At 70.5% G+C, this 455,971-nt stretch carries 411 protein-coding genes, 6 tRNA genes and 7 pseudogenes (2 of these 424 only partly in view); 182 read left to right on the forward strand and 242 right to left on the reverse strand.

Annotation, left to right across the window (positions count from 1 at the left end; all coding sequences use genetic code 11):
• A protein-coding gene (locus OG379_RS17715; RefSeq protein WP_405663912.1) for a hypothetical protein crosses the window boundary here: on the forward strand, positions 1-249 show its 3' portion. It extends 603 nt beyond the left edge of the window; the window shows 249 of its 852 coding nt (coding positions 604-852); its start codon lies off the left edge, out of view; the stop codon is at positions 247-249.
• Between the two features lie 92 nt (positions 250-341).
• Here the strand turns inward: OG379_RS17715 and OG379_RS17720 are convergent, their stop codons facing one another.
• Positions 342-2,117, reverse strand: a complete 1,776-nt coding sequence (locus OG379_RS17720) for a BACON domain-containing protein (protein WP_405663915.1) — start codon at positions 2,115-2,117, stop codon at positions 342-344.
• Between the two features lie 186 nt (positions 2,118-2,303).
• Between OG379_RS17720 and radA the strand changes: the two genes are divergently transcribed.
• Together radA and disA are read left to right on the forward strand one after the other, a co-directional pair.
• Positions 2,304-3,716, forward strand: a complete 1,413-nt coding sequence (radA, locus tag OG379_RS17725) for a DNA repair protein RadA (RefSeq protein WP_405663917.1) — start codon at positions 2,304-2,306, stop codon at positions 3,714-3,716.
• Between the two features lie 80 nt (positions 3,717-3,796).
• A complete protein-coding gene (gene disA / locus OG379_RS17730; protein ID WP_033296474.1) occupies positions 3,797-4,921 on the forward strand; it encodes a DNA integrity scanning diadenylate cyclase DisA in 1,125 nt (374 codons plus the stop codon).
• Between the two features lie 198 nt (positions 4,922-5,119).
• Here disA and OG379_RS17735 read toward each other — a convergent pair whose 3' ends face one another.
• Entirely contained in the window at positions 5,120-5,950 is an 831-nt protein-coding gene (locus OG379_RS17735) for a hypothetical protein (RefSeq protein WP_405668562.1), read from the reverse strand.
• A gap of 263 nt (positions 5,951-6,213) precedes the next feature.
• On the opposite strand from OG379_RS17735, the gene OG379_RS17740 reads away from it, so the two are divergent.
• The 5 genes from OG379_RS17740 (at position 6,214) to cseC (ending at position 10,612) form a co-directional block, all read left to right on the forward strand.
• Complete coding sequence (locus OG379_RS17740; RefSeq protein ID WP_104786890.1) at positions 6,214-7,116, forward strand: A/G-specific adenine glycosylase; 903 nt, start codon at positions 6,214-6,216, stop codon at positions 7,114-7,116.
• Positions 7,117-7,299: 183 nt separating this feature from the next.
• On the forward strand, positions 7,300-7,884 hold the full coding sequence (locus OG379_RS17745) for a SigE family RNA polymerase sigma factor (RefSeq protein WP_362927100.1): 585 nt from the start codon (positions 7,300-7,302) through the stop codon (positions 7,882-7,884).
• 71 nt (positions 7,885-7,955) lie between these two features.
• Positions 7,956-8,570: a hypothetical protein gene (locus OG379_RS17750; protein ID WP_393755883.1), complete on the forward strand. Its 615-nt coding sequence runs from the start codon at positions 7,956-7,958 to the stop codon at positions 8,568-8,570.
• A gap of 12 nt (positions 8,571-8,582) precedes the next feature.
• Positions 8,583-9,293 (forward strand): two-component system response regulator CseB, encoded by a 711-nt coding sequence (cseB, locus tag OG379_RS17755; RefSeq protein ID WP_405663921.1) that lies wholly within the window; start codon positions 8,583-8,585, stop codon positions 9,291-9,293.
• Positions 9,290-10,612, forward strand: a complete 1,323-nt coding sequence (cseC, locus tag OG379_RS17760; protein ID WP_405663924.1) for a two-component system sensor histidine kinase CseC — start codon at positions 9,290-9,292, stop codon at positions 10,610-10,612. Before cseB ends, cseC begins: the two co-directional genes overlap by 4 nt.
• Positions 10,613-10,694: 82 nt before the next feature.
• Here cseC and OG379_RS17765 read toward each other — a convergent pair whose 3' ends face one another.
• Positions 10,695-12,287, reverse strand: coding sequence for an MDR family MFS transporter (locus OG379_RS17765; RefSeq protein WP_405663926.1), 1,593 nt, complete (start codon positions 12,285-12,287; stop codon positions 10,695-10,697).
• A gap of 136 nt (positions 12,288-12,423) precedes the next feature.
• Here OG379_RS17765 and OG379_RS17770 point away from each other — a divergent pair, with 136 nt between their 5' ends.
• Complete coding sequence (locus tag OG379_RS17770; protein WP_405663929.1) at positions 12,424-13,008, forward strand: TetR/AcrR family transcriptional regulator; 585 nt, start codon at positions 12,424-12,426, stop codon at positions 13,006-13,008.
• Positions 13,009-13,028: 20 nt separating this feature from the next.
• On the opposite strand, the gene OG379_RS17775 is transcribed toward OG379_RS17770, so the two are convergent.
• Positions 13,029-13,751, reverse strand: a complete 723-nt coding sequence (locus tag OG379_RS17775) for a M23 family metallopeptidase (protein ID WP_393755893.1) — start codon at positions 13,749-13,751, stop codon at positions 13,029-13,031.
• Positions 13,752-14,204: 453 nt separating this feature from the next.
• On the opposite strand from OG379_RS17775, the gene OG379_RS17780 reads away from it, so the two are divergent.
• Complete coding sequence (locus OG379_RS17780; protein ID WP_405663932.1) at positions 14,205-14,558, forward strand: trypco2 family protein; 354 nt, start codon at positions 14,205-14,207, stop codon at positions 14,556-14,558.
• Positions 14,555-17,815: an NACHT domain-containing protein gene (locus tag OG379_RS17785; RefSeq protein ID WP_405663935.1), complete on the forward strand. Its 3,261-nt coding sequence runs from the start codon at positions 14,555-14,557 to the stop codon at positions 17,813-17,815. Before OG379_RS17780 ends, OG379_RS17785 begins: the two co-directional genes overlap by 4 nt.
• Before the next feature lie 76 nt (positions 17,816-17,891).
• On the opposite strand, the gene OG379_RS17790 is transcribed toward OG379_RS17785, so the two are convergent.
• Positions 17,892-20,417, reverse strand: coding sequence for an ATP-dependent Clp protease ATP-binding subunit (locus tag OG379_RS17790; RefSeq protein WP_393755900.1), 2,526 nt, complete (start codon positions 20,415-20,417; stop codon positions 17,892-17,894).
• Positions 20,418-20,857: 440 nt separating this feature from the next.
• On the opposite strand from OG379_RS17790, the gene OG379_RS17795 reads away from it, so the two are divergent.
• Positions 20,858-21,442, forward strand: coding sequence for an SCO3374 family protein (locus tag OG379_RS17795; RefSeq protein WP_405663938.1), 585 nt, complete (start codon positions 20,858-20,860; stop codon positions 21,440-21,442).
• Here OG379_RS17795 and OG379_RS17800 read toward each other — a convergent pair.
• The 10 genes from OG379_RS17800 to OG379_RS17845 all read right to left on the reverse strand — a co-directional run bounded on the left by OG379_RS17800 (position 21,421) and on the right by OG379_RS17845 (position 29,642).
• Positions 21,421-21,756, reverse strand: a complete 336-nt coding sequence (locus OG379_RS17800; RefSeq protein ID WP_073750230.1) for an Lsr2 family protein — start codon at positions 21,754-21,756, stop codon at positions 21,421-21,423. The genes OG379_RS17795 and OG379_RS17800 overlap by 22 nt on opposite strands.
• Positions 21,757-21,900: 144 nt before the next feature.
• Positions 21,901-22,398, reverse strand: coding sequence for an amino-acid N-acetyltransferase (locus OG379_RS17805; protein WP_104791746.1), 498 nt, complete (start codon positions 22,396-22,398; stop codon positions 21,901-21,903).
• A gap of 129 nt (positions 22,399-22,527) precedes the next feature.
• Positions 22,528-22,962: a BlaI/MecI/CopY family transcriptional regulator gene (locus tag OG379_RS17810; protein WP_405663941.1), complete on the reverse strand. Its 435-nt coding sequence runs from the start codon at positions 22,960-22,962 to the stop codon at positions 22,528-22,530.
• Between the two features lie 102 nt (positions 22,963-23,064).
• Positions 23,065-23,244: a hypothetical protein gene (locus OG379_RS17815; protein WP_104786906.1), complete on the reverse strand. Its 180-nt coding sequence runs from the start codon at positions 23,242-23,244 to the stop codon at positions 23,065-23,067.
• Between the two features lie 65 nt (positions 23,245-23,309).
• Positions 23,310-23,906, reverse strand: a complete 597-nt coding sequence (locus OG379_RS17820) for a hypothetical protein (protein ID WP_405668565.1) — start codon at positions 23,904-23,906, stop codon at positions 23,310-23,312.
• A 139-nt stretch (positions 23,907-24,045) separates the two neighbouring features.
• A complete protein-coding gene (locus OG379_RS17825) occupies positions 24,046-24,843 on the reverse strand; it encodes a type III pantothenate kinase (RefSeq protein WP_031091045.1) in 798 nt (265 codons plus the stop codon).
• Positions 24,843-25,892 carry a carboxylating nicotinate-nucleotide diphosphorylase gene (nadC, locus tag OG379_RS17830; protein WP_405663943.1) on the reverse strand — a complete coding sequence of 350 codons (1,050 nt, stop codon included), beginning with the start codon at positions 25,890-25,892 and terminating at the stop codon, positions 24,843-24,845. Before nadC ends, OG379_RS17825 begins: the two co-directional genes overlap by 1 nt.
• Positions 25,893-25,894: 2 nt before the next feature.
• Positions 25,895-27,661, reverse strand: a complete 1,767-nt coding sequence (locus tag OG379_RS17835) for an L-aspartate oxidase (protein WP_405663946.1) — start codon at positions 27,659-27,661, stop codon at positions 25,895-25,897.
• Complete coding sequence (panC, locus tag OG379_RS17840) at positions 27,658-28,671, reverse strand: pantoate--beta-alanine ligase (protein ID WP_405663948.1); 1,014 nt, start codon at positions 28,669-28,671, stop codon at positions 27,658-27,660. Before panC ends, OG379_RS17835 begins: the two co-directional genes overlap by 4 nt.
• Positions 28,668-29,642, reverse strand: coding sequence for a Rossmann-like and DUF2520 domain-containing protein (locus OG379_RS17845; RefSeq protein WP_405663950.1), 975 nt, complete (start codon positions 29,640-29,642; stop codon positions 28,668-28,670). The genes panC and OG379_RS17845 overlap by 4 nt, the downstream gene beginning before the upstream one ends.
• 166 nt (positions 29,643-29,808) lie before the next feature.
• Here OG379_RS17845 and OG379_RS17850 point away from each other — a divergent pair, with 166 nt between their 5' ends.
• The gene (locus OG379_RS17850) at positions 29,809-30,975 is read left to right on the forward strand and encodes a threonine aldolase family protein (protein WP_405663952.1); all 1,167 of its coding nucleotides are present in this window, start codon (positions 29,809-29,811) and stop codon (positions 30,973-30,975) included.
• Here OG379_RS17850 and OG379_RS17855 read toward each other — a convergent pair.
• Complete coding sequence (locus tag OG379_RS17855; RefSeq protein WP_405663955.1) at positions 30,966-31,124, reverse strand: hypothetical protein; 159 nt, start codon at positions 31,122-31,124, stop codon at positions 30,966-30,968. The two genes, OG379_RS17850 and OG379_RS17855, sit on opposite strands and share 10 nt — an antisense overlap.
• A 104-nt stretch (positions 31,125-31,228) precedes the next feature.
• Between OG379_RS17855 and OG379_RS17860 the strand changes: the two genes are divergently transcribed.
• On the forward strand, positions 31,229-32,341 hold the full coding sequence (locus OG379_RS17860) for a DUF5937 family protein (protein WP_393756501.1): 1,113 nt from the start codon (positions 31,229-31,231) through the stop codon (positions 32,339-32,341).
• Between the two features lie 54 nt (positions 32,342-32,395).
• On the opposite strand, the gene OG379_RS17865 is transcribed toward OG379_RS17860, so the two are convergent.
• Positions 32,396-33,070 carry a response regulator gene (locus OG379_RS17865; protein WP_405663957.1) on the reverse strand — a complete coding sequence of 225 codons (675 nt, stop codon included), beginning with the start codon at positions 33,068-33,070 and terminating at the stop codon, positions 32,396-32,398.
• A 19-nt stretch (positions 33,071-33,089) separates the two neighbouring features.
• Entirely contained in the window at positions 33,090-34,298 is a 1,209-nt protein-coding gene (locus OG379_RS17870; RefSeq protein ID WP_405663959.1) for a sensor histidine kinase, read from the reverse strand.
• A 96-nt stretch (positions 34,299-34,394) separates the two neighbouring features.
• Between OG379_RS17870 and OG379_RS17875 the strand changes: the two genes are divergently transcribed.
• Together OG379_RS17875 and OG379_RS17880 are read left to right on the forward strand one after the other, a co-directional pair.
• A complete protein-coding gene (locus OG379_RS17875; RefSeq protein WP_405663961.1) occupies positions 34,395-35,393 on the forward strand; it encodes an SAM-dependent methyltransferase in 999 nt (332 codons plus the stop codon).
• A 93-nt stretch (positions 35,394-35,486) separates the two neighbouring features.
• Positions 35,487-36,629 (forward strand): NADH-quinone oxidoreductase subunit D, encoded by a 1,143-nt coding sequence (locus tag OG379_RS17880; RefSeq protein ID WP_351279827.1) that lies wholly within the window; start codon positions 35,487-35,489, stop codon positions 36,627-36,629.
• Positions 36,630-36,667: 38 nt separating this feature from the next.
• On the opposite strand, the gene OG379_RS17885 is transcribed toward OG379_RS17880, so the two are convergent.
• From OG379_RS17885 to OG379_RS17900, 4 genes are all read right to left on the reverse strand, one after another.
• Positions 36,668-37,696 (reverse strand): hypothetical protein, encoded by a 1,029-nt coding sequence (locus tag OG379_RS17885; protein WP_405663964.1) that lies wholly within the window; start codon positions 37,694-37,696, stop codon positions 36,668-36,670.
• Positions 37,697-37,822: 126 nt separating this feature from the next.
• Positions 37,823-38,803 (reverse strand): glycine betaine ABC transporter substrate-binding protein, encoded by a 981-nt coding sequence (locus OG379_RS17890; protein ID WP_405663966.1) that lies wholly within the window; start codon positions 38,801-38,803, stop codon positions 37,823-37,825.
• A gap of 51 nt (positions 38,804-38,854) precedes the next feature.
• Positions 38,855-39,529, reverse strand: coding sequence for an ABC transporter permease (locus tag OG379_RS17895; protein ID WP_405663969.1), 675 nt, complete (start codon positions 39,527-39,529; stop codon positions 38,855-38,857).
• A gap of 3 nt (positions 39,530-39,532) precedes the next feature.
• Positions 39,533-40,252 (reverse strand): ABC transporter permease, encoded by a 720-nt coding sequence (locus OG379_RS17900; protein WP_405663971.1) that lies wholly within the window; start codon positions 40,250-40,252, stop codon positions 39,533-39,535.
• Positions 40,253-40,393: 141 nt separating this feature from the next.
• Between OG379_RS17900 and OG379_RS17905 the strand changes: the two genes are divergently transcribed.
• The 6 genes from OG379_RS17905 to OG379_RS17930 all read left to right on the forward strand — a co-directional run bounded on the left by OG379_RS17905 (position 40,394) and on the right by OG379_RS17930 (position 44,829).
• Positions 40,394-41,569 (forward strand): ABC transporter ATP-binding protein, encoded by a 1,176-nt coding sequence (locus OG379_RS17905; RefSeq protein ID WP_405663974.1) that lies wholly within the window; start codon positions 40,394-40,396, stop codon positions 41,567-41,569.
• A 189-nt stretch (positions 41,570-41,758) separates the two neighbouring features.
• Entirely contained in the window at positions 41,759-42,619 is an 861-nt protein-coding gene (gene folP, locus OG379_RS17910; RefSeq protein WP_405663976.1) for a dihydropteroate synthase, read from the forward strand.
• Positions 42,616-43,098 (forward strand): nuclear transport factor 2 family protein, encoded by a 483-nt coding sequence (locus OG379_RS17915; protein WP_405663978.1) that lies wholly within the window; start codon positions 42,616-42,618, stop codon positions 43,096-43,098. The genes folP and OG379_RS17915 overlap by 4 nt, the downstream gene beginning before the upstream one ends.
• Positions 43,099-43,291: 193 nt before the next feature.
• A complete protein-coding gene (gene folB / locus OG379_RS17920; protein WP_362927130.1) occupies positions 43,292-43,651 on the forward strand; it encodes a dihydroneopterin aldolase in 360 nt (119 codons plus the stop codon).
• A complete protein-coding gene (folK, locus tag OG379_RS17925) occupies positions 43,648-44,259 on the forward strand; it encodes a 2-amino-4-hydroxy-6-hydroxymethyldihydropteridine diphosphokinase (protein ID WP_405663981.1) in 612 nt (203 codons plus the stop codon). Before folB ends, folK begins: the two co-directional genes overlap by 4 nt.
• An 84-nt stretch (positions 44,260-44,343) precedes the next feature.
• Complete coding sequence (locus OG379_RS17930) at positions 44,344-44,829, forward strand: DUF3180 domain-containing protein (RefSeq protein WP_405663984.1); 486 nt, start codon at positions 44,344-44,346, stop codon at positions 44,827-44,829.
• Positions 44,830-44,848: 19 nt separating this feature from the next.
• On the opposite strand, the gene OG379_RS17935 is transcribed toward OG379_RS17930, so the two are convergent.
• The 7 genes from OG379_RS17935 to dacB (OG379_RS17965) form a co-directional block, all read right to left on the reverse strand.
• Positions 44,849-45,199: a VOC family protein gene (locus OG379_RS17935; protein WP_405663986.1), complete on the reverse strand. Its 351-nt coding sequence runs from the start codon at positions 45,197-45,199 to the stop codon at positions 44,849-44,851.
• Positions 45,200-45,305: 106 nt separating this feature from the next.
• Positions 45,306-45,911: a GTP cyclohydrolase I FolE gene (gene folE, locus OG379_RS17940; protein WP_031091001.1), complete on the reverse strand. Its 606-nt coding sequence runs from the start codon at positions 45,909-45,911 to the stop codon at positions 45,306-45,308.
• A gap of 181 nt (positions 45,912-46,092) precedes the next feature.
• Positions 46,093-48,141, reverse strand: a complete 2,049-nt coding sequence (gene ftsH, locus OG379_RS17945; RefSeq protein ID WP_405663989.1) for an ATP-dependent zinc metalloprotease FtsH — start codon at positions 48,139-48,141, stop codon at positions 46,093-46,095.
• A 237-nt stretch (positions 48,142-48,378) separates the two neighbouring features.
• On the reverse strand, positions 48,379-48,918 hold the full coding sequence (gene hpt / locus OG379_RS17950) for a hypoxanthine phosphoribosyltransferase (protein ID WP_014155504.1): 540 nt from the start codon (positions 48,916-48,918) through the stop codon (positions 48,379-48,381).
• Between the two features lie 97 nt (positions 48,919-49,015).
• Positions 49,016-50,089 carry a tRNA lysidine(34) synthetase TilS gene (gene tilS, locus OG379_RS17955; protein WP_405663992.1) on the reverse strand — a complete coding sequence of 358 codons (1,074 nt, stop codon included), beginning with the start codon at positions 50,087-50,089 and terminating at the stop codon, positions 49,016-49,018.
• A 188-nt stretch (positions 50,090-50,277) separates the two neighbouring features.
• The gene (locus OG379_RS17960; protein ID WP_405663995.1) at positions 50,278-51,423 is read right to left on the reverse strand and encodes a zinc-dependent metalloprotease; all 1,146 of its coding nucleotides are present in this window, start codon (positions 51,421-51,423) and stop codon (positions 50,278-50,280) included.
• A gap of 48 nt (positions 51,424-51,471) precedes the next feature.
• Positions 51,472-52,956 carry a D-alanyl-D-alanine carboxypeptidase/D-alanyl-D-alanine-endopeptidase gene (gene dacB / locus OG379_RS17965; protein WP_405663998.1) on the reverse strand — a complete coding sequence of 495 codons (1,485 nt, stop codon included), beginning with the start codon at positions 52,954-52,956 and terminating at the stop codon, positions 51,472-51,474.
• 86 nt (positions 52,957-53,042) lie between these two features.
• Between dacB (OG379_RS17965) and OG379_RS17970 the strand changes: the two genes are divergently transcribed.
• Entirely contained in the window at positions 53,043-53,537 is a 495-nt protein-coding gene (locus OG379_RS17970) for an inorganic diphosphatase (protein WP_104786950.1), read from the forward strand.
• Positions 53,538-53,732: 195 nt separating this feature from the next.
• Positions 53,733-55,442, forward strand: a complete 1,710-nt coding sequence (locus tag OG379_RS17975; RefSeq protein ID WP_362927138.1) for a threonine/serine exporter family protein — start codon at positions 53,733-53,735, stop codon at positions 55,440-55,442.
• Between the two features lie 63 nt (positions 55,443-55,505).
• Here OG379_RS17975 and OG379_RS17980 read toward each other — a convergent pair whose 3' ends face one another.
• Positions 55,506-56,957 (reverse strand): VTT domain-containing protein, encoded by a 1,452-nt coding sequence (locus OG379_RS17980; RefSeq protein ID WP_405664002.1) that lies wholly within the window; start codon positions 56,955-56,957, stop codon positions 55,506-55,508.
• A gap of 149 nt (positions 56,958-57,106) precedes the next feature.
• Between OG379_RS17980 and OG379_RS17985 the strand changes: the two genes are divergently transcribed.
• The 3 genes from OG379_RS17985 to OG379_RS17995 are packed head-to-tail and all read left to right on the forward strand — an operon-like array spanning position 57,107 to position 59,573.
• The gene (locus OG379_RS17985; RefSeq protein WP_104786954.1) at positions 57,107-57,472 is read left to right on the forward strand and encodes a YbjQ family protein; all 366 of its coding nucleotides are present in this window, start codon (positions 57,107-57,109) and stop codon (positions 57,470-57,472) included.
• A 41-nt stretch (positions 57,473-57,513) separates the two neighbouring features.
• Complete coding sequence (gene wrbA, locus OG379_RS17990; RefSeq protein WP_405664005.1) at positions 57,514-58,137, forward strand: NAD(P)H:quinone oxidoreductase; 624 nt, start codon at positions 57,514-57,516, stop codon at positions 58,135-58,137.
• Between the two features lie 11 nt (positions 58,138-58,148).
• The gene (locus tag OG379_RS17995) at positions 58,149-59,573 is read left to right on the forward strand and encodes a glutamate decarboxylase (RefSeq protein ID WP_405664007.1); all 1,425 of its coding nucleotides are present in this window, start codon (positions 58,149-58,151) and stop codon (positions 59,571-59,573) included.
• Positions 59,574-59,576: 3 nt separating this feature from the next.
• Here OG379_RS17995 and OG379_RS18000 read toward each other — a convergent pair whose 3' ends face one another.
• From OG379_RS18000 to OG379_RS18020, 5 genes are all read right to left on the reverse strand, one after another.
• Entirely contained in the window at positions 59,577-60,383 is an 807-nt protein-coding gene (locus OG379_RS18000) for an ABC transporter permease (protein ID WP_405664010.1), read from the reverse strand.
• Positions 60,380-61,342, reverse strand: a complete 963-nt coding sequence (locus OG379_RS18005; RefSeq protein WP_405664012.1) for an ATP-binding cassette domain-containing protein — start codon at positions 61,340-61,342, stop codon at positions 60,380-60,382. The genes OG379_RS18000 and OG379_RS18005 overlap by 4 nt, the downstream gene beginning before the upstream one ends.
• 79 nt (positions 61,343-61,421) lie before the next feature.
• Entirely contained in the window at positions 61,422-62,063 is a 642-nt protein-coding gene (locus OG379_RS18010) for a PadR family transcriptional regulator (RefSeq protein WP_393755960.1), read from the reverse strand.
• 98 nt (positions 62,064-62,161) lie between these two features.
• A complete protein-coding gene (locus tag OG379_RS18015) occupies positions 62,162-63,619 on the reverse strand; it encodes an aldehyde dehydrogenase family protein (RefSeq protein ID WP_393755962.1) in 1,458 nt (485 codons plus the stop codon).
• 54 nt (positions 63,620-63,673) lie between these two features.
• The gene (locus OG379_RS18020; protein WP_393755964.1) at positions 63,674-64,558 is read right to left on the reverse strand and encodes a helix-turn-helix domain-containing protein; all 885 of its coding nucleotides are present in this window, start codon (positions 64,556-64,558) and stop codon (positions 63,674-63,676) included.
• A gap of 338 nt (positions 64,559-64,896) precedes the next feature.
• Here OG379_RS18020 and OG379_RS18025 point away from each other — a divergent pair, with 338 nt between their 5' ends.
• On the forward strand, positions 64,897-65,436 hold the full coding sequence (locus OG379_RS18025) for an ATP-binding protein (RefSeq protein ID WP_405664016.1): 540 nt from the start codon (positions 64,897-64,899) through the stop codon (positions 65,434-65,436).
• 95 nt (positions 65,437-65,531) lie between these two features.
• Here OG379_RS18025 and OG379_RS18030 read toward each other — a convergent pair whose 3' ends face one another.
• Complete coding sequence (locus OG379_RS18030) at positions 65,532-65,774, reverse strand: DUF397 domain-containing protein (RefSeq protein WP_033296523.1); 243 nt, start codon at positions 65,772-65,774, stop codon at positions 65,532-65,534.
• A 276-nt stretch (positions 65,775-66,050) separates the two neighbouring features.
• Between OG379_RS18030 and OG379_RS18035 the strand changes: the two genes are divergently transcribed.
• Complete coding sequence (locus OG379_RS18035; RefSeq protein WP_405664018.1) at positions 66,051-66,536, forward strand: hypothetical protein; 486 nt, start codon at positions 66,051-66,053, stop codon at positions 66,534-66,536.
• Between the two features lie 8 nt (positions 66,537-66,544).
• On the opposite strand, the gene OG379_RS18040 is transcribed toward OG379_RS18035, so the two are convergent.
• Genes OG379_RS18040 through OG379_RS18050 form a run of 3 tightly spaced genes read right to left on the reverse strand, consistent with a single transcriptional unit; the run spans position 66,545 to position 70,824 of the window.
• Complete coding sequence (locus OG379_RS18040) at positions 66,545-68,626, reverse strand: FUSC family protein (protein WP_405664020.1); 2,082 nt, start codon at positions 68,624-68,626, stop codon at positions 66,545-66,547.
• A 53-nt stretch (positions 68,627-68,679) separates the two neighbouring features.
• On the reverse strand, positions 68,680-69,855 hold the full coding sequence (locus OG379_RS18045) for a DUF2786 domain-containing protein (RefSeq protein WP_405664022.1): 1,176 nt from the start codon (positions 69,853-69,855) through the stop codon (positions 68,680-68,682).
• Positions 69,856-69,894: 39 nt separating this feature from the next.
• The gene (locus OG379_RS18050; protein ID WP_405664024.1) at positions 69,895-70,824 is read right to left on the reverse strand and encodes an NADP-dependent oxidoreductase; all 930 of its coding nucleotides are present in this window, start codon (positions 70,822-70,824) and stop codon (positions 69,895-69,897) included.
• Positions 70,825-70,956: 132 nt separating this feature from the next.
• Between OG379_RS18050 and OG379_RS18055 the strand changes: the two genes are divergently transcribed.
• Positions 70,957-72,663, forward strand: coding sequence for a bifunctional 3'-5' exonuclease/DNA polymerase (locus OG379_RS18055; protein WP_405664027.1), 1,707 nt, complete (start codon positions 70,957-70,959; stop codon positions 72,661-72,663).
• Between the two features lie 97 nt (positions 72,664-72,760).
• On the opposite strand, the gene OG379_RS18060 is transcribed toward OG379_RS18055, so the two are convergent.
• Both OG379_RS18060 and OG379_RS18065 read right to left on the reverse strand, forming a co-directional pair.
• Positions 72,761-73,603 carry a carbohydrate-binding protein gene (locus tag OG379_RS18060; protein WP_405664029.1) on the reverse strand — a complete coding sequence of 281 codons (843 nt, stop codon included), beginning with the start codon at positions 73,601-73,603 and terminating at the stop codon, positions 72,761-72,763.
• 79 nt (positions 73,604-73,682) lie between these two features.
• Positions 73,683-75,050 (reverse strand): alpha-lytic protease prodomain-containing protein, encoded by a 1,368-nt coding sequence (locus OG379_RS18065; protein ID WP_405664031.1) that lies wholly within the window; start codon positions 75,048-75,050, stop codon positions 73,683-73,685.
• Positions 75,051-75,233: 183 nt separating this feature from the next.
• Between OG379_RS18065 and OG379_RS18070 the strand changes: the two genes are divergently transcribed.
• Both OG379_RS18070 and OG379_RS18075 read left to right on the forward strand, forming a co-directional pair.
• On the forward strand, positions 75,234-76,283 hold the full coding sequence (locus OG379_RS18070) for a DUF2804 domain-containing protein (protein ID WP_405664033.1): 1,050 nt from the start codon (positions 75,234-75,236) through the stop codon (positions 76,281-76,283).
• A 37-nt stretch (positions 76,284-76,320) separates the two neighbouring features.
• Positions 76,321-77,001 carry a phosphotransferase gene (locus OG379_RS18075; RefSeq protein WP_405664035.1) on the forward strand — a complete coding sequence of 227 codons (681 nt, stop codon included), beginning with the start codon at positions 76,321-76,323 and terminating at the stop codon, positions 76,999-77,001.
• Between the two features lie 40 nt (positions 77,002-77,041).
• On the opposite strand, the gene OG379_RS18080 is transcribed toward OG379_RS18075, so the two are convergent.
• On the reverse strand, positions 77,042-77,686 hold the full coding sequence (locus tag OG379_RS18080) for a LuxR C-terminal-related transcriptional regulator (protein ID WP_405664038.1): 645 nt from the start codon (positions 77,684-77,686) through the stop codon (positions 77,042-77,044).
• Between the two features lie 7 nt (positions 77,687-77,693).
• Positions 77,694-78,983 (reverse strand): sensor histidine kinase, encoded by a 1,290-nt coding sequence (locus OG379_RS18085; RefSeq protein ID WP_405664040.1) that lies wholly within the window; start codon positions 78,981-78,983, stop codon positions 77,694-77,696.
• Positions 78,984-79,117: 134 nt separating this feature from the next.
• Between OG379_RS18085 and OG379_RS18090 the strand changes: the two genes are divergently transcribed.
• Both OG379_RS18090 and OG379_RS18095 read left to right on the forward strand, forming a co-directional pair.
• Positions 79,118-79,858 (forward strand): ABC transporter ATP-binding protein, encoded by a 741-nt coding sequence (locus tag OG379_RS18090; protein ID WP_405664042.1) that lies wholly within the window; start codon positions 79,118-79,120, stop codon positions 79,856-79,858.
• A complete protein-coding gene (locus OG379_RS18095; protein ID WP_405664044.1) occupies positions 79,852-82,323 on the forward strand; it encodes an FtsX-like permease family protein in 2,472 nt (823 codons plus the stop codon). The genes OG379_RS18090 and OG379_RS18095 overlap by 7 nt, the downstream gene beginning before the upstream one ends.
• Positions 82,324-82,334: 11 nt before the next feature.
• Here the strand turns inward: OG379_RS18095 and OG379_RS18100 are convergent, their stop codons facing one another.
• The 3 genes from OG379_RS18100 to OG379_RS18110 form a co-directional block, all read right to left on the reverse strand.
• Entirely contained in the window at positions 82,335-82,688 is a 354-nt protein-coding gene (locus OG379_RS18100) for a hypothetical protein (RefSeq protein ID WP_405664046.1), read from the reverse strand.
• 147 nt (positions 82,689-82,835) lie between these two features.
• Positions 82,836-83,699, reverse strand: a complete 864-nt coding sequence (locus OG379_RS18105) for a sulfurtransferase (protein ID WP_405664049.1) — start codon at positions 83,697-83,699, stop codon at positions 82,836-82,838.
• On the reverse strand, positions 83,692-84,333 hold the full coding sequence (locus tag OG379_RS18110) for a hypothetical protein (RefSeq protein ID WP_405664052.1): 642 nt from the start codon (positions 84,331-84,333) through the stop codon (positions 83,692-83,694). Before OG379_RS18110 ends, OG379_RS18105 begins: the two co-directional genes overlap by 8 nt.
• Positions 84,334-84,597: 264 nt before the next feature.
• Here OG379_RS18110 and OG379_RS18115 point away from each other — a divergent pair, with 264 nt between their 5' ends.
• Positions 84,598-85,863, forward strand: a complete 1,266-nt coding sequence (locus tag OG379_RS18115) for a family 16 glycosylhydrolase (RefSeq protein WP_405664055.1) — start codon at positions 84,598-84,600, stop codon at positions 85,861-85,863.
• Positions 85,864-85,908: 45 nt separating this feature from the next.
• Positions 85,909-87,114, forward strand: a complete 1,206-nt coding sequence (locus tag OG379_RS18120; protein ID WP_405664057.1) for a beta-1,3-glucanase family protein — start codon at positions 85,909-85,911, stop codon at positions 87,112-87,114.
• A gap of 315 nt (positions 87,115-87,429) precedes the next feature.
• Here OG379_RS18120 and OG379_RS18125 read toward each other — a convergent pair.
• From OG379_RS18125 to OG379_RS18175, 11 genes are all read right to left on the reverse strand, one after another.
• Positions 87,430-87,503, reverse strand: a tRNA-Thr gene (locus OG379_RS18125).
• Between the two features lie 98 nt (positions 87,504-87,601).
• A complete protein-coding gene (locus OG379_RS18130) occupies positions 87,602-89,131 on the reverse strand; it encodes an alpha/beta hydrolase (RefSeq protein WP_405664059.1) in 1,530 nt (509 codons plus the stop codon).
• 107 nt (positions 89,132-89,238) lie between these two features.
• A complete protein-coding gene (locus OG379_RS18135) occupies positions 89,239-90,444 on the reverse strand; it encodes a DNA polymerase III subunit delta' (RefSeq protein WP_104786999.1) in 1,206 nt (401 codons plus the stop codon).
• Positions 90,445-90,559: 115 nt separating this feature from the next.
• Complete coding sequence (gene tmk / locus OG379_RS18140; RefSeq protein ID WP_405664062.1) at positions 90,560-93,670, reverse strand: dTMP kinase; 3,111 nt, start codon at positions 93,668-93,670, stop codon at positions 90,560-90,562.
• Between the two features lie 180 nt (positions 93,671-93,850).
• Positions 93,851-96,715: a type I DNA topoisomerase gene (topA, locus tag OG379_RS18145; protein ID WP_405664065.1), complete on the reverse strand. Its 2,865-nt coding sequence runs from the start codon at positions 96,713-96,715 to the stop codon at positions 93,851-93,853.
• A gap of 281 nt (positions 96,716-96,996) precedes the next feature.
• Positions 96,997-97,194: a hypothetical protein gene (locus OG379_RS18150; RefSeq protein ID WP_405664068.1), complete on the reverse strand. Its 198-nt coding sequence runs from the start codon at positions 97,192-97,194 to the stop codon at positions 96,997-96,999.
• Between the two features lie 273 nt (positions 97,195-97,467).
• A complete protein-coding gene (locus tag OG379_RS18155) occupies positions 97,468-98,973 on the reverse strand; it encodes a methyltransferase (protein WP_405664070.1) in 1,506 nt (501 codons plus the stop codon).
• 174 nt (positions 98,974-99,147) lie between these two features.
• Positions 99,148-99,825 (reverse strand): small secreted protein, encoded by a 678-nt coding sequence (locus OG379_RS18160; RefSeq protein WP_405664072.1) that lies wholly within the window; start codon positions 99,823-99,825, stop codon positions 99,148-99,150.
• 279 nt (positions 99,826-100,104) lie between these two features.
• Entirely contained in the window at positions 100,105-102,558 is a 2,454-nt protein-coding gene (locus OG379_RS18165; RefSeq protein WP_405664074.1) for a sodium-translocating pyrophosphatase, read from the reverse strand.
• 417 nt (positions 102,559-102,975) lie between these two features.
• Positions 102,976-103,425, reverse strand: a complete 450-nt coding sequence (locus OG379_RS18170; protein ID WP_393756012.1) for an ATP-binding protein — start codon at positions 103,423-103,425, stop codon at positions 102,976-102,978.
• Between the two features lie 205 nt (positions 103,426-103,630).
• A complete protein-coding gene (locus OG379_RS18175) occupies positions 103,631-103,984 on the reverse strand; it encodes an STAS domain-containing protein (RefSeq protein WP_003967428.1) in 354 nt (117 codons plus the stop codon).
• A gap of 79 nt (positions 103,985-104,063) precedes the next feature.
• On the opposite strand from OG379_RS18175, the gene OG379_RS18180 reads away from it, so the two are divergent.
• A complete protein-coding gene (locus OG379_RS18180; protein WP_405664078.1) occupies positions 104,064-106,577 on the forward strand; it encodes a DEAD/DEAH box helicase in 2,514 nt (837 codons plus the stop codon).
• A 19-nt stretch (positions 106,578-106,596) separates the two neighbouring features.
• On the opposite strand, the gene OG379_RS18185 is transcribed toward OG379_RS18180, so the two are convergent.
• From OG379_RS18185 to ssd, 7 genes are all read right to left on the reverse strand, one after another.
• Complete coding sequence (locus tag OG379_RS18185; RefSeq protein ID WP_405664081.1) at positions 106,597-106,977, reverse strand: Rv3654c family TadE-like protein; 381 nt, start codon at positions 106,975-106,977, stop codon at positions 106,597-106,599.
• A gap of 5 nt (positions 106,978-106,982) precedes the next feature.
• Positions 106,983-107,363 (reverse strand): TadE family type IV pilus minor pilin, encoded by a 381-nt coding sequence (locus OG379_RS18190; RefSeq protein WP_405664083.1) that lies wholly within the window; start codon positions 107,361-107,363, stop codon positions 106,983-106,985.
• Positions 107,350-107,598: a DUF4244 domain-containing protein gene (locus OG379_RS18195; protein WP_405664086.1), complete on the reverse strand. Its 249-nt coding sequence runs from the start codon at positions 107,596-107,598 to the stop codon at positions 107,350-107,352. The genes OG379_RS18190 and OG379_RS18195 overlap by 14 nt, the downstream gene beginning before the upstream one ends.
• Before the next feature lie 99 nt (positions 107,599-107,697).
• Positions 107,698-108,501: a type II secretion system F family protein gene (locus OG379_RS18200; protein WP_405668567.1), complete on the reverse strand. Its 804-nt coding sequence runs from the start codon at positions 108,499-108,501 to the stop codon at positions 107,698-107,700.
• A gap of 5 nt (positions 108,502-108,506) precedes the next feature.
• Complete coding sequence (locus OG379_RS18205) at positions 108,507-109,373, reverse strand: type II secretion system F family protein (RefSeq protein WP_405664089.1); 867 nt, start codon at positions 109,371-109,373, stop codon at positions 108,507-108,509.
• Positions 109,370-110,518, reverse strand: a complete 1,149-nt coding sequence (locus OG379_RS18210; RefSeq protein ID WP_405664091.1) for a TadA family conjugal transfer-associated ATPase — start codon at positions 110,516-110,518, stop codon at positions 109,370-109,372. Before OG379_RS18210 ends, OG379_RS18205 begins: the two co-directional genes overlap by 4 nt.
• Complete coding sequence (gene ssd, locus OG379_RS18215; RefSeq protein WP_405664093.1) at positions 110,515-111,654, reverse strand: septum site-determining protein Ssd; 1,140 nt, start codon at positions 111,652-111,654, stop codon at positions 110,515-110,517. Before ssd ends, OG379_RS18210 begins: the two co-directional genes overlap by 4 nt.
• A gap of 500 nt (positions 111,655-112,154) precedes the next feature.
• Between ssd and OG379_RS18220 the strand changes: the two genes are divergently transcribed.
• Positions 112,155-112,994 (forward strand): HAD family hydrolase, encoded by an 840-nt coding sequence (locus OG379_RS18220; RefSeq protein WP_405664096.1) that lies wholly within the window; start codon positions 112,155-112,157, stop codon positions 112,992-112,994.
• A 440-nt stretch (positions 112,995-113,434) separates the two neighbouring features.
• On the opposite strand, the gene OG379_RS18225 is transcribed toward OG379_RS18220, so the two are convergent.
• Positions 113,435-114,259 carry an oxidoreductase gene (locus OG379_RS18225; protein WP_405664099.1) on the reverse strand — a complete coding sequence of 275 codons (825 nt, stop codon included), beginning with the start codon at positions 114,257-114,259 and terminating at the stop codon, positions 113,435-113,437.
• Between the two features lie 102 nt (positions 114,260-114,361).
• Here OG379_RS18225 and OG379_RS18230 point away from each other — a divergent pair, with 102 nt between their 5' ends.
• Positions 114,362-115,357, forward strand: a complete 996-nt coding sequence (locus OG379_RS18230) for an ATP-binding protein (RefSeq protein WP_405664101.1) — start codon at positions 114,362-114,364, stop codon at positions 115,355-115,357.
• Here OG379_RS18230 and OG379_RS18235 read toward each other — a convergent pair.
• The gene (locus OG379_RS18235; RefSeq protein ID WP_405664104.1) at positions 115,345-116,715 is read right to left on the reverse strand and encodes a hypothetical protein; all 1,371 of its coding nucleotides are present in this window, start codon (positions 116,713-116,715) and stop codon (positions 115,345-115,347) included. The two genes, OG379_RS18230 and OG379_RS18235, sit on opposite strands and share 13 nt — an antisense overlap.
• A 300-nt stretch (positions 116,716-117,015) precedes the next feature.
• On the opposite strand from OG379_RS18235, the gene OG379_RS18240 reads away from it, so the two are divergent.
• From OG379_RS18240 to OG379_RS18265, 6 genes are all read left to right on the forward strand, one after another.
• Positions 117,016-119,526, forward strand: coding sequence for a SulP family inorganic anion transporter (locus OG379_RS18240; RefSeq protein WP_405664107.1), 2,511 nt, complete (start codon positions 117,016-117,018; stop codon positions 119,524-119,526).
• A gap of 185 nt (positions 119,527-119,711) precedes the next feature.
• A complete protein-coding gene (gene acs / locus OG379_RS18245) occupies positions 119,712-121,679 on the forward strand; it encodes an acetate--CoA ligase (protein ID WP_393756040.1) in 1,968 nt (655 codons plus the stop codon).
• A 397-nt stretch (positions 121,680-122,076) separates the two neighbouring features.
• Positions 122,077-123,477: a Na+/H+ antiporter NhaA gene (gene nhaA, locus OG379_RS18250; protein WP_393756042.1), complete on the forward strand. Its 1,401-nt coding sequence runs from the start codon at positions 122,077-122,079 to the stop codon at positions 123,475-123,477.
• A gap of 39 nt (positions 123,478-123,516) precedes the next feature.
• Positions 123,517-124,047 (forward strand): phage holin family protein, encoded by a 531-nt coding sequence (locus OG379_RS18255; RefSeq protein WP_393756044.1) that lies wholly within the window; start codon positions 123,517-123,519, stop codon positions 124,045-124,047.
• Positions 124,044-125,021 carry an alpha/beta fold hydrolase gene (locus OG379_RS18260; protein WP_405664111.1) on the forward strand — a complete coding sequence of 326 codons (978 nt, stop codon included), beginning with the start codon at positions 124,044-124,046 and terminating at the stop codon, positions 125,019-125,021. The genes OG379_RS18255 and OG379_RS18260 overlap by 4 nt, the downstream gene beginning before the upstream one ends.
• Positions 125,022-125,126: 105 nt before the next feature.
• On the forward strand, positions 125,127-125,330 hold the full coding sequence (locus tag OG379_RS18265) for a hypothetical protein (protein ID WP_362927266.1): 204 nt from the start codon (positions 125,127-125,129) through the stop codon (positions 125,328-125,330).
• 124 nt (positions 125,331-125,454) lie between these two features.
• Here the strand turns inward: OG379_RS18265 and OG379_RS18270 are convergent, their stop codons facing one another.
• The 3 genes from OG379_RS18270 to nth form a co-directional block, all read right to left on the reverse strand.
• Positions 125,455-126,660, reverse strand: a complete 1,206-nt coding sequence (locus OG379_RS18270) for a MarP family serine protease (RefSeq protein ID WP_393756048.1) — start codon at positions 126,658-126,660, stop codon at positions 125,455-125,457.
• A gap of 91 nt (positions 126,661-126,751) precedes the next feature.
• On the reverse strand, positions 126,752-127,489 hold the full coding sequence (locus OG379_RS18275) for an NUDIX hydrolase (RefSeq protein ID WP_405664115.1): 738 nt from the start codon (positions 127,487-127,489) through the stop codon (positions 126,752-126,754).
• Positions 127,490-127,564: 75 nt separating this feature from the next.
• Positions 127,565-128,407 (reverse strand): endonuclease III, encoded by an 843-nt coding sequence (gene nth, locus OG379_RS18280; protein WP_405664117.1) that lies wholly within the window; start codon positions 128,405-128,407, stop codon positions 127,565-127,567.
• 253 nt (positions 128,408-128,660) lie between these two features.
• On the opposite strand from nth, the gene OG379_RS18285 reads away from it, so the two are divergent.
• Positions 128,661-129,335: a Crp/Fnr family transcriptional regulator gene (locus OG379_RS18285; protein WP_031090867.1), complete on the forward strand. Its 675-nt coding sequence runs from the start codon at positions 128,661-128,663 to the stop codon at positions 129,333-129,335.
• 76 nt (positions 129,336-129,411) lie between these two features.
• On the opposite strand, the gene OG379_RS18290 is transcribed toward OG379_RS18285, so the two are convergent.
• From OG379_RS18290 to OG379_RS18305, 4 genes are all read right to left on the reverse strand, one after another.
• Entirely contained in the window at positions 129,412-130,242 is an 831-nt protein-coding gene (locus tag OG379_RS18290; RefSeq protein WP_405664119.1) for an MBL fold metallo-hydrolase, read from the reverse strand.
• The gene (locus OG379_RS18295) at positions 130,239-131,186 is read right to left on the reverse strand and encodes an NUDIX hydrolase (RefSeq protein ID WP_405664122.1); all 948 of its coding nucleotides are present in this window, start codon (positions 131,184-131,186) and stop codon (positions 130,239-130,241) included. Before OG379_RS18295 ends, OG379_RS18290 begins: the two co-directional genes overlap by 4 nt.
• A gap of 117 nt (positions 131,187-131,303) precedes the next feature.
• On the reverse strand, positions 131,304-131,774 hold the full coding sequence (locus OG379_RS18300) for a RidA family protein (RefSeq protein ID WP_104787038.1): 471 nt from the start codon (positions 131,772-131,774) through the stop codon (positions 131,304-131,306).
• The gene (locus tag OG379_RS18305) at positions 131,774-131,932 is read right to left on the reverse strand and encodes a DUF4177 domain-containing protein (RefSeq protein WP_019992579.1); all 159 of its coding nucleotides are present in this window, start codon (positions 131,930-131,932) and stop codon (positions 131,774-131,776) included. The genes OG379_RS18300 and OG379_RS18305 overlap by 1 nt, the downstream gene beginning before the upstream one ends.
• Before the next feature lie 71 nt (positions 131,933-132,003).
• Here OG379_RS18305 and OG379_RS18310 point away from each other — a divergent pair, with 71 nt between their 5' ends.
• Together OG379_RS18310 and OG379_RS18315 are read left to right on the forward strand one after the other, a co-directional pair.
• Positions 132,004-133,038 carry an ArsA family ATPase gene (locus OG379_RS18310; protein ID WP_393756059.1) on the forward strand — a complete coding sequence of 345 codons (1,035 nt, stop codon included), beginning with the start codon at positions 132,004-132,006 and terminating at the stop codon, positions 133,036-133,038.
• Complete coding sequence (locus OG379_RS18315) at positions 133,035-134,501, forward strand: ArsA-related P-loop ATPase (protein WP_405664126.1); 1,467 nt, start codon at positions 133,035-133,037, stop codon at positions 134,499-134,501. Before OG379_RS18310 ends, OG379_RS18315 begins: the two co-directional genes overlap by 4 nt.
• 50 nt (positions 134,502-134,551) lie before the next feature.
• Here OG379_RS18315 and OG379_RS18320 read toward each other — a convergent pair whose 3' ends face one another.
• Positions 134,552-134,929: a WhiB family transcriptional regulator gene (locus OG379_RS18320; RefSeq protein WP_405664128.1), complete on the reverse strand. Its 378-nt coding sequence runs from the start codon at positions 134,927-134,929 to the stop codon at positions 134,552-134,554.
• 398 nt (positions 134,930-135,327) lie between these two features.
• Between OG379_RS18320 and OG379_RS18325 the strand changes: the two genes are divergently transcribed.
• Positions 135,328-137,586, forward strand: coding sequence for a transglycosylase domain-containing protein (locus OG379_RS18325; RefSeq protein WP_405664130.1), 2,259 nt, complete (start codon positions 135,328-135,330; stop codon positions 137,584-137,586).
• An 82-nt stretch (positions 137,587-137,668) separates the two neighbouring features.
• Here the strand turns inward: OG379_RS18325 and OG379_RS18330 are convergent, their stop codons facing one another.
• On the reverse strand, positions 137,669-138,133 hold the full coding sequence (locus OG379_RS18330; RefSeq protein WP_362927278.1) for a GatB/YqeY domain-containing protein: 465 nt from the start codon (positions 138,131-138,133) through the stop codon (positions 137,669-137,671).
• A gap of 79 nt (positions 138,134-138,212) precedes the next feature.
• Between OG379_RS18330 and OG379_RS18335 the strand changes: the two genes are divergently transcribed.
• Positions 138,213-139,151, forward strand: coding sequence for a metallophosphoesterase (locus tag OG379_RS18335; protein ID WP_405664133.1), 939 nt, complete (start codon positions 138,213-138,215; stop codon positions 139,149-139,151).
• A gap of 89 nt (positions 139,152-139,240) precedes the next feature.
• Positions 139,241-139,314: transfer RNA gene (locus OG379_RS18340), tRNA-Pro, on the forward strand.
• A 94-nt stretch (positions 139,315-139,408) separates the two neighbouring features.
• Here OG379_RS18340 and OG379_RS18345 read toward each other — a convergent pair.
• From OG379_RS18345 to OG379_RS18380, 8 genes and pseudogenes are all read right to left on the reverse strand, one after another.
• Positions 139,409-139,561: pseudogene (locus OG379_RS18345) on the reverse strand (class I tRNA ligase family protein); the annotation flags it as partial.
• Positions 139,562-139,581: 20 nt separating this feature from the next.
• Complete coding sequence (locus OG379_RS18350) at positions 139,582-140,493, reverse strand: hypothetical protein (RefSeq protein ID WP_405664136.1); 912 nt, start codon at positions 140,491-140,493, stop codon at positions 139,582-139,584.
• A gap of 133 nt (positions 140,494-140,626) precedes the next feature.
• Complete coding sequence (locus OG379_RS18355; RefSeq protein ID WP_405664138.1) at positions 140,627-141,958, reverse strand: MFS transporter; 1,332 nt, start codon at positions 141,956-141,958, stop codon at positions 140,627-140,629.
• 257 nt (positions 141,959-142,215) lie between these two features.
• Positions 142,216-143,166: a catechol 2,3-dioxygenase gene (locus tag OG379_RS18360; protein ID WP_405664141.1), complete on the reverse strand. Its 951-nt coding sequence runs from the start codon at positions 143,164-143,166 to the stop codon at positions 142,216-142,218.
• The gene (locus OG379_RS18365; protein WP_405664143.1) at positions 143,147-144,280 is read right to left on the reverse strand and encodes a 4-oxalomesaconate tautomerase; all 1,134 of its coding nucleotides are present in this window, start codon (positions 144,278-144,280) and stop codon (positions 143,147-143,149) included. The genes OG379_RS18360 and OG379_RS18365 overlap by 20 nt, the downstream gene beginning before the upstream one ends.
• Positions 144,277-144,984 carry a 4-carboxy-4-hydroxy-2-oxoadipate aldolase/oxaloacetate decarboxylase gene (locus tag OG379_RS18370; protein ID WP_405664145.1) on the reverse strand — a complete coding sequence of 236 codons (708 nt, stop codon included), beginning with the start codon at positions 144,982-144,984 and terminating at the stop codon, positions 144,277-144,279. The genes OG379_RS18365 and OG379_RS18370 overlap by 4 nt, the downstream gene beginning before the upstream one ends.
• A gap of 121 nt (positions 144,985-145,105) precedes the next feature.
• Positions 145,106-145,756 (reverse strand): GntR family transcriptional regulator, encoded by a 651-nt coding sequence (locus tag OG379_RS18375; protein WP_405664148.1) that lies wholly within the window; start codon positions 145,754-145,756, stop codon positions 145,106-145,108.
• A gap of 234 nt (positions 145,757-145,990) precedes the next feature.
• Positions 145,991-146,551 (reverse strand): NAD(P)H-dependent oxidoreductase, encoded by a 561-nt coding sequence (locus tag OG379_RS18380; protein ID WP_362927329.1) that lies wholly within the window; start codon positions 146,549-146,551, stop codon positions 145,991-145,993.
• A 117-nt stretch (positions 146,552-146,668) separates the two neighbouring features.
• Between OG379_RS18380 and OG379_RS18385 the strand changes: the two genes are divergently transcribed.
• The gene (locus tag OG379_RS18385; protein ID WP_405664150.1) at positions 146,669-147,322 is read left to right on the forward strand and encodes a TetR/AcrR family transcriptional regulator; all 654 of its coding nucleotides are present in this window, start codon (positions 146,669-146,671) and stop codon (positions 147,320-147,322) included.
• On the opposite strand, the gene OG379_RS18390 is transcribed toward OG379_RS18385, so the two are convergent.
• Positions 147,297-148,541: a damage-control phosphatase ARMT1 family protein gene (locus OG379_RS18390; protein ID WP_405664152.1), complete on the reverse strand. Its 1,245-nt coding sequence runs from the start codon at positions 148,539-148,541 to the stop codon at positions 147,297-147,299. The genes OG379_RS18385 and OG379_RS18390 overlap by 26 nt on opposite strands.
• Before the next feature lie 178 nt (positions 148,542-148,719).
• On the opposite strand from OG379_RS18390, the gene htpG reads away from it, so the two are divergent.
• The gene (gene htpG / locus OG379_RS18395; RefSeq protein ID WP_405664154.1) at positions 148,720-150,633 is read left to right on the forward strand and encodes a molecular chaperone HtpG; all 1,914 of its coding nucleotides are present in this window, start codon (positions 148,720-148,722) and stop codon (positions 150,631-150,633) included.
• Between the two features lie 371 nt (positions 150,634-151,004).
• Complete coding sequence (locus OG379_RS18400) at positions 151,005-151,799, forward strand: SGNH/GDSL hydrolase family protein (RefSeq protein ID WP_405664157.1); 795 nt, start codon at positions 151,005-151,007, stop codon at positions 151,797-151,799.
• 94 nt (positions 151,800-151,893) lie between these two features.
• Here OG379_RS18400 and OG379_RS18405 read toward each other — a convergent pair whose 3' ends face one another.
• Both OG379_RS18405 and OG379_RS18410 read right to left on the reverse strand, forming a co-directional pair.
• Positions 151,894-152,301, reverse strand: a complete 408-nt coding sequence (locus tag OG379_RS18405; RefSeq protein ID WP_405664159.1) for a nuclear transport factor 2 family protein — start codon at positions 152,299-152,301, stop codon at positions 151,894-151,896.
• A gap of 51 nt (positions 152,302-152,352) precedes the next feature.
• Positions 152,353-153,189, reverse strand: coding sequence for a class I SAM-dependent methyltransferase (locus OG379_RS18410; protein WP_405664161.1), 837 nt, complete (start codon positions 153,187-153,189; stop codon positions 152,353-152,355).
• A gap of 90 nt (positions 153,190-153,279) precedes the next feature.
• Here OG379_RS18410 and OG379_RS18415 point away from each other — a divergent pair, with 90 nt between their 5' ends.
• Together OG379_RS18415 and OG379_RS18420 are read left to right on the forward strand one after the other, a co-directional pair.
• Positions 153,280-155,121, forward strand: coding sequence for a S9 family peptidase (locus tag OG379_RS18415; RefSeq protein WP_405664164.1), 1,842 nt, complete (start codon positions 153,280-153,282; stop codon positions 155,119-155,121).
• Positions 155,122-155,183: 62 nt separating this feature from the next.
• Positions 155,184-155,966: an SURF1 family protein gene (locus OG379_RS18420; RefSeq protein ID WP_405664166.1), complete on the forward strand. Its 783-nt coding sequence runs from the start codon at positions 155,184-155,186 to the stop codon at positions 155,964-155,966.
• A 112-nt stretch (positions 155,967-156,078) separates the two neighbouring features.
• Here the strand turns inward: OG379_RS18420 and OG379_RS18425 are convergent, their stop codons facing one another.
• The 7 genes from OG379_RS18425 to OG379_RS18455 form a co-directional block, all read right to left on the reverse strand.
• On the reverse strand, positions 156,079-157,527 hold the full coding sequence (locus OG379_RS18425; protein ID WP_405664168.1) for a hypothetical protein: 1,449 nt from the start codon (positions 157,525-157,527) through the stop codon (positions 156,079-156,081).
• Positions 157,524-158,099 carry a SigE family RNA polymerase sigma factor gene (locus OG379_RS18430; protein WP_099173480.1) on the reverse strand — a complete coding sequence of 192 codons (576 nt, stop codon included), beginning with the start codon at positions 158,097-158,099 and terminating at the stop codon, positions 157,524-157,526. The genes OG379_RS18425 and OG379_RS18430 overlap by 4 nt, the downstream gene beginning before the upstream one ends.
• Before the next feature lie 359 nt (positions 158,100-158,458).
• Entirely contained in the window at positions 158,459-159,523 is a 1,065-nt protein-coding gene (locus OG379_RS18435; RefSeq protein WP_405664171.1) for an aspartate-semialdehyde dehydrogenase, read from the reverse strand.
• Positions 159,520-160,791, reverse strand: coding sequence for an aspartate kinase (locus OG379_RS18440; protein WP_393756102.1), 1,272 nt, complete (start codon positions 160,789-160,791; stop codon positions 159,520-159,522). Before OG379_RS18440 ends, OG379_RS18435 begins: the two co-directional genes overlap by 4 nt.
• Before the next feature lie 219 nt (positions 160,792-161,010).
• Entirely contained in the window at positions 161,011-161,670 is a 660-nt protein-coding gene (locus tag OG379_RS18445; protein WP_393756103.1) for a DUF5063 domain-containing protein, read from the reverse strand.
• Between the two features lie 83 nt (positions 161,671-161,753).
• Positions 161,754-162,353, reverse strand: a complete 600-nt coding sequence (gene recR / locus OG379_RS18450) for a recombination mediator RecR (protein ID WP_099173476.1) — start codon at positions 162,351-162,353, stop codon at positions 161,754-161,756.
• A gap of 61 nt (positions 162,354-162,414) precedes the next feature.
• Positions 162,415-162,750 (reverse strand): YbaB/EbfC family nucleoid-associated protein, encoded by a 336-nt coding sequence (locus OG379_RS18455; protein ID WP_356713924.1) that lies wholly within the window; start codon positions 162,748-162,750, stop codon positions 162,415-162,417.
• A gap of 361 nt (positions 162,751-163,111) precedes the next feature.
• On the opposite strand from OG379_RS18455, the gene OG379_RS18460 reads away from it, so the two are divergent.
• The gene (locus tag OG379_RS18460; RefSeq protein WP_393756106.1) at positions 163,112-163,900 is read left to right on the forward strand and encodes an SLATT domain-containing protein; all 789 of its coding nucleotides are present in this window, start codon (positions 163,112-163,114) and stop codon (positions 163,898-163,900) included.
• Positions 163,901-163,944: 44 nt separating this feature from the next.
• On the opposite strand, the gene OG379_RS18465 is transcribed toward OG379_RS18460, so the two are convergent.
• The 3 genes from OG379_RS18465 to OG379_RS18475 all read right to left on the reverse strand — a co-directional run bounded on the left by OG379_RS18465 (position 163,945) and on the right by OG379_RS18475 (position 166,891).
• The gene (locus tag OG379_RS18465) at positions 163,945-164,595 is read right to left on the reverse strand and encodes a hypothetical protein (protein WP_405664176.1); all 651 of its coding nucleotides are present in this window, start codon (positions 164,593-164,595) and stop codon (positions 163,945-163,947) included.
• Between the two features lie 110 nt (positions 164,596-164,705).
• Complete coding sequence (locus tag OG379_RS18470) at positions 164,706-165,419, reverse strand: GntR family transcriptional regulator (protein WP_405664178.1); 714 nt, start codon at positions 165,417-165,419, stop codon at positions 164,706-164,708.
• Between the two features lie 98 nt (positions 165,420-165,517).
• A complete protein-coding gene (locus tag OG379_RS18475; protein ID WP_405664181.1) occupies positions 165,518-166,891 on the reverse strand; it encodes an aspartate aminotransferase family protein in 1,374 nt (457 codons plus the stop codon).
• A 192-nt stretch (positions 166,892-167,083) separates the two neighbouring features.
• Between OG379_RS18475 and OG379_RS18480 the strand changes: the two genes are divergently transcribed.
• The 3 genes from OG379_RS18480 (at position 167,084) to OG379_RS18490 (ending at position 170,029) form a co-directional block, all read left to right on the forward strand.
• Complete coding sequence (locus OG379_RS18480) at positions 167,084-167,695, forward strand: DJ-1/PfpI family protein (RefSeq protein WP_405664183.1); 612 nt, start codon at positions 167,084-167,086, stop codon at positions 167,693-167,695.
• Positions 167,692-168,186 (forward strand): MarR family winged helix-turn-helix transcriptional regulator, encoded by a 495-nt coding sequence (locus OG379_RS18485; RefSeq protein WP_405664185.1) that lies wholly within the window; start codon positions 167,692-167,694, stop codon positions 168,184-168,186. The genes OG379_RS18480 and OG379_RS18485 overlap by 4 nt, the downstream gene beginning before the upstream one ends.
• A 76-nt stretch (positions 168,187-168,262) precedes the next feature.
• Positions 168,263-170,029 (forward strand): serine/threonine-protein kinase, encoded by a 1,767-nt coding sequence (locus tag OG379_RS18490; RefSeq protein ID WP_405664187.1) that lies wholly within the window; start codon positions 168,263-168,265, stop codon positions 170,027-170,029.
• A gap of 46 nt (positions 170,030-170,075) precedes the next feature.
• On the opposite strand, the gene OG379_RS18495 is transcribed toward OG379_RS18490, so the two are convergent.
• Entirely contained in the window at positions 170,076-171,533 is a 1,458-nt protein-coding gene (locus OG379_RS18495) for a helix-turn-helix domain-containing protein (protein ID WP_405668569.1), read from the reverse strand.
• A 365-nt stretch (positions 171,534-171,898) separates the two neighbouring features.
• On the opposite strand from OG379_RS18495, the gene dnaN (OG379_RS18500) reads away from it, so the two are divergent.
• Positions 171,899-173,017, forward strand: coding sequence for a DNA polymerase III subunit beta (gene dnaN / locus OG379_RS18500; protein WP_405664189.1), 1,119 nt, complete (start codon positions 171,899-171,901; stop codon positions 173,015-173,017).
• A gap of 74 nt (positions 173,018-173,091) precedes the next feature.
• Here dnaN (OG379_RS18500) and OG379_RS18505 read toward each other — a convergent pair whose 3' ends face one another.
• Both OG379_RS18505 and OG379_RS18510 read right to left on the reverse strand, forming a co-directional pair.
• Positions 173,092-173,586, reverse strand: a complete 495-nt coding sequence (locus OG379_RS18505) for a hypothetical protein (RefSeq protein WP_405664191.1) — start codon at positions 173,584-173,586, stop codon at positions 173,092-173,094.
• 96 nt (positions 173,587-173,682) lie between these two features.
• A complete protein-coding gene (locus tag OG379_RS18510; protein ID WP_393756123.1) occupies positions 173,683-174,567 on the reverse strand; it encodes a glycoside hydrolase family 19 protein in 885 nt (294 codons plus the stop codon).
• A 258-nt stretch (positions 174,568-174,825) separates the two neighbouring features.
• Here OG379_RS18510 and OG379_RS18515 point away from each other — a divergent pair, with 258 nt between their 5' ends.
• The gene (locus OG379_RS18515; RefSeq protein ID WP_405664193.1) at positions 174,826-176,364 is read left to right on the forward strand and encodes a substrate-binding domain-containing protein; all 1,539 of its coding nucleotides are present in this window, start codon (positions 174,826-174,828) and stop codon (positions 176,362-176,364) included.
• A gap of 78 nt (positions 176,365-176,442) precedes the next feature.
• Positions 176,443-176,979: a hypothetical protein gene (locus tag OG379_RS18520; RefSeq protein WP_405664195.1), complete on the forward strand. Its 537-nt coding sequence runs from the start codon at positions 176,443-176,445 to the stop codon at positions 176,977-176,979.
• Between the two features lie 80 nt (positions 176,980-177,059).
• Here the strand turns inward: OG379_RS18520 and OG379_RS18525 are convergent, their stop codons facing one another.
• Positions 177,060-178,343: an adenylosuccinate synthase gene (locus OG379_RS18525; RefSeq protein ID WP_356713905.1), complete on the reverse strand. Its 1,284-nt coding sequence runs from the start codon at positions 178,341-178,343 to the stop codon at positions 177,060-177,062.
• A gap of 186 nt (positions 178,344-178,529) precedes the next feature.
• On the opposite strand from OG379_RS18525, the gene OG379_RS18530 reads away from it, so the two are divergent.
• The gene (locus tag OG379_RS18530) at positions 178,530-179,366 is read left to right on the forward strand and encodes a diacylglycerol kinase (RefSeq protein WP_405664197.1); all 837 of its coding nucleotides are present in this window, start codon (positions 178,530-178,532) and stop codon (positions 179,364-179,366) included.
• 15 nt (positions 179,367-179,381) lie between these two features.
• Here the strand turns inward: OG379_RS18530 and OG379_RS18535 are convergent, their stop codons facing one another.
• Positions 179,382-179,897 carry a GbsR/MarR family transcriptional regulator gene (locus OG379_RS18535; RefSeq protein ID WP_393756509.1) on the reverse strand — a complete coding sequence of 172 codons (516 nt, stop codon included), beginning with the start codon at positions 179,895-179,897 and terminating at the stop codon, positions 179,382-179,384.
• 92 nt (positions 179,898-179,989) lie between these two features.
• Between OG379_RS18535 and OG379_RS18540 the strand changes: the two genes are divergently transcribed.
• The 3 genes from OG379_RS18540 to OG379_RS18550 are packed head-to-tail and all read left to right on the forward strand — an operon-like array spanning position 179,990 to position 183,002.
• On the forward strand, positions 179,990-180,922 hold the full coding sequence (locus tag OG379_RS18540; RefSeq protein ID WP_405664199.1) for an ABC transporter ATP-binding protein: 933 nt from the start codon (positions 179,990-179,992) through the stop codon (positions 180,920-180,922).
• On the forward strand, positions 180,919-182,580 hold the full coding sequence (locus OG379_RS18545; protein WP_405664201.1) for an ABC transporter permease: 1,662 nt from the start codon (positions 180,919-180,921) through the stop codon (positions 182,578-182,580). Before OG379_RS18540 ends, OG379_RS18545 begins: the two co-directional genes overlap by 4 nt.
• Positions 182,581-182,615: 35 nt before the next feature.
• Entirely contained in the window at positions 182,616-183,002 is a 387-nt protein-coding gene (locus OG379_RS18550) for a hypothetical protein (RefSeq protein ID WP_393756135.1), read from the forward strand.
• On the opposite strand, the gene OG379_RS18555 is transcribed toward OG379_RS18550, so the two are convergent.
• The 15 genes from OG379_RS18555 to OG379_RS18625 form a co-directional block, all read right to left on the reverse strand.
• Positions 182,985-184,190, reverse strand: coding sequence for a cytochrome P450 (locus OG379_RS18555; RefSeq protein ID WP_405664203.1), 1,206 nt, complete (start codon positions 184,188-184,190; stop codon positions 182,985-182,987). The genes OG379_RS18550 and OG379_RS18555 overlap by 18 nt on opposite strands.
• 9 nt (positions 184,191-184,199) lie before the next feature.
• On the reverse strand, positions 184,200-184,868 hold the full coding sequence (locus OG379_RS18560; protein ID WP_393756139.1) for a response regulator: 669 nt from the start codon (positions 184,866-184,868) through the stop codon (positions 184,200-184,202).
• Entirely contained in the window at positions 184,865-186,181 is a 1,317-nt protein-coding gene (locus OG379_RS18565) for a sensor histidine kinase (protein WP_405664205.1), read from the reverse strand. Before OG379_RS18565 ends, OG379_RS18560 begins: the two co-directional genes overlap by 4 nt.
• 74 nt (positions 186,182-186,255) lie before the next feature.
• Positions 186,256-187,131, reverse strand: coding sequence for an alpha/beta hydrolase (locus OG379_RS18570; protein WP_405664207.1), 876 nt, complete (start codon positions 187,129-187,131; stop codon positions 186,256-186,258).
• A gap of 143 nt (positions 187,132-187,274) precedes the next feature.
• The gene (kynU, locus tag OG379_RS18575; RefSeq protein WP_405664209.1) at positions 187,275-188,471 is read right to left on the reverse strand and encodes a kynureninase; all 1,197 of its coding nucleotides are present in this window, start codon (positions 188,469-188,471) and stop codon (positions 187,275-187,277) included.
• The gene (locus OG379_RS18580) at positions 188,464-189,312 is read right to left on the reverse strand and encodes a tryptophan 2,3-dioxygenase family protein (protein WP_356713915.1); all 849 of its coding nucleotides are present in this window, start codon (positions 189,310-189,312) and stop codon (positions 188,464-188,466) included. Before OG379_RS18580 ends, kynU begins: the two co-directional genes overlap by 8 nt.
• Positions 189,313-189,468: 156 nt before the next feature.
• Positions 189,469-189,882 carry a DUF3151 domain-containing protein gene (locus tag OG379_RS18585; RefSeq protein WP_033296606.1) on the reverse strand — a complete coding sequence of 138 codons (414 nt, stop codon included), beginning with the start codon at positions 189,880-189,882 and terminating at the stop codon, positions 189,469-189,471.
• A gap of 3 nt (positions 189,883-189,885) precedes the next feature.
• Complete coding sequence (locus tag OG379_RS18590; RefSeq protein ID WP_405664212.1) at positions 189,886-191,385, reverse strand: MFS transporter; 1,500 nt, start codon at positions 191,383-191,385, stop codon at positions 189,886-189,888.
• 161 nt (positions 191,386-191,546) lie between these two features.
• Positions 191,547-192,578, reverse strand: coding sequence for a class II fructose-bisphosphate aldolase (gene fbaA, locus OG379_RS18595; RefSeq protein ID WP_405664214.1), 1,032 nt, complete (start codon positions 192,576-192,578; stop codon positions 191,547-191,549).
• Between the two features lie 167 nt (positions 192,579-192,745).
• Positions 192,746-193,285, reverse strand: coding sequence for an orotate phosphoribosyltransferase (pyrE, locus tag OG379_RS18600; RefSeq protein WP_405664216.1), 540 nt, complete (start codon positions 193,283-193,285; stop codon positions 192,746-192,748).
• Positions 193,286-193,316: 31 nt separating this feature from the next.
• Positions 193,317-194,111 (reverse strand): aldose 1-epimerase, encoded by a 795-nt coding sequence (locus tag OG379_RS18605; protein ID WP_405664217.1) that lies wholly within the window; start codon positions 194,109-194,111, stop codon positions 193,317-193,319.
• A 30-nt stretch (positions 194,112-194,141) separates the two neighbouring features.
• Complete coding sequence (locus OG379_RS18610) at positions 194,142-195,020, reverse strand: SRPBCC domain-containing protein (protein WP_405664219.1); 879 nt, start codon at positions 195,018-195,020, stop codon at positions 194,142-194,144.
• 82 nt (positions 195,021-195,102) lie between these two features.
• The gene (locus OG379_RS18615) at positions 195,103-196,704 is read right to left on the reverse strand and encodes a polyamine aminopropyltransferase (protein ID WP_405664221.1); all 1,602 of its coding nucleotides are present in this window, start codon (positions 196,702-196,704) and stop codon (positions 195,103-195,105) included.
• Between the two features lie 120 nt (positions 196,705-196,824).
• Positions 196,825-197,346: a DUF2617 family protein gene (locus OG379_RS18620; RefSeq protein WP_405664223.1), complete on the reverse strand. Its 522-nt coding sequence runs from the start codon at positions 197,344-197,346 to the stop codon at positions 196,825-196,827.
• Positions 197,347-197,662: 316 nt separating this feature from the next.
• Positions 197,663-197,947 carry a hypothetical protein gene (locus OG379_RS18625; protein WP_393756160.1) on the reverse strand — a complete coding sequence of 95 codons (285 nt, stop codon included), beginning with the start codon at positions 197,945-197,947 and terminating at the stop codon, positions 197,663-197,665.
• Positions 197,948-198,073: 126 nt separating this feature from the next.
• Here OG379_RS18625 and OG379_RS18630 point away from each other — a divergent pair, with 126 nt between their 5' ends.
• The gene (locus tag OG379_RS18630) at positions 198,074-199,255 is read left to right on the forward strand and encodes a pyridoxal phosphate-dependent aminotransferase (RefSeq protein WP_405664225.1); all 1,182 of its coding nucleotides are present in this window, start codon (positions 198,074-198,076) and stop codon (positions 199,253-199,255) included.
• A 78-nt stretch (positions 199,256-199,333) separates the two neighbouring features.
• Here OG379_RS18630 and OG379_RS18635 read toward each other — a convergent pair whose 3' ends face one another.
• The 3 genes from OG379_RS18635 to clpB all read right to left on the reverse strand — a co-directional run bounded on the left by OG379_RS18635 (position 199,334) and on the right by clpB (position 204,172).
• On the reverse strand, positions 199,334-199,879 hold the full coding sequence (locus OG379_RS18635) for a YbjN domain-containing protein (RefSeq protein ID WP_104787131.1): 546 nt from the start codon (positions 199,877-199,879) through the stop codon (positions 199,334-199,336).
• Positions 199,880-199,949: 70 nt separating this feature from the next.
• Positions 199,950-201,218, reverse strand: coding sequence for an MFS transporter (locus OG379_RS18640; RefSeq protein ID WP_405664227.1), 1,269 nt, complete (start codon positions 201,216-201,218; stop codon positions 199,950-199,952).
• Positions 201,219-201,565: 347 nt separating this feature from the next.
• Positions 201,566-204,172, reverse strand: a complete 2,607-nt coding sequence (gene clpB, locus OG379_RS18645; protein ID WP_405668571.1) for an ATP-dependent chaperone ClpB — start codon at positions 204,170-204,172, stop codon at positions 201,566-201,568.
• Between the two features lie 136 nt (positions 204,173-204,308).
• Between clpB and OG379_RS18650 the strand changes: the two genes are divergently transcribed.
• The gene (locus tag OG379_RS18650; protein WP_405664229.1) at positions 204,309-204,710 is read left to right on the forward strand and encodes a pyridoxamine 5'-phosphate oxidase family protein; all 402 of its coding nucleotides are present in this window, start codon (positions 204,309-204,311) and stop codon (positions 204,708-204,710) included.
• Positions 204,711-204,819: 109 nt separating this feature from the next.
• Here the strand turns inward: OG379_RS18650 and OG379_RS18655 are convergent, their stop codons facing one another.
• Positions 204,820-205,140 (reverse strand): (2Fe-2S)-binding protein, encoded by a 321-nt coding sequence (locus OG379_RS18655; protein ID WP_033296620.1) that lies wholly within the window; start codon positions 205,138-205,140, stop codon positions 204,820-204,822.
• A complete protein-coding gene (locus OG379_RS18660) occupies positions 205,137-205,391 on the reverse strand; it encodes a 5'-nucleotidase (RefSeq protein WP_405664231.1) in 255 nt (84 codons plus the stop codon). Before OG379_RS18660 ends, OG379_RS18655 begins: the two co-directional genes overlap by 4 nt.
• Positions 205,392-205,678: 287 nt before the next feature.
• Between OG379_RS18660 and OG379_RS18665 the strand changes: the two genes are divergently transcribed.
• Positions 205,679-206,524, forward strand: coding sequence for a helix-turn-helix transcriptional regulator (locus OG379_RS18665; RefSeq protein WP_405668573.1), 846 nt, complete (start codon positions 205,679-205,681; stop codon positions 206,522-206,524).
• Positions 206,525-206,686: 162 nt separating this feature from the next.
• Positions 206,687-207,709, forward strand: a complete 1,023-nt coding sequence (locus OG379_RS18670; protein WP_405664233.1) for a LuxR C-terminal-related transcriptional regulator — start codon at positions 206,687-206,689, stop codon at positions 207,707-207,709.
• A 29-nt stretch (positions 207,710-207,738) separates the two neighbouring features.
• On the opposite strand, the gene OG379_RS18675 is transcribed toward OG379_RS18670, so the two are convergent.
• The 4 genes from OG379_RS18675 to dnaK form a co-directional block, all read right to left on the reverse strand.
• On the reverse strand, positions 207,739-208,185 hold the full coding sequence (locus OG379_RS18675) for a heat shock protein transcriptional repressor HspR (RefSeq protein ID WP_014155378.1): 447 nt from the start codon (positions 208,183-208,185) through the stop codon (positions 207,739-207,741).
• Between the two features lies 1 nt (position 208,186).
• Entirely contained in the window at positions 208,187-209,380 is a 1,194-nt protein-coding gene (dnaJ, locus tag OG379_RS18680; RefSeq protein WP_405664235.1) for a molecular chaperone DnaJ, read from the reverse strand.
• 93 nt (positions 209,381-209,473) lie between these two features.
• A complete protein-coding gene (gene grpE / locus OG379_RS18685; protein ID WP_405664237.1) occupies positions 209,474-210,124 on the reverse strand; it encodes a nucleotide exchange factor GrpE in 651 nt (216 codons plus the stop codon).
• Entirely contained in the window at positions 210,121-211,971 is a 1,851-nt protein-coding gene (gene dnaK / locus OG379_RS18690; protein ID WP_393756176.1) for a molecular chaperone DnaK, read from the reverse strand. Before dnaK ends, grpE begins: the two co-directional genes overlap by 4 nt.
• A gap of 294 nt (positions 211,972-212,265) precedes the next feature.
• Here dnaK and OG379_RS18695 point away from each other — a divergent pair, with 294 nt between their 5' ends.
• From OG379_RS18695 to OG379_RS18705, 3 genes are all read left to right on the forward strand, one after another.
• Complete coding sequence (locus OG379_RS18695; RefSeq protein ID WP_405664240.1) at positions 212,266-213,009, forward strand: sugar transferase; 744 nt, start codon at positions 212,266-212,268, stop codon at positions 213,007-213,009.
• Between the two features lie 92 nt (positions 213,010-213,101).
• Positions 213,102-215,369 (forward strand): heterodisulfide reductase-related iron-sulfur binding cluster, encoded by a 2,268-nt coding sequence (locus OG379_RS18700; protein WP_405664242.1) that lies wholly within the window; start codon positions 213,102-213,104, stop codon positions 215,367-215,369.
• A gap of 199 nt (positions 215,370-215,568) precedes the next feature.
• Complete coding sequence (locus OG379_RS18705) at positions 215,569-216,495, forward strand: Yip1 family protein (protein WP_393756183.1); 927 nt, start codon at positions 215,569-215,571, stop codon at positions 216,493-216,495.
• 70 nt (positions 216,496-216,565) lie between these two features.
• On the opposite strand, the gene OG379_RS18710 is transcribed toward OG379_RS18705, so the two are convergent.
• Together OG379_RS18710 and dcd are read right to left on the reverse strand one after the other, a co-directional pair.
• Positions 216,566-217,066: a phosphoribosyltransferase gene (locus OG379_RS18710; RefSeq protein ID WP_393756185.1), complete on the reverse strand. Its 501-nt coding sequence runs from the start codon at positions 217,064-217,066 to the stop codon at positions 216,566-216,568.
• 6 nt (positions 217,067-217,072) lie between these two features.
• Complete coding sequence (gene dcd / locus OG379_RS18715) at positions 217,073-217,648, reverse strand: dCTP deaminase (protein WP_099173424.1); 576 nt, start codon at positions 217,646-217,648, stop codon at positions 217,073-217,075.
• 476 nt (positions 217,649-218,124) lie between these two features.
• Here dcd and OG379_RS18720 point away from each other — a divergent pair.
• Positions 218,125-218,198: transfer RNA gene (locus OG379_RS18720), tRNA-Gly, on the forward strand.
• Positions 218,199-218,249: 51 nt separating this feature from the next.
• On the opposite strand, the pseudogene OG379_RS18725 reads toward OG379_RS18720, so the two are convergent.
• A pseudogene (locus OG379_RS18725) lies at positions 218,250-218,745 on the reverse strand (site-specific integrase); the annotation flags it as partial.
• 180 nt (positions 218,746-218,925) lie between these two features.
• Between OG379_RS18725 and OG379_RS18730 the strand changes: the two are divergent.
• The 6 genes and pseudogenes from OG379_RS18730 (at position 218,926) to OG379_RS18755 (ending at position 224,697) form a co-directional block, all read left to right on the forward strand.
• Positions 218,926-219,720: a DUF4365 domain-containing protein gene (locus OG379_RS18730; protein WP_405664245.1), complete on the forward strand. Its 795-nt coding sequence runs from the start codon at positions 218,926-218,928 to the stop codon at positions 219,718-219,720.
• Positions 219,721-219,908: 188 nt separating this feature from the next.
• Positions 219,909-220,157 (forward strand): type II toxin-antitoxin system CcdA family antitoxin, encoded by a 249-nt coding sequence (locus OG379_RS18735; RefSeq protein WP_200718649.1) that lies wholly within the window; start codon positions 219,909-219,911, stop codon positions 220,155-220,157.
• A complete protein-coding gene (locus OG379_RS18740) occupies positions 220,154-220,555 on the forward strand; it encodes a DNA-binding protein (protein ID WP_405664247.1) in 402 nt (133 codons plus the stop codon). Before OG379_RS18735 ends, OG379_RS18740 begins: the two co-directional genes overlap by 4 nt.
• A gap of 68 nt (positions 220,556-220,623) precedes the next feature.
• Positions 220,624-223,179, forward strand: a pseudogene (locus OG379_RS18745) (RHS repeat-associated core domain-containing protein); the annotation flags it as partial.
• A 10-nt stretch (positions 223,180-223,189) separates the two neighbouring features.
• Positions 223,190-223,753 carry a hypothetical protein gene (locus OG379_RS18750; protein ID WP_405664249.1) on the forward strand — a complete coding sequence of 188 codons (564 nt, stop codon included), beginning with the start codon at positions 223,190-223,192 and terminating at the stop codon, positions 223,751-223,753.
• 632 nt (positions 223,754-224,385) lie between these two features.
• Complete coding sequence (locus tag OG379_RS18755) at positions 224,386-224,697, forward strand: NIPSNAP family protein (protein ID WP_382986027.1); 312 nt, start codon at positions 224,386-224,388, stop codon at positions 224,695-224,697.
• A gap of 266 nt (positions 224,698-224,963) precedes the next feature.
• Here OG379_RS18755 and OG379_RS18760 read toward each other — a convergent pair whose 3' ends face one another.
• Positions 224,964-225,584: a hypothetical protein gene (locus tag OG379_RS18760; RefSeq protein ID WP_405664251.1), complete on the reverse strand. Its 621-nt coding sequence runs from the start codon at positions 225,582-225,584 to the stop codon at positions 224,964-224,966.
• A gap of 275 nt (positions 225,585-225,859) precedes the next feature.
• On the opposite strand from OG379_RS18760, the gene OG379_RS18765 reads away from it, so the two are divergent.
• Positions 225,860-226,537 (forward strand): DUF4232 domain-containing protein, encoded by a 678-nt coding sequence (locus tag OG379_RS18765; protein ID WP_405668575.1) that lies wholly within the window; start codon positions 225,860-225,862, stop codon positions 226,535-226,537.
• A 392-nt stretch (positions 226,538-226,929) separates the two neighbouring features.
• Positions 226,930-227,325, forward strand: a complete 396-nt coding sequence (locus OG379_RS18770; protein ID WP_405664253.1) for a thiol-disulfide oxidoreductase DCC family protein — start codon at positions 226,930-226,932, stop codon at positions 227,323-227,325.
• Here OG379_RS18770 and OG379_RS18775 read toward each other — a convergent pair.
• The 3 genes from OG379_RS18775 to OG379_RS18785 form a co-directional block, all read right to left on the reverse strand.
• The gene (locus OG379_RS18775; RefSeq protein WP_405668576.1) at positions 227,322-228,386 is read right to left on the reverse strand and encodes an HTTM domain-containing protein; all 1,065 of its coding nucleotides are present in this window, start codon (positions 228,384-228,386) and stop codon (positions 227,322-227,324) included. The genes OG379_RS18770 and OG379_RS18775 overlap by 4 nt on opposite strands.
• Before the next feature lie 70 nt (positions 228,387-228,456).
• Positions 228,457-229,041, reverse strand: coding sequence for a DUF5819 family protein (locus tag OG379_RS18780; protein ID WP_405664255.1), 585 nt, complete (start codon positions 229,039-229,041; stop codon positions 228,457-228,459).
• A 250-nt stretch (positions 229,042-229,291) separates the two neighbouring features.
• Positions 229,292-230,623, reverse strand: coding sequence for an ice-binding family protein (locus OG379_RS18785; RefSeq protein ID WP_405664257.1), 1,332 nt, complete (start codon positions 230,621-230,623; stop codon positions 229,292-229,294).
• Between the two features lie 413 nt (positions 230,624-231,036).
• Here OG379_RS18785 and dacB (OG379_RS18790) point away from each other — a divergent pair, with 413 nt between their 5' ends.
• Both dacB (OG379_RS18790) and OG379_RS18795 read left to right on the forward strand, forming a co-directional pair.
• A complete protein-coding gene (gene dacB / locus OG379_RS18790) occupies positions 231,037-232,653 on the forward strand; it encodes a D-alanyl-D-alanine carboxypeptidase/D-alanyl-D-alanine-endopeptidase (RefSeq protein ID WP_405664259.1) in 1,617 nt (538 codons plus the stop codon).
• Positions 232,654-233,040: 387 nt separating this feature from the next.
• Complete coding sequence (locus OG379_RS18795; RefSeq protein WP_405664261.1) at positions 233,041-233,874, forward strand: PIG-L family deacetylase; 834 nt, start codon at positions 233,041-233,043, stop codon at positions 233,872-233,874.
• A 61-nt stretch (positions 233,875-233,935) separates the two neighbouring features.
• Here the strand turns inward: OG379_RS18795 and OG379_RS18800 are convergent, their stop codons facing one another.
• Entirely contained in the window at positions 233,936-234,547 is a 612-nt protein-coding gene (locus tag OG379_RS18800; protein WP_405664263.1) for a hypothetical protein, read from the reverse strand.
• Positions 234,548-234,770: 223 nt separating this feature from the next.
• Positions 234,771-235,178, reverse strand: a complete 408-nt coding sequence (locus OG379_RS18805) for a hypothetical protein (protein WP_393756212.1) — start codon at positions 235,176-235,178, stop codon at positions 234,771-234,773.
• A gap of 427 nt (positions 235,179-235,605) precedes the next feature.
• Between OG379_RS18805 and OG379_RS18810 the strand changes: the two genes are divergently transcribed.
• Both OG379_RS18810 and OG379_RS18815 read left to right on the forward strand, forming a co-directional pair.
• A complete protein-coding gene (locus tag OG379_RS18810) occupies positions 235,606-237,378 on the forward strand; it encodes a PP2C family protein-serine/threonine phosphatase (RefSeq protein ID WP_405664265.1) in 1,773 nt (590 codons plus the stop codon).
• Positions 237,375-237,839 carry a response regulator gene (locus OG379_RS18815; RefSeq protein WP_405664267.1) on the forward strand — a complete coding sequence of 155 codons (465 nt, stop codon included), beginning with the start codon at positions 237,375-237,377 and terminating at the stop codon, positions 237,837-237,839. Before OG379_RS18810 ends, OG379_RS18815 begins: the two co-directional genes overlap by 4 nt.
• Here the strand turns inward: OG379_RS18815 and OG379_RS18820 are convergent.
• Positions 237,824-240,106 carry an ATP-binding protein gene (locus OG379_RS18820; RefSeq protein ID WP_405664269.1) on the reverse strand — a complete coding sequence of 761 codons (2,283 nt, stop codon included), beginning with the start codon at positions 240,104-240,106 and terminating at the stop codon, positions 237,824-237,826. The genes OG379_RS18815 and OG379_RS18820 overlap by 16 nt on opposite strands.
• A gap of 243 nt (positions 240,107-240,349) precedes the next feature.
• On the opposite strand from OG379_RS18820, the gene OG379_RS18825 reads away from it, so the two are divergent.
• Positions 240,350-240,496, forward strand: coding sequence for a hypothetical protein (locus tag OG379_RS18825; RefSeq protein WP_405664271.1), 147 nt, complete (start codon positions 240,350-240,352; stop codon positions 240,494-240,496).
• Positions 240,497-240,509: 13 nt separating this feature from the next.
• Here OG379_RS18825 and OG379_RS18830 read toward each other — a convergent pair whose 3' ends face one another.
• Positions 240,510-241,019 carry a GNAT family N-acetyltransferase gene (locus OG379_RS18830; RefSeq protein ID WP_405664272.1) on the reverse strand — a complete coding sequence of 170 codons (510 nt, stop codon included), beginning with the start codon at positions 241,017-241,019 and terminating at the stop codon, positions 240,510-240,512.
• Positions 241,020-241,199: 180 nt separating this feature from the next.
• Between OG379_RS18830 and OG379_RS18835 the strand changes: the two genes are divergently transcribed.
• Entirely contained in the window at positions 241,200-241,841 is a 642-nt protein-coding gene (locus OG379_RS18835; protein WP_405664274.1) for a GNAT family N-acetyltransferase, read from the forward strand.
• Between the two features lie 46 nt (positions 241,842-241,887).
• Here OG379_RS18835 and OG379_RS18840 read toward each other — a convergent pair whose 3' ends face one another.
• The 3 genes from OG379_RS18840 to OG379_RS18850 all read right to left on the reverse strand — a co-directional run bounded on the left by OG379_RS18840 (position 241,888) and on the right by OG379_RS18850 (position 243,933).
• Positions 241,888-242,508 (reverse strand): hypothetical protein, encoded by a 621-nt coding sequence (locus OG379_RS18840; RefSeq protein ID WP_405664276.1) that lies wholly within the window; start codon positions 242,506-242,508, stop codon positions 241,888-241,890.
• 95 nt (positions 242,509-242,603) lie between these two features.
• Positions 242,604-243,404, reverse strand: coding sequence for a MerR family transcriptional regulator (locus tag OG379_RS18845; RefSeq protein WP_405664278.1), 801 nt, complete (start codon positions 243,402-243,404; stop codon positions 242,604-242,606).
• A complete protein-coding gene (locus OG379_RS18850; protein ID WP_405664280.1) occupies positions 243,397-243,933 on the reverse strand; it encodes a VOC family protein in 537 nt (178 codons plus the stop codon). The genes OG379_RS18845 and OG379_RS18850 overlap by 8 nt, the downstream gene beginning before the upstream one ends.
• A gap of 88 nt (positions 243,934-244,021) precedes the next feature.
• Between OG379_RS18850 and OG379_RS18855 the strand changes: the two genes are divergently transcribed.
• The 3 genes from OG379_RS18855 (at position 244,022) to OG379_RS18865 (ending at position 246,811) form a co-directional block, all read left to right on the forward strand.
• The gene (locus tag OG379_RS18855; protein WP_405664282.1) at positions 244,022-244,606 is read left to right on the forward strand and encodes a TetR/AcrR family transcriptional regulator; all 585 of its coding nucleotides are present in this window, start codon (positions 244,022-244,024) and stop codon (positions 244,604-244,606) included.
• Positions 244,607-244,682: 76 nt separating this feature from the next.
• Positions 244,683-246,029: an MFS transporter gene (locus OG379_RS18860; protein ID WP_405664284.1), complete on the forward strand. Its 1,347-nt coding sequence runs from the start codon at positions 244,683-244,685 to the stop codon at positions 246,027-246,029.
• A gap of 23 nt (positions 246,030-246,052) precedes the next feature.
• Positions 246,053-246,811: an SDR family NAD(P)-dependent oxidoreductase gene (locus OG379_RS18865; protein ID WP_405664286.1), complete on the forward strand. Its 759-nt coding sequence runs from the start codon at positions 246,053-246,055 to the stop codon at positions 246,809-246,811.
• An 88-nt stretch (positions 246,812-246,899) separates the two neighbouring features.
• Here OG379_RS18865 and OG379_RS18870 read toward each other — a convergent pair whose 3' ends face one another.
• Both OG379_RS18870 and OG379_RS18875 read right to left on the reverse strand, forming a co-directional pair.
• Positions 246,900-247,658: a polysaccharide deacetylase family protein gene (locus OG379_RS18870; RefSeq protein WP_405664288.1), complete on the reverse strand. Its 759-nt coding sequence runs from the start codon at positions 247,656-247,658 to the stop codon at positions 246,900-246,902.
• A gap of 206 nt (positions 247,659-247,864) precedes the next feature.
• On the reverse strand, positions 247,865-248,464 hold the full coding sequence (locus tag OG379_RS18875; protein WP_405664290.1) for a hypothetical protein: 600 nt from the start codon (positions 248,462-248,464) through the stop codon (positions 247,865-247,867).
• 535 nt (positions 248,465-248,999) lie between these two features.
• Between OG379_RS18875 and OG379_RS18880 the strand changes: the two genes are divergently transcribed.
• The 4 genes from OG379_RS18880 (at position 249,000) to OG379_RS18895 (ending at position 255,205) form a co-directional block, all read left to right on the forward strand.
• Positions 249,000-249,926 carry a serine/threonine protein kinase gene (locus OG379_RS18880; RefSeq protein ID WP_405664292.1) on the forward strand — a complete coding sequence of 309 codons (927 nt, stop codon included), beginning with the start codon at positions 249,000-249,002 and terminating at the stop codon, positions 249,924-249,926.
• Between the two features lie 4 nt (positions 249,927-249,930).
• Entirely contained in the window at positions 249,931-252,135 is a 2,205-nt protein-coding gene (locus OG379_RS18885; protein ID WP_405664294.1) for a protein kinase domain-containing protein, read from the forward strand.
• A gap of 39 nt (positions 252,136-252,174) precedes the next feature.
• Complete coding sequence (locus tag OG379_RS18890) at positions 252,175-254,262, forward strand: serine/threonine-protein kinase (protein ID WP_405664296.1); 2,088 nt, start codon at positions 252,175-252,177, stop codon at positions 254,260-254,262.
• 196 nt (positions 254,263-254,458) lie between these two features.
• A complete protein-coding gene (locus tag OG379_RS18895; protein ID WP_405664298.1) occupies positions 254,459-255,205 on the forward strand; it encodes a DUF1838 family protein in 747 nt (248 codons plus the stop codon).
• A gap of 41 nt (positions 255,206-255,246) precedes the next feature.
• Here the strand turns inward: OG379_RS18895 and OG379_RS18900 are convergent, their stop codons facing one another.
• On the reverse strand, positions 255,247-256,107 hold the full coding sequence (locus tag OG379_RS18900) for a winged helix-turn-helix transcriptional regulator (RefSeq protein WP_405664300.1): 861 nt from the start codon (positions 256,105-256,107) through the stop codon (positions 255,247-255,249).
• Positions 256,108-256,149: 42 nt separating this feature from the next.
• Positions 256,150-257,133 carry a helix-turn-helix transcriptional regulator gene (locus OG379_RS18905; protein ID WP_405664302.1) on the reverse strand — a complete coding sequence of 328 codons (984 nt, stop codon included), beginning with the start codon at positions 257,131-257,133 and terminating at the stop codon, positions 256,150-256,152.
• Between the two features lie 92 nt (positions 257,134-257,225).
• Between OG379_RS18905 and OG379_RS18910 the strand changes: the two genes are divergently transcribed.
• Together OG379_RS18910 and OG379_RS18915 are read left to right on the forward strand one after the other, a co-directional pair.
• Positions 257,226-257,648: a VOC family protein gene (locus OG379_RS18910; RefSeq protein ID WP_405664304.1), complete on the forward strand. Its 423-nt coding sequence runs from the start codon at positions 257,226-257,228 to the stop codon at positions 257,646-257,648.
• A gap of 9 nt (positions 257,649-257,657) precedes the next feature.
• The gene (locus OG379_RS18915; protein WP_405664305.1) at positions 257,658-258,749 is read left to right on the forward strand and encodes a winged helix DNA-binding domain-containing protein; all 1,092 of its coding nucleotides are present in this window, start codon (positions 257,658-257,660) and stop codon (positions 258,747-258,749) included.
• 92 nt (positions 258,750-258,841) lie between these two features.
• Here OG379_RS18915 and OG379_RS18920 read toward each other — a convergent pair whose 3' ends face one another.
• Complete coding sequence (locus tag OG379_RS18920; protein WP_405664307.1) at positions 258,842-260,053, reverse strand: S8 family peptidase; 1,212 nt, start codon at positions 260,051-260,053, stop codon at positions 258,842-258,844.
• A gap of 230 nt (positions 260,054-260,283) precedes the next feature.
• Positions 260,284-261,240 (reverse strand): SMP-30/gluconolactonase/LRE family protein, encoded by a 957-nt coding sequence (locus tag OG379_RS18925; protein WP_405664309.1) that lies wholly within the window; start codon positions 261,238-261,240, stop codon positions 260,284-260,286.
• Positions 261,241-261,420: 180 nt separating this feature from the next.
• Here OG379_RS18925 and OG379_RS18930 point away from each other — a divergent pair, with 180 nt between their 5' ends.
• The gene (locus OG379_RS18930) at positions 261,421-262,539 is read left to right on the forward strand and encodes an NADH:flavin oxidoreductase (RefSeq protein ID WP_405664310.1); all 1,119 of its coding nucleotides are present in this window, start codon (positions 261,421-261,423) and stop codon (positions 262,537-262,539) included.
• Between the two features lie 44 nt (positions 262,540-262,583).
• Here OG379_RS18930 and OG379_RS18935 read toward each other — a convergent pair.
• Together OG379_RS18935 and OG379_RS18940 are read right to left on the reverse strand one after the other, a co-directional pair.
• Positions 262,584-262,938, reverse strand: a pseudogene (locus tag OG379_RS18935) (PIN domain-containing protein).
• Between the two features lie 49 nt (positions 262,939-262,987).
• Positions 262,988-264,346, reverse strand: coding sequence for an SGNH/GDSL hydrolase family protein (locus tag OG379_RS18940; protein ID WP_405664312.1), 1,359 nt, complete (start codon positions 264,344-264,346; stop codon positions 262,988-262,990).
• Between the two features lie 528 nt (positions 264,347-264,874).
• On the opposite strand from OG379_RS18940, the gene OG379_RS18945 reads away from it, so the two are divergent.
• Both OG379_RS18945 and OG379_RS18950 read left to right on the forward strand, forming a co-directional pair.
• A complete protein-coding gene (locus OG379_RS18945; RefSeq protein WP_405664314.1) occupies positions 264,875-266,539 on the forward strand; it encodes an ABC-F family ATP-binding cassette domain-containing protein in 1,665 nt (554 codons plus the stop codon).
• A 79-nt stretch (positions 266,540-266,618) separates the two neighbouring features.
• The gene (locus OG379_RS18950; RefSeq protein ID WP_405664316.1) at positions 266,619-267,314 is read left to right on the forward strand and encodes a class E sortase; all 696 of its coding nucleotides are present in this window, start codon (positions 266,619-266,621) and stop codon (positions 267,312-267,314) included.
• A gap of 9 nt (positions 267,315-267,323) precedes the next feature.
• Here the strand turns inward: OG379_RS18950 and OG379_RS18955 are convergent, their stop codons facing one another.
• The gene (locus tag OG379_RS18955) at positions 267,324-269,753 is read right to left on the reverse strand and encodes a glycoside hydrolase family 65 protein (protein WP_405664318.1); all 2,430 of its coding nucleotides are present in this window, start codon (positions 269,751-269,753) and stop codon (positions 267,324-267,326) included.
• The gene (locus OG379_RS18960; RefSeq protein ID WP_405664319.1) at positions 269,753-270,514 is read right to left on the reverse strand and encodes an HAD family hydrolase; all 762 of its coding nucleotides are present in this window, start codon (positions 270,512-270,514) and stop codon (positions 269,753-269,755) included. The genes OG379_RS18955 and OG379_RS18960 overlap by 1 nt, the downstream gene beginning before the upstream one ends.
• Before the next feature lie 197 nt (positions 270,515-270,711).
• Between OG379_RS18960 and OG379_RS18965 the strand changes: the two genes are divergently transcribed.
• Entirely contained in the window at positions 270,712-270,930 is a 219-nt protein-coding gene (locus OG379_RS18965) for a hypothetical protein (protein ID WP_405664321.1), read from the forward strand.
• 104 nt (positions 270,931-271,034) lie between these two features.
• Positions 271,035-272,012, forward strand: a pseudogene (locus tag OG379_RS18970) (AAA family ATPase); the annotation flags it as partial.
• 20 nt (positions 272,013-272,032) lie between these two features.
• On the opposite strand, the gene OG379_RS18975 reads toward OG379_RS18970, so the two are convergent.
• Positions 272,033-272,893 (reverse strand): transglycosylase family protein, encoded by an 861-nt coding sequence (locus tag OG379_RS18975; RefSeq protein ID WP_405664323.1) that lies wholly within the window; start codon positions 272,891-272,893, stop codon positions 272,033-272,035.
• Between the two features lie 126 nt (positions 272,894-273,019).
• Between OG379_RS18975 and OG379_RS18980 the strand changes: the two genes are divergently transcribed.
• Complete coding sequence (locus tag OG379_RS18980) at positions 273,020-273,385, forward strand: PH domain-containing protein (RefSeq protein WP_104787217.1); 366 nt, start codon at positions 273,020-273,022, stop codon at positions 273,383-273,385.
• On the opposite strand, the gene OG379_RS18985 is transcribed toward OG379_RS18980, so the two are convergent.
• Complete coding sequence (locus OG379_RS18985) at positions 273,363-274,112, reverse strand: peptidoglycan recognition protein (protein ID WP_405664326.1); 750 nt, start codon at positions 274,110-274,112, stop codon at positions 273,363-273,365. The two genes, OG379_RS18980 and OG379_RS18985, sit on opposite strands and share 23 nt — an antisense overlap.
• A 93-nt stretch (positions 274,113-274,205) precedes the next feature.
• Entirely contained in the window at positions 274,206-274,850 is a 645-nt protein-coding gene (locus OG379_RS18990) for a ScbR family autoregulator-binding transcription factor (RefSeq protein WP_405664328.1), read from the reverse strand.
• Positions 274,851-274,955: 105 nt separating this feature from the next.
• Between OG379_RS18990 and OG379_RS18995 the strand changes: the two genes are divergently transcribed.
• Positions 274,956-275,867, forward strand: a complete 912-nt coding sequence (locus OG379_RS18995) for a ScbA/BarX family gamma-butyrolactone biosynthesis protein (protein ID WP_405664329.1) — start codon at positions 274,956-274,958, stop codon at positions 275,865-275,867.
• A 6-nt stretch (positions 275,868-275,873) separates the two neighbouring features.
• Here the strand turns inward: OG379_RS18995 and OG379_RS19000 are convergent, their stop codons facing one another.
• Positions 275,874-276,638, reverse strand: coding sequence for an SDR family oxidoreductase (locus OG379_RS19000; protein WP_405664331.1), 765 nt, complete (start codon positions 276,636-276,638; stop codon positions 275,874-275,876).
• Between the two features lie 181 nt (positions 276,639-276,819).
• Between OG379_RS19000 and OG379_RS19005 the strand changes: the two genes are divergently transcribed.
• Entirely contained in the window at positions 276,820-277,728 is a 909-nt protein-coding gene (locus OG379_RS19005) for a zinc-binding alcohol dehydrogenase family protein (RefSeq protein WP_405664333.1), read from the forward strand.
• Positions 277,729-277,786: 58 nt separating this feature from the next.
• Here OG379_RS19005 and OG379_RS19010 read toward each other — a convergent pair whose 3' ends face one another.
• From OG379_RS19010 to OG379_RS19030, 5 genes are all read right to left on the reverse strand, one after another.
• Positions 277,787-277,987 (reverse strand): hypothetical protein, encoded by a 201-nt coding sequence (locus OG379_RS19010; RefSeq protein WP_393756287.1) that lies wholly within the window; start codon positions 277,985-277,987, stop codon positions 277,787-277,789.
• 204 nt (positions 277,988-278,191) lie between these two features.
• Positions 278,192-278,500 carry an SCO5918 family protein gene (locus OG379_RS19015; RefSeq protein ID WP_362927427.1) on the reverse strand — a complete coding sequence of 103 codons (309 nt, stop codon included), beginning with the start codon at positions 278,498-278,500 and terminating at the stop codon, positions 278,192-278,194.
• Positions 278,501-278,565: 65 nt separating this feature from the next.
• The gene (locus tag OG379_RS19020) at positions 278,566-280,137 is read right to left on the reverse strand and encodes a DEAD/DEAH box helicase (RefSeq protein WP_405664336.1); all 1,572 of its coding nucleotides are present in this window, start codon (positions 280,135-280,137) and stop codon (positions 278,566-278,568) included.
• A 292-nt stretch (positions 280,138-280,429) separates the two neighbouring features.
• Positions 280,430-280,633 carry a cold-shock protein gene (locus tag OG379_RS19025; RefSeq protein WP_031090619.1) on the reverse strand — a complete coding sequence of 68 codons (204 nt, stop codon included), beginning with the start codon at positions 280,631-280,633 and terminating at the stop codon, positions 280,430-280,432.
• A 305-nt stretch (positions 280,634-280,938) separates the two neighbouring features.
• Entirely contained in the window at positions 280,939-281,283 is a 345-nt protein-coding gene (locus OG379_RS19030) for a MerR family transcriptional regulator (RefSeq protein ID WP_405664338.1), read from the reverse strand.
• 332 nt (positions 281,284-281,615) lie between these two features.
• Here OG379_RS19030 and OG379_RS19035 point away from each other — a divergent pair, with 332 nt between their 5' ends.
• Both OG379_RS19035 and OG379_RS19040 read left to right on the forward strand, forming a co-directional pair.
• The gene (locus tag OG379_RS19035; protein WP_405664340.1) at positions 281,616-282,206 is read left to right on the forward strand and encodes a hypothetical protein; all 591 of its coding nucleotides are present in this window, start codon (positions 281,616-281,618) and stop codon (positions 282,204-282,206) included.
• Positions 282,207-282,342: 136 nt separating this feature from the next.
• A complete protein-coding gene (locus tag OG379_RS19040) occupies positions 282,343-282,561 on the forward strand; it encodes a hypothetical protein (protein WP_405664342.1) in 219 nt (72 codons plus the stop codon).
• 43 nt (positions 282,562-282,604) lie between these two features.
• Here OG379_RS19040 and OG379_RS19045 read toward each other — a convergent pair whose 3' ends face one another.
• From OG379_RS19045 to OG379_RS19055, 3 genes are read right to left on the reverse strand one after another with little or no spacing between them, the layout of a single operon-like run.
• Positions 282,605-283,006 (reverse strand): hypothetical protein, encoded by a 402-nt coding sequence (locus OG379_RS19045; protein ID WP_405664343.1) that lies wholly within the window; start codon positions 283,004-283,006, stop codon positions 282,605-282,607.
• 50 nt (positions 283,007-283,056) lie between these two features.
• On the reverse strand, positions 283,057-284,772 hold the full coding sequence (locus OG379_RS19050) for a SpoIIE family protein phosphatase (RefSeq protein ID WP_405664345.1): 1,716 nt from the start codon (positions 284,770-284,772) through the stop codon (positions 283,057-283,059).
• Between the two features lie 53 nt (positions 284,773-284,825).
• Positions 284,826-285,569, reverse strand: coding sequence for an alpha/beta hydrolase (locus OG379_RS19055; RefSeq protein ID WP_405664347.1), 744 nt, complete (start codon positions 285,567-285,569; stop codon positions 284,826-284,828).
• 157 nt (positions 285,570-285,726) lie between these two features.
• Here OG379_RS19055 and OG379_RS19060 point away from each other — a divergent pair, with 157 nt between their 5' ends.
• From OG379_RS19060 to OG379_RS19080, 5 genes are all read left to right on the forward strand, one after another.
• Positions 285,727-286,212 carry a peroxiredoxin gene (locus OG379_RS19060; RefSeq protein ID WP_405664348.1) on the forward strand — a complete coding sequence of 162 codons (486 nt, stop codon included), beginning with the start codon at positions 285,727-285,729 and terminating at the stop codon, positions 286,210-286,212.
• 106 nt (positions 286,213-286,318) lie between these two features.
• On the forward strand, positions 286,319-286,840 hold the full coding sequence (locus tag OG379_RS19065; protein ID WP_405664350.1) for a hypothetical protein: 522 nt from the start codon (positions 286,319-286,321) through the stop codon (positions 286,838-286,840).
• Positions 286,841-286,936: 96 nt separating this feature from the next.
• Entirely contained in the window at positions 286,937-288,382 is a 1,446-nt protein-coding gene (locus OG379_RS19070) for a flotillin family protein (protein WP_393756308.1), read from the forward strand.
• 254 nt (positions 288,383-288,636) lie between these two features.
• On the forward strand, positions 288,637-289,107 hold the full coding sequence (locus OG379_RS19075; RefSeq protein WP_205019030.1) for a cation:proton antiporter regulatory subunit: 471 nt from the start codon (positions 288,637-288,639) through the stop codon (positions 289,105-289,107).
• A 2-nt stretch (positions 289,108-289,109) separates the two neighbouring features.
• The gene (locus tag OG379_RS19080) at positions 289,110-290,357 is read left to right on the forward strand and encodes a cation:proton antiporter (RefSeq protein ID WP_393756311.1); all 1,248 of its coding nucleotides are present in this window, start codon (positions 289,110-289,112) and stop codon (positions 290,355-290,357) included.
• 19 nt (positions 290,358-290,376) lie between these two features.
• Here the strand turns inward: OG379_RS19080 and OG379_RS19085 are convergent, their stop codons facing one another.
• Both OG379_RS19085 and OG379_RS19090 read right to left on the reverse strand, forming a co-directional pair.
• The gene (locus OG379_RS19085; protein ID WP_405664353.1) at positions 290,377-291,321 is read right to left on the reverse strand and encodes a M56 family metallopeptidase; all 945 of its coding nucleotides are present in this window, start codon (positions 291,319-291,321) and stop codon (positions 290,377-290,379) included.
• Between the two features lie 8 nt (positions 291,322-291,329).
• The gene (locus OG379_RS19090) at positions 291,330-291,773 is read right to left on the reverse strand and encodes a BlaI/MecI/CopY family transcriptional regulator (RefSeq protein ID WP_405664355.1); all 444 of its coding nucleotides are present in this window, start codon (positions 291,771-291,773) and stop codon (positions 291,330-291,332) included.
• A 136-nt stretch (positions 291,774-291,909) separates the two neighbouring features.
• On the opposite strand from OG379_RS19090, the gene OG379_RS19095 reads away from it, so the two are divergent.
• Positions 291,910-292,365, forward strand: coding sequence for a tellurite resistance TerB family protein (locus OG379_RS19095; RefSeq protein WP_387393326.1), 456 nt, complete (start codon positions 291,910-291,912; stop codon positions 292,363-292,365).
• A gap of 62 nt (positions 292,366-292,427) precedes the next feature.
• Here the strand turns inward: OG379_RS19095 and OG379_RS19100 are convergent, their stop codons facing one another.
• A complete protein-coding gene (locus tag OG379_RS19100) occupies positions 292,428-293,495 on the reverse strand; it encodes a PucR family transcriptional regulator (RefSeq protein ID WP_405664357.1) in 1,068 nt (355 codons plus the stop codon).
• 295 nt (positions 293,496-293,790) lie between these two features.
• Here OG379_RS19100 and OG379_RS19105 point away from each other — a divergent pair, with 295 nt between their 5' ends.
• Together OG379_RS19105 and OG379_RS19110 are read left to right on the forward strand one after the other, a co-directional pair.
• The gene (locus OG379_RS19105; protein ID WP_405664359.1) at positions 293,791-294,429 is read left to right on the forward strand and encodes a hypothetical protein; all 639 of its coding nucleotides are present in this window, start codon (positions 293,791-293,793) and stop codon (positions 294,427-294,429) included.
• A 131-nt stretch (positions 294,430-294,560) separates the two neighbouring features.
• Positions 294,561-296,564: an NAD-binding protein gene (locus tag OG379_RS19110; RefSeq protein ID WP_405664361.1), complete on the forward strand. Its 2,004-nt coding sequence runs from the start codon at positions 294,561-294,563 to the stop codon at positions 296,562-296,564.
• Positions 296,565-296,579: 15 nt separating this feature from the next.
• Here the strand turns inward: OG379_RS19110 and OG379_RS19115 are convergent, their stop codons facing one another.
• Both OG379_RS19115 and trpS read right to left on the reverse strand, forming a co-directional pair.
• Positions 296,580-296,951 carry a VOC family protein gene (locus OG379_RS19115; RefSeq protein ID WP_405664363.1) on the reverse strand — a complete coding sequence of 124 codons (372 nt, stop codon included), beginning with the start codon at positions 296,949-296,951 and terminating at the stop codon, positions 296,580-296,582.
• Between the two features lie 34 nt (positions 296,952-296,985).
• Complete coding sequence (gene trpS / locus OG379_RS19120; RefSeq protein WP_405668577.1) at positions 296,986-298,038, reverse strand: tryptophan--tRNA ligase; 1,053 nt, start codon at positions 298,036-298,038, stop codon at positions 296,986-296,988.
• A 334-nt stretch (positions 298,039-298,372) separates the two neighbouring features.
• Here trpS and OG379_RS19125 point away from each other — a divergent pair, with 334 nt between their 5' ends.
• The 3 genes from OG379_RS19125 (at position 298,373) to OG379_RS19135 (ending at position 300,652) form a co-directional block, all read left to right on the forward strand.
• Positions 298,373-299,473, forward strand: a complete 1,101-nt coding sequence (locus OG379_RS19125) for an LLM class flavin-dependent oxidoreductase (RefSeq protein WP_405664365.1) — start codon at positions 298,373-298,375, stop codon at positions 299,471-299,473.
• Positions 299,470-300,135 carry an FMN reductase gene (locus OG379_RS19130; protein WP_405664367.1) on the forward strand — a complete coding sequence of 222 codons (666 nt, stop codon included), beginning with the start codon at positions 299,470-299,472 and terminating at the stop codon, positions 300,133-300,135. The genes OG379_RS19125 and OG379_RS19130 overlap by 4 nt, the downstream gene beginning before the upstream one ends.
• A 94-nt stretch (positions 300,136-300,229) precedes the next feature.
• On the forward strand, positions 300,230-300,652 hold the full coding sequence (locus tag OG379_RS19135) for a universal stress protein (RefSeq protein WP_104787263.1): 423 nt from the start codon (positions 300,230-300,232) through the stop codon (positions 300,650-300,652).
• 71 nt (positions 300,653-300,723) lie between these two features.
• Here the strand turns inward: OG379_RS19135 and OG379_RS19140 are convergent, their stop codons facing one another.
• From OG379_RS19140 to OG379_RS19160, 5 genes are all read right to left on the reverse strand, one after another.
• Positions 300,724-301,095 carry a hypothetical protein gene (locus OG379_RS19140; protein WP_405664370.1) on the reverse strand — a complete coding sequence of 124 codons (372 nt, stop codon included), beginning with the start codon at positions 301,093-301,095 and terminating at the stop codon, positions 300,724-300,726.
• 64 nt (positions 301,096-301,159) lie between these two features.
• Positions 301,160-302,287, reverse strand: coding sequence for a MerR family DNA-binding transcriptional regulator (locus OG379_RS19145; RefSeq protein ID WP_405664372.1), 1,128 nt, complete (start codon positions 302,285-302,287; stop codon positions 301,160-301,162).
• A gap of 89 nt (positions 302,288-302,376) precedes the next feature.
• Positions 302,377-303,234: an ABC transporter permease gene (locus tag OG379_RS19150; protein WP_405664374.1), complete on the reverse strand. Its 858-nt coding sequence runs from the start codon at positions 303,232-303,234 to the stop codon at positions 302,377-302,379.
• Positions 303,231-304,202, reverse strand: a complete 972-nt coding sequence (locus OG379_RS19155) for an ATP-binding cassette domain-containing protein (RefSeq protein ID WP_405664376.1) — start codon at positions 304,200-304,202, stop codon at positions 303,231-303,233. The genes OG379_RS19150 and OG379_RS19155 overlap by 4 nt, the downstream gene beginning before the upstream one ends.
• Positions 304,203-304,354: 152 nt before the next feature.
• Positions 304,355-304,771 carry a hypothetical protein gene (locus OG379_RS19160; protein WP_393756338.1) on the reverse strand — a complete coding sequence of 139 codons (417 nt, stop codon included), beginning with the start codon at positions 304,769-304,771 and terminating at the stop codon, positions 304,355-304,357.
• A 76-nt stretch (positions 304,772-304,847) separates the two neighbouring features.
• Here OG379_RS19160 and OG379_RS19165 point away from each other — a divergent pair, with 76 nt between their 5' ends.
• The 3 genes from OG379_RS19165 to OG379_RS19175 all read left to right on the forward strand — a co-directional run bounded on the left by OG379_RS19165 (position 304,848) and on the right by OG379_RS19175 (position 306,863).
• The gene (locus OG379_RS19165; RefSeq protein ID WP_405664378.1) at positions 304,848-305,756 is read left to right on the forward strand and encodes a hypothetical protein; all 909 of its coding nucleotides are present in this window, start codon (positions 304,848-304,850) and stop codon (positions 305,754-305,756) included.
• Positions 305,757-305,948: 192 nt separating this feature from the next.
• Positions 305,949-306,581, forward strand: a complete 633-nt coding sequence (locus OG379_RS19170) for a zinc-binding dehydrogenase (protein ID WP_405664380.1) — start codon at positions 305,949-305,951, stop codon at positions 306,579-306,581.
• A gap of 36 nt (positions 306,582-306,617) precedes the next feature.
• Entirely contained in the window at positions 306,618-306,863 is a 246-nt protein-coding gene (locus OG379_RS19175; RefSeq protein ID WP_393756344.1) for a DUF2630 family protein, read from the forward strand.
• Positions 306,864-306,881: 18 nt separating this feature from the next.
• Here OG379_RS19175 and OG379_RS19180 read toward each other — a convergent pair whose 3' ends face one another.
• The 3 genes from OG379_RS19180 to OG379_RS19190 form a co-directional block, all read right to left on the reverse strand.
• Positions 306,882-307,295 (reverse strand): RNA-binding S4 domain-containing protein, encoded by a 414-nt coding sequence (locus OG379_RS19180; protein WP_405664382.1) that lies wholly within the window; start codon positions 307,293-307,295, stop codon positions 306,882-306,884.
• A gap of 37 nt (positions 307,296-307,332) precedes the next feature.
• Complete coding sequence (locus OG379_RS19185; RefSeq protein ID WP_405664384.1) at positions 307,333-309,000, reverse strand: hypothetical protein; 1,668 nt, start codon at positions 308,998-309,000, stop codon at positions 307,333-307,335.
• A 186-nt stretch (positions 309,001-309,186) separates the two neighbouring features.
• A complete protein-coding gene (locus OG379_RS19190; RefSeq protein WP_405664386.1) occupies positions 309,187-311,247 on the reverse strand; it encodes a PhoX family protein in 2,061 nt (686 codons plus the stop codon).
• A 291-nt stretch (positions 311,248-311,538) separates the two neighbouring features.
• Between OG379_RS19190 and OG379_RS19195 the strand changes: the two genes are divergently transcribed.
• Positions 311,539-313,095: a VWA domain-containing protein gene (locus tag OG379_RS19195; RefSeq protein ID WP_405664388.1), complete on the forward strand. Its 1,557-nt coding sequence runs from the start codon at positions 311,539-311,541 to the stop codon at positions 313,093-313,095.
• Here the strand turns inward: OG379_RS19195 and OG379_RS19200 are convergent.
• From OG379_RS19200 to OG379_RS19210, 3 genes and pseudogenes are all read right to left on the reverse strand, one after another.
• Positions 313,029-313,566, reverse strand: a pseudogene (locus OG379_RS19200) (sensor histidine kinase); the annotation flags it as partial. The gene OG379_RS19195 and the pseudogene OG379_RS19200 overlap by 67 nt on opposite strands.
• A gap of 74 nt (positions 313,567-313,640) precedes the next feature.
• Positions 313,641-313,715 carry a hypothetical protein gene (locus tag OG379_RS19205; protein ID WP_405668578.1) on the reverse strand — a complete coding sequence of 25 codons (75 nt, stop codon included), beginning with the start codon at positions 313,713-313,715 and terminating at the stop codon, positions 313,641-313,643.
• Positions 313,716-313,756: 41 nt separating this feature from the next.
• Positions 313,757-313,957, reverse strand: a pseudogene (locus tag OG379_RS19210) (response regulator); the annotation flags it as partial.
• Positions 313,958-314,104: 147 nt separating this feature from the next.
• Between OG379_RS19210 and metG the strand changes: the two are divergent.
• On the forward strand, positions 314,105-315,718 hold the full coding sequence (gene metG / locus OG379_RS19215; protein WP_405664390.1) for a methionine--tRNA ligase: 1,614 nt from the start codon (positions 314,105-314,107) through the stop codon (positions 315,716-315,718).
• Between the two features lie 84 nt (positions 315,719-315,802).
• Here metG and OG379_RS19220 read toward each other — a convergent pair whose 3' ends face one another.
• The 3 genes from OG379_RS19220 to aspS form a co-directional block, all read right to left on the reverse strand.
• A complete protein-coding gene (locus OG379_RS19220; RefSeq protein WP_405664392.1) occupies positions 315,803-316,564 on the reverse strand; it encodes a hypothetical protein in 762 nt (253 codons plus the stop codon).
• A gap of 186 nt (positions 316,565-316,750) precedes the next feature.
• The gene (locus tag OG379_RS19225; protein ID WP_405664394.1) at positions 316,751-316,885 is read right to left on the reverse strand and encodes a hypothetical protein; all 135 of its coding nucleotides are present in this window, start codon (positions 316,883-316,885) and stop codon (positions 316,751-316,753) included.
• Between the two features lie 320 nt (positions 316,886-317,205).
• On the reverse strand, positions 317,206-319,023 hold the full coding sequence (aspS, locus tag OG379_RS19230; RefSeq protein ID WP_405664396.1) for an aspartate--tRNA ligase: 1,818 nt from the start codon (positions 319,021-319,023) through the stop codon (positions 317,206-317,208).
• 174 nt (positions 319,024-319,197) lie between these two features.
• On the opposite strand from aspS, the gene OG379_RS19235 reads away from it, so the two are divergent.
• A complete protein-coding gene (locus OG379_RS19235; RefSeq protein ID WP_405664398.1) occupies positions 319,198-321,318 on the forward strand; it encodes a SpoIIE family protein phosphatase in 2,121 nt (706 codons plus the stop codon).
• Here OG379_RS19235 and OG379_RS19240 read toward each other — a convergent pair.
• The 3 genes from OG379_RS19240 to OG379_RS19250 form a co-directional block, all read right to left on the reverse strand.
• Entirely contained in the window at positions 321,313-322,389 is a 1,077-nt protein-coding gene (locus tag OG379_RS19240) for an AI-2E family transporter (protein WP_405664400.1), read from the reverse strand. The two genes, OG379_RS19235 and OG379_RS19240, sit on opposite strands and share 6 nt — an antisense overlap.
• 89 nt (positions 322,390-322,478) lie before the next feature.
• Positions 322,479-323,435: a pirin family protein gene (locus OG379_RS19245; RefSeq protein ID WP_393756364.1), complete on the reverse strand. Its 957-nt coding sequence runs from the start codon at positions 323,433-323,435 to the stop codon at positions 322,479-322,481.
• A gap of 173 nt (positions 323,436-323,608) precedes the next feature.
• The gene (locus OG379_RS19250) at positions 323,609-324,049 is read right to left on the reverse strand and encodes an SseB family protein (protein WP_393756366.1); all 441 of its coding nucleotides are present in this window, start codon (positions 324,047-324,049) and stop codon (positions 323,609-323,611) included.
• 171 nt (positions 324,050-324,220) lie between these two features.
• On the opposite strand from OG379_RS19250, the gene OG379_RS19255 reads away from it, so the two are divergent.
• From OG379_RS19255 to OG379_RS19265, 3 genes are all read left to right on the forward strand, one after another.
• Complete coding sequence (locus OG379_RS19255; RefSeq protein ID WP_405664402.1) at positions 324,221-326,047, forward strand: acyl-CoA dehydrogenase; 1,827 nt, start codon at positions 324,221-324,223, stop codon at positions 326,045-326,047.
• 152 nt (positions 326,048-326,199) lie between these two features.
• Complete coding sequence (locus tag OG379_RS19260; RefSeq protein WP_393756370.1) at positions 326,200-327,498, forward strand: M18 family aminopeptidase; 1,299 nt, start codon at positions 326,200-326,202, stop codon at positions 327,496-327,498.
• Positions 327,499-327,603: 105 nt separating this feature from the next.
• Positions 327,604-327,825 carry a DUF6458 family protein gene (locus tag OG379_RS19265; protein WP_099173346.1) on the forward strand — a complete coding sequence of 74 codons (222 nt, stop codon included), beginning with the start codon at positions 327,604-327,606 and terminating at the stop codon, positions 327,823-327,825.
• Positions 327,826-327,902: 77 nt separating this feature from the next.
• Here OG379_RS19265 and OG379_RS19270 read toward each other — a convergent pair whose 3' ends face one another.
• Positions 327,903-329,714 (reverse strand): NHL domain-containing thioredoxin family protein, encoded by a 1,812-nt coding sequence (locus OG379_RS19270; RefSeq protein WP_405664405.1) that lies wholly within the window; start codon positions 329,712-329,714, stop codon positions 327,903-327,905.
• A gap of 64 nt (positions 329,715-329,778) precedes the next feature.
• Here OG379_RS19270 and OG379_RS19275 point away from each other — a divergent pair, with 64 nt between their 5' ends.
• A complete protein-coding gene (locus OG379_RS19275; RefSeq protein ID WP_405664407.1) occupies positions 329,779-330,297 on the forward strand; it encodes an LURP-one-related/scramblase family protein in 519 nt (172 codons plus the stop codon).
• A 71-nt stretch (positions 330,298-330,368) separates the two neighbouring features.
• On the opposite strand, the gene OG379_RS19280 is transcribed toward OG379_RS19275, so the two are convergent.
• Positions 330,369-331,166, reverse strand: coding sequence for a carbon-nitrogen family hydrolase (locus OG379_RS19280; RefSeq protein WP_393756376.1), 798 nt, complete (start codon positions 331,164-331,166; stop codon positions 330,369-330,371).
• Positions 331,167-331,365: 199 nt separating this feature from the next.
• Between OG379_RS19280 and OG379_RS19285 the strand changes: the two genes are divergently transcribed.
• Entirely contained in the window at positions 331,366-332,190 is an 825-nt protein-coding gene (locus tag OG379_RS19285) for a maleylpyruvate isomerase family mycothiol-dependent enzyme (RefSeq protein WP_393756378.1), read from the forward strand.
• 62 nt (positions 332,191-332,252) lie between these two features.
• Here OG379_RS19285 and OG379_RS19290 read toward each other — a convergent pair whose 3' ends face one another.
• Positions 332,253-333,560 carry a nitrate/nitrite transporter gene (locus OG379_RS19290; protein WP_393756380.1) on the reverse strand — a complete coding sequence of 436 codons (1,308 nt, stop codon included), beginning with the start codon at positions 333,558-333,560 and terminating at the stop codon, positions 332,253-332,255.
• Positions 333,557-334,240 (reverse strand): GntR family transcriptional regulator, encoded by a 684-nt coding sequence (locus OG379_RS19295; protein ID WP_405664410.1) that lies wholly within the window; start codon positions 334,238-334,240, stop codon positions 333,557-333,559. The genes OG379_RS19290 and OG379_RS19295 overlap by 4 nt, the downstream gene beginning before the upstream one ends.
• Positions 334,241-334,448: 208 nt before the next feature.
• Here OG379_RS19295 and OG379_RS19300 point away from each other — a divergent pair, with 208 nt between their 5' ends.
• Entirely contained in the window at positions 334,449-335,348 is a 900-nt protein-coding gene (locus tag OG379_RS19300) for a D-alanyl-D-alanine carboxypeptidase family protein (protein ID WP_393756384.1), read from the forward strand.
• 63 nt (positions 335,349-335,411) lie between these two features.
• On the opposite strand, the gene OG379_RS19305 is transcribed toward OG379_RS19300, so the two are convergent.
• Genes OG379_RS19305 through pdhA (OG379_RS19315) form a run of 3 tightly spaced genes read right to left on the reverse strand, consistent with a single transcriptional unit; the run spans position 335,412 to position 338,972 of the window.
• Entirely contained in the window at positions 335,412-336,818 is a 1,407-nt protein-coding gene (locus OG379_RS19305) for a dihydrolipoamide acetyltransferase family protein (RefSeq protein ID WP_405664413.1), read from the reverse strand.
• Between the two features lie 10 nt (positions 336,819-336,828).
• Positions 336,829-337,809: an alpha-ketoacid dehydrogenase subunit beta gene (locus OG379_RS19310; protein ID WP_104787309.1), complete on the reverse strand. Its 981-nt coding sequence runs from the start codon at positions 337,807-337,809 to the stop codon at positions 336,829-336,831.
• Between the two features lie 2 nt (positions 337,810-337,811).
• A complete protein-coding gene (gene pdhA, locus OG379_RS19315) occupies positions 337,812-338,972 on the reverse strand; it encodes a pyruvate dehydrogenase (acetyl-transferring) E1 component subunit alpha (RefSeq protein WP_405664415.1) in 1,161 nt (386 codons plus the stop codon).
• Positions 338,973-339,318: 346 nt separating this feature from the next.
• On the opposite strand from pdhA (OG379_RS19315), the gene OG379_RS19320 reads away from it, so the two are divergent.
• The 3 genes from OG379_RS19320 to OG379_RS19330 all read left to right on the forward strand — a co-directional run bounded on the left by OG379_RS19320 (position 339,319) and on the right by OG379_RS19330 (position 341,673).
• Positions 339,319-339,978, forward strand: coding sequence for a response regulator (locus tag OG379_RS19320; RefSeq protein ID WP_393756400.1), 660 nt, complete (start codon positions 339,319-339,321; stop codon positions 339,976-339,978).
• Between the two features lie 113 nt (positions 339,979-340,091).
• Positions 340,092-340,589: a pyridoxamine 5'-phosphate oxidase family protein gene (locus OG379_RS19325; RefSeq protein WP_393756402.1), complete on the forward strand. Its 498-nt coding sequence runs from the start codon at positions 340,092-340,094 to the stop codon at positions 340,587-340,589.
• A gap of 25 nt (positions 340,590-340,614) precedes the next feature.
• A complete protein-coding gene (locus tag OG379_RS19330) occupies positions 340,615-341,673 on the forward strand; it encodes a phosphotransferase (RefSeq protein ID WP_393756404.1) in 1,059 nt (352 codons plus the stop codon).
• Positions 341,674-341,697: 24 nt separating this feature from the next.
• Here OG379_RS19330 and OG379_RS19335 read toward each other — a convergent pair whose 3' ends face one another.
• The gene (locus OG379_RS19335) at positions 341,698-343,302 is read right to left on the reverse strand and encodes a protein kinase domain-containing protein (RefSeq protein ID WP_405664418.1); all 1,605 of its coding nucleotides are present in this window, start codon (positions 343,300-343,302) and stop codon (positions 341,698-341,700) included.
• Between the two features lie 294 nt (positions 343,303-343,596).
• Between OG379_RS19335 and OG379_RS19340 the strand changes: the two genes are divergently transcribed.
• The 6 genes from OG379_RS19340 to OG379_RS19365 all read left to right on the forward strand — a co-directional run bounded on the left by OG379_RS19340 (position 343,597) and on the right by OG379_RS19365 (position 350,932).
• Entirely contained in the window at positions 343,597-345,228 is a 1,632-nt protein-coding gene (locus tag OG379_RS19340; protein WP_405664420.1) for a protein kinase domain-containing protein, read from the forward strand.
• Between the two features lie 472 nt (positions 345,229-345,700).
• The gene (locus OG379_RS19345) at positions 345,701-345,880 is read left to right on the forward strand and encodes a hypothetical protein (protein ID WP_405664422.1); all 180 of its coding nucleotides are present in this window, start codon (positions 345,701-345,703) and stop codon (positions 345,878-345,880) included.
• A gap of 71 nt (positions 345,881-345,951) precedes the next feature.
• Positions 345,952-346,563: a PadR family transcriptional regulator gene (locus tag OG379_RS19350; RefSeq protein ID WP_405664424.1), complete on the forward strand. Its 612-nt coding sequence runs from the start codon at positions 345,952-345,954 to the stop codon at positions 346,561-346,563.
• An 87-nt stretch (positions 346,564-346,650) separates the two neighbouring features.
• Entirely contained in the window at positions 346,651-347,415 is a 765-nt protein-coding gene (locus OG379_RS19355; RefSeq protein ID WP_362927476.1) for an ABC transporter ATP-binding protein, read from the forward strand.
• Positions 347,412-350,276, forward strand: coding sequence for an FtsX-like permease family protein (locus tag OG379_RS19360; RefSeq protein ID WP_405664426.1), 2,865 nt, complete (start codon positions 347,412-347,414; stop codon positions 350,274-350,276). Before OG379_RS19355 ends, OG379_RS19360 begins: the two co-directional genes overlap by 4 nt.
• Positions 350,277-350,383: 107 nt before the next feature.
• Complete coding sequence (locus OG379_RS19365; protein ID WP_405664427.1) at positions 350,384-350,932, forward strand: bacterial proteasome activator family protein; 549 nt, start codon at positions 350,384-350,386, stop codon at positions 350,930-350,932.
• Between the two features lie 88 nt (positions 350,933-351,020).
• Here OG379_RS19365 and OG379_RS19370 read toward each other — a convergent pair whose 3' ends face one another.
• The 7 genes from OG379_RS19370 to pdhA (OG379_RS19400) all read right to left on the reverse strand — a co-directional run bounded on the left by OG379_RS19370 (position 351,021) and on the right by pdhA (OG379_RS19400) (position 359,283).
• A complete protein-coding gene (locus OG379_RS19370; RefSeq protein ID WP_405664429.1) occupies positions 351,021-352,007 on the reverse strand; it encodes an NAD(P)H-quinone oxidoreductase in 987 nt (328 codons plus the stop codon).
• Positions 352,008-352,078: 71 nt separating this feature from the next.
• On the reverse strand, positions 352,079-353,221 hold the full coding sequence (locus OG379_RS19375) for a potassium channel family protein (RefSeq protein WP_393756420.1): 1,143 nt from the start codon (positions 353,219-353,221) through the stop codon (positions 352,079-352,081).
• On the reverse strand, positions 353,179-354,732 hold the full coding sequence (locus tag OG379_RS19380; RefSeq protein ID WP_405664431.1) for a molybdopterin molybdotransferase MoeA: 1,554 nt from the start codon (positions 354,730-354,732) through the stop codon (positions 353,179-353,181). The genes OG379_RS19375 and OG379_RS19380 overlap by 43 nt, the downstream gene beginning before the upstream one ends.
• Positions 354,729-355,604, reverse strand: coding sequence for an NTP transferase domain-containing protein (locus OG379_RS19385; protein WP_405664433.1), 876 nt, complete (start codon positions 355,602-355,604; stop codon positions 354,729-354,731). The genes OG379_RS19380 and OG379_RS19385 overlap by 4 nt, the downstream gene beginning before the upstream one ends.
• Before the next feature lie 93 nt (positions 355,605-355,697).
• Complete coding sequence (locus tag OG379_RS19390; RefSeq protein ID WP_405664435.1) at positions 355,698-357,092, reverse strand: dihydrolipoamide acetyltransferase family protein; 1,395 nt, start codon at positions 357,090-357,092, stop codon at positions 355,698-355,700.
• Entirely contained in the window at positions 357,092-358,123 is a 1,032-nt protein-coding gene (locus OG379_RS19395) for an alpha-ketoacid dehydrogenase subunit beta (protein ID WP_362927484.1), read from the reverse strand. The genes OG379_RS19390 and OG379_RS19395 overlap by 1 nt, the downstream gene beginning before the upstream one ends.
• Positions 358,120-359,283: a pyruvate dehydrogenase (acetyl-transferring) E1 component subunit alpha gene (gene pdhA / locus OG379_RS19400; protein ID WP_405664437.1), complete on the reverse strand. Its 1,164-nt coding sequence runs from the start codon at positions 359,281-359,283 to the stop codon at positions 358,120-358,122. Before pdhA (OG379_RS19400) ends, OG379_RS19395 begins: the two co-directional genes overlap by 4 nt.
• Positions 359,284-359,492: 209 nt before the next feature.
• On the opposite strand from pdhA (OG379_RS19400), the gene OG379_RS19405 reads away from it, so the two are divergent.
• On the forward strand, positions 359,493-360,014 hold the full coding sequence (locus OG379_RS19405) for an Lrp/AsnC family transcriptional regulator (protein ID WP_393756430.1): 522 nt from the start codon (positions 359,493-359,495) through the stop codon (positions 360,012-360,014).
• A gap of 22 nt (positions 360,015-360,036) precedes the next feature.
• Here OG379_RS19405 and OG379_RS19410 read toward each other — a convergent pair whose 3' ends face one another.
• Positions 360,037-360,627 (reverse strand): TetR/AcrR family transcriptional regulator, encoded by a 591-nt coding sequence (locus OG379_RS19410; RefSeq protein ID WP_362927487.1) that lies wholly within the window; start codon positions 360,625-360,627, stop codon positions 360,037-360,039.
• Positions 360,628-360,750: 123 nt separating this feature from the next.
• Here OG379_RS19410 and paaN point away from each other — a divergent pair, with 123 nt between their 5' ends.
• The gene (gene paaN / locus OG379_RS19415) at positions 360,751-362,451 is read left to right on the forward strand and encodes a phenylacetic acid degradation protein PaaN (protein WP_405664439.1); all 1,701 of its coding nucleotides are present in this window, start codon (positions 360,751-360,753) and stop codon (positions 362,449-362,451) included.
• Positions 362,452-362,519: 68 nt separating this feature from the next.
• Here paaN and OG379_RS19420 read toward each other — a convergent pair whose 3' ends face one another.
• From OG379_RS19420 to OG379_RS19430, 3 genes are read right to left on the reverse strand one after another with little or no spacing between them, the layout of a single operon-like run.
• The gene (locus OG379_RS19420) at positions 362,520-363,230 is read right to left on the reverse strand and encodes a TrmH family RNA methyltransferase (RefSeq protein ID WP_405664441.1); all 711 of its coding nucleotides are present in this window, start codon (positions 363,228-363,230) and stop codon (positions 362,520-362,522) included.
• Positions 363,227-364,498 carry an HTTM domain-containing protein gene (locus OG379_RS19425; RefSeq protein ID WP_405664443.1) on the reverse strand — a complete coding sequence of 424 codons (1,272 nt, stop codon included), beginning with the start codon at positions 364,496-364,498 and terminating at the stop codon, positions 363,227-363,229. The genes OG379_RS19420 and OG379_RS19425 overlap by 4 nt, the downstream gene beginning before the upstream one ends.
• On the reverse strand, positions 364,495-365,427 hold the full coding sequence (locus OG379_RS19430) for a DUF5819 family protein (protein WP_405664445.1): 933 nt from the start codon (positions 365,425-365,427) through the stop codon (positions 364,495-364,497). Before OG379_RS19430 ends, OG379_RS19425 begins: the two co-directional genes overlap by 4 nt.
• A gap of 115 nt (positions 365,428-365,542) precedes the next feature.
• Here OG379_RS19430 and paaA point away from each other — a divergent pair, with 115 nt between their 5' ends.
• From paaA to OG379_RS19455, 5 genes are read left to right on the forward strand one after another with little or no spacing between them, the layout of a single operon-like run.
• Positions 365,543-366,571, forward strand: a complete 1,029-nt coding sequence (paaA, locus tag OG379_RS19435; protein WP_405664447.1) for a 1,2-phenylacetyl-CoA epoxidase subunit PaaA — start codon at positions 365,543-365,545, stop codon at positions 366,569-366,571.
• Positions 366,568-366,858, forward strand: coding sequence for a 1,2-phenylacetyl-CoA epoxidase subunit PaaB (gene paaB, locus OG379_RS19440; RefSeq protein ID WP_031090474.1), 291 nt, complete (start codon positions 366,568-366,570; stop codon positions 366,856-366,858). Before paaA ends, paaB begins: the two co-directional genes overlap by 4 nt.
• Positions 366,855-367,556: a 1,2-phenylacetyl-CoA epoxidase subunit PaaC gene (gene paaC, locus OG379_RS19445; protein WP_405664450.1), complete on the forward strand. Its 702-nt coding sequence runs from the start codon at positions 366,855-366,857 to the stop codon at positions 367,554-367,556. The genes paaB and paaC overlap by 4 nt, the downstream gene beginning before the upstream one ends.
• Complete coding sequence (paaD, locus tag OG379_RS19450) at positions 367,553-368,050, forward strand: 1,2-phenylacetyl-CoA epoxidase subunit PaaD (protein WP_362927597.1); 498 nt, start codon at positions 367,553-367,555, stop codon at positions 368,048-368,050. Before paaC ends, paaD begins: the two co-directional genes overlap by 4 nt.
• Positions 368,051-369,112 (forward strand): 2Fe-2S iron-sulfur cluster-binding protein, encoded by a 1,062-nt coding sequence (locus OG379_RS19455; RefSeq protein ID WP_405664452.1) that lies wholly within the window; start codon positions 368,051-368,053, stop codon positions 369,110-369,112. It begins immediately after the preceding gene.
• Positions 369,113-369,334: 222 nt separating this feature from the next.
• Here OG379_RS19455 and OG379_RS19460 read toward each other — a convergent pair whose 3' ends face one another.
• From OG379_RS19460 to OG379_RS19475, 4 genes are all read right to left on the reverse strand, one after another.
• Positions 369,335-369,679, reverse strand: coding sequence for a rhodanese-like domain-containing protein (locus OG379_RS19460; RefSeq protein ID WP_405664454.1), 345 nt, complete (start codon positions 369,677-369,679; stop codon positions 369,335-369,337).
• Between the two features lie 45 nt (positions 369,680-369,724).
• Positions 369,725-370,750 (reverse strand): J domain-containing protein, encoded by a 1,026-nt coding sequence (locus OG379_RS19465; RefSeq protein ID WP_405664456.1) that lies wholly within the window; start codon positions 370,748-370,750, stop codon positions 369,725-369,727.
• A 59-nt stretch (positions 370,751-370,809) separates the two neighbouring features.
• Positions 370,810-372,258 carry a DUF2252 domain-containing protein gene (locus tag OG379_RS19470; RefSeq protein WP_405664458.1) on the reverse strand — a complete coding sequence of 483 codons (1,449 nt, stop codon included), beginning with the start codon at positions 372,256-372,258 and terminating at the stop codon, positions 370,810-370,812.
• 179 nt (positions 372,259-372,437) lie between these two features.
• The gene (locus OG379_RS19475) at positions 372,438-373,511 is read right to left on the reverse strand and encodes a hypothetical protein (protein ID WP_405664460.1); all 1,074 of its coding nucleotides are present in this window, start codon (positions 373,509-373,511) and stop codon (positions 372,438-372,440) included.
• A gap of 81 nt (positions 373,512-373,592) precedes the next feature.
• Here OG379_RS19475 and OG379_RS19480 point away from each other — a divergent pair, with 81 nt between their 5' ends.
• The gene (locus tag OG379_RS19480; RefSeq protein WP_393756459.1) at positions 373,593-374,045 is read left to right on the forward strand and encodes a MarR family winged helix-turn-helix transcriptional regulator; all 453 of its coding nucleotides are present in this window, start codon (positions 373,593-373,595) and stop codon (positions 374,043-374,045) included.
• Positions 374,046-374,115: 70 nt separating this feature from the next.
• On the opposite strand, the gene OG379_RS19485 is transcribed toward OG379_RS19480, so the two are convergent.
• Complete coding sequence (locus tag OG379_RS19485) at positions 374,116-374,460, reverse strand: winged helix-turn-helix transcriptional regulator (protein ID WP_393756461.1); 345 nt, start codon at positions 374,458-374,460, stop codon at positions 374,116-374,118.
• 155 nt (positions 374,461-374,615) lie between these two features.
• Between OG379_RS19485 and OG379_RS19490 the strand changes: the two genes are divergently transcribed.
• Positions 374,616-375,227 (forward strand): FMN-dependent NADH-azoreductase, encoded by a 612-nt coding sequence (locus tag OG379_RS19490; RefSeq protein WP_405664462.1) that lies wholly within the window; start codon positions 374,616-374,618, stop codon positions 375,225-375,227.
• Positions 375,228-375,498: 271 nt separating this feature from the next.
• Here OG379_RS19490 and OG379_RS19495 read toward each other — a convergent pair.
• Positions 375,499-375,581, reverse strand: a tRNA-Leu gene (locus OG379_RS19495).
• 314 nt (positions 375,582-375,895) lie between these two features.
• On the opposite strand from OG379_RS19495, the gene OG379_RS19500 reads away from it, so the two are divergent.
• The 6 genes from OG379_RS19500 (at position 375,896) to pknB (ending at position 383,929) form a co-directional block, all read left to right on the forward strand.
• Positions 375,896-376,756, forward strand: a complete 861-nt coding sequence (locus OG379_RS19500; protein WP_405664464.1) for an FhaA domain-containing protein — start codon at positions 375,896-375,898, stop codon at positions 376,754-376,756.
• A 10-nt stretch (positions 376,757-376,766) separates the two neighbouring features.
• Complete coding sequence (locus OG379_RS19505) at positions 376,767-377,282, forward strand: FHA domain-containing protein (RefSeq protein WP_104787364.1); 516 nt, start codon at positions 376,767-376,769, stop codon at positions 377,280-377,282.
• A 129-nt stretch (positions 377,283-377,411) separates the two neighbouring features.
• Positions 377,412-378,899, forward strand: coding sequence for a Stp1/IreP family PP2C-type Ser/Thr phosphatase (locus tag OG379_RS19510; protein ID WP_405664466.1), 1,488 nt, complete (start codon positions 377,412-377,414; stop codon positions 378,897-378,899).
• A gap of 21 nt (positions 378,900-378,920) precedes the next feature.
• Complete coding sequence (locus OG379_RS19515) at positions 378,921-380,321, forward strand: FtsW/RodA/SpoVE family cell cycle protein (protein WP_405664468.1); 1,401 nt, start codon at positions 378,921-378,923, stop codon at positions 380,319-380,321.
• Entirely contained in the window at positions 380,318-381,772 is a 1,455-nt protein-coding gene (locus OG379_RS19520; protein ID WP_405664470.1) for a peptidoglycan D,D-transpeptidase FtsI family protein, read from the forward strand. Before OG379_RS19515 ends, OG379_RS19520 begins: the two co-directional genes overlap by 4 nt.
• 171 nt (positions 381,773-381,943) lie before the next feature.
• Positions 381,944-383,929 (forward strand): Stk1 family PASTA domain-containing Ser/Thr kinase, encoded by a 1,986-nt coding sequence (pknB, locus tag OG379_RS19525; protein WP_405664472.1) that lies wholly within the window; start codon positions 381,944-381,946, stop codon positions 383,927-383,929.
• 78 nt (positions 383,930-384,007) lie between these two features.
• Here the strand turns inward: pknB and OG379_RS19530 are convergent, their stop codons facing one another.
• The 5 genes from OG379_RS19530 to OG379_RS19550 all read right to left on the reverse strand — a co-directional run bounded on the left by OG379_RS19530 (position 384,008) and on the right by OG379_RS19550 (position 387,818).
• Positions 384,008-384,736 (reverse strand): class E sortase, encoded by a 729-nt coding sequence (locus OG379_RS19530; RefSeq protein WP_405664474.1) that lies wholly within the window; start codon positions 384,734-384,736, stop codon positions 384,008-384,010.
• A gap of 36 nt (positions 384,737-384,772) precedes the next feature.
• The gene (locus tag OG379_RS19535; protein ID WP_405664476.1) at positions 384,773-386,155 is read right to left on the reverse strand and encodes a class E sortase; all 1,383 of its coding nucleotides are present in this window, start codon (positions 386,153-386,155) and stop codon (positions 384,773-384,775) included.
• Positions 386,152-386,790 carry an aminodeoxychorismate/anthranilate synthase component II gene (locus tag OG379_RS19540; protein ID WP_393756480.1) on the reverse strand — a complete coding sequence of 213 codons (639 nt, stop codon included), beginning with the start codon at positions 386,788-386,790 and terminating at the stop codon, positions 386,152-386,154. The genes OG379_RS19535 and OG379_RS19540 overlap by 4 nt, the downstream gene beginning before the upstream one ends.
• Complete coding sequence (locus tag OG379_RS19545) at positions 386,787-386,975, reverse strand: hypothetical protein (RefSeq protein ID WP_099173291.1); 189 nt, start codon at positions 386,973-386,975, stop codon at positions 386,787-386,789. The genes OG379_RS19540 and OG379_RS19545 overlap by 4 nt, the downstream gene beginning before the upstream one ends.
• A 117-nt stretch (positions 386,976-387,092) precedes the next feature.
• A complete protein-coding gene (locus OG379_RS19550) occupies positions 387,093-387,818 on the reverse strand; it encodes a DUF881 domain-containing protein (protein WP_405668580.1) in 726 nt (241 codons plus the stop codon).
• A 178-nt stretch (positions 387,819-387,996) separates the two neighbouring features.
• Here OG379_RS19550 and crgA point away from each other — a divergent pair, with 178 nt between their 5' ends.
• Positions 387,997-388,251: a cell division protein CrgA gene (crgA, locus tag OG379_RS19555; protein WP_393756482.1), complete on the forward strand. Its 255-nt coding sequence runs from the start codon at positions 387,997-387,999 to the stop codon at positions 388,249-388,251.
• A gap of 242 nt (positions 388,252-388,493) precedes the next feature.
• Here the strand turns inward: crgA and OG379_RS19560 are convergent, their stop codons facing one another.
• Positions 388,494-389,399 carry a rhomboid family intramembrane serine protease gene (locus tag OG379_RS19560; RefSeq protein WP_405664479.1) on the reverse strand — a complete coding sequence of 302 codons (906 nt, stop codon included), beginning with the start codon at positions 389,397-389,399 and terminating at the stop codon, positions 388,494-388,496.
• Positions 389,400-389,554: 155 nt separating this feature from the next.
• Positions 389,555-390,082, reverse strand: a complete 528-nt coding sequence (locus tag OG379_RS19565; protein WP_393756486.1) for a peptidylprolyl isomerase — start codon at positions 390,080-390,082, stop codon at positions 389,555-389,557.
• A gap of 348 nt (positions 390,083-390,430) precedes the next feature.
• Here OG379_RS19565 and OG379_RS19570 point away from each other — a divergent pair, with 348 nt between their 5' ends.
• Positions 390,431-391,147: a DUF5324 family protein gene (locus tag OG379_RS19570; protein WP_393756488.1), complete on the forward strand. Its 717-nt coding sequence runs from the start codon at positions 390,431-390,433 to the stop codon at positions 391,145-391,147.
• A 146-nt stretch (positions 391,148-391,293) separates the two neighbouring features.
• Here the strand turns inward: OG379_RS19570 and OG379_RS19575 are convergent, their stop codons facing one another.
• Positions 391,294-394,089 carry a BTAD domain-containing putative transcriptional regulator gene (locus tag OG379_RS19575; RefSeq protein ID WP_405664481.1) on the reverse strand — a complete coding sequence of 932 codons (2,796 nt, stop codon included), beginning with the start codon at positions 394,087-394,089 and terminating at the stop codon, positions 391,294-391,296.
• Between the two features lie 317 nt (positions 394,090-394,406).
• Here OG379_RS19575 and OG379_RS19580 point away from each other — a divergent pair, with 317 nt between their 5' ends.
• From OG379_RS19580 to OG379_RS19615, 8 genes are all read left to right on the forward strand, one after another.
• Positions 394,407-395,444, forward strand: a complete 1,038-nt coding sequence (locus OG379_RS19580; protein WP_405664483.1) for a ScbA/BarX family gamma-butyrolactone biosynthesis protein — start codon at positions 394,407-394,409, stop codon at positions 395,442-395,444.
• A complete protein-coding gene (locus OG379_RS19585; RefSeq protein ID WP_405664485.1) occupies positions 395,441-396,154 on the forward strand; it encodes an HAD family hydrolase in 714 nt (237 codons plus the stop codon). Before OG379_RS19580 ends, OG379_RS19585 begins: the two co-directional genes overlap by 4 nt.
• A complete protein-coding gene (locus OG379_RS19590; protein WP_405664487.1) occupies positions 396,151-397,797 on the forward strand; it encodes an FAD-dependent monooxygenase in 1,647 nt (548 codons plus the stop codon). The genes OG379_RS19585 and OG379_RS19590 overlap by 4 nt, the downstream gene beginning before the upstream one ends.
• A complete protein-coding gene (locus OG379_RS19595) occupies positions 397,766-400,024 on the forward strand; it encodes an MMPL family transporter (protein WP_405664489.1) in 2,259 nt (752 codons plus the stop codon). Before OG379_RS19590 ends, OG379_RS19595 begins: the two co-directional genes overlap by 32 nt.
• Positions 400,021-401,097, forward strand: a complete 1,077-nt coding sequence (locus OG379_RS19600) for an NAD-dependent epimerase/dehydratase family protein (RefSeq protein WP_405664491.1) — start codon at positions 400,021-400,023, stop codon at positions 401,095-401,097. Before OG379_RS19595 ends, OG379_RS19600 begins: the two co-directional genes overlap by 4 nt.
• Positions 401,094-402,224, forward strand: coding sequence for an alpha/beta hydrolase (locus OG379_RS19605; RefSeq protein ID WP_405664493.1), 1,131 nt, complete (start codon positions 401,094-401,096; stop codon positions 402,222-402,224). The genes OG379_RS19600 and OG379_RS19605 overlap by 4 nt, the downstream gene beginning before the upstream one ends.
• A 181-nt stretch (positions 402,225-402,405) precedes the next feature.
• Complete coding sequence (locus tag OG379_RS19610) at positions 402,406-404,646, forward strand: MMPL family transporter (protein WP_405664495.1); 2,241 nt, start codon at positions 402,406-402,408, stop codon at positions 404,644-404,646.
• Entirely contained in the window at positions 404,646-405,944 is a 1,299-nt protein-coding gene (locus OG379_RS19615) for a metallophosphoesterase (RefSeq protein ID WP_405664497.1), read from the forward strand. Before OG379_RS19610 ends, OG379_RS19615 begins: the two co-directional genes overlap by 1 nt.
• 65 nt (positions 405,945-406,009) lie before the next feature.
• On the opposite strand, the gene OG379_RS19620 is transcribed toward OG379_RS19615, so the two are convergent.
• A tRNA-Ala gene (locus OG379_RS19620) sits at positions 406,010-406,082 on the reverse strand.
• 171 nt (positions 406,083-406,253) lie between these two features.
• Here OG379_RS19620 and OG379_RS19625 point away from each other — a divergent pair.
• Positions 406,254-406,802, forward strand: a complete 549-nt coding sequence (locus OG379_RS19625) for a helix-turn-helix domain-containing protein (protein ID WP_393763625.1) — start codon at positions 406,254-406,256, stop codon at positions 406,800-406,802.
• 91 nt (positions 406,803-406,893) lie between these two features.
• Positions 406,894-408,306: a serine/threonine-protein kinase gene (locus OG379_RS19630; protein WP_405664500.1), complete on the forward strand. Its 1,413-nt coding sequence runs from the start codon at positions 406,894-406,896 to the stop codon at positions 408,304-408,306.
• 78 nt (positions 408,307-408,384) lie between these two features.
• On the opposite strand, the gene OG379_RS19635 is transcribed toward OG379_RS19630, so the two are convergent.
• The 3 genes from OG379_RS19635 to OG379_RS19645 all read right to left on the reverse strand — a co-directional run bounded on the left by OG379_RS19635 (position 408,385) and on the right by OG379_RS19645 (position 411,970).
• A complete protein-coding gene (locus OG379_RS19635; RefSeq protein ID WP_405664501.1) occupies positions 408,385-409,722 on the reverse strand; it encodes a hypothetical protein in 1,338 nt (445 codons plus the stop codon).
• The gene (locus OG379_RS19640) at positions 409,719-411,617 is read right to left on the reverse strand and encodes a vWA domain-containing protein (protein WP_405668582.1); all 1,899 of its coding nucleotides are present in this window, start codon (positions 411,615-411,617) and stop codon (positions 409,719-409,721) included. The genes OG379_RS19635 and OG379_RS19640 overlap by 4 nt, the downstream gene beginning before the upstream one ends.
• Before the next feature lie 218 nt (positions 411,618-411,835).
• Positions 411,836-411,970, reverse strand: a complete 135-nt coding sequence (locus OG379_RS19645) for a DLW-39 family protein (RefSeq protein WP_003958712.1) — start codon at positions 411,968-411,970, stop codon at positions 411,836-411,838.
• 281 nt (positions 411,971-412,251) lie between these two features.
• Here OG379_RS19645 and OG379_RS19650 point away from each other — a divergent pair, with 281 nt between their 5' ends.
• The gene (locus tag OG379_RS19650) at positions 412,252-412,611 is read left to right on the forward strand and encodes a DUF6344 domain-containing protein (RefSeq protein ID WP_393763631.1); all 360 of its coding nucleotides are present in this window, start codon (positions 412,252-412,254) and stop codon (positions 412,609-412,611) included.
• A gap of 305 nt (positions 412,612-412,916) precedes the next feature.
• On the opposite strand, the gene OG379_RS19655 is transcribed toward OG379_RS19650, so the two are convergent.
• The 9 genes from OG379_RS19655 to dnaA form a co-directional block, all read right to left on the reverse strand.
• Positions 412,917-412,993: transfer RNA gene (locus tag OG379_RS19655), tRNA-Ile, on the reverse strand.
• A 71-nt stretch (positions 412,994-413,064) separates the two neighbouring features.
• Positions 413,065-413,661: a DUF3566 domain-containing protein gene (locus OG379_RS19660; protein ID WP_104787387.1), complete on the reverse strand. Its 597-nt coding sequence runs from the start codon at positions 413,659-413,661 to the stop codon at positions 413,065-413,067.
• A gap of 93 nt (positions 413,662-413,754) precedes the next feature.
• Positions 413,755-416,382 (reverse strand): DNA gyrase subunit A, encoded by a 2,628-nt coding sequence (gene gyrA, locus OG379_RS19665; protein WP_393763634.1) that lies wholly within the window; start codon positions 416,380-416,382, stop codon positions 413,755-413,757.
• 46 nt (positions 416,383-416,428) lie between these two features.
• Positions 416,429-418,498 (reverse strand): DNA topoisomerase (ATP-hydrolyzing) subunit B, encoded by a 2,070-nt coding sequence (gene gyrB, locus OG379_RS19670; RefSeq protein ID WP_405664503.1) that lies wholly within the window; start codon positions 418,496-418,498, stop codon positions 416,429-416,431.
• Between the two features lie 403 nt (positions 418,499-418,901).
• Positions 418,902-419,462, reverse strand: a complete 561-nt coding sequence (locus OG379_RS19675; RefSeq protein ID WP_362927598.1) for a DciA family protein — start codon at positions 419,460-419,462, stop codon at positions 418,902-418,904.
• Between the two features lie 26 nt (positions 419,463-419,488).
• Entirely contained in the window at positions 419,489-420,619 is a 1,131-nt protein-coding gene (gene recF, locus OG379_RS19680) for a DNA replication/repair protein RecF (RefSeq protein ID WP_393763638.1), read from the reverse strand.
• A gap of 52 nt (positions 420,620-420,671) precedes the next feature.
• The gene (gene gnd / locus OG379_RS19685) at positions 420,672-421,550 is read right to left on the reverse strand and encodes a phosphogluconate dehydrogenase (NAD(+)-dependent, decarboxylating) (protein WP_383112766.1); all 879 of its coding nucleotides are present in this window, start codon (positions 421,548-421,550) and stop codon (positions 420,672-420,674) included.
• 145 nt (positions 421,551-421,695) lie between these two features.
• Positions 421,696-422,826, reverse strand: a complete 1,131-nt coding sequence (gene dnaN, locus OG379_RS19690; protein WP_393763641.1) for a DNA polymerase III subunit beta — start codon at positions 422,824-422,826, stop codon at positions 421,696-421,698.
• Positions 422,827-423,806: 980 nt separating this feature from the next.
• A complete protein-coding gene (gene dnaA, locus OG379_RS19695; protein ID WP_405664506.1) occupies positions 423,807-425,591 on the reverse strand; it encodes a chromosomal replication initiator protein DnaA in 1,785 nt (594 codons plus the stop codon).
• A gap of 380 nt (positions 425,592-425,971) precedes the next feature.
• Here dnaA and rpmH point away from each other — a divergent pair, with 380 nt between their 5' ends.
• From rpmH to OG379_RS19740, 9 genes are all read left to right on the forward strand, one after another.
• Positions 425,972-426,109 (forward strand): 50S ribosomal protein L34, encoded by a 138-nt coding sequence (gene rpmH / locus OG379_RS19700; protein ID WP_003967884.1) that lies wholly within the window; start codon positions 425,972-425,974, stop codon positions 426,107-426,109.
• 19 nt (positions 426,110-426,128) lie between these two features.
• The gene (rnpA, locus tag OG379_RS19705; RefSeq protein WP_362927528.1) at positions 426,129-426,500 is read left to right on the forward strand and encodes a ribonuclease P protein component; all 372 of its coding nucleotides are present in this window, start codon (positions 426,129-426,131) and stop codon (positions 426,498-426,500) included.
• Positions 426,497-426,856, forward strand: coding sequence for a membrane protein insertion efficiency factor YidD (gene yidD / locus OG379_RS19710; RefSeq protein WP_078850490.1), 360 nt, complete (start codon positions 426,497-426,499; stop codon positions 426,854-426,856). The genes rnpA and yidD overlap by 4 nt, the downstream gene beginning before the upstream one ends.
• 3 nt (positions 426,857-426,859) lie before the next feature.
• Positions 426,860-428,128, forward strand: a complete 1,269-nt coding sequence (gene yidC, locus OG379_RS19715; protein WP_405664509.1) for a membrane protein insertase YidC — start codon at positions 426,860-426,862, stop codon at positions 428,126-428,128.
• Between the two features lie 14 nt (positions 428,129-428,142).
• Positions 428,143-428,652, forward strand: coding sequence for a protein jag (locus tag OG379_RS19720; RefSeq protein ID WP_393763648.1), 510 nt, complete (start codon positions 428,143-428,145; stop codon positions 428,650-428,652).
• Between the two features lie 100 nt (positions 428,653-428,752).
• Complete coding sequence (rsmG, locus tag OG379_RS19725) at positions 428,753-429,469, forward strand: 16S rRNA (guanine(527)-N(7))-methyltransferase RsmG (RefSeq protein ID WP_329230755.1); 717 nt, start codon at positions 428,753-428,755, stop codon at positions 429,467-429,469.
• Between the two features lie 304 nt (positions 429,470-429,773).
• On the forward strand, positions 429,774-430,868 hold the full coding sequence (locus OG379_RS19730) for a ParA family protein (RefSeq protein ID WP_104787405.1): 1,095 nt from the start codon (positions 429,774-429,776) through the stop codon (positions 430,866-430,868).
• A complete protein-coding gene (locus tag OG379_RS19735; RefSeq protein ID WP_405664511.1) occupies positions 430,865-431,965 on the forward strand; it encodes a ParB/RepB/Spo0J family partition protein in 1,101 nt (366 codons plus the stop codon). The genes OG379_RS19730 and OG379_RS19735 overlap by 4 nt, the downstream gene beginning before the upstream one ends.
• Positions 431,966-432,271: 306 nt before the next feature.
• Entirely contained in the window at positions 432,272-432,889 is a 618-nt protein-coding gene (locus OG379_RS19740; RefSeq protein WP_405664513.1) for a GNAT family N-acetyltransferase, read from the forward strand.
• Between the two features lie 113 nt (positions 432,890-433,002).
• Here the strand turns inward: OG379_RS19740 and trxA are convergent, their stop codons facing one another.
• The 4 genes from trxA to sigM form a co-directional block, all read right to left on the reverse strand.
• On the reverse strand, positions 433,003-433,338 hold the full coding sequence (gene trxA, locus OG379_RS19745; protein ID WP_362927534.1) for a thioredoxin: 336 nt from the start codon (positions 433,336-433,338) through the stop codon (positions 433,003-433,005).
• Positions 433,339-433,383: 45 nt separating this feature from the next.
• Entirely contained in the window at positions 433,384-434,355 is a 972-nt protein-coding gene (trxB, locus tag OG379_RS19750; protein ID WP_104787411.1) for a thioredoxin-disulfide reductase, read from the reverse strand.
• A 118-nt stretch (positions 434,356-434,473) separates the two neighbouring features.
• A complete protein-coding gene (locus tag OG379_RS19755) occupies positions 434,474-435,394 on the reverse strand; it encodes an anti-sigma factor family protein (protein ID WP_405664516.1) in 921 nt (306 codons plus the stop codon).
• Positions 435,391-436,089, reverse strand: coding sequence for an RNA polymerase sigma factor SigM (gene sigM, locus OG379_RS19760; protein ID WP_405664518.1), 699 nt, complete (start codon positions 436,087-436,089; stop codon positions 435,391-435,393). Before sigM ends, OG379_RS19755 begins: the two co-directional genes overlap by 4 nt.
• 316 nt (positions 436,090-436,405) lie before the next feature.
• Between sigM and OG379_RS19765 the strand changes: the two genes are divergently transcribed.
• Positions 436,406-436,663 (forward strand): hypothetical protein, encoded by a 258-nt coding sequence (locus OG379_RS19765; RefSeq protein ID WP_405664520.1) that lies wholly within the window; start codon positions 436,406-436,408, stop codon positions 436,661-436,663.
• 71 nt (positions 436,664-436,734) lie between these two features.
• On the opposite strand, the gene OG379_RS19770 is transcribed toward OG379_RS19765, so the two are convergent.
• The 3 genes from OG379_RS19770 to OG379_RS19780 form a co-directional block, all read right to left on the reverse strand.
• Positions 436,735-438,450, reverse strand: coding sequence for a serine/threonine protein kinase (locus OG379_RS19770; protein ID WP_405664522.1), 1,716 nt, complete (start codon positions 438,448-438,450; stop codon positions 436,735-436,737).
• Between the two features lie 129 nt (positions 438,451-438,579).
• On the reverse strand, positions 438,580-440,739 hold the full coding sequence (gene murJ, locus OG379_RS19775) for a murein biosynthesis integral membrane protein MurJ (protein ID WP_393763663.1): 2,160 nt from the start codon (positions 440,737-440,739) through the stop codon (positions 438,580-438,582).
• A 49-nt stretch (positions 440,740-440,788) separates the two neighbouring features.
• Positions 440,789-443,086, reverse strand: coding sequence for a DUF6049 family protein (locus OG379_RS19780; protein ID WP_405664524.1), 2,298 nt, complete (start codon positions 443,084-443,086; stop codon positions 440,789-440,791).
• Positions 443,087-443,266: 180 nt separating this feature from the next.
• Between OG379_RS19780 and OG379_RS19785 the strand changes: the two genes are divergently transcribed.
• Positions 443,267-444,709, forward strand: a complete 1,443-nt coding sequence (locus OG379_RS19785; protein ID WP_405664526.1) for a CCA tRNA nucleotidyltransferase — start codon at positions 443,267-443,269, stop codon at positions 444,707-444,709.
• Positions 444,710-444,805: 96 nt separating this feature from the next.
• Here OG379_RS19785 and OG379_RS19790 read toward each other — a convergent pair whose 3' ends face one another.
• The 3 genes from OG379_RS19790 to OG379_RS19800 form a co-directional block, all read right to left on the reverse strand.
• Positions 444,806-446,095, reverse strand: coding sequence for an MFS transporter (locus OG379_RS19790; protein WP_405664528.1), 1,290 nt, complete (start codon positions 446,093-446,095; stop codon positions 444,806-444,808).
• Positions 446,096-446,185: 90 nt separating this feature from the next.
• The gene (locus OG379_RS19795; protein ID WP_405664530.1) at positions 446,186-447,268 is read right to left on the reverse strand and encodes an inositol-3-phosphate synthase; all 1,083 of its coding nucleotides are present in this window, start codon (positions 447,266-447,268) and stop codon (positions 446,186-446,188) included.
• Positions 447,269-447,330: 62 nt separating this feature from the next.
• Positions 447,331-448,032: a helix-turn-helix transcriptional regulator gene (locus OG379_RS19800; RefSeq protein WP_405664532.1), complete on the reverse strand. Its 702-nt coding sequence runs from the start codon at positions 448,030-448,032 to the stop codon at positions 447,331-447,333.
• Positions 448,033-448,418: 386 nt separating this feature from the next.
• Between OG379_RS19800 and OG379_RS19805 the strand changes: the two genes are divergently transcribed.
• Positions 448,419-451,100, forward strand: a complete 2,682-nt coding sequence (locus OG379_RS19805) for a transglycosylase domain-containing protein (protein WP_405664534.1) — start codon at positions 448,419-448,421, stop codon at positions 451,098-451,100.
• Between the two features lie 169 nt (positions 451,101-451,269).
• Positions 451,270-452,775: a glycosyltransferase family 87 protein gene (locus OG379_RS19810; RefSeq protein WP_405664536.1), complete on the forward strand. Its 1,506-nt coding sequence runs from the start codon at positions 451,270-451,272 to the stop codon at positions 452,773-452,775.
• A gap of 12 nt (positions 452,776-452,787) precedes the next feature.
• Here the strand turns inward: OG379_RS19810 and OG379_RS19815 are convergent, their stop codons facing one another.
• The 3 genes from OG379_RS19815 to OG379_RS19825 all read right to left on the reverse strand — a co-directional run bounded on the left by OG379_RS19815 (position 452,788) and on the right by OG379_RS19825 (position 455,547).
• Positions 452,788-453,819, reverse strand: coding sequence for an alanine racemase (locus tag OG379_RS19815; RefSeq protein WP_099173255.1), 1,032 nt, complete (start codon positions 453,817-453,819; stop codon positions 452,788-452,790).
• Between the two features lie 78 nt (positions 453,820-453,897).
• Entirely contained in the window at positions 453,898-455,016 is a 1,119-nt protein-coding gene (locus OG379_RS19820) for a peptidoglycan bridge formation glycyltransferase FemA/FemB family protein (protein ID WP_033296787.1), read from the reverse strand.
• Positions 455,017-455,190: 174 nt separating this feature from the next.
• On the reverse strand, positions 455,191-455,547 hold the full coding sequence (locus OG379_RS19825) for a hypothetical protein (RefSeq protein ID WP_393763679.1): 357 nt from the start codon (positions 455,545-455,547) through the stop codon (positions 455,191-455,193).
• 285 nt (positions 455,548-455,832) lie between these two features.
• Between OG379_RS19825 and rpsF the strand changes: the two genes are divergently transcribed.
• Positions 455,833-455,971, forward strand: the beginning of a protein-coding gene (gene rpsF, locus OG379_RS19830; protein WP_006604399.1) for a 30S ribosomal protein S6. It continues 152 nt past the right edge of the window; the window shows 139 of its 291 coding nt (coding positions 1-139); its start codon is at positions 455,833-455,835; its stop codon lies off the right edge, out of view.

Genomic DNA, 455,971 nt, shown 5'->3' on the forward strand with positions numbered 1-455,971 from the left:
CTCCAGATCTCCATCGGGGAGTACGACCGCCGGGGCTGGGGCCCGGGCGGTCACGATCTGCACTGGTGGTGCACCTCGGCGACGTCCGCGCACGGGGCCGGCGACCCGGTCTACGTGTCCTACCGGCCCGAGCTCACCGAGCTGATGGGCAAGGAGGCCTACGACCGGCTCGTCGAGCTCTGCGAGCAGCGGCTGGCGTCGCTGCTGCCGATGGCGCCGCATCCGGCGGATCCGGCGGATCCGGCCTGAGGCAGCCCCTCCGGGGGAGGCTTCCGTCCCCTCGACGGCGTCCCGGTGTGCGGCGCACAAACGTTCCGCCGCGAACCGGGGCGCCGTCCGTGTCAGCCGGCGGGCCCGGAGGGCTCGCCCGGCTCCGTCGGGTCGGGCGTGGTGGAGCCGTCGGACGGTGACGGGGTGGGGCCGGGAGAGCCCGGTCCGTCGGTGGGCGGCTCCGTCGGCGTGGGCGTCGGCTCCGGCGGATCGGTGGGCACCGTGGGGTCGGGGGTCGGGGCCGGTGAGGACGGGGTGGGGCTCGGGGTCCCCGACGACGGGTCCGGTGACGGTCGCGGGCTTCCGGGGCGTGGGGCCGTGGCTCCGTAGCCGGTGATCGCGACCGCGGACCCGGACGGGGCGAACAGGACACGGGCGCTCCACGGGCCCCGGGGCTCGGCCGCGCTGTTCACGAACACATGGAGGCTGACGCTCCGGCCCGGTGCGACCGTGCCGGACGTACGGCTGAGGCGGAGCCACGGGGCATCCGCCCGGGCCGACCATGCGACGGCCTCGTCGCCGGTCGCGGTCAGGGTGATCGTCGTACGGCTGCCGGACGAGCGGGCCGAGACCGCGAGTGAGGCCGCCCCGTCCGGGCCGGCGCCGACGCTGATGACCTCCACCGAGACGTCCGGGCCGGCGGCGTCCTCCGTGAAGCGGTCGTGCCCGTCGGGGCGGGCGTTCCCCGCGTTCTCGTAGTGGTCGTACGGATCGCCGTCGGGACTCGGTTCGCCGTCCACGTCCGTCGCCGTGACCGATGTGTCGCGGCCCTCGCCGGTCAGCGGCGCACCCCGGTAGGCGGCCCAGAGGGCGATCACCGGGGCGGCGACGACGGTCGCGACGACCGTCGTGGTCACGACCCGGGCGCGCAGCCGGTCCCGGCGCGCGGCGTGGTCCTTGGGGTCCAGCGGGAAACCGGTCCGGCCGAAGCGCGGGGCACCGGACCGGGAGCGCCGGGCGTGGGTCAGGGCTACGTGCACCGAGGGGCGGGGCGCCTCCACGACCGGCAGTGCGGCGGCCGGGGTGACCGTCGCGCCGGGCCAGGGGCCGGCCGCCCCGGCCCGCTCGGCGGCGCGGCGGCAGCGGGGACAGTCGTCGACGTGGCGAACGAGCTCCCGGCGCAGGGCCGCCGACAACAGCACCTGGTGGGCGCCGGTGAGCCGCGCGACGGAGGGGCAGTCGCCCGTCTCCACGACGGCGAGGGCGGCGCGGGTGCGCTCCACCTCGCAGGCAGCGCCCGCCAGGAGCTCCCGGGCGCTGCCGGGGTCGAGGCCCAGGACGGCGGCGACGGCGCGCGGGGTGAGCCCGTGGCGCACGGCGAGCTCCAGCGCCTCGCGCTGCTCCGGGGTGGTGCCCGCGGCCTCGGGCCAGGCCAGCTGAGCGAGTTCACGCCGGCGCGCCTCGGCCACCGGGGACTCCGTGGGGCAGCCGGGGGCGGCGGGCTCCTCCGGTGTGCCGCGGGCGGGCCGGCGACGGGCCGCGCGAGCGCCCTCGCGGGGCGCGGTGCGCGGGGCGGGCGGCGTGCGCCGGTGTGCCTGGCGGCCCCGCCGCTGCTCGGTGAGCGCCCGCAGGCAGGTCCATCTGGCCAGGGCGTACAGCCAGGATTTACGTTCCTCCTCGGCCGCGGGGCACCGGCCGTCCTGCCGCTCGGCGATGGCCAGGACCGAGCCGAGCGCCTCGGTGGCCGCCTCGTGATCGCAGAGCACGGAGAGGCAGTAGGTGAACAGGCCGTCGAGATACGGCTCGTACCGTGCGGACGATCGCTGCGCCGAAGGACGGGCCGCACGGCGGTGCGCCCGGTGTGCGCCGGTGGGGTGTGTAGGGGTCTCCAGCCTGCTGCTCGTCACGTGGCGACCGTAGGCAGATACGGGCGGAACCCTGACCGCACTTTCCTACATTTAATCCTTACGGGTGACGGTCTCCCTCGAAAGGGGACAGGAATCCCGGATTCCATCAAAAATGGCGCATCGGGCACATGTTCGACCACAGTGCCCACGGCCGAAGCTGTCAGTCCTCACCTATACGGTGACGCCATGGCTGCCCGTACGAAATCCGCGAAGGACCGCCCGTCCTACCGCTGCACCGAATGCGGCTGGACGACGGCCAAATGGCTCGGCCGCTGTCCCGAGTGCCAGGCCTGGGGGACGGTCGAGGAGTTCGGCGGCGCCCCCGCGGTCCGCACGACGGCGGCCGGCCGGGTCTCCACCGCCGCGGTGCCGATCGGCCAGGTCGACAGCCGGCAGGCCACCGCCCGCTCGACCGGGGTCGGAGAGCTGGACCGCGTGCTCGGCAGGGGGCTCGTCCCCGGCGCCGTCGTGCTGCTCGCGGGCGAGCCGGGCGTCGGCAAGTCGACGCTGCTGCTGGACGTGGCCGCCAAGGCGGCGAGCGACGACCACCGCACCCTCTACGTCACGGCCGAGGAGTCCGCCAGCCAGGTGCGGATGCGGGCCGACCGCATCCGGGCGATCAACGACCACCTGTATCTGGCCGCCGAGACCGACCTCTCGGCGGTCCTGGGGCATCTGGACGCGGTCAAGCCGTCCCTCCTCGTCCTCGACTCCGTGCAGACCGTCGCCTCGCCGGAGATCGACGGCGCGCCCGGCGGCATGGCGCAGGTCCGCGAGGTCGCGGGCGCGCTCATCAGGGCCTCCAAGGAGCGCGGCATGTCGACGCTCCTGGTGGGCCACGTGACCAAGGACGGGGCGATCGCGGGGCCCCGCCTCCTGGAGCACCTCGTCGACGTGGTGCTGTCCTTCGAGGGCGACCGGCACGCACGCCTCCGGCTCGTGCGAGGCGTCAAGAACCGGTACGGCGCCACGGACGAGGTCGGCTGCTTCGAGCTGCACGACGAGGGCATCACAGGCCTGGCCGACCCCTCCGGGCTCTTCCTCACCCGCCGTGACGAGCCCGTCCCCGGCACCTGTCTGACGGTCACCCTTGAGGGCAAGCGGCCGCTCGTCGCCGAGGTGCAGGCGCTGACGGTCGACTCACAGATCCCTTCGCCCCGGCGCACCACCTCCGGCCTGGAGACCTCCCGTGTCTCGATGATGCTGGCCGTCCTCGAACAGCGGGGCCGGATCAGCGCCCTCGGCAAGCGGGACATCTACAGCGCGACGGTGGGCGGCGTGAAGCTCACCGAACCGGCCGCGGACCTCGCCATCGCCCTGGCACTCGCCAGCGCGGCGAGCGACACACCGCTCCCGAAAAACCTGGTCGCGATCGGTGAAGTGGGCCTCGCCGGGGAGGTCAGAAGGGTGACCGGGGTCCAGCGCAGGCTGGCGGAGGCGTACCGTCTCGGGTTCAAGCACGCCCTCGTCCCGAGGGACCCGGGACAGGTCCCGGCCGGTATGAAGGTCACAGAAGTGGCCGACATGGGCGACGCTCTGAGAGTCCTTCCCCGCCGCTCTCGGCCGGACGGACCACAGGAGGACGGCGCACGCCGGTAGACTTTGCCCTGGTCTCGCCCGCCCGTACGAACGGTACAAGGGACGCAAGGGCACCGCCGACCTGTGACCGGAGGAGTGCAGTGGCAGCCAACGACCGGGCAGCATCGCCCGGAAAGTCCGGCCAAGGCACGGGGAACGAGGCGCTGATGCGCGCCTCGTTGAGCGCGGTCGCGCCGGGAACGGCCCTCCGCGACGGCCTGGAACGCATCCTGCGCGGCAACACCGGCGGACTGATCGTCCTCGGCATGGACAGAACCGTCGAATCCATGTGCACCGGCGGTTTCGTGCTCGACGTGGATTTCGCCGCGACGCGCCTGCGCGAACTGTGCAAGCTGGACGGCGCGATGATCCTCGACAAGGACATGACCAAGATCCTCCGGGCCGGTGTGCAGCTGGTCCCGGACGCCTCCATCCCCACCGAGGAGACGGGCACCCGTCACCGCACGGCGGACCGGGTCTCCAAGGCCTGCGGCTTCCCCGTGGTGTCGGTCTCCCAGTCGATGCGCCTGATCGCGCTGTACGTCGACGGGGAGCGGCGGGTCCTGGAGGAGTCCTCCGCGATCCTGTCCCGCGCCAATCAGGCGCTCGCCACCCTGGAGCGGTACAAGCTCCGGCTGGACGAGGTCGCCGGGACGCTCTCCGCGCTGGAGATCGAGGACCTGGTCACGGTCCGGGACGTGACGGCGGTCTCGCAGCGGCTGGAGATGGTGCGCCGCATCGCGACCGAAATCGCCGAGTACGTCGTGGAGCTGGGCACCGACGGCCGCCTTCTCTCGCTCCAGCTGGACGAGTTGATCGCGGGCGTGGAGCCGGAGCGGGAGCTGGTCGTACGCGACTACGTCCCCGAGCCCACCGCGAAGCGGTCCCGTACGGTCGCGGAGGCGCTGGCCGAGCTGGACACGCTCACCCACACCGAGCTGCTCGAACTTCCCGTGGTGGCACGGGCGCTGGGTTACAGCGGCTCGCCGGAGACGCTGGACTCGGCGGTCTCCCCGCGCGGATTCCGGCTGCTGGCGAAGGTGCCACGGCTGCCCGGGGCGATCATCGAGCGGCTGGTGGAGCACTTCGGCGGCCTGCAGAAGCTGCTCGCCGCGAGCGTGGACGACCTCCAGGCCGTGGACGGAGTCGGCGAGGCACGGGCCAGGAGCGTCCGGGAGGGTCTCTCCCGGCTCGCGGAGTCCTCGATCCTGGAGCGGTACGTCTAGGACCTTCCGTCCGGACCACCATCACACCGGGCCCCGCCGGACAAGCGTTCCGGCGGGGCCCTGCGGCGTTCGTTGCGGGTCCGACCGGCAGCATCCGTTGCCGGTCAGACCCGGCGGAGTTCGTTCCGGCGGGGCCCGGCGGAGTTCATTGCGGTGGGGCCCGGCGGAGTTCGTTGCGGTGGAGGCCGACCGCCGCCGTCAGTCCTTGGCCAGGACGAACGAGGCGCGCTGGACGGACTCGCCCGGGACCTTGGCCTCCAGCAGGTAGGTCCCGGGGCCCGCGGACCGGACGGGCGGTGTCGCGCACGAGGGTGCGCTCCCCTTGCGGTCCCACTCCACGGTGTGGACGACCGTCGTGCCGGCCGGGACCCTCAGGAAGAGGGCGCCGCCGGGCTTCGGGCAGTCCTTGGAGGACCACACCTGCTCGTCGTCCTCGCCGGCCTCGGTGATCGTGAGCACGGCGTTCTTCGGGCCGAAGTCGGCCTTGCAGTCGGCAGCCGAGGTGTTCCTGGCGCTCAGCCGGAACTTCGGCTTGTCGTCGGGGCCGAAGCTGATCTCCGTCTTCAGGCTCAACTGCAGCACGGTGGGAGTGCAGTTGGGGAGCTTGGATCCGGCGGGTACCTGCTGGCCGGCCGCGCTGCCGCCGGTTCCCGCGCCCGACGCGGAGCCACCCGGTCCCGCGGTGCCCGCTCCCGTGTCCCCGCCGGTGCCCGATCCCCCGGCGCCACCCGTTCCCGTCCCGGCGCTGCCGCCGCTCGCCCCGGAGCCCGCGTCCGTACCGGAGTCGTCCGACTCGTCGCGTCCGCCGGGGGGTTGGCCGGTGACCGGGCCGGAGCTGGAGGGCCCGGGGGTGATGGACGGGGCGGGGCCGGAGCCGCCGGGCTTCCCGTCGTCCTGTCCGCCTCCGCTGCCGCCGCCCGAGGTGACGGCCCACGCAATCAGCGCCGCGAGCAGCGCGATCACCAGCACCGCTACTGTTCTCCGACGCCAGTAGATGCTGGAGGGAAGCGGCCCGACCGGATTGCGCATAGAACCCACGGACCGAACTGTACGAGAGATCCAGGCCAACTCCGGCCCCCAACCGCCGCTCTGATCGACAAGTTTTCCTGATCATCATCATGGAGCGGCCGTTACCGGGGCGCTTCCATCCGCTTTGCACCGGCTCGGCCCCCGTCCGCCCCCGCGCGAAGGGACAGAACGGGTGGCGTTATCACTCCCTGAGCGCTCCGCCGGGCCGACACCCCCGTAGCCGTGCCCGATGTCCCGCCTTCCGTGCCAGGATCGTGGGTGCGATGACTGCCACGACTTCGACACAGACGCCCCCCGCCTCCCTCCATGCCCCCGTCATCGGGTGGTTCGAGCAGCACGCACGCGATCTGCCCTGGCGCCGCCCCGATGCGGGCGCCTGGGGTGTGATGGTGAGCGAGTTCATGCTGCAGCAGACCCCGGTGAACAGAGTCCTCCCGGTCTACGAGCAGTGGATGGCCCGCTGGCCGCGCCCGGCCGACCTGGCCGCCGACGCACCGGGCGAAGCCGTCCGCGCCTGGGGCCGGCTCGGCTACCCCCGGCGTGCGCTCCGGCTGCACGGGGCCGCGCAGGCGATAACGGAACGCCACGGCGGCGACGTGCCGAGCGAGCACGGCCAGCTGCTCGCACTGCCCGGGATCGGGGAGTACACGGCCGCGGCCGTGGCCTCGTTCGCGTACGGGCAGCGTCACGCCGTGCTGGACACGAACGTCCGCAGGGTGTTCGCCCGGGCCGCCACCGGCATCCAGTACCCGCCGAACGCGACCACCGCGGCCGAGCGCAAGCTCGCCCGCGCACTGCTCCCGGAGGAGGACGAGCGCGCCGCGAGCTGGGCGGCGGCCACGATGGAACTCGGCGCACTCGTGTGCACCGCGAAGAACGAGGACTGCACGCGCTGCCCGATCGCCGGGCAGTGCGCCTGGCGGCTGGCGGGAAAGCCCGCCCACCAGGGCCCGCCGCGCCGCGGCCAGACCTACGCCGGCACGGACCGGCAGGTCAGGGGGCGGCTGCTCGCGGTGCTGCGGGACGCGGTCACACCGGTGCCGCAGTCGGCGCTGGACTCGGTGTGGGAGGAGCCCGTGCAGCGGGCGCGCGCCCTGGACGGGCTCGTGGCCGACGGCCTGGTCGAGCCCCTGGCGAACGGCCGGTACCGGCTGCCCCTGACCTGACGACGCTCCGGCGGACCCGGGCTGTCCAGCGGCTGTTACACAACCGATGGGCAGCCGTGCGTCCGCCTACGGCTGCTCCGCACACCCTCGTGACAACGCCTCCGTAACGTCACCGGACGTCGGCAACGGGACCACCCGGCCGACGGCGGTACACGGGGATCCACGGGGACGGAGGCGGTTGTAATGGCTCAGGGCGAGGTGCTCGGTTTCGAGGAGTACGTACGGACCCGACAGGACGCGCTGCTGCGCAGTGCCCGTCGGCTCGTTCCCGATCCCGTGGACGCGCAGGACCTGCTCCAGACCGCCCTGGTCCGCACCTTCGGCCGCTGGGACGGCATCGCCGACAAGTCCCTCGCCGACGCCTATCTGCGCCGCGTCATGATCAACACGCGTACGGAGTGGTGGCGGGCCCGCAAGCTCGACGAGGTCCCCACCGAGCAGCTCCCCGACGCGAGCGTCGACGACGGCGCCGAGCAGCGTGCCGACCGTGCCCTGCTCATGGACGTCCTCGGGGTGCTGGCTCCGAAGCAGCGCAGCGTCGTCGTGCTGCGACACTGGGAGCAGATGAGCACGGAGGAGACGGCCGCGGCGCTCGGCATGTCCGCCGGCACGGTGAAGAGCACGCTGCACCGCGCCCTGGCGCGTCTGCGCCAGGAGCTGGAGGACCGTGCGGCCCGGAGCCGCGAGGCCGAGGAGACACCGGCGCGGATACCCTCGCAGCGGAACAGGCGTCATGACGAGCGGGGGCGGGAGCGGTGCGCGGCCTGACGGGCAGCAGAGGGGGCACGAGGGCCGGCCGCCGGAGACTCCGCGGCGGCCTCGCGGCGGGGAGCACGGCGGTGGCCGGGCTCGCCGCCTTCGGGCTGTTGTGCGCCGGCTGTTCCGCCGGGGGTACGGGCACGCGTGACGAGGGACCGGCGAGCACCCAGCAGGTCGCCCGGGCCACGCCTTCGAGCGCGGCGGTGCCCAGCGGGACGGCGAAGCCCTCCCCGCGGGTGAACGCCGTGATGCTCGTCAAGAGCGACCCGAAGGTGAGCCGGCAGCTCAAGGACGACCTGAAGCCCTGCACCGGGGACGAGTACCCGGTCGACACCTCTTACGGCTCGCTCACCGGCGGCTCGGAGACCGACGTCGTGGTCAACGTGATGACCTGCGGTGATTCGGTGGGAGTCGGGACGTATGTCTACCAGCGGCGGGCAGACGGTACGTACGGGAACGTCTTCGCCGCCGAGGTGCCCGCGGTGTACGGCACCATCGACCGGGGTGACCTGGTCGTGACGACGCAGGTGTACGGGTCGAAGGACTCGGTCACGTACCCCTCGGGCGAGGACGTCATCACGTACCACTGGACCGCGGGCCGGTTCACCGAGACCGACCGGGTGCACAACGATTTCAACCGGGCCGTCGGCAGCGGGGAGGGCACTCTCCCCGCACCGCAGACGGCGCAGAACTGAGAGCCGCCCGCCATGGCCGATACCCATGTCCTCTTCGTCGAGGACGACGACGTGATCCGTGAGGCCACCCAGCTCGCACTGGAGCGGGTCGGCTTCACGGTCACCGCGGTGCCAGACGGCCTGCTGGGCCTGGAGGCCTTCCGGGGGGACCGTCCGGACATCGCGCTGCTGGACGTGATGGTGCCGGGCCTCGACGGCGTCAGCCTGTGCCGGCGTATCCGCGACGAGTCGACCGTGCCCGTGATCATGCTGTCGGCGCGTGCCGACGCGATCGATGTGGTGCTCGGCCTGGAGGCGGGGGCCGACGACTACGTCACCAAGCCGTTCGACGGTGCGGTGCTCGTCGCCCGCATCCGCGCCGTGCTGCGGCGCTTCGGCCACGCCGCCGGCTCGGGCGGGTCGCCCGACGGGGCCGGTGGCGCGCAGGACGAGGCGAGCGGTGTGCTGGTCTTCGGCGACGTGGAGATCGACACGGAGGGCATGGAGGTACGCCGAGGGGGCGCGCACGTGGGTCTGACACCGACGGAGATGCGGCTGCTGCTGGAGTTCTCCTCGGCGCCCGGCACCGTGCTCTCCCGGGACAGGCTGCTGGAGCGGGTCTGGGACTACGGCTGGGGCGGGGACACCCGCGTCGTCGACGTCCATGTGCAGCGGCTGCGCACCAAGATCGGGCAGGACCGGATCGAGACGGTCCGCGGCTTCGGCTACAAGCTGCGCGCATGAGGCGGCTGGCGCTGCGGACCGGGGTCCGCTGGAAGATCAGCATCGCGATCGCCGCGGTCGGCGCGCTCATCGCGCTGGCGCTGAGCCTCGTCGTCCACAACGCGGCCCGCGTCTCGATGCTGGAGAACGCGCGCGAGGTTCAGCTGGAGCGGCTGCTGTTCGCCCAGCGGCTGTACGAGGCGACGAACACGAAGAAGCCGTCGCCGAAGTTCGGCGCCAAGATCAACGACCCGTCGCTGCCGGCGAGCCTGCGCAGCCGGATCCAGGACAACCGGCGCGCCACCCATGTCGACGAGTACGACGACGGGGTGCCCGACGTCTGGGCGGCCGTCCCCCTGGCCAACGGCGACGTCCTGTCCCTGCACACCCGCTTCGCCGACCGCAGCGCCACAGTCATGGGCGACCTGGACAGGGCCCTGATCATCGGCTCGGTCTCGGTCGTCTTCGGCGGCTGCGCGCTGGGCGTCCTGATCGGCGGCCAGCTGTCCCGGAGGCTGCGCAAGGCGGCGGCAGCGGCCGGCAAGGTCGCCCAGGGCAATACGGAGGTACGCGTACGGGAGGCGGTCGGCGGGGTCGTACGGGACGAGACCGACGAGCTGGCCCGGGCGGTGGACGCGCTCACGGACGCGCTGAACGAGCGGATCGAGGCGGAGCGCCGGGTCACCGCCGACATCGCGCACGAGCTGCGCACCCCGGTGACCGGGCTGCTCACGGCGGCCGAGCTGCTCCCCCCGGGACGGCCCACGGAGCTCGTACGGGACCGGGCGCAGGCGATGCGGACCCTGGTCGAGGACGTCCTGGAGGTGGCCACGCTGGACGGCGCCTCGGAGCGTGCCGAGCTCCAGGAGCTGCAGCTCGGCGAATTCGTCAGCCGGCGGGTCCGGCTGCTGGATCCGGAGATCACGGTCCGGGTGGTGCACGAGTCCTGGGTGTCAACGGATCCGCGACGGCTGGAACGCATCCTGGGCAATCTGCTGGGGAACGCCGCCAAGCACGGGGCGGCCCCGGTCGAGGTCACGGTCGAGGGCCGGGTGGTGCGGGTCCGCGATCACGGGCCCGGGTTCCCCGAGACGCTGCTGCGGGAGGGGCCGAGCCGGTTCCGTACCGGGAGCAGCGACAGGTCCGGGCGCGGCCACGGCCTGGGGCTGACCATCGCCGCGGGGCAGGCGCGGGTGCTGGGGGCGAGGCTGACGTTCCGCAACGCGGGGCCCGCCGGGCGCGGGGACACCGGCGGTGCGGTCGCCGTGCTGTGGCTGCCCGAGCACGCGCCGACGAACACCGGAAGTTTCCCCGTCCTGCGGCAGGCGGAATCGGGCTGACGGGACGCGTAATCGGGCTGACGCGACAGGGGTGGGCCCCGGAGACGTGGTGTCCCCGGGGCCCACCCCTGTCAGGGGCCGCTCAGGCGCTCTGCGGCGCCTTGGCCGCCGCGGGCCGAGCGGGCGCCGTCCCGTCGCCGTCCGAGGGAGCGTCCGGCATCGCGGTGCCGCGCAGCGGGACCTCCTTGACGAACAGCGCCGCCACCAGGGCCACCACCGCGACCGAGCCGCCCACCAGGAAGGCGATGTGGGTGCCGGAGGCCACCGCGTACTCGTACGCCTCTCGCATCGCGGTCGGCAGCTTCGCCAGGCTGGCGGCGTCCAGCTGTGCGGACTTCTCGGTGGCTCCCCCGCCGCCGCGCGCCGCCATCTCGTCCTGCACACGGCCGGTGAACAGGGCGCCCATGATCGCGACGCCGAAGGAGCTGCCGAGCGTACGGAAGAGCGTGGTCGTGGACGAGGCCACGCCCATGTCCTTGAGCTCGACGCTGTTCTGGGCGACGAGCATCGTGATCTGCATCAGGAAGCCCATGCCCGCACCGAGCACCGCCATGTAGATGCCGGACGTCAGGCGCGTGGTGCCGGTGTCCATGACGGAGAGCAGGAACAGACCGGCGACCATGAGGAGGCTGCCCACGATCGGGAAGATCTTGTACTTGCCGGTGCTGGTGGTGATCCGGCCGGCGACCAGCGAGACGATCATCATCGCGAGCAGCATGGGCAGGAGCAGCAGTCCGGAGTTGGTCGCGGACGCACCCTGGACCGACTGCTGGAACAGCGGCAGGAAGAGCACCGCGCCGAACATCACGAAGCCCGCCATGAAGCCGACCAGGGACATGAGGGTGAAGTTGCGGTTGCGGAAGATGTGGAGCGGCACGATCGGTTCGGCGGCCTTCGTCTCGACGAAGAGGAAGCCGACGAGGGAGGCGACGCCGAGCGCGATGAGCTCCATGATCACGGCTGAGCCCCAGGCGTACTCCGTACCGCCCCAGGTGGTGACCAGCACGATCGCGGTGATGCCGACGGTGAGGAGCGCGGCACCCAGGTAGTCGACCTTCGCCTTCCGGCGCTCCTTGCGGGGCAGGTGCAGCACGGCGGTGACCATGGCGAGCGCGACGGCGCCGAGCGGCAGGTTGATGTAGAAGCTCCAGCGCCAGCCCAGGTGGTCGGTGATGGTGCCGCCGACCAACGGTCCGCCGATCATGGCGATCGCCATCACGCCGGCCATCATGCCCTGGTACTTGCCGCGCTCCCGGGGCGGTACGAGATCGCCGATGATGGCCATGACGCCCACCATGAGGCCACCCGCTCCGAGGCCCTGGACGGCCCGGAATCCGATCAGCTGGCTCATGTCCTGGGACATTCCGCTCAGCACCGAACCGACCAGGAAGATCACGATGGACGTGAGGAAGATGCCCTTGCGTCCGTACATGTCGCCGAGCTTGCCCCAGATGGGCGTGGAGGCCGCGGTGGCCAGGGTGTAGGCGGTGACCACCCAGGACAGATGCTCCATTCCGCCCAGATCGCCGACGATCGTGGGCATCGCGGTGCCCACGATCAGGTTGTCGAGCATGGCCAGCAGCATCGCGATCATCAGCGCGAGGACCACCACCCGGACGCTGCGCGGCTGTGGTTCCGCTTTCCCGCCCGCCGTCGCTTTCTTGAGTTCTGCCATGCCGTCCGCTCCCCTGATCCCCTGATGCCCTGTCTGCCGCCGATCCGGCACTTACTTGCCGCCCGGCTAGTTGGCTACACTGAGGAAAGTAGACCCGTAACTAGCCGGGCGTCAAGTAAGTTATTGGGAGAGTCGAATGAGCAGCACGCCGCAGCCGCGCCGGGGCAACACCCGTCAGCGCATCCAGGACGTCGCTCTGAAGCTCTTCGCCGAACAGGGTTACGAGAAGACCTCGCTCCGCGAGATCGCCGAGCAGTTGCAGGTCACCAAGGCGGCGCTGTACTACCACTTCAAGACCAAGGAAGACATCCTCATCAGCATCTTCGAGGATCTGAACAGGCCTGTGGAGGAGATCGTCGCCTGGGGCCAGGGGCAGCCGCGCACCCTGGAGACGAAGAAGGAGATCCTGGTCCGCTACAGCGAGGCGCTCAAGGCGGCGGCGCCGCTCTTCGTCTTCATGCAGGAGAACCAGGCGACGGTGCGCGAGCTCAGCATCGGCCACACCATGAAGCACCGGGTCATGGCCCTGGTGGATCTGATCAAGGATCCCGACGCCCCGCTCACCGACCAGGTGCGCTGCTTCACCGCGCTCTTCGCGATGCACGCCGGGATAATGGCCCTCAACGACGCCGAAGGCGACCCCGACGAGAAGCGCAAGGCTGCTCTCGAGGTCGCCATCGAGCTGGTGACCAGGGCCCATGACCCGGGGCCCGCCGCTTAGCGGCTACGGGGAGTCGTGCGTCAGACCTTGACGTGCACGGACTTCAGGTACGAGACCGGGTTCAGCGCGGAACCGTAGTCGGGCGAGGTGCGGATCTCGAAGTGCAGGTGCGGGCCGCTGGAGTTACCGGTGTTGCCGGACCTGGCGATCTCGTCGCCCGTCTTCACGCGGTCACCGACGTTGACCTCGATCTTCGACAGGTGCGCGTACTGCGAGTACTTGCCGTTGGCGTGCTTGATCACGATGGCGTTGCCGTACGCGGGACCGTCACCGCCGCCGTTCGGGCCTGCCTTGACGACCCGGCCGGTGTGCGCGGCCTCGACCTTGGTACCGATCGGCACCGCGAAGTCCTGGCCGGAGTGCTTGTGGGCCCAGCGGTCGCCGCCGGTGCCGTAGGTGGCGCTCAGGACGTAGTGGTCGACCGGGGCCTCCCACGAGGCGGCCTTCTTCTTGGCCGCGGCCTTCTTCTTCGCGGCCGCCTTCTTGGCGGCCTCGGCCTTCTCGGCCTTGTCGGCCTTCGCCTTCGCGGCGGCCTTGCTCTGGGCGGTCGCCTGCTGGGCGACGGAGTCGGCGGTGGCCGCGCCGGCGAGGGCCGCGGTGTCCGCGGTGCCCGTCGTGCCGGACGCGAACGCCGCGCCCGCGCCGAACACCATCGACGCACCCAGGCCGGCGGCCACGACGGCGCCACTGACGCGGGGCATGGACGGGCGGCGGGAGTGCTGGAACGTAACGCGCTTCGACATGCGGGGAGAACCTCCGGGGGTGACTGGACCCGGTGCTCGACCGGGCTTGCTCCACCTTGGTAACCCGCACCCCCGACAACACTCAAACACCCCATCTACGATCAAAAGCCGTAGCCGAGGGGGTGGGAATTCATCGCGGCCACCCGCCCGGAGACCGTGGATGATCTTCGGGATATTTTCCGCGAAGTGGGTTTAACCCCAGTTCCAAAGTCGCCCTTCCGGCGCATGAGCCAGCAATACGGTCATATTCACCCAAATGCTGAAAGTCTCCTCGCGGGTGGGCCGAAGGTCCTGCGGCCGCCCACCCCGACTTCTCCGAAGGCGCCTAGTAGGCCTCCGAGGGCCTGTGCGCCTTGTCACCGCCGGTGGGCCGGAAGCCTGCCCGTTTCGGGACCTTCGGCCCCCGCCCTGGCTACGCTGTCCGGGCACACGCCCAGAACCCCGGGGGGACAGATGGACGACGACACCACCCATGACCTCGACGGCATCGAGCTCGCCGACGCCGTCGAGTCGATCCGCAACCAGCTCGTCGACGCGGCGGCCCGCGCCACCGGCAGGCCCCTCGCCTTCGCCGTCGGCGACATCCAGATGGAGTTCACCCTCGAACTCCGCAGGGAGCACAAGGCCGGTGGCAAGGTGAAGGCCTGGGTCGTCGAAGCGGGGGCCGACACCTCGCGGTCCACCGGAAGCACGCACAAGGTCGGCTTCACCCTGACCCCGCGCAACACCGTGACCGGGGAGGCCTGGGAGATCGGCGACGAGGAGCCGGGGAGCACCGCACACTTCGGCGGTGCGGCCGGCTCGTGAGGGCGCCGCACCCCGCGGACCGCACCGTCGTCGTCTCCGGCGCCCTCCAGGGCAGCGGGGTCCTGCTCACCGACCGGCTGGTGCTGACCTGCGCCCATGTGGTGAGGAGCAGCAACGGGTGCCACGTCGCCCATCCGGACGTCGCGGGCCCCGTCCCGGCCACGGTGGCCTGGATCGACCACGACCTCGACGCCGCCCTGCTCCAGACCGCGAGCCCGGTCCTTCCGGTGGGCCCGGCCCGGCTCGGCCTGGTGGACACCCGGCAGGCCATCGACCGCTGCGAGATCACCGGGTTCCCCCGCATCCAGCGGTACGGCGCCGAGAAGCACGCGGAGGCCGACCAGTACACGGCGACGGTCCTGCCCATGGCGGGCCGGATGCGCAATCTGCTGGTCTGCGATCTCGACGGACCGCCCGCCGTCGGGCCCGGCCAGGAGTCCTCCCCGCTCGCGGGGCTCTCCGGCGGGCCCGTCTTCGCAGGTGACGTCCTGCTCGGGATCGCCCGTCAGGTACCCCGGCAGCGGGGCGACAGGCGCGTCGAGTGCGTACCGCTGGGTCCCGTACTCGAGGCGAAGCCGTTCCGGCTGGTCTACGAGCAGAGCGGCACCCCGCTCCGCCACGAGAGGATCCACGGACACTTCCCCCGGGACCTCCGGTACGAGGAGGAGTACGCGGCCTCCCTCGGCGCCGCCTACCGGCGTACGAAGATCTTCGGACTGGACGAGCTGGGCCGGCACGACTCGGAATGGGACCTGGACACGGCCTACCTGAGCCTGGAGGCGCGGGCCCCTGACCAGGCCCTCCACTCTCCGGACCCCCAGCGCGTCGACGCGCTCCTCGCCGACCGCCCCCGGGTCCTGCTCCGGGGCGACGCGGGTGCCGGGAAGACCACGCTGCTCTGGTGGCTGGCCGCCCATGCCTCGGCCCGCACCCTGAGCGACTCGCTGGAGCCGCTCAACGGCCTCGTCCCCTTCGTGGTCCCGCTCCGGACCCTGCGCGCCCGGGGCGGTACCTTTCCGGCCCCCTCCCAGCTCTCCGGCGCGGCCGGTCTGGTGATCGACGAGGCCCCCGACGGCTGGGCCGGCCGCGTACTGGAGGCCGGCCGGGCACTCCTGCTGGTGGACGGTCTGGACGAGGTACCTCCGGAGGACCGGGAACGGGCCCACACCTGGCTGTCCCGGCTCCTGCTTCGCTACCCGGACACACGCTGCGTCGCCACGGTCCGCCCGCTGGCCGTCGAGCCGGACTGGCTCGGCCCGGAGGGCTTCGAGGAACTGCGGCTCCTGCCGATGCGTGACGGGGACATCCAGTCGTTCGTGGCGTCCTGGCACGAGGCGGCGCGGCTGGACAGCTACGACCACGAGGCACTGGACGAGCTGGAACGCGACCTCTCCCACCAGTTCACCGAGAACGCCGCACTGCGCGATCTCGGTCGCACCCCTCTGCTCTGTGCGGTGATCTGCGCCCTGCACCGCCGGCGTCAGGGCAGTCTGCCCGCCACGCGCTGGAAGCTGTACAGCTCGTCGCTGGACATGCTGCTCGGCAACCGTGACGAACGGCGCAGGATCGAGAGCCCCGAGGGCATCTCGATGGACGTGGAGGAGCAGACGCAGCTGCTCCAGCGCATCGCGGTGTGGCTCGTGCGGGAAGGCCAGTCGGAGTTCTCCCGTGAACAGGCCCTGCACCAGGTCGACCGCACGCTGACCGGCATGACACGCGTACGGGAGCAGGGTTCGGCGGAAACCGTCCTGACCCATCTGCTGAACCGCAGCGGACTGCTCCAGGAACGCTCCTTCACCACCTACCAGTTCGCGCACCGCACCTTCCAGGATTTCCTGGCTGCCAAGGAGCTCGTCGAGGACGACCATCTGGGCGAGCTCCTGCGGCATGCCCCCGACGAACAGTGGCAGGACGTCATCCTGCTCGCGGCCGGCCACTGCGGACGCCGACAGCTGCCCGTCCTCGTGCACGGTCTGCTCGACTCCGCCGCGCAGACCCATTCCCTCGCCCGGGCGGAGCTCCACGTCCTCGCCGCGCTGTGTGCCCAGCACGCCGCGTGGCTGGACAGCGCCACCGCCGACCGGGTCCGGCGCTCGACCGCCGCCCTGTTCCCGCCTCGCAACTCGGTGAGAGTGGGCCTGCTGGCCCGCATGGGACCGGAAGCGCTCGCCTTTCTGCCCCGCCCCGGGGAGTACGAGGAGGAGGACGGGCAGATCGCCAAGCAGATAGTGGACCTCATCAACCGCATCGGCGGGGCCGAGGCGGTCCCCCACGCACGAGACTGGGCTCTCGCCACACCCGCGGTCGCCACCTCGCTGATGAGCTCCTGGGACCGCTACCCCGCGGCGGACTTCGCGACGCGGGTCCTCACCCGGCTCGACCTGACCAGGCTGCGGGTACACGTCAGGAACCGGGACCAGCTGGCCGCCCTGCCCCTGCTGCCCGACGTCGACCTGGTCGACTTCGTCGGGATCCTGCCGGAGTCCGAGCTCCGTACGGCCCTGCGCGGCAGACATCCGCGGCAGATCTGGATCCGCAACAACCTGGGCCTGAGGGATCTGTCGTTCCTCGAGGACAGCTCCGACCGGCTCACCGAGCTCAGGATTCACATGGCTCCGGAGGTCCGGGACCTGGGACCGCTGTCCCTTCTCGGCCGCCTGGACCAGCTGTCACTGGACGGCGCCCCGCTGACGGCATCCACCGTCGGCTCCCTTGCACCGAATCCCCGACTCCGGGACCTTTCTCTGTCCCATCTGGACATCGAACGCTTCGGCGAGATCGCTCCTCAGCCCGGTGTGGTCCGCCTCGGTGCCCGTGCCGAGCGCCGTCTCGAGATCGACTCCCTGGACGGATGGCCCCGGCTGAGGGCGCTGGACCTCGGCGGCCGCGACCTGGCGGTCGGCCCTCTTCTCGCGGCGCTCCGCGGGGCCCCTCGCGTGACGGAGCTCAGCCTGGCCTTTCCGGCTCCGGCCGATCTGGCCGGCTGCGCACCGGTCCCGTCCGTGACGACGCTGTCCTTCTTCCGGCTCCGTCTGTCGGACCTCACCGCCGAGTACCTCGGGCGCCTGCCGAGAGTCTTTCCGTCGTTGCGCGACCTCACCCTGTCGCTCGGCCTGCGCCACCTCGTCACCAGCGTCGAACGCGAGGTCCTGGTCATCGATCTCTCCCCGCTGCGGAGCCTGCCCGGGCTCACGGTCACGATCACCAGCGGCGTCCGGGTGACAGGAGCGGAAGGCATCGGTGTGCGCAAGCTGTGACCGGAACGGGAAAAGGGGCTGCCCCGGACCGAAACCGGTCCGGGGCAGCCCCTTCGACGCTCAGGCGCTATGCGCCCTACGCCTCCTTCGTCAGGTTCGGGCCGCCGCCCGCTGCCTGCTCGACCGGCGGGACGTCGGGCAGAGCCGACTTCTCCTCGCCGCGGAACGAGAACTTCTTCTCGTCCCCTTCGCCCTCGGTGCCCACGACCACGATGTGACCGGGACGCAGCTCGCCGAAGAGGATCTTCTCGGAGAGGATGTCCTCGATCTCGCGCTGGATCGTCCGGCGCAGCGGCCGGGCGCCCATCACGGGGTCGTAGCCCTTCTTCGCGAGGAGCGACTTGGCCTCGGCACTGAGCTCGATGCCCATGTCGCGGTCCTTCAGACGCTCATCCACCTTGGCGACCATGAGGTCGACGATCTGGATGATGTCTTCCTCGGTGAGCTGGTGGAAGACCACCGTGTCGTCGACACGGTTGAGGAACTCAGGCCGGAAGTGCTGCTTGAGCTCGTCGTTGACCTTGACCTTCATGCGCTCGTAGTTCGTCTTGACGTCGCCCTGGGCGGCGAAGCCCAGGTTGAAGCCCTTCGAGATGTCCCTGGTCCCGAGGTTGGTCGTCATGATGATGACCGTGTTCTTGAAGTCCACGACCCGGCCCTGGGAGTCGGTCAGACGACCGTCTTCCAGAATCTGGAGCAGGGAATTGAAGATATCGGGGTGGGCCTTCTCGACCTCGTCGAAGAGGACGACGGAGAACGGCTTGCGGCGCACCTTCTCGGTGAGCTGGCCACCCTCTTCGTAGCCCACGTAACCGGGGGGCGAACCGAAGAGGCGGGAAACCGTGTGCTTCTCGCTGAACTCCGACATGTCGAGGGAGATCAGCGCGTCCTCGTCGCCGAAGAGGAATTCGGCGAGCGTCTTGGAGAGCTCCGTCTTACCGACACCGGACGGGCCGGCGAAGATGAACGAGCCACCAGGGCGCTTCGGGTCCTTCAGACCGGCTCGCGTACGGCGGATCGCCTGCGAGAGGGCCTTGATGGCGTCCTTCTGGCCGATGACGCGCTTGTGGAGCTCGTCCTCCATGCGCAGCAGACGCGAGGACTCCTCCTCGGTCAGCTTGAAGACGGGGATGCCGGTGGCGGTCGCGAGGACTTCGGCGATGAGCTCGCCGTCGACCTCGGCGACGACGTCCATGTCGCCGGCCTTCCACTCCTTCTCCCGCTTGGTCTTCGCCGCCAGCAGCTGCTTCTCCTTGTCGCGGAGCGAAGCTGCCTTCTCGAAGTCCTGGGAGTCGATCGCCGACTCCTTGTCACGGCGGACGCCCGCGATCTTCTCGTCGAACTCGCGGAGGTCCGGCGGCGCGGTCATCCGGCGGATGCGCATCCGGGAGCCGGCCTCGTCGATCAGGTCGATCGCCTTGTCCGGCAGGAAGCGGTCCGAGATGTAGCGGTCGGCCAGGGTGGCGGCCTGGACCAGCGCCTCGTCCGTGATGGAGACCCTGTGGTGGGCCTCGTAACGGTCGCGCAGACCCTTGAGGATCTCGATGGTGTGCGGCAGCGACGGCTCCGCGACCTGGATGGGCTGGAAGCGGCGCTCGAGCGCTGCGTCCTTCTCCAGGTGCTTGCGGTACTCGTCGAGCGTCGTGGCACCGATGGTCTGGAGCTCGCCTCGCGCCAGCATGGGCTTGAGGATGCTCGCAGCGTCGATCGCGCCCTCGGCGGCGCCCGCACCCACCAGGGTGTGGAGCTCGTCGATGAACAGGATGATGTCGCCGCGGGTGCGGATCTCCTTGAGGACCTTCTTCAGGCGCTCCTCGAAGTCACCTCGGTAGCGGGAACCCGCCACCAGGGCGCCGAGGTCCAGGGTGTAGAGGTGCTTGTCCTTGAGGGTCTCGGGCACCTCGCCCTTGACGATGGCCTGGGCCAGGCCTTCGACGACCGCCGTCTTGCCGACGCCGGGCTCGCCGATGAGAACCGGGTTGTTCTTGGTACGGCGGGACAGCACCTGCATGACCCGCTCGATCTCCTTCTCGCGCCCGATGACCGGGTCGAGCTTGGACTCACGAGCGGCCTGGGTGAGATTCCGGCCGAACTGGTCGAGCACCAGGGACGTGGAGGGCGTGCCCTCCGCGGGGCCGCCCGCAGTGGCCGCCTCCTTGCCTCCCGAGTACCCGGAGAGCAGCTGGATGACCTGCTGCCGCACCCGGTTCAGGTCGGCGCCCAGCTTCACGAGGACCTGGGCTGCGACGCCCTCGCCCTCGCGGATCAGGCCGAGCAGGATGTGCTCGGTGCCGATGTAGTTGTGGCCGAGCTGAAGGGCCTCGCGGAGCGACAGCTCCAGGACCTTCTTGGCCCGGGGAGTGAAGGGGATGTGCCCGGACGGGGCCTGCTGGCCCTGACCGATGATCTCCTCCACCTGCTGGCGGACCGCCTCGAGCGAAATCCCGAGGCTCTCCAGGGCCTTAGCGGCGACACCCTCACCCTCGTGGATCAGGCCCAGGAGGATGTGCTCGGTGCCGATGTAGTTGTGGTTGAGCATCCGGGCTTCTTCCTGAGCCAGGACGACAACCCGCCGCGCGCGGTCGGTGAACCTCTCGAACATCGTTAATCGCTCCTCAGAGCGGTCAGGCAGTAAGGGGTCGGTCCCCTCCCTGTCCTTCCGCAGCTTAGTCCCGCAAGCGGGGACCGCTCATTTCAACTGCCGACACCCGTCTCTGCTTCCGGGCGGATCCCCGGCCCCGAACGCCGACAACTGCTCCAACCCGATGGTGCGAGACGATGTTCCCGCAGGCCAGGCAGATAGCCCTTTCGCCAGTACGCCGATGGCGAACGTGAGACGTTTTTGCCCGCGTGTCGCCCCTTCCCACTAGGGATGTCTTACCCGCACTCACTGACAGTCCATGCGGCGCACCCCCGTTTCCTCCGCTACGGGCGAACAACTTCGCGCCGCCGGGGGCTTCCGCACGCCCCCGTATCGCACACGCAGAGCAGTCGATCATGAGCGGTGCGTAACCCGGGGGCCTGTTCGGCGGTTCATCGGACATGGCTTTCCTCGTCCCGCCCCCCCGCTCGTCGCCGGAATCCGGCGACCGCGCTCAGTGGTACGCCCGTGAACTCGGCTGGGCCACGACGGGCACATCGCCGGTCCGGCTGCTGACGGGGCTCCGCTTCGACGTCCTGGAGCTGCCCGTCTCGGCGGGGCACGCGGTGCTGCGCCGGGTCGGGCGCACCGGCCCGGTGGCGCTGGCGGGGCAGCGGATGCGACTGCTGGTGGCCGCGGGCAGCGCCGACGAGCTGCCGGGTCTGCTGGACTGGCTGGAGTGGGGCGGGATCGCCCTCGATCTGTCCGCCCTCGGCACGGGTGGGCACATCACTGCCCCGGTGCCGCCCGGCGGGGCGGTGGGCTCGCCGGGGACCGCGGTCTGGCTGCGGCCCCCCGGATCGCGCCAGGAGGTGGAACGGTCACTCCCGGCCCTCGGCGGCCTCGGGAGCAGCGGTGGGGATGCTCCCGATCTCGTACGACTCGTGGACGCGGCGGCGACGGAATGCCACCGGGCCAGACTCGCTCATGCCCGGACGCACCTGTGGACCCATCGGCCGACAGGTCAGCCGTTCGCCTTCTCGTAAGCCTCACGGATCTCGGCGGGAACGCGGCCGCGGTCATTCACGTTGTGGCCGTTCTCGCGCGCCCACCTACGGATCTCGGCCGTGTCCTTGTTGCCACCGGTAACGGCGCGGCCCTTGCCACGGCCGGTCGCGGCACGGCCGCCGGTGCGGCGTCCGCTCTTGGTGTACGGCTCAAGAAGACCACGGAGCTTGTCCGCGTTGGTCGTGGTGAGGTCGATCTCGTACGTCTTGCCATCCAGAGCGAACGTCACGGTCTCGTCCGCCTCGCCACCGTCGAGGTCATCAACAAGAAGGACCTGAACCTTCTGTGCCACCGGATTTCCTTTCATCGAAAATGCAGTACGCGGAAAGGAAACCGCTTTTCCCCGGAAAACACAAACCCCTGGGAGAGGTTCAGGAGCGCAAGAGCGCGGGAAACATGCGCGATTCGGACATAGGGTTCCGGCATCTTCCGCCGTTCACAGGTGCAGAAGCATCCGGCTGTTGCCCAAGGTGTTCGGCTTCACTCGTTCGAGACCCAGGAACTCGGCGACACCCTCGTCATAGGAACGCAGCAGCTCGCTGTAGACATCTCCGTCGACCGGCGTCTCTCCGATCTCCGTGAAGCCGTGCGCGGCGAAGAAGTCGACTTCGAACGTGAGACAGAAAACCCGGCGGACACCGAGCCAGCGCGCGGTCTGCAAGAGCTTGTCCAGGACCTGGTGCCCGACTCCGGCGCCCTTGATGGCGTGGTCGACGGCGAGAGTGCGCACTTCGGCGAGGTCTTCCCACATCACGTGGAGTGCGCCGCAGCCGATGACACGGGCGTCCTCGTCGCGTTCGGCGACCCAGAACTCCTGGATGTCCTCGTAAAGCGTCACCGTCGCTTTGTCGAGCAGGATGCCTTCGGAGACGTAGCCGTCAAGGAGTCCGCGGACGGACGCCACATCGCTGGTCCTGGCGCGGCGGACGGTGATGGCCGGTCTATTTACCGACGGGCCGGTATGAACATCTGCGCGAGATCCCGTTTCCGGACCGGTACGATCTCCGGTTTGCGTCTCGGTGGGGTGCTCGGTTTGCGACTGCTCTGGGGACATCCCCCGACGCTATCGCCCGCTCTCCGGCGGCGCCTCATCGGCCGGGGCCCCGTCTTCGGGCCGGCTCTCGGCCGGTTCGGGGAAGGTGGGCACCACGACGCGCATCGCATCCCGGAGAGCTTCGCGCTGCTCCGCGGACATCATGCCGAAGAACGCGACCAGTGCTGCCGCGGGGTTGTCACTCTGCGACCATGCTTCGTTCATCAGTGCGGCCGAGTATGCGGCGCGGGTGGAGACGGCCGTATATCGATATGCCCGGCCGTCCACTTCCCGGCGTACCCAGCCCTTCTGATGGAGATTGTCCATTACCGTCATGACGGTCGTGTACGCGATGGACCGTTCCTGTTGAAGGTCCTCGAGAACTTCCCGCACGGTGACCGGGCGGTTCCATTGCCAGACCCGTGTCATCACGGTGTCTTCCAGCTCTCCCAATTGGCGAGGCACAGCGTCACCTTAGTGCTAGATGTCTGGAATGGGATAATTCAGGGACGAAAAAAGGGCGCACGGCTCCGGGGAGCCGTGCGCCCTTTCCTGCTCGGGCCCGGGTCAGGCGCCCTCGGGCCTCGGAGCCTGCCGGGCCGATTCGGCGCGGGCGAGCGCCGCGTCCACAGCGGCGTCCTCCTTGGCCTTGTTCGGGCCGCCCTGGCTCTTGATGATCGTCCTGACGAGGCCGATGAAGAAGACGGCCATCACCACGGGGGGAACGAGCGCGGATACGTAGTCCATGCCGTCCAGGGTAGCGAGCCCGGCATTCCGGCCACTCCCGGGCACCCCCCGGGCGCGTCGGCGCCTCAGGACACGGCGCGCTCCTCGGCCGGCGGAGCCGGAGCCGGCCGGCGGCGGGGCGGGAAGACCTCGGACGGCTTCGGCATCGGGCGCTCGCCGGGGGCCGGCGGCCGGGCCGGCTCGGCCGGCCGCGACGGGGGCCGGGGCCGCTCGGGCTCCTTGGCCGCCGACAGGCCGCCGCGCAGGGCCAGCGGCCGGGCGCGCGGGGCGGGCGTCGTCATGGGCACCGCGCGACCGGCCAGGCGCGCCCGCACCGAGCGCTCGGCCAGCACCTGGCAGCGCTCCAGCAGGGCCGCCGCGACCGGCCCGGCGCGCAGAGCACGCAAGGCCGCGAGATCGTCCGGGCGGGGGTCGTAGCCGGCCGCCAGGGCGTCCTGGAGGAGCTCCAGATAGCCGCTGAGCGAGCCGGGGAGCGCCTCGCGGTAGCGGGCGAGATCGGCGAGGAGGAAGGCGCGCAGCCGGCCCGCCTCGCTCACCACCTCGTCCACGCTGCCCGCGAGGCGCAGGCAGTCCTGGACATCCTCTTCCGGCAGGGGCGTGGGGTGGAGGGCGTTGGCGAGAGCACGTCGGAGCACCCGGAGCTCGTCCGCGCTGAACGCCATGCCGCCGCGTGATCCATAGGGCGTGGGCATGACGCGACAATACGTGCTAAATGGACAAAATCGGCTTAACTAACCGCTCGGCGGCGCGGCGTCGTGCTCCGCGCCGCCGGGTCGTTCCCGCAGGTGGTCGCGGGCGCGCCTACATCCGGGCGATGTTCCGCTCGTACACGAGGCGCAGCCCGATGAGGGTCAGCCAGGGCTCGTGCTCGTCGATGACGGAGGACTCACCCAACACCATCGGAGCAAGGCCGCCCGTCGCGATGACCGTGACCTCGTCGGGGTCGGCCGCCAGCTCCTTCTTCATGCGCTCGACCACGCCGTCGATCTGGCCCGCGAATCCGTAGACGATGCCGGACTGCATGGCCTCGACGGTGTTCTTGCCGATGACGCTGCGGGGCCGCGCCAGCTCGATCTTCCGGAGCTGGGCGCCCTTCACCCCGAGCGCCTCCACGGAGATCTCGATGCCCGGCGCGATCACCCCGCCCGTGTACTCGCCGCGCGCGGAGACCGCGTCGAAGGTCGTGGCCGTGCCCAGGTCGACGACGATGGCCGGGCCGCCGTAGAGCTCGACCGCGGCGACCGCGTTGATGATGCGGTCCGCGCCGACCTCCTTCGGGTTGTCGGTGAGGACCGGGACGCCGGTCTTCACGCCCGGCTCCACGAGGACCGCGGGGACATCGCCGTAATAGCGGCGGGTGACCTCGCGGAGCTCGTGCAGAACGGCGGGGACGGTCGAGCAGATCGCGATGCCCTCGATGCCGTCGCCGAGCTCGACGCCGAGCAGCGGGTGCATGCCCATCAGCCCCTGGAGGAGGACGGCGAGCTCGTCGGCGGTACGGCGGGCGTCGGTGGAGATCCGCCAGTGCTCGACGATCTCCTCGCCGTCGAACAGGCCGAGGACGGTGTGGGAGTTGCCCACGTCGATGGTGAGCAGCATCAGGCGTCGGCCCCGTCGGTCCCTGCCGCGGTGTCACGGAAGTCCAGGCCGATGTCGAGGATCGGGGAGGAGTGCGTGAGCGCGCCGACCGCCAGGTAGTCGACGCCGGCCTCGGCGTAGGCGCGGGCTGAGTCGAGGGTGAGCCTGCCCGAGGACTCCAGAACCGCACGGCCGCCGACGAGCGCGACCGCCTCGGCGGTCGCCGTCGGGGTGAAGTTGTCCAGCAGGATCAGGTCGGCGCCCGCTTCGAGCACCTCGCGGACCTGGTCCAGGGTGTCCACCTCGACCTCGATCGCGAGCTCCGGGTACGCCTTCCTGACCCGCTGGAACGCCTCGGCGACGCCGCCCGCCGCGATCACGTGGTTGTCCTTGACCAGTGCCGCGTCCACGAGGGACATGCGGTGGTTGACGCCGCCGCCGCAGCGCACGGCGTACTTCTCCAGGGCGCGCAGCCCCGGGGTGGTCTTGCGGGTGTCGCGGACCTGGGCCTTCGTGCCCTCGAGCACGTCGGCCCAGGCGCGGGTCGCCGTCGCGATGCCGGAGAGCCGGCACAGCAGGTTGAGCGCGCTGCGCTCGCCGGTGAGCAGGTCACGGGTGCGCGTGGTCACCGTGAGCAGCTTCTGGCCGGGTGCGACGCGGTCGCCGTCCTCGACGTGGCGCTCGACCTCGAACTCGTCGGTACAGACGATGGAGAGGACGGCCTCGGCGACGCGCAGACCAGCGACGACGCCGGCCTCACGCGCGGTGAAGTCGCCGGTCGCTACGGAGTCCTCCGGGACGGTCGCCACGGTGGTGACGTCCTCGCCTCCGTCGAGGTCCTCCTCGATCGCGACGTGGGCGATGTCCTCGACCTGCACCGGGTCCAGTCCGGCCTCCGCCAGGAGCTGGGCCAGGGCGGGGTCGAGTCCGCACTCCAGGCCGTCGGGGTCGTAGCCGTCACCGCAGCCGCAGCCGTCGCCGCAGCCACCACCGGACTCGGCGGGTGCGCCGATGTGGATCAGCGGTACGTCCACAGGTGTAGGGCGCGGATTCTCTTCGGGCGTGCTCACGGTTACGGCTCCTCGGGGGCGTCGGCGGGGCGGTTCAAGAGGCCTGCAGGCAGTGCGGAGTCTGCCGGGTCTCCGGGGCGTACGGGCGGGAACGCGGAAGTGTCCGTCGTGCGGACGACGGGCCGCAGGTAAGGGTCGACGCGGACGACCAGGTGGCGGCGCCAGGCGTCGTCGTCGCGCTCGGGACGGTCCTCGCGCCAGTGGCAGCCGCGGGTCTCCTCGCGCTCCCGCGCGGCGGCGACCAGCACCTGCGAGACCAGGAGGAGGTTCGTGACCTCCCACGCCTCCACCCCGGGTACGGCGTTCTTCCGACCGTCCTTCTCGGCGGCCGTCGCGGCCCGCTGGAGGGCATCCAGCTCTCCGGCCGCGACGGCGAGACTGCCGGCGGACCTGATCACTCCGGCGCCCCTGGTCATGATCCGCTGGATCGCGGTCCGCGACTCCGCGGTCAGCAGCGGGACGGTACGGGTTCCGGCGGGTTCCGCCACGGGGGTGCGCCGGGAGGCGGCCCCGGTATCGGCCCTGGGGCCGTCCACGATGTCGGCCGCGATGCGCTCGGCGAAGACCAGGCCTTCCAGGAGGGAGTTGGACGCCAGCCGGTTGGCGCCGTGCACGCCCGTGCAGGCGACCTCGCCGCAGGCGTACAGGCCCGGCACCGTCGTACGGCCCCGGAGGTCCGTACGTATGCCGCCCGAGGCGTAGTGCGCGGCGGGGGCGACCGGGATCGGCTGCGTGACCGGGTCGATGTCGTGGGCACGGCAGGCTGCCAGGATCGTCGGGAAGCGCCGCTCCCACATCTCGGCGCCGAAGTGGCGGGCGTCGAGATACATGTGCTCGGTGCCGTGCAGCTGCATCTGACGGGTGATGGCCTTGGCGACGATGTCGCGGGGGGCCAGCTCGGCCAGCTCGTGCTGCCCGAGCATGAAGCGGGTGCCGGACGCGTCGACGAGATGGGCGCCCTCGCCCCGTACCGCCTCGGACACCAGCGGCTGCTGGCCCTCGGAGTCGGAGCCGAGAAACAGGACGGTCGGATGGAACTGTACGAATTCGAGGTCCGAGACCTCGGCGCCCGCCCGCAGCGCGAGCGCCACCCCGTCGCCCGTGGAGACCGGCGGGTTGGTGGTGGCGGAGAAGACCTGGCCCATGCCACCGGTGGCGAGCACCACGGCCGGGGCCTGGACGGCGCCCACGCCGTCGTGCTGGCCCTCGCCCATGACGTGCAGGGTGACGCCCTCCGTACGGCCTTCGGCGTCCGTGATCAGGTCCAGTACCAGGGCGTTCTCGATGATGCGCAGGGCTGCCGAGCGGACCGCCTCGACCAGGGCGCGGGAGATCTCGGCACCCGTCGCGTCACCCCCCGCGTGCGCGATACGGCGGCGGTGGTGGCCGCCCTCACGGGTCAGGGCGATCGCGCCGGTGTCGGTGGTGTCGAAGTGCGCCCCGGTGTCGATCAGCCGGCGTACGGCGTCGGGCCCCTCGGTGACCAGCGCGCGCACCGCCGCCTCGTCGCAGAGGCCTGCCCCGGCGACCAGGGTGTCGTCGAGGTGCTGCTCGGGGGTGTCGCCCTCGCCGAGCGCGGCGGCGATACCGCCCTGTGCCCATCGGGTGGAGCCGTCGTCGAGGCGGGCCTTGGTGACGACCACGGTCGCGAGGCCGGCCGCGGCGCAGCGCAGTGCGGTGGTGAGACCGGCCACGCCGGAGCCGACCACGACGACGTCCGCGTCGATGGCCCAGCCGGGGGCGGGGGCGGTCAGCCGTATTCCGGTCACGTGAGGGCTCCGAGGGTCAGCGGGATGTTGTCGATGAGGCGGGTGGCTCCCACGCGTGCCGCGACGACGAGGACCGCCTCGCCGCTGACGCGGTCGTCGGGCACCTCGGTGAAGTCCGCCGGGTCCACGAGCGCCACGTAGTCGAGGGCGAGCGGCACCGCTTCTTCCGCCGCCTCGTCCAGGACGGCCCGGGCGGCGGCCAGCACCGCGGCGGGTGCGACGGTCGGCCTGGCCAGTGCCACGGCCTGGGTGTCGGCGGCCGCACGGACCTCTCCGAGCTGGTTCAGGGCGGCGGCGCGGCCCTCGCGCTCGGGGATCGTCCGGGCTCGGGCGTGCAGCGTCTGCTGGGCTACCAGCCGGTCCCGGGCGGCGAACAGGGCCCTGGGCAGGGCCAGCGCGGTCCGTCGCTCCTCGGCGGAGAGGAAGCGGTTGCGGCTGGAGAGCGCCAGGCCGTCGGGGTCGCGGACGGTCGGCACCGCGACGATGTCGGTGCCGAAGTTCAGGTCGCGCACCATGCGGCGGACGAGCGCCAGCTGCTGGACGTCCTTCTGCCCGAAGAACGCCGCGTCCGGCCGGGTGAGGTGCAGGAGCTTGGCGACGACGGTGAGCATGCCGTCGAAGTGCCCGGGACGGGCGGCGCCTTCCAGCCGCTCGCCCATGGGGCCGGCGACGATCCTGACCTGCGGCTCGCCCCCGGGGTAGACCTCGTCGACGGAGGGGGCGAAGACCGCGTCGGCCCCGGCCTCCGAGGCGACGGCGAGGTCGGCCTCCAGGGTGCGGGGGTAGCGGTCGAGGTCGGCGGCCTCGCCGAACTGGAGCGGGTTGACGAAGACGGTGACCACGACCTGGCCGTCGTGCCCCGCGGCGGCCCGCGCCGCACGGATCAGCGTGGCGTGGCCGTCGTGCAGCGCGCCCATCGTCATCACGACGGCGCGGCGTGTCCCGGCGGCCCGGCCGAGGGCGTCCAGCTCCGCGGTGGAGCGCAGCAGGGTGGCGGGTGCGGTGTTCATCGCTTCTCCCCCGGTCCGGATGCGTCAGGACCGTGTGTTCCGTTCGTTCCGTTGACGGCGTTGCTGTCGGACAGGACGCCGAGGAGGTCCTCCGCGAACTCCGGCTTGAGCAGGCCGTGGTCGAGGGCGCGGTCGGCCGTGGCGCGCGCCATGGCGAGATATCCGGCCACCGTCTGCGGCGCGTGGGCGCGCAGCTCGCGGATGTGCGCGGACACCGTCCCCGCGTCGCCACGGGCCACGGGACCGGTCAGTGCCGCGTCACCGGAGCGCAGGGCGTTGTCGAGCGCGGCCCCGAGCAGGGGGCCGAGCATCCGGTCGGGCGCGCCCACGCCGGCCTTGCGGAGCAGGTCCATGGACTGCGCGACGAGGGTGACCAGGTGGTTCGCCCCGAGGGCGAGCGCCGCGTGGTAGAGCGGCCGGGACTCCTCGGCGATCCACTCGGGCTCGCCGCCCATCTCGATGACGAGCGCCTCCGCGGCGAGCCTGAGCTCCTCGGGGGCGGTCACCCCGAAGGAGCAGCCCGCCAGCCGCTGTACGTCGACGGAGCTGCCGGTGAAGGTCATCGCCGGATGCAGGGCGAGCGGGAGGGCGCCGGCCCGCAGGGCGGGGTCGAGCACCTTCGTGCCGTACCGGCCGGAGGTGTGGACGAGCAGCTGACCCGGTCGTACGGCGCCGGTCTCGGCGAGGCCTTCGACCAGGCCGGGCAGGGCGTCGTCGGGGACGGTCAGCAGCACGAGCTCGGCGCGTGCGAGGACCTCGGCGGGGGTGACCAGGGGGACGTCGGGGAGCAGTGCGGCGGCCCGGCGCACGGATGCGTCGGAGACGCCCGACACCGCGACCGGGCGGTGCCCGGCGAGCTGCAGCGAGGCGGCGAGGGCGGGGCCGACCCGTCCCGCGCCGACCACGCCGACGGTGAGACGGGCGGGGCGGTCCCTCGCGTCGAGGGCTTCCTTGGGAATTGATGCGTTCACGCGGCGATGGCCTTCCGTTCCAGTCCGCGGGGGGTACCGGACGATTCCTCTGCATGCTACGCCAGCGTTTCGTCACGCACCCCGGCCGTCCACAGCCTGTGGATAACTTCTGGCGGGGGGAGAACCCGGGATGGGCGCCGTCAGCGGTCCGGGTGATGATCGTCCCATGGGAGACACCGAGGAGCAGAAGCAGCGACACCGCAGGCTGACCGCGTGGCAGCGGTCCGGAAAGGTGCTGGCGCGGATGTCCGCGGACCACACGCTGGCCGGCCGGCTGGCCGCACTGGCCGCCGACGCGGGCACGGTCCACGACCTGGGCGACTGGACGGACGTCTACGGCGGCGGGGTCGTCGCGGAGGCCGAGCGGCGCACGGCCGGCCTGCTGGGCATGGAAGCCGCCGCGTTCTTCCCGACCGGGACGATGGCCCAGCAGGTCGCGCTGCGCTGCTGGGCGGGGCGCACGGGCATTCCGGCCGTGGCACTGCACCCCCTCTCCCATCCGGAGGTGCACGAGCGCGGAGCGCTCACCTCGGTGAGCGGACTGCGTACGGTGCATCCGACGACCGAGCCCCGGCAGCCCACTGCGGACGAGATCCGGGACTTCCCCGAGCCGTTCGGCACGCTGATGCTGGAGCTGCCGCTGCGTGACGCCGGCTTCGTCCTCCCCTCCTGGGAGGAGCTGGAGGCCGCCGTCACCGCCGCGCGGGAGCGGGACGCGGTGGTGCATCTGGACGGGGCGCGCCTGTGGGAGTGCACGACGCACTTCGGGCGCGGCCTGCCGGAGATCGCGGCGCTCGCCGACAGTGTCTACGTGTCGTTCTACAAGTCCCTGGACGGGCTGTCCGGAGCGGTGCTCGCGGGCTCCGAGTCCCTGATCGAGGAGGCGAGGACCTGGCGCCACAGGTACGGCGGCCAGGTCTTCCAGCAGTACCCGGCCGCCCTCTCCGCCCTCCTGGGCCTGGAGCGGGAGCTGCCGAGGCTGCCGTCGTACGTGGCGCACGCGAAGGTGGTCGCCGGTGCTCTGGCGGACGGCCTCGCCGGATCGGCGGTGCCGTGGTTCCGGGTGCACCCCGAGCCGCCGCACACGCACCAGTTCCAGGTCTGGCTGCCCTACGCCGCGGACGTGCTGGACGAGGCGTCGGTGCGGCAGGCCGAGGAGACGGGCGTGACGCTCTTCCGCCGCTGGTTCGCGGCTCCGGCCGGGCCGCCCGGACTCTCGTTCACCGAGGTCACGGTGGCGGCGCAGGGGCTGGAGTGGACGGCCGGCGACGTGCGGGAAGCGGTGGCGGATTTCGTGGCGCGGCTCCAGGACGAGGCGTCGCCTCAGGAGTAGGGCGGACGGTGCGCGGCCGTCCAGACGCGGATACGCCTGCGGATGGTGCGCAGGACGTCCCGGTCGTGCGCACCGGGCGGCGGGGGCGGGCCCTCACCGTGCTGCGCGGCGCGGTAGCTGTCGAGCATGTGCTGCTGAAAGGTGTCCATGAATCCAGCCTGACCCCGGCCGGGCGGGCCCGCCCGTGGATTGACGGCCGCAGTCAAGTGACGACGGCCTCCGCCCCCGCACCCCGCACCATGGAGGGGTGAGTGTGCACATCGACATCGCCGGCCTGCCTCCCGAGCGCATCGTTTTCGAGACCTCCCCTCTCGCCGAGCTGGGGCTCGCCCTCCATGCGCTCTCCGAGCCCGGCCACCACCCCGGACTGCACGGCTGGGCGACCGCGACCTCCGCGGCCCTGGAACCGGACCTCGCGGACCGGCTCCACGAGGCAGAGTTCCTGTGGCGGAACACCTTCTCCGACGTCTTCATGCCGTTCGCCGGTGTCCGCGGCGGGGACGGCAGGACCGGCTCGACCCTCGCCGAGGACCTGGACATCCTGGACAGGCTCGACGACGAGCGGTTCGTCTCGGCCGCCCTGGAGTTCACCTGCGCGAGCCTGTACGGAACGGGAGCGCCCTCGCCGCTCACCGACGCCGGGATGCGGACCCGCGCTCTCGACATGGCGGCGGCCAGGGGCCCGAAGCAGCTCGACTTCACCCGGCAGCTGCTGGCCGACCCCGGCTCCGTGCGCGGCTGGGTCCGTCGTCTCTTCGAGGACTGCGACCAGGCCTTCTTCGCCGACACCTGGCGGCGTACCCAGGTCCAGCTGGTCGCCGACGCCCGGCACAAGACCGAGGTGCTGCGGCACAAGGGCGTCGGCGCGGCCCTGGGCGCGGTCTCGGCGGCCCTCTCGCTGGACGAGAGGACCGGCAGGATCAGCGCCGACAAGCTGACCACGGGCCGGACCGAGGCCACGGGATCGGCGGCCGGGACCGGCCTCACGCTCATCCCGACCAGCTTCGGCTGGCCGCATCTGATGGTGCTGCACGCCCCCGGCTGGCGCCCGGTGATCCACTACCCGGTGCACCGCCCCGAGCTGCCCTCCCCCGCCTCCGTCGAGCTGCTCCAGCTCCGGATGGAGGCGCTGGCCCACCCCATGCGGATGAGGCTCTGCCGCAACCTGGCCCGCTCGCCGTACACCACCGGTGAACTCGCCGACTCGCACGGCATCACGCCCCCCGAGGTATCCCGCCACCTGGCGCTGCTCAAGAAGGCCGGCCTGGTCACCACCCGCCGGCGCGGCCGGTACGTCCTGCACTCGCTGGACCTGACGGTCGTGGCACGCCTGGGCAGCGACTTCCTGGAGGGCGTGCTGCGGTGAACCGCGCGGGGTTTCCGGCCGACTCCCTTGTCCGGCCGGTCCGCTGAGGAGCGGTCAGCCCGTCCCGCCGCCGGCCCGCACCAGCCCCGTCTCGTACGCGAGGACGACGACCTGGACCCGGTCGCGCAGGCCGAGTTTGGTGAGGATGCGGCCCACGTGGGTCTTCACGGTCGCCTCGGACAGCACCAGACGGGCCGCGATCTCACCGTTCGACAACCCCTGCGCGACGAGCAGCATCACTTCGCGCTCGCGCTCGGTCAGCTTCTCGACATGCTTGTGCCGGGGTTCCTTCTTGCCGCTGGGCAGCATCGGCGAGAACCGGTCGAGCAGCCTGCGGGTCGTCGACGGGGCCACCACGGCGTCGCCGCTGTGCACCGCGCGGATGGCGGAGAGCAGCTCGCCGGGCGGCACGTCCTTGAGCATGAAACCGCTGGCGCCCGCCTTCAGACCGGAGAAGGCGTACTCGTCCAGGTCGAAGGTGGTCAGGATCAGCACCTTCGGCGGTTCGGTCCCCGCGCAGATGCGCCGGGTCGCCTCGACGCCGTCCAGCCGCGGCATGCGTACGTCCATCAGCACGACGTCGACGGCCGTGGACCGCAGGACCTCGATCGCCTCGGCCCCGTCGCCCGCCTCCGCGACGACCTCCATGTCCGGCTGGGCGGCGAGCACCATCCGGAAGCCGGTGCGCAGCAGCACCTGGTCGTCGACGAGCATTACGCGGATGGCCATGGGGTGTCCTGTCCTTCTGTCACTGGTTGGCCGGCTTGAGCGGAAGCAGCGCGCTGATCCGGAAGCCGCCGCCCTGGCGCGGGCCCGCGTCCAGCGTGCCGCCGACCATGCCGACCCGCTCCCGCATGCCGATCATTCCCTGACCCGCTCCGTCGGCGCCGCCGTCCTCGTAGAGCTCGTGCGGGGCGCCGCGGCCGTCGTCCTCGACCAGCAGGCCGAGACCGTCGTCGAAGTAGACCAGCCGCACGCTCGCCCCGGCGTCGGGGCCCCCGTGCTTACGGGTGTTGGTGAGCGCCTCCTGGACGATGCGGTACGCGGTCAGCTCGACCCCGCTCGGCAGCGGACGCGGAGTGCCCTCGATCTTGAAGTCCACCGCGAGGCCGGTCTCCCTGACCTTGCCGACGAGTTCCTCGATCTGCTCGACGTCGGGCTGGGGGACGTACTCCCCGCTCTCGGGGGAATCACCGGTCCTGAGCACTCCGAGCAGCCGCCGCATCTCGGCGAGCGCCTGGCGTCCGGTGCCGGAGATGGTCTCCAGGGCCTGCCGGGCCTGGTCGGGGGACGAGTCCATGACATACGCGGCGCCGTCCGCCTGGACCACCATCACCGAGACGTTGTGCGCGACGACGTCGTGCAGTTCGCGGGCGATACGGGCCCGTTCGGCGGCGACGGCGACCTTCGACTGCGCCTCACGCTCCCGCTCCAGCCGGGCGGCCCGCTCCTCCAGCTGGCTGAAGTAGGCCCGCCGGGTGCGTATGGAATCGCCGAGCACCCAGGCCAGGACGAAGGGCACGGTCATCATCACGACGTAGCCGAGCGACTGGGCCCAACCGCCGTACGGCGCGTCGTCGGGCCAGCGCAGCCGCGAGATCCCCGCCGCGACCAGGCTGCATCCGAGGGCGAGCCGGGACGCCCAGCGCTCCCCCACCGTGGCCACGGTGTACGTGATCACCAGCAGGGCGAAGTCCGCCACGTCCGGCCGCACCCCGAACAGCAGCTGGGCGAGCCCCATCAGGATCGCGAGCAGCAGCATCTTCTCCGGCGCACGGCGGCGCAGCGCGACCACGACGCACAGCCCGACCGCGATCGGCACCGCGGCGACGCGCTCCGGACCGCCGCCGACCTGGCCCGCCACGATGGACACGCCGGAGAACCCGAGGAGGAGGACAGCCCAGAGGATGTCGACGCCCGTCGGGTGTCTGCGGATGAAATCGTAGAAGCGCTGCACATTACCCAGCGTAGGGACAGCTGATCGGTGCCCGGGTCAGCCGGAGGGTCGATCCGGATCCTGGGACCGTACTCCCCAAGGTGGAGACTTGCCTATGTGACGTATGACTGGTGCCGCTGGCGGGAAGCCGCCGAGACCGCTTTGTACGGGGAAGAGGGCTTCTACCGGCGCCCGGAGGGCCCCGCGGGCCATTTCCGTACCTCGGTGCACGCCTCCCCTCTGTTCGCCGGGGCCGTCGCCCGGCTGCTGGCCGGCACGGCACGGGAGCTGGGGACGGACTCGGTGGACCTCGTGGATGTGGGAGCGGGCCGCGGCGAGCTGTTGACGGGAGTGCTGGCGGCGCTGCGGGACGAAGCCCTGGCCCCCGGCCTGACCGTACGGGCGTACGCCGTGGAGCTCGCCGCACGCCCGCCGGACCTGGACCCGGACATCGAGTGGTGCGCCCGGCCCCCGCAGGGTGTGCGGGGGCTGCTCTTCGCCAACGAATGGCTGGACAACGTCCCGACGGACATCGCCGAGGCCGACGCCGACGGCGTGCCCCGCTACGTCCTCGTGCGGAGGGCCGACGGAACCGAGCGGCTCGGTGCCCCGGTGACCGGGGCGGACGCCCGGTGGCTGAGCCGCTGGTGGCCGCTGTCACGGCCCGGCGACCGTGCGGAGATCGGGAGGCCGCGCGACGAGGCCTGGACGGGCGCCGTCGCGTCGCTGGCCGCCGGGACCGCGGTGGCGGTCGACTACGCGCATGTACGGGCGTCGAGGCCGCCGTTCGGGACGCTGACCGGGTTCCGCGGAGGCCGCGAGGTGCCCCCCGTGCCCGACGGGAGCTGCGACCTCACCTCGCACGTGGCCCTGGACGCCTGCGCGGCGGCGGCCGACGGCGTGGCCGAACTCCTCGACCAGCGGACGGCGCTGCGGGAGCTGGGGATCAGCGGCGAACGCCCGCCGCTGGCACGGGCGTCGGCCGATCCGGCCGGCTACGTCCGGGCGCTCGCCTCGGCCGGGGAGGCGGCGGAGCTGACGGCGCGGGGTGGGCTGGGCGACTTCGGCTGGCTGCGGCATCGGGTCCCGGACCGTGAAGAGGGCGCCGTCCGGTGAAGCGGACGCCGGCCGGTGAAGAGAGCGCCGGGCCGTGAAGCGGGCCCTGGACCGCGAAGAGGGCCCGGACCGTGAAGGGGGATACTGTCCCGCATGACGGAGACGACGATCGGCATCGGCGGCGCGGCGGAGAGCACCGACATGGTGCTGAACATCGGTCCGCAGCACCCCTCCACCCACGGTGTGCTCCGGCTGCGGCTCGTCCTGGACGGCGAGCGGATCCAGCAGGCCGAGCCCGTCATCGGCTACATGCACCGGGGCGCCGAGAAGCTCTTCGAGGCCAGGGACTACCGGCAGATCATCATGCTCGCCAACCGCCACGACTGGCTGTCGGCGTTCTCCAACGAGCTCGGGGTCGTCATGGCCGTCGAGCGGATGCTCGGCATGGAGGTCCCTGAGCGCGCCGTCTGGACGAGGACGCTGCTCGCCGAGCTGAACCGGGTGCTCAACCACCTGATGTTCCTCGGCTCCTACCCCCTCGAACTCGGCGGGATCACCCCGATGTTCCACGCCTTCCGGGAGCGCGAGGAGCTCCAGGCCGCGATGGAGGAGGTCTCCGGCGGCCGGATGCACTACATGTTCAACCGGGTCGGCGGCCTCAAGGAGGACCTGCCCGCGGGCTGGCTCGGCCGGGCCCGGGACGCGGTGGCGTCCGTGCGTTCACGGATGGACGTGTACGACCGCCTGGTGCTCGGCAACGAGATCTTCCGGGGCCGCACCCGCGGGGTGGGCGTGCTGTCCGCCGAGGCCGTGCACGCGTACGGGGTGTCCGGGCCGATCGCCAGGGCCTCGGGGGTCGACTTCGACCTGCGGCGCGACGAGCCGTACCTCGCCTACGGGGAGCTGCGGGACACGCTCAAGGTCGTCACCCGGACCGAGGGCGACTGCCTGGCCCGTTTCGAGTGCCTCCTGGAGCAGACGCACAACGCCCTGGACCTCGCCGACGCGTGCCTGGACCGGATGGCCGACCTGCCGCCCGGGCCCATCAACCAGCGGCTGCCCAAGGTGCTGAAGGCGCCGGAGGGCCACACCTACGCGTGGACCGAGAACCCGCTGGGGATCAACGGCTACTACCTCGTGTCCACGGGCGAGAAGACCCCGTACCGGCTGAAGCTGCGGTCCGCCTCGTTCAACAACATCCAGGCGCTCACCGAGCTGCTGCCGGGGACGCTCGTCGCCGACATGGTCGCGATCCTGGGCTCGCTCTTCTTCGTCGTCGGGGACATCGACAAGTAGCCCCGGCCGCGCGGGTCCTGGCGCAACGGGCCCTCCCGCTACGAGGAGATCGCGCTGCGCAGCTCGACGACGTCCAGCTGCTCCGTCTCGTCGTGCGCCGTCAGGTCGATGACCTTGCCGACGGCCCGGTTCTCGGCCGTGCCCGTACGGTGCGCCGCCAGAGCCTCCTCGCCCACCACGTCCGCGAGGTCCTCGTTCTGCACGGACTCGATCGCGGCGTTCGCCTTCTGCGTGCCGAAGAAGTCGAAGCTCCCGCGCGGGACGAGGTGGCGGCGGGCGGCGGCGTACGGGACGACGGCGGATGCCGCGGGCACGGCGCGGGGCGGGCGCACGGCCGCGGGGGACAGCTGCGGTGCGGGCGGGGCGGCCTGCGGACGACGGTGCTGGAGGTCACCCGCTCCGGCGACCGCCGCGTGCTTCCCCTTCGGGCCGTCGCCCTCCGGGCCCTGTTCGACCGAGCGCTGGGCGAGGTCGCGCTGCCGGGCCGGTTCGGCCGTGCGGCGCGCCTCCTGGAGCGCCGCGTTGCGGCCCAGGTCCTGCAGAGCCTGTGCGGCCCGCAGATAGGCGCCCGGAGTCGGTGTGGAACGGGCGGGCAGCAGCTCACGCGGTGCGGAAGCCTCGATGGCGAGCTGCCTGCGGCCCTCCAGGGCACTGGCCCGCTCCGTCTCGGCGTTGGCGTACCGGCGCAGCAGCGCCGCGTGTTCGCCACGCAGCCCGGCGAGCTCCACGCGCTTGCGGCGCAGCTTGGTCTCCAGCCGGGTACGCAGTTCCCTGGATTCCTCGAGGTCCGACTCGAGTTCGGCTATGCGCTCCTCGGTCTTCCACTCGTCGCTCGCCCGGGCGCGGTTCAGCTCCGCGACACGCAGACCCGCCGCCCTGTCCCAGCTGCGCATCAGCCAGGCACCGGCGACAGCCACAGCCGCCGTCACGGCCACCAGGACGCGCAGCGGCAGGGGTTCCCCGAGGAGCCAGGCACCGGCGGCACAGACGACCGGCACTCCGGCCACCACGGCGGGCGGCAGGATTCTGTGGAGGGGCGGCGAATGGCGGTGGCGTCCTCGTGGCATGGCCCGAAATTTACCGTGCGTACGAGTCACTTGGGAGACCGCCCGGCAATCTGTTCCCCGCCGGTTACCTAAGGGTCTCCGGTCCGGGTCGGGCGGGCCTCCCAAGTGGCCCTCGTGTACGCCTTTTTACTTCTTGATCAGACCCTTCGACCGGAGATAGTCCCCGGCCGCATCGGCGGGCTTGGCGCGCTCCGCGTCGACCTTGCGGTTGAGTTCCGCGAGGTCCTCCGTGGTGAGTACGTCGGTGAGCTTCCCGAGCGCTTCCGCGATCTCCGGCGCACCCGCGTCCTTGGCATTGAGAACCGGAAGGACGTTGTCCGCGTTCTGGAGCTTCTTGTCGTCCTCCAGGAACACCAGCCCGTAGGAGTCGAGCACCGCGTCCGTGGTGGTCGTGAGGACCAGCTGGTCCTTACCGTCCTTGACCGCCTGCTTGGACTGCGGCGTGCCGACGCCCTTGGGGTCGATCCCGGTGACGTCGATGCCGTACGTCTTCTTCAGTCCGGGCGCGCAGAACGGGCGCACCTCGCACTCGTCGCCCGCCGCGATCTTCACCTTGATCTTCGAGGAGCCGAGATCGGAAAGCGTCTTGAGACTGTTCTTGTCGGCGAATTCCTTGGACACCGCGAAGGCGTTCTGGTCGACCGCCTTCCCCGCCGGCAGGACCTTCAGTCCGAGCGGGGTGGCGAGCTTCTCCAGTGCGGTGACGGTGGCCGCCACGTCACCCGAGGCGACCGGCTTCGCCTCCGCCTCCTTCGCTCCGTTGACCTTGGCGTTGAGGAATTCCGCGAGGGTCGCCGCGTATTCCGGGACGACGTCGATCTCGCCCTTCTCCAGCGAGGGCTCGTAGAGTTCGCGGTTCTTCACCGTGGTGACCGACGTGTCGTACCCGGCGCCGCCCAGGACCTGGGCGTACAGCTCGGCGAGCACCTTGGACTCCGTGAAGCCGGCCGCGCCCACGACGAGCGCCCCCTTCTCGGAACCGGCGCCGGCACCCGTGTCCGAGCCGCTCTTCTCCTTCTCCAGGCTGTCGCCGCCGCAGGCGGCGAGCGACCCTGCCAGCGCGACCGCTCCGATGACCGCACCCGCTATGCGCGAGGTCCTGCTCATGGTGTTCTCCGTCCGAAAAAATGGTGTGCACAGTCCGAAAAGTCAGCGCGCTCATACCGTCCGGCGGCGGCGCAGGGGCGACAGCAGCCGGTCCAGCCCCACGAGAACGCCCTCCACCACCAGGGCCAGGAGGGCGACCAGCACGGCGCCGGCGAAGACCTGAGCGGTGTCGTAGGTGTTGAACCCCGCGGTGATGATCCGGCCCAGACCGCCGAGACCGACCATCGCCGCGATCGAGGCGGTGGCCACCACCTGGACGGCGGCGGACCGGAGACCGGTCATGATCATCGGGTACGCGAGCGGGAGTTCGACCCGCAGGAAGAGCTGTGGGCCGGACATCCCCATGCCCCGAGCGGCCTCCAGCACCGACCGGTCCACCTCCGTCATCCCGACGTAGGCGTTGGTCAGCAGCGGGGGCACGGCGAACAGCACCAGGGCGATGACCGTGGGCAGATAGCCGGAGTTACGCAGGGGCGTCATCATGAACAGGGCCAGCACCGCGAACACCGGGACCGCGCGCCCCACGTTGGAGATGTTGACGGCGAGGCCGCCTCCCTTGCCCACGTGCCCGAGATACAGGGCGAGGGGCAGGGCGATGAGGCAGGCCGCCGCGAGGGCGATCCCGCTGACGTACAGATGCTCGGCCAGCCGGTGTCCCGCCCCGCCGTCCCCCGACCAGTTGGCTCCCGTGGTCAGCCAGGTCCACGCCTCCCCGACGACTCCCATGGATCAGACCGCCTCCGTCTTCGCGATGCCCGCCCCGGCGGATGCCCCGGCGGGCGTCCGTATCCGGGTCCAGGGCGTGAGCAGGCGTTGCACGCCGAGCAGCAGGAGATCCGCCGCCACCGCGAGCAGCACGCAGAGCACGGACGCGGTGAGCACCTGTGCCTTGAAGAAGCTCGGCAGCGCGTCCTCGATGAGATTGCCGAGGCCGCCCTTGCCGACGAGCGAGCCCACCGTCGTCAGCGCGACCGTCGACACCGTGGCGATCCGCAGCCCGGCCATCAGTGCGGGCAGCGCGAGGGGGAGTTCGACCTCCCAGAGGAGCCGGACGGGCCCGTACCCCATGCCCTCGGCGGCTTCCCTGGCCTCCCGCGGGACCGCTTCGAGCCCCGCCAGGATGTTGCGTACGAGGATGGTCAGCGAATAGAGCACCAGGCCGGTGACGACGAGCGCGGCCGACAACCCGAAGAACGGCAGCAGCAGCGAGAACATCGCCAGCGACGGCACGGTGTAGAGCACGGTCGTCAGGCCCAGCACCGGGCCCGCGAAATGCCGGCCGCGGCGCGCGAGCAGTGCGAGCGGGAATGCCACCGCGAGCCCTATCAGCACGGAGGCCGCAGTGATCCAGATGTGCTGGACGGTCGCTTCGGTCAACTCGTGGCTGCGGGAGCGCAGATACTCTCCGCAGATCCAGTCGTTCGCCACCAGGCAGTTCTGCTCGGCCATCCGCCCCCACCTCCTGTTTGCCCTCGCGATGCCGCCCCGGGTCCGGTCCTGGGTGACCCTATCCCCGACCACCGACAATCGCCGAGGCTGTCGTATTCCGGCAACATGGCCTTCACAGAACCCGCGTCACAATGGGGAATCATGATCCGTTTCGAGCACGTCACCAAGCGGTACGAGGACGGCACCACCGCCGTCGACGACCTTTCCTTCGAGGTCGCCGAGGGTGAACTGGTCACGCTCGTCGGGCCTTCCGGCTGCGGCAAGACGACCACCATGAAAATGGTGAACCGCCTGACCGAACCGACTGAGGGCCGGATATTCCTCGACGGGGACGACATATCCACCATCGACCCCGTACGGCTCCGCCGGCGTATCGGCTACGTGATCCAGCAGGTCGGACTGTTCCCGCACAAGACGGTCCTGGAGAACACCGCGACCGTTCCCCATCTCCTCGGCTGGGGAAGGGAAAAGGGCAGACGACGCGCGGCTGAACTGCTGGATCTCGTCGGACTGGATCCGTCCGTTTATGGCGCCCGCTATCCCGAGCAGCTTTCCGGCGGCCAGCGCCAACGCGTCGGCGTGGCACGGGCCCTGGCGGCCGACCCCCCGGTTCTGCTCATGGACGAGCCTTTCGGCGCGGTCGATCCCGTCGTACGGGAAAGACTGCAGAACGAATTCCTGAAACTGCAGGCGCAGGTCCGCAAGACCGTGCTGTTCGTCACCCACGACATCGAGGAGGCCGTCCGCCTCGGCGACAGGATCGCGGTGTACGGGCACGGCCGCGTCGAGCAGTTCGACACCCCGGCCACGGTGCTCGGCGCTCCGGCCACGCCGTATGTCGCCGATTTCGTCGGGGCGGACCGCGGCCTGAAGCGGCTCTCGGTCACGCCCATCGAGGAGAGCGACCTCGACCAGCCGCCGGTCGTCCATCTCGACGATCCGCTGGCGAAGGCGACCGAGCGGCTGCGGGCGGACGGCGCCCGCTGGGCGGTCGTCCTCGACGGCCAGGACAATCTGCACGGCTGGATCCCGGCGGGCGACGGCGCGACGGCCAAGGGCACGGTCCGTGAACACGCCCGGCGCATGGAGGCCTGGCTCCCGCTCGGCGCGCCGCTCAAGCAGGCCTTCTCCACGATGCTGCAGCACGACGCGGGCTGGATCGCCGTCATCGACGAGGAGGCCACCGGACGCTTCCTGGGCGTGCTCACCCCTGCCCGCCTCCATGAGGCGCTGCGCCGCTCGATCGACGCGGACGCACAGGACGTGCCGCGCGCCGAGGTCGCCGTGGAGACCGTGGCGGGCGTCGGCTCCCCCTGAGCGCACCCGCGCCCCGCCGTCCGTCCGGCTGAACGCGGTGCGGACGGATCCCGAGGCGCGGGCCCCCGTACGGGGCCTCGGAACGGCCCCGTGCCGGACGCGGCCGACAGGTACGCCGACGTCCGCCGATGTGCGTACCGGGCGCCACGGGCCGGGCGGGACCTCTCGGACACGGCCTAGGCTGGGCGCATGAGTACGTTGCGAGGGCGGGGCACGGTGCGGGGTCTCCCGGAGTGGGACCGCTGTGCGGTCATGGGGGTCGTCAATGTGACGCCCGACTCCTTCTCCGACGGAGGCCACTGGTTCGACACCACGGCGGCGATCAAGCACGGCCTCGAACTGGTGGCCGAAGGAGCGGATCTGATCGACGTCGGCGGCGAGTCGACCCGCCCGGGCGCGAGCAGGGTGGACGAGGCCGAGGAGCTGCGCCGGGTCATCCCCGTGGTGCGCGGACTGGCCTCCGAGGGGGTCACGATCTCCGTGGACACCATGCGGGCCGGCGTCGCCGAGCAGGCCGTCGCGGCCGGCGCGGTCCTGGTCAACGACGTGAGCGGTGGCCTCGCCGATCCGGGCATGATCCCGGTCGTCGCCGACGCCGGAGTGCCGTTCGTCGTCATGCACTGGCGCGGTTTCAGTGAGTCGATGAACAGCCGTGCGGTCTACGGGGACGTCGTCGGCGAAGTCGTGGCGGAGCTCCGGGAGCGCATGGATGCCGTGGTCGAGGGCGGTGTGGACCCCGAGAAGCTGGTGATCGACCCCGGGCTGGGCTTCGCCAAGAACGCCGTCCAGGACCTCGCGCTGGTCGCGCACCTCGACCGCCTCCGCGATCTGGGCAGGCCCCTGCTCGTCGCCGCCTCCCGCAAGCGGTTCCTCGGCCATGTCCTGGCCGGTGAGGGCGCGGCCCCGCCGCCCGCCCGCGAGCGGGACGCCGCGACGGCCGCGGTCTCCGCGCTCTCCGCGGCCTCGGGCGCCTGGGCGGTCCGGGTGCACGCGGTACGGCCGACGGCGGACGCGGTGCGGGTCGCCCGCGCCGTCGAGGGAGCCGCGTGAGCGCGCCGCGGGACGAGCACGAGGAGGCGGCCGCCGACATCGCGGCGGTCGAGCAGGCCAACACCGCCTTCTACGAGGCGATGGAGCGCGGCGACCTCGACGAGCTCTCCGGGCTGTGGCTGCCCGGCGAGGACCTCACGGTGTCCTGCGTCCACCCGGGCTGGCCGGTGCTCACGGGCCGCGGCGAGGTGCTGCGGAGCTATGCGCTGATCATGGCGAACACGGAGTACATCCAGTTCTTCCTCACCGACGTCGGGGTCGCCATGACCGGCGACACCGCCCTGGTGACCTGCACCGAGAACATCCTCAGCGGTGGCCCCGCGGAGGAGGGAAACTCGCTCGGCCCGCTCGTCGGCCAGCTCGTCGTCGCCACCAATGTGTTCCGGCGCACACCGGACGGCTGGAAGCTCTGGTCCCACCACGGCTCCCCGGTACTGGCCGAAACCGGTGAGGAAGAGGACGAAGAACCTACCGCCTGAGCGGGCGGAGCGGATCGCGGGGATTGGCCCCCCCGATCACGGGGTATACGCGGCTACCAACCCCCTGCCGGGCCGGTCCGCGCCCCCGCGGGCAGGCTGTGTCGGTCCTCGCGGGTAGATTCGAAAGACGGCACCGCACCGCCCGCACGCGGCCAGGTGCCTCCAGAGACGACGAACAGCAGGAGTGATTCGCGTGGATCGTGTCGCGCTGCGCGGCCTCAAGGCCCGTGGGCACCACGGTGTCTTCCCCCGGGAGCGGGCAGAAGGCCAGACCTTCATCGTGGACCTGGTGCTCGGCCTCGACACCCGCCCCGCGGCAGCCGCCGACGACCTGTCGAAGACCGTGCACTACGGCGTGGTGGCGGAAGAGGTCGTCGATGTCGTCAAGGGTGAGCCCGTCGATCTGATCGAGACCCTCGCGGAACGCATCGCGCAGCAGTGCCTCAAGCACGAAGGGGTCCAGGAGGTCGAGGTCGTCGTCCACAAGCCGGACGCCCCGATCACCGTCCCCTTCGACGACGTGACCATCACCATCACCCGGAGCCGAGCATGACTGCATTTTCCACCGAGGGGCAGAGCGACCCGACCGTACAGCCGGTTCCCACAGCAGTGGTCGAGCAGGTCGACGCGGCAGACGTCACCCTCTCCAACCCGAAACTGGCCGTGATCTCCCTCGGCTCCAATCTCGGCAACCGGCTGGAGACGCTCCAGGGCGCCATCGACGCCCTGGAGGACACCCCCGGCCTCCGGGTCAAAGCGGTCTCCCCCGTCTACGAGACGGAGCCCTGGGGCGTCGAGCCCGGCTCCCAGCCCTCGTACTTCAACGCGGTGATCATCGTGAAGACGACTCTGCCCCCGTCCTCGCTGCTGGAGCGCGGCCAGGCCATCGAGGAGGCATTCGACCGCGTCCGCGAGGAGCGCTGGGGACCGCGCACCATCGACGTCGACATCGTGTCGTACGCGGAGGTGGTCTCCGACGACCCCCTGCTGACGCTGCCGCACCCGCGCGCCCGTGAGCGCGCCTTCGTCCTCGCTCCGTGGCACGACGTGGACCCGGAGGCCCAGCTCCCCGGCGCCGGCCCCGTCGCCGACCTGCTGGCCGGTGTCGGCCGCGAGGGAGTGCTTCCCCGGCCCGACCTGGAACTCCGTCTCCCCGAGTAGTCGTTAGGCTCAAGGACGACCGATCACGGTCGACCTGCACGGGCGACCGATCACGGGCAACGGCGACGAAAGGCGGCACTCTCGGTGAAGCAACTACGGCTCGGGCTCCTGGCCGGACTCTTCGCCGGAGCCGGCGTGCTGTCCTGGGGTGGGGCCCGCCTCTGGGACTCCCTGGGGACACTGCCGAGCGTGCCGCTCGCCGCGCCCATCGTGCTGGCCGTGATCGCCGTCGTCCTGCTCGCCACGGCCCTGTCGATCCGGGCACGGCTGCGCGCGCAGCGGGAACGCCGCCCGGGGGCGAAGGGCGTGGAGCCGATGATGGCGGCGCGCGCCGTGGTCTTCGGCCAGGCGAGCGCGCTCGTCGCCGCGCTCGTCGCGGGGATGTACGGCGGCACGGGCGTCTTCCTGCTCGGCTCCCTGGACGTCCCGCCCCGCCGGGATCAGGCCATCTACGCCGGCTTCGCCTTCCTGGCCGGCGTCGCGGTCGTCGCCGCCGCCTACTTCCTCGAACGTGTCTGCAAGCTCCCGGAGGACGGGGACGACGACAGGAACACGGCCCAGGCCGCGTAGGGCGAGGGCCGGGCTCCAGTCAGTCGGCCACCGGATTCTCGATCAGGGTGACCCGGTTGCCGTCGGGGTCGTGTACGGCGGCGAACCGCACCCCCCGGGAGCCGGGCCGGGTCTCCCCGGCCGTGATCCCCCGGCCCTCGAGATCCGAGAGCGCCCGCTCCAGATCCTCGACCACCAGATTCACCAGCGTCCGGCCGGCGTGCTCGGGCGACTCGAAGACCTGGAGCCAGGCGTACGGGGAGACGTGCCAGTCGGCCAGCCCGTCCATGGGCCTCGTGTCGGCCGGGCGGCCGAAAAGCCGCTCGTACCACTCCACCGCCGGCTCGATGGCCGTCACGGGGGCTACGGCGAGCACGTGGGTGAATGTCATCGGGAGACTCCCTCCTGGTGGATCCGGCCGTACGGCCGCTTCCACTACGGTCGACTCCCCCCGCCGCCCGAACTCATCGCTGCCCATGCGTTCCGGAACAGCACACCTAGCGGGCCATGATGAGGCTCATCGCCTCGGCCCGCGTGGCTGGGTCGCGCAGCTGACCGCGGACGGCCGACGTGATCGTCTTGGCTCCGGGCTTGCGGATCCCCCGCATCGACATGCACATGTGTTCGCACTCGACGACGACGATGACCCCGCGCGGCTCCAGGATCGCCATCAGCGAGTCGGCGATCTGCGTGGTGAGCCGCTCCTGGACCTGCGGCCGCCGGGCGTAGACGTCGACCAGCCGGGCCAGCTTCGACAGTCCCGTGATCTTGCCGCTCGTCGCCGGGATGTAGCCGACGTGCGCGACACCGTGGAACGGCACCAGATGGTGCTCGCAGGTGCTGAACACCTCGATGTCCTTCACCAGCACCATCTCGTCGTGGCCGAGATCGAACGTCGTCGTCAGGACGTCCTCGGGCTCTTGGTGGAGGCCGGCGAATATCTCCTTGTACGCACGCGCCACCCGGCCCGGGGTCTCCCGCAGCCCCTCACGGTCAGGGTCCTCCCCCACGGCGATGAGGAGCTCCCGTACGGCCGACTCGGCCCGCTTCTCGTCGAATACGCCGATCGAGCCCTGCCCGTCGAGCGTCACCGGGTCGGTCATCTGTGCCTCGTTCCTCTGTGCAGTCACATGCGCGGGCCCGCCCGGACCTCACGGAAATTCCGCAGGCAACGCAGGCATACGGAAAAGCCGCGCCCCCACAGGCTAGAACCTGGGGGGCGCGGCATCCATTCCGGGCCTGGTGGAGCCCCCGTGACAGGGGCCGCACCAGGTCGGGCAGGGGCTAGCTCTCGGGGCGATCCTCGGGGAGCGCCTCCGTGGAGCTGCCGGTGTTCTTCGTGATGTCCGTCGGGGCGATCTCCGGAGTACCCGAGCCATTGGCAGTGCCGTTGGTGAGGGCGAGCTCCTTGGGAGAGAGCACGGGCGGACGCGTCGACGGGGTGCGCCGGGCGGAACCGGTCCACGCCGGGCGAGCCGGGCGCTTCACGATCGGGGCGAAGATCTCGGCGATCTGCTCCTTGCCGAGCGTCTCCTTCTCGAGAAGCTCGAGGACCAGGGCGTCGAGGATGTCGCGGTTCTCGACGAGAATTTCCCACGCGTCGTTGTGCGCGGTCTCGATGAGCTTCTTGACCTCTTCGTCGACGAGCGCCGCGACCTCTTCCGAGTAGTCGCGCTGGTGGCCCATCTCCCGGCCCACGAACGGCTCGGTGTTGTCTCCACCGAACTTGATCGCACCGAGACGCTCGGTCATGCCGTACTGCGTGACCATCGCGCGGGCCGTGGCGGTGGCCTTCTCGATGTCGTTCGCAGCGCCGGTCGTCGGGTCGTGGAAGACCAGCTCCTCGGCCGCGCGCCCGCCCAGCATGTACGCCAACTGGTCGAGCATCTCGTTGCGCGTCGTGGAGTACTTGTCCTCTTCCGGGAGCACCATCGTGTAACCGAGGGCACGTCCACGGGAGAGGATCGTGATCTTGTGGACCGGGTCCGACTGGGGCGAGGCCGCCGCGACCAGGGCGTGTCCGCCCTCGTGGTACGCGGTGATCTTCTTTTCCTTCTCGGACATGATCCGGGTCCGCTTCTGCGGGCCCGCCACGACGCGGTCGATGGCCTCGTCGAGCATGTAATTGTCGATCAGCTTCTTGTTGCTGCGCGCCGTGAGGAGCGCCGCTTCGTTCAGCACGTTCGACAGGTCGGCACCGGTGAAGCCGGGCGTACGACGCGCGACCGCGTTGAGGTCGACGTCCTCCGCGACCGGCTTGCCCTTCTGGTGCACCTTGAGGATCTCGAGGCGGCCCTGCATGTCCGGCCTGTCGACGGCGATCTGCCGGTCGAAGCGTCCGGGACGCAGCAGCGCCGGGTCCAGGATGTCCGGCCGGTTCGTGGCGGCGATCAGGATGACGCCGCCCTTCACGTCGAAGCCGTCCATCTCCACGAGCAGCTGGTTGAGCGTCTGCTCGCGCTCGTCGTGGCCGCCGCCCATGCCGGCACCGCGGTGCCGTCCGACGGCGTCGATCTCGTCGACGAAGACGATCGCCGGAGCGTTCGCCTTGGCCTGCTCGAAGAGGTCACGCACACGGGAGGCACCGACACCGACGAACATCTCGACGAAGTCGGAACCGGAGATCGAGTAGAACGGAACGCCCGCCTCGCCTGCGACGGCGCGAGCGAGCAGCGTCTTACCCGTACCGGGCGGCCCGTAGAGCAGGACACCCTTGGGGATCTTGGCGCCGACGGCCTGGAACTTCGCCGGCTCCTGGAGGAATTCCTTGATCTCGTAGAGTTCCTCGACGGCCTCGTCCGACCCCGCCACGTCGGCGAACGTCGTCTTCGGCGTGTCCTTGGTGATCAGCTTGGCCTTGGACTTGCCGAACTGCATGACCTTGGAGCCGCCGCCCTGCATCTGATTCATCAGAAACAGGAACACGACCACGATCAGGACGAAGGGCAACAGGGAGAGAAGGATCGAGACGAACGGGGACTGCTTCGACGGCGAGACGGTGTAACCCTTCTCGATGTCACCGCTCTCGAACTTCTTCTGCAGCGTGTCGGCCAGCTCGACACCCTGGTTGCCGATGTAGCTCGCCTGGAACTTGCTGCCGGACTCGCCCTCGAGCTTTTCCTTGTCCTTCAGCTCGATCTTCAGGATCTGTTCGTCACCGGTGGTGAGCTTGGCCTGCTCCACCTGGTTCTTACTGATCGCCTGGATCACCTTGCCGGTGTCCACCGTCTTGTAGCCGCCGGACGAGCCGACGACCTGCATCAACACGACCACGGCGAGGACGGCCAGCACGATCCACATGACCGGCCCACGGAAGTATCGCTTCACGTCCATCCATACGGAGCGAAGTCGCCCCGTCCCTCCTGCCCGTAGGTAAATGCTGCTGTGAGAAAAGACTGTTCTTCGGACGGTACCCCAGCATTGTCACCCGTGACCGCAGGGGAGGTCCGGCAAACCCGTCTTCGAAGGCTCCAACGGCCCGAACGCCACAAGGGTTCCCGGGACTCCGGCCGGGTTCGGCCGGGTGCCGCCGGTTGCACCGGTGCGCCGGTTCCCGTCGGGGCGGTTGCCTCAGCCGCCGTAGACGTGAGGCGCGAGCGTGCCGACGAAGGGGAGGTTGCGGTACTTCTCCGCGTAGTCCAGCCCGTAGCCGACGACGAACTCGTTGGGGATGTCGAAGCCGACCCACTTCACGTCGATCGCGACCTTCGCGGCATCCGGCTTACGGAGCAGCGTGCAGACCTCCAGGCTCGCGGGTTCACGCGAGCCGAGGTTGGTCAGCAGCCAGGACAGCGTCAGACCGGAGTCGATGATGTCCTCGACGATCAGGACGTGCTTGCCCTTGATGTCGGTGTCGAGGTCCTTGAGGATCCGGACGACGCCCGAGGACTGTGTGCCGGCCCCGTACGACGAGACGGCCATCCAGTCCATGGTGACGGGGGTGGACAGCGCGCGGGCCAGGTCCGCCATGACCATCACCGCGCCCTTGAGCACGCCGACGATGAGCAGGTCCTTGCCCGCGTACTCCGCGTCGATCTTCGCTGCCAGCTCGACGAGCTTCGCGTCGATCTCTTCCTTGGTGAGGAGCACCGACTGAAGGTCGGTGCCCATGTCCTTCTCGTTCACCCGCGTCTCTTTCTCTGCCCTGCCGGCCGGACTCTTCCCCGGGCCGGACCGGCGTTTCGCCTGCACTTCAGCCGCTTGCGCTTCAGCTCTGCCGAATCACCAGTCTGCCACCCTGCCGCCGCACCTCGACGCGGCCGGGCAGGTTGATGGCGCCCTGGCCCCGCCAGCCCGTGATGAGCCGGTCGACTTCCTCGATGTGGCGCGCGAAGAGCGAACCGGCGGGGGAACCGGCGTCGATCACGGCCCGGCGCAGCACCCGGCGGCGCACCGCGGGCGGCAGGACGGAGAGCTTGACGCACTCCAGACGCCCGTCGTCGTCACGGACCGAGCGCGCGGCCTCGGCGGCCCAGGTGTCGAGGGCGTCCGCGTCGTCGCGGGAGAGCTGTGCCGTACGGGCGAGGGCTTCCACGACTCCCTTGCCCAGCGCCTTCTCCAGCGCGGGCAGGCCCTCGTGGCGCAGTCGGGAGCGGGTGTAGGCGGGGTCGATGTTGTGGGGGTCGTCCCAGACGGGGATCGACTGGACCAGGCAGGCCTTGCGGGCGGTCTGCCGGTCGAGCTGGAGGAACGGGCGGCGGTAGCGGCCGGCGGGGCCCGACGCGGCGGCCATCCCGGACAGCGAACGGATACCCGAACCGCGGGCGAGGCCCAGCAGGACGGTCTCGGCCTGGTCGTCGCGGGTGTGGCCGAGGAGTACGGCGGCGGCGCCGTGGCGCTCCGCGGCGTCGTCCAGGGCGGCGTAGCGGGCGTCGCGGGCGGCGGCCTCGGGACCGCCGTCGCGGCCTACCCGCACGGCGACCGCCTCGACCGGGTCGAGGCTCATCTCGGCGAGGCGGGCGACGACCTCGTCGGCGCGGAGTCCGGAGCCGGGCTGGAGGTTGTGGTCGACGGTGATGCCGCCGGCGCGGACGGGAAGCTTGCGCGACTCGAAGGCGAGGGCGGAGGCAAGGGCCATGGAGTCGGCGCCCCCGGAGCATGCGACGAGAACCAGCGGGGTGTCCGGCCGCTCTGGGAGCGCGGAACCCCGCCCGCCCGTCCCTGCTTCGGCGAGTTCGCCGCGTGCGGCCTGTTCGGTGTGACGGTTGTGTTCGGTGACGACGTCGTGGAGTACGCGGCGGACCGCCAGGCGTATCGCCGCGACCGCAGGATGGGGACCCATGTCCGGTGCCCTTCGGGTGAAGTTTTGGGGGGTGCCTCCGAGTGCGCGGGACGGAGTCCCGTCACTCAGAGTGCGTCGATGGTGACAGAGCCAAGCTGTTCATCGAGCATTGCACGCCTTCCCATGCCCCTATGGTCCCTCGGATGGGTGATTGGAGAGGCAATTCCGTGCCACCGGACCGCCCAGGATCACGAGTCTGCCTTACGGTGCACCCTCGCCACCCAGTCCGCCGGTGCGGCGATCTCGGCCTTGGTGGGAAGGGTGTTGGGCGACGTCCACACCCGGTTGAAGCCGTCCATACCGACCTCGTCCACGACGGCCCGGACGAACTTCTCGCCGTCGCGGTACTGCCGGAGCTTGGCGTCGAGCCCCAGGAGCTTGCGCAGCGCCAGGTCCAGCCGGCTCGCGCCACGCGCCCTGCGCTGCTGGAACTTCTCCCGGATCTCGGCGACGGAGCCCACCACTTCGGGGCCCACCCCGTCCATCACGAAATCCGCGTGCCCTTCGAGCAGGGACATCACCGCGGTGAGACGGCCCAGGATCTCGCGCTGGGAGGGCGTCTGGACGATCTCCACGAGGCTGCGCCCGCCGTCGTCGCCATCCTCCCCCCGCTCGCCCTCGGGGCGGCTGCCTCCCGAGAAGGCCTGCGCGGCCTCGCGGAGGCGTTCGAGCACGGTCATCGGGTCGACGTCGGTCTCGTCGAGGAACGACTGGATTTCGCCCTGCAGATGGTCGCGGAGCCAGGGGACCCCCGTGAACTGGGTACGGTGCGTCTCCTCGTGGAGAGCCACCCAGAGCCTGAAATCGTGCGGGTCGACCTCGAGTTCACGTTCGACGTGGACGATGTTGGGGGCCACCAGCAGCAGCCTGCCGCCCCCCTTCGAGGACCCGGGCAGCTCCCGGCCGGCGGGGGCGAAGGTCTCGTACTGTCCGAGGACCCGGGAGGCCAGGAACGACAGCAGCATGCCCAGTTCGACACCGGTCACCTTGCCGCCGACCGCGCCGAGCACGGCGTTGCCGGGCCCGCTGCCGCGGCGTTCCTGCATCTTCCCGAGCAGCGGACGCAGCAGCTCACGGAAGCCCGCCACGTTGGCCCGGATCCAGCCGGCCCGGTCGACGACCAGGACCGGGGTGTCCTCGGGTTCGTGCCCCTCCGGGATCATCCGGGTGAACGAACGGACGTGCTCCTCCGAGGCCTTGGCATGCCGCCGGAGCTCCGCGACGACGGCGCGGGCCTCCTCACGGCTGATCTCGGGACCCGGCCGCACGAACCGGGTCGCAGTCGCGACCGCGAGATTCCAGTCGACCATCTCGGCACCACCGATGCTCGTCATGCGTCAACCGTACGTGAGGTGGTCGCCCGGTGGTGGGGTGTCAGCCGCTCACCGGGTGCCCTGGGTGAGTGTGGTGGCCAGGGTGTCGAGAGAGGCTTCCGCGTCGTCGGGCGATGTGGTGCCCGAGGCCAGGAAGGCGAAGGCGAGCAGCCGGCCCTGTGGGTCGACCGCGGTTCCGGCGAGGCTGTTCACCCCGGTGAGGGTGCCCGTCTTGGCCCTGATCAGGCCGGTCGCCGGGGACGTCGCCGTGTAGCGGTCGCCGAGCGTGCCGCTGAATCCGGCGACCGGCAGCCCGGTGAGTACGGGGCGGAGCTCCGGATGGTCGGGGCCGGCGGCGAGTGCGAGCAGCCGGGCCAGGAGCCCCGCCGTCACCTTGTCCGCGCGGTCGAGACCGCTGCCGTCGGCGAGCCGGGCGCCGCCCAGGGGCAGGCCGAGCGACTTCAGCCGGGCGGTGACGGCGCGGCGGCTCCCGGCGAACGAGGCGGGCTCCCCGGCCTTCAGCGCGGCCTGCCGTGCCAGCGCCTCGGCGATGTCGTTGTCGCTGTTGGTCAGGGCCCGCTCGACCAGGGCGGAGAGCGGCTTCGACAGATGCGTCGCCACCGTTCGCGCCTTGGCCGGGGCCCGTCCGGACGCGGGGGCGGACCGGGTGGCGACACCGGCGTCCTCGAGGAGGTCCGCGAAGGAGCGCGCGGCGTCACCCGCCGGGTCGTCCGTACGGGGGGCCGGCCCCCGGTCGCTCCTGTCGAGGCGGCCCTCGTCGACCATGAGCGCGCTGACGGGCGCGATGTTCTCGTTGGGGCCGATGGGGTGGAGTGCCGGACCGGAGTAGCGCGACGCGTCGTAGACCAGCCGCACGGGCCCGGCACCGGCGTCGCGCAGGGAGCGCGCCGTGTCGGCCGCCAGGGAGCGGAGGGCCGCCTCGTCCAGGGTGGGGTCGCCCCCGCCGACGAGAGCGATCGTCCGGGAGTCCGGGGACAGCCTGACCGTCGTCGCGATGCGGTGGGCGGGGCCGAGCGCGGAGAGCGCGGCGGCGGCCGTCGCGATCTTCACCGTGGACGCGGGAGTCATGGGCGTCCCCGCACCCCGCGCGTAGAGCTGCTTGCCGGTGGCCGCGTCGACGACCACGGCGGTGCGTACGGAGCCGAGTGCGGGCGCGTCCAGCAGGGGCGTGAGGGCGGCGACCAGGCCGCTCGCGCCCGCGGGGGCCGTGATGCCGCCCGTGGCGCCGAGGGCTCCCAGGACGGCCGGCGCGCTGGCTGCGGGCTCGGGACCGTCCGGCGTGGTCCCGTCGTGATGTGCGCCACCTGCGCGCTGCAGGACGGCCGCCCGGTCCCGCTCGGCCTTACGCTGACCGGAGTCCCAGGGACCGGTGGCCAGGACGGCACCGGCGGCGACCACCAGGCCGAGCACCGCGGAGCCTGCGACGAGCCGGAGGTCGTCCCGTCCGCTCCCACGCTTCAGGTACTTCGGGACTTTCCACTTGCCCCACCTGTTCAACGGTCCGTCCGTCGGTTTCTCCACCGGCTCGGCCACCGTTGACCAGCCCCTTTCGCGAGCACTCATCTGCGTGAGGGACACTTAACCACCAGTCGTATGTGTTGATCATGGAGGAGCCACCCGTGGAGTTCGACGTCGTTATCGAGATTCCGAAGGGTTCGCGGAACAAGTACGAGGTGGACCACGAGACCGGTCGGATCCGTCTGGACCGTCGACTCTTCACCTCGACCAGCTACCCGGCGGACTACGGTTTCGTCGAGAACACCCTCGGCGAGGACGGCGACCCGCTGGACGCGCTGGTCATCCTCGAGGAGCCGACGTTCCCCGGCTGCCTCATCAAGTGCCGCGCCATCGGCATGTTCCGGATGACGGACGAGGCCGGCGGCGACGACAAGCTGCTGTGCGTCCCGGCGTCCGACCCCCGGGTGGAGCACCTGCGCGACATCCACCACGTCTCGGAGTTCGACCGCCTGGAGATCCAGCACTTCTTCGAGGTCTACAAGGACCTGGAGCCCGGCAAGTCCGTCGAGGGCGCCGACTGGGTCGGCCGCACCGAGGCCGAGGCCGAGATCGAGGCCTCCTACAAGCGCCTCGAGGCGCAGGGCGGGAAGCACTGACGTAATCCCACGGTTCCGCCCACGGGCGGGACGGCGCGGATCACGGGGCATGGGCCGACCGGCCCAGCCGGTCTTACGGACAACGGGCGGCGCACCTTCACCGGTGCGCCGCCCGTTGCGTGTGGCGGCCCATGCCCGTGCACATACTGGGCAGAAGCGCTCCCGTAACGAGCGGTCGCGGAGGAACGAGGTCGAGTGGTGGCGGAACAGGGCGGTCCCGAGGACCAGAAGCCCCAGTCCGACGAGGCGCGCAGCGCCTTCGTCCCGCCGGCCGGTGTGGAGCAGCCCGCGGCCCCGTCCGAGGACGACCATCCGACATCGGAATTCGCCCTTCCGGCCGGTCTGCACACCGATCCGACGGCGTCGTCCGGGCCTGGCTCCGCTTCCGGGCCGGGGGGCGGGCCGGGCTCCGACACGCTCTCGTCGGCCTTCGTCCCGCCGAGCGGGTACGACGCGCAGCAGCACCCGCCGGCGTTCACTCCCGCGCACGGCATTCCGATGGTCCGGCTGACCAAGGAAGCCCCCTGGCAGGACCGGATGCGCACGATGCTGCGCATGCCGGTGACGGAACGTCCGGCGCCCGAGAGTGTGCAGAGGACCGACGACTCGGGGCCCGCGGTCCCGCGCGTCCTCGACCTGACGCTGCGTATCGGGGAGCTGCTGCTCGCGGGCGGCGAGGGCGCCGAGGACGTCGAGGCCGCGATGTTCGCCGTGACGCGGTCGTACGGCCTCGACCGCAGCGAGCCGACGGTCACCTTCACGCTGCTGTCCATCTCCTACCAGCCGTCCCTGGTGGACGACCCCGTGACGGCCAGCCGCACCGTGCGGCGCCGGGGGACCGACTACACCCGGCTGGCGGCCGTGTTCCGGCTGATCGACGACATCACCACGGCGGAGCACGTCGAGGTCTCGCTGGAGGAGGCCTACCGGCGCCTCGCCGAGATCCGCCGTAACCGGCACCCGTATCCGGGCTGGGTACTGACGGCCGCCGCGGGTCTGCTCGCCGGCTCGGCATCGGTGCTGGTCGGCGGTGGTGTGCTGGTCTTCATCGTGGCGGCGGCGGGCGCGATGCTCGGCGACCGGCTGGCCTGGCTCTGTGCCGGGCGCGGGCTGCCCGAGTTCTACCAGTTCACGGTGGCGGCCATGCCTCCCGCCGCGATGGGCATCGCTCTGACCCTCACCCATTCGACGGATGTGCGGCCCTCCGCGGTGATCACCGGTGGACTGTTCGCACTGCTGCCCGGAAGGGCTCTCGTCGCCGGGGTGCAGGACGGCCTGACCGGCTACTACATCACCGCGGGAGCCCGGCTCCTGGAGGTCATGTACTTCTTCATCGGCATCGTGGCGGGCGTGCTGCTGATGCTCTACCTGGGCGTCCAGCTCGGGGCCGAGCTCAACCCCGAGGCCCGGTTCGTGGCCAACGACCGGCCGGTGCTCCAGATCCTGGTCTCGATGACCCTGACGCTGGCGTTCGCCATCCTGCTCCAGCAGGAGCGTTCCACGGTGCTGGCGGTGACCCTCAACGGGGGCGTGGCCTGGGTCATCTACGGGGCGATGGCCCGCGAGGGTGGTATCTCGCCGGTGGCTGCCACGGCGGTGGCGGCCGGTCTGGTGGGGCTGTTCGGCCAGCTGTTCTCGCGCTACCACTACAGCTCGTCGCTGCCCTACATCACGGCCGCGATCGGCCCGCTGCTGCCCGGTTCGGCGACCTACTTCGGTCTGCTGGGCGTCGCGCAGAACGAGGTGGACACCGGTCTCGCCTCACTCTCCACGGCGGTCGCCACGGCGCTGGCGATCGCCATCGGGGTCAACCTGGGGAGCGAGATCTCCCGGCTCTTCATGCGGGTTCCGGGCGCGGTCGAGGGCGCGTCCCGGCGGGCGGCCAAGCGGACCCGCGGCTTCTGACGCACGGACAACGCCCCGGCCCCCTCAGGGGGACCGGGGCGCCGTCGGTGCGCTCGGGGGAGGTCAGCGCCTGTTCTGCCACCCGTACTGACCCGGGTCGTCCTCCTGGCTGTCGCCCGGGCCGGCCGCGGGGCGCTCACCGTAGGGTCCGCCGTCGGCGTACGGGCCGGGCTGCTGCTGCTCGCCGCCGTACCCGCCGTCGTATCCGCCGTTGTGGGGGGCGGCCTGGGCGCTACCGTACTGACCGGCCTGGTTGCCGTCGCCGTACTGACCAGCCTGGTTGCCGTCGCCGTACTGACCGGCCTGGTTGCCGTCGCCGTACTGACCGGCCTGGTTGCCGTTGCCGTACTGACCGGCCTGGTCCGAGGCGCCGTACCGACCGCTTCCGTACTGGCCGCCCTGGCCGCCGTACTGACCAACCTGGCCGCCGTACTGGCCGCCCTGGTCCGTGCCGTACTGCCCCTGTACGCCGCCGTACTGGCCGCCCTGCGCGCCGCCGTACTGCCCCTGGTCGCCGCCGTACTGACCGCCGCCGCCCTGCTGCGTGCCGTACTGAGCGCCCCCGTACTGGGCGCCCTGGCCGCCGTACTGACCGTTGCCGCCCTGCTGCGTGCCGTACTGACCGCCGCCGTACTGGGCGCCCTGGCCGCCGTACTGACCGCCGCCACCCTGGTCCGTGCCGTGCTGACCGCCGCCGTACTGGGCGCCCTGGCCGCCGTACTGGCCGTTGCCGTACTGCGCGCCCTGGCCGGTGCCGTACGGAGTCGGCTGGTCGCCGGTGTACCGGTAGGCGGCCGGGCCCTGGCCCTCGTCGTCCGCTCCGGCGTGGGGGCCGGCCGCAGGCCCGCCGTTCGAGGGGCCTTCGTCGTCCCCTCCACGCGTCGCGGCTTCCTTCTTCGACTTGCTGCGCGCCCGCAGGAACTCGATCGCGATCGGCACCACGGAGATCAGCACGATCAGGATGAGGATCATCTCGATGTTCTCGTGCACGAAATCGATCTTGCCGAGGACCGCGCCGAGCAGCGTCACGCCGACGCCCCAGAGCACGCCGCCGATGATGTTGAACGTGATGAACGAGCGGTAGTCCATCCGGCTCACACCGGCGATGATCGGCGTGAAGGTCCGGACGACGGGCACGAAGCGGGCCAGCACCAGCGACTTCGGGCCGTACTTCTCGAAGAAGTCGTGGGCCTTCTCGACGTTCTCCTGCTTGAAGAGACGGGAGTCCGGGCGCTTGAAGAGCGCCGGCCCCACCTTGCGTCCGAAGAGATAGCCGACCTGGTCACCGATGATCGCCGCCAGGGCGATCAGGAGGCAGACCAGCCACAGGGGGTACTTCAGGTCGCCCGTCGTCACCAGCAGACCCGTGGTGAACAGCAGGGAGTCGCCGGGAAGGAAGAAGCCGATCAGCAGCCCGGACTCGGCGAACACGATCAGCAGGAGGCCGGGCAGCCCGAAGGTGTTGAGCAGATAATCCGGGTCCAGCCAGCTCGGGCCGAGCGCAAGCGTATTCAAGGGTCCGGGCTCCAGGGTTGGTCGATGTGCGCGGCTGCGTGGCCGCCCCAAGCTATCAACGCTGTGGCGGACGCCTGGGTTCCACTGGCGTAAGCAAGGATGCGCGCGGAACGAACCGGGGCAAAGCTTTCCGCAGGAGGTGCCACATCATGAGCATCGAGGACTACGGCGGCGGACAGACACCCCAGGCGGACGTCCTGGTCGTCACCACGAACGACGTACCCGGACATCAGGTGACGCAGGTCATCGGAGAGGTGTTCGGGCTCACGGTCCGCTCCCGTCACCTGGGCAGCCAGATCGGCGCCGGTCTGAAGTCGATGATCGGTGGCGAGCTGAAGGGGCTGACCAAGACGCTCGTCGAGACCCGCAACCAGGCGATGGAGCGGCTCGTCGACCAGGCCCGGGCGCGTGGCGCGAACGCGGTGCTGATGATGCGGTTCGACGTGAGCGAGGCGGCCGACGTGGGCACCGAGGTCTGTGCCTACGGCACGGCGGCCGTGATCAGCAGGTCCTGACCGGCCCCTCTCCCCCTCTTCGATCTCCCGGAGGCTCCCGCATGCCCACGCCCGTCAACGTCGCAGTCGTCTACTACTCCTCCACCGGCACCGTCTCCACGATCGCCAAGGCCATCGCGCAGGACGCCGAGAACGCCGGCGCACAGGTACGGCTGCGCAAGGTGGCCGAGCTGGCCCCTCAGGCGGCCGTCAACTCCAACCCCGTCTGGGCCGAGCATGCGAAGGCGACCGCCGGAATCGCCGAGGTCTCGCCGGACGACATGGTCTGGGCGGACGCGGTGATCTTCGGTACGCCCACCAGGTACGGCAATGTCACCGCCCAGCTCAAGCAGTTCCTCGACACGCTGGGCGGTCTCTGGCAGGCGGGGCAGCTGGCCGACAAGGTCTACAGCGGTTTCACCGCCAGCAGCACCACGCACGGCGGCCAGGAGTCCACCCTGCTGGCGCTGTACAACACCGTCTACCACTTCGGCGGCATCCTGGTTCCGCCCGGCTACACGGATGCCACGAAGTTCGTGGACGGCAATCCGTACGGCACCTCCCATGTCTCGGGGCAGGGCGACATCCCGGTCGCCGAGCAGACCCTGACCGCCGCGCGGGTCCAGGCCGAGCGCGTCGTGAAATTCACCCGGGCCATCAAGGCCGGACTCGCGGCCGAGCACTGAGGAGCCCGACCATGCCGCTCCACAAGGGTTCGCACGGCGGGACCGCTCCGTCCGACGAACACCGCAGACTCGCCCTCAACCCGTTCTTCGGAGAGGCCGACCCGACCGCTCCGATGGTCGCGGCACCGCCGACGCACCGCCTCCCGGACGGCCCGCTGCCGCCGTCGACGGCCTACCGGCTCGTCCACGACGAGCTGATGCTCGACGGGAACTCCCGGCTCAATCTCGCGACCTTCGTCACCACCTGGATGGAGCCCCAGGCCGGTGTGCTGATGGGCGAGTGCCGGGACAAGAACATGATCGACAAGGACGAGTACCCCCGCACCGCCGAGCTGGAGCGGCGATGCGTGGCGATGCTCGCCGACCTCTGGAACGCCCCCGACCCGGCGGCCACGGTGGGCTGCTCGACCACGGGCTCCAGCGAGGCCTGCATGCTGGCGGGGATGGCGCTGAAGCGCCGCTGGTCCGCCAGGAACTCCGACCGCTATCCGGCGTCCGCCCGGCCCAATCTGGTGATGGGCGTCAATGTGCAGGTCTGCTGGGAGAAGTTCTGCACGTTCTGGGAGGTGGAGCCCCGCCAGGTCCCGATGGACGGCGAGCGCTTCCATCTGGACCCGCAGGCGGCCGCCGAGCTGTGCGACGAGAACACCATCGGCGTGGTCGGGATCCTCGGCTCCACCTTCGACGGTTCGTACGAGCCGATCGCGGAGCTGTGCGCGGCGCTGGACGACCTCCAGGAGCGCACCGGACTCGACATCCCGGTCCATGTGGACGGGGCTTCCGGGGCAATGGTGGCGCCGTTCCTCGACCCGGATCTGGTGTGGGACTTCCGGCTCCCCAGGGTGTCCTCGATCAACACCTCGGGGCACAAGTACGGCCTGGTCTACCCGGGCGTGGGCTGGGCGCTGTGGCGTTCACCGTCCGAGCTGCCCGAGGAGCTGGTCTTCCGGGTCAACTACCTGGGCGGCGACATGCCGACCTTCGCGCTGAACTTCTCCCGGCCCGGCGCGCAGGTGGTCGCGCAGTACTACACCTTCCTGCGGCTGGGCCGGGAGGGTTTCCGGGCCGTTCAGCAGGCGTCCCGGGACATCGCGGAGCGGCTCGCCGTCGGGTTCGAGTCCCTGGACGACTTCCGGCTTCTGACCCGGGGCGACGAACTCCCGGTGTTCGCCGTGACGACGAAGCCCGAAGTGAAGGCGTACGACGTCTTCGACGTGTCCAGGCGGCTGCGGGAGCGCGGCTGGCTGGTGCCCGCCTACACCTTCCCCGCCAACCGCCAGGACCTCTCCGTGCTGCGGGTGGTCTGCCGTAACGGCTTCTCCTCGGATCTCGCGGAGCTGCTGCTGGACGACCTGCGCGGGCTCCTGCCCGAACTACGTGCCCAGCCGCACCCGTTGCACCGCCCCCCGGGAGTGCAGACCGCCTTCCACCACTAGGGGTCAGCGGCTGAGCCGCGCGAACCTCCTCACCGCCAGAGGGAAGAACACCGCGATCAGCGCCACCGGCCAGAGCACCGCGAGAAGTTCGGCGTGTTCGGCGGCCCAGGAGCCGGACGCTCCGCCCGGGTTGCCGAACAGGCCGCGCACCGCTGTCGCCGTGGCCGACATCGGGTTCCACTCGACGGCCGCGCCCAGCCAGCCCGGCATCGACTCCGGCGAGGCGAAGACGTTGGAGAGGAAGCCCACCGGCCAGACCAGGACCTGCACGGCCTGCACCATCTCCGGCCTGCCCGCCACCATCGCGAGCTGGATGCCGATCCACAGCATCGCGAACCGCAGCAGGAGCAGCAGCCCCAGCGCGGCAAGCGCGGCGGCCGTGCCGTTGTGCCAGCGCCAGCCGAGGGCGTAGCCGACTCCGGTCATCACGGCGAGCGCGGCCACCGACTGGAGCATGTCGGCGGCGCTCCGCCCGACCAGGACCGCGCCCGAGACCATCGGCATGGAACGGAACCGGTCGATGACACCCTTGTTCAGGTCCTGGGTGACCGCCAGCATCGTGCCTTCCAGGCCGAAGGCCATGGTGAGCGCGAGCATGCCGGGCACCAGGAATTCGGTGTTGTCCCCGTCGACCCCGCTCCCGCCGCCGACCAGGTAGTTGAACATCAGGAGCAGCATCACCGGGAAGACCAGACCCACGACCACCTGGACCGGCTGCCGCGCCCAGTGCGCCAGTTCGCGCCGTGTCATCGTCCAGGAGTCGGCCAGTGCCCAGCCGATGCGTCCCGGTCCCGCCGTCGCCGTACTCATGCGGCCGCCTCCGTCTCCATGGGGGCGCGGGCCCCGCCGCCGGCGCCGGTGAGGGAGAGGAAGACCTCGTCCAGCGTGGGGCGGCGCACCGCGATGTCCTCCGCCTCGATGCCCGCCTCCTCGAGCGCCCGCACGGTCCGGGCCAAGGCCCGCATGCGGTCCGGGGCGGGTGCGCCGAGCAGCCGCCGGTCCTCGTCGACGGCCACCCCCTCGCCGAGCAGCGCGGCCGCCTCGGCCAGCCGGTCCGCGTCGCGGACGACGACGTCGATGCGGTCACCGCCGACCATCGCCTTCAGGCGGTCGGCCGTGCCCTCCGCGATTACCCTGCCGTCGTCGATCACAGAGATCCGGTCGGCCAGCTGGTCCGCCTCCTCCAGGTACTGCGTGGTCAGCAGGACGGTGGTGCCGCCGGCGGTCAGCGACCGCACGGCGCTCCACACCTCGGCCCGTCCCCGCGGGTCGAGTCCGGTCGTCGGCTCGTCCAGGAAGAGCACCTCAGGGTCGGTGATCAGGGACGCGGCCAGGTCGAGGCGGCGCCGCATGCCGCCGCTGTACCGCTTGACCGCCTTGCGCCCGGTGTCCGCGAGCCCGAACCGCTCCAGCAGTTCGTCGGCCCGCAGACCGGCCCGGCGGGCGCCCAGGTGGTACAGCCGGCCGAACATCTCCAGGTTCTGCCGGCCGCCGAGCTCCTCGTCGACCGCCGCGTGCTGGCCGAGCAGCCCGATCCGCCTCCTGACCTCGGCTGCTTCGGACCGCACGTCGAACCCCGCCACCTCCGCCCGGCCCCCGTCGTGCCGCAACAGGGTCGTCAGCACACGTACGGCTGTGGTCTTGCCCGCCCCGTTGGGGCCGAGCACCCCGTGGACCGTTCCGCGGCGGACGGCGAGGTCGAGGCCGTCCAGGGCGCGTTTGACTCCGTACCGTTTGTGCACTCCTTCGACGACGATTGCGTCGCTCACGGTGCCCACCACCCCTCCTGTAGTCAAACTTGACTAGCAAGGCGAAGGTATGCCCACCGAGACGATTCGTCAAACTTGATTAGTGGTGATCACCGGGGTCGGTGACACCTGTGGCGAAGGGATTTTCCTGGCCCTCCGCGAGCACTCCGACGAAGGGTTCGCCCTCACCCGCGAAGGTGTACGCCCCTGCCTCGATCCGGGCGATCAGGCCACGGGTCCACTCGGCCCCCGCGTCCGCCGAGTGCACCCACATGTTCATGATCTCGCCGATGTGCCCGAGCGACTCCGGGCCGTCCTCCGGCGTGTAGTGCTCCGTGACCGAGGCCCGCCAGCCCTCGATGGCGGCGACACGCTCCCTCAGGAGCGCCACCGCCTCGGCCCGCTCCAGGTCGACGATGAAGCCGATGCCGGCAGAGAGCACGTCCACGCTCTGGTCGTACGAGGTCAGCGAGGAGCGCAGCAGGGTGAAGAACTCCTGGGTGCCGCGGCCGGTGATCTCGTACTCGGTGCGGGGCGGGCCGCCGGCCGTGGACGGGGCGACCTCGTGGGCGAGGAGCAGTCCCTGCTTCGCCATCTGCTTGAGTGCGTGGTAGATCGACCCGGGCTTGGCGTTGGACCACTCGTGGGCGCCCCAGTACTCCAGGTCGTTGCGCACCTGATAGCCGTGCGCGCGGCCGTGCTGGCGCACGGCACCCAGGACCAGGAGACGGATCGCCGACATACCACTCACCCTTTGTAGTCAACTTTGACCAGGGTAGCCCGCCTCTTCGGCCCCATCAGTCCGGGCCCTGTCCTCGATCCGCGCGCGTCGGAGAGGGTTCAGAAAGGGAAGACCGTCCGCCCGTGCTGCACCGAGATCCACTTACGGGTGGTGAACGCCTCCACGGCGGCCTCGCCGTTCAGCCGTCCCATGCCGGACCGCTTCTCGCCGCCGAACGCGACCGCCGGATCGTCCTGCACGGTCGCGCCGTTGACGTGGAACATCCCGCCCCTGATGCGCCGGGCGAACCGCACCCCGCGCTCCGCGTCCGCCGTGTGGACGGCGCCACTCAGCCCGTAGGGGCTGTCGTTGACGATGCGGACGGCGTCGTCCTCGCCGTCGAACGGCACGAGCAGCGCCACGGGCCCGAAGATCTCCTGCTCCAGCAACGGCGATCCCTCCGGCAGCCCGGTCAGTACGGTCGGCTCGACGAGGTTGCCGCGTGTGCGGCCCCGCACGAGCGCGGTGGCACCGGCCTCGATGGCCCCGTCGACCAGCGCGGTGAGCGCCTCGGCCTGGAACGCGTCGACGACCGGCCCGATGCGGGTGGCGGGGTCGCGGGGGTCCCCTGAGACGAGGGCGGACACCGCGGCGGTGAACCGCCCGGTGAACTCCTCCTCCACGGACCGGTCCACCAGGATGCGGTTGGCGGCCATGCTGACCTGGCCCTGGAACAGGAAGCGGCTGTAGACGGCCGCGCGGACCGCGTGGTCGAGGTCGGCGTCCTCCAGCACTACCAGGGCGCTGTTGCCGCTCAGTTCGAGGATGGTCCGCTTGAACAGCCCGGCGGCGACGGCGGCGACATGACGGCCGACCCGGTCCGAACCGCTGAACGAGATCACCTTGGGCACGGGGTGCTGGATGAAGGAGTCGCCGATCTCGGCGCTGTCGGTGATCAGGACGTTGAGGAGCCCCGGGGGCAGCCCCGCGTCCTCGAAGATCCGGGCCACCAGGCTTCCGCCGGCGATCGGGGCGTTCTGATGGGGCTTCACCACGACCGCGTTGCCGAGCGCGAGCGCCGGGGCGACGGTCTTCATCGTCACCAGGAAAGGGAAGTTGAAGGCGCTGATCACACCGATGACCCCGACGGGCAGCCGGTAGACCCGGTTCTCCTTGCCGTCGGCGACCGAGGGCAGCAGCTGGGCCGACGGACGCATCGCCTGTCCCGCGGCCTCGCGCAGGAACTCCTGCGCGGTCCGCACCTCGAATTCGGCCCTCGCCCGTGTGCCACCGAGCTCATCGATGATCAGCTCGGTGATTTCGTCGCAGCGCTCCCCGACGAGCCGCACGGCGTTCTCCAGAACGGCCCGCCGCGCATAAGAACCGGCCACCGCCCATTCCCGCTGCGCGCGTTCGGCGGCCCGGTAAGCAAGGTCGACTTCCGCCGCGGTGGCCACGGTGACGGAGCAGAGTTTCTCGCCGTTGTAAGGATTGAAATCAATGATGTCCCACGCACCGTTGCCGGTCAGCCACTCGCCGTCGATGTACTGGCGGGCCAGTTCACTGGGGAAGGACATGCAATCCCTTACTGCAGGCGCAGACTCCTGTCGGTCACTCATCGTACTGGCGAATCACGTCAGTTGAAGGAGTCCCCGGAGAAGATCCCGGCTCTCCTCGGGGCCCGGACTGTCCTCGTGGAGCCGGACCATGGCCTTTTCGTACTGGGCGACTTCTTCGGCCTTGTCCAGATAGAGCGCACTTGTCAGCTGCTCCAGATAGACGATGTCCGACAGATCGGATTCGGGAAAACGCAGCATCGTGAATGCCCCGCTCTCACCGGCATGACCGCCGAAGCTGAAGGGCATCACCTGGAGAGTGATATTCGGCTGCTCCGACATATCGATCAGATGCCGCAATTGCGCACGCATCACCTCGCGCCCGCCGTACGGACGGCGCAGCGCCGCCTCGTCGAGTACGGCGTGGAAGCGCGGGGCGCGCTCGGAGACCAGCGCCTTCTGCCGCGCCAGGCGCAGCGCGACCCTGCGGTCTATCTCGGCTGCCGGGGCGCCGGGCATACCGCGCGCGACGACGGCATGGGCGTACGCCTCGGTCTGCAACAGCCCGTGGACGAACTGGACTTCGTAGATCCGGATGAGCGAGGCCGCCCCTTCCAGTCCGATATACGTCTGGAACCAGCCGGGCAGCACATCGCCGTAACTGTGCCACCAGCCCGCCACGTTGGCCTCACGGGCCAGACCGAGGAGCGATTCCCGCTCCGCCTCGTCCGTGACTCCGTACAGCGTGAGCAGGTCCTCGACGTCCCTGGCCTTGAAGCTCACCCGTCCCAACTCCATGCGGCTGATCTTCGATTCGGAGGCACGGATGGAGTAGCCGGCCGCCTCACGGGTGATGCCCCGCGACTCGCGCAGGCGCCTGAGCTGTGAGCCCAGGAGGATGCGCCGCACCACAGAACCACTCGACTCGCCTGCCGACACCGGCTTCCCAGCCCTCCCCATCGCTTCCCGTACTTCGGGGTCCCCCCGAACCCCGGAGGCGGATTCTGCCACCAAAACGCTTCACCCCGTACTCATTCGATTACAGAAATGGCAAGACTTTCCGAAAGCTTCAAAACTGTGAAGCGGAAGAAATGACTCGAACCGGCACGCTACCGGGCAGACCAGGCGCGTGCACGTGCATCTGCCCTTGCATCTGCCGTGCGCATTCGGAACCATGGTCCCCGCGCACCTGCGTGCTCGTTCGTGTTGTGCCGCTGTACCCGCAGTGCCCACTAGAAGCAGTGCCGCTACAGCCGCGAATCCCGGGAGTGCCTCGCATGGGGACGAATGGATCGACGATGCTCGAGCCGTTACGGCAGGGGCTTCCGCCCATCGACCCCTCGGCGGTCGCGGGCTCGGCCTCCTGCACGCTTCCGGCGCGGTACGAAGCGGTGGGCGGTGCACGGAGATTCACCCGTACGACGCTGAACTCCTGGGACCTGGGCGACCGCTTCGACGATGTCGCCCTGGTCGTCTCCGAGCTGGTCACCAACGCGCTGCGGCACGCCCTGCCGGCCGATACGGCGCGGGAGCGGCAGGACTCCTCCGTACGGCTGCATCTGATGCGCTGGTCCTCGCGCCTGGTGTGCGCGGTGCGCGATCCCAGCGAGAAGGGGCCGGTCGCGGGCGAGGCGCCGGATTCGGCCGAGTCCGGACGGGGCCTGTTCCTCGTCGAGTCGTTCAGCGACTGCTGGGGCTGGCACCCGTCCCCCGTACCGGTCGGGGACACCCCGCCCGACGGAAGGTTCGGGAAGGTGGTCTGGGCCCTGTTCCGGCTGACCGACCACACGACGACGGAGCGTCCCGTCCCGGTCGACGCCTTCCCCGACAGTTTGTAGTACGGCGCACCCCGGGGCATACCGGCGTGCGCCCGGGCGGCGGCTCGCGGCGTGCGCCGACCGCGCCGCCGTACGCTTGACAGCGTTCCGCGCGTTCAGCCGCCCGCGGCCAGGTGGTCGAACTCCCCGTCCTTGACGCCCAGCAGCAGCGCCTCGATCTCCGCCGGCGTATAGACCAGCGCGGGCCCGTCGGGGTGACGCGAGTTCCGCATCGCCACATTTCCGCCGGGCAGTTTCGCGAACTCCACGCATGATCCCTGGGAGTTGCTGTGTCTGCTCTTCTGCCAGACGACCCCGCGAAGCTCTGTGGCCGCCATGCCGTTGTACACGTGGTGCACAGGACGCTCCCCGAGTTGCAAGGTGCAAGTGTCAACTAGCTCGGATCATAGCTGTGTTCATATGCCAATGCATGAGCAGATGCACGTGCACGCCGGGTGCGCGCGCGACTACAGTTTTCCCCCGATCCGCCCGGCCGTCTGTTCACCCGTCCCCACCTCTATGAGTAACAGACGAACGGCACGCCAATTCGGCTCCCCCTTCCCCGAGTTGTTCTCTTCGCCCCCGGTAGCTCGGCGCGGTCTTTCGGCAGTGAATCCACAAGGGGGAACTCACATATGGACAGGTTTCCGCGTTCGGTCGCTCTTGCCGCCGCCGGTCTCGTCGTCGTGCTCGCCCTGACCGCCTGCGGCAGTGACGATTCCGACGGTGACAAGGCCCCGGACACCGGATCGAGCTCCGAGCAGGCCACGTCTCCCGGAGCCGGCAGCGAGGAGGGCGCCTCCGGAGGTGCGGACGCCGCTGCGCTGGAGGGCACCTGGACGGGCACGGCCGACGGCGGGCCCGTAACGCTGTCGGTCACCTCTGGCAAGGTGGCGCTCTCGGCCGGCCGGCACGTCTGCCAGGGCGAGGTGAAGGACATGGGCGAGGTGATGCTCGCGTTGAAGTGCCTCGACGGGAACACCGACCGCACGATGGGGTCCGTCGAGTCCGACGACGGCAAGAAGCTCGTCATCTCGTGGGGCGCCGGGACCGAGGACACCCTGTCCAGGACCGACCTCTCCGAGCTGCCCACGGGCCTGCCGGAGGTCCCCGCTCCCTGACGCCCGCCTCAGGCCCGTCCGCTGCTGATCTCCAGTGCCCGTGAGAAGTCCTCCAGGGCCCGGAGCAGCAGGGTGGCCCCGTTGCGTACGAAGGAGTCGGGCGGCGGCCCCTCGGCTGCGTCCCGGCGCGCGAGTGCCTCCCTGACCGGAACCCAGTCCGGGACGCGGCGTTCCCGCACCGCCTTCGCGCCCTCCTCGGTGGCCCGGCGCAGCGCGTCCGCGAGCCCGGCGGCCTCGGGCACGGGTGTGGCGGAGGCGGCGGGCAGATGGGCCTCCATGAGCATCGCGACGCGGCCGAACTGGGCGAGCGCGTCCTGGGCGTCCGCGGCCGACGTCCGGGAGATGCCCCGGTGGCGTACGGGTTCGTGCTGGGCCGTCTCCAGCGCCTCCTGCCAGGCGACGCGGGCCTCCCGGGTGGTGAGGAGGGCGGTGCGCACCTCCTCCAGGGTCCTGGACGCCGGATCGGCGTACCGGTCGAGGACCGTGGCCGCGTAACGCCCGTCCGTGATCACCCAGGTGGCGAGCCGGTCGCGCAGCCGCGGGGTCTCCCAGGCCGGGTAGACGGCGTACGCCACCATCGCGAGCAGACCGCCCAGGAGAGTCAGCACGACCCGCTCGGGCACCGTCTGTGACCAGTCGTCGCCCGCCATCCCGAGCAGGAAGACGACGTAGGCGGAGGCACAGACCTGGCCGACCGCGTATCCGGTGCGCATCAGCAGGTACATCAGCGCGGCGCAGACGACGGCGAGCACCGCCGAGAGCTCCGCGTTCGGGTGCGCGACCTGCACGATGCCGGTGGCGACGGCGACGCCGAGCACCGTGCCCATGAAGCGGCCCACGGACCGTGAGTACGTATGGGTGAACTCGGGGCGCATCACCATCACGGCGGTCATGGGCGCCCAGTAACCGTGTCCGAACGGCAGCGCCAGCCCGATGAGATAGCCCGTCGCGGTCACCGCCGAGACCCGTTCCGCGTGGCGCAGGATCGTCGAACCCCTTCGCAGTTCGCGGCGCATGGAGCGGAGGACGACGGGGACCAGCTTCAGCAGAGTGGGCCGGCGGCGGTGCGAGATGAAGGGCTCGCCGGGGGTCCTGTCGTCCGTGCCGGTCCCCTCGGCGATCTCGATGACGTCGGCCAACAGCGAGGTGAGCCGGTCGGCGGCCCTGCGGGGCGGGCCGGTGAGGATCACCTCGGTGTCGGGGGACTTCAGCACCGAGAGCGCCGTCTCGTCCAGCCGCACCGGGTCGCCCGTGCGTACCGCCCGGGCGGCGGAGTCGAGCAGGGAACCGGCGGCGCCGAGGATCTCCCGCGCCCAGTAGCGTTCGGGGCCCTCGGCCGGCACTCCCAGGGCGGGGTCCGCCAGCGAGGCGAGGACCGGCCGCAGCCGTTCGGCGACCCCGCGCGCTCCGTGCAGGTCGGCAGGACGGCGGCGGGCCTGGCGAGGGGTGACGGCCGCGGCGTTGCGCGCGGTCATCAGCGGCACGGGGTCGAAGGGCGCCACCGGGTCGTGCCGCAGCCTGCGGGCGTAGTCGGCCTCACCCGCCAGGGCGTCGGCGAGCGCGTCGCGCTGGGCTCCCCACCTGCGGACCGGGAACAGCACGATCAGCGCCGCCTGGACGAGCCCCCCGAACGCCATCATCGCCGCGTGGGCGGCGGCGTCGGCGACAGACGTGGGCAGGGTGATCGTGACCAGCATGATCGCGACGTTGGAGCCCGCGATGATGCCGCCCGTCGGGCCCGCCGCCCAGGCCAGCCCGGCGGTGAACGTCCAGAGGAGCAGCAGGGCCAGGAACAGCAGGGTGTGGGAGACGGTGACGTAGCCGACGAACGTCGACACGGCCAGACTGGCTCCGGAGACCAGCGCGAGCACGGGCCGGGGACGCCAGCTGCGCTGGAAGGTGGCGATGGCCGCCTGGTAGGCGCCGAACGCGGAGCCGGCGGCGATCACCGGGCCGAAGAGCACCAGGCTCACCCCGACGACGAGCGCGAGGCCCGCGGCGCCGCGCAACGCGATGAGCGGTTCGAGACGCCGCCGCTCGATCGTCAGCCCCGAGCGGGCGGTCTCCTTCAGCGCCCGGAGCCAGCTCATGGACCGAGCCTAGCCGGATGACAGACAACCCCGACTTATGCCGCTCCGCCGACCTAACGGCGGATTTCCGGCCCTCCTCCACCCATCCGGGCCCGGTCGGCGGCGGCCGTGCCGTGGTTCCAGCCCTCCGCGTCGGTCGCCCCGCGCAGCCGGGTCGTGGTGGTCCTCGGGAACATCTGCTCCGCCGTGTCGGTCACGGCGACGTCGCGGGCCGCCAGGACCGGCAGCAGGGCACCTGCGTCATCGCCGCGGCCTTCCGCGCCGGCCTCCGAGCCGGCCGCGGCGGTGACCCGCTCGGTGTCCGCCGCGAGCCGGCTGCCCAGGCGCTGGGCGTACGCCATCAGGAAGGACTGCCGGAAGGTCTTGGTCCGCTTGCGCCCGCCGGCCCGCTGTCCGGCCTCCGCCTTCGTCATCGCCGCGGTGCCCTGCACCAGAAGAGAGGTGAAGAGCAGTTCCACGGCCTCCAGGTCCGGCTCGAAGCCCACGACCGTGGTGAAACCGAGATCGCTGTTCCAGACGGCACGGCAGCGGTTCGCCGAGGCGACGGAGTCGAGCAGGACGGCCTTGGCGCTCTCGTACGGGGCGTCGACCCCGATCCGGACGGCCCCCGGGGTGTCGGCGCTGTGCGTACGCGCGGCGAGGAGCGCCTCGTCGATGCTGTGCCGGGCCATCAGCTCCTGCGCCTTGGTGGTGAGCGCCTCGGCCTCCTCCGGGAAACCGGTCGCCTCCGCCTTGGCGAGCAGCGCCCGGATCCTGGTGAGCATGCGCGGTTCCCCGTGCGCCGGCGGCCGGTGCGGAGCGTCGGCGGCCGTGCCGGGCACGGGCCCGACCGGCTCGACGACGGGAAGCCGCAGCAGGAGGCGGTACAGCTCCAGGAGTGCGGAGGCGTACGTGAAGCGGTCGGGCCGGTTGCGCGGCGCCGGGGCGGGCATGGCGGCGAGCTGGTCCGCCCAGCGCGGGGGCAGCCGGGCGTAGCCCGCCGTCTCCCCCGTGATCAGGGCGGAGGCGAGCGCGGCGCCGTCCTCGTCCAGCTCGCGGCGGACGGTCCGTACGACGTCGGCGGGCTGCCAGCCGCGCGCCCAGGCGCGCCGGACGAACTCCTGGCCACGCCGGTGCAGCTCCTCGTCGGCGGACGGGTCCGCGGCGAGGAGGGAGGCGCCGGTGTCCAGGCCCGCGTCGCCGTCCGAATACAGGGCCGCGGCACACGCCCGGTCGATCACCGATTCCATCGTGCCAGCGTAAGGGCTGTCCCTCGGGCGGCCGGGCGCTCAGGGTCCCCCGGGAAGCAGGACGAGTTTGCCCCGCACGTGTCCGGCCTCGCTCACTTCCTGGGCCCGCGCCGCATCACCGAGCGCGAAGGTCTGCTCGACGGGGACCCGCAGAGCGCCGACCGCCGCCGCCTCCGCGTACTCCGCGAGCCGCCTGCCCTCGTCGGGACCGCTCCCGCCACCCGCCGAGAAGGCCACCCCGTAGTGAGCCGCGTCCGGATCGGCGATGGTGGCGATCCGGTCGGCCGTACCGCCGCGCAGCTCGACCGAGTCCGCCAGCGCGCCCCTGCCCGCCACGTCGAACACGGCGTCCACGCCCTGCGGCGCGGCCTCCCGTACCCGGTCCACCAGCCCTTCCCCGTACGCCACCGGGACAGCGCCGAGCACCCGCAGATAGTCGTGGTTGGCCGGTGAGGCGGTCCCGATGACCGTGGCGCCCCGGGCGGCGGCGATCTGGACGGCGGCGGAACCGACCGCACCGGACGCCCCGTGCACCAGCAGGGTCTCGCCCGCGGCCACCGTGAGCTCGTCGAGCACCCGGGCGGCGGTCGCGGTCGCCACGGGCAGCGCCGCCGCCTCCGCCCAGCCCAGCCCCTCGGGCTTGGGCGCGACGGATCCCACGTCGGCCAGGACGTACTCCGCGTACGCGCCGGTCGTGCTCCGGCCGAGGACCTCGTCGCCGACCGCGAACTCCGTGACACCGTCGCCGGTCTCGTCGACGACTCCGGCGAACTCGCTGCCGGGTGTGGCGGGCAGCGGGGTGGGGAACGCGGCCTCCATCCAGCCGTTGCGGATCTTGTAGTCGATCGGATTGACCCCGGCGGCCCTGACCGCCACCCGGATCTGCCCGGGTCCGGCGTGGACGTCCTCGACCCGGGCCGGACGCAGGACATCGGGCCCGCCGAACTCCTCGTACACGATCGCTTCCATCACCGTCTCCTCCACCGCCTGCCATGGTCCCGGTGCGCGCCGCGCGCACTTCCCTCCGATCCTCGCGCCAGTCGGGCGCGCCCGCCCGGTGAGCCGGGGCCCGCTGTCAGTGCCGGGTGCAAGACTCGGCCCATGACCGAACGTTGGGCTCTGGCCACCGCGGAAGGAGGCGGCGCACTCCTCGCGCCGCTGACGCGCGACGGCCTGCCCGCCGGTCCCGTCCTGGCCGAGCCCGACCTCGCCGAGTCCGTCCGCTCCCGGCCCGGGGTGGCCCGCTGGGTCTGGCGCTCGACCGCCGGGATCTACCCCCGGCTGCTCGCCGCGGGCGTGCGGGTCGAGCGGTGCTACGACATCGAGTGCGCCGAGCTGCTGCTGCTCGGCCACGAGGGACGGCTCGGGGAGCCCCGCTCCGCGGCGGCGGCCTGGGCCCGGCTGCGCCGTGCGCCGGTGCCGCCCGATCCGCCGCCCCGCTCGGCGGAGCCCGGCTCCCAGTCCTCCCTCTTCGAGCCGCGTTCCGGCACCGATCTGCCGTTCGAAGCGCTGCTCGAGGTCTACGCCGAGCAGCTGCGCCGTCATGAGGCGACGGAGCACCCCGGCAGGATGCGGCTGCTCACGGCCGCCGAGTCCGCGGGCATGCTGGTCGCCGCCGAGATGAACAGATCCGGGCTCCCCTGGCGCGCCGACGTGCACCGAGAGGTGCTGGACGACCTGCTCGGCGAGCGCTACGCGGGCGGCGGCGAGCCCCGGAGACTGGCCGAGGCCGCGGAGGAGGTGTCGGCCGCCTTCGGCAGACGGGTGCGCCCCGACCTGCCGGCCGATGTCGTGAAGGCGTTCGCGCAGGCCGGTATCAAGGTCAGGTCGACCCGGCGGTGGGAGCTGGAGGAGCTCGACCACCCGGCGGTGGAGCCGCTGATCCGCTACAAGAAGCTGTACCGCGTCTGGACGGCCCACGGCTGGAGCTGGCTCCAGGACTGGGTGCGCGAGGGCCGCTTCCGCCCCGAGTACCAGCCGGGAGGCACGGTCAGCGGACGCTGGACGACCAACGGCGGCGGGGCGCTGCAGATTCCCAAGGTGATACGCCAGGCGGTCGTCGCCGACGAGGGCTGGCGGCTGGTGGTGGCGGACGCCGACCAGATGGAGCCCCGGGTGCTGGCCGCGATCTCCCGCGACCGGGGCCTGATGGAGGTGGCCGGGCACGAGGGCGACCTCTACAAGGCCCTGTCCGACCGCGCGTTCCACGGCGACCGCGACCACGCCAAGATCGCACTGCTGGGCGCGATCTACGGGCAGACCTCGGGCGACGGCCTGAAGAACCTGGCGGCGCTGCGGCGACGGTTCCCGCACGCCGTCGCCTACGTCGACGACGCGGCGAAGGCCGGCGAGGAGGGCCGCCTCGTCCGCACCTGGCTGGGACGCACGAGCCCGCCCGCCGCCGGCGCGGGAGAGGACGAGGAGGCCGGCATCCCGCAGGAGAGCGAGGAGACGCCGGCCGGGGAGGGCAGCGGCACATACGGCTTCACCCCGGGCTACGCCTCGCCGAACGCCCGGGCGCGGGGCCGCTTCACCCGCAATTTCGTGGTGCAGGGAAGCGCGGCGGACTGGGCGCTGCTGCTCCTTGCGGCGCTCCGGCAGAGGCTCACCGCCGCGGGGATGCGGGCGGAACTGGTGTTCTTCCAGCACGACGAGGTGATCGTGCACTGCCCCGCCGGGGAAGCGCCCGCGGTGGTGGAGGCGATCCGTGAGGCCGGGGAGCTGGCGGGCCGCGTCACGTTCGGGGAGACACCGGTGCGGTTCCCGTTCAGCACGGCGGTCGTCGAGCGCTATTCGGACGCGAAGTAGCGGCGTCGGAGCGACACCTGTGAAGGGCCGCCCCGGACGGCGGCGGCCGGAAGCCCGGACCGGGGACGGAGTCCCGGTCCGGGCCGCTGCCGCGTGTCTACCCGCGCTCCCACAGCGCGGGGACCAGCGGCGGTTCCCACCCGGCGATGGCCGAGTGTGCCTGCAGACAGCGGAAGGAGACGCCGTCGTAGGTCACCCGGTCACCGGCCCGGTAGGAGGTCCCCGCCGTCCAGGTGCCCCCCGGCGGATCGGTGGGCGGGCCGGTGGGCGGACCGGTCGGGTCCGGCTGCTGGGCGACGTCGAGCACGAAGTCGAAGGTGCCCTGCCGCCCGGACCCCGCGGTGCGCACGTTCATCAGCAGCGCAGGGTCGTAGAGGGCGTCGGTGGCGTTCCGCGGCTCACCCGGGAAGTAGAGCTGGGTGGTCAGCACGGGGCGCCCCGGCGCCTGGGCCTTCACATGGATGTGCCGGGTGCGCCCGGGATACAGGCCCGCCACCACCGTGGTGAGAGTGAAGGCCCCGTTCGCGTCGGTGAACTGGTGCCCGCGGAAGGCGAACCCGTTCATGTCGTACGCCCCGCCGGCGTCCGCCTGCCAGAAGTCGAGGAGCACGCCCGTCAGTGGCTTGCAGGCCCTGCCGAACACATAACCGCTGACGGTGAGCGGAGTGCCGGGGGTGCCGGATGTCACCAGGCTGGTCCGGAGCGGGGAGTCCGGCTTGAAGTAGGGCCCCTCCATCTGCTCGGGGGTCGGATCGTCCCCGTCGTCGCAGGCCGGCGTGAGTGCCAGGGGGGCACCGTCGGCGCCGGTGTCACGGGCCAGGGCGATACCCCCGCCCGCGATCAGGGGCACCGCGCTCGCCGCGACGGCGGCCCGCAGGAGGTTCTTGCGGCTGATCGGGCGGCCGGGAGGGCCGGCCTCGGAGGATGAACTCTCGGTCATGGCTGCTTCCTCGGTGTACGGGGTTTCCTCGGACGCATGTCTCGTGAGCCTCGGCCACGTGGCTCGTGCGCGGAGGCCGTCAGATCCGCTGCCAGAGCGCGGGCACGTTCGGCGGCTGCCAGCCTGCCTGCGCCTGGTGGCCCTGCAGACAGCGGTAGCTCGCACCGCCGTACGTCACCACCGCACCGGCGGCGTACGTAGACCCCGCGGCCCAGGTGCCGCCCGGGTCGGTCGGCGGGTCGGTCGGATCGGTGGGCGGGTCGGTCGGCGTGCCGCTGGTGACGAGGGTCAGCCCGTAGGCGGCGAGCGCAGGGTTGACCGGCTGGTAGTACGTCGTACCGCCCTGGGAGCAGTTTCCGGAGCCGCCGGAGGTGACGCCCTGCGCCTGGCTGCCCGAGATGAACGAGCCGCCGGAGTCGCCTGGTTCGGCGCAGACACTGGTGCGGGTCACGCCGGAGATGGTGCCCTCCGGGTAGGTGACGCTGCTGCCGTGCTGCTGGATCGTGCCGCAGTGCCAGCCCGTCGTGGAACCGGAGCGGCAGACCGAGGAACCCACCACGGCCTGGGTGGATCCGGTGACGGTCACATCGCCGTTCCCATATCCGTTCACCAGGGCGCGGGGCGTCCAGTTGGCGTTGGTGGCGACCCAGGCGTAGTCACGGCCGGGGAAGGTTGAGCCCTGGAAGGAGCCCTGGGCCTGCTGGTTGGCCCCGGTGGTGGTGACGCCCGGCGTTCCGCAGTGCCCTGCGGTGACGAAGCCGTTCTGCGCGCCTCGCTTGACGGGGAAACCTATGGAACAGCGGCCCGTGCCGTTCATGTAGTACGCGTCGCCGCCGCGCAGATCCGCGTAGGCGCGGGGCTGTTCGGCGGAGCGGTCGACCCGCACGAGAGCGCGGGAGACCCCCGCCTCCGCCAGGAAGCTGTCCGCCGCCGACGTACGGCCGGCGTTGACGACCAGACGGTTCGTACGGACGTCGACGTACCAGGACGGCACGTCCTTCGGTGCCTTGTCGAACGCCACCGCGTCCAGCGCCGCCTTGGCGGCTTCGAGGCGGTCCAGGCTGTGGCCGACGACCTCCGCGCGTGCTCCCGCGGCGGTGATACGGCCGACGTCGGCGCGGTCGGTGGTGGCGACGACGAGGACGGCGGCCCCGTCGCTCAGCCGGGCTCCGGCGAAGTCCGCGCCGAGGGACTTCTCCAGCGCCACCGCTACGGCGGCCGCCCGGTACTCCTCCGCCATCCGGGTCCTGGCCTCGTCGGCATCGAGTCCGAGATCACGGCTCATGGCTTCGATCAGTCCCGGCGAGAGCTGGTCGGCGGCGGGCACGGCGCCGCCCGCCTGGTCGGCCGAGGCGACACCGGTCAGGCCGGCGAGGGCGAGCGCGCCCACCGCCACGGCGGCGGCTCCTGCGGCGGACGCGCGTCTGCGGAGCACGGTTGTCTCCACGTCACTCTCCTTGTGTTCGGGGGGCGTCGGGCTCCGGGGGAGCGGAGCCCGGGTGGCGAACTGCCGAAAACGTAGCCGCGCGCGGGCCCGGACAGGAGATCCCGTCCGCCCCCTACCACCGCGTTATGGGGCGCGCCCGGAGCCGTGCCTGGGCGGGGCGCCGCACCGCTATAGGCTCCGGCCATGGCGACGCACGAGCACGAGATCACCGAGCCCGTCGACCTCTGTCTGTCCGACGGCAGCCTGAATCCGGCGGCGGTCGGCTGGTCCAGGAAGCCGCTGCACCGGGCCAATCTGCGCGGCTGGGGCAGGACGAAGCGGTGGGAGTACTGGTGCGTGACCACGCCCACCCATCTGGTGGCCCTGACCGTGAGCGACCTCGACTTCCTGGCGCTGAACACGGTCTACGTGCTGGAATTCGGCCCCGGAGGGCGTGAGTTCGAGTGCTCCTCGATCGTCCCCGTCGGCCGGGGCGTCCACCTCCCCGACACCGTCGCCGGGGCCCCGGGCTCCGAGGACGTGGTCGTCGGCCCCGCCCGCCCGACCGGCGGCAAGGTGCGCATCGAGATCCGTGACGAGAACGCCGGCACGAGGCTCCGGGCCCGCTGTCTGACCCCGGAGCGGCTGCCGCTGGAGGTCGGCCTCCTGGTGTCACGGCCGGAAGGACACGAGTCGCTCTCCGTGGTCGTGCCGTGGAGCGAGCAGCGCTTCCAGTACACCTCCAAGCACACGGCGCTCCCCGCCTCCGGCCGGGTGCGGATCGGCAACGATCTCCTGACGTTCGGCGGGGACGACACCTGGGCCGTCCTGGACCACGGCCGCGGGCGCTGGCCACGTACGGTCGACTGGAGCTGGGGCGCCGCGTCCGGCCGCGCGGACGGGCACACGGTCGGCCTCCAGTTCGGCGGACGCTGGACGGAAGGCACCGGCTCCACCGAGAACGGCCTCTGTGTGGACGGCCGGCTCACCAAGATCGGCGAGGAGCTGGACTGGCAGTGGTCCGTCTCCGACCCACTGGCGCCCTGGACCCTCCGTACGCCCTCGTCCGGCCAGGTGGACCTGACGTTCACCCCGTTCCACAACCGGGCCGTGCACACGGACGTCGGTCTGATCGCCAACCGCACCGACCAGCGCTTCGGGCACTACAACGGCAGGATCCGCACCGACGACGGGGCCGAGATCGCCGTTGAGCAGCTGCTGGGCTGGGCCGAGGACGTTCGCATGCGCTGGTGACTCCCCCGGGCGCGACGGCACGGGTAGGTTTCCCCTCATGCATATAGGCCCACTCCTGGGCTCGGGACGCACCGCCGACGTGTACGCACTCGACGGCCCCTGGGTCCTGCGCCGCTACCGCGACGGCATCGACGCCACCGGTGAACTGGCCGTGATGTCGTATCTCTCGGCCTCGGGCTACCCCGTCCCCCGCATCGGTCCGCCGGCCGAGGAGGCGCACCCCGCGGATCTGGTGATGCAACGGCTGACCGGGCCGACACTGGCCGAGGCGCTCATGACGGGCGCAGTCGCCGAAGGCGAGGCCGCCGAGCTGCTGGCGCGTCTCCTGCGGGAGCTGCACGCGATCCCTCCACGGCTCTCCCAGGACCCCGAGGACCGGATCCTCCACCTGGACCTGCACCCGGAGAACGTCATCATGACCCCCGACGGCCCCATGGTGATCGACTGGCTGACGGCCGGCGAGGGCCCGCCCGCGCTGGACCGGGCCATGACATCGGTGATCCTGGCCCAGGTCGCCCTCGATCCGTCGTTCCCCGCCGGCGCTCAGCTCCGGGAGCTGCTGGCGGCGCTGCTCTCCCGGTTCGCGGACGACGGCGGCGTGCCCGCCGACGCCCTCGCCCGCGCCACCGCCCTGCGCGCGGCGGATCCGCAGCTCACCGCGCACGAGACGGCGGTCCTGGACGAGGCGGCGGAGCTGGTCGCCTCGCTGGCGGGCTGACGGCGCTCCCGCCGGCGGCCCGTCGGCGTCCGGGAGCGGGTCACTTCCGCAGGTAGGCCAGCACCGCGAGGACCCGGCGGTTCGTCGCGTCGGTCAGGGACAGGTCCAGCTTGGTGAGGATCGAGCCGAAGTGCTTGCTGACCGTGCCCTCACTGACCGTCAGCGCCTCGGCCACCGAGGCGTTCGACCGGCCCTCCGCCATCAGGGCCAGCACCTCCCGCTCCCGCGCGGTCAGCCGCGACAGCGGGTCACGCCGGTGCCTCAGGAGCTGACGCACCACTTCCGGGTCGACGACCGTTCCGCCCTCGGCGACCCGCTGGAGCGCGTCGACGAACTCCTCCACCTTCCCGACACGTTCCTTGAGGAGGTAGCCCACTCCCTCGCCGTCGCAGGAGTCGAGCAACTCCTCGGCGTAGGCCCGCTGGACGTACTGGCTGAGGACCAGGACGGGCAGCCGGGGCCGGGTCTCCCGCAGGGACACGGCGGCGCGGAGGCCCTCGTCGGAGAAGCCGGGCGGCATCCGCACGTCGGTCACCACGATGTCCGGGCCGTGTTCGGCGACGGCCTCGGTGAGTTCGCCGGCGGTGCCGACGGATGCCACCACCTGGTGGCCGAACCTCTCCAGCAGGCCTACGAGGCCCTCCCTCAGGAGCACACTGTCCTCGGCCAGCACGATGCGCAGCATCAAACCCTCATTCGACCAGGTGAGCGGGGACCCGGGGGACGTCCAGCCGGAGCACCGTCGGGCCCCCGGCCGGGCTGGACAGTAGCAGCCGTCCGTCCAGCACGGAGAGCCGGTCGGCGACCCCCTGGAGCCCGGTCCCTCCGGTGGTCGCCGCGCCTCCGGCCCCGTCGTCCCGCACCTCGACGGTCAGCCGCTCGCCGTCGTCCCGGCCCGTCACCCACGCCCGGTCCGCCCCACTGTGCTTGGCCACGTTGGCCAGCGCTTCGCAGAGGGCGAAGTACACGGCCGTCTCCACCGGCTGAGGCAGCCGCTCGGGTATGTCGAGGTCCACATCGACGGGTACGGCCGAGCGGTCGGCGACGTCCTCGACCGCCGCGGCCAGCCCCCGGTCGGTGAGGACCTGGGGGTGGATGCCCCGGATGAGTTCCCTGATCTCCACGAGGGCTTCCCCCGCCTCCTCGTGTGCCTTGGCCAGCAGTCCGCCCAGCGGTTCGGCCGGGCTCTCCAGCCTGGCGAGCCCGAGCGTCATCGAGAGGGCGACGAGACGCTGCTGCGCCCCGTCGTGCAGATCGCGCTCGATCCGGCGGCGCTCCGCCTCGAAGGCGTCCACCAGCCGCATCCGGGAGCGGCCCAGCTCCTCGATGCGGGCGTCAAGCCCGTCGGCCGCCGAGGACAGCAGCGCCCGGGTCAGTGCCGCGCGCGCCACCGCCGCCCACCCGAGCGGATAGGCCAGGAGCGGCAGCAGGACCAGCCCGAGCAGGGCGAGCGCGAAGGCCTGGGGATACGAGTCGGCCAGATAGAGCTTCAGTACGCGCACCTCCTCGCCGCCGGTGACCGCCGCCATGACGACCGGCGTCGCCAGCAGCCCCCCGCAGACCGCCAGTACGCCCCCGACGAGCAGGCCCTCCAGCGGCCAGAGCACCCCGGCGAACAGCAGCGCGTACCCCAACTCCCGCCAGGTGGCCTGCTCCCGGAGCCGCGTACGGAGCCATGCCGGCAGACCGGCGCCCATCGGCGCCCGGTGCGGATCACCGAGGGGGGCGGGGTCGATCAGCCGTAGCCTGCGGCGTTCGGCCGCGGCCACCGGGATACCGATGAGGGCGAGCGTCAGCAGCAGCGGCAGGCCGATGAGCACCAGGGCCAGGGCGCCGCCCACCACGGCCAGCAGGAGGACGGACACGAGGAGGGCCAGCCCCGCCGGGACGCTGCTCAGCAGGTACAGCGCCGCACGCCACGGCCAGGCGCCGAGGAGATATCGGCGCCGCACGAGGGCCTGCCGGAGGGTCGGTGAGCTCATGGACCGCACCGTAGACAGCGCGGGCCGGTCTCCACCACCCAGTGGGCGGGGGGCCGGGGGTGGAGCTGGCTCCACCCCCAGGACTCCTCCTCGCTGCGATGTGGGCGGCGGGCGCCGCCGGTTGGATCGAACCCATGAATCAACGACCCGCAGCCGTACGGCTCGACACCGTCACCCGGTCCTTCGGGAAGGCCACCGACGCGGTCACCGCGCTGGACGGAGTCAGTCTCACCATTCCCCGGGGCTCCTTCACCGCGATCATGGGACCGTCAGGTTCGGGTAAGTCGACGCTCCTCCAGTGCACGGCCGGCCTCGACCGGCCCACGTCCGGCCGGGTGTTCCTCGGGGACACGGAGATGACCGGTCTGAGCGAGCGGAGGCTCACGCTGCTGCGCCGCGAGCGGATCGGATTCGTCTTCCAGGCCTTCAACCTGCTGCCGGCCCTCACCGCCGAGCAGAACGTGGCGCTCCCGCTCCGGCTCGCGGGCCGCAGACCCCGGCGCGCCGAGGTACGCGAGGTGCTGGAGCGGGTCGGCCTCGGCTCCCGGGCCCGCCACCGGCCCACCGAGCTCTCCGGCGGTCAGCAGCAACGTGTCGCCCTGGCACGGGCATTGGTCACCCGGCCCGCGGTCCTGTTCGGCGACGAACCGACCGGGGCGCTCGATTCCCGTACGGGCCAGGAGGTCCTGGGGCTGCTGCGGTCGATGGCCGACGGCGGCCAGACGGTGATCATGGTGACGCACGACCCGGTGGCCGCCTCCTACGCGGACCGTGTGGTGTTCCTGGCCGACGGATCGATACGGGACGAGCTGCGGGACCCGGCCGCCGGAGAGATCGCCGCGCGCATGACCGCCCTGGCGGTGGCCCCGTGCTGACCTCCGCCCTGCGCTCGATGCGGACCCGCTGGGTCACCTTCGTCGGCTCCTTCGTCGCACTCGCCCTGGGTGTCGGGCTGATCGCCATGACAGGCCTGGCGCTCGCGGCCACCTTCGACGCCCCGAAGCGCACCCCGGAACGCTTCGCCGCGGCACCGGTCGTGGTGGCGCCGTCGGACACCCTCCGGGTCGCCACGTCGATCGGGGAGCGTACGACCCGGCTCACCGACCCGCGACCGGTGCCGCCAAGCCTGGCAGACGGGCTCTCCGCGCTGGGGCCGACGGCGGAGGACCGAACGTTTCCCGTCCGTCTGGCCGGCGAGGGGGCCGTGGGACATCCGTGGTCCGTCGCCGCCGCCACCCCCTACCGCGTCACTTCCGGCCGGGCGCCGGCCGTGGCGGGCGAGGTCGTCGTCACGGCGGACGCCGGTGTCCGGGCCGGCGACCGGGTCCGGGTCGCCGTCCCCGGTGCCGAGGCCGGCACCGGAACACGGACGGTCGTCGGCACGGTGGCGGACGCCGGCTTCGAGACAGTGGTCTTCTTCACCGACGCCGAGGCCGCCCGCATCCACCCCTCCGTCGACGCGGTTGCCGTGCACGCCGACGCGGACGCCGTACGGCAGTTGACCGGGACCTTCCCCGGCATGAGTGTCCTGACCGGCGACGACCGGCGCCGGGCGGACGCCGATCCCGACCGGGACAGCGAGGCCCTGACCGCCGTCAACGCGCTGCTCGGCACGGCGGCCGGCATCACCGGTTTCGTCTCGGTCTTCGTCGTCGCGTCGACGTTCTCCTTCGCGGTGGCCCAGCGCAGAAGGGAGTTCGGGCTGCTCCGCACGGCGGGCGCCACGCCCGGTCAGGTGCGGCGCACGGTCGTCGTGGAGGCGCTCCTGATCGGCGCCCTGGCCTCGGCCGCGGGCTGTCTGCTGGGCGCTGCCGCCGCACCCGTGCTGGCCGGCCGGCTGGCCGAGGGGGGCCTCGCCCCGGACTGGTTCGCCGTCGGCGACGCGACGTGGCCGCTGCACACCGCCTTCTGGACCGGCCTGGCCGTGGCGCTCGCCGGGGCCGCCGTCTCCTCCCGCCGGGCGGGCCGGATCCGCCCCGTGGAGGCACTCCGCGACGCGGCCGTGGACGCCGGAAGGATGCTGCCGAGCCGCCTGCTGCTGGGCGCCACCGTCCTGCTGACCGGTCTCGGGCTGCTGGGCTGGTCCCTGCTGACCGACCCCGGGGACGTACTCAAGCGGAAGACATACATCCTGCAGCCCATGTGGATCATCGTCGGCTGCGCGCTGCTCTCGCCGCTCGCGGTGCGTCCGATGACGCGCCTGCTCACCTGGCTCCCCGCCCGGCTGCCGGGCGCCACCGGTCTGCTGGCCCGGCAGAACGCGTACACCGCCGTGCGCCGCACCGCCGCGGTCGCCGCACCCGTCATGATCACCGTCGCCCTGGCGGGTTCGCTGCTGGGCACCGTCGCCACGATCAACGAGGCAGAGGCCACCGAGGCGGCGGCCTCGGTCTCCGGCGCCGACTACGTGGCCGGCGGTGACGGCCCGCTGGACCCGCGCTTCGTGCAGCGCGTACGGAACGTGCCCGGGGCCGTGGCCGGTGCCTCCCGCACCACCGGGGTCACCGTCCTCGAGGAAGGCACCGCGCTCATCAGGTCGGAGGCACGGGCGGCGGAGCCGGCCGCCCTGGCGGCGACCGCCCGTCTGCCCCTCGTCGCAGGCCGGATCACGGACCTGGACGACGACTCCATCGTCGTCAACGAGGAGTGGGAGACACGGACGGTGGGGCGGCGCGTGCGCGTCTGGCTCGGCGACGGCCGTGAGGTGTCGCTCCGCGTCGCTGCCGTGATGCGGACCGGCACCGGAAGCAACGGGGTGTACGTGACCCCGGCGAACGCGGCCGGGGCCGCCGTCGACCGCATCGACGTCAAGCTCCGTGAGGGAGCCGACCGTTCGGCCGTCCACGCTCTCCTGGAGAAGGCCGGGCGGGACACCGGCACCCCGGTCATGACACGGGACGCGTGGGTGGCCGCGCACCACCCGCGCACCGGGGGCAACACCCGGGCGGGCCTGCTGCTCATCCTGGGCATCGCCCTGCTGTACACAGGGATCGCCCTGGCGAACACCCTGGTCATGGCCACTTCCGACCGGGTACGCGACCTGGCGGTGCTCCGCCTCACCGGGGCCACGAAACCGCAGGTACTCCGGCTGGTGGCGGTCGAAGCGCTGGTCGTGGTGGCCGTCGGCGCGGTCCTGGGAGGGGCGGTGGCCGGGCTGAACCTCCTGGGGGTGAAGAGCGCCCTGGAGCTCCTCTCGGTGAGCTCCCCGGTGATCGTCCCGTGGACCGCCCTCGTCCAGGTCCTGGCCGCGTGTGCCCTCGCGGCCGCGGTCTCCGCCGTACTGCCCGCGCTCGTGGCACTGCGTACGAGGCCGGTGGAGGTGGCGGGCGCCCGGGAGTAACCCGGCGCCGGTCAGCCGTTGAGCGCGTACGCCAGGGTGACCACCGGGAACGGCCACACCATCGCGCCGAGCAGGGACAGCCGGCCCATCGGGGTCATGCGGCGCAAGGGAGGGGAGCGGTACAGGCCGGTCAGTACGGCCGCTCCCGCGGCGAGCACCCCGGCGGCGCCCAGCAGGAACGACACGGGGGACTCCCCGGAGGCAGCACTCCACACCGACACCATCAGCACCAGGAACCCGAGGAAGAACAGCGCGGCAAGGGGCACGGACCAGATCAGGGCGACCAGGAGGACCTGGCCCGTCGTGGCGGGGCGAGGGCGGGGTGCGGGCGCCGCGGAGGCGGGAGCGGGGAGTGCGGGGAACATGCGCGGCTGCCTTTCAGCACGTGCGGGGTACGTGCCTCCACTCTGCGGGGGCCGGCTCCCCGCGGCATGCGCGCGCATACTCAGGCCCCGCGGGCCACAGCACTCATTCCTCTGCGGCACCCTCCGGGCACTCGTGCGCAAGAGTTCCTACGCGCCTGTCGTGACGGGGAGTCCGGACGGCAGGCCCCACTCGCTCCACGATCCGTCGTACACGGACACCTCGCTGTATCCCGCGAGTTCGGCGCCCAGCGCGAGGACGCAGGCGGTGACGCCCGATCCGCAGCTGACGACCAGACGTTCCCGCTCCCCGAGCAACGCGCCGAACACCGCGCGCAGTTCGCGGGCCGGGAGCATCCTGCCGTCACGCTGGATCTCCCCGAACGGCAGGTTCAGCGCCCCCGGCATGTGGCCCCGCCGCAGCCCCGGCCGAGGCTCGGCCACCGTGCCGGCGAAGCGCTCCCGGGTGCGTGCGTCGAGGACAGCCGATCCCGGGTCCGCCAGGGCGGCCGTCACCGCACCGCTGCCGACCAGCATCCCCTCACGGGGGCGGGCGGTGAAGTCACCGGTGCGCCCGGCGCCTCCGGGCGCACCACCCTCCTCCACCGGCAGTCCGGCCGCGGTCCACGCGGGCAGGCCGCCGTCGAGCACCGCGACCCGGCCGAAGCCCATGGCGCGCAGCATCCACCAGGCGCGGGCACTGGAGTAGACACCGGCGGCGTCATAGACGACGACGGTGTCGGTACCGTCGACGCCCAGGGCGCGCATCTCCTCGGTGAAGCGCCGGGCAGCGGGCATCGTGTGCGGCAGTGGCACGGCGTGGTCGGACATCACCCCGTCGATGTCGAAGCGCCGCGCCCCGGGGATCCGCCGCTCCGTCGCACGGTGCGCACCCACAGAGGCGTCGAGGACCACGAGCCCACCGGCCGCCCGCCGCACCGCGAGCCACTCGGGACCGACGAGCGGCCCGGGCAGGCTTCCCGCGTCATCTGCAGTCGCCACACCTTCAGTCATGCCCGTCCGCCCCCTGGTCCTCGTCATCGGTTCGCGCCGCCATGCCTATGAGCCTCACCACACGCAGCAGGTCGCGGTGATGAAAATACGTGGCCGCGTCGTCCCGGTGGGCGGGCGGCTCCATGCGTCGCTCCAGCGCATCGGCGCAGACCGCCAGACGAGCTCGCTCCCGCTCGCCCTGCACGCCCCCGCTCTCCAGGCAGTCGGCGGCACAGAGATCCACGGTGCGGCTCAGCTCGCCGGTGAGACCCGCACTCCGCAGCCTTGCGCGCCAATGGCCCACGGCGTGCAGGGCCGCCTCACGCCGTGCCCCGTACCAGTACTCCGGACTGTTCGGATTGCGCTCGCGGGGGCCCGGAGCGCGAAGGCCGCGACGTTTCGCCTCCGCCCGCGCCGCCGCGTACGCCCGCAGCTCCACCTGCCACACGGCCCGGCTGGCCTCGATCACACCCAGGGCTCGCAGCAGTGCTTCCTCGTCCTCACGGAAGGGGCCGGCCTTGTGGGCGAGATAGCTCACCGTCGCCTCGAAGCCGATCGGCCGGTACAACTGCGCGCAGGAGCGGAGCGCGACCACCCGGTGCCCGTACGGCAGCGAGGGGTCGCGGACCTTGCGCGCGAAGTTGGTGAAGCCCATCCACGGGAGGCTAACGGGGCTTCGGGCTTAAGGCCGAATTAAAAGCGTCTTAAGCGAACCGCACCTCGCGACAGCCGTTCAAGTAACCGCAGGCCAGGGCGTTTTCATCGCCGTACGCCCGGTTGCCGGACCGAGGGATCTGCGTACCATCGAGCTCCGTCGGCGGCGCACTCCGCAGGACGAGAGCGCTCTCAGATCGCTCCCGCACCTCCCTGTCCGCCGGCTCCGTGTCCTGCTCTCCCCCACAGAAAAGGTACGCAGACCATGGCCTCTCACCGCGCACGCAGATGGTCACCCGTCGGGCTGGTTCTCCTGCTCTCCGCCGCCCTCGTCGCCGCGTTCCTCCTCACCACCACCGGACCGGGCACCCCCCGGGCCGACGCCGCCGCGCAGACATGGGCCGACGAGTTCGACGGCGCCGCCGGCAGTGCGCCGGACTCCTCGAAGTGGACTCTGGAAAAGGGGGGTTCGGGCAACGGCAACAACGAGCTGCAGTACTACACGGACAGCACCCGGAACGCGTCCCTGGACGGCAACGGCAATCTGGTGATCACCGCTCACCGGAACGGCGACTCCGGCCTCCAGTGCTGGTACGGCACCTGCCAGTACACCTCCGCCAGGCTGAACACCGCGAAGACCTTCACCCAGGCGTACGGCCGCTACGAGGCCCGGATCAAGATTCCGCGCGGCCAGGGGATCTGGCCGGCCTTCTGGATGCTCGGCGACGACCTCGGCAGCGTGGGATGGCCGAACAGCGGCGAGATCGACATCATGGAGAACGTCGGCAAGGAGCCCGGTACCGTCCACGGCACCATCCACGGTCCCGGCTACTCCGGCGGCGCCGGCATCGGGGCGTCGTACAGCCTGCCGGGCGGCCGGGCCTTCGCCGACGACTTCCACACCTTCGCGGTGGACTGGAGCCCGAACGCCCTGGTCTGGTCGGTGGACGGTCAGACCTACCAGACGCGCACCCCCGCCGATGTGAACGGCAACAAGTGGGTCTTCGACCACCCCTTCTTCATCGTCCTGAACCTGGCCGTGGGCGGTAACTGGCCCGGCAGCCCGGACGGTTCCACCGCCCTCCCCCAGACCATGACCGTCGACTACGTACGGGTCTCCGCCTCGGACGGTCCCGGCGGCGGCTCGGGTACGGCCGGCCCGATCAAGGGCATCGGCGGCATGTGCGTCGATGTCGCCGGCGCCTCGGACGCCGACGGCACGCCGATCCAGCTGCACGGCTGCAACGGCGTCGACGCCCAGAAATGGACCCCGGCCGCCGACGGATCCGTACGCGCCTTCGGCAAGTGCCTGGACGTGCGGGGCGGTTCCACCGCCGACGGAGCAGCCGTCCAGCTCTACACCTGCAACGGGACCGGAGCACAGAAATGGGTCCACACCCAGGCCGGTGACCTGACCAACACCGGGGCGGACAAGTGCCTCGACGCCACGGGCGGCTCCTCGGCCGACGGCACGCGGCTCCAGATCTGGACCTGCACCGGCGCGGCCGGCCAGAAGTGGGCCGTCGGCTGACCACCGGAGCCCCGCCACCTACTTGTACGAAGGAAGAGCCCCCACATGACTTCCCGTCACCAGCGCGACCTCTCCCGCCGCAAGCTGATCACCGCCCTGGCCGGAGCCGCTGTCGCCGCCCCCGCCATCGCCGTGATCGCCCCGCACGCCCTCGCCACGGCCGACCCGGACGGCGCCGGCACGAAGCCCGCCGGCGCGCTCCCGCTGACCATCGTCAACAACTCGGGCTCGTACGCCAACTCCTCTGTGCACGTCTATATCGTGGGCAATCAGGACGGCAAACAGGTCCGGGTCACCCCTGAGGGCGCGCTGGCCCCGATATCCCTGTCGGACAACGGCGCGGACGGCTTCACCGACTACGCCATCGCCCTGTCCGGCAGCGGTGAGACCAAGCTGTCGCTGCCGTACATGTCCGGCAGGATCTACATCGCCCTGGGCGACAAGCTGAAGTTCAAGGCGGTGGCGGACGGCAACGGTGTCGCCGCCCTCCAGTACCCCGCGGGATGGGTGGCCTCGGACCCCAACTACTCCGTGCTGCACGACTGCGCGGAGTTCACGTACAACTCCTCCGGGATGTACTGCAACACCACCATGGTCGACATGTTCAGTGTTCCCCTGAGCATCGGTCTGACCGGCTCCGAGGACCGGACCATCGGCACCCTGCGCGACGGCGGACGGGCGCAGGCCTTCGCGGCGGTCAGTGAGATCCCGGAGTTCGCGCCCCTGGTGGTGGACGACCGGCGCATCATCGCGCCCGGCCACGGCCTGGACGCGGGGATCTTCGACAAGGATTACTTCGCCCCGTACATCGACGAGGTGTGGAGCACCTACACGGGCAAGGACCTCACCGTGACCACCAACGCGGGAGCCTTCACGGGCCGGGTCCGCGGTGACCGGTTCGTGTTCGACGGCCCCGCTCAGGTCTCGTTCAGCCGGCCGACCACCCGCGACGTGCTCTTCTGCGACGGGAACCTGGCCGCCCCCAACGACGGCACGACCGGCCCCGTCGCCGCTGTCCTGGGCGCGGGCTTCAACCGCTCGACCCTGGTCAGCGATCCGGCCCAGCCCACCACGGACCCGGCCGGCTTCTACCGGGCCTCGTCGCTGACCAACCACTACTCGAAGGCCATCCACGCGGCGACGCTGGACGGCAAGGCGTACGGCTTCGCCTTCGACGACGTGGCCGACTTCGCCTCGTACATCCAGGACACCGCGCCCACGGGGGCGCGGCTGACACTGACGCCGTTCTAGCCGGCGGCCGGTGCCCGCGCCTGCTCGGCGCACGTAAGCCCCAGGTCACAGGGGGACCTGGGGCTTACGCACGCAGCTCCGCACTCGGCATCGCGATTCTGACGTCGACGTTCTTCACGGCGTCGGCCTCCGACCTGTCCGGACGGCTACACCTGCGCCGCACTGCTGGCGCTCGGCATGCTGGCGACGCTCCTCAGCCCGAGGCCCCGGAGTGGGACCACGAACAGCGCGGCGACACGCGCAGGGGCCCTGTCGAAGAACCCGGAAAAAGCAAAAGCCCCAGGTCACGGCGAGTGAGTCCTGAGGCTTCCACAGAGCCGCCTTCGGGATTCGAACCCGAGACCTACGCATTACGAGTGCGTTGCTCTGGCCAACTGAGCTAAGGCGGCACGCTCTGTCGCACCATGGTGCGGTCAGCAGCGACGCCAAGTCTACACAGTTTCCGGGGGTGCTCCGTACCGCCCGGCGCCGCTGCCGTATCCGCAGGTCAGGTGCACTTCTTACCGTCCTTGGGCGGCGTGCCGTCCAGCAGGTAGGTGTTGACCGCCGTGTCGACGCAGTCGCTGCCCCGGCCGTACGCCGTGTGCCCGTCGCCCTCGTAGGTCAGCAAAGTGCCGGAGGAGAGCTGCTCCGCGAGGGACTCGGCCCACTTGTACGGGGTGGCCGGGTCCCGGGTGGTGCCGACCACGACGATCGGGTCGGCACCCTCCGCCTCGGTGCGGTGCGGGGTGCCGGTGGGGTCCACGGGCCAGGATCCACAGTTCAGCGCGGCCCAGGCGAAGCCCCTGCCGAAGACCGGGGAGACCTTCTCGAACTCCGGGACCGCCTTCTCCGCCTCTGCGGGGCCGGCGAAGGCGGGGGCCAGGTCGAGGCAGTTCACGGCGGCGTTGGCGGCCATCAGATTGGCGTACTTGCCGCTCGGCTCGCGCTCGTAGTAGCTGTCGGCCAGGGCGAGGAGGCCTGAGCCGTCACCGCGCTGAGCCGAGGCGACGGCCTCGCGGAGCTGGGGCCATGCGGCCTCGTCGTACATGGCGGCGATCACACCCGTGGTCGCCAGGGATTCGGTCAGCTTCCGGGTCTCGCCGGTCGGCACGGGCTCGGAGTCCAGATCGCCGAAGAGCTTCTTCAGGGCGGTCGCCGCGGCCGCGGTGGACTTGGTGCCGAGCGGGCAGTCGGCCTGCTTCACGCAGTCCGCGGCGAACGACTGGAAGGCCGTCTCGAAACCGGCGGTCTGATCGCGGTTGATGTCGACCGCGGGGAGCGAGGGGTCCATCGCCCCGTCCAGGACGAGACGCCCCGCCCTGGCGGGGAACAGATCGGCGTAGGTCGCACCGAGGAACGTCCCGTACGAGGCGCCGACGTAGTTCAGCTTCTCGTCGCCGAGCAGGGACCGGAGGATGTCCATGTCACGCGCCGTCTCGACCGTGGACACATGCGGAAGGATCTTCCCGGAGCGCTTCGCGCAGCCGTCGGCGAACTTCTTGAAGGACTTGTTCAGCTCGGTGATCTCGCCCTTGTCGTCCGGAGTCTGGTCGACCTGCGTGTAGGCGTCCATCTCCTTGCCGGTGAGGCACTCGACCGGTTCGCTGCGGGCCACTCCGCGCGGGTCGATGGCCACCATGTCGTACCGGGCGCGGACCGGGGCGGGGTAGCCGATGGCGGCGTATCCCTGGAGGTAGCCGACGGCCGAGCCTCCGGGGCCGCCCGGGTTGACCAGAAGCGAACCGATCCGCTTGCCCGGCCCGGTGGCCTTCTTGCGCGAGACGGCCAGCTTGACGTCCCCGCCGTCGGGCTTCGCGTAGTCGAGCGGGGCCTTCATCGTGGTGCACTGGAAGCCCTCCACCCCGCAGTCCCGCCAGCGCAGCTTCTGCCCGTAGTACGGCTCGAGCTCCTCGGCGGCGGCCGAACCCGTCGCCGACGCGCTCGGCGCCGAACTTCCGCTGCTGCAGCCGGAGACGAGGAGGCCGGCAGTGCCGAGCGCAGTGGCGAAGATGCGGAGCAGGCGCCTGGTGTCCATCCCCGGAGCGTAGCCGCCGTGTGACGACTCAACCGATTCCCTGCTCATACGGGTGAATTCACCCGGCCCTGCGCACCCCGGGAGCGCACCACGCGGGGATGCCGGACTCAGCCCGCCCGGAGCGCGACCGCCATGGCCTCAACGGCCAGCAGCGGCGCGACGTTACGGTCGAGGGCGCGGCGGCAGGCGATCACGGCCTCTATCCGGCGCAGGGTGCGCTCGGGGGTGGACGACTCGGCGATCCGGTCGAGGGAGTCCCGGACGTCGGTGTTGGCGAGCGCGATCCGGGAGCCCAGCTGGAGTGCCAGCACATCGCGGTAGAAGCCGGTGAGTTCGCTGAGCGCGAGGTCCAGGCTGTCGCGCTGCGTACGCGTCCTGCGGCGCTTCTGCCTGTCCTCCAATTCCTTCATCGCACCCGCCGTCCCGCGAGGCATCCGGCCCCCCGCCACGCCGCCGAGCGCCGCCTTCAGGTCGTCCGTCTCCTTGACGTCGACCTCCTCGGCGACCTGTTTGGCGTCGTCGGTCGCCGTGTCGATCAGCTCCTGGGCCGCCTTGAGGCAGCCGCCGACGTCATGGACACGCAGCGGGAGCTTGAGCACGGCGGCACGGCGCGCACGCGCCCGCTCGTCCGTGGCCAGCCGGCGCGCCCGGCCGATGTGCCCCTGCGTCGCACGGGCGGCCGACGCGGCACGCTCGGGGTCGATGCCGTCCCGCCTGATCAGCACATCGGCCACGGCGTCGACCGGAGGCGTACGCAGCGTGAGGTGACGGCAGCGGGAGCGGATCGTGGGCAGCACGTCCTCGAGGGAGGGCGCGCAGAGCAGCCACACCGTGCGGGGAGCGGGCTCCTCCACCGCCTTCAGCAGAACGTTGCCCGCGCCCTCGGTGAGGCGGTCGGCGTCCTCCATGACGATGACCTGCCAGCGGCCCACGGCGGGGGACAGCTGGGCACGGCGCACGAGCTCACGGGTCTCCTTCACACCGATCGAGAGCAGATCCGTCCGGATCACCTCGACGTCGGCGTGGGTCCCGATCAGGGCCGTGTGGCAGCCGTCGCAGAAGCCACAGCCGGGAGCACCGCCCAGGGCACGGTCGGGGCTGGTGCACTGGAGCGCGGCGGCGAAGGCACGGGCGGCGGTGGACCGGCCCGAGCCGGGCGGGCCCGTGAACAGCCACGCGTGCGTCATCTTCGATCCGGGGGGCACCGGCTCGCCCTCGGAGATGGCGGTGACCAGGACATCGGCGTCCCGGGCGGCGGCACCGAGCTGCTCCTGCACCCGGTCCTGTCCGACCAGGTCGTCCCAAACGGTCATGGTCACCGCCCTTCCGGTGGTGTCGTGCTGGAACGCCGGAACTCCGGCGCCTCCCTATTGTGCGGGAAGGGTCCGACAGTCCCGGCGTTCCGTGCCCGAGCCCGGCGTCCGTCAGTCAGCGGCGGGGCCGGCGCCCGCCCCGTCCGGAGCCGCCCTGGTCGTCGTCGTTACCGCCGAGCAGTTCGTCTGCCAGGGACGGCAGATCGTCGAGCGGCGTCTCCTCGGCCCAGTCGGGACGCGGGCGCCTCTGCCGGCCGGAAGCGCCCTGCGCCCCCGGTCCCGCCTGCGGATCGTCGCTGATCTGGGGCAGTTCACGCGTGCGCTCGTTCTCGCTCTCGGGGCGGGAGGCCCCGCGCTCGTCGCGGAAGACGCCCGGCGGAACCCGGTCCGACGGGTTCCCGTCGCGCACGGGCGGCAGGACGGCCGTCTCGTCCGCGTCGCGCACCGGCGGCAGGACCGTCGTCTCGTCCGCGTCGGGCGCCGGGCGGTCCGGCCTGGCGACCGGCACGGGCTGCGTGATCTCGTTCGGGTTCACGACCGGAGTCGGGACGGTGAGCTCGTTGTCCGGCACGGACGGCCCGGTGGACCTGGAGCCGGACTCCTGGGAACGCTCTGCGGCGGCGGCCGCAGCCGCCTCCTCCGCCCGGGCAGCCGCCTCGGCCTCGGCACGGCGGCGGGCCTCCTCGGCCCGCATCAGCGCCTCCTCCGCCTTGCGCTGCTTCTCCAGGCGCAGTTCCTCCGCCTCCTTGCGCAGCCGCGCCTCCTCCTGGGCCTGCAGGCGCAACCGCTCCTGCTCGGCCTCGCGCACCCGCTCCTCGGCCTCGAGACGGGCCCGCTCCTCCTCCGCGCGGCGGCGGGCCTCCTCGGCACGCTGCCGCGCCTCCTCCGCCTGCCGTTCGGCCTCGCGCTGACGCGCCTCTTCCTCCTCGCGGCGCCTGCGCTCCTCCTCCTCGGCGCGGAGCTTGGCGAGCTGAGCCTGCCGCTCGCGCTCCAGCCGCTCCTCCTCGGCCTTGCGCGCGGCCTCTTCCTCGGCCTTGCGCCGGGCTTCCTCCTCGGCGGCCCTGCGTGCCTCTTCCTGGGCCTTGATCTCCGCCTCGGAGAGCGGGAGCAGCCGGTCGAGCCGGTGGCGTACGACCGTGGTGATCGCTTCCGGCTCCTGGCCGGCGTCCACCACCAGGTAGCGGGTCGGGTCGGCCGCCGCGAGGGTGAGGAAACCGGACCGCACCCGGGTGTGGAACTCGGCCGGCTCGGACTCCAGCCGGTCGGGCGCCTCGGTGAAGCGTTCCCGTGCCGTCTCCGGATCGACGTCCAGAAGAACCGTCAGGTGCGGTACGAGCCCACTCGTCGCCCAGCGCGAGATCCTGGCGATCTCGGTCGGGGCGAGGTCCCGGCCCGCGCCCTGGTAGGCGACGGACGAGTCGATGTAGCGGTCGGAGATCACGATCGCGCCGCGCTCCAGTGCCGGGCGCACGACCGAGTCCACGTGCTCGGCCCGGTCGGCGGCGTACAGCAGGGCCTCGGCCCGGTTGGACAGGCCGGCCGACGAGACGTCCAGCAGGATCGAACGCAGCCGCTTGCCGACCGGGGTGGCCCCCGGCTCGCGCGTCACGACGACCTCGTGGCCCTTGGCACGGATCCACTCGGCGAGCGCCTCGACCTGGGTGGACTTGCCGGCTCCGTCGCCGCCCTCCAGGACGAGGAAGAAACCGTTCGCCGCGGGCGCGACGGCGGGGTCACCGCCGCGCAGCGCCTCACGCAGGTCGCGGCGGAGCGGCACACCGGCACGGTCGTCTGTCCTGGCGAGGACGATCACCGCGACGGGCAGCAGCAGCGCGCCGACGAGCATCAGCGTGAAGGCCGCGCCGCCGTGCGCGAAGACGAAGTCACCGGACCCCAGGCGGTGCCGCCCGATGGCGGCGGCGAGCAGCGGTCCGCCCACCGCACCGAGCGCGACCAGCACCCGGACCACGGCCTGGAGGTGCTCGGTGGCCCTGGCCTGCCGGAACGCCTCCGTCTCCTGGTCGATGACCGCATGCCCGATGTTGGCGGCGACCCCCGCCGCGTAACCGGCGAGCAGCGCGATCAGCAGTCCGGTGGCGGTGTCGGGCACCAGGCCGAGCACGAGGAGCGCCACGCCCGTGACAGCGACCGCCAGGGCCAGCAGCCGGCGGCGCGATAGGGCGGGCAACACCTTCCGCGCGGTACGGATACCGAGCGCGGTGCCACCGGTCAGGGCCAGGATCAGCAGGCCGAAGGTGACGGGTCCGCCACCGAGGTCGGCGGCGTGCAGCACGGAGACGCCCGCCGCGGCGGCGATGGCCCCGGCGACCGCGGAGCACGCGGCGACGACCAGCGGGATACTCCCGGTGCGGCCCTTGTCGGACCCCGTTCCGGTGGCCGGCCGGCGCAGGCCCTCCAGGGGCGAGCGCGGGCGGGGCGTCTGTGTGGCCGGAAGCTCGAGGAAGTACAGCGTCGAGACCGAGGCGGAGAAGAGCCCCGCCGCGATGTAGGAACCGAGTGCGGCCTGGTGGAAGGAGAACCAGTCGAAACCGGTACCCAGCAGTTCACCGATCAGCGCGGCGACCACCAGCACGACCGCGGCCGCGGGGACCGACAGGAAGTTCGTCCGCAGGGAGAGCCTGCGGAGGGCGTCGAGGTGGTCCGGCAGCGGGCGCACGGCGGCGCCCTCCGGGGGCGGGGCGGGAAGCAGCGCGGGAGCGGCGCTCTCCTTGGCCACCGCCCACAGGCGTTCGCCGACGCCTGCCACGAAGACGGTGATCAGGATCATCATGAGTGCCTTGTCCGGCATCCAGTCGATCCACAGGGGCGCGACGACCAGCAGAGCGAGACGCAGCGCGTCCGCCCCGATCATCAGCCAGCGCCGGTCGATCGGACCGCCGGGCGCCGTGAGCGCCGTCAGCGGTCCCAGTAGTACGGCTCCGAAGAGCACGGTGGAAAGAATCCGGGCACCGAACACGGCGGCGACGGCAAAGGCCGCCCCGCGGTATCCGGCCCCGAAGGAGCCCTCGAGGACCGCCGCCTGCAGCGACAACAGCACAAGCACAAGAAGGGCGAGTGAATCGCCGATACTGCCGACGAGCTGGGCGCTCCACAACCGCCTGAGCGGGGGAACACGCAACAGGGCTCGTACGGCGCGCTCGCGTGAGTCTGCGGCAAGTGTGTCGGAGGTGGGGCTCACGACCGGTGGCTGCTCGGCTCGCGTCATCCGCCCAGCCTATCGGGAGCCGTGCGGTGCCCGGGGGCCGCGTCCGAACATATGCCCAACGGGAACTCCGTCCGCACCTCGCGACAACGCCGGAAGGGCCGGGTTTCCCCGGCCCTTCCGGCGTTCGTGCAGGCCTGACCGCCTGCTCCTCGCGGCTCCCGCCGGCTGCTCAGCCCGCGGTCAGCTCTCCTCGGACGAGGCCGAAGCGGTCTTCTTCGCCGCGACGGTCGCCTTCTTCGCCGGTGCCTTCTTGGCGGTCGTCTTCTTCGCCGCCGTCGTCTTGGTGGCGGTGGCCTTCTTGGCGGTCGTCTTCTTCGCCGCCGTCGCCTTCTTCGCGGGCGCCTTCTTGGCCGGAGCCTTCTTCGCCGTCTTCTTCTTCGCCGGCCCCTTGGCCCGCTTCTCGGCGAGCAGCTCGTAACCGCGCTCCGGCGTGATGTCCTCGACGCTGTCGTCGGTCCGCAGCGTCGCGTTCGTCTCGCCGTCGGTGACGTACGCGCCGAAACGGCCGTCCTTCACGACGACCGGGGCCCCGCTCACCGGGTCCGTGCCCAGCTCCTTCAGCGGCGGCTTGGCGGCGGCCCGCCCGCGCTGCTTCGGCTGGGCGTAGATCGCCAGCGCCTCTTCGAGGGTGATGTCGAAGAGCTGGTCCTCGGAGGTCAGCGAACGCGAGTCCGTGCCCTTCTTGAGGTACGGACCGTAGCGGCCGTTCTGCGCGGTGATCTCGACACCCTCGGCGTCCTCGCCGACGACCCTCGGCAGGGACATCAGCTTGAGCGCCTCGGCGAGCGTCACCGTATCGAGCGACATGGACTTGAAGAGTGACGCGGTCCGCGGCTTCACCGCGTTCTTGCCCGTCTTCGGGGTGCCCTCGGGCAGCACCTCGGTGACGTACGGGCCGTACCGTCCGAGCTTCGCGATGATCTCGTTGCCGCTCTGGGGATCGGTACCGAGTTCGTGGTCGCCGCTGGGCGCGGCCAGCAGCTCCTCGGCGAGCTCCACCGTCAGCTCGTCGGGCGCCAGGTCCTCCGGGACGTCGGCGCGCTGGTGGCCCTCGGAGTCCTTCTCACCACGCTCGATGTACGGGCCGTAGCGGCCGACGCGGAGCTTGATGTCGTTGCCGACGGGGAACGAGGAGATCTCGCGGGCGTCGATCGCGCCCAGGTCGGTCACGAGTTCCTTCAGACCGCCGAGGTGGTCCCCGTCGCCGTTGCCCGCGGCGGAGGCCGCGCCCGCGCCGGTCGTGTCGTCACCCGTGCCGAAGTAGAAGTGCCTCAGCCACGGCACGGACTGGGCCTCGCCCCGCGCGATGCGGTCGAGGTCGTCCTCCATACGGGCGGTGAAGTCGTAGTCGACGAGCCGGCCGAAGTGCTTCTCCAGCAGGTTGACCACGGCGAACGAGAGGAACGACGGCACCAGGGCCGTGCCCTTCTTGAACACGTAGCCGCGGTCCAGGATCGTCCCGATGATCGAGGCGTACGTCGACGGACGGCCGATCTCGCGCTCTTCGAGCTCCTTGACCAGCGAGGCCTCGGTGTAGCGGGCCGGCGGCTTGGTGGCGTGCCCGTCGACCGTGACCTCGTCGGCGGTCAGCGCGTCGCCCTCGGCGACCTGCGGCAGACGGCGCTCGCGGTCGTCCAGCTCGGCGTTCGGGTCGTCCGCGCCCTCGACGTACGCCTTCATGAAGCCGTGGAAGGTGATCGTCTTGCCGGACGCGGAGAACTCGGCGTCACGGCCGTCGCTCGCCCGGCCACCGATCTTCACCGTGACGGAGTTACCCGTGGCGTCCTTCATCTGAGAGGCGACGGTCCGCTTCCAGATCAGCTCGTAGAGCCGGAACTGGTCGCCGGTGAGGCCCGTCTCGGCCGGGGTGCGGAAGCGGTCGCCGGAGGGGCGGATCGCCTCGTGCGCCTCCTGCGCGTTCTTGACCTTGCCGGCGTAGGTGCGCGGCTTGTCGGGCAGGTAGTTCGCCCCGTACAGCTGCGTGACCTGCGCCCGGGCCGCGGAGACCGCGGTGTCCGAGAGGGTCGTGGAGTCCGTACGCATATAGGTGATGAAGCCGTTCTCGTACAGCTTCTGCGCCACCTGCATCGTGGCCTTCGCCCCGAAGCCCAGCTTCCGGCTCGCCTCCTGCTGGAGGGTCGTCGTGCGGAAGGGCGCGTACGGCGAGCGGCGGTACGGCTTCGACTCGACCGAGCGGACCGCGAACGCGGAGTCGGCGAGCGCCGCTGCCAGGGCGCGGGCGTTGGTCTCGTCCAGGTGCAGCGTCTGGGCGGAGCCCGCCTTGAGCTGCCCGTCCGGGCCGAAGTCGCGGCCCTGGGCGATACGGCGCCCGTCGACCGCGCTGAGGCGGGCGGTGAGCGTCGAGGGGTCGGAGGCGTCACCGGTGCGTCCGGTGGCGAAGGTGCCGGTCAGGTCCCAGTACTCGGCGGAGCGGAAGGCGATGCGCTCGCGCTCCCGCTCGACGACGAGGCGGGTGGCGACCGACTGGACACGGCCCGCGGAGAGCCGCGGCATGACCTTCTTCCACAGGACCGGCGAGACCTCGTAGCCGTAGAGGCGGTCGAGGATACGGCGGGTCTCCTGGGCGTCGACCATGCGCTGGTTGAGCTCGCGCGGGTTGGCGACGGCCGCCCTGATCGCGTCCTTGGTGATCTCGTGGAAGACCATCCGGTGGACCGGGACCTTGGGCTTGAGGACTTCCTGCAGGTGCCACGCGATGGCTTCGCCCTCGCGGTCCTCATCGGTGGCGAGGAAGAGTTCGTCGGATTCGGCGAGGAGCTGCTTGAGCTTCCTGACCTGGGCTTTCTTGTCTGCGTTGACGACGTAGATCGGCTGGAAGTCGTTCTCGACGTCCACGCCGAGGCGGCGTACCTCACCGGTGTACTCGTCCGGCACCTCGGCGGCGCCGTTCGGCAGGTCGCGGATGTGCCCGACGCTCGCCTCGACGACGTATCCGGGGCCGAGATAGCCCTTGATCGTCTTCGCCTTGGCAGGCGACTCGACAATGACGAGTCGGCGGCCTGCGGTCTCGCTGGTCGGGGACAACTTCGCTCTTCTCTCCGGTCGGCACTCGTGGGGCATCCGGGCAGCGCTCTTACGCTGCCCGCGGTGCTGTCGCTGCGGAGTGTGACGGTACAACCCGCCCCCGTGTCAAACGGCAAAAGCCCGCAACGGCCACTCGAACGGTAACCCGACTTCCGCCATTCCTGCCGCCCGGACCGCCCGGTCCGCTCCGCGCACGGCTGTCGCCTGCGGGTTTCGCGGTCCTGCGGGAGAACCCGCGGGGACGGCCGGCCGGCGGCCGGCACCCCCGCCGGACAAGCGGATCAGACGCGGGTGAAGCACCACACGCCGAGGACGACGAAGAGTACGCCGAAGAGGGTGGCGAGAGCGGTGGAGGCGACAGGGCTCACACCGAGCGCGACCGGCGCGCGCTGGATCGTGCGCGCCCCCGTCCAGACGAGGAGGGCGGAACCGAACAGCGCGAAGGCCGCACCGGCGAAGACCGCGGTGACACTCTCCATGTCCGTACCCCTCACGCTCGGGCCTGCGGGCGCCTCGGCCCTCGGCAGAGGGGAGGCTGCCACGCCGGGGAGGCCTCGGCGGGAACCCCGGATGAACGCCGTGCGGACACCCGGCGAACGACCGTAAGAGGAACCCGCGCACCGCACCGGGACGGCGTCCGGGGAGATGTGCAGGCCCTGGTCAGAAGGGTGTTGGGCGCAGGAGCGCGAGGCTCGGACACACGGAGCGGAGCGCGGCGGCGGACCGGGGAAGCCGGTGACGTGGGGGCCGCGTCACCGCACGGGGTCCAGGAAGCCTTCCTCCACCAGCAGCCGGATCGCCTGCGGGGTGCGGTCGCGCAGCAGCACCGGGTCCTCGGCCATCAGCTGGGCGATGGCGTCCAGGATCCGCCCCGCGGGCAGCGATCCGTCGCACACGCCCGCGAACCCGGCCCCGACGGCGTCGACCTTGGTCGCCCGGCGCATACCGCGGTGCTGACGCAGCACCACATGCTCGGGATCCTCCGCCCCCGGCAGCCCGACCTGCTCCTGCACGACCTCCTCGGCAAGGGTGAAGTGCGCGGCCAGCAGCGCCGCGTCGTCGTGTTCCCGCAGATAGTCCTGCCGTACGAAATGGGCCTCGACGGCGGGCCCGAGAGGCTGCTCGATCGAGTGCGGCCACTCCTCGGCGACGAGCGAGGGATTCCCGGCGGCGGCCGCGGCGGACTTCCGGAGTGTGATCCAGCCGAAGCCGACGGCCTTGGTGCTGCGTGCCTCGAATTCGTCCAGCCACGCCTCGTACCGCTCGGTGTACAGGGCGGGGTCGGTGCGGTGGTCACCGCTGTCGCGCAGCCACAGCTCGGCGTACTGCGTGACGTCCTGCACCTCGCGCTGCACGATCCAGGCGTCGCAGCCGGCGGGCACCCAGGAGCGCACCCGGTCCTGCCACTCCTCGCCCTCCACGTGCTGCCAGTTGGCGAGGAACTGCGCGTATCCCCCCTCGTTGAGCCGGTCCCCGGCCTCCTGCACGAGGGCCCGGCACAGATCGTCGCCGCCCATGCCGCCGTCGCGGTAGGTCAGCCGGGCGCCGGGCGAGATGACGAAGGGCGGGTTGGAGACGATCAGGTCGTACGTCTCCGTACCGACCGGTTCGAAGAGGGAGCCCTCCCGCAGGTCGGCGGGGGCGGCTCCGGACAGCGCGAGGGTGAGGCGGGTGAATTCCAGGGCGCGCGGGTTGACGTCCGTGGCGGTCACCTCGGTGGCGTGCTGGGCGGCGTGCAGGGCCTGGATACCGGAGCCCGTACCGACATCGAGGGCGGAGGCCACGGGCCTGCGCACGGTGATCCCCGCGAGCGTGGTGGAGGCACCGCCGACGCCGAGGACGACGCCCTCGTCGTGCGAGCCGATGCCGCCGGCCCCGCCGACGGCGCATCCCAGGTCGGACACGATGAACCAGTCCTGGCCCTCGGGCCCGCCGTAGGGCCGAACGTCGACGGTCGCTCTGACCAGGTCGCCCTCGTGGACCACCCAGCCGTCCTCCACGCACTCCTCCAGAGGGAGGGCCGCGGCGGCCTCAGGGGCCGGAACAGGGCGCTGCAGAAGGAACAGCCGCACCAGCGTGTCGAGCGGCGAGCCCCCGCGGGTGGCCCGGAGCGCCGGGACGGTCTCGCTACGGGCGAGCGCCGTGTACGCGGGCGCGCCGAGGCGTTCCAGGAGGCCGTCGGCGGTGAAGGCGGCGGCAATCAGGGCTTCGCGGAGCCGGGGGGCACGGTCGGATGCGGGAAGGCTGGACGTACTCACCCGCCCATTGTGTCCGCTCCCGCCGACAACGGCAGCGGCCGGGCGCCCGCGGGGGCGGCCGGCCGCTGCGAGGAGGTCTCCTCCACGGGGCTTCGCGCTGTTACGGCAGCTCGCGATGGCGCTCGTCCGCCACGACTGCTGCGCGCCGCTGCCCTCGTCCGGCGCTGTCCGCCGTCACGACTCCTCGCTCGCCTTGTCGCCTGCCTTCTCGTCGCCTGCCTTCTCGTCGCTCGCCTTCTCGTCGCTCGCCTTCTCGCTCGCCGAGGGCGACGCCGGGGCGGACGGAGCGGAGGCGGGCGGGGCCGAGGCGGTCGGCTTCTGGCAGCCCTTCTGCTTGGCCATCGCGGAGCCGACCTCGCCGGACTGAAGCTTCTTCAGCGCCTGGTCACCGTTGGTGCTGATCTTGTTCAGCTCGTCGGCGATGTCCTTGAGGCCGTCGGCGAACTTCGCCTGGTCCTTCGTGTCGAGCGCGTCGACCTTCGTCTTCAGATTCGCGTAGGCCACCGAGGAGGCGTTGAGCTCCTTCACGGCCTCCTTCTGGGTGGTCTCCCCGCCGTCGACGGGAGGTGCGCCCGCCGACTGCACGGCCGTGCCCAGCGCCTTGTAGGCCCCCGAGATCTGCTGGAAGGCGGCCGAGTCGGTCTTCTGGACGTCAGCGGGCTTGCTGTTGTCGGCAGTCTGCTGCTGGATCGCGGCATTGGCGTTCGCGATCTTCTGCAACTGCGGCTGAACCTGGTCGCAGACCTTCTTCGCCCAGTCGTTCACCTTGTTGTCGCTGTCGTCGCTGCAACCCGACAGCGTCAGTACGAGTACCGCACCGCCGGACAGTGCGGCTGCAAGCTTCTTGTTCACCGGTTTGGGTCCCTTCCAAGGCTCTCGGCCCCGGAACTTACACGCCAAGCGGACGGCAATCAGGCGGCGAGCATCCGATATATATTCTTTTGCAGCCATTTGCACCAAGGGTAATGAGGGAGATACAACTCACCTGACCACTCGGACACATGTCCGACTCGCCCTGTCGGCAGCGAGGCGCCGGGACATGGGACGGCGGACGGCTCATCAGAACGCGCCGCCCGCCGCCGTGCTGAGCGGGTGTCGGATACGGGCCGACTCCGCCCATGACCTCTCGCGTCAGGAAACAGCCGCGGGGTCGGTGGACTTGGCGGGGCCGCCCCCGCCGTCGTCACCGCCGTCCCCGCCCGGGCCACCGCTGCCGCTGTCGCCCACGGCGATTCCCCGCCGCTTGGACACGTAGACGGCGCCGATGATGACGACGATGGCGATGACGGCCACCAGGGCCCGCACACCCGCACTCGCGTCGTCCCCGTAACTGAACTGCACCACCGCGGGGGCGATGAGCAGCGCCACGAGATTCATCACCTTGAGGAGCGGGTTGATGGCGGGGCCCGCCGTGTCCTTGAACGGGTCGCCGACCGTGTCGCCGATGACTGTCGCGGCATGGGCCTCGCTGCCCTTGCCGCCGTGGTGGCCGTCCTCGACGAGTTTCTTGGCGTTGTCCCACGCGCCACCGGAGTTGGCGAGGAAGACGGCCATCAGGGTGCCCGTGGCGATCGCGCCCGCGAGATACGAGCCGAGGGCACCCACCCCCAGGGTGAATCCCACCGCGATCGGCGCCAGGACCGCGAGCAGCCCGGGTGTGGCCAGCTCGCGCAGCGCGTCCTTGGTGCAGATGTCGACTACACGGCCGTACTCCGGTTTCTCCGTGTAGTCCATGATCCCGGGGTGCTCCCGGAACTGCCGCCGCACCTCGTAGACGACGGCCCCCGCCGAACGGGAGACCGCGTTGATGGCCAGCCCGGAGAAGAGGAAGACGACCGCGGCTCCGAGGATCAGGCCGACCAGGTTGTTCGGCTGCGAGATGTCCAGGCTCAGCCCGAGCTCCCCCGCCCGCGCCCCCACATCGTCGACCGCGGTGGCGATGGCGTCCCGGTACGAGCCGAAGAGCGCGGCCGCGGCCAGGACCGCTGTGGCGATCGCGATGCCCTTGGTGATGGCCTTGGTGGTGTTGCCGACGGCGTCCAGGTCGGTGAGGACCTGGGCTCCCGCACCCGTGACGTCCCCGGACATCTCTGCGATGCCCTGGGCGTTGTCGGAGACCGGGCCGAAGGTGTCCATCGCGACGATGACACCCACGGTGGTGAGGAGGCCGGTCCCCGCCAGGGCGACCGCGAAGAGCGCGAGCATGATCGACGTACCGCCGAGCAGGAACGCCCCGTAGACGCCGAGACCGATCAGGAGCGCGGTGTAGACGGCCGACTCCAGGCCGATGGAGATGCCCGCGAGCACGACGGTGGCCGGGCCGGTCAGCGCGGACTTCCCGATGTCCCGGACGGGACGCCGGCTGGTCTCGGTGAAGTAGCCGGTGAGCTGCTGGATCAGGGCGGCGAGCACGATCCCGATGGCCACGGCGACCAGGGCGAAGGCGCGCGGGTCGCCACCGTGCGAGGTGATGGCCTCGTCGGTGACCCCGTCCAGCCCGGCGTACGAGGACGGCAGATAGACGAAGACGGCCACGGCCACGAGGGCGAGCGAGATCACGGCGGAGACGAAGAATCCGCGGTTGATGGCGCTCATACCGCTCCGGTCCGCGCGCCGGGGAGCGACCGCGAAGATCCCGATCATCGCCGTGACCACCCCGATCGCCGGGACGATCAGCGGAAAGGCGAGCCCCGCGTCGCCGAAGGCAACCTTGCCCAGGATGAGCGCGGCCACGAGCGTCACGGCGTACGACTCGAAGAGGTCGGCGGCCATGCCCGCGCAGTCACCGACGTTGTCGCCCACGTTGTCGGCGATGGTGGCGGCGTTGCGCGGGTCGTCCTCAGGGATGCCCTGCTCCACCTTGCCCACGAGGTCGGCACCCACGTCGGCGGCCTTGGTGAAGATGCCGCCCCCGACCCTCATGAACATGGCGATCAGCGCGGCGCCGAGGCCGAACCCCTCCAGCACCTTGGGCGCGTCGGCGGCGTAGACGAGCACCACGCAGGAAGCGCCGAGCAGGCCGAGGCCCACCGTGATCATGCCGACCACTCCACCTGTTCGAAAAGCGATCTTCATCGCCTTGTGCGAAACGGTGGTGAGATCTTTCTCCGGTTCTCCTTCCGCTGGAGTCGCCTCACGCGCGGCGGCGGCCACACGCACATTGCTGCGTACCGCGAGCCGCATACCGATGTATCCGGTGGCCGCCGAGAAAAGCGCACCCACCAGGAAGAACAGCGAGCGCCCCGCGCGCTGCGACCAGTTGTCGGCCGGAAGCAGCAGGAGCAGGAAGAACACGACGACGGCGAAGATGCCGACTGTACGCAGCTGCCGGGCCAGATAGGCATTCGCGCCTTCCTGGACGGCTGCCGCGATCTCTTTCATGCGTTCGGTGCCTTCACCCGCCGCCAGCACCTGGCGTGCGAGCAACTGGGCCACGACCAGCGCGGCAAGGGCGACGACCGCGATGACGACGACGATCAGCCGGTTGCTGTCGGTGAGTACTGCGGCTGCGAGTGAGGTGGAGCGGCCGGAAGGTACGGGAACGTGCGTCAGTTCTGCCAGTGGGGTGTTGAAGAACTCCGCCATACGTCCTCCTTGACGCTGAGCGCTCAAGACGTGGACGGATTGTAGGGAGCGGAGGCTGATCAAAACAGTGGGTGGTCAATGAAATCGACTTCCGTCCACCCAATGGCAAATGATCTCGCTCGCATGTGAACCCGAATGCAGTAATGGGACAGAGGCATGGCACACACGGAATTGCCGTAGATCATTGATCAAGCACAAATAAAAAGGCCCTGCTCAGCAGGGCCGGAAAACGTGATCACACCTGTCACCCGACGGGTGCAGACGCCCCGGGACGGGCGTCGGCGGGACGAAAAGCGGCACCGGGCAGAGCAGGGGCCGTGCCAGACGCAGTGGGCCGGGTGCCAGGGTCGGAGGCAGGGGCCGGGGCCGGGGGCCAGGGTCGGAGGCAGGGGCCGGGGCTGAGGGCCGGGGTCGGGCTCAGGGAAGCACTACGGCGGGAGTCGTCGGCCAGGACATGCGGATCACTCCGCCATCCGCACCCGTGCGGACTTCCACGTCGTCGACCAGTCCGCTGATGACCGCCAGGCCCATCTCGTCCTCGCTGTCGGCGTCGGTGTCCGGATCGTCCGGGCCTCCACCGCCGGGCGCTCCCGCCACCGAGGCGTCGCTTCCCGGGGCGACGTGCCCGTCGCCGACCTCGATGGAGAACGCCTTCTCCTCCTCGGTCAGGACGACCGTGACCGGGGCGGCGATGTCATGACTCCGGTGCAGCCCTACGGCGCGACTGCACGCCTCGCCGACCGCGAGCCTGACCTCGTCGAGCACCGCCTCGTCGACACCCGCCCGGCGCGCCACGGCGGCTGCCACGAGGCGGGCCGTCCTGACGTGTTCGGGCTGAGCGCTGAAGCGGAGTTCAACGGTTGGCATGCCATCCCCCTCGAACGTACGGGCGTGCATCTCAGGGGCCCGGGCGTGGTGCCCGGTACCCCTGCTCTCATTCTCCTCCGGAAACCGACGAAGCCGGCAGCCGACCACATGGTCGACCGCCTGCTCGTGGCGGCCCGTCTGCTGCCGCCTGCCGGTCTGTCACAGCGTGCCTGCCGGCCTTGGAGCTGCCGGCCTGCACCGACCGTCAGTCGGTAGCCGCGACAGCCTCGTCGACCGTGGTGTGGATGGGAAACACCTTGGTCAGACCTGTGATCCGGAAGATCTTGAGAATGCGCTCCTGGTTGCACACCAGGCGCAGCGAGCCCTCATGGGCCCGGACACGCTTCAAGCCGCCCACGAGCACGCCGAGGCCGGTGGAGTCGAGGAAGTCGACGCCTTCCATGTCGACAACCAAGTGGTAGCTGCCGTCATTCACCAACTCGACCAACTGCTCGCGCAGCTTGGGCGCGGTATACACATCAATCTCGCCACCGACCTCGACGACCGTACGGTCGCCACCAGGCCCGGACACATTGCGAGTCGACAGGGACAGGTCCACGGATCCTCCAGCACCTTGCTATCGAGCGGTCGCCCCTCGGTCTCCCCGACGGAGGCCAGGGGACGGATCGCCAGCCGCGATGGCATTCAATCACTTACCAGCAGCCATGCACGACGCCTTGGGACCATTGTCCGTCACGCCAGTGACACACTCGGTGCCGATGGCCAAGAATCACCGCCCCAGTCGACCACCCGAGAACGCGGGCTCGCGCCCCTCTCCCACGGTGGTTCTCGACCGGCTCGCCGCAGCGGCGGGCCGGGCAGCGCGCATCACTCATACGGAGCACTTGCCCCCGCGTGCGGGAACCCATGCCCCCTGGCCTGATCGCATCCGGCCGGAAGTGGTCTCGGCAATCGGGCGGGCCGGAATCGACCATCCGTGGACGCACCAGGCCGCCGCGGCTGAGCACGCCCTGGACGGCGAGTCCGTGGTGATCGCCACAGGGACGGCGTCCGGCAAATCGCTCGCCTACCTCGCTCCGGTGCTGAGTACCCTCCTCGACGGCTCCGATGCTCCGAACGGCCGCGGCACCACCGCTCTGTACCTCGCCCCCACCAAGGCTCTGGCCGCCGACCAGCGCCGCGCGGTGAAGGCGCTCGCGGAGCCCCTCGGCTCCGCGATCCGGCCGGCGGTCTACGACGGGGACACGCCGGTCGAAGAACGCGAATGGGTGCGCCAGTACGCCAATTACGTCCTCACGAACCCCGACATGCTGCACCGGGGCATCCTCCCGTCCCATCCCCGCTGGGCCTCCTTCCTCCGGTCCCTCCGCTTCGTCGTCATCGACGAGTGCCACACCTACCGGGGCGTCTTCGGCTCCCACGTCGCCCAGGTGCTCCGCCGTCTCCGCCGTCTCTGCGCCCGCTACGGATCCGAACCCGTCTTCCTCCTCGCCTCCGCCACCGCGGCGCAGCCCTCGGTCGCCGCCGGCCGTCTCACGGGCCTGCCCGTCAAGGAGGTCGCCGACGACGCCTCGCCCCGGGGAGAGCTGGTCTTCGCCCTCTGGGAGCCTCCGCTGACCGAGCTGCACGGCGAGAAGGGGGCACCCGTACGCCGTACCGCCACGGCCGAGACCGCCGACCTTCTGACCGACCTGACCCTCCAGGGCGTGCGCTCGGTCGCCTTCGTACGCTCCCGGCGCGGCGCCGAGCTCATCTCCCTCATCGCCAAGGAACGGCTCGCCGAGGTGGACCGCTCGCTGCCCGGGCGAGTCGCCGCCTACCGCGGCGGCTACCTGCCCGAGGAACGCCGGGCCCTGGAACGAGCGCTGCACTCGGGAGACCTCCTCGGCCTGGCCGCCACGACCGCCCTGGAGCTCGGCATCGACGTCTCGGGCCTGGACGCCGTGGTCATCGCCGGCTACCCGGGCACCCGCGCCTCCCTCTGGCAGCAGGCCGGCCGCGCAGGGCGTTCGGGGCAGGGCGCCCTCGCCGTCCTCGTGGCCCGGGACGACCCGCTGGACACCTTCCTCGTCCACCACCCCGAGGCGTTGTTCCAGCAGCCCGTGGAGTCGACCGTCCTGGACCCGGACAACCCGTACGTCCTTGCTCCCCACCTGTGCGCCGCGGCCGCGGAGCTCCCCCTCACGGAGTCCGACATCGAGCTCTTCGGCCCCGCGGTACCCGAACTCCTGCCGCAGCTGGAGGCAGCGAAGCTTCTGCGCAGACGGACGACGGGCTGGCACTGGACCCGCCGTGAACGCGCTGCCGACCTCACCGACATCCGCGGCGGGGGCGGCCGTCCGATCCAGATCGTCGAGGAGGGCACCGGCCGGCTGCTGGGCACCGTCGACGAATCAGCGGCGCACACCGCCGTCCACGAGGGTGCCGTCCATCTTCACCAGGGCCGCACCTATCTCGTCCGCACGCTGGACCTGGAGGATTCTGTGGCCCTGGTGGAGGAAGCCGTTCCTCCGTATTCGACCAACGCCCGGGACACGACCGCGATCGCCGTGCTGGAGACGGACACCGAGATCCCTTGGGGTGACGGGCGTCTCTGCTTCGGCTCCGTCGAGGTCACCAACCAGGTCGTCTCCTTCCTTCGCCGCAAGCTGATCACCGGGGAAGTCCTGGGCGAGACCAAACTCGACCTGCCGCCCCGTACCCTGCGCACCCGTGCCGTGTGGTGGACGGTCACCGAGGACCAGCTCGATGCCGCCCGGATCACCCCGGAGATCCTCGGAGGGGCCCTGCACGCCGCCGAACACGCCTCCATCGGGATGCTGCCGCTCTTCGCCACCTGCGACCGCTGGGACATCGGCGGTGTCTCCGTTCCGCTGCACCCCGACACGCTCCTTCCCACGGTGTTCGTCTACGACGGCCACCCGGGCGGTGCCGGCTTCGCGGAGCGCGCCTTCCACACGGCCCGTACGTGGCTCACGGCAACGCGCCAGGCCATCGCGTCCTGCGAGTGCGAGGCGGGCTGCCCGTCCTGCATCCAGTCCCCCAAGTGCGGCAACGGCAACGAGCCACTGCACAAGCGGGGCGCCGTACGCCTCCTGACCGAACTGCTCAGAACCGCACCGTCCGAGCCCGCCGAAGGCGGTCCGGCGGAGAGCTCGGAGGGCCCGCGGCCGGAGAGCGCCGCTGGATGAGGCCACGCCCGTGCCCCGGCTACTCGGCGGACGGTGCCGCCGCCGGGGGCAGCGAGGGGCCCGGAGGACCCGCCCTCGACCTGACCTCAGGTGCGTACGGACCGAAGCGCGCCCGGGCGGTCACGTCGGCGATCTCTCCCTGGACCACACAGCGCACGATCTCCGCCCCTTGGGCCAGGGCGACCTCTCCGGCGGCCCCGCACGCCGTCTCCGCACCCCGCAACGCCTGATCGGCCGCGGCGAGCGCAGCCAGATCCGCCGCACCGCCGGCTCTGTGACGGGCGGCGACGGCCTGTCCGAGAGCGAGCACCGTCGCGAACACCACGCAGAGCGTCGTCGTCGTGACGGCCGTCCAGACCGTCGCCAGGCCCCGGTCCCGTACCCCAGGGGCAGCCTTCATCCTCCTCACGGCTCCGCCCCCACGGTGTCCTCGGCCAACGCGACCGCCTCAGCGCTCAGCGTCAGGCCCAGTGGTCCAGGCCCCGGCGTCGGCGCCTCCACCCGGACCCGCCACAGGCCTCCTGTCCGCTCCACCGCGACCCGGGCCCGGTCCGGCGCCGCCTCCTGAGCCGCGGACCGCACCGAGTCCTCCGGCTCCGACCGGGCAGCGGCCCGCGCTCCGGCACGTGCGGCGTCCACGCAGCGGATCTGGTCCGACGCTGCGACCAGCGCCCAGACGAGGGCGAAAACGAAGGCCACCAGCACGGGAAGGACCATGGCCGCCTCTGCCGTCACCGCTCCCCGGTCGCCGCTCGGGCCCCTCAGCGGCCCTTCAGAACTTCGCATCGAGGGCGTCCTTGATCAGCGACTGCAAGGCCGACAACACCGCCCCGCTGGTAACCACCTTGTAGAGCACCGCCGCGAACGCACAGGCGGCGATGGTTCCCACCGCGTACTCGGACGTCGTCATCCCCCTGTCGAGGCCTTGGGGCCGGGCACGCGTGCCGAACCTGGCCTCCCACGCACGACGCAGCGTCCTCAAAGACCACTCCACGGCTTTCCTGTTCATCTCAACCCCCATGTCCAGACACCACGTTGTTTCGTTCAGAACTTCGGACCGGCACTACGAGAGAGCGGGAGTCAGGTCCCGCCGGCATCCAGGAGAAGCGGCTGTTCCCGCTCAGCCGCGGTGCAACAGGCCGGTCGCCAGCCCGATCACCACCGGTGCCACTCCCACGGCCAGAAAGGCGGGCAGGAAGCAGAGCCCCACCGGTGCGGTGATCAGCACACCGGCCCGCTGGGCACGCGCCACAGCCGCACTGGCCCGCTCGGCCCGCATCTCATCAGCCAGCCTGGATACCGGCTCAGCGGCAGGAGCCCCCGTCGACGCGGCGCGCTCAAGGCAGCGGGCCAGCGGGGCTGCACCGGGCAGCTCCCCGAACCGGCCCCATGCCTCAGCCGGTTCACCTCCGAGCAGGATCTCGGCCGCCGTGCGGGCCAGCCGCTCGCCGACCGGGCCCCCGATGGATTCCCCGACCGCCTCAGCCGCCTCCCGCGGCCCGGCGCCCGCCGAGAGGCAGGACGCCAACAGATCAGCGGTGATCGGCAGTTGCCTTGAGACCAGAGCAGCCTCCGCGTCACGGCCGGCGGCCCCACGCCCCCTGACGGAGCGCCGCCACCGCCGAACGCCGTACGCCGCGGCAAGACCGGCCCCGCTCCCCGCCACTCCACCGACAAGGATCCAGACGCCTGCCCAGACAGCCAGGAACACCGTCCACCGCCGAGCACGGCTCCGCCCGGGCGCCCGCAGGCCCATCCGCCTCGGCCGCGGGCCGCTCGCGCAGCACTTGGCCAGCAGCGCCCCCCGTCTGCGTATCGCCCTCTCATGCCGCCGGCCTGTGTACGCGAAGGCGAGATATGCGGTTGTGCCGAGCGCCGTCCCCACCGCCCCGGCCGCCCCCAACGCGTCCCCCGCACCGGAGATCCCGCTCACGACGCCTCCCCGGCCCGCACGATCCGCGAGGCCCAGAACAGCCCCGCCGCCTCCAGCAGCCCACCCGTCGCCAGGCAGACGAGTCCGGCCGGGCTGTGCAGCAGAACCTCCAGCGGATCCGCGCCGAGTGCCGCCCCCAGTCCCAGACCCACCACGGGCAGCAACGCCAGGACCACAACCGTCGACCAGGCGCCCGACAGCTGTGCCCGCAACTCCTCCCGCCGCCGTTTCTCGCCCCGCAGTGCGCTTTCCAGACGCGCCAGACCGGCTGCGAGACCTGCTCCACCGTCCACCGCCACCCGCCAGCACGCGGCCATACCCGCGAGCCCGTCGAGACCGGGACCCGCCGCCGCCTGCCGCAGCACGCCCGGCACATCACCACCGAACCGTGCGGCGGCCAGCACCGCGGTCTCGGCGGCGCCCAGTGCACCGGCGTTCCGCGCGGCAGAGAGCAACGCCTGTCCGGGCTCGTGCCCGGCCCGCAGCTCGCCGACCACCGCCCCGCAGAGCGACGTCACCGCGTCGGCCGCCTCCTCACGCTCACGCCGTCGCGCCCGCCGACGCAGCCAGCGCCGCACGAGCGGTACCGCCACAGCGCCCGCGAGCAGGGGAAGCACCGATTCACCCAGCACAGCGAGAGAAGCCGCTACAGGGGCACACAGCCATTCCCTCCGCCCGGCGAAGATCGCGCAGGCCGTGGCCCACGCCGCCGGCCCCCACTGTTCCTCCCGCCGAGCTGTCAGCACCCGGGCGCGCCGCGCCCCTGGGTCCCGGGCCACGGCCAGAGCGGCCGCCAGGCCCGCGCAGCCGGCCAACGACCACGTGGGCACCTGCATCAGCACACCGGATCCCACCGGGATCATGGCTTGTCTCCGATCAGCGCCATGAGCCTGTCCCAGCCACGCTCCGGTTCGAACCCCCCGGCACCCCAGCGCAGCGCCGGCACAGTGACGACGAGGCCTGCGGAATCCCGCTCCAGCACATGTACTTCGGCCACACGCCGCCGCCCGCCCCTGTCGCGAACGAGATGGACGACCACGGACAGCGCTGCCGCCAACTGGCTGTGCAGAGCGGCCCGGTCGAGTCCGGCAGCCGTGCCGAGAGCCTCCAGCCGCGCCGGAACGTGCTCGGCCGCGTTGGCGTGCACCGTGCCGCAACCGCCTTCGTGCCCGGTGTTGAGGGCTGCCAGAAGTTCCGTCACCTCGGCACCCCGGACCTCGCCCACCACCAGCCGGTCAGGACGCATACGCAACGCCTGGCGCACCAGGTCCCGTAGCGTCACCCGCCCGGCACCTTCCTGATTGGCCGGCCGTGACTCCAGCCGGACCACATGCGGGTGATCCGGGCGCAGCTCCGCCGAATCCTCTGCCAGCACGATGCGCTCCCGCTCACCGACCGCACCCAGCAGACTCGACAGCAGAGTCGTCTTGCCCGCACCCGTGCCTCCGCTGATCAGATACGAGACCCGGGCCTCCACCAGAGCTCTCAGCAGCCGGTCGCCGCCGGGCGGGACCGTCCCTGCCGCCACGAGCTCCGCCAGGGTGAAGGCGCGGGGGCGCACCACGCGCAGCGAGAGGCACGTCGATCCGACGGACACCGGCGGCAGGACAGCGTGCATCCGCGTCCCGTCCGGCAACCGCGCGTCCACCCACGGCCGGGCGTCGTCCAGCCGTCGCCCCGCCACCGCGGCGAGCCTCTGAGCCAGCCTCCGGACAGCCGCCGCATCCTGAAAGACGACCCGGGTCAGCTCGAGTCCGCCGCCGCGGTCCACCCACACCCGGTCCGGAGCGGACACCAGCACATCGGTCACCGCCGGATCTGCCAGGAGCCGCTCCAGCACTCCTGCGCCGACCAGCTCTCCCCGCAGCTCCTCGGCCGCACCGAGCACTTCCGCGTCACCGAGCAGACGACCCTGCTCCCTCAGCGCGGCAGCCACCCCCGCCGGCGTCGGCGCCGCGCCGCTGCGGGCCAGTCGTTGACGTACGGCCTCGAGCAGCGCGTCCGTCATGACGCCACTCCCCCGCGAGACCGGGCCGGGACGGCGTCCGGACGGACCGGTGCATCCGCCAGATCCCAGAAGGCCGTGCAGAAGCGGGCCAGTGGGCCGCGGGAATTCCCGCCCGGGGGCACGCCGCCGTCCTGAGCCGAAGCCAGCGCCGGCTCCGTGGGCAGGTCACCGACGAGCGGCAGGTCCAGCGCCCGCGCCACCCACTGCTCGTCCAGGCCTGCCGTGTAGGGCCCCCGCGCAACGACCCGCAGGTCGTCCAGGACCGTGCGGGCCACAGCCGCCACGCGCTGCGCCGCCGCGACCGCTCTCAACTCCCCGGGCACGACCAGCATCCCTACGTCGAGCTGCGCCAGCGCCTCTGTCACGCTCTCGTCGAACCGGCGCGGCAGATCCACGACCACCACTCCACCCAGCCGGCGAGCGGCGGCGAGCACGGAGCGCATGGCCTGTGGGGGAACGATCACCTCGTCGTCCCGGCCCCAGCTGAGCACCCGCAGCCCGTGCAACGCCGGCAGTGACTCCTCCAGCGCACCTCCGCCCAGCCTCCCTTTCGAACGGGCGAAATCCGGCCACCGCAAGCCCTCGGATTCCTCACCGCCGAGCAGGACGTCGATCCCGCCGCCCAAGGGGTCGCCGTCGATCAGCATCGTCCGTCGGCCCGACCTCGCTGCTGTCACGGCAAGTGCGCAGGCCAGCGTCGACGCGCCGGAGCCGCCCCGGCCCCCCATCACTCCCACGGTGAGCGCAGGCCTGCCCACGCCCTCCACCGCATTGGCGATCTGGTCGACGAGCCATCCTTCGGAAGCGGGCAGTCTCAGCACGTACTCGGCGCCGATCTCCACCGCGTGGCGCCACACGCCGGGATCCTCCTGGTCCCGTCCGACGAGCATCACGCCGGCCCTGCGAGGCATCCCACGGCATCCACGCGCCACGTCATCGCCGACCAGGATCATCGGCGCCCGGTCCCAGCCACCTCTCTCCCCCGGTGGGCCGTGCTGCACTTCCGGCACCGCCCCGGCCGCCGCGCACAGCCTGAGCAGATCGTCCAGCACGTCCGGGTCCTCGGTGAGGATCAGCGGTCCGTCCCGTCGCCCTGCGGCGCTCGACGGACCTTCGCCCGCGAAAGATCCAGCCACGATCTCCGCCCCCTCTCACTGTCTCCTCCAGTGCGGTTTCGCGGCGATCTCGAACACTTCCGAGACGCGCGATTCCGGAACCCACGGACTTCGCGGGTGGAATCAACATGCAACGGCGCGGAAAATCATGTGGATCTTGCTCAAAAGCTGTGGACAACTCAAGCGTTGTGAATATCTCGGTAGCTCGTACAGGGGACTTTCGCAGTGCAGCGCTTCCGCTACGCACGGTGACGAGTCATGATCGAGTGGACCCGCACGAGAGGGAGGTCGACACCGGTGACATGAGAGGAAGGGCCTGGATTCCCGGCCCTGAAACACATCCGGACATGCGACGACCCCCGCCGGGGGGGAGAGCGGGGGTCGTCCCCACGGCCGACTCGGGGGGGGAGGAGTCGGACCGGGTTAGCACGGTCGCGAACGATCCGTGACTTCCATGGTGTACCCGAGCCCCTTCTCAGGCAAACCCACGTGCCGGATTTTACGCCGAATGGCGGGCCCCTATGCTCACCTTTGTGGAAAACTGCTTCTCGCCGCGTACAGCAGCCTTCTTTGACCTGGACAAGACGGTCATTGCGAAGTCATCGACACTGACCTTCAGCAAGTCCTTCTACCAGGGTGGGCTGATCAACCGTCGTGCCGTACTGCGCACCGCGTACGCACAGTTCGTGTTCCTTGCCGGGGGTGCCGATCACGACCAGATGGAGCGGATGCGCGAATACCTCTCAGCGCTCTGCAAGGGGTGGAACGTCCAGCAGGTCAAGGATCTGGTCGCCGAAACCCTGCACGACCTGATCGACCCGATCATCTACGACGAGGCTGCGACCCTCATCGAGGAGCATCACACCGCCGGGCGTGATGTGGTCATCGTCTCGACCTCCGGCGCCGAAGTCGTCGAACCCATCGGAGAACTGCTCGGTGCCGACCGGGTCGTGGCGACCCGGATGGTCGTGGGCGACGACGGCTGCTTCACCGGCGAGGTCGAGTACTACGCCTACGGGCCGACCAAGGCCGAGGCGATCAGGACGCTCGCCGAATCGGAAGGGTACGACCTGTCGCGCTGCTACGCGTACAGCGACTCCGTCACCGACGTACCCATGCTGGAGTCCGTGGGGTACCCGCACGCGGTCAACCCGGACCGGGCCCTGCGGCGCGAGGCCACGCTCCGGGAGTGGCCGATTCTCACCTTCGACCGTCCGGTCCGGCTCAAGCAGCGCCTGCCCGCGTTCTCGATGCCACCGCGGCCGGCACTCGTGGCGGCAGCGGCACTGGGCGCGGCCGCGGTGACCGCGGGGCTCGTCTGGTACGGCAATCGTCGCCGCGCCGCCGCGATCACCACCTGACAGCCGACCGTCGAGGGCGGCGGGAGCAGCCCTCGACCTTCAATGTCCGACCCGCCCACATTTGAACATAAAAGTAAAGAAAAACGGCCGGGGCTTCCGCTCCCCCTTGTCCTGGAGTACAAAGGACTCAACGGCCCGCGAGACCAAGGACATCCGAGAGGATCACCTTTTTACGCAGAAGGCCCCACGGACCGAGCACGAAAGCCGAGCACCCACGCGACGTCGACCCGTCGATTACGGGCCAGCCGCACCAGGTAACGGGCAAAGAACCCGACCTGATGGGCATATAACGAGGACGCTTGGTAACTGGGCGGACGTGCCAGCGGCGGTACCGGAACCGGTACCGCCGCAACCCTGTGCGGGACCTGTCCCCGCACCCGGAGTCCCCTCCCAGCACCCGGCCGCACCGACCGCGAGATCAGCAGCGCAGGCGATGCGACTCAGGCCGCGCCGCGCTGCAGCGCCTCGCACACAGCCGTGGACTCCCTGACGCCCAGCTCCACCGAGCGTCCACAGTGAGCGATCCAGGCCGCCATACCCTCCGGCCTGCCCGACAGATACCCCTCGAACGCAGCCACGTAGGCCGCGCGCCCCTGCTCCGCATGACCGACTTCGGCAGGGCAGATCGACTTGGGGTCCAGCCCGCTGCCGATCAGCACGATCCGCTCGGCGGTCCGGGCGACCAAGCCGTTGTGTGACCCGAAGGGGCGCAGCGCGAGCAGTTCACCGTGGACCACCGAGGCCGTCACGAGTGCGGGGGCCGAGCCGCCGGCGATGATCAGCTGCGACAGCCCTTCGAGACGTCCGGACACCTCGTCCGCGCCCGGCACGGGCGCTTCGATCAAGGGCTCGTCGACCGGCTCGCCCGCCAGTCGCGGCCTGCCGACCGTCTCGTCCGGAGTCGCGCCGCCGGCTGCCACCAGATGCAGGCGGGCAAGCACACGAAGGGGTGACTGCCGCCAGATCGAGAGCAGTTGCCCCGCCTCCGCCGTGAGCCTCAACGCCGCACCGATCGTGCGGGCCTCGTCCTCACCGCTGAAGTCCGTGCGCCGACGCACTTCCTCAAGATTCCAGTCGGCGCCCGACAGCGCCGCCGAACCGCGAGCTCCGCGCAGGGCCGCCTCCGCGGTGACCTCGTTGCTGCGGCGCCGCATGACCCGGTGCCCGTAGACCCGGTCCACGGCCTTGCGCACGGAGTCCACCGCGTCGGAGACCCCCGGGAGGTCACCCAGGGCGGCAAGCGGGTCAGGGGAAGTCGTACTCATAAGTAGCGAGGCTACGCGTCCCCGCCACGGATACCGCCCAGGAGTGGCCTTCTTCACGAAGGATGACAGCAGTGAGCGATGGCACCGCTACCCTAGGTGAACATGAAGATCGCTTTCGTGGGGAAGGGCGGCAGCGGCAAGACCACGCTGTCCTCGCTCTTCATCCGCCACCTCGCTGCCAATGAAGCCCAAGTCGTCGCGGTGGACGCCGACATCAACCAGCACCTCGGGGCCGCCCTCGGCCTGGACGAGAAGGAAGCCGCCGCTCTGCCGGCCATGGGCGCCCAGCTGCCCCTCATCAAGGACTACCTCCGCGGGACCAACCCCCGCATCGCATCCGCCGCAACGATGATCAAGACGACACCGCCCGGGGAGGGGTCCCGGCTGCTGCGCGTCTGCGAGGACAACCCGGTCTATGACGCCTGCGCCCGCACGGTCCGTCTCGACGACGGAGAAATCCGGCTGATGGCCACCGGACCCTTCGATGAGTCCGATCTCGGTGTCGCCTGCTACCACTCCAAGGTCGGGGCGGTCGAGCTCTGCCTCAACCACTTGGTCGACGGCCCCGACGAATACGTGGTGGTCGACATGACGGCAGGGTCGGATTCGTTCGCGTCGGGCATGTTCACCCGTTTCGACATGACCTTCCTCGTCGCCGAACCGACCCGGAAGGGCGTCTCCGTCTACCGCCAGTACAAGGAGTACGCGGCTGACTTCGGTGTCGCCCTGAAAGTGGTGGGCAACAAGGTGCAGGGGGAGGACGATCTCGACTTCCTGCGCGCCGAGGTCGGCGACGACCTGCTGGTCGGCGTCGGCCAGTCCGACTGGGTCCGGACGATGGAAAAGGGTCGGCCGGCCCCGTTCGAACTGCTGGAAGCAGACAACCGGATGGCACTGCAGGCCCTGCAGAACGCCGCGGAGGACTCGTACGGTCTGCGCGACTGGGAGCGCTACACGCGGCAGATGGTGCACTTCCATCTGAAGAACGCGGAGAGCTGGGGCAACGAGAAGACGGGCGCCGACCTGGCTGCCCAGGTCGACCCCGCCTTCGTCCTGCAGGAGCACCGCGCGGAGACGGGTGCCGCTCAGCCGGCCTGACCGGACGGAGCGGCGTTGGGCGATTCCTGTTCCGCGCTCCCGTCGGCCCCCTTGCCTGCCGGCTGGTCCGCCGGCCTGGCAGGCACGGGGTTTCCTGCGGGCTTGCCCGGAGTAGTCCCCGCGAGGAATGCGGTCCAGCCGGGCTTGGGCTCCTGGCCCACCTTCAGCGTCCCGAGCCTGGCGAGCGTCGCCGGGTCCTGCGCGTCCAGCCAGTCGGCGAGTTGGCGGAAGGAAACGCATTGCACGTCCTGCTTGGTGCACACCGTCTTGATCGTCTCCTCGATCGCGCGCATGTAGGTGCCGCCGTTCCAGGATTCGAAGTGGTTGCCGATGATCAGGGGAGCTCGGTTCCCGCTGTAGGCACGGTCGAACGCCTGAAGCAGGCCGTCCCGCATCTGATTGCCCCAGTACTCGTGCTTGTCCGGGTCGCCCTGCGTCGTACCGGACTGGTTGAACATGAAGTTGTAGTCCATCGAGAGCGTCTCGAACTCACGGCCCGGCACGGGGACGAGCTGCAGGGGGAGGTCCCAGAGCCCGTCCTTCTTCGCAGGCCAGACCTGGTTCCCGATGCCGCTGGAGTCATAGCGGAACCCCATGGTCCTTGCGGCCGCGACCATGTTCTTCTGCCCCTCCAGGCAGGGGGTGCGAGCGCCGATCAGCTCCTTGTCGTAGTCGAAGGGCAGCGGCGCTTCGCCCTTGAGGTCCGGGGCGTTGGTCTTCCAGCTCTTCACGAACGACTTCGCCTGGCTGATCTCGCTCTTCCACTCGTCGACCGACCAGGTGCCGACACCTCCGTCCGGGCCGCAGAAGTGCCCGTTGAAGTGCGTGCCGATCTCGTTGCCCTCCTGCCACGCGGCTCGCAACTCCGTCAGCGTGTTGCGAATACCCTCCGCGTCGTTGAACCCGATGTCGGAACGGCCCGCCGAATGCTGAGGGGGGTCGTAGAGCTCCTTCTTCTTCTCCGGCAGGAGGTACACGCCACTGAGGAAGTACGTCATCTTGGCGTCGTACTTCTTCGCGACGGAGCGGAAATGCGAGAACAGTTTCTGGCTGTCCTCACCCGCGCCGTCCCAGGAGAACACCACGAACTGAGGAGGCTTCTGGCCGGGCTTGAGGCGCTTGGCGACCGGGAGTTTCGGCTGGGCTCCCGTAAACGCGGTGGAACCGTCGCCGATGAGCTTGACCGCGCCCTTCGGCGCCGCCGCCGGAGAGTTCTCATCCGCGCCGGGGGCGGACCGCTTCCCGGTTCCGGGCACGGAACCGGCTGCCCCCGTACCTGGGTCCGAGCAGCCGGCCAAACCGGTGATCAGCGCCGTGACCACGGCACCCAGTGCGATCCGCTTCGTGGCGGCCATCATCCGTCCACCCTCTTCCTTGCAGGATTCGTGCGTTGAAGTCCCGACACGGCGCGGTCAACCTCACACGCAGCTCTGCCGGAATCAGTACGACAAGCCGGATGAAAAGCTGATTATTCACTGAGAAGAGTGACTGACTGGGCTATTTGCTCGAAAGCATGGACACCTTTCTTTACTCTCCATTACGATTCATTTACGGAGAGTTGAGAAATCCCGCCGTTGTACCCCACCGCTGCACCGCCGTGACCTACGGCCGCCGTCATTCACATACCGCGACCGCGCTGCCCCGGAGGAGACGGGAACATGTCTGCCTGCGTCCCCACTCGCAACGACCACTCATCCCGCAGTTCGCGCCCTTCCCGGGCCTCGGGATTCAAGCGTCCACACAGTCCGCCACCTCCGCCCCGCCGCGGACGCTTCCGCATCTCGGGTGCGGATCTGTCCGCATCGATCACTGTCTTCCTGATCGCCGTTCCCATGTCGCTCGGTCTCGCCGTCGCCATGGACGCCCCGCTCGCCGCCGGACTGGTTTCGGCGGCCATCGGCGGCATCGTCGCCGGACTGCTGGGCGGCACACCGCTCCAGGTCAGTGGACCGTCCGCCGGGCTGACCGTAGTCACGGCAGAGTTGATCCAGATCTACGGCTGGCGCACCACGTGCGCGATCACCGTCGGCGCCGGACTCCTGCAGATCCTGCTGGGTTCGCTGAGGGCGGCCCGCAGCGCCCTCGCCGTCAGCCCGGCCATCGTGCACGGCACACTCGCCGGTATCGGCGTGGCCATCGCTCTCGCCCAGCTGCACATCGTGTTCGGCGAGGTCCCTCGGAGCTCCGCCCTCGACAACGTCCTGTCGCTCCCCTCCCACCTGGCGCACTTCGAGCCGGCCGGGCCCCTCATCGGAGCCCTGACGGTCGTCCTTCTCGTCGCGTGGCCGCGCATGCCCGGACAGATCGGAGCTGCACTCCGCAGAATTCCTGCCGCGCTCGCCGCCGTGGTCATCGCGACGGCTGTCGCCGCCGCGGCAGCACCCGGCATCGCCCGGGTGGACCTGCCGTCCTGGCACTCGCACGCACTGCCTGAACTGCCGCAGGGCCCGGTGGCGGCACTGGCGACAGCCGTGTTCACCGTCACGCTCGTCGCCAGCCTCGAATCCCTGCTGGCCGCTGTCTCCGTGGACAAGCTGGCCGCAGACCGCTCGACAACCGCGACCAAGGACGGGTCGACGCCGCACGCTCCTGTCAAGCGATCGGACCTCGACCGGGAGTTGCGGGCCCAGGGTCTCGCCAACGCGGTGTCAGGGCTCGCCGGCGGGCTGGCTGTATCGGGAGGCGCCGTACGCAGCTCCGCGAACGTGCGGGCGGGCGCGACGAGCCGCGCCTCAACCGTGCTGCACGGCGTCTGGGTGCTGCTGGCGGCCGTGCTGCTGGTCACAGCCCTGGAGTGGATCCCCCTGGCCGCCCTCGCCGCACTGGTCATGGTCGTGGGGATCCAGATGGTCAGCTTCGCCCACATCCGCAAGGTTCACAGACACCGGGAGTTCCTGGTGTACGGCGCCACGATCAGCGGCGTGATCCTGGCCGGGGTGCTCGAAGGGGTGGCGATCGGCATCGTCGTGGCGGTGGCCGTCGCCCTGCACCGGCTGGCACGCACGCGGATCACCGTGACCGAGCAGGACGGCCGCTATCTGGTGGCCGCTCGCGGCCAGCTGACCTTTCTGGCCGTCCCCCGGCTCAGCCGCGTGCTCGGAAAGCTCCCGCAAGGGGTGGACGCGGTGGTCGAGTTGGACGGCTTTTTCATGGACCATGCGGCGTACGAGACGATCCAGGACTGGTATGCGGCGCAGACCGCGCTGGGCGGCCGGATCGAGTTCACCGGGCGCTCGGGGGGCCGGATCGCCGAGCCTGCGTCGGCCGCCCATTCCTGCTGCCGCCCATGGACGCCGTGGCGCAACCATCACTGCCACGACAGCGTGCAGGACACTGCACCGACCACGGCGGCCCCTGACTCGCACGTCGTCCCGAAGGCTGCTCCTCCCACGGCTCCGAAAGGCCCCTCGGGTCGCCGGCACGGCGCCCATCGGCTTCTCAGCGGCCTCAGTTCATTCCAGCGCACCACCGCCCCGCTGGTCCGTGAGGAGCTGGCCCGGCTGGCCGCAGAGGGGCAGCGGCCTTCGCAGCTGTTCCTCACCTGTGCCGATTCCCGTCTGGTCACCAGCATGATCACCGCGAGCGGCCCGGGGGATCTCTTCACCGTGCGGAACGTCGGCAATCTGGTGCCGCCGCCGGACGCAGGGGACGCCGAGAGCAACGACGACTCCGTCGCCGCCGCCATCGAGTACGCGGTGGATGTACTGGAGGTCGAGTCCATCACCATCTGCGGCCACTCCGGATGCGGGGCCATGCAGGCCCTGTTGGGAGCCGCGCCGGAGACGCCCCGGACACCGCTGTGGCGCTGGCTGCGGCACGGTCTGCCGAGCCTGGAGCGCATGCGCTCCCGTCACCACTCCTGGGCCCGCATTGCCGGACGCCTGCCCACCGATGCGGTGGAGCAGCTCTGCCTGACCAATGTGGTGCAGCAGTTGGAGCACCTGCGTGCGCACGAATCGGTGGCCCGCCGGCTGGCGGCGGGGACCCTGCAGCTGCACGGCATGTACTTTCATGTCGGTGAGGCGCAGGCTTATCTGCTGACCGAGGGTGCCAGTTCCGGCACCGGGCCCGACGAGGTCTTCGCCCGGGTCGCCCCCGGCGCGGTGTGGGGCGCCGAGGACGGCGTCGATTCACCGCATCCGGCTCCCGGTACCGCCGTCGGCGCCTGAACCACTCACACACCCGGTCCGTGAGACCTTGTGGTCCCGCTTTCGCACCGCACAACGCTGCTTGCGAAAGCGGGACGTGTGACTCCCTACACGAGACACAGGTCTAAACCAATTTCCGGCAGACACTTGTCACCTGGCCCGCAGCCTGATGAGCTGTCCCCCGGGACACAACGGACACCCTGGGAATGGGAGATGTCGTGAGCAACGAAAGCCTGGCCAATCTGCTCAAGGAGGAGCGGCGGTTCACACCGCCTGCCGATCTGGCCGCGAACGCCAACGTGACAGTGGAGGCGTACGAGCAGGCCGAGGCGGACAGGCTGGGCTTCTGGGCCGAGCAGGCCCGCCGCCTGACCTGGGCCACGGAGCCGACCGAGACGCTCGACTGGAGCAATCCGCCCTTCGCGAAGTGGTTCGCGGACGGCAAACTCAACGTCGCGTACAACTGCGTGGACCGTCATGTCGAGGCGGGCAACGGCGACCGGGTCGCGATCCATTTCGAGGGCGAGCCCGGCGACAGCCGCGCGATCACCTACGCGGAGCTGAAGGACGAGGTATCCCGCGCCGCCAACGCGCTCACGGAGCTCGGTGTCGGCAAGGGCGACCGGGTCGCCGTCTACCTGCCGATGATCCCGGAAGCCGCCGTGGCGATGTTGGCCTGCGCCCGTATCGGCGCAGCGCATTCGGTGGTCTTCGGCGGCTTCTCCGCGGACGCCATCGCCGCCCGCATCCAGGACGCCGACGCCAAGGTCGTCATCACCGCCGACGGCGGCTACCGCCGCGGCAAGCCCTCGGCGCTCAAGCCCGCGGTGGACGACGCCGTATCCCGCATCGACAGCGTCGAGCACGTCCTCGTGGTCCGGCGCACCGGGCAGGACACCGCGTGGTCCGAGGGCCGGGACGTCTGGTGGCACGAGATCACCGGCCGGCAGTCCGCCGAGCACACGCCTGAGGCCTTCGACGCGGAGCAGCCGCTCTTCATCCTCTACACCTCGGGGACCACGGGTAAGCCGAAGGGCATCCTGCACACGTCCGGGGGTTACCTGACCCAGACGGCCTACACCCACCACGCGGTCTTCGACCTCAAGCCCGAGACGGACGTGTACTGGTGCACCGCCGACATCGGCTGGGTCACCGGACACTCGTACATCGTCTACGGGCCGCTGGCCAACGGCGCGACCCAGGTCATGTACGAGGGCACGCCGGACACGCCCCACCAGGGGCGCTTCTGGGAGATCGTCCAGAAGTACGGCGTGACGATCCTCTACACCGCGCCGACGGCGATCCGGACGTTCATGAAGTGGGGGGACGACATCCCCGCCAAGTTCGATCTGTCGTCGCTGCGGGTGCTGGGTTCGGTCGGTGAGCCGATCAACCCCGAGGCCTGGATGTGGTACCGCAAGCACATCGGCGCCGACACCTGCCCGATCGTGGACACCTGGTGGCAGACCGAGACCGGCGCGATGATGATCTCGCCGCTTCCCGGGGTCACGGCGACGAAGCCCGGTTCGGCCCAGCGGGCCCTGCCCGGCATCTCCGCCACCGTCGTCGACGACGAGGCCCAGGAGGTGCCGAACGGCGGGGGTGGCTATCTCGTCCTCACCGAGCCGTGGCCGTCGATGCTCCGCACCATCTGGGGTGACGACCAGCGCTTCCTCGACACCTACTGGTCGCGCTTCGAGGGCAAGTACTTCGCGGGCGACGGTGCCAAGAAGGACGAGGACGGCGATGTCTGGCTGCTGGGCCGGGTCGACGACGTCATGCTCGTATCTGGCCACAACATCTCGACCACCGAGGTCGAGTCGGCCCTCGTGTCGCACCCCTCAGTCGCCGAGGCCGCCGTGGTCGGAGCCAACGACGAGACGACCGGTCAGGCCATCGTCGCCTTCGTGATCCTGCGCGGGACGGCCACCGCCTCGGAGGAGCTGGTCGCAGAGCTGCGTAATCACGTCGGCACCACGCTCGGGCCGATCGCCAAGCCGAAGCGTGTCCTGCCGGTGGCGGAACTGCCGAAGACCCGTTCCGGCAAGATCATGCGTCGTCTGCTGCGTGACGTCGCCGAGAACCGCGAGCTGGGCGATGTCACCACGCTCACGGATTCCTCCGTCATGGCGCTCATCCAGACCCAGCTGCCTTCCGCCTCGTCCGAGGACTAGAGCGGGCGGAGGAGGCGGAGGCGGGTCGCAGGCCGGGCCCGTACACAGACCTGAGCCTGATGCGGACCCGCTCGCACGCCTTGAGGGGCACCCGGAACCGCCCGGGTGCCCCTTCCGGCTGCCGGGGACAGGGCAGTGACGTACGGATGCCGGTGCGCGCCGTCGCGCGGGGCACACCACATCCGGATACGTTTCCGACAGCCCGGGTAGAGTGGTGATTTCGTCGGCGAAGCACGTCAGCACGATCACGTGCCCGCCGGTGAGCAAGCACGAACGCCGAGCGCGGCGAGCGAGCGACAACAGCACAAGAAAATCTCCACAGGGGCGCCGGGAAGTCTGGTCGGCATGTGTATCCGCCATGCCGTCACTGCCGTAACCCGACCCGGAGGTCTTCCTCGTGGCCCCACCCCTCCCCCCTTCCGGCCGCCGCACTCTGCTCGGCCGGCTTTCCCTCCCCGAGCGCAATTACGTCGCGGAGGCCCTGCGCACCGAGACGGTCGGTGGCGTCATCCTGCTGGTCGCGGCCGTAGCCGCGCTGATCTGGGCCAACACCTTCGGCTCCACGTACGCGTCCGTCAGCCATTTCCACTTCGGTCCCGAGGCGCTGGGACTCCATCTCTCGGTGTCCCACTGGGCGGCCGACGGGCTGCTCGCGATCTTCTTCTTCGTCGCGGGTGTCGAGCTCAAGCGGGAGCTGGTCGCCGGTGAGCTCCGCGACCCCCGGGCCGCGGCCCTGCCCGTTGCGGCGGCGCTCTGCGGCATGGCCGTACCCGCCGTCGTCTACGCACTGACCGCCGCACTCGGTGGAGGGTCTCTCGACGGCTGGGCCGTCCCCACCGCCACCGACATCGCGTTCGCGCTCGCCGTCCTCGCGGTCATCGGCACCTCGCTGCCGTCGGCGCTACGCGCCTTCCTGCTGACACTCGCCGTCGTCGACGACCTCTTCGCCATTCTCATCATCGCGGTCTTCTTCACCGAGGACCTCGACTTCCTGGCACTCGGCGGCGCCTTCGCGGGTCTGCTCGTCTTCTACGTCCTCCTGCGCGCGGGGGTACGAGGCTGGTACGTCTATCTGCCTCTCGCCCTGGTCATCTGGGGCCTGATGTACAACAGCGGCGTCCACGCGACGATCGCCGGCGTTGCCATGGGTCTCATGCTGCGCTGCACCAGGCGCGAGGGAGAGACACACTCCCCGGGCGAACACATCGAACATCTGGTGCGCCCTCTCTCGGCCGGCGTCGCGGTTCCGCTCTTCGCTCTCTTCTCGGCCGGTGTCACCCTCAAGGGCGATGCCCTGGCCGGTGTCTTCACCCGGCCCGAGACGCTCGGCGTGGTTCTCGGTCTGGTCATCGGCAAGACCGTGGGCATCTTCGGCGGCACATGGCTCATCACCCGTTTCACGAAGGCCCAGCTGAACAAGGACCTCGCCTGGGCAGATGTCTTCGCCGTAGCCACGCTGGCCGGTATCGGCTTCACCGTTTCGCTGCTCATCGGGGAGCTCGCCTTCACCGGCGACGAGGACATGATCAACGACGTGAAGGCGGCGGTGCTCATCGGTTCCCTCATTGCCGCCGTACTCTCCGGTGTACTGCTCAAACTGCGGGTACGCAGATACAGGGCGCTGTACGAGGCCGAGGAGATCGACGCGGACGAATCGGGGGTGCCCGACGTCTACGAGCAGGACGACCCCGAGTATCACCTGCGCATGGCCGCGATCCACGAGAGGAAGGCTGCCGAGCACCGTCGCCTTGCCGAACGGGCGGGGGCAGCGAGCAGCAAGCCGGACAGTCCGGCATGATCTGACATCGGATGTACGCAAGAAGAGAGGGAGTCAGGGATGAGCGACCCCGGCAACTACGCGGGCAGCACCGATCGTAGTCTCGGACAGCTGTTCGCTTCGGCGACCGCTGAGATGTCCGCGCTGGTGCACGACGAGATCGCGCTGGCCAAGGCCGAGATGCGCCAGGACGTCAAGCGCGGCGCGATCGGCAGCGTGGCTTTCATCGTCACGGGTGTACTGATCCTGTTCGCGATCCCCGTACTGAGCTTCGCCGCGGCCTACGGCATCCACAATCTCGGGCTCGGGCTCGCCTGGTCGTTCCTGATCGTCGGCGGTGCGTTCATCCTGCTGGGGATCCTGCTCGCCCTCTTCGGGCTCGCCAAGTTCAAGAAGGTCAAGCCGCCGGAGAAGTCCATCGCGTCGGCCAAGCAGACCGCTGCCGTCCTGCAGGGCGTGAAGCCCCACCCCCGCCCCACCGCCGAAGCGCGTGCGATCGAGCAGGCACAGGGCAGCACACTCGCGGACAGGGCCATCGAGAACCGCCCTGTCCAGGAGAAGGCGGTCTCTGTGACACGCTCGTCCACATGACCGACCCCGATTTCAGCGCATCCGGTCCGGTGGGGCCGCTGGGGCCGGCTGCCGGTTCCGGCAGCCCTGTCCGCCTCGACGGGCCCTGGACCCACCGTGATGTGGCCGCCAACGGCGCGCGCTTCCATATCGCCGAGCTCGGCGAGGGGCCGCTGGTGCTGCTGCTGCACGGCTTCCCGCAGTTCTGGTGGACCTGGCGCCACCAGCTGACCGCCCTGGCCGACGCCGGATACCGCGCGGTCGCGATGGACCTCCGCGGGGTCGGCGGCAGCGACCGTACGCCCCGGGGCTACGACCCCGCGAACCTGGCTCTCGACGTCACCGGCGTGATCCGCTCCCTCGGCGAGCCGGACGCGGCGCTCGTGGGGCACGACATGGGCGGCTACCTCGCCTGGACGGCGGCAGTGATGCGGCCGAAGCTGATCCGTCGGCTCGTGGTGTCGTCGATGCCGCATCCGCGCCGCTGGCGTTCCTCGATGCTCTCGGACTTCGCTCAGTCCCGCGCCGGTTCGCATGTGTGGGGCTTCCAACGTCCATGGGTGCCGGAGCGTCAGCTCGTCGCGGACGACGCGGCGTTGGTGGCCCGGCTGATCCGCGACTGGTCGGGGCCGCGCACGCCCGACTTCCCCGACGACCTGACCACGGACGTCTACCGGCGCGCGATGTGCATCCCCTCGACGGCCCACTGCTCGATCGAGCCGTACCGCTGGATGGTCCGCTCACTGGCCCGTCCGGACGGCGTCCAGTTCAACCGTCGGATGAAGCGCCCGGTGCGTGTACCCACCCTGCATCTCCACGGCTCGCTCGACCCGGCGATCCGGACCCGTAGTTCCGCCGGGTCCGGCGAGTACGTCGAGGCGCCTTACCGGTGGCGACTTTTCGACGGTCTGGGGCACTTCCCTCACGAAGAGGATCCGGTGGGCTTCTCGGCCGAACTCATCAACTGGCTCAAGGACCCTGAGCCCGACCGGTAGTCGACGGGCACAGCTGTCCGACGAACAGCCACTTGCCTGCCGCATAAGCCAATTGGCTGACTCGCGCACGATTACCGACCTTGGGTCACGGGCAGACGTCGGGGTATGGGCTGGACGCGCGACTTCAATGACGTAGCACGCAACCGCCGCTCGACCGCTCCTGCTGGTCCGAGCATTCACGAGGGGGGCGGCTCCCTGAGCCGGGTGCACGATGTGAGCGATTTCCATGATCTCCGGCTGGGCATCCCGCGCATTCTCCACCGCCGGGCCCGCTGGGTCTCGGCGCGCCTGCGCCATCCCCGCGGATGACGCGGTAGCCGTTCGACAGCACACCACGCGCAGGTCCCCGGCCCGTTGAGGACCGGGGACCGTATTGGCCTCCGTACGGCAGGGTCAGGTGGCCCGAGGACTCCGGTGTCCGCCTACGGACGGCTCAGAGCGCGCAGCCCTGGCTGTCGGCCTGCTGGGCCGTGGACCTGCCGAGCTCGATGTCCTCGCGGATCTCGTCGGCCGTCAGCGCGTAACCCGTGTCCGGGTCGTCGAGTGACTTCGCGAACACCACTCCGTACACCTTCCCGTCCGGAGTGAGCAGCGGGCCACCGGAGTTGCCCTGGCGGACGGTCGCGAAGAGCGAGTACACGTCGCGCCGCACGGTGCCCCGGTGGTAGATGTCCGGGCCGTTGGCGTCGATACGGCCCCGGATGCGCGCCGAGCGCACGTCGTAGGCGCCGTTCTCCGGGAAGCCGGCGACGATGGCGCTGTCACCGCTCCCCGCGTCCTTGTCGGTGTCGGTGAAGCGCAGCGGCTCGGCGTCCAGGTCCGGGACGTCCAGTACGGCGATGTCCCGCTGCCAGTCGTAGAGGACGACCTTGGCGTCGTACAGCCGGCCTTCGCCACCGATCTGGACGGTCGGCTCGTCGACGCCCCCGACCACGTGGGCGTTGGTCATCACACGGCGGTCGGAGAACACGAAACCGGTCCCTTCGAGGACCTTGCCGCAGCCCGGGGCCATGCCGACGACCTTGACGATGGACTTCTTCGCGCGGGCGGCGACAGGGCTTCCCGCCAGCGCGGGGTCCGGCGGTTCGACCGCGGTGATGGGCTCGTTGGCGAACGGGCTGAAGACCTGCGGGAAGCCGTTCTGCGCGAGGACGGACGAGAAGTCCGTGAACCAGTTGGAGGCCTGATCAGGCATCACCCGGGAGACCCCGAGCAGGACCGAGGAGTTACGGACCTCCTTGCCCAGCGTCGGCAGGGACGTGCCGGCCAGCGCCGAGCCGATCAGCCAGGCCACCAGGAGCATGGCCACCACGTTGACCAGGGAGCCGCCCGTGGCGTCCAGGGCCCGTGCGGGCGACCAGGTGATGTACCGGCGGAGCCGGTTGCCGAGGTGGGTGGTGAAAGCCTGGCCCACCGAGGCGCACACGATCACGATCACTACCGCGACGATGGCGGCGGTGGAGGAGACCTCCGACCCGTCGGTCGCCTGATCCCAGATGACCGGCAGCAGGTAGACGGCCACGAGACCGCCGCCCAGAAAGCCGATCACGGACAGGATGCCGACGACGAAACCCTGGCGGTAGCCGATGACCGCGAACCACACGGCGCCGACGAGCAGCAGGATGTCCAGCACGTTCACCGTCTATAGCCTCGCAGATTCGTCACCTGGCCCGTCCGGTTCGACGGGGTCCGGGCCAGGCCCGGAACAGCGCAGCACGGGAGTCAGCCTGTCATGCGCGCCAGTCGAGCGGCACCTGCCTGGTCCTGTCCCAGGGGCGTTCCCACCCCGCGTAGTGAACAATCCTGTCGATCACTCCGGCTGTGAATCCCCACACCAGGGCGGATTCGACCAGAAATGCGGGGCCTTCGTGGCCGCTGGGGTGGACGGCTGTCGCACGGTTGGCGGGATCCGTGAGATCCGCCACGGGGACGGTGAAGACACGGGCGGTCTCGGCCGGATCGACGGCTCCGACCGGACTCGGCGTCCGCCACCAGCCGAGGACGGGTGTGACGACGAAGCCGCTCACCGGGATGTAGAGCCGGGGCAGCACGCCGAAGAGCTGGACGCCGCTCGGATCGAGTCCGGTCTCCTCCTCGGCCTCCCTCAGCGCGGCCCTGAGCGGCCCGGTGGTGTTGTGGTCGCCGTCCTCGGGGTCGAGGGAGCCCCCGGGGAAGGACGGCTGGCCGGCATGGGAGCGCAGGGAACCGGAACGCTCCATCAGGAGCAGCTCCGGACCGCGCTCACCCTCGCCGAAAAGGATCAGGACGGCGGACTGGCGCCCGGCGCCGCTCTCAGGCGGCAGGAAGCGGCTGAGCTGGTGTGCCCGCACCGTACGCGCCGCCTGGGCCACGGGCTCCAGCCAGCCGGGGAGGCCGTCGGCGGTGACGGTGAGCGCGCTGTCCTGGGGCGTGCTCGTCCCGGTGGTGGCCGCGTCTGCTGCGGCCCGTGTCCTCTGTGCGTGCGTCATGGGCACCCCCGTCGTTCCAACGCCATTCGTCGGCCATTTCGTTCCGCACCTACCCCGCCTGGGCAGGTCGGCCGCTCACCCGGCTCCCAGCGGCGGTGCGGGACTGCCCGGATAGTCCGGGGGCGGGCTGAGGCGCTGCCCCGGATAGCCGCCCATCTCGTACTTCAGGAGCTTCTTGGCCTTCTCGGGGTCCGTCTCGCCCTCCCCGTAGGCAGGGCAGAGGGCGGCGATCGGGCAGGCGCCGCAGGCGGGCTTGCGGGAGTGGCAGATGCGGCGGCCGTGGAAGACCACGCGGTGCGAGAGCATCGTCCACTCGCTCTTCGGGAAGATCGCGGCGATCTCGGCCTCGACCTTCTCCGGGTCCTCCTGCTCGGTCCATTTCCAGCGGCGGACCAGTCGGCCGAAGTGGGTGTCCACCGTGATGCCGGGCACTCCGAACGCGTTGCCGAGGACGACGTTGGCCGTCTTGCGCCCGACGCCGGGCAGTTTCACGAGATCCGCCAGCCGACCGGGGACCTCTCCGCCGAAGTCGTCCCTGAGAGCGGCCGACAGGCCCATGAGGGAGCGCGCCTTGGCCCGGAAGAAACCGGTCGGCCGGATGATCTCCTCCAGCTTCTCGAGAACGGCGGCGGCCATGTCCTCGGGCGTCGGATAGGCGGCGAAGAGGGCCGGGGTGGTCTGGTTGACCCTCAGGTCGGTGGTCTGGGCGGAGAGAACCGTGGCCACCAGGAGTTCGAACGGATTACGGAAGTCCAGCTCGGGGTGGGCATACGGGTAGACCTCGGCGAGCTCGCGGTTGATCCGGCGGGCACGGCGGACCATCGCGAGATGCGACTCGGGCTTCGCGGTCTTGCCCGACGCTGCTCCCGTCGGGCGATTTGCAGCTTTTTTCGTACCTCGTGCGGCCTGTTCGCCCACAGCGGAATTCCTGTCTCCCGACACCCCATCAGCCCCCTTGGCCTGCGCTCTCACCGGCGTTCCGGACACCCGGCCAGCCTAGAGCCAGGGGCTGACATCCGCCCCGGTCACCGCGCATCCACGCCCAATCGGCCCCCTGCCGTAGGGTCCGGCACGCCCGTGCGTCAAACTGGTTTGTGATCGATCGCACTGTTTTACCGTCCGGCATCATGGAAACGACGCTTCCCTGAACAGGCCGACAAGGAGAGAACTCGTGGACGACGTTCTGCGGCGCGCCCCGCTTTTCGCGGCGCTCGATGACGAGCAGGCCGCGGAGCTCCGCGCCTCGATGAGTGAGGTGACCCTCGCACGCGGTGACGCGCTGTTCCACGAGGGCGACCCGGGCGACCGCCTGTACGTGGTCACCGAGGGCAAGGTGAAGCTCCACCGCACCTCTCCCGACGGGCGGGAGAACATGCTGGCCGTCCTCGGCCCCGGCGAGCTGATCGGGGAGCTGTCGCTCTTCGACCCGGGCCCGCGCACCGCGACCGCGAGCGCGCTCACCGAGGTCAAGCTCCTCGGCCTCGGCCACGGAGACCTCCAGCCCTGGCTGAACGCCCGCCCCGAGGTGGCCACCGCGCTGCTGCGCGCCGTCGCCCGCCGCCTGCGCAAGACCAACGACCAGATGTCCGACCTGGTCTTCTCCGATGTGCCGGGCCGCGTCGCCCGTGCGCTCCTCGATCTGTCGCGCCGCTTCGGCGTGCAGTCCGAGGAGGGCATCCACGTCGTGCACGACCTGACGCAGGAAGAGCTGGCCCAGCTGGTCGGCGCCTCCCGCGAGACGGTCAACAAGGCGCTCGCGGACTTCGCGGGCCGCGGCTGGCTGCGGCTCGAGGCGCGCGCCGTGATCCTGCTGGACGTGGAGCGGCTGGCGAAGCGGTCCCGCTGACGCCCCGCCCCGCACTCTCGCCGAAAAGGCCCCACCACCGGTGGGGCCTTTCGCGTGCCTCCCAGGGCCGCTCCGGTCAGATCAGGCCGTGCTCGGTCAGGTACTCCAGCTGGGCCCGCACCGACAGCTCGGCCGCCGGCCAGAGGGAACGATTTACATCCGCGTACACCGCCGCCACGACCTCGGCGGGCGTCCGGTGCCCCGCCTCCACGGCCGTCTCCACCTGGGCCAGGCGGTGTGCCCGGTGGGCGAGATAGAACTCGACGGCACCCTGCGCGTCCTCCAGCACCGGCCCGTGCCCCGGGAGCACCGTGTGCACCCCGTCGTCGACGGTCAGCGAGCGCAGCCGCCGCAGGGTGTCCAGGTAGTCCCCGAGCCGCCCGTCCGGGTGGGCGACGACGGTGGTGCCGCGCCCGAGGATCGTGTCGCCCGTCAGCACGGCCCGGTCGGCCGGCAGGTGGAAGGAGAGCGAGTCCGCGGTGTGTCCCGGCGTGGGGACGACCCGGAGTTCCAGCCCTCCCGTGGTGATCACGTCGCCTGCCGCAAGCCCCTCGTCGCCCAGCCGCAGCGCCGCGTCCAGGGCGCGCACCTTCGTACGGGTGAGCTCGGCGAACCGGGCTGCGCCCTCGGCGTGGTCAGGGTGTCCGTGCGTGAGCAGGGTGAGACCGACGCGCCTGCCCGTCCGCTCCACGGTGTCGACGACGGCCCGCAGATGTACGTCGTCGAGCGGCCCCGGGTCGATCACCACCGCCAGATCCGAGTCCGGTTCGGCGACGACCCAGGTGTTCGTGCCGTCCAGGGTCATCGCGGAGGCGTTGGGAGCCAGGACGTTGACCGTACGGGTGGTGGCGGGCCCGGAGAGGACGCCGCCGCGGGGCTGTCCGGGCAGTGCGGCCGCGTCGCTCACGAGGCGGCCCCGTCCCCGGTGCCGGGGCCGGGATCCGCGCCCTCGGCAGCTGAGGAGGAAGCGGTCCCGCCTGCCGTCGGGACGTGTTTGGTGAACTCGTCGTGGCCCGGCCAGCTCAGCACCAGCTCGTCACCCTCCATACGGGCCTCTGCCAGCACGGGGGCGAGGTTCTGGGAATCCGCTGCCTCCAGCGCCTCCGCGGCCGTCCCGTACGGCCTCAGAGCCCGCAGGGTGGCCACGGTGGGCGGCATCATCAGCAGTTCGCCCTTGTCGTAGCCGTCGGCGGCGTCCCCGGGCCGGATCCACACGGTCCGGTCGGCCTCGGTGGAGGCGTTCCGGGTGCGTTGGCCCTCCGGGAGGGCGGCCACGAAGAACCAGGTGTCGTAGCGGCGCGGCTCGAAGGCCGGGGTGATCCAGCGCGCCCACGCGGCCAGCAGGTCGGAGCGCAGCACCAGGCCCCGGCGGTCCAGGAACCCGGCAAAGGACAGCTCCCGGGCGACGAGGGCCTCACGGTCGGCCTCCCAGTCGGCGCCCGTGGTGTCGCTCACGACGGTGTCGGCGGTCGGCCCGGCCAGCAGGACGCCCGCTTCCTCGTACGTCTCACGGACCGCGGCGCAGACGACGGCCTGCGCCTCGGCGGCGGTGCCGACACCCAGGCGGCCGGCCCAGGTGTCCAGGGACGGTCCCGCCCAGCGCACGAGGTGGTCGTCGTCGCGCGGGTCTACCCCGCCACCCGGATAGGCGTACGCACCGCCGGCAAAGGCCATGGAGGTCCGCCGGCGCAGCATGTGCACGGCGGGACCGGTGGCGCCCGGCCCCGATGTGTCGTCCCGGAGCAGCATCACCGTGGCCGCACGCCTGGGGGTCACGGCTGTCAGTTCGCCGCTGGCGAGGGCCCGGATCCGGGCGGGCCATTCCGGTGGGTACCACTGACCGTTGGGCATGGCCGGAGGCTATCCGGAAGCGCGCCGATGTTCGAGAGGCTCCGGACATCGGTGTCTGCCCCTTACACGCAGATCCCGCCCGGTCCTGGGACCGGGCGGGATCATGGAAGTGCGGGATCAGGCGTCGACGAGCTCGACCTGGACCTCGACCTCGACAGGTGCGTCCAGCGGCAGCACCGCGACGCCGACGGCGCTGCGGGCATGCACGCCCTTGTCGCCCAGGACCGCGCCCAGGAGCTCGCTCGCACCGTTGACGACCCCCGGCTGCCCGGTGAAGTCGGTGGCGGAGGCGACGAAGCCCACGACCTTCACGACCCGGGCGATCCGGTCCAGGTCACCGGCGACCGACTTCACCGCCGCGAGGGCGTTCAGCGCGCAGGTCTTGGCCAGCTCCTTGGCCTCGTCCGGCGTCACCTCGGCGCCGACCTTGCCGGTCACCGCGAGTGTGCCGCCCACCATCGGGAGCTGGCCGGAGGTGTAGACGTACACCCCCGACTGCACGGCCGGCTGGTAGGAGGCCAGCGGCGGTACGACGTCCGGGAGCGCCAGGCCGAGTTCGGCGAGCTTCGCCTCGACGGCGCCCGCCACTACGGCTTCTCCCGCTTCAGGTAGGCCACGAGCTGCTCGGGGTTGTTCGGGCCGGGAACGACCTGGACCAGCTCCCAGCCGTCCTCGCCCCAGGTGTCCAGAATCTGCTTGGTCGCGTGCACGAGAAGGGGCACGGTCGCGTATTCCCACTTGGTCATGAGCCGACTGTAATGCCTGGCACAGGCGGCCTAGTGCGTAGCCTGCCTGCCGACTGGTTAGGCTCGAAGACGTGAGCAGGTTCCAGGTCGTCAGCGGCAAGGGCGGGACCGGTAAGACCACGGTCGCCGCCGCACTCGCGCTCGCCCTCGCGACCGAGGGCAGGCGCACTCTCCTCGTGGAGGTCGAGGGCAGGCAGGGCATCGCCCAGCTCTTCGAGTCCGAGCCACTCCCCTACGAGGAACGCAGGATCGCCGTGGCGCCCGGCGGCGGGGAGGTCCACGCACTGGCGATCGACGCCGAGCGCGCACTCCTGGACTACCTCCAGATGTTCTACAAACTGGGCAGCGCGGGCCGGGCCCTGAAAAAGCTCGGCGCGATCGACTTCGCCACCACCATCGCCCCGGGGGTCCGCGACGTCCTGCTGACGGGCAAGGCCTGCGAGGCCGTACGCCGCAAGGACAAGCAGGGCAGGTTCGTCTACGACTACGTGATCATGGACGCGCCCCCCACCGGCCGCATCACGCGCTTCCTCAATGTGAACGACGAGGTGGCCGGGCTGGCGCGGATCGGCCCCATACACAATCAGGCGCAGGCCGTGATGCGGGTCCTGAAGTCCCCCGAGACGGCGGTCCACCTGGTGACGCTCCTGGAGGAGATGCCGGTCCAGGAGACAGCGGACGGCATCGCCGAGCTGCGCGCCGCCGAACTGCCCGTGGGCCGGGTCGTCGTGAACATGGTGCGGCCCCACCTGCTGGACGAGGACGCGCTGCGCACGGCCTCGGGAGGCCGTCGCAAGGAGATCGCGAAGACGCTCACCCGGGCCGGCGTGACAGGCTCCGCCGGGCTGGTACGACCGCTCGTCGCACAGGCCGCCGAGCACGCCCAGCGCGTCGGCCTGGAGCGTGAGCAGCGCGCGGTGCTGGCCGGGCTGGGGCTGCCCATGGCCGAGCTCCCGCTGATGGGCGAGGGAGTGAGCCCGAACGCACTGCACGAGCTGGCGGCGGAGTTCCGCAAGCAGGGTGTGGGCGACGACACCGCGGACGCGGCGGGACAGAGGGCCCGGGGCGGGAAGCGACGCGGATCCGGAGAAGGGGTGGGGTCATGACGCTGGGCACGGACATCGCACCGGGGCTGGAGACGGACGCGCTCCTGGACGACCCGGAGATCCGTATCGTCGTCTGCTGCGGTTCCGGGGGCGTGGGCAAGACCACCACCGCGGCGGCTCTCGGCGTACGGGCGGCCGAGCGCGGGCGCAAGGTCGTCGTCCTCACCATCGACCCGGCCCGCCGGCTCGCCCAGTCCATGGGCATCGACCAGCTGGACAACATCCCTCGCCGGGTCGAGGACATCGAGGGCGAGGGCGAGCTGCACGCCATGATGCTCGACATGAAGCGCACCTTCGACGAGACCGTCGAGGCGCACACGGATGCCGAGCGGGCGCGCGCGATCCTGGAGAACCCCTTCTACCAGTCCCTGTCGGCCGGGTTCGCGGGCACGCAGGAGTACATGGCGATGGAGAAGCTCGGCCAGCTGCGGGCGCGCGACGAGTGGGACCTGATCGTCGTCGACACCCCGCCGTCCCGTTCCGCGCTGGACTTCCTGGACGCGCCGAAACGTCTCGGCTCCTTCCTGGACGGGAAGTTCATCCGGCTGCTGATCGCCCCGGCGAAGATCGGCGGGCGTGCCGGGATGAAGTTCCTCAACGTCGGGATGTCGATGATGACGGGGACGCTCGGCAAGCTGCTCGGCGGACAGTTCCTCCGCGACGTACAGACCTTCGTCGCCGCGATGGACTCGATGTTCGGCGGATTCCGTACCCGGGCCGACGCGACGTACAAGCTGCTCCAGGCGCCCGGCACCGCGTTCCTCGTGGTGGCGACGCCGGAGCGGGACGCACTGCGCGAGGCCGCGTACTTCGTGGAACGGCTGGCCGCGGAGGAGATGCCGCTGGCCGGCCTGGTCCTCAACCGGGTGCACGGAAGCGAAGCCGCGCGGCTCTCCTCGGAGCAGGCGCTGGCAGCCGCAGAAAATCTTGAAGGCGTCGGCATTGTGGATCAGACGGCCGGGAAGGCTGGCCTTGGTGACGTGGACCCTGTGTCCGCCACCTCTCCCGAAGCCCCGGAGCCGCTCTCCCCCGAGCGCAGCAACGAGCACGCCCCACACGAGCCGTCACAGCAGGAGCCGCCCCAGCACGACCGGACGACGCACACCCCTGAGCCCGAGCCGGGCGCCCGTGGCCGGAAGTCGCCTGACCCGTCCGGACCACTCGCTGACGCAGAAACCGCGCACACCGAAGCAGACAGGCACAGCACACCCGCCACGGACGCCGTCTCCGTCGAGGTATCCGTCGAGCAGCTGACCGCGGGTCTGTTGCGGCTGCACGCGGAGCGGATGCACGTCGTCGCACGCGAGCAGCACACCCGGGACCACTTCACCACGCTTCACCCCGAGGTCCCGGTGGCCGAAGTGGCCGCGCTGCCCGGTGACGTACACGACCTCTCAGGCCTCAGGGCCATCGGGGAACTGCTCGCGACCGGTTCCGCTTCCGCGCCGGCCGGAGCTGCCTAGGACCGCCACCGGGCGTGTCCCGGGGGCAGTCCGTGCGGCACTGCCCGCACTTACCCCACGGCGGCGAACGTCTCGTGCAGTTCGTCGTCGTGCAGACCGTCGTCGTGCAGGCCGTCCTCCAGACCCACCGCTGCCGGCAGCATGCCCGTGGACCGCTCGTACTCACTGCGTGCGGTCTCCAGCAGGCGGCGCCAGGACGTGACGGTTGGCCTTCGGCGCAGCAGCGCGCGGCGCTCCCGCTCCGTCATTCCGCCCCACACGCCGAACTCGACGCGATTGTCCAGCGCATCGGCCAGGCACTCGGTCCGCACCGGGCAACCGGTGCACACCGCCTTGGCCCTGTTCTGCGCTGCCCCTTGTACGAACAATTCATCCGGATCGGTAGTGCGGCAGGCTGCCTGCGCACTCCAGTCGGTTACCCAGCCCATGCCGGCGCCGTCCTCTCCCGAATCGAGGCTCCCCCACGGCGGTAGCGGCATATTCACCGCTGCCAGTTGAGGACGTTACGGAAGGTGGGCACAGCACAACACCCCCTTCGGGCCCAATCTTGAATGGTCCGAACGGACTATGCGTACGCGGCAGATCACCCAGGGGAGTGACGGGAGGACATGCGCGACCTTCCCGACAGAATCGGGACAGAAACCCCAAGTCGCAACGGACATTGAGTGACACATGAGACGAATTCGGGAACGTCTCGACAGGTGGCTGAATTCCGTTGAGGGTCGTGCAGGGGGGTTGATGCAAAACCGGACTGCTGTGACAGTTGAGAGCAGCTTAGGCCAAGGCCTATACGCGTGTCCGGCGAATGAGAACGTAGGCTGCCCCCATGCCAAAGAAGCGCTCAGGCGGGGGTCTGACGACGACCCAGCAGGCCGCCAAGTTCCTCGGTGTCGCCGCGCTCTCCGGAGCTGTGTTGGCCGGCATCGCACTGCCGGCCGCCGGCGCACTCGGGCTCGCCGCCAAGGGGACGGTCGAGGGATTCGACGAGATCCCTTCCAACCTCAAGACTCCACCGCTGAGCCAGCGGATCACGATCCTGGACAACGAGGGCGGCCTCATCGCGACGGACTACTCGCGTGACCGCACCGTCGTCCCGCTCAAGGACATCTCGCCGTACATGCAGGACGCGATCATCGCGATCGAGGACTCGCGGTTCTACGAGCACGGGGCCGTGGACCTCAAGGGCATCCTGCGCGCGATGAACCGCAACGTGCAGGCCGGCGGTGCCGCGCAGGGCGCCTCGACGCTGACCCAGCAGTACGTGAAGAACGTCTTCGTCGAGGAGGCGGGCGACGACCCGGACAAGGTCGCCGAAGCCACCCAGCAGACCCTGGGCCGCAAGGTCCGGGAGCTGAAGTACGCGATCCAGGTCGAGGAAGAACTCGGCAAGAAGAAGATCCTGGAGAACTACCTCAACATCACCTTCTTCGGGCAGCAGGCCTACGGCATCGAGACCGCCTCGCAGCGGTACTTCTCCAAGCACGCCAAGGACCTGAAGCTGGAGGAGGCGGCGATGCTGGCCGGTCTCGTCCAGTCGCCGACCCGTTACGACCCGGTCAACGACGCGGAGGAGGCGACCAAGCGCCGTAACACCGTTCTGCAGCGCATGGCAGCCGTCGGCGACATCACGCAGGCCGAGGCGGACAAGGCCATCGCCAGTCCTCTCGAGCTGAAGGTCAGCAAGCCGAACAGCGGCTGCATCACGGCCGTCAGCGGCGCGGGTTTCTTCTGCGACTACGTGCGCAAGACCGTCCTGACCGACCCGACCTTCGGGGCGACCAAGGAGGAACGCGCCAAGCTCTGGAGCCTCGGCGGGCTGACCGTCAGGACCACGCTGTCGCCGCGCGCCCAGAAGGCTGCCAACGAGGCCGCAACCTCGAAGGTCTACGAGGACGACAAGGTCGCCGCGTCGGTGGTGCAGGTCGAGCCGGGCACCGGCAAGATCCTCTCGATGGGCCAGTCACGGCCGTACGGCCTGGACCAGAAGAAGAACCAGACGGTCCTCAACCTCGCCGTCAGCAACAAGATGGGCGGCAGCACCTACGGCTTCCAGGTCGGATCGACCTTCAAGCCGATCACCGCCGCCGCCGCACTCGAGAAGGGGATCAGCCCGGCGGAGAGCTACGCCACCGACTGGAAGATCTCGCTGCCGCTGAACTCCTTCCGTAACTGCGCGGGAGCCCCGACCGGCAGCAGCAACTGGGACCTCCAGAACGAGATGGAGTCCGAAAAGGGCAGCTGGGACATGACCAGCGCGCTCGGCAAGTCCATCAACACCTACTTCGCCAAGCTGGAACAGAAGGCCGGGCTCTGCGAGACGGTCCAGATGGCGAAGAAGGTCGGCTACGAGCGTGGGGACGGCAAGCAGATCGAGGAGAACGCCTCGATCACCCTCGGCGGTGAGGTGAGCACCCCGCTCTCGATGGCCTCCGTGTACGCCACGTTCGCCAACCGGGGCACGTACTGCTCCCCCGTCGCCATCGAGTCGATCACCGACCCCAACGGCAAGAAGATCGGCGTACCGAAGACGAAGTGCTCCCGCGCGATGAGCGAGCCGACGGCGGACACGATCAGCCAGATGCTCAAGGGCGTGGTCGAGGACGGCACCGGCACCCTGGCCGGTCTCAGCGACCGCGACAACGCGGGCAAGACGGGTACGACGAACGACCGCCTCGACGCCTGGTTCGTCGGCTACACCCCGAACCTCTCCACCGCGGTCTGGGTCGGCGACGACATCGGTGAGAAGTCGACCAAGATGTACGACATCACCATCGGCGGCCAGTACTACGACAAGGTCTGTGGTGGCTGCCTTCCCGGTCCCATCTGGAAGACCGCGATGACCGGCGCGCTGGACGCGTCGGAGACCCCGTCCTTCAACCCGATCTCGGTGCCCCGCGCCAAGGAGAAGGAGAAGGAGAAGGACAACGGCCGCGGCGAGGGCAACGGCGGAGGCAACGGCGGCGGCGGCAACGGCGGGGGGAACGACAACGACAAGCCCGGCGCCGACCCCATCGGCGGCATCACCCTGCCGCCCGGCATCATCGGCGGGAACGACGGCGGCGGGCGCGGCGGCAACGGCCCCTGACCGCACGGATCGCACGACGACGTGATGTGAGAGGAGGGGCGCCCCCGAGCCGGGGGCGCCCCTCCTCTCACATATCGGCCTCTCAGCCAGCGAGCAGCTTCTTCACCGTTGCGGCGACCCGGCCGCCGTCGGCGAGCCCGGCCACCTTCGGGTTGACGATCTTCATGACGGCGCCCATGGCCCGGGGCCCCTCGGCACCGGCGCTCCTCGCCTCCTGGACGGCCTGCGCGACGATCACGTCCAGCTCGTCGTCCGAGAGCTGCTTCGGCAGGTAGGCGTCGAGCAGCTCGCCCTCGGCCTTCTCCCGCTCGGCCTGCTCCGTCCGGCCGCCCTGCGCGAAGGCCTCGGCCGCCTCACGGCGCTTCTTCGCCTCCTTGGCGATCACCTTCTGCACCTCGTCGTCGGAGAGCTCGCGCGACGTCTTGCCGCTGACCTCTTCCTTGGTGATCGCGGTCAGGGTGAGCCGGAGGGTGGACGAGGTGAGCTCGTCACGCGCCTTCATGGCCGTGGTGAGGTCTTCCTTGAGCTTGGACTTGAGCGTGGTCATGCGGCGATTGTGACAGGTACGGGGCACCTGCCGCCCGTCTGTTTTCGTCCCACCGCGCCGTTTCTGCGACGATGGACCCATGCGCGCACGCTACGGAGTACCCCTGAAAGTAACGGCAGTCGGCGCAGCAGTCGGTGCCGCCGGCCTCGTATACGCGGCCGGATTCGAGGCACGCTCGTTCCGCCTCCGCCGGATCACGATTCCCGTACTCCCGCACGGGGCACGCCCGTTGCGCGTGCTCCAGGTCTCCGACATCCACATGGTGAGCGGCCAGCGCAAGAAGCGCGCCTGGCTGCAGTCGCTGGCGGGCCTCCGCCCGGACTTCGTCGTCAACACCGGCGACAACCTCTCCGACCCTGAGGCCGTGCCTGAGCTGCTCGACGCGCTCGGCCCGCTGATGGAGTTCCCCGGGGTCTACGTCTTCGGCTCCAACGACTACTACGGCCCGAAGCTCCGTAACCCCGTCCGCTACCTCCTGGAGAAGACGCAGGGCAAGCACGGGCTCAACGGGAACGCACCGGCGGTCGGCGCCGTCCACAACCCGTGGGAACCGATGCGGGACGCCTTCGACGAGGCGGGCTGGCTGAACCTCTCCAACACCCGGGGCCGGATCAAGGCCGACGGGCTCGAGATCGCGTTCACCGGCCTGGACGACCCCCACATCAAGCGGGACCGTTACGCGGAGGTCGCCGGCGGCCCCGAGACGGGCGCGGACCTCTCGATCGGCGTCGTCCACGCCCCGTACCTGCGCTCCCTCGACGCCTTCACGGCGGACGGCTACCCCCTGATCCTGGCCGGCCACACCCATGGCGGCCAGCTCTGCATCCCCTTCTACGGTGCCCTCGTCACCAACTGCGACCTGGACACGGACCGGGTGAAGGGCCTCTCCGGCCACACGGTCGGCGAGCGGCGCGCCTACCTCCACGTCTCCGCGGGCTGCGGCACGAACCGCTACACCCCGGTCCGCTTCGCCTGCCCGCCCGAGGCGACCCTGCTGACGCTGACGCCCAGCGACTGAGGCTCCCCGCCCGGGGCACAAAACCGGATTTCGCCTCCGGGCGCGGGTGGGCTAAAGTAATCGATGTCGCCGGGACAATCGGTGGACATCGGGGTGTAGCGCAGCTTGGCAGCGCGCTTCGTTCGGGACGAAGAGGTCGTGGGTTCAAATCCCGCCACCCCGACAGCTGAAACACCAGGTCAGGGGCCTGATCCACTTAGTGGATCAGGCCCCTGAGTGGTTTCGGGGACGCCCCGGGGGCCGAGGGGCAGACGCGCGAGGTGCTTGGTCTCGCGGACCTCCAGCTCCGTGGAGCCGCTGATCGCGGAGCACGGGTCGATCAGGTCCGTCGGGTCGAGGACGCGGGTGCGGTTCTCGCGCCGGTCGCCGCGGGCCCTGTCGTAGCCGCAGTGCGGGCAGGCTCTCCGGACCGGCTGCACCCGGGGCGTCGTCACGGATGACGGCCGGAAGCCCGCAGTTCGGCAGCGTGACCGCGCAGGCGCTCTACGCCGGTCAGATCGCGCTCCAGCTCGTCGAGCCACCCCCTGATACGCGTCCCGTCGGAGGCATGCTTCAGGCACGCCCGCAGTGCCGCCGTCAGGACCTTGAGCTTCTCCTCGTAGAACGTCACGTAGTCCTCCATCCCTGTCGCGTGGGGATGGAAGACCGCGTTGAAGAACACCGCGGCCTCAGCACTGCCCTGCGGCGCTTCCTCGCGAACCTTGTCGGCGATCTCCGAGAGGCGCTCTTCGATCACTGCGGGGCTCTCCCACGACGGCGGCCCGTAAGCCAGCACCGTCATGGGTTCGGACGTGACCCGTTCTCTCGCCCTCCTGGTCCTGCCGCCGTCGAGCAGCAGGCGCACCTGGTAGAAGTCCTTGCCCCGCGCCGCTTCCCTCGATACGAGAGATATGACGAATCGGTCCACGTCGCCTGGATCGATCTCCTGACTGACGGATCTGTTGTAGCTCCCCTCCGTCAGAGGGAAGTCGACGGCGTACGAACCGCTGGGCCCCAGTCGCCGCTCCTGGGCTCTCGTACGGCCGTTGACCGGCCAGGGCAGTCCGACCACTGACGGCGGGTCGATGTCGGGGACGTGGAGCAGCCCCTTCAACTCCACGTGTATGCGCCGGACGAGGCCTTTCCGGTCTCCGTCGTTGCGCACGGCGATGTCCAGGACAGGCCGGTCCGGCACCACCTCGCCGAGCAGATGCGCGTCGGCTCCGGGCTCGGCAAGGACCGCCTCTCCCTCGCCCACCGAGACGTCGACAAGAGTGACCTCCCCACCTCGCTTCCTTCGGGCCCTGAGCGTTGCCCAGGCGGCGATGACCGCGGTGATGACGGCCGCGATTGCCCCGAGCATGCTTCCCCCTGTGTCGTACTCCCGCAGTCCTGAGCAGCGTACTGACAGCCACTGACAGTGAAGGGGCGGCGGAACGCAGCTGGGCCTGCCTTCCCGCCGCGCGGCGGGAAGGCAGGCCCACGAGGCCGGGGAGTCAGTGGGTGGCGGCCGCCGGGCGGGCGGCGTCCCTGTCCGTGGAGTCCTTCACGGACGGCAGGCCGGTCAGGCCGATGAAGATCAGCGAGAAGACGCCCGCTGCCGCGAAGACGGTGAAGCCCGTGGTGGTCGATCCGGTGGCAAGGAGCTGGCCGCCCAGCCAGGGGCCGAAGACCGCGCCGAAACGGCCCATGCCGGAGGTCCAGCCGACCGCGGTGGCGCGGTTGTCGTCGTCCGAGCGGGCGGCCACCGTGGCGTAGATCATCGCCTGGGCGCTGAAGAGGAACAGGCCGGTCAGGAACACCACGATGTAGGTGACGGCCAGCGGCATGTGGACGCTGAGCAGGTAGACGCCGATGGCGGTGGCGCCGAACCAGATCGCGCCGATGCGCGCACCGCCGAACCGGTCGGTGAGCCTGCCGCCGACGAGCATGCCGACGATGCCGCCGAGGTTGATGACGATGACGAAGCCGAGGGAGGAGCCGAGGTCGTAACCGGCGGCGCGCATCATCGAGGGCAGCCACTGGGAGACGCCGTAGACCAGCAGGAGTCCACCGAAGGACGCCAGCCAGAAGAACAGGGTCTGCACCCACAGCCCGCCGCGGAACAGAGCGGCGAGCGCGCTCCAGCGCTCGTCGCCGGCCGGGCGCTTCCCGTCCACGGCGGGGGCGGGTGTTCCGACGCCGTACCGCTCAGCGAGTGCTTGTGCCTCTTCGGTACGTCCCTTGGCCTGCAGGAACGCGAGCGACTCGGGCAGGAACTTGATGGCCAGCGGGACACCGATGAAGAGCGGGATCACACAGATCCAGAAGGACACGCGCCAGTCGCCGGTCCACAGCGCCACGAACCCGGCCACGATGCCGCCGGCCTGGTGGGCGGTCATGAGGGAGCCGACTATCAGTGCGCCGCGGCCGCGCGGGGCGTATTCGCTGACCAGGGTGATGGCGCTCGGCAGGAGGCCGCCGAGGCCGAGCCCCGCCAGGAAGCGGCCGAGACTGAAGACTCCGAGGCTGCCGGCCACGGCGCAGACGGCGGAGGCCAGCGAGAAGACGGCGGTGGAGACGACGATCGTCTTCTTACGGCCCGCCCAGTCGCTGATGGTGCCGGAGGAGAGGGCGCCGATCAGCATGCCGAAGGTGGCGTAGGAGCCGATGTCACCGGCCTTGCCCGGGTCGATGCCGAGGGCCTTGGTCTCCAGCATGTGCGGCAGGACGGAGCCGTAGATGAACATGTCGAGGCCGTCGAAGAGGACGACCAGCCAGCACAGGCCGACGACCAGCAGGGCGAGCCGGCTGCTGCGGGCACCGGTGGCGAGGGATGGGGAGGACATCGGGTATTCCTCTCGTCCGGGACAGCTCTGTCCCTGAAGGAGTTTCGGCGGGGGCGGGTCGGTGCGGCTCGATTGCAGCGGACCCGAGTGTGCCGATGACGTTAAGGAACCCGGCATTTAACGTCAACGCTTTTGTCAACAATCTTAGGAACAATGTGGCCACGCCCCTTGCCGCCGGTCGTGGGCCCTTCCACAGCTAAGACGGGGCGGGCGACACACCTGTGCGCCGCCCGCCCCTGCCCGTCACACCGCCGGTTTCAGTCCAGCGGCGGGGTGCCGTGGGTGTGGAAGGACTCGATCGTCCGCAGACCCCACGCCTGCCCCTTGGCGCGCTCGGCCTCGGTCCAGGTGACCAGCGGCCAGTCGGGGGCGAGCACCAGGCGGGTGAGCGGATTGCAGAGCTCGATGCGGTTGCCGCCGGGCTCGTAGACGTACAGGAAGAACGTCTGCTGGATGGCGTGCTTGTGCGGGCCCGTCTCGATGAACACGCCGCTGTCGATGGCGAGATCGGCCGCCCGCAGGATGTCCTCACGGGTGTCGGTGGCGAACGCGATGTGGTGCAGGCGACCGGTGGAACCCGTCCAGTCCGAGGTGTAGACGACGTCGTACGACTTGTTGTTGAACGTCAGCCACTTCGCGCCGATCCTGCCGTCGTCGAGCTGGATCTGTTCGGTGGGCCGGGCGCCGAGGACGTGCTGGTGGAAGTCGGCGTTGGCGGCGACGTCGGCGGCGAGGAAGTTGATGTGGTCGAGGCGGCGCACCCCCACGCCCCGGTTGGGCTTGGCCTGCGGCTGGTTCTTCAGCGCCGGCCTGAGCTCCGGGGGCGCCTGGTAGTACTCGCTCTCCCAGTACAGGGCGATCTCGTGGCCGTCGGGGTCGGCCGTGAGGTAGAGCTTGCCGATGCCAGGCTCGTCCTCCGCCCAGCGCCCCGCATGGCCCGCGGCTTCGAGTTCGGAGACCCTGCGCCCCAGGGCCTCCTCGCTGGAGGTGCGCAGGGCGGTGCGGCGCAGGCCCGGCTTCTCGGCGGCGGTCAGCACGAGGCTGTGGTGCTCGTAGTCGTCGAAGGTGCGCAGGTAGACGGAGTCGCCCTCCTCTCCGTCGACCGTCAGGCCGAGGTAGTCGGTGAAGAAGCCGACGCTGCCCTCCAGGTCCGGGGTGAGCAGTTCTGCATGGCCGACATGGGCGATGTCACCGAGAGGGGGAGTCATCTGCGGCTCCTTGCTGGGGGAGTTCGGGGGATGGAGGAGCTGTCTGCCCGGGCCGCGGGAAGACGGTGCCGTCGAAGATCTTTCGCGCGGTGCGCACCACCGCGGTGCGCCTGACGGCGGGGCTGCCGTCCGCGTCCGTTCCGACACCGGCCTCGATGTCGATGAACCCGGTGGGGTGCTCGATGCGCAGCCGGTCGCCGTCCGGGGGGAGCCGGGCGATGTCCTCGGCGACGCTGCCGGAGACGAGCAGCCCCGCCGCGACACCGGCGGCGCCGAGGACGCCGATGGAGGTGTGGCAGCGGTGCGGGATGAAGGTGCGGGTCGTCACCGCACCGCCCTGGACGGGCGGGGCCAGCAGGCTGAGCTTGGGCACCGTGGTGTCGTGTACGTCGCCGAGGCCCATCAGGGGGCCCGCTTCGAGGCGGATCCGCTCGAGGCGCTCACGCAGTGCGTTGTTCCCCTCCAGCTCCCCCGGCGTCTCGTAGCCCGTGATGTCCAGGGCCTGTGCCGGGATGAGAACGGTCGGCATGCCGTTGTCGACGCAGGTCACCGGGGTGCCTGCGATCACTTCACGGGCCCGGCCGGTGGGCAGCAGCGGGCCGCCGCCCCGGGCGAACTCGATCACCACCGGTGCGGCGGTCCCGGGCACCCCGGAGATCCGGGCCGCCCCGGTGTAGTCGACGCGCCCGCCGGAGGTGGGGAAGGACGCGGTGGCCAGGTCACCGGTGTTGACCATCCGGATGCGTACGGACGTGTGCCCCTCCCCGGCGGGGACCAGGCCCCGTTCCACGGCGAAGGGTCCGACCCCGGCGAGCAGGTTGCCGCAGTTCTGCCGGTCGGACACGTCCGCGGTGTCCACAGCGACCTGGAGGAAGAGGTAGTCCACATCGACGTCCGGATCGTCCGGTACGGAGACGACCGCGACCTTGCTCGTGAGCGGGTGGGCCCCGCCGAGACCGTCGATCTGCCGCGGGTCCGGGCTGCCCATCACCCTCAGCAGCAGCTCGTCGCGGGCGGCCGGGTCCTGCGGCAGGTCGTCAGCCAGGAAGTAGGCACCCTTGGACGTACCGCCCCGCATCAGGAGGCAGCGGACCTCCGCCGGTCCGCCCGTCACGCCCCGGTCTCCCTCGCGTGGTCCTCGTACGAGGTGTACCGCACGCCGAGGGTTTCGAGCTTCTCGCGGAGTCCGTAGCGGTCCAGCCCGAGTTGGCCCTCCAGGAAGGCCGCGCGCGCCTTGGCCTCCTTGGCCTCTCGCGCCTCGGACGCCTCGGCGGTCTCGCGGACGCGCTCACGGGGAACGGCCACCACACCGTCGTCGTCGGCGACGATGACGTCGCCCGGGCGGATCACCTGGCCCCCGATGACGACCGGCACGTTGACGGATCCACCGGTCGCCTTGACGGTCCCCTGGGCGGACACGGCCTTCGCCCACGCGGCGAAGCCCATGTCCCGCAGCTCCTGGGTGTCGCGGATGCCCGCGTTGATCACCAGTCCGCGTACCCCGCGCCTCTGGAGCGCGGTGGCGAACAGCTCTCCGAACATGCCGTCGGTGGACGGGGATGTGGTGGTGACGACGAGGACGTCACCCTCGCCGCACTGCTCCACCGCCGCATGGATCATGAGGTTGTCACCGGGCCAGCTGAGCACGGTGACCGCGCTGCCCAAGATCCGTACACCCTGTTGAACGGGGCGCAGTTCGGGGCCGAGCAGACCGGTGCGGCCCATCGCCTCGCTCACGGTGGCGACGCCGTACGGTGCGAGGGCCCCGATGTCCCGCGCGTCCGCCTTCGGCGGTCCGGTGACGACGATGCCGCTCATGCCGGCAGCTCCGTGATCCGCGCCGTCTCGGTTGTCATGGCTGAACTCTCCTTGCTGGACAGGGCGTCGGCCCACCAGCGCGGCGCGCCATGCGCGCAGTGCGTCGATCAGGCGCCGCGCGTCACCCGCGCAGTGCCTCGATCACGCTCGCCAGGTGGGAGCGGACGGCCGCTTCGGCCGCCTGCGGGTCCCTGGCCCTGATCGCTTCGATCATGGCCAGGTGTTCACTCAGGGACTGCTGCGGGCGTCCGGGCCTCAGGGCGAGCTGGAACCTGTGGCGCACCAGCTGGCCGTTCAGCCGCTCCAGGAGCGACACGGCCGTCCGCTGCCCGGAGAACTCCCTGACCATGGCGTGGAGCTCATGATTCAGGTCGGAGTAGAGCATGGGGTCGCCGTCGGCGACGGCCTTGGTCATGGCCTCGCCGACCGCCGTGAGCCGGTCGAGCTGCCCTGCGTCGGCCGCGACGGCCGCCTTGGCCGCGCAGAGCCCTTCCAGGGCCATGCGGCACTCGGTGATGGCGACCGCCTCGTCGACGCTCACCACCCGAACCCGCGATCCGCGGTTACGGATCCGCTCGACCAGCCCCTCCGACTCCAGCTCGATCAGCGCCGCTCTGACGCTGGCCCGTGTCACACCGAACTGCTCGGCGAGTTCGTTCTCCACCAGCCGCTGGGCCGGTGCCATCTCGCCGCGCAGAATCGCCTGCCGCAGTCGGGTGAGAGCCAGTTGCCTGGCCTGCTCCCCACTGGTCGGACCGGCTTGATTCGGCATCGTTGCCCCCCTGAGTGAGTGCCTGTCGAACCTAAATCTAGGGGAACAGGATTGTCAACGATTCTGTTTGCCATATTGCGGAAGGTGCGGGACGGACCCCCGGAGAACACCCGCGCAACGACACGTGGGCCCGGTCCCCTCTCACCACGAGAGGGGACCGGGCCCACGGGAGTCATGCCGGGCGGCACGGGGGCGGCGGTGCGGCATCCTCGGCGCACCGCCGCCGGCGGGGTGTCAGGCGGCAGCCGCCGTGGCACCCTCGGTGACCTGGCGGAGCACCTCGGTCAGCGAGGTGACGACCTCGGCGTCGTCCGCCGGGTGGAGCTCGGCGAAGCGGGTCACGGAGCCGGGGATGGAGAGCTTGGCGTCCGCCAGGACCGCTCCGCCCGCGAGGCCGGCCGCCTTGCGGGCCTCGTCCTGGGCCCACACGCCGCCGAACTGGCCGAAGGCGGTGCCGACCACGGCGACCGGCTTGCCGGTCATGGCACCGGCGCCGTACGGGCGGGAGAGCCAGTCGATGGCGTTCTTCAGGACGGCGGGCATGGTGCCGTTGTACTCGGGCGAGAACAGGAGGAACGCGTCGGACCGGCCGGCGGCCTCGCGCAGCCGTGCGGCGGCAGCCGGGACGCTGCCCTCGACGTCGATGTCCTCGTTGTAGAAGGGGACCTCGACGAGGCCCTCGTACAGCTCGACCTCGGCACCCTCGGGCGCGTGCTTGACGGCCGCCTCGGCGAGCTGGCGGTTGTGGGAGCCGGCGCGGAGGCTGCCGACGAGGGCGAGGATGCGTACAGACATGAGGGAAGCTCCCGGGAGACGGAGACTGCAGAAGTAAGCGGACCATAGTCCGTTTAAAGTTGTACCACCTAAACGGACCGTGGTCCACTTCCGTCCGTCCGGGGCTACCCTGAAGCCATGACCGCTCCCCTCCCCCCGCCGCCCGGGCCGCCCGACACCGGCGAGGCGCGGACGAATCTCACGCTCGCCACCGTCGGCGAACCCGAGATGCTGCGGGCGGACGCGGCGCGCAATCGGGCGCTCCTGCTGGACGCCGCCTCACGTCTCCTGGCTCACTGCGGGGCGGCGAACCTCACCATGGAATCGGTCGCGGCAGCCGCAGGAGTCGGCAAGGGCACGGTCTTCCGGCGCTTCAAGGACCGCACCGGCCTGCTCATCGCACTCCTGGACCACCGCGAGGCCCAGCTGCAGGCCGCCTTCCTCTCCGGGCCGCCCCCCATGGGCCCGGACGCCCCCGCGGCCGAGCGGCTGCACGCCTTCGGCCCCGCCCTGATGCGCCACGAACGCGATCACCACGAGCTGATCCTGGCCTCCCGCACCGACCCCCTGCGCACCTACGAGGTCCCCGCGCAGCGGCTGAGGCTCAGCCATGTCACCCTGCTGCTCCGCCAGGCGCATGCGGCGGGCGAGCCCGAACTGCTCGCGCACACGCTGCTCGGGTCGATCGACACGCCCCTCGTCCACCATCTGACATGTGAACGCGGCATCGGCATCGACCAGTTGGAGCAGGGCTGGCACGACCTCCTCAACCGTTACGGGGTGGCGCGCTGAGAACGGCCCCGCCGGGCCGTGACCGCACCTGGACCAAGGCGTGCGTGCCGCTCGTACGCCACTCCCGGCCGGACCGGTCCAGGCTCTCCAGGGTCCGCGGATCCAGACCCACGACGACGTCGGACTTCAGCGTACGCAGCGCCGCGACGGCACTCGGGAAGTACGCCGTGAGGTCGGCGAACGGCGTGGTCGCCGGCCACAGGCGGTCGCCCACCAGCCGCCGGTAGTTGAGGTCGCCCTTGAGGATCGTCAGCGTGGCGGCGCCGAGCTCCGCCCGGAGATCCCCGGGCATCCGCTCGTACGGGAACGGGGCGCAGAAGAACGGGTGGGTACGCACCTCGAGCCGGCCGGTCCCCATGGCCTCCCAGACCCGGACGCCGATCGCTCCCGCCTCACCGGGGGCGCTGTTCAGCCGGCGCAGGCAGTCGACGACGTCGGCCGTCATGGCGTCGGAGACGTAATACGGGCCGGGCTTCACATGGAGCACAACCCGGTCGGCGTGGCCGTGTTCGAGAAGGTGGTCGATGAGGACGAGATCGGGGATCAGCTCGCGCCCGGTGTTGTCCGCGATGACGGCGACGGTCGCCGGGGATCCGGCGGGCAGGAGCGACCACAGCGCCGCACTGTCGTCGGCGACCAGACCGGGATCGGCCTCGCCGGGTGTGGATTCGCCGGCCGGGCCACGGAAGCCGAGATCGGCACGGTTCCCCCAGAGCGAGGCCTGGAGCAGAGCTGCCGCCCGCTCGACGGCGGGGACACCGGCGAGGTCGTCCAGCGAGCGGAGTTCCTCCTCGACCGTGGGACCGCGCAGTTCCGCGCGCTTGAAGGAGGCGAAGGGGTCGACGCCCTGCCACGGACCCTCGTCGAAGTAGCCGACGGCTCCCAGGAGCCTGCGGTAGAAGTAGCTCTCGCCCCAGAGGAAGGGGGCGTCGAACCACGGACGTCCGAAGTGCTCCTGCCCCCACCCCAGCCAGAGCTCCCGGTCCGGGCTGCCAGGACCGAGCGGTTCGACGGCCCCGTGGACGATCTCGTGGAGCAGGGTGTCCAGGGCGCGGTGCTGCCGGGGGCCGTACGGGAAGGCTTCGCGCACCTGCCCGATCAGGGCCGGATGGCGCTCGGCCATGACGCCCCGGGCGAAACTGCCCGGCTCCCGGCACGTGATCACAGGAGGGAGGCCGAGGTCTCCCACGGCCCGGGAAGTCGCTCGCGTATCGCCCATGCGCCCAGTCTGCCCGCTGGGGGAAGCCTCTCCTCCCACGACGGGTGCGCGTGTCCGCCGTCCGCCCCGGCGACCGACGGTCAACGCCCTTGGCGGAACCGGCACATGACGCGCCCAGGGCCTGGTTACGATATGGAACGGCTCAGATGACTTACCCCAGGAAAGGGAACCCGTACCCATGCCGGCCGAGACGTTCGAGTTTCAGGTAGAAGCTCGCCAGCTCCTGCAGATGATGATCCATTCGATTTACTCGAACAAGGATGTATTCCTGCGTGAGCTCATTTCCAATTGTTCGGACGCGCTGGACAAGCTGCGGCTGGAGACTCTCCGCGACGACACGCTCCAGGCGGACACCTCCGACCTGCATATCGCCGTCGAGGCCGACCAGGAGACGCGCACACTGACCGTGCGTGACAACGGCATCGGAATGTCGCACGACGAGGTCGTGCAGCTGATCGGGACGATCGCGAATTCCGGTACGGCGAAATTCCTCCAGGAACTGAAGGAAGCCAAGGACGCCACCGCCTCAGAGGAGCTCATCGGACAGTTCGGTGTCGGGTTCTATTCGAGCTTCATGGTCGCCGACGAAGTCACCCTGGTGACCCGGCGCGCGGGCGAGGACACGGGCACGCGCTGGCAGTCCAGCGGCGAGGGCACCTACACCGTCGAGTCCGTCGACGACGCACCGCAGGGCACCTCGGTCACGCTGAAGCTCAAGCCCGAGGATGCCGAGGACAAGCTCTTCGACTACACCTCGCCCTGGAAGCTCAGGGAAATCGTCAAGCGCTACTCGGACTTCATCACCTGGCCCATCCGCATGGCAGCGGTGGGGGGCGAGGAGGGCGCGGAGCCCGAGACCGAGACGGTCAACTCGATGAAGGCCCTGTGGGCCCGGTCGAAGGATTCCGTGACCGATGAGGAGTACAGCGAGCTGTACAAGCACATCAGTCACGACTGGACCGATCCGCTCGAAACCATCCGCATGCAGGCGGAGGGAACCTTCGAATACCAGGCTCTGCTCTTCCTGCCGTCCCACGCGCCGCAGGACCTGTTCATGCAGGACCACAAGCGTGGAGTTCAGCTCTATGTGAAGCGCGTATTCATCATGGATGACTGCGAAGCGCTCATGCCGACGTATCTCCGCTTCGTGAAGGGCGTGGTCGACGCACAGGACCTTTCGCTCAATGTGTCGCGCGAGATCCTTCAGCAGGACCGCCAGATCGAGATGATGCGGCGCCGTCTGGTCAAGAAGGTGCTCTCGACGGTGAAGGACATGAGGTCCAACGCCCCGGAGAAGTACGAGACGTTCTGGAAGGAGTTCGGCCGGGTCCTCAAGGAAGGGCTTTTCCAGGACTTCGAGAACCGCGACGCGATCCTGGAGATCTCCTCGTTCGCCTCGACCCAGGACGAGGAGGGGCTCACCACCCTGCGCTCTTACGTGGAGCGGATGAAGGAGGGCCAGGAGCAGATCTACTACATGACGGGCGAGTCCCGCGCGGCCATGGAGAGCTCGCCGCACATGGAGGCCTTCCGCGCCAAGGGCTTCGAGGTCCTGCTGCTGACCGAACCTGTCGACGAGGTCTGGGTCCAGTCCGTCCCCGAGTTCGACGGCAAGCCGCTCCAGTCCATCTCCAAGGGCGAGGTCGACCTCGACACCGACGAGGAGAAGAAGGAGGTCGAGGCCGAGCGTGGGAAGCAGCAGCAGGACTACGCCGGCCTGCTGACCTGGATGACCGAGCAGCTCGGTGACACCGTGAAGGAGGTACGTCTCTCCTCGCGGCTCACCGTCTCGCCGGCCTGCATCGTCTCGGACACGCACGACGTCACCCCGGCTCTGGAGAACATGTACCGCGCCATGGGCCAGGAGGTGCCGCAGATCAAGCGCATCCTCGAACTCAACCCCTCGCACGCGCTGATCAGTGGGCTGAACAAGGCGTACGCCGAACAGAGCGGTGAGGAGGGCACCCGCACCGAACTGGCCGAGACGGCCGAGCTGGTCCACGGGCTCGCGCTCCTCTCGGACGGCGGCGAGCTGAGTGACCCCTCGCGCTTCAGCAGGCTGATGGCGGACCGCCTGGAGCGCACGCTCTAGTCCACGGACCGCCTCCCGACCCCCTGCGGCCGCCAGGATTCCTGGCGGCCGCAGTCGTGCGCGGTGGGGGGCCACGGGCGTGGCGCGAGGGCGGTTGTGAAGGCGGGGCGACGCTGCCGTCCGAACAGGTGTCGCTCCCTCGAAGGTGACTCAGAGGAGTCGTCGCGGGTGTCGGAGAGATCCACAACTTCACTCATTCGGGGGCCTGTTGAGGGTTTATCTACGCGCGAAGCATCGACGACCGAACGATCCTTCGGGCATATCAGACGACTTTCCCCGCAGCCATTACCGCCGAGTACCGGGAGCTGCTACAAACGTGCACGCCCCACGAACTCCCCACTCGTCCCCCACATTTCGAAGGGCTGGCAGCCATGTCAGTACGAACCTTCCGGGCGTCCCTCACCACCCTCGCGATCGCGGCCGTGGCCGCACTCGGCCTCGCGCAACCGGCATCCGCCGCAGGCGACAACTACGTCGCTCTCGGTGACTCCTACTCCTCCGGCGTCGGCGCCGGGAGTTACACCTCCGAGAGCGGTGACTGCAAACGCAGCACCAACGCGTACCCCTACCTCTGGAAGAACGCGAACGCCCCGTCGTCGTTCACGTTCGTCGCCTGCTCGGGTGCGACGACGGCCTCCGTGTCCAGCGGCCAGCTGGGCGCGCTGAGCTCGTCGACCACGCTCGTCAGCGTCACCGCCGGCGGCAACGACGTCGGGTTCGCGGACGTCATGCAGACCTGCGTCCTGCAGAGCGAGGCCACCTGTGTGGCCCGGGTGAACACCGCCGTCTCCGAGATGGAGAACGCGCTGCCCGGCAGGCTTGACTCCCTCTACGCGGGGATCCGTTCAGGGGCGCCGCAGGCCCATGTGGTGGTCCTGGGCTACCCGCGCTTCTACAAGCTGTCGGGCACCTGCATCGCCGGCCTCACGGAGACCGAGCGCGGGGCCATCAACAACGCGTCGGACGTACTGAACGGGGTGCTCGCCAAGCGGGCGGCCGACGCGGGGTTCACCTACTCGAGCGTGGTGGACGAATTCACCGGGCACGAACTCTGCTCGGGTGACGCGTGGATCCACAGCGTGTCGATCCCGGTCACCAACTCGTACCACCCGAAGGCCATCGGGCAGTCGAACGGCTACCTTCCGGCCTTCGACTCCGTGGCGTAACGCGTGGAGAGGGCCCGCCCGGCACACGCCGGGCGGGTCCGCCGCCGGAGGTCGCGCCGCACGGCGGACGGGCCCCGCTCGGTGGGCTCCGGGTTCAGTACCGCTCGACCAGGTGCGCGCGGCCGGCCGGGGGCTCGTAGGGCTCGGGCCAGAAGTCCGTCACCCCGGAGATCCTTCCGTCCGCGTCGAACGTGAAGAAGTGGATGGCGTGCGTCTCTTCCGGCCCGACGGTGACGAGCGTCCGGACAGCGGCCTGCCGGCCCTCCCCGTCGGCCACTGTCCGCTCGATCCGGACGCACCGGTCCCCCGGATACTCCTGGTTGAACCGGACGTAGCGCTCCCTGCCGAGGATGCGCTCGCGGCTCTGCGGCAGTTCGTACACCACGTCGTCGGCGAGGGTGTCGGCGAAGGCGCCCCAGTCGTGGGCGTCCGCCGCGGCCCAGTACGCCTCCACGGCGGCTCGCACCTCGGCCGTGCCCGGACTGTCAGCCATATCGGTCATGTTCCCGAGTGTGGACCCCGCCACTGACAACCGACTGCGGCGCGGCCCCGGTCAGCCGCTGACCGGCCGGGACGCCTTGACCGAGTACATCATCGGGATGCGCGGACGGTCGGCCGGGAAGCGGTAGTAACCGTCGGCATGCCGCACCAGCGCCGGGTAGCGGGCGAAGAGCGAGGCATCGTGTTCGTGCAGGAAATCGATCCGCAGCCCGGCCGCAGCCAGCGCCGAGACGACCTCGCCGACGGGGTGCTGCCACTCGACGCTGCGGTTGTGGACGGTGGCGGCATCGAAGTCGGCGTACGTCCCCGGCGACTCCTCGACCCAGGGATCGCGGCTGAAGTAGTCGTAGGCGATCGTCGAACCGGTGTCGTCGTCGAGACAGTCGGTCAGCGGATGGAACTCCGCCAGGTAGAGGAATCCGCCGGGCGCGACGAGCGAGGCCACGACCTCCGCCCAACGGTCCACGTCGGGGAGCCAGTTCAGGGCGCCGATCCCGGTGTAGACGATGTCGTACGCGGAGTCCGGGACGGCCTGCGCGGCGTCGTACACGTCGGACGCGACGAACGTGGCGCGCTCCGGCGTCAGACCCAGCGAACGGGCCAGGTCACGGGCGGTCTCGACCGCGGGTTCGGAGAAGTCGAGGCCCACGACCTGGGCGGCGCCGTGGCGCGCCCACGAGAGGGTGTCGAGGCCGATGTGGCACTGCAGGTGCAGGAGGGTCCGGCCGGTCACGTCACCCACCTCCGCGAGCTCGAAGCCGCGCAGCGCGTCCTTGCCCGCCCGGAAGGCGTCCAGGTCGTAGTAGTCACTGGCCGCGTGGATGGCCACGCGCTCGTCCCAGCGTGCGCGGTTGGCCTCGTGCCAGTCGTCCGGCGTCGGTGCGTACATGCCGTGAAAGTTACCCACAGGCTGGGGGTGCCTGCGAGCGGTTATCCACAGGCCGCCCGGCTTCGTGGTCACATCGGGTTGGATGGGGTCATGAGCGACACACAGAACGACGCGTCCGTACCGGAGCGGGAGCAGGAGCCGCCGCAGTGGGAGCAGCGGTTCCGCGCTGCGCGGGTGTCCCTGCCCGACTGGGCCGAGGACGCCCCCGACCGCGCGCTCTTCGTCTCGAACGCCACCGGCACGTACGAGCTGTACGCGTGGGACCGGGCGACCGGGAAGCAGCGCCAGGTCACTGACCGGCCCAACGGGACGACCGACGGTGTGCTGACGCCGGACGGCCGGGCCGTCTGGTGGTTCGCCGACACCGACGGCGACGAGTTCGGCGTGTGGATGCGGCAGCCCTTCGACGGCGGCGCGGACGAGGAGGCCACGCCCGGCCTCGAGCCCTCCTACCCGGCCGGGCTCGCGATCGGCCGCGACGGCACGGCGGTGGTCGGCCGCTCGACCGACGAGGAGGGCACGACCGTTCATCTGGTGCGCGCCGGGGCGGCCCCGGTCGAGATCTACCGGCACCGGGAGTCCGCGGGGGTCGGTGACCTCTCCCACGACGGGACGCTGATCGCCCTGGAGCACACGGAGCACGGCGACGCGATGCACTCGGCGCTGCGGGTGGTGCGCCCCGACGGTTCGACGGTCGCGGAGCTGGACGACACCGAGGGCGGCACGAAGGAGCTCGGCCTGTCGGTGCTGGGCTTCGCTCCTGTGGCGGGTGACACCCGGCTGCTGGTCGGGCACCAGCGGCGTGGGCGGTGGGAGCCGATGATCTGGGACCCTGTCGCGGGCACGCAGACGGACCTGCCGGTCGACCTGCCCGGTGACACGGGCGCCGAGTGGTATCCGGACGGATCCGCGCTGCTGATCGAGCACAGCTTCGAGGCCCGCAGCGAGCTGTGGCGGTTCGAGCCGGGCGCCGCGGGGCCGGTGCGGGTCGAGACACCCGCCGGGACGGTGTCGGGCGCCACGGCCCGTCCGGACGGCACGGTGGAGTATCTGTGGTCGTCGGCCGCGCAGCCGCCCGCGGTGCGGTCCACGACGGGCTCCGTCGTCCTCGACCCGCCGGGCGCGAAGGCTCCGGCCTCGGTGCCGGTGCGGGACGCCTGGGTGGACGGCCCCGGAGGCCGCATCCACGCCCTGGTGCAGACCCCGGCCGGTGACGGCCCGTTCCCCACGGTCTTCGAGATACACGGCGGGCCCACCTGGCACGACAGCGACGCCTTCGCGTCGGGTCCCGCCGCGTGGGTGGACCACGGCTTCGCGGTGGTGCGGGTCAACTACCGCGGGTCGACGGGGTACGGGCGCGCGTGGACGGACGCGCTCAAGCACCGGGTCGGGCTGATCGAGCTGGAGGATGTCGAGGCCGTCCGGAACTGGGCGGTGAAGTCCGGACTCGCGGACCCGGAGCGGCTGGTGCTGGCCGGTGGGTCGTGGGGCGGTTATCTGACGCTGCTCGGGCTGGGGACGCAACCGGATGCCTGGGCCCTCGGGCTGGCCGCTGTCCCGGTCGCCGACTACGTCACCGCCTATCACGACGAGATGGAGGCGTTGAAGGCGATGGACCGCACCCTGCTGGGCGGCACCCCTGAAGAGGTGCCGGAGCGCTTCGAGGCCTCGTCCCCGCTTACCTATGTGGATGCCGTGCGCGCCCCCGTCTACATCTCGGCCGGCGTCAACGACCCGCGCTGCCCGATCCGCCAGGTGGAGAACTACGTGGACCGCCTCGCGGCCCGCGGCGCGGTCCACGAGGTGTACCGCTACGACGCGGGACACGGCTCGCTCGTCGTGGAGGAGCGGATCAAGCAGGTGCGGCTGGAGCTGGACTTCGCCCTCCGGCACCTCGGACAGGTACAGGGGGGAAGGAAGCCGACCGCATAAGGTCCGGATAAATGGTGCACCCCGCTCCGGGCGCCCGGAGCGGGGAACCGTACCTTGGAGGGGTGTACCGGTTCCTGCTGACCCCGCGGTGGTGGGGGATCAACCTCTTCGTCGTGCTGGCCATCCCGTTCTGCGTCTTCATGGGCACATGGCAGCTCGGCCGTTTCGAGGACCGTGTGCAGTCGCACGAGGAGGCCGAGGAGCGCCCCGATCCGGGCACCCGCTCCCCGGCGCCGCTCGACGAGCTGCTCCCCGTCAGCACGGACACGTCCGGCCGCCCCGCTGTGGCGAAGGGGACGTACGCCGATCAGTTCCTGGTCCCCGGCCGCAAGCTGGACGACCGTAACGGCTTCTACGTGCTGGATCTGCTGCGCACCGACAGCGGCAAGGCGCTCCCCGTCGTGCGGGGCTGGCTGGCGGGAAGCCCCGGCAGCACGGAGGTGCCCGAGGCGCCGGCCGGCGAGGTCACGGTGACGGGCGATCTGCAGGCCTCCGAGAACAGCGGCACCACCGGTGTCGACCTCAGCGGCGGTCTCCCCGAGGGCCAGCTCGGCATGATCAGCGCGGCGTCCCTCGTGAACCTCGTGCCGTACGACGTCTACGACGCGTGGGTGACGCTGCCCGGACCGGAGGCGGGTGGCGCGGGCGATGGTGGCATGAAGCCTGTCCCCGCGGCGGCGGCGCAGGGCAGCGGGCTCGATCTGAAGGCCTTCCAGAACCTCGGCTACACCGGCGAGTGGTTCGTCTTCGCCGGCTTCGTGCTCTTCATGTGGTTCCGGCTTATGCGCCGCGAGGCGGAGGCCGCGCGCGACATCCAGCTGGGGCTCGCGGCCGACGCCGACTGACGGGGTCCCGCGACAGGCTGCATCGACAGAACGCAGGGGGCGGCTTCGGCGCCGGCGACGGGCAGGGCCCCGCCGGAACCCGAGAGTTCCCGGCGGGCCCGAGCAAGAGGCGCTAGGACGCGTCCAGTACGCCCGTGCGGTAGATCGTGCCTGCGCACGCGTTGGCGATCGTGGTCTCCGCCGTCGGCGCACCCGCCTCCGGGGTGTGGGTGACCGCGATGCTGCCGTCCGCCGGTCCCTCGTCCGCGCTGCCGAACTGCGCCGCCGCGTCCGTCGTACCGGCGTCGCTCCCCGTCGTGCCCTCGCCGCCGCCTCCGCCGCCGTCCGTGGGCGTCGGGCTGGGCGAACCGCCGGTGGTCGGGCAGGTGTCCGACGGCACCCACGCGAAGCGCACCTCGTACGTCATCGCCGGCTTCAGGAGTACGGCTCCCGGCTCGAGCGAGGGATCGGGCAGCCCGGCCGCCGGGTCGCCCGCGGTGTGCTGCACCACCGTGATCTTCAACGGGTCGGCGGCGCCCACCGCCTGGAAGCCGACGGTGCCGTTGGTGGTCACCGAGCAGGAGTCGCCCGAGACGTTCTCGATCTTGAAGGCCCCGTACACCGTGCCGTCCGCGCGGGCCGCGCCCGCGTCGGCGGAAGCCACACCGAGCTGGTCGGGGGAGCAGGCCGTGGCCGCGGCCACATCGGAACCCGGGGGGTCGTCCAGGCCCTCGGCCCCGTTGCTCTCCGCGCCAGGGTCCGATCCCCGCGACGGAGCCGCGGAGTTACCCGTCTCGCCCTCGGCGCCCTCGCTCCGGCGGTTCTCGGGGCCCGCCGTCCTTCCGCCGTCGGCCTCGGCGCCCGCGTCCTCGCCGCTGCCTCCGTGCGCCTGCTCGCCGTGGCCGGCGATGGCGGGGCTGGCGGTGGCCGAGCCCTCCGAATTCGCCACGTGGACGAACGCGGGAACCGCTGTACCGATCAGCAGCGCCGCTGCCGCAGCGCCCACCACGCCCTGCCGCCGCCTGGCGCGCCGGGCGGGCACCGCGCGGTGCAGATGGTCGAGGGTGCCGTCGGAGGGCTCCAGGCCCTGGACGGCGCCCCGCAGCATGCGGCGCAGCGCGACCTCGTCCATGCCCTCACCGTCGGTGCCTCCGGCCAGGCCGCCGAAGCCGCCACCGGATGCACCGCCGCCCTGGCCGCCCCCGCCGCCGAAGAGTTCGGTCAGCGTGCCGCCATCGCCGGCTCCGGGGGCACGGTCACCCGCGTCACGAGCACCCGCGTCACGAGCATCCACGTCACGAGCACCCGCGTCACGAGCGTCCGCGTCACGAGCATCCACGTCACGACCGTCCGAGCCGTGACCGTCCGAGCCGCCGCGACCGTCCGAGTCATGGCCGTCCGAGTGCGCATCCGCTTGCGCTTCCGGGGCGGCGGTCCCTGAGGCGGCTTCGGCGCCGTCGACCGCGTCCTGTGTCCGTTCACCGTCCTGCTCCGGATCGGTGTTCGGGATGTTTTCCGGCCCGTGGTTCACAATTCCGTTTCCAGTCCGGTCATCGTCGTGCCTGTGCTCGGGCCTGCTCATGCCTGCGCCTCCATCACCACGCGCAGTGCCGCAATGCCCCGGGAACCGTACGCCTTCACCGAACCGAGCGATATCCCCAGCGTCTCGGCGACCTGGGCCTCCGTCATGTCCGAGAAGTAGCGCAGCACCAGCACCTCGCGCTGGCGGCGCTGCAGTCCCTTCATCGCCTTGATCAGCGCGTCCCGCTCCAGCTGGTCGTACGCGCCCTCCTCCGCGCTCGCCATGTCGGGCATCGGCTTGGAGAGGAGCTTCAGCCCGAGGATGCGCCGACGCAGCGCGGAGCGCGACAGGTTGACCACCGTCTGGCGCAGGTACGCCAGAGTCTTCTCCGGATCGCGCACCCGGTTCCGTGCCGAGTGCACCCGGATGAACGCCTCCTGCACGACGTCCTCGCAGGACGCGGTGTCGTCCAGCAGGAGCGCCGCGAGGCCCAGCAGCGAGCGGTAGTGCGCGCGATAGGTCTCGGTGAGATGGTCGACCGTCGTTCCTGCCGCCACCGTCTCCTCAGCGCCCTCGCGCTGCGAAGGCAGCCGGGTGGAGCGCGCGGCGGGCATGGGCGCGATCACCGGCATACCGCCGGCTGCGCGGGGCCTCCGGAGCGGACGCACCGAAGCGCCTCGCAACGGGCCCACCACTGTGATGTCGAGAACCTCTGCCACGCCAGTTGGACACGCTTCCCCCCCTCAGGGTTGTACGCGTACGGCACCGCGTTCGATGCTGTGCGACATGCCCTCATTCGTACCTGCTCTTCCCCAAATGCCCCGAAAACGCATCCAGCCACGCAAGAAGTGACGACAGAGACGCGCAGCGCCCGCCTAGCGGTTGCGGAGGGCGAGGAGATCATCGTCGGATATGACAACGCCCCAGCTCAAGAGGTTCAGACCAGCAAGTTACCCACAGGGCGCACACAGATCCTACAAAACAGGTTCGATCAGGTACGAGAAAATTCACCGGCCACCGATTCGGCGATCTGGGCCACGTTGAGAGCCGCGCCTTTTCGGAGATTATCGCCGCAGATGAACATCTCGACGGCGTGCGGATCGTCCATCGACTGCCGCACCCGGCCCACCCAGGTCGGGTCGGTGCCCACGACATCGGACGGCGTGGGGAAGTCACCGGCCGCCGGGCTGTCGAAGAGCACCACCCCGGGCGCTGTCGCCAGGACCTCGTGCGCCCGGGCCACCGACACCTCGTTCTCGAAGCGGGCGTGCACGGACACGGAGTGCGTCGCGACGACCGGCACGTACACACAGGTCGCCGTGACCTTGAGGTCCGGCAGACCCAGGACCTTCCGGCACTCCTCGCGGATCGCCAGCTCCTCGGACGACCAGCCGCCCCCGGCGTCGGTCCCGGCCCAGGGCACCACGTTCAGCGCCACCGGGGCGGCGAAGGGGCTCTTCTCGCCGTCACCCACGGCCCGCCGCACGTCACCGGGGCGGGTGCCCAGCTCCGTACCCGCCACCAGGGCCAGCTGCTCGCGGAGCACGGCCACTCCGTCCCGGCCCTCGCCGCTCACCGCCTGGTAGGACGAGACGATCAGCTCCCGCAGCCCGAATTCGGCGTGCAGCGCGCCGACCGCGACGATCAGCGACAGCGTCGTGCAGTTCGGCGACGCGACGATGCCGCGCGGTCGCATCCGCGCGGCATGGGGGTTGATCTCGGGTACGACGAGGGGAACGTCGTCGTCCAGGCGGAAGGCGGCCGAGTCGTCCACGACCACCGCGCCCTTGGCGGCGGCGACCGGCCCCCACCGCGCGGACACCTCGTCCGGCACCAGGAACAGGGCGACGTCCACGCCGTCGAACACGTCCTCGGCGAGCGCGAGCACCTCGGTCTCCTCACCGCGTACGACCAGCTTGGTGCCGGCCGCACGCGGAGAGGCGATCAGTCTGACCTCGCCCCAGACGTCCTCGTGCTGCGAGAGGATCTGGAGCATGACGCCGCCGATCGCACCGGTCGCACCGACGACCGCGAGCGAAGGGCGGCGTCCTGTCATCGGCCGGTGCCCCCGTAGACGACAGCCTCGTCGGAGTCGCTGTCGAGTCCGAAGGCGGTGTGCACGGCGCGCACGGCCTCGTTGACGTCGTCGACACGGGTGACCACCGAGATACGGATCTCGGACGTCGAGATCAACTCGATGTTCACACCGACGTCGGACAGCGCCTCGAAGAAGCCCGCGGTGACACCGGGGTTGGTCTTCATACCCGCGCCGACGAGGGAGATCTTGGCGATCTGGTCGTCGTAGCGCAGCGACTCGAAGCCTATGCCGGCGCGGCTGCGCTCCAGGGCGTCGATGGCCTTGCGGCCCTCGGCCTTGGGCAGGGTGAACGTGATGTCCGTGAGACCGGTCGACGCGGCGGAGACGTTCTGCACCACCATGTCCATGTTGATCTCCGCGTCCGCGATGGCGCGGAAGATCGCTGCGGCCTCGCCCGGCTTGTCGGGAACCCCGACGACCGTGACCTTGGCCTCGGAGACGTCGTGGGCGACTCCGGAGATGATGGCGTGCTCCACCTGCTGGTCCCCTTGCGGCTCGTTGCTGACCCAGGTGCCGCGGAGTCCGGAGAAGGACGAGCGAACGTGGATCGGGATGTTGTAACGGCGTGCGTACTCGACGCAGCGGTGCAGCAGCACCTTGGAGCCGGAGGCCGCCAGCTCCAGCATGTCCTCGAAGGAGATCCAGTCGATCTTCTGGGCCTTCTTCACGACCCGGGGGTCGGCGGTGAAGACACCGTCCACATCGGTGTAGATCTCACAGACCTCTGCGTCCAGCGCGGCGGCCAGCGCGACAGCGGTCGTGTCGGAGCCACCGCGACCGAGGGTCGTGATGTTCTTGCCCTCCTGGCTGACACCCTGGAACCCGGCGACGATGGCGATGTTGCCCTCGTCGATCGAGGTCCGGATGCGGCCGGGCGTGACATCGATGATGCGCGCTTTGTTGTGGACCGAGTCGGTGATGACACCGGCCTGGCTGCCCGTGAACGACTGGGCCTCGTGGCCCAGGTTTTTGATCGCCATCGCCAGGAGGGCCATGGAGATCCGCTCTCCGGCGGTCAGCAGCATGTCGAACTCACGCCCGGCAGGCATCGGGGATACCTGCTCGGCGAGATCGATCAACTCGTCCGTCGTGTCGCCCATCGCGGACACCACGACAACCACCTGGTTGCCGTTCTTCTTGGCGTCCACGACTCGCTTGGCGACGCGCTTGATGCCTTCGGCATCGGCTACGGAGGAGCCTCCGTACTTCTGCACGACAAGGCCCACGTGCGCTCCTCGCTCAATAATGGTGCGGTCGGCTCAGTTTAACGAGCAGTCCGGAATCAACCCGTCGGTACCGGATGGTGAGATGTCCCGCCCACCACCCGGAACGGCATGTCGCTCCGAACTGCTCGTACCGGGCTGTTGCCCACTGCCCCGGTACGCACGCCTCTTTGTGTCCCAGGACACAACAGGCTCAGCCGTCGCACAAGCCACGGAGGACCGTTACAGGACCGGCCGCAGCCCCAGCGGCCCCGCGATCTCCTCGGCCATCACACGTCCCGCCTCCTCGGCCAGGTCCCCGTCGCCCGGGTCCTGGTCGGTGTCCAGGCCGTCGAGCTCCTGGAGCGGCTGGTTCAGCCGGATGTGGGCGATCAGCGACTGGAGCGCGCGCAGGGCCGAGGACGCGGTGGAGCCCCAGTTGGAGAAGTACGAGAACTGCCACCACCACATGGCCTCGGCCGTGCGGTCCGCCTCGTAGTGCGCGAGGCCGTGGCCGAGGTCCGTGACCAGGTCGGCCAGGTCGTCGGAGATGCGGTGGGGTACGGGCGCCTTGCGGGGCTCGTACGGGTCGAAGACCTCGGAGTAGACGTCGATGGGCTCCAGGAGCTCCGCGAAGCGCTCACGCAGCCCGTCGGCGTCCGGCTCGGCGCCCAGGTCCGGCTCGTAGCGCTCGTCCGGGAGGATGTCCTCGTACGCACCGAGCCTCCCGCCGGCCAGCAGGAGCTGGGAGACCTGGAGGAGCAGGACCGGGACGGCCTCCTCGGGCTCCTCGGCCTTGGACACCTCGGTGACCGCGACGATGAAGGTCTTGATCTGGTCCGCGATCTGGACGGCGAAGTCGTCCGGATCCTGCGTGACGGAGTTCAGCGTGGCGTCAGACATCGAGGGGACCTCCCGTGGGCACGGTCGCGAACGGTGGGTAGAACATAGCGCCGCCGCGCATAAAGCCGCAGTCAGATGCCGGGTCACACATCGAGCAGCCGCCTCCCCTCGAAGGCGCGGCCGAGGGTGACCTCGTCCGCGTACTCCAGGTCGCCGCCCACGGGCAGCCCGCTGGCCAGCCGTGTGACCCGCAGGCCCATCGGCTTGACCATCCGGGCGAGGTACGTGGCGGTGGCCTCGCCCTCCAGGTTGGGGTCGGTCGCGAGGATCAGCTCCGTGATGGAGCCGTCCGCGAGCCGGGCCAGCAGCTCCCTGATGCGCAGATCGTCGGGACCGACGCCCTCGATCGGGCTGATCGCGCCGCCGAGCACGTGGTAGCGGCCCCGGAACTCACGGGTCCGCTCGATCGCCACGACGTCCTTGGGCTCCTCGACCACGCAGATGACCGAGCGGTCACGGCGCGCGTCGCGGCAGATGCCGCACTGCTCCTGCTGTGCGACGTTGCCGCAGATCTCGCAGAAGCGGACCTTGTCCTTGACCTCGAGAAGGGCATGGGCCAGACGGCGTACGTCGGTGGGCTCGGCCTGCAGGATGTGGAAGGCGATCCGCTGCGCGCTCTTGGGACCGACGCCCGGCAGCCTGCCCAGCTCGTCGATCAGCTCCTGAACCACGCCTTCGTACAACGGAACGCCTCTCCTTTTTTCCTGCTCGTACCGTATCCGGTACGGGTGGGTAGCTACAGGGTCAGAACGGAAGACCCGGCATGCCGCCCAGGCCCTGGGCCAGCGGGCCCAGCTTCTGCTGCTGGAGCTGCTGGGCGTTCTCGTTCGCCGCCTGGACCGCCGCGACCACGAGGTCGGCGAGCGTCTCGGTGTCCTCCGGGTCCACCGCTCCGGGATCGATCACCAGGGCGCGGAGCTCGCCGGACCCGGTCACGGTGGCCTTCACGAGACCACCGCCCGCCTGTCCGTCGACCTCTGTCCTGGCCAGCTCCTCCTGGGCCTCGGCAAGATCCTGCTGCATCTTCTGGGCCTGCTGGAGCAGCTGCTGCATGTTGGGCTGGCCACCACCGGGAATCACGGTCACTCCTGGCACTTCGACGACGGATTGTTTCGGTATGCCGAGCCTACGTGCTCGCCCGACGCCGCGCCCCACCCGCCGGGGACCAACTCTTTCGGGTGAGTTCTGAAAAGTGCCTGCCGTGCTCCTATACCTGACCAGAGGCCGTGCCCAGGCGGGAATCCCGCGATTTCGACCCCGCGGCCCACCATTCGGCGGTAGGAAGAGCATGCGTATCCGTACCCATACGCACAGCGAAGGTAACGCAGAGTTACACGGGTGGGGCCCCGGTCATATGCCGGACACCGGCCCCCTCCGTGACCGAGAACCGTGCCGATCCGCGTCGATACGCGCCGAACGCAGAGTGCAGAGGAGTGCCCCGGTGAGTCAGCCGGAGATGCAGCCCGAGGGGCAGCCCCGCAAGGAGTCCGGCGCGGGATCCGGTGCAGGCACCGGAACCGAAGGGTCCGGTTCACGCTACGGTTCGAGCCCCCGGGACCTGACCGGCCGCGCCTTCCCCCTCGGCGACTGGGGTGAACCCGCCGAGCGGCTCGACGAGCTCTACCGGTGGGTCGAGGCCGGTGCCATGGAGACCGCCGACTGGTATCTGCGTGACCGGGTCCGCAAGCGGCGCACGGCCAGGCTGCTCCGGCTCGGCACGGCGGCCGGGGTGGTCGCGGGCGCGGCCCTCCCGCTGCTCGATCTGACCGGGGAGCTGCACGGGTCGGCCGGCTGGGGCTACCTGTCGCTGCTGCTTGGCGCCGCGTGCATGGCGTGCGACCGGTACTTCGGCCTGACCTCCGGCTGGATAAGGAACCTCGCGACGGCACAGGCCGTGCAGCGGCGCCTGCAGGTGCTCCAGTTCGACTGGTCCTCCGAGTGCGTCCGAGAGGTGCTCGGGCCGACGGAGGGCACCGCCAGCGAGGCCGCGGAACGGTGCCTGGGGGTGCTGCGGCGGTTCTCCGAGGACATCACCGAGCTCGTCCGCATGGAGACGGCGGACTGGATGGTGGAGTTCCGGGCCGGACCCGCACCCATGGGCATGCAGTCGCTCGTGACGGGCGGCCCCGGCGGCCGCCCCGAGCCGGGGTTCGCACCCGGCCGGCTCACCATGCCTGCGGCGGTCCGGCCGAACATGCCGCGCCAGCGGCCGCCGGAGCCGCCCCGCTGAAGCCGGAGCCGCCCCGCCGACTCGGGCAGGGCGGCCGGAGCCGTTCAGCTGAAGATGATCATCGAGCCCTGCGCGAGGCTGCGGGTGGCCGCCGCGTGCAGGCCCAGCCAGACGTGCCGCTCCCGGGCGAAGGGGTTCTGGTCGTACGGGACCGGAGCGGCCGGCTCCTCCAGCGAGGTGGGGCCGGCGGGCGGAAGGGGGGCGGCCGGCGGGTTGGCCGGGTCGATGCCGATGGACGGGGCCACGAACTCCAGCTCGCGCAGAAGGCCGTGGGAGGAGCCCAGCGGGCCGCCGCCCTCCAGGAGCTGGTCGCCGGAGAGCGGCCGGGGGAAGTCCACCGGGACATAGGCTCCCGCGTGGTCGTAGTGCCAGACCAGGTGGGACTCCTGCGCACTCTGCTCGAACATCTCCAGCAACTGCTCGTAGTCCCCGCCCAGTTCGTCGACGGGCGTGACGGCGAGGCCGCTCAGCTGGAGCAGGTAGGCGCGGCGCAGGAAGTGCAGGGCGTCGTAGTCGAAGCCCGCGACCGGGGCGACGTCCCCGGTGAGTCCTGGCATGTAGGCGTAGACCGGCACGGGCGGCAGGCCCGCCTCGGTCAACGCCTTGTCGTAGACGGCGATCTCTTCGGCGAACGGATTGTCGGGGCTGTGGCACAGCACATCGACGAGGGGGACCAGCCACAGGTCACAGGCCACGAAGTCTCGCTCTCCAACGGGTTCGTGCAATGGTCGGGACAGCGTAATGCGGCCGCGACCCCGCGCACAGGGTGCGGGCCGGCCGCGGTCCGCGCCGGAGCGGCACGCGCTCAGGTGTGGCCCGGGTGCGGGGGGTCGTCGGCGGCCAGCCGGTCCGCCCAGTCCAGCCCGTGGGTGTAGTAGCCGTCCAGCACCGCGCGTACGGCAGGCCCGTCGGCGGCCGTGATCGCCTCCACCAGCTCCTGGTGGCCGTTCCACAGCCAGTCGCGCACGTCGCCGTCCCCGCGCAGGTAGGGGACCGCGAAGGCCCAGGCCTGCATCCGCAGCCGTTGCAGGAAGTCGCTGATGTAGGCGTTGGCGATGACGGCACCGAGCTCCCGCCAGAACCGCAGGTCGTAGCCGATGAGGATGTCGAGGTCGCCGCTGCGCGCCGCCCGTGCCGCCTCCTCGCCCCGGCGGCGTACGGAGACGAGAGCGGCCCGGTGCGCGCCGATCACGGCGGGCGCCGAACCGGACCCGTCGAAGATCCGCCGGAACACCCCGTCTATGACCAGCGCGCGCGCCTCCACCATCGCCCGGTAGTCGGCGACGGAGAACTCGCGGACGCGGAAGCCGCGGTGCTGGTCGGATTCGAGCAGCCCCTGAGCGGAGAGGTCGAAGAGCGCTTCCCGGACGGGCGTCGCGGACACCCCGTACTGCTCGGCGATCTGCTTGACGGTGAACTCCACCCGTGGCCGCAGACGCCCGGCGAGCACCTCGTCACGCAGTGCGTCGGCGATCTGCTGCCGCAGCGTACTGCGGGTCACACCTCCGCTCGCACCCATGGCGCCCCCTCCCGTTCTCGGCTTGGGTCACCTTAGACCGACCGGCGGACGGGGGGCGGCGCCACGTCCGGGCTGCTCACACCGTGCACGTGCCTGCTCTACAGCGTGTGCTCGTCGGCGACCGAGAGGGCCGCGTCCAGGGCCGCGAGGCCCTCCTTCGCCTCGGCCTCGGTGATGTTGCACGCGGGGACGACGTGGGTGCGGTTCATGTTGATGAAGGGCCAGAGACCGTGCTTCTTGCAGGCCGCGCCGAAGGCCGCCATCGGGGCGTTGGCCTCACCGGTCGCGTTGTACGGGACCAGGGGCTCGCGGGTCTCCCTGTCGCGGACCAGCTCCAGCGCCCAGAAGGCGCCCAGTCCCCGCACCTCGCCGACGGACGGATGACGCTCGGCGAGCTCGCGCAGGCCGGGGCCGAGCACGTGCTCACCGAGGTGTGCCGCGCTCTCGACGACCTTCTCCTCCTCCATCACGTTGATCGTCGCGACGGCCGCGGCGCAGGCCAGCGGGTGGCCGGAGTAGGTGAGCCCGCCGGGGTAGGGCCGGGTCTCGAAGGTGGCGGCGATCTCCGCGCTGATCGCGACGCCGCCGAGCGGCACGTAACCGGAGTTGACGCCCTTCGCGAACGTCATCAGGTCCGGTACGACGCCGTCGTGGTCCGCGGCGAACCACTTCCCGGTGCGCCCGAATCCGGCCATCACCTCGTCCAGCACGAACACGATCCCGTACCGGTCGCAGATCTCGCGGATGCCCGCGAGATAGCCGGGCGGCGGCGTCATGATGCCCGCCGTGCCGGGGATCGTCTCCAGGACGACGGCCGCGACGGTCGTCGGGCCCTCGAAGGCGAGCGTGTCCTCCAGGTGCTGGAGCGCGCGGGCGCACTCCTCGGCCTCGGTCTGCGCGTAGAACGGGGACCGGTAGAGGAACGGGGCCCAGAAACGGACGACGCCCGCCGAACCGGTGTCGGACGCCCAGCGGCGGGGGTCGCCGGTGAGGTTGATCGCCGTGGCGGTGGCTCCGTGGTACGAGCGGAAGGCGGAGAGCACCTTGTGGCGCCCGGTGTGCAGCCGGGCCATGCGGACGGCGTTCTCGACGGCTTCGGCGCCGCCGTTGGTGAAGAAGATCTTGTCCAGGTCGCCGGGGGTGCGCTCGGCGATGAGGCGTGCCGCCTCCGAACGCGCCTCGACGGCGAAGGCGGGGGCGAAGGTGGCGAGCCTGCCCGCCTGTTCCTGGATCGCCGCGACGACGGTGGGGTGCTGGTAGCCGATGTTGGTGAAGACGAGTCCGCTGGTGAAGTCCAGGTAGCGGTTGCCGTCGTAGTCCCAGAAGTACGCCCCCTCGGCGCCGGCGACGGCGAGCGGGTCGATCAGGCCCTGGGCGGACCAGGAGTGGAACACGTGCGCGCGGTCGGCGGCCTTCACGGCCGCGCCCGCTGCGGAGTCGACGTACGGGGCGCGAGGGGCATCGGTGCTCATGCGGCGAGCGTATGCGGCGTTGCGGGGCGTCCTCCATGGCCACTGTGTATGGCGTGGGCCGCACGGCTCGGCAGGGTGTCGGGTTCACGGCCGTGACCGGCCGATCAATTGACAGCATGCTGCCTTTATGACAGCCTTCTGTCATAAAGCTCGTATACACAAGGTTCCGCCAGTCACCCGACGGAGGTCACCATGACCGGCACGAGCGTCCACCTGGCCGTCTACGACACCTTCGCCGACTGGGAGCCGGGCTTCGCCACGGCCCAGCTCACCGACCACGGCCACACCGTGCGGACCGTCGGCCTCACCACCGCGCCCGTCACCACCAAGGGCGGGGTGCGCATCCAGCCCGACCTGGCACTCGCCGACCTGGCGCCGGGCGACAGCGAGCTGCTGATCCTCACCGGCGCCTCACTCTGGGACACCGGCGACGCGCTCGCCCCCTTCGCCCGTACGGCACGGGACTTCCTTGACGCCGGGGTGCCCGTGGCGGCCATCTGCGGGGCGACCGCGGGGCTGGCCCGCGAGGGGCTGCTCGACGACCGCTCCCACACGAGCGCCGTCTCCTTCTATCTCGCCGCCACGGGATACGCGGGCGGCGCGCACTACGTGGAGGGCGACGCGGTGACGGACGCCGGCGGGGCGTCGCGCGGCGCTCTCGTCACGGCGGGGCCGACCGAGCCGATCGCCTTCGCCCGCGAGATCTTCGAGCTGCTCGGGGTGTTCGGACCGAAGAAGCTGGACGCCTGGTACCGGCTCTTCCACGACTCGGACGCGAGCGCCTACGAGGAGCTGAACGGATGAGCGGTACGGCCGACGGGAACGCCGACGCCCCCTCCCTGCTCAGCCGCACCGCGATCGGGGTGTTCCGGCTCAACGGCCGCTTCCTGTCCGTCGCGGAGGAGCTCGCCGGACCCGCCGGGCTCACGGCGGCCCGGTGGCAGGTCCTCGGCGCGGTCCTGACCGAGCCGCTTCCCGTGTCGGGCATCGCCCGCGCGATGGGGATCACCCGGCAGAGCGTGCAGCGGATCGCCGACCTGCTGGTCGACGGGGGCCTCGCCGAATACGTCCCGAACCCGGCCCACCGGAGGGCCAAGCTGCTCCGGCCCACCGAGGAGGGCCGGACGGCGGTGAGCCGGATCACCCCCGCCCACGGGGAGTTCGCGGCGCGGCTGGCAGAAGCGCTGGGCGAGGAGGAGTTCGCGCGGACCGTCCAGGTGCTGGAGCGGCTCTCGGACGCCATGGACACCTTGTCGTCCCCGGCCGGACAGCGGCGGGAATCCTCCGGGGGTTGAGGGGCGGTCCACGGGCACCCGCGCCGCTATTCTCGACCCACGGTCCGCCACGGCCGTACGGGGGAGGAAGCGCACCATGGAGAAGCTGGGCTCCGGCGATCCGCAACGCATCGGCAGCTACCGTCTGTTGGGACGTCTCGGCGCCGGCGGGATGGGCCAGGTCTTCCTGGCCCGTTCGGACCGGGGCCGCACCGTCGCCATCAAACTGGTCCGCCCCGAACTCGCCGAACTGCAGCACTTCCGCGACCGTTTCCGTGCGGAGGTGCAGGCCGCCCGGCGGGTCGGCGGTTCCTGGACCGCGCCGGTGCTCGACGCCGGCGTGGACGCCCCGGTGCCGTGGGTGGCCACCGGTTACGTCGCGGGTCCCTCGCTCCACCGCGTCGTCTCGGGCGTTCCGGGCGCCCCGGTGGCCGATTCGGGGGCGTACGGTCCACTCCCCGAGCGCTCCGTCCGCATCCTGGGCGCCGGGCTCGCGGGCGCCCTCCAGGACATCCACCGGGCCGGGCTGATCCACCGTGACCTGAAGCCGTCCAACGTCCTGATGACGATCGACGGCCCCCGGGTCATCGACTTCGGGATCGCCCGGGCCCTGGAGACCGTCGACGGCGGCCTGACCCGTACCGGCGCGATGATCGGCTCCCCCGGTTTCATGTCGCCCGAGCAGGTGCGGGGCGAGCGCGTGACGCCCGCGTGCGATGTGTTCTGCCTCGGCTCCGTGCTGGCGTACGCCGCCACCGGCCGGCTGCCGTTCGGCGTGGCGGACAGCGGGGTCCACGCGCTGATGTTCCGGATCGCGCAGGAGGATCCGGACCTCACCGGCGTCCCCGTCGACCTGGTCGAGCTCATCCGGGACTGCCTGGCGAAGGACCCGGCCGCGCGGCCCTCCACGGACAGCGTCCTGGAGCGGCTCGGCGACACGGACACGGCGGAGCCGTGGCTTCCGGGCGCGCTGATCGCCCAGCTGGGCCGGCACGCCGTGGAGCTGCTGGACTCCGAGGACCCGGAGGAGGGCCCGCGAGCGGCGCCGCCCGCGCCCGTGCCGCCCGCCGCCCCCACCAGGCCCGCTCCACCGCCGCCGGTACGGCCTCCCGGCGCCACGCACGGGCTCCCCACGGCGGTCGGGCCGCCCGCCCCGGTGCCGCGGCCCGCGTCGTACGGCTACCCGCAACAGCCCACCCCCGCCTACGGCTACGGGCCGATGCCCCCTTACGGCCCGCCGGGCGGCTTCGTCCCGCCCGCACCCGAGCGCCGCAGGGCGGGCTCCACCCTGCTGCTGGTGGCCGTCGCCCTGATCGTCGCGGTGGGGGCGGGCTGGGGGGTCTACGCCTTCATGCGGAGCGGGGACGGCGACCCCACGGCGTCCCCGACCGGCAGCGTCTCCCCTTCCGCCGACGGCTCCACAGCGGGCGGCAGGAGCCCGGACGGCACGAACTCCGACGAGACGAACTCCGACGGCAAGGGCGAGGACGGCACCGACGACGACGGCACCGTCCCGGCCGGATTCCTGGGCACCTGGTCCGGGACCATCGAGGGCGGCGGGGGAGCGTCCACCCGCCGGCTCGTCGTGCAGCAGGGCGAGGTGGGAGACACGGTCCTGTCCCTCACCGCCGAGGGCCCGCTCGACACCGGCGGCTCCTACCGCTGCGTGTTCCAGGCCGACCTGGCGAGCGAGCCCTCCTCCGGCGGGCCCGTCCGCATCGGCCCTTCCCGGGTCACCGAGGGAGAGCCGCAGTCGTCGTGCACCCCGGGGGAGTCCACCGTCCTGACACTGCTGCCCGACGGCTCCCTGCGCCGCGAGATCACCGCCACCGGCCAGAGCCTGACGTACACGAAAACAGGCTGAGCGGTACGGGACCGATCCGGCTCACCCCGCAGGCGCACCGCCCGGCTCACGCCGCGAGGTCGACCGCCCGGAACGCGAGCCACAGGTCGTACCGCGCGCTGGGTGTCTGGAGCAGCGACCGGCACAGCAACGCCTCGAGCCGGGTGAGGCGTTTGCGCGCACCGGGCACGGAGATACCCAGTTCGGCTGCCGTCGGGCTCAGTTGGGCCTCGCAGCGCAGCCACGTCCGCAGGGTCTCCTCGGCCATCGGTCCGGCCTGGGCGAGGATCCGCAACTGCTGGACGGCCCAGTCCTGGACTCCCGGGGCGCGCAGGACCGTGTCGAGGTCCTCGGGCGTGGCGGGTCCCGCGGGGCCGGAGCGGTGCAGGGCCGGAGTGGCCCTGATCCGCAGCGCCAGGTCGACGGCGGCCTGGTCCGACACCCGGTTGAGGTCCAGGCCGAGGAGTTCGCCGACGAGCTTGAGGCGGGCGGCCAGGGTGTTGCGGTGGATCTTCAGGTGCTGGGTGGCGTGGGAGGAGAAGGCCAGCCAGGACGCGACGGTCGCCGACAGCTCCTGACTGCCCGGGTCCTGCGAACGGCGCGGCAGATGGGCGAGGAGGGGTGCGAGCAGGGCGTCGGCCCATCGCGCGCCGACGGCGCCTGCCACCAGCGCGGGTTCCGGGGCGGCGCCGAATCTGGCGTGGCGCCCGGGGAGCCCGCGGGCGACGGCGAGGGCGTGGAAGGCCTGCTGGTAGGCGGTGGCCGTGTCGGGCAGCCGCACTTCCTCGCTGACGCCCACGACGCAGTCGTCCACGAGCCCGGCGACGGCCGGCCCGAGTGCGCGCCCGCCCTCCGGCCCCTCCGCCTCCGCTTCCTCGTCCGCCGGCACGATCAGGATCAGATGCCGGGCGTAGACCGGGCAGCGCACGATCCAGGTACGGCCGCCGGAGACGTCTGTACAGATCCGGGCCACCTCGTCCCGCTGTCCGCCGGAGCATTCGACGACGCAGACGCGTACGGGATCGGGGAGCTTCGGCCGCAGGGCCCCCGCCACCTGGTGGGCGATGGAGAGCTGACCGGTCATCAGCAGGTGCAGCACGGCCTCGCGGCCCCGGGACTCCGCGAGGTCCACCCGCCGCCGTTTGCGTTCGACGCTCTCCGACGCCCAGGACAGCGCCAGTGGCATCACCGCGTCGGCCATGAGCGTGGACAGTCCGCCGGGCAGCGGCTTGGGCGCGACGAGAGCGAGGACCGCGCCGTCGGTTTCGGGTGTCCGGTCGAGGGGAAGCAGCAGCGCGGAGCACTCGTCGGTGTCGAGGGCGTACGAGCCGGCGCTCCGGGCCGTCAGTTCCCGCGCCGCCCGGGCGGCGAGTCCGGCGGCCTCGTGTCCGGGCCACCGGACGTTCCCGGCGACGGCCTGGAGCACCGTGCCGCCCCCGTCCAGGATCCCGGCCCAGCCCTCGGCCCGCTGGGCCAGTCTGCGCAGCAGCTCCGGCGACCCGCCGGTCCGCGCCAGCCGGTACATCAGCAGTACGTCGTCGGCCCGTTCACGCGCAGGCACGTGTCCTCCGTTCCTCCCCGAAACCGGAGTGCAGAGTACCGGTCCGGTTGTGCGGTTTGATACCCGTCGGAGGCCACACAGTGCGATTTGAATCTCCCCGCACGCCGTCCCGCCCACCTAAAGTCCCCAGCGTGTTCCGGGACGTTCGGGGGACGTCGGGGGACGTCAGGACGTCCCGGATCCGGGGGCCTGAGGACGTCGGGGGACGTCCGGAAGGCACGGCGGCAGCGGCTCACGGGGGTGGTCGCTGTCGTCGGTCCGCCGCGACTGTCAGTGGTGCCGCCTAGCGTGGTTCCCGACCGTGTCGTACGCCGGAGAGGGCCCCTGCTGTGGAATTCCGCATGGAACGTGGTGTGCTGGCCGATGCCGTCTCCCGGGCGGCGCGGGTGCTGCCCGCGCGTTCTCCCGTTCCCGTCCTCGGTGGGCTCCTCCTCGAAGCGGACGCCGGCCGACTCCTCGTCTCCGGACTGGACTTCGAGGCCTCCGCTCGCGTCGAGACGGAGGCGCACACGGTCCGGCCGGGGAAGGTGCTGGTCATGGGGCGACGGCTGCTCGACATCTGCAAGGTGCTGCCCGAGGGGCCCGTGGAATGCGCCGTCGAGGGTTCCCGCCTCACGGTCACGGGAGACGGTTCCCGCTTCGGCCTCTCGGTCCTGCCCCTCGACGACTACCCCGCCCTGCCGTCCCTGCCGGAGGTGCGCGGGGCGGTGGACGCCGGGGAGTTCGCCTCGGCGGTCGCGCAGGTCGCGGTGGCCTCGGGGCGGGACGACACCCTGCCGACGCTCACCGGGATCCGCCTCGGGCTCGACGGCTCCACGATGACGCTGGCGGCGACGGACCGGTACCGCTTCGCGGTGCGCACCCTGCCGTTCAAGGCGACGGCGCCCGACGTGACGGCCGATGTCGTGGTGTCGGCCCGCCGGCTGGCCGAGATCGCCCGGTCGCTCGGCAGGTCCGGGCCGGTCGATGTCGCCGTGGACGGGGGATCGGTCGGGTTCGAGCACGCCGGGACGCGTACGACGGTGCGGCTGCTGGACGGCAGACTGCCGCGCCACGACAAGTTGTTCGCGCTGTCGGACCCCGCGGTCGTGGTGCTGGACCGGGCCCGCCTGGTGGAGGCCGTCAAGCGGGTCTCCGTGGTCGCGGACGAGGGCAGCCCCCTCCAGATGTCCTTCTCCGCCGGACCGGAGGGCTCGGTGCTGCTGCAGGCGGGGTTCGAGGACGACGTGGCCTCGCAGCGGCTGCCGACGGCCTCGCCCGGCGACGCGGAGATGACGGTGGCCTTCAACCCCAAGTATTTGATGGACGCCCTGTCCTCCTTCGAGGACGTGACCGTCCGGATGGAGCTGATGGGGCCGGGGCAGCGCGCCATGATCACCGGAGGGGACGGCACCGGGGCGGCCACGCACCAGCACCTGCTGATGTCCGTGAAACCGCCGCTGCTCTGACGCGGCAGGCCACCGCGACGACCCGGGGGCGGTCGCTCACCCCGGGGGCGGTCGCTCACCCCGGGGGCGGTCGCTCACCCCGGGAGGATCGACGTCTCCCCCACGGCTGCCATCAGCCAGATGGGGAATTCCGGATCGGCCTGCCCCACGGAGAGGCCGAGCCACCGCGTACCGCCGGGCACACGCCAGACCTGCATGCTGCCCGCCAGATTGCAGAGCTGTCCCATCGGCTCGGGAACGGCGGCGCGCACCCCGTCCTCGTCCCCCTCCAGATACGGCCAGAGGTCGACGGTCTCCGGCTCGCCCCACCGCCTGCTCAGCGCGGTCGCCAGGACGCTGAACTCGTCCTCGATCTCCTGCTCGGCGGGTTCGACGAGCTCGGGTGACCGGTCGTCCCAGAAGTCCTGGCTCGCCCGCAGGATCAGCAGGTGGTGTCCGGGCCCGCTGCTGCGCACGCCGTTGTCCTCGCTCTCCTCCCCCGCGGGGTACGGCAGGGCGAGAACGCTGTCGATCAGGGCGAGCCGGCCCTCGGTGGTCGTGGGAGGGGTGGCGTCGCTGTCCGTGTCCATGGTCGGTGATCCTGCCAACCACCGGTCCCGAGCACGAATCGGGGGCGTGCCCGGCCGCTGCCGGACACGCCCCCGCTCCCCGGGGTGGGGCCGGGTTCAGCAGCTCAGGTTCGAGCCGGGCGTGGTGCCGAGGATCTGGACGAACGCCTGGTACTTGTCGATGCGGCTCTGCACCTGGGCGGGGTTGCCGCCGTTGCACTCGATGCTGCCGTTGATCGAGCGGATCGTCTCGCCGAAGCCGGCGCCGTTGACGATGGCGTTGTGCGGGGTCATGGTGCCGGGGCCGGACTGGGTGTTCCAGTACCAGAGACCGGTCTTCCAGGCGACGGCCGCGTTCTGCTCCACCTGCCAGGGGTTGCCGAGCAGGTCGATGCCGAGCGCGTCACCGGCGGCCTTGTAGTTGAAGTTCCAGCTGAGCTGGATCGGGCCACGGCCGTAGTAGGCGGCCTGGCCGGCCGGGCAACCGTAGGACTGGCTGGTGTCGCAGTAGTGCGGGTAGTTCGCGGTGTTCTGCTCCACGATGTGCACCAGGCCGCCGGTCTCGTGGCTGACGTTGGCGAGGAACGCCGCCGCCTCCTGCTTCTTGACCGTGTCGCTGCCGGTGTTGGCGAAGCCGGGGTAGGCGCTCAGGGCCGCGGTGAGGCCGCTGTAGGTGTAGAAGGAGTTCCGGTTCGGGAACATCTGGTTGAACTGGGACTCGCTCACCACGAAGCCCGTGGGGTTCGGCTCCTCCGTGCCGCCGGAGCCGCAACTGCCCTGATCGGCCCAGACGTCGGCCGTGCCGGGCCGCTCGTTCTGCGTCCACCACTTCGCGGACCAGTTGTGCCCGCCGTAGGAGGCCGATCCACCGCCCGTGTAGACGGAGGAGGCGCTCCAGGCCGGGGCGCAGGCGGCGGCCGATGCCGTGGAGGCGGGGAGGAAGACGAACGTCGCGATGACCGCGCCCAGCGCGGCGATCAGGCTCATGACACGTTTGGCCACGTGATCACTCCTTCGGCGCGGCGCCCGCGTCGAGCGAGCGCCGCCATGGGGGGTTGGGGCCACTCAAGCGCCGATGGTCTGGACCTGTCAAGGTCTAGACCAGAACTCGCCCAAGCCGCCCAACTCCGCTTCACCGCAAGATTGTTGAACAGGAGGCGAACTTCACCGGAAGGAATCCGGAGGCTCCCCTGTCCCACGGCCCCCGGCCGTACGGTGACGCCGTCCGGCACACCGCACCCACGAGGGAGCGCGAGCAACATGGATTCGTTGTTCACCCCCGAGAACGTCGTCGCCGTCCTCACCGCCCTGCTGGGCATCCTGACCTCGGCGGGGGTGCTCTGGTACGAGCGCCGTGTCCCGCGCCGCAAACGCATCGGCTACCGCGTGCAGATGGACACCCCGATAGGCAGCGGAGTCAGCCAGGGCCGGGTCAATGTACGGGTCGGCCTCTTCAACGAGACCCCCGGCATGGCCGACGCCACCCTGGTTCTGCTGCGCATCGAGAACGACGGCTCGCAGTCGATCGGCGAGGACGACTACCCGCAGCGCGCCGTGCACCCGGGCCTCACCGTCGAATTCTCGGGCCGCACCGTACGCGGTATCGCCGTGACCCATGCGCCGGGCGCCGACCACCTGATGGACACCTTCACGCCGGACGACGCCGTCCAGCACAACGGCTCCCTGATCTGGCTGCCGCGCGTCCCGCTCAACCGCAACGAGCACTTCAAGCTCCTGGTCCTCCTCACGGGTTCGAACGTGGGCGGTCCGATCACCGTCACGGGGAGCATCCGGGACGGAAAGGTGGAGCGGAACAAGGCGGCCCGCCCCGACGAGAAGCCCCCGGTCTTCGGCCGGGGGGCCAGGCTCATCACCGTGGCCCTCACCGCCTGTGTCATCGCCCTCGCCGGCATCATCGTCGTCCGGGACGACTCCCCTCCCCCGATGGACTGCGCCGTGGGCACCCTCACGGTCACCGGCTCCACCGCGTTCGAGCCGGTCCTGGAGGAGCTGGAGGAGAAGTACGAGGACGAGTGCGAGGGCGCCGAGATCCGCCTCGACATCCATGGCAGCAACGCCGGGGTGCGGAAGCTCGACGCCCTGGGTGCCAAGGCCGGACCGGCCGGATCGCCCGCCATGATCGCCCTGTCCGACGGTCCCAGGCCCGCCGCTCTCACCAAGCTGCACGGGAAGCCCGTCGCGATCTCGCTGTTCTCTCTCGTGGTCAACGACACGGTGCCGGTGGAGGATCTGTCCCTCGACCGGATCAGAGGGATCTACCGCGGCGAGATCCGCAACTGGAACGAGATCGTCGAGGGCGGCCCCGACCTGGAGATCCGCCTCGTCAGCCGGGACGCCAACTCCGGCACCCGCGAGGTCTTCCAGCGCCGCGTCCTGAACACCAACGAGCTCGCCACCTCCTCGCGCGACTGCACGACCAAGGACTACGCCGACGCCCCGGTCATGCGGTGCGAACTCGACGGCACGGACCAGGTCCTGTCCGAAGTCGCCGAGCTGGACGGCGCGATCGGCTACACCGAACTGCGGAACGGCGAAGTGCCCCAGGGTGCGCACCGGCTCGCGATCGACGGCACGACCCCGTCCGTCGACGCGATCGGGACCACCGATTATCCGTACCAGGAGATCGAGTACGCCTACACCTACGGATCACCGCCCGCGGAATCCCTGGTGGCCGGATTCCTGAACTACCTCGACAACTACGGCGAGGAGATCATGCGCACCAACGGCCACCTGCCCTGCGCGACCCCGAAGGGGATGCGGCTCTGCGGGGAGAGCTGAGCAGTACCGGAGTAGGGGGCGGGGACAGCACCCCGGTATCTGGCGGCGCGGCCGGACCCGCTCCTAGCATCCGCGCCCATGAACACCCGACGAATGCCCCTCACCGCACGTCGCGTCGCGCTCCGCACCTGGGACGCGGTCACCCTGCTGCCCCGCGGGGTGGCAGCGCTCGGAGCGGCAGCCGCGGGCCGCGGAGGGTCCGCGCGCTCCCTGCTACGGGCTGACGCGGGGCCCGTAGCACCACGTCCGGGAGCCGTACGCGCGGCCGGTCACGCCGTGGCGACCGTGCTGCTGGGCGCGCTCTCCCTGGTCCTGGCCGCCGTGCTCCTGCTGGCCGTGGCCCGCGGGCTCTTCTACGGGTTCGTGGACCAGGGCCCCTACGACCACTCCTGGGGCGGCCCGGGCAGGGCGGGGGCCTGGCTCGCGCACTTCGCCGTGGCCGCCCCCTGCGCCGTCGCCGCGGTCGCCGGGCTCCACGGCGTCGCCCGGCTGCAGGAGCGGCTGACGGCGCCGCTGCGCGGGGAGCGCAGGCCCGGCTGGGTACTGCCGGCGGTGCTCGTCTGCTCCGCCGCCGGAGCGCTGTTCGTGGTCGCGTTCCTCCGGCAGCTCCCCTGACGGGCGCCCGCACACCCCTGGCGACAACGACGGCCGGACCTTCCACGGGGGAAGGTCCGGCCGTCGCGCCGGGAGATCTCCTACAGGAAGGAGTTGATCTCGATGGTCTCGGTACGGCCGGGGCCGACACCGATCGCGGAGATCGGGGCGCCTGACATCTCCTCCAGCGCCTTCACGTAGGCCTGCGCGTTCTTCGGCAGGTCGCCGAAGGTCTTGGCCTTCGTGATGTCCTCGGACCAGCCCGGCAGCATCTCGTAGACCGGCTTCGCGTGGTGGAAGTCGGTCTGGCTGTACGGGAGCTCCTCGACGCGCTTGCCGTCGATCTCGTACGCCACGCACACCGGGATCTGCTCCCAGCCGGTCAGCACGTCCAGCTTGGTGAGGAAGAAGTCGGTGAGGCCGTTGACCCGGGTCGCGTACCGCGCGATCGGGGCGTCGAACCAGCCGCAGCGGCGGTCACGGCCGGTGGTGACACCGCGCTCGCCGCCGATCCGGCGCAGCGCCTCGCCGTCCTCGTCGAGAAGTTCGGTCGGGAAGGGTCCGGCACCGACGCGGGTGGTGTAGGCCTTGAGGATGCCGATGACCCGGCTGATCTTCGTCGGGCCCACGCCGGAACCGGTGCAGGCGCCGCCCGCGGTCGGGTTCGACGAGGTGACGAAGGGGTACGTGCCGTGGTCGACGTCCAGCAGAGTGCCCTGACCGCCCTCGAAGAGGACGACCTTGCCCTCGTCGATGGCGTCGTTCAGGATCAGCGTCGTGTCGGCGACGTACGGCTTGATCTGCTCCGCGTACTGGAGCATCTCCTCGACGATCTTGTCGGCCTCGATCGCGCGCCGGTTGAAGACCTTGGCGAGGAGCTGGTTCTTCTGCTCCAGCGCCGCCTCGACCTTCTGCTCCAGGATCGACTCGTCGTAGAGGTCCTGGACGCGGATGCCCACGCGGTTGATCTTGTCGGCGTACGTCGGGCCGATACCGCGCCCGGTCGTGCCGATCTTGCGCTTACCGAGGAAGCGTTCCGTCACCTTGTCGACGGTGACGTTGTACGGAGTGATCAAATGAGCGTTGCCGCTGATCAGGAGCTTGGACGTGTCGACGCCTCGCTCGTTCAGTCCGCTCAGCTCGGAGAGCAGTACCGCCGGGTCGACCACGACACCGTTACCGATGACCGGGGTACACCCCGGCGACAGGATTCCGGAGGGGAGGAGATGCAGTGCGTACTTCTGGTCGCCTACGACAACCGTGTGGCCGGCATTGTTGCCGCCCTGGTAACGCACCACATAGTCAACGGATCCACCGAGGAGGTCGGTGGCCTTCCCCTTGCCCTCGTCACCCCACTGAGCACCGAGCAGCACAAGTGCGGGCACAGGCGTACACCCCTTCCGGGCGGGGCATGTCCAAGGTCAGGGGGCGTACGTAAAGGTCGTACCTGCCGCACGACGATGTACGGCAAAGCCTGAGCCGTCGAACCGGGTGCCCCGGAATAGACGAAGCCCCTGGCGCAATAGCGCAAGGGGCTCTTGCACCAAGATGCTACCCGAGGAAGGACCGAGGTGTCGGCTGCAGAGCCCCCCGGCGACGGCGACCACCAGCTACTCGTGCTCATCGACCCCCTTGCCCGCCGCTACGACGGCGAGTCCGTGCGCATCGCGAAGGATGTGCTGAGCGCCGGCGCGCACGCCAAGATCTGCTTCGCGGACGGCCCCGACGAGTTCGCCAGAGCCCTGCACCGGCGGGGCTCCAGGCGCCCGGTCGTCGTCGGCGACGATCACGCGCTGCTGCGGGCGGTGTCCCAGCTCCACCGGGAGCGGGAGCTGGCCGACAGCGCGCTCTCCCTGATCCCGGTCGGCGCGGCACACACACTGGAACTCGCCCACTCGCTCGGCGTGCCCCGGGGAGCGGTCGCGGCGGCGCGCACCGCGCTCGACGGGGCCGTGCGCCGGCTGGACCTGCTCGTCGACGACAGCGACGGGGTGGTCCTCGGCGAGCTGCGCATCCCCGCGGCCTGGCCCTCACCCGGCCCGTCCCACACGGTGTGGGACACCTGCCGCACCCTCGTGGCCTCGCTGGTCCGCCCCGCCCCGCCCTCGTCCTCCGGCCCCACCCGCTCCCACCGGCTGAGGGTCGAGGCGGACGGGGTCCTGCTGAACGACCTGGACCGGCCGGTCGAGGGCGTCTCGGTGACCGCCCAGGGTGACGGAGGCCTTGCCGACGTGGTGATCCGCACGGCCTCCGGCACGACCCGCGCGGCGGAGGCCAAGGCGGTCACGGTCTCCGGGCCCGACTTCCGCTACCGGGCGGACATACAGGTGGCGGGCCCCGTCAGGACCCGCACATGGACCGTACGGGCGGGCGCCTGGGGGCTGGTGCTCCCCGCGGCGGGGGCCTGAGACCCGCCCCGGGCCTCACCCCGAGGACTTGCGGCTCTCGCGCCATCGGTCCAGGACGCCGACCAGCTCCGCCTGCATGAACTCGAAGAACTCCGCCGTCTCCGCGAGGCGCGCTCCCGCCGGGGTGTCCTCGCCGAGGGAGCGCGCACCGTCCTTCAGCGTGCGCTCCCAGCGGGTCAGCACCTGGTCACGGTTGGCGAAGGTGGCGTACCAGATCTCGTCGTGCAGGCGGTAGCGGTCGCGGCGTGAGCCGGGGTCCCGCTCGCGGCCGACCATGCTGACCTGGGTGAGGTAGTTGATCGCACCCGACACGGCGGCCGGGCTGATCTGCAGCAGCCGCCCGAGGTCGGCCGAGGTCATGGAGGCGTCGTCGTCCGCGAGGAGCGCCGCGAAGACGCGCGCGGCCATCCGCTGCATCCCCGCCTCGGTCATCTCCGCCGCGAAGCGCTCGACGAAACGGGACACCGCGTGCTCGTCACGCCCGCCCGCGCCGTCCTCCGTCTTCCCGGACTCCCCGGTCCCGCTGGTCATAGCCTCCGCCGCCTCCCCTTCACCGGTCACGGCCCAACTTTATACGCTTCCTTAACTTCACAACTTTGTGAAATCAGCGTACTTTCAGAAACATGACGAAGGCAATCACCGTGTCCGGGCTGCACAAGTCGTTCGGACGGACACACGCACTGGACGGCCTCGACCTCACCGTCGAAACCGGTGAGGTACACGGCTTCCTGGGGCCCAACGGCGCCGGGAAGTCCACCACCATCCGGGTCCTGCTGGGCCTGCTCCGTGCCGATTCGGGAGCGGCCCAGCTGCTCGGGAAGGATCCGTGGCACGACGCCGTGGAGCTGCACCGGCGTCTCGCCTACGTGCCCGGCGACGTGGAGCTGTGGCCGGGACTCACGGGCGGCGAGGCCATCGACCTGCTCTCGCGTCTGCGCGGCGGAGCCGACAAGCGGCGCCGCGACGAGCTGGTCGAGCGCTTCGACCTCGACCCGACGAAGAAGGGCCGCGCCTACTCGAAGGGCAACCGCCAGAAGGTGGCCATCGTCGCCGCCCTGGCCTCCGACGCGGAGCTGCTGCTCCTGGACGAGCCGACCTCCGGCCTCGACCCCCTGATGGAGGTGGTCTTCCAGGACGTGATCCTGCAGGCGAAGGCCGCGGGCAGGACCGTGCTGCTCTCCAGCCACATCCTGGCCCAGGTGGAGAAACTGGCCGACCGGATCAGCATCGTCCGGCTGGGCAGGACCGTGCAGTCCGGGTCGCTGAGCGAGCTGCGGCATCTGACGCGTACGACGGTCGAGGCCGAGACGGACCGGCCCGCCACCGGGCTCGACGGCCTGCCCGGGGTGCACTCCGTGGAGGTCGGCGACGACGGGGCCGGAAGCCGGGTGCGGTTCACCGTGGACGGCGGCCACCTCCACGACGCCGTGAGCAGGCTCGCCGAATGCGGCGTACGCAGCCTGATCAGCCATCCGCCGACCCTTGAGGAGCTCATGCTGCGCCACTACGGCGACGAGCTCGCCGTGGGCGGCCACCCCGACGGAGGCAGCCGATGACCGCCGCCACCACCACCCGGGCACCCGCACCCGCCCGGTCCCTCACGCACAGCGGGGGCGCCCTGGCCGGCACCCGCACCCTGGTCCGGTTCAACCTGCGCAGGGACCGTGTCCGGCTGCCCGTCTGGATCCTCGCCCTGTTCGTCGGCACGGCCTCCACCGCGAGCAAGTACACGACGCTGTACGCCGGTCCGGCGGACCGCGCCTCCGTCGTCACCACCATGAAGAGCCCGGCCGGACTGGCCATGACAGGGCCTGAGCACTATCTCGACGACTACACCTTCGGCTCGATGGCAGGCCACCAGATGCTCGGCTTCATGGCCGTGCTCGTGGGTCTCATGAGCGTCCTGATCATCACCCGTCACACCCGGGACGAGGAGGAGACCAACCGCGCCGAGCTGGTCCGCTCCGCCGTCGTCGGCCGGCACGCCCACCTGGCCGCCGCCCTGTCCGTCGCGGTGCTCGCAAATCTCGCGCTCGCACTGCTGCTCGCCGTCGGTCTCGGCTCGATGGGCATCGACTCCATCGACACCGGCGGCTCTCTGCTCTACGGCTTCTCGCACGCGGCCGTGGGTGTCGTCTTCGCGGGCGTCGCGGCGGTCACCGTCCAGATCACCGCGCACACCCGGGGCGCCTCCGGCATGGCCATGGCGGTCATCGGCCTCGCGTACGTCCTGCGGGCCGCCGGTGACGCGGGCGGCAACGACGCGCTCTCCTGGCTCTCCCCCATCGGCTGGATCCAGCGCACCTACCCGTACGTGGACGACCGCTGGTGGCCGCTGCTGCTCTGCGTGGCACTCGCCGTCCTGTGTTCCGGCGCCGGATTCGTCCTGTCCACCCGGCGGGACGTGGGGGCAGGGCTGCGTGCCGCGCGGCTCGGCAGCCCGGTCGCCTCCAGGTCCCTGACCCGGCCGCTGGGCTTCGCGCTGCGGCTGCACCGCTCCGTGCTCGCCGGCTTCGGCGCCGGACTGTTCCTGATGGGCGTGATGTACGGGTCGATCCTCGGCGACGCGGACGACATGCTGAAGAACATCGACCAGCTCCAGGAGGCGCTCAAGGACATCGGTGGCACGACCATGGCGGAGTCCTTCGCCTCGATGGTCATGGTGGTCCTCGCCGTCGTCGCCGCCGTGTACGTGGTGACGGCCGCCCTGCGGCCGAGGTCCGAGGAGAACGCGGGCCGGGTGGAGCCCCTGCTCGCGACCGGCCTGTCCCGCGCCCGCTGGGCGGGCAGCCACCTCGCCGTCGCACTGGCGGGCGGCACGCTCGTGCTGCTCCTCGCGGGGCTCGGCATCGGTGTCGCGGGGGCGGCCTCGGCCGGTGACTCCGGGCTGATCCTGAAGCTGGTGGGGGCCGCGCTGGCGTACGCTCCGGCTCTCTGGGTCACGGCCGGAGTCGCGGCCGTCCTCTTCGGCTGGCTGCCCCGGGCGGCATCGGCGGCCTGGGCCGTACCGGTGTACGCCTTCGTGGTCGGCTACCTGGGCCGACTGCTGCGGTTCCCGCACTGGATGAACAACGTGTCGCCCTTCGGCCATGTGCCCCAGCTGCCCGCGGCCCCCATGAGCTGGACGCCCCTGGCCGTACTCACGCTGATCGCCGCCGCCCTGATCCTGCTCGGCCTGGAGGGCTTCCGGCGGCGGGACCTGCAGACCGAGTAGGGAACCGGCCGTGGTGCGCGCACGTCTCGCCGCGTATGGAACAACGTGACGCGGCAGGGTACGGCGGGTGTGCGACGGCGGCGCTCGGGGCGGCGACCGCCCTGTACGTCTGGGGCTCGTCACTGCGTACGGGCCTGCACATGGGCGCCGGCTTCGAGGGGCACGGCAGGGACCTCTCCGTCCTCTGGACGGAGCTGCCCCTCGTCCTGCTCGCCGGCGCCCTGATCCCGCCGCTCACCTGGCTGCTGACCCTGCGTCTGCCGCGCGGGCCCAGGTCGCTGCGGTCCCGGGCCCTCGTCGCCGGCGCGTGCACGGCGGGAGTCTTCGCCCTGTCCACGTGGGGCCTCCACACCTGGGCGAACCCGCACCACCCGGATCACATACGGCTCTCCGGCGCGCTCTCCTCAGATCTCGACCAGTAGCTCCCGGAGCCCCCGGATGACGTAGCCCGGCTTCCACTCCGGCTCCGCCGTCAGCCGCATACCGGGCGCCTTGCGCAGCAACTCGCCGAACGAGGCGGCCAGTTCGAGGCGGGCCAGCGGGGCGCCCAGGCAGTAGTGGATGCCCGCACCGAAGGAGATGTGCGGGTTGTCCCGCCGGGACAGGTCCAGCGTCCCGGCGTCGGCGAAGCGCTCCGGGTCCCGGTTGGCCGACGCGAAGAGCAGCGCGACCTGCGAACCGCGCGGGATGACGGTGCCGTCGACCTCGATGTCGTCCAGGACCCACCGCGCGAACATGGGCACCGGGGTGTCGTAGCGCAGCAGTTCCTCCACCGCCGTCGGCAGCAGACTGTGGTCGCCGCGCAGGGAGGCCAGTTGCTCGGGGTGCCGGAAGAGCATCCACCAGCTGTTGGCGGTGGCGTTGACGGTCGCCTCGTGACCGGCGTTGAGCAGCAGCACGCAGGTGGAGACGATCTCCTGCTCGGTCAGCCGGTCCTCGTCGTCGTGGGCGGCGATGAGCCCGGAGATCAGATCGGTCCCCGGGTCCGCGCGCCGCGCGGCGATCAGCTCGCGCAGATAGCCGGAGAACTCGACCGACGCCTGCACGGCGGCCCGCGCGGTCTCCTCCGGCGGGTTCAGCTCGAACATCCCGCAGATCGCGGCCGACCAGGGCCGCAGCAGGTGCCTGTCGGCTTCCGGGAGCCCGAGCATCTCGCCGATGACGGCCACCGGCAGCGGCTCGGCGACCGCGCTCAGCAGATCGCCGCCGCCCGCCCCGACGAAGTCGTCGACGAGCCCGGCGGCCAGCCGCTCCACGGTCGGGGCGAGCGCCTCGACCCGCCGGGGCGTGAACGCCTTGGCGACCAGCCGCCGGATCCGGGTGTGGTCGGGGGCCTCCAGATCGAGGATCCCGTGCCCGTTGAGCGTGTGGAACGGTTCGTGCTCGGCGGGCGGGGCGGTCACGCCGAACTCGTCGTGGCTGAACCGGTGCAGATAGGTCCGCCCCAGCCGCCGGTCGCGCAGCAGCCCGGACACATCGGAGTAGTGCGGGACGAGCCACTGCCGCGTCGGCTCGAAGTAGTGCGCCCGGCCGGTGGCGCGCAGCGCGGCGTAGGCGGGGTACGGGTCGGCGACGAACGCCGGGGACCAGGGATCGAAGGACACGTGCATGAGCAGACGCTATCCGGGCGTGACCAGCCTCGCCTCGTACGCGAACACGGCCGCCTGGGTACGGTCCCGCAGCCCCAGTTTCACCAGGATGCGGCTCACATGGGTCTTGATGGTCGACTCGGCGACCACCAGGTGCGAGGCGATCTCCAGGTTGGACAGCCCCTGGGCGATCAGCACGAGCACCTCCGTCTCCCGCTCGGTGAGGTCACCGATCCTGGACATCGCGGGCGGTCTCGGCGCCTCGGCGATCTTCGAGAACTCGGTGATCAGCCGCCTGGTCACCGTCGGAGCGAGCAGCGCCTCGCCCGACGCCACCACCCGTACGCCCTCGGCGAGCTGCCGCGCCGAGGCGTCCTTCAGGAGGAAACCGGACGCGCCGGCCCGGAGGGCCTGGTAGACGTACTCGTCGAGGTCGAAGGTGGTCAGGACGAGCACCTTGGCGTTCGCGTCCGCGGCGACGATCTCCCGGGTCGCCTCGATGCCGTTGAGCTCGGGCATCCGGATGTCCATCAGGACCACGTCGGGGCGTAGTGCGGCGACCTGCGAGACGGCCTGCCGCCCGTCGACGGCCTCACCGACGACCTCGATGCCCGGCATGGCGTTGAGCAGCACGGAGAAGCCCTCGCGGACCATCATCTGGTCGTCGACGATCAGGACCCGGATGGGCGTCTCGGTCACGCGCCCTCACCGTCCTCCGCGCCGGAGCGCTGCGCCGGTACGGGCAGGAACACGGCGACCTCGTAGCCGCCGTCCCCGTACGCCCCCGCGGTCATCTCCCCGTTCAGCATCGCGACCCGCTCCCGCATCCCCGTGATTCCGTGCCCGGCACCCGGCGACGGCTTGACCAGCCCCCGCGCGGGTCCGTTGACGATACGCACCCCGAGCCCGCCGAGCACATAGCCGATCTCCACCTTTGCGGTCGCCCCCGGCGCGTGCCGGAGCGTGTTGCTCAGTGCCTCCTGGACGATCCGGTACGCCGACAGCTCGACGCCCTGCGGAAGATCCCGCACCGCGCCGGTGACGGTCTTCTCCGTCTCCAGGCCCGTCTCCCTGACGTTGTCCAGCAGCCGGTCGAGCTCGGCGAGCGTGGGCTGCGGGGCGTCCGGCGCCTCGTAGTCCTCCGCCCGTACGACGCCGAGGACGCGGCGCAGCTCGGTGAGCGCGGCGACGGCGTTCTCCCGGATGGTCACGAACGCCTGCTCCAGCTCGGGCGGCGGATTCTCCACCCGGTACGGGGCGGCCTCGGCCTGGATGGCGACGACGGACATGTGGTGGGCGACGACGTCGTGCAGCTCACGGGCGATGGTGGTGCGCTCCTCCAGGAGCGTGCGCCGGTCACGCTCCACGGCCGTGACGGTGCGCTGCACCGTCACCTCCCGCTGGGCCTCGCGGCGTACCTGCACCAACGCGACGAGGAGCAGGGCCAGCGCGGAGACGAAGGCCATGGGCTCGGTGCTGGAGGAGTAGGGCTGGGCGAAGTTGCCCAGGACGCCCCCGGCGAACAGCGTGATCAGCCACATCCAGGCGGCGGTGCGCGGCCGGGTCCTCGCCGCGACGACGACCAGCACGCCGAGGTGGCAGGCGAAGGCGCTCGGCCCCCACGGCCAGTCCCCGTCACCCGCTGCCCCCACCAGGGGGGTGATCGCGATCGACGCCCAGAACGCGAGGACGGGGCGGACCAGCGTCATCATCAGCGCCGCGGCCGGCAGGAAGGCGGTGATGACCGTGGCTGCCCCGAACGGGGAGTAGGTGTTCGCCGAGAAGACGCCCTCCATCAGCGAGATCAGCGCGACCAGGCCCACCACCCCGTGCGGGAACCAGACGACGCCCTTCTGCAAGGTCCTGGGCAGGCGCCGGATCACCGGCCCGTCCGTGCCCAGCGGGCCCAGCGGGCGGTAGTCGAGCACGTTCTGGAACAGGTCCTGCCGCAGGCCTTCTATCGCCCCGGCGGCCGCCCGGTGTTCCGGGCTTCGTGTCTTCTTCTCGGTCACGCCCACACGGTAGGCGCCGCCCCGGGCCCCGGTCGTCAGCAGTGATACGGATCCTTCGCCGTCCGTCGCAAGTACTACCAGGCCAGCTGGGCGATCTCCTCGGCCACCACGGCGCAGGCGTCCGCCGACGGGTCGATCAGCGGGAAGTGCCCCACCCCGTCCAGCAGCGTCAGCCCCACCATCTCCCCGGCCTTCGCCGCGGCGTCCACGAACGCCTCCGTCACGGCCTGCGGCACGGTGATGTCGTCCACGCCCTGGACCACGGCGGTCGCGATCCCCGTCGGCAGCAGCAGGGCCGGATCCACGTGTGCGCTCCGCGCCTCGAAGTCGTCCACGCCGCCCAGGAGCTGGTGCAACGCGCCCGAGCAGACGTCCAGCTCCACCGCGCTCGCGAAGTCCCCGATCGGGGCCAGCGCGACCACCCCTCGCAGCGGCGGCGCGGCGGGCAGCCGCCACGGCGAGCCCTCGGGGAGCACGTGCCGGGCAGCCGCCCACAGGGCGAGCTGCCCGCCGGCCGAGTGCCCGGTGACCACGGTCTTGCGCAGATCCGCCGCCGGCAGCTCCCGGGCCGCCAGCGCCGGCAGGGCGTCCATCGCCGCGGCCACGTCGTCGAAGGTCTCGGGCCAGCGCCCCGCGACCGGGCCGGCCGAGCCCTGCCGCGGGATCTCGCCGCCGCGCCTGTACTCCACATTGGCCACCGCGAAGCCGCGCCGCGCGAGGAAGTCCGCGAACGGCGACACGTGCTGCCGGTCGTACGGCGCCCGCCAGGCCCCACCGTGCAGCAGGACCACGAGCGGCGCCCCGGCACGGCCGTCCCGCGGTGCGAAGAAGTCGATCACCTGGTCGGGGTGGCTCCCGTAGGCCGCGGACCCGTCGGGGGCGATCACCGGATGGGCGAACGCCGACTCGGTCTCGGCGGCGTCACGATCACGCGCGGCAGAATCCGACATGCTGCTCCAACCGTCCTGGGCCCGTGCCCAACTGGACTGACCTGCGGGGACGGTACCAGTACGACGAACCGCCGCCGTACGGGCCCGGAGTGTGGACCCGCACGGCGGCGGAGGGTCACGCCGCCCCCGGAGGACGGCCGGTCTCAGACCGCCAGCACTTCGGCGAGGATCCGTGCCGCCCGCTCGGCGTCGGCGAAACCGACGTACAACGGGGTGAAACCGAAGCGCAGGACGTCCGGGCGGCGCAGATCGCCGACCACGCCACGCTCGATGAGCGCGCGCATCACCGCCTCCGTCTCGTCCGCGTTCTCGCACCGCAGGGAGACCTGGCTGCCGCGCTCCGCGTGGGCGGCCGGGGTGACCGGGGTGACCCGGCCCTCGGGGACGTAGGCGGCGACGCACTCCAGGAAGAAGTCCGTCAGCGCCAGGGACTTGGCCCGCACGGCCTCGACCGCGACGCCCTCCCACACGTCCAGCGAAGCCTCCAGGGCCAGCATGGACAGGATGTCCGGGGTACCGACCCTGCCCCGTACGGAACCGTCCGCGGGGGCGTAACCGGGAGTCATCGCGAACGGGTCGGCGTGCGAGGTCCACCCGGGCAGGGGCGAGTCGAAAGCCGCCTGATGGCGTTCGGCGACGTACAGGTAGGCCGGCGAACCGGGGCCGCCGTTGAGGTACTTGTACGTGCAGCCGACGGCCAGGTCGACGCCGTGCGCGTCGAGACCCACGGGCAGCGCGCCCGCGCTGTGGCACAGGTCCCACACGGCGACGGCTCCCGCCTCGTGGACGGCGGCGGTGAGGCCGGGCAGATCGTGGAGCCGGCCCGAGCGGTAGTCGACGTGGTTGAGGAGGACCGCCGCCGTACGCGGGCCGAGCGCGGCCGGTACGTCGGACGGCGCGACCGGGACGACGCGGTGGCCCGTCATCCGGGCCGCCGAAGCGGCGATGTACCCGTCGGTGGGGAAGGTCGTCGCGTCGACGAGGATCTCGTCGCGGCCCTCTCCCGCGAGGCGGGTCGCCGCGACGACCGCCTTGAAGACGTTCACGCTGGTGGAGTCGCCCACCACGATCTGTCCCGCGGCCGCCCCGACCAGCGGGGCGATCCGGTCGCCGATCCGCTCGGGGGCGGTCCACCAGCCGCTCTCGTCCCAGGAGCGGATGCGCAGCGAGCCCCACTCACGGGTGATGACGTCCTGCATCCGCGCGGGGACGTGGCGGGGCAGCGCCCCCAGCGAGTTGCCGTCGAGGTAGACCGTGTCGTCGAGGGTGAACAGCTCGCGCAGGGCGGCCAGTCCGTCGGCGGCGTCGAGCGCCTCGGCGCGCTCCTTGAAGTCAGACATGGCTACGCGCCGTCCACAGCTCGGGGAACACGCTCTTGGTGGCCCGCTTCTCCAGCCAGGCGACCCCGGCCGATCCGCCGGTTCCCGTCTTCGAGCCCATCGCCCGCCGGGTGGCGGTCAGATGGTCGTTGCGCCAGCGCCACACCAGCTCGCCGACATCGGTCAGCACCTCGCCGAGCCGCACGAGCTCGGCGTTCTGGTCAGCGTCCGCGTAGATCTCCGCCCAGACGGCCTCGACCGCGGGGGACGGCTCGTACTTCTGCGAGAGGTCCCGCTCCAGCACCGACTGCGGCACGGCGTATCCACGCCGGGCGAGCAGGGCGAGCGTCTCGTCGTACAGACCGGGTTCGTGGAGCGCCTTCTCCAGCTCGGCGTGGACGCGGGGCGCGCCCCGGTGCGGCACGAGCATGGAGGCGGACTTGTCGCCCAGCAGGAATTCCATCCGGCGGTACATCGCCGACTGGAAGCCGGACCCCTCGCCGAGGGAGCCGCGGTAGGAGTTGAACTGGGCGGGGGTGAGGCCGGCGAGCGGCTTCCAGGAGGCGTTCAGCGCCTCCAGCTCCCGCAGCGAACGCTTCAGGGCGTCACGGGCGACCGGTATGCGGTCCTCGCGCAGGGCGTGCGCCGCCGTCTCCCACTCATGGACGATGACCGTGAACCACAGCTCCATGACCTGGGTGGTGACCAGGAAGACCATCTCGCCGGGATCGTCCGAGCGCAGGTGCTGGAGGTGGGTCAGGACGTCCGCCTGGACGTAGTCCTCGTACGGAGTCGTTCCCGCGAAGTCCAGGTGCGGGTTGTCCGCACCGGTGGCTTCGGGGTCGGGGTGGATCGTCGACATTTCTGTCTCCTCGACACGAGCTTCCGGGTAGCGGTCCGCCCCTTCCTCTGAGGTGGTGGAGCTCCGGTCCCCTGCACGGCATCCTAACGGCCTTCAGCGGGACGCGCCGGGGCCCCGCGGGCTGCTGCCCGCGGGGCCCCGGAGGGAGGCGTCGTCTCAGCCCAGGATGTCGGCGGCGGTCTGCGAGGAGTCGCGCAGGAACGAGGAGCAGCGCTCGTACTCCTCCTGCTCACCGATCGCCTGCGCGGCGCGCGCGAGGGCGTGCAGGGCCCGCAGGAAGCCGCGGTTCGGCTCGTGCTCGAACGGGACGGGGCCGTGGCCCTTCCAGCCCGCGCGGCGCAGGGCGTCGAGGCCGCGGTGGTAACCGGTGCGCGCGTACGCGTACGACTCGACGACCCGGCCGCCCTCGTACGCCTCGTCGGCGAGCTGCGCCCAGGCCAGCGAGGAGGTGGGGTACTTCGCCGCGACATCGGCGGGCGCCGTGCCGCTCGCGAGCAGCTCGCGCGGCTCCGGATCGTCGGGCAGGTGGGTCGGGGCAGGGCCCCCGAGAAGGTTCTCGTGGATGGACATGGTTCAAGTGTGCCTGGGCCGGGGTTCCGGCTCCAAGGGCGGGGCCGACACCCCGCAGTGCGTCGAACACACCGGCCGGGGCTCCGGCCGGGCCTCGGGAGGCCTCCGCACGGCCCACCAGGCGATCACCGAACCGGCCACCAGCAGACCGGCGCACATCGGCATGGCCCGCCGGAACGTCGAGGCGAACTCCCCCGCGTCGCGGTACGCCTCCGGGCCCATCCCGGCCAGCAGCGGGAGCGCGGCCACCGCGAGCAGCCCGGCCGCCCGCGCCGCCGCGTTGTTGATGCCGCTGGCGAGCCCGGCCCGGCCGGTGTCCACCGCCGCCAGGACGGTCGCGGTGAGGGGCGCCACCAGGGTGACCATGCCGAGGCCCAGCACCAGCACGGCGGGCAGGACGTCCAGCGGGTAGGAGGCGCCGGGGCCGACCCGCAGCATCAGGAGCATCCCGGCGGCTGCCAGCAGCGGGCCGACGGTGAGGGGGATGCGGGGCCCGATACGCCGGCCGAGGTCGCCCGCCGACGCGGAGAAGAGCAGCATCAGCACCGTGGTGGGCAGGAGCGCGGTGCCTGCGCCGAGCGCCGAGTAACCGGCGACCACCTGGAGCTGGATCGCGGAGAGGAAGAAGAACCCGCCCAGGGCCGCGTACACACAGAACGTGACGATGTTGACGGCCGTGAACTGCCGCGACGCGAAGATCGACGGCGGCACCATGGGGTCGGCCCGGCGCCGCTCCAGCCGCACGAAGGCCGCACCGAGAACCACGCCACCGAGTGCCGCACCGATCACGGTGACGGAAGCGCCCTGCTCGGGCACCTCGATCAGCGCGTAGGTGACCAGGGCGAGAGACAGCGCGGCGAGGGCGGCGCCGAGCACGTCGAACCGGCCGTGGGCGTCCGGGTCCCGGGACTCCGGTACGTGGCGCAGGGCCACGGGCACACAGACGGCGGCGAGCGGCAGGTTGAGCAGGAACACCCACCGCCACCCCGGCCCGTCCACCAGCCATCCCCCGAGGAACGGCCCGACTGCCGCGCCGACCCCGCCGAGCCCGGACCACAGCCCCACGGCACGGGCCCGGTCGTCGGGGTGGAAACTCGCCTGGATGATCGCCAGCGAACCGGGCGTGAGAAGCGCGCCGCCGACCCCCTGCAACGCCCGCGAGGCGACCAGCACCTCCGCGTTCGGTGCGATCCCGCACAGCAGCGAGGCCGCGGCGAACCAGACCACCCCGAGGACGAACACCCGCCGCCGCCCGAACCGGTCCCCGAGCGCTCCTCCGAGCAGGATCAGACCGGCCAGGGTGAGCATGTAGGCGTTGACGGTCCACTGCAGGGCGGCCATGTCGGTGCCGAGGTCCTCGCCGATGCGGGGGAGGGCCACATTGATGACCGTGGAGTCGAGCAGAGCCATGCTGGACCCGAGCACGGTGGTCAGGACGACCCACCGGCCCACGGGCGAGGCGACCCGGATCCCGTCGCCGTCCGCGCCGTCCGTGTCAGTCATACGAGCAGCATCACCGCTGCCGCTCCGACCGGCCATTCACACGCCGCCCGAGGAGCCGTTTCCAGCCCCTCCGGCGGGCAGGGACGAGCCCCGCGCAGCGGTACGGCACGGGCCCGGCCCCCCGAAGGGAGACCGGGCCCGCACCTGTGTCCGTGACGTACTTACTTCAGCTTGGTACCGGCGGAACGCAGGTTGGCGCAGGCCTCCGTGACGCGCACGGCCATGCCGGCCTCGGCGGCCTTGCCCCACGTGCGCGGGTCGTAGGTCTTCTTGTTGCCGACCTCGCCGTCGACCTTGAGGACACCGTCGTAGTTGCGGAACATGTGGTCCGCGACCGGGCGGGTGAAGGCGTACTGGGTGTCGGTGTCGAGGTTCATCTTCACGACGCCGTTCTCCAGTGCGGTGGCGATCTCCTCGGCCGTGGAGCCCGAGCCGCCGTGGAAGACGAAGTCGAAGGGCTGGCTTCCGGCCGGCTTGCCGTACTTCGCGGAGACGCCCTCCTGGAGGTCCTTGAGGAGCTCGGGACGCAGGACGACGTTGCCCGGCTTGTAGACGCCGTGGACGTTGCCGAAGGACGCTGCCAGCAGGTAGCGGCCCTTCTCGCCCAGGCCGAGCGCCTCGGCCGTACGCAGCGCGTCGTCGACGGTCGTGTACAGCTCGTCGTTGATCTCGTGCGTGACGCCGTCCTCCTCGCCACCGGTCGGGGTGATCTCGACCTCAAGGATGATCTTGGCGGCGGCGGCCTTGGCCAGCAGCTCCTGGGCGATGGACAGGTTGTCGGCGAGAGTCTCGGCCGAGCCGTCCCACATGTGCGACTGGAACAGCGGGTTCAGACCCTTGGCGACGCGCTCCGCGGAGACGTCGAGCAGCGGACGGACGTAACCGTCCAGCTTGTCCTTGGGGCAGTGGTCGGTGTGCAGCGCGACCGTGATGTCGTACTTGGCGGCGACGATGTGCGCGAACTCGGCCAGGGCTACGGCGCCCGTCACCATGTCCTTGTTGTACTGGCCGCCCAGGAATTCGGCACCACCGGTGGAGATCTGGACGATGCCGTCGCTCTCCGCCTCCGCGAAGCCGCGCAGTGCAGCGTGCAAGGTCTGGGTCGACGTCACATTGATGGCCGGGTAGGCGAACTTGCCTGCCTTCGCCCGGTCGAGCATCTCGGCGTAGACCTCGGGGGTTGCGATGGGCATCTGTCCGCTCCTTGGGATGTGCGGGTGTGCAGTGCTTGGTCCCTGACCTGGGGGCGACGTCATCGTCGCCCACATCTTCCCAGACTCTCGCCTCGGCTCCACGCTGCCCGTCGACCAGCCGCTCCCCGTTTCACGTGAAACGGGGAGCGCCCCAAGAAAGCTGCAGGTCAGCCCAGGTCGAGGTCAGACACCGAGTAGACATGGACGTACGGCAGACCGGCCTCCGCGATCGCCGGAGCGGCCCCGCGCTCGACGATCACGGCGACGGCCACGACCTCGCCGCCGGCCTCACGCACGGCCTCGACCGCGGTCAGCGGGGAGCCACCGGTCGTCGAGGTGTCCTCGACGACGAGGCAGCGACGGCCCTTGACGTCCGTGCCCTCGATGCGGCGCTGCATCCCGTGGGCCTTCTGCGCCTTGCGGACGACGAACGCGTCCAGGCTCTTCCCGCGCGCCGCCGACGCGTGCAGCATCGAGGTGGCCACCGGGTCGGCGCCCAGCGTCAGACCGCCGACGCAGTCGTAGTCCAGCTCGGCGGTGGCATCGAGCATCACCTGGCCGACCAGCGGCGCGGCCTTGCCGTCCAGCGTGATCCGGCGCAGGTCGATGTACCAGTCGGCTTCCAGACCCGAGGAGAGGGTCACTTTGCCGTGCACCACGGCCTTGTCCTTGATCTGCTGGAGCAGCTCAGCACGTACGTCAGTCATGTCAACGAGGGTAAGGGCTGCCGCGGAGGGTTCAGAGCCGCGCCCAGCTCCAGGTCGTCGTGATCTCCAGGGGCTCGATCGGGGTGACCAGCCGGGGGGCCGTGTTCAGCCCGTTCGGCGGCCCGGACTGCGGCTCCACGCAGACCGCCTCCGCCTGCTCGTCGTAGATCACCACCCACTCGTCCCGGCTCTTGACCGTCAGCTCCAGCTGCTCGGGCCACGTCAGCTTCACGTCGACACCCGCGGGCATCCCGAAGCAGTCGTCCCACGGGCCGGGCCGGGGGTCGATCCGGCGGCCGGTCGGCAGGTGGTTGTCGCCGCGCTCCTCCTGCCAGGCCGCGTCGAAGTCGATCCGCACGTCCTGGCCGCCGAGGTTCCGGAGGAACCAGGGGTGCCACCCGGCCTGCGCCGGGAAAGAGTCCCCGTACGTCTCGATGCCGAGGCTCAGCGTCAGCGATTCCTCGGTCAGCTCGAAGGACTGCGTCACCCGGCCCTCGTACGGCCATGGGTCGGCCAGGTCGTAGAAGAAGGCGGCTTCCGTGTCGCCCTCCCGGGCCGGCCGCCAGGAGGTGTCGCGGCCGGTTCCGTGGATGGCGTGCGGTGGGGAGTTGAGCGGCATCTGGTGCGGCTCACCACCGTTGCGGAACAGGCCGTTCTCGGTGCGGCCGCACCACGGCACCATGGGAAAGCAGCCGTACCGCTCGCCCTGGCGCAGCAGTTCGGTGTCCCCGATCCGCAGGCTGCTGATCCGGCAGCCGTTCACGGGGTCAACGGTCAATTCGACGTCGCCGGCGGTCAGCCGGGCGTTCTTCGCAACTCTGCTCACCCCCCGACACTACTGGCGCGGGGCGGCTCCTTACGGCCGCCTGCGCCGCAGTGCCCTGCCCACCACCACCGCCGAGGCGATCGCCAGGGCGGCTGCCGGGGCGGCCCAGCGGAGCGTGATGCCCGCGGCACCCGCCTCGGGCGCCGGGACGGGGGCGTACCGGCCGCGCGGCGGGGCGTGGTCGACCTCCTCCGTGCTGCGGCCGATCATCGTGCGGCGGGCGTGCGCGGCCTCGGCGGGCGGCTCGTCCGGCACGGTGAACTCGATCTCCGCGGACGGGTCGAGCGACGGCGGCGGCACGGGCGCGTCGAACACGGACCCCTTGTCGGCGGACGGCGGCTCGGCAGGCTGCGATTCGGCGGACGGCGACTCGGGAGACGGCTCGGGAGAAGTGGCCTCGGGTGACGCCCCCTCGGCAGACGCCGCTCCGGGCTCCCCGGCCGGCGCGTCGGACTCCCCCGCCCCGTCCCGCGCAGCCAGGGTCTCCGTCACCAGCTGCTGCGTGAAGCGGTCCAGCAGCCGCTGCGCGGCGGCGAGCGCCGCGGCCGTGTCCAGTTCCACGATGCGGCCGTCACCGCTCACCGTTCCGGTGAATCCGATCGTCGTGCCACCGTCCGTCTCCGTGAGGCCGACGGTCAGTGCGAGCTTCGCCGAGCCCGTGCCCCGGGCCTCCACGCCCTCCCCGGCCACGGAGAAGGAGTCACCCCCGTCCGAAGGCCGCAGCGTCAGCGCCCCGCGATACGTGATCGTGTGGCCGTCGGCCCGGAATTTCAGCCGGCCCGCCAGCGGCCCCGCCGACGCGTCGGCATCCTGCTGGAGTCCTGGCACGCAGCGCGCGACGCGTGCGGGATCACCCAGCGTCCGCCGCAGGGCCGGAACCGGAACCGGAACGAACACCTCATGCTCCATACCGACCGAGCCTACTCAGCCCCGGCCGTCCCGTCAGCGCTTCCACCCCGGACACCGTGCGGACCGCGCCGCACCACCGTGCTCACGGTTCCTCCCAGTACCGCGGGTGGACCAGCGTCGACGGCAGTGCCCCGTGCTGCCGCACCCGCTCCGCCGAGCGACGCCCGGCCAGCAGCTCCCGCTCCCCCAGCGTCCGCAGGGCGGGCGCCCCCGGGTCCAGCCCGAGCCGGCCCGCCTCCTGCCGGGCGGCCAGCACGAACCCCCAGTCCCGCGGTGCCTCCGCCCCGCTCGCCGCGGCCCGGTCCGGCCCCGCCGCGAACCCGGTGAGGCGCCCATCGACGCGGTAGGGCCGGGTCGTGAGTCCGCCCGCCCGTACCGAGGCCTCCACCGTCCAGAACGTCGTCGGTCTGCTGCCCGGCGACCCCGCGTGCACCACCAGCCGGCCGCCGGGCTCCAGTGCCCCGGCGACCAGCCCGTAGAACTCGGCCGCGTAGAGCTTCGTGCTCGCCGTGATCCCCGGGTCGGGGAGGTCCGAGATCACCACGTCGTAGCGCTCGCGTGCGGTTCGCAGCCATGTGAAGGCGTCCCCGGCGACCGCCGTCAGCCGGGGATCGTCGTACGCGTGCCCGTTCATCCGGGAGAGCGCCGGGTCCGTACGGGCCAACCGGGTGACGGCCGGATCGAGCTCGACCACCACGACGGAAGTGACATCCGGGTAGCGCAGCACCTCGCGGGCTGCCAGCCCGTCGCCGCCGCCCAGGATCAGCACCCGCCGGTGGACGCCCTTCATCGCGGGGTGCACCAGCGCCTCGTGGTAGCGGTGCTCGTCCCGGGAGCTGACCCGGAGGCGGCCGTCCAGATAGAGGTCGACGGCGCCCCGCCCCGGCCCCGTGAGGACGATCTCCTGTACGTCGGTCTGCACGGCGACCCGCACCTCGTCCCCGTACACCGCGCGCCGTGCCGCCCGCTCGAAGTCGTCGACCAGGACGGAGGCCGTGGCCAGCAGGACGATCACCGCGCAGTTGACCAGGATCAGCAGCCAGCGCGACCTGGTGCCCAGGTCGCGCCGGAACACCCACAGCACCAGCGCCCCGCCCGCTGCCGCGTTGACCGCGCCGGTGAACAGCGCTCCCGTCAGCTGGCCCATCATCGGCAGCAGCAGGAACGGGAAGGCCAGCCCGCCGACCAGCGCGCCCACGTAGTCGGCGGCGAAGAGGTCCGCGACCGCCCCGCCCGCGTCCTGCCGGTCGACCCGCTGGATCAGCGTCATCAGCAGCGGGATCTCCGCGCCGATCAGGATGCCGATCGCTAGCGAGAAGCCGACCAGCGCGTAGCGCGACTCCCCGAGCCAGGCGAAGGAGGCGTACAGGATCAGCGCCGACGTGCCGCCGACGAGCGCCAGCGCGGCCTCGATCAGCCCGAACCCCACGGCGGCGCGGCCGCGTAAACGTTTCGCGAGAAGTGAGCCGATGCCCATCGCGAACACCATCACGGAGAGCACGACCGACGCCTGCGTGACCGAGTCACCGATCAGGTACGAGGCCAGCGCGACCAGTTCCAGCTCGTACACCAGACCGCACGCGGCACAGATGAAGACCACGGCCAGCACGAGGAACCGGCCGGTCCTAGGCCGCACGGGAAGCCCCGCCACGCCCCCTCGCAGCGACATCTGCTGGTCGATCATGAAATGAACGCTACGTGACGGGAAGGTCGCTGCTTGTCACCCACACGGGTGCAAGTGGTGTGCGCCGGACGCGCGCCGAGCCCGGCGCACATCGCACCGGCCCGGCCCCGCGCACCCCCTTCACGACACCGCTGCCGGCACCCGCACCCCCACCCGCGACCGGGTGACCACCAGCTGCCCCTCCTGGGGATACGCGTGCCAGGTCCGCCAGCGCACCTGGCCCTCCGTCCGCTGCGCGAGCATCGCGGTGAAGGCGTAGGGGCTGCCGGGAAACGTCCCCGCCAGTCCGTGCGGATGGTCGGTCACCAGCGCGAGCAGCTCCTGCGCACGCCCCGCGAACGAGCCCTCCGAGAGCGTCTCGACGCGCGCCGCGAATTCGTAGTCCCAGTCACCCAGGCTCTCGGCGACACCCAGCGGCAGCGGCGTGCTGCTGCCCGGCAGACAGGCCACGGTCTCGGAGCACGTACGGCGCTCCTCCTCCAGCAGCACCTGATGAGAGGCGCCGAGCAGCCTCAACTGCACCTTCGCTCCCGCTAGTTGGAGGTCGAGTACGGCGAGGGCGGGCAGCGGTTCCCGCCCGAGCGTCCATGCCAGATCGGCGGCTCGGGTATCGGAGTAGGCGGTCTGGAGGGTTGTGAGCATGGATCGGCTCCGCAAAACGCACAGGGACACATGGACAGGAGGTACCCCCGTGCCGGCGCACGCGGGGGAGGAGGAGCCCGATCCGGCCCAACTGGGTTCCGGGGGCTGAATGTTCTCTACAACGATGCAATCACGAAGTACGTCGCACTCACAGCGTTTTTACCCAACTTGCCGTGGTTTCCATCCCTCAGGGGGCAGGACGGTTCACCTGTTCCCGCACGCCCAACAAAAAGGTGTCCGGCGGGAGTTCGTTCCCACCGGACACCTCAGGCGCACCCGCACCGCCCCCCGTACGGGACGGGCGATCCCGTCTCAGTCAGTTGCCGCCGCCACCGCCGCAGCCTCCGCCACCCCCACCGCCGCAGCTGCTGCCGCCCCCGCACGAATGCCCGCCTGAGTCACCGCCGCCGGAGTCACCGCCGCCGGAGTCCCCGGCCCACCAGCTGCCCGAGCTCCCTCCGGAGCCGCTGTCCGAGCTGCGGCGCCCACTGCGCCCGGCGCGCGACGACGGCGCCCTCCCGCGGCCACCGGATCCCGAGGCGAGGGCGGCGATGCCCACCACCACGATCACCAGGAAAACGATGAAGAAGAACGACTCCATCGACCTCACATCCTTCTGTCCCCCGAAGCGAGGTCCCCGCTTCTCGACTGCCCGTTGGATTCCCACGCCCCGCCGCGGCCAAAGCAGACTTGAGCAACTCCAGAGCTTCGGCACAGGATGGCGCCCATGACACAGGGACGACCGCTGCTCAACCGCCGCCTCACCGAGTTCGGCACGACGATCTTCGCGGAGATGTCGGCGCTGGCCGCACAGACCGGGGCGATCAACCTCGGCCAGGGCTTCCCCGACACCGACGGCCCCGAGGAGATCCGCGAGGCCGCCGTCCGCGCCCTGCGCGCCGGCCACGGCAACCAGTACCCACCGGGCCCCGGCATCCCCGAGCTGCGTTCCGCTGTCGCGGAGCACCAGCTGCGGTACTACGGACTGGAGTACGACCCCGATGCCGAGGTCCTGGTCACCACGGGCGCCACGGAGGCGGTGGCCGCCTCCCTGCTGGCCCTCCTGGAGCCCGGCGACGAGGTCATCGCCCTGGAGCCGTACTACGACTCGTACGCCGCCTGCATCGCCATGGCAGGCGGTACCCGCGTCCCCGTCACGCTCAGGCCCCACGAGGGTGCCTACCGGCTCGACCTCGACGAGCTGCGCGCGGCCGTCACGCCCCGCACCCGGCTGATCCTGCTCAACACCCCGCACAACCCGACCGGCACCGTCCTGACCCGTGACGAACTCGCGGCCGTCGCCGCACTCGCGTGCGAGCGGGACCTCCTGGTCGTCACCGACGAGGTCTACGAGCACCTCGTCTTCGAGGGCGAGCACATCCCCCTCGCGTCCTTCCCCGGCATGCGGGAGCGCACGGTCAGCATCAGCAGCGCGGGCAAGACGTTCTCGCTGACGGGCTGGAAGATCGGCTGGATCACCGCGAGCCCGGAACTGGTCACCGCGGTCCGCTCCGCCAAGCAGTTCCTGACGTTCGTCTCCGGCGGCCCCTTCCAGTACGCCGTCGCCGAGGCCCTGCGGCTGCCCGACAGCTATTTCGACGGGCTCCGCACCGACCTGCGTGCCAAGCGCGACCTGCTCGCCGGGGGCCTCGCCGAGGCCGGCTTCGAGGTCTACAAGCCCGCCGGAACGTACTTCGTCAGCGCCGACATCCGCCCGCTCGGCGACGGGGGTGACGGCTTCGCCTTCTGCCGTGCGCTCCCCGGACGCTGCGGTGTCGTCGCCGTGCCGAACGCGGTCTTCTACGACCACCGCGAGCAGGGCGCCCCCTTCGTACGCTTCGCGTTCTGCAAGCGCACGGACGTGCTCACCGAGGCGGTCACCCGGCTGAAGAGCCTCCGGGCCTCCTGACCGCCCACGACGGAGGCCCGGTCCGGGCGCCGGCCGTGTGGGCCGCGCTCCGGACCGGGCCTCCGCGGTCCGGCCGGCTCAGGCCTCCGTGGGCTCCTCGCCCTCGTCCTTCTTCTCGGCGGGCTCCAGGCCGAGACGCTCCACGAGCCACTTGTCGAACTCGATCGAGGCCCGCACCCAGCTGACCGTCGAGGAGACGAAGTGCTCCAGGCTGACACCGGTGCCGATGAGCATCTGCGCCTCACCGACCAGCCGCACGGAGGCGGCGGTGCCCTCCTCGCCCTCGTGGGCGTGCGTGTAGACCTTGGGCCACAGGGTGCGGCGGTTCCAGTCGTCGATCGCGTCGAGGAGAACGGGCCGCTGGTCCAGGGCGTGGGGGCGGTCGTAGAAGGTCCGGACGGAGAAGACCTGCTGCTCCTCCTCGCCGCGGAACATGAAGTACGTCCGGAAGTCTTCCCACGGCGCGGCGAGGTCGCCCTCGTCGTCGACGACGAACTTCAGCTCCATCTGCTCGAGGAGCTGCTTGACGAGGTCCTGGTCGGGGACCACGGGGCCCTCGGGGCCTGACGTCTGGGGTTCGGGCTGGCCCCCGAAGTTAGGGATCGAGGACGGGTCGATAGACATCGCTGGGTACTCCTGTGGATCGCACGTGGTTTCCTGGCTTCGACCCTAGCCGCCATCGCGGCCGGTGGTCCTATGCGCTCAGGGGAATCGTCCCCGCGCTCGTTCCCCTGGCACGCGACCAGGAAACCGCGACCAGGACCGCGCAGAGCGTGCCGACGAGACCCGCCCCTCCGATCGTCCGCGCCGAGGACCCGGACAGCTCCGCGGCCAGGCCGCCCGCCGCGACGCCGATCCCCTGCATGGCGGTCAGCCCCGACCTGGCCAGGCCCAGTGCCTGACCGCGCTGATCGGCAGGGGTGAGCAGCACGAAGGTCGCACCCGCGGTGATCTGGTAGGCGGAACAGAGGCCGGACACCAGCAGGACCAGCAGGGCAACGCCCACACCGGGGCCCGCCCAGTAGACGACCAGCGGAAGGTTCGCGCCCACCGCCAGCGGCCCGAGCAGCCGGCGGCGCCGCTCCACGTCGAATCCCGCCCGCCCCAGGAACGCCGCGCCCAGGACCATGCCGGTGGGATGCGCGGCGAGCAGGAGCCCCACCGACGCGGCGCCGGCGCCGGCCTCCTCGGCGAAGGGAGCGGCCAGGCCCTCCGGCAGCACGATGAACCCGGCCAGCCAGCCGAGCGCGACCAGCGACCGCAGCCGGGGGTCCGACCAGATCAGTGCGGCGGCCTTCCCCACCTGGGTGTGCATCCGCTTCGGCGGGGCGTCGGCTTCCTTGTCCACCGGCCTCGCCTTCACGCCCAGTCTGATCAGGGCCGCGGAGATCAGGAACGTCACCGCGTTCAGCCCGAGGGAGACGTGGCTGCCCAGCCAGACGACGAGCACCCCGCCGACGGCGAAGCCGACCAGCTGTCCGGCCTGGTGGGTGATCAGCATGACCCGCTGCCCCCGCTCGTACAGGCGCTCGCCCAGGACGGCCGGCATGAGGGCGCCCTGCGACGCCCCGAAAGGCGCCTCGGCGAGCTGGGCCAGCACCAGGAGCCCTGCCAGCAGCGGCAAGGGCGTACCGGGCAGGGCCATGAGTCCGACGAGGACGGCGCGCACCAGATCGCAGCTGATCATGACCGTGCGCCGGGGGAAACGGTCGGCGAGACCGGCGAGGAGCACCCCGGACAGCAGCGCGGGCAGACTCGTCAGGGCGTAGGTCGCCGCGGTCCAGCCGGCCGACTCGGTGCGTTCGAACACCAGCAGCGACAACGCCACCCGCGCCAGCTGGTCACCCAGCACCGACTGTGCAAAAGCCGCCCACAGCGTACGAAATTCGCTCAGGCGGATGAGGCTGTCACTTTTGCAATCCTTCGGCTCCGCACTCTGCTCACCGGGTATCCGCTCCGTCATGCGCGTACCTTACCGGCTTCGGAATTCGGACCGTCCACCCCCGCCGCAAAGTAATGGGGCCCGGAGTGTCCTGATATTGCGCGGAACACGATCACCCGCACAGTCGGCCCGCCGGTTCCACCCGAGCGCACAGATATGTATCGCCGCGGTACAAAAAGCGAGGTCCGGAGCGTATCGCGTCCCCCATTCAGCCACGGAATACAAATTTTCGGCTCAATTTAGTGGGCGGTTCCACCGATGATGCGTGCCGGATGCACACATCAATGCGGACACGGGCCGTACACACGTGTGTCCCCGGCCGGGGACACGAGGTCCTCCGGCCGGGGACACAGGTCACCGGCTACCGCCTACAGCGTCTTCGCCGCGGTCGTGGTGCCCACGATCAGTCCGTCACCGGCCCGGTCCACCCGGACCGTGTCGCCGTCCTTGACCTCGCCCGCCAGGATCTCCTTCGCGAGCCGGTCGCCGATCGCGGTCTGGATGAGCCGGCGCAGCGGCCGGGCGCCGTACGCCGGGTCGTTGCCCTCCACGGCCAGCCAGGCCAGGGCGTCCGGGGTGACGTCGAGGTGGATCCGGCGGTCGGCCAGCCGGCCGGCGAGACGGGCCACCTGAAGCCCCGCGATGTGCGCCAGCTCGTCACCGGACAGGGCGGAGAAGACGACCAGGTCGTCGAGCCGGTTGAGGAACTCCGGCTTGAACGAGGCCCGTACGACCTCCAGGACCTGCTCCTTCTTCACCTCGGGCTCGATCAGGGGATCGATGAGGAACTGGCTGCCCAGGTTCGACGTGAGGATCAGAATGGTGTTGCGGAAGTCCACCGTCCTGCCCTGCCCGTCGGTGAGCCGGCCGTCGTCGAGCACCTGGAGCAGGATGTCGAAGACCTCGGGGTGGGCCTTCTCGACCTCGTCCAGCAGCACGACGCTGTACGGGCGGCGGCGGACCGCCTCCGTGAGCTGGCCGCCCTCCTCGTAGCCGACGTAGCCGGGCGGGGCCCCGACGAGCCTGGCGACGCTGTGCTTCTCGCTGTACTCGCTCATGTCGATGCGGATCATGGCCCGCTCGTCGTCGAACAGGAAGTCCGCGAGCGCCTTGGCCAGCTCCGTCTTGCCGACCCCGGTCGGGCCGAGGAAGAGGAACGAACCCGTGGGCCGGTCGGGGTCGGCGATCCCCGCGCGCGTACGGCGCACGGCGTCCGACACGGAGCGCACGGCCTCGGTCTGGCCGATCAGCCGCCTGCCCAGCTCCGACTCCATCCGCAGCAGCTTCTGGGTCTCACCCTCCAGGAGGCGTCCGGCCGGGATCCCGGTCCAGGCTCCGACGACGTCGGCGATGTCGTCCGGGCCGACCTCCTCCTTGACCATGGTGTCCTTGTCCTGGGCGGCCTCCTGCTCGGCCTCGTCGGCCTCGGCCAGCTCCCGCTCCAGGCCGGGGATCTCCCCGTACAGCAGCTTGGAGGCGGTGTCGAAGTCACCGTCGCGCTGGGCGCGTTCGGCCTGGCCGCGCAGCTCGTCGAGGCGCTCCTTGAGCTCACCGACGCGGTTCAGGCCCTGCTTCTCCTTCTCCCAGCGGGCGGTGAGGCCGCGCAGCTCCTCCTCCTTGTCGGCGAGGTCGCGGCGGATCTTCTCCAGGCGCTGCTTGGAGCCCTCGTCGCTCTCGTTCTTGAGCGCCAGCTCCTCCATGTGCAGACGGTCGACGGACCGCTGGAGCTCGTCGATCTCCAGGGGCGAGGAGTCGATCTCCATACGGAGCCGGGAGGCCGCCTCGTCGACGAGGTCGATGGCCTTGTCGGGGAGGAACCGGGAGGTGATGTAGCGGTCCGAGAGCGTCGCGGCGGCCACCAGCGAGGAGTCGGCGATCTGGACCTTGTGGTGCGCCTCGTAGCGGCCCTTGAGGCCACGGAGGATGGCGATGGTGTCCTCGACGGACGGCTCGGCGACCAGGACCTGCTGGAAGCGGCGCTCCAGGGCGGGGTCCTTCTCGATGCGCTCGCGGTATTCGTCCAGCGTGGTGGCGCCGACCATGCGGAGCTCACCACGGGCGAGCATCGGCTTGAGCATGTTGCCCGCGTCCATCGCGGAGTCGCCGCCGGCGCCCGCGCCGACGACGGTGTGCAGCTCGTCGATGAAGGTGATGATCTGCCCGTCGCTCTCCTTGATCTCGGAGAGGACGGTCTTGAGGCGTTCCTCGAACTCGCCGCGGTACTTGGCGCCCGCGACCATCGCACCGAGGTCCAGGGACACGAGCCGCTTGTTCCGCAGGGACTCGGGTACGTCACCCTTGACGATGCGCTGGGCGAGGCCCTCGACGACGGCCGTCTTGCCGACGCCGGGCTCGCCGATGAGCACCGGGTTGTTCTTCGTGCGACGCGACAGCACCTGCACGACGCGGCGGATCTCCTGGTCACGGCCGATGACCGGGTCGAGCTTGCCCTCGCGGGCGGCGGCCGTGAAGTCCGTACCGAACTTCTCCAGCGCCTTGTACTGGCCCTCGGGGTCGGGAGTGGTCACCCGGCGCCCTCCCCTGCTCTTCTCGAATGCGTCCAGCAGCCTCTTCGCACTGGCTCCCTGCCCGTCGAGGATCTCACCGGCGCGGCCGCCCTTCGCCGCGAGGGCGATCAGCAGGTGCTCGGTGGAGAGATAGTCGTCGCCGAGCTCCTTGGCGCGCTGGTCGGCGTCGGCGATGACGGCGAGCATGTCGCGGCTCGGCTGCGGCGGTGCGACGGTCGAACCGGTCACACTGGGCAGCGAGCCCAGGAGCCGCTCGGTCGCCTCGCGTACGACCACCTGGTCGGCCTCGACGGCGGCCAGCAGGTCGGTGATGTTCGCGTTGTCCTCGCCCGCGAGCAGCGCAAGCAGCAGGTGCCCGGGGGTCAGATCGGGATGACCGTCCTTGACGGCCCTGCTGGTGGCCGCGTTCAGGGCGTCCCGGCTCTTGTTGGTCAGCTCGGCGTCCACGGGCGCTGTCTCCTCCTCGTGCTGGTGCTTCACGGAACTATGACTCGAACAACGGGTACAAAGTTGAGTCTATTCCACTCAAGGCCGATACGCGCCTCCCCTGCCCGGCCGTATACCCCTTCTCTAGGCTGACCCCATGCCTGACGTAAGCAACCCCGGCCCCGGATACCTCGCCTTCTGGCGGGAACGCCATGTGTGCACCCTGACCACGCTTCGCCCGGACGGCACACCGCATGTGGTGCCCGTGGGGGTGACCTACGACCCGGAGACGCGACTGGCCCGCGTCATCACCGGCGGGAACACAAGAAAGGCCGCCCACGTCCGGGCAGCGGGCCCCGGGGGCGCGCGGGTCGCGGTCTGCCAGATGGAGGGGCGCCGCTGGGCGACCCTGGAGGGCCGGGCAGTGGTCCGCACGGAGCCCGAGGAGGTCCAGGACGCGGTACGCCGCTACGCGGAGCGCTACGAGCGCACCCCGCGGCACAACCCGGAGCGGGTCGTCATCGAGATCGCCGTCGACAGGGCGCTCGGAAACGCCTAGGAATGCCGAATTGATTCCGGGCAGCACAACGGCGCCATCGTGTTCAGGTCACGATGGCGCCGCTGTGTGGGGGAAGTGCCGGAACGATATGGAACGACGGGGGAATCGTTCAGGCACTGCGGGGGGTGGCGGAAATGGCTTCTTGCTCGAACAGTTCATGGTCGCGCTGATCGAGATTTACGAAAATCATGCCGTACCTCACGGCACAGCGAACCGGTTGCGGTGCTCCGCGCGGCCGGCGAAGACAGCGATAGGCGCGGATATCGTCATCCGTTTCCATCACGACGACAATCGGCTCTCCGAACAGGGTGACCATCAACGAATCGCCCTGGCGGGTAAGTGCCGTGAGCAGATCGATGAAATGCCACCCTGAGCGATACGCCGTGGCCATCTCCCGCCGGAAGGTGCGGTCGTCCGGTGGGGTGGTCATGCCGCGGTGCCGGTCGGAGCCACACCCCACGTGATGTCACCCGGAGCGACCCCCCATGTGATGTCACCCGAGTTCGCACCCCACGTGATGTCGGCAGGAGCCGCACCCCACGTGATGTCACCCGCAGCCGCACCCCATGTGATGTCGCCGGGCACGGCCGACGCCTGCTCGGCCTGCACAGCCCCCCAGGTGATGTCGTGGGCACCCGACGTACCGTAGGCCAGGGCCCCCACGAAAGCTGTGGCAAGCACCGAGCGAAGCATTCGCTTAGACATTTCGGCTTCGTCCTCACTTGATGGATTCATCTCCCCCGCTCTCAAGACGATGTCTCACGCGGACACGCAAGCACCACTGGATCGATGCATCATGTTCTTGCACGTTCAGGAACATGGGGGGTGGAGATATGGATACATGCGACTCAAATGGGGCGCATCGGCACGGGATCACCCAACTATGCGATGCGGGGCAGCGCCTCTACGCAAGCGCGCTGCGGTCCGGCCGCATACCGCGTTCCGAGGTGGAGCCGGCTCCGTGCCTGATGGACTTCGCCCTGCTCCACCCCGACCCGGACGATGCCGACTGGCTACGCCCCGTGCCGCCTTCGGCGGCCCTCGCCCAGCGGCTGCACCCCATCGAGAGGGAGATCCAGGAGCGCAGACGCCATTCCCTGGAACTCACCGAGTCGTTCGAACCTTTCATGGACATCAGCGCCCAGGATCCGCCCACGACGCACGCAATCACCGTGCTCGAAGGCGGCACCCGCATCAACGCGGCCATCGACGTGGCCACGGCGGAGTGCCGCAGCGAAGTGCTCACCGTGCAGCCCGGAGGGGTCCGGAGCGAGGACATCCTCAGCAAGGGGCTGGAGCGGGGACGAGCCGTGGTGAACCGCGGCGTCAGCATCCGCACCCTCTACCAGCACACGGTCCGCCATCATCACGGGACGTTCGCGTACGCGGAGCGGCTCGCCGAGGGCGTGGAGATACGTACGCTCGAGGAGCTCGTGCAGCGCATGCTCATCTTCGACCGCGCGGTCGCCTTCATTCCCGCTCAGGACGACCTGACGGTCGCGCTCGAACTCCGGCACCCGGGCCTCGTCTCCTACCTGATCAACGTCTTCGAGCAACTCTGGCAACGCGCCACTCCCCTACTGGAGGATGTCTCCTACACCCCCACTCCCGCCGGGATCAGCGGGGTGCAGCGCTCCATCGCCCAACTGCTGGTCGAGGGCCACGTGGACGACTCCATAGCCCGGAGGCTCGGCATGAACGTACGCACGTGCCGTGCGCACATAGCCAAGCTCAACGCCGCCCTCGGCAGCGGCAGTCGGGCCCAGCTCGGCTACCTCATCTCGCAGTCGGGAATCCTGGACCAGCAGAGCTGACGGCCGAGGCCCCGTCGGGCGAGGGGCCGCCGCCCGAGGACGAGCGGCACGGCCCGCGTACCCGGGCGGTCCCCCACGGCCACAACAGGTCCACAGTCCACCAGGCCACTAGGCTTGCGCCACCGGCAACTTGTTGCAGTGCACAAAACGGGGGGCTCCCAGATGGGAACAGAACCGGTGCAACCGCCGCACAGCCACGGGCCGAGAGAACTCTGCGGTCCCGGACTCGAGCTGTACGAGCGGGCGTTGCGCCAGGGGCGGATCGCCCGTTCGGAGCTCGGCGCCGCACCGTGCCTCACCGACGGGGCGCTGGTCCAGGCCGATCCCTGGGACGAGAACTGGCTGCGCCCCGTCCCGCCGTCGGCAGCCCTGGCCCGCCTGTTGCAGCCGCTCACACGCGAGATAGACGAGCGCGTGGAGCGGACGCTCGAATTGACGCGGTCCCTGGCGCCCCTGTCCGTCATAGCCAACGGTGACCCCCATCTCGCCATCACCATGCTGGAAGGGCCCGAAGCGATACGGACAGCCATCCAGGAGGCCACCTCCCAGGCCACGGACGAGGTCCTCACGGCACAGCCGGGAAGCACCCGTCCCCATGCCACCCTGCGGACGGCCCTGGACAACGCCACGACCGCCATCGCCCGGGGCGCCGGGCTCCGTCACATCTACCAGCACCCAGCCCGCTACAGCACCCAGGTGCGTGAATACCTCCGTCAGGTGCCGGCCGAGTCCCTCCAGGTGCGCACCACCGAGCTGACCGTGGAGCGGCTTCTCATCTTCGACCGCACGGTTGCCTTCATCCCCGCCACCGCCGACCGCGGTGCGGCGCTGCAGATCCGCCACCCCGCCCTTGTCCGCTACCTCGTCCAGGTCTACGAGGTCCTCTGGGCGCAGGCCACCCCGTTCACCCAGCAACTCCCCACGACCACCCCGGGGATCCAGGTCACGGCCGTCCAGCAGAGCATCGCCCGGCTCCTCAGCGAGGGCCATGTCGACGACGCGGTGGCCCGCCAGCTGGGCATCAGCATCCGCACCTGCCGCTCACACATCGCCAAGCTGATGCAGGTGCTGGGCGCCACCAGCCGGACCCATCTCGGGGTCCTCGTCGTGCGGTCCGGCATCGTGCGGTCCGGTGCCGTGGACGACGCCACGGCCACGCGTGAAGGGCCCGCCTCCGAGTCGTGAGACTCAGGGGCGGGCCCTTCCCGGCCGGTTCAGTCCTTCGGCCTCTTCGGCCGCCAGACCACCAGTGCGCTCGTCTGCTGCACATCCTGGTACGGCACCAGGTCACGCCGGTAGGAGGCGTGCACCTGGGCCTCGCGCTGCTGCATGGCCACGGCCGCGCCGTCCACCGCCGCCGAGAGCTCGGCGACGCGCTGCTGGAGCGCGGCGACCTGGTTCTCCAGCTCGATGATGCGCTTGATGCCCGCGAGGTTGATGCCCTCGTCCTGCGACAGCTGCTGCACGGTGCGCAGCAGTTCGATGTCACGGGCCGAGTAGCGCCGGCCGCGCCCGGCCGTGCGGTCGGGCGAGACCAGGCCGAGGCGGTCGTACTGGCGCAGTGTCTGCGGGTGCAGGCCCGAGAGCTGGGCCGCGATCGAGATCACGTAGACCGGTGATTCGTCGGTCAGCTGGTACGGATTGCGTCGACGGCCGTCCATCTCAAGCTCCCTTCGCAGCCTGGAACAGCTCCGCCCGCGGGTCCTCCCCCGCGGTCGACTTCCGGTAGGCCTCCAGCGCGTCCTGGGCGTCCGCGCCGAGGTCCGTGGGCACGGACACCTCGACGGTGACCAGGAGGTCGCCGCGGGTGCCGTCCTTGCGTACGGCGCCCTTGCCCCGGGCCCGCATCGTACGGCCGTTGGGCGTGCCGGCCGGGAGTTTCAGGGTGACCGGAGGCCCGCCGAGCGTGGGGACCTTCACCTCGCCGCCGAGCGCCGCCTCCGGGAAGGTGACGGGCACGGTGACGGTGAGGTTGTCGCCCTTGCGGCCGAAGACCGGGTGGGCGTCGACGTGGACGACGACGTAGAGGTCGCCGGCCGGGCCGCCGCGCTCGCCCGGGCTGCCCTTGCCGCGCAGCCGGATCCGCTGGCCGTCCAGCACCCCCGCGGGGATCCTGACCTGCATCGTGCGGGCCGACTTGGCACGGCCGCTGCCCTTGCAGACCTCGCAGGGGTCCTGGGCGATGAGTCCCCGGCCCTTGCAGTCCACACAGGGATCGGTGAGCGAGAATCCGCCGCCCGTGCCCCGCGACACCTGGCCGGTGCCGACGCACGTCGGACAGACCCTCGGGGTGCCGTTCTTGTCGCCGGTGCCCGAACACGCCTTGCAGGGCGCCTGGCTGGACATCCGCAGCGGGACCGTGGCCCCGTCGACCGCCTCGGTGAAGCTGAGCGTCACCTCGGACTCGATGTCCTGGCCACGGCGCGGCTGGACGCGGGTGCCCGCGCCACCGCGGTTGAACAGGCCGCCGAAGACATCGCCCAGGCCGCCACCGCCGCCTCCGCCGAAGCCGCCGGCGCCGGCCCCCTGGCCACCGCCCGGGGCGCCCCCGAAGAGGTCACCCAGGTCGAAGTTGAAGTTGCCGCCCGCACCGCCGGGACCCGCCCGGAAGCCTCCGTTGCCGAAGAGGGCGCGCGCCTCGTCGTACTCCTTGCGCTTCTTGGGGTCACCGAGGACGTCGTTCGCCTCGGAGATCTCCTTGAAGCGCTCCTCGGCCTTCGCGTCACTCTTGTTGGCGTCCGGGTGGTACTCGCGGGCGAGCTTCCGGTACGCCTTCTTGACCTCGGCGTCGGTGGCGTCCTTGGGGACGCCGAGAACCTTGTAGTAGTCCTTCTCGACGAAGTCCTTCGTGCTCATCGACGTCCCTCCTTCCGGACGATCGGCCGTGCGGCCGGCCCTGTGGCCGGCCGCACGCCCCGTCGGTGTTCACCGCTGTGGTCGGACGGAATGTCAGACCTCTTCGGTGCCACCGCTCTCCTCGTCGTCTGCCTTCTCTTCCTTCGCCGCCGCGGGCGTGGCGCCCGGCTGCGGTTCGGCCACGGCCACCCGCGCGGGGCGGATGGTGCGCTCCCCGATGCGGTACCCAGGCTGCAGGATCGCCACGCAGGTCGTCTCGGTGACGTCCGGCGCGTACGAGTGCATCAGGGCCTCGTGGATCGTCGGGTCGAAGGGCTCGCCCTCCTTGCCGAACTGCTGGAGGCCGATCTTCGCGACGACCGTCTCCACCGACTCGGCCACGGCCTTGAAGCCGCCGACGAGCTCGCCGTGCTCCCTCGCCCGGCCGATGTCGTCGAGCACGGGCAGGAGGTCGGTCAGGAGACCCGCCGCAGCGACCTCCTTGACCGTGACCCGGTCACGCTCGACCCGGCGGCGGTAGTTCTGGTACTCGGCCTGGAGCCGCTGGAGGTCGCCCGTGCGCTCGTTGAGCGCCGTACGGACCTGGTCCAGCTGGGCCGTCAGAGCCGCTGTCTGCTGTACGTCCCCGGCCGGGGCCGCCGCCTCCTCCTCGGAGGGGGGGGCGGCCTTCGGCTCGGCGTCGTCGGCATCGGCGCCGGAGGGGACGTCAGGCTTCTCGTCGAAGCCCGGAGTCTCCTCGGTCACGCCGCACCGCCCTTCGTGTCCTTCTCGTCGTCCACGATCTCGGCGTCGACGACGTCGTCGTCGGCCTTGGCCTGGTCGTCACCCGGCGCCTCGGCACCCGGCGTCGCACCCTCGGAGGCGTTGGCGTACATCGCCTGGCCCAGCTTCTGGGAGACGGCCGCGACCTTCTCGGTGGCGGTGCGGATCTCGGCGGTGTCCTCGCCCTTGAGCTTCTCCTTCAGCTCGGTGAGCGCGGTCTCCACCTCCGTCTTCACGTCGCCGGGGACCTTGTCCTCGTTGTCCTTGAGGAACTTCTCCGTCTGGTAGACGAGCTGCTCGCCCTGGTTGCGCGACTCGGCGGCCTCGCGACGGCGGTGGTCCTCGTCGGCGTACTGCTCGGCCTCTTCGCGCATCCGGTTGACCTCGTCCTTCGGCAGCGAGGAGCCACCGGTGACGGTCATCTTCTGCTCCTTGCCGGTGCCGAGGTCCTTGGCAGCGACGTGCATGATGCCGTTGGCGTCGATGTCGAAGGCGACCTCGATCTGCGGCACACCACGCGGGGCCGGCGGCAGACCGGTGAGCTCGAACATCCCGAGCTTCTTGTTGTAAGCCGCGATCTCGCGCTCGCCCTGGTAGACCTGAATCTGCACGGACGGCTGGTTGTCCTCGGCCGTCGTGAAGATCTCGGAACGCTTGGTCGGGATCGTGGTGTTGCGCTCGATGAGCTTCGTCATGATCCCTCCCTTGGTCTCGATGCCGAGGGACAGCGGGGTCACGTCGAGGAGCAGGACGTCCTTGACCTCACCCTTGAGGACACCGGCCTGGAGCGAGGCGCCGATGGCGACGACCTCGTCCGGGTTCACACCCTTGTTGGCGTCCTGGCCGCCCGTGAGCTCCTTGACGAGCTCGGCGACGGCCGGCATACGGGTCGAGCCACCGACGAGAACGACGTGGTCGATCTCGGAGAGCTGGATGCCCGCGTCCTTGATGACGTTGTGGAACGGGTTCTTGCAGCGGTCCAGGAGGTCCGCGGTCAGCTGCTGGAACTGCGAGCGCGTGAGCTTCTCGTCCAGGTGCAGCGGGCCCTCGGCGGACGCCGTGATGTAGGGCAGGTTGATCGTGGTCTCGGTCGAGGACGAGAGCTCGATCTTCGCCTTCTCCGCGGCCTCGCGGAGACGCTGGAGAGCCATCTTGTCCTTGGACAGGTCCACGCCGTGCCCGTTGGCGAACTGCTTCACCAGGTAGTCGACGACCCGCTGGTCCCAGTCGTCACCACCGAGGTGGTTGTCACCGTTGGTGGCCTTCACCTCGACGACGCCGTCGCCGATCTCCAGGAGGGACACGTCGAAGGTGCCGCCACCGAGGTCGAAGACGAGGATCGTCTGGTCGTCCTTGTCGAGTCCGTACGCCAGGGCGGCGGCGGTCGGCTCGTTGACGATACGCAGGACGTTCAGGCCCGCGATCTCGCCGGCCTCCTTGGTCGCCTGGCGCTCCGAGTCGTTGAAGTACGCCGGGACGGTGATCACCGCGTCGGTGACCTTCTCGCCCAGGTACGACTCGGCGTCGCGCTTCAGCTTCTGCAGGATGAAGGCGCTCATCTGCTGCGGGTTGAAGTTCTTGCCGTCGAGCTCGATCTTCCAGTCAGTGCCCATGTGGCGCTTGACCGAACGGATCGTCCTGTCGACGTTGGTGACCGCCTGACGCTTGGCCACCTCGCCGACAAGCACCTCGCCGTTCTTCGCGAAGGCGACGACGGACGGCGTGGTCCTGGCGCCTTCGGCGTTGGTGATGACGGTGGGCTCGCCGCCTTCGAGAACGCTGACGACGGAGTTAGTCGTGCCCAGGTCGATGCCGACCGCACGTGCCATTTCAATTCCTCCAACTGACTACTTGAGTGGATCTGACTCAAGGATGCATGACAGCCACCCCGGAGTCAAAGGACCTGAGCCACTTACGCTCAACTTATGTGCTCGCAACCGCTCTGAACAGGCGTTTTCCGCGTTCGGGTGCTGTAAGAAGCCCGCCGCCGTCGCCTCGATCCGCGACACCGCGATGCGCGGCACGTCACACACGCTCCACCCACCATCGCACCGTGGGATCGTTCTGTCACAAAATGCATCGAGACGGTCATACCGTCCCGTCACCGACTCCGGGCAGGTGCCATGCGGAACGCGAAGCAGACTGCGGAACGAAGGAGGCGGCACCCTGGCCCGTCGGGGGCCGGAGCGCCCCGGCCCGCCACCGGCCCCTTCCCCGGGATCGCCGCCGCAACCGTGGCGGCCCGGCGCGCCACCGGGGCCCTGACGTCCATGGCCCCCAGCCGGATCACCGGCCCTCTGTCGGCCATGACGGCCAAACGGTCCCTGGACCTGACACTCGGCTCGGTGCTGCTGCTCCTGACGGCTCCCGCACTCCTCCTCACCGCGGCGGCTCTGGCCGTCCGGCCACCCCACGACGGGGGCGGCGTCCTGAGGCGCGAGATCCGGGTGGGCCTGGGCGGCCACCCGTTCGAGCTGCGCTCGCTGCGCACCCGGCGGCTCCGGCTCGACCTGCTCTCCCGGCTGCCCCACGTCGTACGGGGAGACCTCTCCCTGGTCGGCCCGGCACCCCTCACCCCGGACGAGGCCGTCCTCCTGGGGCCCGCAGCCGGCCACTGGCGGCAGAGCGTCCGGCCCGGCCTGACCGGGCTGGCCCAGGTGCGCGCCCGCTCCGGGATGCCCTGGGACGAACCCGCCCTCCTGGACGCGCACTACGCAGAGCATCATGGAACAGGGCTCGACCTGGCGATCCTGGCGCAATCCGTACGCATCCCCCTGCGTGCGGCGCTCCGCGGACTGCGACGTCCGGGGAAGGCTCACCTGAGCGACACAGATCACCGCCTGCCCGGCTACAGCGTGGCGGAATAAGTGGATAGTGTCAGCACAGACTGATTAAGTTACTGCTTAGTAATCGCTTGTACGCGCTGGATCCCACCCTCGCAGGCCCGAGGAGCCCCCAAATGCAACTCGCCGCGATCATCGTGTCGCTGGTGCTGACTGTCGTCGGCGTTGCGCTCATCGCCCGAGCCGTCGCGCAGATCTACCGGTTCGTCCGTCTCGGACAGCCGGTGCCGGCAGGCAGCCGCACCGACAACCCCAAGCAGCGCACGATCACCCTGGTCAAGGAATTCCTCGGCCACACCCGGATGAACCGGTGGGGGATCGTGGGCTTCGCCCACTGGTTCGTCGCGATCGGCTTCCTGACACTGCCGCCGACGCTGCTCCAGGCGTACGGACAGCTCTTCCAGGCCGACTGGGTGCTGCCGATCGTCGGCAGCTGGCTGCCGTTCGAGCTGTACATCGAGTTCATCGGCATCATGACCGTGCTCGGCATCGTGACGCTGATGGCCATCCGACTGCTGAACCTGCCCTCGCGGGCCGGCCGCAAGTCCCGCTTCGCCGGCTCCAAGGCCTGGCAGGCGTACTTCGTCGAGTACGTCATCCTCGTCATCGGCCTGGCGATCCTGACCCTGCGCGGTCTCGAGGGCGCGATCCACCACGTCGAGGGCTACGAGGCCGCGTACTTCGTCTCGTACCCGCTCGTGCTCGCCTTCAAGGGACTCGCACTCGGCACCCTCCAGAACCTCATCTACTTCACCGCCATGGTGAAGATCGGCGTCTCGCTGATCTGGATGATCACGGTCTCGCTCAACACCAACATGGGTGTCGCCTGGCACCGCTTCCTCGGCTTCCCGAACATCTGGTTCAAGCGGAACGCCGACGGCGCGGTCGCGCTCGGCGCGCTGCAGCCGATGACCACGGGCGGCAAGGAGATCGACTGGGAGGACCCGGGCGAGGACGACACCTTCGGTGTCTCCCAGGTCGAGCAGTTCTCCTGGAAGGGCATCCTCGACTTCTCCACGTGCACCGAGTGCGGTCGCTGCCAGTCGCAGTGCCCCGCCTGGAACACCGGCAAGCCGCTCTCCCCGAAGCTCCTGATCATGTCCCTGCGCGACCACGCGCACGCCAAGGCCCCGTATCTGCTGGCCGGCGGCGGCAAGGACATGGAGGGCAACGAGAAGGCCACCGAGGAGCAGCTCAAGGACGTCCCCGCGGCCGCCCTCGCGGAGGCCGAGCGCCCCCTCATCGGCACCGCCGAGGAGAACGGCGTCATCGACCCGGACGTGCTGTGGTCCTGCACCACCTGCGGTGCGTGCGTGGAGCAGTGCCCGGTCGACATCGAGCACATCGACCACATCGTCGACATGCGCCGCTACCAGGTGATGATCGAGTCCGCGTTCCCGTCCGAGGCGGGCACGATGCTCAAGAACCTGGAGAAGAAGGGCAACCCCTGGGGGCTCGCCAAGAAGCAGCGCGTGGAGTGGACCAAGGAGGTCGACTTCGAGGTCCCGATCGTCGGCAAGGACGTCGAGGACCTCAGCGAGATCGACTACCTGTACTGGGTCGGCTGCGCGGGCGCCCTGGAGGACCGGGCCAAGAAGACGACGAAGGCCTTCGCGGAGCTCCTCCACATCGCGGGCGTCAAGTTCGCGATCATGGGCGGCGACGAGAAGTGCACCGGTGACTCCGCCCGCCGCCTGGGCAACGAGCCGCTGTTCCAGCAGCTCGGCCAGGAGAACGTCGCGATGCTGAACATGGCGTTCGGCGAGGACGACGAGGACGACTCGACCAAGAAGGCCAAGGCGACGAAGAAGATCGTCGCGACCTGCCCGCACTGCTTCAACACCATCGCCAACGAGTATCCGCAGCTCGGCGGCGAGTACGAGGTCATCCACCACACGCAGCTGCTCCAGCACCTGGTGGACGAGGGCAAGCTGATCCCGGTGACGCCCGTCGAGGGTCTGATCACGTACCACGACCCCTGCTACCTGGGCCGTCACAACAAGATCTACACGCCTCCGCGCGAGATCATCGCGAAGGTCCCGGGTCTGCGGAACGAGGAGATGCACCGCCACAAGGAGCGCGGCTTCTGCTGCGGCGCCGGCGGAGCCCGGATGTGGATGGAGGAGCGGATCGGCAAGCGCATCAACAACGAGCGCGTCGACGAAGCCCTCTCCCTCAACCCGGACATCGTCTCCACCGCCTGCCCGTTCTGCCTCGTCATGCTGACCGACTCGGTCAACGGCAAGAAGAACGACGGCAAGGCCAAGGAGTCGGTCCAGGTCGTCGACGTGTCCCAGCTGCTCCTCGAGTCGGTGAAGACACCCGCCGACCCGGCGGGCGACGCGGAGACGGCCGACCAGCCGGAACCGGAACCCGTCCAGTAGCTGTCTCCCTCCACGGAAGCGGCCGGACCTGCCTCGGGGGCAGGACCGGCCGCTCCGGCGTTCCAGGGGTGTTGAGGGCCGCCCACGGGTGGCGCGGGCCCCCCGGGGTTCCCCTAGGGGATGTCACAGCTAGGCCGCAAAGGGCCCGTGTTCCCCCGGCCCTCACACCGCACCCACACGGACCAGGTACGTTCGATGTGTGGCTGGATTCAGGATCGGACGCGGCCGGGACAACCGCACACCGCAACAACACCCGCAGCAGCAACAGCCGTACGGCACGCAGGCATCACCGCCGCCGTACGGCGGGCAGTCGTGGCCCCCGGCAGGAGGCAACGGCGCACCGTACGGAGGCCCCCAGGGCGCCCCGTACGGCGGCGGGCACGGCGGCAACGGACACGGGGGTGGGCACGGGCACGCAGGCGGGCACGGCGAACCGGAGTACTTCGGGGACCCGTACCAACAGCCCTCGCAGCAGGACCCGTATGCCAACGCCCCGGGGCACACCCAGGCGTTCAGCATCGACGAGGACCCGTACGGCGACGGCAACACCTACCAGGCCGGCCAGGCCCCCGCACACCCATCGGGGCCCAGGCTGCACTGGAAGCAGCTGCTGAGCGGCATCGTGATGCGGCCGGGCCCGACCTTCTGGCAGATGCGCGACTACCCCGTCTGGGGCACCGCGATCGTCGTCACGTTCATCTACGGCCTGCTCGCGCTCTTCGGCTTCGACCAGGCCCGCGACGAGGCGATCCACGCGGAGGTCTCCACGGCCGCTCCGTACGTGATCTTCACGGGCGTGGGCTTCGTCATCGGTGGACTGGTCCTCGGCGCGGTCACGCACACCCTGGCCCGCCAGCTGGGCGGCACGGGCTCCTGGCAGCCGACCGTGGGCCTGTCGATGCTCATCATGTCGATCACTGACGCACCGCGCCTGGTCTTCGCCCTGTTCCTCGGCGGCGAGAACTCCCTGGTCCAGATCCTCGGCTGGATCACCTGGCTGGCCGCCGGAGCACTGTTCACATCGATGGTGAGCAAGTCGCACGACCTGCCGTGGCCGAAGGCGCTGGGCGCCTCCGCGATCCAGCTGATCGCGCTGCTCTCGATCATCAAGCTCGGAACGATCTGATCCGACGCGCAGGAAGGGCCCCGGTGCGACGCACCGGGGCCCTTCCCATGTCTTTCCTGAGGCGGAGGTCCTAGGAGTCGAGGACCTGGCCCTCACGACGCACGACGGGCTTCTCGACGCTCCACGGGAAGTTGATCCACTGATCGGTCTTCTTCCACACGTAGTCGCATTTCACGAGCGAATGCGGCTTCTCGTAGATGACGGCGCTGCGCACCTCGGCCACATGATCGATGCAGAAGTCGCGGACCAGCTTCAGCGTCTTTCCGGTGTCGGCGACATCGTCGGCGATGAGCACCTTCTTCTGTGTGAAGTCGATGGCGTTCGGCACGGGCGCGAGCATCACCGGCATTTCCAGGGTGGTCCCGACCCCGGTGTAGAACTCGACGTTCACCAGATGAATGTTCTTGCAGTCCAGGGCGTACGCCAGACCGCCCGCGACGAAGACCCCGCCCCGCGCGATGCTCAGCACGACATCGGGCTCGTAGCCGTCGTCGGCCACCGCCTGGGCCAGCTCACGTACGGCGCGTCCGAAGACCTCGTACGTCAGATTCTCCCGCACTTCACCAGCCATGCCGTATCACACCTGTGTCCGATGGAAATTCATGAATGAACGCGAGGCGGTCGGCCCTCGCTGGCCCTGATAACGCGATCCGTAACGCTCGGAACCGTACGGGAATTCGGAGGAAGACGTCAGCCGGAACATACACAGCTGCCCGATCTTCATTCCCGGCCAGAGCTTTATCGGCAGCGTCGCCAGATTCGACAGCTCCAGGGTCACATGACCCGAGAAACCGGGGTCGATGAAGCCGGCCGTGGAATGCGTCACCAGCCCGAGCCGACCCAGCGAACTCTTCCCCTCCAGCCGCGACGCCAGGTCGTCGGGGAGCGAGATGACCTCGTAGGTCGACGCCAGGACGAACTCCCCGGGGTGCAGGATGAACGCCTCGTCACCGTCCGGCTCGACCTGACGGGTCAGGTCCACCTGCTCGACGGCGGGATCGATATGCGGATAGCGGTGGTTCTCGAACACCCGGAAGTAGCGGTCCAGCCGCACATCGATGCTCGAGGGCTGCACCATCGAAGCGTCGAACGGGTCAATGCGAACCCGCCCGGCATCGATCTCGGCCCGGAGGTCCTTATCTGAGAGAAGCACGCACCGAGGATACGCAGAACGCGCGAGCCGACCCCAACCGGACCGCCCCGCGCGTGCTGCCTCAGACCTCTTCCGCCCGCTAACGCTCCTCGAACACCACGGGAACCGCCTGCCGCAACCGCGCGCAGCGCGGGCAGCGGATGAGCCGCCCGGGCCCGATCCGCCCGGACCCGAGCTGCTGCATCGGGAACGACGAGGTAGCAAAAACGTGCCCTTCGGCACAGCGGACGACGGTGCGCTCCATCGACTCCATCAAGTCCCTTCCCCAACCAGCCTTGGACGAGACCGCCACATTAGGGGATGAACGGGACGCCACTCCAGGCGGCACTCCGCCCACCTACGCTACGCCCTCAACTCCCCGCACCCGCACCCGCATCCACCCTCCGGAACGACACACAGACCCCACGGCGAACACTCCGGGGGCCTGCGATGGGGTACAGTGTGGGACGATGCACAGCCGATCATCGGTGCGCTTCGCGGGTGTAGTTTAATGGTAGAACATGAGCTTCCCAAGCTCAGAGCGCGAGTTCGATTCTCGTCACCCGCTCCATGAAAAAGCCCCAGGCCAACGGCCGGGGGCTTCTTTGTTGTCTGGACCAGTTCAGGGGTCTTGCACCAGATCCGCACCAGAAGGCCCCTGATCAGCCTTCTTACGGGCGGACCGCACGAGGTCGTCCAGCCCGCTCGCGACTTCCTGCTGTCGCTCAAGATCCGAGTGCTGATAGATCAACGCGGCCTTCTCCGACGACTGGCCGGCGCGGACCATCGTGTCCTTGAGGGTGGCCCCGGACGGAGTGGCCAGGGTGTGGCCCGTGTGACGAAGGCCGTAGAAGCGAAAGCCCTCCGGCATACCGACGAGCGCGCGAGCCGTGCGCCATTTCGGCCCGACGGTGGAACGCCGGAACGGCTTGCCCTTCTCCCCGGCGAACAGAAGTCCGGCCCCTTCTCCGCATGCCGGTCGAGGTGAGGCCGGAGGTCGGTCCGGAGAAAGGCCGGCAGGACCACGACCCGCTTGCCCGCTTCCGACTTGGTGTCGCCAGGAGCGCGGCGGTCAGCTCGGGCGCCGCCATGCGGACGCGGCTGGTCAGCTCGTCCAGCCCCCGGCCCAGGGTGGGTTGCGCCGGATCAGGTCGTCCTCAATCTCACGGCTTCCCATGATGACAGCAGTTGACTAGGCGGGCACACGGCTGCACGTCCCGCCACGTTCTCCGAAGGCGACATGCGTGTCAGTGGCTGGTCCTAATCTGGTCCCCCGGCATTCGTGAAGAGGGGGCTATATGCCGAAGGTGCCCGAAAGCAGGCGTATCGGACGCATGGCAGTGAATGAGGTGCGTTCACTGCTGGAACGGCACGGCCACATCGTGCAGGAGATAGACGGCGGTAACGACCACGGCGAGGATCTGCACATCACCTTCGTCGATAACGGACAGCGGACGGAGGATTCCCTGACCGTGCAGGTGAAGGGCGGAGTCTCAACCCGAACCAGACGCGGGCACCGCGTACCGGTCGGCAATCACGGGGATAACTGGCGCGATGGCAGCCTTCCCGTTCTCTGTGTGGTCCACGATCCCGAGCGCGGCGGGCTTTTCTGGGCCAATGCGACCCGCCAGCTCCGCCGGGGCAGAGCGCTACGCAAGAAAGTGAAGTCGATCATCGTCTCCCGGGAGTCCGTACTGGACGATGCGAGCCTTAACGCGTTCGTACAGGTCATGCGGCGCTATCTGGCACGGGAACGCGCGGGAGTCGGTAGGTGGGCGGACATGGCGAACGTCGAGTTCGCTCCGGACGACATCGTCAAACCCTTCGAGAACGAGGTCCACGAACCCATGGTCTTCTGGCAGCGTCGCGGTGAGCCGTATGCGGTCCTTCTCCACCACGACCTGGATTGGGAGCCAGTGCATATCCGGGAGGGGATGCTCCGCTTCGAGCCAATCCCGTGGGTCGGCAACGTCATCCTTGACATCGCGGAAGCGCACTGGCTGATGGGCTGTTTCAAATCTACGGAGTGGTGGCGACGGCCAATCGACCATCGCGACTCCGCTGAGCCCCGCCGGTCTTCCAGCCAGCCGTGAGCTAGGACTCAACCGTCCCGGGCACACAGGAGCTTGTTCCTACAGCTTCACCCCACACATCGAGGCCGAGGGAGAGGCAACCTCGCGACGTGTGGCGCCTCGCCCACATTGCATGGCGAGTGTCACGGAGAGTGGCGATGGGCGGCAATATTCAAGCCCTTGTGCGCATACTCTAGTATGCTTGCTATATGTCTTCAACGACTCGTATCACCGTTACGCTCCCCAGCGATCAGGTGGCGGAGCTCCGCAAGCTCACGGACAACGTCTCCGGCTACGTAGCCGAAGCCGTAGCCCGCCAGATCCGGCACCAGCTCCTGGGCGACGACCTCCGCCGTCACGAGGAGGAGCACGGCCCCTTCAGCGACGAGGAGCTCGCCGAGGCCCGCGCGAAGATCTTCGGCTCCGCCGACACCTCCACGGGCGCGGACGCCGCGTGAGCGAACGCATCGAAACCGTCGTCCTGGACTCGGAAGGGCTCTCCGCCTGGATCGCGCAGGACCGCAAGCTCCTCGCCATGCTTCAGGTCTTCCACGACATGGGAGCCGACCTGGTCATCGGGGCCAACACCATCGTGGAAGTCACCCACTCCCGCACCAACATGCCCCGCCTGAACTGGGCCCTGTCCCGCGTCAAGGTGGAGCCCGTCACCGAACAGACGGCGAAAGCAGCAGCGGAACTCCTCAAAGGTGCCGGACTGCACGGGCACAAGTACGCCATCGACGCCACAGTCGCCGAGGTCGCCCTGCGCCAGCCGAAGCCTGTCGCCCTGTTGACGTCCGACAGCGACGACATGACCAGACTCTGCGGCAACCAAGTCCGCATCATCCACCTCTGACCAGTCGGCCCGCCCGGAGCACGCGTCGCACTGCCAGCTCTCGTGCCCCATCCGTGCCCAGCGGAGCGGACAACAGCGGTCAGATCTCCACCCTCACCAGCCCCGACGGGAGCACGATCCGCGCCGAGCGCGACCCGTCGGGCCAGGCGACGGGAATCACTGCTCCCGGCGGTGCCCGATGGCAGCAGGAGTTCGACGACCGCGGCAACCGAACCTCTCTCACCGACCCTGCGGGGCGGACCACGCGCTACACCTACGACGCACACGGCCGCCCCGACACCGTCATCGACGCCGTCGGCGAGGTGACGACCGTACGCTGCGACCGGGCCGGCCTCCCGCTGGAAGTGATCGACCCGCTCGGCGGCACGACCCGCTACCGGCGTGACGCCTTCGGCCGCCTCTTGAGTTTCACGGATGCCTCGGGAGCGGTCACAGTCTTCGAGCGGAACGCCGACGGTCTCCTCTCACGCCGGACCTCCCCCGACGGCGCCGCCGAATCGTGGACCTGGGACGGCGAGGGCAACTGCCTAACCCACACGGACCCCTTGGGCCGCACCACCCACTACGAGTACACCCACTTCGACCTCCTCACGGCGAGGACCGGCCCGGACGGATGCCGCTACACCTTGGCCCACGACGCCGAGCTGCGCCTGACTCGGGTAACCAACCCGCAAGGCTTGGAATAGAGTTACGAGTACGATGCCGCAGGCCGGGTGATCGCCGAGACCGACTTCGACGGGCGCACGCTCCGATACGGACTCGACCCCCTTGGCCAGGTGGTCCGCCGCACCACGCCGACGGGCGAGACCATCCACTACGAATGCGACACCGGTGGTCGGGTGACCCACAAGGTCGCGGCCGGCCTCACCACCAGTTGCGCGTACACCCTTGGCGGCCAACTGCTCCACGCCTCCGGTCCTGACGGGGAACTCAGCTATCAGTACGACCGCGGTGGGCGGGTCAAGACAGAGCTGGCCGACGGGCGGGTCACCACGTACGCCTATGACGCCTTGGGCCGCCGGACCCGCCGGGTGACTCCCACCGGGCAGGTGACCACCTACGCGTACGACGCGGCCGGCAACCTCGTCCGGCAAACCAGTGGCGGACACGAGGTGGGCTTCGGCCGCGACGCCGCCGGTCGCGAACTGACGCGTCGATTCGGCGAGATGCTCACGTTCACGACCGAGTGGGACGCTGCGGGACGCGTCGCCGGGCAGGAGACCTCGTCCGGCGGGCGCAGCCTCAACCGCCGCACCTACGTTTATCGCGCCGACGGGATGCTGGCCGGTATCGACGACGAACTCTCCGGGCCCCGACGTTTCGATCTCGACCCGGCCGGGCGTGTCACCGCGGTCCACGCGAACAGTTGGAGCGAGACGTATGCCTACGACGAGGCGGGTAACCAGACCGCGGCCTCGTGGCCCGCATCCATGCCCGGTCCAGAAGCGATCGGTCCGCGCACGTACGCCGGGACCCGCATAATCCGCGCCGGCGACGTCCGTTACGAGCATGACTCCGCCGGCCGCATCACCCTGTGCCAAAAGACCAGGATCTCCCGCAAGCCCGACACCTGGCGCTATGCCTGGGACGCCGAGGACCGCCTCACTGCCGTCATCACTCCGGACGGCACCCGGTGGCGCTACCGCTACGATCCGCTCGGCCGCCGGACCGCCAAACAGCGTCTCGCTCCCGACGGTGTCACTGTGGCCGAGCAGGTGAGCTTCACCTGGGACGGCAGCACCCTCTGCGAACAGACCACCACCTCCGCCGACCTTCCGCACCCGGTCGTCCTCACCTGAGACCACTCCGGAATGCGCCCGCTGGCCCAGACCGAACGCATTACTTCGGCCGACCCCTCCCAGGAGGAGGTCGATCGGCGCTTCTTCGCCATCGTCACTGACCTTGTCGGCACGCCCACCGAACTCGTCGACGAGTCCGGTGCTATTGCCTGGCACACCCGTAGCACGCTGTGGGGCACCACCACGTGGTCGCGTACCTCCACCGCCTATACTCCGTTGCGTTTCCCCGGTCAATACTTCGATCCGGAAACCGGTCTGCACTACAATTATTTCCGCCATTACGACCCGGAGACCGCCCGTTATCTGACACCGGATCCTCTCGGGCTCGCTCCCGCCCCAAATCCCGCGACCTACGTCAACAACCCCCACACAGCGGCCGACCCTCTCGGGCTCGCGCCCGTCGGGTGCCCGGACGAGACGGTGACGGTCTACCGCAAAAAGACGGACCACCCGCTGAGCCAGCGCGTCCATATCGGCGAGAACGGCGAGGTGACGATCACCGGGCACGGCAAGCTCTACCTCAACATGAGCGGGGACATGAGGCACACCGTGGAATTTCGTTCCGACAGCGGGCAGATCGTTTCGTACGACATCCCGAAGTCCTATCGAGATTCCATTCACGAGAACGCGCTTCCACAGAACAAGGCCGACCATCCCGACGGTTCCGCGTTCACCCGACAGGAATGGAAAGCGCTCCTCAAGGAGTACCCCGAGATTTCGGATCCGACAAAGGGTCCACACCTCTACGGCATTCCCGATAAAATGCTCGACGGGTTGAGGGATGCTATTATCCCCGGATCGGGACGCGTGGTCCGAGAAGGGTGAATATCCTCACATGATGCACACCAGCGCCAGCCTGGCCGCAGAATTCCAGCGACTCCAGAACCGCCCGGGTGTCGAATCCGCTCCGCCTGTCCTCGCTCTCTTCGTCGTCGACGTCTCCGGCGACGCCGCAGAGTACGAGCAGCGCCTACGCTCCGCCCTTGCGCCTGCTGTCCGGTTGGGAGGCACTGCGGATTTCGAGCAGGAGAGCATGCCGGTCGACGACGTTCCGGCCTGGTTCGCGGCCGTCAGTTCCGGCAACGAGGAGCGCGCCCCGCAGTTCGCCAGGACCGGCCACGAGGGATATGTGGAGCACACGGGAGGAGGCCGGCCGTGGGAGTTGCAGGACTGGCTGTACCGCTTCGACCCCGACGAGGACTCCCGGGGCTGGGAGTGGTGGGACGCCACCCCGGCCGGGCCGTCCCGCGTGCACATCTGGGTGGACAGCTGGGGAGAATCCTTCTTCGGCTGCCAGGAACTGCTCTGGGTCGCATACGCAGCGGGCGCGGTCCGGGTCGAGGGCCCTGAGCTCCAGAAGTCCACGGTGTGGTCGGCAGAGCGGGGACCTACGCGCTGACACCGCTCGGCGAGGGCTGGACATGCGAAGCAATGCTCGGATGAGAGGCGGTGGCATCGTGGTCCACCGGCCGTCCGACGGCACCATCCTGGGAGAACCCAAACCGTGGAGGCGGCGGTGACCCTGATTGTCACCAACCTTCCTGCTGGATGCGAGCCTGCCATCGACGGAACGTCTGACGGTCTGCAGCCGGGGGCTTTCACCGAGCAGGCGCAGGTGCTTCAAGGGCATGCGTGCAGCCTTTGCGCCGAGGGAAACACCGTCCATCCGCACCGTCCGCCTCTGACGCGGCGGCGCCCCTCGCGAAGGCACTCTTCGTTCACATCGTCCACAGCACCCGTGCTCCATCCGTGCCCTTCGGAGGAGACAACAGCGGTCAAGCACGGCGCCCAGGGACCACTCCAGCCTCGCCCCTCACCAGACAAACATGCAGGTCAGGGTCCCTAAAGCCGTCCAAGGCCCGTTGATTCCCACGATCAGAGCGCGAGTTCGATTCTCGTCGCCCGCTCTGCGTGAAAGCCCCAGGCCCAACGGCCCGGGGCTTCTTTGTGTCCGCCGGGCCATATCCGTGCCGGATGCCCTCTCCACCGGCCCCGGTCGGATGCCCGTCCGTGACGCGGCATCATGCAAGCATGATCACCATTCACCTGAAGTACGAGATCGACGCTGACAAGCTTGAGGATTTCGAGGAATACGGTCGCCGCTGGGTCCGGCTCGTCAACCGGTTCGGCGGGACGCATCACGGCTACTTCCTGCCGAGTGAGGGCGACAGCGACATCGCCTACGCGTTGTTCTCCTTCCCCAGTCTGGCCGCGTACGAGCAGTACCGATCGGACAGCATGTCCGACCCGGAGTGCCGGCAAGCGTTCGAACTGGCTCGTGAGACCCGCTGCATCAAGCGCTACGAGCGCCGGTTCCTCAGGCCGCTGGACGACCTGTCCTAGGCCGGCAGGAGGCATGCGGCGCGATCCCGCCGAGCAGCTGAGCCCAGCGCTCAGGTCTCCAGGGGCCACTTCGCCGTATAGCGGGGCTTCTGGAGTGTTGTCGGCGCCCACGTCAGCGGGGCCCACCAGCAGCGCGTGCGCGGGTGCCCTGGACGAGCCGGCGTTGGATCCTCTGCTCGTTACCGGTCACCACTTGCTGGTGGCCCGGTGGGCGGTTCGTCGGTCGGGGTGAGTGGCGGATTCCGGTCAGCAGCGGTTGCTACCTCTCAACGTGGATCGAAGGACCAGATCAGCCCGACTTCCTCGTCGGACACCCACAGGAGTCCCAGGTCCCAGGGGTACTGGCTGAGCGGTGAGCAGCTGGAGATCTGCCGGTAGAAATCGAAGGCTGTGCCACCTCCCCCGGTATTCGTGAAAAACCGGGACCGGTCGGGGCAGCGCGAGACAATCACCCTGGCGTTCTCCTCCATTTCAGCCAGCCGTTCGGGGAGACGGGGGTCCTGGGTGACATCGAGATCGAGGGTGGCCAGCATCACGAGGAGTCGCACCACTGCAGAACGCGGAATGCCCCTGAGCCGGCTTCGCCATTCCGCCGAACCCGCCTCGTCCACCGGCGGAGTGACGAAGGGGTAGGCCGGGTCTTCCTCCCTCTCCTCCTCGCCTTCGTCGGGATCGATGGTCCGCCAGGACCGAGGATCCGCCGCCTCCCCCCGCATGACCGAGGCGACATCGTGCAGCCAGTCCTCCCGCGTACGGGGCCCGGCGGCGACGAAGGTGTACCGACGGTCGTACATCTCAACCGCCGCCCGCCAGGAATCGGCATCCAGCGGTGTCGGCGGCCTGTCCATATCCGGCGTAGTTCCGTAGTCCATCCAGTCCTCGCTCATACGGGCATCAAGGTGAACACGAAGTGGGGCGGGTCGAGGACCTTGCCGGTCACGGCGTCACCAGCGCGCCTCACCGGTCGAGGGCGGCAGCTCCGCATCCTCGCGCCCGGACAACGTGCCCCTTGAGCAGCGGCGGTGCGGCCCGACCCCGTTCTCCGGAACCGATCTTGCTGAGACAGAACCCGGACATGCGCAGGATCATTTCGGGATCGCCCCGGCCCTAGTGTCGTCAGTGCAAGCAGGAAGCACCGACCCGCAAGCCGCTGGAGATCATGATGCGTTCGCGCCTCGCCAATCGTTCCGCCCGTCTCGTCCTCGCCGCCGCGGCCGTGACGGCCCTCGCCGCCACCTCCACCGCCTGCAGCCCGGACGACGCCGAGGACACCAGCAGCTCTTCGGCTCCTTCCGCCGTCAGCAGCGGGAGCGGCAGCCCCTCCTCCGGCAACAGCCTCTCCGCCAGCGCGTCCGGTTCCGGCGGCTCCTCCGACTCCGGCGAGTCGGACGACAAGACCGCCGCCTCCGGCAACGGCGAGAAGAGCGGCTACGGGCAGTCCTGCGGCACCAACGACCTGGACTTCACGGTCACCTCGGAGACCCAGGCCGGCGGCTACTACCTCGTCACCGCCAAGGCCAAGTCCGGTATCACCTGCTACCTGGACGTCAACACCCCCAGCGTGTCCTTCGGCTCCGGTGCCGACGGCCTCGCCTCCCCCGTCGGACAGGGTGGCGAAGACCCCATCAAGCTCACCGGCTCCGCCGTCGCGTACACCGGTATCAGCCCCAAGACCACCAACACCGATGGCGGCAAGGAATTCGAGAACGTCATCATCGCCATCACCAACGACGATCCCGACCCCGCCGAACTCAAGCTCCCCGACACCGCCACCGTCGACAAGCCCATCGTCACCAACTGGGCCACCGACCGCGCCGAGGCCGTCCCCGTCATCGTCTGACGAACCGGGCCCGGCGCCGTCGCGCTGCACACCAGGGTTTCCGCCAGCGCAGTCGCCCCCGCGCACCCCTGGTTCGTCTCATCGATTGCGTGGTCAGATGAGCCTTCGACTTCCCGAGAACCGTGGATTCCCAAGCACGGAGCGCGAGTTCGACTTCTCGTCACCCGCTCCATGAAAAAGCCCCCAGGCCAGTGGCCGGGGGCTTCTTTGTCGCCTGGAACTGTCACGGCCGAGAGTGGCGTCGGCCGGAACTCCGACGGCGTCGGTATCGAGGGCGTGCACCACGGTGAAGTAGTGACGCGGGCCGTGCCCGGCCGGCGTGCTCTTCATGTGGGGCGAATGAACGGGACTGCTTACGGGCGCAGGGCAGCCCGCTCGGGCAGGATGAGGGGATGCAACCTGTGCTCGTCTACGACGGTGACTGCGCCTTCTGCACGACCTCGGTCACCTTCCTCATCCGGCGGCTGCGGCCGACCTGCGCCGTGACGCCGTGGCAGTTCGCGGATCTGGCCGCCCTCGGCGTCACGCAGCAACGGGCCGAGCGTGAGCTGTTGTGGGTGTCGCAGGTCGGTACGGTGTCCGGCGGTGCACAGGCCATCGCCAAACTTTTCCTGAATGCCGGGGGGCTCTGGGCGTGGTTGGGCGGGTTGCTCGCCCTGCCCCCTGTGCGGTGGATCGCCCACGGTGTCTACCGGCTCGTCGCCACCAACCGTGACCGCCTGCCCGGCGGCTCACCGGCCTGCGCGTTGCCGGCGGACCGCAGGCCGGGCGTACGGCCTGCGGCTTAGGGGCGGCTTCGCGCGAGGGACGCAGGGCTTCCCTGCTTCGGCACGGAACCCGCATGTGCTTCTGATGCGGTCCGTGGCGCTCCCCGGCGCCGGGACGCCCGCCGGCAAAGATTCGCCACCGCGACGTAGAAGCGGTCCGGCAGGAACACGGCGTCGGCGATGATCATCGCGCCGGAGAACAAGGGCAGCCCCATGAGAACGGCGATGCCGATGTGCATGCCGAGCAGCATGGTCAGCACCGGGTACTTGAGCCTGCCGAACAGCACGAAGGGGAAGGCGACCTGGAGCAGCACGGTGAGGTAGCCGGCCACCGCGATGGCGACCGCGTGTCCGTCCGCCCAGTGGGAGAGCGCGGGCCACGGCTGGAAGAGCTCGAGGTTCAGCACGTAGTGCAGTGCCGTTCCGGCTCCCCAGGTGCCGCCCTGCACCTTGTACAGGCCGGCCGCGCCGTAGAGGAAGCAGACCTGGAGCGCGATCACGAGAAGTCCGCAGTTGTGCAGTGCCGTGACCAGGGTGTGCCGTGCGTCGCGGAGTTGTGGTGCGACTTCGGGCCGCCAACGACTCTTAGTACTCCCGGCGGACTTGCGGCGGAGCCTTCGGGCGTCGAGGGACCAGCGGCGTCCGGATGCGGTGAGGACGAGGTAGAGCGCCATCAGGAGAACGAGGTTGTCGCCTCCGTCCGTCATGAAGATCGCCCGCGCGTGGAACGAGGTCACGACCACGGCGAAGAGCAGGGACACGGCGCGGGTCCGCCAGCCCAGCGCGAACAGCGCGCAGATGATGAGCGCCGCCGCGTAGCAGCATTCGAAGTAGACCCGGCTGTCCGACAGCGTGAGGAGGCTGACCCAGCCCGTCTGGTCGAAGAGCTGCCGTGCCAGTGCCGGCGTCCAGGGTGAACCGGGGCCCCAGATCTCATCTCGGTACGGGAACTCGCGCAACAGGAAGACCATGTAGAGCAGGCCGTACCCGATGCGCAGGACCGACACCGCGTAGAGCGAGACGGGGCGTTCGGTCAGCAGCGCCCACGCATCTCGCCCTCGGCCGGACAACAAGGCGGACATCCGTGCGAGCGGCCGGGGGGACAGCGGCTCCCCGGCCGGCTCGACCGCGGCTGTCGAGGAGCGAATCGGGTCAGTTCCGGTCGGAGCCATCGGAGGCCACCTTCCACCAGGGCAGAAGCCGTGTTTCGGCTTTCGCGGCAGCGGCACGGCGATCGTCGGCCGCAGTACCCGGAGCGGCAACGGGCAGGGTGACCACCCGGAGCTGAATGTTCTCGAACGGCTTGCCGTTCAGACCGGCCATCCGGTCGGCGGCGATGTTGCGCAGGTACTGCTGCATCATCACGGCCCGGTCCGAGCGGGGGACGTCGTCGCCTCCGTGGAGTTCGACGTAGGACGTCCAGGACCGCCGCAGAAGGTTCTGCGAGGTGTGACTCGGGAAGGCGTTGTGCTCGATGGCGGATTCATCCAACGCCGTCAGGTCGGTCCAGGGGCCGACCTGGACGGAACCGTCCCGAGCCGTGTGCGCGGTCCGCGCGGAAACCTTCCGGTTGACGGAGTCCGGGTCCGGAGCGAACAACCGCCAGTTCTGCTCGAAGAGCGGGTAGACCCAGGCATTCACCTGCTGGCCGTAGCGCTTGGAGACGACGTTCGAGGGCGCCACATGCAGGAATACCAGGCCGATGTGGGCCAGGGCCGTGACCAGGCAGAGGGCCACGGCGGTGTTCAGGGCCCCTGCCCCCGCCCTTTGCGCTCGGCGCGGCCCGGCTGCCTCTCCGTCCGCGGCGTCCGGACCCGGCGCCGTACCGAGGGCCCGCTCCTGCTTCTGTCCGTGTTCTGATGTGACTTCGCCCAGCACTGCCCCGCCCTGTTCTTCTTGTCGTCCGTCTCGTGGAAGCGCGCGGCGGGCCCCGAGGAGAGGCTCCGCCGCGCGCTGTCAGTCGGCAGCGCGCGTGGCGCGCCGCCGGCTAGCCCTCGTGGCCCTCCGGCCCCTGGGGCTCGTCGCCGTAGCCGCCGTTCTCCTGGCCGTGGCCGCCGTGCTCCTTCGGCTCGTCGCCGTGCTCCTTCGGCTTGCCGTGGTGCTCCCCGGGCTTGTCGCCGTGCTCCCCGGGCTTGCCGTGGTGCTCCCCGGGCTTGCCGCCGTGCTCCTCGGGCTTGTCGCCGTAGCCGCCGTGGTCGCCGCCGTGGCCGGGGCCACCGTGGTCGCCACCGGGGCCACCGGGGCCACCGGGGCCACCGTTGCCGCCGCCCGTGTGCCCGCCGTTCTGGCCGCCGGTCACGCCGCCCTTGCCGCCGCCGGTGGTGTTGCCGGCGATGTTCCCGGAGGTGTTCCCGACGGTGTTGCCCGTGGTGGTCCCCGTGGTGGTCCCCGTGGAGGTGCCGCCACCGGTGGTGCCGCCGGTCAGGACACCGCCGAGCACACCGCCCAGCACACCGCCGGTGCCGCCGGTGGTGCCGCCGGTCAGGACTCCGCCGAGCACACCGCCCAGCACGCCGCCCGTGGTGCCGGTGGTGGTGCCCGTCGTGGTACCCGTCGTGGTGCCGTTGGTGGTTGCGCCGCCGCAGGTGGAACGGGTGATTCGGTTGGTGTCCAGGCTGACCGAGCCGTTACGCGCCAGCGCCCGGCCGTCGATGCTCGCGTTGGTGTTGGCAGTGATCGAGGTCAGGGCCAGGATGTTGCCCACGAAAGTCGTGTTGGTGCCGAGCGTGGCCGAGCTGCCGATCTGCCAGAACACGTTGCACGGCTGCGCACCGTTGATGAGGGCGACGCGACTGGCGGACGCCGTCGTCAGACCCGAGCCGACCTGGAAGACCCAGACCGCGTTGGGGTCGTCCTGGGCGTCGAGCGTGAGGGTGCCCGTCAGGCCCAGGGTCGAGGGGGCGGTGTAGACGCCCGGTACCAGCGTCAGCCCGCCGGCGTCCGGCGGAAGCACCGCGTCCGTCGATTGACCTGCGGCGTTGTTGTACGCAGTCACCAGGTCGGTCTGGGCCTGGAGTGCGACAGCGTCCGCGGAGTGGAAGACGCCCCCGTTGACGATGCCCGGCGGGAAGCCGCTGATGGCCGTACCAGGACTGACACCGACACTGCCGGTGATCACGGACGGGCCGGTGTTGGTGACCGACTGACCGCCCAGAACGGCGAAGCTCTGCGTGGTACCCAGCGGTACGGGAGTAGCGAGGGCAAATGCCTGAGAAGGCGCGACGGCCACCAGCGCCGCGGCGACCGTCGTAGTAAGGGCTGCCGCGAGCCAGGACGAAACAGTGCGCCGTTGTGCAGCACCAGTGGATCTGAGCTTCATCAGAAACCGGTTTCTCTGTGTGAGGCGTCGGCTCCCGGGCCGTTCACGGTTTCCCGAAAGCCCTCATGTTGTCGCCAGCACATTACGCACACAAAGGCCCCACAAACCCGGAGAAACGAGGCTATCAAGGCTCATTTCTCGAGTAGCAATTTCGGATTATCCGATTTTTCTTCTTGTCGCGAATTTAACCCCATTGATCGATTGCAGGTAATTGAAACGTTTCTTCGTGACGCCACTCAAGGATTCTCCGTGACCGCTGACCGACTGCCCGGACGGGCGTTCGCTGCGCATATCGACGAATGCGCCGTGCCGTTCGGGTGACAACCATCCGCGCCGTCCGTATCCGGCGCCCAGCGGGGTCCATACCTGAGCCCATGGACAGGAAACTGCCGAGACGAACGGTGCGTGCCGCAGTGCGAGCAGAGAATTTCGGATCCCTTCGGCATCGCGTTGTCGCCGGATGCTGTGCCCTGCTGCTCCTGGCCCTGGCTTCGGGCGCGGCAGTCCATGCGGCCTCGTCGCCCGACGCCGGCGGTTCCGGCCGGCTCGACCCGCGGATCGCGGAGATCATGCGGAAACCGGACTACCCCGACGCCCAGTGGGGACTGCTCCAGCAGGACCCGGACAGCGGGCGGGTCGTCCACAGCCGGTTCGCCGAGCAGTTCTTCGTCCCCGGGTCGGTCGCCAAGCTGTTCGGTACCTCCGGGGCGTGGAACACCCTCGGCGGCGATCACCGCTTCAGGACGCCGGTCTACGCGCTCGGCGAGCGCCGCGGAAGCACGCTGGACGGCGATCTCGGCCTTGTCGCCCAGGGTGACCTCACCATGGGCGGCAGGACCCGCCCCGACGGCACGGTCGACTACACCGACCTCGACCACACGTACGCCAATGACTTCCCCGGCGCCACGCTCACGCCGGAGGACCCGCTCGCCGGGATCAACCAGATCGCGCAGCAGGTGAGGCGTTCCGGCATCACCCGCGTCCAGGGGAACGTGATCGTCGACAACCGGCTCTTCCGGCCTGAGCCGGTCTTCGCCCCCGTCCCGGCCCCGCTGATCATCAACGACAACCTCATCGACCTGCTGACCACCCCCGGCGCCCGCCCCGGCGCGCCCGCGCAGCTGGACTGGCGGCCGAAAGTCGCCCCGTACCGCGTCACGTCGACCGTGCGGACGGTGGCGGCCGGTGAGCCGACCGACATCGAGGTGACGACCTCCGACAACGGCACCCGGATCCAGCTGTCCGGCACCGTCGCGGCCGGCTCAGAGCCGGCTCTCAAGGTGTCACCCATCGCCGATCCGGCGGCCTTCGGACGCACCGCGCTGATCGAGGCGCTGGGGCGGGCCGGAGTGCAGGTGACCGCGAATCCGACGGGTGCCAACCCGGTCGGCCGACTCCCCGGCTCGTACGAGGGCCGACCGCGCGTGGCGCTGTACACCTCCCCGCCGTACGCACAGTACGCCAAGCTCATCTTCAAGGTCAGTCACAACCTGGGCGGCAACCTGGCCATCTGTCTGATGGCGGTCGCGGCCGGCAGCAAGGACTGCATGGACGGCTTTCCGGTACTGGCCGACTTCCTGGAACGCGCGGACGTCGACCGCAAGCAGGTCCAGCTCCTGGACGGCCGCGGCGGAAACCCCGTCGACCGGACCACGCCCAAGGCCGTGGTGCAGTTGCTGACGTACTGGCATCACACCCCGGAGGCGGAAGTCTTCCGCAACGCGCTGCCCATCCTCGGCGTCGACGGCCTGCTGGCCGACAACTGCACCGACTGCCCCGCGCGCGGAAAAGTGTTCGCCAAGACGGGAGCCGCAGTGGGGCTGGACGCACTCAACGACCGTCTGGCCGTCAACGCGATCACGATCGCCGGCTACCTGGACAAGGGCAACGGCCGCTTCGACGTCTTCTTCGCGGGCGTGAACGGCGCCTCCACCCCGACGACTGACGTCAACGGGGTGCTGGATATCGCCGATGACCTCGCCATGATCTCCGCGTACCTGCAGGAGGCGGCGGCGCGGCGGGAAGACTGAAGGCACCGCGCCGCGGTCGGTCGAGGAGGTCGCACACCGATCGGTTCGTGTCCCGGTGGCCGCAGCAGCCTCAGGTCCGACCCTCATCGCCCGCTCCACGACGAAGGCCCAGGTCAATGACCTGGGCCTTCGTGCTTGCCTGGAGTCGGGCAACGGGGGCCGCTCCGGTAAGCAACGGTTGGCACCGCTCCACGTCGATCGAGGGCCGATCGGCCCCGCCGGGAACAGCCGGCACGGCCGGCACGGTTGCAATCGGGGGACGGCGCCGCCCGGGTGGGGAGCACGGAGACCACAAGGTCGTCCGCCCCACCAGGACCCGGCCCCACGATCGCGGTACGCCCGCCGCGCACTCGGACCAAGACGTAGTTCTGCAGGAGGACTGTTTCCATGACTGACCGGCCCTTGACGCTCATGGCGGTACACGCTCACCCCGACGACGAGGCCACCGGAACGGGAGGGGTCCTCGCACGGTACGCGGCGGAGGGCATCCGCACCGTACTGGTGACATGTACCGACGGCGGTTGCGGTGACGGACCGGGAGGCTCGAAGCCAGGCGATCCCGGGCACGACCCGGCTGCCGTCGCCTCGATGCGCCGGAAGGAACTCGAGGCGAGCTGTGACGTGCTGAAGGTCAGCGATCTGGAGATGCTGGACTACGCCGACTCCGGGATGGTGGGCTGGCCGACCAACGACGCCCCCGGGTCCTTCTGGCAGACCCCCGTGGAGGAGGGCGCCGCCCGGCTTGCGGAGCTCATGCGGCACTACCGGCCCGATGTCGTCGTCACCTACGACGAGAACGGCTTCTACGGCCACCCCGACCACATCCAGGCCCACCGCATCACCATGGCGGCGCTGGAGATGACCGAGCTGACGCCGAAGGTGTACTGGACGACGATGCCCCGCTCGGTGATGCAGCGGTTCGGGGAGACCATGCGCGAGTTCCATGAGGACGCGCCGGAACCGGATCCTGCCGAGGAGGCCGCGATGGCCGAGATCGGTCTCCCCGACGAAGAGATCACCACCTGGGTGGACACCACCGCATTCAGCGGTCAGAAGTTCGATGCGCTGGCCGCCCACGCCAGTCAGGGCGAGAACATCTTCTTCCTCAAGATGGGCAAGGAGCGGTTCGGTGAGCTGATGGGCATGGAGACGTTCGTACGCGTCAAGGACGCCACCGGTGCGGCCGTACCCGAGAACGATCTCTTCGCCGGACTGCGCTGACCGCCCGCACGGGCCCTGGGCGCCACATTCACCTCCGGGAGCGCACCGCGAGAACCCCACTTCAGCTTGCGTCGAACGACCAGATGAGGCCGACCTCCTCGGGGGACACCGCGACAAGGCCGAAGTCCCAGGCGTACTGAGTCATCGGCCAGCAGCCGGTGACCCGTTCGTAGAAGTCGGGGTGATCGCCGCCGTGGCGGGTGTTCGTGAAGAACTGCGACCCCTCCGGAAAACGCGACAGGATCACCTGCGCGTTTTCCTCCATGCCCGGCCTGCGGTCAGCGAAGCCGTACTGCTGAGACACGTCCATGGCGTCCGTCGCCAGCATGACGAGCAGTCGTACGACGGCGGAACGCGGAATCTCGAACAGCCGGCCGCGCCACTGAGCAGTAGCCCCGGCCTCGTCCTTCGGGGGAACCCGGAACGGAAAAGCGGGGTCCTCCTCCAGTTCCTCGTCCCCTTGCTCGGGATCCCGGCCGCGCCAGCCCCGGGGGTCACCCACCTCGCGGCGCATCAGCGCGGACACGTCGGGCAGCCAGTCCTCGTGAGCGCGCGGGCCGACCGCGATGAACGAATACCGGTGGCGGTACATCTCCAGTGCCGTCGCCCATGTACGGGCATCGGGGCCTCTCTGCGGACCGCTCATCCGAACAGGTCCGGTCTCGCTGCTCATCCCAGCCCCTCGGACTTGGGCGTCGACGCCCGTGGATCGGGTCCGTCGGATGGCCGCAGCGGCACCGTCCACCAGCCGCCGAGCGGTCCTTCGTGACGGTCCGCCGGGAGAACCGGCTGACCGTCACGGCGTTGCGGGCATCCATCGGCCCGCATGACAGGGGCCACCAGGAGCGCCGGATTCGCCGCCCGGCTTCCTGTTCCCCGCAGGGCTCGCGTGACCGCTAGCGCGGGCTGCCGCTGGAGATGGACACCCACTTGCTCCAGGCCGAACACCCGGTGGGGGAAGTGCCTGCGCTCAGGTTCTGGTGACAGACCTTGAAGCGGACGTAGCCGGACTCGGCCATGTCGTAGTTGCAGGCGTGCATACCGTTCTGCGCGCCGTCGGAGTCGACACACTTGCCGGTACGGCCGTAGTCCGTCTCCCAGAGCCCGACCGCGCTCTTGCCGTCGAACGCCCAGTCGTTGACTCCGATGTAGTCACCCTCCGAAGCGAACGCCACCATGGAGCCGGCCGAGTTCTCGACCCGGCCCGGCTCGACGGACGGCCAGTCGACGGCGCCGGCGGGAGTGGCCAGGAGGATGACACCTGCAACGGCCGCCACCGACGTAGCGATCTTCTTCGCCTTCATACTGTTCCTCGCGTTTCTGCTGACGACTGTCCCGAACGCCCAACCGCTGCGCCGGGGAACGTTACCAACCACGTCCCATGACGCGTTCGAGCAGGTTCCCAACGCCCCTGGGTGACAAGCGCGTTCGTGAGGCGCCACCCCAGTGGAAGCCATTGCCTAGGGCTGGGTGAACCGCCGGAGGCCTTTGCCCGTGGCGGTCGGCCGGCTCGCCGCCGTTGTTCTCCTCGTGCCGTCGGTCTCTTTTCGACCGGGCTGAGGAGCGCCGGCGCCGCCATCGTCCTGCTCTCACCGGGATGACGCGCGTGCCCCCTCAGGTGCCCGGTGCGGGGGGCCCGCCCGCGTCTGGAGGCGCTCAGGCGCGGGTTGACATAGCGTTTCCCCTGATGGGCCGGGGCCGACAGTGGCGATACGGGACGGCGGATCAGAGGTGGAGCAGCACGAGGGCAGAGCTTCCCGCCAGGCGGATGATGGATGGTGGTCCGGCCGTCTGCATGAGCTCTGGCGTGTCGCCGAGACGGCGCAGGACGTGGCAGGGCTGTCCGATTCCCTCTACGACATGCTGCTCCGTATGCCCGGCGTACTGACCGTCGTGGGTACCCGCTGGAGCGGCGGGCTGCTGCACTACCTGCGCAGTGTCACTTGGGCGGAGCCGACGCCCTCACTCACGGAAATCGAACAGGATTACGGCGAATCCGGCGCTGCCGAAGCTCCGGACGGTGACCCGGCCGTCACGGTTCATGACGTGTCCGGTCTCGACGGCGCCATGCCGCATGTCCAGGTGCTGGCGGCAGCCGGAGCGCGGAGCGTGGCCGAGTGCGCCGTGCCGCTGGGGCAGGACGGCTGGGCGTCGTTCATGGTCGGCACCGCGGACAGGGACGCGGTCGATGCGACTCTGCGGACACGGTTGAAGCAGGTGGCCGAGGTCGCCATGGTCTCGGACCGACGGATCACGGCACGGCGCGCGGACGAGGTGCGTCAGGTGAGTGACGCCTTCCTGGCGGAGGCGTCGTTGCAGATGGATTCGAGCCTCGATGTCGAAAGCACCGTGCGGCGGGTGGCTCGCACAGCCGTTCCGGCCATCGCTGAGGGGTGCGTCGTGCATCTGCGGCTTCCCGAGGGACTGACCCCCGTGTCCTTCGCGCACATGGACGCCGGTGAGCAGCAGTGGCTCGGCGGGGTCGCGGCCGAGGACACCTGGCTGACGGATGTGCTGCAGCGGGTACTGGACGCCGGACGGGCCCTGGTGCTGAAGGGTGAGGAGCTGGAGGGGGGACCGTTCGGGCCCGCCTCGTCCGGGGCGGGCCGTGCCGTGCGTGCGATCAGCGTGAACCCCCTCAACGCCCGGGGCCGGGCCCTGGGCACCCTGACCTTCATCTACCACCGGGTGGTCGTGGCCGAGGGGGCCTCGCGGTTCCTCGCGGGTCTGGCCGACCGCGCCGCCTTGGCCATCGACAGCAGCACCCTGTACGAGCAGCGGCGCCGTCACGTGGTCTCCCTCCAGCGGCACCTTCTCCCGAGGGCGCTGCCGCGGATCCCGGGGCTGACGCTGAGTTCGGCGTACGAAGTGGGTGACGTCTCGCTCGATGTGGGCGGTGACTTCTACGACGCCGTGCCGGGGGCGCAGGGGGGTGTGACCCTCCTCATCGGTGACGTCTGCGGTCGCGGGGCGGAAGCGGCGGCCCTCACCGGGCTGGCCCGCCATACCCTGCGCACCCTTCTCGAGGACGGCCGCACTCCCGAGCACGCACTGGGACGGCTGAACGAGGCCCTGGTCAGGGAGGGCACGTCACGCTTCGTGACGGCTCTCGTAGCGGTGCTGGTACCCGACGGAGAGGGGTTCCGTGTGCGCTGTTGGAGTGCAGGGCATCCGGCACCTCTGGTGCGGCGTGAGGAGGGCACCGTGGAGGAACTCCCCGCGCACGGGGATCTGCTGGGCGTACTGGAGGAGATCGAGTACGGATCCGGATCGGTGCGCCTGGCGCCGGGCGACGCACTGGTGTTGTTCACCGACGGGGTGACCGAGGCGAGAGCGGCCGACGGGACGTTCTTCGAATCACGTCTGCAGGATGTGGTGGCGCAGAAGGGCACCGGTGAGGCCCAGGGGTTCGCCGAGCGGCTGGCAGAGGCCGCTGTGCAATTCCGGGCGACGGGCTCCGACGACATCGCCGTGCTGGTCGCGCGGGCGGAGCCCATCGGATGAGCGGGGCTGCCGGGGAGCAGAGGATCGATCACGACCTCGTCTGGGTCGTCGAGGACTCGGCGGAGGACGCCGAGGCCATCGCGCGGGCGCTCGGCCGCACGCACCCCGCTCTCGTACTGGAATTCACCGACCGGGGGACGGGATTCGTCGAGCGCCTGCTGGAAGCCGGCCGACGGCCCGGACTCGTACTCCTGGACCTCAAACTGCCTGGTCCCGGTGGGGCCGAGGTGCTGCGGTCGATCCGTTCCCGGCCGGAACTGGACGACGTGGCCGTGGTTGTCTTCACGTCGGCCACCGGCCCGGACGACGTGGACACGACTTATGCGGCGGGCGCCGACAGTTACATCTACAAGCCGGTCAACTTCGAGCTCTTCCGGGCAGTGCTGAAGGGCGCTGTCGACTACTGGCAGAAGCGGGCGAAGGGTGGGGAGGAGGGCCCTGCCGCTCAGCCTCCTTCCTGACCCAGGGTGAAGAAGAAGGTGCTCCCGCGGCCCGGTTCGCTGTCGAGCCACAGCTCGCCGCCGTGGCGCTCGACGATCCGCTTGACGATCGCCAGTCCCACGCCGGTGCCGCCCCCGCGCTCGCCCTGCCCGTGCAGTCTGCGGAACAGCTCGAAGACCTCGTCCTGCCTGTCGGGCGGGATACCGATGCCGTTGTCCCGGACCACGACGGTCTGCCGGGGAGGGCCGCCTGACGGTGGGCAAAGCGTGTCGACCAGGACCTCGACCGTGCGATCGCCCTGGTCGGCGGCGTACTTGGACGCGTTCACCAGGAGGTTGACCAGGACCTCGTAGAGCCGGTTCTCGTCGGCGTACACCTCCGGCAGGTCATGTCTGACGACCCGCACGTGGGCCTCGGCCAGACGTTCACCGGCCACGTCGAGTGCGGAGTCCAGCACCCGGTCCAGGGGGACGCGGGTGCGGTGCAGCCCGCCCCGGCCCAGCCGGGCGAAGTGCAGCAGCGAGTCGAGCAGGTCGTCCATCCGGCCGGCCAGTCGCCGCATGGTGTGCAACCGGCGGACGGTAGTGGCGTCGAGCTCCGCCGCGGCGTCCTCAAGGACGAAGGCCGCGGCGTTGGAGATGCCTCGTAGCGGTTCCTTGAGGTCATGAGCTGCCACGTGGGCGAATGAGTCAAGGTCGGAGTTGGTGATGCGCAGCTGCTCGTTCAGCGCCGCGAGTTCCGCCTCGTGCCGGAGCACGACTCCTGTGAGCGTGCGCCAGAGTTCCTGCGCGGTGGCACGGTCGGTCGGTGTCCACGGCAGGCACTGTCCGTGCACCACCGCGCGGAACACGGCACCCGAGCCGCGCGGGGTGAGCCGTTCGCCTCGCGGCCCGACCTGGACGGGTCTGGAGGGGTCGGTGGCCCATTGGCGGGCGGTCGGACGGGCCCTGCGGAACCAGGCGAGGAAGTCACCCGAGCGGCTCAGTGTCACCATCAGGACCCCTGCCGGACCGTCCTCCACCGCGTCCTCGGGGAGGTCCGGCTCCTCCGCGAGGCGGTCCGTGCTCCAGAGCGTGCCGGGTGCCGGCCCTGCCGCACGCTCCCGAAGGGCCTCCAGCAGAGCGGGTGGAACGCTCATCCCGCTGATGGTGCTGCGGCCGCCGCGGACGAGCGCCGCACCGTCCGCGTCCAGCAGTGTGCCGAGGGCGTCGTCACCTGCCAGGAGCGAGTCCTCCAGGTCGGACGTGACCCGGGAGATGATCCGGTCGAGGCGCTCGCGGGACGCGGTGTTCGCCTCGGCCTGCTGCCGTTCCTCGATGACCGCGAGCTGGAGGGAGAAGGCCACGCCGAAGAACTCACATGCCGCCCGCAGTTCCGGGGGGATGGTGACAGCGGTGTAGCCATGACAGGCGATCAGCCCCCAGAGCTCGCCCTCCCGGAGGACGCTCACCGACATCGACGACTTCACATCGATGTTCCGCAGGTACTCCAGATGGAAGCCGGACACCGTGCGCAGCACGGAGTTCGACAGGTCCAGCGGCTCGCCCGAATCGGCTCGGAGCGGAGGGTGGAGGCCCACACTGGTGTCGTCCACGTCGGCGATCACCCGGATCCAGTTGTCCCGGTAGAGCCGCCTCGCCTGGGGCGGGATGTCGCTGGCGGGGAACCAGAGCCCCAGCCAGGGCTCGCGGCCCTCGGTGACTTCCTCCGCGACCACCTCTCCCGGCCCGTTCTCTCCGTCGAAGCGGTAGGCGACCACCCGGTCGAAGCCGGTCAGCGCCCGGATCTCACGGGCGGCCGCCTGGCAGCACTCGGCCGCTGTCGTCGAGGACCGCAGACGCGTCAGAGCTCGCCGGACCCCTTGGTAGAAGTGCGCGAAGTGCGGCGCCGCGACGGCGCGCGACTCACACTCCAGAACCAGCAGGGGCCCCTGCCGGTGCGCGGTCACGTCGAACATCCTGGGAGTGCCCGCCACTTCGATGGAGACAGGGAGAACCAGGCTCGCCGCATCGTGCTGAGCACCGACCTCCAGCGCCTCGGCCCAGTGCTCGGGGGTCAGCACCCGCGTGATGGGCCCTCCGACCAGCTCCTCGGCAGCGATTCCCAGCAGGCTGCCCGTGTTCAGGGCTGCGGTGTCCACGGTGCCGGTATCGGCCTCCACCGCGAGGAGGGTCCCGTGGGACTGGATCATGCCCAGCCGGTGGATGGGCTCCCGGACACATTCGCTGAGATCGAAGCCGATGGCCGCCGCGGCCTCGGCCTCGCGCTCCGGTTCCGGCAGGGACATCTCTTCTCCCACGCACCGAGTTCTCGATCCGGTCCGGTCGGACGTCCGGATCGCCGCGATCCTTCCACGGCGCCCTGCGGCGGAGGAGCTGCTGCGGGCGCGTGTCGGCGCTCACGGTGGCGGTGGACAGCGGACTTCTCCTGCCGGAAGCCCAGGGACGGTCAGGAGGTTCAGCAGGCTGTAGGGGCCGTCGGCCGCGACGACGCGGCCGCCGTCATTCCCGCGCTCCGAATCAGCAGGTCCATGGCCCAGGCCGGAGCCTTCGCCCTGGCAGCGGTGCTGTCGCTGCTCGCCGTGGGAGCTCTGGACGGGTACAGGGCGCGGGCGAAGACGAAGGCGGGGCGGGCGGATGACCCTCAGGGGGCGCGCCGGCTGAAAGGTCAGGCCTGAAGGGGTGTCGTTGCTACGTCAGGTCCTTGCGCATCAGCGTGCACATGGTCTCGTACCGGCGCACGGATCCGTCCGGCGTCTCCACGTCCCAGGAGTCCGGCCGGGTGTCGAAGGCCACGTAACCCAGGCGTTCGTACAGCGCCCGGGCCCGTGGGTTGCCCTCCTCCACCCCGAGCTCCGCCCGCCGCAGGCCGCGTGACCTGATGCGGTCCTCCGCGGCGCGGATGAGCACGGTGCCCAGACCGCACGACTGGAGGGCCGGGAGCACCGCGAGCTGCCACAGCGTGCCGGCGCCGGCCGCGGCCCGATAGTCGACGCCGCCGATCGCCACCGGAAGACCGGCCGGGGTGCAGACCGCGAGGTAATCCACCTCCCCGGCCGCCGCGCGCTCCAACTCGTGCGCCACGTGCACCAGATGGGTCGGCGATCCCGACCAGGCACAGGCCGGCAGGTCGGCGGACGTCAGATCACGTACGAGGACAGGGAGGACGACCTCGGCCACACCGGCCGGCGAGAGACTCATGCGCCCATCCCAGCAGCCCGATGCCGCTCCGCACAGTGGATTCCGGCGCCGGCCACGAGTTCCGGACGGCGCCGGCCGCTACGAGCCGGTCGGACAAGCGGGTCGGCCTTACGCCATAGTTTCGATCACGGGTCCCGCCCTGGCCCGGCCATCAGACGGCTCTCTCTCTGCGAGGTGCACGTGTTCGATCGTCCGCAACCGGCCACAGAGTTCGAGATCCGCGCCGCCGACACGGATGACAAGGCTGAGGTCGACCGGCTCTACGAGATCTGCGTGCGCACGGCGGCGGGAGGCGAGGACGCGACAGGGATGTTCGAGGATCCCCGTCTGCCGGGGGAGATCTTCGTCGGCCCGTACCTGCGGTACGCGCCCGAGCTCGCCTGGGTCCTCGCCCAGGCGGACCAGCCTCCCTCGGGGTACGTCCTCGGCGTCGCCGATACGGTCTCGTTCGAGCGGACTCTGGAACGGGAGTGGTGGCCCGCCCTTCGGGACCGGTACGACGGGGACGCGGTCCGTGAGGGTACGGCGGATGCCCGGTCCTGGGAGTGGATCACCCATCCCCGCACCGCCCGGGCCGAATTGGCAGCCGAGTACCCGGCCCACCTTCATATCGATCTGCTGCCCGAGGCTCAGGGTGGCGGCAACGGCTCCCGCCTGATCCGTACCCTGCTCGGTACGTTGCGCGCGCAAGGTGTTCGCGGTGTCCACCTCGGAGTGGGGATGGCGAACACCCGCGCGATCGGGTTCTACCGCCACATGGGCTTCGAGCAACTCGCCGAGGAGCCCGGATCACTCACGCTGGGGATGGACCTCCGCGCCTGACCCGCCCCGTCACCTGGAACTCCCCCGCAAGCTCCCGGTCGGCGGTTCATGAGGCCTGGACGATCTCGCTTTCACCGGCGTCGGGCCAAGTCGCCACAAGATCCGACCAGTCCGGGAAGAGGAAGCCGGAGACCATCTCCTGGGTCGTCTCACCGTTGAGCCAGCACACCTGCTCGGGACCGCCGTCGCCGGTGTCGAACAGACAGCACACTCCCCCGCCGGCGGCCGTGAGATCGGTGAACACCTTCCTGACGTTGGCCGACCGTGCGAACAAACGGCTCATCCCGGACGTCGCCGCCCAGAACTCCACCGACGCGTAACCGGGGTGCAGGAAGGACTGGAACCGGATCGTCGCGTAGACGTACCCGACCTGGAGGCGCCCGTCCGCGTCGGGTTCAGGGCCGCCCGTCTTCGCGTATTCGCGCAGTGCGTCGTCGACGTCGAACATGATGGATGTGTCGAGCTCGAACGTGCTGCCCGTGGAGCAGTCGACCGGCTCGCTCTCGAAGTGGGACGTGAACGGGAGGACGAGCCGGTCACCGCCGGGCAGGGTGAGCTCCAGCGGCGGCACGCGAGAGGCCGGTGGCGCCAGCGCGGCCAGCGCGGTCAGCACCCTGGCGATGTTCCGGGGAGGCAGGTAGATGTCGTAACCGTAGGTCAGCCCCATGTGTCCCCCTCTGCCTGGCCGGACCGCAGCTTCTCATGGCCGACCCCTGGGGAGCCGCCCCATTTCGGAGAGGGGCGCCGCCCCCGGACTGCGCTCTACTGCCAGGTCGCGGTGTCGGGATCGATGCCGTGGGCACGGGCGGAGGCGTCGACGATGCGGCGGAACCATGTGGCGAGGCCGGTGCGGATGCCGTCGTAGTGGGCGGTGAATCCCGGATCGGCCTCATACATGCGTCCCAGGCAGACCTGCATCTGCCTGGTGAGGGGGAAGTACGAGGCGAAGACCTCGCGGTGCCGCTCGACGAGTTGATCCGCTTCCGGGCTCCCCGGTGTGACGCCCGCGTCCATCGCGTCTCCGAGGGCCCGGTCGAGGCCGGCCACGGCCTCGGCGACGGCTTTCCATTCCTCCGGATCGCGGGAGGCCGAGCGTTCGGCGTACTGCAGCCACTGTGTCGTGTCTCCGTAACGCCGGCGGGCTTCGGCGGGCCAGTCCGGGTCCCATGTGGGACCGAAGACCGCGGCCTGCTGCTCGGCGGTCAGCAGCAGGCCGCGTTCGTGGGCGTCGATCATCCGGTCCAGTCCGGCGCTGAGCCGCTGGAGGCGGTCGATCCGTTCGGCGACCTGGGTGCGCTGCGCGCGCAGCGCACCGGGGACATCGGCGGTCGAGTCGTCCAGGACGGCCCGAATCCTGTCCAGGCCGAGGCCGATCTCCCGGTAGACGACGATGCGGTGCAGACGTTCCAGGTCAGCGGCGGTGTAGAGCCGGTATCCGGCAGTCGTACGCAGTGACGGGCGCGCCAGACCGATCTCGTCCCAGTGGTGCAGCGCGCGGACCGTCACGCCCAGACGCGCCGAGACCTGTCCGACGGTCAGGTCGTCATCAGTGGCATCAGGCATGCTCCTCATTGTCGCCGGGGCCGGTGGCGGGTGGGGTGATCCCGACGGCTGCAAGGTTCCGCGCCTCCTCACTGTCCGGGTCGAAGGGCTTCGCCGCGGTGAAGATGATCCGTGCGTTCTCGGGGGTGGTCACCGCCACATCGCGGGTGTTCCAGGGAGTGTCCCGTGGGCCCTCGACGGAGCCCGGGCGCAACGCACGGCAGGCCTCGACGAGGGAGTCGACCTGGCTGAGCACGCAGGAGAAACTGAAGCTGACCGCCGGCGCCTGCTCCGGAACGTTCGGCGCCGGGACGAGGAGTACGTCCTGGAACGCCCACCGGCGCAGATGCACCACCTGACCGGGGATGCTGAACAGCTCGAAGAACCCGAGCCCACGGATCCAGAAGTCCATGGACGCCGCCAGATCGGTGGTGGGGATCGTCACGAACGCCGGCATCCCGTAGATGCCACGGAACGGCTCCGGCGGAACCGCCTCCGGGCCGGGAGCGGGCACGGGGCTCATCTCGAACGCGTCGTAGTAGTCGCTCATGGACCCCACGGTGAGGCCTCACGCAACGTGAGGGTCAAGCCGGACACATTATTGACCGACCGTTCTAGATGAGCTTATGGTCTCCGGTGTGGCCAGGACCAAGGAATTCGATCCGGACGCCGCGCTGCAGTCGGCCCTCGAGCTGTTCTGGCGACGCGGTTACGAAGCAACGTCGATGGCCGACCTCGTCGAGCACCTCGGCATCGGCCGCGCCAGCATCTACGCCACCTTCGGCAACAAGCACGAGCTGTACCTGAAGGCCATGGACCGGTACTCGGAGGGGCGCGATCCGTCCCTCGTCGCCGAGCTGTCCCAGCCGGGACCCGCACTGCCCGCCGTGCGGACGGTGGTACGCCGCTTCGCCTCGGAGGCCACTTCCCCCGACGGCCGGCTGAACGGCTGCCTCATCACCAACACCGCGGCCGAGCTGGCCCCGCACGACTCCGCGGCGGCGCGCCGGGTGGAGATCAGCTGGGAACATCTGGAGACCCCGCTGCACTCCGCGCTCGTGCGGGCCCAGGCGCAGGGCGAGCTGCCCGAGGATCGCGACCCTCGGGCGCTGGCCCGCATGCTCCTCGTCCTGCTGCAGGGCGTACGGATCGTCGGGAAGGCCTCCAGCGATCCCGCCCGGGTGCGGGACGCGGCCGAACAGGCACTGACCCTGCTGGACTGAATCACGCCCGCCAGGACCGTCGGATCCCTTCCCATGCCCGGATAATAGACCGATCGATCAAGTATGAGAGCGGGTCATGACTGCCGAAGGAGCCAGCCGCGCCGTCAACGTGCAGGACCGATACGCCTTCGCCCTTCTCGGCAGCATCCAGATCACACTGATCTTCACGCTCTCCGCCATCGCCGTACCGCTGCCTCACATCGGACGTGAATTCGGCCTGCAGCGGGACGACCTGATTCTGCTCAGCGCCGCCTACGGACTGACTTTCGCCGGACTGCTGCTCTTCGGCGGCCGTCTCGCCGACCGCTACGGCGGGCGGCGCACGCTCACCGCCGGCCTGGCCCTCTTCGCCGTCGCCTCCGCCGTCGCCCCGTCAGCTCCCGGCATCGGGGCACTCATCGCCGCACGCTTCGCGCAGGGCGCCGGCGCAGCCCTCGTCGCGCCCGCCGCCATGGCGGTGCTGCGCGTCGTCTTCTCCTCCCCCACCGAGTACCGCGGGGCGACGGCCACCTGGGGCGGGCTCTCCGTACTCGGCGCAACCGCCGGCAATCTGCTCTCCGGAGTCATCCTGTCGCTGCTTTCGTGGCGTTGGACCTTCGCGGTGCCCCTCATGGTCGCGGTCACCGCCCTCGTTCTCGCGCCCCGGTTACTGCCGCCCACCTCTCCGAACCGGGACAGAACTCTTGACCTTCCGGGCGCCCTGCTCGCCACCGCCGGGATCACCCTCACCAGTTACGGGCTCGTCGTCACCGACACGCGGCCCTGGTCGTCGGCCGGTGTGCTCGTGCCGTTACTCGGCGGTATCGCACTGTCTGCCGGGTTCCTGTGCGCCGAGCGCCGCGCCCGCGACCCGCTCCTGCCGACCGCCTTCCTCCTCGATCAGCGGCGAGCCCTCGCCCTCACGGCCATCGCGCTGAGCGCTTGTGCGACCGCGACGGCCTTCGTGGTCCTCTCGCTCCACCTGCAGCAGTCACGGGGCTGGTCACCGCTGCAGACCTCTGCCGCCTTCACGCCGTTCGCCATCTCGCTGATCGCCTCGGGCCGGGCGGCGGGGCCGCTCATCACCCGGTACGGAGCCCGTGCCGTGACGACCGCCGGACTCGGCACCGGCGGGGCCGGGCTCGCACTCCTCGCGTCCACCGGGCTGCAGACACACACCCCGTACGCCTATGGACTGGCGCCGGGCCTGGTCCTGTTGTCGGCCGGCGCCGCGGCCGGCTTCGGAGGAGCCGCCGTGCTCGCCGTCGAAGGCGTACCGCCTGGGCGGACCGGGCTCGCGGGCAGCGTGCTGAACAGCGCGATGGAGCTCGGCCCGACCGTCCTGTTCGCCGCGCTGCTCTCACTCGGCAGCGACGCCTGGTCCCTCGGAGCGACGGGGGCCGCCCTGGCTCTCGTCGCCCTCCTGAACCACCGCACCAAGTGATCCCTCACACAAGGAGTTACGGAATGAACCGCTTCACCGGCAAGAGCGCACTCGTCACGGGTGCCGGCTCCGGTCTCGGCCGTGCGACCGCCCTCGCCTTCGCCGCAGAGGGGGCGTCCGTGATCGTCGCGGGTCGCACCGCGGCCTCCCTGGACGAGACGGTCGGCCTCATCGAGGCGGCCGGCGGCACGGCTGCCGCCGTCACTGCCGACGTGACCGACTCCGGCATGCTCCGAAACCTCGTACGCGCGACCGTCACCCGCTTCGGCGGCCTCGACATCGCGGTCAACAACGCAGGGATACTCCGCGGCACCGTACCCGTCGGAGACGTGAGCGAGGAGGACTGGGACGCGGTGCTGCGGACCAATGTCACCGGCGTCTGGCTGGCCATGAAGCACGAGATCGCGCACATGAAGGAGAACGGCGGAGGGGTCATCGTCAACATCTCCTCCAACCTCGGCGCGCACCTGCGCATCCCGAACGCCGCCGCGTACATCACCTCGAAGGCAGCAGTCTCCGCGCTGACCCGCGCCGCCGCTCTCGACCACGTCCACCAGGGCATTCGCATCAACGCGGTCAGCCCTGGCGCATCCGCGGCGCCCATGTCCCTACGGCCCGGCGAGACCGAGGCCGACCGTGCCGAGCGGGTGAAGTCGGAGAACCCCCTCGGCCGGGTCGCGGAGGCAGAGGAGGTGGCGGCCGCGGTGCTCTACCTCGCCTCGCCCATGGCCGGCGCGACGGTCGGCACCGACCTGGTCGTCGACAGCGGGGCGTCAGCCTGAGAGTTCGCAGACGTGGACGATGCTCTGCGAGCCCGGCCTTCCCCGCTGAGCATTTCTCGGTGTACCGGTGGAGACGGTCGGGCCTCACTCACCGCACGGGGAAGCCGAAGGAGTATCCCTGCTCCTTCAGCCAGGGCAGCACCTCGCGCAGGGCTGCCACGGTCTGGGAGCGGTCCCCTCCCGCGTCGTGGAAGAGCACGGTCGGGCCGTTGGAGATCTCCCTCTTCACGGTGGCGACCATGGTGTCCGCGCCGGGAAGCTCGAAGTCCTTGGAATCGACGTTCCAGCCCAGCGGCCGCATCCCCCGGGACGCGGCGAGCTTCCTGCTGTACGGAGTGAAAGCGCCTCCCGGGGCCCGGTAGTACTGCGGTCGTACGCCTCCGGAGGCCTCGGTGATCATGCGTTCGGCATCGAGGATCTGCTGCGACTGGAACGCCTCGGACTGCGTGTCCATCGTGGTGTCGTGCGCGACCGTGTGGTCGCACAGCCGGTGCCCGGCCGCCACGACCTTCTTGACCAGGTCCGGGTACGCCTTGGCCTGCGTGCCCACCATGCAGAACGTGGCCTTCACGCCGTTGTCCTCCAGCAATTGCAGCACCTGCGGCGTCCAGACCGGGTCCGGTCCGTCGTCGATGGTGATGTTGACGCCGCGGGCGCCGCGGTCGGAGGCGTGCGCGATGTCGGCCGCCACCTTGGCGACCGGCGCCGAGACCTGCCCTTGCGGCTTCCGCGCTCCGGCGGGGTCGGCCTGCGCCGTCCACACCGAGGCGGCGGCAGCCACCACCGTCACCCCGAGCCCTGCGGTGAGGAGCCGGCCGTGCCATCCCTTTCCCTTGTGCCTTGCCATGTCCGACCGCCCCTTTGCTGCTTCCGCCGATGCCGTGGCCCCATCAAGTCACACGAACACCCTGGCCAGGCACCCCTGTTACCGATCACGGACGAACCCGCAGGGGGCCGGCGACAAACGCAGGGGTTCCGCGACAGACGAAGAGCCCGTCAGCAAGCTGACGGGCTCCCGCGAAAGACTGAGACTCAACCTGCCATCAGGTCAGGTCAGATCGTCGGCGTCTCGTCGACGACCTCCTTGTGCGGTTCGACGACGAACCTCCAGCCGTCGCTGGGCTCCAGGAACCGCACCCGGGTCGGGTAGATGTCCAGGGCGCGGCGGTCGCGGTTCTGGCTGTTCGCGCTCTTCCGCCCGCGCGCCGGCTCCTCGTACAGGTCGACCTTGACGTCCGGCACCGCGACGGTCTCCTCGCTCCAGCGCTGCACGATGCCCGCGCCGAACGCGTCCCGTGCGGCGGAGTAGAGCGATTCCAGGGAATCCTTGTTCCCGGCGGGCACGAAAAGGGCGAGATTCAGGAGGACGCCGGCACTCTGGAGAACCTCGATCTCTTCCCCCGCCTTGTCGGCAATCCAGATCCCGCTCTCCTCCGCATTATCAGGGAGAACATGAGCCTCCTCGCCGAAGATGGTCCTCACGGCGAAGGCCCCTCCCTCGAAATTCTTTCCCGGCTCCGTGAGGAAAGCCGGTGCGTAGCAGTCGAGAGGAAGGCCGTCCGTCCCTGCCGAGACGAAGATGCCGTCCTGGAGGCCCAGTTCGGAGACCTCTGCGGCCGTAAGACGTCGAGCCGTGACCTTCTCGGTATTCACGCCATTCCCCTTTTTTCGCGGCGTCCTGTAAATCCATTAGGACTATACCACGAAAGCGGCGAGCAATTTTCCCCGCGCAGGGCGTCGGGAGGATATTTTCGCATCGCAGGCAAAACGCAGGCACTGGAGATAAATGCGACGCAAGAACGATTCGAGGCTCCGCCGGAGAGCCTTTCGGAATTACCTCGGACGCCGAGTGGAATTGGAGCGGCCTCGCGAATACCTCGCGGCACAGCCGCGCGGCGGGCCGTGGCGAACGAGGCGCCCCGTTGTGCAGGGAGCCTGCCGCGCGATCCTGCGACATGCGTGACCTTACGGGCGCAAGTTCATGGCCGTAACCTCTTGCAGTGCTCGACTTACACCCGTAGTCTTACGTCCGTAAGCCCGCATGGACGGCGGGACCGGCATGGCGGGACCGGCCGGTGCACCCGTCCGCCGTCGCTCTCCAAATACCCCGCGTGGAGGGTGGCGGCGCCTCCGGTCCGGCACGCCGGTAGTCTCATCTGGCCGCTGTCGTGGGTGGGGGGATTCGCACATGGAACGAGCACGCACGGACCGTCCGCACCCGGACGGGCCGCGGCGGATCGGCCCGTACCACCTCATCGCCCGTCTCGACCCGAGCGGGCCGGGCCAACCGCCCGTCCCCGTACGCCGGTTCATCGGGCGCAGCGCGGACGGCGAGCGTACGGTACTCATCAGCGCGCCGCTCGACGGCGCCGACCCGGGGCGCTTCCTCGTCGAAGCCGACGCGGGCCGCCGGCTCCTCGGCCCCTGGGTCCTGCCCGTCGCCGAGCTCGCTGCCCCGCCCGACGCCCCCTGGTACGCCGCCCCTTACCTTCCCGTGCTCCCGCTCCCGGTGGCGCTCGCCGTGCACGGCGGACCACTGCCCGAACGCACGGTCCGGTCCCTGGGCGCGGCCCTGGCGGAGACCCTCACGGGCGCGCACGCCGTCGGCATCACGCATGCCGGTCTGTCCCCCGCCTCCGTGCTCCTCGCCTGGGACGGACCACGCCTCACCTGCTTCGGAGCGGTCCGCACCGCGGCCCCGGACGGCACGGGACGCACCGGTCTGCCCGGCCTCGAGCCAGGCAGCCTGGCCCCCGAGCAGGCGTCGGGCGGGCGACCCCGGCCGCCCGGCGACGTCTACGGGCTGGGTGCGGTGCTGGCATACGCGGCGACCGGGCACTCGGTCCCCGACACCTCGGAACTGCCGGATTCCCTGCGTTCGTTGGTCGCGCGCTGTCTGGCGCGTGACGCCGCCGCCCGCCCGGCCGCGCCCGAGGTGCTGGGCGCGCTGGCGGGAGCGTCGTCCGCCCCCGTGGCGACGGTCCTGGACCCGGCCGGCGCACTGCTGGGGCCGGGCTGGCTGCCGAGCCGGGTGGTCGCGGCCATGGCACGCCAGTCCGCGGAGGTCCTCGCCGCGGAAGTCCGTACCCCGATCTCACAGACCGCCAGGACCTGACGCGATGCTCTCCCCTCTGACCCATGACGATCCGGCCGGGCTGGCGGGCTTCCGCCTGCTCGCGCGGCTGGGCCACGGCGGTATGGGAACCGTCTACCTGGCTCGTTCGCAGGGCGGCCGCACGCTCGCTCTGAAGACCATGCACCCGTCCATCGCGGCCGACCCGGCGTCGCGCACCCGCTTCCGCCTGGAGACGGACGCGGCGCGCATCATCGGCGGCCATCACGGCGCCGTCGTCGTCGACGCCGATCCCCTGGCGCCCACCCCGTGGCTCGCCACCGAATACGTCCTCGGCCCGCCCCTGGACGACGCAGTCGCCCTCTGCGGCCCCCTGCCCGAGGCGACCGTACGCGCGCTGGGCGCCGCGCTCGCCGGGGCCCTGGGCCAGCTCCACGCCTCGGACGTGGTCCACCGCGATCTGAAGCCCTCGAACGTGATGGTCACCGCCTACGGGCCCAAGATCATCGACTTCGGCATCGCCCACGCCTCCGGCGGCGACCACCTGACCCGCCCCGGGTCCGCCGCCGGGACACCCGCCTTCATGTCCCCCGAGCAGGCGGTCGGCCAGGAACACACCCCCGCGGGTGACGTGTTCGCCCTCGCCGGAGTCCTTCTCCACGCCGCCACCGGCCACGGTCCCTTCGGCACCGGGCAGGCGGCGGACCTCCTGTACCGCGTCCGCTACGCCGAACCGGACCTCTCCGGCCTCCCCCCGGCCCTGGCCGCCGTCCTCGGCCCCTGCCTGGCCAAGGATCCGGCCGGGCGGCCCACCACCCACGACCTCGTCAGCCGGCTCCACAGCGGTGAGGGTCACTTCGCGGACCATCTGCCCGACGCCCTGCTCGCCGACATAGCCCGGCGGGCGTCGGAGGTCTGGCAGCACCGGCCGGAGCGGCTTCCCGCTCCCGCCGGTCACGCGACGGCCGAGACCGTCCCGGCCACCGCGGCACCCGGCATGAGCCGCCGCAAGCTCCTCACCATCAGCGGCAGTGCGCTGCTGGCCACGGCGGCCGCCGGCGCGGGTGTCTGGGCGGCGACGCGGGAGCGGGGCCCGGACGCGCCGAAGTCCGCGGGCGCGGGCAGCGCTCCCGTGGCCCGGTGGAAGCGGAACATCACGACGGCCGCACCCGATGAGCTGGGACGTCCGCTGGTGGTCGGCGACAAGTTGATCGTGACCACCGAGGCCGGGGTGAGCGCCGTGGAGGCGTCGACCGGGCGGCCCGCCTGGTCGGGCAACGCGGTGCTGAGCTCCTGGGACGTGGCCACGGACGGAGAGCGGCTCTTCGCGGTGGACTACTCCCTGGACCCGGGAGAAGGACTCCGTATCGCGGAGATCGACCTCGGCGACGGGTCTCTGGCAGATCCGGTCGTGGTCGAGAAGGCGTACAACGGGAAGCTGGTGGGGAATCAGCTTCTCTGCGTCGACGGTGACGTGGCCTGGCTGCTCACCGCGCGGGTGCGTGAGGAGGACACCGCCGAGTCGAGCGGTGTCGGCCCCGAACGGGGCTGGCTCATCGCCTCCTTCTCCCTCTCGACGGGCAAACGGCGCACCGAGCTGGTCCTGGACGAGACCGTGCCCGGGGAGTACCCCTGGGTGACCGGGGCCCGAGTGACCGGTTCGAGCCTGGTCCTCTTCTTCCGTACGGAAGCCGGCGGGGTCGACGCACTCGTCTGCGACACGCGTACGGGGAAGCGCGTCTGGCGGGCGCCCCTCGGTCTCACGGCCGTCGACGCCGCGCGCAGCCCCGTCTCCTTGGACACCGAGCACCTCTACACCGCGTCGGACGCGGTCCGGGCGCGGCGTGTGAAGGACGGCAAGGAGGCCTGGAGTTACAAGGGGACGAACGTGACCGCGTACGGCCCTCCCGCGGTGAAGGACGGAGTCGTCTACGCGGTGGAGGCGGTGGGAGAGCGGGGCCTCGTGGCCATCGACGCGGGCACCGGCGCACTCCTGTGGCGGGAGAAGAACCCGGTGGCTTCCGGGCACGAGCTGAGGGTGGCGCCCACGGTCGACGACCACTACGTCTACAAGCACTGCGCGGCGGGGCTGCGCGCCATCGGTCTCCGCAGCCACGAAACGGCCTGGCTCCACCCGGAGAGTCTCGACAAGTTCAGCGCCCTGATCGCGGAGGGGCTGCTCATCGGCGTCGGAGAAGGGCCCGTGGCCGCCCTTCCGCTGGAGCAGCCCTCGGACCAGGCCTCGTCGTAGGCGCCCCACCTCATCACCACGAAGGGCTCGGCTCACACCATGCAACCTCTCAGTTTCGGCGACCCGATCCGGCTGGGGCCGTACCGCATCGCCGGTGTGCTCGGCGAGGGCGGCATGGGCAAGGTGTACGTGGGTCATGACAGTTCCGGTCGCCTCGCGGCCGTCAAGGTGCTCCGTCCCGAGCTCGCGCACGACCACAACCTCGCCCAGCGGTTCCTGCGCGAGGCCCGGACCGCGCAGGCGGTGAGCAGCACCGGTGTGGCACGCGTCGTCGGGTCGCACACCGAGGGCGGGCGCCCCTGGATCGCCACCGAGTACCTCTCGGGGCCGACGCTGGAACAGGCGGTCGCGGGTCACGGGCCGCTGGACGAGGCCGGTGTACGCGCGCTGGCCGCCGCCCTGGCGTCGACCCTGCGGGAGATCCACGCGGCGGGGCTGATCCACCGCGACCTCAAGCCGGCCAATATCGTGCTCACTTCCTCGGGCCCCCGCGTCATCGACTTCGGCATCGCGCGCCCCGAGCACGGCCTCACTCTGACCACCACGGGTCAGGCGCCGGCGACCCCCGGATACGGGGCACCCGAGCAGATCCTGGGTCAGCGCGTCGGCCCGTCGGCCGACGTGTTCTCCCTCGGGGCGGTCCTGGTGTACGCGGCGAGCGGCAGGCAGGCGTACGAGGGTGCGCATGTCGCGGCGGTGCAGTACGAGGTGGTGCACGGCAGTCCCGCGCTCCACGCCGTGCCGGAAGGGCTCCGCCCCCTCATCGCGCCGTGCCTGGCCAAGGATCCCGCTCACCGTCCCCAGCCCTCGTCGGTGATCCAGCTGTCCGCGCCTCCTCGCGGCGCGGACAGGCTGTGGAAGAAGGGTGTTCTCGGCACGCAGATCAAGGAGCACGAGACCCGGACGAGCCGGCTCAGCACTCTGGCAGGCACCACGGTCGCGGATGCGAAGCCGTCACGGCGGCTCTTCCTCACCTCTCTCGCCGCCGGCGGAGCGGTGCTCGCTCTGGGCGGCGGCGCGACGGCCTGGTGGCTGAACAGAGGGCCCGGTCTGCCCGAAGCCGCGGACGCAGAGCCGGCGGAGCTGCTGGCCGCCGGTGAGTACGAGTCGGGCACGCTGCCCAAGCCCCTCTGGGGGCCGCTGAAGGCGGCCTCTCCGAGCGCGTCCGTGCTGCTGCCGGTGCGGGATGTGGTCATGACGGCCGGCTCGTCGGAAGGACTTGCGGCGCACAGGGTGACCGACGGCCGCCTGAAGTGGACGCTTCCGGAGGTGTCGCCTTCGGCGGGCCTCCTGAAGCTGACGGACGAGCAGTTCGTCGCAGTCGACGCCGACGGCGACGTCCGCTGCTACGACGCGTCCACCAGCGAGCCGCAGTGGAGTGTCCCGGCGAAGGCCGAGAAGCTGCTGGCCGCCTCGTCCGACGCGAAGCTCGTCTTCGTGCTGACGCGGGACGGGGAAATGGCGGCCGTCGACACCGAGGCGCACAGGGTCCGCTGGACGGTGGGCGCCCCCGCCGAGGCCACCGTCGACCAGGCCGCCGTGGCCGTTGCCGGATCGGGCCGGCTGGTCGTCTGCACGGCGGACGGGCACTACTTCGCCCTCGACTCCGCCAACGGCGACGAGGCCTGGCAGTTGGGCGGCCACGCCGGGACGGCGCTGACCCCCGCCGTCGAGGAGCGGTTCGTCTACGTCGGCGGCAAGTCGCTCCTGGCACTCGACCTGGAGAGCGGCGACGAGGTCTGGTCGGCGTCTTCGAACTCCCTGAGCCCCGAGCAGGACGGGTGGGGCTCCCCCGTGATATCCGGCGGCTCCCTCGTCGCCATCGACGACGGCCGCCTCTACCGGGTCGACAAGGCATCCGGTGCCGGGGACGGATACGTCGCGTGGCCGGACGGCACCCTTCCGTCCCGCACACCACCGGTCGTCCAGGGCAGCACTCTCTGGATCGTCGAGGGGGGCACCTCGTCAGGCGTATCGGCCTTCGGGAACAGCCCGGGCAGCGAATCGGACAGCGAGCTCATGTGGACCTACGAGCCGGAGTCGGAGGGCGACTGGCACATGGCCGCCGCGGACAACCGGGTGTTCCTCCTGCACGAGGGCTCGGTCGTCGCGCTCCCGGTGTTCTGAACGGCCCGGCCCGTTCCGCGAGCGGGTCCGGGCCCAGCTCATGCTCGCGCTGGATCCGGTGCCCCGGCCGTAACTGCGACCACGGCCACTGAGCACCGGCGCCCGGCCGTTCTTCACCGGGCCCGCCGCCGTATCCGCCGCCCCGGCCCGGGTGTTCGCCCCCCGGCCGGGGCGGCGGTCGCGCACAGTGGTCCGTATGACGACTACCGCGGAGCTGCTCCGCTCCTTCGCCCGGACCCGCGCCTCGCTCGACGGTGAGGAGGTCACGTACTGGTGGTCCGGGGACGTGTACTCCTGGGCCCCCGACGAGCCCTACCAGCGCGTCTTCGGCTTCGAAGGTCTCAATGTCTCCCGCCTGGTCCAGGACTCCGAGGCCGGCCCGGACGCGTACCGGCTGCTCACCCGTGAGGCCGCCTTCTACCTGGATCCCGCCACTCGCGAGATCCTGGAGACCTGGCAGGACCTGCCGGTGGTGCACGTCTGGAACGACCCCGCGAACCAGAAGTGGCGCCCCTTCCCGATCCCGACGACCGAACTCGGCGGCCAGGTCTGCTTCAGCCTCGAGATCCCGCTCGCCTACCCCTCGCCGCTGCCGGTCGCCCAGTACCCCGTCCACTCGGCCGGTGACACGTACAAGGCCCTGGAGCTCTTCCAGTTCTTCGCCGACCGCGCCGACCTGGCCGGCCCGGGGCCCGGTGTCCCGGCCACCATGTCGTGGAGCCGGATGTCCCCGTGGCTCCCGTGGATGGCCCGCGGGCAGCGGCCGGGCGGCCTCACCTTCCACTGCCGGGGCCGCAAGCTCGGTTCGTACGCCGAGGTCCCCGGGCGGACCCGCGCCTACATCGCGGACCGCCACCCGGAGTTCGCCCACGCTCCGGAGGAGTGGAGCGAGCCGAACGAGACCAGCTGGACGTACTTCCGCAAGCTGAACCCGCCGGAGTAGCCGTCAGGCCCGGCAGCGTGGTGGCGGATCCGGTGCCACGCTCAGCCACCGGGTAGGGCGGCCGCCAGGTCCAGGGCTTCGTCCACCGCACCCGGGATGTCGGTGACGGGCAGCATCACATGGCGCACCACGCGGTCCGGGCCGACGATCAGGATGAGGCGTTTGATACGGAGATCCTGGCCCGTCCGGAAGGTCGGCAGCCGCAGCGCCGCCGTGAGCTCGAGCCTGGCGTCGGACAGCAGGAGGAACGGCAGTTCCTCGGCCTTCGCGAAGTCCGCCTGCGCCTCGGCGGGCTGGGTGCTGACACCGTGGACGACGACGCCGGCCGCTTCGAAGCGGGGCCACGCCTGCCGGAACAGTCGGTTCTCCAGAGTGCATCCCACGCCCCCCGGGATCCCCTCCGGGATGCCCGTGCCGGGGTACGCGAAGACGACCGTGGCCCGCGCCCCTTCGCCGACCACGTCGTGCGGTCGGCCGTCCGTGCCCGGCAGCGTCAGCCCCGAGGGGACCGTCTCCCCCACCAGCCCCCGGGTGCGCCGGGTCTCGGCGGCCTCCTCGCCCGGGAGCCCGGTGACGGTGCCGTCCCCGAGCAGCCAGCGGTCCGCCCAGTCCTGGAGGGAGACCAGGACGGGCACGAAGCCCTGCCCGCGCGGCGTCAGGTGGTACTCGTACCGCTCCGGGCGCTCCTGGTAGAGGCGGCGTTCCAGGACCTCGCTCCCGACCAGTCCTCGCAGCCGCTCGGTGAGGACCTTGCGGGACACGCCGAGTTCCTGGGCCAGGCTCTCGAAGCGCACATGCCCGCGTGCGACCTCGCGGAGCACCAGCAGACTCCACCAGTCCCCCACCACGGCGGCAGCCTGGGCGATCCCACAGGTGTCATCGGCGGCGCGGCGTGGATTCATGGCTGCACTCCGGAGGGGCGAGGGTGGGACAGTCGGCCCATCCTAAGTAAGTTCCCTTTCGGAACCACCGCCTGCGGCCTCGGCGTAACGCGCGGCGAGCTCGGCGAACGCACGGGTGAGCTGCGGTGGGCCGACGACCCGGATGTCGGTCCCGAAGTGGCCGATGGTGGTGGCGAGACCGGTCCACGACCAGGAGCCGAGGGTGAGGCGGCAGCGGCCGGGGCCGAGCGCCTCCACGATTCCGTCCCGCGCGAAGGGCGCCACGGCCTGCGCGGGAAGGCCGAGGACCACTTCGCCGCGGCAGGGCCAGTCGGTGGTGGAACCGTCGGTCCCCCGGAACCGGCCGGTGACGAACGCGGCCACGTCCGGCCCGGGGAGGTCGCGCGGGGTGAAGCGCGGGCCGGTGGGGGTGCGGGGCCGGATGCGGTCGACGCGGAAGGTGCGCCAGTCCTCACGTTCGAGATCCCAGGCGATCAGGTACCAGTGGCCGCGCCAGGTGACGAGGTGGTGCGGCTGGGTCCGGCGGGCCCGGCCGGGGGCCTCCTGCCCGTAGTCGAAGCGCAGCTCCTCGCGGGCGTGGATCACGCGGCCCAGCTCCACGAGGAGCTCCGTGCCGGCCGGGGAGGTCTCCTCGGCGCCGGGCGGCCGGACCGCGGTGACCCGCAGCATGTCGATGCGCTGACGCAGCCGGAGCGGCATGACCTGGCGGACGGTGGCCAGGGCCCGTGCGGCATCCTCGCCGATCGTGCCGTCGGTGGCAGCGGACTGCAGGGCGAGAGCCAGGGCGACGGCCTGGCCGTCGTCGAACAGCAGTGGGGGCAGCTGCGAGCCGGCGTCCAGGCGGTAGCCGCCGGCGGGCCCCTTGAAGGCGCGGACCGGGTAACCCAGCTCCCGGAGGCGGTCGATGTCGCGGCGCACCGTGCGCGGGGTGATGTCGAGCCGCTCCGCGAGATCGTCGCCGGACCAGTCGCGATGCGTCTGGAGCAGCGAGAGCAGCGCGAGCAGCCGGGAGGACGTCTTCTGCATGCCCACCATTCTCCCTGGATTACAGGACACAACCTGTCCGCTACCCATGGAATGGTCGGCACCAAGATCAGCCCGAGCAACAAGGAGAAGGCATGTCCGTCACGACCACCACTCATCTGAACTTCCGGGGCGACGCGAGGGCGGCGCTGGACCACTACCGGGCCGTCTTCGGCGGCCGCGTCACCGTCGTGACGTACAAGGACATGGGCGACGTGCGGAACGAGGACGAGGCGGACCGGGTCGCCTGGGGCGAGGTGACGGGCGACAACGGCTTCCACGTCATGGCCTACGACGTGCCGTCCCAACTGCCCTGGGACCAGGGCAGCAGCCCCTTCTTCGTCTCGGTGCGCGGAGACGACACGGATGAGATCAGCGCCCTCTGGCAGAAGCTGGCGGAGGGCTCGACGGTGGTGCAGCCCCTGGAACCGTCGCAGTGGGCGCCTCTGTACGGCATGCTCACCGACCGCTTCGGCGTGAGCTGGGTCCTGGACGTCGCGGCGCCGTACAACGGCTGATCCACTCCCATGACCGTCCTCGGCGCACGCGCCCTCAACCGCGCCACCCTCGCCCGGCAGTACCTGCTGGAGCGCTCCACCGCACCGGTCCGGGAGACGGTGGCGCACCTGGCGGGCCTCCAGGCCCAGGAGCCGCAGGAGCCCTTCACCGGCCTGTGGACGAGGCTGCGCGCCTTCACACCCGACCGGCTCGACCAGGCGCTGACGGAACGGCGCGTCGTACGCACACACCTGATGCGGCGCACCGTCCACATGGTCACCGACGACGACGCTCTCGCCTGGCGGTCCCGCCACGACGCCATGCTGCTCCAGCGGGTGCTGGGCACCTACCGGCACGAACTCGCCGGCATCGACCCCGGCGAAGTCGCCGCGGCCGGACGGGCGGTCATGGCCGACGGCCGGCCCCGCACCATGGCCGAGCTCGTCCAGGCGCTCCAGGACCGCTGGCCCGGCCCGCCGCGCCGCGCCCTGGGCGAGCTCGTCGTCGCCGCACTGGTCCCGATGGCGCAGCTTCCCCCGCGCGGGCTGTGGAAGACGACGGCCGGCGTACGGAACCTGCCCCTGGCCGCGTGGCTCGGACGTGATCCCGCCCCGCTGCCCGACGACGCCGACGACCCGGTCGGACAGCGGCTCGTGCGCCGCTACCTCGCCGCCTACGGACCCGCCGCCACGGCGGACATCCGCTCCTGGAGCGGTCTGGCCGGTCTCCCCGCGGCGGTCGAAGCCCTCCGGGACGAGCTGGTCACCTTCCGGGACGAACGCGGCCGACTGCTCCTCGACCTGCCCGACGCACCGCGGCCGGCGCCGGACACACCCGCCCCCGTCCGGTTCCTCCCGGCCTTCGACAACGCGATCCTCGGCTACAGCGACCGCAGCCGCATCATCGACCACGCCGACCTCGGCCTGTCCGTCGCGGGGGAGCGCGCCGTGCTGGTCGACGGCCGCGTCGCCGCCACCTGGACCACGCACGACCGGCACCTGCGCGTCACGCCCTTGCGGCCCCTCTCTCCCCGGGAGCGGGAAGCCGTCGAGGAGGAGGGCCACGGGCTGGCCGCCTTCCTGGACGAGGGCATCGACCGCGTCGCGATCACACCCGGCTGAACCGCCGTCCGCGACGGGGCGGCTCCACGGCCGACGACGACCGGGGGCTCGTGCGAGGAGATCCCCCGTACGCGCCCCCGGCCGTCAGGTCGTCACGGGACGAGCTTGAGGAGCTTGTTCGGTGAGCCGGTTCCGACGCCCGTGAGGACGCCGGACGTCGCGCCGTTCACGAGTGCCGAGGCCACGGTCGCCGGAGCGGCGCCGGGGTGGCTGGTCAGGTAGACCGCCGCGGCGCCGGAGACGTGCGGGGCGGCGAAGGAGGTGCCGCTGCCGGTGTAGGTCGCGCTGTTCGAGGTGTTCCAGCCGGCTGTGATGTCGGAGCCCGGCGCGAAGATGTCCACGACGGGGCCGTAGTTCGAGTAGCTCGCGCGGGCGTCGGTCCGGGTGGTGGCACCGACGGTGATCGCGGTGGCGACCCGCGCGGGGGAGTAACCGGACGCGAGCGCACCCGAGTTGCCGGCCGCGATGGAGTAGGTGACTCCGGACGCGATCGACTTGCTCACCGCGTTGTCCAGGGTGGTGCTGGCCCCGCCGCCGAGCGAGACGTTGGCGACGGAGTTCGCGACGTGGTTGGCGGTGATCCAGTCGACCCCGGCGATCACCCCGGCGGTGGTGCCGGAGCCGTCGTTGCCGAGGACCCGCACCGCGACGATCTTCGCCTTCTTCGCCACGCCGTAGGTGGTTCCGGCGACGGTGGTGGCGACGTGGGTGCCGTGGCCCGCTCCGTCCTGGGCGGTGCTGTCGTTGTCGACGAAGTCGTAGCCGTACGAGGCCCGGCCGCTGATCTCCTGGTGGGTGATGCGCACCCCGGTGTCGAGGACGTACACGGTCGCGCCGCTGCCGCCCGTGTCCGGGTAGGTGTACGTGCCGCTCAGCGGCAGGGCGGCCTGGTCGATCCGGTCGAGTCCCCAGGGGGCGTTGCTCTGGGTGGCCGTCGATTGGACCTTCTGGTCCTGCTCCACCGAGGCGACCGCCGGGTCGGCGGCGAGCCGCCTGGCCTCGGTGCTGCTGAGCGTGGCGGCGTAGCCGTTCAGCGCCGATGTGTAGGTGCGCTCGATCGTGCCGCCGTGGGCGGTTATCAGCTGCTTGCCCTGGGTCGCGGACGCCTTGAACCCGGCCGTCGGCCTGAGCGTGACGATGTAGCTTCCGGGGACCGCCCCGGCTGCCCCGGCGTGCAGGACTCTGCCCTCGGGCTGGGCCGCCTGGGCGGGTAAGGCCGCACCGGCGCCGACTGCCAGCGCCAGAGTCGTCGCGGTCGCGATCGCCCCGGCGATCCGCCTCCTGTTGTTACGCACTGCTGCCATCGAGAGGTCCTCCTCGAACGGTGGCGCGCCAGGGGTCCGACGCGCCGACGGGTGCGGCGTACGGGGTTCGTACGCCGCACCCGACGATGGCGCGGTGCGTTCGGGCGGAGCAAGGAATTCCAGGCAGCTGTCATGGCCGCGCCACACTGGTGACCGTCCGTCAACAAGACGTCAACACAACGCAATGCAGGCTTCGCACGAGGTGCATGTTTCCCGTGCCGAGGCCTGCTTCACCGCGCGGCGTCCAGCCAGGGCCTGCGGCCGGGGCCCGTCGGGTGGGTGCCCGTGACTCCCATGACTACCGAGTAGAGGCTGGTCTCCGCGGTGATGAAGAGGCGGTTGCGCTTGGCGCCGCCCCAGGCGATGTTTGCCACCGCCTCCGGGACGACGAGCCGTCCGATCAGCGTGCCGTCCGGGTCGTAGCAGTGCACCCCGTCGTCCATGGCAGCCACCCAGAGCCGGCCGCCGTCGTCGAAGCGGAGGTTGTCGAAGCGGGCGGCCTCCCTGGCCCCGGCCTCGGCGAAGATCTCACCGTCCGACAGCGTGCCGTCGTCCCGTACGTCGAAGACCCTGACGAAGCCCGCGCGGGTGTCGGAGACGAACAGCTGCTGCTCGTCCGCCGAGAAGACGAGCCCGTTCGGCGCGCCGAAGCAGTCGGCGACCAGGCGTACCTCACCGGTCGACGGATCGACGCGGTAGACGTTGTTGGAGCCGATCTCGCTCTCCGCGCGATAGCCCTCGTAGTCGCTGGTGATGCCGAAGTCCGGGTCGGAGAACCAGATCGAGCCGTCGGACTTCACGGTGGCGTCGTTGGGACTGTTCAGACGCCTGCCCTGCCAGCGGTCCGCGAGCACGGTCACCGTGCCGTCGTGTTCGGTCCGCGTCACCCGCCGGTTGCCCTGCTCGCAGGTGACGAGCCGCCCCTCGCGGTCGAGGGTGTTGCCGTTGGTGTGCCCCGCCGTACGGCGGAAGACGCTCACGGCGCCCGTCTCCTCCTCCCAGCGCAGCATCCGGTCGTTCGGGATGTCGCTCCAGACCAGATGGCGCCAGGCGGGCACGTACACGGGGCCTTCGGCCCAGCGGCAGCCGGTGTACAAGACCTCGAGACCGTCGTCGCCGTTCATGCACCGCCCCGCGCGGAACCGGTCGTCGAAGCTCTCGTAAAGCCCGGTGTGCTCGCTGGTCATGGAGATCCATCCCTTCGGCAGACGGCCGAACACTTCGGCTCTGCCGAAGATTGCTGGATGCCCGGGGCGAAGATCAAGGGGAGACCTTCGCCACATCGGGCCCGGTCCGGGGATGCGGAGGCGGCGGTCGTCTGTTGGCGACGGGTGGACCTGCCCCCCACCCTTCGAACAGGACACGCAGTGACAGACGAGAATGCCCGCCGAGCAGCAGCCGCTCTCTCCCGCCCGTTCGCGGTCCGCGGCCTGACCTCGCGCAACCGGATCGCCATGGCGCCCATGACCAGGCAGTTCTCCCCGAACGGTGTTCCGGGCCAGGATGTGGCGGACTACTACGCCCGCCGCGCCGCGGGTGGTGTGGGGCTGATCATCACCGAGGGCACCTACGTCGACCACGCCTCCGCCGGCACCAGCGGCCGGATCCCGCTGTTCCACGGCGAGGACGCGTTCGCGGGCTGGGCGGGTGTCGTGGACTCGGTGCACCGCGAGGGCGGCGCGATCATCCCGCAGCTCTGGCACGTGGGCGTCACGCGCACCGAGGGCGCCCCGCCGGTGGCGGAGGCGGAGCCGGTCGGCCCGTCGGGCGTGTCCCTGGCCGGCGAGCCCAAGGGGCGCGCCATGACGCAGAAGGACCTCGACGACGTCGTCGCCGCGTTCGCCGACGCGGCGGCGAGCGCGGAGCGCCTCGGCTTCGACGGCGTCGAACTGCACGGGGCACACGGCTACTTGATCGACCAGTTCCTCTGGGAAGGCAGCAACCGCCGCACCGACGCGTACGGCGGGGACATCGTCGCCCGCACGCGTTTCGCGGCGGAGATCGTGGCGGCGTGCCGCGCGGCCGTGTCCGACTCCTTCCCGCTCTTCTTCCGCATGTCCCAGTGGAAGATGGACGCCTACGAGGCGAAGCTCGCCCGGACCCCCGAGGAGCTGGACACCATCCTGACGCCGCTGGCCGAGGCCGGTGTCGACGTCTTCCACGCCTCCACCCGCCGCTACTGGCTGCCGGAGTTCGACGGCTCCGACCTGAACCTCGCCGGATGGGTGAAGAAGATCAGCGGCAGGCCGACGGTCACCGTCGGCTCGGTCGGCCTGGACGGTGACTTCTTCAGCGCCTTCCAGGGCGACAGCTCCTCGGTCACCGGCATCGACCAGCTGCTGGACCGGCTGGAGCGCGACGAGTTCGACATGGTCGCCGTCGGACGTGCGCTGATCGCCGACCCGGAGTGGGCGGCGAAGACCCTGCGGGGGCGTACGGAGGACATCACGCCGTTCGGGGCGGAGATGCTGAAGACCCTGCGCTGACCGGGCGGGCGGGGCAGCCGTGGCAGGGACGGGCGCCGGCCGGATCAGAGCGGCAGATCGTCCGGCACGATACGGAACGCCTTGGGGCGGCCCGGCGGACGCACGGCGCGGAAGTCGCGGCGGTCCAGAGTGACGATCGCGTCGGTGTCGTAGTCGGCGGCCAGGGACACGCTCACCGCGTCGGCGAGGGAGGTCGAGCGCCTCGTGACGGGCGCGCACCGACTGGGCGACGCCGAGGTGGTCCTCGGTGATCTCCGGCACCAGGACGCGGCCGCGGCGCATCCAGCCCCGGGTGTCGTCGATCGCGCTCACCGCCGCCGTACGTCCCGGTTCCCTCGTGGCCACGTGATCGAGCTCGGCGAGCAGGAGAGGCGACAGGACGAGCAGCCCCGCACCCATGATCGCTTCCGTGCTCCCCCGCCGCCCGCGCGGCGAGGGAGCACAGGGCTCAGCGCAGGAGGCGCAGGGGCACGGCCCCGGCCATCGCCTCGGCCCCGGCGTCGTTGGGGTGGAGGCCGTCGCCGCTGTCGTAGCGGGCGAGGAGGCGCTGCGGGTCGGACGGGTCGCGCAGTGCCTTGTCGAAGTCGACCACCCCTTCGTACTCGCCGCCGGTGCGGATCCAGCGGTTGAGGGTCTGCCGGGCCGCCTCGTTCTCCGGGCTGTAGAAGCCCAGGGTGTCGCCCTTGAAGGGCAGGACCGTGCCGCCGTAGGCCTTCAGGCCCCGGTCGTGGGCGCGGGCGATGATCTGGCGGTGTGCCTCGATGAGTTCGGCCGCCGTGACCCGTTCCGACTCGGGGGCGACGGTGCCGGGGTGGCCGAGGTCGTTCACGCCGAGGAGCACGATCAGGTGCTCGGCGCCCGGCTGGGACGCGACGTCGCGGTCGAAGCGGCGCAGGGCGCTCTGCCCGAAGTACGCCGCGAAGTCCTCGGCGTCGGACCCGACGGGCGGGTTGGGGTCGTGCAGGAGGCGGTTGCCGCCGATGCCCTCGTTGAGTACGCCCATGGTGTCCGGCCCGGCGGAGGCGCGCAGCCGGCCGGCGAGGAAGTCGGGCCAGCGGTGGTTGGCGTCGACGTCGGTGTCGGAGCCGTCGGTGATGGAGTCGCCGAGGGCGACCACCGCGGAGGACGCCCGGCCGGTGCTCACACTCACGCCGGTCAGGAAGTACCAGCGTTCGACGGTCGCGGTCGGCTCGATGTCGGCACGGCCGGTGACGTTCCCGGCGGCCACGTGATTGTGCTGGAAGGCGGACGCGTGAAGCGTCGAGCCGCGCGTGGGTCCGGGCAGGTGGATGCTCACCACGAGGTCGGTCCCCGCGGGCACCCGCAGGGAGACCGGGTCGCTGAGGAGCGGGGCCCCCGCCGGGACGGTCACCGAGGTACGCCCCCCGAAGGTGAGCGGCCGGTCGGTGCGCGGGTCGATACGGGAGGAGGGCCCGCCGGCCGCCGGGCGGGCGACACGGGCCTCGCCGATCACCAGGGGCCCGCTGCCGAACTCGTTCGACAGCCGCACGCGGACCTGGTCGCCGCCGATGCTGGTGCGGACGGTCTGGCGGATCGTCTCGTTCTCGAACTCCGTGGTGTCCGAGGCCGGGGCGGTCGTGGGCCCGGCGGCCCATGTCCCGGTCCAGGAACGGTCGTTGTGGCCGGCCGGCGCGAGCCCGGCGGACATGGCGGGTGCGGCCGCCGTCGCCAGGAGCAGCGCTCCGGTGAGTACGGCGCCCAAGTGGCGGGCGGCCCGTCGGGCCCGTAAGCCGGCGGGGCGGGCGTCCTGCGGGGCTGCCGTGAATTTCGCGGGGTGCGTTCTCATGGAGGCGTGTCTCCTGGGCCGGAGGGGCGGGATGCGGGCGCCCCCTTGCCCGGAGGTGCGCGGGCGGCACCTCCCGACGGGGGGCCCGGCGCAACGCCGCTTCCGCTTCCCGTGGGTCACCTCGCGGGACCGAAAAGTTTCGAACGGCTTGCGATCGGGCGAGCAGACGGTATGGATGCCCACAGCCCCGCGTCAAGAGGGCCCGCCGCCCCCGCACGGTGCGTCCCCGCCATAATTCCGGACCGCCGGGGCCGGGTCCGGTGTACAGTTTTTGAGTCCTGTTGTCTCCGATAGAGGTGGACGTTGCGCATCTGAGGTCCGCGATCATCGCGCGGTACGGCCCCTGCCGTAGCCCGTCACGCCTTGTCGGCCTTCTGCCGCCGCGTGACCCACCGCGTGGATGCGACCTCGGTGCAGGATCCGTCCCCCGTATGCCCGGAGGACCGCACCCCTTCCTCTCCCGGCCGGTCGCCGCGTGGTGCTCGCACACGAAGCCCCTGTTCACACGCTTGCGACTGCGAGGACCACATGACCCACCCCACTACGCCCGCCGTCTCCCTCGGCTGCTCCGCCCTGTCCTTCCGCTGGGCGGACGGCACGGAGGTCTTCGACGGGCTGTCCCTCAGCGTCCCCCGGGGCCGCACCGGGCTCGTCGGGACCAACGGCTCCGGGAAGTCCACCCTGCTGCGGCTGCTGGCGGGCCGGCTGAAGCCCTCCGCCGGCTCGGTGACCGTCGGTGGGCACCTCGCCTACCTGCCGCAGAACCTCACCCTCGACACGGACCTCCGCGTCGAGGACGCGCTCGGCATCACCGAGCGGCGTACGGCGCTGCGCGCGATCGAGGCCGGCGACGTCGCCGACAAGCACTTCGAGACCGTCGGCGACGACTGGGACGTCGAGGAACGGGCCCTGGCGACCCTGGGGTCCCTCGGCCTCGGCGACATCGGTCTCGACCGCACCGTGGGACAGCTGTCCGGCGGCGAGACCGTGCTGCTCCGGCTGGCCGCGCTCCTGCTGGAACGCCCCGACGTCCTGCTGCTCGACGAGCCGACCAACAACCTCGACGTGTTCGCGCGGCGCCGGCTGTACGACGCCGTCGAATCCTGGCGCTCCGGAGTGCTCCTGGTGGTCAGCCACGACCGCGACCTGCTGGAACGCGTGGACCGGATCGCCGATCTGCGGGCCGGTGCGGTGAGTTGGTACGGGGGTGGCTGGTCCGCCTACGAGGAGGCGCTGGCCACCCAGCAGGAGGCGGCCGGGCGCATGGTGCGGGCCGCGGAGTCCGACGTGCGCCGTCAGAAGCGCGAGCTGGAGGAGGCGCAGATCAAGGTCGCCCGCCGCCAGCGGCACAACAAGAAGATGGACGCCCAGCGGCGCGCTCCCCGGATCGTCGCGGGTGCCCACAAGAGGTCCTCCCAGGAGGCGGCCGGCAAACTCCACGGTCTGCACGAGGACCGTCTCCAGGAGGCGCGGGAGCGGCTCGACACGGCGTCGGAGGCGATCCGGGAGGACGCCGAGATCCGGGTGCGGCTGCCGCACACCGCCGTCCCGGCGGGCCGCACGGTCCTGAGCGCGCAGGGCCTGCGTCCTCGCTTCGGCGCCCTGCGTGACGGTGAACTCCATGTCCGGGGGCCGGAACGCATCGCGCTCATCGGGCGGAACGGGGCGGGCAAGACGACGCTGCTGCGCACTCTGACCGGGGAGCTCGCCCCGGAGGCCGGCGAGGCCAGGGCACATGTGCCGCTGCGTTTCCTCCCGCAGCGGCTCGACGTGCTGGACGACGGGCTGAGCGTCGCGGCGAACGTGGCCCGCGCGGCGCCCGGCACCACCGACAACGAGATCCGCTCCCAGCTCGCCCGCTTCCTGTTCAAGGGGGCACGCGCCGAGCAGCCGGCGGGCACCCTCTCCGGCGGCGAACGCTTCCGCGCGGCCCTCGCGGCGACGATGCTCGCCACACCAGCCCCGCAGCTGCTGATGCTGGACGAGCCGACCAACAATCTGGACCTGGCGAGCGTGCGGCAGCTGACGAGCGCCCTGGAGTCCTACGAGGGCGCGCTGATGATCGCGGGCCACGATCTGGCGTTCCTGGATTCCGTCGGGATCACCCGCTGGCTGCTGGTGGGCGAGGAGCTCACCGAGCTGAGCGCCGAGGAGGTGCGCGAGCTGCTCGGCACGCCCGACGCGATCGGGTGACCGGTGGTGTACTGGAAGGGTGCGGGCCGCGCTCCCGGGCCCGCCCCAGGCACCACCGGCTACTGATCCGGATTCCGTCATGCACCGTCCTCAAGGATTCCGATTCCGAGGCGTTCCCCGGGCCCTCGCGGGCGCGGCCGTCGCCCTGGTGGTGGCCGGAGGACCGGCGGTGGCCGCCGCCGGCCTTCCCCCGGCCGCACCGGCGGCAGCGCCGGCCGTCGCGGGCCCGTCCGCCGGGGCACCGGCCGACCGGACCGACCCGCGTACGGCGACCGCTGAGCTCACCATCCCCGCGATCGGCCTGACGGAGCTGCGCGTGGTCCCGTACGAGGGGACGACGGACGACGGGCCCGGGACCCGTGTCCAGGACCGCGGTGCCGCCGCCAGCCCGTACGGCGAGGACGGCGGCGTCGGGCCCGGCGAGACCGGGAACTACCTCGTGACGGCCCACCGGCTCTCCGCCGGGGGCCCGTTCCACGATCTGCCGTCGCTGGAGAAGGGGGACAAGGTCCTGGTCACGGAGGGCTCAACGGTGTACGAGTACCGGATCACGGAGACCAGGGAGACGTCCTTCCGGTCCGAGCGCTCGCTGGCCGAACAGCGTGCCGAGGTGCCGGGTGAGCCGGGTGAGAAGCCGACCCGGGCGATGATCACGCTGTCCACCTGCGCGACCCCGGAGGACGACGCGGCCGGGAACTTCTGGCGCGACACCCACCACAATCCGGAGCACCGCATCGACAAGATCGGCGTACTGGTCTCCTCCCGGCCCGCGTGAGCCGGGCCTTCAACCGCCGCCGGACATGTCCTCGGGCAGCTCCAGCCACCGCTCCGTGCCCGGCTCGATGATGTAGGAGCTGCCGTCCAGCTTCACCCGGACCCCCGGCCGTTCCGAGTCCGGTACGGCGATCCTGAGGCGCTCGGCACGGATGCGCAGGTCCACGTCCCAGTGCCGGCGGAAGCGGAGCCGGATACGGAACTTGGAGAGCTGGGGCAGCGTGGCCGGTGCGAGCCACAGGGCGTCCTCGCGGGTGGCCAGTCCCGTCATGCCGCGCTGCACGAAGTCGAGGGTGCCTGCCATCGCGCCCAGGTGGATGCCCTCCTCCGTCGTACCGCCCTGGATGTCGGCCACATCGCCGATCAGCGCCTCCTCGCAGTAGGCCCAGGCGTCGTCGCGGTGGACGCGCGCCAGCACCCAGGCGTGGACGAGGGAGCTGAGGGTGGATCCGTGGCTCGTACGGCCCACGTAGTAGTCGACGGTGGCCCGCCAGGTCTCGTCGTCGAGTGCGTGGCCGAGCCGGCCGAACAGCGCGACGAGTTCCTTGGGCGAGAAGAGGTAACCGAGCATCAGGACGTCGGCCTGCTTGGACGCCTGGTAGCGGTTGACGGTGTCGCCCTCAGCCTCCAGGATGCGGTCGAGCCGCCGGATCTCCCCGTACCGTTGCCGGTAGCCGTCCCAGTCCAGCTCCTCCAGGTCGCCGTAGCCGGCGAACTGGCTGATGACACCCCGGTGGTGGGGCACGTACAGCCGCCGGGAGATGTCGTCCCAGCGGTCCAGCTCCGACGGGTCGAGACGGATCACTTCGAGGAGCTGCCGGCACCGGCTCCGGGGAAGCGTGCGGCAGAGTTCGCCGGCCCGTGCCAGCACCCAGGCCGCCGTCACGTTCGTGTACGTGTTGTCGTCGAGCCCCGCGGCCTCGGAATCCGGATAGGCGTCGTGGTACTCGTCGGGCCCGACGACTCCACGGATGCGGTACCTCGCGAGGGCGTCGTCCCACTCCGCGCTGTCCGCCCAGAACCGGGCGATCTGCATCAGCATCTCGGCGCCCTTGGAGTAGAGGTACTCCGTGTCGCCGGTGGCCTGGCAGTACTGCCACACGTTGTACGCCACCGCCGAGCCGACATGGTGCTGCAGCCGCGAGCGGTCGGGCAGCCAGCGTCCCGAGCGGGGGTTGAGGTGGACCTCCTGCGTCTCCTCGCGCCCTTCGTCGGCGCTCTGCCACGGGTACATCGCCCCCGCCCTGCCCACCGCGCGCGCGGCGGCGCAGGCCGCGGGGAGCCGCCGGTGGCGGTAGTCGAGCAACGCCCTGGAGACCTCCGGGAGATGGAGATTCAGGAAGGGCAGGACGAAGAGCTCGTCCCAGAAGACATGCCCCCGGTACGCCTCACCGTGCAGTCCCCTGGCCGGCACCCCGACGTCGAGCTCGGCGGTGTGCGGGGACAGGGTCTGGAGCACGTGGAAGAGGTGCAGCCGCAGGATGTGCCCGGGCTCGCCCGGCACCTCCAGCTTGACCTGCTGCCACAGATCCGCCCAGGCCCGGCGGTGCGAGGCCCGCAGCCGGACGTACGCCGGGGCGTCGCCCACCGCGGACACGGCGGCCCGCAGCGGACTGCCGATGGCCGGGTCACGGGAGGTGTAGAGGCCGACCGTCTTGTCGACGACGGCACCGGAGTCCGGGGCGAGCGGGAGGAGCAGGGTCTGGTGGACCGCGCGTGGCTGCTGCTCCGGTTCGGCCCGGTGGTCGCCGTTCCGTTCCGGGCCGCAGGAGGCCACCGTGCGGGCGGCCAGGGCGATGCCGATGTCCGACTCCACCGTGCGGCAGCGCAGCCACACCATGGAGCCGGGCTCCGTGCCGGTCTCCCAGCCGGTGAGGTGGCGGTCGGCCAGGGCGCGGTAGCGCGCGACGCCGTTGTTGCGGATGTCCCCGTCGATCCCGGCCTCCACCTCCAGCTCGCCCGACCAGCCATCCGCGGTGAACACCGTGTGCAGCGCGGCGAGATGGGGGTCGCCCATGTGAACCAGGCGCTCCTGCTCCACCGTCAGCCGGCGGCCGGCCCTGTCCTCGTACACCGAGCGGCGGGACAGGGTCCCGCCGCGCAGGTCGAGCGCCTGGCGGTGGTCGACGAGGTGGGCGTGGTCGGGGGTCAGCCACGGGCCGGGGCGGGAGCCGGCGGGGCGCATGCGGTAGCGCAGCGGCAGCCAGTTGGGGAGGTTGACCATGTCCTCGTTCTCGACCTGCCGCCCCTGGACGGAGGAGGTCAGCCGGTTGTAGCAGCCCGCGACATACGTACCCGGGTAGTGCGTCTCGCCCGCCGGGGTCTCGGGCGCGGCGCCGCGGGTGGCGAAGTAGCCGTTGCCGAGGGTGCACAGCGCTTCGCGCAGGCGTTCCTTCTCCGGGTCGTACCCCTCGTACGCCCAGATCCAGCCCCGCGCCATCAGTCCTCCCCGTTGATCAGCAGGTCTCCCGGATCGGCCACCACGAGGTCCGCCCCGTGACGGCGCAGGCCGGCGGCTCCCTCCGGGCTGTCCGTCCGGTCGACGCCGACGACGAGCCCGAAGCCGCCCCGCCGGCCCGCCTCCACCCCGGCCAGGGCGTCCTCCACGACGGCGGTGTCCCCGGGCGGGACGCCCAGGCGCCGTGCCGTCTCGGTGAACAGGGCGGGGTCCGGTTTGCCGGGCAGTCCGAGGCGGCGCGCCTCGTTGCCGTCGACGACCGCCGTGAACAGGTCCAGCAGACCGGCCCCGGCCAGCAGCTCGGTCGCGTGCCGGGACGCGGACGCGGCCGCGAACGGCACCCGCGCCTCGTGCAGCACGTGCAGGAGACGAACCGTCCCCGGCCAGACCTCGATCGGACGGTCACGCAGGCGCAGGGTGAAAGCCTCGTCCTTGCGCGCGGCGACGGCCCGTACGGTCCCGGTGCCCGGGGGGTCGTCGGGGCTGCCTTCGGGGAGATCGAGGCCCCTGGCCGCGAGGAACGCGGCGGCACCGTCCATGCGCGCCTTGCCGTCGACGTAGCGCCGGTAGTCGTCCTCCTCGTCGAAGGGCGGCTGACCCTCGTGGTTGGCCAGGCAGGCGTCGAACGCCTGTTTCCAGGCTGCGGCGTGCGCCGGAGCGGAGTCGGTGATCACGCCGTCCGTGTCGAATACGACGGCGTGCACGGAGAGCAGGACTGCGGCCGGTGACGCTGCACGTGCCATGCCCGGTGGTCCCTTCGTCGAGACGTCCCCGTTCCATGGCACCAGGTTCCTGGCCGCACCGCCCCTCGTGGCTTCCGGAACGTGCGCACCGGAGCAGGCGCTCGCGGGATTCCGATCCCTTGTGCAAGCTCCGAGACAACCACTGGTAAAAAGTCGGAAAAGTTTCTAAATGTCCCCTTCGGCGCTACCGTAAATACATGGCCAGAACCGAGCGTCAGACCGACCGGCAGGCGGACTACGTGTGTCCGGCCTGCAAGCAGCCCGTCGCGACCGTGCTGGCGCGGCACAAGACCCTCGGCATCTTCGTCCCGCACTGGGGCGCGGGGCCGTGTCGCAACCCCGAATGCCACCGGCACGAGGAGGAGGCCGGGGAGGCATCCGACTCCGCCCGGGGTGCGGACTCCGTCGGACGGTAGCCGGTACCCCGGATCAGGCCTTGGACCAGGTCTGGTTCGGGCCGCCGGAGCAGGGGAAGAGCACCGCCGGGGTGCCGTTCGCCGTGTCCGCCTGACCGATGCCCGACGTTGTCGTCGTCATCGCCGCCGGCTACACCGGCAGGATGGACTCGTTCCTCACGTCCAACCCTGGCCTGGCCTCCCGCTTCACCCGCACCGTCGAATTCGCCGACCACCCGGCCGAAGAACTCGTCCTCATCACCGAGTCCATGTGTGAGACCCATCGCTACGAGCTGGACCCGCGCACGCTCGACGCCCTCGCCGCGCACCAAACGTCCATGACCCGCAACGCCTCCTTGGCAACGGCCGGGCCGCCAGCCATGTCTTCGAGGAGAGGGGCGACCGCCAGGCCTTCCGGCTGAGCAGGATGGCCGAACCCGCCGAGAGCGACCTCTCGATGCTCCTGCCGGACGATGTGGTTCCTCCCGCCGATCCCGCGAGTGGTGCGTCGGACTCCACCGAACTCCTCTCCCACCGGCACCAGCAGGCCCACCGTGGCCCGCCTCTGCGCCTGGCTCCTGACTCTCTGGGGGTACTGCCCCGGGGCCGACTCCTCCAGGTGGCACGCGCGGACCTCGTCGGCCGTTACGTCGGCCACACCGCACAGCTCACCGAGGAAGTCTTTCAAAGCGCCCTGGGTGGTGTGCTGTTCATGGACGAGGCCTAAACCCTCACTCCCGAGGGGGCGACGTCCGACTTCGGCTGTGAGGCCGTTCAGACACTGCTCAAGCTGATGGAGGACCACCGTGACGACGTCGTCGTCATCGCGGCCGGTTACACCCACGAGACGCGGCGCTTCCTGGATTCCGACCCGGGCCTCGCCTCATGCTTCTCGCGCACCGTGGAATTCGAGCACTGCACCACCGACGCCATGTGGACGCGCTTCGCGTGACCCGTCGTTCGGCAACGCGCGTACCTCGCGGCAGATCCTCGACATCATGACCACGCACCGGGCCCGCAGGCTCTCCGTACTGGACTCCCCGGCTCTCGACGTGCTGCACCGGCTGCTCCTCGAGGACGTTCCGGCCCTGCCGGGTCGCTGAATCACCGCGGTCGTCATGGTTCAGGCGTTCAGTCGGAGGCGCTGACCGGGGAAGATGAGGTGCGGTCCGTGGTCCAGGGCCTCGCGGTTCAGCTCGTACAGCGCGGACCAGCCACCGGACACGTCCGCACGCTCGGCGATCGCAGAGAGGCAGTCACCGGGCTCGACGACGTACGTCTCCGCGTCAGCGAGGTCGTCGGAGTAGCGCGTCGCGCCGTTGTCGCTTCCGGCGGTGCTGTCGTCGCTGTCGTGCTTGCTGCCCGACGTGCTGCCGGAGGACGTGTTCCCGGAGGACGTGTTCCCGGAAGACGCGCTGCCGGACGACGTGTTGCTGGACGAGCCGCTGTTCGAACTACCGGTCGACTGACGCTCAGGCGCCGCCTGCGCCGTGTCACTCCCGTCGACACTGCCGCTGTCGCCGCTGCCGGACGAGGAGCTCGACGTACCGCTCGCACCGAGACGTCCGCACGTGGGCCAGGCGCCCATTCCCTGTGACCGGGCGACGCGCTCACCGACGGCGATCTGCTCGGACTTCGTGGCGAGGTCGGCGCGGGGTGCGTACTGCCCGCCGCCGTAGGCCCGCCAGGTGGACGGGGCGAACTGGAGGCCGCCGTGGTAGCCGTTGCCGGTGTTGATGTTCCAGCGCCCGCTGCTCTCGCAATCGGCGATGCGGTCCCAGTCGGTACCCGCCGTGACGGTCGGCGCGATGACGGCCCGGGCGGGGGCGGCCTGCGCCGGTACGGCCTGGGCGGGTGCCTGGGCCGGGGCCTGGGCGGGGGCGTCGGCGACGCTGCGGCCGGCGAGGCCGAGCACGCTCAGGAGGACGAGCAGAAGGGCGAGCACCGATTCGACGGGCCGCTTTGCGAGGGGTGATGCCGGCATGACGGTATTTCCTCCGCTGTGCTCCGGAAGGTGTGCAAGGGCACGAACAGATAAGCCGCCGATATTCTTTTCGTTGGGCTTTGACGCGTTCAACGCCCGCACATTCACTCGGGTGGAGGGTCCTTCATGGCACTGTTCGGTAACGCGCACACCGTCGATCCGGCGGCCGCGCAGCGTGACTACGCACGGCTTCTCGGGCAGGGGGAGCAGGTGCACGCCGCGTATCTCCTGATCCGCGACACGATCCTCTTCACCGACCGCAGGCTCGTCCTCATCGACAAGCAGGGGATCACCGGCAAGAAGGTGGAGTACCACTCCGTCCCGTACCGGAGCATCACGCACTTCGCGGTGGAGACGGCTGGGACCTTCGATCTGGACGCCGAGCTCAAGATCTGGGTCTCAGGTTCCGCGACGCCGATCCAGAAGACGTTCACCAAGGGCGTCGACATCTACGAGGTGCAGGCCGTCCTCACCCAGTACGTCGCGCGCTAGCCCGGTCCCGGAGCCTGGCCATCTCCACGCGGATCGCCGGCAGTCGGGCGTACAGCGCTTCGCCGGGACAGTACGTCGAGAAGGTGTCGCGGTGACCGGCCACGGCGTGGAGGTGGACCACCTCACCGCGCCGGTACAGGCTGTCGTCGTTCGTCGAGACCAGTCGCACGAAGCCCTGCGGGTCGACGGCCCGGTCCAGTTTCCACGCGCCCACCTTCGCGATCCCCTCGATGAGCGCCTTCGGCACCGGCACGCCGGGGTCGAAGGTGCCGAGGGCCGCGATGCCCACACTGTGCGCGTTGAACCCGGTGGTGTGGGCCCCGCGCACGGAGCGTCCGACACCGCCCGCCCTGCCCTCGTATATGGTCCCGCAGCGGTCGACGACGAAGTTGTAGCCGATGTCGTCCCAGCCTTCGCCCCGGACGTGCATCTCCTCCATCGCCCGGAGCATCCTGGGGGCGTCCGCGCAGTCGTAATTGTTGGTGTGCCCGGTGTGATGGACGAAGACGGCCTTCACCGTCCCCGTGTACACCGCGTGCTCCTTCACCAGGCTCTCGTCCGCGTGCCACTCCGCCCGGCTGACGATCGCGGGTCGCGGGGCGGCGGGCGGCGTGGCCGGCTTCGCGGTGGCCCGGTCGGGCGTGGCAAGGCGTACCGGCGCGTCCCGGAGGACCAGGAACGCCAGCGGCACGACCATGGCGCACACGGCGGTTCGGCGAAGCCACATAGGGCCACCATGGGGGCTGACCAGCGACGTCGCAGGCGCCCACACCCATTCGGGTGAACCCGTACCGACGCTGCACCGGCACCGCCGGGGCGGTCAGGAAACGGCGACGGCCTGCTGCTGCTCGATGATGCGTGCGGCGCGGTGCGGGGAGGTGTCGAGCCGGGCCAGCACACCCGGGACCGCGTTGTTGGGCAGGATGAGCTCGAAAAGTGCAGATATCTCGGCGACCAGGTCCGGCGGCTCGGCCATGGACTCGGTCACCAGCTGCACCCCGGTCCATGCCCCGACGAAGAGCCGCGAGGTGGTCTCCGGATCGACGTGCGGAAGGAGCTCGCCCCGCTCCCGGGCCTCGGTGAGTATCTCCGTACCGAGGGTGATCCAGTCAGGCCAGCGGGTGCCGAACAGCCCGCGCGCCCGTGGGTCGACGGAGAGCCGGATCGAGGCGCTGAGCAGGGGCTCCCGGGGCAGCCGGTAGGCGAGCAGGAGCGCTATGTCCACCCATTCCTGCAGCTTGAAGGTCTGCGGGGTGACCCCGTCCGAGGTCACCGCTTCCTGGAGGACACCGCGGGCCAGCTCCTCCTTCGACGTGAAGTGGAAGTAGAGCGCACCCCTCGTGAGGCCGGCCCGGTCGAGAATCGCGGCGATCGTGGCGGCGTCGTAGCCGTGCTCGTCGAAGACCTCGGCGGCGGCCTCCAGAAAGATTCTGCGCGTGCGGATCGCCCGTTGCTGTCGTGCCAACTCGCGCTCTCCTTGAACGTGGCCTGACGCTTCTTCAAAAAGTACCGGTGAACCGGTATCATATCAGCGCCGTAATGCCCATTTTGTTCCATGTCCGGGAGGGCCGTGCCCGACATACCTGTTGCTCCGCCCCCGCAGCACGACGCAGCGGAGGACCAGGAGGGCATCCCCAAGGAGTACGTCCACCTCGGGCGTCCCGACATGGTTTTCCTGACCGCCTGGAGGCGCCGCGAGGATGGCGAATTCTCGCTCTCCGCGAGGTGGCCCGCCCCTGCGGCCGGGCTCCCGTACGACTCCCGTGTGCTCACACAGACCATCCGGCAGAGCGGGCTGGTCATCGCGCACGCGGCGTACGGCGTTCCCCTCTCCGATCAAACCCTGCTCCACTACTTCGACTTCACCGTCGCCCCAGGGTTCAGCACTCCCCCGGATGACCCCTGTGACCTCGCCGTCGAGGTCTCCGTCACGGAGCCCAAGAAGCGTGGGAGGGCCGTCAGTTCGCTCGGGATGGACGTCCGTGTCCTCCAGGGTGACAGCATGGTGGCCCGCGCGGATTCCGAGTTCGGCTGGATTTCCCCGCGTGCCTACCGCCGGCTCCGTGGGGAACACCTCGCCGTCGACTGGAACGCGTGGCCCCTGCCCGCCCCGGTCGATCCCCGCACCGTCGGCCGGCACACCCCGGCGGACGTGGTCCTGGCGGCCGGGGACCGGCCCCGTCACTGGCAGTTGCGCAACGACGTGGAGAACGTCCTGCTCTACGACCACCCGGTGGACCACGTGCCGGGACTCGTGCTGATGGAAGCCGCACACCAGGCCGCGCACGCCGCAGCGCTCCCCGCGCGCTTCGAGGCGACCACCGTCACCAGCGCGTTTGAGCGGTACGCCGAATTCGACCGCCCCTGCTGGGTCGAGGCGGAGACCCTGCCCGTCGGCCCCGGTGAGATCTCCGTCCTGGTCACCGCGGAACAGGACGGAGAAACGGTCTTCCGGGGCCGACTGAGCGGTCCTTGCGGCTGACGGGGCTCACTGGTTGATGAAGCCGCCGTCCACCGGCATGACCGTGCCCGTGAGGAAGGGACAGCGGTCGCTGAGCAGCCAGGCGGCCGCGTTAGCTATTTCCTCCGGTTCAGCCGTACGCCCCTGTGGCGTACGGCTGTTGACCATTTCCTCGAGGCCGGGATTGCGGCCGAACCAGTCGGCCGTGATCTCGCTGCGGGTCGTGCCGGGCGCCACCGCGTTGACCCTGATGCCCTGTTGGGCGTACTCGTCCGCAGCGGCCCTGGTGAGGCCGACGACGGCGTGCTTGGCCGCTATGTAGGGCGCGGCCGCCGGTATGGCCACCAGCCCGCCCACACTGCTGTTGTTCACGATGGAACAGCCCCTGGTGTTGGGCAACATGGCCGCGATCTCATGGCGGAGGCAGTTCCAGACGCCGCGCACATTGGTGTCCATGACCGCGTCGTAGACGTCATCTCCCATGAGATGAAGGGGAGTCCGGTCCCCGCCGAGCCCCGCGTTGTTGAAGGCCGAGTCCAGGCGACCGTAGGTGTCGACCGTGAAGCCGACGGCGCGGGCGGCGTCCGCCGCCACCGTGACATCGCAGACGACGTACGAGGCTTGGGCCCCCTTGTCCCTCAACTCGCTCACCAGTGAGGCCAGTCGGTCCTCCCGGCGTGCGGCCAGGACCACCGTCGCACCCTCCTCGGAGAACACCCGCGCCGCCGCCGCACCGATACCGCTGCTCGCCCCGGTGATCAGGACGACTCTGTCGTGGAGAAGATCGCTCATGGCGGCAGTCTGGCAGGCGATCCGGACCCCGGCCATGGCCGTTCCCCCGAACCTCACCCAGGGTCCCCAGAGGCCCGACCATAACCGACTGAATGTCCTGTTTTCGTCTCCCCCCTCAACGGAATCCGACAGCCGACCGCAGGAGCCCCCACCCGCCCAGGGCCCCGCGGTACTCTGCGGCATGCTCGCCATCCAGTTCGACCGCTTCGGTGGTCCTGACGTACTCCGCCCCGTGGAACTGGCCGCTCCCGTGCCCGGCCCCGGAGAGGTGCTCCTCACCGTCGAGGCCGCCGGGGTGAACTTCGCGGACACCCACCAGGTGGACGGCTCCTACCTCGCCGCCGACGCCCTGCCGTACGTCCCCGGCAGCGAGGTCGTGGGCCGCACCCCGGACGGCAGGCGGGTGCTGGCACGGGTCTCCCACGGGTACGCGGAGCAGGTGACCGCCAAGGAGTCCGGCGTCGTGGAGATCCCCGAGGAGCTAGGCGCGGCCCAGGCCCTGGCGCTCATGATGCAGGGCCTGACCGCCTGGCACCTGCTGCGGTCCGCGGCCCGGCTGCGCAGCGGCGAGACCGTCGTCGTGCACTCCGCGGCCGGCGGGGTCGGCAGCCTGGCCGTCCAGCTGGCCCGGGAGTTCGGAGCGGGCCGTGTACTGGCCCAGGCCTCCACGCCCGACAAGGAGCGGCTCGCCCTGGAGCTCGGGGCGGACGCGGTGATCACGTACCCCCTCGCGGAGAAGGCGGACATCGTCCTGGACGCCGCAGGCGGTGAGCTCTTCGACCGGGCCCTGGACTCCCTGGCGTCGTTCGGCCGGCTGGTGACCTACGGCAACGCCGCCCGCGACGGCTTCACCCCCGTCGACCCGGGGCGGCTGGGCCGCCTCAACGCCTCCGTCACCGGGTTCTGGCTGCGCCCCGCGCTCGCGGCACCGGGCGGGGTCAGCGGCCCGCTGAAGGAGCTCTTCACCCTGGTCGCCGAGGGCCGCCTCCGGCCCGTGACCGGCGGCAGCTATCCGCTTGCCGAGGCCCGGCGCGCCCATGAGGACCTGCTCGCGCGCAGGACGACCGGGAAGCTGATCCTCACCCCCTGAGCAGCCGGCTTCCGGGCCGGCCCGAGGCCTCCCCGGCGCCGCGTCCCCGGGCCGCCGGTCAGCCGATGACGTACGTGGTGCCGAGGACCGTGGCGTGCTCCAGGACGTCCTCCAGCGGATCGTCGACCTGCCCCGTCGCGATCAGCGCCACCTGCGGCCCGTTGTGCGAGTCGGTGTGGGTCTCGTCGGCCTGGGCCGCCCCGGCCGGGAGCAGGGACGCCAGCACGGCCGCCCCGAGCACGGTCAGCTTGCTCTTCATGTCGTCTCGTCCCTCACCGGCCGTCCGGACACCACCGGAACGATCTTCCCGGCACGGGCACGGACGCCCGCAGGGACACGAGCCGCGGGCGGAGGACTGTTACAGACTTTTCCGGCATCGGCGGGCAGGAAAGGGTGCCCGGACGCACCGCACCCCCGGGCCCGGAGGCTTCGGGGGTGCGGTTTACGCAGGGCGGGCGGAGGCTCAGACCTCGCCGGGCGTTCCGAGCATGGCGGACGCGTTCTCCAGCGGGGTGAGGGGCACCGCGGGGGCGGGCACCTCCGCCGGGCGGCAGGTGAAGCCGAGACGCGACAGCGCCCTGGTCACCTCGCCGGCGGAGAAGTCCCGGCGGTCCTGCCGGGTGATGATCTCGCCGACCTGCTTGACGGGGTAGACGCGGCGGTTGACCACCACCGCGTCACCCGTGACGGGCTCGGGCTTGACGCCCTTCATCGAGTCCTCGACCTCGTGCTTGAAGAGGTCGAAAGGGAAGCGGGCGATGACACAGCGCATGGTGCCTCAACAGGGGTGGACGTGGAGAAAGCCGGACAGGGTCGGCCGGGTTCCCGGCCGGGCGACTACGCGGCCTTGTTGGCCCGGCGCTGCGCCGACGCCGCACGCGCCTGCGGCGTCGGCGTGCTGGCGTTGGAGCGGCGCCCCTGGCCGGGACGCGCGCCGCGGCGGCCTCGGGGACCGGAACCGCTGCCCTTGGCGCGCTCCGACACCGGTGAGGTGATCGTGACGGGCACACCCGACGGCGCCTGAGCTCCGGTGATGCGGTTGAGCTCGGCCTCGCCGGAGCGGACCTGGGCGATCTGCGGCGTGATGCCTGCGTCCGCCATCAGCCGGGTCATCTCGCGGCGCTGGTTGGGCAGCACGAGCGTGACGACGCTGCCGGACTCCCCGGCCCGCGCGGTACGCCCGCCACGGTGCAGGTAGTCCTTGTGGTCGCTCGGCGGGTCCACGTTGACGACCAGGTCGAGGTTGTCGACGTGGATGCCCCGGGCGGCGACGTTCGTGGCGACCAGCACCGTGACATGACCGGTCTTGAACCGGTCCAGGGTGCGGGTGCGCTGGGGCTGCGACTTGCCGCCGTGCAGCGCGGCCGCCCGCACACCGCTGTGCAGCAGGTGGTCGGTGAGCTTGTCCACCGCGTGCTTGGTGTCCAGGAACATGATCACCCGGCCCTCACGGGCGGCGATCTCGGTGGTCGTGGCGTACTTGTCGGCGCCCTGGACGTAGAGCACGTGGTGCTCCATCGTCGTCACCGCACCGGCCGCGGGGTCCACCGAGTGGACGACCGGGTCGTGCAGGTAGCGGCGGACCAGGAGGTCCACGTTGCGGTCCAGGGTGGCCGAGAACAGCATCCGCTGACCCTCGGCGTTGACCTGGTCCAGCAGCTCGGTGACCTGGGGCATGAAGCCCATGTCGGCCATCTGGTCGGCCTCGTCGAGGACGGTGATGGCGACCCGGTCCAGCCGGCAGTCGCCGCGCTCGATGAGGTCCTTGAGCCGGCCCGGGGTGGCGACCACGACTTCGGCACCGCCGCGCAGCGCGCTGGCCTGGCGGCCGATCGACATGCCGCCGACGACCGTGGCCAGCCGGAGCTTGAGGGACCGGGCGTACGGGGTGAGCGCGTCGGTGACCTGCTGGGCCAGCTCCCGGGTGGGAACGAGGACCAGGGCCAGCGGACGGCGCGCGTCGGCACGGTTGCCCGCGGTGCGGGCGAGCAGGGCCAGACCGAAGGCGAGCGTCTTGCCCGATCCGGTGCGGCCGCGGCCCAGGACGTCCCGTCCGGCGAGCGAGTTCGGCAGGGTGGCCGCCTGGATGGGGAACGGCACGGACATGCCCTCGGAAGCCAGCGCCGCCAGAAGGGGCGCGGGCATGTCCAGGTCCGCGAAGGACTCGGCGGCGGGGAGGGCGGGGGTGATCGTCACCGGCAGGGCGAACTCACCCGAGACGGAGGAGGAGCGGCGGCCGTAGCCACCACCGGAGCGCTTGGGTCCGCCGGAGCGGCCCCCCGAACCCGGGGCGCCCTGCCGGCCGGATGCCGTCCCGCGGAATCCGTTGGCGGTACGACTGCCTGCGGATCCGCCGGAGCGTGTCCGGGAAAATCGGTCGTTCGTGCGAGCTGTGCGTTCGCGGTTCAAGAAGAACCCTTCCCTCGAATGGCACGTATCGAGGGATTCTTTCCGGGCGGCTGCAGCCATGTACGGCGCCAAGAATCGCAAGAACGAGCCGATGAAATATCGAAAAACGAAGACCGTCCGCCGGATGAACCAGTCGGATTCGGCACTCCATATGACTGCAGATAACTGCCGTGCCCCGGCCCGCCCTCACCGGGATTACTCCACCGGTGCGACGGCCTCGGCCGGGAAAACACAACGAGCCGGGACCCGCACCCCAAGGTGCGGGCCCCAGCTGCGCCGTACGCCTGAGTGATCAGGCGGGGGTGATGTTCTCCGCCTGCGGGCCCTTCTGGCCCTGCGTGACGTCGAAGTTCACCTTCTGGCCTTCCTGCAGCTCGCGGAAGCCCTGGGCGGCGATGTTCGAGTAGTGGGCGAAGACGTCAGCGCCGCCACCCTCCTGCTCGATGAAGCCGAAACCCTTTTCCGCGTTGAACCACTTCACGGTGCCAGTAGCCATGTCATATCTCCTTCGGGGCGTTGCCCGTGGGCCCACACTGTGTGAGCCCTACGTCGCCGCAAATGATTGCCCCGACCGGAAAAAACCGGAAATACAAAAGCGCGCCCACCGGAGTGAAAACGGTGAGTGCACTTGAAGTTTTGGGAACCACAACTGCAACTGAGATCAACAGTAGCACGATTCGGGCACAAGCGAGCTGTACGCCATATCACTACAGAGTCGCTCCGCCGTGCACGGCATAAAGCCTCACCGCTGATTGCGCGTATTTCTGTGCCGAGCGAAACAGATATACACCCGTGCGCCGGTCAGGAATCGACGCCACTCCGGCCGGGGGCGGGCCGCCGCAGTTCCTCGTTGAGACGCAGGGCCTCCTCGAGCTGGTCCTCCAGAATGACGATGCGGCAGGCTGCCTCGATCGGCGTGCCGCTGTCCACCAGCTCCCGGGCCCGGGCGGCGATACGCAGCTGGTAACGGGAGTAGCGTCGGTGGCCCCCCTCGGAGCGCAGCGGCGTGATCAGGCGGGCTTCGCCGATGGCCCTGAGGAAGCCTGGCGTCGCACCGATCATCTCCGCGGCCCGCCCCATCGTGTACGCGGGGTAGTCGTCGTCGTCGAGACGGTCCGTGGCATGCGACGGGGACTCCGGGGGCATCTGCACCTCTTCTGCTGCGCACCGGCCGCCGATATGGCCTGGCTGCACAAGAAACCCTAGGCGTACCGGTAGGTCATGTCTATTGCCGCTGGAGCAGGTTTCCTCCGTCCCTGGCGTCGCCCGCGCGCCGGAGGCGGCCGGACGGTGCCGGGCGGGAGCCCTCCGTAGCCGCATGACCACCCCAACAAGGCTGACCGACCGGTCAGTTGTCGGCAGACCGGCGAACGGTCATACTGCTCGCGTAGCCCTTCACGCATCCCCCGTCGTGAAGGGCTACTTCGCGCGCGCCCGCCGGTGTCCGCGTGGCCCGCGCGACCCGGAGAACACCCAGCATGAGCGGCACGGACACGATCACGGCCACGACGGTGGCCCGCACGGTCACGGACGTCCTGCAGCCCCGCAATGTGCTGCTCGTGGGCATGCTCGCCATCGGTCTGGCCTCCGCCGGTGACTGGACCGGGCTGCCCTGGGGCTTCCTCGGCGCCCTCTGCGCCGGACTGGTTCCCGCCGGCTACATCGAGTGGGAGCGCGGGCGCGGGACCTGGGGCGACCGCCATGTCGTGGACCGGACCCAGCGGGCGCCCATCTTCCTGGTGATCCTCGGCTCGATCGGCACCGGAGCGCTGATCATGGTGCTGGGTCACGCTCCGCCCGGCATCCTGATCGCGATGATCTCCCTGTGGGTCATGACGACGGTGCTCCTGGCGGTCAACACGCTCTGGAAGATCTCCGTGGACTCGGCGGTCGCGTCGGCCGTGGTGGCCCTGCTCAGCGTCACGCACTCCCTGTGGTGGCTGTGCGCGGGCGTGGCGGCCATCGCCGTGTGCTGGTCGCGGGTGGCGCTGCGCTACCACTCGGTGGCCCAGACGATGGCGGGGGCGGCCGCGGGAGCGGCGACGGCGGCCGGCTTCCTCTTCACCTGACCCCCGGTCCCGTCCGACCCGGTCCCCCCGCTCGCCCGAACCCCGATTTCGCCCGGCCTCCCCGATTGCGGAGCCGGCCGGGAGCCGGTTACGTGGACGCAGGGGCCGCGCAGCGATGTCACCGGGAGGCACGCAGATGCCCAGGAAACCCGCGAACTCCAAGATCGGCCTGCTCCTGAGCCTGGGCAGCAGCGCGATCGCCGTCGTCCGCACCGTCAAGCAGATGCGCCGGGCGAGAGGAACCCAGGACAAGCTGACCGCCGCGAACACCGTGGCCGGGCTGCTCCCCCTGGTCACGTCCGCCCTGATCGTCCTGCGCCGGCTGCGCGGACACTCCCGGCAGCACTCCGGCTGAACGGCACCGGCACCGGCACCGGCACCGGCACCAGGACCCTCGCTCAGACGGCCCCGGCCCGCACCCGTCCCCGCAGTCTCTCCAGCACCCGGGCCCTCAGCAGCTCGTACTCCTCGCGGAGCCGCACGATCTCCGCGGGGCGCTCGACGGCCACGCCCCCGGACACCAGCTCGTGCGGGGCGAACTGCTCCCGCGTCAGGTCGATCTCGATCCCCATGCCCAGCCGGTTCCACCAGTGGTAGTCGACGCGGACACCGTCGACCCGCACCTCTCCCCGGATCAGCTCGCCGCCCAGCAGGTCGTTGACCACCAGGGCGGTGACGCCGCACTGGTCGCGGGCCGGGTTCCCCGGATCCCACTGCGCCCGGTGTGCGGGCGTGGTGGTGTCCGCGTCCCAACTGCTGCGGACGGCGGCTTCGATGTCGGTGAGCAGCAGAGGTTCCATGCCGCGAATCCTCGCACCTGCCACTGACAACGCCCCCGTGCGGCGGGCGTTCAGTAGCCCCGGCTCCGCGAGACGAGCACCGCGATGTCGTCCTCGGCCCCCTCGGCGAAGCGGTCGACGACCTCCCCCAGCAGGTCCTGGAGCCGTCCGCTCACCGGCATGGTGAGCCGTGTGAGCCGCTCGATGGAGTCGTCGATGTCCTCGCCCCGGCGCTCCACCAGGCCGTCGGTGTACATGAACAGCACCGTCCCGGGGCCGCACGGAAGCACCGTTGTCCGGTATCCGCCGAAGCCCGTCCCGAGGGGCGGTCCCACCGGCATGCGCGCCACCCGCGCCCCGGACGCCCCGGGGTCGATGAAGACCGGCGGCGGATGTCCGGCGCTGGCCACCTGGCAGACCCCCTCCTTCCGGTCGACCACGGCGATCAGGCAGGTCGCCGCCCGGTCGAGGCCGGAGCGCTCCACGGCCTTGTCGAGCCGCTCGAGAATGCGGTGCGGCGGCTGGTCGTCCTCGGCCATGATGCGGAGCATCGAGCGGTAGTTGCTCATGGCGACGGCTGCCTCCACCCCGTGCCCCATCACATCGCCCATCACCTTGAGATGCCGTCCCCCCTGCAGCGGGATGGCATCGAACCAGTCCCCGCCCACCAGTGCCCCCGCGCCTGCGGGAAGGTAGAGGGACGCGATCTCGATGCCCGGGTTCGGCCCCCGCGGCTCGGAGAGCAGGGAGCGCTGGAGTTCCCGGGCGACGCGGTGCTCGTGCGTGTAGCGGTAGGCGTGGTCCACGTCTACGGCGGCGCGGCCCGCGAGCGTACGGGCGACGACCACGTCCAGGCCCTCCGTGAAGGGAGGGGATTCCCCGGCCCGCAGCAGGCTGAGAGCCCCCAGCGGGCGTCCGCGCGCGGTGAGCGGCACGACGACGGCCGAGTGGAGGCCGACGGCCCGGTAGGCGGCGACCCGTTCGGGGGTGGGCGCCGAACGGCTGAGCTGCTCGTCGCCGTACAGGTTCTCGATCACCGGCTCGTCGGCCGCAAGGCAGCGGGGCACAGCCGCGTCCTCCTGGTAGTCGATGTCCGTGCCCGGCCCGCCGAACTGGGAGATCGAGTCGGCGAGTTCCGGGCTCGTGGCCATCCCGGACCGCCGCAGCCGCAGCACTCCGGCCGGTGGTTCACGCCGGGGGCGCCCGTTGTCCTCCGGGATCATCTCGACGACGGCGACGTCGGCCATCACCGGCACCACGAACTCCGCGAGTTCCTGGCAGGTGGTCTCCACGTCCAGCGTCGTACCGATGGCGACGGCCGCGTTGTCCAGGAGCGTCAGATAACTCCTGGCCCGCCGCAGCTCCTCCCGCTCGTTCTGGGTCGCGGTGACCTCCTGGGCGATCCCGATCAGCCCGCGCACCCGTCCGTCCTCCTCGTACCGGTGCAGGGCCACACGCCAGTACCTCCGCTCGATGACGGAGTCCACCCAGGTCTGGCCGCTGGTGGTGATCTCACGGGGTCTGCCGTCGGCCAGCACCTGGCGCATGACGTGCGTCCGGACGTGCATGTCCGGCAGCACCTCGGTGACGGCCCTGCCCAGGTGCGCGGCGGCCGGCACCCCGTTGAGCCGTTCGAGTGCAGGGTTCACGTACACATAGCGAAGCTCCGTGTCGAAGACCGCCACCCCCGCCGGGCTGCTGCCGATCAGCGCGGCCAGCGCCGCCACGTCGAAGGGCGGCGGATCGGCGTGCTCTTCGGCCTGCAACGGAGCCTCCGGAGGAATCATGCCGGGCGGGTGCGGAGCGCGGGGCACTCACGGGCCACCGGGCACCCGGCTCCTCATCGTCCGCCGCCCCGCACCGCCCCGCATCTCCGCGGGACCGGGCGGCCGGCGTCGAGTCCGTCCAGCGACAGGGTCCCTTCGGAGGCCGCGGCACCCCGCGGCAGCCCGAACGCCTCCTCGACCCGTCTCGGCACCGGTGCGAGGCCCAGCAGCCCGGTCACCAGCAGGCTCGCCAGGTGGTGCCAGGCCGGAGCCCGGCGGATCATCGCGTGGTCGCTGCCCGGGATCGTCACCAGACAGGTCCGGGCGCCCGCCCTGCGTGCCCTGGCCGTGAGCGACTGGGACGCCTGCGGGCTCGTCACCCGGTCCCGCGTGCTGTGCAGCAGGACGACGTCGCGCCCCGCGAGCTGCGTCACCGGGTCGCCGGGCGGGCACCACGGCGCGAGGCCCACCACGGAGCGCACCAGCGGGTGCCCGGCGGCGTGGAGGGCGGCGCGGGCTCCCATGGAGTGGCCGAGAAGGACCACGGGGATGTCCCCCGCCTCCCGCCGCAGGGAGTCCAGCACCCGCAAGGCGTCGTGCAGCGGGTCCTCGCGGGAGCCGTTCCAGCCCCGGTGCGTGTAACGGACGCGCTGCACGCGCACACCGGGGTCACCGCGCACCGCGCGGGCCACCGCGCGAGAGACCGGCAGCATCCGCAGACCGGGCAGGTTCAGGGCGCCGGGTGCCGGCGCCGCCATGCCCGTCTCGTAGCCGCCGTGGAGAACGAGCACTGCTGCCGACGGCGGTCTTCCGGCCACGCGTACCTCCAGATCGGGGTCGCGGGCCGACGCCCGCACACCCCCATGTTCGGTGCCGGAGGGCGGACGGATGGGCCGAACGTGTCGATGCGTGGAAAGTGCCGTTCACTGGGGGAGGCACGGACCCTTCCCGTACGCGACCCAAGGAGCCGCCGACATGGCGTCAGGACCTCAAATCGGCCAGCCCGCACCGGACTTCACCCTGCCCGGAGGCGTACTCGCCGAAGACACCTTCACGCGGCGCGACTACACGCTCTCCACCGCGCGCGGGCGGGCCGTCGTCCTCGCCTTCTACCCGGGTGACAACACGGCCGTCTGCACCAAGCAGCTCTGCTCCTACTCCTCGGGCCTCGAGACCTTCGAGAACCTCGACGCCGAGGTCTGGGGAATCAGTCCACAGGGTGTGGACAGCCATGAGGCCTTCGCCCGCGGCCACGACCTGCGCATGCCCCTGCTGGCCGACACGGGGCGGGAGACCGCCCGGGCCTACGGGGTCGCCGCACCCGGCATCGGCGTACGCCGTTCCGTCTTCCTGATCGGGCCGGACGGCGTGGTGCGGTGGAAGCACGTCGCCCTGCTCGGTGCCACCTTCCAGTCGCTCGACACGCTCGCCCAGCAGCTTTCCGGCATCGGAACCCGGTAAAAACTGCCGGACTCCGGCAGTGCCGCCACCACGTCCTCCGTGGGACCATTCAGTCGGTTCGACGGAAGCATTTCGGGGGACAGCGAACAAACGGGGGAGTGATCACGTGACCGTTTTCCTCGGTCTCGGCATTGCGGGAATCGCGCTTCTCGCCCTCTCCCTGATCTTCGACGGGATCTTCGAAGGGCTCCTCGGTGACGCTCTGGGCGGGCTGTTGAACGGCTTCTTCGACGGCCTGCTCTCCCTGCCCGTCATCGCCGGCTTCCTGTCCATGCTCGGCTTCGGGGGGGCGATCGTCCTCGGCACCACCGGGGCCGGAATCCCCCTCGCCCTCACGGCCGGAGCGGCGGCGGGCGTCGTCGCGGCCTGGCTGACATGGAAGTTCAGCCAGGCCCTGATGCGGGATCAGACCACGGCCACACCACGCGGGGACGACCTCGTCGGCACCTCGGGCTCGGTGGTCACTCCGATCCCGGCCGACGGTTACGGCGAGGTCCTGCTCCGGCTCGCGGGCCAGACCGTGAAGTTCTCCGCGAAGAGCGCCGTCCCGGTCGAACGCGGCGCCGAGATCTGGGTGGAGGCCACGCTTTCGACCACCTCGGTCACGGTCCGCCCCGTCGAGCGCTGACCACCACAGAGCCACACGCCTGTCCGAAACCCGTACAGCCGAACAGACCGCCGTCCCGCCGGGTACTCCGTGGGGAGGGCAAGGGGGACACCTCTCATGAGCCCAGTAGTCATCGCCGTCATCGGCATCGTCGTTCTTCTCGTACTCCTGGCCCTCGCCGTGATCACCAGATACAAGGTCGCGGGCCCCAGCCAGGCCTTCATCATCACGGGGCGCCGCGGCAAGAAGTCCACCGACCCGGTGACCGGCCGCACCAGCATCGACAACAGCGGCCAGAAGGTCGTCGTGGGCGGCGGCGTCTTCGTCGTGCCCTTCGTCCAGCAGAAGTTCACCCTGGACCTCTCCAGCCGCCACATCCCGGTCGCCGTACGCGGCGCCGTCACCCTGCGGGGCGTGAAGTCCAACCTCGAGGGTGTCGCGATCGTCAAGGTCGGCGGGAGCGAGGACGCGATCCGCGCCGCTGCCCAGCGCTTCCTCCAGCAGCAGAACGGCATCGTCGGCTTCACGCAGGAAGTGCTCTCCGGGGCCCTCCGCGCCATCGTCGGCCGCATGTCGGTCGAGGACATCATCCGTGACCGCGCCGCGTTCGCCGGGCAGGTCGCCGAGGAGGCCGAGGCCAGCCTCTCCGGCCAGGGCCTCATCCTGGACGCCTTCCAGATCCAAGACATCACCACCGAGGGCTCCTACCTGGAGGACCTCGGCCGTCCGGAGGCCGCCCGCGCCAAGCAGGAGGCGGACATCGCCGAGGCCATCGCCCGGCGTGCCTCCGAGCAGGCCCGGCTGAAGGCGGCGGAGGAGATCGCCATCGCCGAGCGGACGTTCTACCTCAAGCAGGCCGAGATCAAGGCCGAGACCGAGGCCGCGGCGGCCAAGGCCAACGCCGCGGGTCCGCTCGCCGAGGCCGCCCGCCAGCAGGAAGTCCTCAGCGAGCAGGAGAAGGTCGCCGAGCGGCAGGCCGCTCTGACGGACCGTGAGCTCGACACCAAGGTCCGCAAGCCCGCCGACGCCGCCCGCTACCAGGCGGAGCAGGAGGCGGAGGCCCGCCGCATCGCCCAGGTCAAGGAGGCCGAGGCCGACGCGGAGCGCTCCCGCCTCACCGGTCAGGGCGAGAAGCTCCACCGCTCCGCCCTCGCCGACGCCGTACGCATCGAGGGTGAGTCCGAGGCTGCCGCCATCGCCGCGAGGGGCGCCGCCGAGGCCGAGGCCATGCAGAAGAAGGCCGACGCCTTCAAGCAGTACGGCGACGCGGCCGTCCTGCAGATGCTGGTCGAGGTGCTGCCGCAGGTCGTCGCCAAGGCGTCCGAGCCGCTGAGCGCCATCGACAAGCTGACGGTCATCTCGACGGACGGCGCGAGCCAGTTGTCCCGCACGGTGACCGACAACGTCGCCCAGGGCCTGGAGCTCCTCAACTCCACCACGGGCGTCGACCTGGCCGCGCTGCTCCGGAACCTTCAGAGCAAGACGGGCGGCGCCGCGTCCGCACCGGCGGTCCCCGCGCCCGCCCCGGCGGCCGACGGCGAGAAGATCGAGATCAAGGACTGACGCACCGCTGTTTCCCCCCGGGCCCGGCGGCGACCCTCGGTCACCGCCGGGCCCGGGCCGTTCGGGCGGCCGGCTGCCGGACGAGCCCGCAGGGCCAGGTCTCCCGTACCTCCGGGCCGGCCCGCCCCCTCGCGCAGGAACCCGTGGCTCCGCCGCGCCCCGGGCCGAAACCTTGCTCCGGTTAGGGTAATGGGCAGATAAAAAGCTGATCAAAAACGCGCGCCGTGCCGCCGCGCGCTCCTCGGGAGGAAGCCATGGGAACGCACCGCACATCGCTGCCAGGAGTCGGCGTCCAGTACGACTACACCACCGAGTCGGGGCAGCACATTTCCGTGGTCGTGCATCACGACGGGCGGCGGTTCCTGGGGTTCTACGAGAAGGACGACCCAGATTCGTGCGTGCTCTCCGTCCCCCTGACCACCACCGAGGCCACCGGGCTCGCGCACCTCATCGACGCGGCGCCGATCGACGCCGTACGGACCGAGGGGATCGACCTGGTCACCGAGCACATCCCGCTCGGGACCCGCTCCCCGTACGGCGGGCGGCTGCTCGGGGACACCCGGGCGCGGACGCGGACCGGGGCCTCGATCGTGGCCGTGCTGCGTACGCACAGTGCGCATCCGTCGCCCGGGCCGGACTTCCGGCTGGCCATCGGGGACACGCTCGTTGTTGTAGGAACGCGTGAGGGCGTCGACACGCTCTCCGAGATCATTGCGGAGGGCTGACCGTGCACGACACGACCGCACTGCTGGTGGAGCTGGGCTCCGTCATTCTGGGGCTCGGCATCATCGGAAGATTCGCCGGGCGGATAGGTCTCTCGCCGATCCCGCTCTACCTGCTGGCCGGGCTCGCGTTCGGTGAGGGCGGTCTGCTGCCGCTCGGCGCCAGCGAGGAGTTCACCGCCATCGGGGCGGAGATCGGCGTCATCCTGCTGCTGCTCCTGCTCGGTCTCGAGTACAGCGCATCGGAGCTCGTCACCAGCCTCAAGACGCAGTACCCGTCCGGAGCCGTCGACTTCGTGCTCAACGCGACGCCCGGCGCGGCAGCCGGTCTGATGCTCGGGTGGGGGCCCGTGGGGGCCGTCGCGCTGGCCGGGGTCACCTGGATCTCGTCCTCGGGCGTGATCGCGAAGGTGATGACCGACATGGGGCGGCTCGGTAACCGCGAGACGCCCGTCATCCTCGGTGTCCTCGTCATCGAGGACCTCGCCATGGCCGTCTACCTGCCGCTGCTCACCGCGATGCTGGCCGGTGTCGGTCTGGCCGGCGGAAGCATCGCCCTGCTGATCGCGCTCGGGACCGTCGGCTTCGTGCTGTACCTCGCCCTGCGCCACGGCCGGCTCATCAGCCGCGCGGTGTCGTCCGACAACCCGGAGATGCTGCTGCTGGTCGTCCTGGGGCTCACCGTCCTGGTGGCCGGCGTGGCCCAGCAGCTCCAGGTCTCCGCGGCCGTCGGCGCCTTCCTCGTGGGTATCGCACTGTCCGGCGAGGTCGCCGAGGGTGCGCGCAAACTGCTGACACCCCTGCGGGACCTGTTCGCCGCCGTCTTCTTCGTGTTCTTCGGACTCTCCACCGACCCGGCGGAGATCCCGCCCGTGCTGCTCCCGGCGGCGCTGCTCGCGATCGTCACGGTCTTCACGAAGATCGGCACCGGCTGGTACGCGTCCCGGCGGGCCGGCATCGGGCCCCGCGGCCGCTGGCGCGCGGGCGGAACGCTCGTCGCGCGCGGGGAGTTCTCGATCGTCATCGCCGGTCTGGCCGTGGCCACGGAGCCGCGGATCGGGCCCATCGCGACCGCGTACGTGCTGATCCTGGTGATCGTCGGGCCGCTCACCGCCCGCTGGACGGAGCCGGTCGCCTCGAAGCTCCAGGCCGCTCTGGCCGGGAAGCGGAAGAAGCCGGCCGTGGTGTCCGACCAGCCGATGCCGTCGCACGACGACCTCACGCCGGAGCACGCCGGGCGCGACTCCGACTGACGGGTCCACCGGACGGCGGTCAGAGCGGGGTGGCCGCGTGGAGGATGCCGACGAGCGTCACCGTCGCGTTGAGCGACGACAGCGCAGAGGCCGCCGTCCCCGCCGTCGCGGTCACCGCCGCGAGGGCCAGATGCGCGGATGCCGGGGGCCACAGTCCGGCCGGGGGTTCGGGGTCGAGCAGCGCCGCCACCCGGCGCGGCACGGGGCCCGGCGCCGCGAAGGCGGGGAGCACGGCGGGCCCCTGCGGACGGTGCGGGAACAGCGCCGCCTTGCCGACCGCCGTGGCGACGGCCCGGCGGCTGCCGACCGCGTACGCCGCCTCCTCGTCCGCCCAGCGTTCGGTGCTGTACGCCACCGCCGTGCGCAGCGGCACCAGGAACGGGTTGGCGCGGGCCGCCAGTTGCGTCACCAGCAGATAGCGGTGGTGGCGGCCGGCCAGGTGCGCGCGTTCATGCGCGACGAGCGCGTCGCGTTCACGGGCGTCCAGGCACTCCATCATCGCCGTGGAGACGACGACCCGGCCGCGCCCTCCCGGCAGGGCGTAGGCGTACGGGTCGGGGGACGGGACCACCACGAGGTCCCCCGCGACGCCGTGGCCGTCCGGCGCCGGCAGGGCGCGGGCGGCACGGACCCGGGTCCGGATGTGGCGCAGCAGGGTGCCGCCCCAGGCCACCAGCACCGCCCCCAGGGCGCCGATGGCGATCAGGCCCGCCTTCTCCTCGTACGGCAGCGCGGCGCGCACCTCCGGGTCCGACCAGCCGTCGGGCAGCGGATTGCCGGGGAGCTGGGCCGTGCCCACCACCATGAGCAGGGCCAGGCACAGCGTGCTGCACAGGGCCAGCGTCGAACCCACGGCGGCCAGCAGCCGGGTGGCGCTCCTGGGGTGCAGGTGCTGTTCGGCGAGACGCGCCATGGGGAGGGCGGTCAGCGGCAGGACGAGTGGCAGGTAGACGAAGACGCCCATCGTGGTGGCTATCGGCTTTCCGGACCGGCGGGGCCGTCGTCGGGCTCGTCGGCCGCGCGGGAGAGCAGCGCGCGGAGTCTCGCCTCGTCACCGGGGGACAGCGCGGAGACGAACCGGGCGAGGACGGCCTCCCTGTCGCGTTCGCCGTCCAGGACGCGGCGCATGCGGAGGGCGGCGAGGCCGGCCTCGTCGGAGGCCGGGGTCCAGACGTAGGAACGGCCCTGGCGGGTGCGGGTCACGGCCTTCTTCGCGTAGAGGCGGGAGAGGATCGTGATGACCGTGGTGTAGGCGAGGTCGCCGTCGAGGTGCTCCTGCACCCATCCGGCCGTCGCGGGCCCGCCCGCCGAGCGCAGCACGGTCAGGACCTGGGACTCCAGCTGTCCCTGGCCGCGCCTGGGCAGCCGTGGGCCGTCCCGGGTGGAGCCGTCGTCCGTGCCTGTGGGCCTGTTCATCCGCGGCATCCTACTGAGTGGCCGGGTGGTGGTGCCTGTCGGCCGCCGTGCCATCGGTGGCCATCCGCCGTACTTCTACACGGCTGTAGAGTCTGACTGGTTCCACACCACAGGCAACGCAACGTATGGAGACGTCATGGCCCTTTGGGATCGGATCAAGGAATCGGCGTCGACGATGCAGACGCAGCTGGAGGCGAAGAAGAACGACCTGAAGAGCGGGGCGTTCCGGGACGCGAGCATGGCGATGTGCGCCCTCGTCTCCGCGGCCGACGGTTCCATCGACCCGTCCGAGCGGCAGCGCGTCGCCTCGCTGATCGCCACGAACGACGTGCTGCAGAACTTCCCGGCGGACGACCTCCAGCGCAGGTTCAACGACTACGTGAACAAGCTGACGGCGGACTTCGCCTTCGGCAAGGTCAGCGTGCTCCAGGAGATCGCCAAGGCGAAGAAGAAGCCCGCCGAGGCGCGTGCCGTCATCCAGATCGGCATCGTGATCGGCGGCGCCGACGGCGACTTCGACAAGTCGGAGCAGGCCGTCGTGCGCGAGGCGTGCTTCGCGCTGGACCTGCCGCCGCACGAGTTCGACCTGTAGGACCCCCGTCGCGTACGGCCCGGGGCCCTTCGGGCCGTACGCGCCACGGACCGGCCGGCCCGTCAGAGCTCCTTCGCGGGCCAGTCCAGAAGCCGGGCGCCGATCACCGCGGTCTGCAGCGTGTAGCGGTGCATCGGGTCGGACGGGTCGGAGCCGGTCAGCTGGTGTATCCGCTCCAGCCGGTACGTGAGCGCGCGCACGCTCAGCGACAGCCGGCGGGCCGTCTCGGCGGCGACACAGCCCGCGTCGAAGTACACGGAGAGCGTGCGCAGCAGGGGCTCCGCGCCGCCCCGGGCCTCCTTGAGCGGGCCGAGCTCGCTCCGCACCAGGTCGGCCATCGCCTGCCGGTCCCTCGTCAGCACCGGGTAGACCAGCAGATCGGCGGCGTACAGCACGGGGTCGTCGAGGCCCATCCGCTGAGCCAGATCCAGGGCGTCGAGCGCCTCGTCGTACGAGTGGACCACTCCGCCGGGGCCCCGGTGCGGGCGGCCGACCGCGACCTGACCGCCGTCCGTCGCGGCGTGGGCCTGCTTCGCGAAGTACCGCAGGACGTCGGGCTGGCTGCCGGGGGCTATGCAGACGAGGCGCCCGTCCTTCGTGGTGAGCAGGATCTTCCGGCCGCTGAAGCGGGCGAGCAGGGCCGCCTCCACGCTGCGGGGCACCGCGTCGGACTCGGTGTAGGCCTCCGGACCCGCCGCCACCGCGACGGCGTGGGCCCGCGAGAGCCGCAGCCCGAACCGGGTGGCGCGCTCCGCGAGCCGGCCCAGGTCGCTGCGCCCGTACAGCAGGTCGTCGATGAACTCCCGCCGCGCCGCTTCCTCCCGCCGCACCGTGATGCGCTGCGCCCGCTCGAACCCCTCCGCGAACGCGTCGACCGTCTGCTCCACGGCACCCAGCACCGCGTCGGTGGCGACCGCGCCCCGCGTGGTGAGCGGCCAGGCGGCGCGGGTCTCCGAGAGATGGAGCCGCACCAGGGCCCGCAGCTGATGCCCGGCCTCCGCGGCCTCACGGCCGAGGGTGCGCCGCGTCTCCAGCTCGTCCCGGGTGAGCCGGCGGCCGGTGTCCGCGACCTCGGCCAGGATCCGGGCGTAGCCCTCCAGGAACCGTTCGGGGATCTCGGGCTCCGCCACTTGCGCACTCCTCCACACACCGCCGGCATCGTCATCCCGTCAACGCACGGAGGCCGGTGCCGGTGCCCGGCAGGCCGGCCCCGTAAAGGCTGCCGGATTCCGGCAATGCGCCCGGACCGGCCCGGCTGACACGATCTGTCCAGCAACACACGGGGGAATCACGGGGGTTACGGGGGATCACGGGGGAAGAAACCGGTCGCTGCGAGGCCGTTCGCGGTGTCGCAGCGCCGGTCCCCCGGCCCGCCTGACGCCGCCCGGTCCCTCGGACCGCACGGCGTCGCAGGGGGTGGACCGGATGACCGAATTCTTTTCCGCAGCAGTCGCGTTCCCGGCCGTCGTCTTCGGCGGCGCCCTGGTGGTCGTCGTCTGCTTCTGGCTGCTGGTACTGGTCGGAGCGGCTGGTCACGACTCCTTCGACACCGACCTCGACACCGAAGCGGTCGGCTTCGGCGGGGTGCCCGTGTCCGTGTCGATGTCGCTGTTCATCGCCGTTTCCTGGTTGACCGGCCTGGTCGGGTCGGCCCTCGTCCTCCGCAGCGGAGCCACCGGCACCCTGCGGGCCGTGATGCACCTCGCCGTACTGGCGGGGGCGCTCCTGATCGCCTGGGGGGTGGTCCGCATGCTCGTACGCCGCTTCCGCCGGTTCTTCCCCGCGGAGCCTCCTCCATCCCGGCAGGACTTCGTGGGCCAGGTCTGCACGATCCGCACGGGATCCGTCAGCGCCGACTTCGGGCAGGCCGAGGTCGCCGCCGCCGACGGTTCGAACGCGATCGTGCAGGTGCGGCAGCCGCTGAGGCCGTCCGCGCCGGGTGATGTGTTCACCTCCGGCAGCACGGGCCTCCTCCACGCGTACGACGCCGACGGCGAGTTCTTCCGGGTCTCGCCGTACGACGGGTCGCTCGCCCCGCGCCCGCTGCCGCGCAAGGCCGGCTGACCAGCTTCCCCTCCTTGGGGCCGTGAGTCCGTGGTTCCGCGCGCCGTGGGGCCCCGCCGGACGGACACGGGCCCACGCCCCCGTCACGCGATGATCACCGACACGCCCGACTGAACCGGAGGGAGCAAGGCATGCTGGGCCATGTGTCCTCACTTCCTCAACAGCCCCAACGCCCCCCGAGCAGCGGCCACATGGTGGTCTGCGGCGACGACACCCTCGGCCGCCGGCTCGCCGTGGAGCTGCGCTATGTGTACGGGGAGCGGGTCACGCTCGTCGTCCCGCCGGGCCGTGAGCCCAGCAGACCGGACGTGCCTCTGACCCAACGGGCCCGGGCCGGGGCCCTGTTCGGGCGGATGTCGGCGGCGATGAACCGCAACGGGGCGGGCGGGGCGAACGGGAGCGGCGACACGAACGCCGGGGTCGAGGCCGTCCGCATCATGGAGGCGCACGAGCCCTCCGACGACGTGCTGGAGGAGGCCGGCGTCGACCGGGCAGCCGCGCTCGCACTCGTCTACGACGACGACGAGCTCAACATCCGCGCCGCCCTGACGGCCCGCCGGCTCAATCCGCGCCTGCGCCTCGTCATCCGGCTCTACAACCGCAAGCTGGGTCAGCACCTGGAGACGCTGCTCGACCAGGCGGCCGCCGTCTCCATGCCCGGACTCGACCCGGCCGCCCTGGACGCCTCCACCACAGTCCTGTCCGACGCCGACACCGCGGCCCCCGCCCTGGCTGCCACCGCGCTGACCGGCAGCAGCAAGGTCATCCAGGCCGAGGGCCTGCTCCTGCGCGCCGTGGAGCGCACCCCGCCCCGCCCGGGCGAGCTCGCCGACCCCGGGCTGTGCACGCTGGCGCTCCTCTCCTCCACCAGCCAGGACCCCGCGGGCAGCGAGGGCTCCGACAGCAGCGGCGAGGAGGGCCCTCAGCTCCTGCCCGACCTGGCGACGGTGAACGCCGCCACGGGCCGGGGCACGGTCGTCCTGGAGGCCATCAGGCAGGCGGGCCCCGACCGGGCGCCCGCCCGCATGGGAGGCAGGGGCGCGCCGCTCGGCCAGGTCTTCTCCCGGCGGCTGCGCTGGTCGGCGCTGGGCGTCGCGGCGGCCGTCGTCGCCCTGGCCGTCGCCTCGGTGATCACCACGGGCGACAGCCCGGTGCACGCCGCCTATCTGACCCTGCTCGACCTGCTGGCGATGGGTGACCCCGCGGTCGAGGACACCGACTCGGACTCCCGCCAGGTCATCCAGCTGCTCTCCGGCATGGCCGGGCTCCTGCTGCTGCCCCTGCTGGTCGCCGCCGTCCTGGAGGCGTTCGGCACGCTGCGCACCGCGTCCTCCCTGCGCCGCCCCCCGCGCGGCCTGTCCGGCCATGTGGTCCTGCTGGGGCTAGGCAAGATCGGCACGAGGGTCCTGGTGCGGCTCCGCGAGCTGGACATACCCGTGGTGGTCGTCGAGGAGGACCCGGAGGCGCGAGGCATCCCGCTGGCCCGCAGCCTGCACGTCCCGACGGTCCTCGGGGACGTGACCCAGGAGGGCGTCCTGGAGGCGGCCAAGATCCGCCGGGCCCGCGCGCTGCTCGCCCTGACCAGCGTGGACACGACGAACCTCGAAGCCGCGCTGTACGCCCGCTCGGTGAAGCCGGGCCTGCGGGTGGCGCTGCGCCTGTACGACGACGAGTTCGCCACCGCCGTCTACCGCGCCCTGCGCACGGCCCACCCGGGGGCCCTGACCCGTTCCCGCTCCGTGTCGCACCTGGCCGCACCGTCGTTCGCGGTCGCCATGATGGGCCGGCAGATCCTCGGCGCGGTACCGGTGGAGCGAAAGGTCATGCTCTTCGCCGCCCTGGAGGTGGCGGGAAACCCCCATCTGGAGGGCCGGACCGTCGAACAGGCGTTCCGGGCGGGCGCCTGGCGGATCCTGGCCCTGGACGCCACCCCGCCGTCCGACCGGCTCCCGGACCTGGCGGCCGTACCGCCGTACGACCCGCCGGGCCCTGGGGGTCCGGACCGGCCGTCCGGCCTGGTCTGGGACCTGCACCCGGGCTATGTGCTGCGGCCGGAGGACCGGGTCGTGATCGCCGCGACCCGCCGGGGTCTGGCCGAGATGCTGCGCGGGCAGCACTCGGCGACGCGTCGGTGAGGCCGACGGGGACCCTCAGCCGATGAGGGTCTCCTTCGGGCGGACCACGCAGAACTCGTTCCCTTCCGGATCGGCCGGCACGGTCCACGACTCGTCGCCGGTCTGCCCGACGTCCGCGTGCCGGGCGCCGAGTGCGACGATGCGCTCGATCTCGGCCTCCCGGTCCTCCGCGGCGGAGGTCAGATCGAGGTGCAGCCGGTTCTTGACGCTCTTGCGGTCCGTCACCGGCATGAAGCAGATGCCCACCGGCGCGTTCACGTCCGGCCCGATCACGACCTCCTTCTCCCGCTCGGACAGGATGCGCCGGCGCAGGACGTCGGCCCGGAAGCGGGCCGGGGCGGGCAGATCATGGGCGTCGATGACGATGTGATGCAGCGAGACAGGCATGCGGGCCGGTGTGCCCGGGCGTCCCGCCGCCGGCCTACCGAATCGTCCCCATCGCGTCCCGCACCTCCTGGAGGGTCTCCTCGGCCACGGCGTTCGCCCGCTCGTTGCCGGCGCGCAGCACGTCCCGCACGTAGCCCATGTCCTTGGCGTACTCCGCCCGGCGGGCACGGATCGGGGCCATGCGGGCGTTCACGGCCTCCGTCACGGTCCGCTTGAGACCGGCCGCGCCGCCGTTCCCGATCTCCTCGGCGACCTCGTGCGGGTCGCGGTCGAGGCAGAGCGCGGCCAGCAGCACCAGGCTCGACACCCCGGGCCGCAGATCGGGGTCGTACGTGATGTGCCGGTCGGCGTCGGTGGTGGCTCCCTTGATCAGCCGGGCGGTCTCGTCGGCGTCGGCGCCCAGGGCGATGGAGTTTCCCCTGCTCTTGCTCATCTTGGTGGCGTCGGTGCCGAGCAGCAGGGGCGCGGCGGAGAGCAGCGCGTCGGGTTCGGGGAAGACAGGTCCGTACCGCTCGTTGAAGCGGCGGGCGACGGTGCGGGTGATCTCCAGGTGCGGCAGCTGGTCCATGCCGACGGGGACGAGGTTGCCCTTGCAGAACAGGATGTCGGCTGCCTGGTGCACCGGGTACGTGTACATGAGGCCGCTGACGGCGGCCTGCCTGGAGTGCGCGATCTCGTCCTTCACGGTGGGGTTGCGCCCGAGTTCCGCGACGGAGACGAGGGACAGGAACGGCAGCAGCAGCTGGTTGAGGGCGGGGACCGCGCTGTGGTTGAAGACCGTCGCGCGGGCGGGGTCGATCCCGATGGCGAGATAGTCCAGGAGCAGCCCCTCCACATGCTCGGTGAGCCGTTCGGCGACGTCACGGTCGGTGAGGACCTGGTAGTCGGCGATGAGCACGAAGACCTCCACGCCGAGGTCCTGTAGGCGCACCCGGTTGTGGAGGGTGCCGAAGTAGTGCCCGAGGTGCAGGGCTCCGGTGGGCCGGTCGCCGGTGAGGACGCGGAAGCGGCCGGGGTCCCCGGCGAGCTGCTGTTCCAGTTCGGCGCTGCGGCGCGCGGCGGGGCTGACGGCAAGGTCGGTTGTCATGGCCACGGGGGGTCTCCTCGCTGGTGGTGTACGCGTGGAGGACGGCCCGCCGCAGGGCACCGGGGCAGCGAGAAGGGCCGTCCGAAGATCGAACGGCCCTGGTTCCGTGCAGAGAAGGTGGCCGCTCCTAGGAGGAGCGCCACCAGTTCCGGCACGGTACGGAGGTCATGGGCCGAGTGTAGCGCTCACCGGTCCCCGGAGCGCGGACCGTTTTCGTGCCGGCGGGGCGTCCCGGAGAGGGCTGGAATAGAGAGAGGGGGTGCCCCGTTGTAGGGTGTGTTCACATAGTTCAAGGTTCAACAACTTCCGCTCAACACCTTTGGAGGCGGGCGCCATGCAGTTCGGGATCTTCACCGTCGGGGATGTCACCACCGACCCCACGACCGGTACGACACCGAGCGAGAACGAGCGGATCAAGGCGACCCTCGCGATCGCGCTCAAGGCCGAGGAAGTGGGCCTGGACGTCTTCGCGACCGGCGAGCACCACAACCCGCCGTTCGTCCCGTCCTCCCCCACGACCACGCTCGGCTACATCGCGGCCCGCACCGAGAAGCTGATCCTCTCCACCTCGACCACGCTGATCACCACCAACGACCCGGTGAAGATCGCCGAGGACTACGCCACGCTCCAGCACCTGGCCGACGGCCGCGTCGACCTGATGATGGGCCGGGGCAACACCGGGCCGGTCTACCCCTGGTTCGGCAAGGACATCCGTCAGGGCATCCCGCTCGCGATCGAGAACTACGCGCTGCTGCACAAGCTGTGGCGCGAGGACGTCGTCGACTGGGAGGGGAAGTTCCGCACCCCGCTGCAGTCCTTCACCGCGACCCCGCGCCCGCTGGACGGCGTCCCGCCGTTCGTCTGGCACGGCTCGATCCGCTCCCCGGAGATCGCCGAACAGGCCGCGTACTACGGCGACGGCTTCTTCCACAACAACATCTTCTGGCCCATGGAGCACACCAGGAAGATGGTCGACCTCTACCGGCGCCGCTACGCCCACTACGGGCACGGCACCGCCGAGCAGGCGATCGTGGGCCTCGGCGGCCAGGTGTTCATGCGGAAGAACTCGCAGGACGCGGTCCGGGAGTTCCGCCCGTACTTCGACAACGCGCCGGTCTACGGGCACGGGCCCTCCCTGGAGGACTTCACCCAGCAGACCCCGCTGACCGTCGGCTCGCCGCAGGAGGTCATCGACCGGACCCTCTCCTTCCGTGAGGACGTCGGTGACTACCAGCGCCAGCTCTTCCTGATGGACCACGCGGGGCTGCCGCTGAAGACGGTCCTGGAGCAGCTCGACATCTTGGGCGAGGAGGTCGTGCCCGTGCTGCGCAAGGAATTCGCCCGCCTGCGCCCGGCCGGAGTGCCGGACGCCCCCGTCCACCCCGCCGTCACCGCCGCCCGCGCCGCCGCCGGGGACCCGAAGGAGCTCCGATGACCGTGCCCGCCACCGCCCCCCTGAAGATCGTCGCCGTCGCGGCGGGGCTCAGCAGCCCCTCCTCCACCCGGCTGCTGGCCGACCGGCTCGCCGAGGCCGCGCGTGAGCGGCTCGCGTCGGACCAGGACCGCCGCGTCGAGGTCCAGGTCGTCGAGCTGCGCGACCTCGCCGTGGACATCGCCAACCACCTGGTCACCGGCTTCCCGCCGGCCGGCCTGAAGAAGGCGATCGACGCGGTGACCGGAGCGGACGGGCTGATCGCCGTGACGCCCGTCTTCACCGCCTCGTACAGCGGGCTGTTCAAGTCCTTCTTCGACCTGATCGACCACACCGCGCTGACCGGCAAGCCCGTCGTCATCGCGGCGACCGGCGGGACGCCCCGGCACTCGCTGGTCCTGGAGCACGCGCTGCGCCCGCTCTTCGCCTATCTGCGAGCCGTCGCCCTGCCGACCTCCGTGTACGCGGCGTCGGAGGACTGGGGATCGAACGGCGACGAGTACACCGAGGGGCTGCCCTCCCGGATCCGGCGCGCGGGAGGCGAGCTCGCATCCGCCGTCACCGGGCGGACCGTCTCCGGCGCCTCCCGGGCCCTCACCCTCGACGACGGCGAGGACGCTGTCGTCCCGTTCGAGGAGCAGCTCGCCGGCCTGCGGGTCGGCTGAGCCTCGGCATCGGGGGCCACCCCGGCCCCCGATGTCCACCTTGACTACAGTTGGCGCCTGTATGCCGTAAATGTTGAAAACAATGGAGGCAGACATGGGCAGGATCGTCGTGGGCGTGGACGGATCGGACGCCTCGATCAAGGCACTTCGCTGGGCCGTGCGTCAGGCCGAGCTGACCGGCGACACCGTTGAGGCGGTCAACAGCTGGGAGTACCCCGCGACCAGCTGGGCGTCCATGATGCCGGGCATGCCCGAGGACTTCGACCCGCAGGAAGCGGCGACCGTGGCGCTCACCGAGGCGCTGGAGGAGGCCCTCGGCGCGGAGGGGGCGGCGGCGGTCGAAAAGATCGTCGTGATCGGCAACCCCGCCCAGACCCTGCTGGACCGCGCCAGGGGAGCGAACCTGCTGGTCGTGGGCGCCCGTGGCTACACCGGCTTCAAGGCGACGCTGCTCGGCTCGGTCAGCCTCCATGTCACCCAGCACGCCGACTGCCCGGTCACCGTCGTCCGCGACTGAGCGGGCTGCGCCCTCCGCACGCCGACGGGCGGGTCTCCGGTACGCCGGAGAGCCCGCCCTGCCGTGTCGCGTCAGCCCTGGGCGTTGATGTGGCTGATCACCCGGTCGAACTCCTTCGTGGGCGAGAAGTCCACGAATTCGCAGTCCTCCAGCGCCTCGGGCACGTGCCCGGGCGGCCAGTAGAACGCCTGGCCCTCCTCGTAGACCTCGTACGCCTCCGGGTCCGCGCCGGTCCGCAGCCTCAGCCGGCCCTTCAGGAGGTAACCCCAGTGCGGGCAGGGGCACATGTCGTCAGGGAGGCCCTTGAGCGCCGGGCCCATGTCCGCACCCTTGACCAGCCGGATCAGGGCGACGCTCAGGTCACCGCCGATCTCCGTCCTGCGCAGCTCCGCCTCGTCGGTCCGGATCGCAACGGGCGTCTCGTTCCATGTCGTCGCCGTCATGGCTCCTCCAGAGCCGGTCTCCGTCCCCCTTCCAGTCTGGGCCCGGCCCCGGCGGGACGCGATGTCAGAGGGCGACGACGTCGGCCACGACGCAGGACACGTTGTCCGGGGCACCCGCGTCACCGGCCAGGGCGACCAGAGCACGCACGGCCGCGTCCGGGGCGTCCGCCGCGATGACCGTGCGGGTCACCTCCGCCTCGTCGACGACCGCCGACAGTCCGTCCGAGCAGAGCAGATAGCGGTCGCCCGGCAACGTGTCGTGCAGCCGGACGTCGGGGCGTGCCTGCGCCTCCGGACCGCCGGCCAGGGCCCTGAGCAGCATCGCGCGCTGCGGGTGCGAGGCGGCCTCCTCCTCGGTCAGTGAGCCGTCGTCGATCATCGACTGCACCAGGGTGTGGTCGTGCGTGATCCGGAACAGCTCGCCCCCACGGAGCACATAGGCCCGCGAGTCCCCGATGTGCACCAGCCCCAGCCGCTCACCCGTCCACACCAGGGCCGTGAGCGTGGTCCCTGACTCCCCCGGCGCGGCGTCACCGACCACCGCGTCGTGGACCGCCCGTACGGAGGACTCCGCCGCCTCGTGCAGCGCGCTGAGCAGATCCGCCGCGTCCACCGCACCGCGCGCGGCCGGCTTCAGCGCGTCGACGGCCGCCGCGCTCGCGCCGGCGCCGCTCACCCCGAAGCCGTCGGCCACGGCGAGCAGCCGTGCCCCGGCGTACGCCGTGTCCTGCTGGGAGGTGCGCACCGCGCCCGGGTGGGTGAGTGCCGCATAGCGGATCCCGAGGGTGACCGGCCCCCGGCCGGCCCCGTTGCCGTTCGACATTCCGGCGTACTCCTTCGCTGACAGACGGTCGACGAGGAAGGCCGCGAGCTCCCGGCGGGCGGCCGTCTCGGCCTCCACCCGCGCCCAGTAGGCGCGGATCTCCGCCGCGGCCGCGCCGTCGTCGAGCGCCACCACCTCGGAGATCCGGGCGAGCGGCATCCCGATCCTGCGCAGCCACGCCACCAGCCGCGCCGGCTCCGCCTGCGCCCGGTCGTAGTACCGGTAGCCGTTCACCGGATCGACCAGGGCGGGGCGGAGCAGCCCCAGCTCGTCGTAGCGCCGCAGGGCCTTCGCCGAGAGCCTGGACAGCCGGGCGAACTCCCCGATCGTCACCAGCCCGGCACGCCCGTCCGCGCCTTCGTGTTCCACCACGGCCTCCTCGCGCCGGGCGGATGCGCCCGGCCACGCCGATGCTGGGGCTTCCCCCACCGGGAAGGTCAACCTCCGGTCCGCCGCCGTCACTTCCGGTTGTAGAGCCGCATCGTCACCGCGCCGAAGACCACCACGAACAGCGCCGACCAGCCCAGCGACCAGGCGATGTCCGTCGCGGGCCAGTTGCCGGCCATCAACTCCCGTACAGCTGCCGCGAGATGCGTCACGGGGCTGTTGTTCACGAACGCCTGCAGCCAGCCGGGCATGGTCCTGGGGTCGACGAAGACGTTGCTCAGGAACGTCAGCGGGAAGATCACCATCATGCTGACACCCATCACCGACTTCTCGGTGCGCAGCATCAGGCCGAACATCGTCCAGATCCAGGAGAAGGCGAAGGAGAACACCAGCAGGAGCGCGACGCCCGCCAGCACCCCCAGGAGTCCGCCGCCCGGCCGGTAGCCGATGGCGATGCCGACGACGAGCATCACGGCCGAGGCCAGGAGATAGCGCACGACATCGCCGAGGAGGTAGCCGACCATGGGCGCCGGCCGCCAGATCGGCAGGGTGCGGAAGCGGTCGAACACCCCCTTCGCGATGTCGGTGTTGACCGCGACGCCCGTGTACATCGTGATCATCACGACGCTCATGACGAGGATCCCGGGCAGCAGGAACTGGATGTAGTCCTCGGTGGATCCGGCCAGTGCCCCGCCGAAGAGATAGGTGAACATCAGCACCATCATGATCGGGAAGACCGTCACGTCGAACAGCTGCTCGGGCACATGCTTGATCTTCAGCATGGCCCGCCATCCGAAGGTCAGCGACGCCGACAGCGCGCTGGGCCGCCGCGGCCGCTCCTGGCCGACCAGAAGGGAGGCCAGGGTCTCTGCGTCCGGGGCGGTGAGTTCGGCGTCGTCGCGTTCGGCCGTGGTGGGCGCGGTGCTCATGCCGCCACCCCCTTCTTGTCCGTGAGCGCGAGGAAGACCTCGTCGAGGCTGGGCTGTCCCAGCGAGAAGTTGTCCACGTGGATGCCGCACCGGGCCAGCTCCGCCAGCGCCCGCGCGGCCTGTTCGGCCGCCCCCTTGTCGGTGCCGTGGCCCCCGACCGTGGCGGTCAGCGCCACCGGGTCGTGGTCCAGCTGCACCGTCGCCTCGAGCGCGATCGCCAGCACGCGCTCGGCCTCGGGGCGCTGCCCGGGATCGCGCAGGCGCAGATGGACGGACCCCGCGCCGACGGACGCCTTGAGCTCACCCTTCGTACCCTCCGCGATCACCTTGCCGTGGTCGATCACGGCGATGCGGGAGGCCAGGTGGTCGGCCTCGTCGAGGTACTGGGTGGTCAGCATGACCGTCGTGCCCTGCGCGACGACGGCACGCACGATGTCCCACACCTGGTTACGGCTGCGCGGGTCGAGCCCGGTCGTCGGCTCGTCGAGGAAGAGCAGATCCGGTGTGTTCAGGATGGACGCGGCGATGTCGATCCGGCGCCGCATCCCGCCGGAGTAGTTCTTCACCTGCTTGCCCGCCGCCTCGCTCAGCCCGAAGGCCTCCAGCAGCTGCGCCGCCCGGGTCCGGGCGGCGGGCTTGGAGTGGCCGAGGAGCCTGGCCAGCAGCACCAGGTTCTCCGTACCGGTCAGGTCCTCGTCGACCGAGGCGTACTGCCCGGTGAGGCTGACCCGGCCGCGGACCGTGTCGGCGTCCTTCACGACGTCGTGGCCGAAGACCCGCGCCTGGCCCGCGTCCGGACGAAGCAGGGTCGCCAGCATCCTCACGGTGGTGGTCTTCCCTGCCCCGTTGGGGCCCAGCACTCCGTAGACGGTGCCCGAGGGCACGGCGAGATCGACGCCGTCCACCGCACGGTTGTCGCCGAAGACCTTCACCAGCCCCGTGGTCTCGATGGCCAGTTCAGTACTCATGGTCCCTTCCCTGTCGGCTCTGTCGAGGGCGGATACGGGCCAACGATGGCACGGTGCACGCCGGTAGCGGGGCGGATCGGACGGAATCGGACGGGCGCGGCGGCCGGATCGGATCCGGCCACCGCGCCCTTTCCTCCGGAAGGACGGCCGCGTCACTCCTCGCGCGTGTAGTAGGCGTAGAACATCGTGCAGAACGTGCCCGCGGCTATCACCAGTCCGATGAAGCCCGACATCAGCACGCTCTTGCCGTTCAGACTGGAGAGGAAGCCGACCGCGCCCCCGGCCAGCACACCGAAGGCCGCCGCCCGGAGCTCACGGGGCAAGGCCCACCGGACCCTGGCGAGTGCGTAGCAGAGCGCGGCGAAGACCACCCCGGAGACGACTCCGAGCCAGATCTGCCCACCGGTGGTCGCTCCACCGTCCCGATTGATGAAGAAGGCCCAGAAACCGAGGATCACGCCCAGTGCAAGGGGCACAGCCCAGGCGAGCGCGGTGTGCCGGTGCTCCTGCCGGGCGGGGGCGCGGGCCTGCGTCCGTCGGTGCGTCGGCATCGTCGCGTGTGTGGCCATGGCGCACAGCTCCTTCCGTCGCCCCCGTCCCTGTGTTCCTCCAGCGCACACCCGGCCGGGCCGCCCGGCAACTCGAATGGCCCACGGCCCGGAGCGCCCCGCCGTCGCAGGGGATTGGCTGGTGCCTGTGCGGAACTGTCTCTCAGTGGCTCTCTCGGCGGTGCTGCTCGTCGTGCTGGCCGTACTGGTCCCGGTGAGCGCGCTCTCGGCGTGGGTCGATCTGGAGCTCGACGACACCGACCGTTACCTGGCCGCCGTCTCGCCGCTGGCCTCCGATTCCGATGTACGGGAAACCGTCGCCACCCTGGTCACCGACGAGGCGATGAAGAACATCGACGTAGGCCCGCTCCAGGACACCGTCGAGCAGTTCCTGCACGAGTCCGCCCTGTCGTTCACCACGACCGAGGCGTTCCGACGGGCCTGGGACAGCGCCAACCGGACGGCGCACCAGGCCGTGACCGCCTCGCTGCACGGGGACGACGGGCAGGCGGTGACGATCGACCTGGCGCCGGTGATCGAGGAGGTCAAGAAGGAACTGGTGAGCAGCGGGGTGCCGTTCGCCGACCGGATCCCGGTCCGGGAGACCTCCATCACCGTGCTGTCCGCCGACCGCGCGGACGACCTGCGGTCCTCGTTCCGGTGGCTCAGGTACTGCAGCGTCTGGCCGGCCGTGGCGACGGTGGTGCTGCTCGTCCTGGTGCTGGGTCTCACGCTCGTGCGCGGCGGCATCCGCGCCGGGCTGACGGCCGCAGCCGTGGTCGGCGGCGGCCTGGTCCTCGGCGCGGCCCTGCTCCGGATCGCGGTCGCCGTCGGCCGCGGCCGGGTGCTCGACCAGGTGCCCGGAACCGACCGGGACGGGACCGCGGCGGTGTACGACGCGCTGACCGCGTCCCTGCGGACAACGGTGTGGATCGTGCTGCTCGTGGGGGCGGTCCTGGCTGTCGGCGGCCTTGTGGGACGGGTCGTGGCGGCCCGGCGCGGGTAGGGCTTCCGGCGTGGACAGCAGCGCCGCGAGGGCGGCCGTGGGGGACTGGGCCCGCCCGCGCGGACGGGGGCGCACGGCCGCCGGCGGGTGTGCCGCGCTCGCCCTGTCCTGCGCCACCCTCGTCCTCGGCTTCCGCGCCTCGGCCGCGCGACGGCCCCGCCCCTCGGACGCTGTGGGGCGTACGGCGAATACGTGTGCGTCCCGCAGGACTCCCCCATCGCCCTCGTCCCTCGCGACATGCCGCTCCAGCTCGCGGCGGCGCTCCCGTCGGCCGGCACGACCGCCGCCCAGATCCTGTCGAGCACGGCCGTACGCAGCGGACTGAGCCTGCTGGTCGTCGGGGCGACGGGCGGCGTCGGCAGCTTCCTGACCCAGCTCGCGGCGGGCCGCGGGACAGCGGTCGTCGCCGCCGTGCGCGGCGACAAGAAGCGGCGGATGGGGGCGCTCGGCGCCACCGCCACGGTCGACACGACCACGGGCCCCGAAGCGCTGGAGGCCGCGGTGCGCGATCTGTACCCGGACGGCGTCGACGCCCTCGTCGACCTCGTCTCGGCGGACACCGCCTCGTTCGCGGTGTACACCGCCCTGGTGCGTGACGGCGGAGTCGCGGTCACCACCCGGGGCGTGGCGGCGCCGCCGGGCATCGCCTGGGCCGACTTCCGGCTCGCTCCGACCGCCGCAGTGCTGGAGGAGCTGGCCTCGGCGGTGACGCGCGGGGAGCTGGACGTGCCCATCGACATGGAGCTGCCCCTGGAGAAGGCGCCGCAGGCTCTCGCCCAGAACCGCGCGGGCGGGGCCCGCGGCAAGACCGTCTTCGTCATCTGAAGGACACGTCCCCCAGGACACCGACCGGGAGCTCTCATGGCCGAGCAGGACATCTTCGAGAACATCGACGGACTGATCACCGAGGAGCGCGCCCTGCGCGCCCGCTCCACCGCGGAACTGGGCCTCTCCGCCGAAGAGCGGTCACGGCTGCGGGAGGTGGAGGTCCAGCTGGACCAGTGCTGGGACCTGCTGCGGCAGCGGCGCGCGCTCAGCGAATTCGGCGAGGACCCCTCGGAGGCGCGGGTGCGCCCCGCCGACGAGGTGGAGGGCTACCAGAGCTGAAACGGCCTGCCGGACCGCCTAGCCGGCGTCCGGGCCCCGGCCCTGGAAGCCCTGGAGGCGTTCCATCTCGCGGCGGTCCCGCTTGGTCGGGCGGCCCGTGCCCCGGTCGCGGACCGGGACCTGGATCGCCATCTCGCGCGGCGGCGGGGGCGGGCTGTTGTCGACGAAGCACTCCGCGGCGACCGGCGGGCCCACCCGCTTTTTCACGATCTTGGAGACCACCACGATCCGGTCCCGGCCGGCGTGCCGCAGCCGCACCTCGTCGCCCGTACGCAGGGCCTGGGCGGGCTTCGCGCGCTCGCCGTTGACCCGCACATGTCCCGCGCGGCAGGCGGCAGCCGCCTGCGAGCGGGTCTTCGTCAGCCGGACCGCCCAGATCCAGGCATCGACCCGGACGCTCCCCTCCGCCTGCGGCGCCTCACCGGAAACCATGCCTACGACTCTAGTCCGGTGAGGCGCACTCATGGAGTCAGGAGCCGAAGCCGCTGATGACCTCACCCATGTCGTAGCTGTACAGCTCCCGCTTGCAGACCCCGCACTCGCTGGGCGCGTGCTCGCTCAGCGACCACAGCTTCGGGGCGACGCCGTCGCCCCTGCCGTGCGCGAGATACAGGTCCTCGGGGCCGAACGAGCTCTCCAGGATCTTCGGGTTGGCGACGAGCTGCGTCGTGCCGTCCACGGTCCCCGGGGTGGCCTGCATCAGCCGGCCGTTGTCGTAGGCGTTGCTGCGGTGGAAGTACCACTTGCCGTCGTAGCGCGTGACGCCCTGGATCTTGTGCCAGAGCTTCTCACCCCCGAAGGTCCCCGTGTCCGGCAGTCCGTACGCGAGATCCGCCTTGGCCGTGGTGCCCACCGCGCCCTCGACCGCTGCGGTCAGCGCGGTCATCGGGTAGGTGCCGACGCGGCCGTTGCTGGAGCCGCCGTTGTTGGTGTTGCAGTACTCACCGAGGACCATGTGGGGGGCGCCGGTCCGGTCGAGCGAGATGTACGAGGCCTTCGGACGGCCGGTGGCGTAGCACTGGTTCTTGCTGGTGCTCCCGCCGTTCTTCGCCGTGGTGAACTTCAGCGTGGCGACCTGGGGCATCACGTACCGGTAGCCGTAGGCGTACCAGACGTTGTTCTGGCGGCCGACCCGCTTCTTGTCGACGACGTTGCTGACCAGGCCGTCCGGCGTCGGGTCGTGGACCGCGGGATCGTTGTCCGGGCTGAGGTCCATGATCCTTCGGAGGTCGAAGACCCGCATGCCGTTGGCCGTGTCGGCGACGTACAGATAGTTGCCGTACCAGACCATGCCGCCCGCGTGGATGCCGTTCTGTGCCCTGCAGGCATCCGTCACACCGGACTCCGGTGTGCACGTGCCCTCGCTCGCGTGCAGCGCGTCGAAGGAGATGTGGTCCTTGGAGTTCAGAAAGGGCCAGGCCAGCAGCACATGGCGGTACTTCTTCGTGGCCTGGTTGAAGAAGCTGACCCGTATGCCCTTCTCGTTGCAGGCATCGGATGCCGAGTCCTGGACGCAGTTGCTCCGGCCGGAGGCGTAGTTGCTGCGGTCCGGGTTGTAGTCGTCGTAGCCCGCCACGGCGATGGGCTCGGAGTCCGACGTGCCCCAGTCCTCGTCCTCCTGGGCGTCCGAGACGCCGGTGATGGCCTGCGGGATCCACTCGGAGGAGGTGGCGTCGTCGTCCTTCCAGCAGACACGGGGGGCCGCGGTGAGGTCGGGGCCGTAGATGGCCGCGTCACCGCAGGTGGAGTTCCAGCCCGCGTCACGGTTGGCCTGCGTCATGAGCTCGGTGAGGCCCTGCTTGGGCAGGGCGGCGTCCAACTTGTCGACGAGCCCGGTGAGGACTGTGCCGGTCTCCAGGGTGAAGTCGCCCGGTCGGCCGGGGACCACGGCCTGTGCGTCGGCCGTCGCGGACGGCGCGGAGCCCGTACCCGAACCCGCCAGGTCGTCCTGCTCCCCTTCGGGCGCGTTCTCGAAGCCGTCGTCCGGCATGCCCTCATGGCCCGGGACGGGATCGTCCGCCGCGACGGCGCGAGGGGCGGCGGCCGTGGCACCCGTCGCCGGCACCAGCGCGGCCATCAGTGCGCCTGCTGCCACGGCGCAGGCCGCGAGGCGTGTTCGGCGGGATGGTTGTCCCATGTGGGGGCCCTTCGTGAGTGCGCTCAATGATCAGCCGTTGTGCCTGATTGCTCATCAGGCACAACGGCCGGTCACGCTAGCAACACAATCGAGGGGCCTGTGCGCACATTTGAACGACACTCATCAGCCGTGCACCACACGGACACAGGCCGTAGTGAGGGCTCCGTTTGTGCAGAGCCGGGCGGTTCAGACGCCTATGTCGCTGCCGTCCTTGCGCCAGACGGCGACGACCGACGGGCGCACGATCCGGCCCGGCCCGTCCGGCCAGGTGCTCGCGGGCTTCTCGACGGAGGCGCCGTCGACCTCTCCCGGGTGCTGCACGGCGACGAGGACGCGGCGGTCCTGGATCACCGGGCCGCAGGTCTCCGCGCCGGTCGGCACCGTCAGGAACTGCTTGAGCTCGCCCCGCCGTTCGCCCTGCGTGGCGACGCCGAACAGGCCGTCGTGCGAACCGAGCTGGGCACCGTCCGTGGAGATCCAGAGGTTGCCGTGGTCGTCGAAGGCCACGTTGTCGGGGCAGGAGATGGGGCTGACCTTCTCCTTCGGGAACCCGGCGAAGTACGTCGCCGGGTCCTCCGGGTCACCCGCGACGAGGAACAGCCGCCAGGCGAAGCCGTCACCCGCCGGGTCGTCCCAGTTCTCCGCGAGCTCCAGGATCTGACCGTGCTTGTTGGCGTTGCGAGGGTTGGCCTCGTCGGCGCCCGCCTTGCCCGCCTTGCCGCGGTCGGTGTTGTTGGTGAGCGCGATGTAGACCCGGCCGGTGCGCGGCGAGGGCTCGACGTCCTCGGGGCGGTCCATCTTCGTCGCGCCGACCTTGTCACCGGCCAGGCGGGTGAAGACATACACCTCGTCGGCCGTCATGCCCGGGACGTGCGAGGTGGTGCCCGTGGCGAGCGGGATCCAGACGCCGCTGCCGTCGAACTCGCCGTCCGAGGGGAGCTTGCCCGTGCCGTCGAACTCCGCGGACGGGGAGTCGCCGGTCAGCTTGGCGACGTACAGCGTCCCCTCGTCCAGCAGCGTGAGGTTGTGCTCCCGGGCGGCCCGCGAGTTCCCCTTCTTCATCCGCTTGCTGGAGACGAACTTGTAGAAGTAGTCGAACCGTTCGTCGTCGCCCATGTAGACCACGGGGCGGCCGTCGGCGGTCAGCCGGGGCTGCGCCGCCTCGTGCTTGAACCGGCCGAGCGCGGTCCGCTTGCGGGGCGTGGAGTCGGGGTCGTACGGGTCGAGCTCGACGACCCAGCCGAAGCGGTGCGCCTCGTTGGGCTCCTGCGCCAGGTCGAAGCGCTTGTCGAACCGCTCCCACTTGCGCTCGGTGGCGGCCGTGCCGATGCCGTAGCGCTTGTCGGTGTCGCTGGAACCGTTGGCGAAGTACTGGTTGAAGTTCTCCTCGCCGTGCAGCGTGGTGCCCCACGGGGTGGTGCCGCCCGCGCAGTTGTTCAGGGTGCCCAGCACCTTGCGGCCGGTGCGGTCGGCGGAGGTGCGGAGCAGCGGGCTCCCGGCGGCGGGGCCGGTGACCCGGAATTCGCTGGTCGCGGTGAGACGGCGGTTCAGCGGGTGGCGGTTGACCGGCGAGAGCTTGCCGGTGCGGTTCTCCTCCTGGACGACGACCACGGAGAGTCCGTGCGCCGCCCAGGCGATCTCGACCTGCTCACGGGTCGGACTGGCCGGATCGTATCCACGGAACATCAGGATCTCGTCCGTGTACTCGTGGTTGGCGACCAGCACCTGACGGCCGCGCTCACCGCGCAGCGGGAGCAGGGAGAGGAAGTCGTTGTTGTAGCCGAACTGGCCCGCCTGCGCCTTCGCCGACTGCTTGTCGGGGTCGAAGCGGGGGGCGCCGCGCAGGATCGGTTCGCCCCAGCGGATCACGACGTTCTGGCCGTAGCCGTCGGGGATCGTGACCTTGTCGGCCGTGTTGGGCGCGACCGCCGCGAAGCGCAGGCCCCGGGCGCCCGAGGCGGTGGGCTTCGGCTTGCCGGCCGTACGGCCGGCGAGGGGCGCGGCCTCGGCACTCGGGGCGGCGGGGCCGGCGAGAGCGGTGGTCCCGGCGGCGGCGGCCACGGTCACCACGGCGGCGGCGCGCATCATCGACCGGCGTGACAGGGCACCGGCGATGATGTCGCCGGCGTACTCGTTGTCGCTGGTGTTCGGGACCTCCTGGAAGCAGGCGTCACCGCAGCGGTAGCGGCAGGTCAGCGCAGAGCGCCCGCCCTGGTGCGAGCCGATGAGCGGCAGCAGATCGCGCACGTTTTCGTCCCTCCGTCTGTGTGTCACGCGTGACGGTAGGTGCGCATCCACGCCGTTCGTGGGACTGCCGGTGAACGGAGGGTGAAGTCCGGGACACCGCTCCTCTTCCCTTTGCCCCGGGCCCCGTTCAGGACTCGGTCACGACTCGGTTGGAGCTCGGTTGACGCAGGGGCGGGCCGCGCAGCCGAACGGCCGGATCCGGCCGCTAACCTTACGTATCCGCCCTGGCCAGGGATCAATTCCCGCAGTACGGACATTTATCGCACCCAACTCATGCGAAAGGCCTCGCCCATGGGCATTCGGAGCTTGCTGCGCAAGGTGTTCGGCCGGACGGAGCAGGACGAGCCGACCACGGCCACCGTCCCGCCCCAGGCCGAGCGCACCCAGCCCACGGAGCCGGAGCCGGAGACCGCCACTTCGGCGGCCGAGCCCGCGAAGGCCTCGGTACCGGCCCCGGCCTCCTCCTCGGACCGGTCCGCCGGTACCGGGGTCGACAGCGGACAGGCGTCGGACCTGGTCGCGGCGGCCTTCGACAAGGCGGCCACGACCTCGGCGACCACGCCTGCCTCCACGTCCGCGCCGAGGGTTCCGGCCCAGGGGTCGGACCCGGAGGCGAAGCCGGCCGCGGACGCCGGGAAGGACGCGGCCGAGGAGGCCGCCGCGGTGACGGAGCCGGCTGCCCCCGCGCCGATCACGATCGACATGGACCCGGAGCCGGAGGCGGAGGAGCTTCCTGCCGCCGAGGCGACGGCTGCCGAGGAGAAGGCGGAGGCGGTCGTCGAGCCGGCCGCCACCGAGAAGCCGGCCGAGCCGGTCGCGGCCGCCGAGCCCGAGCCGGTCGCCGCCGCGGAGCCCGTCGCCGAAGCCCCACCGGAGCCTGTCGCCGCGCCCGAGCCGACCGTCGAGCCCGAGCCGGTCGCGGCCGCCGAGCCCGTCGCCGCGCCCGAGCCGGAAGCCGCACCCGAGCCGCCGAAGGCGGAGCCCGTCGCCGCCCCGGAGCCGGTCGCCGAAGCCGCACCGGAACCGGAGGCCACCCCGGAGCCGCCGAAGGCGGAGCCCGTCGCCGCCGCGGAGCCGGTCGCCGAAGCCGCACCGCAGCCCGTCGCCGCGCCCGAGCCGGAAGCCGCGCCCGCGGCCAGGTCCGCCGCCCCCGCCGGCAAGCCCGCCGTCACCCTCGCCCGGGTCAAGGCGGCGGCGCCCGCGCTCGTGACCCCGTACAAGGCCGCACAGGCCGGGCTCAAGGCGCACGGACTGACCGGGCTGCGGGCCACCGTGTATCTGGTGCTCGACAGGTCCGGTTCCATGCGGCCGTTCTACAAGGACGGCAGCGCCCAGCACCTGGGCGACCGCACCCTGGCGCTCGCGGCCCACCTGGACCCGAACGCCACCGTGCCGGTCGTCTTCTTCTCGACCGACATCGACGGCACCGGGGCGATCGACCTCACCGCCCACGAGGGCCGGATCGACGAGCTGAACGCGGGCCTCGGCCGCCTGGGCCGGACGAACTACCACCGGGCCGTCGAGGAGGTCGTCGCGCACTACGAGAAGTCAGGCGCCAACGGCCCGGCGCTGATCGTCTTCCAGACGGACGGCGCCCCGGACGCCAAGGTGGCGGCCAAGCAGGCCCTGGCGGACGCGGCACGGCTGCCGCTCTTCTTCCAGTTCGTCGCGTTCGGCGACGAGGACGCGAAGGCCTTCGACTTCCTGCGCAAGCTGGACGCCGAGAACGCCGGGTTCTTCCACGCGGGCCCCGCCCCGCGCGAGGTCCCCGACGCGGCCTTCTACCGTGAGGTCCTCGCCGCACTGCCCGCCTGGGCCGCCGCCCGCGGGGTCGTCGCGGAGGACTGATCCACCGGCAGCCGTACGGTCACGGCGAGCCCGCCCTCCGGGCCGGGTACCGCCGTGACCGTACCGCCGTGGGCCATCGCGACAGAACGCACGATCGACAGCCCGAGCCCCGATCCCTGCCCCGTCCGGTCCCGCCCCTCCCCGCGCCGGAACGGCTGGAAGAACCCGGCGATGTCCGCCTCGGCCACCACCGGGCCGGTGGTGCGGACCACCAGGACCCCGTCCGCCGCCAGTGACACCTCCACGCGGCCCGCCGGGCACGTTGTACCGCACCGCGTTGGACAGCAGGTTCGCCGCGAGCTGCGCGAGCAGCTGCCGGTTCCCCCGTACGACGCCGGGCTCGACCGCGACCGTCACCTCCGGGCCGGGCGACGCCACGGGCCGGGCGGTCTCCTCCGCCACCACCTGCGCCAGGTCGACCTCCGCGCGCTCGCTCCTCGCCGGCCCGCGTTCGCTGCGCGCCAGCACGAGGGCGATCCGCATCCGGATCGTCGAGTGCCGGACCTGCGCCGTCCCGGTCGCCCGCACGAGCCTCAACAGCCGGCTCACAGGGCGTATCCGACGCCCTGGACGGTGCGGATCAGTGCCGGCTCCCCCAGCTTGGCGCGCAGCTTGCTCATGCAGACGCGGACGGCGCCGGGATGGGGTCTCCCACGCTCGACACGAGCCTGCGGGCCACGTCGTCGAGGTGCACCCGGGGAAGATCACGGTCCAGGACGACGACGTCTCAGTCGCGCAGCCCGAGGTAGGCGAGCGCGGCATCCCCGCTGTGGACGGTGCCGACGGCGAATCCCGCCCGCCGCAGCCCGGTCGCCACCAGCTCGGCCAGGATCTCCTCGTCCCGGGCGACCAGTACCCGCATCGTGTTGTCCCCTGCCTCGTGCATGTGAGCCCACTCCTCCCAGGATGCGTCTTTGGTACGGGAAAGGATGTTTCGCAAAGCTCTCCGCGGCCGGGGCGGCCGTAATCGATGTGAGTGGATCTCCCACGGACCGTTAGGATTTCGACCATGGCGGCCACTGGATCCGAGAAGCAAGGGGGCGACGGCGTGAAGAGTTTCTACGTATCGACCCCCATTTACTACGTCAACGACGCTCCTCACCTGGGGCACGCCTATACGACCGTCGCAGGCGACGTGCTCACCCGCTGGCACCGCCAGCGCGGCGAGAAGGTGTGGTACCTCACCGGCACGGACGAGCACGGTCAGAAGATCATGCGCACGGCCGAGGCGAACGACGTCACGCCCCAGGCCTGGTGCGACAAGCTCGTCGAGGAGGCCTGGAAGCCCCTCTGGGAGCACCTGAACATCGCGAACGACGACTTCATCCGTACGACGGAGAAGCGGCACACCGACCGTGTGCAGGAGTTCGTGCAGGACCTGTACGACAAGGACCAGATCTACAAGGGCGGGTACGAAGGCCCGTACTGCGTCGGCTGCGAGGAGTACAAGCTCCCCGGCGACCTGATCGAGGCCGAGGACGGCACGAAGCTGTGCCCGATCCACAAGAAGCCGGTGGAGCTCCTCAAGGAGGAGAACTACTTCTTCAAGCTCAGCGAGTACGGCCCGAAGCTCATGGAGTTCTACGCGGCCAACCCGGGCTTCATCCAGCCCGAGTCCGCCCGCAACGAGATCGTGAACTTCGTCAAGCAGGGCCTTCAGGACCTGTCGATCTCACGCTCCACGTTCGACTGGGGCGTCCCGGTGCCGTGGGACCCGAAGCACGTCATCTACGTGTGGATCGACGCCCTGCTCAACTACGCGACGGCGGTCGGCTACGGCGCCAACCAGGAGAAGTTCGACGGCACCTTCCCGGCGGACGTGCACCTGATCGGCAAGGACATCCTGCGCTTCCACTCGGTCATCTGGCCGGCCATGCTGATGGCGCAGGGCCTTCCCCTGCCCGGCAAGGTCGTCGCCAACGGCTGGCTGATGGTCGGCGGCGAGAAGATGTCCAAGTCGAACCTGACGGGCATCAAGCCGCAGGACCTGACCTCGCACTTCGGCGTGGACGCGTACCGCTGGTACTTCCTCCGGGCCATCGCGTACGGCAGCGACGGCTCCTTCTCCTGGGAGGACTTCAGCGCCCGCTACACCTCCGAGCTCGCCAACGACTACGGCAACCTCGCCTCGCGCGTCGCGGCCATGGTCGGCAAGTACTTCGGCGGTGCGCTCCCGGAGGCCACTGCCGCCGGTGACGCGGAGCGGGCGGTCCAGGAGGGCCTGGCCAGGGCCGTCGCCTCGGCCGATCAGAAGATCGGCGAGGAGCTGGACTTCCAGGGCGGCATCCTGGCGATCTTCGACTTCGTGAAGCAGGTCAACGGCTACATCACGGAGCAGGAGCCCTGGAAGGTCGCCAAGGACACGTCGCCCGAGGGCCAGGCACGGCTCGCGACCATCCTGTACACGGCGGCCGACGCGCTGCGCGGCGTCGCGGTCCTGCTGAACGCCGTCATGCCGGACACCTCGCAGAAGCTGTGGGAGTCCCTGGGCGCCGAGGCGTCCCTGGGCGCCCTGGCCGACCAGCCGGTTCAGGACGCGGGCCGCTGGGGTCAGCTGCCCGTGGGCGCGACGGTGACGAAGGGCGCGGTGCTGTTCCCGCGCCTGGAGGAGAAGCCCGCGTAAGCGGCGCACGCAGTGCAGGAGCCCGGGACCCGAACGCATCGGGACCCGGGCTCCTTCGTGTGACCCGTCAGCGCGTCCGGCGGTTCACCGGGCCAGCGACGCGGCGTCCCCCATCACGATCACCGGGTGCTTGGCGGGGTCCAGGGTGAGCAGCAGCTCGCGCATCCGGTCCTCGGTCAGCGAGACGCAGCCCTGGGTCGGTCCGCCGTGGTCCACGTGGATCCAGATGCCGCCGCCTCTCTCCGCGCCGAGCGGCCGGGTGCGGTCCAGGGGACTGGTGCCCGGGGTCCGGTTGTAGTTGATGGCGACGACGTAGTCGAAGGAGCCTTCGAGCGGCTCCCCCAGAAAGCCCTCGCCGCTCACCGCGAAGCGGTGCTGCTCGTCGTACGGGAGCAGCGCGCCCGGGTCGGGCAGCCGGCCGCCCGCGTCGGTGAGGCCGAAGACCCCGACGGGGGACCGGAGGTCGTCCGCGAGATGGTGGTCCGTCCAGCCCTCCATGCCGTTGTGGGCGGGCCAGGGGCCCGCCCCGGGTCTCCAGCCGAGAGCGGGGTCGTCGAGGCTGTAGAGCATGACGGCGGAACGGTTGGAATCGGGGCCCTGCCCGGTCACCACGACGGCCTGCCGGGCCGTGGCAGGGATCTGCGCCCGGGTCTCCGGGCCCAGCGCCGGGATCTCCGCCGGGGGGCGGAGGCTCTCGACGGGGCGGGGCGGGGCGGCCAAGGACTCCGGACCGGCCCCACCGCGGGGCGCGGAGGGGTCGGTGGTCTGCACCGCCCCGGCGGAACAGCCGATGACCAGCAGGAACAGGGTGACGAGCAGGACGTACGGGCGACGCGGGACGGACACGGTGCGGGACTCCTCGGTGAGGGGCGGACGAGCACTTCCCGTGCCAGTCCTTGCCGGGCCCGACGGCGCCGAACCGGAACCGGGGCCATCCGGATGTACCCGGTTCGTGTACCCGGGGTCCGGGAGTTCCGCACGGTCCACCCGTACGCAGGCAAAGAGCCCGGAACCGTCATGGTTCCGGGCCCTTCACCGGGGGTCCTGTGCCGTCCAGAGGTCGGTCCCGTCGTGGGTCTCGTCGGGGTCGACGCCCATCGTGATGGAGCCGATCACGCCGCGCGCCATCCTCCCCTTGCGGTACGAGAGCTTCAGAACACGCCTCACCCTGTCCGGTCGTCGTGCCGGATGCCTCGCTCTTCTCCTCCTGGGATGAGGCGGTGGCGACGACCCCGGCCCCGACTCCTGCCGCGGCCACGACCGCCGCACCGCCGATCACCACGCGGCGCCGGGTGAGGTCCTTCTTGTGCCCGGGGCCCTGATTCTCCGTCATGGGCGGTGACACCAGGCAGCCCGACTGGCAGGGACATGAGAGTCGGCTGTGCGTTCCTGTGCGAGTTCCGTCGCTGCCGGCTCCGCACGTGAAACAGTCCCCGGCCGTCGGCCGGGGACTGTTTCACGTGGAACCGAAGCGGAACTGGTGACGCCTACTTCGCGCCGGTGTCCCTCGCCACGGCGTCCGTGACATCGGCCTTGTCCTTCGCCGCCGCGACGGGCTTGCGGAGCTGGATGTGCAGCTCGCGCAGCCGGCTCTCGTCCAGCACGGTCGGGGCGCCCATCATCAGGTCCTGGGCGTTGCCGTTGAGCGGGAAGGCGATCGTCTCGCGGATGTTGGGCTCGTCGGCCAGCAGCATCACGATGCGGTCGACACCCGGGGCGATGCCACCGTGCGGCGGGGCGCCGAGGCGGAAGGCACGGAGCATGCCCGCGAACTCGTGCTCGACGGTCTCGCGGTCGTAGCCGGCGATCTCGAAGGCCTTGAGCATCAGCTCGGGCTCGTGGTTACGGATGGCGCCGGAGGACAGCTCGATGCCGTTGCAGACGATGTCGTACTGCCAGGCGAGGATGTCCAGCGGGTCCTTCTCCTCCAGGTCCTTCAGGCCGCCCTGGGGCATCGAGAAGGGGTTGTGCGAGAAGTCGATCTTGCCGGTCTCCTCGTCCTTCTCGTACATCGGGAAGTCGACGATCCAGCAGAACCGGAAGACGCCCTCCTCGAAGTGGCCGGCGCGCTTGGCGGCCTCCACGCGGACGGCGGACATGATCTTGGAGACCTCGTCGAACTCGCCCGCGCCGAAGAAGACCGCGTGGCCGGGGGCCAGGGACAGCCGCTCGGTGAGGGTCTTGACGTCCGTCTCGGTGAGGAACTTCGCGATCGGCCCGGCCAGCGTGCCGTCCTCGCCCACGCGGACCCAGGCGAGGCCCTTCGCTCCGTGCTCGACGGCGTACTCACCGAGGCCGTCGAAGAACTTCCGGGACTGGCCCGCGGTGTCCGGCACCGGAAGGGCGCGGACGTGCTTGCCGGCGAACGCCTTGAAACCGGAGTCGGCGAACACGTCGGAGATGTCGACGAGCTCCAGCTTCGCCCGCAGGTCGGGCTTGTCGTTGCCGTACTTCAGCATCGACTCGCGGAAGGGGATGCGCGGGAACGGCGAGGTGACGTGGCGGCCGTTGCCGAACTCCTCGAAGAGCTCGGTCATCAGCTTCTCGATCGGCTGGAAGACGTCCTCCTGCTCGACGAACGACATCTCGACGTCGAGCTGGTAGAACTCGCCGGGCGAGCGGTCGGCGCGGGCGTCCTCGTCGCGGAAGCACGGCGCGATCTGGAAGTAGCGGTCGAAGCCGGAGATCATCAGCAGCTGCTTGAACTGCTGCGGCGCCTGGGGGAGCGCGTAGAACTTGCCCGGGTTCAGCCGGGACGGGACCACGAAGTCACGGGCGCCCTCGGGGGAGGTCGCGGTGAGGATCGGCGTCGCCATCTCGTTGAAGCCGAGGGCCACCATCTTGGAGCGGATGGAGGCGATCACGGCCGAGCGCAGCATGATGTTGCGGTGCATGCGCTCGCGGCGCAGGTCGAGGAAGCGGTACTCCAGGCGCCGCTCCTCGTTGACCCCGTCCTCGGTGTTGATCGTGAAGGGCAGGGGGCCGGCCTCTCCCAGCACCTCGACCTCGGTGACCTCGATCTCGATCTCACCGGTCGGGAGCTCCGGGTTGACGTTGTCGGAGCCGCGAGCGGAGACCTTGCCGTCGATGCGGACGACGGTCTCCTTGGTCAGCTTCGCCAGGGCGTCGTTGCCGGGGGTGCCGGGGCGGGCGACGAGCTGCACCAGACCGTAGTGGTCGCGCAGATCGATGAAGAGGATGCCGCCCAGGTCTCGACGATTGTGCAGCCAGCCGCTCAGCCGGACGTCGGTGCCGACGTCAGAGGCGCGGAGCTCGCCGCAGGTGTGGGACCTGTACCGATGCATCGTCGTTCATCCAGTCTTCGCGGTCGGGGTGGATTGACACCCCAGGCTACCGCCCGTGGACGCACCGCTTCATTGGCATTGTCGCCGCACGGCTGTCCGAGACCCGCCCGGCGGCCTCCGGCGGGCGCTCTCCCTCGGTGGCGACCGTGGAGAACATCTTCCTAAAGTGGGGCAATGCGCACCGAGGAGATCCTGGCTGCGATCGGGACCGGGCTGTGGAGCTGGGACAGCTCATCGGGCACGGTCACGCTCGACGCCGAGGCGGCGCGGCTGGTGGGACTGCCCGCCGAGGCCACGGCCCGCCCCGGCGAGGAGGTGCGCCCCCGGTTCCACCCGGCCGACTGGAACGAGATCGACGGCATCGTGAACTTCGCGATCGCCGAGGGCACGGTGGCCGAGGCCAGAATGCGGATCGTGGACGGGAACGGCACGGTCGTACGCACGGTGCGCACCCGGTCGAAGCCGATCCCGCTGGACACCCCTGGCCGCCACACGTACGTACTGAAGGGCATCCTCCAGGAGGTCACCCAGCCCCCGGAGGACACAGCGGCGAAGACCCCGCTCACGGGCGACTGGCGGCGGTCGCGCGAGGCGTTCCTGCTGGACGCGGGACGGGCGCTGGCCGAGGCCGGGTCAACCGAGGAGGTTCTGCGGGTCGCCCATTCGCTCTCCATGCCCGGCTTCTCGCCGGACGGTCTCGCCGTGTTCGGGGTCTCGGGCGAGCGGCTGACGATCATCGGGCACCACGGACACAACGTCGGCGACGAGAAGCCCTTCACCGACATGCCCCTGCAGACGGACTACCCGGCCGCCGAGGTCGTGCGGACCGGCCAGGCGATCTACCTCGAGACCCCCGAGGAGTACCGGCGTCGCTTCCCGGCCACCTGGCCCCTCGCCCAGGAGTTCGGGCGCCAGTCCTGGGCCTTTCTGCCGCTGATCTCGTCCGGGCACACCATGGGCGCCTGGATGGCGGGATTCCGGCACAACGTGGCCTTCTCACCGGACGAGCGTTCCGTGCTGACGACGGTGGCCAGGATGCTCGCGCAGGCGCTGACCCGCGCCGGGGCGGCCGAGACCGAGCGCGAGCTGTCGCTGGGCCTCCAGCGGGCGATGAGGCCGTCCCTGGGCCCCGGTGTGCCCGGCCTGACGGTGGCGGCGCGCTACATCCCGACAGGAGGAGGTCTCCAGGTCGGCGGCGACTGGTACGACGTGATCCCGCTCCCCAACGGCCGGATCGCCCTCGTCATCGGTGACGTCCAGGGCCATGACGTGCGGGCGGCGGGACTGATGGGCCAGCTGAGGATCGCCCTGCGCGCGTACGCCTCCGAGGGGCACCGCCCCGACGCCGTGCTCTCCCGGGCCTCGCGCTTCCTGTCCGGACTGACCGAGACGTACGACCTCGACGACGGCGAGGACCGGTCGGACGCGACACGCTTCGCGACCTGCCTGTACGCGGAGGCCGACCCCGAGAACGGGACCCTCGACGTCGCTCGCGCGGGCCACCCGGACCCGGTGGTGATCAGCGTCGACGGCACGGCGGTCATCCGGCAGACCGCCGGAGGGCTGCCCCTGGGCGTCGAGAAGGACGCCGACTACCCGACGACCCGCGTGGTCCTGAGCCCCGGCGAGACGATCATGCTGTGCACGGACGGGCTCATCGAGACCGGCGGACACGACATGGCCACCGGATGGACCAGGCTCAGGCCGGTCCTGGAGAAGCCCGTCGAGGACCTGGAGGAGCTCGCGGACGCCCTCGTGCAGACGGTGCACGGGCCCGGCTCCCACTACACGACCGGGCCGCTGGTGGACCGCCGCGAGGACGACATCGCGGTCATGGTGCTGCGCCGCGAGGCCGCACGGACACGCAGGACCCCGGGGCGGCGCTCGGCCATGAGCATCGCCCAGGCGGAGCCCGAGCGCGTCGCGGCCGCCCGCCAGCAGCTGCGGGAGCTGCTGCACGACTGGGCGGACACGGAGCAGGTCGACTCGGCGGAGCTGATGGTCTCCGAGATGTCCACGAACGTGCTCGTCCACACGGACGGGGACGCGCTGCTCGTCGCGGAGGTGACGGGCGAGCGGGGAGAGCGGCGGCTGCGTGTCGAGGTGGCCGACACCAGTGACGAGTTGCCGCACAAGCGGCGGCCGGGGGAGATGGCGTCCAGCGGCCGAGGGCTGGTGCTGATGGAGATGCTCGCCGACGCCTGGGGGGTGGACCCGAGGGGCGAGGGGAAGTCGATCTGGTTCGAGCTGTACGAGTCCCCGGAACCGGCCGAGCTGGGCGTCACCGGCTCATGAACTCCCGGGCACCGCGTCCTCCCGGCCTCCGGCCTCGTATCCCTTGCGCAGCTCGCCGATCACCCCGAACACCGCGGCGCACACCGGCACCGCCAGCAGCATGCCCAGCAGCCCCGCGACGCTCGCGCCCGCGGTCAGCGCGATCATGATCGTGGCGGGGTGCATCTGGACCGTACGGCTCTGGATGACGGGCTGGAGCACGTGCCCCTCCAGCACCTGGACGGCGAGCACCACTCCCAGCGCCCAGAGCGCGATCACGATGCCCCGGTCGGCGAGCGCGACCAGCACCGCCACGGCACCGGAGATGAAGGCCCCGAGATACGGGATGTAGGCGCCGACGAAGACCAGCGCGCCCAGTCCCACCGCCCCCGGCACCCGCAGGATCAGCAGGCCCACCGTGATGCACAGCGCGTCGATCAGGGCGATGAAGGTGGTGCCGCGCATGAACCCCTCGACGGCTTCGAAGGCCCTGCGCCCCATGGCCTCCACGAGTCCGCCCGTGCCGCGCGGGGCGATGGTGTGGGCGAGGTGGACGGCACGGTCGGAGTCGCGCAGGAAGAAGAACGTCAGCAGCAGGGCCAGGACCGCCGTGGTCACGAGCGAGCCGATGACGCTGATCCCGGTGAGCAGTCCGCCCGCGGCACTCGCGCCGAACTTCCCGATCAGTTTCTTCGCGTTGTCCGCCAGGTCGTCCACATTCGCGACCCCTTCGATGTCGAAGTGGTCGATGACCCACTGTGCCGCGTCCTTCAGCGAGGCCACGATCTGGTCGCCGGTGTCGACGAGGGCGGTGACGACGATGTATCCGGCGCCGCCGCCCACCGCGACGAGCGCGGCGCAGGTGAGTCCGGCCGCCACGGATCTGTTCACCTTGTGGGCGGTCAGCCAGCGGTGGACGGGGCCGAGCAGAGCCGTGCCGAGCAGCGCCAGCAGGACCGGGGTGACCGCGGTCTTGAGCACCACCACCAGCCAGATGGCCACAGCCACGACGCCGACGACCAGGAGCAGAACGCCGCACCAAGCGGCCGTCCGCCGCGCGACATCGGGCAGGAGGGGCTTCCGGATAGGCACCCTCCCACCCGATCACGGGCGGGGAGTGGTGTCCCTTCCGCACGGTCGTACGGGTGACGGGCCGTCACCCGTACGACCGGAGGGGCCGGTCACATGCCGTGGACTGCCGGGACCTTGCCGAGGCGGCCCGCCTGGAAGTCCTCGAAGGCCTGCTTGAGCTCGTCCTGGGTGTTCATCACGAACGGCCCGTAGTGCGCCATCGGCTCACGGATCGGACGCCCGCCGAGCAGCACGACCTCCAGGTCCGGGGTGTTGCCGTCCTGCGTCTCGTCGGCGCGGACGGTCAGCGAGGACCCCTTGCCGAAGACCGCGGTCTGCCCGGTGCGGACCGGGCGGCGCTCCTCACCGACGCTGCCGCGCCCGGCGAGGACGTACGCGAGGCCGTTGAAGTCCTCGCGCCACGGGAGCGTCACCTCGGCACCCGGCCGGATCGTCGCGTGGACCATGGTGATCGGCGTGTGCGTGATGCCCGGGCCCTCGTGGCCGTCGAGCTCACCGGCGATGACACGGAGCAGCGCGCCGCCGTCCGGGGAGGCGAGGAGCTGGACCTGGCCACCACGGATGTCCTGGTAGCGCGGGGCCATCATCTTGTCGGCCTTGGGCAGGTTCACCCAGAGCTGGAGGCCGTGGAAGAGGCCGCCGGACATGACGAGCGCCTCCGGCGGCGTCTCGATGTGCAGGAGCCCGCTGCCGGCGGTCATCCACTGGGTGTCGCCGTTCTCGATGGCACCGCCGCCGCCGTGGCTGTCCTTGTGGATGAAGCTCCCGTCGATGATGTACGTGACGGTCTCGAAGCCGCGGTGCGGGTGCCAGGGGGTCCCCTTCGGCTCGCCGGCCGCGTACTCCACCTCACCCATCTGGTCCATCATGATGAACGGGTCGAGGTGCCGGTAGTTGATCCCGGCGAAGGCACGCCGCACCGGGAACCCCTCGCCCTCGAAACCGCTGGGCGCGGTCGTGACGGTCAGCACAGGGCGGGCCACGGCCTCGGCCTGGGCCGCGACCTTCGGCAGGGTCAGCGGGTTTTCGACGGTCACTGCGGGCATGGGAGCCACCTCCGGGAGTCTTCTGCGTCCAATTTAGTTGAACGGTGAACATCTAGCAAGGCGGCATCCATTCCCGCCGCCCCGGACAGCACGAGGGCCCGCACCGGTCGGTGCGGGCCCTCGTGCCACCTCGGGTCGCGGACGCCCTCGGCCGCCCACGGAGCAGGGGGTGCCTATCCGTACATACGACGCATCGCGAAGTCCACCATCTGCTCCACCGCCTTGGCGTCGAAGACCATGCGGTGATCACCCTCCATGTCCAGGACGAAGCCGTAGCCGGTCGGCAGCAGGTCGATCACCTCGGCGCCCGTGATCACGAAGTACTTGGACTCCTTGCCCGCGTAGCTCCGGAGCTCCTTGAGCGTCGTGAACATGGGGATCACCGGCTGCTGGGTGTTGTGGAGCGCCAGGAAGCCGGGGTTGTCGCCGCGCGGGCAGTAGACCTTCGCCGTGGCGAAGATCTGCTGGAAGTCCTCCGCGGACAGCGAACCGGTCGTGAAGGCCCGTACCGCGTCGGCCAGGGAAGGCGGCGAGGGCTCGGGGTACAACGGCTGGTCGCCGTAGCCGCCGCCCATCTGCTGCTGTGCGCCCTGGTTCTGGTCGTAGCCATACATGCCGCAAAGAGTAATCGGACACATCCGTGCCTCGGGGGGTTGCGTCTTATTACTGACGGGTAGCATCATCGTAGGGGTCAGGTGATACACCCACGCCCGGCCGTCCGTCGCCCGAACCTCACTCCTCCACGGGGCGCTGCGCGCCACTGCTATTGATTACGGAGCCTTCCCATGGGGCACTACAAGTCGAATCTCCGCGACATCGAGTTCAACCTCTTCGAGGTCCTCGGGCGCGACAAGCTGTACGGCACCGGCCCGTTCGCGGAGATGGACGTCGACACCGCGAAGAGCATCCTGGACGAGGTGACCCGCCTCGCGGAGAACGAGCTCGCCGATTCGTACGCCGACGCGGACCGCAACCCGCCGGTCTTCGACCCCGAGACGAACACCGCGCCCGTCCCGGCCTCCTTCAAGAAGTCCTACCAGGCCTTCATGGACTCCGAGTACTGGCGCCTGGGCCTGCCCGAGGAGATCGGCGGCACGACGTCGCCGCGCTCCCTGATCTGGGGTTACGCGGAGCTGCTGCTCGGCTCGAACCCGGCGGTCTGGATGTACTCCTCCGGTCCCGCGTTCGCCGGCATCCTCTTCGACGAGGGCAACGAGGCGCAGAAGAAGGTCGCGGAGATCGCCGTCGAGAAGCAGTGGGGCTCGACGATGGTGCTGACCGAGCCGGACGCCGGCTCGGACGTGGGCGCCGGCCGCACGAAGGCGGTCGAGCAGGAGGACGGCTCCTGGCACATCGAGGGTGTGAAGCGCTTCATCACCTCGGGCGAGCACGACATGTCCGAGAACATCCTCCACTACGTCCTGGCACGCCCCGAGGGCGCCGGCCCGGGCACCAAGGGCCTCTCCCTCTTCCTGGTCCCGAAGTTCCACTTCGACTGGACCACCGGCGAGCTCGGTGCGCGCAACGGTGTGTACGCGACGAACGTCGAGCACAAGATGGGCCTCAAGGCGTCGAACACCTGCGAGATGACCTTCGGCGACCAGCACCCCGCCAAGGGCTGGCTGATCGGCGACAAGCACGACGGCATCCGTCAGATGTTCCGCATCATCGAGTTCGCCCGCATGATGGTCGGCACGAAGGCCATCGCGGCCCTCTCGGCGGGCTACCTCAACGCGCTGGAGTACGCCAAGGAGCGCGTCCAGGGCACCGACCTGTCGCAGTTCATGGACAAGACGGCCCCCAAGGTCACCATCACGCACCACCCCGACGTGCGCCGCTCCCTGATGACGCAGAAGGCGTACGCCGAGGGCATGCGCTCCCTCGTGCTGTACACCGCCTCCGTCCAGGACGCGATCCAGGTGAAGGAGGCCGCGGGCGAGGACGCCAAGGCGCTCAACGGCCTCAACGACCTGCTGCTCCCGATCGTGAAGGGCTACGGCTCCGAGAAGTCCTACGAGCAGCTCGCGCAGTCGCTCCAGACGTTCGGCGGCTCCGGTTACCTCCAGGAGTACCCGGTCGAGCAGTACATCCGCGACGCCAAGATCGACACCCTCTACGAGGGCACGACGGCGATCCAGGGCCAGGACTTCTTCTTCCGGAAGATCGTCCGCGACCAGGGCGCCTCGCTCAACACCCTCTCCGAGGAGATCAAGAAGTTCCTCGCGAGCGCCCAGGGCGACGAGGAGCTGTCCGGCTCGCTGGACAACCTCGCCAAGGCCGCGGTGGACCTGGAGGCGATCGTCGGCACGATGATCACCGACCTCACCGCCACGGGCGAGGACGTCAAGAACATCTACAAGGTCGGTCTCAACACGACCCGCCTCCTGATGGCCTCGGGCGACGTCGTCGTCGGCTACCTGCTGCTCAAGGGCGCGGTCGTGGCCTCCGAGAAGCTGCGCAACGCCTCCGCCAAGGACGCCGCCTTCTACCAGGGCAAGATCGCCGCTGCGAAGTTCTTCGCCGCGAACGTCCTGCCGGGCGTCTCCGGCGAGCGCGCGCTGGCCGAGTCCGTCGACAACTCGCTGATGGAGCTCGACGAGGCCGCGTTCTAGTCGTCGTCCCGCCCAGCCCCTGATGACGCCGCCATCCGGATCCCTCCGGGTGGCGGCGTCGTGGTGGGTGGGGCAACTTTCCGGACACGGGCGGCGGCACGACGTCGTACACCGTTAAACGTCCCCCGTCCGCCGTCGTTACAGTGAAGAACATGAGCTCTCCCCTCCGCTTCGACCGCGGGCACACCGACGATCTGATGGCCTTCCTGATGGCGGCCCCTTCCCCGTACCACGCCGTGGCCGCGGCCGCCGCGCGGCTGGAGAAGGCCGGATTCCGGCAGGTCGAGGAGACGGACGCGTGGGACGGCTCCACCGGCGGGAAGTACGTCCTGCGGGGTGGCGCCATCGTGGCCTGGTACGTGCCGGAGGGCGCCGCCGCCCACACCCCGTTCAGGATCGTGGGCGCCCACACCGACTCCCCGAACCTGCGGGTCAAGCCGCTGCCCGACTCGGGTGCGCACGGCTGGCGCCAGATCGCCGTCGAGGTCTACGGCGGGACGCTCCTGAACACCTGGCTCGACCGGGACCTCGGTCTCGCCGGCCGCATCTCCCTGCGCGACGGCACGCACCGGCTGGTGAACATCGACCGGCCCCTGCTGCGCGTCCCCCAGCTCGCCGTGCACCTGGACCGGTCCGCCAACCCCGACGGCCTCAAGCTCGACCGCCAGAAGCACATGCAGCCGATCTGGGGACTCGGCGACGTCGAGGAGGGCGACCTCATCCGCTTCGTCGCCGACGCGGCGGGCGTCGAGGCCGCGGAGATCACCGGCTGGGACCTCATGCCGCACCCCGTCGAGCCGCCCGCCTACCTGGGCCGCGACCGTGAACTCCTCGCCGGTCCGCGCATGGACAACCTGCTCTCGGTGCACGCCGCGACGGCCGCGCTGGCCGCCGTGTCCGGGCAGCCCGACGGCGAGATCCCGTACATCCCCGTGCTGGCCGCCTTCGACCACGAGGAGAACGGCTCCCAGTCCGACACCGGCGCGGACGGCCCGCTGCTGGGCACGGTCCTGGAGCGCTCCGTCTTCGCCCGCGGCGGTTCGTACGAGGACCGTGCCCGGGCCTTCGCCGGAACCGTCTGTCTCTCCTCGGACACCGGCCACGCCGTCCACCCCAACTACGCCGAGCGCCACGACCCGACGCACCACCCGGTGGCCAACGGCGGGCCCATCCTCAAGGTGAACGTCAACATGCGCTACGCGACCGACGGCGGCGGCCGCGCCGTGTTCGCCGCGGCCTGCGAGAAGGCCGGTGTGCCGTGGCAGACGTTCGTCTCCAACAACTCGATGCCGTGCGGCACGACGATCGGCCCGATCACCGCGGCCCGGCACGGCATCACGACCGTCGACATCGGTGTGGCGATCCTTTCGATGCACAGCGCGCGTGAACTCTGCGGCGCCGACGACCCGTACCTCCTGGCCAACGCGCTCACGGCGTTCCTCGCGGGCTGATCCCTCCACCGTCCCAACCGCCCCGGCGGACATGGTTGTTGCCGGGCCGGGTACGCGATCCGTACACCGGCCCGGATTCACCGGGCCGTCGAGGAGGCGGAAATCATGGGACTCGGAGGATGCATTCTCCTGATCGGTGCCGGGGCGATCCTGGCGTTCGCCACCGACTGGGAAATGGATACCGTCAACGTCGACCTGGTCGGCTGGATCATGATGCTCGTCGGCCTCGTCGGCGTCTTCGTCTACGTGAGCATCGCGCGGCGCCGCCGCATGGTCGTGCCGCCCACCACCACGGTCGTCTCGGAGGACGAGCGCCGCTACCGGTGAGCTGACGTCCCGACAGGCGGCACCGCCGGCACGTGCCCTGAGGGCATGTGGCGGGGCGCCGCCGGGCCGGTCGGCCGTCAGTCCTGTTCGTCCATCCCGGCCAGCACCAGCGGGAGCCTGGACGTCCCTCCGGCGGTGACGCTCACGGGGACGCCCCAGTCCTGCTGGTGCACATGGCAGGCCGGGTACTCGTTGTCCGGGTCGTCGTCGCAGGACGCCGCCATCGCGGACACGTGCAGAACACCCTCGGTGACCCCGTCCGCGAGGACCAGGTCACGACCCAGATCCGTCCCCTGGCCCGACCCCTCGGCCAGCAGCTCCGGCGGGGTCGAGGAGACCAGCAGCCGGGTGGAGGGGCCGTAACGGGTGTCGAGCTTCTGCCCCGCGGGCGCCTGGAAGACCACGTCCAGCCTCAGCGTGCCGGCGGCGACCTCGGTGGCCGCGCGCTGGGTGCGGTGGGCCCGGTCCGCGACCCTCACGGCCTCCTCGGGAAGCCGGAGCCGGGTCAGCCGGTGCCGTGCGGACTCGACGACGACCAGATCGCCGTCCACCAGGACCGCGTCGCTCGGCTCCCGCAGATCGGTGGCCAGCGTGGTGACCTCGCCGCTCTCCGGGTCGTACCGCCGCAGCGCGTGGTTGTAGGTGTCGCTCACGGCCACGGAGCCGTCAGGGAGGGCCGTGACACCCAGCGGGTGCTGGAAAAGCGCCTGCTCAGCGGGGCCGTCCCGGTGGCCGAAGTCGAAGAGGCCGGTACCGACGGCGGTGTGGACAGCGCCCTCCAGGTCCACGAAGCGCAGCGAGGAGGTCTCGGAGTCTGCGACCCAGAGACGATCGCCGGCCGCGGCCAGACCGGACGGCTGCGCGAACCACGCCTCGTCCCCGGGCCCGTCGACCAGACCCTCGTTGGTCGTCCCGGCGGCGACCCGCACCGTCCCCTGCCCGGGGTCGTACGTCCACAGCTGGTGGACGCCGGCCATCGCGATCCACAGCCGGTCGCCGAACCAGGCGACGTCCCACGGCGACGACAGGTCCACCTCCGTGGCCGGGCCGCTGGTGGCGGAGGACTGCCACCACTGGCGTCCGGTCCCGGCGAGCGTGGTCGTCACTCCCGTGGCGAGGTCGAGCGCCCTGATCGCGTGGTTGACGGTGTCCGCGACGGCGATCCGGCCGTCCGGCAGCACGGCGAGACCCTGCGGTTCGCTGAACCGGGCCTCGTCCCGGCCACCGTCCGCGAGTCCGCGCTCACCGGCGCCGAAGTGCCCCCGCACGGTCTCGCCGTCGGCCTCCAGCTCGACCAGGCGGTGCCGGGTGGTGTCCGAGACCAGGAAGCCGCCGTCCGGGAGTGCGAGCGCCTTGCCGGGGAACCGCAGGTGGCCGGCGACGGGCTCCGGAGCGACGTAGGGGCCGTCGCCGCGGTGCAGGGTGCCCTTCGCGGCGTGCTCGGCCTCCAGCTCCTCGACCAGCTTCTCGATGGCGTGCGCGTGCCCCTCACCGGCGTGCTGTGCGACGACGTAGCCCTCGGGGTCCACGACGACGAGCGTGGGCCAGGCGCGGACGGCGTACTGCTTCCAGGTGGCGAGCTCGGGGTCGTCGAGCACGGGGTGGTGCACCTCGTACCGCTCGACGGCGTCGACCACGGCCTGGTGCTCAGCCTCGTGCACGAACTTCGGGGAGTGGACACCGATGATCACCACGGTGGAGCGGTGCTTCTCCTCCAGCTCACGCAGCTCGTCGAGCACATGCAGACAGTTCACGCAGCAGAATGTCCAGAAATCCAGAATGACAATGCGTCCCCGCAGGTCAGCAAGGGTGTACTGCCGGTCGCCTGTATTGAGCCAGCCGCCCTTGCCGATCAGTTCGGGGGCGCGGACACGTGCACGTGCTGTCATGACAACAGTCAACAGCACCGTGGCCTGCCCACATTCCGGCAGGTCGTCGGGGAACCTGTGATCCATGAGACTTCTCGTGCGTGAGCGACTGTTCGGCGTCGGCGACGACTACTGGATCGAGGACGCGGACGGGCGGAAGCTCTTCCTCGTCGACGGCAAGGCCATGCGGCTCCGTGACACCTTCGAACTGAAGGACACCGACGGCCAGGTGCTGGTGGAGATCCGCCAGAAACTGATCAGCCTGCGCGACACCATGCTGATCGAGCGGAACGGCGAGGAACTCGCCAAGATCAAGCGGAAGCGACTCTCGCTCCTGCGCAACCACTACCGGGTGGTCCTGGTGGACGGGACCGAGCTGGACGTCAGCGGCAAGATCCTGGACCGCGAGTTCGCCATCGACTACGACGGGGAGCTGCTCGCCCAGATCTCCCGGCGCTGGCTGACCGTCCGCGACACCTACGGCGTCGACATCGTGCGGGAGGACGCCGATGTGCCGCTGCTTCTCGCCGTGGCGGTGTGCGTCATCGTCCTCGCGGACAAGGAGCACAACAAGGATCACGACAAGGGCCACGACGAGGACTGACCGGCAGGCAGCCGGACCGCCGAGGGCCCGGTTTCACGTGAAACCGGGCCCTCGGGAGGTCTGCGTACGGCTCAGGCCAGGCGCCGTGGCGCGAGGCCCAGGCGGCGGTCCTTGAGGGCCGGGAACTGCTCCCGGGTGGTGGTGGCCTTCGCCGGGTCGAACTCCACGGTGAGCACCTCCTCGCCGGCCCCGGCCTCGGCAAGCACCTCGCCCCAGGGGTCGACGACGATGCTGTGGCCCGCCTGCTCGACCCCCGCGTGGGTACCGGCCGACCCGACCGCCAGCACGTACGCCTGGTTCTCCACCGCGCGGGCCTGTGCCAGCAGGGTCCAGTGCGAACGACGGCGCTCCGGCCAGCCGGCCGCGACGATCAGGGTCTCGGCACCCGCGTCGACGAGCCCCCGGAACTGCTCGGGGAAGCGCAGGTCGTAGCAGGTGGCGAGGCCGACCACGGTCTCCGGCAGGGCGACGGTGACGAGTTCCTCCCCGGCCCCCATGAGCACCGCCTCGCCCTTGTCGAAGCCGAAGCGATGGATCTTGCGGTAGGCGGCGGCCAGCTCACCCTCGGGCGAGAAGACCAGCGAGGTGTTGTAGAGGGTGCCGTCCTCGGCGCGCTCGACGAACGACCCGGCGTGCAGCCAGACCCCGGCCTCGGCCGCCGCCTTCGCCATGACGTCATGGGTGGGGCCTTGCAGGGGCTCGGCCTCATCGGCGAACGCGGTGTAGGCGAAGGCACCGACCGGCCAGAGCTCGGGAAGGAGGACCAGGTCCGCACCCCGCTGGGCCACGACCAGCGAAGCCGCGCGCTCTCTACGGGAATTGACCGATTCATCCGGGTTTACTGCGATCTGGATGAGGGAGGCGTGCACACTACCACCGTCCTGGCATGGAAGCCGTCAACGCGGGCCTACGATCGTCACACGAAAGCACTGCCGGGGTGCCTGCTCGCAGCGTAACTTAGCGAGCGAACCTCCCACGCAGCCCGCAGACAGCGACGTCGGTGCCGGCCCTCCCGTCGGCACTCCCTGCTCTCCAGCCCATGCACCGCAGAACCGCACGAGGGGTCCCGTGACCGTCCATCCCAGCCTCCAGACCTATGCCGATGCCTGGACCCACTCCGTCGAGTCGATATCCGAGCTGGTCAAGCCGCTCGTCGAGGGGGAGTGGAACCGCCGGACGCCCTGCCCGGGCTGGTCGGTACGCGACATCGTCTCGCACGTCATCGGCATGGAGTGCGAGCAGCTCGGCGACCCCCGCCCGATCCACACGCTGCCGCGCGACCTCTACCACGTGCAGAACGACCACCAGCGCTACATGGAGATGCAGGTCGACGTACGGCGCCACCACACCGCGCCGGAGATGACCTCGGAGCTGGAGTACACGCTCATCCGGCGCATGCGTCAGCTGCGCAACGAGTCGCGCGCCCCCGAGACCATGGTGCGGGCACCTCTCGGCGCCGAGCAGACCCTGGAACTGGCACTGCGGATGCGGGCGTTCGACGTCTGGGTGCACGAGCAGGACCTGCGCACGACGCTGGGACAGCCCGGCAATCTGGACTCCCCCGGCGCCCTCGTCGTCCGGGACACGCTGCTGGTCGGACTGGCGAAGGTGGTCGCCAAGGACGCGGGCGCACCGCCCAATTCGGCCGTGGTCTTCGATGTGCACGGCCCGCTGGAGTTCCTGCGTACGGTCAGGGTCGACGGCGAGGGCCGCGGTTCGGTCGACGGCGCGCCGTCTCTGGGCCCCGCGGCGACCCTGGCGATGGACTGGGAGACGTACTACCGGCTGGCCTGCGGCCGGGTCCGGGCGCAGGCCGTGGAGGACCGGATCAAGATCGATGGCGACCAGGAGCTGGCGGCCGAGATCCTGCGTCACTTCGCCGTGACGCCGTGACCCCGTGACCGGCGGCGCCCGCCCCTGGACAGGCCAGGACGGGCGCGCCGCCGGGACCGCCGTCAGGCAGGGACGTGCACGGCTTCGACCCGGCTGACGACGTGGTGGTCGCGTTCCCTGTGGGTGGCGCTGGCGTGCAGCCGCAGGATCTGCACGATGCCGAGCGCCTCCAGGACGAAGACCGACGCGAACGCGACGCGGTAGTTGTCCCCGGTCGCGTCCAGCAGGACGCCGACCGCGAACAGTGTCGTCATCGAGGCGACGAAGCCGCCCATGTTGACGATGCCGGAAGCGGTGCCCTGGCGTTCCGGCGGATTGGCCGGCCGGCCGAAGTCGAAGCCGATCATCGAGGCCGGTCCGCAGGAGCCGAGCACCACGCACAGGGTGATCAGCAGCCACATCGGCGCGTGGTCGCCGGGGTAGAAGATCGTCGACGCCCAGAGCAGCGCGGTCATCGCGACCGTCCCCAGGGCCAGCGGGGCCCGCGCCGCGTGGTGGCGGGCGATGATCTGCCCGTAGACGAGCCCCACGAGCATGTTGGAGAGCACCACCAGCGTGAGCAGCTCACCGGCGGTGCCCCGGCTCAGCCCCTGCGCCTCGACCAGGAACGGCATGCCCCACAGCAGCAGGAAGACCATGGCGGGGAACTGCGTGGTGAAGTGCACCCACATACCCAGGCGGGTGCCCGGCTCCCGCCAGGCAGCGGCGATCTGCTTCCGCACGTACGCCGCCCCGGCGTGCTCGGCGGGCGGGGGCTCGTGGCCCTCGGGGTGGTCCTTGAGGAAGAGCAGCAGCAGGACCAGCACCACCACGCCGGCCAGCGAGCTGCCGACGAAGGTCGCGGTCCAGCCGAAGCCGTGCAGCGCACGGGCGATGACGAGGGTCGAGACGAGGTTGCCCGCCATCCCGAAGAGCGCGGCCACCTGACCGATCAGCGGCCCGCGCCGGGCCGGGAACCACCGGGCGCCGAGCCGCAGCACGCTGATGAACGTCATCGCGTCGCCGCAGCCGAGCATCGCGCGGGAGGCGAGAGCCATGCCGTACGAGGGGGAGAGCGCGAAACCCAGCTGCCCCAGCGTGAAGAGCACCACCCCGATGGTGAGGACCTTCTTGGTGCCGAGCCTGTCGACCATGAGGCCCACGGGTATCTGCATGCCGGCGTAGACGAGCAGCTGCAGGATGGAGAACGTCGACAGGGCCGAGGCGTTGACCTCGAACCGTTCGGCGGCGTCGAGCCCGGCGACGCCCAGACTCGTACGGAAGATGATGGCGACGAAGTAGACGGCGACACCGATGCCCCAGACCCACGCGGCACGCCGGCCGCCGGGCGGGTCTCCGGGCAGGGAGAGGGTGGGGGACGCGGAGCTCATCGGTCCTCACCCCGGACCAGCACCTTGACCCGGCTGACGTGGCGCCGCACGACCTGTGCGGCGCCCTCGGCGTCGCCGGCCCTGATGGCGTCCAGCAGCTCTCCGTGCTCGGTGATGTTGGCGGCGATCCTGCCGGGGTGCGCCTCCATCACGGCCACGCCCATGCGCAGCTGCCGGTCACGGAGCTGGTCGTAGAGGCGGGAGAGGATCTCGTTGCCCGCGTTCTTCACGATCTCGGCGTGGAAGCACCGGTCCTTGACGGAGACCGCTGCCAGGTCGCCCGCCTCGGCGAGCTCCCGCTGCTCCTCCAGGAGCCGCTCCAGCCGGGCGATCAGCTGCGCCGACGCGGGCACGGCCTTCCGCGCGGCGAACTCCTCCACGAGCAGCCGGGTCTCCACCACATCGGAGATCTCCTGCGCGGAGACCGCGAGCACCAGCGCACCCTTCTTCGGGTAGAGCTTGATCAGCCCTTCGACCTCCAGCCGGAGCAGCGCCTCCCGCACCGGGGTCCGGGACACGCCGACGGCCTCGGCGAGGTCGCCCTCGGTGAGGAACGTGCCGCCCTCGTAGCGGCGGTCGAGGACGGCTTCCTTGATGTGGGTGTAGACGCGCTCGGCTGCGGGCGGGGGCTTGGGGACCGCCTTGCGGGCGGCGGGTTCGGCGATGGGTGCGGCAGGCATGCACACAGCATAGATACAAGATGGGTGCGTCCGCCTCCCCGTCCGCGATCCGGACGCGGGGGCGGACATCCGACCCTGGTGTCCGGCCGGGCTCCGGCGGGGTGTGAAATCACCCGTACGAGAGGGCATCCATCCGGGCGTCTCGCGAGTCTCACCACCGAGCGGCACCCCATGTGGCCGCATTTCAGGTGTATTTGGAGCGTTCGACTTGAAAACTGGACTCAAGGGCATAAACCGCGCAAGCGTAGCCGCCACCGTCACTCTCACCGCGGGCGCCGTCCTCGCGGGCAGCGCGTTCGCCTCCACGGCTCAGGCCGCGGCACCGCCGACGCCCTCGATCACCGCCAAGGGCGGCTTCGTGATGAACAGCGGCACCGCGAAGACGCTCTACGGAAAAGCCGCGGACACCCGCCGCTCCACCGGCTCCACGACGAAGATAATGACCGCCAAGGTGGTGCTGGCCCAGAAGAACCTGAACCTTGATTCCAAGGTGACGGTCCAGAAGGCGTACAGCGACTACATCGTCTCGAAGACCGCCTCGTCGGCCCGGCTGATCGTCGGCGACAAGGTCACGGTCCGCCAGCTCCTGTACGGCCTGATGCTGCCGTCGGGCTGCGACGCCGCCTACGCCCTCGCCGACAAGTTCGGTTCCGGCTCCACGCGCGCGGCCCGGGTGAAGTCCTTCATCGGCAAGATGAACGCCTCCGCGAAGAGCCTCGGCCTGAAGAACACCCACTTCGACTCGTTCGACGGCATCGGCAGCGGCTCGAACTACTCCACGCCGCGTGACCTGACGAAGATCGCCGGAAGCGCGATGAAGAACTCCACGTTCCGCGCGATCGTGAAGACGAAGTCCACCAAGCAGAAGGTCACGACGAAGAGCGGCGGCTACCGCTACATGTCGTGGTCGAACACCAACCCGCTGCTGGGCAGTTACAGCGGCGCGATCGGCGTGAAGACCGGCTCGGGCCCGTCGGCCAAGTACTGCCTGGTCTTCGCCGCGACCCGTAACGGCAAGACGGTCATCGGGACCGTCCTCACCTCGACATCCGCCACCACCCGGACGGCCGACGCGAAGAAGCTCCTGGACTACGCCTTCAAGAAGTGACCCGTTCCGCACACACGCGAAGGGGCCCGCCGCATCGCGCGGCGGGCCCCTCTGCGTGGCTTCCTAGCCCCAGGTGATCAGCCGCTTCGGCTGCTCCAGGATCGCCGCGACGTCCGCGAGCACCTTGGAGCCGAGCTCGCCGTCGACCAGCCGGTGGTCGAAGGAGAGCGCCAGCGTGGTGACCTGGCGGGGCTTCACCTTGCCCTTGTGGACCCACGGCTGGAGCTTGATCGCCCCGACCGCGAGGATCGCGGACTCGCCCGGGTTCAGGATCGGTGTACCCGTGTCGACGCCGAAGACGCCGACGTTGGTGATGGTCACCGTGCCGCCCGCCATGGCCGCGGGGGACGTCCTGCCCTCACGTGCCGTGGAGACGAGCTCGCCCAGTGCCTCGCCCAGCTGGGGCAGGGTCTTGTCGTGCGCGTCCTTGATGTTCGGCACGATCAGACCGCGCGGGGTGGCGGCGGCGATGCCCAGGTTGACGTAGTGCTTCTGCACGATCTCCTGGTTGGCCTCGTCCCAGGCGGCGTTGACGCCGGGGTTGCGCTTGATCGCGACCAGGAGCGCCTTGGCGATGATCAGGAGCGGATTGACCCGGACCCCCGCCATCTCCTTGTCCTCCTTGAGCTCCGCCACGAGCTTCATCGTGCGCGTCACGTCGACGGTCACGAACTCGGTGACGTGCGGCGCGGTGAAGGCGCTGCCGACCATGGCCTGCGCGATGGCCTTGCGCACGCCCTTGACGGGGATGCGGGTCTCGCGGCCCGCCCGGTCCACCGGTACCTCCACGGGCGCGGGGGCCGGGACGGCCTCCTCGGCCCGTACGGCGGCCTCGGCGGGGGCCGGGGCGACAGCCGCGTGGACGTCCTCGCGGGTGATCACGCCACCCTCCCCGGTCGGGGTGACCGTGGCGAGGTCGATGCCCAGGTCCTTCGCCAGCTTGCGCACCGGTGGCTTGGCGAGGGGACGACTCTCCACGGCCTTCGCGCCGTGGCCGTTGATCTCGGCCTGGATCGCGGCGGCGGCCGGCCCCGGGATCTCGGCCCCCTTGCGGGCCCGGCGCTTGGTGGAGCTCTCCGCCACGCCGTAGCCGACGAGCACCGGCTGACGGCCCTTGGGCGCCTCCGCCTCCGGTTCGGCTTCCGGAACGGGCTGCTGAACGGTTTCCGCCGCGGTGTCCACGGCGGGGGCGTCACCGCTGCCCGGTGCCACGTCCACCGCGATGATCACCTCGCCGACGTCGACGGTCGAGCCCTCGGGGAAGCGCAGCTCGTGCACCACCCCGTCGAACGGGATCGGCAGCTCGACGGCGGCCTTGGCGGTCTCGACCTCGCAGACCACCTGGCCGTCCGTGACGGTGTCGCCGGGCTGGACGAACCACTTGAGGATTTCCGCCTCGGTCAGTCCCTCGCCCACGTCGGGCATCTTGAACTCACGGAAACGAGCAGACGTTTCGGTCATCGTCGTCACGACCCTCTCCTCAGTACGCCAGCGAGCGGTCGACGGCGTCGAGCACCCTGTCGAGCCCGGGCAGGTACTCGTCCTCGAGCCGGGCCGGCGGGTAGGGGGCGTGGTAGCCGCCGACCCGCAGCACCGGTGCTTCGAGGTGGTAGAAGCAGCGCTCGGTGATCCGGGCCGCGATCTCGGCCCCGGAGCCGTAGAAGACCGGCGCCTCGTGGACCACCACGAGCCGGCGGGTCTTCTCGACCGAGGTCTGTACGGCGTCGAAGTCGATCGGGGACATCGACCGCAGGTCCAGGACCTCGATCGACTTGCCCTCCTCCTGCGCCGCGGCGGCCGCCTCCAGGCAGACCTTCACCATCGGGCCGTACGCGACGAGCGTGAGGTCGGAGCCCTCACGGGCCACGGCGGCCTTGTGGAGCGGGCCGGGGATGGACTCGGTGTCGAGCTCCCCCTTGTCCCAGTAGCGCCGCTTGGGCTCGAAGAAGATGATCGGGTCGTCGCTCTGGACCGCCTGCTGCATCATCCAGTAGGCGTCGCTCGCGTTGGACGGCGAGACGACCTTCAGCCCGGCCACGTGGGCGAACAGCGCCTCGGGCGACTCGCTGTGGTGCTCCACGGCACCGATGCCGCCGCCGTACGGGATGCGGATGACGACCGGCATCTTGATCTTGCCGAGGGCCCGGGCGTGCATCTTCGCGAGCTGCGTGACGATCTGGTCGTACGCGGGGAAGACGAAGCCGTCGAACTGGATCTCGACGATCGGGCGGTATCCGCGCAGCGCCAGGCCGATCGCCGTACCGACGATGCCGGACTCCGCGAGCGGGGTGTCGATGACCCGGTCCTCGCCGAAGTCCTTCTGGAGGCCGTCCGTGATGCGGAAGACCCCGCCGAGCTTGCCGACGTCCTCACCCATGATGAGGACCTTGGGGTCGGTCTCGAGAGCCTTGCGCAGGGACTCGTTGAGCGCCTTCGCGATGGACATCTTCTCAGCGGCCATGGCTAGTTGCCCTCCTCGGCGAACGATGCCTGGTAGGCGGCGAACTGGGCCCGCTCCTCGTCGACGAGCGGGTTGCCGTCGGCGTAGGCGTGGTCGAAGATCGCCAGCCGGTCCGGGTCGGGCATGGCCCGCACCGCTTCGCGGACCCGCTTGCCGAGGGTCTCGCTCTCCTCCTCCAGCGCGGTGAAGTACGCCGCGTCGGCGAGGTCCTGCTTCTCCAGGTACGTACGCAGCCGGAGGATCGGGTCCTTGGCCTCCCAGGCCGCCCGCTCCTCGTCCGCCCGGTACTTCGTCGGGTCGTCGGAGGTGGTGTGGGCACCCATCCGGTAGGTGAACGCCTCGACGAGGGTGGGTCCCTCGCCGCGCCGGGCCCGCTCCAGCGCCGACCTGGTGACGGCGAGGCACGCGAGTACGTCGTTGCCGTCGACCCGCACCCCCGGGAAGCCGAAGCCCTGCGCGCGCTGGTAGAGCGGCACGCGCGTCTGCTTCTCGGTCGGCTCGGAGATCGCCCACTGGTTGTTCTGGCAGAAGAACACGACTGGGGCGTTGTAGACGGCGGAGAAGGTGAAGGCCTCCGCGACATCGCCCTGGCTGGAGGCGCCGTCGCCGAAGTACGCGATCACGGCCGAGTCCGCGCCGTCCTTGGCGACGCCCATGGCGTAGCCGGTGGCGTGCAGGGTCTGCGAGCCGATGACGATCGTGTACAGGTGGAAGTTGTTGGTGCTCGGGTCCCAGCCGCCGTGGTTCACACCGCGGAACATCCCGAGCAGATTGGTCGGGTCGACGCCCCGGCACCAGGCGACGCCGTGCTCCCGGTAGGTCGGGAAGACGTAGTCGTCGTCGCGCAGCGCCCGGCCGGAGCCGATCTGCGCGGCCTCCTGGCCCAGCAGCGAGGCCCACAGGCCCAGCTCGCCCTGGCGCTGGAGCGCGGTGGCCTCGGCGTCGAAGCGGCGGGTCAGGACCATGTCACGGTAGAGACCACGGAGCTCGTCCGCGCTCAGGTCGATCTCGAAATCCGGGTGCTCGACGCGCTCGCCCTCGGGCGTCAGCAGCTGTACCAGCTGAGGGCCGGAACCCTCCGGCGTCTTCGCGGGCGTCTTCGCGGCGCTGGTCCGCTTGCTGCTGCGTCGCGGTTTGCGCGCGGCAGTGCTCTCCACGGTCACGTGCGTGCTCCTCCGTCGGTCCGGCCCCCGGGATGGCCGGGAACCAGTGCGGCTCGCCTGTATCCGGACCCGTGCACGGGGTGGGTGCCACTCGGCCGGGAACAGGCGTGACAGGTGCCCCGGCGAGCGTCCTGTCATAAGCACGTTACCCAGTGCATCGCATAACTGCGAAACACCTTGTGACCTGCGATTTTGCTTGGATTTCCAAGTAAATCCAGAAAATCGCCAAGTCCCGCTGGTCACAGCACTGGTAACAGCCTTGCAGGCGGCCGGAACAACGGCACGTTATCCCGGCCTGCAGTCACAGGGAAGGGCGGACGACCAAGGAGTGTGTGAGACTGCGAATGTGCGCGAAGAAGGAAAAATCACTGTATTCCTGCTCGATGATCACGAAGTCGTCCGGCGCGGAGTTCACGAGCTGCTGTCCTCCGAGGAGGACATCGAGGTCGTCGGCGAGGCGGGCACGGCCGCGGACGCGCTCGCACGGATCCCGGCGACCCGCCCCGACGTCGCCGTCCTGGACGTCCGGCTGCCGGACGGCAGCGGGGTGGAGGTCTGCCGCGAGGTCCGCTCGCGGGACGAGAACATCAAGTGCCTCATGCTCACCTCGTACGCCGATGACGAGGCCCTCTTCGACGCGATCATGGCGGGCGCCTCGGGATACGTACTGAAGGCCATCCGCGGCAACGAGCTGCTCAGCGCCGTGCGTGACGTGGCGGCCGGCAAGTCCCTGCTGGACCCGGCGGCCACCGCCCGCGTGCTGGAGCGGCTGCGCGAGGGCAAGGACGGCAAGGGCGACGACCGTCTCGCCGGGCTGACCGAGCAGGAGCGCAAGATCCTCGACCTGATCGGCGAAGGGCTGACGAACCGGGTGATCGGCGAGCGGCTGCACCTCGCCGAGAAGACCATCAAGAACTACGTCTCCAGCCTGCTCTCCAAGCTGGGCATGGAGCGGCGTTCACAGGCGGCGGCGTACGTGGCGAGGCTTCAGGCCGAGAAGCGCTGAAGGGGCGGGGCAGGGACTTTGGTCCCTGGCCGCCGGGGGCGGGACTTTGGTCCCCGGCCGTCGGGGGCGGCGGACCCTTACCCGGCTCCTACCTGTCGCGGAGAGTGGGGGGCATGCTTTCTTCCCGCCCCTCCGACACCGGCACCGCGGCAGGTTCCGGCGCCTTCGGCCCTTCCGGCCCGTCGGCCTCCACCGTCTCCTCCGTGGCGGACAAGCGCCGGGCCATCGAGCTGCTCGGCAGCGTCCGCTACGGGCGGCTGGCCATGAGCATGCGGGCCCTGCCCTTCCTGGCGGTGGCCCGGCACCTGGTGGTCGAGGGCGGTGTCGTCCTGCGGATGCACAGGGGACTCGGCTTCCACGAGTCCTGCGACGGAAGCGTCATCGCCTACGGGGCGGACAACTTCAACTCCCCCGCGTCCGGTGGCGCGGAGGACCTCTGGTCGGTGCAGTTCACCGGCCCCGCCGAGATCGTCGAACCCGCCTCCGACCAGCGCGAACGCTTCGGGGCCGGCCCGGCCGAGGTGAACGGCGAGCACTTCGATCCGGTGTACCTGAGGCTCGATCCACACCTCTCCCACATGCACACTCTGACCTTCGGCGCAAGTCCGTAGAACCGGCCACTCAGCGTCACCTAACATGTGGCGAGTGCTGCGCTCATCTGTGACCCTCCCGCCTGTCCCTCCGGTCGTCGAGGTCCTGCGCCGCTACCCGGACGCCGGTGAGCCCCTCGCCTGCGAACCCCTCAACAAGGGCCTGCTCAACCACGGTTACCGCGTGTCCACCACCCGCGGCTCGTACTTCCTCAAGCACCATCTCGACAAGCACCACCTCGACGACGCCAGCGGCGACCACGCCACGATCGTCCGGCAGCACCGGGCGACCCAGCAGCTGCACTCCCTCGGTGTGCCGGTGGCCCCGCCGCTCTCGGACACGGAGGGTGACACGGTCACGGTGATCGACGGGCAGCGCTACGCCCTGCACCGGTGGGTGGACGGACTCCACCGGGACGGCGCCCAGCTGACGACCGCCCAGTCGCGCCGGCTCGGGGCGCTCCTCGGAGCCGTGCACATGGGTCTGGAGCAGGTCATGGAGGCGGACCCTCCGCCGCCTCCGGTGCGGGGCCAGAGCCCTGATCCCGCCGACACGTTCACGCTGATCGACGAGCTGCTGACGGCCGCGCGGCACATGGGCCCCCGGGATGCCTTCGACGAGCTTGCCGTGCACCGTCTCGTCGAGCGCCGCGCGCTGCTGGAGCAGCACGCGCACCGCCGCCCGCCCACGCCCGAGGGCTCGGCCAGGGGATGGGTGCACGGCGACTTCCACCCGCTGAACCTCCTCTACCGGGGCGCCGACCCCGTCGCCATCGTGGACTGGGACCGGCTCGGAGTGCAGCCGCGCGCCGAGGAGGCCGTACGGGCGGCGGCGATCTTCTTCGTACGGCCCGACGGCGAGCTGGCGCTGGAGAAGGTCCGGGCGTACGCCCGCGCCTACCGGCGATCGGCGGGCGCCGGGGCGGCCGAGCTGGCGGCCGCGGTGCACCGGGTGTGGTGGGAGCGCCTCAACGACTTCTGGATACTGCGCTGGCGCTACCGCCTGCACGACCGCAGGGCCGACCCGCAGTTCCCTGCGGTGTCGGCCCTGGCGGTGTGGTGGACGCGTGAGTACGAGGCGGTCGGCGAGGCCTTCACGGGGTGAGGGCCCCTCGTCACCGCCTCATGGTCACCCGGTGGTGCCCGCCGCTCCCGCGGCGGCGCCCTCCGCGGCGCCGGCCGCGGTGCCTGTCGTGGATCCCTCGGTCGTCGTTCCGGCGTCATCACCGGTGCCGCCGTCCTCGGTGCCACCGTCGGCGGTGCCGCCGTCGTCACCGGTCCCACCGTCCGTCGTGGTGCTGCTGCCGTCGCTCGTACCCGGGTCGGGGGACGTGGGTGTCTCCGACGGCTTCTCCGTCGGCTCGGTCGGGTCGTTCGACGGGGTCAAGGTCGGCTCGTCGGTCTCCCAGTTCTGGCCGCCCGTGGAGCCGTTCGGCTCCTCGGTCTCCTCCGTCTCCTCGTCCGTCGGCTCCGCCGAGGACGGGGTCGGTGACGGGGAGGACGACGTGGAGGGCGCGACCGGGGCCTTCTTGTTGCCGCCGTCGTCGTTGGCCGCCTTGAGGGCGAACGCGACGCCCGCACCGATCGCGATCAGCGCGAGCACGACGAACAGCCACATCTTGCCGCGACCGCCGCCCCCCTCGCGATGACTGCCGCCCGCGTACGCCCCGTCGTCGGGGTTCATGGGCGGCAGGATCGGGCCCTGCGAGGTGTCCCCGTGCATGGGGTGCCCCATGGCCGCCGTGCTGCCGCCGACGTTCATCGCGGCCGTGTGGCCGCTGTCGTGCACGTTGACCGGGCCGGTGTTCCACGTGCCCGTGTGCCCGCCCTGGACCTGCAGCATCTGCAGGCTGTACTGGACGAGGCCGCGCATCTCCTCGGCGCTCTGGAACCGGTCGTCCGGGTCCTTCGCGAGGGAGCGCATGACGAGGCCGTCCAGCTCCGGCGGGACGGCCCCGGCGGCATGGGAGGGCGGGACCGGGGTGTCCTGGACGTGCTGGTAGACGACGGAGAGCGGGGTCTCGCCCGTGAACGGGGGCCGCAGGGCGAGCAGTTCGTAGAGCAGGCAGCCCGTGGCGTACAGGTCGGAACGGTGGTCGACGGCCTTGCCGAGCGCCTGCTCGGGGGAGAGGTACTGGGGCGTGCCCATGACCATGCCGGTCTGGGTCATCGTCGACTGTGCGCCGTGCAGCGCGCGGGCGATGCCGAAGTCCATCACCTTGACCGCGCCGGAGTGCGTGATGATCACGTTCGCCGGCTTGATGTCGCGGTGCACGATGCCGTGCTGGTGGGAGTAGGCCAGCGCCTCCAGGACGCCCGAGACGATGATCAGCGCCTGCTCGGGCGGCGGGGCCTCGGCCTCGAGCAGCAGATCGCGGATGGTGTTGCCCTCGACGAGCTCCATCACGATGTACGGCACGGTCGAGCCGCCCACGATGTCCTCGCCGGAGTCGTACACGGCGACGATCGCGTGGTGGTTGAGGCCGGCGACCGACTGCGCCTCACGCGTGAAGCGGGCCTTGGAGACCGGGTCCTCGGCGAGGTCGGAACGGAGCAGCTTCACCGCCACCGTACGCCCCAGACGGACGTCCTCCGCGGCGTAGACCTCGGCCATGCCGCCGCGGCCGAGCCGGTGGGTCATGCGGTAACGGCCGTCTCCGACCACACCGCCGACACCCCAGGAGTCGGTGCCATCCGAAACTCCGCCGCCGTTTGCTTCGGATCCGGGTGCCATCAGTCCTCGCCGTCGTATCTGTCCGCGCGTCCGCGGGTTCTCACGGTGCCTTGCTGCATTGCCACGTCACGCTACAGCCTCTGTCCGACACACCGGTTTTCAGAGTGACCGGTCATCCAATCGGCTCGCGTGCCTTACGCGCAAATTCCATGCTCTTCCTGTAACGCTTCCGAGACGCTTCTTGTGCGTAGGGTCACGGAACGGGCACCCGGCTTGACGTGTCGTACCCCTCGGGCAGACTTGGCCCGTAATAGGGATGATCGCGTCCGTCGGGCGCCGAGGGGGATGCAAGTCATGAGCCACGACGGGGCACACGGCGCACAGGGACGCTACGCGGGCGGTTCCGTGGCCGGCGGCCGCTACCAGCTGCGCGACCTGCTCGGCGAGGGCGGCATGGCGTCCGTCTATCTCGCGTACGACTCGGCCCTCGACCGCCAGGTCGCCATCAAGACGCTGCACACGGAGCTGGGGCGCGAGCAGTCCTTCCGTGAGCGTTTCCGGCGCGAGGCGCAGGCCGTCGCCAAGCTGCAGCACACCAACATCGTCTCGGTGTTCGACACGGGCGAGGACGAGCTCGGCGGCGCGCTGATGCCGTACATCGTCATGGAGTACGTCGAGGGGCAGCCGCTCGGCTCCGTGCTCCAGTCGGACATCCAGCAGTACGGCGCGATGCCGGCCGACAAGGCGCTCAAGGTGACGGCCGATGTGCTCGCCGCCCTGGAGACCAGCCACGAGATGGGCCTGGTCCACCGCGACATCAAGCCCGGCAACGTGATGATGACCAAGCGCGGCGTCGTCAAGGTCATGGACTTCGGCATCGCCCGCGCCATGCAGTCCGGCGTCACCTCGATGACCCAGACCGGCATGGTCGTCGGCACCCCGCAGTACCTCTCCCCCGAACAGGCGCTCGGCCGCGGCGTCGACGCGCGCTCCGACCTGTACTCGGTCGGCATCATGCTCTTCCAGCTGCTCACGGGACGCATCCCGTTCGACGCGGACTCCCCGCTCGCCATCGCGTACGCGCATGTGCAGGAGGAGCCGGTCGCCCCGTCGAGCATCAACCGGTCGATCACGCCCGCGATGGACGCCCTCGTCGCCCGCGCGCTGAAAAAGAACCCGAACGAGCGCTTCCCGAGCGCCGCGGCCATGCAGGACGAGATCGCACGCGTCCTCAACGCGAGCGGTCCCGCGGGCGCCCCGGTGATCATCGGCGGCGGCTCCCCGGCGAACAGCGGCTCGGGCGTCGGATCGGCGGTCTTCCCGCCCGTCGACCAGGCCACCCCGGCACCGCACAGCGTGCAGACGCCGTACCAGCCGCACCCCCACCAGCCGGGCCCCTACGGCGTACCGACGCCGGCGCCCACGCCGGGCTACGGCTACCCGCAGGCGGCCCAGCCTTACGGCACTCCGGCGCACCTGGGGCACCAGACCCCGCCGCCGTACACGATGTCCCCGCAGACCCCGACGGGCACGGGCGGCAGCGGCGGGTCCAGGCGCAACATGCCGGTCGTCGTCGGGTCGATCGTGGTCGCCCTGGTCGCGATCGGCGGCCTGATCGCCTTCCTCAACATGAACGGCGACTCGGAGAACGGCAAGGGCGGCGATCCGAGCTCCAGCGAGTCCACCGTGGCCGGCGAGCACAAGCCGCCGGAGCGGAACCGGACGATGGACGAGGAGGACTGCACCGACGCCACGGAGGACACGGACGATCCGGCGAAGGTCCAGGCCCCGAACTTCGTCTACAAGGACATCCTCTCCGCGAAGGCGTGCGCCATGGCCGCAGGCTGGACGATCAAGGAGATCAAGGTGGAGGGCAACACCTACGCCGAGGACCAGGTCATCGACCAGTTCCCGAGCGCGGGCGCGGCCGTCGCCGAGCGGGACGCCCACTTCGAGCTGCGCATCGCGACGGGCGACCCGGCCTGACCGGCCGGCCGCCTCCCTCCGCCCGCTGCCAGGCCTTCCCGCGCTGACCCGGCGCGGTTGAGGTGCGGCGTCCGGACGCACCCGGGATGCCGGACATATCGGTGCGTGTGACGCTGATCCCATGCCTCCAGGACTCCCGGCTTCACGGTCGTCACGGTGCGTCGCCTGCCTGGTGATGGCGGTCGGGGTGACACTCGGGCCCTCTGCCCCGGCATACGGGGACGACGGGGCCGCCGCGTCCGTTCGCCCGGCTCGGTCGGCACACCCGGGACATCCGGCTCCGGTTCCGGCGAGGCCCCCGGACTCCTCTTCCCCCACCGCGAGTCCCTCCGCCTCCACCGCCGAGTCTCCTCTGGCGGGGCGGCAGGCCGGGGAGGGACGGGCGCGGCCGGGGAGGTCCCTCTCCCCCCTGGAGGACGCGGAGTCCGAGGCCGCGGCGGACGAGATGCCGCCGGATCCGGATCCCGTGAAGGTGCCGGCTTTCACACCGCCGCCCGGGGCCTTCCCGGAGCCCGGTGAGACAGCGCGGCAGCGGCAGGCGCTGGACGAGCCCGCCCTGAAGCAGGTGCGGGACGTGTCGCTGGGCAGCGGCATCGCCCTGGTCGGGCTGGGCCTGGCGTTTCTGGCCCTCCGCATGCGCCGCCCGAACTGACCCTTCCGAACGGCCGGAGCCTTGTCCAGGGATGCTTGCGCCGAGCAACATACTGGGTATACATACTCAGTATGTCGATCCGTCACGGGCTGCTGGCCCTCCTGGAGCGGGGGCCTCGTTACGGCTCCCAGCTCCGCACCGAATTCGAGTCCCGCACCGGTTCCACCTGGCCGCTGAACGTCGGGCAGGTCTACACGACGCTCAGCCGTCTGGAGCGCGACGGCATGGTCGCCCAGGACGGTGAGGACGACGCGGGCCACGCGCTGTACTCGATCACCGAGGACGGGCGGACCGAGCTGAGGAGCTGGTTCGAGACCCCCGTCGACCGCAGCAGTCCTCCCCGCGACGAGCTGGCGATCAAGCTCGCGATGGCGGTCGGGGCGCCCGGCGTCGACATCCGCGCCGTCATCCAGTCCCAGCGGAGCCACACGCTGAAGGCGATGCAGGACTACACCCGGCTGAAGGCCCAGGCACTCGCCGACGTACCCGCCGACCGTGACGAGGTCGCCTGGCTGCTCGTCGTGGAGCAGCTGATCTTCCAGGCCGAGGCGGAGGCGCGCTGGCTCGACCACTGCGAGTCCCGTCTCGTACGCCTCGCCGAGGCCGCCGCGACCGAACCCGCCGCGTCCACGAATCGTGGGGCCACACGGCCCGCCGCCTCGCGCCCGTCCGCCCGCCGCTGACCGCCTGCGGAGGCAGCCACTCCGGCCCGCGCCACTCCGGCCCGCGGCCCCTTTCCGTACACCGTTCTCAGGGGGGAACAGCCCACCATGTCCTCGTCCGTCCCCACCCCGTCCACCGGTCTCTCCGTGGACGCTCCCGTCCTCGAGCTGAGGGCCCTGACCCGTACGCACGGCTCCGGCATCGCCGAGGTGCACGCCCTGCGCGGTATCAACCTGTCCGTCCACACCGGTGAACTCGTCGCCGTGATGGGACCCTCCGGCTCCGGCAAGTCCACACTTCTGACCCTGGCGGGCGGCCTCGACACCGCGACCAGCGGCCAGGTCGTCATCGAGGGCCAGGACATCTCCACGCTCGGCCGCAAGGGCATCGCACGTCTGCGCCGGCGCAGCGTCGGTTACGTCTTCCAGGACTACAACCTGATCCCCGCCCTCACCGCCGCGGAGAACATCGCCCTGCCGCGCGAACTCGACGGCGTCTCCGTACGCAAGGCACGCAAGGAGGCCATGGCCTCGCTGGAGGAGATGCACCTCGCGGAGGTCGCCGACCGCTTCCCGGACGAGATGTCCGGCGGCCAGCAGCAGCGCGTCGCCATCGCCCGCGCCCTCGTGGGTGACCGCCGCCTCGTGCTCGCCGACGAACCGACCGGAGCGCTCGACTCCGAGACCGGTGAGGCCGTGCTCGCCCTGCTCCGCAACCGCTGCGACCAGGGCGCTGCCGGGGTGATGGTGACGCACGAGCCCCGGTACGCGGCCTGGGCGGACCGGGTGGTCTTCCTCCGGGACGGGTCGATCGTGGACCAGACGGTGGCCACCGCCGCCGAATCCCTGCTGGCCGCTGAAGGTGCCGAGTGAGCGTTCTCACCGGGTGGCGCGCCGCCCTCCGGATCGCCCGGCGCGACGCCCTGCGGGCCAAGGGCCGCAGCGCTCTCGTCGTCGCCATGATCGCCCTGCCGGTCCTCGGCGTGACGGCCGCCGACGTGACGTACCGCAGTTCCACGCCCACCGTCGCCGAGAACCTGACGGCCAAGATGGGTTCGGCGGACGCCGTGTTCAGTTCGACGGGCATCGGACCCGTCCCACTGGAGCAGATGCCCGACGCCAGCACATGGGGCACTCCTGACGACGGGCCCGAGATCCCGTCCGAGGACGAGCGCGAGCCCGTCGATGTGCCGGCCACGTTCCCGAAGGGTTCGCGGTACCTCACCGAGCAGTCCGTTCCCGCCGTGGTGACCACGCGGCACGGGGTGGCCAACACCGAGATCGTGGAGCTGCGCACCTCCGATCCGGCGGTCCGGGGCAGGCTCGACCTGGTCGACGGGGCGTACCCGCACGGTGAGGGGGAGGTCGTCGCGACCGAGCACTTCCTGGAGTCCGCAGGGCTCGGTATCGGCTCCCGCACGACACTGCGCGGCCCCGAGCAGACGTACACGATCACCGGCAGCGTCGAGCTGCCCGGGGAGCTCGACAAGAGCGCGCTGTACGCCGATCCGGGGGCGGTACTCGCCCCGTGGAAGGCGGCGGCCGACCGTGACGAGAAGGTCGTCCCTCCCTACCCCGGCGACATGACCTGGCTCGTCCGAGGCCCTGCGGGTGCCGGTGTCTCCTGGCCGGACGTGCTCAAGGCCAACGGGAAGGGCGTCGTGGTGCTGTCCCGCCAGGTCGCTCTCGATCCGCCCCCGGACTCCGAGGTCCCCCTGCTCGCGCACCAGGACGTCTCCTCCTTCGGTGACAGCTCCTCGGAGCTGAGCGCGGCGCTGGTGACCGTCGTCGCCATGGCGGTCCTGGAGATCGTCCTGCTGGCCGGCCCCGCGTTCGCCGTGGGTGCGCGGCGCTCGCGCAGGCAGCTCGGCCTCGTCGGCACCTGTGGCGGCGACCGGGGCCAGGTGCGAGCCGTCGTGCTGTCCGGGGGCCTGGTCCTCGGCGCGGTGGGAGCAGTGGCCGGTGTCGCCGCCGGGATCGGCCTCACAGTCCTGTTCCGTCCGATGATCGAGGGCTGGAGGGGAAGCCGTTTCGGCGAGCTCGACATCCGCCCCTGGGAGCTGCTGGGTATCGCCGTCATCGGCCTCGTCACCGGCATCCTGGCGGCTCTGGCACCGGCGATCGTCGCCGGCCGGCAGTCGGTGCTCGAATCGCTCACCGGGCGCCGCGGAACACGCCGGAGCTCACGCGTCCTCCCCGTCGTGGGCTGCGTGGCGCTGGCGGGCGGCGTGGCGGTCGCCGTGTACGGCGGCACGACCGGCGACACCCGGTTCGTCGCCGGTGGCTCCGTGGTCGCCGAACTCGGGGTGCTCGCCTGCATCCCGGTGATCGTCGGCTTCCTCGGGCGGCTCGGCGCCCGTCTGCCGCTCTCCCCGCGCATGGCACTGCGCGACGCGGCACGTAACCGAGGGCGTACGGCGCCGGCGGTCGCCGCCGTCATGGCGGCCGTGGCGGGCACCGTCGCCATCGCCACGTACACCACCAGCGTCATGGCGGAACACGACTACGACCGCATTCGCTCCCTCACCCCGGGCACGGTTGCGCTCGTGGCCTCCGAAGCGACCGCCGTCGACCAGCTTCCCCTTGCCAGGACCGCCGCGGAACAGAATCTGGCGGTCAGCGGCGGCCGCGCCGACATCGGGCGGGTCTGGGCCGGATCCGACTGCACGGTCTACTACGAGGAGGAGAACAGCTGCGGGACGCTCGAACTGGTCAAGCCCACCGGCAAGGGCCACAGCTGCCCGCTCCAGGGGGCGGGTGCCAAGAAGCTCGCCGAGAGTCTCTCCGCCGACGAGCACAAGAAGCTGATGAGCTCGCCCGCCTGCGTCGACGAGTACATCACCGCGCAGGCACTCTCCACGGGCGACAGCAACATCGCCGTGGGGGACGCCTCGCTGCTCAGGTCGTACGTGAAACTCGACGACCCGGCGGCGGCCGAAGCCCTGGCGGCCGGGACTCCCGTACTGCTCAACCCGGCGTACGCGCAGGACGGCCAGGTCACGCTCAAGGCCGTACACACGTACAACGAGCGCGACAAGGAGAACCGCAAGCTCCATCCGGGAAAGGCCAGGACCACCACGGACCGGCTGAAGGTGTACGTCGCTCCCGCGAAGTACGCCGCCACCCCCGGGGTCCGGATGATCCTGCCTCAGCAGACCGCGGACCGGCTCGGGCTGCACACCGCGGCCTACGGGAGCGTCTACACCGTCACGCACACGCCGACGGACGCCGAGCAACAGGCGGTGGCGGCAGCGTTCACCCAGGCCGGGAACGGGGTCTACCTGCAGAGCGAGACACAGACGGAGACGCGCGACGAGGATGTGGTCCTGCTGATCCTCGCGCTGTTCGCGGGCGTCGTCACCCTGGGCGCGGCCGCCATCACCACCGGTCTCGCCAAGGCCGACGCGGAGGCCGACCTCACCACTCTCAGCGCGGTGGGGGCACCGCCCGGCGTGCGGCGGTCACTCTCCGGATTCCAGTGCGTGGTCGTCGCGCTCACGGGCGTGCTGCTCGGCACGGCCGCGGGCGTCGTGCCGGCGGTGGCGCTGCGTCTGGTCGACCTGCGGGAGGCGATGGAGATGATGCGTGCCCAGCCCATGGACTCCGCGTACACACCCATCGTGATGCCGTGGGAGACCATCGGGCTGCTGGCCCTGGTCGTGCCGGTGCTGGCAGGGCTGCTGGCCGCCGCGTTCGCCGGATCACGGCTGGCCCTGGCACGGCGCGCGGGGTGAGCGTCCTCGTGACGTGAGCGGCTGTTCCGGTGCCCCCGGAAAGGGTGGATCTTGTCTTTCCGGGGGCACCACCGTGTTGTGGAGCTGGTGTGGGAGACAATGGCGGCATGGAAATGCCGAGGAATGAACGGTCGCAGGAGCACCCCCAAGTCCTCGTGGTGGGGCAGGACGGAATGGCCATCGGCGGCGGTGGCGGTGACGACGAGTCGCGCGAGGTTCCGGTGACGGAGATGGTCGAGCAGCCCGCGAAGGTCATGCGGATCGGCAGCATGATCAAGCAGCTTCTGGAGGAGGTCAGGGCGGCTCCTCTCGACGAGGCGAGCCGTGTCCGGCTCAAGGAGATCCACGCGAGCTCGGTGAAGGAGCTCGAGGACGGCCTGGCGCCGGAGCTCGTCGAGGAGCTGGAACGGCTCTCGCTGCCGTTCACCGAGGAGTCCGTCCCCTCCGAGGCCGAGCTGCGGATCGCGCAGGCCCAGCTGGTCGGCTGGCTGGAGGGCCTCTTCCACGGCATTCAGACGGCGCTGTTCGCCCAGCAGATGGCGGCCCGTGCGCAGCTGGAGCAGATGCGCCGCGCCCTCCCTCCGGGCGTCGTCCACGAGGACGAGGAAGGCGGCGTCGACCCGCACGGACCGGCGCGCTCCGGCCCGTACCTCTAGTGACCTGAGTCCATACCGACCGCGGTACGCACCGGGGCCCGGCACACACCGAGTGTGCCGGGCCCCGCGTCCGTGCTGGGCGCGCGCGTCAGGCCTTGGGCGCGGCCAGCAGGATCTTGCCGATGTGGCTGCTGGACTCCATCAGCCGATGGGCTTCCGCAGCGTCCGCCATCGGCATCGTGCGGTCCACGATCGGCCGGACGACGCCGTCCGCGAGCAGCGGCCACACATGCTCGCGTACCGCCGCGATGATCGCGGCCTTCTCCGCGAGCGGTCGCGCGCGGAGCGACGTGGCCGTGACAGCCGCCCGCTTGCTCAGCAGGGCGCTCAGGTTCAGCTCGCCCTTGGCGCCGCCCTGGAGACCGATGATGGCGAGGCGGCCGTTCACAGCGAGGGCCCGCACGTTCCGGTCCAGGTACTTCGCCCCGACGATGTCGAGGATGACGTCCGCACCGGCACCGTCCGTCGCCTGCCGCAGCTCCTCGACGAAATCCTGCTCGCGGTAGTCGATGAGGATGTCGGCGCCCAGCTCCTGACAGCGCGCCAGCTTCTCGGGGCCTCCCGCCGTCACCGCGACGCGCGCGCCGACGGCCTTGGCGAGCTGGATCGCCATGGTGCCGATGCCGCTGGAACCGCCGTGGACCAGGAGGGTCTCGGCGGGCCGCAGGTGGGCGACCATGAAGACGTTGGACCAGACCGTCGACACCACCTCGGGCAGCGCGGCCGCCTCGACCAGGTCCACGCTGTCGGGCACGGGCAGCAGCTGTCCGATCGGCACAGCGACCTTCTCCGCGTATCCGCCGCCCGCCAGCAGTGCGCACACCTCGTCGCCCACGGACCACCCGGTCACCCCGGGGCCGAGGGCCGCGATACGGCCCGCACACTCCAGGCCGGGGTACGGGGAGGCGCCGGGCGGGGGGTTGTAGAAACCCTGCCGCTGCAGCACATCGGCCCGGTTAACCGCGCTGGACACGACCTCGACGAGAACTTCGCCCTCGCCAGGTACGGGGTCGGGGACCTCGGCCCATACGAGCGCTTCGGGGCCGCCGGGTTCGGGGATCGTGATCGCATACATGGCCGCGAGGCTACTCCGTACAGAGTCCCGGACGAGGGTGGACTTGCCTGCACCGCCTCCGGGACCCGTTCCTACGGGCGCTGATTGGGCTGCTGCGGATAGCTCGTCGGCGCAGTGTGGATCGGTGAGGCACGCACGATGGTGATCACCCGGTCCGTCAACTGCAGGGGGCTGGCCGCCGGATCGTCGTAACCGAGCAGCCGGTGGCCGCGCAGGACGCTGACCACGAGGTCATCGGTCTCGCGGACGTTCTTGCCCACCTCGGCCTTTATCACCGGCCGTTCGACGAGATCGAGCCCGCTGCCCTGCTGGATGAGGTCCTCCATCACCGTGCCCGCGCTGGGGCTGAGAACCGACAGGCCCAGCAGCCGTCCGGCCGCGCTCGCGCTGGTGATGACAGCGTCGGCGCCCGACTGCCGCAGCAGCGGCGCGTTCTCCTCCTCGCGTACCGCGGCCACGATCTTCGCGCCACGGTTGAGCTGACGCGCGGTCAAGGCGACCAGCACCGCGGTGTCGTCGCGCTGGGTGGCGATGATGATCTGGCGGGCCTTCTGGAGCTCGGCCCGCAACAGCACATCACTGCGCGTCGCATCACCCAACACACCCACGAAGCCCTCTGCGTTGGCCGCCTCGATCACCTTGCCGGCCGGGTCGACGATGACGATCTGGTCCTTCTTCAGACCGGTGGCGCAGAGCGTCTGGATGGCTGAGCGGCCCTTCGTGCCGAAGCCGACGACCACGGTGTGTTCACGCAAGTTGCTTCTCCAACGATTCAGCCGGAAGTCCTCGCGGGTCCGTTCCGTCAGGACCTCGAGGGTGGTGCCGACCAGGATGATCAGGAAGAGCACCCGCAACGGCGTCACCAGAATCACGTTGACGAGCCGGGCCGGGTCGCTGTACGGGACGATGTCGCCGTAGCCGGTCGTCGACAGCGTCACCGTCGCGTAGTAGACGGCGTCGAGGAAGTCGACCTTCTCGTCGGCGTTGTCGTGGTAGCCGTCCCGGTCGGCCCAGACGATGAAGACCGTTATGGCCAGCACCGTGAGAGCCATTGCCAGTCGCTTGGCCACCTGTCGCAGCGGTCTGTCGACGACGCGACGGGGCAGGAGCACCCGGGTCGGGACGACATGTTCGTCCGCCCGCCTGGCCATCGCATCGTGGCCGGGAAGTTTCACGTGAAACACCCTTCCGTCCACGGCAACGCCGAGGCCCACGGTAGATCGAGGATCTCCACCTCGGTGCCGGACCGTACCCCGCCGGGCGGCACCACGGCCAGCCCGTCCGCGGCCGCGATCCCACGCAGCATGGCGGGACCGTTGTAGTGGAGGGGTACGACGCCGTCGTCGCGATGGACCACGGGGATCAGCCGGGTGTCATGCGGGTGCCCGTGCACCTCTTCACGGACGGGCGCGCGGTAGCGGTCCTGGGCGGGCCGGCGGGCGAGCCCTCGGAGCAGGGGCTCGGCCAGCGTCAGCAGACCGGATACCGCTGCGAGGGGGTTGCCGGGGAGGCCGACCAGGCAGGGGCCGCCCTCGGCGAGTCGCGCCAGGAGCATCGGGTGGCCTGGACGTACGGCCACCCCGTCGACCAGCAGCTCGGCCCCGATCCCGGCCAGGACCGGGTGGACATGGTCCACCGGACCCGCGGCTGTCCCGCCCGTGGTGAGGATCAGGTCGGCATCGGAGGAGACGAGGGCCCGGCGGAGGGCGTCGGCATCGTCACCGAGCCGCCTGGGCTCGGCGACCTCCGCACCCAGGGCACGGAGCCAGGGGGCGAGCATGGGTCCGAGCGCGTCGCGGATCAGACCTTCCCGTGGGAGCCCTGCCGTGAGGAGCTCGTCGCCGAGGACGAAGACGTCCACGCGGGGCCGGGGCGCGGCGACGAGAGCGTCGCACCCCGCGGCAGCCGCCAGTCCGAGAACGGGCGGGGTCACCACGGTCCCTACGGGCAGGAGCTCGTCGCCGGACCCGCACTCCTGGCCCCGCGGCCGGATGTCCTGGCCCTGAACCACTTCGCGGGTGGCGTGCAGCAGCCCCTTGGCCTCGTCGCAGTGCGCGTGTTCGCTGCGGATCACGGCGGTGGCGTCCGCCGGGAGGCGTGCGCCCGTGGCGATCCGCAGGGCGTGCCCGTCGGGGAGCGGCTCTGCGGATCCGCGTCCGGCGAGCAGCCCTTCCCCTTCCCGTACGGTCCAGGGGCCCGGCCCTGCGACGACCCAGCCGTCCATGGCCGAAGTGTCGAACGACGGCAGATCGGTGAGCGCGACGACGGCCTCGGCGAGTACGTGCCCGAGAGCCCGCTCCAGCGGGAGCCGGTGGGCGGCCAGAGGGGCGGACCGGCCGAGGCGGTCGGCCAGAGCACGCGCCGCGGCCCAGGCGGTGGCACCGGCTCGGTGGGCGTGCGAGGGAGAGCCGTGGGCCGACGGGGATCCGTGGTGACTGGGGGGGTTCGGGGCCGGGGCGCCCGGCTCCGCCCCTCCTGGCCCAGGGGCGTCCGGGACCGGGCCGGTGCGCATGCCCGGCGCTGCCGCTGCCTGCGTGGAAGGCAGCTCCCCCGCACCGGGCCCGTCCGGTGCGGGCTGCGGAGTGCCTGACTGCCCGTTCGGTGCGGACTGCGGAGTGCCCGGCCGGCGCCCCACGAGGGCAAGTGCCTGCTCGACCGCCCGCTCCTCCTCGGCCGCCGCCCGCTCCTCCTCGGCCGTCCGCGCATCGCGTCCGTGCGGAGTCATGGCGTGCCGGGCCCGCTTCCCGCCGCCGTTTCCTCCTCCCACCGGAGTGCGAGGGCGGTGGCCTTGCGGGAGGCTTCGGCCACGGCTTCAGCCGCGGCCTCCGGGCTCTTGCCGCTGCTCGCCATCGCCGCCGCGTACCCCACCAGGAAGGTGGTCAGCGGCGCGGCGGGCCGGGCCACTCCGTGCGCGGCGTCCCGGGCGAGGTCCAGCAGGACGCCGGTGTCGACGTCGAGCTCGATGCCCAGTTCGTTCTTGACTGCGGTGATCCATTCGTCCAGCACGGTCCCATGCTCCCTGATCCGGGCCCTGGCGGCGGCAATGTCTTCCCAGGTGTCGCAGTCGAACGCTGCCAGCGGGCCGGCCTGGACCCGGGCCAGATCCAGTTCGGCGGTCAGCAGGCGGAGGGGGAGACCGGCCAGGCTGCCGTGTTCGGTGGCGAGAAGGGCGAGTTCACGGCGGAGCGGCTCGGCCCGGTAGACCGCGACCAGCGGCTGGTCCCGGCCGTCCTGGTCGGTGCACAGGGCGCCTTCGCGGTCTCTCTGCTCCGCCGCGGACAGCAACGAGCGGACCGTCGCCTCCCCGAGGAACGGCAGATCCGCGGAGAGCACCAGAACGCTCTCCGCGGCCGTGTGCCGCACCCCGGCGCCGAGGGCCGCCAAGGGACCACCGCCCTCGGGCACTTCACGTGTCCACGTGACCGGACGCACGGTGGGCCTGCGCCCACCGACCACCACGGTGGACCCTGCGTCGGCACATGCGGCGAGTACCCGGTCGAGCAGCGCACGGCCGCCCACGTGGAGCCCTGGCTTGTCGGCCCCGCCGAGGCGCTTCGCAGCCCCTCCGGCAAGCACGATGGCGTCATACGCGGTCATGCCCCCGAGTATGGGGGCCGCCCGCCGATGACGGGCCCCCGGGGACCGAACTCACACGATGCCCGGGCCCGGGCCGTCCACCGTCCCGCTCCGCTACAACGTGCGGAGCAGGATCGCCGGCTGTTCCACACAGTCGGCGACGTAGCGCAGGAAGCCGCCGGCCGTGCCACCGTCGCAGACCCGGTGATCGAAGGTGAGCGAGAGCTGGACGACCTGGCGGACCGCCAGTTCGCCTCCGTGCACCCAGGGTTTGGGCACGATCCGGCCGACCCCGAGCATGGCCGCCTCGGGGTGGTTGATGATCGGGGTCGAACCGTCGACGCCGAACACCCCGTAGTTGTTCAGCGTGAACGTCCCTCCGGTGAGCTGCGCGGGGGTCAGCTTCCCGTCCCGGGCGGCCTCGGTCAGCCGGGCGATCTCCGCCCCGATGGACTCCGCGTTACGGGTGTGCGCGTCCCGGACCACCGGAACGACCAGGCCTCGCTCCGTCTGGGCGGCGAAGCCCAGGTGGACCCCGGACAGCCGCACGATCTCCCGGGCTTCGGCATCCACCGTGGAGTTGAGCTCGGGGAACCTCGCCAGGGCTGCCGTGCAGATGCGGGCCAGCAGCGCGAGCACCGACACCTTCGGCCCTGCGGCGTTCATCGCGGCCCGCGCCGCCATCAGCTCGGTGGCATCGGCATCGACCCAGCAGGTGGCATCGGGAATCTCCCGCCGGCTGCGGGAGAGCTTCTCGGCCACCGCGCCCCGGACCCCGCGCAGCGCGATCCGCTCGGCCGATGTGTCCGGCGCCGGCCGGACGGCCGGGGACGCGTCAGCAGTGCGTTCCTCGTCCGCGGCTCTGATCGCGCACTCCACGTCGGTACGGAGGATCAGCCCGTCCCGTCCCGTGCCGACGACCTGCCGGAGATCGAGACCGTGCTGCCGCGCCAGCTTCCGGACCAGCGGGGAGATGACGGCGACGGGCCCGTGAGCATCGCCCGCCGGAGGCGCCGCCGTCGCGGAGGCCGGCTGCCCCGCCGTCGCGAGGACCGGCTGCCCGGCTGTGGCCGGGGCATGGGCCGAGGCTGTCCGCTCCGCCTCCGCAGGGGCCTGCGCCGAGGCCGGAGCGGGCCGGACCCGTCGTCTCCGCGCGGCCGGCGCGGCCGTGCCGTAACCGACGAGCACATTGCCGGACGCCTCACTCCCGGCACCGCCGCCGGAGGGTTCGCCGGGAACCTCGTGCCCGTCCACCCGCTCCATCGAGCCGACTGCCACCGTCAGCAGTGGTGCGCCGACCGGGAGCTCCGCGCCCTCCTCGCCGAACCGCGCCGTCACCACGCCCCCGTAGGGGCAGGGCACCTCCACCATGGCCTTGGCCGTCTCGACCTCGACGACCGGCTGGTCGACGGCGACGACGTCGCCGACCTCCACCAGCCAGCGCACGATCTCGGCCTCGGTCAGACCCTCGCCCAGGTCCGGGAGCTTGAATTCGAGCACCTGCGCCATCAGCTCTCGGCCTCCCACTGAAGACGGGCGACCGCGTCGAGCACCCGGTCCACGCCCGGCAGATGGTGCCGCTCCTGCATCGGCGGCGGATAGGGAATGTCGAACCCTGCGACGCGCAGGACAGGCGCCTCCAGATGGTGGAAGCACTGCTCGGTGATCCGCGCCGCGATCTCACCGCCCGGCCCGCCGAACCCGGACGACTCGTGGACGACCACCGCACGCCCCGTGCGGCGCACCGACGCGGCCACGGTCTCGTCGTCGAAGGGAACCAGCGAGCGCAGGTCGACCACCTCGAGGTCCCATCCCTCGGCCGTGGCCGCCTCGGCGGCCTCCAGGCACACCGGGAGGGACGGGCCGTAGGTGATCAGGGTCGCGCTGCGACCGGGGCGCCGGACCACGGCCCGCCCGATCGGCTCGACCCGGGCCGGCGCGTCCGGCGACCAGTCGGCCTTGGACCAGTAGAGCCTCTTCGGCTCCAGGAAGACCACCGGGTCGTCGGAGGCGATCGACTCCCTCAGCAGCCCGTAAGCGTCGTCGACCGTGGCCGGCATGACCACGTGCAGCCCGGGTGTCGCCATGTAGTACGCCTCGGAGGAGTCGCTGTGGTGCTCGACCCCACCGATCCCGCCGCCGTACGGTACGCGCACCGTGATCGGCAGAGGCATCGCGCCCCCGGTCCTGTTCCGCATCTTGGCGACATGGCTGACCAGCTGCTCGAACGCCGGATAGGCGAAGGCGTCGAACTGCATCTCCACCACGGGCCGAAGTCCGTACATCGCCATGCCCACGGCCGCGCCGAGAATGCCCGCCTCGGCCAGTGGCGTGTCCGTACAGCGGTCGTCGCCGAACTCCTTCGCCAGGCCGTCGGTCACGCGGAAGACGCCACCGAGCGTGCCCACGTCCTCCCCGAGGACGTGCACCGTCGGATCCTCCGCCATCGAGTCGCGCAACGCCCGTCCCAGGGCCTGCGCCATCGTGGCCGGTCTGGCCCTGCCGGTCCGTTCACCGGCCGTGGCCGCAGCGGTGCTCATCGTCCCCCCTCCGCGCTGCTCTCGTCGTGCGCACCGTCCCCGGCGTCCAGCTCGGCCCGCAGTCGCGCCGCCTGCTCCCGCAGCTGGCCGGTCTGCTCCTCGTAGACATGGGCGAACAGATCCATCGGGTCGAGCGACGGGTCGGCGTTCATCTGCTCCCGCAGCCCCTCCGCCATCCGTTCAGCCGCCTCGTGCACGGCGCCGATGCCGTCCTCGTCCAGCAGCCCCCGGCCGGTCAGCTCCCGCTCCAGAAGCCTGATCGGATCGTGTGCGCGCCATGCCTCCACCTCGCTGTCGCCGCGGTAGCGGGTGGCGTCGTCGGCGTTCGTATGGGCGTCCATGCGATACGTGACCGCCTCGACCAGCGTCGGCCCCTCGCCCCGCCTGGCGCGGGCCACCGCCTCGCTGAGCACCTGGTGCATGGCTGCCGCGTCGTTACCGTCGACCAGGCGCCCCGGCATCCCGTAACCCACGGCCTTGTGGGCCAGGGACGGTGCCGCGGTCTGCTTGGCCAGCGGCACGGAGATCGCGAAGCCGTTGTTCTGCACGAGGAAGACCACCGGGGCCCGCCACACGGCAGCGAAGTTGAGCGCCTCGTGGAAATCGCCCTCACTCGTCCCCCCGTCGCCGACCATCGCGAGGGCCACCACGTCGTCGCCCTTGAGGCGCGCCGCGTGCGCCAGGCCCACGGCGTGCGGCAACTGGGTGGCCAGCGGGGTACAGAGCGGGGCGATGCGGTGCTCACGCGGGTCGTAGCCGGTGTGCCGGTCCCCCCGCAGCAGCGTCAGGGCCTCGACCGGGTCCAGGCCACGCGCGACCGCGGCGAGCGTGTCGCGATAGCTGGGGAAGAGCCAGTCCCGGTCCTCCAGCACGAGCGCCGCAGCGATCTCGCACGCCTCCTGGCCGGTGCTCGACGGGTACACCGCGAGCCTGCCCTGCTTGGTCAGTGCGGTGGCCTGCGCGTTGTACCTGCGGCCACGCACCAGCTCGGCGTAGAGCCTCAGCAGCAGCTCGGGGTCGGCCCCGGCCGCCGCGTCCGTACCGAGCACGCGGTAGGGCTCGGGGTCCGGGAGCAGCGGCGCGGGATCGGTGAGCGGCTTCCAGGCCGGGGGCGGCGTGGGCCGGTAGGCGGCTGCGCCGGGCAGCTCCTGGACCGTCATGACAAGCACCTCCTGGCATCGAGATATATCGAGGAGTGTCGAAATCTGCAGAATGTCGGGCGTGGGCGAGGCGCGGATGTGGTGTGCCTCACCTACCGATTGTTCGGTCGCGGGGGCAATTTGGCTACAGGCGCCTTCAGCCTGTGGACAAACGGTTCTCCACAGCCTGGGATAGGGACAGGTCGTCCACAACAGGGAGGCGCGGGCAGATGGCAGCTGAACAAATGGCCGACGGGGGCGGTGCCCCGGACCGCACTCCGCCCGCCCGGCCGCTGGACTCCATCGACCGCGCCATCCTCCGCATCCTCCAGACGGACGGCCGCGCCTCGATACGGGCCGTCGCGGAGCGCGTCCACGTCTCCCGCGCCAATGCGTACGCCCGGATCAACAGGCTCGTCGAGGACGGCGTGATCCGGGGATTCAGCGCACGGGTGAATCACGAACGGGCAGGGCAGGCCGCCTCCGCCTACATCACGCTCAAGATCGTCCAGAATTCCTGGCGCACCGTGCGCGAACAGCTACAGGCGCTTCCGGGCGCCACCCACATCGCGCTGGTCAGCGGCGACTTCGATGTCCTGCTCCTGGTGCACACCCCGGACAACCAGGCCCTGCGCGAGCTGGTCCTCACCAGGATCCAGGCCATACCCGAGGTGCTGTCCACCCGCACCCTGCTGGTGTTCGAGGAGACCGACCTGGGGCCACGCCCGGACCGCACGGCCGAGCTGAGCTGAGCTGAGCTGAGGCCTGTGCCGGTCAGCCGGCCCGCATCCCCTCGAAGGCGAGCTGGACGACCGTGTCCGCGAGCTGCTCCGCCTCCTGGGATCCGCCGGGCTGCGGGCGGTACCACTCGACCAGCGAGTTCACCATGCCGAAGAGCAACCGGGTCGCCAGGCGTATGTCCACGTCCGCGCGCAGGTCCCCGTCCGCAACCGCGGCCTTGAGCAGCTCCGAGACCCGCTGGTCGAACTCGCGCCGGCGCTCCAGCGCCCAGCGCTCCGTCTTCGTGTTGCCCCGCACGCGCAGCAGCAGCGTGACGTACGGCAACTCCGCCATGAGCACCTCGACCGTGCGACGCGTGACGTACTCGACCCGGGCGATCGCCCGCCCCTGGGTGGCCCCCGCCTCGTCGAGAATCCCGAAGAGCCCGTCGAGCGCCCGGCTCACCGCACGCCTCAGCAGCTCTTCCTTGCCCGCCACGTGGTGGTAGATGGACGACTTGGAGATGCCCGCCGCCTTGGAGAGGTGCTCCATGGACGTGCCGTCGTAGCCGCGCTCGTTGAAGATGCGGACGGCAACGGTCAGGAGCGTCTCCGGGGTGTACGTGTCCCGCTTGGCCGTGGTCATGACCGCGATCCTCCCCCATGAGTTGTCCACAGGTTCCTTGGGGCCCCTTGTCCCGACCGATCGTTCGGTTACTCTAACTCCGTCAGCATGTCCCTGCCCGGCTCGACGAGGAGTTGGTCCGTCATGGCCGCCGAGCTTTCCCCCGAGAAGCTGTCCGAGATCCACCGCCCGACGCTCGACCAGGCCCTCGACGCGATCCGCACGCGCGCCTACTGGTCCCCGCACCCCGAGCACCCCAAGGCCTACGGCGAGGGAGGCCTTCCCGGCAGCCTCGGCGCGGCCGAGGGCAAGGCCGCGTTCGACGCCGTGCTCAACACCCGGCTGGACCTCGGCCAGCCCGGCACCGACGGCTGGACCGGCGGGGAGGTCTCGCCGTACGGTCCGGAGCTCGGCGTCGAGTATCCGCACGCCGACCCGGACATCCTGCTCCCCGCCATGAGCGCCGCGATGGGCTCCTGGCGTGCGGCGGGCCCCGAGACGCGGGCCCTGGTCTGCGTGGAGATCCTGGCCCGGATCAGCGCGCGTACGCACGAGCTGGCCCACGCCGTGATGCACACCAGCGGGCAGGCGTTCGTGATGGCCTTCCAGGCGGGCGGCCCGCACGCCCAGGACCGCGGCCTGGAGGCCGTGGCGTACGCGTACGAGGAACAGACGCGTACGCCGCGCAACGCCGACTGGTCGAAGCCCCAGGGCAAGCGTGACCCGCTGCGACTGGACAAGTCGTACACAGCGGTGGGGCGCGGCATCTCCCTGCTCATCGGCTGCAACACGTTCCCGACGTGGAACGGCTATCCGGGCCTCTTCGCCTCGCTGGCGACCGGCAATCCCGTGCTGGTCAAGCCACACCCGCGGGCGGTGCTGCCGCTCGCGCTCACCGTCCAGCTGGCGCGCGAGGTGCTGACCGAGGCGGGCTTCGACCCGAATCTCGTCGCCCTGGCGACCGAGCGGCCGGGCGAGGGCATCGCCAAGACCCTGGCGGTGCGCCCCGAAATCAAGATCATCGACTACACGGGCTCCACCGCCTTCGGCGACTGGCTGGAGGCCAACGCCCGGCAGGCCCAGGTCTACACGGAGAAGGCGGGCGTCAACACGATCGTCCTCGACTCCACCGACAACTACCGGGGCATGCTCTCCAACCTGGCCTTCTCGCTCTCCCTCTACAGCGGCCAGATGTGCACCACCCCGCAGAACCTGCTCATCCCCCGCGACGGAATCACGACCGACGCGGGCGCCAAGTCCTACGAGGACGTGGTGACGGACCTCGCCGAGGCGGTGAACGGGCTGCTCGGTGACGACGCCCGGGCCAACGGACTGCTCGGCGCCCTGGTGAACCCTGACGTGAAGGCCCGGCTGGAAGGGGCCCCGGACCTGGGTGACGTGGCGCTCGCCTCGCGCCCGGTGACCAACCCCGACTTCCCCGACGCCGTGGTCCGCACGCCGGCCCTCGTGAAACTCGACGGCACGAAGCCCGACGACGGGGCGGCCTACCTCTCGGAGTGCTTCGGCCCGGTCTCGTTCGCGGTGGCGGTCGACTCGACCGGTGACGCGCTGGACCTGCTGCGCCGCACGATCCGCGAGAAGGGCGCGATGACCGTCGGCGCCTACACCACCTCCTCCGACGTGGAACGCGCGGTGGAGGAAGTCTGCTTCGACGAATCGGCTCAGCTCTCGCTGAACCTCACCGGCGGCGTGTACGTCAACCAGACGGCGGCCTTCTCCGACTTCCACGGTTCGGGAGGCAACCCGGCTGCCAACGCGGCGCTCTGCGACGGCGCGTTCGTCTCCAACCGCTTCCGGGTGGTGGAGGTCCGCCGCCAGGCCTGAGGGCGGATCCGGCCGACGGAATCCGGTGGGATGTGGACCCGCGCGAGGATCCACACCCCACCGGCCCGTCACCCGTCGCGCGGATCCGGAACGTCCGCGTACCGCTGAACCCAGGCGTGCATCGCGATGGCGGCCGCCGCACCGGCGTTGATCGACCTGGTGGAACCGAACTGCGCGATCGAGCACACCATCGAGGCGCGCTTTCGCGCCTCCTCCGTCAGCCCGGGCCCTTCCTGCCCGAACAGCAGCACACACCGGCGCGGCAGCACCGTCCGCTCCAGCGGCACGGCGCCGGGGAGGTTGTCGATCCCGATGATCGGAAGTCCCTCGGCCGCCGCCCAGGCCGTCAGGTCCGCCGTGTCCGGGTGGTGCCGCACATGCTGGTAGCGGTCGGTGACCATCGCACCCCGCCGGTTCCAGCGCCGCCGCCCCACGATGTGGATCTCCTTGGCGAGGAAGGCGTTGGCGGTGCGCACCACCGAGCCGATGTTGAAGTCATGGCCCCAGTTCTCCACCGCCACATGGAAGTCGTGCCGCCGCAGGTCGAGATCGGCGACGATCGCCTCCCGCGTCCAGTACCGGTAGCCGTCACCCACATTGCGCCGGTCACCGTGGGCGAGGAGGTCGGGGTCGTAGCGCTCCCCCTCGGGCCAGGGCAACGGGTGCGGACCGACCCCGATCACGGCGCCGTACCCCTCGTCGTACTGGATCGGTTCCTCGGAGGGGTCGGGCGCGGCTGCCGCCCGGGGCTCTTCTGCACTGCCGGTCTCGCTGGTCACCCGACGAGCGTATGGCCACCGCCACCGCCGCTGCGCGCGGACTCCTCGTCGTCCTGCCCTGCCCGCCGCTGCCCTGGGAGCCTCAGCCTCCCCACCGTCCGTGAGAACAGGCGCTGCCGGCCCAGCGACACCCTGTGGCCCAGCCACACCAGGAAGACCGTCGGCAGGAAGACGGCGTCCGCGGCGATCATCGCCATGGAGAAGAAGGGCAGCCCCAGCAGGACCGCGATCCCCGCGTGCTCACCGATCATGAGGACCAGCAGGACGTTCTTCACCCGCCGGTTGAACAGGGTGAACGGGAAGGCGACCTGCACGATGACCGTGACGTACGTCAGCACCATGACCAACAGGGCGCTCGACGCGATCAGCCCGGAGAGACCGGCCCACGGGGTGAAGTAGTCCAGCTTGAGCGGATAGTAGACCGCGGTGCCGTCCTGCCAGCGGGAACCCTGGATCTTGTACCAGCCGGCGGTCGCGTAGATCAGGCACACCTCGGCCATGATCACGAGGAGTGCGGCGTTGTGCGCGAGGTTGGCCAGGACGTCCAGGAGGGCGCGCAGCTCATGGTCCGGCGCGCGACGGTTCAAGGCCCACCAGGCGCCGTTTCCCAGCCACAGCACCCACAGGAGGGACGGCAGCCACCATGTACCGCCGAGACCCCCCAGGAGGGTCGCGGGCAGAAGGACGCAGCCGAGGGCCACCCACAGGACCGGCCCCGCGAGATCACGCGCCGGCGGGCCGCCCTCCGCGAGAAGTGAGGCGTCCCGCGACGCACGGCGCGCGTCCAGGGACCACACCCGCGCGCAGCGGGTCAGCATCAGGTAGAGGGCCAGCAGATGGATGACGTTGTCGCCGCCGTCGCCCATGAAGATGCTGCGGTTCTGGAGGGAGAGCACCCCGGCCATGAACAGGACGGACATGGCCCGGGTCCGCCAGCCGGCCATCAGGAGCGCGGCCGAGACGAGCGTGAGCCCGTACACGGTCTCGAACCAGACCGTGGAGTCCGACCACATCAGGGCGGTGAAGGAGTCGTTGTTGGTGATGAGCCGGCGCGCCATGCCCCAGCTCCACGGACCGTCGGGACCGTACAGCTCGTGGCGGTGGGGCAGCTCGCGCAGCAGGAACAGCAGACAGGTGGCGGAGACGCCGATCCGGACGACGGCGCTCTGGTAGGCGCCCAGGGGGGCGGATGTGACGCGCTGGACGGCGCGGGCGAGCGCCGGACCGACGGCCCCGACGCCCGAACCGACGGGGGTGGGGGCGCTCACTGCTCCGCCTTTCCGGCCTGCGAGGCCTCATCCGCCGTGGCGGCCCCGGAGAGGTCGGACGGGGTGACGGTCCACCACGGGAGTTCCGTGTACTCCGGCCGGGTGTTGATCTTCTCGTCGCTCCACTCCGGGGCGTCGACGGAACGTACGGCGGACCTCACCTGGATGCGCTCGACCGTGCCGCCGTAGCCGCGTTCGGCGAGACGCAGCATGACGATGCGGCGGATGTAGCGCTCGGACAGCTCGCCGCGCACGCCGTTGGGGCGGTGCTCGCTGTCGTGGGACCCGGAGTAGAAGTCCCAGGCACGCCGCAGTTCGTTCTGGTCGACGTGGCTGGGGAGGGGGTTTCCGCGTATCGCCTCGCCGTCCTCGCGCGAGAGATCCATCCAGCGCGTGACCTTGCTGCCGTCAGCGCCGTCGTCGGCCACTTCGGCGCGCACGTGCACGGAGATGTTCTGCTGGAGCGGGTTGGGGGCGAACAGCTTCCAGTTCTGCTCGAACTCGGGGTAGACCCAGTCGTCGACCACCTCGCCGTGCTGCTTCGTCAGTGTGTTGGACGGCGCGACATGCAGAAAGATCATGGCTATGTGCGCGCAGGCCAGCAGTCCCAGGCCGGACAGCGCCAGCGCCGCGACGACCTGATACGGAAGCGAGAGCGCCGCCATCCCGCCGCCCGGCCGGCGTCCGGCCGGTCCGGGCCCGGGCCCCCCGGGGCCTGCCCCTGGCCCGGGCTCGGCAGCGGTGTCCGGCGACGGTGCGACGGCAACCGGGTCCGGGTCGGGGTCGGGGTCGGGCTGGAGGGCCGCCCCGGCGTCCGGTATTCCGGCGGGTGAGGCCTCCGCCTCCTGATCCGCTGACGGGCGGCTCTTCACGCCGGGCCAGGCGAGTTTCTTCTCGTCTCCGGTGCGCCCACCGTGGTCCGCATTCATCCCGCCCCGATCACCGTCGATCACCACTCAGTTATCCACAGGGTTGACACCCTACGGGCCTCCGGCTCACCATTGAAGCCGATGAACCGAACGATCGGTCGGTAGGGAGCCCGGGATGGCGGCAGTGACTGCGGACCAGACGACGCAGGGGACAGCAGGCACGGCGGACGAGGCGGACGCGGAGCGTCTGGCGGCCTTCGACGCCGCGGTGGCGGCCGACGACCGGATCGAGCCTCGGGACTGGATGCCCGAGGCGTACCGGGCCTCACTGATCCGCCAGATGGCCCAGCACGCCCATTCCGAGATCATCGGTATGCAGCCCGAGGCCAACTGGATCACCCGGGCGCCCTCGCTCCGCCGCAAGGCGATCCTGATGGCGAAGGTGCAGGACGAGGCCGGGCACGGCCTCTACCTGTACAGCGCGGCGGAGACCCTGGGTACCAGCCGCGAGGAGATGCTCGACAAGCTGCACGCCGGGCGGCAGCGCTATTCCTCGATCTTCAACTACCCCACGCTGACCTGGGCGGACGTCGGCGCGATCGGCTGGCTGGTGGACGGCGCCGCGATCACCAACCAGGTGCCGCTGTGCCGTTGCTCCTACGGCCCGTATGCCCGCGCGATGATCCGGGTCTGCAAGGAGGAGTCCTTCCACCAGCGCCAGGGGTACGAGCTGCTGCTCGCCCTGAGCCGCGGCACCCCCGCCCAGCACGAGATGGCCCAGGACGCGGTGAACCGGTGGTGGTGGCCCTCCCTGATGATGTTCGGTCCGCCCGACGACTCCTCGGCGCACTCGGCACAGTCGATGGCCTGGAAGATCAAACGGCACTCCAACGACGAGCTGCGCCGGCGGTTCGTCGACATCTGCGTCCCGCAGGCAGAGGCGCTGGGGCTCACCCTCCCCGACCCCGACATCCGGTGGAACGAAGAGCTGGGACAGCACGACTACGGCGCGATCGACTGGACGGAGTTCCAGGAGGTCCTCAAGGGCAACGGCCCGTGCAACGAACAACGGCTGACCCAGCGGCGCACGGCCCACGAGGAGGGCGCCTGGGTCCGCGACGCGGCGGCGGCATACGCAGACAAGCACGCGGCACGGCCCGGCACAGCCGGAGCGGCCGCCCAGCCCGTGGAGGCGACCGCATGAGCAGCTCGACCGACTGGCCCCTGTGGGAGGTGTTCGTGCGCTCCCGGCGAGGGCTGTCCCACACCCACGCGGGCAGCCTGCACGCGCCGGACGCAGAGATGGCCCTGCGCAACGCCCGCGATCTGTACACCCGCCGCTCGGAAGGCGTCTCCCTCTGGGTGGTGCCCTCGACGGAGATCACCGCATCCTCGCCGGACGAGAAGGACTCGTTCTTCGAGCCCGCCGGGGACAAGCCCTACCGCCACCCCACGTTCTACGAGATCCCGGAAGGGGTGAAGCACCTGTGAGCGCGGCTCTCGCCCTCGGCGACGACGCACTGGTGCTCTCGCACCGGCTGGGGGAGTGGGCGGGCCACGCTCCCGTGCTGGAGGAGGAAGTAGCCCTGGCCAACATCGCCCTCGATCTGCTGGGCCAGGCCAGGATGCTGCTCTCGTTCGTGGGCGACGAGGACCAGCTGGCGTACCTGCGTGAGGAGCGAGCCTTCCGCAACGTCCAGCTGGTGGAGCAGCCGAACGGCGACTTCGCCCACACCATCGCCCGCCAGCTCTACTTCTCCGTTTACCAGCACCTGCTGTACGAGGCACTGGCCGCCGGCGAGGGCGAGTTCGCGGATCTAGCGGCCAAGGCGGTCAAGGAGGTCGCCTATCACCGGGACCACGCGGAGCAGTGGGTCCTGCGGCTGGGCGACGGCACCACGGAAAGCCATGAGCGCATGCAGCTCGCGCTGGACACCCTGTGGCGGTTCACCGGCGAGCTGTTCGAGCCGGTCGAAGGAGTCGACGTCGACTCGCAGGCCCTGCGCGACGGCTGGCTGGACGCGGTCACCTCCGTGGTGGAGCGGGCCACCCTGACCCTTCCGGTGGGGCCGCAGTCCGGCGCCTGGGCGGCCGGAGCGGGCCGGCAGGGTCTGCACACGGAGCCCTTCGGGCGGATGCTCGCCGAGATGCAGCATCTGCACCGTAGCCACCCGGGGGCGTCATGGTGACCACCGAGACCCCGCTGGAAGCGGAGCTCCACCGGCTGGCGGGCTCCGTTCCCGATCCCGAGCTGCCGGTCCTCACGCTCGACGAGCTCGGCGTGCTCCGCGGCGTGCGGGCCGACGGACCGGACAAGGTCACCGTGCGGCTCACCCCGACGTACACCGGCTGCCCGGCCATCGAGGCCATGTCCGCCGACATCGAGCGTGTCCTGCACGACCACGGCGTCAGTGAGGTGTCCGTGGTCACGGTCCTCGCCCCTGCCTGGTCGACCGACGACATCAGCGACGAGGGGCGCCGCAAGCTCGCGGAGTTCGGCATAGCGCCGCCCCGGCCGGGGAGCGGGCCCGGCGGGCCGGTTCCTCTGACGCTCTCGGTGCGCTGTCCGCACTGCGGTTCCACGGACACGGAGCTGCTGAGCCGGTTCTCCTCCACAGCCTGCAAGGCACTGCGCCGCTGTGTGACGTGCCGCGAACCGTTCGACCACTTCAAGGAGTTGTAGATGTTCCATCCGCTCCGGGTCAGCGCGATCGAACGGATCACGGACGACGCGGTGGCCGTCACCTTCGCCGTGCCGTCCGAACTGCGCGAGACCTTCCGCCATTCCCCCGGCCAGCACCTGAATGTGCGCTACCGCGTCGACGGCGAGGAGATCCGGCGGTCGTACTCGATCTGCGCCCCGGCCACCGAGCAGCCGGGCGACCCCCTGCTTCGGGTGGGCATCCGCATGGTCGACGGAGGCGCGTTCTCGACGTACGCCATCAAGGAGCTGGCTGTGGGGGACCAGCTGGAGGCGATGGCTCCGATGGGCCGTTTCGTCCTCGATCCGCGCCCCGGCCACTTCGCCGCGATCGTCGGCGGCAGCGGAATCACCCCGGTGCTGTCGATGGCGGCGACCCTGCTGGCACGGGAGCCCTCGGCGCGCTTCTGTCTGATCCGCAGCGACCGGACGTCTGCGTCGACGATGTTCCTGGACGAGGTGGCGGATCTCAAGGACCGCTACCCGGACCGCTTCCAGCTGGTGACCGCGCTGTCCCGGGAGGAACAGGCTGCCGGGCTCCCCTCGGGCCGGCTGGACCGCGAGCGGCTCACCGGGCTGCTGCCCGCCCTGCTGTCCGTGCCCGACGTGGACGGCTGGTTCCTGTGCGGGCCGCTCGGCCTGGTCCGGGGGGCGGAAGAAGCGCTGCGCGCACTCGGCGCCGACCGGTCACGCATCCACCAGGAGATCTTCCACGTCGCCGACGAGGGGGCGGGTCTGCCGACGGCCGCCAGGGTGGCGGCGCCGTCGGAGAGCAGGCTCACGGCGACACTCGACGGGCGATCGGGCAGCTGGCCGGTCCAGGACGGCGAATCGCTGCTGGAAACGGTGCTGCGAAGCCGCTCTGACGCTCCCTATGCCTGCAAGGGCGGAGTGTGCGGGACCTGCCGGGCCTTCCTGGTCTCGGGCGAGGTGCGGATGGACCGCAATTTCGCCCTGGAACCGGAGGAGACCGGGGCAGGCTTCGTGCTGGCCTGCCAGTCGCACCCCGTCACCCCGGAAGTCGAACTCGACTTCGACCACTGAGACCGCCCCACCACTGATGCAGGCCAACCACTGAGACCGCCGTAAGAGAGGTCGCACGGCTCCGCCCGACCAGCGCCCAGCCCGCACCGGAACCGCCGTGCGTACGACCGCCTGCGCACGGCCGCAGTGCGTACGACCGCGTGCGCACGGCCGCAGTGCGTACGACCGCGTGCGCACGGCCGCAGTGCGTATGCCCGCGTGCGCACGGTGCCGCGGAAGCGGTCAGAGCACGAAGGCCGAGTTCCCGTTTTCCGTGACCATCGGGCGCCCGGCGCCATCCCAGGCGAGCATGCCGCCGTCGATGTTCACGGCATCGATGCCCTGCTGCACCAGATACTGGGTGACCTGGGCCGACCGGCCTCCGACACGGCACATCACATGCACACGCCGACCGTCGTCGGCCGCCTCGGTCAGCTCACCGAAACGGCCCACGAAGTCGCTCATGGGAATGTGCAGCGCGCCCTCGACATGCCCGGCCGCCCACTCGTCGTCCTCCCGGACGTCCAGCACGAAGCCGTCCGACGGAACCGCCGCGACGTCCACCGAGGGCAGTGGAGCGAAATTCATGGGGATGCCTTCTCTCGTACGTACGCGCCAGGGTCACCCGGAACGCTACTGCACCAGCCCTGCCAGCTCGCCCTCACGCTGGGAGACCTCCGCCAGAAGCTTCTCGCCGATGTCGTCCAGCAGCCGGTCGGGGTCGTCCGGCGCCATCCGCAGCATCGAGCCGATCGCGCTCTCCTCCAGCTCCTGGGCCAGAACCGTCAGCAGCTCCTTACGGCGGCTTAGCCACTCCAGCCGCGCGTAGAGCTCCTCGCTCTCGCTGAGCCGCAGCTCCGGCGTCGCAGGCCCCGCCGCCCACTCCGCGGCCAGCTCCTTCAGCAACGCCACGTCGCCGCGCCCGTAGGCCGCGTTGACCCGGGCGATGAACTCGTCCCGCCGCGCCCGCTCCGTCTCGTCCGGTGCCAGGTCCGGGTGTGCCTGACGGGCGAGCTCCCGGTAGAGCTTGCGCGCCTCCTCGCTCGGCCTGACCCGCTTCGGCGGCCGGACGGGCTGGTCGGTGAGCATGGCCGAGGCCTCGGGTGAGAGGCCGTCCGAGTCCATCCAGCCGTGGAAGAGCTCCTCGACCCCGGGCATCGGCATGACGATCGCCCGCGCCTCCTGGGCCTTGCGCAGATCCTCCGGATCGCCGGTCCGCGCGGCCCGCGCCTCCGCGATCTGCGCGTCGAGCTCATCGAGGCGGGCGTACATCGGGCCGAGCTTCTGGTGATGCAGCCGGGAGAAGTTCTCCACCTCCACCCGGAAGGTCTCCACCGCGATCTCGAACTCGATCAGCGCCTGCTCGGCCACCCGCACCGCCTTGGCGAGCCGCTCCTCGGGCCGAGGGGCGGCTCCCTCACCCACCGCGTCACCGCCGGCCTCACCGGCCGCCCCGCCTGCCGGATCACCAGCCGCGCCGGCGGAGGCGGGACCCGCCTCCGGCGCATCGTCCGGGCCCGCCCGCAGGCTGCCACCCTGCGACGCGTCCTCCGCGTGCCGCGGCACATCCCGCGCGTGCTTCGGCGCGTCCTGCCGGTCCTGGTTCTGCCGGTCTTCGTCGTTCCGGGTGGTCGGCACCCCGGCGGCTTCGTGGGTCACCCGTCCAGCGTATGGCCACGGCCCGCGCCGTGAAGACACACGGGGGCAGCAGGACCCGCTCAGACGCCGAGCTCAGCGGCTATTCGTCCGGCTCGGACAGCCCGGACGAGCTCGGCGTGATCCGCCTCGGTCCGGTCCGCGTACGTCACGGCGAAATCTGCCACCGCCGCGTCCAGCTCGGCGTTCTTCCCGCAGTAACCCGCGAGCAGCCGGGGGTCGGCGCTGTGCGCGTGGGCCCGGGCCAGCAGGGCACCGGTCATCCGCCCGTAGTCGTCGACCTGGTCCGCAGCGAGTGCGGCCGGATCCACGCTTCCCTTGCGGTTCCTGAACTGGCGTACCTGATACGGCCGGCCGTCGACCTCGGCCCAGCCGAGCAGTATGTCGCTGACGACCTGCATCCGCTTCTGTCCGAGCACCACCCGGCGCCCCTCGTGCACCACGTCCGGCACGTCGAAGCCGATCCGGCCGAGATAGGGGGAGAGCGCGGACGGGCGGGCCTCCTTCACCTGCAGCACCAGCGGCTCGCCGCGGTGGTCGAGCAGCAGCACCACATACGACCGGGTACCCACGCTTCCCGTGCCGACCACCCGGAACGCCACATCATGGATGGCGTAACGGGCAAGCAGCGGAACCCTGTCCTCCGAGATCGTACCGACGTAGCCCTCCAGCCCCGCCGCCACGGCAGCGGCCTCCGCGTCAGGCACACGCCGCAGCACGGGCGGTGAGTCGACGAATCGGCGCCCGCCGTCCTCGCTCTCCTCCGTGGACCTGGCGGCGAAGCGGGCACTGGTGTTGTTCCGCGCCTTCGCGGAAACCCGCTCCAGCGTCCCGAGCAGGTCCCGGGCGTCGGTGTGCGAGACGAGCTCCTCGTCCGCGATGGCGTTCCACGCGTCGAGTGCGGGCAGGCCCGCCAGCAGACGCATCGTGCGGCGGTACGCGCCCACCGTGTCGTACGCACCCTGCCGGCAGGTGGCCTCGTCCGCCCCCGCCTCCCTGCCCGCGAGCACCAGCGAGGTGGCGAGCCGCTTGAGATCCCACTCCCACGGGCCGAAGACGGTCTCGTCGAAGTCGTTGAGATCGATGACCAGGTTGCCGCGCGCGTCGCCGTACAGCCCGAAGTTGGCCGCGTGCGCGTCACCGCAGAGCTGGGCGCCCACGCCAGTGACCGGAGTGCCCATCAGGTCGTGCGCCATCAGCCCGGCCGAGCCGCGCAGGAACGCGAACGGCGTCGCGGCCATCCGCCCCACCCGTATGGGCGTGAGGCCGGGCACCCGGCCCTCGTTCGACTCCTCGACCGCCTGGACCGCGTCCGGCCTCCCGGCGGGCAGGTCCAGCGAACTGTGCGCGGACCGGGGCACCTCGAGCCTCAGCGCCTTGCCGGCCGCCTTCGGGGAAGCTGCCCCAGGTCCGGGCCGCACCCCTCCGGCCACGCGCCGCGCGAATCCGGGAACGACCGGGATACGCCCGGTCCTCCGCTGTGCCGGCACCGTCGCCTCGACTTCGTCCATGGTGCGCCGCCTCCCCCGCCTCGTTCAGCCGTCCCGTCCGACCAACATCAACTGCGAACGACGGTACAACCGTCCGTGACCGCCGTCTGCCCCTGTGGACAACTCGGAAGCCGGCCTGTGGACAACCTCCCGCGGAGGCCAGGCTTCCGTGCCTGCGCACAGAGCCCTGGTGCGGGCCGTCACACCCCGACGGCCTCCTCCATCTCCTCCTCCGCCCCGGCCGCAGCCCGTACGGCCGCCGCCTCACGCGCCTTCTCCGCCTCCTCGCGACGCCGCTTCGCCTCGGCCAGGCCCGCCACCCCCAGAACGGCCAGACCGGCCACGAACCACAGAGCCAGCACCAGCAGGTGCCCGCCCAGGGCGTGCCCGCCGAAGTACACGTGGCTGCGCACCCCTTCGACGAATCCCGCGCCGTTCCAGAAGGAGTGCAGGGCTCCGAAGAAGCCCGGCTGGACCTCCGGCCGGAAGATGCCTCCGGAACTCGTGAAGTTGAGCATGACGAAGAGCAGCATCACGCCGAGCGTCGTCCAGCGCTTGAGGAAGGTGTGCAACCCCACCCCGATCAGCAGGATCCCCGCCGAATAGAGCCACGCCACCGCCCAGAGTCCGCCGAGGCCGTGGTCCACCAGACCGAACACCGGCCCCGCGAACGCGGCTCCGATCAGACTCACCACGAGCGAGGTGCCGATGGCCAGCCCGGCCCTGATCCGCAGAGCCAGCACCGCCCCGGCACCACCGATCACCGCGACCGACGCGTACGACCCGATACTGACCGCCACCAGCAGGAAGAAGATCCCCTGGCCGGTCGGATCACCATCCGCCGTAGGCGCCACGTCCGTCACCTCGAGCGGGGCGCCCTGCCCGGCGGCCACCTCGGTGAAGACCTTCTGGGCCACCGTCGCGCTGGTGTCCGACGAGGCGGTGGCGACCAGGAGCTCGGGACTGCCACCCGGGACGTACGCGCCGTAACTCTGCTGCGTCCTCAGGTGGTTCACCGCGATTTCGCGGTCCGCTACGGTACGCACACTCAACGCCCCGTCACCCTTGTCCTGCAAGGTCTGGGCGAGTACCTGCGCACTTGCTCCCGAGCCGACGACGTCCACCCTCAGGTCGTGCGGCTCCGGGGCGTGAAAGGCCCCCAGATAGGCAAGCCCCATACCGATGCACATCAGCAGCGGCGTAATGAGATGGCTGAGCACATGACGCAGCGCACCGGCGGTTGAGCCGGAGGCGGAGCTCGGACCTGCGGACATTCGACCACTCCTCCAATGGTTGGCTTTTACAACTACTAGTCTCGTTGTAGCATACAACTAAAGTTCGGGAAGGTGATTCACGTGGCAGACACCCCCCAGGGGCGCGAGGAGTCGCTGGACGTCATCCAGCGCGAGCTCACCGCTTTCGCGCGCCGCGCGCGCTCGACCGCGGCACGGCTCCACCCGGATCTGCCGCTGGTCTCGTACACGCTGCTCGCCCACATCGACGACCGGCAGGGCTGCCGCGCGACCGACCTGGCGGCGCACTACATGCTGGACAAGTCGACGGTCAGCCGCCAGGTGGCGGCGCTGGAGAAGCTCGGCCTGGTCGAGCGCCACCCGGACCCGGACGACCAGCGCATCCAGGTACTGCACCCCACCGACGCCGGCACCCAGGCACTCGCCTCGACCCAGGCCAGTCGGCGCGCCGCCTACCGGGAACGCCTCGGCGCGTGGACATCGGACGATCTCGAACAGTTCGCGGAGTACCTGCTGCGCTACAACGCGGCGGGCGAGGACACCGCACCCCGATAGACGCCCGGCCACTCCGCCGCGGGACGGCCCGGCGGCGGGTCAGCAGCCCCTCGGACCACCCGGCAGCAGGTCAGCAGCCCCTCGGGCCCCCGAGATAGGCATCGGCCCACCGCCCGAGCTCCTCGAGCGCGGGCCCCATCGCGGCGCCTGCCTCCGTCAGCTGGTACGCGACCCGCAGCGGGGGCCCTTCGTCGACCTCACGCACCACAAGACCGGCCGCCCCCAGCTCGGACAGCCGGTCCGACAGCATCCGCTCACTGATGCCCGGAATCGCTCGACGCAGATCCGCGAAGTGCACCGGCCGCTGCATCAGCACCGAGACGATCGGGCCCGTCCAGCGCTTCCCGAACAGCTCGAAGACGCGCGTGATGCTCCCGTCCACCTGCCGACAGGCCTGCTCGCTGTGATCCGCCATGCCCCCAGAGTACTGCGCCGGAGTGCGGGGCTTATGAAAAGTAAGGGACTATGTTATTACTAGGTACGTACTGAAAAGCCGGATCGCGCCCACCTGCCCACGACCTCCTCCGTGGCCCGCACCGATCCGCCCACCCGACTCCTACGGAGATCCCCATGGCCACGCTTCTGCACCTCGACTCCGCCGTATTCCCCCAGGGCTCCACGTCCCGTGAGGTCACCGCCGCATTCGTCACGGCTTGGCGCGAGCAACACCCCGACGGCGAGGTCGTCTACCGCGATCTCGCCGCCACCCCCCTGCCCCACCTGGACGCCTCGGCGGTGGCCGCCGGCGCCGAGGACCCGCTGCGAGGGGAGCTGGCGGCCGAGCTGGCCGCTGCGGACGCCGTGCTCATCGGCGCGCCGATGTACAACTTCTCCATCCCGTCCACCCTCAAGGCGTGGCTCGACCAGGTGATCATCGTGGGCCACAACGCGGGGCCCGACAGCCCCGTCGCCGGCACGCCCGTCACCGTTGTGGCCAGCCGAGGCGGCTCGTACGCCCCCGGCACGCCGCGCGAGGAGTTCGAGTTCGTCCAGAACTACCTGGAGAAGGTGCTGACGGGCATGCTGGGAGCCGAAGTCGATTTCATCGTCCCGGAGTTGACGCTGGCCCACTCCAAGCCCGAGATGGCCGAGCTCATCCCCCTCGCCGACGCTTCCCGCACCCAGGCATTCACCGACGCCGCGGAGAAGGCCAAGGCTCTGGCGGCGCGCCTCGCCGCCTGAGGGCCACTGACGGGCGGGCTCGCACGAAAAGCGCCTTAACGGGCGGGCTCGCACGAAAGTTCTCTTAGGTGCGGATCCGACGTTTCACGTGAAACAGGCTCCTCCCGAGCCGGGCTTCCGCGACGATGCGGGCTTCATCACAGCACCCCTCACGCGCACCCTCCTCGGCCACACAACGAAGAGCTCACACAACGAAGAACCCCCGCACCGGATCTCTCCGGTGCGGGGGTTCTGTCGAACCAACCCGGCGGTCGCAAGCGACTGCCTGTTGTGCGCGAGGGGGGATTTGAACCCCCACGTCCCTAAGGACACTGGCACCTGAAGCCAGCGCGTCTGCCGTTCCGCCACTCGCGCATGAGTGGTGCTTTCAGACTCTCTCACCGAGTGGTGTGAGCGCCTGGCGACATCGGAAGATTAGCACGCTGGACAGGGTGGATTCACATCCGTTGTTTCGCCGAACCCACGAGGGGAACCGGGAACGCGGAAAGCCGGGCCCCACTCCTCCTGAGTGCACCCGGAGTGCGGGACACTGTCAGGAGGGCACCTCTACGATCCGTGTGAGAGGTGACACTCATCCACTGTGCAGACAAGGGGAACCAGCCGATTTCCCCACGCGTGGATACGATCAGTAAGCAGTGCAGGGATGACGACACCGGAGGAGGTGCCCCATGGGAGTCATGAAGCGTTTCGAGCAGCGTCTCGAAGGTCTGGTCAATGGCACCTTCGCCAAGGTCTTCAAGTCCGAGGTGCAGCCGGTCGAGATCGCGGGAGCCCTTCAGCGCGAGTGCGACAACAACGCGTCGATCTGGAACCGCGAGCGGACCGTCGTGCCGAACGACTTCATCGTCGAGCTCAGCACCCCGGACTACGAGCGCCTCAGCCCGTACTCCGGCCAGCTGGGGGACGAGCTGTCCGGCCTCGTACGTGACTACGCCAAGCAGCAGCGGTACACCTTCATGGGACCGATCAAGGTCCACCTGGAGAAGGCGGACGACCTCGACACCGGTCTCTACCGCGTACGCAGCCGGACCCTGGCGTCGAGTTCGTCACAGCAGGGCCAGCAGGGCGGCCCTGCTCCCTATGCCCAGCCGAACCGCCCCGCTGCCCCTCAGGGGCAGGGTGGCTACGGCTACCCGCCGGCTGCCGCCCCTCCCATGCCCCCGGCCCCGCCGCCGGGCGCGGGGCGCTCCGGAGGCCCTTCCAGCGACTGGCGCCCGCCGGCCGCGTCCGGCCCCATGCCGGACGCCCAGGTGCGGCGCTGGATCGAGATCAACGGCACCCGCCATCAGATCTCCCGCCCGACGTTGGTGATGGGACGAAGCACCGACGCCGACGTGCGGATCGACGACCCCGGCGTATCGCGCCGGCACTGTGAGATCCGGACCGGAACGCCCTCGACCATCCAGGATCTCGGGTCTACCAACGGCATCGTGGTAGACGGGCAGCACACCACCCGCGCTACGCTCCGCGACGGCTCGCGGATCGTCGTGGGCAGCACCACCATCGTTTACCGGCAAGCCGAAGGGTGAAGCGGGGGCAATGTCAGAGCTGACCCTGACGGTCATGCGGCTAGGTTTCCTGGCTGTTCTGTGGCTATTCGTAATCGTGGCCGTCCAGGTCATTCGCAGCGACCTGTTCGGTACGCGTGTCACGCAGCGCGGCTCACGCCGCACTGCCGCTGACGCCCGTCCGCAGCAGGGACGCCAACAACAAGCGGCGCCGCCTCAGCAGCGCCAGCAGTCCGGGCGCCAGCGCCGCGGGGCACCCACAAAGCTGGTCGTCTCCGAGGGCACGCTCACCGGCACCACTGTCGCGCTCCAGGGGCAGACCATCACCCTGGGCCGGGCGCACGATTCAACGATCGTGCTGGATGACGACTACGCGTCCAGCAGGCATGCCAGGATCTACCCCGACCGTGACGGCCAGTGGATCGTCGAGGATCTCGGGTCCACCAACGGCACCTATCTCGACCGGACCCGGCTCACCACCCCGACACCTGTTCCGCTGGGCGCGCCGATCCGCATCGGCAAGACCGTCATCGAGCTGCGGAAGTAGTACGACAATGAGCGAGCGGAGCGAGCGAGCCGCCGCGGTCCTGACTACGGACCCGGCCCGGCTCCCGACCGGAGGGTGGGCAGTGTGGCTCGAGACCGGCTGTACCCCGAACCGACGGGCGAGGTGCGCATGAGCTTGTCCCTGCGCTTCGCCGCCGGATCGCACAAGGGCATGATCCGGGAAGGCAACGAGGACTCCGGCTACGCCGGCCCCCGTCTTCTCGCCATCGCCGACGGCATGGGCGGCCAGGCGGCCGGAGAGGTCGCCAGCTCCGAGGTGATCTCCACGCTCGTGCAGCTCGACGACGACGTCCCGGGCTCCGACATCCTCACCTCGCTCGGCACGGCGGTCCAGCGGGCCAACGACCAACTGCGCGTCATGGTCGAGGAGGACCCCCAGCTGGAGGGCATGGGCACGACGCTCACGGCCCTGCTCTGGACCGGTCAGCGTCTTGGCCTCGTCCACGTCGGTGACTCCCGCGCCTACCTCCTGCGTGACGGCGTCCTGACGCAGATCACCCAGGACCACACCTGGGTCCAGCGCCTCGTCGACGAGGGCAGGATCACCGAGGAAGAGGCCACCACCCACCCGCAGCGCTCCCTGCTGATGCGGGCGCTGGGCAGCGGCGACCATGTGGAGCCCGATCTCTCCGTCCGGGAGGTCCGCGCCGGTGACCGCTATCTGATCTGCTCGGACGGGCTCTCCGGCGTCGTCTCCCACCAGACGATGGAAGAGACCCTGGCCAGCTATCAGGGCCCTCAGGAGACCATCCAGGACCTCATCCAGCTCGCCCTGCGCGGCGGTGGTCCCGACAACATCACCTGCATCGTCGCCGACGTCCTGGACGTCGAAAGCAACGACACCCTGGCCGGGCAGCTCAACGACACCCCGGTCATCGTCGGCGCCGTCGCCGAGAACCAGGCCGCCCAGGCGAACGACGGCCGCGCGATGGAGACGCCGGCGGGCCGCGCGGCCGGCCTCGGCCGCCCCGTGCCGCCGCCGTCCGGGGGCTTCGGTCCCCCTGGCAGCGGCGACGACGTGGGTTACGGCTCCGGCCCGGACGGCGCCTTCGACTCGTACACCGACGACGACTTCGTCAAGCCCCGCGGCCGTCGCAGGTGGCTGAAGCGGTCGTTCTACATCGTGCTCGCGCTGGCCGTCATCGGCGGTGGCGTCTACGGCGGATACCGCTGGACCCAGACGCAGTTCTACGTGGGCGTGAAGGACGACAACGTCGCGCTGTTCCGTGGCATCAGCCAGGATCTCGCCTGGGTGTCCCTCTCGAAGGTCGAGGAGGACACCAAGATCGAACTCAAGTACCTCCCGCCGTACTGGCGCAAGCGGGTCGAGGCGACGATCTCCCAGGGCAACCTCACCGAGGCCCGCAAGAAGCTCAGCGAGCTCGACGCACAGGCCTCCGCCTGCAAGAAGGACGCGCAGCGCCGCGCGGCCGAGGCGGACACCAATGCCGCCAAGGACAAGGGCGAGACCGGCAACGCCGCCGACAGCACGTCAGCCATGTCTCCCGCCAAGGGGACCAAGACCGCGACTCCCACTCCCGGCCCCAGCCTCTCGGAGGAAGAGAAGAAGCTGGCCCTGCAGTGCGGTAAGCAGTAAGCCGTAGGGGGCCTTCAGCACATGAGCGTTGTCACCAACACGACCACCATCGGCGCGATCGACGCGCCGAGCCGCCGTAACACCGAGCTGGCGCTGGTCGCCTTCGCCGTCCTGATCTCGGTGTTCGCGTACGCCAACGTGGGCCTCGCCCTCCACGGTGAACTGCCCGCCGGCATGCTCGGGTACGGGCTGGGCCTCGCCCTGCTCGGCGGCGTGGCCCACCTCGCCGTCCGCAGATTCGCCCCGTACGCGGACCCGCTGCTGCTGCCGCTGGCGACGCTGCTGAACGGGCTGGGTCTGGCTCTCATCTGGCGCCTGGACCAGTCCGAACGGCTGCTCCGGCTGCCCAGTTTCGCCCCGGCCGCTTCGAAACAGTTGATCTTTTCCGCAGTAGGTGTGGCGCTCTTCGTCGGGGTTCTTCTCCTGCTCAAGGACCACCGCATCCTCCAGCGTTACACCTACATCTCCATGGTGGTGGCTCTGGTCCTGCTGATCCTCCCCATGTTTTTTCCGTCCCAGTTCGGCGCGAAGATCTGGATCACCATCCCCGGTGTCGGGTCGCTCCAGCCAGGAGAGTTCGCGAAGATCATCATCGCGGTGTTCTTCTCCGGCTACCTGATGGTCAAGCGCGACGCTCTGGCGCTCGCCAGCCGCCGCTTCATGGGCATGTACCTCCCTCGTGGCCGCGACCTCGGACCGATCCTCATGATCTGGGCGATGTCGATCCTCATCCTGGTCTTCGAGACGGACCTCGGCACCTCTCTGCTGTTCTTCGGCATGTTCGTCGTCATGTTGTACGTGGCCACCGAGCGCACCAGCTGGATCGTGTTCGGCCTGGCGATGTCCGCCGCCGGTGCGGTGGGTGTCGCCTCGTTCGAGCCACACGTCCAGGACCGCGTGACGGCATGGCTCGATCCTTTCGCGGGCTGGGGCACCCACCAGGCCAGTGAGCAGATGGCCCAGGTCCTCATGGCCTTCGGATCCGGTGGCACGCTCGGGGCCGGGCTGGGCCAGGGCCATCCCGACCTCATCCTCTTCGCGGCCAACACCGACTTCATCCTTGCCACCGTCGGCGAGGAGCTCGGGCTCGCCGGGATGATGGCGTTCCTCCTCCTGTACGGCCTGATCGTCGAACGCGGCGTCCGCACCGCACTCGCCGCGCGTGACCCCTTCGGCAAGCTCCTGGCCATCGGTCTCTCCGGTGCCTTCGCCATCCAGGTATTCGTCGTCGCCGGCGGTGTCATGGGGCTCATCCCGCTGACCGGTATGACCATGCCGTTCCTCGCGGCCGGTGGTTCGTCCGTCATCGCGAACTGGGCCCTCATCGGGATCCTGATCAGAATCAGCGACACGGCCCGACGCCCGGCCCCGGCCCCCGCACCGTCCCCGGACGCCGAGATGACCCAGGTGGTCCGACCGTGAACAAGCCGCTCCGCAGGATCGCCATCTTCTGCGGCATCCTCGTCCTGGCCCTGCTGATCCGCACGAACTACATCCAGTACGTCCGTGCCGACGAACTCAACGCGAACGAGCACAACCGCCGCGTCCAGATCGAGCGCTACGCCCACGAGCGCGGCAACATCATCGTCGACGGCGAGCCCGTCACGGGCTCCGTCGAGACCAAGGACAGCGACTTCAAGTACAAGCGGGTCTGGAAGAACGGCCCCATGTGGGCGCCCGTAACCGGCTACTCCTCGCAGGCCTTCGACTCCTCGCAGCTGGAGAGCATCGAGGACGGCATCCTCACCGGCAACAGTGACGACCTGTTCTTCGACCGCACCCTGTCGATGTTCACCGGCGAGAAGAAGACCGGCGGGAACATCGTCACCACCCTCAACGGCGCCGCCCAGAAGGCCGCCTTCGAGGGACTGGGCGACAAGAAGGGCGCCGTCGCCGCGCTCGACCCGCAGACCGGCGCCGTCCTGGCGCTGGCCAGCACTCCCTCGTACGACCCCTCGGTCTTCGCGGGCAACTCCATGAAGGACTCGGACGCCCGGCAGAAGCTCCTCAAGGACGAGGACAAGCCGATGCTGAACCGGGCCCTGCGGGAGACCTACCCGCCCGGCTCGACTTTCAAGGTCGTCACGGCCGCCGCGGCGCTGGAGAACGGCCTCTACACCGACATCGACGCCAAGACGGACTCCCCGCTGCCCTGGCGGCTCCCTCAGTCGACCAACCTGCTGCAGAACGAGGGGAACATCCCCTGCAAGGACGCCTCGCTCCGGGTGGCGCTGCGCTACTCCTGCAACACCGTCTTCGGCAAGATGAGCGACGACCTCGGCAACGCGAAGATGATCGAGCAGGCCGACAAGTTCGGCTTCAACGAAGAGGTCTTCACACCGGTCCGCGCCGACGCCAGCGTCTACCCGAAGGACAACCCGCCGCAGAACGCCATGGCGGGCATCGGCCAGGCCTCCAACCGCGCCACTCCGCTCCAGATGGCCATGGTCGCGTCGGCGATCGCCAACGACGGCAAGCTCATGCAGCCGTACATGGTCGCCCAGCGCCAGGCGCCCAACCTGGACGTCATCTACACGCACGAGAAGGAGCAGCTCAGCGAGCCGCTCTCGGCGGAGAACGCCCAGAAGGTGCAGCAGATGATGGAGACCGTGGTCCAGGACGGCACGGGAACCAACGCGCAGATCGACGGCGTCACCGTCGGTGGCAAGACGGGTACCGCCCAGCACGGCCTCAACAACAGCGAGAAGCCGTACGCCTGGTTCATCTCGTACGCCAAGACCGACAGCGGCTCCCCGGTCGCCGTCGCCGTGGTGGTCGAGGACGGCAACGCCAACCGGGACGACATCTCCGGCGGCGGGCTGGCAGCTCCGATCGCCAAGAACGTGATGAAGGCGGTACTCGACGGGAAGTAGTGACACCCGTCACAACTTCTGTTCACACCAGCACATTGGGATACCGGTCGGATATCAGCTGACGGGTGCGGGCCGATCACGCCGGGCGTGCCCGGTAGCGTATGCGCGAACAGCGCACCGCCGGACCACACACGGGTGCGGTCGGGACTGACGGAGAGGGCTGGATCAGTTATGGAAGAGCCGCGTCGCCTCGGCGGCCGGTACGAGCTGGGCTCGGTGCTCGGCCGTGGTGGCATGGCCGAGGTCTACCTCGCGCATGACACCCGGCTCGGCCGCACCGTCGCTGTGAAGACGCTGCGGGCCGACCTCGCCCGCGATCCGTCCTTCCAGGCACGGTTCCGCCGTGAGGCCCAGTCGGCCGCCTCGCTCAACCACCCCGCGATCGTCGCCGTCTACGACACCGGCGAGGACTACGTCGACGGCGTCTCCATCCCGTACATCGTGATGGAGTACGTCGACGGATCGACGCTCAGAGAGCTCCTGCACTCCGGCCGCAAGCTGCTGCCGGAGCGGACCCTCGAGATGACGGTCGGGATCCTCCAGGCCCTGGAGTACTCGCACCGCGCCCAGATCGTCCACCGCGACATCAAGCCGGCGAACGTCATGCTGACGCGCACCGGCCAGGTCAAGGTCATGGACTTCGGTATCGCCCGCGCCATGGGCGACTCCGGAATGACGATGACCCAGACCGCCGCGGTCATCGGCACCGCCCAGTACCTCTCCCCGGAGCAGGCCAAGGGCGAGCAGGTCGACGCACGCTCCGACCTGTACTCCACCGGCTGCCTGCTCTACGAGCTGCTGGCGGTCCGACCCCCGTTCGTCGGGGACTCGCCGGTCGCGGTCGCGTACCAGCACGTCCGTGAGGAGCCGCAGCCTCCGAGCAACTTCGACCCCGAGATCACGCCCGAGATGGACGCCATCGTCCTCAAGGCGCTGACCAAGGACCCCGACTACCGCTACCAGTCGGCCGACGAGATGCGGGCCGACATCGAGGCCTGCCTCGACGGCCAGCCGGTCGCGGCCACGGCGGCCATGGGAGCGGCGGGCTACGGCGGGTACGACGGCTACAACAACGACCAGCCCACCACCGCCCTGCGGGCGGCGGACCAGGGTGGCGCCCCGACGTCCATGCTGCCCCCGGTCAATCCGGACGACGGCGGCTACGGCTACGACGACCGCCCGGGCCGCCGGCGCCAGAAGAAGAGCAACACCTCCACGATCCTTCTGATCGTCGCCGGCATCCTGGTGCTCATCGGAGCGATCCTCATCGGCCGTACGGTCTTCAGCTCCACCGACGGCAGCGGCGGCAAGGTCGACGTTCCGGACCTGATCGGTTCCACGATGGAACAGGCTCAGGGGCGCGCGGACAACGCCGAGGTCAAACTGGCGGTCGGTTCCAAGGAACCCTGCGCGAACCAGGAGAAGGGCAAGATCTGCAGCCAGTCCCCTTCCCCGAGCGAGAAGATGGAGACGGGCGAGACCGTGACGGTGGTCGTCTCCACCGGCGCCCCCAAGATCGAGGTCCCGGACGTCCTGGAGAAGTCCGAGGACAGCGCCCGCAAGGCTCTGGAGGACAAGGGCTTCACGGTGAACGTCAAGACCGCCGAGTCCGAGAAGACCGTGGACACGGTCATCTCCCAGGACCCCGAGGGCGGTTCGAAGGTGGAGAAGGACACCGAGGTCACGATCACCGTGGCCAAGGAGGCCACCGTGCCGATGCCCGACGTGCGCACCCGCTCCTACGACGCGGCCGTGGCACAGCTGAACGGCCTCGGGTTCACCAACGTGTCGAAGCAGGATGTCGACTCGGAGGAGGCCGCCGGGACGGTCATCGAGCAGACCCCCACGGGTCCGAGCGAGCAGTCCAAGGACGTCCAGATCGTCCTGAAGGTCTCCAAGGGCCCGGCTCAGCCCGAGCAGCCCGAGCAGGTCACCATCCCGGCCGACATCGTCGGTCAGCGGTTCCAGCAGGCGAAGGCAACGCTCGAAGGAATGGGCCTCGTGGTCGCGCTCGCGCCCAACTCGTCCGACAAGCCGAACGCCATGGTGATGCAGGCCGACCCAGGACCCAACACCCCGGTCGCCAAGGGCACCACGGTCACCCTCACCACGATCGGCGGCGACATCATCGGCGGCCGGTCCGGCTCCAGGGACTGACCCGCGTAGCGCCGTACGCACACGCACAGGGCCCCGGTCACCTCAATGGTGACCGGGGCCCTGTGCGTTCGTCCGTGACTACCGCAGCTCCGCCGGCTTCGTGCGGTCCCTGTCCACCTTCTCGGTCCGCACCAGCTCGCCCCAGACGATGTAGCGGTACTTCGAGGTGTAGACCGGGGTGCACGTCGTCAGCGTGATGTAGCGGCCGGCCTTCTTCACGCCCGACTCCTTGGGCACCGGGGCGATCGCGTCGACGTTGAACTTCGACGTCTCCGGCAGCTCCGCGAAGACCTTGTAGACGTACCAGGTGTCCTTGGTCTCGAAGACGACCGCGTCGCCCTTCTTCACCTTGTCGATGTTGTGGAACTTGGCACCGTGCCCGTCCCGGTGGGCGGCGAGCGCGAAGTTGCCCTGCGCGTCCGAGGGGAGGGCCGACTTCACCGGGTCCGTGTAGTAGCCGGCGAGGCCGTTGTTGAGCGTCTCCGTGTCGGTGCCCTTCTTGACCAGCACCTCGCCGTTCTTCATGGCGGGGACGTGCAGGAAGCCGATGCCGTCCCTGGTGTCCAGTGCTCCCGGACCGCCCGCCCAGCGGTCGCGGACGGTGCTGCCCTGCTTGTCCGCCTCACGGTCGGCCAGCACATTGGTCCACCACAGCGAGTAGACGACGAACAGGCCCAGCACCAGCCCGGCGGTGATCAGCAGTTCACCGAAGAGGCTCACCGCCGTCGCGACGGGGTGGCGGCTCCTGCGCAGGACCGGGGCCGCCGGCTCGTCGGTGCGCTCTTCGTGCTCGGTCCTCGCTGCCACCGCACCCGTCCCTGTCGTGATGTCGTCCAGCTCGCGTCAGCCGACGAGCGCGTCGGGCTTCCCCTTGCTGCGCGGCCGTTCCTCGACCATCTTGCCCCACACGATCATTCGGTACGTACTCGTGAATTCCGGGGTGCACGTCGTCAACGTGATGTACCTGCCCGGCCCGGTGAAGCCGGAGCCCTGGGGGACTTCGTCGATCACGGACACATTGGACGGCGACGTCTGCGGAAGGATGTTGGTCATCTCGTACGTGTAGTAGGCGTCCTGCGTCTCGACCACGATCGCGTCGCCCTGCTTCAGCTTGTTGATGTAGCGGAAGGGCTCCCCGTGGGTGTTGCGGTGGCCGGCCACCGCGAAGTTCCCCTGCTCGTCCGAAGGCATCGCGGTCTTCAGCTTGCCCTCGGCGTAGTGACCGATCATGCCCCGGTCGAGGACCTTCTCCTTGCTGATGCCCTCCGCGATCGGGGCGACCACGTCCAGCTTCGGGATGTGCATGATGGCGAACCCCTGGCCGGGCTCGAAGACCCCCGGGCTGCGCTCGCCGTTGGCCCAGTCGTCCTGGATCTTGTTCGTCTCCCGGCCGGCGATCTGGTCGGCGCGGACGTTGGTCCACCACAGCTGGTACGTGACGAACAGGAGCATCAGCACGCCGAAGGTGATGAACACTTCGCCGACGACCCGGCTGGCGACGACGGCGGGGCTGTCCTTGGCGGCACGGGCAGCGCGCCGGGCCTCCAGTCGTGACATCGGGACCGCGGGCTCCGCCGCCTCGGCCTCCGTGGCGCGCCTGGGTTCGCCCCGCCGTCTTCCGTGCCCCTTGGCCGCCCGGCGGCGCTCGGCACGGCCACCTGTCGGCGGCGGTTCGGGAGCGGACCCGGAGGTGTCGGCCCCGGCCGGCTCCGACGCTCGCCGGGTGTCGGAGGTCCGCAGCGCCATGGTCTCGTCGTGCAGGGCCGGACCCACGTCGACGACGGGCCGCGCAGGGTCCGGACCGACGTCGGTGAAAGCTTCCACGGGGCGCGGGGCAGCTGCTGCCCGGGCCGGGGGCGGCGTCCCCTGACCAGGTATCACCGCGATCCCCTGGACGGTCGGTGCGGCAGGACCTGTCTCCGGCCCCTGGTGCCCGTACCAGTCCCTCTGATACCCCTCCGGGTCGTACCACTCGCCCGGAGGCTCCGCGGGCCCCTGGGGCGCCGTCTGGGGCATCTGGGCCGTCCCGCTGTCCTGGGGGCCCTCCGCCCGGAACCAGGGGGAGGTGTGCTGCCCCGCCGACGGGTCCGCGGGCCGTTGCCCCGGAAGCGGGTCGTTCAGCGGGTCTGCGAGCTGCTCCACCGCCGCCTCGAACGTGCCGTCGGGCTCGTACGCACCCTGCGCGTACGGGCCTTCCTGCCCGGCGGAGGGGCGGAGTGCGGTCACGCGGCGGCCTTGCCCACCACCGGGGCGAGCCCCGCCGATCTCGCGACCGCGCCCTCGTCACCACACTGCTCCAGCCAGTTGGCGAGCATCAGGTGACCGTGCTCCGTGAGCACGGATTCGGGGTGGAACTGCACCCCCTCCACCGCCTGTTCGCGGTGGCGCAGCCCCATGATGATGCCGTCGGCGGTGCGTGCGGTGACTTCGAGCACGGACGGGACCGTCGCCGGCTCGGCGGCGAGCGAGTGGTAACGCGTCGCGGTGAACGGGGACGGCAGCCCGGCGAACACGCCCTTGCCCTCGTGCAGCACGGGGGAGGTCTTGCCGTGCAGCAGCTCCGGCGCACGGTCCACGACACCGCCGTAGGCGACGGCCATCGACTGCATCCCCAGGCAGACGCCGAAGACCGGCACCCCGCTCCGCGCGCAGTGGTGGACCATCTCGATGCAGACCCCCGCCTGCTCGGGTGTACCGGGGCCGGGCGACAGCAGGACGCCGTCGAAGCCGTCCTCGGCGTGTGCCGTGGTCACCTCGTCGTTGCGCACCACTTCGCACTCGGCGCCGAGCTGGTAGAGGTACTGGACGATGTTGAAGACGAAGCTGTCGTAGTTGTCGACGACGAGAATGCGTGCGCTCACTGACCGGACCCCGCTCCGCTGGTGCCTTCGCCGTCCACCGTCACATCACCGAACGGGAGCAGAGGCTCCGCCCAGGGGAAGACGTACTGGAAGAGCGCGTAGACAACGGCCAGGACGAGCACGAGCGAGATGAAGCCCCGCACCCATGCGTTGCCCGGCAGATGCCGCCAGATCCAGCCGTACATGCTGTTGCCTCCATTCGGTACGGCACCAGACTAAACGGCCGGGGCACAGGCGTGGGTCAGCTGTGGAAAGCCGCTCGTGCGGACGTGCGTCACAGTCCCGCGCAGGCCTCCCGCGGGCTACTCCACAGGCTGTGCGTAGTGGAGGTCGACCGTGCCCGAATAGCCGGGAAGCGTGAGCTTGTCGTCCTCCTCGACCTTCCATCCCAGCCCGTACGCCTTCACGTACAGCTGGTAGTTCTGGATCGCCGTGGAGTCGTTGAGCGCCTGCTTCAGCTTCCCGGTGTCACCGACGGCGGTGACCTTGTACGGAGGCGAGTAGACCCGGCCCTGCAGGATCAGCGTGTTGCCGACGCAGCGCACCGCGCTGGTGGAGATCAGCCTCTGGTCCATCACCTGGATCCCGCGGGCGCCGCCCTCCCAGAGGGCGTTGACGACGGCCTGCAGGTCCTGCTGGTGGATCACCAGGTCATTGGGTTGCGGCTCGGGGTACCCGGGATTGGCGGTGGCGTCGGCAGGGGCGTCGTTCAGCGTGACGGAGAGCGCCTCACCGGTGACCGCCGTGGTACCCGCGGCCTTCTCCAGCGCGTCGAGCTCGGCGTCCTCGGCGCGGGTGCTCCCGTCGTCACGCCGGGCGAGGGTGTCGATGTCCGCGCGCACGGAAGCGGTCGATTCGTCCAGCTCCGCGTTGTTCTCGCTGCGCTGCTGAATGAGGTCGGAGAGCTTCAGCAGCGAGGAGTCGGTCCTGATATCGGTCCCCTTGGCCGTATTGGCGCTGGTGACGAAGATCAGCCCGGCCAGCGCGAAAACGGCAGCGGTGAGGCCTTGGACCGGCCATCGGGACATGCGCCCGGCCGGGCGTCGAGGAGAGTCGGCAGAATTGCTCAACGTACCCTTATCTCCTTAGGCGCCACGGAAGCACTACGCTAACGGACGCCCCGGGGAGGCAGCATTCCCCCTCGCGCCCCGGCGCCAGCCACAGATCCCTGCGCGGTCACGCAGCGCATCGACAGGAGAGTCCCTCGTGCCGAAGTCACGTATCCGCAAGAAGGCAGATTTCACGCCTCCGCCGGCGAAGCAGTCGACGAGCATAAAGCTGACCAATCGCAGTTGGGTGGCGCCGGTGATGCTGGCGCTCTTCCTGATCGGTCTGGCCTGGATCGTGGTCTTCTACGTCACCGAGGGCGACCTGCCGCTCGACGCTCTCGGCAACTGGAACATCGTGGTGGGCTTCGGCTTCATCGCCGGTGGCTTCGGAGTCTCCACGCAGTGGAAGTAGCTCTGCCCTGAGTTACCCACAGAGTTATCCACAGGTAGGGGAAAAGGTCGGACGATCTGTGGATAACTTCCCTCGAAGTTGACGCCGGTGTGACTACACACTTACGCATCGCGCGAGGGTACGCCCCTTGTCCTGACTGGTAAAACCCGGTCCAGCGACAAGGGGCACACCTGTTCCCCACGTCATGCACAAGATCCGGCACGCTCTGTGGACAACCGCACCCCTGGAGCAACGGATTCCGCTCAGGTGAGCACAGCCGTCCTGACGAGGACGGTCACCACGACCGCCACGAGGACCAGCCCGCAGGCGCCGTACTGCACGAGATTCCGGCGCTCCCGGGGCGCGTGGACCATGGCGATCGCGATCAGCGCCCCGGCGACCAGACCACCGACGTGCGCCTGCCAGGCGATCCCGCCCCACGGGTTGAAGGTGAAGATCAGGTTCACCACGAGGAGCGCGATCACCGGCCGCATGTCGTAGTTCATCCGGCGCATCAGCACGGCCGTGGCACCCAGCAGTCCGAAGACCGCCCCTGAGGCGCCGAGCGATCCCTGGCCGGGGTCCGCGACCGCATAGGTGAGAGCGCTGCCCGCAAGCCCCGACAGCAGGTAGAGCGCGAGGTACCGGGTACGGCCCAGCGCGGCCTCCAGGGGTCCGCCGAGCCACCACAGCCCCAGCATGTTGAAGGCGATGTGCCACACCTCCTGGTGCAGGAACATCGACGTCACCAGCCGGTACCACTGCCCCTCCGCCACGCCTTCGATGCCGGCCGACGGATCGCCCGAATAGGCACGGCCGAACAGCAGCAGATCGTCGAGCAGCGAACGGCCGCCGACCGAGACCGCGATGAAGACGGCGAGGTTGATGGCGAGCAGGATCTTGGTGACCAGCCTGGGGTCGGCGGCCACGCTCCCGCCCGCGAGCGTCCGCGGCCGGTTCGCCGCGGGGTGGTGGCCCGTACCCGATCCTTGACGGACACACTCCGGGCAGTGGAAGCCCACCGACGCCTCGATCATGCAGTCCGTACAGATCGGCCGCTCGCACCGCGTGCAGCGGATTCCCGTCTCCCTGCCCGGATGCCGGTAACACGTGGGGGGACCGCCCGCGGCCGCGGATCCGTCCTGGTCTTCCGGCGGCTGCTGGTCCATCGGTCACGGCCCCTTCGGTCCTCGTCCGTGCAGGGGGCACACATGCGACCGCCCCGCTCGCCCGTTATGTAACAGTACGGATGAGCAGGGCGGTTGGTTCCCGCAGGGCGGCGGTCGGCAGGGTCAGCGGCCCGCCAGGCCGGCCACCCCTCGGATCACCGGGTCTCGACGACGACCGACTCGATCACCACGTCCTGGAGCGGGCGGTCGGTGCGCGGATTGGTCGGAGCCGCCGCGATGGCGTCCACGACCTTCTTGCCCGCCTCGTCGGCGACCTCGCCGAAGATCGTGTGCTTCCCGGTCAGCCACGCGGTGGGCGACACGGTCACGAAGAACTGCGACCCGTTGGTGCCCGGTCCGGCGTTGGCCATCGCCAACAGGTACGGCTTGTCGAACGCGAGGTCGGGGTGGAACTCGTCGCCGAACTCGTAGCCGGGGCCGCCCGTGCCGTTGCCCAGCGGGTCACCGCCCTGGATCATGAAACCGCCGATGACGCGGTGGAAGACAGTGCCGTCGTACAGCTTGTCGGTGGACTTCCGGCCGGTCTCCGGGTTGGTCCACTCGCGCTCACCCTGGGCGAGCTCGACGAAGTTCTTGACCGTCTTGGGCGCGTGGTTCGGCAGCAGCCGGATCTCGATGTCGCCCAGACTCGTCTTCAAAGTGGCGTAAAGCTGCTCGGCCACGGTCTGCCTTCCGTAAGTCTCCGCTGATGACCACCGATCCTCGCACGGGGAACCCGGTCCACAGCGCGGCCACAGCACCGGGAAGTGCGGCACTCACCTCGTTGCTCGCTTTCCTGCACCTTTCCCACACTTCCTGCGGGACAAATGCGGCCAAGTGCCCGACGACACGGAGCGCGCGGACACGAACCGTGGCATCGTCGGCGACACGCTCCCCTTGCACCGCATTGCCAGAGAATGACGTTCATGACCCGGATGCCCGTCCCGCATGGCGCGCCAGGCGTCAGCGGGCATGATTTCGAATTGGGTGGATAGGCGGAGTACCTACCCGCCACCAATGAGGAGGATCCCGTGACCCGCATCGACAGCGTGCGCGCCGCAACCTACTCGGCGAAGGACAGCGCGCAGCACGCCGCGGAAGTGGTGGCGCCTTACGCCGACACGGCCAAGGAACAGGCCACGCACTACGCGCACGAAGCTCGTGCGCGGCTCGCGCCCAAGGTGTCGAAGGCAGCCGCGCAGGCCCGCGTCCAGTACGGCGCACACCTCGCACCGCGTATCGAACAAGCGCTCACCCATGTGCCCCCCAAGGTCGACGAGGCCGCGCAGAAGGCCGCGGCCCGGACGCGCAACGCCGCCCGCACGGCGGCGGACTACACCGTGCCGCGCGTCGAGTACGCGGTGGCCGCGAGTCGCCCCATGGCCGAAGAGGCCACCGCCCGCAGCACCGCCGCACTGGCCGCTCTCCGTGGCCAGGTGACCGCCAAGGAGATCCAGAAGCTCGTCAGGAAGCACGAGCGGCGAGCCAAGGCGGGCCGGGCGGCCAAGGGCTTCCTCGTCCTGGGCCTCCTGGCCGGAGGGGCCTTCGCCGCCTGGAAGTGGTGGGACAAGCAGGCCAACCCGGACTGGCTGGTCGAGCCGCCCGCCCCCACCGAGGTGGGCGACGACCGCGCCCCCCTGACATCGGTCGACGGCAGCGGCTCGACCGTGCTCGACCCGGAGGTCCGCGCCAAGCAGGACGAGGCCGGATCGGACACGGCGGAAGGCGACCGCGACGACCGCCGCTGAGCACACGGCGTGTGGGAGAGGGGCGCCGGAAGACCTCACGGTCTTCCGGCGCCCCTCTCTCGTTTCACGTGAAACCGACAGGCGTACACCCGGCCCACGGACATTCCTGTGACGGAGACCCGGGCCGCACTCTCAGTGCACCGTCCTCACCCCGCCCGGCACGGCTCGGGGTGGTTGCTGCGAAGGCCCTCCAGGGCATGCTGCTCAGCTCGGTGGAAGTGAAGTCCCCGCGCGATCCGGAGAGCCTCGCGGTGGTGCTCCGCGGCCTCGCGGGGGCAGAGAAGTGCGGTCATCGCACGTCCCGCCGCATTGCGGCACTCCGCCTGGGCCCAGAGGTCGCCGAGCTCTTCCGCGACCCTGATGCCTGCCAGGCACAGGGAACGGGCAGCATCGCGGTCGCCCGCCTTCGCCTTCAGAGCGCCCAGGTAGGCCTGGGACAGGGCTTCGGGCCGCTGGAGCCCGCGGTTGTCCCTGCTGAGGGCGAGGCCCGCCTCGAGGGAGAGCGACGCGGTGTGCGGGTGGCCCAGCGCCTCGTGGACCAGCCCCAGCTCGACGAGGGTCATCGCCTCGGCCCCGCGGTGCGCCTGCGACCGGACCAGCCGCAGGCAGCGGGAGTAGAGGCGGTAGGCGATGTCCGGCGCCCCCGAGTCGAGCTCCACCCGGGCCAGCGCACCGTACGCGAGGGCGGTCCGCAGATGGTCGGTGCCCGCCGAGTAGAGACGGATGGATTCCGTGAGGTGTCGGCGCGCCTCATCCAGCGCGCCCGTGGTCCAGCGGGCCCGCCCCAGCTCCTCGCGGGCGGCGGCCAGCAGATCCGGCCAGTCATGGAGCTCGCTGAGCCGCAGGGCGCGCTGGACGTGCTGCTCCGCGGCGTCGACGAGACCCGCGGTGAGAGAGGCGTCGACAAGGCTGAGGGAGAGCTCCGTCTCCGCGCGCGGGTTCGCCCCGCGTTGCGCGGCCCGCAGCCCGGCCCTCGCGACGGTGAGCCACTCGGGGACCCGGGAACGGCGCTTGCAGGTCTCGCGCAGCATGCCCGCGAGTGTCCAGGCGGCGACGTACGGTCCGTGCTCCGCGGTGTGCTCCACGGCGGCGGTGAGATTGCGCAGCTCGGCCTCCGCGTCCTCCTCCGAGACCGGCGCGTGCTCGGTGGCACGGGATTCCTGACCCACCACGTGTATCCGGCCGACGCGGCGGTCGAGCACGGTCGCCACCTGTGTGTACCAGCCCATGAGGCGGTGCAACGCTTCCTGCCGGGACTCGGCCGGCTCCTCGTCGCCGGCCCGCTTCCAGGCGTACTCGCGGAGCAGGTCGTGCGGGAAGCCGAAGCGGCCGGGGGCGTGCTGGACCAGGAGGTTCGCCGTGGTGAGCGCGTTGAGGGCGGGGCGGACGGAGGCCTCGTCCGCGCCGGTCAGGGCGGCTGCGGCCGCGTAGGTCAGATCGGGCCCGGGGAGAAGGCCGAGGAGTCGCAGGGCGCGCCGCCCCTGGTCGTCGAGCCGCTGGTAGGACAGATCGAGCGAGGCACCCACGGACGCTCGCTCGTCGTCCGCCACGGAGGCTCCGGCAAGCGGTCCGGCGGCGGCGAGTTCCCTGGCCACGGACCTGAGGTCGAAGTGCGGTGTGACCGCGGATCCGGCCGCCACCACCCGAAGGGCCAACGGAAGGTGGCCGCACAGCCGGGAGATCTCGGCGACCGCGGCGTCCGGCTCCCCGGTGGGACGCCGGCCGCCCAGCGCGCTTGTCAGCAGTTCCGCCGACTCCTCGGGGCTCAGCACGGGCAACACGATGCGTTGTGCGTCCTCGTGCACGGCCAGGCTGACCAGGGCACGGCGGCTGGTGACGAGGACGGCGCAGCCCGGTGCGCTGGGCAGCAGATGCCGTACGTGGTCGGCGTCGGCCGCGTTGTCCAGGACGATCAGGGTGCGACGGGCGGCGAGGACCGACCGGAAGAGCGCGCCGCGTTCGAGGCAGTCCGTCGGGACGTGCTGGGCCGCCACCCCCATCGCGCGCAGGAAGGAGCCGAGAACCTCGGACGAGTCGGCTGCGCCGAGACGGTCGAACCCTCTCAGATCGATGAAGAGCTGACCGTCGGGGAAGTCGTCGGCCACCTGGTGGGCGCAGTGCACGGCCAGAGCGGTCTTGCCGATCCCCGCGGTGCCCTCCACGCAGACGACAGGCATCTTGCCGGAGCGCAGCAGCTTCGTGATGTGCTCGACCTCCCCCGCGCGCCCTGTGAAGTCCCTCACCGCGTTCGGTAATTGGTGCGGCGTGAGGGGTGCTTCCGGCGGCCGCTCCACCGGAAGCACGGCGTTCAGGACGAACTGGTGCGCGTCCCTCAGCTCGGCGCCCGGCTCCACGCCGTACTCCTCGACCAGCCGCTCACGGATCCGCGCGTAGGCGTCCAGTGCCTCGACCTGGCGGCCGCTGTCGGCGAGCGTCCGCATCAGCAGGGCGTGGAGGCGCTCCCGGAGCGGGTGCTCGTTGATGAGGCGCACGAGTTCGGGCAGGTGGCGTTCGCCTTGCCCCAGCGAGACCTCCAGGGCGTACAGCTCCTCCTGGGCGGAGAACCAGCGCTCCTGGAATCTATCGCGCTCCAGTTCGATACCGCGGCTCTCGGTTCCCTCGGCGAGCGGGCCACGGGCCAGGGCGATCGCTCTGGCCAGGGTTTCGGCGGCATCCGCCGGCCGGCCCGACTCGCTCAGGGCGCGGGAGGCGGCGAACAGCTCCTCGAACTCCAGGAGATCGCAGTCGAACCCGCCGGGCGTGCCGAGCACATAACCGGCTTCCGAATGGGTGAGCGGCAGTGAGTCCGGCAGGCAGCGCCGAAGGCCCGATATGTACTTCTGCACGAGATTGAGGGCGTGGGCCGAGGCGTCGTCACCCCAGACCATCGCGATGATCCGGTCGGCGGGAACGGGACGCGGACCGCCGAGCAGCAGAGCCACCAGCACCGCCCGCTGGCGGGGCGGTCCGAGCGGCAGTAATCGTCCGCCGACCAACGCTCTTAAGGATCCCATCACTTCGAAACGTACGTGCGAGTCAATCATTTTCCCCCCGGTTAACGGTAAAGAGAGCGTAAGCCTCCTGCGGATCAGATCTCCTGGTATTAACAGGCTGTTTCACGCCAGGACGCCTCGCACCGGCCTTCCGAAGCAGTTCAGCGTCCCTTCCAGCGGCCCGTCAGCACGTCCGGCGAAGGTTCCTTCCCAGGAACCGACCCCGAACGAGACATCACGCAGACAGGTCCAGGAGGACTCCAGGCATGGCACTGCCCGTCAGCCGCTCGTCAGCACCCGAACCCGCTCCCGTCGGCGCCCCTGCGCCCGTGCCCCTCAGCTTCGACTCCACCCTCCCCCGCTCGGTGGTCCATCGGGCCGCCGTGGCGGAGGTCTTCGTCACGGACTCGGTGGAGACCGGGACCTCCGCTCCCGGCGACGCCACCCGTACCTTCGACGTCGCCGCCCAGCTGCCGCGCGGCCACCTCGTCGGCGAGCATCCGGCCGCGTACGACTTCCTCCTGCTCGTCGAGGTCCTGCGGCAGTCCGGGGTGTGTGTCGCGCACCGCCACCTCGATGTGGCGATAGACAGCGCGTTCATCTTCAGCGCGCTGAATTTCGACGTGCTCTCCCTGGAGGCGCTGCGCATAGGCGCCCGGCCGGCCCAGACCGTGCTGCACCTGTCCGTGCGGCCGGAGACGAACCGCGGCGGCCGCATTCTGGGCTTCGACTTCGACATCGTCGTGGATCTCGACGGCACACCCACGCTCCGGGCGTCGGGCGGTCTGACGTTCGTCAGCCGCCGGGCGTACGGGATGCTCCGGGCCCAGGGCCTGGGCAAGGCGCGGGCGGCATCCGCCGCGCGCGCCCACCGGCCCGCTCCCGCCGCTCCCACGACCGTAGGCCGCAGGGACATCCGGAACGTGGTGCTGACCGAGCCCGCCGTCGGTGTCGGCGGTGACGCCTCCGCGTTCCTGGTCGTCGACACCGCCCACCCGCACCTGTTCGACCACCAGCTGGACCATGTGCCCGGGAACCTCCAGCTGGAGGCCGCCCGGCAGCTCGCCGTGGCCTCGGTCGCACGACTGCACGGGCTGTCGCCCGTGGACCTGGTCGTGACGTCCGTGCGCGCCCGCTTCACCGACTTCGCCGAGCTCGGTCTCAGTACCCCGGTGACCGCCCATGTCGACGGCGTCCAGCACGCGGAGTCACTGGGCACCCTGACCGTCCCCGTCGAGGTGCGCCTCGGCCAGGGCGGCTCCTCGGTGAGCGAGGTCAATGTGGAGGTGGCCCAGTGGGCGTGACCCACGAGACCCGGGCGGACGCGGCCGCGTTCGCCGGCGCTCCCGCCGTCACGACGCTGGTCTGCGACTACGGGGGTGTCCTGACGAACCCGCTCGCCGAGACCTACGCGGTCTTCTCCGACAGCACCGGAATCCCGGTCGAGGATCTCCAGGCGGCCTTCGGCCGGTCCACCCGACGGTACGGGGTGAGTCCCATGGCGGAGCTGGAGACCGGCGCCATCGCCGAGGACGAACTCGTGCGCCGCGTGCTGTCCGAGCTGGACACGGATCCCGGAGACGTGCTCCGGGGCCGCCCGTTCGGCGAGGTCTGGTTCCGAGGCAGGCGCTCCAACGAGGAACTCACCGCATTCCTCCGCACCGTCCGGGCGGCCGGCCACCGGGTCGGGCTGCTCACCAACAACGTCCGGGAGTGGGAGCCGCGCTGGCGCGCGACGCTCCCCGTCGCCGAGCTGTTCGACATCGTCGTCGACTCCTCCCGGGAGGGCGTGCGCAAGCCCGACCCCGAGATCTACCGGCGGCTCGTCGCCCGGCTCGGCGCCGACCCGGAAACCGTGCTCCTCCTGGACGACCTGGAGGAGAACTGCGCCGCCGCCCGGGCGCAGGGAATGCACGCGATCCGCTTCGACACGACGGACCAGGCCGTCCGGGACGTGGGCCGTCTGATGCGCCTGCCCGCTCTTGTCGACGAACCTTCCGGAGGTAACTCATGACCCGTTCGCCCACCCCTCAGGTGCTGATCGTCGGAGCCGGACCGACCGGTCTCACCGCGGCCTGCACCCTGCTGCGGCACGGGGTCAAGGTCAGGGTCGTGGACCGCCGGCACGGACCCACCGGCGCTCCCAAGGCGCTGATCCTGTGGAGCGGAGCCCTGGAGGTACTCGACCGGCTGGAAACGGCGGTGGCGATCGGTGAGCGGTCGCTGCCTCTCAGCGGCGCTTCGTACTGGTCACGTGGCAGGAGGATCGCCGGACTCGGGTTCGGTGCGCTGAGCGGCACCCGTTTCCCCGGCCCGCTGTGCGTGCCGCAGCCCGTGACGGAGGAGCTGCTGTACGAGCGGCTGATCCAACTGGGCGGCACCGTCGAATGGTCGACGGAGGCCGAGTCGGTCACCGTGGCGGCCGAGGAGGCCACCGTCGAGCTGAAGGGCCCTGGCGGGGACCGCGGCACGGCACAGGCCCGTTGGCTGATCGCCGCCGACGGCGCGCACAGCAAGGTGCGGGAAGGTCTCGGCATCCCCTTCGAAGGCAGCACGTACGCCCGTGACTTCCTCCTCGGTGACGGGTTGCTGGAGGCCGAAGGCCCCACCCGGCTGCCCGCCGCCGAGGCGCAGTACCACCTCACGCCCGACGGTGTGCTGGTCGTGGTCGCGCTTCCGGAGGGCGGCCACCGGGTCTTCTTCGACCTGCCGGCCGGCAGCGGCGAGGGCCCCCCGGACGACGCCGAGCTCCAGAGGCTGCTCGACGCCCGCGGTCCCGGGGGCTGGACCCTGACCAGCACCGCGTGGACCAGCAGGTTCCGGGTGCACACCAAGGTCGCCGCGGCCTTCAGGTCGGGTCCGGTCTTCCTCGCGGGTGACGCCGCGCACTGCCACAGCCCGGCAGGCGGCCAGGGTCTCAACACCGGGGTCCAGGACGGCTACGACCTGGGCTGGAAGCTCGCGGCGGTCTGCGCGGGCGCGCAACCGGGCCTGCTCGACAGCTACGAGGCCGAGCGACGGCCCAGCGCGGTCCGGGCCGTGGGCAACGCCGACCGGCAGACGAAGCTCTGGCTGCTGCGCTCGACGGTCTCCCGCTTCCTCCGGGACACCCTGCTCCGCAGGCTCTCGGCCAGTGGAGCGCTGGAGAAGCGTCTCGTGCCCGAACTCGCGCAGGTAGACCTGGACCTGACCGCCAGTCCGATCGTCTCGGGAACCCCCTCGGACGGCGTCCGGCCGGGCCGCCGGGTCCCCGACACCGCGCTGTCCATGGTGTACGGACGGGAAGCGGACAGCCTCCACGGCTACGTGGCCTCCGGCCGGCACACCGTCGTCGTGCTCGGCGTCTCCGGCACCGACACCGCCGCGGTGCGGGCGGCCGAGACGGCGGCGAGGCGTCACGCCGGCACGGCGAGCAGCAACGTCGACGTACTGCTGATCCGGCCGACCGACCGCGGCGACACCTTCTCCGTGCCCAGCGCGCTGCCCGCCCACGACGTCGCCGCCGGCCGGTACGGCACCACCACCCAGGCCCTGTACGTCCGCCCCGACGGCGTCGTCGGAGCCCGGGTGCCCCTCGACCATCCGGGCCGCATCGCCGAGCTGCTCGCCAGGATCCCGGTCGGCGGTGAGCAGGGCCGTGTCCCGTACGTCTCCTGAGACCCGCTCGGCGGGCCGGCGCCTCGGCCCCTGGTTCGTCCTCCTGTTCACCCTCCTCTTCGCGGCGAACTCCGTCGTCATCGGTGCGGACGTCGGCGACCGGCTGCTGGGCGGTGGCACGGACGACCCGTCCTCCACCTCCTCGCGCGCCGGTGCGCTGCTGGAGAAGCACTTCCCGTCGAGCGCCCCCGATCTGGTGCTGCTGGTCCGCGGTGAGGACGGTGCGGGCGTCGACAGCGAACAGGTGGCCGCCCAGGGCGCCCGGCTGGCCGAACGCCTCGCCTTCGAGCCCCGGGTCTCCGGCGTGGTCTCCTACTGGCAGACCGGCTCGGAGCGTCTGCGGTCCGCCGACCGTTCCGAGGCGCTGATCCTCGCGCACCTCGAAGGCGACGACGACACGGCCGCCAGAACCTACGACCGGCTGGCCCCGCGCTACCGGGGCAGCCCGCCGGACGCGAACGCGCTGGACGTCTCGCTGGGCGGCAGCGTCGCCGTGCAGGGAGAGATCGAGACGACCATCGCGGACGACCTGCTCACGGCCGAACTCATCGCGCTGCCGCTGACGCTGATCATCCTGGTGCTCGTCTTCGGCGGTGCCGTCGCGGCACTGCTGCCGCTCGGCGTCGGGATACTCGCCATCCTCGGCACCAATGCCGTGCTGCGTCTGCTGACCTCGGTCACCGAGGTCTCCGTCTTCGCACAGAACCTCACCACCGCGCTCGGCCTGGGCCTGGCCATCGACTACGCGCTGCTCATCGTGCGGCGGTTCCGCGAGGAACTGCACCGGGGGGCCGACCCGCACACCGCGGTCCGTACGACGCTGCGCACGGCGGGCCGCGCGGTCCTCTTCTCCGCCCTGACCGTCGCGGTCTCGCTGGCCGCGATGCTGGTCTTCCCGCTGTACTTCCTGCGCTCCTTCGCCTACGCGGGCCTCAGCGTCGTCCTGCTGGCCGCCGCGGCGTCCCTCATCGTGCTGCCGGCGGTGCTGCTCCTGCTGGGACACCGGGTGGATGCCTTCCGCCTGCGCAGGAAGCCACCGCCGGTCCGGCACAGGGGCGGCCTCGTCGAACGTGTGGTGCGCCGCCCGCTCCGGTACGCCGTCACCGTCACCGCCCTCCTCGTGGCCGCCGGAGTCCCCTTCCTCCAGGTCGAGTTCGGGACGGCCGACGACCGGCAGCTGCCCGCGTCCTCGGAATCCCGCCTGGTCCAGGAGGCGATACGGCACGACTTCACCGCCAGCACGACCGGCGGGGTGGAGATCCTCGTCCGGGACGCGGAAGGACTCGGCCGGTACGCGGCGGAGATCTCCCGGCTTCCGCACGCCGCCGAGGTGGACACCCCGCTCGGCACCTACCGCGACGGCCGCAAGGAGGACGCCGCCACTCCCGCCGACGCCTCCCGCGCGGCCGACGGCCTGGCGCACCTGTCGGTGGTCCCGGAGAAGGGCGTGGAGGACGTGTCGCCGGAGAGCCGGCGCCTCGTCGAGGGCGTACGGGCCGCCTCGTCCGGTTTCGAGCACCTCGCACCGCTCGCGGGCGGCCGGGCCGCTGTCCTGGAGGACAGCAAGCAGGCCATAGCCGACGGGCTGCCCGCCGCCGGACTGCTCATCGTGGGCACCTCCCTCCTGCTGGTCTTCCTCCTCACCGGGAGCCTGCTGGTACCGCTCCTCTCCGTGGCGTCGGGCGCACTCAGCCTCACCGCCATGTTCGGGCTGGTGGTGTGGGTCTTCCAGGACGGCAATCTGTCCGGACTCCTCGGGTTCACGCCGACCGGGACCATCGAGGCGACCCTGCCGGTGCTGATGTTCTGCATCGCGTTCGGCCTCTCCATGGACTACGGCGTCTTCCTCCTGTCCCGCATGAAGGAGGAGTACGACCGCACCGGCGACTCCCGGCTGGCCATCGTCACCGGCGCACGCCGTACGAGCGGTGTCATCACAGCGGCCGCGCTGATCATCGCCGTGGTCTTCGTCGCCATCGGCACCTCCCAGATCACCAACAGCAAGATGCTCGGCCTGGGCGCCGCCCTCGCCGTTCTCGTGGACGCCACCGTGGTCCGGGGGCTTCTCGTCCCGGCGGTCATGCGGCTCGGCGGCCGGGCCACCTGGTGGGCACCCGCCCCGCTGGCGCGCTTCCAGCAGCGCTTCGGCCTGCGCGAGGAACCCGCCGTTCCCCCGGGCCCGGCCCACGAGACACCCACGGAACCCGTACTGGAGACAGCGAAATGAACACGCCCGGATCCGGCCCCCGGCGCGGCCGTGTGATGGTGACCGGTGCGACCGGTCTCCTCGGAACCGCCGTCGTCAGCCAACTCCTCGGTGAGGGACGGGAGGTGACGGCTCTGGTCCGGGACACCGGGAAGGCCGCCCGCCAGTTCCGTCCCCACCCGAAACTGACCGTCGTCACGGCCGACATCCTGAAGCCCGAGACCTACCGCGGGGCACTGCCCGGCGTTGCCGCGGTGATCCACACCGCCGCGTACTTCCGCGAGTACTACCTCCCCGACGCCGACCTCCCCCGGCTCTTCGCCACCAACGTCGACGCCGTCACCACGCTCCTGCGGGAAGCAGTCGCCGCGGGGGTGCCCACCGTCGTCCAGACGAGCTCCGTCAACACCCTCGGCGCCGGAACGGCGGAGGAGCCCGCGGACGAGTCCGCCGGCCCGCCCCCGGACTGGGAGCGCAACGCGTACCGCGCCAGCAAGGTCCGTGCCGAGGCCGCTGTCCGGGCCTTCGCGCAGGACCCCGAGTACGCGGGGCGGATCCGGGTTCCCATCGTCCTTCCCGGCTGGATGTGGGGCCCGGCCGACGCGGGCCCCACATCCGCGGGCCGGCTCTTCCTCGCCGTCGCCCGGCGCGGCATCAAAGCCGTGCCCCGGGCGGGCAACCACGTCGTGGACGCCCGCGATGTGGCGTACGCCCTGGTCAGGGCGGCCGACCAGGGCGAGCACCTGCGGCGCTACATCGTCGCGGGCCGGTGGCGGTCCCTGTCGGGGACCTGCGCGGCGGTCGCCCACGCGACGGGAGTGCCGGCCCCCAGGGAGGTTCCGGCCCGGGCGGCGATCGCGTTCGCGACCGTCCTGGAGACCAAGGCGAAACTACGCGGCACCCCGCCCGTCGCCACCCGTGAGGGCGTACGTGCCCTGCTCGACGGTGACCGGACCCGTATCACCTCCGCCCGGGCCCAGCAGGAGCTCGGCGTCACCTTCCGCCCGCTGGCCCGGACCCTCGCGGACACCGCGGCCTGGTACCACCGCGCGGGTCTGCTCGACCACGTCGTCCCGGAGGAGAGTGCCGCGTGATTTCCGTCAGGACCAACCGGCTGCGGACCGTTCTGCTCGGTGCGGCGGCGGCGCTGCTGGCCGTCACCCCGGTGTACTGGACGAACGCCGTCGCGACATCGCCGGAGGCGCCGGCGAACCGCACCGACGCGGTGAGTGCCCCGGAGCGGAAGGCGTGGAAGCTCGACAAGGGCATATCCGATGTTCCCGTCAGCTTCACCGTCCGGAACATCAACCGGACGAAGGCCTCCTGCCCGGTCGACGGCCGCACGTACACCGTCCGCGGACACCTCACCGCTCCCACCCGTCTGCTGGAGGGCGAGGGAGCGGACAAGGCCGTCACCCTCTACCAGCACGGCATCGCCGCGGGCGAGTGGTACTGGCGGGTCGAGGCCGACGGCTACCACCACGCGGAAGAGCTGGCCGCACGGGGCCACGCCTCGCTGACCATCGACCGCATCGGTTACGACAGCAGTGACACCCTCGACGGCCTGGCCACCTGTATCGGGGGGCAGGCCGACATCACGCACCAGATCGTCCAGCAGCTCCGCAAGGGGACCTACCGGAGCGGGGGCGCGAAGGGAAGCGGCAAGGAGGCCACCGCATTCGGCAAGGTCTTCCTCGCCGGTCAGTCCAACGGCGGCCAGATAGCGCAGATCGCCGCCTACTCCTTCCGCGACATCGACGGCCTCGTCCTCATGGACTGGACGGACCGCGGACTCACCCCGCAGGCCAACGCACGCTTCTTCTCCTCCCTCCAGACCTGCCTCCGAGGCGGGACCAAGGGGTACGTCTACTACGACCTGGGACCCGCCGAATTCAGGTCAGGCAACTTCCACGACACGGATCCGGCCGTCCTCGACCTGGCTGTGCCGCACCAGAACCGCCACCCCTGCGGCGACATGGTCTCCCAGCTCGGCGCGGTCCTCGTCGACCTGCGCGAGCTGAAGACCATCACCGTGCCCGTCCTCTTCATGTACGGCGAGAAGGACGCGCGCGTGGAGGGCGGCGAGGAGCACCGCGCGCTCTTCACCGGCGCCGAGGACACCCAGCTGATCGACATCCCGGAAGCCGGCCACTACATGGGCATGGCCCGCCAGGCCCCGCTGGTCCACGACACCCTCGCCGAGTGGCTCGACCGGCGCTGAACCGGCTCGAGATCCCGCACGCAAGGGGGCCCACCCGTGCCTCGCGCGGCCTCGCCCCGCCGCCGCACGCCCCGCCGGACTTCAGCGAATCTTCCAGCGAGTGGTCAGCGGCGGCGGTCATCGTCGACCGTGCGGAGCCGTCCTGCCTTCCTCCCACCCCGAAACCCAGGGAGCTCACCCCATGTCAGCCACACCGTCCCCGCTCCACCGGCTCGGCGCCTTCGCCGCGGCCCGGCGGCGCACCGTCCTGATCGCCGGTGCGGTCCTCTTCCTGCTCGCCGCGGCATTCGGCGCGGGGGCGCAGGCCGCCCTGTCGTTGTCGCGCTTCGAGGCGCCCGGCTCCCAGTCGGACACCGCGGAGCAGATCCTTCACGAGGAGTTCAAGGACGGCTCCCCGAACTACGTCCTCCTGGTCACCGCCAAGGACGGCGGGACGGTCGACGACCCCGAGGTGGCCGCCGAGGGCCGGAAGCTGACCGAGGACCTGGCCGGACGCGAGGGCGTCGACACGGCCGGCTCCTACTGGTCGCGCGGTGAGAACAGCGCGCTGGTCAGCGAGGACCGCTCGCAGGCACTCGTGGTGGCCTGGCTCCGGGGAACGGCCACCGAGGTCCGCACCGACCTGGCCACCATCACCCCTGACTTCACCAAGGACACCGAGCTCCTCACCGTGCGCCCCGGCGGCCAGGACGAGGTGTTCCGGCAGGTCGGCGAGGAGACCCGGCGGGACTTCCTGCGCGCGGAGGCCGTCGTCGTCCCCGCCGTGCTCCTGCTGCTCCTGTGGGTCTACCGGCGCTGGTCCGCGGCGGGACTGACGCTCGGCGTCGGCTTCTTCTCCGTACTGGCCACGCTCGCGATGCTGCGCGGGGTCACCGCGTTCACCGAGGTATCGACCTTCGCCGCCAACCTGGCACTCGTCCTCGGCCTCGGACTCGGCCTGGACTACAGCCTGTTCGTCATCTCCCGATTCCGTGAGGAGATGGCCGCCACTCCGGGGGCCACCGACGCGGACCGCCACGCGGCGGTCGTCCGTACGGTAGCCAGCGCCGGCCGGACCGTCCTGTTCAGCGGCTTCACCGTCGCCGCCTCGCTGGCGGCACTGTTCCTCTTCCCCTTCCCGTTCCTCCAGTCCTTCGCATGGGCCGGCATCGCGGTGGTCGGGTCCGCGGCGTTCGGTGCGGTCGTCCTGCTGCCGGCCGCGCTGGCGGCGGTCGGCCGGCGCACCCTGCGGCCGGGCAGGGCCGAACCCGCCGTGGAGTCCGGCCGCTGGTACCGCAACACCTTGAAGGTCATGCGCAGGCCGCTCCTCTACGGCCTTCCCGTACTGATCGCCCTGCTCGCCCTGGGCGCGCCCTTCCTCGGCGCCCGGTTCGGCCTGCCCGACGAGCGCGTGCTTCCCGCGAGCGCGTCCAGCCGCGTCGTGCAGGAGGAGATCCGCACCGGCTTCGCGGCCGAGGAGACCGACGCGCTGCAGATCGTCACCACCGGCGAGGCGACGGGGAACCCGTCCTCCGGCTCGGACTATCCGGAACGGCTGTCGCAGGTCCCCGGCGTCTTCCAGGTGGACACCGGGAGCGGCACGTACCGCGACGGCGACCGGGCGGGCGCGACGTCCGATCCCGGCCGCTTCGAAGCCGGTGAGCACACCCGTCTGACGGTCGTCCCCGACCAGGAGGCGCTGGCCGGCGACATGGCGCAGTTCGTGGAGCGGGTACGCGCGGTGGAAGCCCCTTACTCCGAAGTGCACGTGGGCGGGTTCCCCGCCGCCATGACGGACTTCCGCGGAGAGCTTCTCGACCGCCTGCCGTACGTCGTCGCCCTGATCCTGTTGGTCACCTTCGTCATCCTCTTCCTGATGACGGGCAGTCTGCTCATTCCGGCCAAGGCCACGATCGCCAACATCCTCAGCCTCAGCGTGATGTTCGGCGTGCTGGTCTGGGTCTTCCAGGACGGCAACCTCTCCGGTCTCCTCGGCTTCACCGCGAGCGGCCGTATGGAGCCGAGCATCCCCATCCTGATGTTCTGCATCGCCTACGGGCTGTCCATGGACTACGAGGTCTTCATCATGGCCAGGATCAAGGAGGCGTACGACCGGACCGGGGACAACACGAGCGCGGTCGCCGAAGGCATCCAGCGCAGCGCCCCGCTCGTCACCTCGGCCGCCGCGATCCTCGCCCTCACCTTCGCCGCCTACGCCACCGGGGGCGTGGTCTTCCTGAAGGAGCTGGGCATCGGCATGGCGCTGGCCGTCCTCGTCGACGCCCTGCTGATCCGCACCCTCCTCGTCCCGGCCTTCATGGGACTGGCTGGCAAGGCCAACTGGTGGGCACCGGCCCCGCTGCGCCGTCTGCACGCCCGGTACGGAATCAGTGAGGCGCCCGCCGCCGAGACTCCCCACCAGGACCTGGTCGAGGCGAAGTAATGCTCGCACCCCTGGTGAACCTGCTCATCGTCGTGGCCTCCGCGCTCATCCACCGGTGGCTGTGGGTCCGGCTGGTGCGCGACACCACCCGGCCGGGCGGCACGGCCCGCCGGGTGGGGACCGTCGCGATCGTCGTCTCGGCGGCGCTCGCGGCCGCCCCGCGCATCCTCGTCCCGGCCCTCGGCCCGGACACGGGAAGGCCGCTGGCCTGGACCGGGTACGTCTGGCTGGGTGTGCTGCTGTACCTGATGCTCGCTCTGCTGATGATGGAGATCCCGCGTGCGGTCGTCGGGATCCGGGCCCGCGCACGGGGACGGATCGGCCCGGCGCCCGCTGTCGCGGAGCCCGCGCGGGTGCCGGTGGCGAGCGTTCCCCGCGGCGCGGAGAAGGAAGCCCTCGCGGGTGCCGGCCGGGCACCCGCGGGCGCGGGCGGCGCCCCGGAGACGGGGAGCACCGGACCCGCACGTCCGGACCGGCGCCTCTTCCTCAGCCGCGCGGGCGCACTCACCGCGGGCGCCGTAGCCGCCACCACCACCGGGTTCGGCATGCGTACGGCGCTCGGCGACCCGGTGGTCAAGCGGGTGCCCATCCGCATCGCCGGCCTGGCCCGGCCGCTCTCCGGGCTGCGGATCGCGGTCGTCAGCGATCTGCACCTCGGTCCGCTCCTCGGGCGCTCCCACACCGAGCGGATCGTCCGGATGATCAACGGTCTGGAGGCCGACGTCGTGACCGTCGTCGGCGACCTGGCGGACGGAAAACCCTCCGAACTCGCTCCGGCTGCCCGACCGTTGCGTCATCTGGAATCCACGCACGGCGCGTTCTTCGTGACGGGCAACCACGAGTACATGTTCGACGGGGCAGAGGCCTGGGTCGAGGAACTGCACGATCTCGGGGTCACCACGCTCCTCAACGAACGGAGGGAGATCCGCCACCACGGGGCCGTGCTCGATCTGGCCGGTGTGGAGGACCTGTCCGCTGCCGAGCACGGGAGCGGGCCCGACTACGCACGGGCTCTCGGCGGGCGGGACACCAGCCGGCCGGTCGTACTCATGGCGCATCAGCCCGTGATGATCGAGGAGGCGGCCCGGCACGGGGTCGACCTCCAGCTCTCGGGCCACACCCACGGCGGCCAGATGTTCCCTCTCACGGAACTGACCAAGCTCGCCAACCCCGTCGTCTCCGGCCTCGGAAAGGTCGACGACACCCAGCTGTACGTCACCAACGGCGCCGGATTCTTCGGCCCGCCGGTACGGGTCGGTGCCGAGCCCGAGATCACGGTGATCGAACTGCGCGCCTGAAGGCCGCCCGACCCGAAAAAATGCCCCCTGATCTGCGCCTAAGGCGATCAGGGGGCATCGGGTTGTGGAGCCTAGGAGATTCGAACTCCTGACATCTGCCTTGCAAAGGCAGCGCTCTACCAACTGAGCTAAGGCCCCGAAATGCCGGACACCACGGAACAAAACCACGCCGCGACGTCCGTCGCAGAACAGAGTACCGGGTGACCCCCCGAATCCTGCAAAAGGATTGGGGCTCCCGGCCCGCAACGGCTCTCCGTAAGATGCACGACGAGGTTCGCAGCAGCGAAGCCGCAGCGAAGGGGAGACGCAATGGACGCAGCGCAGCAAGAGGCGACGGCTAGAGCCCGGGAGCTCCAGCGCAGCTGGTACGGAGAGCCGCTGGGGGCGCTCTTCCGCAGGCTGATCGACGACCTCGGCCTCAATCAGGCACGCCTCGCGGCGGTGCTCGGGCTGTCCGCCCCCATGCTCTCCCAGCTGATGAGCGGGCAGCGGGCCAAGATCGGCAATCCCGCGGTCGTCCAGCGGGTCCAGGCACTTCAGGAGCTCGCCAGCCAGGTGGCGGACGGCAGCGTCAGCGCGGGAGAGGCCACCGACCGGATGGAAGAGATCAAGAAGTCGCAGGGCGGCTCGGTCCTGACCAACACCGGCCAGACCTCCACCACGGGCGGTGCCCCCACCGTGCGGCGTGTGGTCCGTGAGATCCAGTCGCTGCTGCGGTCGGTCGCCGCGGCCGGCGACATCATCGATGCGGCGGACTCCCTCGCCCCGGCCCACCCCGAGCTGGCAGAGTTCCTCAGGGTGTACGGAGCGGGACGCACCGCGGACGCGGTCGCGCACTACGAAGGCCACCAGGGCTAGGGCCCGGGGCCGCCCTCGGGGTGGCCGACCGTGGCAGTATCCCGACAGCCGGGGCACGAACCGAAACGGGAACGGGAGCGGGCGCAGCGCAATGGGTGAGGTCTTCGCTGGTCGGTACGAGCTGGTCGATCCGATCGGACGTGGTGGGGTCGGCGCCGTCTGGCGCGCGTGGGACCACCGGCGCCGCCGGTACGTGGCGGCCAAGGTCCTGCAGCAGAGCGACGCGCACACGCTGCTGCGCTTCGTCCGTGAGCAGGCGCTGCGGATCGAGCATCCGCACGTTCTCGCCCCGGCCAGCTGGGCCGCCGACGACGACAAGGTCCTGTTCACGATGGATCTGGTCAGCGGCGGTTCGCTGGCCCATGTCATCGGCGACTACGGCCCGTTGCCCCCTCGGTTCGTCTGTCTCCTGCTCGATCAGCTGCTGTCCGGGCTGTCCACGGTGCACGCCGAGGGGGTCGTGCACCGTGACATCAAACCGGCCAACATCCTTATGGAGGCCACCGGTACGGGCCGACCGCATCTGCGGCTCTCCGACTTCGGCATCTCGATGCGGAAGGGCGAGCCGCGGCTGACGGAGACCAACTACGTGGTGGGCACGCCCGGTTACTTCGCTCCCGAGCAGATGATGGGAGCGGAGCCCGACTTCCCGGCGGACCTCTTCGCCGTCGGGCTCGTCGCGCTCTATCTGCTCCAGGGCCAGAAGCCGGACTCCAAGGCGCTGATCGAGTACTTCGCCACGCACGGCACCCCGGGCGCGCCCCAGGGGGTGCCGGAGCCCTTGTGGCAGGTTCTCGCCGGTCTGCTGCAACCGGACCCGCACGCCCGATTCCGTACGGCCACAGGCGCGCGCAAGGCGCTGACCGCGGCGGTCGAGATGCTGCCGGAGCCCGGCCCGGACGACGAGCGGGTCGAGGTGTTCGACCAGATCGGCCCGCTGCCCGCGGGATTCGGCCCCGACGGACCCGCCACCGGCCCCGGGACACCCGGCAACGGGCCGCAGACGCCCGCACAGGCCGTCGGGGCGCCGCCGCCCGCACCCCAGCCGTCGCAGCAGCCTTACGCGCCGGAGGGCCAGGGACAGCAGCCCTACGCCCCTCCGCAGGGCACGCCGGGGCAGCAGCCCTACGCCCCGCCCTCGTCGATGTCCGAGACGGGCAGCTTCCATCTCGCGCCGCCCCCGCAGCAGCCCGCCCCGATCCCGCACCCGGCGCAGCCGCAGACGCCGTCGTCCGCTCCGCCGGCGGCCCGAGCGGCGTCCCCCTACGCCTCCGACGCCGGTCCGGATCTCGCGCATGCCGCCACGGCCGCCGTGCCGTACGGGACCACGCCCACGCGCCCGTACACCGCCCAGCACCCGCAGGCTCCTCAGCCCGTCGCACCGGCCGCCCCGCGACCGGCCCCCTCGAAGCGGCCGGGACCGTCCCCGAAGGTGGCGGTCCCGGTGCTGGTCGTGGCGCTGATCTGCTTCGCGGTGGGGATCTGGGCCCTCACCCAGGCCTGAGGGACCGGACGCTCACCCCAGGCCTGAGGATCCGGGCCCTCACCCAGGCCTGGGCGCCTTCCCGGACGTCCGAGCCGCCTACCAGGCCTGCGGCGGGCCGCCGAACGGCGGCTGACCGCCCGCGCCCGGCGGCACAGCGGCCGGAGCCGCCCGGCGCCTGGCCAGCAGGGTCCACGCCCCGAGCCCCAGGACCAGCACGGAACCCGCGCCGATGCCCGCCGCGGCGACCGTCTTCATCATGGCGCTCTCACCGGCCTCGGGCGCGCTCCGGCCGCTCTGGGCCATGTCCCTGTCGTCGTCCGTGACCCCGAAGATCCCGGCGTCCCCCTGGTAGGGCGACGCCTTGCTGTCGTTGACGACCTTCACCTTGAGCGTCAGCCCGAGGGCCCCGTCCCCGTAGTGCTCGGCGACCTCGGGCGAGAGCGTCACCGACAGGTAGTACCAGCCCGCGAAGCGCATGGCGCTGACGTCGGCCCCCGAGTCGTAACGGTTCTCGTACGCCACCGGGGGAAGCGGGTCCAGGGCCACCGAGTTGGGCGTCCCGGAGTACGACAGCGTCGCGTCGTCCACATGACCGCGTGCCGGGTTGTCCAGGGCCAGCGCCAGGGCGTTGCCGAGGTACTCCGTCGACTTGCCGCTGTTGCTCAGCGCGGCCGTGGCGAAGAGCTGCTGCCCCCAGTCCACGGGAACCCGGTAGAAACGGGTCTGCCCCGGCGTGATCGTGTCGACCCATTCACCGGTGTCCAGGCTGGTGGCGTCGTAGAAACCGCTGCCGCCGGACCGCTTCTGCTTGCCGGCGGGCGGCGTCGGCGAGGCGGAGGGCCAGTTCTCCGGCGCCTCGGTCGGCATCGACTTCTTGTCCTTGAGCGCCGGTTCGTTCTCGAAGCGCAGCTCCAGGTCCCAGGCTTCGGGGGACGACGTCGCCTTGCTCTCCCGCTCGATCAGGACGTTGTACGTGCCACCCGCCGCGCACGTGGTGCTGTCCTTCTCCACGGTCCGGTGGGCGTAGGCGGCGATCGGCCGGGGGAACTCCGCCGACTCGAAGTCCGCGTCCTCGGAACTGCACTGGTTGTCGTCGAGGTCCCTCATGCTGATCGTGATGCCGTCGCCGTAGGCGACCTTCCCACCGGCCTTCGGCACCGCCACGGCGGAGACGTAGGCATCCGTCCTGTCGTCGAGCTCCAGACGGTAGTAGAGCTTCTGCCCCTGCCCGATGGAGCTCTTGTAGACCGACCCCGGCTTCAGCTCCGCCGCGTCGGCGTTGGACTCCGCGCCCTGGACCGCCTCCGCCGCGGGATCGAAGGTGTACGCGGCAGGGTCGTCGGCCGCGTGCGCCTGCCCCGGCAGCGCCGCCACCGCGCACACCGCCGCGATCGTCGCGAGCGTCACCCGGCCCCTGTTGCGCTGCCTGTTCACGCGCTTCCCCTCGTCGTCTGCGTACCTGCCCTGCGCCGGCCGCGTACGAGCAGGAATCCGGCGGTCAGAGCGACCGCGGCGCCCGCTCCGACGGCGGCCGCAATGCCGGTCCATCCTGCCCCGCCCGTACCACCGCTGTCTGCGGCCCCCGCCGCACTGCCGTCATTGCCCGCCTTCGTACCGCCCGGCTTCTGCGCCAGTGCCGGGGCCCCGTGCTCGGGACCGGCCAGCTCGTCCCCGAGGACCGCCACCCGCAGCACCACACCGATGCGCGGGTTCTCGGCGATCTCGGCCGCCCTCGCCCCCAGGGTCACCGCGATGTAGAAGTCGCCGCCGGCGTGCACCGGGCGGACCGCCGAACGGGACTCGTAGCGGTTGGTCCAGGCGACCGGGACGGATCCCATCCGCAGCGCCGCCGGCTTCCCGCTGTACATCGCCGTCGAGCGGAACTCACCGCCGCTGTCGACCGGGAAGCGCGCCGGAGTGAACAGTTGTGTCCCGCCGTACGAGTAGGTGGCGGCGCCCCCGTCGACCGTGGGCTCGTTGGCGAACTCCACGTCGTAGCGCACCTGCTGGCCCCAGCCCGCCTGCACCCTGTACCAAAGTGTCTGCGACGGCAGGATCCGGTCCCGCCACACACCCCGGCCGAGCGGTGTGGCGTCGTTGAAGCCGGTGCCGCCCCGCACGTCGCGCGGATCGCCCGTCGGCAGCGCCGCGTGCTCTCCGCCCTTCCCGTACTCCGGCCGGGACTGCGCGGGGGTGACTCCGCCGGCCAGCGGCGGCTCCACGCCGTACACCAGCTCCAGGGGCCAACGGGCCCTGTCGGAACCCTTCTTGCTCTGCCGCTCGACGACGAGCCAGTAGCGGCCCGCCTCGTCACAGCTGCGGGTCCCGTCCTCCGAGCGGATCCGGGACACCGCGGAGGTCAGCGGCGTCGCGCCCTCCTGCTGGAGGAAGCGCTCCGTGTCCGAGTCACAGGTGGAGTCCCCGTCGCCGTACGCCAGACCGGTGCTCAGGGCGTCGAGGCTGTCGACGGCCGCACCGGCCTGGGGCACCGCGGTGGCCGCGAAGTCGGCGGTGGAGACCGCGTCCAGGCTCACGGCGTAGTACCGCTTCTCGCCGGGCCCGATGGTGTCCAGGTAGTGGCCGGGGTCCATGGAGGGTGCCTTCGCCGTGGTGGCCCCTCCCTCGACCGGCTCGCCCTTCAACCGGTAGCCGTCGGCCGAGAGCTGCGCGGACCGCTGGAGCTGGCGGGCGAGCGCGTCCGCGTCCGGCGCGTCGTAGTAGCGCCCGTTGCCCGCCTCCGCGACGCATTCCAACTGCTCCCGGGCAGCCCCCTCGACCTGGAAGCCCACGGTGTCGATCCGCAGCCCGGCACTCTTCCTGCCGAGCTCCTCGGCCACCTCGCAGGGGGCCGGCGTACCGCAGTTGTCCTCGCCGTCGGAGATCAGAAGGATCGTGCGGGTCCCGACGGCACCGGCCGAGGGCGTGGGAAGGTCTTCGGCGGCCTTGCGCAGGGACAGCCCGATCGGGGTGTCCCCCCGGGGCTGCACGCCCGCGACGGCCTTCTTCATGGCGGCCCGGTCCAATGCGCTCACCGGACGCACGAGCCGGGTGTCCGTGCAGCCGCGGGGCCGGTCGGCGCCGTACACGCGCAGGCCGGCCGGGTGCCCCTCGGGCAGCGCGTCGACCACGGTCCCCACGGCCTTACGCGCGCTCTCCATCCGGGTCCGGCCCGTGCCGTCGTCGTCCGCCATGGAGCCCGAGGAGTCGAGCACCATGACGAGACTGCCGCTGCCCGGCCCGTCCCGCTCCGCGGCCTCCCGGGCCGCCGGTACGGACGCCACGGCGGGCAGCACCGCCGCCACCAGGGCGAACAGCGCCCCGCCGGCCATGACCGCCGTCCTCCCCCTGCGGCGGCACGTGGCCGCTCCCGTGCGTGCGTTCACCGAATCCCCCTCGGTCACCGTCATCACCGTTGCTTTGCTCATGCAACCTAGCGATTTGCTTAGGTGAACTCAAGGGCGTGGTCGTCACGGTCCCGCAACAGCACTCCGGGCAGCAGAAAGCCCCGGCCGCTCGGCGGCCGGGGCTTCTAGCAGACTGTTCCGTCTCACACACCTGAACCTGCGGGCACGGAGTCGGTCGCCTCCGTCCACAGATCCTGCTCGGCGCGATCCGCCTGGATCTGGCGGTACACGAGGAGCCCGCCGATGGCGGCCAGTGCGACCAGGAGAAGCTTCTTCACCGCGCGACCTCGTCTTTCCTTGACGTAAGGGACTTCTGCCGCCCGACTATACACACCGACCGATACCGATCGGTGACCTCCCCGGCACCCCGTCGCCGCCCGCTCCGGACCCCTGTCGAGACCCCTGGGGACCCCCGAAGCGGGTTTTCCGAGCCGGTTGAACCATAAGAGTGGTGTTCATCGGAAGATCGGCGCACCGGGGGCGTCGGTCCCGGTTTCCACGGCTCGGATCCACATCATCGGAAAGGTAAGCAAACCGGACCACCTGAAAGCGAGGGGCCATGAGCACCTTCAGGGTCAAGAGCATCTGGACCGCCTTCATCACCGCCTTCTTCGCGCTTCTCGCGTCGCTGGGCCTCGCCACCGCCCAGGCCACGGCCGCGGAGCCGACGGCCACGAGCCACGAGCACACGGGTGCGAACCCGGCAACCGCGACCACGCCGTCGGTGCGATGGACCCTTCCGCGTGACAGGGCGCTGCCACCCACGATGAAGCAGCGCATCCGCGCCGAGGCGCACGGCTCCTCGCCCGCCACCCGCCAGCTGTCCGCCGACACCACGGACGCCGCCGAGGCGACGAACAGCACCCGCTCCGCCCACAGCGCCACACCCGCCGGGGACTCGGCCCCGCTGCCACCCTGAGGGCGCCGCGCACGCCACCCAGGCCCCTGGTCCGGTTCACACCGGCGGGGGCCTTTTCCATGCCTCCGTACGCGCCCCCGCCGGGCCGGCCGGGGGAGAGCACCCTCCGGGGCTGTGCCGGACGGCGTCCGGGGCCGCCCCCGGGGCTGTTGCCGGGGGGCGTCCCGCTTCTCCCTGAGGCCCGGACCGCTTCAGGCTCCCCGGGGGCGGTGCCGGGCGGCGGTCAGGTCACATCCGCCGCCGGCCCCGGCTGCCCCCGGACATGCAGAAGGCCCCCCACCGTTTCCGGTGAGGGGCCTTCCTGCTGGTGGGGCTAACAGGATTTGAACCTGTGGCCTCATCCTTATCAGGGATGCGCTCTAACCAACTGAGCTATAGCCCCGCCGCGCTGCTGCGCTGACTTCTGAAGATTAGCGCACGTCGGGGCCAGTCCCAAAATCGATACCCGGCGCCCTACTCGTCCTCGGCGAGAGTGAGCTCCACACCACCGACGAAGCCGGCCGACAGGTTGTAGATGAACGCGCCCAGCGTCGCCAGCGCGGTGGCCAGCACCACGTCGATCACGGCGATGACCGACGTGAAGATGAGGACGCGCGGCAGCGACAGGAACGACTGCAGATCGAAGCCGTTGCTCTCGTTCGAGCCGGTGGCCTCGCTGATCGTTCCGCCCACGGTCTCGAAGACGCCCATGGCGTCCATCACCATCCACAGCACGGCGGCCGCGACCACCGTGCAGATGCCGAGCGCGATGGAGAGCAGGAAGCTGACCTTCATCACCGACCACGGATCGGCCTTCGCCACCCGCAGTCGCGCCTTACGGGTACGCGGAGTGGTCCGCGCCCCGGTCCGCGGCAGCCGGGTCGCCTGCGCTCCGCCCACGCCCTGTACACCGCCCTGAGTGCCGCCGCCCTGCGTACCGCCCGCGGGGGACTGGTACGCCTGCGGCGGGTGGTAGGGACCCGCCTGTCCCGCCGCGGGCTCACGCTCGCCGGGCAACGGCCCGGTCGCGTAACCCTCGTACTGCGGCTGAGGTCCCCGAGTGTCCGTCACAGTGCCCCCTTGGGAGTCCGTGGCAGGGCCACGGGCGCCGTGCGCGCCTGCTCCGGAAGCGGCCGAACCGGCGCCCGTGGCTCCACTCACGCTCTACTCCTCGTGCTCCCCGGCCGAGGGCGCCGTGCCCTCGACTGTGCCCTCGACCACGCTCGCGGCATCGGCCTCGACCGTGGCGCCTTCGGCCTCATCGGTCCCGTCGACCTCTTCGGCCTCACGACCGGCCTCGGCGTTGCGCGCGATGCCGACGACGGCATCACGCTTGCCCAGATTGATCAGTTGGACGCCCATGGTGTCACGGCCCGTCTCCCTGACTTCATTGACTCGCGTACGGATCACACCACCGCCGAGCGTGATGGCGAGGATCTCGTCCGCTTCCTCCACCACCAGCGCGCCGACGAGCGATCCGCGGTCCTCGACGATCTTGGCGGCCTTGATTCCCAGACCACCACGACCCTGGACGCGGTACTCGTCCACCGCGGTCCGCTTCGCGTACCCGCCGTCGGTGGCAGTGAACACGAACGTACCGGGCCGGACAACATTCATCGAGAGCAGTTCGTCGCCTTCGCGGAAACTCATGCCCTTCACGCCCGAGGTGGCGCGGCCCATCGGGCGCAGCGCGTCGTCCGTCGCGGTGAACCTGATCGACTGGGCCTTCCTGCTGACGAGCAGCAGGTCGTCCTCGGCCGACACCAGCTCGGCGCCGATCAGTTCGTCGTCGCTCCCGTCCTGGGTCTCCCGCAGGTTGATCGCGATGACACCGCCCGAACGCGGGGAGTCGTAGTCCTTCAGCGCGGTCTTCTTCACGAGACCGCCCTTCGTCGCCAGGATCAGATAGGGCGCGGCCTCGTAGTCGCGGATCGCCAGGATCTGGGCGATCTGCTCGTCCGGCTGGAACGCCAGCAGGTTCGCGACGTGCTGGCCACGCGCGTCCCGGCCGGCATCCGGCAGTTCGTACGCCTTGGCGCGGTAGACCCGGCCCTTGTTCGTGAAGAACAGCAGCCAGTGATGGGTCGTCGACACGAAGAAGTGGTCGACGATGTCGTCTTCCCTGAGCTTCGTGCCCCGCACGCCCTTGCCGCCGCGCTTCTGCGAGCGGTAGTCGTCCGTCTTCGTGCGCTTGACGTAACCGCCGCGCGAGATGGTGACGACGATGTCTTCCTCGGCGATCAGGTCCTCGATGGACATGTCGCCGTCGAAGGGGACCAGCTTGGAGCGCCGGTCGTCGCCGAACTTGTCGACGATCGCCGCCAGCTCCTCGCTGACGATCTGACGCTGCTTCGCGGACGAGGCCAGGATCTCGTTGTACTCGTTGATCTTCGCCTGGAGCTCGTCGTGCTCGGCGGTGATCTTCTGGTGCTCCAGCGCGGCCAGGCGACGCAGCTGCATCTCCAGGATCGCGTTCGCCTGGAGCTCGTCGATCTCCAGCAGGCCCATCAGGCCCTCGCGCGCGATCTCCACGGTGTTGCTGCGCCGGATGAGCGCGATGACCTCGTCGATCGCGTCCAGGGCCTTGAGCAGGCCGCGCAGGATGTGCGCCCGCTCCTCGGCCTTGCGCAGCCGGAACTTCGTACGCCGGACGATGACCTCGATCTGGTGCGCCACCCAGTGCCGGATGAACGCGTCGATCGACAGCGTGCGCGGCACCCCGTCGACGAGCGCCAGCATGTTCGCGCCGAAGTTCGACTGCAGATCGGTGTGCTTGTAGAGGTTGTTCAGCACGACCTTGGCGACCGCGTCACGCTTCAGCACGACGACCAGTCGCTGGCCCGTGCGCGAGGACGTCTCGTCACGGACGTCCGCGATGCCGCCGACCTTGCCGTCCTTCACCAGGTCGGCGATCTTCTGCGCGAGGTTGTCGGGGTTGGTCTGGTACGGAAGCTCCGTGACGACCAGGCACTGCCGGCCCTGGATCTCCTCGACCGCGACGACCGCGCGCATCGTGATCGATCCACGGCCCGTGCGGTACGCCTCCTCGATGCCCTTGCGGCCCACGACGAGCGCGCCCGTCGGGAAGTCCGGGCCCTTGATCCGCTCGAGCAGTGCGTCCAGGAGCTCCTCGTGCGAGGCCTCCGGGTGCTCCAGGTACCACTGCGCTCCGGCCGCGACCTCGCGCAGGTTGTGCGGCGGGATGTTGGTGGCCATGCCGACCGCGATGCCCGCGGAACCGTTCACCAGGAGGTTCGGGAAGCGCGCCGGCAGAACCGTCGGCTCCTGGTTGCGTCCGTCGTAGTTGTCCTGGAAGTCGACGGTCTCCTCGTCGATGTCCCGGACCATCTCCATGGACAGCGGCATCATCTTGCATTCGGTGTACCGCATCGCCGCGGCCGGGTCGTTGCCCGGGGAACCGAAGTTGCCGTTGGAGTCCACCAGCGGCATGCGCATCGACCAGTGCTGCGCCAGTCGCACGAGCGCGTCGTAGATCGAGGAGTCGCCGTGCGGGTGGTACGTACCCATGACGTCACCGACGACGCGGGCGCACTTGTAGAAGCCCTTCTCGGGCCGGTAGCCACCGTCGTACATCGCGTACAGCACCCGGCGGTGGACGGGCTTCAGACCGTCCCTCACGTCGGGCAGCGCACGCGACACGATGACGGACATCGCGTAGTCGAGGTAGGAGCGCTGCATCTCCGTCTCGAGCCCGACGGGCTCGACACGCATGCCCACTCCCGGGACGGCGGGCTCCTCTTCGGGCATCACAGGGGTGTTCTCGTCGGCCATTGCTGGTCAAAGTCCTTTCACGCTGCGGCTTGCTTGTACGGCCGACTCAGATGTCGAGGAAGCGGACGTCCTTGGCGTTGCGCTGGATGAACGAGCGCCGCGCCTCGACGTCCTCACCCATCAGCACCGAGAACAGGTCGTCCGCCTGCGCCGCGTCGTCCAGCGTGACCTGGCCGAGAACGCGGTGATCCTGGTCCATCGTGGTGATGCGCAGCTCCTCGGCGTTCATCTCGCCGAGACCCTTGAAGCGCTGGATGGAGTCCTCCTTGATCCGCTTGCCGTTCTGCTTGCCGAGCGCCACCAGGGCGTCGCGCTCACGGTCCGAGTACGCGTACTCGAAGTCGTCACGGCCCCACTTGATCTTGTAGAGCGGCGGGCGCGAGAGGTACACGTGCCCGGACTCGACCAGCGGCCGCATGAAGCGGAACAGGAAGGTCAGCAGCAGGGTGTTGATGTGCTGGCCGTCGACGTCGGCGTCCGCCATCAAGATGATCTTGTGATAGCGGAGCTTCTCGATGTCGAAGTCCTCGTGGACCCCGGTACCGAAGGCCGAGATCAGCGCCTGGACCTCGGTGTTCTGCAGGATCTTGTCGATCCTGGCCTTCTCGACGTTCAGGATCTTGCCCCGGATCGGCAGGATGGCCTGGTACATCGGGTTACGGCCGGACTTCGCCGAACCACCGGCGGAGTCACCCTCGACGATGAAGATCTCGCACTTCGTCGGGTCGTTGGACTGGCAGTCGCTCAGCTTGCCGGGCAGCGAGGCGCTCTCCAGGAGCCCCTTGCGCCGCGTCAGGTCACGCGCCTTGCGGGCCGCGACACGGGCCGTGGACGCCGCGATGCCCTTGCGGATGATGTCGGCGGCCTCGTTGGGGTTCCGGTCGAACCAGTCCGTCAACTGCTCGTGGACGACCTTCTGCACGAAGGTCTTCGCCTCGGTGTTGCCCAGCTTGGTCTTCGTCTGGCCCTCGAACTGGGGCTCGCCCAGCTTCACCGAGATGATCGCCGTCAGGCCCTCGCGGACGTCCTCACCGGTGAGGTTGTCGTCCTTCTCGCGCAGCAGCTTCTTGTCGCGCGCGTAGCGGTTGACCAGCGAGGTCAGCGCCGCACGGAAGCCCTCCTCGTGCGTACCGCCCTCGTGCGTGTGGATCGCGTTGGCGAAGGAGTAGACCCCCTCGGTGTACTGCGTGTTCCACTGCATGGCGATCTCGACCGAGAGGAGGCGCTCCTTGTCCTCGGCCTCGATGTCGATCACCGACTGGTGAATCAGCTCGCCCTTGCGGGAGTTGAGGTACTTGACGAAGTCGACGATGCCGTTCTCGTAGTGATACGTGACCGTGCGGGTCGACTCCTCGTCGGGTACGTCGACCACCTCGGCGCTGTCCGCGCCCGCCGTGGCCTTCGCCGCCGCCCGCTCGTCGGTGAGCGTGAGCGTGAGTCCCTTGTTGAGGAACGCCATCTCCTGGAAGCGGCGGGAGAGGGTCTCGAAGGAGTAGTCGGTGGTCTCGAAGACGTCTCCGTCGGCCCAGAAGGTGACGGTCGTCCCCGTCTCCTCGGTGGCCTCGTTACGGGCCAGCGGGGCTGTCGGGACACCGAGCTTGTAGTCCTGGGTCCAGCGGTAGCCGTCCGTCTTGACCTCCACGGCCACCCGCGTGGAGAGGGCGTTGACGACGGACACACCGACGCCGTGCAGACCGCCGGAGACGGCGTAGCCGCCGCCGCCGAACTTGCCGCCGGCGTGCAGCACGGTGAGGACGACCTCGACGGCCGGCTTGCCCTCGGACGGCACGATGCCGACCGGGATACCGCGGCCGTTGTCGATCACACGCACCCCGCCGTCGGCGAGGATCGTGACGTCGATGGTGTCCGCGTGCCCGGCCATGGCCTCGTCGACCGAGTTGTCGACAACCTCTTGCACGAGGTGGTGGAGACCGCGCTCACCGGTGGACCCGATGTACATACCGGGTCGCTTACGGACCGCGTCCAGACCTTCGAGCACGGTGATCGCGCTGGCGTCGTACGAGGCGGTGACCTCGCCGTGCTCACCGGCTGTGGACGGGATGTTCTCGTTGGGGTTGCCGGAATCGGCCACGAAGCGCCCTTTCTGGCACAGCACAGGCCGTTCTCCGGCAGGCGGGAGCGGCTGCGTCGTTCGGCTTGTATCGACGACTCCCGCGAGGAAGCGGGATTGTCCACCAGTCTACCGGTAGCGCCGACATGAATGGGGGTTTGCCGGTGCCTGAGTACGCATGTGCCGCCCTGAATGAGCGGCTGACGACTCCCCATATTCAGGAAGGGGCCCCGGGGGGCTCACGAGGGCTTTGCGCGCTTCGGGCTGTCAACCTCCCGCTACGGTGAGGGACGCTCCACTCTCCCCGCGCGAACCAAGTCACCCCATAGCCGGACAGACCGGAAGCGCCGGGTCTTCGACGAAGTGGGACATAAGCGGACGAAGCGCAGCTCGCGCCGTCCTCGGCGCAGGCGGGTGCCCGAAGGTTCCGGACGAGGAAAAGGCCTGCTCAGCCGTAGGTGTCGCCCGGCCCCTTGCTCCCGGGAGTCCGGAGAGGGCCGAATCTGCGCGGTGGACCGCCCGGACCGAGCACTTTGATCATCCGCACGGTGCCGTGGCCCAGGTCCGTGTTCAGCCGGGCCACGAGCTGCGGGGCCAGCAGCCGGAGCTGCGTCGCCCATGCCGTCGAGTCGCACTGCACGGTCAGCACCCGCTCGGCCGGGTCCTCGTCGTACCGCACGGGGACGCAGTGGTTGGCCAGATCGTCACCGACGATCTGCGGCCAGCGGCCCATCACACCGCCGACGGCCGCCGGTGTCTCCCAGCCCCGCTCGGTGATCAGCCGGTTGATCGCCGACCCCAGAGGCAGCGGGTCGCGCCCGTCGGACCGGGCGCCCGACCGCAGGCCGCCGCCCCGCCTCGCCTGATTCTTCTGCTGCGCCGCGGCGCCCCGGGCACGGGCCTGTTCCTTCGCGGCGCGCAGGGCCACACGCGCCAGGTCCACGCCGGACACCTCCGGCGGCTTCACCGGATCCGGCCCGGCTCCGGCCGGCTTCGCCTGCCCCGGCAGGGGACCGCCCTGCTCGTCCAGGCCGCTCACAGTCGCTCCACCGCACCGGCGGACACGGCGTACCGGGCTCCCGCCAGGACACCCGGGACGTCGTCGTCCACGGCCGCCGTCACCAGCACCTGCTCCCCGGGGGCGACCAGCTCGGCCAGCCGCTCGCGACGGCGCGCGTCCAGCTCGGCGAACACGTCGTCGAGCACCAGCACCGGCTCGTTGCCCTCGGTGCGAAGCAGATCGTACGAGGCCAGCCGCAGGGCCAGGGCGTACGACCAGGACTCGCCGTGGCTCGCGTACCCCTTCGCCGGCATGCCGCGCAGGCCAAGCACCAGGTCGTCACGGTGGGGACCGACCAGGGTCACCCCGCGCTCGATCTCCTGCTTGCGCGCCTCGGCCAGGGCCGCCATCACCTGCTCGTACAGCTCCTCGCGGGTGCGCGCGGGCTCCACGTCGCCACCGACCGAGCTGCGGTACTCCAGGGTGACGGGGCCACCGCCGGGGGCCACGTCCGCGTACGCCTTGTCCGCCAGCGGCTGCAGGGTCGCGATCAGGTCCAGCCGCTGCGCCAGCAGCTCCGCCGCCACCCTGCCCAGGTGCTGGTCCCACACGTCGAGGGTGGACAGATCCATCGACCGGCCACCGTGTCTGCGGGCCATGGCGGCGGACTTCAGCAGGGTGTTGCGCTGCTTCAGCACCCGCTCGTAGTCGGAGCGGACCCCGGCCATGCGGGGGGACCGCGCCGTGATCAGCTCGTCCAGGAAGCGCCTGCGCTCGCCCGGGTCACCCTTCACCAGGGCCAAGTCCTCCGGGGCGAAGAGCACCGTCCGCACTATGCCCAGCACGTCACGCGGCCTGACCTGCGACGACCTGTTGATACGGGCCCGGTTGGCACGGCCCGGATTGAGCTCCAGCTCGATCAGCTGCGAGCGCTCCCCCTGGGTGACCGCGGCCCGTACGACGGCGCGCTCCGCGCCCATGCGTACCAGCGGGGCATCGGACGACACCCGGTGGCTGCCGAGCGTCGCCAGATAGCCGACCGCCTCCACCAGATTGGTCTTGCCCTGTCCGTTGGCCCCCACGAACGCGGTGACGCCCGGGTCGAGAGGAACCTCGACCCGGGCGTACGAGCGGAAGTCGGCCAGCGAGAGATGCGTGACGTGCATGGTCGCCGACCCTTCCGACTGCGTGCTCTGCTGTGTGCTGCTGTGGCGCTGGCTACTTCTTGTTCTCGACCGCGTGGCCGCCGAACTGGTTGCGCAGCGCGGCGATCATCTTCATCTGCGGCGAGTCGTCCTGCCGCGAGGCGAAGCGCGCGAACAGGGACGCGGTGATCGCGGGCAGCGGGACCGCGTTGTCGATGGCGGCCTCGACCGTCCACCGGCCCTCGCCGGAGTCCGCCGCGAAACCACGGAGCTGGTCGAGGTGCTCGTCGTCGTCCAGCGCGTTGACCGCGAGGTCGAGCAGCCAGGAACGGATGACCGTCCCCTCCTGCCAGGAGCGGAAGACCTCGCGCACGTCGGTGACGGAGTCGACCTTCTCCAGGAGCTCCCAGCCCTCGGCGTAGGCCTGCATCATGGCGTACTCGATGCCGTTGTGGACCATCTTGGCGAAGTGGCCGGCGCCGACCTTGCCCGCGTGGACGGAGCCGAAGTCGCCCTCGGGCTTGAGCGCGTCGAAGACCGGCTGGACCTTCTCGACGTTCGCGGTCTCGCCGCCGTACATCAGGGCGTAGCCGTTCTCCAGGCCCCAGACGCCACCGGAGACGCCGCAGTCGACGAAGCCGATGCCCTTGATGCCCAGCTCGACGGCGTGCTTCTCGTCGTCGGTCCAGCGGGAGTTCCCGCCGTCCACGACGACGTCACCCGGGGAGAGCAGCTCGGCCAGCTCGTCGATGGTGGACTGGGTCGCGGCACCGGCCGGGACCATCACCCACACGACGCGCGGACCCTTGAGCTTGCCCACAAGCTCTTCGAGGCTGTGGACATCGGCGACGTCCGGGTTGCGGTCGTAACCGATGACCGTGTGGCCTGCGCGGCGGATGCGCTCGCGCATGTTGCCGCCCATCTTGCCGAGGCCGACGAGACCGAGCTCCATCAGAGATTCCTTAAGCGTTGTGCCGATTCGTACCCAGGACCGAGCCTACGCCCGGCCGGGACAGCACGGCGGGGTGCAGCACGGAGGGCCCGCTCTGCGCTGAGCCTGCCCGCCGGAAACTGCCATGACAGGGACGACCGCCGGATCAGCCGGAGAGGCGGACCGGCATGATCAGGTACTTGTACGCGGCGTCGGCCTCGGCGTCGACGGCCGGCCGGCCGCTGAGCAGGGCGGGCTTGGTCGACGTCGTGAAGGAGAGCTGCGCGACCGGGGAGTCGATCGCGCTGAGCCCGTCCAGCAGGAAGGTCGGGTTGAAGGCGATCGAGATGTCGTCGCCCTCCAGCACGGCGTCGACGCGCTCCACAGCCTGTGCGTCGTCACTGGAACCGGCCTCGAGGATGAGCACACCCTGCTCGAAGCTGAGGCGCACCGGGGTGTTGCGCTCGGCGACGAGCGCCACACGCTTGACGGCCTCGACGAACGGGGCGGTCTCGATGACCGCGACCGAGTTGAACTCGGTGGGGAAGAGCGTCCGGTACTTCGGGAGGTCGCCCTCGAGCAGTCGCGTGGTCGTACGGCGGCCGGCGCCCTCGAAACCGATGAGCCCTTCGCCCGCACCCGAGCCGGACAGCGCCAGCGTCACCGTGTCACCGCTGGTCAGGGCCTTGGCGGTGTCCAGGAGCGTCTTGGCGGGCACCAGGGCCACCGCGGAGGCGTCGGGGTTCTCCGGCTTCCACAGGAACTCGCGGACCGCGAAGCGGTAGCGGTCGGTCGACGCGAGGGTGACGGTGTCGCCCTCGATCTCGATCCGGACGCCGGTGAGGACGGGCAGGGTGTCGTCGCGGCCGGCCGCGATGGCGACCTGGGCCGCCGCGGAGGCGAAGACCTCACCGGGGACTGTGCCCGTGGCGGTCGGCATCTGCGGCAGGGCCGGGTACTCCTCCACAGGCAGTGTGTGGAGTGTGAACCGCGAGGAGCCGCAGACCACCGTGGCGCGCACCCCGTCGGTGGAGATCTCCACCGGCCTGTTCGGCAGAGCGCGGCAGATGTCGGCGAGCAGGCGGCCGGAGACGAGCACCGTGCCGTCCTCCTCGATCTCGGCGTCCACCGAGACCTTGGCCGAGACCTCGTAGTCGAAGCTCGAGAAGCTGAGGGCTCCGTCCTCAGCCTTCAGCAGAAGGCCCGCGAGAACGGGCGCCGGCGGACGGGCCGGGAGGCTACGGGCCACCCAGGCCACCGCCTCCGCGAGTACATCGCGCTCCACCCGGATCTTCACCGGAACCGCCTCCTGCTGTTGCTCGCTCGCCCTGCTGGCCTTCGTCGTCTTGTCGGGGCCTCCCTGCCCAAGGGCTGGGGCAGGCCGCCGGGGTCCAGTCTGACGTACGGCACCGACACTCGTTGCTGCTCGGGGTCAAGTCGCACCAAGAGGTTGGCGGAGCTCGCCACTCAAGTTGTGCACAGGCCCCACTTCGAAGCGGATTCCTGGCTAACTCTGGGTGGTAGTAGTAGTAGGCCCTGTGGAAACCGTGGATAACGTCGTTTTCGCAGGTCAGGGGCCATTTTTTGTCCACCGACCCTGTGGGCGGCGCCGGTGGACAACCAGGCGCTTCTGTGGACACGCGAAAGTTCTGCACACCCGATGCACAGGGCGAGGTGACTTCTCCCCAGGGCTGTCCCCAGCTTTACCCACGTTCCCCACAGCTCAATCAAGGGTCCTCGTGTGACGCCTTTCACTCTCGGCAGTGAAAGCGGGTGTCGGGTTGCCGAACAGTGGACAGGGGTGTGGAGAAGCTGGGGACAACAGGGCCCTGCCTGTGGGCTGCCGGTGGACAACATCATCGGGGCCCTGTGGACGAAATCTCTGTCCACAGGCTGTGGATCATCGTTGACCACAAATCCCCAGGCATGTGACCTGGCCTGATGGAGTATCGACAGCAGACCCTGTGGACGCAATATGGACAACTTCGCAGTCCCCAGGCTGTGGACGCCGGATTCCTCGTACTTCTGTGGAGAAGCGCTGGTCCGGGGCCCGTATTCGAACACTTCAGAGGGTCAGAGGCGTTTCGGATGCCATGGACCGGGGCCGGATCGCGTGCGCGGAGTGGCCCCGAAGGCCGTCCCCGGGATGCCACACGCCGGATTCTGGAGCCCTCTCCCAGCAGCCCATGACGAAGAAGGGCGCCCCACGAGGACGTCGTACGGTCCTCGTGGGGCGCCCAGGGCGCGCGGTGCGGCGGTCCGGACGCAGGCGGCTCGTCAGCCGTTCTTGATGCGGTTGGTGAGCTCGGTGACCTGGTTGTAGATGGAGCGGCGCTCCGCCATCAGAGCCCGGATCTTCCGGTCGGCGTGCATCACCGTGGTGTGGTCCCGCCCGCCGAACTGTGCGCCGATCTTGGGCAGGGAGAGATCCGTCAACTCACGGCAGAGATACATGGCGATCTGGCGTGCCGTCACCAGCACCCGGCTGCGCGACGATCCGCAGAGGTCCTCGACCGTCAGGCCGAAGTAGTCCGCCGTCGCCGCCATGATCGCCGGCGCGGTGATCTCGGGCGCCGAGTCCTCCCCGCCGGGGATCAGGTCCTTCAGCACGATCTCGGTCAGACCGAGGTCCACAGGCTGCCGGTTGAGGCTGGCGAACGCCGTCACCCGGATCAGCGCGCCCTCCAGTTCGCGGATGTTGCGCGAGATGCGGGACGCGATGAACTCCAGTACCTCCGGCGGCGCGTTGAGCTGCTCCTGCACCGCTTTCTTACGGAGGATCGCGATCCGCGTCTCCAGCTCCGGCGGCTGCACATCGGTGGTGAGGCCCCACTCGAACCGGTTGCGGAGCCGGTCCTCCAGCGTCACCAGCTGCTTGGGCGGCCGGTCGGAGGAGAGCACGATCTGCTTGTTGGCGTTGTGCAGCGTGTTGAAGGTGTGGAAGAACTCCTCCTGCGTCGACTCCTTGCTCGCGAGGAACTGGATGTCGTCGACCAGCAGGATGTCCACGTCGCGGTACCGCTTGCGGAAGGTGTCGCCCTTGCCGTCACGGATCGAGTTGATGAACTCGTTGGTGAACTCCTCGGAGCTCACGTACCGCACCCGGGTGCCCGGGTAGAGGCTCCGCGCGTAGTGCCCGATGGCGTGCAGCAGGTGGGTCTTGCCCAGCCCCGACTCCCCGTAGATGAAGAGGGGGTTGTACGCCTTCGCGGGTGCCTCGGCGACCGCGACCGCGGCCGCGTGCGCGAAGCGGTTCGACGCCCCGATCACGAAGGTGTCGAAGAGGTACTTCGGATTCAGCCGGGCGTGCGGCTCACCGGTCCCGGGCGGGGGTGCGGACTGCGTGCCCATGTGGCCGCCGCCGGCCCTTCCGGTCCCGGGGCCGCCCTGGCGGTGCTGGGGCTGCTGATCCTGCAGCTCGTGGCGGTCGCGGCTGTCCCGCTGCTGCTCGTAACCCTGATGCTCCGGCGGCTGCGGGCGGTAGTCGTGCTGCGGCTGCTGGGGGCGCGGGCTCGCGTACGGGTCGCGGTCCTGGTAGCCGCCGTGCCGGGGCTGCCAGGAGAGGTCGTCCTGGACCCGGGGCCAGGCGCCGGGCTCGGGGCGGTGCTGCTGGTAGTCCGGATAGGCGGGGCGGGCCGTCGGCATGCCGTCGTCGGAGGACCTGGGGCCGTAGCTGTCGTACCCGTCGTTGCGCGAGGGCTCGTCGTGCTGCGGTCCCTGGTAGCGGTGGGACTGCTGCCCTTGGTGGGGCTGGTGCATCGGGGGCGCCGGCGGCGCGGGGGGCTCGCCCGCGGAATCGTCGACGGTGATCGCGATCCGGATCGGCCGTCCGCACTCACGGGTGAGCGTCTCGCTGATCAGCGGGGCGAGCCGGCCCTCCAGGACGCGCTTGCCCCACTCGTTGGGTACGGCCAGCAGCGCGGTGTCGGCGACGAGTGCCAGGGGCTGGCAGCGCTCGATCCACTGCTTGTCCTTCGGCTCGATGCCCTGCTGGCCCTCCCCGAGGAGTTGTTCCAGCACTCGCGGCCACACTGCGGCAAGATCGGCAGGTACGTCAGCCACAAGGCACGCTCTCTCGCATGTCCCACGAATGTGTACTTCTCGGGACGGATGGGTCGGGTCGGGTGAGGCCCGGCAGGCAGGAAGGAAAGGAACCGGAGTTCAGCCACGGTAGTCAGGCCGACCCGCGCGGTTCAAGTTGTTGTCCACAGCCTGTGTACAGCAGGGGGTGGTGCGAGGCCGGTTTGACCGGATGGCGTAGCCGCGCGTACCGTGACCAGGTCGAGTTGTCGATGGCTGCTGCCGCCTGCCTCCGATGGGCAAACATCACGATCTGTGATTGTGAAGCGGTGCACTAAGGCGTTTACGCGAGTTCCTCGTGGGCGCACGGTGACAGCCAGGCGATGTCCCGCCAACACACGAATCATTTCTGGAGCCCCCGAGTGAGCAAGCGCACCTTCCAGCCGAACAACCGTCGTCGCGCCAAGACCCATGGCTTCCGGCTGCGTATGCGTACCCGTGCCGGCCGCGCGATTCTCGCGAACCGCCGTGGCAAGGGCCGCAGCAGCCTGTCCGCCTGATCGCTAACAGGTCCATGACGTGCTGCCTACCGAGAATCGGCTGAGGCGGCGCGAGGACTTCGCGACCGCGGTACGACGAGGACGCCGAGCCGGGCGTCCGCTACTCGTCGTGCACCTACGCAGCGGTGTTACGGACCCGCACGTGACAGGGGAGAGTGTTCCCCCGCCACGTGCGGGTTTCGTTGTCAGCAAAGCAGTGGGAGGAGCAGTCGTCCGCACCGCGGTGAAGCGGAAGCTTCGCCATCTGGTCCGCGATCGGCTTGCTCAGCTGCCCCCCGGTAGCCTTGTTGTCGTACGAGCGTTGCCCGGATCGGGTGACGCCGACCATGCACAGCTGGCCCGAGACCTGGACGCCGCCCTTCAGCGGCTGCTGGGAGGGGGTGCGCGATGAAGTACCCGCTGCTGGCTCTCATCAAGCTGTATCAGTGGACGATCAGCCCGCTCCTCGGGCCCGTCTGCCGCTACTACCCGTCGTGTTCCCACTATGGATATACGGCGATCGACCGGCACGGTGCGATCAAGGGAACAGCGCTGACCGCATGGCGCATCCTGCGTTGCAATCCGTGGTCACCCGGCGGCGTGGATCACGTACCGCCACGCAAACGTCCGCGTTGGCACGAAATGCTGCGCAGCTGTGTGCGTGGCGGCAAGGGCGGGGACTCCGCCGCCGATGTGCCTTCCGGGGGGTCGGTCTCCGAACCCCTGAGCCCGGCCACAGAGACCTCGCCCAAAGCTCAAGGAGCCTGATTAGTGGACACGATTGCCAGTCTGTTCAGCTTTATCACCACACCTGTTTCGTGGGTCATCGTCCAGTTCCACAAGCTCTACGGAGCGCTGTTCGGCGATGACACGGGGTGGGCCTGGGGCCTGTCCATCGTGTCCCTGGTGGTCCTGATCCGGATCTGTCTGATCCCGCTTTTCGTCAAGCAGATCAAGTCGACCCGGAACATGCAGGTGCTCCAGCCGAAGATGAAGGCGATCCAGGAGCGCTACAAGAACGACAAACAGCGTCAGTCCGAAGAGATGATGAAGCTGTACAAGGAGACGGGTACCAACCCGCTCTCCTCGTGCCTTCCGATCCTGGCGCAGTCCCCGTTCTTCTTCGCCCTGTACCACGTGCTCTCGGCCATCGCCTCGGGCAAGACGATCGGTGTCATCGACCAGCCCCTGCTGGACAGTGCCCGTCAGGCACACATCTTCGGCGCTCCACTGGCCGCGAAGTTCATGGACAGCGAGGAGAAGGTGCAGGCGCTCGGCGCCTCCCTGACCGACGTCCGTGTCGTGACCGCGATCATGATCGTGATGATGTCCGCGTCGCAGTTCTTCACGCAGCGCCAGCTGATGACGAAGAACGTGGACCTGACGGTGAAGACCCCGTACATGCAGCAGCAGAAGATGCTGATGTACATCTTCCCGCTGATCTTCGCCGTCATGGGCATCAACTTCCCCGTCGGTGTCCTCGTGTACTGGCTGACCACCAACGTCTGGACCATGGGTCAGCAGATGTACGTGATCAACCAGAACCCGACTCCGGGCAGCAAGGCGCAGGACCAGTATCTGAACCGTGTGCTGAAGAGCGTGACCGCACATGGTGAGGTGCGTGGCCGGACGCGGCGCAACACCGTCAAGCGGATCGTGGCCAAGGGTCCCGACCGCAACGACATCGAGCGCAAGTTCATCACCGGTCTGGGCAAGCTCGGCCTCGCGGCCCAGGAGGACGGGACGGTCGCGAAGAGCGAAGCCGCCGTTCTCGAGGCCGAGGGTGGTGCTGCGCCCAAGCGGCAGCAGCCCAAGCGCCAGACCAAGGCGAAGCGCCACACCGCCGCCACGCATCCCGGCACGGACAAGGGGACCGGCTCCACAGGCTCGGAATCCAAGACCTCGCTGGAGAAGCAGGACGCACCGCAGGACGACAAGCCGAAGCCGGCGGCCAATCGCGCCGCGTCCGGCTCCTCACGCCAAGCCAAGTCCGGACAGCGCAAGGGCCCGCAGCGGCCCAAGCACCCGTCCAAGAAGTAAGAAGGAGTCCATCCGTGACGGAAGGCACCACCACCACGGCCGCTGAGGGCAGCGACACTCTGACCCGCCTCGAGCAGGAAGGGGAGATCGCGGCTGACTACCTCGAAGGCCTGCTCGACATCGCCGACCTCGACGGTGACATCGACATGGACGTGGAGGCGGACCGGGCCGCGGTCTCGATCATCAGCGACTCGGCGCGTGATCTGCAGAAGCTTGTGGGCCGCGATGGTGAGGTGCTGGAGGCGCTCCAGGAGCTGACGCGCCTGGCCGTTCACCGCGAGACCGGTGACCGCAGCCGCCTGATGCTGGACATCGGCGGTTTCCGTGCCAAGAAGCGTGAGGTCCTGGCCGCCCTCGGCGCCAAGGCCGCGGATGAGGTCAAGAGCTCGGGCGAGCCGGTGAAGCTCGAGCCGATGACGCCGTTCGAGCGCAAGGTCGTGCACGACGCGATCGCGGCCGCAGGTCTGCGCAGCGAGTCCGAGGGCGAGGAGCCCCAGCGCTTCGTCGTCGTTCTCCCGGCCTGACCGGATCCTTGTACTGTCGGCCCCGTCTGTTCGCAGGCGGGGCCGATCTTTGTCAGCCTGATAGTCAGCGTGCTAGAGCGGTACGGAAGGACGGTCCCCCGTGACGGAGGAAGCAGAGCTCCCTCAGGCGCCCAAGGAGGCGCAGGCGGTATTCGGTGAGTTCTTCCCAGAGGCTGTCAGGTATGCGGAGCTCCTCGCGGACGCGGGCGTCAAGCGCGGGCTGATCGGCCCGCGCGAGGTGCCGCGCCTGTGGGAACGCCACCTGCTGAACTGCGCGGTGCTCTCCGAAGTGGTTCCCGAGGGTGTCACGGTCTGCGACGTGGGTTCGGGGGCCGGGCTCCCCGGTATCCCGCTCGCATTGGTACGACCCGACCTCAAGATCACGCTGCTGGAGCCGCTGCTGAGGCGCACGAATTTCCTTCAGGAGGTCGTCGAGCTCCTGGGCCTGGATCATGTGACGGTCGTCCGCGGCCGGGCCGAGGAAGTGCTGGGGACCCTTCAGCCGGTTCACGTGGTGACGGCCCGGGCGGTCGCCCCGCTCGACAGGCTCGCCGGTTGGGGAGTGCCCTTGCTGCGCCCCTACGGAGAGATGCTGGCGCTCAAGGGGGGCACGGCTGAGGAAGAGATCCAGGGGGCTCGGGCAGCTCTCAGCAAGCTCGGAGTGGTGGAGACCGAGGTACTGCAGGTCGGTGAGGGCTTGGTCGATCCTGCGTCCACGGTGGTGCGCGTGGTGGTCGGAGAGAGTCCGGGCGGTGTGAGGTTCGCCGCAAAGCGGGCCAAGGCGGCACGGGTGGGCCGGACGCGACGACGCCGATGAGCGCGGGCTGGGCGACGGTCCGGCGATCCTGATTTGCTGCCTTTGGTGAACTTCTTGCCTTTTTGCACTGATGCTCCATGAAAGCAGCGATATGTGCAGCCTGCGGAGTGTCGGGGGCCCGCCACTGTGCTGCACAGGCATCGTGTTTCACGTGAAACGTCGCTCTCTGCTGCAGGGAATCATCGGTCGCGGTCGTGCGGCTGCCGCGCCGCGCGACCGCAAGCCCCTACGGGCTACCGAGTTGTCCACAGAACCGGATTCATCCACAGAAGAGTCGGCCTCGCTGGTTCACGACCCCGAAAGCATGGCAGGCTCTGTTCATTGCGAGCCTGAAGTCGAGGAGAGTGAATCCTTGCGGTCCGACGCCAACATCGCGGGACCGATGACCGATCCGGTCCCCGGTCCCCGTACCGAGTCCCTGGGGGACGGTGTTTCACGTGAAACACCTCCGCCGATGGACGACACACCCATTGGTCGTGCGGCTCAGCTGGCGGTCGAGGCCCTCGGCCGCGCCGGCGAGGGGCTGCCACGACCTGACCGGACACGCGTCATGGTCGTGGCCAACCAGAAGGGCGGTGTGGGGAAGACGACCTCGACGGTCAACCTCGCCGCTTCGCTCGCGCTGCACGGCGCGCGCGTCCTGGTGGTGGACCTCGATCCGCAGGGGAACGCCTCCACGGCTCTGGGGATCGACCATCACGCGGAAGTTCCCTCCATCTACGACGTACTGGTGGAGAGCATGCCGCTCTCCGAGGTGGTTCAGCCGGTCCCGGACGTCGAAGGCCTCTTCTGTGCGCCGGCGACCATCGATCTCGCCGGTGCGGAGATCGAGCTGGTATCGCTGGTGGCGCGGGAGAGCCGGCTGCAGCGGGCCATCCAGGCGTATGACCAGCCGCTGGACTACATCCTCATCGACTGCCCGCCCTCACTCGGTTTGCTGACGGTCAACGCGCTCGTGGCCGGAGCAGAGGTGCTCATCCCGATTCAGTGCGAGTACTACGCACTGGAGGGTCTCGGGCAGTTGCTTCGCAACGTCGACTTGGTTCGGGGGCATTTGAACCCCGATCTCCACGTCTCGACGATCCTGCTCACCATGTACGACGGCAGGACCAGGCTTGCTTCACAGGTCGCGGAGGAGGTGCGCAGCCACTTCGGCAAGGAGGTCCTGCGGACCAGCATCCCGCGTTCGGTGCGCATCTCGGAGGCGCCCAGCTACGGGCAGACCGTCCTTACATACGATCCGGGCTCCAGCGGATCCCTGTCCTACCTCGAGGCGGCCCGCGAGATCGCGCTGAGAGGCGTCGGAGTGCATTACGAGGCCCAGCACGCACCGGCGGGCGAGCCTGCCCACACGGGCGTCCAGAACAGTCAGCAGAGTCATTCGGAGGGCATGCAGTGAGTGAGCGTCGTAGAGGGCTGGGGCGTGGGCTCGGTGCGCTGATTCCCGCAGCCCCGCAGGAGAAGCAGGTCGCGAGCCCTGCTTCCGGTACGAATGCTGGGGGCTCGTCGTCCATCCTGACCGCTGAGCGTGGAGTGGCTGCCGCGAAACTGGCGGGGCTGCCGTCCGGCTCGTTGGTCCCGGAGCCGAGTTCTCCCGTCGGCGAGCAGGAGCCCGCCACCGAGCAGACCGACTCGGCCGGGGCGTACTTCGCTGAGATCCCCCTGCCTTTGATCACGCCCAACCCCAGACAGCCTCGCGAGGTCTTCGACGAGGATGCTCTTGCCGAGCTGGTCACCTCCATCAAGGAGGTCGGTCTCCTCCAGCCCGTCGTCGTACGCAAGGTCGACGAGGACCGCTACGAGCTCATCATGGGTGAACGCCGTTGGAGGGCGTGCGGCGAAGCCGGTCTGGAACGCATCCCGGCCATCGTTCGCGCGACCGACGACGAGAAGCTGCTGCTTGACGCACTCCTGGAGAACCTGCACCGGGCTCAGCTGAATCCCTTGGAGGAGGCGGCGGCGTACGACCAGCTGCTGAGGGACTTCAAGTGCACGCATGATCAACTGGCGGACCGGATCGGCCGGTCCCGTCCGCAGGTGTCGAACACGCTCCGTCTGCTGCGGCTCTCCCCGCCGGTGCAGCGCAGGGTCGCGGCGGGAGTCCTCTCGGCCGGCCACGCGAGGGCCTTGCTTTCGGTGGACGACTCCGATGAGCAGGACCGGCTGGCGCACCGCATCGTGGCCGAGGGGCTGTCGGTGCGTGCGGTCGAGGAGATCGTGAACCTTCTGGGTTCCGAGCCGACGAGTTCCGCGAAGCCTCGGGGGCCCAGGGCCGGGGGCCGGGTCTCACCGGCTCTGACCGACCTTGCCTCCCGCCTCTCCGACCGGTTCGAGACGCGGGTGAAGGTCGACCTCGGGCAGAAGAAGGGGAAGATCGTCGTCGAGTTCGCCTCGATGGAGGATCTGGACCGCATTCTCGGCAGCCTTGCTCCGGGCGAGGGACGGGTGCTGGAGCGCAACATCGAGGATGAGCAGGCCGAGGCCGACGAGGCCTGAGCCGGCAGGACAGTCGAGGGCGGGTGGGGCTCCGGGAAGTTCTCCGGATCTCGGCCCGCCCTTTGCCGTCTCTCGGTATCCCCATCACCTCTGGGTGGATACGATGCGTTCTGGTATGGCGTATCCACCACCGTGATCCACCTCAGAGGAGGCGGGGGCCGTGCGATCAGTGAATCGCAGCCACCTGGTGACAGTCGGTTTGGGGCTTGGTGCTGTCGGGGGGTTCGTCGGCAGCCTGTTCCGAGAACGGAGTGCGCTGGCATCCGCACGTGATGCGGCGGGCGAAGGAAGTGAGGAACCGCCTACATGGGGAGACGGCTCGTACCGCTCACACTGGACAACCTTCCGGATCTCCCCAGGCGCTGCCGCTCGTGTGTCTTCTGGGAACTTGATCCGGTCAGCGGGGAAGCTGCGGTAAAGGCGGGCAGGCCCGAACTCGAGAAGGAAGCGTGGATCTCCGCCGTGCTGCTGGAGTGGGGATCCTGTGGCCGGGTCGTCTACGTGGACGATGTCGCTGTTGGCTTCGTTCTCTACGCGCCGCCTGCGTACGTCCCTCGTTCCACGGCGTTTCCCACCAGCCCTGTCTCCCCCGATGCCGTGCAGCTGATGACCGCGTTTATCGTGCCGGGCTTCCAGGGACAAGGGCTGGGGCGCGTGATGGTGCAGACGGTCGCCAAGGACTTGCTACGACGTGGCTTCAAAGCGATCGAGGCCTTTGGCGACGCCCGCTGGAAGGAGCCGGCGTGTGTGCTGCCCGCAGATCACCTGCTGGCGGTCGGCTTCAAGACGGTGCGCCCTCATCCTGTGCATCCACGGCTGAGGCTTGAGCTGCGTACGACGCTCTCCTGGAAGGAAGACGTCGAGCTGGCGCTGGACAGACTGCTGGGTGCCGTACAGAAGGAGCCGGCGCTGCGCCCCCTCTGACTATGAGGGATCCACTCTGTTCCTGTGGAGCACGCCGAACGAACCGAGCATGCAGAACGGGCCCACCCCGAGGGGTAGGCCCGTTTCACGTGAAACAGTCAGACGCTACTTCACTACTTCTGGACGATGAAGCCCTCGAGGTCGCGGAGAATCGCGGCCTTCGGCTTGGCGCCGACGATGGTCTTGGCGACCTCGCCACCCTGGTACACGTTCAGCGTGGGGATCGACATCACGCCGTACTTCGCCGCGGTGGCCGGGTTCTCGTCGATGTTGAGCTTGACGATCTCGATCTCATCGCCGTGCTCAGCCGCAATGGCCTCCAGTGAAGGCGCGATCTGGCGGCACGGGCCGCACCAGGCGGCCCAGAAGTCCACCAGCACGGGCTTGTCGTTCTTCAGGACGTCCTCGTCGAAGGAGTCGTCGGTCACGTTCTTCAGGGCGCCGGCCACGGCGGCCTCCTTAACTTCGCGGGGTGTGGGGTTCGGGGGATGCAGTCAGACTGCCGGGGTCTTCTCCGGCTCGGCGAGCTGCTCGTCGGAGAGCGCGGCGAGGAAGCGCTCGGCGTCGAGGGCGGCCGAACAGCCGGTACCGGCTGCTGTGATGGCCTGTCGGTATGTGTGGTCGACGACGTCGCCGGCGCCGAAGACACCCTTCAGGTTGGTGCGCGTCGAGGGAGCCTCGACCTTGAGGTAGCCCTCGTCGTCAAGGTCGAGCTGGCCCTTGAAGAGCTCCGTGCGGGGGTCGTGGCCGACAGCGATGAACAGGCCGGTCACCGGAAGCTCGGAGGTCTCACCGGTCTTGGTGTTGCGCAGGGTGAGGCTGGAGAGCTTCTGGTCCCCGTGGACCGTGGCCACTTCGCTGTCCCACGCGAACTTGATCTTCGGGTCGGCGAAGGCGCGCTCCTGCATCGCCTTCGAGGCGCGCAGGGAGTCGCGGCGGTGCACGATCGTGACGGACTTGGCGAACCGGGAGAGGAAGGTCGCCTCTTCCATGGCGGTGTCGCCGCCACCGACCACGGCGATGTCCTGGTCCTTGAAGAAGAAGCCATCGCAGGTCGCGCACCAGGAGACGCCGCGTCCGGAGAGCGCGTCCTCGTTGGGCAGACCGAGCTTGCGGTGCTGGGATCCCGTGGTGACGATGACGGCCTTGGCGCGGTGCACCGTGCCTGCGGTGTCAGTGACGGTCTTGACGTCACCGGAGAGGTCGACGGAGACGACATCGTCGGGGATGAGCTCGGCGCCGAAGCGCTCCGCCTGGGCGCGCATGTTGTCCATGAGCTCAGGGCCCATGATTCCGTCCTGGAAGCCCGGGAAGTTCTCCACGTCGGTGGTGTTCATCAGTGCACCGCCGGCGGTGACGGCGCCCTCGAACACCAGCGGCTTCAGCGACGCGCGAGCGGTGTACAGGGCGGCGGTGTAACCAGCCGGCCCGGAGCCGATGATGATCACATTACGGACGTCGCTCACGGGTTCTTCCTCGTCTCTGCAGACTGCCTACTGGGGTCGGTTCCACGACTCTCACCCCACCCAACGGATCCTACGGGGCATGCATTCCCGAAATACCGGTCTGCCTCCCGGCAGGCCTTCAGGGGCGTGTGTAGGAGTGTGTGAGCAGCAGCTGTCCCTTTGCCGCGGGGGCGGAATCCACACAGGCTGCGTCGACGACATAGGCCTGGACGCGAGTCGAGTCAGTGGCATCGGGCAGGACGACAAGGAATGCGGCCGCCCCTTCGTAGCTGCCCTCTTCCACAGCCAGAGCAGGCGCGTCCCTGCCGGTGCCCTGTTGGACGCAGGGCGGAACATCCACGATCGGTGCACGCAGAGGAGTACGGGGGGAGGCGGCGCCGGGGGGCAGATCCCCCGGGGAGGACTTGGTGTCCATCGACGGCTTGCCTGGGTCATCGCCAGCAGCCTCGGACGCCTCCGCCTCGCTCAGAAGCGTATGGACGCGGCCTTCCAGCGTGCCCTTCGAGAAGTCTTCTCGGCTCCCCTCCGCAGCGCTGACTCCGCTGTCAGCCATCTTGCCGGCTGAGTCCTGGGACACCTGGACGGACTGGAGCAGGAAGACACTCACGCCGACTGCGGCAGCACCGAAGGCGGTGCCCAGGATCACGGTGCGGCGCCGACGACGGGCGGGACTCCGGCCGGGGCCAGTGGCGCCACGAGGGCGGCCCGCGGGCCGAGGAGCTGCCGTGCTGCCGTCTGCCGCTGTTTCACGTGAAACAGGAGGCTCTGCGATGGGTGCCGGGGCGGCGGTCGCAGCCTCCGATGCCAGTGCCGCGTCGATCCGGTCGGCTACGTCGTCGGGCATGCGTTCAGGGAGGGGCCCGCCCTCCCCCAGCAGCGCGCGGATCTCTTCCAGCGACGAGCGGATCTCGGCGCACTCTTCGCAGGCGCCGATGTGGCGGCGGAGTTCTGCTTCGCGGGACGGCTGGAGGAGACCTTCGGTGAGGTCGGAGATCTCGGAGACGTCCGGGTGCTGAGCCGTGTCGGCTGTGGATGTCATGCGAGCCCACCTCCACCCTTTACGCCGGCAGGATCACCATGGCCTGCGTCTCTTGGTCCTGACGCCGGTGGGACGGATGGCCCCTGCGTCCGGTTCCTTTCCATGGAGACGTCCTTGCCTTCCTCTCTGTTGGTCCGCAGATGGGTCAGCAGTGGGAGGAGTCTGGCCCGGCCACGAGCACAGCGGCTCTTCACGGTGCCGATCGGTACGTCGAGGATGCGGGCAGCCTCGGCGACGGGGTAGGCCTGCATATCCACCAGGACGAGCGCGGCGCGCTGCTCGGCGGGCAGCGTGGCCAGTGCGGCCAGGAGCTCTCGGTGCAGGTCCTGCCGCTCGGCGGGAGCCTCGGCGGATTCGTGAGGCTCCATGAGCTGGTCGAGCCGCTCGGTGTCGTCGACCGGTGCGGTCTTCCGGGAGGCGGCCTTGCGGGCACGGTCCAGGCAGGCGTTGACGGTGATCCTGTGCAGCCATGTGGTCACGGCGGACTGGCCGCGGAAGGTATGAGCGGCACGGAACGCGGAGACAAGGGCATCCTGCACGGCGTCGGCTGCTTCCTCACGATCGCCCAGTGTGCGCAGGGCCACGGCCCAGAGGCGGTCACGGTGTCGTCGCACGAGCTCACCGAAGGCGTCAGGGTCGCCTGCGACGTGCTGGGCCAGGAGATCCTGGTCGCTGGGCGGGTCGGATTGATGCACTGTCCCCCTCCCTACTTCTGGGCCCTGTCGGCATGTGATCGGTAACACTCTTTCTTGATCTTGCTGCGGACAGTCCGAGTGCACGTTTTTGATCATGGTCTGGCCGACCTGGTCAGAGTGCCGGCCTGTCTATCACGGTTCGACGGAGGAGAGCATAGAGATGAAGCCGCCTAGCTTTAAGAAGACGGCGCCATGAGTATCTCAGTCGCAACGCTTGCTGGTGTGGGCGTTGTTGGAGGAGCGGGTACGGCAAGTGCCGCTGCGCTGTGCCCTGGCAGCGTGATCGAAAGAATGAGCGTGGACACCGGCTGGTTCGATGTACGCGAACGGCGGTTACAGCTGTGCCGTAGCTATCCCCAGGAACCCCGGCGTCAAGCTTCAGATGGGGGTCTTCACCACGGTGAACGGCGGCACCCAAGTTTCCGACTACGGTCTCTACAGCCAGTACGCAGGACCTGTCACGATCTACGCGAAGGGCACGTGCGTGCAGTTCGGCGGGCGCATAGGCATGGTCGGCACGGAGATCGAGTGGGGCCACTGCGGCTGGACACCCACTGCCGTGACACCGCGATGAGACGTGTGCGGGGTCACGCAGGCGGAGGCGCGAAACGGGCCGGTGAGGAGTTTCCTCGCCGGCCCGTTCGTTCAGCCGAGTACCGAGATCTCCGAGATGCCGCCCCGGAAGCCTGATGAGCCGTCGGGAGGCAGCTCAGCGATACGGACCAGAATGTAACGGGTCCGGACCGGCTCGGTGAGGGTCTTGCGTACGGTGCTCCCCGCCGTCTCCAGGTTCGTGAGGCGATGAGGGAAGTCGGACAGCGACGTGGGCTGGGAAGCATCTTCGCCTGCTGCCAGCACTTCGGCCTTCTGCTGGCCCCGGTACATCTTGATGTCGATGCCGGCGACATCCTGTGCGCTGCCGAGGTCAACGATTATGCCGCTGCCCTGCTTGCGGTTCGCAAGGTTGCCGAAGTTGGCATAACCCACGTACCGGGGAGTGACCCAAGCGGTGTCCGACTTGCCGTCGATGGTGTTCGGAACATCCTGCTGCTGAATTCCGGAACCGCTGGGAGTGAACTCCTCGGCGTCGACGATGCGGAGGTCCTTGAGGTGGGCCGGCTCCTTGTTGTCGGCACCGTCCTCGGCGGTCGGTGTCGGGGCCGGGTCCCCGGAGTCGTTGTCACGGTTGAGCACGGTTTCGGCCAACTGCCAGCTGCCGAGACCCAGAGCGGCGATGAGCAGCGCGGAGACGGCCCACTTGAGCGCCCTGCCCGTGCGGCTCTGGAGAGGGGGCGGAGGGGCCGCGATGACAGGCTGGGTGGCCGAGGTGGGCCGTACCGACGGGCGCCCGTAGGTGCCCTGCTGATACGTCGTGCGCTGGTACTCCGGCGGCGCCGTGAAGGCGGGTTCCGGCGGCAGGATGCGGGGCATGGCCGCAACGGCCTTGGCCAGCTCGTCCGGGGTGGTGCACGGCTGTTCCTGGCGTGACGCGGTGGCGCCGTCGTTGGCGAGCGCCCGCATGGCCAGTTCGGACAGACCTCGATGGACGCCGGCCCGCACCTGGTCCGGAGGAATCAGGCCCAGGTCCTTGGGGAGCCCGGTGAGACCGTAGGCATCGCTCTCGTAGGGCCAGCGCCGGGTGAGGGCCGCGTAGAGCAGTGCGCCGATGGCCTCGGTGTCGGTGCGCAGCGGCTGATCGGCGGTGATTCCGCGCAGCGCGGCGTTCACGGCCAGGCCGCGGATCCGGTACTGCCCTGTCGAGCTGCGCAGTACGGCGCCGGGGGTGAGGCGCAGATGCGCGAGCCCCTCGCGGTGTGCGGCGGCCATGGCCTGGGAGATCTGGCTCACGAGCTGGTAGGCGTCGTGGGCTTCGAAGGGACCTGCGGCCAGCAGCGCCGTGAGCTCGGTGGCATCGGGGAGCCATTCGTGGACGACGTAGACGAGGTCGTCCTCCTCCACGGCGTCCAGGACCTGGACGAAGCGCGGGTCGCCGAGCAGCGCCGAGGAGCGGGCCGCAGCCAGCACCGAGCGGGCACGCGGATGATCGGCGGGCAGGAGGTGTACGCCTACCGCGCGCCGCAACTTCTCGTCGACGGCACGCCAGCTGCTGAATCCGTCCAGTCGAGTGACGCACTCCTCGAGGCGGTACCGTCCGGCCAGTTTGTGACCGCTGTGCAGGTCGGGCGACGCCGGCACGGTGTCCGAGCTGTCACGCCCGCTCTCCGCGTCCTGCGGGCCTGCGCCCTCTGAGTCCTGGGTTTGTGCCGTCCCGTCGGTCGTGGCCGCGTCCGCCTTGGCGGACGGCGGCTCGTCGCCGCCGTTGTCGGCCACGTCGACGGCAGCCGTGCTACGTTCCGCCACCGTCGTTCCTGCCTCCCCATTCGTTGCGCGATGCCAGCCAGCTCTGCACAGTCACGCCAATTGTGCCCACACTCCGGCGCTATGCACGACACGCGGTGTCCAGCGATGGTTGTGCGGATCGGAGCGCATTCAGCGTCCGAGCCGGCCTCGGACCATGCCGACCATGCCGTTGAGCTCCTCGATACGCATCTTCTTCGCAGCGACGAAGAAGATGCCCAGCAGGATGACGCTCCCACAGACCAATGCCACCACGGAGCCGCCGGCCCCTTCGCCCAGGGCCTTCAGAAGAGCGAAGCCCACGCCGCCGCCGACCAACGCCGCGGGGATCGCGGCCAGGCAGAGACGGGCGTAGGTCCGCACCACACGGGCTCCGTCGAGGTCCCCGCCGAGGCGGCTGCTGAGCCGTCGCCAGGCGATGCCGACACCGACCGCGTAGGCCAGCCCGTAGGAGGCCGCCATCCCCACGACTGCCCACTGCGCCGGAAGAATCACGTAGCAGAGGGCGGAAGCCGCGGCATTGACCGCTGCCACGATCACCGTGTTGTAGAAGGGGGTGCGGGTGTCCTCGTACGCGTAGAACCCGCGGAGTACGACGTACTGCACGGAGTACGGGATGAGGCCGAGGCCGAACGCCATCAGGATGAAGCCCATCGACCGTGCGGCCTCGGTGCCGCTGGAGGCGTAGAGCAGGGTGCACATCGGCAGGCCGAGCGCGAGGAAGGTGAAGGCGACCGGAACGATGGCCACCGCCGAGTTGCGCAGACCCTGCGAGATGTCGTCTCGGACGGCTCCCGGGTCGTTGTCATGGGCGGCGCGGGAGATGCGGGGCAGCAGGGCCGCCATGACCGAGACGGTGATGATGGCCTGCGGCATGCCCCAGATCAGCTGGGCGTTCGAGTAGGCGAGGAAGCCCGTGCCGTCCTTGCCGGAGAGGCTGCCCGCCGAGGTCGCCAGCTGGGTGACGACGATGACGCCTGCCTGGTTGGCCAGCACGAACAGGACGGTCCACTTGGCGAGCTTGATCGTCTTCCCGAGTCCGTGGCCCTTCCAGTCGAAGCGGGGACGGAAGCGGAACCCGGCCTCGCGGAGGTACGGGATCATGGCCAGGGCCTGCACGACCAGACCGAGCAGGGTGCCGATGCCGAGGAGCTGGACGCCCTCCGGCGGGATCGTCTCCACGCCCATCCGGGACTCGGCCGAGGTGCCGTAGACCCAGATGAACAGGCCGAAGGTGAAGATCATGACGATGTTGTTCAGGACCGGGGTCCACATCATCGCGCCGAACCGGCCGCGGGCATTGAGGATCTGGCCCATGACCACATGGATGCCCATGAAGAAGATGGTCGGCAGGCAGTAGCGGGCGAAGGTGACCGCGACGCTGTTGGCGGCCTCCTTGTTCGCGATGGTCGGCGACATCATGTGGATGAGCCATGGCGCAGCGAAGACGGCCAGGGCGACGATCACAGCGAGGGCGACCATGACCAGCGTCAGCAGCCGGTTGGCGAAGGCCTCGCCGCCGTCCTCGTCGTCCTTCATGGACCGGACGAGCTGGGGAACGAAGACCGAGTTCAGCCCACCGCCCACGGTGAGGATGTAGATCATCGTCGGCAGGGTGTAGGCGATGGTGAAGCTGTCACCGAGCAGGGCCGCGCCCAGCGCCGCGGTGATCACGAGGCTGCGGACGAAGCCGGTGAGACGGGACACCAGGGTGCCCGCCGCCATCACCGCACTGGACTTCAGTATTCCGGCGGCACGGCCTCCGGACTTCGGCGGCACGGGTGCCGGAGCCGGCTCGGGCTCGGCGGGAGGGCCGGGAGGCCGGCCCGACCCCTCCTGGTCGCGGAAGAGGTGTGCGAAGGCGTCCTGCTCGCCACGGTCGCCGGAGGCCTGGGTGACCAGGTCGTCCACACCTACGTACTGAGTGGTCGCTGCGTGGTCGCCGTAGGGAAGGTGCCGGGAGGGGCCTGCAGGCTCCGGTGGCGGCGTCTGGGCCCAGATCCGGGGGTCGGGGGCGTACTGGGCAGCGGGAGGCTGCTGGTAGAGGGCCTGCGGCTCCTGATAGGTGCCCGGAGGCGGCGGAGGATGCGAGGCGCGGTCGTAGAGCGCCTCGGCCACCGGGTCCTGGGCCGCGAGGTCCTGGGCACGGTACGGGTCGTGGTCGTACGCGTGCTGCAGGTACGGGTCGGGTGCCTCCCCGTCCTGCCCGGCGCCCGGTGGCACCGGCGGACCGCTGGAAGACCCAGCTCCGCCCGCGCCCTGGCCGCGGTCACCGTCGTACGGCGCGTTCATCGAAACCCCACCTCATTGTCCCCGGCCGACAGGCCCCGACAGACATCGCTCAACGGTCCACTTTCTCACCCGGGCCCGACGGGTTCCCGCTTTCCGGACCGGTGTCCGGCGTCGGGTCACTCGGCTGCTCGGGTTCGCCGCCGTTGTTCTCCACTGCGCCGCCCGCGACGGTGCGCTTGCGGTGGGTGTACATCCTGATGCCCGCCAGGACCAGCAGCAGCAGTCCGCCGGCGATCACCAGGAGCACGGTCGGTGTGACTTCCGAGACCTTCACGGTGAAGGTCATCTCCTCGCCGTAGGGCACGCCGTCCGCGGTGAAGAGCCGCGCCGTGACCTGGGCCTGCCCGTTGGCATTGGCCGAAGCGTCGAACTTCACGGACTGGCTGTGCCCACCCGCGATCTCGACGGGCTTTTCGGCGACCGCTCCGCCGTCGTTGAGCTTGAGCCGTGTGGCGTTGCCCGAAGTCAGACGGAGGACGAGGTGATCGACACCCTGGACCAGTTTGTTCTGCACGGTCACAGGAATCGTGGCGCTGCGCCCGGACAGGGTCACATCCGACTTCGTGATCAGCTGGACCTCGTTGCTGAGGCCCTGCAGATAGGTGCGGACGTCGTCACGGTACCGCTGCGCCTCCAGCGGCTTGCCGCGCCAGGACGTCGACACGGAGCGGTTGATCGCGTTCCCGAAGGGGGTCACCACCCGGTCGGGCTGCGTCAGGATGACCTGGAAACTGTCGAGCGAGTCCTGCGTCGTCCTGATGTCCTGGAACGCCTGGGTGGGCAGCTCCTGGCTCCGCAGCTTCTTCGGGTACCGGGAGGCGCTGGGGACCTTGGTGATGGCTTGTGAGTCAGGCTTCTGCTCCGCTGCCGCTGTCAGGTCGAGTGGCTGTGTCCAGTGTTCGGCCGTGAGGGCTTGGAGCGCGCGAGCCATGCTCTGTGCCTGAGCAGCGGTGGGAGTCCGCTGCGGGGCGACGACGATGCTGCGCTCCTTGTCGGGAGCCTGCTCCGTCACCGCCAGCGTCTGGGCCAGGAATTTCTGGACAGCCAGGGTCGAGGCGCCGGCCTTGGACATGTCGCCGGTGAACGCGGTGGAGAGCCGGTGGTCGGAGACGACGGCGGTGGTGCCACCACCGATCGGCCGCGCCGATGTAGGCGTGTAGGGAAGCCCACCGGTCTCCTGCAGGCTGTCGCTGCGGGCGATCACCTTGTGCGCCCCGGCGGAGGTGGCGACGTCGACGACCGAGGGATCGATCGCACCGTCCACGGGCCAGGCGAAGTCGGTGGACGGCTTCACATGAAGGACGGTCTCCACCGTCGTGCCCGCGACCTCGGTCGCGGTCTGCAGATGGCTGAGGGCACCCGAGACGTTCTTGCCTCGGTGGGCGATGGACGCGAGATCGGGGTCGGCGAACGGCAGAGCCACCACCTTCCCCTCCTTCACGGCCGCTTGCAGGTCGGTGAGCCACTTCTTGGCAATGGCCTGGTTCGTCCCCGCGACCGTGGTGTCGCCGGCCTTCACGCGATAGTTCTTCGTCATCGCATCGACAGAGGCCAGCAGGTCCGGGTCGATCACCCAGGTGACAGGAAGCTGGCGCCCCAGAGAGACCAGCTGTTCAAGGCGCCCGCCGGGAGCGAGTTCGAGAGCCAGATCGTCATTGGCGAACACCGGGGTCTGCTGTTCGTCGGACCCCGTCTCCGCTGTGACATGTGCCGATGCGATCAGCGGCCAGAGGAAGGTGAGCTTGGTCTTGCTCTCGGCGTCCTCCGGCTGCCACGGCAGGAAGGTCCGCTGGATGCCGAGCACCTGGTCGTAGGCGTAGTCGGTGGTACGGCCCGTGAGGGATACCCCGAGCTGGTAGACGCCCCCTTCGCCCAGGTCCAGCTTGTCCACCGGCACGGCGAGGGTGAAGTCCCGGCTGGCCCCGGCCGCGAGCTCGGGGACCTTCAGCGTGTAGTCGCCGCCGAGCTTGGCCGGGTCACTCCCGGGCAGGTACCCGGTGCGCTTGGCGGCCTCGTCGACCGCGCCCCTGCCGGACAGCCTCGGCCCGACACGCAGGTCGACCTCCGAGTCCGTGACCGTCTTGTTCCCTCTGTTCGTGAGGGTGCCGGAGACGGTGAGAGTGTCGCCCTCGACCGGTGTGCTGGGCGCCAGCGTGTCCAGGGACACATCGACGGTGCGCGAACCGGTCGGGGCCTTGGTGGCCCCCTCGGCCTGAGCCGAGGGCGCTGCGGGACCGGCCAGTAGGCCGGCGATCAGTGGTGCCCCGACGATCAAGGAGGCTGTGCGCCGGAGCCACCGGCGGGCAGGGGAGGGATTCATCCCCTGAAAGTCTGCCGCCTCGGCCACGCGTATCCGTCCCTCGTCGTCGTCAGCTGGTGCCGGCCCTGCCGGTTTCTGCGTCCACGCATGGTAACGATGCGCCCGACGCCTGAGTGCCGGGGACCGTGCCACATGATCGGCAGAGTCTCGCAGGGACGCAAGAAACGATGACGCCCGGGCCGGTCGGTGCACGTACCCTTTTCTGTTGTGCCGAACGCCAACGAAGACAGCCCCCGTGCACTGAGTCAGGTGCAGCACCGCGCAGTCAGCGAACTGCTGCGGGTGTCCCCCGTCGCCGATGACCTCGCTCTCCGATTCCAGGAGGCCGGATTCGGCCTCGCCCTGGTCGGCGGGTCCGTCCGCGATGCGTTGCTCGGCAGGCTCGGAAACGACCTGGACTTCACGACCGACGCCCGCCCGGAGGACGTACTCAAGATCGTCCGCCCCTGGGCCGACTCGGTCTGGGAGGTCGGAATCGCGTTCGGCACCGTCGGCTCGCAGAAGGACGGCTATCAGATCGAGGTGACGACCTACAGGTCGGAGGCGTACGACAGGACCTCACGCAAGCCCGAGGTTTCCTACGGCGACTCGATCGAGGAAGACCTCGTACGCCGTGACTTCACGGTCAACGCCATGGCCGTCGCCTTGCCGCAGAAGGAGTTCATCGACCCCCACGGCGGCCTCGACGACCTGGCTCAGCGCGTCCTGCGGACTCCGGGCACACCTGAGGCGTCCTTCTCCGACGATCCGCTGCGCATGCTGCGTGCCGCTCGTTTTGCCGCGCAGCTGGACTTCGAGGTGGCTCCCGACGTCGTCAAGGCCATGACGGACATGGCGGGGCGAATCGAGATCGTCTCGGCCGAGCGGGTCCGTGAGGAACTCAACAAACTGCTGCTCTCCGGCCACCCCCGTAAGGGACTGGGACTCCTCGTGGACACAGGTCTGGCCGACCGGGTGCTTCCCGAGCTTCCTGCCCTGCGCCTGGAAAGTGATGAGCATCACCGTCACAAGGACGTCTATGAGCACTCCCTGACCGTCCTGGAGCAGGCCATCGATCTGGAGGAGGACGGTGCGGATCTCGTGCTGCGCCTCGCGGCCCTGCTCCACGACATCGGGAAGCCGAGGACGCGGCGCTTCGAGAAGGACGGCCGCGTCTCCTTCCACCACCACGAGGTGGTGGGGGCCAAGATGGCCAAGAAGCGGATGACCGAGCTCAAGTACTCCAACGACATGGTCAAGGACGTCTCCAAGCTCGTGGAGCTGCATCTGCGCTTCCACGGTTACGGCGACGGGGAATGGACCGACTCCGCGGTGCGCAGGTATGTGCGGGACGCGGGGCCGCTGCTGGACCGTTTGCACAAGCTGACGCGCTCCGACTGCACGACGCGGAACAAGCGCAAGGCGAACGCCCTGTCGCGCACCTACGACGGGCTCGAGGAGCGCATCTCTCAACTGCAGGAGCAGGAGGAGCTGGAGGCGATCCGGCCCGACCTGGACGGCAACGAGATCATGCAGATCCTGGGCGTGGGGCCCGGCCCGGTGATCGGCAAGGCCTACTCGTTCCTGCTGGAGTTGAGGCTGGAGAACGGCCCGATGGAACGCGATGCCGCGGTTGCCGCCCTCAAGGAGTGGTGGGCCGCACAGGGCTGAGGAGCCCGCCATGTTTCACGTGAAACATGGCGCCGGGCGCCAAGGGTGAGCCAAGGCAGCGGGTGAGGGGTGATGTTTCACGTGAAACATCGCCCCTCACTCCTTGATGTGTGCGCGCTGGAGCGCGATGCTCACCCGTCGCCGGTGAATCATGGCCATCGAGACGATGGCGTAGAGCACGGCGACGCTCAGCACCAGGACGACGGACCGCCCGTCAGGGGGAAGTGCGAGGGCGGACACTCCGGCGGCGGCGACGAAGGCGACGTTGAACAGCACGTCATAGAGCGAGAAGACCCGGCCGCGATAGGCGTCATCCACGGAGGTCTGCACCTCGGTATCCGTTGCGATCTTCGCTCCCTGGGTCACCAGCCCCAGTACGAATGCCGCCACGAGCATCGGGCCGGGGGTGAACGGGAGCCCCAATGAAGGCTCCAGGACTGCGGCTGCACCGGCGCACGCCGCCAGCCATCCGTACCGCCCGAAGCGTCCGACCGCCCACGGGGACATGAGAGCGGCGACGAAGTACCCGGCCGCCGAGGCGCCGAGCACGAGTCCGAGGAGGGCGAGGCCGTCGGACTCGCTGTCGGACCAGGCGTAGCGGCACAGCATCAGCACCATCACCGTCAGCGCTCCGTAGCAGAAGCGGAGCACCGTTATGGCCGCGAGCGCGTACGCCGCGTCCCTTCGCTCTGCCAGATGGCGCAACCCCGCGACAAGCCCCCGGGCGGTGGTGCCGAGTGCCTCACGCAGTGGCACATGGTGCAGATCCCGATCCGGTCCGAGGAGCGTGCGGGGCAAGGACAGGGAGGCCAGTGCCGAGAGGAGGTAGAGGACCGCGCCCAGCAGGACCACGGCGGCATCGGACCCGTCCGTCAGTAGACGGATGCCCAGGGCCAGGCCCCCGCCGACAGTGGCGGACAGTGTCCCGGCCGTCGGGGAGAGCGAGTTGGCGAGGACGAGCCGCTCGGTGTCGACGACACGAGGGAGGGCTGCCGAAAGTCCGGCCAGCACGAAACGGTTGACGGCGGTGACGCAGAGCGCGGAGACGTAGAAGAGCCAGTCCGGTACGGAACTCAGGAGCAGCAGGGCCGTGCAGCAGGCCAGTGCGGCGCGCAGCAGGTTCCCGTACAGGAAGACCTGGCGGCGGGGCCAGCGGTCGAGCAGGACTCCCGCGAACGGGCCGATCAGGGAGTACGGGAGCAGGAGCACAGCCATGGCGGAGGCGATGGCACCGGGCGTGGTCTGGTTCTCCGGCGAGAAGACGACGTACGTGGCGAGTGCGACCTGATAGACGCCGTCGGCCGACTGGGAGAGAAGTCGTACGGCGAGCAGGTGACGGAAGTTCCGAAGGCGCAGGAGTACGCCCAGATCACGCACGACAGGCATGTGTGCAAGGGTCACACATGCGGGGGGCCTCCGGGCGCATTGCCCGGGGACCCCCCGACATGGAGAAGCGTGCAGCAGTGATCCGCTGGATCAGCGCTCGACGTCGCCGGCGATGAACTTCTCGACGTTCTCGCGGGCCTCGTCGTCGAAGTACTGGACCGGCGGGGACTTCATGAAGTACGAGGAGGCCGAGAGGATCGGGCCGCCGATGCCGCGGTCCTTGGCGATCTTCGCAGCGCGCACGGCGTCGATGATGACACCGGCGGAGTTCGGGGAGTCCCAGACCTCGAGCTTGTACTCCAGGTTCAGCGGAACGTCACCGAAGGCGCGGCCCTCGAGGCGCACGTACGCCCACTTGCGGTCGTCCAGCCAGGCCACGTAGTCCGAGGGGCCGATGTGGACGTTGTCCGCACCGAGCTCGCGGTCACGGATCTGCGAGGTGACGGCCTGCGTCTTCGAGATCTTCTTGGACTCCAGGCGCTCACGCTCGAGCATGTTCTTGAAGTCCATGTTGCCGCCGACGTTCAGCTGCATCGTGCGGTCGAGGACGACGCCCCGGTCCTCGAAGAGCTTCGCCATCACGCGGTGCGTGATGGTGGCGCCGACCTGGGACTTGATGTCGTCGCCGACGATCGGGACACCGGCCTCGGTGAACTTGTCGGCCCACTCCTTGGTGCCGGCGATGAACACCGGGAGAGCGTTGACGAACGCGACCTTGGCGTCGATGGCGCACTGCGCGTAGAACTTCGCAGCCACTTCGGAACCGACGGGCAGGTAGCAGACGAGGACGTCGACCTGCTTGTCCTTGAGGACCTGGACGATGTCGACGGGGGCGTCGGCCGACTCCTCGATCGTCTCGCGGTAGTACTTGCCCAGGCCGTCGTGGGTGTGGCCGCGCTGAACGGTCACGCCGGTGGTCGGCACGTCGGCGATCTTGATGGTGTTGTTCTCGCTGGCGCCGATGGCGTCCGCGAGGTCGAGGCCGACCTTCTTCGCGTCGACGTCGAAGGCGGCGACGAACTCGACGTCGCTCACGTGGTACTCGCCGAACTGAACGTGCATCAGACCGGGCACCTTGCCGGCCGGATCGGCGTCCTTGTAGTACTCGACGCCCTGCACCAGCGAGGCGGCGCAGTTGCCCACGCCGACGATGGCTACGCGAACCGAACCCATGCCGATTGCTCCCTGTGTGTTCTCGGTGTTCCCCGATGACGCCTTGCGGATCTGCGGGGATATCACTTGGTGTCGTCGGACGGATCCGGTCGGGTGTCATCCCGGTGCCGGGGCAGGCCGCCCGTCTCTCCTGATGTGTCGTGCTGAGTGGAGCCCTCGGGCGAGGATCGTCGCTGATCCTGTCCCGACCGCTCGCTCTCGATGAGCTCGTTCAGCCAGCGCACTTCGCGCTCCACGGACTCCATGCCGTGCCGCTGCAGCTCAAGCGTGTAGTCGTCGAGTCGTTCACGGGTGCGGGCGAGAGAGGCGCGCATCTTTTCGAGGCGCTCCTCCAGCCTGCTGCGGCGTCCTTCGAGCACGCGCATCCGCACCTCGCGCTCCGTCTGTCCGAAGAAGGCGAAACGAGCCGCGAAGTGCTCGTCCTCCCAGGAATCCGGACCGGTGTGCGAGAGCAGCTCCTCGAAGTGCTCCTTACCTTCTGCCGTCAACCGGTAGACGATCTTGGCGCGGCGCCCGGCCAGCGAGGACGAGGGGGCGACCCCACGGCCTGTGGCAGGTGGCTGCGCCGGAATGCTTCCCGGTTCCTCGATCAACCAGCCGTTGGCGACCAGCGTCTTGAGGCAGGGGTAGAGGGTGCCGTAGCTGAAGGCGCGGAAGATCCCCAGCGACGTGTTGAGGCGCTTGCGCAGCTCGTACCCGTGCATGGGTGACTCGCGGAGCAGGCCGAGTACGGCGAATTCGAGGATGCCGGAGCGTCTGCTCATCTTCGCCTCCTCCTCCGCCTGGTACTTCCACGGGCCGTCGAACCCACCTTATGCCGTGCTGATGTATCGACTCGATACATCAGCACGATAGATCGACCCGTGATGTTCGACAAGAGGGGGGTCCGTGAGCGGCGTCACATCCCCGATTCATAGGGAGTGACTTGCGTAATTTGGGGTGAAGTTCGGTCCCCGGAGGTTTTTGACCGTGCGTAGTCTGTGCGGCATGCAGACCACCGGGAACCGTGAGACGCCGTCGAGCGTCAGTAATCGCGGACTGTCGGATGTACTGCGGGTGAGCCTTCCGCACGGCTTGTCCGTAATTCGGGGGGACCGGATCTCAACTGCCGCTTCCAGGCGCTCTCGCCTGCCCGAGGAGTAGTCGTTCGATGAGCGAGCACCGTCGCAAAACGCCGCAACCGCAAGGTGGCGGGCGCGCAGCGGCCAGACGAGCCGCCCAACAGCCTGCTGGACGCCGCACCGATTCGTCACGCAGAGCTACGTCAGCATCACCTTCCGAAGCGCATGGCGAGGAGCCGTCGTACGGCGGCCGTGCCGAGGCCCGTCGAGCCGCCCAGCGCGGCGGGGGCAGGCGGCGGGGAGGTGGCGACAGCAGTGGTCACGAGGGCCGTGGCCGGGGTCGCGCCGACTCCGGCAAGAAGCGCTTCATCGACTACCCGCGGGCCGGCAAGTACGGCTTCCGGCGCTGGGTTCCGTCGTGGAAGCTGGTCTCCGGCCTGTGCCTGGGCTTCCTGGGCCTGCTGATGGGAGCGGCCGGCATCGCGTACGCGCTGGTGGTGCCGCCCGAGATCAAGGACCTGGCCACCGCGCAGAACAACGTCTACTACTGGGACGACAACACCCAGATGGTCGCCACGGGCGGTTCCGTCAACCGCCAGGAGATCGATTACGCCCAGATCCCCGTCGCGATGCGGAACGCCGTCATCTCGGCCGAGAACAAGTCGTTCGAGTCCGACAGGGGCATCGACCCGATGGGTATCGCCCGCGCCTTCTGGAACATGGCCCGGGGCGGTGACACCCAGGGCGGGTCCACGATCACCCAGCAGTACGTGAAGAACTCGCGGCTCACCCAGGACCAGACCCTCAGCCGGAAGTTCAAGGAACTCTTCATCACGCTCAAGGTCGGCGAGACCGTGGGCAAGAAGGAGATCATGGCGGGGTACCTCAACGTCTCCTACTACGGACGGGGTGCCTCGGGGCTTCAGGCAGCGGCGCGTACGTACTACGGCAAGGATGCCGAGAAGCTCAACGAGAGCGAGTGCGCCTTCCTGGCGACGCTGCTCAAGGGCGCGAGCTACTACGACCCTGCGGGTGCCCCGGAGGTCGACAAGGTGAACGCCACGGCGGAGAAGAACACCGAGCGGGCCAAGAGGCGCTGGAGCTGGATCCTCGACGAGGAGGTCAAGGACGGCCGGCTGAGTGCGGCCAAGCGCGCGACGTTCACCGAGTTCCCCATGCCGGATCCGCCGAAGAAGGACGCCAAGCTGGGCGGCCAGACCGGATACCTGGTGGACCTCGCCACGAAGTACTTCCTCGCGCACAACGACCAGGGCGTCACCGAGAAGGAACTGGCCCAGGGCGGCTACGAGATCCACACGACCTTTAGCAAGAAGAAGGTCTCGGACCTCGAGAAGTCGATCAAGAAGGTGTACGCCGCCAGGATCGACCCCGAGAAGCGCCCCGACAAGGACACGCACGTCGAGTTCGGCGGTGCGTCGGTGGACACCAAGACGGGCGCCATCATCGCCACGTACGGCGGTCAGGACGCGACGCAGCACTACACCAACAACGCCGACGCGACCGGTGCGCAGGTCGGCTCGACGTTCAAGCCGTTCGTGCTGGCGGCCGCCATGGAGCATGGGAAACGTGATCCCGAGCTTGGCGAAGACCAGAGCGATTCGGAGCGCACGCCTGTCTCGCCGAAGAGCATCTACAACGGCGACAACAAGCTGAAGATCAATCAGTACAACGGTCAGGTCTGGCAGAACAAAGAAGGCAAGGAGTGGCTCCAGACCAATGACGGAGACCGCGACTACGGAGACATCTCCCTCCGCTACGCCATGCAGGAGTCGGCCAACTCCCCCTACGTCCAGCTCGGCATGGACGTCGGCACCGACAAGGTGAAGGAGGCCGCCCTGGCTGCGGGGTTGCGGGACGACGAGTACCTGGCGGACTCGAACTTCCCCTCGTTCTCCATCGGGACGTCCTCGCCGAGCGCCATCCGGATGGCCGGCGCGTACTCCACCTTCGCCACCAGCGGCAAGCAGCGGGAGCCCTTCTCGGTCACCGAGGTGAAGCACAGGGGCGAGGTCATCTACCAGCACGACACGGTGACCAAGACCGCCTTCCCCAGCGTCGTCGCTGACAACGTCACCGACGTGCTGAAGAACGTCGTCGAGAACGGGACAGGCCGTCCGGCCCAGATCCCCGGGCGGGACGTGGCCGGCAAGACCGGCACCACCGACGGCAACAAGTCTGCCTGGTTCGTCGGCTACACCCCGCAGATCTCGACGGCCGTCAGCATGTTCCGGATGGACGACGACGAGACGAAGAAGAACCGCAAGTTCCTGGAGATGTACGGCACGGGTGGCGAGAAGTCGATCCACGGAGCCTCGTTCCCGGCGCAGATCTGGCAGGACTACATGACCGACGCGGTGAAGGGCACGAAGGTCGTGAACTTCCCGAAGCCGGAACCGGTCGGCGAGACGATCTACTGCGCCTCCTGCGCCAGCCCGACCCCGACGCCGAGCCCGACGCCTTCGCCTTCGGAGTCCAGCAAGGAGCCGACGCCGTCTCCCACACCGTCGTCCCCGACCCCCTCGCCGAGTGAGACGTGCGCGCCGCTCGACTGGGAGTGCAGGAACAACGAGGACGGCGGGACCACCAACGGCAACGGCAACGAAGGGACCACCGAGGGGGCGACCGACGGTGGGACGGACGCCGGTGCCACCGACGGTGGGACGGACACCGGGACGACCGAAGGCACGACCGAGGGCACGACCGAGGGCGAGGAGAACGGCCGCGGGGGGATCTTCGGCGGCGGCGGTTAGCACTCCTCAGGGCGGCGTGGATGACACCACCTGCCCTCCGGGAGCCCTGTGAGGGGCCTTCCGGGCACGTACGAGAGGGCCGTCGGCACCTGCCAGGTGCCGACGGCCCTTCGTGTGTCCCGGACGCGGGCAACGCCCGCACACAGCCCCGTACGGCAGGATGTGCGGCATGCCAAGCGCAGAAGACACGAGCGTGCACCAGGAGCCGTCCGTCGTACCGCCCACGCGACAGGACGAGATCGCCGCAGCGGGCAGCGAACTGATCGGCGGGCCCGCGGGCCGCTGGGCACGGTTCGGATCGGGGCCGCTCACACCGGTGCGCGTCATCGCGCTCCTGGCGATCGGGATGTTCGCGCTCGGCATGGTGCAGAAGATCCCCTGCTACGACTGGGCGTGGTTCCGCGGAACCAGCTCGCAGTACGCGCACGCGTGCTACTCGGACATCCCGCACCTCTACGTCGGACGCGGCTTCGCCGACGGCCTCGTGCCGTACTTCGACCGGCTGAACGGCGACATGGCGTACCTCGAGTACCCCGTCCTGACGGGCCTCTTCATGCAGGTCGCGTCCTGGCTGACGCTCACGCCGTCCTCGGACCCCGCACAGCAGCGCGAGCAGATGTACTGGATGGTCAACGCGGGCATGCTGATGATCTGCGCCGTGATCATCGTGGTGTGCGTAGCCCGTACGCACCGGCGCCGCCCCTGGGACGGTCTGCTGGTGGCGCTCGCACCCGCGCTCGCGCTCACCGCGACGATCAACTGGGACCTGCTCGCCGTCGCGCTGACCGCCGCGGCGATGCTCATGTGGTCGCGGGGCAGGAGCGTGGCCTTCGGGATCCTCATCGGCCTCGCCACCGCCGCGAAGCTCTACCCCGTGCTGCTCCTCGGGCCCCTGCTGGTGCTGTGCTGGAGGGCCGGGAAGTGGCGGGAGTACGGAACGGCGCTCCTCGGCGCGGCCGCGGCCTGGCTGTTGGTCAACCTGCCGGTGATGCTGTACGCCCCCGAGGGGTGGAAGAAGTTCTACACGTTCAGCCAGGAACGGCAGATCGACTACGGCTCGTTCTGGCTGATCATCACCCAGCGCACCGGCCGGCCCATCGACGTGGACACGGTGAACACGGCCTCGGTGCTCCTGATGGCCGTGCTGTGCGCGGGGATCGCGGGGCTGGCACTGACCGCCCGGCACCGGCCGCGCTTCGCCCAGCTGGCGTTCCTCGTGGTGGCCGCCTTCATCCTGACGAACAAGGTCTACTCACCGCAGTACGTGCTCTGGCTGATCCCTCTGGCCGCGCTCGCCAGGCCTCGCTGGCGGGACTTCCTCGTCTGGCAGGCCTGCGAGGTCATGTACTTCCTGGGGATCTGGTTCTACCTCGCGTACACGACGAGCGGAGACAAGCACCAGGGGCTGCCGCAGGACGGCTATCAGGTCGCGATCGCCCTGCACCTCGCGGGAACGCTCTACCTCTGCGCCCTGATCGTCCGGGACATCCTGAGGCCGGAGCGGGATCCCGTAAGGCTCGACGGGTCCGACGATCCCTCGGGCGGGGTGCTCGACGGGGCGCCGGACCACAAGGCACTCCTGCAGGTGCAGCCTCACCCGGACCGGAACACAGCACCCGCGGTCGAAGGACCGCGGGTGGAGTGGGGCACTGCCGGAAGAACGGCGTCCGACTGAGGGAGGGCCGGGCTACCGGTCCACGAGGCGGTCGAACTGGGTGGTGGTGTGACGCAGGTGAGCCACCAGTTCGTCACCGACCCTCGGCTCCTGGGCGTCCGACGGCACGAAGAGGATCGACACCTGCATGTGCGGCGGCTCGGCGAACCAGCGCTGCTTGCCCGCCCAGACGAACGGCGACAGGTTGCGGTTGACCGTGGCCAGCCCGGCGCGTGCGACGCCCTTGGCACGCGGCATCACTCCGTGCAGGGCCTTCGGTGCCTCCAGACCGACCCCGTGGGAGGTTCCGCCTGCGACGACGACCAGCCATCCGTCGGACGCGGCCTTCTGCTGGCGGTAGCCGAAACGGTCCCCCTTGACCACGCGCGTGACGTCGAGCACCGCGCCGCGGTACTCCGTCGCCTCGTGGTCGCCGAGCCAGAGCCGTGTGCCGATGCGCGCGCGGAAGCGGGTCTGCGGGAACTGCTGCCGCAGCCGCGCCAGCTCCTCGGCCCGCAGATGGCTGACGAACATCGTGTGCAGCGGCAGCCGGGCGGCGCGCAGACGGTCCATCCAGGTGATGACCTCCTCGACCGCGTCCGACCCGTCCGTGCGGTCGAGCGGCAGGTGCAGCGCGAAGCCTTCGAGGCGTACGTCCTCGATGGCCGCATGCAGCTGGCCGAGCTCCTCCTCCTTCACACCGTGGCGCTTCATCGAGCTCATGCACTCGATGACGACGCGCGCGCCGACCAGGGCGTGCACACCGTCCACGGAGGAGACGGAACGGATCACGCGGTCGGGCAGCGGTACCGGCTCCTCGCCCCGGCGGAAGGGCGTGAGCACCAGCAGGTCGCCGCTGAACCAGTCCTTGATGCGAGCGGCCTCGTAGGTGGTCCCGACGGCCAGAGTGTCGGAGCCGAAGCGGATCGCCTCGTCGGCCAGGCGCTCGTGTCCGAAGCCGTAGCCGTTGCCCTTGCAGACGGGTACGAGGCCCGGGAACTGGTCCAGGACGGACTTCTGGTGCGCCCGCCAGCGCGCGGTGTCGACGTAGAGGGAGAGCGCCATGGCCGGCCCGGAACCTTTCTGGTGGCTGCGGTGTGGGTGAGAGAGGGGAGAAGCTGATGGATGGTGGTCAGGATGCGCTCAGCGGCGCGACATGTACATATCGAGCGCCTTGTGCAGCAGCTTGTTGAGGGGGAAGTCCCACTCGCCGACGTACTCGACGGCCTCCCCGCCCGTGCCGACCTTGAACTGGATCAGGCCGAAGAGGTGGTCGGTCTCGTCCAGCGAGTCGCTGATGCCGCGCAGGTCGTAGACGGTGGCGCCCATCGCGTACGAGTCGCGGAGCATCCGCCACTGCATGGCGTTGGAGGGACGGACCTCGCGGCCGATGTTGTCCGAGGCGCCGTAGGAGTACCAGACGTGCCCGCCGACGACGAGCATCGTGGCAGCCGACAGGTTCACGCCGTTGTGCCGGGCGAAGTAGAGCCGCATGCGGTTGGGGTCCTCGGAGTTGAGCACCGACCACATGCGCTGGAAGTACGAGAGCGGGCGCGGCCGGAAGTGGTCGCGCACGGCGGTGATCTCGTACAGCCGCTGCCATTCCGCGAGGTCCTCGTAGCCGCCCTGGACCACTTCGACGCCGGCCTTGTCGGCCTTCTTGATGTTGCGCCGCCAGAGCTGGTTGAAGCCCTTGAGCACGTCCTCGAGGGAGCGGTTGGCCAGCGGCACCTGGAAGACGTAGCGGGGCTGGACGTCGCCGAAGCCGGCGCCGCCGTCCTCGCCCTGCTGCCAGCCCATCTTCCGCAGCCGGTCCGAGACCTCGAAGGCGCGCGGCTCGATGTGGCTGGCCTCGACGTCACGCAGCCGCTTCACGTCGGGGTCCTGGATGCCGGACTTGATGGCGGCCGAGTCCCAGCGGCGGATGACCACGGGAGGGCCCATCTTGACCGAGAACGCACCCTGCTGCTTCAGGTGGGCGAGCATCGGCTGGAGCCACTCGTCCAGATTCGGGGCGTACCAGTTGATGACCGGCCCCTCGGGGAGGTACGCGAGGTAGCGCTTGATCTTGGGCAGCTGGCGGTAGAGCACCAGCCCGGCGCCGACCATCTCGCCGTTCTTGTCGAACCAGCCCAGGTTCTCCGAGCGCCATTCGGTTTTCACGTCAGCCCACGCCGGGACCTGGCAGTGACTGGCCGAGGGCAGACTCTGGATGTATGCCAGATGCTGTTCTCGGCTGATGGTCCTCAGGGTCAGGCTCATGCGGGGCGCTCCTCGGCAGGTGTGTCCCCATCGGTCAGGGGCTCCGGCTCTCGCGCCGAAGCCTACTGTGACCGAGGGGCGCCCGGTCCGGCCCGTCAGGACCGCACCGGGCGCCACCCCCGCGGGATTGCCCGGCCGTGCACCGCACGGGACGGCCTGCCCCGGCTCTGCCGGTCAGGTGATGACGCCGCCGAAGAGGCCGCCGTGCGCCATACCGAGGTAGAAGCCGACGGCGGACGCGCCGATCCCCATGATCAGACCGAACCGCTCCCAGGTGGTCCTGGAGATGTACTGCCCGTAGATGCCGGTCAGGATGCCGATCAGGCCGGCCCACGAGCTGAGCAGGTGCAGGCTGTGGAACATCGCCGTCACGAACGCGAGGACACCGAGGACCCCGGTCACCACCATCAGCGTTTCCTGGAGCGGATGGGGCTTGCCGTCCGTGGCGAAGAGGGACCCGGTAGCGGAACGGTCATCGGCCACCCGGCTGGGGGCGGACCGGCTGCCGGCAGGTCGGACTGTCTGTGCCATGGAGTACCTCCTGGCGGGAAGGGCGGTGCGATGTAGCGCCTCTCACACCGCATCTGTCTTGATTGTGCGCCCTGAACACCGGATTTCAACCGGAAGCCGGTCTGCGGGTAGTCTGTACGGTCTGCACCGGTGTCTGCCTTGAGCCAGCACTGCAGCCCCCCTCGATTCTGTAGACGGGCGTTGTCAGTGGCGGCTGTTTTACTCGGAGACACTGATGCTTACGCATCACGACCCTCCTGCCACGGAACGACCGTGGCCGCTGAGTCCAAAGGAGGTGGGTTCCACATGCGTCACTACGAGGTGATGGTCATCCTCGACCCCGATCTCGAGGAGCGCGCAGTCTCCCCGTTGATCGAGAACTTCCTCTCCGTCGTCCGTGAGGGCAACGGAAAGGTCGAGAAGGTCGACACCTGGGGCCGTCGTC

The organism is Streptomyces sp. NBC_01166, from assembly GCF_045039765.1.
GTDB lineage: Bacteria > Actinomycetota > Actinomycetes > Streptomycetales > Streptomycetaceae > Streptomyces.

What these genes read in the sequence shown, in the direction of transcription:
- OG379_RS18475 (WP_405664181.1), bottom strand. Translation starts at nt 166,891, where the DNA reads ATGAGCACCGATGCCCCTCGCGCCCCGTACGTCGACTCCGCAGCGGGC.
- OG379_RS19155 (WP_405664376.1), bottom strand. Translation starts at nt 304,202, where the DNA reads ATGAGTACTGAACTGGCCATCGAGACCACGGGGCTGGTGAAGGTCTTC.
- OG379_RS18165 (WP_405664074.1), bottom strand. Translation starts at nt 102,558, where the DNA reads ATGGCGGAGTTCTTCAACACCCCACTGGCAGAACTGACGCACGTTCCC.
- murJ (WP_393763663.1), bottom strand. Translation starts at nt 440,739, where the DNA reads ATGAACGCGCCGTACGACGGTGACCGCGGCCAGGGCGCGGGCGGAGCT.
- OG379_RS18770 (WP_405664253.1), top strand. Translation starts at nt 226,930, where the DNA reads ATGCAACCTGTGCTCGTCTACGACGGTGACTGCGCCTTCTGCACGACC.
- OG379_RS18100 (WP_405664046.1), bottom strand. Translation starts at nt 82,688, where the DNA reads ATGTTCCCCGCACTCCCCGCTCCCGCCTCCGCGGCGCCCGCACCCCGC.
- OG379_RS17880 (WP_351279827.1), top strand. Translation starts at nt 35,487, where the DNA reads ATGACGGAGACGACGATCGGCATCGGCGGCGCGGCGGAGAGCACCGAC.
- OG379_RS18330 (WP_362927278.1), bottom strand. Translation starts at nt 138,133, where the DNA reads ATGACCACGCTCAAGTCCAAGCTCAAGGAAGACCTCACCACGGCCATG.
- OG379_RS19730 (WP_104787405.1), top strand. Translation starts at nt 429,774, where the DNA reads ATGGCAGGCTCTGTTCATTGCGAGCCTGAAGTCGAGGAGAGTGAATCC.
- OG379_RS18915 (WP_405664305.1), top strand. Translation starts at nt 257,658, where the DNA reads ATGACCGTCCTCGGCGCACGCGCCCTCAACCGCGCCACCCTCGCCCGG.
- OG379_RS18380 (WP_362927329.1), bottom strand. Translation starts at nt 146,551, where the DNA reads ATGTCTGTACGCATCCTCGCCCTCGTCGGCAGCCTCCGCGCCGGCTCC.
- OG379_RS18980 (WP_104787217.1), top strand. Translation starts at nt 273,020, where the DNA reads ATGGCACTGTTCGGTAACGCGCACACCGTCGATCCGGCGGCCGCGCAG.
- OG379_RS19650 (WP_393763631.1), top strand. Translation starts at nt 412,252, where the DNA reads ATGAGCACCTTCAGGGTCAAGAGCATCTGGACCGCCTTCATCACCGCC.
- OG379_RS17820 (WP_405668565.1), bottom strand. Translation starts at nt 23,906, where the DNA reads ATGGCGTTCAGCGCGGACGAGCTCCGGGTGCTCCGACGTGCTCTCGCC.
- OG379_RS18965 (WP_405664321.1), top strand. Translation starts at nt 270,712, where the DNA reads ATGGCCAGAACCGAGCGTCAGACCGACCGGCAGGCGGACTACGTGTGT.
- OG379_RS17905 (WP_405663974.1), top strand. Translation starts at nt 40,394, where the DNA reads ATGATCCGTTTCGAGCACGTCACCAAGCGGTACGAGGACGGCACCACC.
- OG379_RS18925 (WP_405664309.1), bottom strand. Translation starts at nt 261,240, where the DNA reads ATGACCAGCGAGCACACCGGGCTTTACGAGAGCTTCGACGACCGGTTC.
- OG379_RS19755 (WP_405664516.1), bottom strand. Translation starts at nt 435,394, where the DNA reads ATGACATCCACAGCCGACACGGCTCAGCACCCGGACGTCTCCGAGATC.
- OG379_RS18625 (WP_393756160.1), bottom strand. Translation starts at nt 197,947, where the DNA reads ATGGAGTCGTTCTTCTTCATCGTTTTCCTGGTGATCGTGGTGGTGGGC.
- OG379_RS19350 (WP_405664424.1), top strand. Translation starts at nt 345,952, where the DNA reads ATGTCGATCCGTCACGGGCTGCTGGCCCTCCTGGAGCGGGGGCCTCGT.
- OG379_RS19395 (WP_362927484.1), bottom strand. Translation starts at nt 358,123, where the DNA reads ATGAGCACCGCTGCGGCCACGGCCGGTGAACGGACCGGCAGGGCCAGA.
- recF (WP_393763638.1), bottom strand. Translation starts at nt 420,619, where the DNA reads ATGCACGTCACGCATCTCTCGCTGGCCGACTTCCGCTCGTACGCCCGG.
- OG379_RS18870 (WP_405664288.1), bottom strand. Translation starts at nt 247,658, where the DNA reads ATGGCAAGGCACAAGGGAAAGGGATGGCACGGCCGGCTCCTCACCGCA.
- OG379_RS18085 (WP_405664040.1), bottom strand. Translation starts at nt 78,983, where the DNA reads ATGAGCTCACCGACCCTCCGGCAGGCCCTCGTGCGGCGCCGATATCTC.
- OG379_RS17995 (WP_405664007.1), top strand. Translation starts at nt 58,149, where the DNA reads ATGCCGCTCCACAAGGGTTCGCACGGCGGGACCGCTCCGTCCGACGAA.
- OG379_RS19460 (WP_405664454.1), bottom strand. Translation starts at nt 369,679, where the DNA reads ATGAATTTCGCTCCACTGCCCTCGGTGGACGTCGCGGCGGTTCCGTCG.
- OG379_RS18675 (WP_014155378.1), bottom strand. Translation starts at nt 208,185, where the DNA reads ATGGACGGCCGTCGACGCAATCCGTACCAGCTGACCGACGAATCACCG.
- dnaK (WP_393756176.1), bottom strand. Translation starts at nt 211,971, where the DNA reads ATGGCACGTGCGGTCGGCATCGACCTGGGCACGACTAACTCCGTCGTC.
- OG379_RS18375 (WP_405664148.1), bottom strand. Translation starts at nt 145,756, where the DNA reads ATGCCGAATCAAGCCGGTCCGACCAGTGGGGAGCAGGCCAGGCAACTG.
- OG379_RS19330 (WP_393756404.1), top strand. Translation starts at nt 340,615, where the DNA reads ATGTGGCGAGTGCTGCGCTCATCTGTGACCCTCCCGCCTGTCCCTCCG.
- OG379_RS19255 (WP_405664402.1), top strand. Translation starts at nt 324,221, where the DNA reads ATGGGGCACTACAAGTCGAATCTCCGCGACATCGAGTTCAACCTCTTC.
- OG379_RS18800 (WP_405664263.1), bottom strand. Translation starts at nt 234,547, where the DNA reads ATGAGCAGCGAGACCGGACCTGTTCGGATGAGCGGTCCGCAGAGAGGC.
- OG379_RS18820 (WP_405664269.1), bottom strand. Translation starts at nt 240,106, where the DNA reads ATGTCCCTGCCGGAACCGGAGCGCGAGGCCGAGGCCGCGGCGGCCATC.
- OG379_RS18185 (WP_405664081.1), bottom strand. Translation starts at nt 106,977, where the DNA reads ATGAAGGCTGCCCCTGGGGTACGGGACCGGGGCCTGGCGACGGTCTGG.
- OG379_RS19105 (WP_405664359.1), top strand. Translation starts at nt 293,791, where the DNA reads ATGACCGAATTCTTTTCCGCAGCAGTCGCGTTCCCGGCCGTCGTCTTC.
- OG379_RS18515 (WP_405664193.1), top strand. Translation starts at nt 174,826, where the DNA reads ATGGATTCGTTGTTCACCCCCGAGAACGTCGTCGCCGTCCTCACCGCC.
- OG379_RS19455 (WP_405664452.1), top strand. Translation starts at nt 368,051, where the DNA reads ATGTTCCATCCGCTCCGGGTCAGCGCGATCGAACGGATCACGGACGAC.
- OG379_RS18585 (WP_033296606.1), bottom strand. Translation starts at nt 189,882, where the DNA reads ATGTCCATCCACGAGAACCTTCTCGGGGGCCCTGCCCCGACCCACCTG.
- OG379_RS19160 (WP_393756338.1), bottom strand. Translation starts at nt 304,771, where the DNA reads ATGGCCACACACGCGACGATGCCGACGCACCGACGGACGCAGGCCCGC.
- OG379_RS19325 (WP_393756402.1), top strand. Translation starts at nt 340,092, where the DNA reads ATGCTTTCTTCCCGCCCCTCCGACACCGGCACCGCGGCAGGTTCCGGC.
- OG379_RS18885 (WP_405664294.1), top strand. Translation starts at nt 249,931, where the DNA reads ATGCTCTCCCCTCTGACCCATGACGATCCGGCCGGGCTGGCGGGCTTC.
- gnd (WP_383112766.1), bottom strand. Translation starts at nt 421,550, where the DNA reads ATGGAGCTCGGTCTCGTCGGCCTCGGCAAGATGGGCGGCAACATGCGC.
- OG379_RS19355 (WP_362927476.1), top strand. Translation starts at nt 346,651, where the DNA reads ATGTCCTCGTCCGTCCCCACCCCGTCCACCGGTCTCTCCGTGGACGCT.
- OG379_RS18045 (WP_405664022.1), bottom strand. Translation starts at nt 69,855, where the DNA reads ATGGAATCGGTGATCGACCGGGCGTGTGCCGCGGCCCTGTATTCGGAC.
- OG379_RS18710 (WP_393756185.1), bottom strand. Translation starts at nt 217,066, where the DNA reads ATGGCTGGTGAAGTGCGGGAGAATCTGACGTACGAGGTCTTCGGACGC.
- OG379_RS18015 (WP_393755962.1), bottom strand. Translation starts at nt 63,619, where the DNA reads ATGTCCTTCCCCAGTGAACTGGCCCGCCAGTACATCGACGGCGAGTGG.
- OG379_RS18960 (WP_405664319.1), bottom strand. Translation starts at nt 270,514, where the DNA reads ATGGCACGTGCAGCGTCACCGGCCGCAGTCCTGCTCTCCGTGCACGCC.
- OG379_RS19165 (WP_405664378.1), top strand. Translation starts at nt 304,848, where the DNA reads ATGGCCCACGGCCCGGAGCGCCCCGCCGTCGCAGGGGATTGGCTGGTG.
- OG379_RS19560 (WP_405664479.1), bottom strand. Translation starts at nt 389,399, where the DNA reads ATGGACCAGCAGCCGCCGGAAGACCAGGACGGATCCGCGGCCGCGGGC.
- OG379_RS18025 (WP_405664016.1), top strand. Translation starts at nt 64,897, where the DNA reads ATGCTCGAGCCGTTACGGCAGGGGCTTCCGCCCATCGACCCCTCGGCG.
- OG379_RS19800 (WP_405664532.1), bottom strand. Translation starts at nt 448,032, where the DNA reads ATGAGCAGACGCTCCGGCATCCTCGAATTCGCCGTACTCGGCCTGCTC.
- OG379_RS17985 (WP_104786954.1), top strand. Translation starts at nt 57,107, where the DNA reads ATGAGCATCGAGGACTACGGCGGCGGACAGACACCCCAGGCGGACGTC.
- OG379_RS19270 (WP_405664405.1), bottom strand. Translation starts at nt 329,714, where the DNA reads ATGACAGCACGTGCACGTGTCCGCGCCCCCGAACTGATCGGCAAGGGC.
- OG379_RS18355 (WP_405664138.1), bottom strand. Translation starts at nt 141,958, where the DNA reads ATGTCCTCCCCATCCCTCGCCACCGGTGCCCGCAGCAGCCGGCTCGCC.
- ftsH (WP_405663989.1), bottom strand. Translation starts at nt 48,141, where the DNA reads ATGGACGTGAAGCGATACTTCCGTGGGCCGGTCATGTGGATCGTGCTG.
- OG379_RS19085 (WP_405664353.1), bottom strand. Translation starts at nt 291,321, where the DNA reads ATGGGCGTCTTCGTCTACCTGCCACTCGTCCTGCCGCTGACCGCCCTC.
- OG379_RS18535 (WP_393756509.1), bottom strand. Translation starts at nt 179,897, where the DNA reads ATGACCAGCGGGACCGGGGAGTCCGGGAAGACGGAGGACGGCGCGGGC.
- OG379_RS19385 (WP_405664433.1), bottom strand. Translation starts at nt 355,604, where the DNA reads ATGACCGCGTATGACGCCATCGTGCTTGCCGGAGGGGCTGCGAAGCGC.
- OG379_RS19250 (WP_393756366.1), bottom strand. Translation starts at nt 324,049, where the DNA reads ATGTATGGCTACGACCAGAACCAGGGCGCACAGCAGCAGATGGGCGGC.
- OG379_RS18320 (WP_405664128.1), bottom strand. Translation starts at nt 134,929, where the DNA reads ATGGGCTGGGTAACCGACTGGAGTGCGCAGGCAGCCTGCCGCACTACC.
- OG379_RS19070 (WP_393756308.1), top strand. Translation starts at nt 286,937, where the DNA reads ATGAGCCCAGTAGTCATCGCCGTCATCGGCATCGTCGTTCTTCTCGTA.
- OG379_RS18630 (WP_405664225.1), top strand. Translation starts at nt 198,074, where the DNA reads ATGACACAGGGACGACCGCTGCTCAACCGCCGCCTCACCGAGTTCGGC.
- OG379_RS19150 (WP_405664374.1), bottom strand. Translation starts at nt 303,234, where the DNA reads ATGAGCACCGCGCCCACCACGGCCGAACGCGACGACGCCGAACTCACC.
- OG379_RS18075 (WP_405664035.1), top strand. Translation starts at nt 76,321, where the DNA reads ATGCATATAGGCCCACTCCTGGGCTCGGGACGCACCGCCGACGTGTAC.
- OG379_RS17795 (WP_405663938.1), top strand. Translation starts at nt 20,858, where the DNA reads ATGGCTTTCCTCGTCCCGCCCCCCCGCTCGTCGCCGGAATCCGGCGAC.
- OG379_RS18940 (WP_405664312.1), bottom strand. Translation starts at nt 264,346, where the DNA reads ATGAGAACGCACCCCGCGAAATTCACGGCAGCCCCGCAGGACGCCCGC.
- OG379_RS19195 (WP_405664388.1), top strand. Translation starts at nt 311,539, where the DNA reads ATGGGCATTCGGAGCTTGCTGCGCAAGGTGTTCGGCCGGACGGAGCAG.
- OG379_RS18795 (WP_405664261.1), top strand. Translation starts at nt 233,041, where the DNA reads ATGACTGACCGGCCCTTGACGCTCATGGCGGTACACGCTCACCCCGAC.
- OG379_RS19490 (WP_405664462.1), top strand. Translation starts at nt 374,616, where the DNA reads ATGGCCACGCTTCTGCACCTCGACTCCGCCGTATTCCCCCAGGGCTCC.
- OG379_RS18815 (WP_405664267.1), top strand. Translation starts at nt 237,375, where the DNA reads ATGAGCGGGGCTGCCGGGGAGCAGAGGATCGATCACGACCTCGTCTGG.
- OG379_RS19510 (WP_405664466.1), top strand. Translation starts at nt 377,412, where the DNA reads ATGAGCTTGTCCCTGCGCTTCGCCGCCGGATCGCACAAGGGCATGATC.
- OG379_RS18150 (WP_405664068.1), bottom strand. Translation starts at nt 97,194, where the DNA reads ATGGAGAGTGTCACCGCGGTCTTCGCCGGTGCGGCCTTCGCGCTGTTC.
- OG379_RS18580 (WP_356713915.1), bottom strand. Translation starts at nt 189,312, where the DNA reads ATGTCGACGATCCACCCCGACCCCGAAGCCACCGGTGCGGACAACCCG.
- OG379_RS18190 (WP_405664083.1), bottom strand. Translation starts at nt 107,363, where the DNA reads ATGCGAAGTTCTGAAGGGCCGCTGAGGGGCCCGAGCGGCGACCGGGGA.
- paaA (WP_405664447.1), top strand. Translation starts at nt 365,543, where the DNA reads ATGGCGGCAGTGACTGCGGACCAGACGACGCAGGGGACAGCAGGCACG.
- tmk (WP_405664062.1), bottom strand. Translation starts at nt 93,670, where the DNA reads ATGACGCGAGCCGAGCAGCCACCGGTCGTGAGCCCCACCTCCGACACA.
- OG379_RS19135 (WP_104787263.1), top strand. Translation starts at nt 300,230, where the DNA reads ATGGGCAGGATCGTCGTGGGCGTGGACGGATCGGACGCCTCGATCAAG.
- OG379_RS18785 (WP_405664257.1), bottom strand. Translation starts at nt 230,623, where the DNA reads ATGAAGCTCAGATCCACTGGTGCTGCACAACGGCGCACTGTTTCGTCC.
- OG379_RS18335 (WP_405664133.1), top strand. Translation starts at nt 138,213, where the DNA reads ATGCGCGCACGCTACGGAGTACCCCTGAAAGTAACGGCAGTCGGCGCA.
- pyrE (WP_405664216.1), bottom strand. Translation starts at nt 193,285, where the DNA reads ATGACTGACGTACGTGCTGAGCTGCTCCAGCAGATCAAGGACAAGGCC.
- OG379_RS19610 (WP_405664495.1), top strand. Translation starts at nt 402,406, where the DNA reads ATGTCAGCCACACCGTCCCCGCTCCACCGGCTCGGCGCCTTCGCCGCG.
- OG379_RS18090 (WP_405664042.1), top strand. Translation starts at nt 79,118, where the DNA reads ATGAATCAACGACCCGCAGCCGTACGGCTCGACACCGTCACCCGGTCC.
- OG379_RS18505 (WP_405664191.1), bottom strand. Translation starts at nt 173,586, where the DNA reads ATGGACACGGACAGCGACGCCACCCCTCCCACGACCACCGAGGGCCGG.
- OG379_RS18700 (WP_405664242.1), top strand. Translation starts at nt 213,102, where the DNA reads ATGCAACTCGCCGCGATCATCGTGTCGCTGGTGCTGACTGTCGTCGGC.
- OG379_RS18490 (WP_405664187.1), top strand. Translation starts at nt 168,263, where the DNA reads ATGGAGAAGCTGGGCTCCGGCGATCCGCAACGCATCGGCAGCTACCGT.
- OG379_RS18350 (WP_405664136.1), bottom strand. Translation starts at nt 140,493, where the DNA reads ATGCTCGGGGCAATCGCGGCCGTCATCACCGCGGTCATCGCCGCCTGG.
- OG379_RS19380 (WP_405664431.1), bottom strand. Translation starts at nt 354,732, where the DNA reads ATGACTCCGCACGGACGCGATGCGCGGACGGCCGAGGAGGAGCGGGCG.
- OG379_RS19060 (WP_405664348.1), top strand. Translation starts at nt 285,727, where the DNA reads ATGGCGTCAGGACCTCAAATCGGCCAGCCCGCACCGGACTTCACCCTG.
- OG379_RS18830 (WP_405664272.1), bottom strand. Translation starts at nt 241,019, where the DNA reads ATGAGTCTCTCGCCGGCCGGTGTGGCCGAGGTCGTCCTCCCTGTCCTC.
- OG379_RS18060 (WP_405664029.1), bottom strand. Translation starts at nt 73,603, where the DNA reads ATGACCGAGAGTTCATCCTCCGAGGCCGGCCCTCCCGGCCGCCCGATC.
- OG379_RS18370 (WP_405664145.1), bottom strand. Translation starts at nt 144,984, where the DNA reads ATGAGCGGCATCGTCGTCACCGGACCGCCGAAGGCGGACGCGCGGGAC.
- OG379_RS19175 (WP_393756344.1), top strand. Translation starts at nt 306,618, where the DNA reads ATGGCCGAGCAGGACATCTTCGAGAACATCGACGGACTGATCACCGAG.
- OG379_RS19075 (WP_205019030.1), top strand. Translation starts at nt 288,637, where the DNA reads ATGGGAACGCACCGCACATCGCTGCCAGGAGTCGGCGTCCAGTACGAC.
- OG379_RS18920 (WP_405664307.1), bottom strand. Translation starts at nt 260,053, where the DNA reads ATGGCAGCAGTGCGTAACAACAGGAGGCGGATCGCCGGGGCGATCGCG.
- OG379_RS19590 (WP_405664487.1), top strand. Translation starts at nt 396,151, where the DNA reads ATGACCCGTTCGCCCACCCCTCAGGTGCTGATCGTCGGAGCCGGACCG.
- cseC (WP_405663924.1), top strand. Translation starts at nt 9,290, where the DNA reads ATGAGGCGGCTGGCGCTGCGGACCGGGGTCCGCTGGAAGATCAGCATC.
- OG379_RS19290 (WP_393756380.1), bottom strand. Translation starts at nt 333,560, where the DNA reads ATGAGCTCCGCGTCCCCCACCCTCTCCCTGCCCGGAGACCCGCCCGGC.
- OG379_RS19765 (WP_405664520.1), top strand. Translation starts at nt 436,406, where the DNA reads ATGTACGCGAACGGCGGTTACAGCTGTGCCGTAGCTATCCCCAGGAAC.
- OG379_RS18825 (WP_405664271.1), top strand. Translation starts at nt 240,350, where the DNA reads ATGGCCCAGGCCGGAGCCTTCGCCCTGGCAGCGGTGCTGTCGCTGCTC.
- OG379_RS19245 (WP_393756364.1), bottom strand. Translation starts at nt 323,435, where the DNA reads ATGCCCGCAGTGACCGTCGAAAACCCGCTGACCCTGCCGAAGGTCGCG.
- OG379_RS18945 (WP_405664314.1), top strand. Translation starts at nt 264,875, where the DNA reads ATGACCCACCCCACTACGCCCGCCGTCTCCCTCGGCTGCTCCGCCCTG.
- OG379_RS18485 (WP_405664185.1), top strand. Translation starts at nt 167,692, where the DNA reads ATGAGCGGTACGGCCGACGGGAACGCCGACGCCCCCTCCCTGCTCAGC.
- OG379_RS19550 (WP_405668580.1), bottom strand. Translation starts at nt 387,818, where the DNA reads ATGTCCCGATGGCCGGTCCAAGGCCTCACCGCTGCCGTTTTCGCGCTG.
- OG379_RS18865 (WP_405664286.1), top strand. Translation starts at nt 246,053, where the DNA reads ATGAACCGCTTCACCGGCAAGAGCGCACTCGTCACGGGTGCCGGCTCC.
- OG379_RS19475 (WP_405664460.1), bottom strand. Translation starts at nt 373,511, where the DNA reads ATGTCCGCAGGTCCGAGCTCCGCCTCCGGCTCAACCGCCGGTGCGCTG.
- OG379_RS19485 (WP_393756461.1), bottom strand. Translation starts at nt 374,460, where the DNA reads ATGGCGGATCACAGCGAGCAGGCCTGTCGGCAGGTGGACGGGAGCATC.
- OG379_RS18910 (WP_405664304.1), top strand. Translation starts at nt 257,226, where the DNA reads ATGTCCGTCACGACCACCACTCATCTGAACTTCCGGGGCGACGCGAGG.
- OG379_RS18120 (WP_405664057.1), top strand. Translation starts at nt 85,909, where the DNA reads ATGACTTCCCGTCACCAGCGCGACCTCTCCCGCCGCAAGCTGATCACC.
- OG379_RS17740 (WP_104786890.1), top strand. Translation starts at nt 6,214, where the DNA reads ATGACTGCCACGACTTCGACACAGACGCCCCCCGCCTCCCTCCATGCC.
- OG379_RS18545 (WP_405664201.1), top strand. Translation starts at nt 180,919, where the DNA reads ATGACCGCCGCCACCACCACCCGGGCACCCGCACCCGCCCGGTCCCTC.
- OG379_RS18480 (WP_405664183.1), top strand. Translation starts at nt 167,084, where the DNA reads ATGACCGGCACGAGCGTCCACCTGGCCGTCTACGACACCTTCGCCGAC.
- OG379_RS18400 (WP_405664157.1), top strand. Translation starts at nt 151,005, where the DNA reads ATGTCAGTACGAACCTTCCGGGCGTCCCTCACCACCCTCGCGATCGCG.
- OG379_RS19180 (WP_405664382.1), bottom strand. Translation starts at nt 307,295, where the DNA reads ATGGTTTCCGGTGAGGCGCCGCAGGCGGAGGGGAGCGTCCGGGTCGAT.
- OG379_RS18665 (WP_405668573.1), top strand. Translation starts at nt 205,679, where the DNA reads ATGGACTTCGCCCTGCTCCACCCCGACCCGGACGATGCCGACTGGCTA.
- pknB (WP_405664472.1), top strand. Translation starts at nt 381,944, where the DNA reads ATGGAAGAGCCGCGTCGCCTCGGCGGCCGGTACGAGCTGGGCTCGGTG.
- OG379_RS18495 (WP_405668569.1), bottom strand. Translation starts at nt 171,533, where the DNA reads ATGTACCGGCTGGCGCGGACCGGCGGGTCGCCGGAGCTGCTGCGCAGA.
- OG379_RS19025 (WP_031090619.1), bottom strand. Translation starts at nt 280,633, where the DNA reads ATGGCTACTGGCACCGTGAAGTGGTTCAACGCGGAAAAGGGTTTCGGC.
- OG379_RS19015 (WP_362927427.1), bottom strand. Translation starts at nt 278,500, where the DNA reads ATGCGCTGTGTCATCGCCCGCTTCCCTTTCGACCTCTTCAAGCACGAG.
- OG379_RS18905 (WP_405664302.1), bottom strand. Translation starts at nt 257,133, where the DNA reads ATGCAGAAGACGTCCTCCCGGCTGCTCGCGCTGCTCTCGCTGCTCCAG.
- OG379_RS18840 (WP_405664276.1), bottom strand. Translation starts at nt 242,508, where the DNA reads ATGGGGCTGACCTACGGTTACGACATCTACCTGCCTCCCCGGAACATC.
- OG379_RS17855 (WP_405663955.1), bottom strand. Translation starts at nt 31,124, where the DNA reads ATGGACACCTTTCAGCAGCACATGCTCGACAGCTACCGCGCCGCGCAG.
- OG379_RS19260 (WP_393756370.1), top strand. Translation starts at nt 326,200, where the DNA reads ATGAGCTCTCCCCTCCGCTTCGACCGCGGGCACACCGACGATCTGATG.
- OG379_RS19615 (WP_405664497.1), top strand. Translation starts at nt 404,646, where the DNA reads ATGCTCGCACCCCTGGTGAACCTGCTCATCGTCGTGGCCTCCGCGCTC.
- OG379_RS18295 (WP_405664122.1), bottom strand. Translation starts at nt 131,186, where the DNA reads ATGCCCAACGGTCAGTGGTACCCACCGGAATGGCCCGCCCGGATCCGG.
- OG379_RS18650 (WP_405664229.1), top strand. Translation starts at nt 204,309, where the DNA reads ATGCCTGACGTAAGCAACCCCGGCCCCGGATACCTCGCCTTCTGGCGG.
- OG379_RS18205 (WP_405664089.1), bottom strand. Translation starts at nt 109,373, where the DNA reads ATGATCCCGGTGGGATCCGGTGTGCTGATGCAGGTGCCCACGTGGTCG.
- OG379_RS19405 (WP_393756430.1), top strand. Translation starts at nt 359,493, where the DNA reads ATGGCAGCTGAACAAATGGCCGACGGGGGCGGTGCCCCGGACCGCACT.
- OG379_RS19340 (WP_405664420.1), top strand. Translation starts at nt 343,597, where the DNA reads ATGAGCCACGACGGGGCACACGGCGCACAGGGACGCTACGCGGGCGGT.
- OG379_RS18035 (WP_405664018.1), top strand. Translation starts at nt 66,051, where the DNA reads ATGGACAGGTTTCCGCGTTCGGTCGCTCTTGCCGCCGCCGGTCTCGTC.
- OG379_RS19140 (WP_405664370.1), bottom strand. Translation starts at nt 301,095, where the DNA reads ATGACGGCGACGACATGGAACGAGACGCCCGTTGCGATCCGGACCGAC.
- OG379_RS18115 (WP_405664055.1), top strand. Translation starts at nt 84,598, where the DNA reads ATGGCCTCTCACCGCGCACGCAGATGGTCACCCGTCGGGCTGGTTCTC.
- OG379_RS18070 (WP_405664033.1), top strand. Translation starts at nt 75,234, where the DNA reads ATGGCGACGCACGAGCACGAGATCACCGAGCCCGTCGACCTCTGTCTG.
- folK (WP_405663981.1), top strand. Translation starts at nt 43,648, where the DNA reads ATGACTGCATTTTCCACCGAGGGGCAGAGCGACCCGACCGTACAGCCG.
- OG379_RS18670 (WP_405664233.1), top strand. Translation starts at nt 206,687, where the DNA reads ATGGGAACAGAACCGGTGCAACCGCCGCACAGCCACGGGCCGAGAGAA.
- OG379_RS18305 (WP_019992579.1), bottom strand. Translation starts at nt 131,932, where the DNA reads ATGACCAAGTGGGAATACGCGACCGTGCCCCTTCTCGTGCACGCGACC.
- fbaA (WP_405664214.1), bottom strand. Translation starts at nt 192,578, where the DNA reads ATGCCCATCGCAACCCCCGAGGTCTACGCCGAGATGCTCGACCGGGCG.
- OG379_RS17850 (WP_405663952.1), top strand. Translation starts at nt 29,809, where the DNA reads ATGGGAGACACCGAGGAGCAGAAGCAGCGACACCGCAGGCTGACCGCG.
- OG379_RS18620 (WP_405664223.1), bottom strand. Translation starts at nt 197,346, where the DNA reads ATGCTCACAACCCTCCAGACCGCCTACTCCGATACCCGAGCCGCCGAT.
- OG379_RS17745 (WP_362927100.1), top strand. Translation starts at nt 7,300, where the DNA reads ATGGCTCAGGGCGAGGTGCTCGGTTTCGAGGAGTACGTACGGACCCGA.
- kynU (WP_405664209.1), bottom strand. Translation starts at nt 188,471, where the DNA reads ATGTCTGACTTCAAGGAGCGCGCCGAGGCGCTCGACGCCGCCGACGGA.
- OG379_RS18230 (WP_405664101.1), top strand. Translation starts at nt 114,362, where the DNA reads ATGAAGATCGCTTTCGTGGGGAAGGGCGGCAGCGGCAAGACCACGCTG.
- OG379_RS18520 (WP_405664195.1), top strand. Translation starts at nt 176,443, where the DNA reads ATGAACACCCGACGAATGCCCCTCACCGCACGTCGCGTCGCGCTCCGC.
- metG (WP_405664390.1), top strand. Translation starts at nt 314,105, where the DNA reads ATGGCGGCCACTGGATCCGAGAAGCAAGGGGGCGACGGCGTGAAGAGT.
- OG379_RS18750 (WP_405664249.1), top strand. Translation starts at nt 223,190, where the DNA reads ATGATGCACACCAGCGCCAGCCTGGCCGCAGAATTCCAGCGACTCCAG.
- OG379_RS19500 (WP_405664464.1), top strand. Translation starts at nt 375,896, where the DNA reads ATGGGAGTCATGAAGCGTTTCGAGCAGCGTCTCGAAGGTCTGGTCAAT.
- OG379_RS18640 (WP_405664227.1), bottom strand. Translation starts at nt 201,218, where the DNA reads ATGACGGAGCGGATACCCGGTGAGCAGAGTGCGGAGCCGAAGGATTGC.
- OG379_RS17770 (WP_405663929.1), top strand. Translation starts at nt 12,424, where the DNA reads ATGAGCAGCACGCCGCAGCCGCGCCGGGGCAACACCCGTCAGCGCATC.
- OG379_RS18240 (WP_405664107.1), top strand. Translation starts at nt 117,016, where the DNA reads ATGTCTGCCTGCGTCCCCACTCGCAACGACCACTCATCCCGCAGTTCG.
- OG379_RS19125 (WP_405664365.1), top strand. Translation starts at nt 298,373, where the DNA reads ATGCAGTTCGGGATCTTCACCGTCGGGGATGTCACCACCGACCCCACG.
- pdhA (WP_405664437.1), bottom strand. Translation starts at nt 359,283, where the DNA reads ATGACGGTCCAGGAGCTGCCCGGCGCAGCCGCCTACCGGCCCACGCCG.
- OG379_RS18170 (WP_393756012.1), bottom strand. Translation starts at nt 103,425, where the DNA reads ATGCCAACCGTTGAACTCCGCTTCAGCGCTCAGCCCGAACACGTCAGG.
- OG379_RS19275 (WP_405664407.1), top strand. Translation starts at nt 329,779, where the DNA reads ATGAGACTTCTCGTGCGTGAGCGACTGTTCGGCGTCGGCGACGACTAC.
- OG379_RS18110 (WP_405664052.1), bottom strand. Translation starts at nt 84,333, where the DNA reads ATGGGCTTCACCAACTTCGCGCGCAAGGTCCGCGACCCCTCGCTGCCG.
- OG379_RS18235 (WP_405664104.1), bottom strand. Translation starts at nt 116,715, where the DNA reads ATGATGGCCGCCACGAAGCGGATCGCACTGGGTGCCGTGGTCACGGCG.
- yidD (WP_078850490.1), top strand. Translation starts at nt 426,497, where the DNA reads ATGAAGTACCCGCTGCTGGCTCTCATCAAGCTGTATCAGTGGACGATC.
- OG379_RS18410 (WP_405664161.1), bottom strand. Translation starts at nt 153,189, where the DNA reads ATGTACGCACCGACGCCGGACGACTGGCACGAGGCCAACCGCGCACGC.
- OG379_RS17895 (WP_405663969.1), bottom strand. Translation starts at nt 39,529, where the DNA reads ATGGGAGTCGTCGGGGAGGCGTGGACCTGGCTGACCACGGGAGCCAAC.
- OG379_RS18765 (WP_405668575.1), top strand. Translation starts at nt 225,860, where the DNA reads ATGCGTTCGCGCCTCGCCAATCGTTCCGCCCGTCTCGTCCTCGCCGCC.
- OG379_RS18265 (WP_362927266.1), top strand. Translation starts at nt 125,127, where the DNA reads ATGGGCTGGACGCGCGACTTCAATGACGTAGCACGCAACCGCCGCTCG.
- OG379_RS19185 (WP_405664384.1), bottom strand. Translation starts at nt 309,000, where the DNA reads ATGGGACAACCATCCCGCCGAACACGCCTCGCGGCCTGCGCCGTGGCA.
- paaB (WP_031090474.1), top strand. Translation starts at nt 366,568, where the DNA reads ATGAGCAGCTCGACCGACTGGCCCCTGTGGGAGGTGTTCGTGCGCTCC.
- OG379_RS19295 (WP_405664410.1), bottom strand. Translation starts at nt 334,240, where the DNA reads ATGCCTGCCGCACCCATCGCCGAACCCGCCGCCCGCAAGGCGGTCCCC.
- OG379_RS17865 (WP_405663957.1), bottom strand. Translation starts at nt 33,070, where the DNA reads ATGGCCATCCGCGTAATGCTCGTCGACGACCAGGTGCTGCTGCGCACC.
- aspS (WP_405664396.1), bottom strand. Translation starts at nt 319,023, where the DNA reads ATGCATCGGTACAGGTCCCACACCTGCGGCGAGCTCCGCGCCTCTGAC.
- OG379_RS18730 (WP_405664245.1), top strand. Translation starts at nt 218,926, where the DNA reads ATGCCGAAGGTGCCCGAAAGCAGGCGTATCGGACGCATGGCAGTGAAT.
- OG379_RS19740 (WP_405664513.1), top strand. Translation starts at nt 432,272, where the DNA reads ATGGGGAGACGGCTCGTACCGCTCACACTGGACAACCTTCCGGATCTC.
- OG379_RS17790 (WP_393755900.1), bottom strand. Translation starts at nt 20,417, where the DNA reads ATGTTCGAGAGGTTCACCGACCGCGCGCGGCGGGTTGTCGTCCTGGCT.
- wrbA (WP_405664005.1), top strand. Translation starts at nt 57,514, where the DNA reads ATGCCCACGCCCGTCAACGTCGCAGTCGTCTACTACTCCTCCACCGGC.
- OG379_RS17815 (WP_104786906.1), bottom strand. Translation starts at nt 23,244, where the DNA reads ATGGACTACGTATCCGCGCTCGTTCCCCCCGTGGTGATGGCCGTCTTC.
- OG379_RS17960 (WP_405663995.1), bottom strand. Translation starts at nt 51,423, where the DNA reads ATGACGAGCATCGGTGGTGCCGAGATGGTCGACTGGAATCTCGCGGTC.
- OG379_RS17885 (WP_405663964.1), bottom strand. Translation starts at nt 37,696, where the DNA reads ATGCCACGAGGACGCCACCGCCATTCGCCGCCCCTCCACAGAATCCTG.
- OG379_RS18615 (WP_405664221.1), bottom strand. Translation starts at nt 196,704, where the DNA reads ATGATCGACCAGCAGATGTCGCTGCGAGGGGGCGTGGCGGGGCTTCCC.
- OG379_RS19810 (WP_405664536.1), top strand. Translation starts at nt 451,270, where the DNA reads ATGCCAAGCGCAGAAGACACGAGCGTGCACCAGGAGCCGTCCGTCGTA.
- OG379_RS18880 (WP_405664292.1), top strand. Translation starts at nt 249,000, where the DNA reads ATGGAACGAGCACGCACGGACCGTCCGCACCCGGACGGGCCGCGGCGG.
- OG379_RS19600 (WP_405664491.1), top strand. Translation starts at nt 400,021, where the DNA reads ATGAACACGCCCGGATCCGGCCCCCGGCGCGGCCGTGTGATGGTGACC.
- OG379_RS17825 (WP_031091045.1), bottom strand. Translation starts at nt 24,843, where the DNA reads ATGCTGCTCACCATCGACGTGGGCAACTCCCACACCGTCCTCGGCCTG.
- radA (WP_405663917.1), top strand. Translation starts at nt 2,304, where the DNA reads ATGGCTGCCCGTACGAAATCCGCGAAGGACCGCCCGTCCTACCGCTGC.
- OG379_RS19390 (WP_405664435.1), bottom strand. Translation starts at nt 357,092, where the DNA reads ATGGCGCAGGTGCTCGAATTCAAGCTCCCGGACCTGGGCGAGGGTCTG.
- OG379_RS18405 (WP_405664159.1), bottom strand. Translation starts at nt 152,301, where the DNA reads ATGACCGATATGGCTGACAGTCCGGGCACGGCCGAGGTGCGAGCCGCC.
- hpt (WP_014155504.1), bottom strand. Translation starts at nt 48,918, where the DNA reads ATGGGCACCGACCTTCAGTCGGTGCTCCTCACCAAGGAAGAGATCGAC.
- OG379_RS19545 (WP_099173291.1), bottom strand. Translation starts at nt 386,975, where the DNA reads ATGTACGGCTGGATCTGGCGGCATCTGCCGGGCAACGCATGGGTGCGG.
- cseB (WP_405663921.1), top strand. Translation starts at nt 8,583, where the DNA reads ATGGCCGATACCCATGTCCTCTTCGTCGAGGACGACGACGTGATCCGT.
- OG379_RS18540 (WP_405664199.1), top strand. Translation starts at nt 179,990, where the DNA reads ATGACGAAGGCAATCACCGTGTCCGGGCTGCACAAGTCGTTCGGACGG.
- OG379_RS18845 (WP_405664278.1), bottom strand. Translation starts at nt 243,404, where the DNA reads ATGCCTGATGCCACTGATGACGACCTGACCGTCGGACAGGTCTCGGCG.
- OG379_RS19310 (WP_104787309.1), bottom strand. Translation starts at nt 337,809, where the DNA reads ATGGCCGCTGAGAAGATGTCCATCGCGAAGGCGCTCAACGAGTCCCTG.
- OG379_RS18445 (WP_393756103.1), bottom strand. Translation starts at nt 161,670, where the DNA reads ATGTCTGACGCCACGCTGAACTCCGTCACGCAGGATCCGGACGACTTC.
- OG379_RS18315 (WP_405664126.1), top strand. Translation starts at nt 133,035, where the DNA reads ATGACGCTGGGCACGGACATCGCACCGGGGCTGGAGACGGACGCGCTC.
- gyrA (WP_393763634.1), bottom strand. Translation starts at nt 416,382, where the DNA reads ATGGCCGACGAGAACACCCCTGTGATGCCCGAAGAGGAGCCCGCCGTC.
- OG379_RS19515 (WP_405664468.1), top strand. Translation starts at nt 378,921, where the DNA reads ATGAGCGTTGTCACCAACACGACCACCATCGGCGCGATCGACGCGCCG.
- OG379_RS18010 (WP_393755960.1), bottom strand. Translation starts at nt 62,063, where the DNA reads ATGTCGGCGATCCGTCTCCTGGTCCTGGGTGCCGTGCGCCAGCACGGC.
- htpG (WP_405664154.1), top strand. Translation starts at nt 148,720, where the DNA reads ATGCCGGCCGAGACGTTCGAGTTTCAGGTAGAAGCTCGCCAGCTCCTG.
- OG379_RS18950 (WP_405664316.1), top strand. Translation starts at nt 266,619, where the DNA reads ATGCACCGTCCTCAAGGATTCCGATTCCGAGGCGTTCCCCGGGCCCTC.
- OG379_RS17765 (WP_405663926.1), bottom strand. Translation starts at nt 12,287, where the DNA reads ATGGCAGAACTCAAGAAAGCGACGGCGGGCGGGAAAGCGGAACCACAG.
- OG379_RS18000 (WP_405664010.1), bottom strand. Translation starts at nt 60,383, where the DNA reads ATGAGTACGGCGACGGCGGGACCGGGACGCATCGGCTGGGCACTGGCC.
- OG379_RS18050 (WP_405664024.1), bottom strand. Translation starts at nt 70,824, where the DNA reads ATGGAAGCGATCGTGTACGAGGAGTTCGGCGGGCCCGATGTCCTGCGT.
- OG379_RS19795 (WP_405664530.1), bottom strand. Translation starts at nt 447,268, where the DNA reads ATGGGTTCGGTTCGCGTAGCCATCGTCGGCGTGGGCAACTGCGCCGCC.
- folE (WP_031091001.1), bottom strand. Translation starts at nt 45,911, where the DNA reads ATGACCGACCCGGTGACGCTCGACGGGCAGGGCTCGATCGGCGTATTC.
- OG379_RS19815 (WP_099173255.1), bottom strand. Translation starts at nt 453,819, where the DNA reads ATGGCGCTCTCCCTCTACGTCGACACCGCGCGCTGGCGGGCGCACCAG.
- panC (WP_405663948.1), bottom strand. Translation starts at nt 28,671, where the DNA reads ATGAACACCGCACCCGCCACCCTGCTGCGCTCCACCGCGGAGCTGGAC.
- acs (WP_393756040.1), top strand. Translation starts at nt 119,712, where the DNA reads ATGGGAGATGTCGTGAGCAACGAAAGCCTGGCCAATCTGCTCAAGGAG.
- OG379_RS19790 (WP_405664528.1), bottom strand. Translation starts at nt 446,095, where the DNA reads ATGCCTGTCGTGCGTGATCTGGGCGTACTCCTGCGCCTTCGGAACTTC.
- OG379_RS18805 (WP_393756212.1), bottom strand. Translation starts at nt 235,178, where the DNA reads ATGAAGGCGAAGAAGATCGCTACGTCGGTGGCGGCCGTTGCAGGTGTC.
- OG379_RS19000 (WP_405664331.1), bottom strand. Translation starts at nt 276,638, where the DNA reads ATGAGCGATCTTCTCCACGACAGAGTCGTCCTGATCACCGGGGCGAGC.
- OG379_RS17780 (WP_405663932.1), top strand. Translation starts at nt 14,205, where the DNA reads ATGGACGACGACACCACCCATGACCTCGACGGCATCGAGCTCGCCGAC.
- OG379_RS19095 (WP_387393326.1), top strand. Translation starts at nt 291,910, where the DNA reads ATGGCCCTTTGGGATCGGATCAAGGAATCGGCGTCGACGATGCAGACG.
- OG379_RS19430 (WP_405664445.1), bottom strand. Translation starts at nt 365,427, where the DNA reads ATGAATGCGGACCACGGTGGGCGCACCGGAGACGAGAAGAAACTCGCC.
- OG379_RS18895 (WP_405664298.1), top strand. Translation starts at nt 254,459, where the DNA reads ATGACGACTACCGCGGAGCTGCTCCGCTCCTTCGCCCGGACCCGCGCC.
- OG379_RS18220 (WP_405664096.1), top strand. Translation starts at nt 112,155, where the DNA reads ATGCTCACCTTTGTGGAAAACTGCTTCTCGCCGCGTACAGCAGCCTTC.
- OG379_RS19820 (WP_033296787.1), bottom strand. Translation starts at nt 455,016, where the DNA reads ATGAGCCTGACCCTGAGGACCATCAGCCGAGAACAGCATCTGGCATAC.
- OG379_RS18040 (WP_405664020.1), bottom strand. Translation starts at nt 68,626, where the DNA reads ATGAGCTGGCTCCGGGCGCTGAAGGAGACCGCCCGCTCGGGGCTGACG.
- OG379_RS19640 (WP_405668582.1), bottom strand. Translation starts at nt 411,617, where the DNA reads ATGGCCGGCGGGGCGCTGTTCGCCCTGGTGGCGGCGGTGCTGCCCGCC.
- OG379_RS19825 (WP_393763679.1), bottom strand. Translation starts at nt 455,547, where the DNA reads ATGGCACAGACAGTCCGACCTGCCGGCAGCCGGTCCGCCCCCAGCCGG.
- OG379_RS19035 (WP_405664340.1), top strand. Translation starts at nt 281,616, where the DNA reads ATGAGCGGCACGGACACGATCACGGCCACGACGGTGGCCCGCACGGTC.
- OG379_RS18390 (WP_405664152.1), bottom strand. Translation starts at nt 148,541, where the DNA reads ATGGGCGATACGCGAGCGACTTCCCGGGCCGTGGGAGACCTCGGCCTC.
- OG379_RS18755 (WP_382986027.1), top strand. Translation starts at nt 224,386, where the DNA reads ATGATCACCATTCACCTGAAGTACGAGATCGACGCTGACAAGCTTGAG.
- OG379_RS19370 (WP_405664429.1), bottom strand. Translation starts at nt 352,007, where the DNA reads ATGTATGCGATCACGATCCCCGAACCCGGCGGCCCCGAAGCGCTCGTA.
- trpS (WP_405668577.1), bottom strand. Translation starts at nt 298,038, where the DNA reads ATGACAACCGACCTTGCCGTCAGCCCCGCCGCGCGCCGCAGCGCCGAA.
- OG379_RS18860 (WP_405664284.1), top strand. Translation starts at nt 244,683, where the DNA reads ATGACTGCCGAAGGAGCCAGCCGCGCCGTCAACGTGCAGGACCGATAC.
- OG379_RS19470 (WP_405664458.1), bottom strand. Translation starts at nt 372,258, where the DNA reads ATGGACGAAGTCGAGGCGACGGTGCCGGCACAGCGGAGGACCGGGCGT.
- OG379_RS18415 (WP_405664164.1), top strand. Translation starts at nt 153,280, where the DNA reads ATGAGCGACACACAGAACGACGCGTCCGTACCGGAGCGGGAGCAGGAG.
- OG379_RS18055 (WP_405664027.1), top strand. Translation starts at nt 70,957, where the DNA reads ATGACCGAACGTTGGGCTCTGGCCACCGCGGAAGGAGGCGGCGCACTC.
- OG379_RS18260 (WP_405664111.1), top strand. Translation starts at nt 124,044, where the DNA reads ATGACCGACCCCGATTTCAGCGCATCCGGTCCGGTGGGGCCGCTGGGG.
- OG379_RS18900 (WP_405664300.1), bottom strand. Translation starts at nt 256,107, where the DNA reads ATGAATCCACGCCGCGCCGCCGATGACACCTGTGGGATCGCCCAGGCT.
- OG379_RS18555 (WP_405664203.1), bottom strand. Translation starts at nt 184,190, where the DNA reads ATGCACGTGTCCTTCGATCCCTGGTCCCCGGCGTTCGTCGCCGACCCG.
- OG379_RS19630 (WP_405664500.1), top strand. Translation starts at nt 406,894, where the DNA reads ATGGGTGAGGTCTTCGCTGGTCGGTACGAGCTGGTCGATCCGATCGGA.
- OG379_RS18385 (WP_405664150.1), top strand. Translation starts at nt 146,669, where the DNA reads ATGACCGCTCCCCTCCCCCCGCCGCCCGGGCCGCCCGACACCGGCGAG.
- OG379_RS18020 (WP_393755964.1), bottom strand. Translation starts at nt 64,558, where the DNA reads ATGGGGAGGGCTGGGAAGCCGGTGTCGGCAGGCGAGTCGAGTGGTTCT.
- OG379_RS19110 (WP_405664361.1), top strand. Translation starts at nt 294,561, where the DNA reads ATGCTGGGCCATGTGTCCTCACTTCCTCAACAGCCCCAACGCCCCCCG.
- OG379_RS17935 (WP_405663986.1), bottom strand. Translation starts at nt 45,199, where the DNA reads ATGACATTCACCCACGTGCTCGCCGTAGCCCCCGTGACGGCCATCGAG.
- OG379_RS19410 (WP_362927487.1), bottom strand. Translation starts at nt 360,627, where the DNA reads ATGACCACGGCCAAGCGGGACACGTACACCCCGGAGACGCTCCTGACC.
- OG379_RS18275 (WP_405664115.1), bottom strand. Translation starts at nt 127,489, where the DNA reads ATGACGCACGCACAGAGGACACGGGCCGCAGCAGACGCGGCCACCACC.
- OG379_RS18655 (WP_033296620.1), bottom strand. Translation starts at nt 205,140, where the DNA reads ATGACCACCCCACCGGACGACCGCACCTTCCGGCGGGAGATGGCCACG.
- paaN (WP_405664439.1), top strand. Translation starts at nt 360,751, where the DNA reads ATGGCCGCCGAGCTTTCCCCCGAGAAGCTGTCCGAGATCCACCGCCCG.
- OG379_RS18890 (WP_405664296.1), top strand. Translation starts at nt 252,175, where the DNA reads ATGCAACCTCTCAGTTTCGGCGACCCGATCCGGCTGGGGCCGTACCGC.
- OG379_RS18760 (WP_405664251.1), bottom strand. Translation starts at nt 225,584, where the DNA reads ATGAGCGAGGACTGGATGGACTACGGAACTACGCCGGATATGGACAGG.
- OG379_RS18430 (WP_099173480.1), bottom strand. Translation starts at nt 158,099, where the DNA reads ATGCCGGTGATCGCGCCCATGCCCGCCGCGCGCTCCACCCGGCTGCCT.
- OG379_RS18975 (WP_405664323.1), bottom strand. Translation starts at nt 272,893, where the DNA reads ATGCCGGCATCACCCCTCGCAAAGCGGCCCGTCGAATCGGTGCTCGCC.
- OG379_RS19580 (WP_405664483.1), top strand. Translation starts at nt 394,407, where the DNA reads ATGGCACTGCCCGTCAGCCGCTCGTCAGCACCCGAACCCGCTCCCGTC.
- OG379_RS17890 (WP_405663966.1), bottom strand. Translation starts at nt 38,803, where the DNA reads ATGAGCAGGACCTCGCGCATAGCGGGTGCGGTCATCGGAGCGGTCGCG.
- OG379_RS18135 (WP_104786999.1), bottom strand. Translation starts at nt 90,444, where the DNA reads ATGACCGTTTGGGACGACCTGGTCGGACAGGACCGGGTGCAGGAGCAG.
- OG379_RS19365 (WP_405664427.1), top strand. Translation starts at nt 350,384, where the DNA reads ATGGAAATGCCGAGGAATGAACGGTCGCAGGAGCACCCCCAAGTCCTC.
- OG379_RS18225 (WP_405664099.1), bottom strand. Translation starts at nt 114,259, where the DNA reads ATGAGTACGACTTCCCCTGACCCGCTTGCCGCCCTGGGTGACCTCCCG.
- OG379_RS17775 (WP_393755893.1), bottom strand. Translation starts at nt 13,751, where the DNA reads ATGTCGAAGCGCGTTACGTTCCAGCACTCCCGCCGCCCGTCCATGCCC.
- OG379_RS18470 (WP_405664178.1), bottom strand. Translation starts at nt 165,419, where the DNA reads ATGGGTGCGAGCGGAGGTGTGACCCGCAGTACGCTGCGGCAGCAGATC.
- OG379_RS18105 (WP_405664049.1), bottom strand. Translation starts at nt 83,699, where the DNA reads ATGACTGAAGGTGTGGCGACTGCAGATGACGCGGGAAGCCTGCCCGGG.
- OG379_RS18610 (WP_405664219.1), bottom strand. Translation starts at nt 195,020, where the DNA reads ATGGAGCATGAGGTGTTCGTTCCGGTTCCGGTTCCGGCCCTGCGGCGG.
- OG379_RS19115 (WP_405664363.1), bottom strand. Translation starts at nt 296,951, where the DNA reads ATGCCTGTCTCGCTGCATCACATCGTCATCGACGCCCATGATCTGCCC.
- OG379_RS18180 (WP_405664078.1), top strand. Translation starts at nt 104,064, where the DNA reads ATGGCATTCAATCACTTACCAGCAGCCATGCACGACGCCTTGGGACCA.
- OG379_RS19010 (WP_393756287.1), bottom strand. Translation starts at nt 277,987, where the DNA reads ATGAAGAGCAAGCTGACCGTGCTCGGGGCGGCCGTGCTGGCGTCCCTG.
- OG379_RS18195 (WP_405664086.1), bottom strand. Translation starts at nt 107,598, where the DNA reads ATGGGGGTTGAGATGAACAGGAAAGCCGTGGAGTGGTCTTTGAGGACG.
- dnaJ (WP_405664235.1), bottom strand. Translation starts at nt 209,380, where the DNA reads ATGAGCACGAAGGACTTCGTCGAGAAGGACTACTACAAGGTTCTCGGC.
- OG379_RS18550 (WP_393756135.1), top strand. Translation starts at nt 182,616, where the DNA reads ATGGAACAACGTGACGCGGCAGGGTACGGCGGGTGTGCGACGGCGGCG.
- OG379_RS19805 (WP_405664534.1), top strand. Translation starts at nt 448,419, where the DNA reads ATGAGCGAGCACCGTCGCAAAACGCCGCAACCGCAAGGTGGCGGGCGC.
- OG379_RS18985 (WP_405664326.1), bottom strand. Translation starts at nt 274,112, where the DNA reads ATGTGGCTTCGCCGAACCGCCGTGTGCGCCATGGTCGTGCCGCTGGCG.
- OG379_RS18360 (WP_405664141.1), bottom strand. Translation starts at nt 143,166, where the DNA reads ATGACTCCCCCTCTCGGTGACATCGCCCATGTCGGCCATGCAGAACTG.
- OG379_RS19235 (WP_405664398.1), top strand. Translation starts at nt 319,198, where the DNA reads ATGCGCACCGAGGAGATCCTGGCTGCGATCGGGACCGGGCTGTGGAGC.
- OG379_RS19130 (WP_405664367.1), top strand. Translation starts at nt 299,470, where the DNA reads ATGACCGTGCCCGCCACCGCCCCCCTGAAGATCGTCGCCGTCGCGGCG.
- OG379_RS19625 (WP_393763625.1), top strand. Translation starts at nt 406,254, where the DNA reads ATGGACGCAGCGCAGCAAGAGGCGACGGCTAGAGCCCGGGAGCTCCAG.
- OG379_RS19335 (WP_405664418.1), bottom strand. Translation starts at nt 343,302, where the DNA reads ATGGCACCCGGATCCGAAGCAAACGGCGGCGGAGTTTCGGATGGCACC.
- OG379_RS17900 (WP_405663971.1), bottom strand. Translation starts at nt 40,252, where the DNA reads ATGGCCGAGCAGAACTGCCTGGTGGCGAACGACTGGATCTGCGGAGAG.
- OG379_RS19265 (WP_099173346.1), top strand. Translation starts at nt 327,604, where the DNA reads ATGGGACTCGGAGGATGCATTCTCCTGATCGGTGCCGGGGCGATCCTG.
- OG379_RS18735 (WP_200718649.1), top strand. Translation starts at nt 219,909, where the DNA reads ATGTCTTCAACGACTCGTATCACCGTTACGCTCCCCAGCGATCAGGTG.
- OG379_RS19030 (WP_405664338.1), bottom strand. Translation starts at nt 281,283, where the DNA reads ATGCCCCCGGAGTCCCCGTCGCATGCCACGGACCGTCTCGACGACGAC.
- OG379_RS18955 (WP_405664318.1), bottom strand. Translation starts at nt 269,753, where the DNA reads ATGGCGCGGGGCTGGATCTGGGCGTACGAGGGGTACGACCCGGAGAAG.
- OG379_RS18775 (WP_405668576.1), bottom strand. Translation starts at nt 228,386, where the DNA reads ATGTCCGCCTTGTTGTCCGGCCGAGGGCGAGATGCGTGGGCGCTGCTG.
- OG379_RS18570 (WP_405664207.1), bottom strand. Translation starts at nt 187,131, where the DNA reads ATGTCGGATTCTGCCGCGCGTGATCGTGACGCCGCCGAGACCGAGTCG.
- OG379_RS19505 (WP_104787364.1), top strand. Translation starts at nt 376,767, where the DNA reads ATGTCAGAGCTGACCCTGACGGTCATGCGGCTAGGTTTCCTGGCTGTT.
- OG379_RS17735 (WP_405668562.1), bottom strand. Translation starts at nt 5,950, where the DNA reads ATGCGCAATCCGGTCGGGCCGCTTCCCTCCAGCATCTACTGGCGTCGG.
- OG379_RS18850 (WP_405664280.1), bottom strand. Translation starts at nt 243,933, where the DNA reads ATGAGCGACTACTACGACGCGTTCGAGATGAGCCCCGTGCCCGCTCCC.
- OG379_RS18255 (WP_393756044.1), top strand. Translation starts at nt 123,517, where the DNA reads ATGAGCGACCCCGGCAACTACGCGGGCAGCACCGATCGTAGTCTCGGA.
- OG379_RS18210 (WP_405664091.1), bottom strand. Translation starts at nt 110,518, where the DNA reads ATGACGGACGCGCTGCTCGAGGCCGTACGTCAACGACTGGCCCGCAGC.
- tilS (WP_405663992.1), bottom strand. Translation starts at nt 50,089, where the DNA reads ATGGGTCCCCATCCTGCGGTCGCGGCGATACGCCTGGCGGTCCGCCGC.
- folP (WP_405663976.1), top strand. Translation starts at nt 41,759, where the DNA reads ATGAGTACGTTGCGAGGGCGGGGCACGGTGCGGGGTCTCCCGGAGTGG.
- OG379_RS19005 (WP_405664333.1), top strand. Translation starts at nt 276,820, where the DNA reads ATGCTCGCCATCCAGTTCGACCGCTTCGGTGGTCCTGACGTACTCCGC.
- OG379_RS19050 (WP_405664345.1), bottom strand. Translation starts at nt 284,772, where the DNA reads ATGATTCCTCCGGAGGCTCCGTTGCAGGCCGAAGAGCACGCCGATCCG.
- OG379_RS19040 (WP_405664342.1), top strand. Translation starts at nt 282,343, where the DNA reads ATGCCCAGGAAACCCGCGAACTCCAAGATCGGCCTGCTCCTGAGCCTG.
- OG379_RS18695 (WP_405664240.1), top strand. Translation starts at nt 212,266, where the DNA reads ATGCGGAACGCGAAGCAGACTGCGGAACGAAGGAGGCGGCACCCTGGC.
- OG379_RS18130 (WP_405664059.1), bottom strand. Translation starts at nt 89,131, where the DNA reads ATGGACACCAGGCGCCTGCTCCGCATCTTCGCCACTGCGCTCGGCACT.
- OG379_RS18325 (WP_405664130.1), top strand. Translation starts at nt 135,328, where the DNA reads ATGCCAAAGAAGCGCTCAGGCGGGGGTCTGACGACGACCCAGCAGGCC.
- OG379_RS18435 (WP_405664171.1), bottom strand. Translation starts at nt 159,523, where the DNA reads ATGACAGGACGCCGCCCTTCGCTCGCGGTCGTCGGTGCGACCGGTGCG.
- OG379_RS18080 (WP_405664038.1), bottom strand. Translation starts at nt 77,686, where the DNA reads ATGCTGCGCATCGTGCTGGCCGAGGACAGTGTGCTCCTGAGGGAGGGC.
- OG379_RS19045 (WP_405664343.1), bottom strand. Translation starts at nt 283,006, where the DNA reads ATGGAACCTCTGCTGCTCACCGACATCGAAGCCGCCGTCCGCAGCAGT.
- OG379_RS19090 (WP_405664355.1), bottom strand. Translation starts at nt 291,773, where the DNA reads ATGAACAGGCCCACAGGCACGGACGACGGCTCCACCCGGGACGGCCCA.
- OG379_RS18425 (WP_405664168.1), bottom strand. Translation starts at nt 157,527, where the DNA reads ATGAGCAGGCCCGAGCACAGGCACGACGATGACCGGACTGGAAACGGA.
- OG379_RS18635 (WP_104787131.1), bottom strand. Translation starts at nt 199,879, where the DNA reads ATGTCTATCGACCCGTCCTCGATCCCTAACTTCGGGGGCCAGCCCGAA.
- OG379_RS18590 (WP_405664212.1), bottom strand. Translation starts at nt 191,385, where the DNA reads ATGACTGACACGGACGGCGCGGACGGCGACGGGATCCGGGTCGCCTCG.